The sequence below is a fragment of the Achromobacter sp. HNDS-1 genome (assembly GCF_040084795.1).
Taxonomy (GTDB): Bacteria; Pseudomonadota; Gammaproteobacteria; order Burkholderiales; family Burkholderiaceae_B; genus Achromobacter; species Achromobacter ruhlandii.
On the sequence record NZ_CP157584.1, the window covers coordinates 4961127 to 5411887 of the forward strand.

Annotated in this window: 411 protein-coding genes, 9 tRNA genes, 3 rRNA genes and 3 pseudogenes (2 of these 426 cut by a window edge); 266 read left to right on the forward strand and 160 right to left on the reverse strand. The window is 67.1% G+C overall.

What is annotated here, in order from left to right; all coding sequences use genetic code 11:
- Together ABFG95_RS22905 and ppa are read left to right on the forward strand one after the other, a co-directional pair.
- Nucleotides 1-937 carry the 3' portion of a heme biosynthesis HemY N-terminal domain-containing protein gene (locus ABFG95_RS22905; protein WP_054417619.1) on the forward strand. 683 nt of this gene lie to the left of the window's left edge, so only the last 937 of its 1620 coding nucleotides appear in the window; its start codon lies off the left edge, out of view; its stop codon occupies nucleotides 935-937.
- Nucleotides 938-965: 28 nt separating this feature from the next.
- Nucleotides 966-1496: an inorganic diphosphatase gene (gene ppa / locus ABFG95_RS22910; protein ID WP_049072482.1), complete on the forward strand. Its 531-nt coding sequence runs from the start codon at nucleotides 966-968 to the stop codon at nucleotides 1494-1496.
- Here the strand turns inward: ppa and ABFG95_RS22915 are convergent, their stop codons facing one another.
- From ABFG95_RS22915 to ABFG95_RS22930, 4 genes are all read right to left on the reverse strand, one after another.
- A complete protein-coding gene (locus ABFG95_RS22915; protein WP_100504281.1) occupies nucleotides 1497-2333 on the reverse strand; it encodes an IclR family transcriptional regulator C-terminal domain-containing protein in 837 nt (278 codons plus the stop codon).
- A 14-nt stretch (nucleotides 2334-2347) separates the two neighbouring features.
- On the reverse strand, nucleotides 2348-3112 hold the full coding sequence (locus tag ABFG95_RS22920; RefSeq protein WP_278992633.1) for an SDR family NAD(P)-dependent oxidoreductase: 765 nt from the start codon (nucleotides 3110-3112) through the stop codon (nucleotides 2348-2350).
- Complete coding sequence (locus ABFG95_RS22925) at nucleotides 3109-4320, reverse strand: ABC transporter substrate-binding protein (RefSeq protein ID WP_049072485.1); 1212 nt, start codon at nucleotides 4318-4320, stop codon at nucleotides 3109-3111. Before ABFG95_RS22925 ends, ABFG95_RS22920 begins: the two co-directional genes overlap by 4 nt.
- Nucleotides 4321-4399: 79 nt before the next feature.
- Nucleotides 4400-4798 (reverse strand): cupin domain-containing protein, encoded by a 399-nt coding sequence (locus ABFG95_RS22930; protein WP_049072486.1) that lies wholly within the window; start codon nucleotides 4796-4798, stop codon nucleotides 4400-4402.
- 217 nt (nucleotides 4799-5015) lie between these two features.
- Here ABFG95_RS22930 and ABFG95_RS22935 point away from each other — a divergent pair, with 217 nt between their 5' ends.
- From ABFG95_RS22935 to ABFG95_RS22965, 7 genes are all read left to right on the forward strand, one after another.
- Nucleotides 5016-5795, forward strand: a complete 780-nt coding sequence (locus ABFG95_RS22935; RefSeq protein ID WP_049072487.1) for an SDR family NAD(P)-dependent oxidoreductase — start codon at nucleotides 5016-5018, stop codon at nucleotides 5793-5795.
- Nucleotides 5796-5805: 10 nt separating this feature from the next.
- Nucleotides 5806-6567 carry an ABC transporter ATP-binding protein gene (locus tag ABFG95_RS22940; RefSeq protein WP_054417623.1) on the forward strand — a complete coding sequence of 254 codons (762 nt, stop codon included), beginning with the start codon at nucleotides 5806-5808 and terminating at the stop codon, nucleotides 6565-6567.
- Nucleotides 6567-7259, forward strand: a complete 693-nt coding sequence (locus tag ABFG95_RS22945) for an ABC transporter ATP-binding protein (RefSeq protein WP_049072489.1) — start codon at nucleotides 6567-6569, stop codon at nucleotides 7257-7259. Before ABFG95_RS22940 ends, ABFG95_RS22945 begins: the two co-directional genes overlap by 1 nt.
- A gap of 13 nt (nucleotides 7260-7272) precedes the next feature.
- A complete protein-coding gene (locus ABFG95_RS22950) occupies nucleotides 7273-9150 on the forward strand; it encodes an ABC transporter permease (protein WP_049072490.1) in 1878 nt (625 codons plus the stop codon).
- Entirely contained in the window at nucleotides 9150-9452 is a 303-nt protein-coding gene (locus ABFG95_RS22955; protein ID WP_049072491.1) for a Dabb family protein, read from the forward strand. The genes ABFG95_RS22950 and ABFG95_RS22955 overlap by 1 nt, the downstream gene beginning before the upstream one ends.
- A gap of 82 nt (nucleotides 9453-9534) precedes the next feature.
- Nucleotides 9535-10230: a fumarylacetoacetate hydrolase family protein gene (locus tag ABFG95_RS22960; protein ID WP_049072492.1), complete on the forward strand. Its 696-nt coding sequence runs from the start codon at nucleotides 9535-9537 to the stop codon at nucleotides 10228-10230.
- 41 nt (nucleotides 10231-10271) lie between these two features.
- Nucleotides 10272-10403, forward strand: coding sequence for an entericidin A/B family lipoprotein (locus tag ABFG95_RS22965; protein ID WP_006388428.1), 132 nt, complete (start codon nucleotides 10272-10274; stop codon nucleotides 10401-10403).
- A gap of 146 nt (nucleotides 10404-10549) precedes the next feature.
- Here ABFG95_RS22965 and ABFG95_RS22970 read toward each other — a convergent pair whose 3' ends face one another.
- The 3 genes from ABFG95_RS22970 to ABFG95_RS22980 are packed head-to-tail and all read right to left on the reverse strand — an operon-like array spanning nucleotide 10550 to nucleotide 13240.
- Nucleotides 10550-12256, reverse strand: a complete 1707-nt coding sequence (locus ABFG95_RS22970; RefSeq protein WP_054417624.1) for a PhoH family protein — start codon at nucleotides 12254-12256, stop codon at nucleotides 10550-10552.
- A gap of 58 nt (nucleotides 12257-12314) precedes the next feature.
- On the reverse strand, nucleotides 12315-12779 hold the full coding sequence (locus ABFG95_RS22975; protein ID WP_006388430.1) for a peroxiredoxin: 465 nt from the start codon (nucleotides 12777-12779) through the stop codon (nucleotides 12315-12317).
- Nucleotides 12779-13240: an Mth938-like domain-containing protein gene (locus tag ABFG95_RS22980; RefSeq protein WP_049072493.1), complete on the reverse strand. Its 462-nt coding sequence runs from the start codon at nucleotides 13238-13240 to the stop codon at nucleotides 12779-12781. Before ABFG95_RS22980 ends, ABFG95_RS22975 begins: the two co-directional genes overlap by 1 nt.
- Nucleotides 13241-13572: 332 nt before the next feature.
- Between ABFG95_RS22980 and alaC the strand changes: the two genes are divergently transcribed.
- From alaC to ABFG95_RS23000, 4 genes are all read left to right on the forward strand, one after another.
- On the forward strand, nucleotides 13573-14757 hold the full coding sequence (gene alaC, locus ABFG95_RS22985; RefSeq protein ID WP_059269648.1) for an alanine transaminase: 1185 nt from the start codon (nucleotides 13573-13575) through the stop codon (nucleotides 14755-14757).
- Between the two features lie 177 nt (nucleotides 14758-14934).
- A complete protein-coding gene (locus tag ABFG95_RS22990; RefSeq protein ID WP_049072494.1) occupies nucleotides 14935-16239 on the forward strand; it encodes a homoserine dehydrogenase in 1305 nt (434 codons plus the stop codon).
- 123 nt (nucleotides 16240-16362) lie between these two features.
- On the forward strand, nucleotides 16363-17772 hold the full coding sequence (thrC, locus tag ABFG95_RS22995; RefSeq protein WP_348994951.1) for a threonine synthase: 1410 nt from the start codon (nucleotides 16363-16365) through the stop codon (nucleotides 17770-17772).
- A gap of 153 nt (nucleotides 17773-17925) precedes the next feature.
- Nucleotides 17926-18147, forward strand: a complete 222-nt coding sequence (locus tag ABFG95_RS23000) for a YgdI/YgdR family lipoprotein (protein WP_006393778.1) — start codon at nucleotides 17926-17928, stop codon at nucleotides 18145-18147.
- Nucleotides 18148-18218: 71 nt separating this feature from the next.
- On the opposite strand, the gene ABFG95_RS23005 is transcribed toward ABFG95_RS23000, so the two are convergent.
- Nucleotides 18219-19238, reverse strand: coding sequence for a class 1 fructose-bisphosphatase (locus ABFG95_RS23005; protein WP_054417627.1), 1020 nt, complete (start codon nucleotides 19236-19238; stop codon nucleotides 18219-18221).
- Between the two features lie 10 nt (nucleotides 19239-19248).
- A complete protein-coding gene (gene pepN / locus ABFG95_RS23010; protein WP_348994952.1) occupies nucleotides 19249-21954 on the reverse strand; it encodes an aminopeptidase N in 2706 nt (901 codons plus the stop codon).
- A 150-nt stretch (nucleotides 21955-22104) separates the two neighbouring features.
- Here pepN and ABFG95_RS23015 point away from each other — a divergent pair, with 150 nt between their 5' ends.
- Nucleotides 22105-22743, forward strand: a complete 639-nt coding sequence (locus tag ABFG95_RS23015; protein ID WP_049072499.1) for a DUF4136 domain-containing protein — start codon at nucleotides 22105-22107, stop codon at nucleotides 22741-22743.
- 86 nt (nucleotides 22744-22829) lie between these two features.
- On the opposite strand, the gene ABFG95_RS23020 is transcribed toward ABFG95_RS23015, so the two are convergent.
- The gene (locus ABFG95_RS23020) at nucleotides 22830-23213 is read right to left on the reverse strand and encodes an H-NS histone family protein (protein ID WP_049072500.1); all 384 of its coding nucleotides are present in this window, start codon (nucleotides 23211-23213) and stop codon (nucleotides 22830-22832) included.
- A 770-nt stretch (nucleotides 23214-23983) separates the two neighbouring features.
- Between ABFG95_RS23020 and tldD the strand changes: the two genes are divergently transcribed.
- The 6 genes from tldD to glcF all read left to right on the forward strand — a co-directional run bounded on the left by tldD (nucleotide 23984) and on the right by glcF (nucleotide 32429).
- On the forward strand, nucleotides 23984-25444 hold the full coding sequence (gene tldD, locus ABFG95_RS23025; protein WP_049072501.1) for a metalloprotease TldD: 1461 nt from the start codon (nucleotides 23984-23986) through the stop codon (nucleotides 25442-25444).
- A 288-nt stretch (nucleotides 25445-25732) separates the two neighbouring features.
- Nucleotides 25733-26806: a 3-deoxy-7-phosphoheptulonate synthase AroG gene (aroG, locus tag ABFG95_RS23030; protein ID WP_049072502.1), complete on the forward strand. Its 1074-nt coding sequence runs from the start codon at nucleotides 25733-25735 to the stop codon at nucleotides 26804-26806.
- 97 nt (nucleotides 26807-26903) lie between these two features.
- Nucleotides 26904-28313, forward strand: a complete 1410-nt coding sequence (locus ABFG95_RS23035; protein WP_049077588.1) for an FAD-linked oxidase C-terminal domain-containing protein — start codon at nucleotides 26904-26906, stop codon at nucleotides 28311-28313.
- Between the two features lie 265 nt (nucleotides 28314-28578).
- Complete coding sequence (locus ABFG95_RS23040) at nucleotides 28579-30078, forward strand: FAD-linked oxidase C-terminal domain-containing protein (protein WP_348994953.1); 1500 nt, start codon at nucleotides 28579-28581, stop codon at nucleotides 30076-30078.
- A 12-nt stretch (nucleotides 30079-30090) separates the two neighbouring features.
- Complete coding sequence (glcE, locus tag ABFG95_RS23045; protein ID WP_348994954.1) at nucleotides 30091-31194, forward strand: glycolate oxidase subunit GlcE; 1104 nt, start codon at nucleotides 30091-30093, stop codon at nucleotides 31192-31194.
- Nucleotides 31195-31199: 5 nt separating this feature from the next.
- Nucleotides 31200-32429 carry a glycolate oxidase subunit GlcF gene (glcF, locus tag ABFG95_RS23050; RefSeq protein ID WP_068952563.1) on the forward strand — a complete coding sequence of 410 codons (1230 nt, stop codon included), beginning with the start codon at nucleotides 31200-31202 and terminating at the stop codon, nucleotides 32427-32429.
- Nucleotides 32430-32536: 107 nt separating this feature from the next.
- On the opposite strand, the gene ABFG95_RS23055 is transcribed toward glcF, so the two are convergent.
- From ABFG95_RS23055 to ABFG95_RS23075, 5 genes are all read right to left on the reverse strand, one after another.
- Entirely contained in the window at nucleotides 32537-33976 is a 1440-nt protein-coding gene (locus ABFG95_RS23055; RefSeq protein WP_054501340.1) for an NAD(P)(+) transhydrogenase (Re/Si-specific) subunit beta, read from the reverse strand.
- Entirely contained in the window at nucleotides 33973-34290 is a 318-nt protein-coding gene (locus ABFG95_RS23060; RefSeq protein WP_049072509.1) for an NAD(P) transhydrogenase subunit alpha, read from the reverse strand. Before ABFG95_RS23060 ends, ABFG95_RS23055 begins: the two co-directional genes overlap by 4 nt.
- A 4-nt stretch (nucleotides 34291-34294) precedes the next feature.
- The gene (locus tag ABFG95_RS23065) at nucleotides 34295-35413 is read right to left on the reverse strand and encodes a Re/Si-specific NAD(P)(+) transhydrogenase subunit alpha (protein ID WP_059269655.1); all 1119 of its coding nucleotides are present in this window, start codon (nucleotides 35411-35413) and stop codon (nucleotides 34295-34297) included.
- A gap of 184 nt (nucleotides 35414-35597) precedes the next feature.
- Entirely contained in the window at nucleotides 35598-36473 is an 876-nt protein-coding gene (locus ABFG95_RS23070; protein WP_047992307.1) for an N-formylglutamate amidohydrolase, read from the reverse strand.
- A 70-nt stretch (nucleotides 36474-36543) separates the two neighbouring features.
- On the reverse strand, nucleotides 36544-37533 hold the full coding sequence (locus tag ABFG95_RS23075; protein ID WP_049072511.1) for a tripartite tricarboxylate transporter substrate binding protein BugE: 990 nt from the start codon (nucleotides 37531-37533) through the stop codon (nucleotides 36544-36546).
- A 190-nt stretch (nucleotides 37534-37723) separates the two neighbouring features.
- Between ABFG95_RS23075 and gcvA the strand changes: the two genes are divergently transcribed.
- The 3 genes from gcvA (at nucleotide 37724) to ABFG95_RS23090 (ending at nucleotide 40718) form a co-directional block, all read left to right on the forward strand.
- A complete protein-coding gene (gene gcvA / locus ABFG95_RS23080; RefSeq protein WP_049072512.1) occupies nucleotides 37724-38644 on the forward strand; it encodes a transcriptional regulator GcvA in 921 nt (306 codons plus the stop codon).
- 12 nt (nucleotides 38645-38656) lie between these two features.
- Nucleotides 38657-39775, forward strand: a complete 1119-nt coding sequence (mnmA, locus tag ABFG95_RS23085) for a tRNA 2-thiouridine(34) synthase MnmA (RefSeq protein WP_059269656.1) — start codon at nucleotides 38657-38659, stop codon at nucleotides 39773-39775.
- A 124-nt stretch (nucleotides 39776-39899) separates the two neighbouring features.
- Nucleotides 39900-40718: a sulfite exporter TauE/SafE family protein gene (locus tag ABFG95_RS23090; protein WP_049072514.1), complete on the forward strand. Its 819-nt coding sequence runs from the start codon at nucleotides 39900-39902 to the stop codon at nucleotides 40716-40718.
- A 62-nt stretch (nucleotides 40719-40780) separates the two neighbouring features.
- Here ABFG95_RS23090 and ABFG95_RS23095 read toward each other — a convergent pair whose 3' ends face one another.
- Nucleotides 40781-41392, reverse strand: a complete 612-nt coding sequence (locus ABFG95_RS23095; RefSeq protein ID WP_049072515.1) for a glutathione S-transferase — start codon at nucleotides 41390-41392, stop codon at nucleotides 40781-40783.
- Nucleotides 41393-41553: 161 nt separating this feature from the next.
- Here ABFG95_RS23095 and purB point away from each other — a divergent pair, with 161 nt between their 5' ends.
- Together purB and ABFG95_RS23105 are read left to right on the forward strand one after the other, a co-directional pair.
- A complete protein-coding gene (gene purB / locus ABFG95_RS23100; protein ID WP_049072517.1) occupies nucleotides 41554-42930 on the forward strand; it encodes an adenylosuccinate lyase in 1377 nt (458 codons plus the stop codon).
- A gap of 56 nt (nucleotides 42931-42986) precedes the next feature.
- Nucleotides 42987-43445: a cytochrome c gene (locus ABFG95_RS23105; RefSeq protein WP_006393799.1), complete on the forward strand. Its 459-nt coding sequence runs from the start codon at nucleotides 42987-42989 to the stop codon at nucleotides 43443-43445.
- A gap of 128 nt (nucleotides 43446-43573) precedes the next feature.
- Here the strand turns inward: ABFG95_RS23105 and ABFG95_RS23110 are convergent, their stop codons facing one another.
- The 3 genes from ABFG95_RS23110 to ABFG95_RS23120 all read right to left on the reverse strand — a co-directional run bounded on the left by ABFG95_RS23110 (nucleotide 43574) and on the right by ABFG95_RS23120 (nucleotide 45931).
- Nucleotides 43574-44266, reverse strand: coding sequence for a cytochrome b/b6 domain-containing protein (locus tag ABFG95_RS23110; RefSeq protein WP_049072519.1), 693 nt, complete (start codon nucleotides 44264-44266; stop codon nucleotides 43574-43576).
- Between the two features lie 87 nt (nucleotides 44267-44353).
- Nucleotides 44354-44635 (reverse strand): hypothetical protein, encoded by a 282-nt coding sequence (locus tag ABFG95_RS23115; RefSeq protein WP_006393801.1) that lies wholly within the window; start codon nucleotides 44633-44635, stop codon nucleotides 44354-44356.
- A gap of 936 nt (nucleotides 44636-45571) precedes the next feature.
- A complete protein-coding gene (locus tag ABFG95_RS23120; protein ID WP_049072521.1) occupies nucleotides 45572-45931 on the reverse strand; it encodes a hypothetical protein in 360 nt (119 codons plus the stop codon).
- A 162-nt stretch (nucleotides 45932-46093) separates the two neighbouring features.
- Here ABFG95_RS23120 and ABFG95_RS23125 point away from each other — a divergent pair, with 162 nt between their 5' ends.
- The 4 genes from ABFG95_RS23125 (at nucleotide 46094) to ABFG95_RS23140 (ending at nucleotide 49110) form a co-directional block, all read left to right on the forward strand.
- Nucleotides 46094-46606, forward strand: a complete 513-nt coding sequence (locus tag ABFG95_RS23125) for a GNAT family N-acetyltransferase (RefSeq protein WP_054417638.1) — start codon at nucleotides 46094-46096, stop codon at nucleotides 46604-46606.
- A 158-nt stretch (nucleotides 46607-46764) separates the two neighbouring features.
- Entirely contained in the window at nucleotides 46765-47469 is a 705-nt protein-coding gene (locus ABFG95_RS23130; protein ID WP_348994955.1) for a DUF3053 family protein, read from the forward strand.
- 125 nt (nucleotides 47470-47594) lie between these two features.
- Nucleotides 47595-48710: an AI-2E family transporter gene (locus ABFG95_RS23135; protein WP_063580442.1), complete on the forward strand. Its 1116-nt coding sequence runs from the start codon at nucleotides 47595-47597 to the stop codon at nucleotides 48708-48710.
- Between the two features lie 178 nt (nucleotides 48711-48888).
- Entirely contained in the window at nucleotides 48889-49110 is a 222-nt protein-coding gene (locus tag ABFG95_RS23140) for a hypothetical protein (RefSeq protein WP_049072527.1), read from the forward strand.
- A 71-nt stretch (nucleotides 49111-49181) separates the two neighbouring features.
- Here the strand turns inward: ABFG95_RS23140 and ABFG95_RS23145 are convergent, their stop codons facing one another.
- Complete coding sequence (locus ABFG95_RS23145; protein ID WP_348994956.1) at nucleotides 49182-50999, reverse strand: DUF4153 domain-containing protein; 1818 nt, start codon at nucleotides 50997-50999, stop codon at nucleotides 49182-49184.
- A gap of 6 nt (nucleotides 51000-51005) precedes the next feature.
- Nucleotides 51006-51767: a S24 family peptidase gene (locus tag ABFG95_RS23150; protein WP_049072530.1), complete on the reverse strand. Its 762-nt coding sequence runs from the start codon at nucleotides 51765-51767 to the stop codon at nucleotides 51006-51008.
- Nucleotides 51768-52089: 322 nt separating this feature from the next.
- On the opposite strand from ABFG95_RS23150, the gene ABFG95_RS23155 reads away from it, so the two are divergent.
- From ABFG95_RS23155 to ABFG95_RS23230, 16 genes are all read left to right on the forward strand, one after another.
- Entirely contained in the window at nucleotides 52090-52347 is a 258-nt protein-coding gene (locus ABFG95_RS23155) for a hypothetical protein (RefSeq protein WP_049072531.1), read from the forward strand.
- Between the two features lie 1079 nt (nucleotides 52348-53426).
- Nucleotides 53427-54020, forward strand: coding sequence for a hypothetical protein (locus tag ABFG95_RS23160; protein ID WP_049072533.1), 594 nt, complete (start codon nucleotides 53427-53429; stop codon nucleotides 54018-54020).
- A 10-nt stretch (nucleotides 54021-54030) separates the two neighbouring features.
- The gene (locus tag ABFG95_RS23165) at nucleotides 54031-55506 is read left to right on the forward strand and encodes a DUF3383 domain-containing protein (protein ID WP_063580438.1); all 1476 of its coding nucleotides are present in this window, start codon (nucleotides 54031-54033) and stop codon (nucleotides 55504-55506) included.
- A 13-nt stretch (nucleotides 55507-55519) separates the two neighbouring features.
- Nucleotides 55520-55960: a phage protein gene (locus ABFG95_RS23170; RefSeq protein ID WP_006388470.1), complete on the forward strand. Its 441-nt coding sequence runs from the start codon at nucleotides 55520-55522 to the stop codon at nucleotides 55958-55960.
- 3 nt (nucleotides 55961-55963) lie between these two features.
- Entirely contained in the window at nucleotides 55964-56413 is a 450-nt protein-coding gene (locus ABFG95_RS23175; protein ID WP_049072535.1) for a phage tail assembly chaperone, read from the forward strand.
- A 26-nt stretch (nucleotides 56414-56439) separates the two neighbouring features.
- Nucleotides 56440-56598 (forward strand): hypothetical protein, encoded by a 159-nt coding sequence (locus tag ABFG95_RS23180; protein WP_006393814.1) that lies wholly within the window; start codon nucleotides 56440-56442, stop codon nucleotides 56596-56598.
- On the forward strand, nucleotides 56591-58267 hold the full coding sequence (locus ABFG95_RS23185; protein ID WP_348994957.1) for a phage tail protein: 1677 nt from the start codon (nucleotides 56591-56593) through the stop codon (nucleotides 58265-58267). The genes ABFG95_RS23180 and ABFG95_RS23185 overlap by 8 nt, the downstream gene beginning before the upstream one ends.
- Entirely contained in the window at nucleotides 58260-58859 is a 600-nt protein-coding gene (locus ABFG95_RS23190; protein WP_059269665.1) for a phage baseplate protein, read from the forward strand. The genes ABFG95_RS23185 and ABFG95_RS23190 overlap by 8 nt, the downstream gene beginning before the upstream one ends.
- A 9-nt stretch (nucleotides 58860-58868) precedes the next feature.
- Entirely contained in the window at nucleotides 58869-59168 is a 300-nt protein-coding gene (locus tag ABFG95_RS23195) for a hypothetical protein (protein ID WP_049072539.1), read from the forward strand.
- A gap of 1 nt (nucleotide 59169) precedes the next feature.
- Nucleotides 59170-60198, forward strand: coding sequence for a hypothetical protein (locus ABFG95_RS23200; RefSeq protein ID WP_348994958.1), 1029 nt, complete (start codon nucleotides 59170-59172; stop codon nucleotides 60196-60198).
- A gap of 34 nt (nucleotides 60199-60232) precedes the next feature.
- Nucleotides 60233-60976, forward strand: coding sequence for a Gp138 family membrane-puncturing spike protein (locus tag ABFG95_RS23205; RefSeq protein ID WP_336730656.1), 744 nt, complete (start codon nucleotides 60233-60235; stop codon nucleotides 60974-60976).
- 8 nt (nucleotides 60977-60984) lie between these two features.
- On the forward strand, nucleotides 60985-61338 hold the full coding sequence (locus tag ABFG95_RS23210; RefSeq protein WP_054417648.1) for a hypothetical protein: 354 nt from the start codon (nucleotides 60985-60987) through the stop codon (nucleotides 61336-61338).
- Nucleotides 61335-62516 (forward strand): hypothetical protein, encoded by a 1182-nt coding sequence (locus tag ABFG95_RS23215; RefSeq protein WP_336730658.1) that lies wholly within the window; start codon nucleotides 61335-61337, stop codon nucleotides 62514-62516. The genes ABFG95_RS23210 and ABFG95_RS23215 overlap by 4 nt, the downstream gene beginning before the upstream one ends.
- 1 nt (nucleotide 62517) lies before the next feature.
- Complete coding sequence (locus tag ABFG95_RS23220) at nucleotides 62518-63183, forward strand: DUF2612 domain-containing protein (protein WP_175145898.1); 666 nt, start codon at nucleotides 62518-62520, stop codon at nucleotides 63181-63183.
- A gap of 14 nt (nucleotides 63184-63197) precedes the next feature.
- Nucleotides 63198-64166 carry a hypothetical protein gene (locus tag ABFG95_RS23225; protein ID WP_348994959.1) on the forward strand — a complete coding sequence of 323 codons (969 nt, stop codon included), beginning with the start codon at nucleotides 63198-63200 and terminating at the stop codon, nucleotides 64164-64166.
- Nucleotides 64167-64787: 621 nt separating this feature from the next.
- The gene (locus tag ABFG95_RS23230) at nucleotides 64788-65138 is read left to right on the forward strand and encodes a phage tail protein (protein ID WP_068980172.1); all 351 of its coding nucleotides are present in this window, start codon (nucleotides 64788-64790) and stop codon (nucleotides 65136-65138) included.
- 3 nt (nucleotides 65139-65141) lie between these two features.
- Here ABFG95_RS23230 and ABFG95_RS23235 read toward each other — a convergent pair whose 3' ends face one another.
- Entirely contained in the window at nucleotides 65142-66164 is a 1023-nt protein-coding gene (locus tag ABFG95_RS23235; protein ID WP_049072549.1) for a tyrosine-type recombinase/integrase, read from the reverse strand.
- A 187-nt stretch (nucleotides 66165-66351) separates the two neighbouring features.
- Between ABFG95_RS23235 and ABFG95_RS23240 the strand changes: the two genes are divergently transcribed.
- From ABFG95_RS23240 to ABFG95_RS23250, 3 genes are all read left to right on the forward strand, one after another.
- On the forward strand, nucleotides 66352-66813 hold the full coding sequence (locus tag ABFG95_RS23240; RefSeq protein ID WP_049072550.1) for a hypothetical protein: 462 nt from the start codon (nucleotides 66352-66354) through the stop codon (nucleotides 66811-66813).
- Nucleotides 66803-67333 carry a hypothetical protein gene (locus tag ABFG95_RS23245; protein WP_278992257.1) on the forward strand — a complete coding sequence of 177 codons (531 nt, stop codon included), beginning with the start codon at nucleotides 66803-66805 and terminating at the stop codon, nucleotides 67331-67333. Before ABFG95_RS23240 ends, ABFG95_RS23245 begins: the two co-directional genes overlap by 11 nt.
- A 593-nt stretch (nucleotides 67334-67926) precedes the next feature.
- Nucleotides 67927-69501, forward strand: a complete 1575-nt coding sequence (locus ABFG95_RS23250; protein WP_059269672.1) for a sensor domain-containing diguanylate cyclase — start codon at nucleotides 67927-67929, stop codon at nucleotides 69499-69501.
- 42 nt (nucleotides 69502-69543) lie between these two features.
- Here ABFG95_RS23250 and ABFG95_RS23255 read toward each other — a convergent pair whose 3' ends face one another.
- On the reverse strand, nucleotides 69544-69786 hold the full coding sequence (locus ABFG95_RS23255; RefSeq protein WP_278992261.1) for a 6-phosphofructokinase: 243 nt from the start codon (nucleotides 69784-69786) through the stop codon (nucleotides 69544-69546).
- Between the two features lie 171 nt (nucleotides 69787-69957).
- Between ABFG95_RS23255 and yddG the strand changes: the two genes are divergently transcribed.
- Entirely contained in the window at nucleotides 69958-70866 is a 909-nt protein-coding gene (gene yddG, locus ABFG95_RS23260) for an aromatic amino acid DMT transporter YddG (RefSeq protein ID WP_049072555.1), read from the forward strand.
- Between the two features lie 57 nt (nucleotides 70867-70923).
- Here yddG and ABFG95_RS23265 read toward each other — a convergent pair whose 3' ends face one another.
- Nucleotides 70924-71115 carry a hypothetical protein gene (locus ABFG95_RS23265; RefSeq protein ID WP_049072557.1) on the reverse strand — a complete coding sequence of 64 codons (192 nt, stop codon included), beginning with the start codon at nucleotides 71113-71115 and terminating at the stop codon, nucleotides 70924-70926.
- A 257-nt stretch (nucleotides 71116-71372) separates the two neighbouring features.
- Between ABFG95_RS23265 and ABFG95_RS23270 the strand changes: the two genes are divergently transcribed.
- The 3 genes from ABFG95_RS23270 to ABFG95_RS23280 all read left to right on the forward strand — a co-directional run bounded on the left by ABFG95_RS23270 (nucleotide 71373) and on the right by ABFG95_RS23280 (nucleotide 73017).
- On the forward strand, nucleotides 71373-71609 hold the full coding sequence (locus ABFG95_RS23270) for a hypothetical protein (RefSeq protein WP_049072559.1): 237 nt from the start codon (nucleotides 71373-71375) through the stop codon (nucleotides 71607-71609).
- Nucleotides 71610-71739: 130 nt separating this feature from the next.
- Nucleotides 71740-71931, forward strand: coding sequence for a hypothetical protein (locus ABFG95_RS23275; RefSeq protein ID WP_059269674.1), 192 nt, complete (start codon nucleotides 71740-71742; stop codon nucleotides 71929-71931).
- Nucleotides 71932-72102: 171 nt separating this feature from the next.
- Nucleotides 72103-73017, forward strand: a complete 915-nt coding sequence (locus ABFG95_RS23280) for a hypothetical protein (RefSeq protein WP_348994960.1) — start codon at nucleotides 72103-72105, stop codon at nucleotides 73015-73017.
- Between the two features lie 537 nt (nucleotides 73018-73554).
- On the opposite strand, the gene ABFG95_RS23285 is transcribed toward ABFG95_RS23280, so the two are convergent.
- The 3 genes from ABFG95_RS23285 to egtD all read right to left on the reverse strand — a co-directional run bounded on the left by ABFG95_RS23285 (nucleotide 73555) and on the right by egtD (nucleotide 76069).
- A tRNA-Met gene (locus tag ABFG95_RS23285) sits at nucleotides 73555-73631 on the reverse strand.
- Nucleotides 73632-73740: 109 nt separating this feature from the next.
- Nucleotides 73741-75057 (reverse strand): ergothioneine biosynthesis protein EgtB, encoded by a 1317-nt coding sequence (gene egtB, locus ABFG95_RS23290; RefSeq protein ID WP_063583279.1) that lies wholly within the window; start codon nucleotides 75055-75057, stop codon nucleotides 73741-73743.
- Nucleotides 75058-75091: 34 nt separating this feature from the next.
- Nucleotides 75092-76069, reverse strand: a complete 978-nt coding sequence (egtD, locus tag ABFG95_RS23295) for an L-histidine N(alpha)-methyltransferase (protein ID WP_175145893.1) — start codon at nucleotides 76067-76069, stop codon at nucleotides 75092-75094.
- 348 nt (nucleotides 76070-76417) lie between these two features.
- Between egtD and ABFG95_RS23300 the strand changes: the two genes are divergently transcribed.
- Together ABFG95_RS23300 and ABFG95_RS23305 are read left to right on the forward strand one after the other, a co-directional pair.
- Nucleotides 76418-76750 carry a DUF883 family protein gene (locus ABFG95_RS23300; RefSeq protein ID WP_049072568.1) on the forward strand — a complete coding sequence of 111 codons (333 nt, stop codon included), beginning with the start codon at nucleotides 76418-76420 and terminating at the stop codon, nucleotides 76748-76750.
- 119 nt (nucleotides 76751-76869) lie between these two features.
- A complete protein-coding gene (locus tag ABFG95_RS23305; protein ID WP_049072571.1) occupies nucleotides 76870-78246 on the forward strand; it encodes a phospholipase D-like domain-containing protein in 1377 nt (458 codons plus the stop codon).
- 54 nt (nucleotides 78247-78300) lie between these two features.
- On the opposite strand, the gene ABFG95_RS23310 is transcribed toward ABFG95_RS23305, so the two are convergent.
- The 4 genes from ABFG95_RS23310 to ABFG95_RS23325 all read right to left on the reverse strand — a co-directional run bounded on the left by ABFG95_RS23310 (nucleotide 78301) and on the right by ABFG95_RS23325 (nucleotide 83441).
- Nucleotides 78301-79971, reverse strand: a complete 1671-nt coding sequence (locus ABFG95_RS23310) for an FMN-binding glutamate synthase family protein (protein WP_348994961.1) — start codon at nucleotides 79969-79971, stop codon at nucleotides 78301-78303.
- A 188-nt stretch (nucleotides 79972-80159) separates the two neighbouring features.
- Nucleotides 80160-81383 carry a YeeE/YedE family protein gene (locus ABFG95_RS23315; protein WP_348994962.1) on the reverse strand — a complete coding sequence of 408 codons (1224 nt, stop codon included), beginning with the start codon at nucleotides 81381-81383 and terminating at the stop codon, nucleotides 80160-80162.
- 173 nt (nucleotides 81384-81556) lie between these two features.
- Nucleotides 81557-82501 carry an AEC family transporter gene (locus ABFG95_RS23320; RefSeq protein WP_054417664.1) on the reverse strand — a complete coding sequence of 315 codons (945 nt, stop codon included), beginning with the start codon at nucleotides 82499-82501 and terminating at the stop codon, nucleotides 81557-81559.
- Between the two features lie 31 nt (nucleotides 82502-82532).
- Nucleotides 82533-83441: a DMT family transporter gene (locus ABFG95_RS23325; protein WP_063589452.1), complete on the reverse strand. Its 909-nt coding sequence runs from the start codon at nucleotides 83439-83441 to the stop codon at nucleotides 82533-82535.
- Between the two features lie 117 nt (nucleotides 83442-83558).
- Here ABFG95_RS23325 and ABFG95_RS23330 point away from each other — a divergent pair, with 117 nt between their 5' ends.
- Nucleotides 83559-84002, forward strand: a complete 444-nt coding sequence (locus ABFG95_RS23330; protein WP_054417666.1) for a GNAT family N-acetyltransferase — start codon at nucleotides 83559-83561, stop codon at nucleotides 84000-84002.
- A gap of 377 nt (nucleotides 84003-84379) precedes the next feature.
- On the opposite strand, the gene ABFG95_RS23335 is transcribed toward ABFG95_RS23330, so the two are convergent.
- A tRNA-Leu gene (locus tag ABFG95_RS23335) sits at nucleotides 84380-84464 on the reverse strand.
- A gap of 192 nt (nucleotides 84465-84656) precedes the next feature.
- On the opposite strand from ABFG95_RS23335, the gene ABFG95_RS23340 reads away from it, so the two are divergent.
- On the forward strand, nucleotides 84657-85268 hold the full coding sequence (locus ABFG95_RS23340; protein WP_175204627.1) for a DTW domain-containing protein: 612 nt from the start codon (nucleotides 84657-84659) through the stop codon (nucleotides 85266-85268).
- A gap of 185 nt (nucleotides 85269-85453) precedes the next feature.
- Here the strand turns inward: ABFG95_RS23340 and ABFG95_RS23345 are convergent.
- Nucleotides 85454-85538: transfer RNA gene (locus ABFG95_RS23345), tRNA-Leu, on the reverse strand.
- A gap of 181 nt (nucleotides 85539-85719) precedes the next feature.
- On the opposite strand from ABFG95_RS23345, the gene rnr reads away from it, so the two are divergent.
- From rnr to ABFG95_RS23405, 12 genes are all read left to right on the forward strand, one after another.
- Nucleotides 85720-88185 (forward strand): ribonuclease R, encoded by a 2466-nt coding sequence (gene rnr / locus ABFG95_RS23350; protein WP_049072580.1) that lies wholly within the window; start codon nucleotides 85720-85722, stop codon nucleotides 88183-88185.
- 212 nt (nucleotides 88186-88397) lie between these two features.
- Nucleotides 88398-89135 (forward strand): 23S rRNA (guanosine(2251)-2'-O)-methyltransferase RlmB, encoded by a 738-nt coding sequence (rlmB, locus tag ABFG95_RS23355; protein WP_049072581.1) that lies wholly within the window; start codon nucleotides 88398-88400, stop codon nucleotides 89133-89135.
- A 49-nt stretch (nucleotides 89136-89184) separates the two neighbouring features.
- Entirely contained in the window at nucleotides 89185-90429 is a 1245-nt protein-coding gene (locus ABFG95_RS23360) for a cystathionine gamma-synthase family protein (RefSeq protein ID WP_059269680.1), read from the forward strand.
- 52 nt (nucleotides 90430-90481) lie between these two features.
- Nucleotides 90482-91162, forward strand: a complete 681-nt coding sequence (locus ABFG95_RS23365) for a Fe2+-dependent dioxygenase (RefSeq protein ID WP_059269681.1) — start codon at nucleotides 90482-90484, stop codon at nucleotides 91160-91162.
- 360 nt (nucleotides 91163-91522) lie between these two features.
- Nucleotides 91523-91795 (forward strand): HU family DNA-binding protein, encoded by a 273-nt coding sequence (locus ABFG95_RS23370; RefSeq protein ID WP_003812968.1) that lies wholly within the window; start codon nucleotides 91523-91525, stop codon nucleotides 91793-91795.
- Between the two features lie 146 nt (nucleotides 91796-91941).
- Nucleotides 91942-92017, forward strand: a tRNA-Val gene (locus ABFG95_RS23375).
- Nucleotides 92018-92778: 761 nt separating this feature from the next.
- On the forward strand, nucleotides 92779-93576 hold the full coding sequence (locus ABFG95_RS23380; RefSeq protein WP_049072584.1) for an energy transducer TonB: 798 nt from the start codon (nucleotides 92779-92781) through the stop codon (nucleotides 93574-93576).
- Nucleotide 93577: 1 nt separating this feature from the next.
- Nucleotides 93578-94558 (forward strand): MotA/TolQ/ExbB proton channel family protein, encoded by a 981-nt coding sequence (locus ABFG95_RS23385; RefSeq protein WP_049072585.1) that lies wholly within the window; start codon nucleotides 93578-93580, stop codon nucleotides 94556-94558.
- Nucleotides 94558-95037: a biopolymer transporter ExbD gene (locus tag ABFG95_RS23390; protein ID WP_049072586.1), complete on the forward strand. Its 480-nt coding sequence runs from the start codon at nucleotides 94558-94560 to the stop codon at nucleotides 95035-95037. Before ABFG95_RS23385 ends, ABFG95_RS23390 begins: the two co-directional genes overlap by 1 nt.
- Nucleotides 95038-95102: 65 nt before the next feature.
- Entirely contained in the window at nucleotides 95103-95774 is a 672-nt protein-coding gene (locus ABFG95_RS23395; protein WP_006218435.1) for a response regulator transcription factor, read from the forward strand.
- Between the two features lie 87 nt (nucleotides 95775-95861).
- Nucleotides 95862-96977, forward strand: a complete 1116-nt coding sequence (locus tag ABFG95_RS23400; protein WP_100504315.1) for a HAMP domain-containing sensor histidine kinase — start codon at nucleotides 95862-95864, stop codon at nucleotides 96975-96977.
- Nucleotides 96974-98902 carry a potassium transporter Kup gene (locus ABFG95_RS23405; protein ID WP_049072589.1) on the forward strand — a complete coding sequence of 643 codons (1929 nt, stop codon included), beginning with the start codon at nucleotides 96974-96976 and terminating at the stop codon, nucleotides 98900-98902. Before ABFG95_RS23400 ends, ABFG95_RS23405 begins: the two co-directional genes overlap by 4 nt.
- 140 nt (nucleotides 98903-99042) lie before the next feature.
- Here ABFG95_RS23405 and argG read toward each other — a convergent pair whose 3' ends face one another.
- Together argG and ABFG95_RS23415 are read right to left on the reverse strand one after the other, a co-directional pair.
- Entirely contained in the window at nucleotides 99043-100383 is a 1341-nt protein-coding gene (gene argG, locus ABFG95_RS23410) for an argininosuccinate synthase (RefSeq protein WP_006388517.1), read from the reverse strand.
- 69 nt (nucleotides 100384-100452) lie between these two features.
- Nucleotides 100453-101412, reverse strand: a complete 960-nt coding sequence (locus tag ABFG95_RS23415) for a LysR substrate-binding domain-containing protein (protein ID WP_175146661.1) — start codon at nucleotides 101410-101412, stop codon at nucleotides 100453-100455.
- Between the two features lie 102 nt (nucleotides 101413-101514).
- On the opposite strand from ABFG95_RS23415, the gene ABFG95_RS23420 reads away from it, so the two are divergent.
- The 5 genes from ABFG95_RS23420 to ABFG95_RS23440 are packed head-to-tail and all read left to right on the forward strand — an operon-like array spanning nucleotide 101515 to nucleotide 105416.
- Nucleotides 101515-102381 carry an amidohydrolase family protein gene (locus tag ABFG95_RS23420; protein WP_348994963.1) on the forward strand — a complete coding sequence of 289 codons (867 nt, stop codon included), beginning with the start codon at nucleotides 101515-101517 and terminating at the stop codon, nucleotides 102379-102381.
- Between the two features lie 58 nt (nucleotides 102382-102439).
- Entirely contained in the window at nucleotides 102440-103396 is a 957-nt protein-coding gene (locus tag ABFG95_RS23425; RefSeq protein ID WP_049072596.1) for a tripartite tricarboxylate transporter substrate binding protein, read from the forward strand.
- A 2-nt stretch (nucleotides 103397-103398) separates the two neighbouring features.
- Nucleotides 103399-103929 carry a carboxymuconolactone decarboxylase family protein gene (locus tag ABFG95_RS23430; protein WP_059269685.1) on the forward strand — a complete coding sequence of 177 codons (531 nt, stop codon included), beginning with the start codon at nucleotides 103399-103401 and terminating at the stop codon, nucleotides 103927-103929.
- Between the two features lie 12 nt (nucleotides 103930-103941).
- Nucleotides 103942-104505: a DUF4286 family protein gene (locus ABFG95_RS23435; protein ID WP_059269686.1), complete on the forward strand. Its 564-nt coding sequence runs from the start codon at nucleotides 103942-103944 to the stop codon at nucleotides 104503-104505.
- Between the two features lie 23 nt (nucleotides 104506-104528).
- Nucleotides 104529-105416: an alpha/beta hydrolase gene (locus ABFG95_RS23440; RefSeq protein ID WP_238908217.1), complete on the forward strand. Its 888-nt coding sequence runs from the start codon at nucleotides 104529-104531 to the stop codon at nucleotides 105414-105416.
- Nucleotides 105417-105483: 67 nt separating this feature from the next.
- On the opposite strand, the gene argF is transcribed toward ABFG95_RS23440, so the two are convergent.
- Nucleotides 105484-106425, reverse strand: a complete 942-nt coding sequence (gene argF, locus ABFG95_RS23445; RefSeq protein ID WP_026382721.1) for an ornithine carbamoyltransferase — start codon at nucleotides 106423-106425, stop codon at nucleotides 105484-105486.
- Between the two features lie 56 nt (nucleotides 106426-106481).
- On the reverse strand, nucleotides 106482-107663 hold the full coding sequence (locus ABFG95_RS23450; protein ID WP_336731731.1) for an aspartate aminotransferase family protein: 1182 nt from the start codon (nucleotides 107661-107663) through the stop codon (nucleotides 106482-106484).
- Between the two features lie 147 nt (nucleotides 107664-107810).
- Between ABFG95_RS23450 and ABFG95_RS23455 the strand changes: the two genes are divergently transcribed.
- Entirely contained in the window at nucleotides 107811-108101 is a 291-nt protein-coding gene (locus ABFG95_RS23455) for a DUF3579 domain-containing protein (RefSeq protein ID WP_006388526.1), read from the forward strand.
- 142 nt (nucleotides 108102-108243) lie between these two features.
- On the opposite strand, the gene ABFG95_RS23460 is transcribed toward ABFG95_RS23455, so the two are convergent.
- Nucleotides 108244-108963: a GntR family transcriptional regulator gene (locus ABFG95_RS23460; RefSeq protein ID WP_049072601.1), complete on the reverse strand. Its 720-nt coding sequence runs from the start codon at nucleotides 108961-108963 to the stop codon at nucleotides 108244-108246.
- Nucleotides 108964-109211: 248 nt separating this feature from the next.
- Between ABFG95_RS23460 and ABFG95_RS23465 the strand changes: the two genes are divergently transcribed.
- From ABFG95_RS23465 to ABFG95_RS23500, 8 genes are all read left to right on the forward strand, one after another.
- Nucleotides 109212-109955 carry an aspartate/glutamate racemase family protein gene (locus ABFG95_RS23465; RefSeq protein WP_059269689.1) on the forward strand — a complete coding sequence of 248 codons (744 nt, stop codon included), beginning with the start codon at nucleotides 109212-109214 and terminating at the stop codon, nucleotides 109953-109955.
- 71 nt (nucleotides 109956-110026) lie between these two features.
- Entirely contained in the window at nucleotides 110027-111604 is a 1578-nt protein-coding gene (locus ABFG95_RS23470) for an ABC transporter substrate-binding protein (protein WP_175146654.1), read from the forward strand.
- Between the two features lie 87 nt (nucleotides 111605-111691).
- Nucleotides 111692-112684, forward strand: coding sequence for an ABC transporter permease (locus ABFG95_RS23475; protein WP_063582914.1), 993 nt, complete (start codon nucleotides 111692-111694; stop codon nucleotides 112682-112684).
- Nucleotides 112674-113615, forward strand: a complete 942-nt coding sequence (locus tag ABFG95_RS23480) for an ABC transporter permease (RefSeq protein ID WP_049072608.1) — start codon at nucleotides 112674-112676, stop codon at nucleotides 113613-113615. The genes ABFG95_RS23475 and ABFG95_RS23480 overlap by 11 nt, the downstream gene beginning before the upstream one ends.
- Before the next feature lie 30 nt (nucleotides 113616-113645).
- Nucleotides 113646-114839, forward strand: a complete 1194-nt coding sequence (locus ABFG95_RS23485; RefSeq protein WP_278992937.1) for an amidohydrolase family protein — start codon at nucleotides 113646-113648, stop codon at nucleotides 114837-114839.
- Nucleotides 114839-116326, forward strand: coding sequence for an amidohydrolase family protein (locus tag ABFG95_RS23490; RefSeq protein ID WP_278992936.1), 1488 nt, complete (start codon nucleotides 114839-114841; stop codon nucleotides 116324-116326). Before ABFG95_RS23485 ends, ABFG95_RS23490 begins: the two co-directional genes overlap by 1 nt.
- On the forward strand, nucleotides 116323-117330 hold the full coding sequence (locus ABFG95_RS23495; RefSeq protein ID WP_049072612.1) for an ABC transporter ATP-binding protein: 1008 nt from the start codon (nucleotides 116323-116325) through the stop codon (nucleotides 117328-117330). The genes ABFG95_RS23490 and ABFG95_RS23495 overlap by 4 nt, the downstream gene beginning before the upstream one ends.
- Nucleotides 117320-118303 (forward strand): oligopeptide/dipeptide ABC transporter ATP-binding protein, encoded by a 984-nt coding sequence (locus ABFG95_RS23500; protein WP_278992935.1) that lies wholly within the window; start codon nucleotides 117320-117322, stop codon nucleotides 118301-118303. Before ABFG95_RS23495 ends, ABFG95_RS23500 begins: the two co-directional genes overlap by 11 nt.
- A gap of 936 nt (nucleotides 118304-119239) precedes the next feature.
- Here the strand turns inward: ABFG95_RS23500 and ABFG95_RS23505 are convergent.
- The 3 genes from ABFG95_RS23505 to ABFG95_RS23515 all read right to left on the reverse strand — a co-directional run bounded on the left by ABFG95_RS23505 (nucleotide 119240) and on the right by ABFG95_RS23515 (nucleotide 122122).
- Nucleotides 119240-120517, reverse strand: a complete 1278-nt coding sequence (locus ABFG95_RS23505; protein ID WP_049072616.1) for a TRAP transporter large permease — start codon at nucleotides 120515-120517, stop codon at nucleotides 119240-119242.
- Between the two features lie 34 nt (nucleotides 120518-120551).
- Nucleotides 120552-121052, reverse strand: a complete 501-nt coding sequence (locus ABFG95_RS23510; RefSeq protein WP_047993506.1) for a TRAP transporter small permease — start codon at nucleotides 121050-121052, stop codon at nucleotides 120552-120554.
- A gap of 95 nt (nucleotides 121053-121147) precedes the next feature.
- A complete protein-coding gene (locus tag ABFG95_RS23515) occupies nucleotides 121148-122122 on the reverse strand; it encodes a TRAP transporter substrate-binding protein (RefSeq protein ID WP_049072622.1) in 975 nt (324 codons plus the stop codon).
- Nucleotides 122123-122234: 112 nt separating this feature from the next.
- Here ABFG95_RS23515 and ABFG95_RS23520 point away from each other — a divergent pair, with 112 nt between their 5' ends.
- From ABFG95_RS23520 to ABFG95_RS23560, 9 genes are all read left to right on the forward strand, one after another.
- Nucleotides 122235-124766, forward strand: coding sequence for an FtsX-like permease family protein (locus ABFG95_RS23520; protein ID WP_059269694.1), 2532 nt, complete (start codon nucleotides 122235-122237; stop codon nucleotides 124764-124766).
- Complete coding sequence (locus ABFG95_RS23525; protein ID WP_080977355.1) at nucleotides 124766-125188, forward strand: group II truncated hemoglobin; 423 nt, start codon at nucleotides 124766-124768, stop codon at nucleotides 125186-125188. Before ABFG95_RS23520 ends, ABFG95_RS23525 begins: the two co-directional genes overlap by 1 nt.
- Before the next feature lie 55 nt (nucleotides 125189-125243).
- On the forward strand, nucleotides 125244-125909 hold the full coding sequence (locus ABFG95_RS23530) for a 3-deoxy-D-manno-octulosonic acid kinase (protein ID WP_278991964.1): 666 nt from the start codon (nucleotides 125244-125246) through the stop codon (nucleotides 125907-125909).
- 150 nt (nucleotides 125910-126059) lie between these two features.
- A complete protein-coding gene (locus tag ABFG95_RS23535; RefSeq protein ID WP_059269696.1) occupies nucleotides 126060-127163 on the forward strand; it encodes a polyamine ABC transporter substrate-binding protein in 1104 nt (367 codons plus the stop codon).
- A 5-nt stretch (nucleotides 127164-127168) separates the two neighbouring features.
- Nucleotides 127169-128296 (forward strand): polyamine ABC transporter ATP-binding protein, encoded by a 1128-nt coding sequence (gene potA, locus ABFG95_RS23540; protein WP_068951450.1) that lies wholly within the window; start codon nucleotides 127169-127171, stop codon nucleotides 128294-128296.
- A complete protein-coding gene (locus ABFG95_RS23545) occupies nucleotides 128293-129213 on the forward strand; it encodes an ABC transporter permease subunit (protein WP_049072628.1) in 921 nt (306 codons plus the stop codon). Before potA ends, ABFG95_RS23545 begins: the two co-directional genes overlap by 4 nt.
- Complete coding sequence (locus ABFG95_RS23550) at nucleotides 129210-130019, forward strand: ABC transporter permease subunit (RefSeq protein ID WP_006384055.1); 810 nt, start codon at nucleotides 129210-129212, stop codon at nucleotides 130017-130019. Before ABFG95_RS23545 ends, ABFG95_RS23550 begins: the two co-directional genes overlap by 4 nt.
- Nucleotides 130016-130372: a Spx/MgsR family RNA polymerase-binding regulatory protein gene (locus tag ABFG95_RS23555; protein WP_049072630.1), complete on the forward strand. Its 357-nt coding sequence runs from the start codon at nucleotides 130016-130018 to the stop codon at nucleotides 130370-130372. Before ABFG95_RS23550 ends, ABFG95_RS23555 begins: the two co-directional genes overlap by 4 nt.
- Nucleotides 130373-130421: 49 nt before the next feature.
- Nucleotides 130422-131102, forward strand: a complete 681-nt coding sequence (locus ABFG95_RS23560) for a DNA-3-methyladenine glycosylase (RefSeq protein WP_068959369.1) — start codon at nucleotides 130422-130424, stop codon at nucleotides 131100-131102.
- Between the two features lie 14 nt (nucleotides 131103-131116).
- On the opposite strand, the gene ABFG95_RS23565 is transcribed toward ABFG95_RS23560, so the two are convergent.
- Nucleotides 131117-131851: a PhoP regulatory network YrbL family protein gene (locus tag ABFG95_RS23565; protein WP_341461516.1), complete on the reverse strand. Its 735-nt coding sequence runs from the start codon at nucleotides 131849-131851 to the stop codon at nucleotides 131117-131119.
- A 205-nt stretch (nucleotides 131852-132056) separates the two neighbouring features.
- Between ABFG95_RS23565 and rmuC the strand changes: the two genes are divergently transcribed.
- The 5 genes from rmuC (at nucleotide 132057) to phoU (ending at nucleotide 138362) form a co-directional block, all read left to right on the forward strand.
- Entirely contained in the window at nucleotides 132057-133406 is a 1350-nt protein-coding gene (gene rmuC / locus ABFG95_RS23570; protein WP_231891745.1) for a DNA recombination protein RmuC, read from the forward strand.
- A 99-nt stretch (nucleotides 133407-133505) separates the two neighbouring features.
- Nucleotides 133506-135035, forward strand: coding sequence for an amidase (locus ABFG95_RS23575; RefSeq protein ID WP_054418333.1), 1530 nt, complete (start codon nucleotides 133506-133508; stop codon nucleotides 135033-135035).
- Between the two features lie 54 nt (nucleotides 135036-135089).
- Nucleotides 135090-136754 carry an isovaleryl-CoA dehydrogenase gene (locus ABFG95_RS23580; RefSeq protein WP_059269700.1) on the forward strand — a complete coding sequence of 555 codons (1665 nt, stop codon included), beginning with the start codon at nucleotides 135090-135092 and terminating at the stop codon, nucleotides 136752-136754.
- Between the two features lie 38 nt (nucleotides 136755-136792).
- Nucleotides 136793-137473: a ribose-5-phosphate isomerase RpiA gene (gene rpiA, locus ABFG95_RS23585; protein WP_049072638.1), complete on the forward strand. Its 681-nt coding sequence runs from the start codon at nucleotides 136793-136795 to the stop codon at nucleotides 137471-137473.
- A gap of 163 nt (nucleotides 137474-137636) precedes the next feature.
- A complete protein-coding gene (gene phoU, locus ABFG95_RS23590; RefSeq protein ID WP_049072639.1) occupies nucleotides 137637-138362 on the forward strand; it encodes a phosphate signaling complex protein PhoU in 726 nt (241 codons plus the stop codon).
- Between the two features lie 87 nt (nucleotides 138363-138449).
- Here phoU and ABFG95_RS23595 read toward each other — a convergent pair whose 3' ends face one another.
- From ABFG95_RS23595 to argA, 3 genes are all read right to left on the reverse strand, one after another.
- The gene (locus ABFG95_RS23595; protein WP_278991944.1) at nucleotides 138450-140402 is read right to left on the reverse strand and encodes a phospholipase C, phosphocholine-specific; all 1953 of its coding nucleotides are present in this window, start codon (nucleotides 140400-140402) and stop codon (nucleotides 138450-138452) included.
- A gap of 135 nt (nucleotides 140403-140537) precedes the next feature.
- Entirely contained in the window at nucleotides 140538-140810 is a 273-nt protein-coding gene (locus ABFG95_RS23600; protein WP_006384045.1) for an oxidative damage protection protein, read from the reverse strand.
- Nucleotides 140811-140930: 120 nt separating this feature from the next.
- Nucleotides 140931-142289, reverse strand: a complete 1359-nt coding sequence (gene argA, locus ABFG95_RS23605) for an amino-acid N-acetyltransferase (RefSeq protein ID WP_049072641.1) — start codon at nucleotides 142287-142289, stop codon at nucleotides 140931-140933.
- Between the two features lie 136 nt (nucleotides 142290-142425).
- On the opposite strand from argA, the gene hrpA reads away from it, so the two are divergent.
- From hrpA to ABFG95_RS23620, 3 genes are all read left to right on the forward strand, one after another.
- A complete protein-coding gene (gene hrpA / locus ABFG95_RS23610; RefSeq protein ID WP_348994964.1) occupies nucleotides 142426-146364 on the forward strand; it encodes an ATP-dependent RNA helicase HrpA in 3939 nt (1312 codons plus the stop codon).
- Nucleotides 146365-146533: 169 nt separating this feature from the next.
- Nucleotides 146534-148267 (forward strand): ABC transporter permease subunit, encoded by a 1734-nt coding sequence (locus ABFG95_RS23615; protein WP_336731701.1) that lies wholly within the window; start codon nucleotides 146534-146536, stop codon nucleotides 148265-148267.
- Nucleotides 148268-148276: 9 nt separating this feature from the next.
- Nucleotides 148277-149572, forward strand: coding sequence for an AAA-associated domain-containing protein (locus ABFG95_RS23620; protein WP_049072643.1), 1296 nt, complete (start codon nucleotides 148277-148279; stop codon nucleotides 149570-149572).
- Between the two features lie 71 nt (nucleotides 149573-149643).
- Here ABFG95_RS23620 and lpxO read toward each other — a convergent pair whose 3' ends face one another.
- Nucleotides 149644-150543 carry a lipid A hydroxylase LpxO gene (gene lpxO / locus ABFG95_RS23625; protein WP_049072645.1) on the reverse strand — a complete coding sequence of 300 codons (900 nt, stop codon included), beginning with the start codon at nucleotides 150541-150543 and terminating at the stop codon, nucleotides 149644-149646.
- A 129-nt stretch (nucleotides 150544-150672) separates the two neighbouring features.
- On the opposite strand from lpxO, the gene dnaE reads away from it, so the two are divergent.
- From dnaE to ABFG95_RS23660, 7 genes are read left to right on the forward strand one after another with little or no spacing between them, the layout of a single operon-like run.
- Nucleotides 150673-154164, forward strand: coding sequence for a DNA polymerase III subunit alpha (gene dnaE, locus ABFG95_RS23630; protein ID WP_348994965.1), 3492 nt, complete (start codon nucleotides 150673-150675; stop codon nucleotides 154162-154164).
- Nucleotides 154164-155255 (forward strand): glycosyltransferase family 4 protein, encoded by a 1092-nt coding sequence (locus ABFG95_RS23635; RefSeq protein WP_054501261.1) that lies wholly within the window; start codon nucleotides 154164-154166, stop codon nucleotides 155253-155255. The genes dnaE and ABFG95_RS23635 overlap by 1 nt, the downstream gene beginning before the upstream one ends.
- Nucleotides 155252-156100, forward strand: a complete 849-nt coding sequence (locus ABFG95_RS23640) for a polysaccharide deacetylase family protein (protein ID WP_059269705.1) — start codon at nucleotides 155252-155254, stop codon at nucleotides 156098-156100. Before ABFG95_RS23635 ends, ABFG95_RS23640 begins: the two co-directional genes overlap by 4 nt.
- Nucleotides 156097-156852 (forward strand): glycosyltransferase family 2 protein, encoded by a 756-nt coding sequence (locus tag ABFG95_RS23645; protein ID WP_049072650.1) that lies wholly within the window; start codon nucleotides 156097-156099, stop codon nucleotides 156850-156852. The genes ABFG95_RS23640 and ABFG95_RS23645 overlap by 4 nt, the downstream gene beginning before the upstream one ends.
- Nucleotides 156849-157964, forward strand: coding sequence for a glycosyltransferase family 4 protein (locus ABFG95_RS23650; protein ID WP_278991952.1), 1116 nt, complete (start codon nucleotides 156849-156851; stop codon nucleotides 157962-157964). The genes ABFG95_RS23645 and ABFG95_RS23650 overlap by 4 nt, the downstream gene beginning before the upstream one ends.
- 17 nt (nucleotides 157965-157981) lie before the next feature.
- A complete protein-coding gene (locus ABFG95_RS23655) occupies nucleotides 157982-158707 on the forward strand; it encodes a polysaccharide deacetylase family protein (RefSeq protein ID WP_100504340.1) in 726 nt (241 codons plus the stop codon).
- Nucleotides 158682-159830, forward strand: a complete 1149-nt coding sequence (locus ABFG95_RS23660) for a glycosyltransferase family 4 protein (RefSeq protein WP_054418322.1) — start codon at nucleotides 158682-158684, stop codon at nucleotides 159828-159830. The genes ABFG95_RS23655 and ABFG95_RS23660 overlap by 26 nt, the downstream gene beginning before the upstream one ends.
- Nucleotides 159831-159912: 82 nt before the next feature.
- Here ABFG95_RS23660 and ABFG95_RS23665 read toward each other — a convergent pair whose 3' ends face one another.
- The 3 genes from ABFG95_RS23665 to ABFG95_RS23675 are packed head-to-tail and all read right to left on the reverse strand — an operon-like array spanning nucleotide 159913 to nucleotide 161942.
- Entirely contained in the window at nucleotides 159913-160188 is a 276-nt protein-coding gene (locus ABFG95_RS23665) for a YkgJ family cysteine cluster protein (RefSeq protein ID WP_049077601.1), read from the reverse strand.
- A gap of 2 nt (nucleotides 160189-160190) precedes the next feature.
- Nucleotides 160191-160955 (reverse strand): YdcF family protein, encoded by a 765-nt coding sequence (locus ABFG95_RS23670; RefSeq protein WP_049072656.1) that lies wholly within the window; start codon nucleotides 160953-160955, stop codon nucleotides 160191-160193.
- A 15-nt stretch (nucleotides 160956-160970) separates the two neighbouring features.
- Nucleotides 160971-161942, reverse strand: coding sequence for a glycosyltransferase family 9 protein (locus tag ABFG95_RS23675; protein ID WP_278991955.1), 972 nt, complete (start codon nucleotides 161940-161942; stop codon nucleotides 160971-160973).
- A gap of 109 nt (nucleotides 161943-162051) precedes the next feature.
- Between ABFG95_RS23675 and msbA the strand changes: the two genes are divergently transcribed.
- The 3 genes from msbA to ABFG95_RS23690 all read left to right on the forward strand — a co-directional run bounded on the left by msbA (nucleotide 162052) and on the right by ABFG95_RS23690 (nucleotide 166066).
- Entirely contained in the window at nucleotides 162052-163827 is a 1776-nt protein-coding gene (msbA, locus tag ABFG95_RS23680; protein WP_049072658.1) for a lipid A export permease/ATP-binding protein MsbA, read from the forward strand.
- A 48-nt stretch (nucleotides 163828-163875) separates the two neighbouring features.
- A complete protein-coding gene (locus ABFG95_RS23685; RefSeq protein ID WP_049072660.1) occupies nucleotides 163876-165693 on the forward strand; it encodes a monovalent cation:proton antiporter-2 (CPA2) family protein in 1818 nt (605 codons plus the stop codon).
- A 145-nt stretch (nucleotides 165694-165838) separates the two neighbouring features.
- Nucleotides 165839-166066 carry a hypothetical protein gene (locus tag ABFG95_RS23690; protein ID WP_175204098.1) on the forward strand — a complete coding sequence of 76 codons (228 nt, stop codon included), beginning with the start codon at nucleotides 165839-165841 and terminating at the stop codon, nucleotides 166064-166066.
- 47 nt (nucleotides 166067-166113) lie between these two features.
- Here ABFG95_RS23690 and ABFG95_RS23695 read toward each other — a convergent pair whose 3' ends face one another.
- Complete coding sequence (locus tag ABFG95_RS23695) at nucleotides 166114-167259, reverse strand: diguanylate cyclase (RefSeq protein ID WP_278991959.1); 1146 nt, start codon at nucleotides 167257-167259, stop codon at nucleotides 166114-166116.
- A gap of 146 nt (nucleotides 167260-167405) precedes the next feature.
- On the opposite strand from ABFG95_RS23695, the gene ABFG95_RS23700 reads away from it, so the two are divergent.
- Nucleotides 167406-168893 carry a sensor domain-containing diguanylate cyclase gene (locus ABFG95_RS23700; protein WP_278991960.1) on the forward strand — a complete coding sequence of 496 codons (1488 nt, stop codon included), beginning with the start codon at nucleotides 167406-167408 and terminating at the stop codon, nucleotides 168891-168893.
- A 66-nt stretch (nucleotides 168894-168959) separates the two neighbouring features.
- Here ABFG95_RS23700 and ABFG95_RS23705 read toward each other — a convergent pair whose 3' ends face one another.
- Both ABFG95_RS23705 and rng read right to left on the reverse strand, forming a co-directional pair.
- Nucleotides 168960-169664, reverse strand: coding sequence for a DUF3053 domain-containing protein (locus ABFG95_RS23705; protein ID WP_049072664.1), 705 nt, complete (start codon nucleotides 169662-169664; stop codon nucleotides 168960-168962).
- A gap of 289 nt (nucleotides 169665-169953) precedes the next feature.
- Complete coding sequence (gene rng, locus ABFG95_RS23710) at nucleotides 169954-171435, reverse strand: ribonuclease G (RefSeq protein ID WP_049072669.1); 1482 nt, start codon at nucleotides 171433-171435, stop codon at nucleotides 169954-169956.
- 1208 nt (nucleotides 171436-172643) lie between these two features.
- Between rng and ABFG95_RS23715 the strand changes: the two genes are divergently transcribed.
- The 5 genes from ABFG95_RS23715 (at nucleotide 172644) to rrf (ending at nucleotide 177978) form a co-directional block, all read left to right on the forward strand.
- Nucleotides 172644-174174: ribosomal RNA gene (locus ABFG95_RS23715) — 16S ribosomal RNA — on the forward strand.
- Between the two features lie 130 nt (nucleotides 174175-174304).
- Nucleotides 174305-174381: transfer RNA gene (locus ABFG95_RS23720), tRNA-Ile, on the forward strand.
- 30 nt (nucleotides 174382-174411) lie between these two features.
- Nucleotides 174412-174487 (forward strand) — tRNA-Ala (locus tag ABFG95_RS23725).
- A 296-nt stretch (nucleotides 174488-174783) separates the two neighbouring features.
- A 23S ribosomal RNA gene (locus ABFG95_RS23730) occupies nucleotides 174784-177664 on the forward strand.
- 201 nt (nucleotides 177665-177865) lie between these two features.
- Nucleotides 177866-177978, forward strand: a 5S ribosomal RNA gene (gene rrf / locus ABFG95_RS23735).
- Together the 16S, 23S and 5S rRNA genes with 2 tRNA genes alongside form the textbook arrangement of a ribosomal RNA operon.
- Nucleotides 177979-178216: 238 nt before the next feature.
- Here the strand turns inward: rrf and ABFG95_RS23740 are convergent.
- Both ABFG95_RS23740 and ABFG95_RS23745 read right to left on the reverse strand, forming a co-directional pair.
- Nucleotides 178217-179728, reverse strand: coding sequence for a sigma-54 dependent transcriptional regulator (locus tag ABFG95_RS23740; RefSeq protein ID WP_348994966.1), 1512 nt, complete (start codon nucleotides 179726-179728; stop codon nucleotides 178217-178219).
- The gene (locus ABFG95_RS23745) at nucleotides 179712-181568 is read right to left on the reverse strand and encodes an ATP-binding protein (RefSeq protein ID WP_348994967.1); all 1857 of its coding nucleotides are present in this window, start codon (nucleotides 181566-181568) and stop codon (nucleotides 179712-179714) included. Before ABFG95_RS23745 ends, ABFG95_RS23740 begins: the two co-directional genes overlap by 17 nt.
- A 392-nt stretch (nucleotides 181569-181960) precedes the next feature.
- Here ABFG95_RS23745 and ABFG95_RS23750 point away from each other — a divergent pair, with 392 nt between their 5' ends.
- The gene (locus tag ABFG95_RS23750; protein WP_049075294.1) at nucleotides 181961-183295 is read left to right on the forward strand and encodes a dicarboxylate/amino acid:cation symporter; all 1335 of its coding nucleotides are present in this window, start codon (nucleotides 181961-181963) and stop codon (nucleotides 183293-183295) included.
- 73 nt (nucleotides 183296-183368) lie between these two features.
- On the opposite strand, the gene ABFG95_RS23755 is transcribed toward ABFG95_RS23750, so the two are convergent.
- The 7 genes from ABFG95_RS23755 to ABFG95_RS23785 all read right to left on the reverse strand — a co-directional run bounded on the left by ABFG95_RS23755 (nucleotide 183369) and on the right by ABFG95_RS23785 (nucleotide 188692).
- Nucleotides 183369-183983, reverse strand: a complete 615-nt coding sequence (locus tag ABFG95_RS23755) for a nucleoside triphosphate pyrophosphatase (protein WP_063569549.1) — start codon at nucleotides 183981-183983, stop codon at nucleotides 183369-183371.
- Nucleotides 183984-184023: 40 nt separating this feature from the next.
- Nucleotides 184024-184494, reverse strand: a complete 471-nt coding sequence (rlmH, locus tag ABFG95_RS23760; RefSeq protein ID WP_049075290.1) for a 23S rRNA (pseudouridine(1915)-N(3))-methyltransferase RlmH — start codon at nucleotides 184492-184494, stop codon at nucleotides 184024-184026.
- An 8-nt stretch (nucleotides 184495-184502) separates the two neighbouring features.
- Nucleotides 184503-184907 (reverse strand): ribosome silencing factor, encoded by a 405-nt coding sequence (gene rsfS, locus ABFG95_RS23765; protein WP_054417831.1) that lies wholly within the window; start codon nucleotides 184905-184907, stop codon nucleotides 184503-184505.
- A 73-nt stretch (nucleotides 184908-184980) separates the two neighbouring features.
- A complete protein-coding gene (nadD, locus tag ABFG95_RS23770; RefSeq protein WP_049075288.1) occupies nucleotides 184981-185568 on the reverse strand; it encodes a nicotinate (nicotinamide) nucleotide adenylyltransferase in 588 nt (195 codons plus the stop codon).
- Nucleotides 185565-186476, reverse strand: a complete 912-nt coding sequence (gene hemF / locus ABFG95_RS23775) for an oxygen-dependent coproporphyrinogen oxidase (protein WP_049075287.1) — start codon at nucleotides 186474-186476, stop codon at nucleotides 185565-185567. The genes nadD and hemF overlap by 4 nt, the downstream gene beginning before the upstream one ends.
- A 12-nt stretch (nucleotides 186477-186488) precedes the next feature.
- Entirely contained in the window at nucleotides 186489-187796 is a 1308-nt protein-coding gene (gene purD / locus ABFG95_RS23780) for a phosphoribosylamine--glycine ligase (protein ID WP_049075285.1), read from the reverse strand.
- 164 nt (nucleotides 187797-187960) lie between these two features.
- A complete protein-coding gene (locus ABFG95_RS23785) occupies nucleotides 187961-188692 on the reverse strand; it encodes a YebC/PmpR family DNA-binding transcriptional regulator (RefSeq protein WP_278992554.1) in 732 nt (243 codons plus the stop codon).
- 159 nt (nucleotides 188693-188851) lie between these two features.
- Between ABFG95_RS23785 and ABFG95_RS23790 the strand changes: the two genes are divergently transcribed.
- The 3 genes from ABFG95_RS23790 (at nucleotide 188852) to ABFG95_RS23800 (ending at nucleotide 192567) form a co-directional block, all read left to right on the forward strand.
- The gene (locus ABFG95_RS23790) at nucleotides 188852-190375 is read left to right on the forward strand and encodes a helicase HerA-like C-terminal domain-containing protein (RefSeq protein WP_278992553.1); all 1524 of its coding nucleotides are present in this window, start codon (nucleotides 188852-188854) and stop codon (nucleotides 190373-190375) included.
- 146 nt (nucleotides 190376-190521) lie between these two features.
- The gene (locus tag ABFG95_RS23795) at nucleotides 190522-191589 is read left to right on the forward strand and encodes a tartrate dehydrogenase (protein ID WP_278992557.1); all 1068 of its coding nucleotides are present in this window, start codon (nucleotides 190522-190524) and stop codon (nucleotides 191587-191589) included.
- 21 nt (nucleotides 191590-191610) lie between these two features.
- The gene (locus ABFG95_RS23800; RefSeq protein ID WP_175146181.1) at nucleotides 191611-192567 is read left to right on the forward strand and encodes a hypothetical protein; all 957 of its coding nucleotides are present in this window, start codon (nucleotides 191611-191613) and stop codon (nucleotides 192565-192567) included.
- 58 nt (nucleotides 192568-192625) lie between these two features.
- Here ABFG95_RS23800 and ABFG95_RS23805 read toward each other — a convergent pair whose 3' ends face one another.
- The 5 genes from ABFG95_RS23805 to ABFG95_RS23825 form a co-directional block, all read right to left on the reverse strand.
- The gene (locus ABFG95_RS23805) at nucleotides 192626-194245 is read right to left on the reverse strand and encodes a DHA2 family efflux MFS transporter permease subunit (protein WP_278992552.1); all 1620 of its coding nucleotides are present in this window, start codon (nucleotides 194243-194245) and stop codon (nucleotides 192626-192628) included.
- 12 nt (nucleotides 194246-194257) lie between these two features.
- Nucleotides 194258-195517 (reverse strand): HlyD family efflux transporter periplasmic adaptor subunit, encoded by a 1260-nt coding sequence (locus ABFG95_RS23810; protein WP_049075277.1) that lies wholly within the window; start codon nucleotides 195515-195517, stop codon nucleotides 194258-194260.
- Between the two features lie 20 nt (nucleotides 195518-195537).
- A complete protein-coding gene (locus ABFG95_RS23815; protein ID WP_049075275.1) occupies nucleotides 195538-196965 on the reverse strand; it encodes an efflux transporter outer membrane subunit in 1428 nt (475 codons plus the stop codon).
- A gap of 105 nt (nucleotides 196966-197070) precedes the next feature.
- Nucleotides 197071-197571 (reverse strand): MarR family transcriptional regulator, encoded by a 501-nt coding sequence (locus ABFG95_RS23820; protein ID WP_049075274.1) that lies wholly within the window; start codon nucleotides 197569-197571, stop codon nucleotides 197071-197073.
- 31 nt (nucleotides 197572-197602) lie between these two features.
- Nucleotides 197603-198493: a DMT family transporter gene (locus ABFG95_RS23825; protein WP_063584021.1), complete on the reverse strand. Its 891-nt coding sequence runs from the start codon at nucleotides 198491-198493 to the stop codon at nucleotides 197603-197605.
- Nucleotides 198494-198600: 107 nt separating this feature from the next.
- Here ABFG95_RS23825 and ABFG95_RS23830 point away from each other — a divergent pair, with 107 nt between their 5' ends.
- From ABFG95_RS23830 to ABFG95_RS23875, 10 genes are all read left to right on the forward strand, one after another.
- Entirely contained in the window at nucleotides 198601-199581 is a 981-nt protein-coding gene (locus tag ABFG95_RS23830; protein WP_278992551.1) for a DMT family transporter, read from the forward strand.
- Nucleotides 199582-199631: 50 nt separating this feature from the next.
- Complete coding sequence (locus tag ABFG95_RS23835) at nucleotides 199632-200621, forward strand: quinone oxidoreductase (RefSeq protein ID WP_049075269.1); 990 nt, start codon at nucleotides 199632-199634, stop codon at nucleotides 200619-200621.
- A 160-nt stretch (nucleotides 200622-200781) separates the two neighbouring features.
- Nucleotides 200782-202290, forward strand: coding sequence for an aldehyde dehydrogenase family protein (locus ABFG95_RS23840; protein WP_278992550.1), 1509 nt, complete (start codon nucleotides 200782-200784; stop codon nucleotides 202288-202290).
- A 67-nt stretch (nucleotides 202291-202357) separates the two neighbouring features.
- A complete protein-coding gene (locus tag ABFG95_RS23845; RefSeq protein WP_278992549.1) occupies nucleotides 202358-203239 on the forward strand; it encodes a transporter in 882 nt (293 codons plus the stop codon).
- A gap of 31 nt (nucleotides 203240-203270) precedes the next feature.
- Nucleotides 203271-204461, forward strand: coding sequence for an amine dehydrogenase large subunit (locus tag ABFG95_RS23850; protein ID WP_059269720.1), 1191 nt, complete (start codon nucleotides 203271-203273; stop codon nucleotides 204459-204461).
- The gene (locus ABFG95_RS23855; RefSeq protein WP_278992547.1) at nucleotides 204458-205015 is read left to right on the forward strand and encodes a MauE/DoxX family redox-associated membrane protein; all 558 of its coding nucleotides are present in this window, start codon (nucleotides 204458-204460) and stop codon (nucleotides 205013-205015) included. The genes ABFG95_RS23850 and ABFG95_RS23855 overlap by 4 nt, the downstream gene beginning before the upstream one ends.
- Nucleotides 205016-205035: 20 nt before the next feature.
- Nucleotides 205036-205674 carry a methylamine dehydrogenase accessory protein MauD gene (gene mauD, locus ABFG95_RS23860; RefSeq protein WP_049075263.1) on the forward strand — a complete coding sequence of 213 codons (639 nt, stop codon included), beginning with the start codon at nucleotides 205036-205038 and terminating at the stop codon, nucleotides 205672-205674.
- Nucleotides 205658-206173, forward strand: a complete 516-nt coding sequence (locus ABFG95_RS23865) for a methylamine dehydrogenase light chain (protein WP_238910122.1) — start codon at nucleotides 205658-205660, stop codon at nucleotides 206171-206173. Before mauD ends, ABFG95_RS23865 begins: the two co-directional genes overlap by 17 nt.
- A gap of 167 nt (nucleotides 206174-206340) precedes the next feature.
- Entirely contained in the window at nucleotides 206341-206760 is a 420-nt protein-coding gene (locus tag ABFG95_RS23870) for a cytochrome c (RefSeq protein WP_238910121.1), read from the forward strand.
- A 141-nt stretch (nucleotides 206761-206901) separates the two neighbouring features.
- Nucleotides 206902-207876, forward strand: coding sequence for a helix-turn-helix domain-containing protein (locus ABFG95_RS23875; protein ID WP_269888978.1), 975 nt, complete (start codon nucleotides 206902-206904; stop codon nucleotides 207874-207876).
- A 36-nt stretch (nucleotides 207877-207912) separates the two neighbouring features.
- Here the strand turns inward: ABFG95_RS23875 and ABFG95_RS23880 are convergent, their stop codons facing one another.
- On the reverse strand, nucleotides 207913-208587 hold the full coding sequence (locus ABFG95_RS23880; RefSeq protein WP_049075257.1) for an epoxyqueuosine reductase QueH: 675 nt from the start codon (nucleotides 208585-208587) through the stop codon (nucleotides 207913-207915).
- Nucleotides 208588-208702: 115 nt separating this feature from the next.
- Nucleotides 208703-211471: a bifunctional [glutamate--ammonia ligase]-adenylyl-L-tyrosine phosphorylase/[glutamate--ammonia-ligase] adenylyltransferase gene (gene glnE, locus ABFG95_RS23885; RefSeq protein WP_278992546.1), complete on the reverse strand. Its 2769-nt coding sequence runs from the start codon at nucleotides 211469-211471 to the stop codon at nucleotides 208703-208705.
- Nucleotides 211472-211571: 100 nt separating this feature from the next.
- On the opposite strand from glnE, the gene ABFG95_RS23890 reads away from it, so the two are divergent.
- Both ABFG95_RS23890 and ABFG95_RS23895 read left to right on the forward strand, forming a co-directional pair.
- A complete protein-coding gene (locus tag ABFG95_RS23890; protein ID WP_254601191.1) occupies nucleotides 211572-215192 on the forward strand; it encodes a YhdP family protein in 3621 nt (1206 codons plus the stop codon).
- A 103-nt stretch (nucleotides 215193-215295) separates the two neighbouring features.
- A complete protein-coding gene (locus tag ABFG95_RS23895) occupies nucleotides 215296-215643 on the forward strand; it encodes a hypothetical protein (protein ID WP_049075247.1) in 348 nt (115 codons plus the stop codon).
- Nucleotides 215644-215840: 197 nt separating this feature from the next.
- On the opposite strand, the gene rho is transcribed toward ABFG95_RS23895, so the two are convergent.
- Together rho and trxA are read right to left on the reverse strand one after the other, a co-directional pair.
- Nucleotides 215841-217100 (reverse strand): transcription termination factor Rho, encoded by a 1260-nt coding sequence (gene rho, locus ABFG95_RS23900; protein WP_006218533.1) that lies wholly within the window; start codon nucleotides 217098-217100, stop codon nucleotides 215841-215843.
- 117 nt (nucleotides 217101-217217) lie between these two features.
- Complete coding sequence (trxA, locus tag ABFG95_RS23905; RefSeq protein ID WP_006387817.1) at nucleotides 217218-217544, reverse strand: thioredoxin TrxA; 327 nt, start codon at nucleotides 217542-217544, stop codon at nucleotides 217218-217220.
- A gap of 326 nt (nucleotides 217545-217870) precedes the next feature.
- Between trxA and parE the strand changes: the two genes are divergently transcribed.
- From parE to ABFG95_RS23930, 5 genes are all read left to right on the forward strand, one after another.
- Nucleotides 217871-219832, forward strand: coding sequence for a DNA topoisomerase IV subunit B (gene parE, locus ABFG95_RS23910; protein ID WP_068952864.1), 1962 nt, complete (start codon nucleotides 217871-217873; stop codon nucleotides 219830-219832).
- Entirely contained in the window at nucleotides 219832-220443 is a 612-nt protein-coding gene (locus tag ABFG95_RS23915) for a YcxB family protein (RefSeq protein WP_063582831.1), read from the forward strand. Before parE ends, ABFG95_RS23915 begins: the two co-directional genes overlap by 1 nt.
- Before the next feature lie 35 nt (nucleotides 220444-220478).
- On the forward strand, nucleotides 220479-222800 hold the full coding sequence (gene parC / locus ABFG95_RS23920) for a DNA topoisomerase IV subunit A (protein ID WP_278992902.1): 2322 nt from the start codon (nucleotides 220479-220481) through the stop codon (nucleotides 222798-222800).
- A 144-nt stretch (nucleotides 222801-222944) separates the two neighbouring features.
- The gene (locus ABFG95_RS23925; protein ID WP_059269727.1) at nucleotides 222945-223568 is read left to right on the forward strand and encodes a TetR/AcrR family transcriptional regulator; all 624 of its coding nucleotides are present in this window, start codon (nucleotides 222945-222947) and stop codon (nucleotides 223566-223568) included.
- On the forward strand, nucleotides 223565-224827 hold the full coding sequence (locus tag ABFG95_RS23930; RefSeq protein ID WP_278992903.1) for a DUF418 domain-containing protein: 1263 nt from the start codon (nucleotides 223565-223567) through the stop codon (nucleotides 224825-224827). Before ABFG95_RS23925 ends, ABFG95_RS23930 begins: the two co-directional genes overlap by 4 nt.
- 12 nt (nucleotides 224828-224839) lie before the next feature.
- On the opposite strand, the gene ABFG95_RS23935 is transcribed toward ABFG95_RS23930, so the two are convergent.
- On the reverse strand, nucleotides 224840-226180 hold the full coding sequence (locus ABFG95_RS23935) for an aspartate aminotransferase family protein (protein ID WP_063569561.1): 1341 nt from the start codon (nucleotides 226178-226180) through the stop codon (nucleotides 224840-224842).
- Nucleotides 226181-226250: 70 nt separating this feature from the next.
- Nucleotides 226251-227192 (reverse strand): MurR/RpiR family transcriptional regulator, encoded by a 942-nt coding sequence (locus tag ABFG95_RS23940; RefSeq protein WP_175146169.1) that lies wholly within the window; start codon nucleotides 227190-227192, stop codon nucleotides 226251-226253.
- 249 nt (nucleotides 227193-227441) lie between these two features.
- Here ABFG95_RS23940 and ABFG95_RS23945 point away from each other — a divergent pair, with 249 nt between their 5' ends.
- The 6 genes from ABFG95_RS23945 to ABFG95_RS23970 all read left to right on the forward strand — a co-directional run bounded on the left by ABFG95_RS23945 (nucleotide 227442) and on the right by ABFG95_RS23970 (nucleotide 232410).
- Nucleotides 227442-227990 carry a MarR family transcriptional regulator gene (locus ABFG95_RS23945; RefSeq protein WP_049075229.1) on the forward strand — a complete coding sequence of 183 codons (549 nt, stop codon included), beginning with the start codon at nucleotides 227442-227444 and terminating at the stop codon, nucleotides 227988-227990.
- Nucleotides 227987-228547 (forward strand): diaminobutyrate acetyltransferase, encoded by a 561-nt coding sequence (gene ectA / locus ABFG95_RS23950; protein ID WP_049075228.1) that lies wholly within the window; start codon nucleotides 227987-227989, stop codon nucleotides 228545-228547. The genes ABFG95_RS23945 and ectA overlap by 4 nt, the downstream gene beginning before the upstream one ends.
- Before the next feature lie 120 nt (nucleotides 228548-228667).
- Nucleotides 228668-229975: a diaminobutyrate--2-oxoglutarate transaminase gene (gene ectB, locus ABFG95_RS23955; RefSeq protein WP_238910117.1), complete on the forward strand. Its 1308-nt coding sequence runs from the start codon at nucleotides 228668-228670 to the stop codon at nucleotides 229973-229975.
- Entirely contained in the window at nucleotides 229972-230376 is a 405-nt protein-coding gene (locus ABFG95_RS23960; protein WP_006387829.1) for an ectoine synthase, read from the forward strand. Before ectB ends, ABFG95_RS23960 begins: the two co-directional genes overlap by 4 nt.
- A gap of 15 nt (nucleotides 230377-230391) precedes the next feature.
- Nucleotides 230392-231318, forward strand: a complete 927-nt coding sequence (gene thpD, locus ABFG95_RS23965; protein WP_063584031.1) for an ectoine hydroxylase — start codon at nucleotides 230392-230394, stop codon at nucleotides 231316-231318.
- 219 nt (nucleotides 231319-231537) lie between these two features.
- Nucleotides 231538-232410, forward strand: a complete 873-nt coding sequence (locus tag ABFG95_RS23970; protein WP_063582826.1) for an MOSC N-terminal beta barrel domain-containing protein — start codon at nucleotides 231538-231540, stop codon at nucleotides 232408-232410.
- 37 nt (nucleotides 232411-232447) lie between these two features.
- Here the strand turns inward: ABFG95_RS23970 and sugE are convergent, their stop codons facing one another.
- Complete coding sequence (gene sugE, locus ABFG95_RS23975) at nucleotides 232448-232765, reverse strand: quaternary ammonium compound efflux SMR transporter SugE (protein WP_049075218.1); 318 nt, start codon at nucleotides 232763-232765, stop codon at nucleotides 232448-232450.
- 267 nt (nucleotides 232766-233032) lie between these two features.
- On the opposite strand from sugE, the gene panD reads away from it, so the two are divergent.
- The 7 genes from panD (at nucleotide 233033) to ABFG95_RS24010 (ending at nucleotide 240887) form a co-directional block, all read left to right on the forward strand.
- Nucleotides 233033-233401, forward strand: a complete 369-nt coding sequence (gene panD, locus ABFG95_RS23980; protein ID WP_054503932.1) for an aspartate 1-decarboxylase — start codon at nucleotides 233033-233035, stop codon at nucleotides 233399-233401.
- A gap of 76 nt (nucleotides 233402-233477) precedes the next feature.
- A complete protein-coding gene (locus tag ABFG95_RS23985; RefSeq protein ID WP_049075214.1) occupies nucleotides 233478-234524 on the forward strand; it encodes a CDP-6-deoxy-delta-3,4-glucoseen reductase in 1047 nt (348 codons plus the stop codon).
- Nucleotides 234525-234719: 195 nt separating this feature from the next.
- Entirely contained in the window at nucleotides 234720-235976 is a 1257-nt protein-coding gene (locus tag ABFG95_RS23990) for a D-amino acid dehydrogenase (protein WP_049075213.1), read from the forward strand.
- A 4-nt stretch (nucleotides 235977-235980) separates the two neighbouring features.
- A complete protein-coding gene (locus ABFG95_RS23995) occupies nucleotides 235981-237321 on the forward strand; it encodes an extracellular solute-binding protein (protein ID WP_054417801.1) in 1341 nt (446 codons plus the stop codon).
- 211 nt (nucleotides 237322-237532) lie between these two features.
- A complete protein-coding gene (locus ABFG95_RS24000; RefSeq protein ID WP_049075210.1) occupies nucleotides 237533-237973 on the forward strand; it encodes a TrbG/VirB9 family P-type conjugative transfer protein in 441 nt (146 codons plus the stop codon).
- 33 nt (nucleotides 237974-238006) lie between these two features.
- The gene (alaS, locus tag ABFG95_RS24005) at nucleotides 238007-240631 is read left to right on the forward strand and encodes an alanine--tRNA ligase (protein ID WP_049075208.1); all 2625 of its coding nucleotides are present in this window, start codon (nucleotides 238007-238009) and stop codon (nucleotides 240629-240631) included.
- The gene (locus ABFG95_RS24010; protein WP_026383462.1) at nucleotides 240618-240887 is read left to right on the forward strand and encodes a sulfurtransferase TusA family protein; all 270 of its coding nucleotides are present in this window, start codon (nucleotides 240618-240620) and stop codon (nucleotides 240885-240887) included. The genes alaS and ABFG95_RS24010 overlap by 14 nt, the downstream gene beginning before the upstream one ends.
- A gap of 85 nt (nucleotides 240888-240972) precedes the next feature.
- On the opposite strand, the gene ABFG95_RS24015 is transcribed toward ABFG95_RS24010, so the two are convergent.
- Nucleotides 240973-241554, reverse strand: a complete 582-nt coding sequence (locus ABFG95_RS24015; protein WP_068980498.1) for a hypothetical protein — start codon at nucleotides 241552-241554, stop codon at nucleotides 240973-240975.
- A 493-nt stretch (nucleotides 241555-242047) separates the two neighbouring features.
- Here ABFG95_RS24015 and rpsP point away from each other — a divergent pair, with 493 nt between their 5' ends.
- The 8 genes from rpsP (at nucleotide 242048) to ABFG95_RS24055 (ending at nucleotide 248449) form a co-directional block, all read left to right on the forward strand.
- Nucleotides 242048-242308, forward strand: a complete 261-nt coding sequence (gene rpsP, locus ABFG95_RS24020; protein WP_006387841.1) for a 30S ribosomal protein S16 — start codon at nucleotides 242048-242050, stop codon at nucleotides 242306-242308.
- Between the two features lie 67 nt (nucleotides 242309-242375).
- Nucleotides 242376-242993, forward strand: coding sequence for a ribosome maturation factor RimM (rimM, locus tag ABFG95_RS24025; protein ID WP_049075203.1), 618 nt, complete (start codon nucleotides 242376-242378; stop codon nucleotides 242991-242993).
- Complete coding sequence (trmD, locus tag ABFG95_RS24030) at nucleotides 242993-243811, forward strand: tRNA (guanosine(37)-N1)-methyltransferase TrmD (protein WP_348994968.1); 819 nt, start codon at nucleotides 242993-242995, stop codon at nucleotides 243809-243811. The genes rimM and trmD overlap by 1 nt, the downstream gene beginning before the upstream one ends.
- 320 nt (nucleotides 243812-244131) lie before the next feature.
- Nucleotides 244132-244794: a helix-turn-helix domain-containing protein gene (locus ABFG95_RS24035; RefSeq protein ID WP_049075201.1), complete on the forward strand. Its 663-nt coding sequence runs from the start codon at nucleotides 244132-244134 to the stop codon at nucleotides 244792-244794.
- A 102-nt stretch (nucleotides 244795-244896) separates the two neighbouring features.
- Complete coding sequence (locus ABFG95_RS24040) at nucleotides 244897-245649, forward strand: ABC transporter substrate-binding protein (RefSeq protein WP_049075200.1); 753 nt, start codon at nucleotides 244897-244899, stop codon at nucleotides 245647-245649.
- Between the two features lie 119 nt (nucleotides 245650-245768).
- Nucleotides 245769-246422 carry an amino acid ABC transporter permease gene (locus ABFG95_RS24045; protein ID WP_006393967.1) on the forward strand — a complete coding sequence of 218 codons (654 nt, stop codon included), beginning with the start codon at nucleotides 245769-245771 and terminating at the stop codon, nucleotides 246420-246422.
- A complete protein-coding gene (locus tag ABFG95_RS24050) occupies nucleotides 246419-247150 on the forward strand; it encodes an amino acid ABC transporter ATP-binding protein (RefSeq protein WP_348994969.1) in 732 nt (243 codons plus the stop codon). The genes ABFG95_RS24045 and ABFG95_RS24050 overlap by 4 nt, the downstream gene beginning before the upstream one ends.
- A gap of 9 nt (nucleotides 247151-247159) precedes the next feature.
- Entirely contained in the window at nucleotides 247160-248449 is a 1290-nt protein-coding gene (locus tag ABFG95_RS24055) for an FAD-binding oxidoreductase (protein WP_063569572.1), read from the forward strand.
- A gap of 98 nt (nucleotides 248450-248547) precedes the next feature.
- On the opposite strand, the gene ABFG95_RS24060 is transcribed toward ABFG95_RS24055, so the two are convergent.
- Nucleotides 248548-251442 carry a valine--tRNA ligase gene (locus ABFG95_RS24060; RefSeq protein WP_054417794.1) on the reverse strand — a complete coding sequence of 965 codons (2895 nt, stop codon included), beginning with the start codon at nucleotides 251440-251442 and terminating at the stop codon, nucleotides 248548-248550.
- Nucleotides 251443-251853: 411 nt separating this feature from the next.
- Here ABFG95_RS24060 and ndk point away from each other — a divergent pair, with 411 nt between their 5' ends.
- The 21 genes from ndk to ABFG95_RS24165 all read left to right on the forward strand — a co-directional run bounded on the left by ndk (nucleotide 251854) and on the right by ABFG95_RS24165 (nucleotide 274777).
- A complete protein-coding gene (gene ndk, locus ABFG95_RS24065) occupies nucleotides 251854-252279 on the forward strand; it encodes a nucleoside-diphosphate kinase (RefSeq protein WP_006387851.1) in 426 nt (141 codons plus the stop codon).
- 41 nt (nucleotides 252280-252320) lie between these two features.
- The gene (gene rlmN / locus ABFG95_RS24070) at nucleotides 252321-253475 is read left to right on the forward strand and encodes a 23S rRNA (adenine(2503)-C(2))-methyltransferase RlmN (protein WP_049075192.1); all 1155 of its coding nucleotides are present in this window, start codon (nucleotides 252321-252323) and stop codon (nucleotides 253473-253475) included.
- Nucleotides 253472-253972: a helix-turn-helix domain-containing protein gene (locus ABFG95_RS24075; protein ID WP_024068348.1), complete on the forward strand. Its 501-nt coding sequence runs from the start codon at nucleotides 253472-253474 to the stop codon at nucleotides 253970-253972. The genes rlmN and ABFG95_RS24075 overlap by 4 nt, the downstream gene beginning before the upstream one ends.
- Before the next feature lie 15 nt (nucleotides 253973-253987).
- Complete coding sequence (ispG, locus tag ABFG95_RS24080) at nucleotides 253988-255274, forward strand: flavodoxin-dependent (E)-4-hydroxy-3-methylbut-2-enyl-diphosphate synthase (RefSeq protein WP_049075188.1); 1287 nt, start codon at nucleotides 253988-253990, stop codon at nucleotides 255272-255274.
- Nucleotides 255275-255330: 56 nt separating this feature from the next.
- Nucleotides 255331-256617, forward strand: coding sequence for a histidine--tRNA ligase (hisS, locus tag ABFG95_RS24085; protein WP_348994970.1), 1287 nt, complete (start codon nucleotides 255331-255333; stop codon nucleotides 256615-256617).
- 1 nt (nucleotide 256618) lies between these two features.
- On the forward strand, nucleotides 256619-257257 hold the full coding sequence (locus ABFG95_RS24090; protein WP_049075186.1) for a tetratricopeptide repeat protein: 639 nt from the start codon (nucleotides 256619-256621) through the stop codon (nucleotides 257255-257257).
- A gap of 5 nt (nucleotides 257258-257262) precedes the next feature.
- Nucleotides 257263-258420 carry an outer membrane protein assembly factor BamB gene (bamB, locus tag ABFG95_RS24095; RefSeq protein WP_049075185.1) on the forward strand — a complete coding sequence of 386 codons (1158 nt, stop codon included), beginning with the start codon at nucleotides 257263-257265 and terminating at the stop codon, nucleotides 258418-258420.
- Between the two features lie 25 nt (nucleotides 258421-258445).
- Nucleotides 258446-259801: a ribosome biogenesis GTPase Der gene (der, locus tag ABFG95_RS24100; RefSeq protein ID WP_054417793.1), complete on the forward strand. Its 1356-nt coding sequence runs from the start codon at nucleotides 258446-258448 to the stop codon at nucleotides 259799-259801.
- Nucleotides 259802-259804: 3 nt separating this feature from the next.
- Nucleotides 259805-260872 carry a histidinol-phosphate transaminase gene (gene hisC / locus ABFG95_RS24105; RefSeq protein WP_054417792.1) on the forward strand — a complete coding sequence of 356 codons (1068 nt, stop codon included), beginning with the start codon at nucleotides 259805-259807 and terminating at the stop codon, nucleotides 260870-260872.
- A 161-nt stretch (nucleotides 260873-261033) separates the two neighbouring features.
- Complete coding sequence (hfq, locus tag ABFG95_RS24110) at nucleotides 261034-261270, forward strand: RNA chaperone Hfq (protein WP_006218585.1); 237 nt, start codon at nucleotides 261034-261036, stop codon at nucleotides 261268-261270.
- A gap of 84 nt (nucleotides 261271-261354) precedes the next feature.
- Nucleotides 261355-262461 carry a GTPase HflX gene (hflX, locus tag ABFG95_RS24115; RefSeq protein ID WP_049075180.1) on the forward strand — a complete coding sequence of 369 codons (1107 nt, stop codon included), beginning with the start codon at nucleotides 261355-261357 and terminating at the stop codon, nucleotides 262459-262461.
- The gene (hflK, locus tag ABFG95_RS24120) at nucleotides 262427-263731 is read left to right on the forward strand and encodes an FtsH protease activity modulator HflK (RefSeq protein ID WP_049075178.1); all 1305 of its coding nucleotides are present in this window, start codon (nucleotides 262427-262429) and stop codon (nucleotides 263729-263731) included. The genes hflX and hflK overlap by 35 nt, the downstream gene beginning before the upstream one ends.
- An 18-nt stretch (nucleotides 263732-263749) precedes the next feature.
- A complete protein-coding gene (gene hflC, locus ABFG95_RS24125; protein WP_049075172.1) occupies nucleotides 263750-264652 on the forward strand; it encodes a protease modulator HflC in 903 nt (300 codons plus the stop codon).
- Nucleotides 264653-264921: 269 nt separating this feature from the next.
- A complete protein-coding gene (locus tag ABFG95_RS24130; RefSeq protein ID WP_049075169.1) occupies nucleotides 264922-266079 on the forward strand; it encodes an ATP phosphoribosyltransferase regulatory subunit in 1158 nt (385 codons plus the stop codon).
- A gap of 76 nt (nucleotides 266080-266155) precedes the next feature.
- Entirely contained in the window at nucleotides 266156-267451 is a 1296-nt protein-coding gene (locus ABFG95_RS24135; RefSeq protein ID WP_049075168.1) for an adenylosuccinate synthase, read from the forward strand.
- A gap of 82 nt (nucleotides 267452-267533) precedes the next feature.
- The gene (locus tag ABFG95_RS24140) at nucleotides 267534-268076 is read left to right on the forward strand and encodes a phosphoribosyltransferase (RefSeq protein ID WP_006387865.1); all 543 of its coding nucleotides are present in this window, start codon (nucleotides 267534-267536) and stop codon (nucleotides 268074-268076) included.
- Between the two features lie 484 nt (nucleotides 268077-268560).
- Complete coding sequence (gene rpsU / locus ABFG95_RS24145) at nucleotides 268561-268773, forward strand: 30S ribosomal protein S21 (protein ID WP_006218592.1); 213 nt, start codon at nucleotides 268561-268563, stop codon at nucleotides 268771-268773.
- 19 nt (nucleotides 268774-268792) lie between these two features.
- A complete protein-coding gene (dnaG, locus tag ABFG95_RS24150) occupies nucleotides 268793-270856 on the forward strand; it encodes a DNA primase (protein ID WP_348994971.1) in 2064 nt (687 codons plus the stop codon).
- An 864-nt stretch (nucleotides 270857-271720) separates the two neighbouring features.
- Nucleotides 271721-273988, forward strand: coding sequence for an RNA polymerase sigma factor RpoD (gene rpoD, locus ABFG95_RS24155; RefSeq protein WP_049075163.1), 2268 nt, complete (start codon nucleotides 271721-271723; stop codon nucleotides 273986-273988).
- A gap of 7 nt (nucleotides 273989-273995) precedes the next feature.
- Nucleotides 273996-274074 (forward strand) — tRNA-Ile (locus ABFG95_RS24160).
- A 319-nt stretch (nucleotides 274075-274393) separates the two neighbouring features.
- Nucleotides 274394-274777 carry a hypothetical protein gene (locus tag ABFG95_RS24165; protein ID WP_348994972.1) on the forward strand — a complete coding sequence of 128 codons (384 nt, stop codon included), beginning with the start codon at nucleotides 274394-274396 and terminating at the stop codon, nucleotides 274775-274777.
- A 225-nt stretch (nucleotides 274778-275002) separates the two neighbouring features.
- On the opposite strand, the gene ABFG95_RS24170 is transcribed toward ABFG95_RS24165, so the two are convergent.
- The gene (locus tag ABFG95_RS24170; RefSeq protein ID WP_348994973.1) at nucleotides 275003-275299 is read right to left on the reverse strand and encodes a hypothetical protein; all 297 of its coding nucleotides are present in this window, start codon (nucleotides 275297-275299) and stop codon (nucleotides 275003-275005) included.
- Nucleotides 275300-275418: 119 nt separating this feature from the next.
- Nucleotides 275419-275682: a phage tail protein gene (locus tag ABFG95_RS24175; protein ID WP_348994974.1), complete on the reverse strand. Its 264-nt coding sequence runs from the start codon at nucleotides 275680-275682 to the stop codon at nucleotides 275419-275421.
- Nucleotides 275683-275751: 69 nt separating this feature from the next.
- On the opposite strand from ABFG95_RS24175, the gene ABFG95_RS24180 reads away from it, so the two are divergent.
- Nucleotides 275752-276393, forward strand: coding sequence for a hypothetical protein (locus ABFG95_RS24180; RefSeq protein ID WP_348994975.1), 642 nt, complete (start codon nucleotides 275752-275754; stop codon nucleotides 276391-276393).
- Nucleotides 276394-276425: 32 nt separating this feature from the next.
- Here ABFG95_RS24180 and ABFG95_RS24185 read toward each other — a convergent pair whose 3' ends face one another.
- Nucleotides 276426-277091, reverse strand: coding sequence for a ParB/RepB/Spo0J family partition protein (locus ABFG95_RS24185; protein WP_254601185.1), 666 nt, complete (start codon nucleotides 277089-277091; stop codon nucleotides 276426-276428).
- A gap of 244 nt (nucleotides 277092-277335) precedes the next feature.
- Here ABFG95_RS24185 and ABFG95_RS24190 point away from each other — a divergent pair, with 244 nt between their 5' ends.
- Nucleotides 277336-277977 carry a hypothetical protein gene (locus ABFG95_RS24190; protein WP_175146157.1) on the forward strand — a complete coding sequence of 214 codons (642 nt, stop codon included), beginning with the start codon at nucleotides 277336-277338 and terminating at the stop codon, nucleotides 277975-277977.
- A gap of 245 nt (nucleotides 277978-278222) precedes the next feature.
- Here ABFG95_RS24190 and ABFG95_RS24195 read toward each other — a convergent pair whose 3' ends face one another.
- Nucleotides 278223-278456 (reverse strand): hypothetical protein, encoded by a 234-nt coding sequence (locus tag ABFG95_RS24195; protein ID WP_175146156.1) that lies wholly within the window; start codon nucleotides 278454-278456, stop codon nucleotides 278223-278225.
- Entirely contained in the window at nucleotides 278453-278581 is a 129-nt protein-coding gene (locus tag ABFG95_RS24200) for a hypothetical protein (protein WP_024069489.1), read from the reverse strand. The genes ABFG95_RS24195 and ABFG95_RS24200 overlap by 4 nt, the downstream gene beginning before the upstream one ends.
- A gap of 220 nt (nucleotides 278582-278801) precedes the next feature.
- Between ABFG95_RS24200 and ABFG95_RS24205 the strand changes: the two genes are divergently transcribed.
- A complete protein-coding gene (locus ABFG95_RS24205; RefSeq protein ID WP_348994976.1) occupies nucleotides 278802-279230 on the forward strand; it encodes a hypothetical protein in 429 nt (142 codons plus the stop codon).
- 42 nt (nucleotides 279231-279272) lie between these two features.
- Here the strand turns inward: ABFG95_RS24205 and ABFG95_RS24210 are convergent, their stop codons facing one another.
- Complete coding sequence (locus tag ABFG95_RS24210) at nucleotides 279273-279503, reverse strand: hypothetical protein (protein ID WP_175146154.1); 231 nt, start codon at nucleotides 279501-279503, stop codon at nucleotides 279273-279275.
- A 184-nt stretch (nucleotides 279504-279687) separates the two neighbouring features.
- On the opposite strand from ABFG95_RS24210, the gene ABFG95_RS24215 reads away from it, so the two are divergent.
- Nucleotides 279688-279909: a hypothetical protein gene (locus tag ABFG95_RS24215; protein ID WP_175146153.1), complete on the forward strand. Its 222-nt coding sequence runs from the start codon at nucleotides 279688-279690 to the stop codon at nucleotides 279907-279909.
- Between the two features lie 30 nt (nucleotides 279910-279939).
- Here ABFG95_RS24215 and ABFG95_RS24220 read toward each other — a convergent pair whose 3' ends face one another.
- Both ABFG95_RS24220 and ABFG95_RS24225 read right to left on the reverse strand, forming a co-directional pair.
- Complete coding sequence (locus ABFG95_RS24220) at nucleotides 279940-280146, reverse strand: hypothetical protein (protein ID WP_278992969.1); 207 nt, start codon at nucleotides 280144-280146, stop codon at nucleotides 279940-279942.
- A 2-nt stretch (nucleotides 280147-280148) separates the two neighbouring features.
- Nucleotides 280149-280334 carry a hypothetical protein gene (locus ABFG95_RS24225; protein ID WP_175146151.1) on the reverse strand — a complete coding sequence of 62 codons (186 nt, stop codon included), beginning with the start codon at nucleotides 280332-280334 and terminating at the stop codon, nucleotides 280149-280151.
- 99 nt (nucleotides 280335-280433) lie between these two features.
- On the opposite strand from ABFG95_RS24225, the pseudogene ABFG95_RS24230 reads away from it, so the two are divergent.
- From ABFG95_RS24230 to ABFG95_RS24240, 3 genes and pseudogenes are all read left to right on the forward strand, one after another.
- Nucleotides 280434-280729 (forward strand): annotated as a pseudogene (locus tag ABFG95_RS24230) (hypothetical protein); the annotation flags it as partial.
- A 9-nt stretch (nucleotides 280730-280738) separates the two neighbouring features.
- Complete coding sequence (locus ABFG95_RS24235; RefSeq protein ID WP_278992976.1) at nucleotides 280739-281140, forward strand: hypothetical protein; 402 nt, start codon at nucleotides 280739-280741, stop codon at nucleotides 281138-281140.
- Nucleotides 281141-281384: 244 nt separating this feature from the next.
- On the forward strand, nucleotides 281385-281603 hold the full coding sequence (locus ABFG95_RS24240) for a hypothetical protein (protein ID WP_278992967.1): 219 nt from the start codon (nucleotides 281385-281387) through the stop codon (nucleotides 281601-281603).
- Nucleotides 281604-281667: 64 nt separating this feature from the next.
- Here ABFG95_RS24240 and ABFG95_RS24245 read toward each other — a convergent pair whose 3' ends face one another.
- Nucleotides 281668-281961 carry a hypothetical protein gene (locus ABFG95_RS24245; protein ID WP_278992974.1) on the reverse strand — a complete coding sequence of 98 codons (294 nt, stop codon included), beginning with the start codon at nucleotides 281959-281961 and terminating at the stop codon, nucleotides 281668-281670.
- Nucleotides 281962-282428: 467 nt separating this feature from the next.
- On the opposite strand from ABFG95_RS24245, the gene ABFG95_RS24250 reads away from it, so the two are divergent.
- Together ABFG95_RS24250 and ABFG95_RS24255 are read left to right on the forward strand one after the other, a co-directional pair.
- Nucleotides 282429-282719, forward strand: a complete 291-nt coding sequence (locus tag ABFG95_RS24250) for a hypothetical protein (RefSeq protein WP_068980501.1) — start codon at nucleotides 282429-282431, stop codon at nucleotides 282717-282719.
- Nucleotides 282720-282965: 246 nt separating this feature from the next.
- Nucleotides 282966-284102 (forward strand): annotated as a pseudogene (locus ABFG95_RS24255) (MFS transporter); the annotation flags it as partial.
- Nucleotides 284103-284107: 5 nt separating this feature from the next.
- On the opposite strand, the gene ABFG95_RS24260 reads toward ABFG95_RS24255, so the two are convergent.
- Nucleotides 284108-285280, reverse strand: a complete 1173-nt coding sequence (locus ABFG95_RS24260; RefSeq protein ID WP_348994977.1) for an acyltransferase — start codon at nucleotides 285278-285280, stop codon at nucleotides 284108-284110.
- A gap of 476 nt (nucleotides 285281-285756) precedes the next feature.
- Between ABFG95_RS24260 and ABFG95_RS24265 the strand changes: the two genes are divergently transcribed.
- The 10 genes and pseudogenes from ABFG95_RS24265 to ABFG95_RS24310 all read left to right on the forward strand — a co-directional run.
- Complete coding sequence (locus ABFG95_RS24265; RefSeq protein ID WP_080977462.1) at nucleotides 285757-285987, forward strand: hypothetical protein; 231 nt, start codon at nucleotides 285757-285759, stop codon at nucleotides 285985-285987.
- Complete coding sequence (locus tag ABFG95_RS24270) at nucleotides 285984-287363, forward strand: pilus assembly protein TadG-related protein (protein ID WP_348994978.1); 1380 nt, start codon at nucleotides 285984-285986, stop codon at nucleotides 287361-287363. Before ABFG95_RS24265 ends, ABFG95_RS24270 begins: the two co-directional genes overlap by 4 nt.
- Entirely contained in the window at nucleotides 287360-287959 is a 600-nt protein-coding gene (locus ABFG95_RS24275; RefSeq protein WP_278992961.1) for a TadE/TadG family type IV pilus assembly protein, read from the forward strand. The genes ABFG95_RS24270 and ABFG95_RS24275 overlap by 4 nt, the downstream gene beginning before the upstream one ends.
- Nucleotides 287960-288054: 95 nt before the next feature.
- Complete coding sequence (locus tag ABFG95_RS24280; protein ID WP_348994979.1) at nucleotides 288055-288642, forward strand: hypothetical protein; 588 nt, start codon at nucleotides 288055-288057, stop codon at nucleotides 288640-288642.
- A 66-nt stretch (nucleotides 288643-288708) separates the two neighbouring features.
- Entirely contained in the window at nucleotides 288709-289548 is an 840-nt protein-coding gene (cpaB, locus tag ABFG95_RS24285) for a Flp pilus assembly protein CpaB (RefSeq protein ID WP_336730949.1), read from the forward strand.
- A complete protein-coding gene (locus ABFG95_RS24290) occupies nucleotides 289545-290912 on the forward strand; it encodes a pilus assembly protein N-terminal domain-containing protein (protein WP_336730951.1) in 1368 nt (455 codons plus the stop codon). The genes cpaB and ABFG95_RS24290 overlap by 4 nt, the downstream gene beginning before the upstream one ends.
- Before the next feature lie 4 nt (nucleotides 290913-290916).
- Complete coding sequence (locus tag ABFG95_RS24295) at nucleotides 290917-292575, forward strand: ATPase, T2SS/T4P/T4SS family (RefSeq protein WP_348994980.1); 1659 nt, start codon at nucleotides 290917-290919, stop codon at nucleotides 292573-292575.
- The gene (locus ABFG95_RS24300; RefSeq protein WP_348994981.1) at nucleotides 292572-293417 is read left to right on the forward strand and encodes a type II secretion system F family protein; all 846 of its coding nucleotides are present in this window, start codon (nucleotides 292572-292574) and stop codon (nucleotides 293415-293417) included. The genes ABFG95_RS24295 and ABFG95_RS24300 overlap by 4 nt, the downstream gene beginning before the upstream one ends.
- A gap of 13 nt (nucleotides 293418-293430) precedes the next feature.
- On the forward strand, nucleotides 293431-294339 hold the full coding sequence (locus ABFG95_RS24305; protein ID WP_348994982.1) for a type II secretion system F family protein: 909 nt from the start codon (nucleotides 293431-293433) through the stop codon (nucleotides 294337-294339).
- A gap of 56 nt (nucleotides 294340-294395) precedes the next feature.
- Nucleotides 294396-294569: pseudogene (locus tag ABFG95_RS24310) on the forward strand (DUF192 domain-containing protein); the annotation flags it as partial.
- Between the two features lie 6 nt (nucleotides 294570-294575).
- Here the strand turns inward: ABFG95_RS24310 and ABFG95_RS24315 are convergent.
- Both ABFG95_RS24315 and ABFG95_RS24320 read right to left on the reverse strand, forming a co-directional pair.
- Nucleotides 294576-295379 (reverse strand): BPSS1780 family membrane protein, encoded by an 804-nt coding sequence (locus tag ABFG95_RS24315; RefSeq protein WP_049075141.1) that lies wholly within the window; start codon nucleotides 295377-295379, stop codon nucleotides 294576-294578.
- A 64-nt stretch (nucleotides 295380-295443) separates the two neighbouring features.
- Nucleotides 295444-296412, reverse strand: a complete 969-nt coding sequence (locus tag ABFG95_RS24320; RefSeq protein ID WP_054417777.1) for a homoserine kinase — start codon at nucleotides 296410-296412, stop codon at nucleotides 295444-295446.
- A gap of 222 nt (nucleotides 296413-296634) precedes the next feature.
- Between ABFG95_RS24320 and dusA the strand changes: the two genes are divergently transcribed.
- Nucleotides 296635-297615 (forward strand): tRNA dihydrouridine(20/20a) synthase DusA, encoded by a 981-nt coding sequence (gene dusA, locus ABFG95_RS24325; RefSeq protein ID WP_054417776.1) that lies wholly within the window; start codon nucleotides 296635-296637, stop codon nucleotides 297613-297615.
- Nucleotides 297616-297741: 126 nt separating this feature from the next.
- Here dusA and ABFG95_RS24330 read toward each other — a convergent pair whose 3' ends face one another.
- Both ABFG95_RS24330 and ABFG95_RS24335 read right to left on the reverse strand, forming a co-directional pair.
- Nucleotides 297742-298200 (reverse strand): CBS domain-containing protein, encoded by a 459-nt coding sequence (locus ABFG95_RS24330; RefSeq protein ID WP_049075134.1) that lies wholly within the window; start codon nucleotides 298198-298200, stop codon nucleotides 297742-297744.
- 31 nt (nucleotides 298201-298231) lie between these two features.
- Nucleotides 298232-299545, reverse strand: a complete 1314-nt coding sequence (locus ABFG95_RS24335) for a YihY family inner membrane protein (RefSeq protein WP_049075132.1) — start codon at nucleotides 299543-299545, stop codon at nucleotides 298232-298234.
- Nucleotides 299546-299562: 17 nt separating this feature from the next.
- Between ABFG95_RS24335 and ABFG95_RS24340 the strand changes: the two genes are divergently transcribed.
- From ABFG95_RS24340 to ABFG95_RS24350, 3 genes are all read left to right on the forward strand, one after another.
- Nucleotides 299563-299934 carry a DUF2069 domain-containing protein gene (locus ABFG95_RS24340; RefSeq protein WP_049075127.1) on the forward strand — a complete coding sequence of 124 codons (372 nt, stop codon included), beginning with the start codon at nucleotides 299563-299565 and terminating at the stop codon, nucleotides 299932-299934.
- The gene (locus ABFG95_RS24345; RefSeq protein WP_238909656.1) at nucleotides 299931-301418 is read left to right on the forward strand and encodes a protein adenylyltransferase SelO; all 1488 of its coding nucleotides are present in this window, start codon (nucleotides 299931-299933) and stop codon (nucleotides 301416-301418) included. Before ABFG95_RS24340 ends, ABFG95_RS24345 begins: the two co-directional genes overlap by 4 nt.
- A 214-nt stretch (nucleotides 301419-301632) precedes the next feature.
- Nucleotides 301633-302352 (forward strand): response regulator transcription factor, encoded by a 720-nt coding sequence (locus tag ABFG95_RS24350; RefSeq protein WP_049075123.1) that lies wholly within the window; start codon nucleotides 301633-301635, stop codon nucleotides 302350-302352.
- Here ABFG95_RS24350 and ABFG95_RS24355 read toward each other — a convergent pair.
- Nucleotides 302334-303749, reverse strand: a complete 1416-nt coding sequence (locus tag ABFG95_RS24355) for a HAMP domain-containing sensor histidine kinase (RefSeq protein ID WP_336730962.1) — start codon at nucleotides 303747-303749, stop codon at nucleotides 302334-302336. The two genes, ABFG95_RS24350 and ABFG95_RS24355, sit on opposite strands and share 19 nt — an antisense overlap.
- 8 nt (nucleotides 303750-303757) lie before the next feature.
- On the reverse strand, nucleotides 303758-305731 hold the full coding sequence (locus tag ABFG95_RS24360) for an EAL domain-containing protein (protein WP_348994983.1): 1974 nt from the start codon (nucleotides 305729-305731) through the stop codon (nucleotides 303758-303760).
- A gap of 596 nt (nucleotides 305732-306327) precedes the next feature.
- Here ABFG95_RS24360 and ABFG95_RS24365 point away from each other — a divergent pair.
- From ABFG95_RS24365 to ABFG95_RS24375, 3 genes are read left to right on the forward strand one after another with little or no spacing between them, the layout of a single operon-like run.
- Complete coding sequence (locus ABFG95_RS24365) at nucleotides 306328-307731, forward strand: GGDEF domain-containing phosphodiesterase (RefSeq protein ID WP_231891729.1); 1404 nt, start codon at nucleotides 306328-306330, stop codon at nucleotides 307729-307731.
- Between the two features lie 34 nt (nucleotides 307732-307765).
- Nucleotides 307766-308833, forward strand: coding sequence for a chorismate synthase (gene aroC / locus ABFG95_RS24370; protein WP_049075116.1), 1068 nt, complete (start codon nucleotides 307766-307768; stop codon nucleotides 308831-308833).
- Between the two features lie 40 nt (nucleotides 308834-308873).
- Nucleotides 308874-309713 carry a M48 family metallopeptidase gene (locus tag ABFG95_RS24375; RefSeq protein ID WP_054417772.1) on the forward strand — a complete coding sequence of 280 codons (840 nt, stop codon included), beginning with the start codon at nucleotides 308874-308876 and terminating at the stop codon, nucleotides 309711-309713.
- A gap of 114 nt (nucleotides 309714-309827) precedes the next feature.
- Here the strand turns inward: ABFG95_RS24375 and ABFG95_RS24380 are convergent, their stop codons facing one another.
- From ABFG95_RS24380 to ABFG95_RS24415, 8 genes are all read right to left on the reverse strand, one after another.
- On the reverse strand, nucleotides 309828-311795 hold the full coding sequence (locus ABFG95_RS24380; RefSeq protein WP_059269755.1) for a LapD/MoxY N-terminal periplasmic domain-containing protein: 1968 nt from the start codon (nucleotides 311793-311795) through the stop codon (nucleotides 309828-309830).
- A 19-nt stretch (nucleotides 311796-311814) separates the two neighbouring features.
- The gene (locus ABFG95_RS24385) at nucleotides 311815-312498 is read right to left on the reverse strand and encodes a transglutaminase-like cysteine peptidase (protein WP_100503775.1); all 684 of its coding nucleotides are present in this window, start codon (nucleotides 312496-312498) and stop codon (nucleotides 311815-311817) included.
- A 135-nt stretch (nucleotides 312499-312633) separates the two neighbouring features.
- Nucleotides 312634-322521 carry a retention module-containing protein gene (locus ABFG95_RS24390; RefSeq protein ID WP_348994984.1) on the reverse strand — a complete coding sequence of 3296 codons (9888 nt, stop codon included), beginning with the start codon at nucleotides 322519-322521 and terminating at the stop codon, nucleotides 312634-312636.
- Between the two features lie 84 nt (nucleotides 322522-322605).
- Nucleotides 322606-323262 (reverse strand): response regulator transcription factor, encoded by a 657-nt coding sequence (locus ABFG95_RS24395; protein WP_049075102.1) that lies wholly within the window; start codon nucleotides 323260-323262, stop codon nucleotides 322606-322608.
- 19 nt (nucleotides 323263-323281) lie between these two features.
- Nucleotides 323282-324718: an HlyD family type I secretion periplasmic adaptor subunit gene (locus ABFG95_RS24400; protein ID WP_348994985.1), complete on the reverse strand. Its 1437-nt coding sequence runs from the start codon at nucleotides 324716-324718 to the stop codon at nucleotides 323282-323284.
- Between the two features lie 7 nt (nucleotides 324719-324725).
- Entirely contained in the window at nucleotides 324726-326891 is a 2166-nt protein-coding gene (locus tag ABFG95_RS24405; RefSeq protein ID WP_348994986.1) for a type I secretion system permease/ATPase, read from the reverse strand.
- Entirely contained in the window at nucleotides 326875-327087 is a 213-nt protein-coding gene (locus ABFG95_RS24410; protein ID WP_006387947.1) for a hypothetical protein, read from the reverse strand. Before ABFG95_RS24410 ends, ABFG95_RS24405 begins: the two co-directional genes overlap by 17 nt.
- A gap of 23 nt (nucleotides 327088-327110) precedes the next feature.
- Nucleotides 327111-328616, reverse strand: a complete 1506-nt coding sequence (locus ABFG95_RS24415) for a TolC family outer membrane protein (protein ID WP_169536921.1) — start codon at nucleotides 328614-328616, stop codon at nucleotides 327111-327113.
- A gap of 514 nt (nucleotides 328617-329130) precedes the next feature.
- Between ABFG95_RS24415 and leuC the strand changes: the two genes are divergently transcribed.
- From leuC to ABFG95_RS24470, 11 genes are all read left to right on the forward strand, one after another.
- A complete protein-coding gene (leuC, locus tag ABFG95_RS24420) occupies nucleotides 329131-330534 on the forward strand; it encodes a 3-isopropylmalate dehydratase large subunit (protein WP_054417923.1) in 1404 nt (467 codons plus the stop codon).
- A gap of 22 nt (nucleotides 330535-330556) precedes the next feature.
- Entirely contained in the window at nucleotides 330557-331207 is a 651-nt protein-coding gene (gene leuD, locus ABFG95_RS24425) for a 3-isopropylmalate dehydratase small subunit (RefSeq protein WP_054417925.1), read from the forward strand.
- A 37-nt stretch (nucleotides 331208-331244) separates the two neighbouring features.
- Nucleotides 331245-332321, forward strand: a complete 1077-nt coding sequence (leuB, locus tag ABFG95_RS24430; protein ID WP_054432450.1) for a 3-isopropylmalate dehydrogenase — start codon at nucleotides 331245-331247, stop codon at nucleotides 332319-332321.
- Between the two features lie 230 nt (nucleotides 332322-332551).
- Complete coding sequence (gene asd, locus ABFG95_RS24435; RefSeq protein WP_049075090.1) at nucleotides 332552-333682, forward strand: aspartate-semialdehyde dehydrogenase; 1131 nt, start codon at nucleotides 332552-332554, stop codon at nucleotides 333680-333682.
- 266 nt (nucleotides 333683-333948) lie between these two features.
- Nucleotides 333949-335925 carry a FimV/HubP family polar landmark protein gene (locus ABFG95_RS24440; protein WP_348994987.1) on the forward strand — a complete coding sequence of 659 codons (1977 nt, stop codon included), beginning with the start codon at nucleotides 333949-333951 and terminating at the stop codon, nucleotides 335923-335925.
- Nucleotides 335926-335928: 3 nt separating this feature from the next.
- Complete coding sequence (truA, locus tag ABFG95_RS24445; protein ID WP_336730982.1) at nucleotides 335929-336750, forward strand: tRNA pseudouridine(38-40) synthase TruA; 822 nt, start codon at nucleotides 335929-335931, stop codon at nucleotides 336748-336750.
- Nucleotides 336751-336786: 36 nt separating this feature from the next.
- On the forward strand, nucleotides 336787-337881 hold the full coding sequence (locus ABFG95_RS24450; RefSeq protein WP_063588663.1) for a twin-arginine translocation signal domain-containing protein: 1095 nt from the start codon (nucleotides 336787-336789) through the stop codon (nucleotides 337879-337881).
- Nucleotides 337882-337964: 83 nt separating this feature from the next.
- The gene (locus ABFG95_RS24455; protein ID WP_348994988.1) at nucleotides 337965-338618 is read left to right on the forward strand and encodes a phosphoribosylanthranilate isomerase; all 654 of its coding nucleotides are present in this window, start codon (nucleotides 337965-337967) and stop codon (nucleotides 338616-338618) included.
- Between the two features lie 201 nt (nucleotides 338619-338819).
- A tRNA-Val gene (locus ABFG95_RS24460) sits at nucleotides 338820-338896 on the forward strand.
- A gap of 744 nt (nucleotides 338897-339640) precedes the next feature.
- Complete coding sequence (locus ABFG95_RS24465) at nucleotides 339641-339850, forward strand: hypothetical protein (RefSeq protein ID WP_049075085.1); 210 nt, start codon at nucleotides 339641-339643, stop codon at nucleotides 339848-339850.
- A gap of 117 nt (nucleotides 339851-339967) precedes the next feature.
- Nucleotides 339968-340246 (forward strand): DUF2164 domain-containing protein, encoded by a 279-nt coding sequence (locus tag ABFG95_RS24470; RefSeq protein ID WP_175146914.1) that lies wholly within the window; start codon nucleotides 339968-339970, stop codon nucleotides 340244-340246.
- A gap of 17 nt (nucleotides 340247-340263) precedes the next feature.
- Here ABFG95_RS24470 and ABFG95_RS24475 read toward each other — a convergent pair whose 3' ends face one another.
- Nucleotides 340264-340578, reverse strand: a complete 315-nt coding sequence (locus ABFG95_RS24475; RefSeq protein ID WP_254601280.1) for a TM2 domain-containing protein — start codon at nucleotides 340576-340578, stop codon at nucleotides 340264-340266.
- A 187-nt stretch (nucleotides 340579-340765) separates the two neighbouring features.
- On the reverse strand, nucleotides 340766-341299 hold the full coding sequence (locus ABFG95_RS24480; RefSeq protein ID WP_049075079.1) for a phosphonate degradation HD-domain oxygenase: 534 nt from the start codon (nucleotides 341297-341299) through the stop codon (nucleotides 340766-340768).
- A gap of 165 nt (nucleotides 341300-341464) precedes the next feature.
- Here ABFG95_RS24480 and ABFG95_RS24485 point away from each other — a divergent pair, with 165 nt between their 5' ends.
- Complete coding sequence (locus ABFG95_RS24485; RefSeq protein WP_348994989.1) at nucleotides 341465-341680, forward strand: hypothetical protein; 216 nt, start codon at nucleotides 341465-341467, stop codon at nucleotides 341678-341680.
- Here ABFG95_RS24485 and ABFG95_RS24490 read toward each other — a convergent pair.
- Nucleotides 341677-341886, reverse strand: a complete 210-nt coding sequence (locus tag ABFG95_RS24490; protein WP_059269766.1) for a hypothetical protein — start codon at nucleotides 341884-341886, stop codon at nucleotides 341677-341679. The genes ABFG95_RS24485 and ABFG95_RS24490 overlap by 4 nt on opposite strands.
- A 99-nt stretch (nucleotides 341887-341985) precedes the next feature.
- Between ABFG95_RS24490 and ABFG95_RS24495 the strand changes: the two genes are divergently transcribed.
- Together ABFG95_RS24495 and ABFG95_RS24500 are read left to right on the forward strand one after the other, a co-directional pair.
- Entirely contained in the window at nucleotides 341986-342405 is a 420-nt protein-coding gene (locus ABFG95_RS24495; protein ID WP_217485131.1) for a YbaN family protein, read from the forward strand.
- 158 nt (nucleotides 342406-342563) lie between these two features.
- Nucleotides 342564-343511 carry an alpha/beta hydrolase gene (locus tag ABFG95_RS24500; protein WP_169535839.1) on the forward strand — a complete coding sequence of 316 codons (948 nt, stop codon included), beginning with the start codon at nucleotides 342564-342566 and terminating at the stop codon, nucleotides 343509-343511.
- Nucleotides 343512-343526: 15 nt separating this feature from the next.
- Here the strand turns inward: ABFG95_RS24500 and ABFG95_RS24505 are convergent, their stop codons facing one another.
- Genes ABFG95_RS24505 through ABFG95_RS24520 form a run of 4 tightly spaced genes read right to left on the reverse strand, consistent with a single transcriptional unit; the run spans nucleotide 343527 to nucleotide 348302 of the window.
- On the reverse strand, nucleotides 343527-345308 hold the full coding sequence (locus ABFG95_RS24505) for an IlvD/Edd family dehydratase (protein ID WP_100503701.1): 1782 nt from the start codon (nucleotides 345306-345308) through the stop codon (nucleotides 343527-343529).
- A 55-nt stretch (nucleotides 345309-345363) separates the two neighbouring features.
- A complete protein-coding gene (locus tag ABFG95_RS24510) occupies nucleotides 345364-346380 on the reverse strand; it encodes a TRAP transporter substrate-binding protein (protein WP_348994990.1) in 1017 nt (338 codons plus the stop codon).
- Between the two features lie 59 nt (nucleotides 346381-346439).
- Nucleotides 346440-347720, reverse strand: a complete 1281-nt coding sequence (locus ABFG95_RS24515; RefSeq protein ID WP_059269768.1) for a TRAP transporter large permease subunit — start codon at nucleotides 347718-347720, stop codon at nucleotides 346440-346442.
- A gap of 39 nt (nucleotides 347721-347759) precedes the next feature.
- Nucleotides 347760-348302, reverse strand: coding sequence for a TRAP transporter small permease (locus ABFG95_RS24520; RefSeq protein WP_049075067.1), 543 nt, complete (start codon nucleotides 348300-348302; stop codon nucleotides 347760-347762).
- A gap of 130 nt (nucleotides 348303-348432) precedes the next feature.
- Here ABFG95_RS24520 and ABFG95_RS24525 point away from each other — a divergent pair, with 130 nt between their 5' ends.
- Complete coding sequence (locus ABFG95_RS24525; RefSeq protein ID WP_049075065.1) at nucleotides 348433-349458, forward strand: LacI family DNA-binding transcriptional regulator; 1026 nt, start codon at nucleotides 348433-348435, stop codon at nucleotides 349456-349458.
- A 7-nt stretch (nucleotides 349459-349465) separates the two neighbouring features.
- Here ABFG95_RS24525 and ABFG95_RS24530 read toward each other — a convergent pair whose 3' ends face one another.
- The 11 genes from ABFG95_RS24530 to ABFG95_RS24580 all read right to left on the reverse strand — a co-directional run bounded on the left by ABFG95_RS24530 (nucleotide 349466) and on the right by ABFG95_RS24580 (nucleotide 362561).
- Nucleotides 349466-350362, reverse strand: coding sequence for a DMT family transporter (locus ABFG95_RS24530; protein WP_336730997.1), 897 nt, complete (start codon nucleotides 350360-350362; stop codon nucleotides 349466-349468).
- An 8-nt stretch (nucleotides 350363-350370) separates the two neighbouring features.
- Complete coding sequence (locus tag ABFG95_RS24535) at nucleotides 350371-351429, reverse strand: histone deacetylase family protein (protein WP_348994991.1); 1059 nt, start codon at nucleotides 351427-351429, stop codon at nucleotides 350371-350373.
- A 104-nt stretch (nucleotides 351430-351533) separates the two neighbouring features.
- Nucleotides 351534-351854, reverse strand: a complete 321-nt coding sequence (locus ABFG95_RS24540; protein WP_054417958.1) for a cupin domain-containing protein — start codon at nucleotides 351852-351854, stop codon at nucleotides 351534-351536.
- A gap of 49 nt (nucleotides 351855-351903) precedes the next feature.
- Nucleotides 351904-353538: an ABC transporter ATP-binding protein gene (locus ABFG95_RS24545; RefSeq protein ID WP_348994992.1), complete on the reverse strand. Its 1635-nt coding sequence runs from the start codon at nucleotides 353536-353538 to the stop codon at nucleotides 351904-351906.
- A 9-nt stretch (nucleotides 353539-353547) separates the two neighbouring features.
- Complete coding sequence (locus tag ABFG95_RS24550; protein ID WP_006387977.1) at nucleotides 353548-354387, reverse strand: ABC transporter permease; 840 nt, start codon at nucleotides 354385-354387, stop codon at nucleotides 353548-353550.
- Nucleotides 354384-355391: an ABC transporter permease gene (locus tag ABFG95_RS24555; protein WP_175146909.1), complete on the reverse strand. Its 1008-nt coding sequence runs from the start codon at nucleotides 355389-355391 to the stop codon at nucleotides 354384-354386. Before ABFG95_RS24555 ends, ABFG95_RS24550 begins: the two co-directional genes overlap by 4 nt.
- Nucleotides 355392-355484: 93 nt before the next feature.
- A complete protein-coding gene (locus ABFG95_RS24560) occupies nucleotides 355485-357059 on the reverse strand; it encodes an ABC transporter substrate-binding protein (protein WP_348994993.1) in 1575 nt (524 codons plus the stop codon).
- Between the two features lie 195 nt (nucleotides 357060-357254).
- Nucleotides 357255-358754 carry an aldehyde dehydrogenase gene (locus tag ABFG95_RS24565; RefSeq protein WP_054417965.1) on the reverse strand — a complete coding sequence of 500 codons (1500 nt, stop codon included), beginning with the start codon at nucleotides 358752-358754 and terminating at the stop codon, nucleotides 357255-357257.
- Nucleotides 358755-358769: 15 nt separating this feature from the next.
- The gene (locus tag ABFG95_RS24570; RefSeq protein WP_348996059.1) at nucleotides 358770-360017 is read right to left on the reverse strand and encodes a Zn-dependent hydrolase; all 1248 of its coding nucleotides are present in this window, start codon (nucleotides 360015-360017) and stop codon (nucleotides 358770-358772) included.
- Nucleotides 360018-360029: 12 nt separating this feature from the next.
- On the reverse strand, nucleotides 360030-361745 hold the full coding sequence (locus ABFG95_RS24575) for a thiamine pyrophosphate-binding protein (RefSeq protein WP_348994994.1): 1716 nt from the start codon (nucleotides 361743-361745) through the stop codon (nucleotides 360030-360032).
- A gap of 96 nt (nucleotides 361746-361841) precedes the next feature.
- Nucleotides 361842-362561, reverse strand: coding sequence for a FadR/GntR family transcriptional regulator (locus tag ABFG95_RS24580; RefSeq protein WP_049075053.1), 720 nt, complete (start codon nucleotides 362559-362561; stop codon nucleotides 361842-361844).
- Between the two features lie 313 nt (nucleotides 362562-362874).
- Here ABFG95_RS24580 and ABFG95_RS24585 point away from each other — a divergent pair, with 313 nt between their 5' ends.
- Nucleotides 362875-364344, forward strand: coding sequence for a glycosyltransferase family 39 protein (locus ABFG95_RS24585; protein WP_348994995.1), 1470 nt, complete (start codon nucleotides 362875-362877; stop codon nucleotides 364342-364344).
- A gap of 32 nt (nucleotides 364345-364376) precedes the next feature.
- On the opposite strand, the gene ABFG95_RS24590 is transcribed toward ABFG95_RS24585, so the two are convergent.
- Nucleotides 364377-364640, reverse strand: a complete 264-nt coding sequence (locus tag ABFG95_RS24590; RefSeq protein WP_054417973.1) for a hypothetical protein — start codon at nucleotides 364638-364640, stop codon at nucleotides 364377-364379.
- Nucleotides 364641-364940: 300 nt separating this feature from the next.
- On the opposite strand from ABFG95_RS24590, the gene hemN reads away from it, so the two are divergent.
- Nucleotides 364941-366365 (forward strand): oxygen-independent coproporphyrinogen III oxidase, encoded by a 1425-nt coding sequence (gene hemN, locus ABFG95_RS24595; RefSeq protein WP_238909675.1) that lies wholly within the window; start codon nucleotides 364941-364943, stop codon nucleotides 366363-366365.
- Nucleotides 366366-366408: 43 nt separating this feature from the next.
- Here the strand turns inward: hemN and ABFG95_RS24600 are convergent, their stop codons facing one another.
- Nucleotides 366409-367140, reverse strand: a complete 732-nt coding sequence (locus tag ABFG95_RS24600) for a response regulator transcription factor (RefSeq protein WP_054417975.1) — start codon at nucleotides 367138-367140, stop codon at nucleotides 366409-366411.
- Nucleotides 367141-367435: 295 nt separating this feature from the next.
- Here ABFG95_RS24600 and rfbD point away from each other — a divergent pair, with 295 nt between their 5' ends.
- The 7 genes from rfbD to ptsP all read left to right on the forward strand — a co-directional run bounded on the left by rfbD (nucleotide 367436) and on the right by ptsP (nucleotide 374965).
- The gene (rfbD, locus tag ABFG95_RS24605; protein WP_312485664.1) at nucleotides 367436-368350 is read left to right on the forward strand and encodes a dTDP-4-dehydrorhamnose reductase; all 915 of its coding nucleotides are present in this window, start codon (nucleotides 367436-367438) and stop codon (nucleotides 368348-368350) included.
- A 327-nt stretch (nucleotides 368351-368677) separates the two neighbouring features.
- Entirely contained in the window at nucleotides 368678-370630 is a 1953-nt protein-coding gene (thrS, locus tag ABFG95_RS24610) for a threonine--tRNA ligase (RefSeq protein WP_175146904.1), read from the forward strand.
- Nucleotides 370631-370650: 20 nt separating this feature from the next.
- Nucleotides 370651-371202: a translation initiation factor IF-3 gene (gene infC / locus ABFG95_RS24615; RefSeq protein WP_076410237.1), complete on the forward strand. Its 552-nt coding sequence runs from the start codon at nucleotides 370651-370653 to the stop codon at nucleotides 371200-371202.
- 164 nt (nucleotides 371203-371366) lie between these two features.
- Nucleotides 371367-372347 (forward strand): glutathione synthase, encoded by a 981-nt coding sequence (gene gshB / locus ABFG95_RS24620; RefSeq protein WP_348994996.1) that lies wholly within the window; start codon nucleotides 371367-371369, stop codon nucleotides 372345-372347.
- 17 nt (nucleotides 372348-372364) lie between these two features.
- Complete coding sequence (locus ABFG95_RS24625) at nucleotides 372365-372766, forward strand: PTS mannose transporter subunit IIA (protein ID WP_049075042.1); 402 nt, start codon at nucleotides 372365-372367, stop codon at nucleotides 372764-372766.
- A gap of 110 nt (nucleotides 372767-372876) precedes the next feature.
- On the forward strand, nucleotides 372877-373146 hold the full coding sequence (locus tag ABFG95_RS24630) for an HPr family phosphocarrier protein (RefSeq protein WP_006387993.1): 270 nt from the start codon (nucleotides 372877-372879) through the stop codon (nucleotides 373144-373146).
- A 43-nt stretch (nucleotides 373147-373189) separates the two neighbouring features.
- Nucleotides 373190-374965, forward strand: a complete 1776-nt coding sequence (ptsP, locus tag ABFG95_RS24635; protein ID WP_263899394.1) for a phosphoenolpyruvate--protein phosphotransferase — start codon at nucleotides 373190-373192, stop codon at nucleotides 374963-374965.
- A gap of 221 nt (nucleotides 374966-375186) precedes the next feature.
- Here ptsP and amt read toward each other — a convergent pair whose 3' ends face one another.
- Nucleotides 375187-376425 (reverse strand): ammonium transporter, encoded by a 1239-nt coding sequence (gene amt / locus ABFG95_RS24640; RefSeq protein WP_049075040.1) that lies wholly within the window; start codon nucleotides 376423-376425, stop codon nucleotides 375187-375189.
- 31 nt (nucleotides 376426-376456) lie between these two features.
- Nucleotides 376457-376795: a P-II family nitrogen regulator gene (locus tag ABFG95_RS24645; protein ID WP_006218735.1), complete on the reverse strand. Its 339-nt coding sequence runs from the start codon at nucleotides 376793-376795 to the stop codon at nucleotides 376457-376459.
- A 543-nt stretch (nucleotides 376796-377338) separates the two neighbouring features.
- Between ABFG95_RS24645 and ABFG95_RS24650 the strand changes: the two genes are divergently transcribed.
- From ABFG95_RS24650 to ABFG95_RS24695, 10 genes are all read left to right on the forward strand, one after another.
- The gene (locus ABFG95_RS24650) at nucleotides 377339-377773 is read left to right on the forward strand and encodes a DUF5339 family protein (RefSeq protein WP_049075039.1); all 435 of its coding nucleotides are present in this window, start codon (nucleotides 377339-377341) and stop codon (nucleotides 377771-377773) included.
- A 150-nt stretch (nucleotides 377774-377923) separates the two neighbouring features.
- Nucleotides 377924-378175 carry an accessory factor UbiK family protein gene (locus ABFG95_RS24655; protein ID WP_006394062.1) on the forward strand — a complete coding sequence of 84 codons (252 nt, stop codon included), beginning with the start codon at nucleotides 377924-377926 and terminating at the stop codon, nucleotides 378173-378175.
- 86 nt (nucleotides 378176-378261) lie between these two features.
- Entirely contained in the window at nucleotides 378262-379803 is a 1542-nt protein-coding gene (locus ABFG95_RS24660; RefSeq protein WP_059269780.1) for a YifB family Mg chelatase-like AAA ATPase, read from the forward strand.
- Between the two features lie 464 nt (nucleotides 379804-380267).
- Nucleotides 380268-380465: a 50S ribosomal protein L35 gene (gene rpmI, locus ABFG95_RS24665; RefSeq protein WP_006387997.1), complete on the forward strand. Its 198-nt coding sequence runs from the start codon at nucleotides 380268-380270 to the stop codon at nucleotides 380463-380465.
- Between the two features lie 17 nt (nucleotides 380466-380482).
- Nucleotides 380483-380842, forward strand: coding sequence for a 50S ribosomal protein L20 (rplT, locus tag ABFG95_RS24670; protein WP_006387998.1), 360 nt, complete (start codon nucleotides 380483-380485; stop codon nucleotides 380840-380842).
- A 77-nt stretch (nucleotides 380843-380919) separates the two neighbouring features.
- Complete coding sequence (gene pheS, locus ABFG95_RS24675) at nucleotides 380920-381942, forward strand: phenylalanine--tRNA ligase subunit alpha (protein ID WP_049075035.1); 1023 nt, start codon at nucleotides 380920-380922, stop codon at nucleotides 381940-381942.
- Between the two features lie 14 nt (nucleotides 381943-381956).
- A complete protein-coding gene (pheT, locus tag ABFG95_RS24680) occupies nucleotides 381957-384374 on the forward strand; it encodes a phenylalanine--tRNA ligase subunit beta (protein ID WP_068950638.1) in 2418 nt (805 codons plus the stop codon).
- 3 nt (nucleotides 384375-384377) lie between these two features.
- Entirely contained in the window at nucleotides 384378-384716 is a 339-nt protein-coding gene (locus ABFG95_RS24685) for an integration host factor subunit alpha (RefSeq protein ID WP_080977459.1), read from the forward strand.
- A gap of 57 nt (nucleotides 384717-384773) precedes the next feature.
- Entirely contained in the window at nucleotides 384774-385205 is a 432-nt protein-coding gene (locus tag ABFG95_RS24690) for a MerR family transcriptional regulator (protein ID WP_100509105.1), read from the forward strand.
- Nucleotides 385206-385495: 290 nt separating this feature from the next.
- Nucleotides 385496-385572 (forward strand) — tRNA-Pro (locus tag ABFG95_RS24695).
- 127 nt (nucleotides 385573-385699) lie between these two features.
- On the opposite strand, the gene ABFG95_RS24700 is transcribed toward ABFG95_RS24695, so the two are convergent.
- Both ABFG95_RS24700 and ABFG95_RS24705 read right to left on the reverse strand, forming a co-directional pair.
- Nucleotides 385700-386137 (reverse strand): hypothetical protein, encoded by a 438-nt coding sequence (locus ABFG95_RS24700; RefSeq protein WP_232732897.1) that lies wholly within the window; start codon nucleotides 386135-386137, stop codon nucleotides 385700-385702.
- 206 nt (nucleotides 386138-386343) lie between these two features.
- Nucleotides 386344-386502, reverse strand: coding sequence for a DUF6726 family protein (locus ABFG95_RS24705; protein ID WP_049075025.1), 159 nt, complete (start codon nucleotides 386500-386502; stop codon nucleotides 386344-386346).
- Nucleotides 386503-386937: 435 nt separating this feature from the next.
- Between ABFG95_RS24705 and ABFG95_RS24710 the strand changes: the two genes are divergently transcribed.
- The 5 genes from ABFG95_RS24710 (at nucleotide 386938) to ABFG95_RS24730 (ending at nucleotide 389940) form a co-directional block, all read left to right on the forward strand.
- On the forward strand, nucleotides 386938-387240 hold the full coding sequence (locus ABFG95_RS24710; RefSeq protein ID WP_348994997.1) for a hypothetical protein: 303 nt from the start codon (nucleotides 386938-386940) through the stop codon (nucleotides 387238-387240).
- Between the two features lie 70 nt (nucleotides 387241-387310).
- Nucleotides 387311-387616, forward strand: a complete 306-nt coding sequence (locus ABFG95_RS24715; protein ID WP_006388009.1) for an NIPSNAP family protein — start codon at nucleotides 387311-387313, stop codon at nucleotides 387614-387616.
- 135 nt (nucleotides 387617-387751) lie between these two features.
- The gene (locus ABFG95_RS24720) at nucleotides 387752-388669 is read left to right on the forward strand and encodes a PhzF family phenazine biosynthesis protein (RefSeq protein WP_063584133.1); all 918 of its coding nucleotides are present in this window, start codon (nucleotides 387752-387754) and stop codon (nucleotides 388667-388669) included.
- 279 nt (nucleotides 388670-388948) lie between these two features.
- The gene (locus ABFG95_RS24725) at nucleotides 388949-389383 is read left to right on the forward strand and encodes a GNAT family acetyltransferase (RefSeq protein WP_049075013.1); all 435 of its coding nucleotides are present in this window, start codon (nucleotides 388949-388951) and stop codon (nucleotides 389381-389383) included.
- A 53-nt stretch (nucleotides 389384-389436) separates the two neighbouring features.
- Nucleotides 389437-389940: an ankyrin repeat domain-containing protein gene (locus ABFG95_RS24730; RefSeq protein ID WP_049075011.1), complete on the forward strand. Its 504-nt coding sequence runs from the start codon at nucleotides 389437-389439 to the stop codon at nucleotides 389938-389940.
- Between the two features lie 19 nt (nucleotides 389941-389959).
- Here ABFG95_RS24730 and ABFG95_RS24735 read toward each other — a convergent pair whose 3' ends face one another.
- The 3 genes from ABFG95_RS24735 to ABFG95_RS24745 are packed head-to-tail and all read right to left on the reverse strand — an operon-like array spanning nucleotide 389960 to nucleotide 392282.
- A complete protein-coding gene (locus ABFG95_RS24735; protein WP_348994998.1) occupies nucleotides 389960-390316 on the reverse strand; it encodes a hypothetical protein in 357 nt (118 codons plus the stop codon).
- On the reverse strand, nucleotides 390317-391270 hold the full coding sequence (locus ABFG95_RS24740) for a succinylglutamate desuccinylase/aspartoacylase family protein (protein WP_049075001.1): 954 nt from the start codon (nucleotides 391268-391270) through the stop codon (nucleotides 390317-390319).
- Nucleotides 391271-391280: 10 nt separating this feature from the next.
- Nucleotides 391281-392282 carry a tripartite tricarboxylate transporter substrate-binding protein gene (locus ABFG95_RS24745; RefSeq protein ID WP_049074999.1) on the reverse strand — a complete coding sequence of 334 codons (1002 nt, stop codon included), beginning with the start codon at nucleotides 392280-392282 and terminating at the stop codon, nucleotides 391281-391283.
- Nucleotides 392283-392424: 142 nt separating this feature from the next.
- Here ABFG95_RS24745 and ABFG95_RS24750 point away from each other — a divergent pair, with 142 nt between their 5' ends.
- The 3 genes from ABFG95_RS24750 (at nucleotide 392425) to ABFG95_RS24760 (ending at nucleotide 394610) form a co-directional block, all read left to right on the forward strand.
- The gene (locus ABFG95_RS24750) at nucleotides 392425-393288 is read left to right on the forward strand and encodes a MurR/RpiR family transcriptional regulator (RefSeq protein WP_059269832.1); all 864 of its coding nucleotides are present in this window, start codon (nucleotides 392425-392427) and stop codon (nucleotides 393286-393288) included.
- 224 nt (nucleotides 393289-393512) lie between these two features.
- The gene (locus ABFG95_RS24755; protein WP_054417999.1) at nucleotides 393513-393767 is read left to right on the forward strand and encodes a hypothetical protein; all 255 of its coding nucleotides are present in this window, start codon (nucleotides 393513-393515) and stop codon (nucleotides 393765-393767) included.
- A gap of 249 nt (nucleotides 393768-394016) precedes the next feature.
- The gene (locus ABFG95_RS24760; RefSeq protein WP_049074993.1) at nucleotides 394017-394610 is read left to right on the forward strand and encodes a YSC84-related protein; all 594 of its coding nucleotides are present in this window, start codon (nucleotides 394017-394019) and stop codon (nucleotides 394608-394610) included.
- A gap of 91 nt (nucleotides 394611-394701) precedes the next feature.
- Here ABFG95_RS24760 and ABFG95_RS24765 read toward each other — a convergent pair whose 3' ends face one another.
- Nucleotides 394702-394935 carry a hypothetical protein gene (locus ABFG95_RS24765; RefSeq protein WP_049074990.1) on the reverse strand — a complete coding sequence of 78 codons (234 nt, stop codon included), beginning with the start codon at nucleotides 394933-394935 and terminating at the stop codon, nucleotides 394702-394704.
- A gap of 126 nt (nucleotides 394936-395061) precedes the next feature.
- A complete protein-coding gene (locus ABFG95_RS24770) occupies nucleotides 395062-395532 on the reverse strand; it encodes an Lrp/AsnC family transcriptional regulator (RefSeq protein ID WP_006388018.1) in 471 nt (156 codons plus the stop codon).
- Between the two features lie 160 nt (nucleotides 395533-395692).
- Between ABFG95_RS24770 and ABFG95_RS24775 the strand changes: the two genes are divergently transcribed.
- From ABFG95_RS24775 to ABFG95_RS24795, 5 genes are all read left to right on the forward strand, one after another.
- Complete coding sequence (locus tag ABFG95_RS24775) at nucleotides 395693-396604, forward strand: DMT family transporter (RefSeq protein ID WP_063584136.1); 912 nt, start codon at nucleotides 395693-395695, stop codon at nucleotides 396602-396604.
- A 55-nt stretch (nucleotides 396605-396659) separates the two neighbouring features.
- Nucleotides 396660-396884, forward strand: coding sequence for a hypothetical protein (locus ABFG95_RS24780; RefSeq protein WP_049074984.1), 225 nt, complete (start codon nucleotides 396660-396662; stop codon nucleotides 396882-396884).
- A 310-nt stretch (nucleotides 396885-397194) separates the two neighbouring features.
- Nucleotides 397195-397407 carry a hypothetical protein gene (locus ABFG95_RS24785; RefSeq protein WP_006218759.1) on the forward strand — a complete coding sequence of 71 codons (213 nt, stop codon included), beginning with the start codon at nucleotides 397195-397197 and terminating at the stop codon, nucleotides 397405-397407.
- Nucleotides 397408-397556: 149 nt separating this feature from the next.
- Entirely contained in the window at nucleotides 397557-398663 is a 1107-nt protein-coding gene (locus ABFG95_RS24790) for an AGE family epimerase/isomerase (RefSeq protein ID WP_348994999.1), read from the forward strand.
- A 102-nt stretch (nucleotides 398664-398765) separates the two neighbouring features.
- Entirely contained in the window at nucleotides 398766-398981 is a 216-nt protein-coding gene (locus ABFG95_RS24795; RefSeq protein WP_049074981.1) for a hypothetical protein, read from the forward strand.
- Between the two features lie 95 nt (nucleotides 398982-399076).
- Here ABFG95_RS24795 and ABFG95_RS24800 read toward each other — a convergent pair whose 3' ends face one another.
- Nucleotides 399077-400009, reverse strand: a complete 933-nt coding sequence (locus tag ABFG95_RS24800) for a LysR substrate-binding domain-containing protein (RefSeq protein WP_049074979.1) — start codon at nucleotides 400007-400009, stop codon at nucleotides 399077-399079.
- Nucleotides 400010-400156: 147 nt separating this feature from the next.
- Between ABFG95_RS24800 and ABFG95_RS24805 the strand changes: the two genes are divergently transcribed.
- The 8 genes from ABFG95_RS24805 to ABFG95_RS24840 all read left to right on the forward strand — a co-directional run bounded on the left by ABFG95_RS24805 (nucleotide 400157) and on the right by ABFG95_RS24840 (nucleotide 407569).
- Nucleotides 400157-401146, forward strand: coding sequence for a tripartite tricarboxylate transporter substrate binding protein BugE (locus ABFG95_RS24805; RefSeq protein WP_059269836.1), 990 nt, complete (start codon nucleotides 400157-400159; stop codon nucleotides 401144-401146).
- A 2-nt stretch (nucleotides 401147-401148) separates the two neighbouring features.
- Complete coding sequence (locus tag ABFG95_RS24810; RefSeq protein WP_063582769.1) at nucleotides 401149-402027, forward strand: N-formylglutamate amidohydrolase; 879 nt, start codon at nucleotides 401149-401151, stop codon at nucleotides 402025-402027.
- A gap of 146 nt (nucleotides 402028-402173) precedes the next feature.
- Nucleotides 402174-402485 carry a hypothetical protein gene (locus ABFG95_RS24815; RefSeq protein WP_049074966.1) on the forward strand — a complete coding sequence of 104 codons (312 nt, stop codon included), beginning with the start codon at nucleotides 402174-402176 and terminating at the stop codon, nucleotides 402483-402485.
- A 141-nt stretch (nucleotides 402486-402626) separates the two neighbouring features.
- Complete coding sequence (locus tag ABFG95_RS24820; RefSeq protein WP_049074964.1) at nucleotides 402627-403658, forward strand: ABC transporter substrate-binding protein; 1032 nt, start codon at nucleotides 402627-402629, stop codon at nucleotides 403656-403658.
- Complete coding sequence (locus ABFG95_RS24825) at nucleotides 403645-404664, forward strand: ABC transporter permease subunit (RefSeq protein ID WP_049074963.1); 1020 nt, start codon at nucleotides 403645-403647, stop codon at nucleotides 404662-404664. The genes ABFG95_RS24820 and ABFG95_RS24825 overlap by 14 nt, the downstream gene beginning before the upstream one ends.
- Complete coding sequence (locus ABFG95_RS24830) at nucleotides 404658-405455, forward strand: ABC transporter ATP-binding protein (protein ID WP_049074962.1); 798 nt, start codon at nucleotides 404658-404660, stop codon at nucleotides 405453-405455. The genes ABFG95_RS24825 and ABFG95_RS24830 overlap by 7 nt, the downstream gene beginning before the upstream one ends.
- Entirely contained in the window at nucleotides 405449-406972 is a 1524-nt protein-coding gene (locus ABFG95_RS24835; RefSeq protein ID WP_348995000.1) for a c-type cytochrome, read from the forward strand. Before ABFG95_RS24830 ends, ABFG95_RS24835 begins: the two co-directional genes overlap by 7 nt.
- A 66-nt stretch (nucleotides 406973-407038) precedes the next feature.
- Nucleotides 407039-407569 carry an OsmC family protein gene (locus tag ABFG95_RS24840; protein WP_063569748.1) on the forward strand — a complete coding sequence of 177 codons (531 nt, stop codon included), beginning with the start codon at nucleotides 407039-407041 and terminating at the stop codon, nucleotides 407567-407569.
- A gap of 37 nt (nucleotides 407570-407606) precedes the next feature.
- Here the strand turns inward: ABFG95_RS24840 and ABFG95_RS24845 are convergent, their stop codons facing one another.
- Nucleotides 407607-408449, reverse strand: a complete 843-nt coding sequence (locus tag ABFG95_RS24845; protein WP_059269839.1) for a LysR family transcriptional regulator — start codon at nucleotides 408447-408449, stop codon at nucleotides 407607-407609.
- Between the two features lie 108 nt (nucleotides 408450-408557).
- Between ABFG95_RS24845 and ABFG95_RS24850 the strand changes: the two genes are divergently transcribed.
- Nucleotides 408558-409544 (forward strand): bile acid:sodium symporter family protein, encoded by a 987-nt coding sequence (locus tag ABFG95_RS24850; RefSeq protein ID WP_348995001.1) that lies wholly within the window; start codon nucleotides 408558-408560, stop codon nucleotides 409542-409544.
- A 26-nt stretch (nucleotides 409545-409570) separates the two neighbouring features.
- Here ABFG95_RS24850 and ABFG95_RS24855 read toward each other — a convergent pair whose 3' ends face one another.
- Both ABFG95_RS24855 and ABFG95_RS24860 read right to left on the reverse strand, forming a co-directional pair.
- Nucleotides 409571-409957, reverse strand: coding sequence for a Rieske (2Fe-2S) protein (locus ABFG95_RS24855; protein ID WP_054432323.1), 387 nt, complete (start codon nucleotides 409955-409957; stop codon nucleotides 409571-409573).
- 51 nt (nucleotides 409958-410008) lie between these two features.
- Nucleotides 410009-411811 carry an ABC transporter ATP-binding protein/permease gene (locus ABFG95_RS24860; protein WP_348995002.1) on the reverse strand — a complete coding sequence of 601 codons (1803 nt, stop codon included), beginning with the start codon at nucleotides 411809-411811 and terminating at the stop codon, nucleotides 410009-410011.
- A gap of 295 nt (nucleotides 411812-412106) precedes the next feature.
- Here ABFG95_RS24860 and ABFG95_RS24865 point away from each other — a divergent pair, with 295 nt between their 5' ends.
- The gene (locus ABFG95_RS24865; RefSeq protein ID WP_049074951.1) at nucleotides 412107-412934 is read left to right on the forward strand and encodes an aldo/keto reductase; all 828 of its coding nucleotides are present in this window, start codon (nucleotides 412107-412109) and stop codon (nucleotides 412932-412934) included.
- Between the two features lie 72 nt (nucleotides 412935-413006).
- On the opposite strand, the gene ABFG95_RS24870 is transcribed toward ABFG95_RS24865, so the two are convergent.
- Entirely contained in the window at nucleotides 413007-413204 is a 198-nt protein-coding gene (locus ABFG95_RS24870; RefSeq protein ID WP_054418019.1) for a hypothetical protein, read from the reverse strand.
- Nucleotides 413201-414376, reverse strand: a complete 1176-nt coding sequence (locus ABFG95_RS24875; protein ID WP_049074948.1) for a PepSY-associated TM helix domain-containing protein — start codon at nucleotides 414374-414376, stop codon at nucleotides 413201-413203. Before ABFG95_RS24875 ends, ABFG95_RS24870 begins: the two co-directional genes overlap by 4 nt.
- A gap of 188 nt (nucleotides 414377-414564) precedes the next feature.
- On the opposite strand from ABFG95_RS24875, the gene ABFG95_RS24880 reads away from it, so the two are divergent.
- Complete coding sequence (locus ABFG95_RS24880) at nucleotides 414565-415284, forward strand: metallophosphoesterase (protein ID WP_278991036.1); 720 nt, start codon at nucleotides 414565-414567, stop codon at nucleotides 415282-415284.
- A gap of 31 nt (nucleotides 415285-415315) precedes the next feature.
- Here ABFG95_RS24880 and ABFG95_RS24885 read toward each other — a convergent pair whose 3' ends face one another.
- The 5 genes from ABFG95_RS24885 to ABFG95_RS24905 form a co-directional block, all read right to left on the reverse strand.
- Nucleotides 415316-417802, reverse strand: coding sequence for a TonB-dependent siderophore receptor (locus ABFG95_RS24885; protein ID WP_348995003.1), 2487 nt, complete (start codon nucleotides 417800-417802; stop codon nucleotides 415316-415318).
- A gap of 143 nt (nucleotides 417803-417945) precedes the next feature.
- Nucleotides 417946-418944: a FecR domain-containing protein gene (locus tag ABFG95_RS24890; protein WP_348995004.1), complete on the reverse strand. Its 999-nt coding sequence runs from the start codon at nucleotides 418942-418944 to the stop codon at nucleotides 417946-417948.
- Nucleotides 418931-419446: a sigma-70 family RNA polymerase sigma factor gene (locus ABFG95_RS24895; protein WP_049074942.1), complete on the reverse strand. Its 516-nt coding sequence runs from the start codon at nucleotides 419444-419446 to the stop codon at nucleotides 418931-418933. The genes ABFG95_RS24890 and ABFG95_RS24895 overlap by 14 nt, the downstream gene beginning before the upstream one ends.
- A gap of 118 nt (nucleotides 419447-419564) precedes the next feature.
- A complete protein-coding gene (locus tag ABFG95_RS24900; RefSeq protein WP_336731093.1) occupies nucleotides 419565-422264 on the reverse strand; it encodes a PBP1A family penicillin-binding protein in 2700 nt (899 codons plus the stop codon).
- A gap of 215 nt (nucleotides 422265-422479) precedes the next feature.
- The gene (locus ABFG95_RS24905; protein WP_348995005.1) at nucleotides 422480-423286 is read right to left on the reverse strand and encodes a helix-turn-helix transcriptional regulator; all 807 of its coding nucleotides are present in this window, start codon (nucleotides 423284-423286) and stop codon (nucleotides 422480-422482) included.
- A 162-nt stretch (nucleotides 423287-423448) separates the two neighbouring features.
- On the opposite strand from ABFG95_RS24905, the gene ABFG95_RS24910 reads away from it, so the two are divergent.
- Nucleotides 423449-424696, forward strand: coding sequence for an MFS transporter (locus tag ABFG95_RS24910; protein ID WP_049074934.1), 1248 nt, complete (start codon nucleotides 423449-423451; stop codon nucleotides 424694-424696).
- A gap of 68 nt (nucleotides 424697-424764) precedes the next feature.
- Here ABFG95_RS24910 and pgaD read toward each other — a convergent pair whose 3' ends face one another.
- From pgaD to pgaA, 4 genes are read right to left on the reverse strand one after another with little or no spacing between them, the layout of a single operon-like run.
- Nucleotides 424765-425211: a poly-beta-1,6-N-acetyl-D-glucosamine biosynthesis protein PgaD gene (gene pgaD / locus ABFG95_RS24915; RefSeq protein ID WP_049074933.1), complete on the reverse strand. Its 447-nt coding sequence runs from the start codon at nucleotides 425209-425211 to the stop codon at nucleotides 424765-424767.
- Complete coding sequence (gene pgaC / locus ABFG95_RS24920; protein WP_348995006.1) at nucleotides 425208-426545, reverse strand: poly-beta-1,6-N-acetyl-D-glucosamine synthase; 1338 nt, start codon at nucleotides 426543-426545, stop codon at nucleotides 425208-425210. The genes pgaD and pgaC overlap by 4 nt, the downstream gene beginning before the upstream one ends.
- The gene (pgaB, locus tag ABFG95_RS24925) at nucleotides 426542-428575 is read right to left on the reverse strand and encodes a poly-beta-1,6-N-acetyl-D-glucosamine N-deacetylase PgaB (RefSeq protein ID WP_348995007.1); all 2034 of its coding nucleotides are present in this window, start codon (nucleotides 428573-428575) and stop codon (nucleotides 426542-426544) included. The genes pgaC and pgaB overlap by 4 nt, the downstream gene beginning before the upstream one ends.
- A 7-nt stretch (nucleotides 428576-428582) precedes the next feature.
- Nucleotides 428583-431075, reverse strand: a complete 2493-nt coding sequence (gene pgaA / locus ABFG95_RS24930) for a poly-beta-1,6 N-acetyl-D-glucosamine export porin PgaA (protein ID WP_348995008.1) — start codon at nucleotides 431073-431075, stop codon at nucleotides 428583-428585.
- Between the two features lie 576 nt (nucleotides 431076-431651).
- On the opposite strand from pgaA, the gene ABFG95_RS24935 reads away from it, so the two are divergent.
- On the forward strand, nucleotides 431652-432866 hold the full coding sequence (locus ABFG95_RS24935) for a diguanylate cyclase (protein WP_348995009.1): 1215 nt from the start codon (nucleotides 431652-431654) through the stop codon (nucleotides 432864-432866).
- 2 nt (nucleotides 432867-432868) lie between these two features.
- Here ABFG95_RS24935 and ABFG95_RS24940 read toward each other — a convergent pair whose 3' ends face one another.
- The gene (locus ABFG95_RS24940) at nucleotides 432869-434788 is read right to left on the reverse strand and encodes a S9 family peptidase (protein ID WP_049074925.1); all 1920 of its coding nucleotides are present in this window, start codon (nucleotides 434786-434788) and stop codon (nucleotides 432869-432871) included.
- 151 nt (nucleotides 434789-434939) lie between these two features.
- Here ABFG95_RS24940 and ABFG95_RS24945 point away from each other — a divergent pair, with 151 nt between their 5' ends.
- Nucleotides 434940-435395 (forward strand): hypothetical protein, encoded by a 456-nt coding sequence (locus ABFG95_RS24945; protein WP_049074924.1) that lies wholly within the window; start codon nucleotides 434940-434942, stop codon nucleotides 435393-435395.
- A 59-nt stretch (nucleotides 435396-435454) separates the two neighbouring features.
- Here the strand turns inward: ABFG95_RS24945 and ABFG95_RS24950 are convergent, their stop codons facing one another.
- The gene (locus tag ABFG95_RS24950; RefSeq protein WP_068950671.1) at nucleotides 435455-435880 is read right to left on the reverse strand and encodes a PaaI family thioesterase; all 426 of its coding nucleotides are present in this window, start codon (nucleotides 435878-435880) and stop codon (nucleotides 435455-435457) included.
- Between the two features lie 171 nt (nucleotides 435881-436051).
- On the opposite strand from ABFG95_RS24950, the gene dinB reads away from it, so the two are divergent.
- Nucleotides 436052-437134 carry a DNA polymerase IV gene (gene dinB / locus ABFG95_RS24955; RefSeq protein WP_063582752.1) on the forward strand — a complete coding sequence of 361 codons (1083 nt, stop codon included), beginning with the start codon at nucleotides 436052-436054 and terminating at the stop codon, nucleotides 437132-437134.
- Nucleotides 437135-437220: 86 nt separating this feature from the next.
- Here dinB and ABFG95_RS24960 read toward each other — a convergent pair whose 3' ends face one another.
- From ABFG95_RS24960 to ABFG95_RS25030, 15 genes are all read right to left on the reverse strand, one after another.
- Nucleotides 437221-437682, reverse strand: coding sequence for a GatB/YqeY domain-containing protein (locus ABFG95_RS24960; RefSeq protein ID WP_049074920.1), 462 nt, complete (start codon nucleotides 437680-437682; stop codon nucleotides 437221-437223).
- A gap of 177 nt (nucleotides 437683-437859) precedes the next feature.
- Nucleotides 437860-438300 (reverse strand): hypothetical protein, encoded by a 441-nt coding sequence (locus ABFG95_RS24965; protein ID WP_049074917.1) that lies wholly within the window; start codon nucleotides 438298-438300, stop codon nucleotides 437860-437862.
- A 34-nt stretch (nucleotides 438301-438334) separates the two neighbouring features.
- Nucleotides 438335-439558 (reverse strand): beta-ketoacyl-ACP synthase, encoded by a 1224-nt coding sequence (locus ABFG95_RS24970; RefSeq protein ID WP_348995010.1) that lies wholly within the window; start codon nucleotides 439556-439558, stop codon nucleotides 438335-438337.
- The gene (gene fabG, locus ABFG95_RS24975; RefSeq protein WP_348995011.1) at nucleotides 439558-440289 is read right to left on the reverse strand and encodes a 3-oxoacyl-ACP reductase FabG; all 732 of its coding nucleotides are present in this window, start codon (nucleotides 440287-440289) and stop codon (nucleotides 439558-439560) included. Before fabG ends, ABFG95_RS24970 begins: the two co-directional genes overlap by 1 nt.
- Nucleotides 440286-440741, reverse strand: coding sequence for a hotdog family protein (locus tag ABFG95_RS24980; protein ID WP_049074906.1), 456 nt, complete (start codon nucleotides 440739-440741; stop codon nucleotides 440286-440288). The genes fabG and ABFG95_RS24980 overlap by 4 nt, the downstream gene beginning before the upstream one ends.
- Nucleotides 440738-441940 carry a beta-ketoacyl-ACP synthase gene (locus tag ABFG95_RS24985; protein WP_348995012.1) on the reverse strand — a complete coding sequence of 401 codons (1203 nt, stop codon included), beginning with the start codon at nucleotides 441938-441940 and terminating at the stop codon, nucleotides 440738-440740. The genes ABFG95_RS24980 and ABFG95_RS24985 overlap by 4 nt, the downstream gene beginning before the upstream one ends.
- On the reverse strand, nucleotides 441937-442494 hold the full coding sequence (locus ABFG95_RS24990) for a DUF3261 domain-containing protein (RefSeq protein ID WP_053086016.1): 558 nt from the start codon (nucleotides 442492-442494) through the stop codon (nucleotides 441937-441939). Before ABFG95_RS24990 ends, ABFG95_RS24985 begins: the two co-directional genes overlap by 4 nt.
- Nucleotides 442495-442501: 7 nt before the next feature.
- Nucleotides 442502-443755, reverse strand: coding sequence for an NAD(P)/FAD-dependent oxidoreductase (locus ABFG95_RS24995; protein ID WP_100505489.1), 1254 nt, complete (start codon nucleotides 443753-443755; stop codon nucleotides 442502-442504).
- Nucleotides 443756-443796: 41 nt separating this feature from the next.
- A complete protein-coding gene (locus tag ABFG95_RS25000; RefSeq protein WP_348995013.1) occupies nucleotides 443797-446124 on the reverse strand; it encodes a hypothetical protein in 2328 nt (775 codons plus the stop codon).
- Complete coding sequence (locus ABFG95_RS25005) at nucleotides 446108-446704, reverse strand: outer membrane lipoprotein carrier protein LolA (RefSeq protein ID WP_063583174.1); 597 nt, start codon at nucleotides 446702-446704, stop codon at nucleotides 446108-446110. Before ABFG95_RS25005 ends, ABFG95_RS25000 begins: the two co-directional genes overlap by 17 nt.
- Nucleotides 446701-447144 carry an acyl-CoA thioesterase gene (locus tag ABFG95_RS25010; protein WP_049074894.1) on the reverse strand — a complete coding sequence of 148 codons (444 nt, stop codon included), beginning with the start codon at nucleotides 447142-447144 and terminating at the stop codon, nucleotides 446701-446703. The genes ABFG95_RS25005 and ABFG95_RS25010 overlap by 4 nt, the downstream gene beginning before the upstream one ends.
- On the reverse strand, nucleotides 447137-448060 hold the full coding sequence (locus ABFG95_RS25015) for a glycosyl transferase (RefSeq protein WP_175204732.1): 924 nt from the start codon (nucleotides 448058-448060) through the stop codon (nucleotides 447137-447139). Before ABFG95_RS25015 ends, ABFG95_RS25010 begins: the two co-directional genes overlap by 8 nt.
- Nucleotides 448057-448809, reverse strand: coding sequence for a glycosyltransferase family 2 protein (locus ABFG95_RS25020; RefSeq protein ID WP_063583173.1), 753 nt, complete (start codon nucleotides 448807-448809; stop codon nucleotides 448057-448059). Before ABFG95_RS25020 ends, ABFG95_RS25015 begins: the two co-directional genes overlap by 4 nt.
- Nucleotides 448796-450496, reverse strand: a complete 1701-nt coding sequence (locus ABFG95_RS25025; RefSeq protein ID WP_348995014.1) for an AMP-binding protein — start codon at nucleotides 450494-450496, stop codon at nucleotides 448796-448798. The genes ABFG95_RS25020 and ABFG95_RS25025 overlap by 14 nt, the downstream gene beginning before the upstream one ends.
- A 3-nt stretch (nucleotides 450497-450499) precedes the next feature.
- Nucleotides 450500-450761 carry the end of a hypothetical protein gene (locus tag ABFG95_RS25030; RefSeq protein WP_348995015.1) on the reverse strand. It continues 287 nt past the right edge of the window, so the window shows 262 of its 549 coding nt (coding positions 288-549); the start codon falls outside the window, past its right edge; its stop codon occupies nucleotides 450500-450502.

A 450761-nucleotide genomic window follows, 5' to 3' on the forward strand; every position in this document is an offset into this window, starting at 1 on the left:
CGAAGGCGACCACCTGATCGACGTGGCCGGCGCCGCGCGCCTGCGGGCGGGCGCCGCCAACGACGCCTGGCGCGCCATCTGGAAGGATCTCAAGGCCGAGGAACGGCTGTTGCCGGAAATCGCGCTGGCCGGCGCTTCCGCCTTCGAGGCGGCGGGCGAGGCCAACGAGGCCGCCAAGGTGCTCGAGGCCGCCATTGCCGTGAAGTTCAATCCCGCCCTGGTGGCGGCCTACGCCCGTTGTGATGCCGCGCAAGTGTCGCGCCGCCTGGCCAAGGCCGAGACCTGGCTGCAGCAGCGCCCGACCGATCCCGACCTGCTGACCGCGCTGGGCATGCTGTGCCTGAATGGCCAGCTGTGGGGGCAGGCCGAACGCTATCTGCTGCGCAGCCTGTCGCGCCGTGGCGATGCCCAGACCCACGCGCTGCTGGGCAGCCTGTACGACCGCCTCGACCGTCCGGCCGATGCGGTGCGCCACTGGCGCCTGGCAACCGCCGCCAGCATGGCGCTGCCGGTGCTGGCCGCCGACGCGGCATTGCCGGCCGCGGATACCGGTTCGGATCCCTACCATCTGGACGCGGAGGGTGGCTATGCGGTGGGCCTGTCGGATGGCGACGCCGAGATCGGCGGCGACTATCCCGCGCTGCCTCCTGCGGTGGCCGCGTCGGCCTCGGACTACGTGCTGGATCCGGATGCCCGGGCCAGCAAGGAGCAGCAGGCCCGCGCGCTGGCGCCCGAGGACGCGCCGGTGGTGGGCGGCACGTCCGACATCGACGAGTATTTCGACAGCGCGCCGATTCCGGCGGCGGCGTTCGACAACCCCGTGCCGACCTACACTCCCGCCGCCCCGGCCGTGCCGCCTGCGCCGGCCACGCCCAAGCCGGCCGCCGTGCCGGTCCCGACCACCAAGCCGCCGTTCAAGGACGACGGCTCGCTTTGATCCTCTTTCAGACTGACAAGGTTCAATCATGAGTTATGACCGCGTGTCCCCCGGCAAGAAGCTGCCGGAAGACTTCAATGTGATCATCGAGATCCCCATGAACGCCGACCCGGTGAAGTACGAGGTCGACAAGGAATCGGGCGCGATCTTCGTCGACCGCTTCATGCTGACGGCCATGCACTACCCGTGCAACTACGGCTATATCCCGCAAACGCTGTCGGAAGACGGCGACCCCGCCGACGTGCTGGTGCTGACCCCGTTCCCCATCCAGATCGGCGCCGTGGTGCGCTGCCGCGCCATCGGCGTGCTGGAAATGGACGACGAGTCGGGTGGCGACGCCAAGCTGCTGGCCGTGCCGATCGAAAAGCTCTACCCCCCGTACCGCAACATCAAGTCGTACGAAGACCTGCCGGCCGAAGACACGGCCCGCATCCAGCACTTCTTCGAGCACTACAAGGACCTGGAAAAGGGCAAGTGGGTCAAGGTCAAGGGCTGGAAGGGCGTTGATGCCGCCCACGAGGAAATCCTCAAGAGCGCCGAGCGCTACAACAAGGGCTGATCAGGCCTTGCGCCGCGCCGGTGTCGCACCGGCGGGCGCCTTCAAGCGGCGCGGCCGCGACGGCATGATGCCGATCGCCGCCGCGCCGTTGTCTTGCAGGCCCTGCAGATTCTGCGTCACCTGCGCCGCCGCGGCCTGGATGCGTTCCTGCAGCAGCGCCAGCCGCTTGGCGGGCGTGCGCGCCTCGGCGGCGATGAACACCAGGCTGCCCACCACCTTCTGGTCCGGCGTGAAGATCGCCGAGCCGATCCCCATCAATCCCGGATCGACCTCGCCGTGCGAGACGCAGACGCCGGCCGCCCGCAATTGCTTGAGGTTGGCGCGGAACGCATCCCAGTCCTCGCCCAGGCCGGCCTCGCGGATCTCGGCGGCGTGCCACAGCATCAGGTTGCGCAACTGGTAAGGCGGCAGATTGGCCAGGATGGGCTTGGCGGTGGCGCCGCGGAACATGGGGAAGGGGCGGCCGCGCGCGTAGCTGGATTCGATGGAATGGTCGGTCCAGTAGCGGTCCACGCACATGACCTTGTCGCCGTAGTAGCTGCACAGCATCAGGTTGGCGTTGAGTTCGTCGCCCGTGGCGCGCATGACCTCACGGGCCGCGCGCATCAGCGGGTCGTGCTGGCGCAGGTGCCGGTCCAGCTCGATGATGCGCGAGCCGAGCACGTAGGCGCCGCCGGCGGTCGGCGCCAGCAGGCCGCTTTCGGTGAGTGACTTGAGATAGCGGTAGGCGGTGGCGCGCGAACACTCCAGATGCGCCATGACGTCCTCCTGGAACGCGGCGGTGGTGTCGTCGCGGAAGAGGTCGAGGATGGACAACATGCGATCGGGAGTGCTCATTGCTGCTGATGCGCCTAGTGAATGTGGAAGCCGCCGTTGACGTCGACCACGATGCCGGTTGAGTAGGAGGACAGGTCCGAGGCCAGGAACAGAATGGCCTGCGCCACTTCGGCCGGGGAGCCGAAGCGTTGCAGCGGAATGCCCTGTTTGAGTTCTTGTTCCCAATTTTCGCCGAATTTGCCGAGCGTCATGTCGGTCTCGATGATGCCCGGCGCCACGCAGTTGGCGCGCACGCCGCGTGGGCCCAGTTCGCGCGCCAGTGCCTTGGTGAAACTGATGACGCCGCCCTTGGACGCGGCATAGTGCGAACCGCCCAGCAGGCCGCCGCCGCGCAGGGCGGCGGTCGAGCCCAGGTTGACGATGGCCGGGCGGCGCTCGCTTTCCAGCAAGTGGGGCAGGGCGGCGCGCGTCACGTTGTAGGTGCCGGTCAGGTTGACGTCGATCATGCGGCGGAACTCGTCCTCGGGCAGGTCCCAGATGCGGGTCGCGGCGACGATGCCGGCGTTGTTCACCAGCACGTCGATGCCGCCCAGCGCCTGCGCCGCCTGCGCCACGGCCTGCTCGCAGGAGGCGCTGCTCGACACGTCGCAGTGCAGATTGGCGCGGCCGCCGACGAGGCCGGCGTCGGCGTGGTCGGGGTAATCGCGGTCCAGCACCGCGACGCTGGCGCCTTGCGCCAGGAATTGCGCGACGATGGCGGCGCCGATGCCACGGGGGTTGGCGCCCCCCGTGATCACGGCGCGCTTGCCTGCCAGCAGGCCGGGCGCGCCGCCGCTCATGGCTTCACCAGCGCGCAGCCGCCCTGGTCCAGCGGACGGAACGCCTGTTCGGCGGGAATCTTGCGCACCAGCTTGTAGTAATCCCAGTCGCGCTTGGATTCCGACGGCTTCTTCACCTGGAACAGATACAGGTCGCGCATCACGCGGCCATCCTCGCGGATGCGGCCGTTCTCGGTCATGAAGTCGTTGATGGGGGTGTCATGCATCTTCTTGAGCACCGCCTCGGACGCATCGGTGCCGGCGGCCTTGACCGCGTTCAGGTAGTGCATGGTGGCGCTGTAGTTGCTGGCCTGCACCATCGACGGCATGCGGCCGGTGCGCTTGAAGTAGCGCTCGGACCACTGGCGCGCCTTGTCGTCCTGGTCCCAGTAGAACGGCTCCACCAGGTTCAGGCCCTGCGCGTATTCCAGCCCGACGCTGCGCACGTCGACGATGCTCATGAAGAGCGCGGCCACGCGCTGCTTGCTGCCCATGATGCCGAACTCGAACGCCTGCTTGATGCTGTTGATGGTGTCGCCGCTGCCGTTGGCCAGGCCGATCACCTGCGCCTTGGAGGCCTGCGCCTGCAGCAGGAACGACGAGAAGTCGGCGCTGGCGATGGGGTGGCGAACGCTGCCGACCACCTGGCCGCCCTTGGCCTTGACCACCGCCATGGCGTCGCGTTCGAGCGAGTGGCCGAATGCATAGTCGGAGGTGATGAAGAACCAGCTCTTACCGCCGTCTTCCATGACGCCGCTGGCCACGCCGGTGGCGTAGGCGTAGGTGTCGTAGGTCCAGTGCATGCCGTTGGGCGAGCAGGCCTTGCCGGTCAGGTCGGCCGAGCCGGCGCTGGTGAAGATCACCACGCGCTTCATCTGGCGGGTCAGGTCCTGCACCGCCAGGGCGATGGCGGAGTTGGGCACGTCCAGGATCAGGTCGACCTTGTCGTTCTCGTACCAGCGGCGCGCGATCGAGACGCCGATGTCCACCTTGTTCTGGTGGTCGGCGGACACCACCTCGATGGGTTTGCCCAGCACGCTGCCGCCGAAATCCTCGACGGCCATCTTCACGGCCTCGACGCCGAACTTGCCGGACAGGTCGGCCATCATGCCGGACTGGTCGCCCAGCACGCCGATCTTGACGACGTCGTCGGACACCTGGGCCTGGGCCGACAGCGAAACGGCGCCCAGCGCGCAGGCGGCCAGGCAATGCTTGAAACGGATCTTCATGGTTTTGTCTCCTCGGGGGCTTGTCGCTTGGCGCGCCGTCCTGTGCCGGGCGGTCGCGCGGGGTCTTGCCGGGGCGAGCCTATTCCAGCGTCTGGCCGGCGTAGGCGTCGATGAACAGGTTGGGTTTCAGGAAGAAGCTCAGCACCAGCGCGCCATGCGGAGCACGGGCCACGTGGCGGTTGCCGCGCGGGCGCCAGACGTAGTCGCCGGCGCGCACTTCGCCTTCGGCGTCGACGATCGAGCCTTCCAGCACGTAGGTCTGCTCGACCTCGACATGTTCATGCAGCGGCAGCTCGGTGCCGGGCTGCCAGCGGAACAGCGCGGTCAGCAGGCCGGACTCCTTGTCCTGCATCAGCACCTTCATGTCGATGCCTTCGACCTGCGTGGGTTTCCAGGGCAATTCATCCACTTTCAGGAAGCGCGATGCCAGTGGGGGCAGCGCGTTGGCCGCAGGGCAGCCAGGGGTTTCGAGGGCCATGATGTCTCCTAGCCAAAACTCGTTATGGAAGAAAAACTAAAAATCTTGTTATTGAGTGTTTGAAAATAATCGCGTATATTGAGATTTATGTCAATCACGTTTTCCACCAAGGATGACGGAGCGACACGGGCCGGACCAGGGGGAGCATGCGTCAAGGGAGTCATCCCGGCGCGCATGCCGCTAGAGATCCGGCGCCGATAAAACAAGGAGACAAGCTGTGAATCAGGACTATCTGGGCCAGACCTTCGGGCTGGCCGGGCGCACGGCGCTGGTGACGGGGGGCGCGCGCGGGTTGGGCTTCGCCATCGCGGCCGGGCTGGGCCAGGCCGGCGCCGGCGTGGTGATCAACGACCTGTCGCAGGCGGCCTGCGATGCCGCCTGCGAACGGCTGGCCGCGGCCGGCATCGCCGCGCGCAGCGCGGTGTTCGATGTGGCCGACGGCGCCGCCGTCGAACGCGCGGTGGCGCGACTGGATGCCGATGGCGTGGCCGTCGACGTGCTGGTCAGCAATGCCGGCAACCAGAACCGCAAACCGGTGGTCGAGATGGCGCCCGCCGAATGGCAGGCGCTGCAGAACGTGCACGTGAATGGCGCCTTCCATTGCGCCCGCGCCGTGCTGCCGGGGATGGCGGCGCGCGGCTTTGGCCGCATCGTGCTGATGTCCTCCGTCGCGGGTCAGGCCACCATGCCGAACATCGCCGCCTATGCCACCGCCAAGGGCGCCATCGCGGCGTTCACCCGCGCGCTGGCGGTCGAGTATGGCGGTCAGGGCATCACCTGCAACGCATTGGCGCCGGGCTTCGTGCGCACGGACTTCACCCAGGGGCTGCAGGACAATCCGCAGTTCCAGTCGTTCCTGTCGACGGCGGTGCCGGTGGGACGGTGGGCCACGCCCGAGGACATCGCGCCGGCGGTGGTGTACCTGGCCTCGCCGGGGGCTTCGTTCGTCAACGGCCACGTGTTGGCGATCGACGGCGGCCTGCTGGCCCGCATGTAGGAGAACGGCCATGAGCACCCAAGCGGTTCTGTCCGCCCAGGGGCTGGTCAAGCGGTTCGGCGGCTTCAATGCCGTCGACGGCGTGTCCCTGGCCCTGCGGGAAGGTTCCATCCATGCCTTGATCGGCCCCAACGGCGCCGGCAAGACCACCTGCTTCAACCTGCTGACCAAGTTCCTGACGCCCGACCAGGGCGCAATCCATTATCGCGGCCGCGACATCACCGCGCTGGCGCCGGAGCAGATCGCGCGCCTGGGCATCGTGCGCTCGTTTCAGATATCGGCGGTGTTCCTGGGACTGACCGTGCTGCAGAACATGCGCGTGGCGCTGATGCGCCAGCATGGCGACGGGATGCGGTTCTGGCGCAGCCGTCGCAGTGTCGATCGCCTCAACGACCAGGGCCTGGCCCTGCTGGAGGCGGTCGGTCTGGCGGGCCTGGCCGACACCACGGCGGCCCTGTTGCCCTACGGCCGCAAGCGGGCGCTGGAAATCGCGATGACGCTGGCCCTGGAGCCCGAAGTGATGCTGCTGGACGAGCCAATGGCCGGCCTCGGCCAGGAAGACGTGGCCCGCATCGCGGCGCTGATCCGGCGCGTGTCGGCCAACCGCAGCATCCTGATGGTGGAGCACAACCTGTCGGTGGTGGCGGACCTGTCCGATTCCATTACGGTGCTGGCGCGCGGCGCGGTGCTGGCACAGGGCGACTACGCCACGGTGTCGCGCGACGAGCGCGTCATTACCGCCTACATGGGCGCCGACGAGGGAGACGACTGATGCTGTCGATCAAGGACCTCAACGCCTGGTACGGCGAATCGCATGTGCTGCATGGCGTCGATATTGAAGTGCGGCGCGGCGAACTGGTCACCATCCTGGGCCGCAACGGCGCGGGCAAGACCACCACGCTGCGCGCCGTCATGGGCATCCTGGACAAGCGCCGCGGCTCGATCCTGTTGAATGGCCAGGAAACCGTGGGCATGGCGCCGCACCGCATCCCGCGGCTGGGCGTGGTGTATTGCCCGGAGGAACGGGCGGTGTTCCGCAGCCTGGATGTGACCGAGAACCTGCTGCTGCCGCCGCGCCTGGCCGATGGCGGCATGTCGCTGGACGAGATCTACACCCTGTTTCCCAACCTGCGCGAACGCAGCGCCAGCTCCGGCGGCAACCTGTCGGGCGGCGAGCAGCAGATGCTGGCGATCGCCCGCATCCTGCGCACCGGCGCCCAGCTGATCCTGCTGGACGAGCCCACCGAGGGGCTGGCGCCGGTGATCGTGCAGCAGATCGGGCAGGCCATCCGCACGCTCAAGGAGCGCGGTTTCACCATCGTGCTGGTGGAGCAGAATTTCCGCTTCGCCACCAAGGTGGCCGACCGCCACTACGTGATGGAGCACGGCCGCGTGGTCGACCAATTGTCGGCGCAAGAGGCGCGCAATGATCCCGAGCGGATCGCGCGCCGCCTGGGCGTCTGAGGGGGAGAATCCTGTGTTCGAAATTTTTGGCGTGCCGTCCACGGCACTGTTCGGCCAGCTCCTGCTCGGCCTGATCAACGGTTCGTTCTACGCCTTGCTCTCGATCGGGCTGGCGGTGATCTTCGGCCTGTTGAACATCATCAACTTCGCCCATGGCGCGCAGTACACGGCGGGCGCGTTCCTGGCCTGGATGCTGCTCAATTACCTGGGCGTGAACTACTGGGCCGCGCTGGTGCTGGTGCCGCTCATCATGGCGGCGTTCGCCATCGTGATCGAGCGCGTGCTGATCTCGCGCACCTACCGCATGGACCATCTGTACGGCTTGCTGCTGACCTTCGGGCTGGCGCTGCTGATTGAAGGCGGGCTGCGCCAGGCCTACGGCGTGTCGGGGTTGCCGTACACCATCCCCAAGGCGCTGACGGGCGGGGTCAACCTGGGCTTCATGTTCCTGCCGTGGTACCGCGGCTGGGCGGTGGCGGTGTCGCTGGTGCTGTGCCTGGCGGTGTGGGTGCTGATCGAGAAGACCCGCGTCGGCGCCATGCTGCGCGCGGCCACCGAGAACCCGACCATCGTGCGCTCGTTCGGCATCAACGTGCCGCTGTTGATCACGCTGACCTACGCGCTCGGCGTGGCGCTGGCGTCGGTGGCCGGCGTGATCGCCGCGCCCATCTACCAGGTCAGCCCGATGATGGGCTCGAACCTGGTGGTGGTGGTGTTCGCGGTGGTGGTGATAGGCGGCATGGGTTCCATCATGGGCGCCATCGTCAGCGGCTTCGGGCTGGGCATCATCGAGGGGCTGACCAAGGTGTTCTATCCGGAAGCCGCCAACCTGGCGATCTTCCTCATCATGGTGCTGGTGCTGCTGTGCAAGCCTGCCGGCCTGTTCGGCAAGCCGCTGCAGGTGCAGAACGTGCTGGCGGCCGAAGCCACGCGCGAACCGGTGCAGCTGGGTCGTCGCGCCATGCGCTGGAGCATGGCGGCCCTGGCGCTGGTGGCGCTGGCCGCGCCCTGGTTTGTCTATCCCACGTTCCTGATGAAGGTGCTGTGTTTCGCGCTGTTCGCCGCGGCCTTCAACCTGCTGGTGGGCTATGTCGGCCTGTTGTCGTTCGGCCACGCCGCCTTCTTCGGCGCGGCGGCCTATGCCACCGGCATTGTCATGAAGCTGTTGGGCGCCACGCCCGAACTGGGCCTGCTGGCCGGGGTGCTGACCGGCGGCCTGCTCGGGCTGGCGTTCGGCGCCATCGCGATCCGGCGCCAGGGTATCTACTTCGCCATGATCACGCTGGCGCTGTCGCAGCTGGTGTACTTCATCGCGGTGCAGGCGGGTTTCACCGGCGGCGAGGACGGCCTGCAGAGCGTGCCGCGCGGCAAGCTGTTCGGTCTGTTCGACCTGGACAGCGTGATGCCGATGTACTACTTCACGCTGGCGGTGTTCGCCCTGGGTTACGCCTTCGTGCTGCGGGTGCTCAATTCGCCGTTCGGCGAGGTGATCCGTTCCGTGCGCGACAACGAGCAACGGGCCCGCTCGCTGGGCTATTCGACGTCGCGCTACAAGCTGCTGGCGTTTACGTTGTCGGCCTCGGTGGCGGGATTGGCCGGCGGGCTCAAGGTGCTGGTGTTCGGCGTGGCCTCGCTGACCGACGTGCACTGGCACGCCAACGGCGAAGTGGTGCTGATGGCGCTGCTGGGCGGCATTGGCACGGTGTTCGGTCCGCTGGCCGGCGCGTTCACTTTCGTGTCGCTGCAGAATTACCTGGCGCCGCTGGGGTCCTGGGTGCTGATCGTGCAGGGGGCTATCTTCATCCTGTGCGTCCTGTTGTTCCGCGACGGCATCATGGGGCTGGTGTCGCGCGCCTGGCTGGCCGTCGCCCGTTCGAAAAAGGAGTCGTGATGTTCCTGCATGTCGTGATGCTGCAGCTTTCCGGCGCCGCCGACGCGCGCTTCCATGAACGGGTGCAGGGATACTGTGCCCGCATCATGGCCGAATGCGACGGGGTGGCCGCCTATGCCTTCCGGCCCAACGAGGCCAGCCGCTCGGATGGCCTGTCCCATGCGGTGGTGGCCGGCTTCGCCGACGCCGCCGCCCACGACCGCTATCAGGTGTCGCCCGCGCATCAGGAAATGAAAGCCTACATGGCCGACTTCATCACGCGCCTGGTGGTGTTTGACGGGGAAATCCCTACAATTCCCTGAATATTCGCGTTCCCGGAAAGGGATACACTCGCGGATGATTTTTTGCCATCGGACCGTTCCACCCGTCATAGGTTGATAGATCATGGACTACGTATTGCCTCCCCAGCCGCTGACCGCGGTTCCCGTTGCCGGCAGCGCCGCGCTGTTCCCGGTGCGCCGCGTCTATTGCGTCGGCCGCAACTACGCCGAGCACGCCAAGGAAATGGGCTTCACCGGCCGTGAAGATCCGTTCTTCTTCTGCAAGCCCGCCGACGCGGTGCTGAGCGTGGCCGATGGCGAGACCGGCAAGATGCCGTATCCGCCCAAGACCTCCAACCTGCACTACGAAATGGAACTGGTGGTGGTGCTGGGCAAGGGCGGTCGGGACATTCCGGTGGATCAGGCCAACGATTGCGTCTGGGGCTACGCCCTGGGCCTGGACATGACCCGCCGCGACCTGCAGGGCGAAATGAAGAAGCAGGGCCGTCCCTGGGAAGTGGGCAAGGCGTTCGACCTGTCCGCGCCCCTGGGGCCGATCCACCCGCGCAGCGTGGTCGGCACGCTCGACAAGGGCGCCATCTGGCTCGACGTCAACGGCCAGCGCAAGCAGGCCAGCGATATCTCCCAGATGATCTGGAACATCCCCGAAAGCATTGCCTACCTGTCGGGCCTGTTCGAGCTGCAGCCGGGCGACATCATCTTCACCGGCACGCCCGAGGGCGTGGGCGCCGTGGTGCAGGGCGATGTCATCACCGGCGGCGTGGATGGCCTGGGCGAACTTCGCGTCCAGATCGTTTAAAGTACGCCCCGGAACCGTTTCTTCACTTCAGGAGCGCCAGCATGCGCAGCAAGATCGTGCTGACCGCCTTCGTCGTGTTCGGCTTCGTACTCGCCGGTTGCAATACCGTGGCGGGCATGGGCAAGGACATGTCGCGGGCCGGCAACGCCATCACCAACGCCGCCGACAAATAAATCGTCCGGCCGTGTGGAAAAAAAGCCCCTTGATTGCTCAAGGGGCTTTTTCTTTGGCCGGGCGCGGCGTTACGGGGATTCCCTGCCAGCCGCTCCAAGGGGAAACAGTCTCCTCGGCGGGCAGCTAGCCCACGCCGCGTGACGGCTCACAGCACGTCCCCGGCGTAGTCCGCCAGGCGCGAGCGCTCGCCGCGCTGCAAGGTTACGTGGCCCGAGTGCGGCCAGCCCTTGAAGCGGTCGACCACGAACGTCAGGCCCGAGCTGCCTTCGGTCAGGTAAGGCGTGTCGATCTGGGCGATGTTGCCCAGGCAGATCACCTTGGTGCCGGGGCCGGCGCGCGTCACCAGCGTCTTCATCTGCTTGGGCGTCAGGTTCTGGGCCTCGTCGATGATCAGGTACTTGTTCAGGAAGGTGCGCCCGCGCATGAAGTTCAGCGACTTGACCTTGATGCGCGACCGGATCAGGTCCATGGTGGCGGCGCGCCCCCAGTCGCCGTTGCCTTCGCCTTCGCCCATGTTCAGCACGTCGAGGTTGTCTTCCAGCGCCCCCATCCAGGGCAGCATCTTCTCTTCCTCGGTGCCGGGCAGGAAGCCGATGTCTTCACCGACAGGCACCGTGACGCGGGTCATGATGATCTCGGTGTAGCGCTTGGTCTCCAGTACCTGGGTGATGCCGGCCGCCAGCGCCAGCAGCGTCTTGCCCGTGCCCGCCTGGCCCAGCAGCGACACGAAGTCGCATTCCGGGTTCATCAGCAGGTTCATGGCGAAGTTCTGCTCGCGGTTGCGCGCGGTGATGCCCCAGACGTTGTTCTTGCCGTGGGTGTAGTCGCGCAGCGTCGCCAGCACCGCCATCTTGCCGCTGACCTCGCGCACCTGGGCGTACAGCGGCATCTGGCCTTCGAAGTAGACGAACTGGTTGACCACGAACTGCGAACACAGCGGGCCGTGGATGCGGTAGAAGGTGGTGCCGCCCTGTTGCCAGGATTCGACGTCCTTGCCGTGCTTGTTCCAGAAATCCTCGGGCAGCTGCATCACGCCCGAGTACATCAGGTCCGAGTCTTCCAGGACGTGGTCGTTGAAGTAGTCTTCCGCGGCCATGCCCAGCGCGCGCGCCTTCAGGCGCATGTTGATGTCCTTGGACACCAGCACGACTTCGCGCTGCGGGTATTTTTCCTGCAGCGCCCGCACCACGCCCAGGATCTGATTGTCGGCCTTGCCCATGGGCAGGTCCGAGGGCAGGGTGCTGTGGATGGCGGTGGTCTGGAACATCAGGCGCCCGGTGGCGTCCTTGTTGCCCAGCTTGGCCAGTTCCAGGCCTTCGTCCAGCTGGGTCGCGTCCTGCACCAGGGCGTCGAGCGAACGGCTGACCTGGCGGGCGTTGCGCGCCACTTCGGACATGCCCTTTTTCTGGTGGTCCAGTTCTTCGAGCGTCATCATCGGCAGGAAGATGTCGTGCTCTTCGAAGCGGAACAGCGAGCTGGGGTCGTGCAGCAGCACGTTGGTGTCCAGCACGAACAGCTTGCGCGGCTCGTTCTGGGCGCGCGGCTTGGCGCGCTTGGCCGGAGTCGCGGCGGGCTTGGCCTGGCGCGCCTGGGCGCGCGGCGCCGGGGCCGGCGCGGCGGGGGCCGGCGGCGGCACCTGGCGGGCCGGAATCTGGGCCTTGCGGGCGGGATGGGCCATGCCGTCGAGTTCGGGCTGGACCAGCAGCTCGTCCTCGTCGTCTTCGGCCAGGACGGCCTGGGTGTTCGACCGCGCAGCGGCGGTCTTGGTGCTGCGGGCCTGCGCCCGGGCGTTATCGCCCGAGGGGAAGGTCAGGATGGCTGCGGGGCGGGTGGGCAACTTCGGAAGCGGCATATGCGTCACTCTCCAGTATGGGCCGGCTATGGCACCTGACGGGTATTCCTGTGCACGGCTAACCGATGCTCTTGGCGGCCTGCAGGACTTCCTTGGCGTGGCCCGGGACCTTCACCCCGCGCCACTCCTGCACCAGCACGCCATAAGCGTCGATCAGAAAGGTGCTGCGCTCGATGCCGCGCACCTGCTTGCCGTACATGTTCTTCTGCTTGATGACGCCGTACAGATTGCACACGGTTTCGTCGGCGTCGGAGATGAGAGGGAAAGGAAGCTCGTACTTGGCCTTGAAGTTCTCGTGCGACTTCAGCGAATCGCGCGAGATTCCGACCACCACGGCGCTGGCCGACAGGAAGTCGGCGTGCAGGTCGCGGAAATCCTGGCTCTCGGTGGTGCAGCCAGGGGTGTTGTCCTTGGGATAGAAATACAGGATCACGGCGCGACCCTGGCACTGCTCCAGGCTGATCGGCCCGATGGTGCTTTCAGCGGTGAACAGCGGGGCGGGCTTGCCGATGATGGGCATCATCATGTCTGGGGTTCTCCGTTCGGGGGGATGAGGGCGACGACCACGCGCCGGCCCTCCGCCATCAGGATGTTGTAGGTGCGCGAGGCGGCGTGGGTGTCCATGATTTCCACGCCGATGCCCGCGGCCAACAGGGGACGCAGCACTTCGGGGCGCAGGAACTGCTGGCGGCCGCCCGTGCCGACCAGCAGCACTTCCGGCGCATTGGCCGGGCGGCTGGGGGTGGCTTCGGGTTCGTCCAGGAATGCCAAGGGGTCGCGGACGGGTTCGGACAATCCGGCCGCCTGACGCAAGAGGGTGGGGGTGATGTCGGCCGGCGACTGAACGGGCCAAGGGGCAACTTCGCCTTCGGGGCCAAAAGCGACCGAGGAGGAAAAACGTACCTGGTTGACCTCGATATAACCGTCACCGTAGGCGGTGACGGTGTTCAGGGCGGCCGTCGCAGGATCGGTATGCAGCTTCAATAAATACTCCGGCTTTATGGCTCCGATAATAGCGCATCAGGATGGCGGCATGTTGCAAAGGGAATACCCCCACGCCTTGCTCGCTGCGCACTCTGCCCCGCGGGGGCTGCCCGCCCTTGGGGGCGGCCCGGCGGCCGGACGGGCATTTTTGCCACCAATTTTGCGCTCAAACAGGCCCTATTTTTGTTCCATTTGCCGCCCAGGCGTCCTTGCGCTAGATTACAGGGTTTTGCTGCGCCGCAAACCTTTGCTGGCGCGGCCTTTGAGCCCGTTTCCCCTTCGCGCCCTCGCGCCCTGGATTTTTGCCCCTTCGCCCCCTAAGGATTCCCATCATGAGGAAGTTCTCTCGCATTGAGCGTTTGCCCCCGTACGTTTTCAACATTACCGGCGAGCTCAAGATGGCAGCCCGTCGGCGCGGCGAGGACATCATCGACATGTCGATGGGCAATCCGGACGGCGCCACCCCCAAGCACATCGTCGACAAGATGGTCGAGGCCACCATCCGCCCGACCACCCACGGCTACTCGGTGTCCAAGGGCATCCCGCGCCTGCGCAAGGCCATCTGTGACTGGTACCAGCGCCGCTACGCGGTCGAACTCGACCCCGATTCCGAAGCCATCGTCACCATCGGCTCCAAGGAAGGCCTGGCGCACCTGATGCTGGCCACCCTGGACCGCGGCGACACCGTGCTGGTGCCCAACCCCAGCTACCCGATCCACATCTATGGCGCGGTCATCGCCGGCGCCAACATCCGTTCCGTGCGCATGACGCCGGGCGTGGACTTCTTCGAGGAACTCGAGCGCGCCGTGCGCGAGTCGATTCCCAAGCCCAAGATGATGGTGCTGGGATTCCCCAGCAACCCGACCGCCCAGTGCGTCGACCTGTCGTTCTTCGAGCGCGTGGTGGCCCTGGCCAAGGAACACGACATCCTGGTGGTGCACGACCTGGCCTACGCCGACATCACCTTCGACGGCTATGTCGCCCCCTCGATCATGCAGGTGCCCGGCGCGCGCGATGTCGCGGTCGAGTTCTTCACCATGAGCAAGAGCTACAACATGGCGGGCTGGCGCATCGGCTACATGGTCGGCAACCGCGAGCTGGTCGGCGCGCTGGCGCGCATCAAGAGCTATCACGACTACGGCACGTTCACGCCGATCCAGGTGGCCTCGATCGCCGCCCTCGACGGCCCGCAGGACTGCGTGAACGAAATCGTGGCGCAGTACCAAAGCCGCCGCGACGTGCTCGCGCGCGGTCTGCACGAAGCAGGTTGGAATGTGGAAATTCCCAAGGCGTCCATGTACATCTGGGCGCAGATCCCCGAACCCTACCGGGCGATGGGCTCTTTGGAGTTTGCCAAGCGCGTCCTGTCGGATGCGAAGGTAGCCGTTTCCCCCGGGATCGGCTTCGGCGAGTATGGCGACGAATACGTGCGCTTCGCTCTTATCGAAAACGAGCAGCGCACCCGCCAGGCGGTGCGCGGCATCAAGGATATGTTCCGCAAGGACGGCTATAGGTAAGGTCCCCCCCGAAGCGCTGCGCGCTTCCCCCCAGGGGGGCATGCTGGCGGACCGGCGGAGCCGGATCCGCGGCATCCCGATCGGGGGGGCGCGTTTGTGGACTGCAGCCGTTATTGCGTGAGTGTTTGGAGAACTGAAATGAATTCCCCTCAACGCCCGCCCGCCGAGGGCGCCGCGATGAATCCCATGAAAGTGGGCCTGCTCGGCCTGGGCGTGGTCGGCGGCGGCACCTGGACGGTGCTGTCGCGCAATGCGGAAGAGATCGCGCGCCGCGCCGGTCGCCGCATTGAAGTGACCCGCGCCGCCGTGCGCGACGTGCCCAAGGCGCGCGCCCGCGTCGGCGACACGCTGCCCGTGGATACCGACGTGCACGCGCTGGTGCGCGATCCCGAGATCGACATCGTGGTCGAGCTGATCGGCGGCGATACGCTGGCGCGCGAGCTGGTGCTGGAAGCCATCGCCAACGGCAAGCACGTGGTCACCGCCAACAAGGCGCTGCTGGCCAAGCACGGCAATGAGATCTTCGCCGCGGCCTCCGAGCGCGGCGTGATGGTGGCCTTCGAAGCCGCCGTCGCCGGCGGCATCCCCATCATCAAGGCCATCCGCGAAGGCCTGACCGCCAACCGCATCCAGTGGGTCGCCGGCATCATCAACGGCACCACCAATTTCATCCTGTCGGAAATGCGCTCGCGCGGCCTGCCGTTCGCCGACGTGCTGGCCGAAGCCCAGCGCCTGGGCTACGCCGAAGCCGATCCCACGTTCGACGTGGAAGGCGTCGACGCCGCGCACAAGCTGACGCTGCTGGCCTCGCTGGCCTTCGGCGTGCCGGTGCAGTTCGACCGCGCCTACATCGAAGGCATCTCGCAACTGGCCGCCGAGGACATCGAGCACGCCGAGCGCCTGGGCTACCGCATCAAGCTGCTGGGCATCACCAAGCGCCGCGCCGACGGTATCGAGCTGCGCGTGCATCCCGCGCTGGTGCCGGCCGAGCGCCTGTTGGCCAACGTCGAAGGCGCCATGAACGCGGTGCTGGTCAAGGGCGACGCCGTCGGCCCGACGCTGTACTACGGCCAGGGCGCCGGCGAAGAGCCGACCGCCTCGGCGGTGGTGGCCGACCTGGTCGACGTGACCCGCCTGCATACCGCCGATCCGGGCAACCGCGTGCCGCATCTGGCGTTCCAGCCGGACGCCATGGCCGACACGCCGATCCTGCCGATCGAGCAGGTCAGCACCTCCTACTACCTGCGCCTGCGCGTGGACGACCAGCCGGGCGTGCTGGCCGACATCGCGCGCCTCCTGGCCGACCGCTCGATCTCGATCGGCTCGATGATCCAGCAGCCCTCGCACATCGGCGGCGCGGACATCATCTTCCTGACGCACGAAGCGGTGGAGGGCAACGTCAACCAGGCCATCGAGCGCATCGAGGCCTTGCCGTTCGTGCGGTCCAAGGTCACGCGCCTGCGCGTGGAGCATTTGGCATGAGGAAGGCCCACCCCCGAAGCGCCTGCGGCGCTTCCCCCTCAAGGGGGCGCCGGCGGCGGCCCGGCGGAGCCGGCTCCGCGCGGCCTGGCCTGGCGGGACGCAGTGCATTGTGGAGTCAATGACATGAACTACATTTCTACGCGGGGGGGCATGGCGCCCCTGCCGTTCTCCGACATCCTGCTCGAAGGGCTGGCGCCGGATGGCGGCCTGGCCGTGCCGGAGCAACTGCCGCAGATCTCGGCAGAGACGCTGGAATCTTGGCGCGGTCTGCCGTACGCCGACCTGGCGTTCGAAGTGCTGTCGCGCTTTGCCACCGACATCCCGGCCGAGGACCTGCGCCGCCTGACCCGCGCCGCCTACACCTCGCAGATCTTCAACAGCGAAGACATCGTCCCGCTACGTCCGCTGAACGACGGCCTGTCGCTGCTGGGGCTGTCCGAAGGCCCGACGCTGGCCTTCAAGGACATGGCCATGCAGTTCCTGGGCCAGGTGTTCGAGTACGTGCTGACCCAACGCGGCACCACGCTCAACATCGTCGGCGCCACCTCGGGCGACACCGGTTCGGCGGCCGAATACGCGCTGCGCGGCAAACGCGGCGTGGCCGTATTCATGCTGTCGCCGCACGGCCGCATGAGCGCGTTCCAGCGCGCCCAGATGTACTCGCTGCAGGACGAGAACATCCACAACATCGCCGTGCGCGGCGTGTTCGACGAAGCGCAGGACATCGTCAAGGCGCTGGCCGGCGACCTGGCCTTCAAGGCCAAGTACCGCCTGGGCGCGGTCAACTCGATCAACTGGGCGCGCATCGCCGCCCAGGTGGTGTACTACTTCCACGGCTGGCTGCGCGCCACCGACAAGCCGGGCCAGCAGGTCTCGTTCACGGTGCCCTCGGGCAACTTCGGCAACATCCTGTCGGGCCACATCGCCCGCGGCATGGGCCTGCCGGTGCGCCGCCTGGTGCTGGCCACCAACGAGAACAACGTGCTGGAAGAATTCTTCCGCACCGGCATCTATCGCCCACGCCCGGCCGAGCAGACCTACGCCACCTCCAGCCCGTCGATGGACATTTCGCGCGCCTCGAACTTCGAGCGCTTCGTGTTCGACCTGGTCGGCCGCGATGCCGACCGCGTCAAGGCGCTGTGGGCCGACATGGCGCGCGACGGTTTCTTCGACCTGTCGGCGCTCAAGCCGCAATTCGAGGCACAGTACGGCTTCGTCTCGGGCGCCAGCTCGCACGAAGACCGCCTGGCCACGATCCGTTCGCTTTACGACGAGACCGGCGTGCTGGTCGATCCGCACACCGCCGACGGCGTCAAGGTCGCGCGCGAGCACGTCGAGCCCGGCGTGCCGATGCTGGTGCTGGAAACCGCCTTGCCGGCCAAGTTCTCGGAAACCATCGAGGCCGCGCTGGGCCGTCCGGCCACGCCGCCGGGCAATCTGGCCAACCTGGAATCCTTGCCGCAGCGCGTTGAAGTCATGGACTGCGATGCCGCCGCCGTGCGCCGCTACGTCGAGGCCCACGCCAAGGTGTAAAGGCAGCTTGCGGTTGTATGGGGTTGCAACCTCTCGCGGTGTGAGCCGCGAGGGGTTTTTTACTTTCATACGCATTTTGGCCACATGCCGTCACTTTTTTTCGGCGCGCATCCGATACAGTGAATCCACCATTCACACTCGGAGAACACGCCCATGAACCTGAAGACCATGACGTTGGCCCTGGTGGTGACCGGAGTAGGGGTGCTGGCCGGATGCTCGTCGCCCTCGGTTATTCAGCAACGGGACGGGACCTCGACCGTGACGCCCGACACGCCGACCTATGACAAGAAGTCCGGCATGTACGAGTACGACAAGGACGGCAAGAAGGTCCAGATCAACAAGGACGATGTGAAGTCCATCGAAGAGGTCAAGTAAGCCCTTCGCCGGATCCCGACGAAAAAAAGCCCCGGCTCAGGCCGGGGCTTTTTGTTGGGCGAACACCGAGCTTACTTGCCCGCGTCCTCGGCGTGGTAGCGGCCCACGCGTTCGACTTCGTTCTTCGAGCCCAGGATCACGCTGACGCGCTGGTGCAGCTTGTCCGGCTGGATGTCGAGGATGCGCTGCGTGCCGTTGATTGCCGCGCCGCCGGCCTGTTCGATGAGGAAGCTCATGGGGTTGGCTTCGTACATCAGGCGCAGCTTGCCGGCCTTGCCCGGCTCGCGCGCATCCCAGGGGTACATGAAGATGCCGCCGCGGGTCAGGATGCGATGCACATCGGCCACCATCGAGGCGATCCAGCGCATGTTGTAGTCCTTGCCCAGGGGGCCGGTGGAACCGGCCAGGCAGTCGTCGATGTAGCGCTTGACCGGGGCGGCCCAGTGGCGCATGTTCGACATGTTGATGGCGAATTCCTTGGTGTCTTCGGGCACGCGGATGTTCTCGTGGGTCAGCACCCAGGAACCCATCTCGCGGTCCAGCGTGAAACCGACCACGCCGTTGCCGATGGTCAGCACCAGCATGGTCTGCGGGCCGTAGACGGCATAGCCGGCCACCACCTGCTTGTTGCCCGGCTGCAGGAAGTCGGCCTCACAGACCGGCGCGCCCGACACGTTGTGCGGGGCGTGCAGCACCGAAAAGATGGTGCCGATCGACACGTTCACGTCGATGTTCGAGGAGCCGTCCAGCGGATCGAACAGCAGCAGGTATTCGCCCTTGGGGTAACGGTTCGGAATCAGGTGGATGGTCTCCATCTCTTCCGAGGCCATGGCCGCCAGGTGGCCGCCCCATTCGTTGGCTTCGAGCAGGATCTCGTTGGACAGCACGTCCAGCTTCTTCTGCACTTCGCCCTGCACGTTCTCGCTTTCGAGACTGCCCAGGACGCCGCCGAGCGCGCCCTTGCTGACCGCGTGGCTGATCGCCTTGCAGGCGCGCGCCACCACTTCGATGAGCAGCCGCACTTCGGGGGCCAGGGCCTGCGCGGAGCGTTGCTGCTCCACCAGGTATTGGGTAAGTGTTTTACGTTTCAAGAGGTTCTCCCTATGCTGCGAATTCTAAAGCCTTGGATACGATTTCCTGCACGTTGCGCGACAGCCCTTCGTGGGCGCGCACCCGCTGCAGCGCTTCCTGCATGGGGCCGCGCAGGGCCGGCACGTAGCGCGACCAGTTGTCCAGCGCGCGCGCCAGGCGGGCGGCGATTTCCGGGTTGAGGGCGTCCAGCGCCAGCACCTGGTCGGCCCAGAAGGCGTAGCCCGAGCCATCCGGGTGGTGCATGCCGCGGGCATTGTTCAGGCAGAACTGGAAAATCAGCGCGCGCGCCCGGTTCGGGTTGCGCAGCGTGAACGCCGGGTGCGTCATCAGTTCGCGCGCGGTCTGCACCGTGGTGTAGCGCGCCGCCGCCTGCAGCGCGAACCACTTGTCCACCACCAGCGCGTTGTCATGCCATTTGTCGTAGAACGCCGCCAGCGCCCGTTGCGGGAAGTCGCCCTGGCCGTAGTTGATCAGGGCCGACAATGCCGCCATGCTGTCGGTCATGTTGCCGGCGTGTTCGTATTGCTGTTCGGCCAGGCGCTGCGCCTCGTGCTCGCCGGCCGCCATCAGGTGGCTGAGCGCCAGGTTCTTCATGGCCCGCTTGCCGGCCGGCACGGGCGCGGGGCTGTATTCGCCCGGCGTCTGGTTGTCGTCGAAGGCCTGGCGGAATTCGGCCGCCAACTGCCGGCCCAGCTCGGCGCGCAGGAAATCGCGCGCCACCGCCAGCGCCGGCGGATCGACGGCCTGCATGCGTTCGGCCAGGGTCTTTTCCGAGGGCAGCGCCAGGGCGCGGGCGCGGTAAGCGGCATCCAGCGCCGGGTCGGTCAACAGCGCGCGCCAGGCGGCGATGAAGGCCGGGTCGGCGTGCAGCGTGCGGCCGGCCTGGCGCGCCTCGGCCAGCGCCAGGATCTGGCGGGTGGCCAGTTCCTGGCCGGCTTCCCAGCGCGCGAACGGGTTGCCGTCGTGGGCCGACAGCAGCGCCAACTCCTCGTCGGTCCAGTCGTAATCGACGATCACCGGCGCGGAAAAGTCGCGCAGCAGCGACGGCACCGGCATTTCGTCGATGTCGTCGAAATGCCATTGCTGGCTCTGCGTGGTCAGTTCCAGCAGCGCGGTGTCCTTGACCGCGCCGTCATGGCGCAAGGGCAGGGCGCGGCCATTGCGGTCCAGCAGGCCGATGGCGAAGGGGATATGGTAGGGCGCCTTGACGAAGCCGGCGGGGGCCTTTTTCTCGACACCGACCGGCTGGCATTCCTGCGACAACGTCACGGTGCAGCGGCGCGCGGCGGCGTCGTGCGTCAACTTGACGGTAACGCGCGGCGTGCCCGCCTGGCGGTACCAGTTGCGGAACACCGACAGATCGCGGCCCGGGTGCTGACGGGTGTAGACCGATTCCATGGCGGCGACGAAGTCGTCGCAGGTCACGGCCTGGCCGTCGTGGCGGCGGAAATACTCGTCCATGCCGGCGCGGAAACCGGCTTCGCCCAGCAGCGTGTGCTGCATGCGGATGACCTCGGCGCCTTTCTCGTACACCGTGGCGGTATAGAAGTTGCCGATTTCCTGATAACTGTCGGGGCGGATCGGGTGGGCCATCGGACCCGCGTCCTCCGGGAATTGCGCCGCGCGCAGTGTCACCACGTCGTCGATGCGCTTGACCGCGCGGGCGCTGGCGGCGGCGGTTTCGTCCATGCCTTGCGCCATCATGTCGGCGCTGAATTCCTGGTCGCGGAAGACGGTCAGCCCTTCCTTCAGGCTCAACTGGAACCAGTCGCGGCAGGTGACGCGGTTGCCGGTCCAGTTGTGAAAGTACTCGTGGCCGATGACCGATTCGATGCCCTCGTAATTGGCGTCCGTGGCGGTATCCGCGTCGGCCAGCACGTAGGCGGCATTGAAAATGTTCAGGCCCTTGTTCTCCATCGCGCCCATGTTGAAGTCATGGACGGCCACCACCATGAAGCGGTCCAGGTCGAGTTCCAGGCCGAAACGGGTTTCGTCCCAACGCAACGCGCGCACCAGGGAATCCAGCGCCCATTCGGTCTTGGTCTCGGCGCCCGGGTCGCTGTAGACCTGCAACAACACGTCGCGGCCGCTGGCGGTCTTGACCGTGGTTTCGCGGTGGGTCAGGTTGCCGCCCACCAGCGCGAACAGATAGCAGGGCTTGGGGAACGGGTCTTCCCATTCCACCTCGTTGCGGCCGTCGGGCAACTGGCGCGAGGCAACCAGGTTGCCGTTGGACAGCAGCACCGGATAGGCCGGCGCGGCGCGCAAGGTCACGCGGTAGCGCGACATGACGTCCGGCCTGTCGGCGAACCACGTGATGCGGCGAAAGCCCTCCGCCTCGCATTGGGTGAAGAAATTGCCGCCCGAGACGTACAGGCCCATCAGCGTTGAGTTGGCCGAGGGCTTGCAACGGCTGACGATCTCCACGGTGGCTTCGGCGGGCAGGCCGTACAGCGCCAGGCTGTGTTCGGACAGGTGGTAGCGGTCGGCCGGCAGGGCCTGGCCGTCCACGCCTACCGAGACGAGTTCCAGCTCTTCGCCGTCCAGCACCAGGGCGGCGTCGGCGCTGGCATCGGCCTTGCGCCGCACCTGCATGATGCAGCGCACCTCGGTGCTGTCGGGCGCCAGGTCGAAGGCCAGGGAGACTTGCGGAATGTCGTAGGGGTAGGGCTGGTAATCCTTGCGGTATACGGTAACGGGCGTGTCTGTGCGCATGGGATTGCAGTCCTGTATGAACGAGAGTCCTATTGTAGTGGCTGGGCCGTGACACACAGGCGCATCGGCCCCGGGGGAGCGTAAACTTTCGGCGACCCGCGCGGTCAAAGCTCAGTATGATGGGCGCCGTCGCGCAATGAGGAGTTGCAAATGTTCCGTTCCGTACCGTTCAATACCGGCCGTTGGGCCGCCGTCCTGGCCGTACTGGGGGCGCTGGTGCTGAGCGGATGCGCCACTCCCACCGTGTCGGCGCGCGTCACCTCGTTCCAGCAATGGCCCACCGGCGTCGAAGGCCAGACCTATCAATTCGTGCCCGCCGAACCGTCACAGGCCAATAATCTTGAATATCAGTCCTACCAGGACATGGTTCGTGCCGGTATCGGCGCCACCGGCCTGGTGGAAGCCCCGGCCGGCGCCAAGGCCCGTTTCGACGTGTCGTTCCGTTATGGCACGGCGCAGACGCAAGTCATGGTGCGGCGGCCTTATGACCCATATTTCAACGGCGGGTATGGCTACGGCGGCTTCTATGGTCCGCGTCCGTGGGGCGGCTATTACGGCTACTGGGGCCCGGAATGGGTGGACGTGCCCGTGGTGGCCCAGCGCAATACGCTCACGCTGCAGATCCACGATAGCCAGCGCGGCGGGGCCGAGGTCTACCGGTCCAGCGCCTTCATACTCAGCGAGCAGGACAATTTTGTCCGCATGATGCCCTACCTGGTTCGTGCAATATTTGACAACTTCCCGGGAAATAATGGCGCCGAGCGTGAAATCCAATTTCCCGTTCAGTAAATTTCAGCCGCCGCGGGCGGCAAGCCAAAAATAATAAAGGCGCACCACAATGGTGCGCCTTTATTTTTCTTACTGAAAAATAGGTTTTATTCTTTGATGAGAAAACTGTCGCGCGTGGCGCCGGCGGCTTCTTCCGCGGCGAGCCAGCGCGGCGCCTTGCCACGACCGCTCCAGGTTTCCCCGGTTTGGGGGTGGCGGTACTTGGGCGCAACGGCGCGTTTGGCGGCGTTGGCGGGGCGGCCGGCGGCGCCAGCCTTGCGGCGGCCGGCGCTGGCGGCGCGGACAGGCTTGCCGGCGCCGTAGGCGGCGGCGATCTCTTCGGGGGTGATGTCGTACTCGCGCATCGACGTGATGATCGACGAGATCACCGGCTTGCGACGCTTGGTTTGGAGGACTTCAGCCTTCTTTTGGAGCTTGTTGATTTCCTTTTCGATCTTTGCTTGCAGAGCTGCGTAGGTTTCTCGGGCCATGGTTATTCCTGATTATGGAACTGCTTTAATCGCCGGCGGAGTTATGTTTATTTGTTGTGCCTCGCATAATACAGAAATTGCCGGTCGAGTGCCGCAGTTTTGGACTAATTACTTTGTATCAAAACCGCCGGAGAGTCTTTAGTCTTGCGGGTTCCCGCAAGGAACAAGTTTTGGGAATGATATTCTCAAATTTGGGACCAATTGAAACAAAACCCGCTTTGGTTCACGGGGCGGACGAATGCAACTTCATGGCGCTGGAATTGCGTGCTTTTGTTTCAGGAAGCGAGCGGATGGATGAAAGATCCGGAAATTTCAGCGATAGGTAAGAATGCGTCGCCCCGGTTTCGGAAAGCGCGTCCGCATCGTCTCGGACTGATCTTCCAGAGATAGGACGACTGGGGCGTAGCGCGTATTTCAGCGATTTGAGCGGGTATACGGATTTTCCTTCCCGATTCTCGGGAAAGTTATGTCGGTGTAAAGATTTTCGTCATTCTCCCCGGTATCTCTATTTTGTTGTTGAGTTGTATGACAAGTTTGGCACTGTCTTCCGCCATGCTGCATTGCGGTCGGCAGGGGCCGCTGGAAGCAATGCGTGGCGGCAGGATCCTATTTTCGGCTAGCGTTGGCGCCAGTTTGGAAGCGGCCGCAAATTGGTTAACTTGCTAGACAATATTCGAGCGGCGCGACGTCGGACCCGTGTCGGCGGTACGATATAGCCTTGAGCGTCCTGGCAGCCGCGTGTGCGCGCCGGCGCCCCCGAACAGAGTCCTATGAAAATCATCGATCCCGCTATTGCATCCCTGGCCACCGCCAAATCGCTGTTGCTCGACCCCTGGGGGCTGACCGAGGCCGACATGGCGCGCGCGCTGGGCGAAATCTTCACCCACAAGGTCGACTATGCCGACCTGTATTTCCAGTACACCCGCAGCGAGGGCTGGAGCCTGGAAGAGGGCATCGTCAAGACCGGCAGCTTCTCGATCAGCCAGGGCGTCGGCGTGCGCGCCGTCAGCGGCGAGAAAACCGCGTTCGCCTATTCCGATTCGCTCTCGGCCGACGCCTTGCTGTCCTCGGCCCATGCGGTGCGCGGCATCGCCCGCCGCGGCGCCGGCAAGGTCAAGGTGGCGGCGCAAGTCGAGGCCGAAATGGGCCGCAGCCTGTATGCCGACATCGATCCGGTGGCGACCCTGAGCGCGCCCGAGAAGGTCGCGCTGCTTGAACGCATCGAGCGCATGGCGCGGGCCCGCGATCCGCACGTGATCCAGGTCATGGCCGGCCTGGGGGCCGAATATGACGTTGTGCTGGTGGCTGGCAGCGATGGCCGCCTGGCAGCGGACGTGCGGCCGCTGGTGCGCCTGTCGCTGACCGTCATCGCCGAACGCAATGGCCGCCGCGAAATGGGTCATGCCGGCGGCGGCGGCCGCCTGGGGCTGGCGTATTTCACCGACGAAATGCTGCAGGGCTACGTCGAGCGCGCCGTGCATGAAGCCATGGTCAACCTGGAGGCGCGCCCGGCGCCCGCTGGCGAGATGACGGTGGTGCTGGGATCCGGCTGGCCCGGCATCCTGCTGCACGAAGCCGTCGGCCACGGCCTGGAAGGCGACTTCAACCGCAAAGGCTCCAGCGTGTTCTCGGGCCGCATCGGCGAGCGTGTCGCGTCCAAGGGCGTGACCGTGGTCGACGACGGCACCATTCCCGATCGCCGCGGCTCGCTCAACATCGACGATGAAGGCAACGCCACCCAGCGCAACGTGCTGATCGAAGACGGCATCCTGCGCGGCTACATGCAGGACACGCTGAACGCGCGCCTGATGAAGACCGCCGCCACCGGCAACGGCCGCCGCGAATCGTTCGCGCATCTGCCCATGCCGCGCATGACCAATACCTACATGCTGGCCGGCGACAAGGCGCCCGAGGAAATCATCTCGTCCGTCAAGCGCGGCCTGTACGCGGCCAATTTCGGCGGCGGGCAGGTCGACATCACCAACGGCAAGTTCGTGTTCTCGGCCTCCGAGGCCTACATGATCGAAGACGGCAAGATCACGTATCCGGTCAAGGGCGCCACCCTGATCGGCAACGGCCCCGACGCCATGACCCGCGTCAGCATGATCGGCGACGACCTGAAGCTGGATTCCGGCGTGGGCACGTGTGGCAAGGATGGCCAGAGCGTGCCGGTGGGCGTGGGCATGCCCACGGTGCGCATGGAAGGCCTGACCGTCGGCGGGACGGCCTGACCGGGCGCCAGGCCGCCAGCAGGGCCGCCACGCCGCATCATAAACCGGCGTGACGGCCCGAAAAAATTGTGCTAGAGTCTTTTCCCATGAAATTCGCTTCCCCCGCCTTTTACTTTTATTTTTTTGGTTTTCTGAAGCCGCTGGCGGAGGAAGGGAAGCGCTCAATCTGAAGTTTGGAAAGAATCCCCCCAAAAAAGCCGCCAGCGAACTGGCGGCTTTTTTTGTGCCGTCAGCTTGAGGAACAACCCCGGGACCGATCCCGGTGGCGGGAAACCCAGGAGCAGTACCGTGTCACACAATACCGACGACCTTCGCATCCGAGAAATCAAAGAGCTGAACCCGCCCGCGCACGTCATGCGCGAGTTCGCCTGCACCAAGGAAGCTTCCGACACCGTGTTCGCCGCCCGGCAGTCGATGCACCGCATCCTGCATGGCATGGACGACCGCATGATCGTCGTGATCGGCCCGTGTTCGATCCACGACACCCGCGCCGCGATCGAATACGCGAAGCGCCTGAAGCCGGTGCGTGACCGTCTCAGCGCGGACCTGGAAATCGTGATGCGCGTGTATTTCGAGAAGCCCCGCACCACGGTCGGTTGGAAGGGGCTGATCAACGACCCGGACCTGGATGGCAGCTTCGACATCAACAAGGGCGTGCGCGTGGCGCGCGAGCTGCTGCTGGATATCAACAGCCTGGGGCTGCCGGCGGGGTGCGAGTTCCTGGACATGATTACGCCGCAGTACATTGCGGACCTGGTTTCCTGGGGGGCGATCGGGGCGCGCACGACGGAGAGCCAGGTGCATCGCGAACTGGCATCCGGACTGTCGTGTCCGGTGGGTTTCAAGAACGGCACGGATGGCAATGTGAAGATCGCCGTGGACGCGATCAAGGCGGCATCGCAGCCGCACCATTTCCTGTCGGTGACCAAGGGCGGGCATTCGGCCATCGTCTCGACGGCCGGCAACGAGGACTGTCACGTCATCCTGCGCGGCGGCAAGACGCCGAACTACGACGCCGCCAGTGTCGATGCGGCCTGCCAGGACATGTCCAAGGCCGGCCTGGCGCAACGCATCATGATCGACGCCAGCCACGCCAACAGCAGCAAGAAGCCCGAGAACCAGCCTCTGGTGATCGAGGACGTGGCGCGTCAGATGGAAGCGGGCGACGCGCGTCTGGTCGGCGTGATGGTCGAAAGCCATCTGCTCGGCGGCCGCCAGGACATGGTGCCGGGCACGCCGCTGGTCTACGGCCAGAGCATCACTGACGGCTGCATCGACTGGGACGCCTCGGTAGCCGTGCTCGAGCGCCTGGCGCATGCCGTGCGGGAGCGCCGCCGGGTCGCGCTGACCTCCGGCAAATGAGCCGCAACGGCCGCGAGCCGTCCAGGCGGACGGTTTGCGGCGCAGCAAGGCGGGCGGCGTAGAATATCCGGATTCCCCATCCGAGAATCCGCTGATCATGAACGCTCCCTTGCACGCTGAATCGTTGCGCCGCGCGGTGCCGGCCGCTTGTCTCGAGGCCCTGCGCGCCCGCTTCGGCGACCGCTTCTCCGAATCCGCCGCGGTGCGCGAACACCATGGCCGCGATGAGTCGCCGTATCCGGCGATGCTGCCCGATGCCGTGGTCTTCGCCCAGAGCACCGAGGAAGTCGCCGAGGTCGCCAGGCTGTGCAACGAACACCGCGTGCCGCTGATTCCCTACGGCGCGGGGTCGTCGCTGGAGGGCCACATCCTGGCGATCCAGGGCGGCATCAGCCTGGACCTGTCGCAGATGAACAAGGTGCTGGCCGTCAACGCCGAAGACCTGACCGCCACCGTGCAGGCCGGCGTGCTGCGCAAGCAGCTCAATGAAGAGATCCGCAGCACCGGCCTGTTCTTCCCGATCGATCCGGGCGCCGACGCCAGCCTGGGCGGCATGGCCGCCACGCGCGCCTCCGGCACCAACGCCGTGCGCTACGGCACCATGCGCGAGAACGTCATGTCGCTGACCGTGGTCACCGCCGACGGCCGCATCGTGCGCACCGCCGGCCGCGCCCGCAAGTCGTCGGCCGGCTACGACCTGACCCGCATCTTCGTGGGCAGCGAAGGCACGCTGGGCATCATCACCGAAGTCACCGTGCGCCTGTATCCGCAGCCCGAGGCCGTGTCGGCCGCGGTCTGCAACTTCCCCACGCTCGATGCCGCGGTACAGAGCGTGATCGAAATCATCCAGATGGGCGTGCCGGTGGCGCGCGTCGAGTTCATGGACGCGGCCAGCGTGCGCGCTGTCAACCTGCACAGCAAGCTGACGCTGCGCGAAACGCCGCTGCTGGTGTTTGAATTCCACGGCAGTCCGGCGGGCGTGCAGGAGCAGGCCGAGACCGTGCAGGCCATCACCGCCGAGCATGGCGGCATGGACTTCGAATGGGCCGAGCGCCCCGAGGACCGCAGCCGCCTGTGGACCGCGCGCCACAACGCTTACTTCGCCGGCCTGCAATTGCGCCCCGGCTGCCGCGCCAGCACCACCGACGTGTGCGTGCCGATCTCGCGCCTGGCCGATTGCGTGCGCGACACGGTCGAGGAACTGGACCGCGCCAGCTTCCCGTACACCATCGTCGGCCACGTCGGTGATGGCAACTTCCACGTGCTGATGCTGCTGGACGCCGACAGCGAGCGCGAATGGCAGGAGTCCGAGACCATCAATCACAACCTGGTGCGCCGGGCCATCGCGGCCGATGGCACCTGCACGGGCGAGCATGGCGTCGGCCTGCACAAGATGCAGTTCATGGCCGAAGAGCACGGCGATGACGCGCTGGCGCTGATGCGCAGCCTCAAGCACGCGTTCGATCCGAACAACATTCTCAACCCGGGCAAGATCGTGTCCTGGTAAGGCGTCCGCAGGGGCGCAACGAAGAAGCCGGCGGGGCGATCCGCCGGTTTTTTTTCGGCCTCAGGAAAGCCCCGCCGGCGCGGCGGATAAAAATTCCCAAGGGATGGGAATGGCGAACGGTCCTGCCTGCGGTCCGCTTGTCCATGCCGCGCGCAGGGGTTTTACGGCTGGTTACGTCCGCGGTCACGCGCGGCCGTTGGATGTACGCAGGATGCGGGTAAATCCCGGCCTGCGTCCAGCCTGCGGTCGCGCTATTGTTGCGCTCATGAATTCACTGGTCGAAACCGGCCTGGCACAAGTGCCGGCGCCTTATTCGTTGCAGCAACTCGTCGAGGCGTTGTCGGCCGCGCTGCCGTCGCATTGCGTGCTGTTTCGTGAAGAGGACACCCGCCCCTACGAGTGCGACGGCCTGTCGCTCTACCGCGCATTGCCCGCGGTGGTGGCGTTGCCCGAGACCGAGGAACAGGTGCAGGCCGTGATGCGCATCTGCAAGCGCCTGAATGCGCCGGTGGTGGCGCGCGGCGCCGGCACCGGCCTGTCGGGCGGCGCGATGCCGCATAGCCAGGGCGTGCTGCTGGGCCTGTCCAAGTTCAATCGCATCAAGCACATCGACCTGGCCAGCGCGACCGCGGTGGTTGAACCCGGGGTGCGCAACCTGGCCATTTCGGAAGCCGCGGCGCCCTACGGGCTGTACTACGCGCCCGACCCGTCGAGCCAGATCGCCTGTTCGATCGGCGGCAACGTCGCCGAGAATTCCGGGGGGGTGCATTGCCTGAAATACGGCCTCACGGTGCACAACGTGCTGCGGGTGCGCATAGTCACCATCGACGGCGACGTGGTCGAACTGGGCTCTGAGGCGCCGGACGCCCCGGGGCTGGACCTGCTGTCGGTGTTCATCGGCTCGGAAGGCATGCTGGGCGTGGTGACCGAGGTGACGGTCAAGCTGATTCCCAAGCCGGCCTGCGCCCAGGTGGTGATGGCGAGCTTTGCCAGCGTTGAGGCCGCGGGCAACGCGGTAACGCGGGTGATCGCCGACGGCATCATTCCCGCCGGGCTGGAGATGATGGACCGGCGCGCGACGCACATGGTCGAGCCCTTCGTGCGCGCCGGCTACGACATGGACGCGCAGGCCATCCTGCTGTGCGAATCCGATGGCACGCCCGAGGAAGTGGCGCACGAGATCGCGCGCATGGAAGCCATCTTCCGCGCGGCCGGTTCCACCCGCTGCCAGGTGTCGGCCTCGGAGGCCGAGCGGCTCAAATTCTGGGCGGGACGCAAGAACGCGTTTCCCGCCGCCGGGCGCGTGTCGCCCGATTACTACTGCATGGACGGCACGATTCCGCGCCGTCATCTCGCCCGGGTGCTGGGCGCCATCGAGCAAATGGAAGACGAGTTCGGCCTGCGCTGCGCCAACGTGTTCCATGCGGGCGATGGCAACCTGCATCCGTTGATCCTGTTCGATTCGAATAAACCGGACGAAGTGGAACGCGCCGAGAAGTTCGGCGCGGCCATACTCGAACTGTGCGTGCAGGTGGGAGGAACCGTGACTGGAGAGCACGGTGTGGGAATGGAGAAAATAAATCAAATGTGCGTGCAATTCTCTCGCGAAGAACTCGACGCGTTCCTGGCGGTCAAGCGGGCATTCGATCCGCCGTGCCTGCTCAATCCCGAAAAGGTCATCCCTACGCTGGCCCGCTGCGCCGAGTACGGCAAGATGCACGTACATGCGGGCGAGCTGCGCTTCCCGGATCTCGCACGCTTCTAGGACGTCTCCCTTATGGACTTCGTCCTGTCGGAATTGTGCGACCAGGTCATGACGGCTCGCGCCGGTCACAAGCCGCTGTTCGTCATGGGCGGCGGCAGCAAGGCCTTCTATGGCAACTACCGGCCGGTGACGCCGCAGGATGGCCATTGCCTGCTGGACATGACTCCGTATCGCGGCATCGTCAGCTATCACCCGTCGGAACTGGTGGTGACGGTCAGGGCCGGCACGCCGTTGGCTGAGCTGGAGGCGGCGCTGGCCGAGCACGGCCAGATGCTGGCCTTCGAGCCGCCGCATTTTTCGCCTGCCGCCACCATTGGGGGCTGCGTGGCCGCGGGCCTGTCGGGGCCGCGCCGCATGAGCGCGGGCGCCTTGCGCGACTTCGTGCTGGGGGCGCAACTGCTGGATTCGGACGGCCGGGTGCTGTCGTTCGGCGGCGAGGTCATGAAGAACGTGGCCGGCTACGACGTATCGCGCCTGCTGGCCGGTTCCCATGGCATCTTCGGGGCAATCCTCGAGGTGTCGCTGAAGGTCGTGCCGCGGCCGATGGAGGAATTGACGCTGGTGCTGCCGGCGACCCAGGCCCAGGCATTGGCCAGCTTCGCGCTGTGGCGCGGCAAGCCCTTGCCGATCTCGGCCACCAGCTGGGTGGGCACCGTGCGGGAGGAAGGCCAGATGCACGTGCGGCTGTCGGGCGCGCCACCGGCCATCGCTGGCGCGCGGCAGGTGATCGGCGGTGATGCGCTGGCGCCCGAGGCCGCGCAGGGCTGGTGGAGCGGGCTGCGCGAACAGACCCATCCTTTCTTTGCGCCGGGCCAGCCCTTGTGGCGGCTGGCTTTGCCGCCGACGGCGGCGGCGGTCGGCAGCGGGCAGGCCCTGCTGGAGTGGGGCGGCGGTCAGCGCTGGCTGTTGGGACCGCAGGACGCCGCCGAGCTGCGCGAACTGGCGCAGCGGCTGGGCGGCCACGCGACGCTGTTCCGTACGGCGGGCACGCGGCCGCCGGCCGATGGCGTGTTCCATCCGCTGTCGCCGGGCGTGGCGCTGATCACGCGCCGCCTCAAGCAAGAACTCGATCCGGCGGGGCTGTTCAATCCCGGCCGGCTGGTCCTGGAGCTATAGGCATCATGCAAACCAATCTGGCAGCCTGGGCCCGCGATACCGATCTGGGCAAAGAGGCCGATGCGATCCTGCGGCGCTGCGTGCACTGCGGCTTCTGCACGGCCACCTGTCCCACCTACCAGGTGCTGGGCGACGAACTCGACAGCCCGCGTGGCCGCATCTACCTGATCAAGCAGGTGCTGGAAGGCGCCGAGCCGACCCAGTCGACCCAGCAGCACCTGGACCGCTGCCTGACCTGCCGCAACTGCGAGACCACCTGTCCGTCGGGCGTGGAGTACGGGCATCTGGTGGACATCGGCCGCCAGATCGTCGAGGAACGGGTGCCGCGGCCCTGGGCCGAGAAGGCCAAGCGCAAAATGCTGCGCCGGGCCATGCTGTCGCCGCTGTTCGGGCCCGCGATGCGGCTGGGGCAGGCGGTGCGCGGCGCCTTGCCGGAAGCGCTCAGGCGCAAGGTGCCGGAGCGTCGTCCCGCCGGCGCCTTGCCGCAGGTGGCGGGGCATGCGCGGCAGGTGCTGATGCTGGCCGGCTGCGTACAGCCGTCGATGATGCCGTCGATCGATGCCGCCACCATCCGCGTGCTGGATGCCATCGGCATCGGCGCGCGCATCGCGCCGGGGGCGGGCTGCTGTGGCGCCGCCAGCTTTCACCTGGACGCGCAGGCGGCCGCCCTGGACCAGATGCGCGCCAACATCGATGCCTGGTGGCCGCTGGTGAAGGACGGCGCGGTCGAGGCCATTGTCATGAATGCGTCGGGCTGCGGCGCCATGGTCAAGGAGTACGCCCATCATCTGCGCCACGACCCGGCCTACGCGCAGCGTGCCGCGGACATCGTGGCGCTGGTCAAGGACGTGGCGGAAATCGTGGCGCCGCATGCGGCGCAACTGCGCCAGCGGCTGGCGGGCAAGGGCGCGCGGGCATCGTTCCACCCGCCATGCACCCTGCAGCACTGGCAGGGACTGCGGCCGTTGTCGGAACGCTTGCTGGTCGAGTTGGGGTTCGAGTTGCAGCCGTTTGCGGAGCAGCACCTGTGCTGCGGCTCGGCGGGCGCGTATTCAGTGCTGAATCCCGACATCGCGTTGGCGCTGCGCGACCGCAAGCTGGCCGCGATCGCGCCGGCCGCGCCGGACGTGATCCTGTCGGCCAATATCGGCTGCATCGGGCACTTGCAGAGCGGCACCAGCACGCCGGTGCGGCACTGGATCGAAGTGGTGGACGAGCAGCTGGCGCGGGCCTGATCGCGCGGACGCCGCGGTGGGTGTTGCCGCGGACACTGTGTGCGGTGCCGCGGCCTGGGCTGGGAGCGGCCTCGCGGATGCGCATGCGCACCGCCAGGCCACGCCTATCACTCCACCGCCTTGACCATGTCTTCCAGCACCTTCTTGGCGTCGCCGAAGACCATCATGGTGCGGTCCATGTAGAACAGTTCGTTGTCCAGGCCGGCGTAGCCGGAGGCCATCGAGCGCTTGTTCACGATCACGGTGCGGGCCTTGTAGGCTTCCAGGATCGGCATGCCGGCAATCGGCGACTTGGGATCGTTCTTGGCCGCCGGGTTGACCACGTCGTTGGCGCCCAGCACCAGCACCACGTCGGTCTGGCCGAACTCGCTGTTGATGTCTTCCATCTCGAAGACCTGGTCGTAAGGCACTTCCGCCTCGGCCAGCAGCACGTTCATATGGCCCGGCATGCGGCCGGCGACCGGGTGGATCGCGTACTTGACCGTCACGCCGCGCTCGGTGAGTTTTTCGGCCAGTTCCTTGAGCGCGTGCTGGGCGCGCGCCACCGCCAGGCCGTAGCCCGGCACGATGGTGACGCTTTCGGCGTTGGTCATCAGGAAGGCCGCGTCGTCGGGGCTGCCCGACTTGACGCTGCGCTGCTGACCGCCGCCCGCCGCCGCGGCCTCGCCCGCCTGGCCGCCGAAGCCGCCCAGAATGACGTTGAAGAACGAGCGGTTCATCGCCTTGCACATGATGTACGAGAGGATGGCACCGGACGAGCCCACCAGCGAGCCGGCGATGATCAGCATCGGGTTGTTCAGCGAGAAGCCGATGCCCGCCGCCGCCCAGCCCGAATAGCTGTTCAGCATCGACACCACCACCGGCATGTCGGCGCCGCCGATCGGGATGATGATCAGCACGCCCAGCACGAAGGCGATCAGCGTCATGATGATGAACGGCGTCCAGGCCTGCGTCAGCATGAACCACACGCCCATCGCCAGCATCAGCAGCGCCAGCGCCAGGTTCAGCATGTGCTGGCCGGCGAACACCACCGGCGCCCCCTGGAACAGCCGGAACTTGTACTTGCCCGACAGCTTGCCGAAGGCGATCACCGAGCCCGAGAAGGTGATGGCGCCGACGAAGGTGCCGATGAACAGCTCGAAGCGGTTGCCGGTGGGGATCAGCGTGCCGGCGGCAACGATGCCGAAGGCGTGCGGCTCGGCCACCACCGCGACCGCGATGGCGACCGCCGCCAGGCCGATCATGCTGTGCATGAAGGCGACCAGCTCGGGCATCTTGGTCATTTCGACGCGCTTGGCCATCAGGGTGCCGATGGAGCCGCCGACCAGCAGGCCCAGCAGCACCCAGCCCAGCCCGATGCCGGCGGTGCCGCTGCGCGCCAGGCCGACGATGAGCGCGCCGGTGGTCAGCACCGCGATCGCCATGCCGGCCATGCCGAAGGCATTGCCCAGGCGCGACGTTGTTGGATGCGACAGGCCCTTGAGCGCCTGGATGAAGCAGACCGAGGCAATCAGGTAAAGCAGCGTGACGAGGTTCAGCGAGATCATTTCGCGTCCTCCTTGGCCGGCTTCTTCTCTTTCTTCTTGAACATCTCCAGCATGCGCCGCGTGACCAGGAAGCCGCCGAACACGTTGACCGCGGCCAGCGCCACGGCGAACACGCCCATGCCGCGCGCCAGTCCACCTTCGGTCAGCGCCGCCGCCAGCATGGCGCCGACGATGATGATGGCCGAGATCGCGTTGGTCACCGCCATCAGCGGGGTGTGCAGCGCGGGGGTGACATTCCAGACCACGTGGTAGCCGACGTAGATGGCCAGCACGAAGATGATGAGATTCATCAGGGTAGGATTGATCGCTTCCATGCTGTTAGCTCCCGCGCGTCACATTGCCGCCTTCACACACCAGGCAGGCCGCCACGATTTCATCGTCGCGCTGGATCGCCAGCGCGCCGTCCGCATTGATGATGAGTTTCAGGAAGTCGAGGATGTTGCGGGCGTAGAGCGCCGACGCGTCCGTCGCGACCAGGCCGGGCAGGTTGGTCAGCCCCACCAGGGTCACGCCGTGCTTTTCGACCACCTTGCCTTTTTCGGACAGCGGGCAGTTGCCGCCGCGCTCGACCGCCAGGTCCACCAGCACCGAGCCGGGCTTCATGGCCGCGACGGTTTCGGCCGACACCAGCGTCGGCGCGGGCCGGCCCGGTATCAGGGCGGTGGTGATGACGATGTCGGCCTGCTTGCAGCGCTCCGACACCAGCGCCGCCTGGCGCGCCATCCAGGCCGGCGGCATGGGGCGGGCGTAACCGCCCACGCCCTGCGCGATCTCGCGTTCCTCGTCGGTTTCGAACGGCACGTCGATGAACTTGGCGCCGAGCGATTCGACCTGCTCGCGCGCGGCCGGCCGCACGTCGGAGGCCTCGACCACCGCGCCCAGGCGCTTGGCCGTGGCGATGGCCTGCAGGCCGGCGACGCCGGTGCCCAGCACCACCGCGCGCGCGGCCTTGAGGGTGCCGGCGGCGGTCATCATCATGGGGATCAGGCGGCCGTAGTGGTGGGCCGCCAGCAGCACGGCCTTGTAACCGGCCAGGTTGGCCTGCGACGACAGCACGTCCAGGCTCTGCGCGCGGGTGATGCGGGGCGCGGCTTCCAGCGCGAAGCCGGTCAGGCCGGCCGCGGCCATCTGCGCGAGGCCCTCGGCGTCGAAGGGATCGAGCATGCCGATGACCACGGCGCCGGCCTTCATCTGCGGCAGTTCGACCGCGGAGGGCGCGCGAACCTTCATGACCAGCTCCGCTCCCAGGGCCTCCTGGGCACTGCCGAGCGTGGCGCCGGCGGCCTCGTAGGCTTCATCCAGATAGCGCGCCGCGGTGCCCGCGCCACGCTCCACGACAACGGTGTGTTTGCCGCCCACGTACTTCTTGACGGTCTCCGGTGTTGCTGCGACACGGGTTTCCCCGTCTCGGGTTTCCCTTGGTATCCCGATGTGCATCGACGCCTCTCCTCAGAAGGTTCGCCGTAGTTATAACGGATATACGCCCAGGGGAGGAGTTTGCGCGCCGTCCAAAAGAAAAGCCCCATGGGGTTAACCATGGGGCTTTGGGGCTCGCGCCCCGGTCATACCGGCCAGACTGACAACGGGCTGCTGGCCGGCACTGGCGCGCAGGCGTCCGGCGTCAGGCCGTCTGCGCGCGAGTCCAGTCGATCAGCGCGGCGGTGAGGTCGCGCAGGTCGGCCTTGAGGCGGCCATAATTGGCCGACGGACGCAGGCTGACCTCGTCCATGTAGAGCTTGCGGTTGATCTCGATCTGCAGGCTGTGGCGGCCTTCTTCGGGGCGGCCGAAGGCGCGCACCAGTTCGACGCCCTTGTAGGGATCGTTCACGGTCACGTTGTAGCCGCGCTCGCGCAGCCAGGCCGCGATGAATTCGCGGAAGGCCGGGTCGCTGGTGCTGCCGTCGCGGTCGCCCAGCACGAAGTCGGGGTGGACCAGGCCGGGACGGTCGGTGGCGTAGGCGCCGGCGACGCTGGGCATGGAGTGGCAGTTGATGTGCCAGACCTTGCCAAACTTCTGGTGGGCGCTGTCGAGCACCTGGCCGAGGGCGGCGTGGTACGGCTTCCAGCAGGCCTCGATGCGGTGCGTCACTTCCTCGACGCTCAGCTTGCGGTCGTACAGCGGCGTGCCGTCATCCAGCATGCGCCAGATCAGGCCCTTGCCCAGCTTGACCTTGGGCGAGGCGTTGACCGCCCCGGGCCAGGCCTGGTCCAGCAGCAGTTCGTCGATTTCGTCGGGGGCGCGATTGGCGTCGATATAGGCGCGCGGAAAGCTCGCGGCGATCATGGGCACGCCCATGTCGATGGCGTCGCCCCACAGATCGTCAACCCAGGTGTCCTCGGCCGTGCGCAAGGCGCCAAAATCGACCGCGGGCGCGAAGTCGGGCGGGTAGGTGGTGCCGCTGTGCGGGGAGTCCAGCACCAGCGGGGCCGAGGGCGCCGAGTTCGGATATTGCTGCGGGAGGTCGAGCCGATAGGACAGGGGTTGGGTAATTCGCATATGGGGGTATTGCGTTCGTGAATCGGAGATCCCCGCGCGCCGCGCGGGCGCGGCGGGGATCGAAGATCGCTCAGTCGATCTTCACATTGGCTTCTTTGGCGATGCGCTTGTTCTTGGCGATTTCCGCCGAGATCTGCTTGGCAAACGCTTCCGGGCTGTTGGCGGCCGGTTCGGCGCCCAGCGCTTCCAGGCGCGACTTGACGTCGGCTTCGGCGCTGACCTTCTGCACGGCGGCGTTCAGCTTGGCCAGGATCGGGGCCGGCAGCTTGGCCGGGGCGACCAGGCCGAACCACGAGGCGTCGTTGACGGCGGGCAGGCCGACTTCAGCGAACGTGGGCACGTTCGGCAGGCTGGCCACGCGCTTGGGCGAGGCGACGGCCATGGCGATCAGGCGGCCGGACTGCACGTGCGGCAGGGTGGACGGCAGGTTGTCGTACATGACGTCGACCTGGCCGGCCAGCGCGTCGTTCAGCGCCGGGCCCACGCCACGGTAGGGCACGTGCATCAGGTCGGTGCCCGAGGCCATCTTGAACAGTTCGCCCATCATGTGCGAGACCGAGCCGTTGCCGGCCGAGGCGTACGTCAGCTTGCCCGGCTGGCTCTTGGCCAGCTTGATGAACTCGGCCATGTCCTTGGCCTGCACCTTCGGGTTGATGGTCATGATGTTCGGGACGGCGGCCAGGTTCGAGACCGGCGTGAAGTCCTTCTCGCCATCGAACGGCAGGTTCGGGTAGATGGCCGGGTTGATGCCGTGCGTGCTGACGGTGGCGATGCCCAGGGTGTAGCCGTCCGGCGCGCTGCTGGCGACGAAGGCGCTGCCGATCGAGCCGCCGGCGCCGCCGCGGTTTTCCACCACCACGGTCTGGTTCAGTTCCTTGCCGAGCTTGTCGGCGAACAGGCGGCCGACGATGTCGGTGGTGCCTCCGGGCGGGAACGGCACGATCAGGCGGATCGGCTTGCTCGGGTAGGCGTCCTCGGCATGGGCGATGCCCGAGGTCAGCGGCGTGGCCAGGGTCGCGGCGGCGACACACAGGCCCAGGACTACATTACGGCGTTGCATGAATTCCCCTATGAATTGGAACGCGGATGCGCAAAAGGCAGACGCAAACAGGAAGATTCTTTCTTGCAAGGCCAGTTTGCACAAACGAAACTTTCTCCTTAAGCTATGACTTTTTTTCATGCCTCTCTTTCGGCGGAGTTTCTTTTTGTAACTTCGCCGTCCGGCGCTGCCGGTATCGAGGCGCTATTCCATGAGACGGTTCTGTCCTTCGCTCACCGACCTGCAGGCCTTTGAAGTGGCTGCCAGGCATAGCAGCTTCACCCGCGCCGCCCAGGAACTGTGCGTCACGCAGGGCGCCGTAAGTAAGCAAGTGAAACATCTGGAGGAGTTCGTCGGCGTCGAACTATTCCTGCGCATCAGGCAAGGACTGGTGCTGACCGAGGCCGGCCGCAGCTACCTGACCAAGGTGCAGGCAGGCCTGGGCCAGATCGAGGCGGCCACCGTCGAGCTGATCGCACACCAGGGGCAGGGCGGCACGCTCAACCTGACCTGTATGCCGACCTTCGGCGCCCGTTGGTTGATCCCGCGCCTGACGGCCTTCATGCGGTTGCGCCCGGACATCCACGTCGAATTCCTGCCGCACCGGCAAGGTTACGATTTCTCCTCGCCCGAACTGGACGCCGCGGTCCGCTTCGGCGAGGGCATCTGGCCGGGCAGCGGCGCCGACTACATCGTCGGCCGCGAGATCCTGCCGGTCTGCAGCCCGCGCCTGATTCCGGGCGGCTGTAGCACGCCGGCGGACCTGCTGGCCTACCCCCTGCTGCATCACACCTCGGCCCTGGAGGGCTGGCGCGACTGGTTCGAACAGGCCGGCTGCGACACCCGGCGTAGCCTGGAAGGGGCGCGCTTCGATCAGTACGCGCTGTTGTCGCAGGCGGCCGCCGCCGGTTTCGGCGTGGCGCTGATCCCGCGTTGCCTGATCGAAGACGAGCTGCGCGACGGCAAGCTGGCGGTGGCGATCCAGCTGCCGATCCGCGCGCGCATGGGCTACTACCTGTGCTACCCCGACCAGAAGGCCAACCTGCCGACGCTGCAAGCGTTCCGGACCTGGCTGATGGAGGTCTCGCGGGCGGCCGAGCCGCAGCCGCAGGACGCGGCCAGCCCACAGTAAAATGGCACCATCATGAGTCAAACATCCACCAAGAAAGGCCGCGTTGTCGTCGGCATGTCCGGCGGGGTCGATTCTTCGGTCACCGCCTGGCTGCTCAAGCAGCAAGGCTACGAGGTCGTCGGCCTGTTCATGAAGAACTGGGAAGACGACGACGATTCCGAATACTGCTCCACCCGCCAGGACCTGCTGGACGCGGCCAGCGTGGCCGATCGAGTGGGCGTGGAATTCGAGTACGTCAATTTCGCCGCCGAATACAAGGACCGCGTGTTCGCCGAATTCCTGCGCGAATACTCGGCCGGCCGCACGCCCAACCCGGACGTGCTGTGCAATGCCGAGATCAAGTTCAAGGCCTTCCTCGACCACGCCATGGCGCTGGGCGCCGAACACATCGCCACCGGCCATTACGCCCGCGTGCGCGAAGTGGCGGCCGAGGGCGGCGGATCGCGCTTCGAGTTGCTCAAGGCGCTGGACGGGTCCAAGGACCAGAGCTATTTCCTGCACCGCCTGAACCAGGCGCAACTGTCGCGCACCCTGTTCCCGCTGGGCGAGATCCACAAGACCGAAGTGCGCCGCATCGCGCACGAGATCGGCCTGCACAACGCGGCCAAGAAGGACTCCACCGGCATCTGCTTCATCGGCGAGCGGCCGTTCCGCGAGTTCCTCAACCGCTACCTGCCGACCGAGCCGGGCCCCATCCTGACGCCCGAGGGGCAGAAGGTCGGACGCCACGAGGGCCTGTCGTTCTACACGCTGGGCCAGCGCAAGGGCCTGGGCGTGGGCGGCGTGAAGGGCCGCCAGCGCGAGGACGGCACCGCCGAGGCCTGGTACGTGGCGCGCAAGGATCTGGAGCGCAACGTGCTCTACGTGGTGCAGGGGCATGACCATCCCTGGCTGCTGTCCGGCTCGCTGCGGGCGCAGGACGTCAGCTGGGTCGCCGGACACGCGCCCGCCGCGGGGGAATACGGCGCCAAGACGCGCTACCGCCAGGCCGACGCCGCCTGCCGCCTGGAAGACGCGACCAGCGCGGGCTTCACGCTCGACTTCAGCGAGCCGCAATGGGCGGTCACGCCCGGGCAATCGGCGGTGCTTTACGATGGCGATATCTGCCTGGGCGGCGGCATCATCGTCTAGGCGCGCCGGCCCGCGACAGGCCGTCGCAATACCGATAGCAGTTCCAGCCAGGCCCCGCGGGCGTCGCGTTCGCGGGGCCTGGCTCATGAAAAACGGCGCACGCCGACAACGAGAGGAGAGGGATGTGGATGTAACGATGGTGATTTGCCTGCTGGCGCTGGGCGCGGTGGCGGGGTTCGCGGCGGGCTTGCTGGGCATTGGCGGCGGCATGCTGCTGGTGCCGTTCCTGACGATGCTGTTCGCCTGGAAGGGCATGCCGGCCGACCTGGTGGTGCATGCCGCCATCGCCACTTCGATGACCTCGATCCTGTTCACCTCGATCTCCAGCGTGCGCGCGCACCAGCAGAAGGGCACCATCAAGTGGCCGATCGTCTGGGCCATGGCGCCGGGCATCATCCTGGGCGGCCTGCTGTCGGGCGGCGCGGTGTTCGCGGCGCTCAGCACCCTGTGGCTGTCGCTGTTCTTCGCGCTGTTCGTGGGCTATTCCGGCTGGAACATGCTGCGCAACAAGAAGCCCAAGCCCAGCCGCCAGATGCCGGGCGTGGTCGGCACCAGCGCGGCCGGCGCCGGCATCGGCTTCCTGTCGGGGCTGGTGGGGGCGGGCGGCGGCTTCCTGTCGGTGCCGTTCATGGTCTGGTGCAACGTGGCGCTGCACAACGCGGTCTCGACCTCGGCGGCGCTGGGCTTTCCCATCGCGCTGGCCAACAGCATCGGCTACGTGGTGTCGGGCTTGAACGAGGGCGCGACCCGACCCGGCATGCTGGGTTACATCTACTGGCCGGCGCTGCTGGTGTTGGTGTGCGTGAGCGTGCTGACCGCGCCGCTGGGCGCGCGCATGGCGCACCGCCTGCCGGTGCAGACCCTGAAGCGGGTGTTCGCCTGCCTGCTGTTCGCGCTGGCGGCCTACATGCTGTTCAAGGCCGGCCAGGCGTTCCGGGCCTGAGCCGGACGTGAAACCGGCCGCGCGAGGCGGCCGGAGCGGTGCGGATGGGCGTCGGGGGCGCGTCAGGCCGTCTTGGGGATGGTGTCGACGAACGACTGGCGTTGCGACAGCTTGTCGTACAGGCGCGCCAGGTTTGGATGGTTGGCGCGCCAGTCCAGTTCGGCGAAGCGCAGGTCCAGGTAGCCCAGGCCACAGCCCACGGCGATGTCGGCCAGACTGTAGTTGATGCCCATGCAGTGGGCGTTGTCGCCCAGGCTCTTGTCCATGGCGTCCAGGCTGGCGTGGATCTTGCCGTATTGGCGTTCGATCCATTCGGGGCTGCGTTGCGCCTCGGGGCGCTGCTTTTCCTTGACGATGGTGACGCACGCATCCAGCAGGCCATCGGCGATGGCTTCCCAGCATTTGACGGCCGCGCGATCGCGGCCCGGCTGCGGAATCAGGCGGGCGACGGGCGACAAGGTGTCCAGGTACTCGACGATGACGCGCGAATCGAACAGGGCGCCGCCATCTTCCATGACCAGGCAGGGCACCTTGCCCAGCGGGTTGTACGTTTGGATCTGCGTGTCGGCGGACCAGACGTTTTCGAGTTCAAGCCGATAATCCAGCTTTTTCTCGGCCATGACGATACGCACCTTGCGCACGTATGGACTGGTAAGCGAGCCGATCAGTTTCATGGATTCACAAGCGGAGTCGGAAAGCGGCCGAAGTATAGCAGGCCGTATAACGGCCAAACCGTCCGCGGGACGGAATCCCGTCCAGTTTGCCACAATGTTGCGCGGCCCTGAATGATAAAATCGCCGGGTTTTCCCATCCGCCGCTTTTTCTTTCCCAGACCATGCAAATCGCCGACCAGCTTAGCCAACTTAACGCCCTTTCGCCACTGGATGGCCGATACGCCTCCCGCGGCGACGCGCTGCGCGGGCTGCTTTCGGAGGCCGGCTTCATGGCCCACCGCGTCGAAGTCGAGGTGGCCTGGCTGGTGGCCCTGTCCGATGCCGGCCTGCCGGAACTGCCCGCTTTCTCCCAGGAAGCCCGCGCCCGCCTGCAACAACTGGTGCGCGACTTCTCCGAGGCCGACGCCGCCCGCATCAAGGACATCGAGCGCGTCACCAACCACGACGTCAAGGCGGTCGAGTACTGGCTCAAGGAAAAGGTCGCCGACCACGCCGAACTGGCGGCCGCGGCCGAATTCATCCACTTCGCCTGCACCTCCGAGGACATCAACAACACCTCGCACGCGCTGATGCTGTCGCGCGCTCGCAGCGAAGTGGTGCTGCCGCGCCTGCGTGAAATCGCCGCCAAGCTCAATGACATGGCCGTGGCCCAGGCCGACCAGCCGATGCTGTCGCGCACCCATGGCCAGCCGGCCAGCCCGACCACGCTGGGCAAGGAATTCGCCAACGTCGCGGCGCGCCTGAACCGCGCCATCGCCGCGGTCGAAGCGGTCGAGCCGCTGGCCAAGCTCAACGGCGCCACCGGCAACTACAACGCCCACCTGTCGGCCTACCCGGAAATCGACTGGCCCGCCTTCAGCCAGCGTGTGCTCGCCGGCCTGGGCCTGACCCAGAACCGCCACACCATCCAGATCGAACCGCACGACTGGATGTCGGCGCTGTTCGACGCCATCGTGCGCGCCAACATCATCGTGCTCGACCTGGACCGCGACATCTGGGGCTACGTGGCCCTGGGCTACTTCAAGCAGCGCCTGAAGGAAGGCGAGGTTGGTTCGTCGACCATGCCGCACAAGGTCAACCCGATCGACTTCGAAAACTCCGAAGGCAACCTGGGCCTGGCCAACGCCGTGCTGCGCCACCTGTCCGACAAGCTGCCGATCTCCCGTTGGCAGCGCGACCTGACCGACTCCACCGTGCTGCGCAACCTGGGCGTGGGCCTGGGCTACTGCCTGGTGGCGTGGGATGCCTGCATGCGCGGCCTGGGCAAGCTGGAAGTCAACGCCGCCGCGATCGACGCCGACATCGACGCCTGCTGGGAAGTGCTGGCCGAGCCGGTGCAAACCGTCATGCGTCGCTATGGCCTGCCGCAGCCGTACGAACAGCTCAAGGCCTTGACGCGCGGCAAGGGCATCACCGAGGAAGCCCTGCGAGAATTCATCCAGGGCCTGGCCCTGCCGGACGAACCCAAGGCGCGCCTCCTGGCGATGACCCCGCGTTCGTATATCGGCCTGGCCGCGGACCTGGCCCGGGCGGTATAGTCGCCTTGCCGCGCGCGGCGCGCGCGGCATTCTTGTTGTACTTACGGGAGATTGCAATGAAGAAGTTGTCCACGCTCGCCGCGCTGGCCTGTATGACCGTCGGGTCGCTGCTGGCGACCTCGGCCCAGGCGCAGTTCGCCAAGCCCGAAGACGCCGTCAAGTACCGCCAGTCGGCGCTGACGCTGATGGCATCGCACTTCGGCCGCATGACGCCGGTGATCAAGGGCCAGGCGCCCTACGACGCGGCCCAGATCAAGGCCAACGTCGAAGTGCTCAAGACCCTGTCGGCGCTGCCGTGGACGGCTTTCGGCGCGGGCACGGAAGGCGGCGATGCCCGTCCGGAAATCTGGAGCGACGCGGCCGGCTTCAAGCAGAAGCAGCAGGCGTTCCAGGACAACATCGTCAAGCTGTCGGCCGCCGCCGACGCCGGCGACCTCGACAAGCTGCGCGCCGCCTTCGGCGACGTGGGCGCCAGCTGCAAGGCCTGTCACGACGCCTACCGCAAGAAGAAGTAAGCCGGCCGCGCCCGCCGTGGCGCATCCGCCGCATGCGAAAAGCCCCTCGAACGAGGGGCTTTTCTTTTGGCGCGCGGTTTGGTTGTCGCGCCCTGCGGGTTGGCTCGCGCGATGCGCGAGCCGGACAGCTACGAGAACGACATGTCCGCGGCGATCTCCAGCGAGCGGATCCACAGCACCAGGCCGGTGACACAGGCGCCCAGGATCAGGGCGCGCAGCCAGATTGTGAACCCGTCCTGGGTCGGGGGTGTGCCGGCCGGGACGTCTTTCGGGTCGACATTGCCGGTGATGATGGCGCGCACCAGTCGCTTGCGGCGCACCAGCGCGTACCAGGCCACGGCCAGCAAGTGCAGGGCGACCAGGCCGATGATGACCCATTCATTGAGCTTGTGCCACGAGGTCAACAGGCTGGCGGTGGATTCGCTGACGTGGCCGAACAGCGGACCCTGGGTCATGATGTCGTCGGTGGTGAACAGGCCGCTCACGGCCTGGAATCCGACCACCAGCAGCAGTGCCAGCACCGATAGCGCGCCCAGCGGATTGTGGCCGGCGGGCGCGGCCGCGCCCTTGAGGTACCTGGCCACCGCGCGCGGGCCGCGCACGAACTGCGCGAAGCGCGCATAGCGCGGGCCGACAAACCCCCACAACAGGCGGAAGATGATCAGGCCCAGCGCAACGCAGCCGAAGCGCACGTGCCAGTCCATGTACAGGCCGCCCAGTTTGACGCTGACGAAGGCGCCGACGATACAGACGACGAGGGCCCAGTGGAAGAGGCGGGTGGGAAGGTCCCAGATGCGGATGGCGAGCCGGTTGTTTTGCATGATGGTCGGGCGATGACTGCGGTGCCTGGAACTTTATCACGCACGAATGAAGCCGCCGCGGCACGGCCGCGGCGGGTTTGCGCTGGCTCAGCGAGCGGCGCGACGCACCGGTTCGATGCGGTGCACGTGCTCGTGACGGAAGCGGATGCGCTGGCCGGGCGCCTTTTGCGCGGCCGCTCCGCACGGCACGACTTCGGTGGTGTACGTGGTCGTGCCGTCGATCGGCGCGTTGAAGATCACGGCGGCACGGATGGCCGGGCCGTGGGCCGGTTGCAGGTAAACGATGTCGCCGATGTGGATCGGCATGTTGTCCAGCTTGGTATGGGCCGGGCGTCGGATCAGGTCCGAGGTGGTGAAACGAGTATTCATGTTGTGTTCTCTTTCAAGTTCTTGTTATAGGAATGGCCGCGTCGTGCATGCCGCGAGAAAGGGGCGAGGGCGCTGTCGCGCGCCGCGTCCCGTCCGCGCGCCGGGTCATGCATGACACTAACGCGTTTTCGCCGCCGGTCCTTTGCGCATTCTCATGGTTTGCGGGCGCGCCGGACTGGCTGCGGGGTGCGATGGCGGGCCGGGCCCGGAATCGCTGCCAGGGTGGTCGGCCATCAGCGATGGGCGGCGAACCTGGCGGGCGGCGGCGTGGCAACGCCACCGCGGGTCGATTGCAGCGGATCAACGCTGCGCTGGATACGTTCCGAACAGGCCGGACTCGGCGGCGTGGTCGGGGCGAATGTGTCGGGTTCGATCAGGGACGTCGTGGGATCAACGGGCCTGGCGAGCCGGCAACGGGTATGTGTCAGCGAAGGTGCGGGGCCTGTCTACAGGTCTAGTCCGATCGGTCGCTTTCGGCGGGTCGTGCGACAGGCCTTGCATTCAGCAGGCTGTCTTTCATATAGCGGGCCGGTTTTGATGGACTGTTGTTGGCAGACCACCTTCACAGGCCTTCTTCGGCAACTTCTTTCTGGCGGCTTCTTCAGCAGTCTCATTCGACATGCTGCTTCAGACATGCCGCTTCATCGGCCGGCGCCCGCTCTGCGTTCTTAGGGTTGTGTGTCGCAGAAGAGGCAAAAAGCCTGGCCGATAAAAAGGGGGGAAAAGACTACGGGCCGAAGGGCTATGACTGGAAAATACGCTGAGCTTTTATTGGCTCAACAAACGATTATATAACTAACACCATGATTCTGCAAGGGTCTGCTTGGCCCACGTATAGCCAGGCCAGGGGTCAGTGCCGGCCCCGCGGCTGCCGGACGCGAACCTGCCGCGCGAAAGCCCGCCGGCGGGCCCTTCTGGCGGCGTCGGATGATCGGCTCAATGCGTGGCTGGGCGGGCCTGGCGCTGCGCCTCGATGATCAGCGCTTCCAGGCGTGGCGACATGCGCAGGGCGACCTGGGCGGCGGTGGAGCCGTCGGGGCGGGTGTCGGTCTCCAGTGCCAGTTCGATGCGTTCGCCGTCGAAGGCTTGCGGGGCGGCCTGGATCTCGACATAGCGTTGCAGTAGCGCGTCCACCGCCTTCTGCGCGTCGGCCAGGGCTTCCTCGCCCAGATGGCCCGGGCGCAGGTACTGGTTGGCCACGCGCGCCAGGTCGTTCATGAAAAACAGCAGGGCGGCGGCGCCGCGGCAATCGGGATGGGCAAAGCCCCAGGTGTCGGGGGAAGCGTCTTGGGTCATTCAGGCGGGAGGGTAAAGGGTGGATAAAGCCGGTGAGGGCCGCCAAGCCTACATTCTAGGGGGTGCCGGCCCGGCATGGGGCGGCATCCCTGGGAATCTGGCCTGTGGGCGGGCCGGAGCCGCCTCCCGGGAGCCGCGCACTTGGGGCATACTTGGCGCCCCATGATCAGACACGCACGCTCCGCCGACCTGGCGCTCCTGCCCGACATCGAACGCTCCGCCGCTGGACGCTTCCTGGGAACCGCGATGGCCTGGGCCGCGGCCGGCGACCCCTTGCCGCCGGTCGAACTGGCGCGGGCCGCCGCCGCGGGCCTGCTGTGGGTGGCGCCGGGCGATGACGAGCAGCCGGCGGGATTCGCGCTGGCGCGGCCGATGGATGACGACCTCTATCTGGTGGAAATGTCGGTGGCCCTGCCGATGCAGGGGCGGGGCCTGGGGCGCGACCTGCTGCGCGCGGTGATCGAGCATGCGCGCGCCGCGCGGGTCTATCGCGGCGTGACGCTGACCACGGATCGCGAGCTGTCCTGGAATGGGCCGTTCTACCAGCGCCACGGCTTTGCCGAAGTGCCCGTGGCGCTACTGTCGCCCGCCTTGCGCGCCCGCCTGCGGGCCGAAGCCGACGCCGGCTTCGATCCGGCGCGCCGCTGCGCAATGCGCCTGGCGCTGCGGGAGTGAGCGGCCGCCCCCGCGGCTCCCTGTGTCATATCGATTCGATGGCAACAAAATCCGCCCGCTGGCGGCGCCAGTCGGGCGCTTCGGGATAATCTGCCGGAAGGACGCCGGCCGTCGGTCGGGTCCCCGGAATACAACGCTTTACGCAAGGGGGGAAGGGCATGGCATTGCTGCGCATCTGCCTGGCCGGGCTGGCGGCGGCTTCAGTGCTCGCGCTGGCGGCGTGCGGCAACCGCGAACCGCAGGAGCGGGCGGCGTTCATCAGCCTGTTGCAAAGCCGGCTTGCGGCCGGAACGCTGGTGCCGATCGGCGCTCTCGATGCGGCCGAGAGGAAGGCGGTGGGCCGCTATGACGATGCCTACGACGTGATCGTCGATTTCCAGGCCGCCTTGTCCAAGGCGGCGCAGCCGCTGCGGCCGATCTTGGCGGCGGAACGCATCCAGTCCGTCGATGACATCGTGCGGCGGCGCGAGGCGCTGCAGGCCGCGCGCAAGACCCTGGCCGAAAGCGCTGGCGCGGTGCAGGATGCCAAGGCCCGCGCGGACAAGGCGCGGGGCGGACTGGATCTGGCGCCGGACCTGGCGCCCGTCTATGACGGCGTGTATGACGAGGCGGTTACGGCGCCCGCGGCCGAATTCCTGGGCGCGGCGGCCGGTATGGACACGGTAGCCCGCGATGCGTTGGGCGTTGCGGACTTCGTCGCCGCCAATGCGGCCGGGATCACGCTCGAGGACGGGCAGGCCAAAGTCGCCACGCCCTCGTTGCAGGAGGCGCTCAATCTGCGGTTGCAGGGGCTGAATGCGCAATCGCAGGCGCTGGAACAGGCGCGCGCCGTGGTGTCGCGCGCGGCGGCCGGCGAGCATTGATCGACACGCTGGCGGCGGCCTGCCGCAGGGGCGGGCGGCGGGGCGTAGGCAATCGAGGGAAGCGGGGCGGAGCGCCGCTTTGTACAATGCGGGTCTCGCGGCGCATGCCGCGCCTTGGACGGAACATGAGCCAATCTTCCAGCTTGCACTATCGGACCTTCCTGCTCCTCCTGGTGGTTGTTTCCATCGCATTCGGCTGGCTGCTGTGGCCGTTCTATGGCGCCGTGTTCTGGGGCGCCATCCTGGCCATCCTGTTCGCGCCGTTGCAGCGGCGCCTGGTGCCGCGCATCGGCGGGCGACGCAACCTGGCGGCGCTGATCACGTTGGCGCTGGTGCTGCTGCTGGTGATCCTGCCGCTGGTGGTGATCAGCGGTTCGCTGGTGAGCGAGGGCGCGAACCTCTATCAGAGCATCAAGTCCGGGCAGATCAACTTCGGCGCGTATTTCCAGCAGGCGATGGAGGCGCTGCCGCCATCGGTGCATGACCTGCTGGCGCGTTTCGACCTGGCCGACATTCCCAGCCTGCAGGAAAAACTCAGCGCCGGGGCCATGCAGGCCAGCCAGTTCCTGGCCACGCAGGCGCTGAGCATCGGGCAGGACACGTTCCAGTTCGTGATCAGCTTCGGCATCATGTTGTACCTGCTGTTCTTCCTGCTGCGCGATGGCCCCCAGCTGGGCCAGCGCATCAAGCGCGCCATGCCGCTGAGCGACGCGCACAAGCACCATCTGTTCCGCAAGTTCACGACGGTGGTGCGCGCCACGGTCAAGGGCAACATCGCCGTGGCGGCATCGCAGGGCGCCCTGGGGGGCATCATCTTCTCCATCCTGGGTATCCAGGGGGCGCTGCTGTGGGGCGTCATCATGGGCTTCCTGTCGCTGTTGCCGGCGGTGGGCGCGGGGCTGATCTGGGCGCCCGTGGCGATCTATTTCCTGCTGACCGGCGCCACGATCAAGGGGGTGGTGCTGATCGCCTTTGGCGTGCTGGTGATCGGTATGGTCGACAACGTCCTGCGTCCGATCCTGGTGGGGAAAGACACCAAGATGCCCGACTACGTGGTGCTGATCTCGACCCTGGGCGGCATGGCCTTGTTCGGCCTGAACGGCTTTGTGATCGGCCCGTTGATCGCGGCGCTGTTCATGGCCAGCTGGGATCTGTTCTCGCCCCCCGAGGAAGCCGCCGCCGCGCCGGCCGCCACGCCGGCGCCGCCGCCAGCCGAGACCTCGTCCTCCCAGGCCGACTGACGGGCGCGACGGGGCGGGCCGGCGGGCGGCGCCTGTCCGCGGTCAAGACGGCGTCAGGGCGGAGCGTGTAAGGTGTGGTGTGGGTGTGCCGGCTCGCTGAAGCCGGCGCCCGGTGTCCGCGGCGCCGCCTGCCTGGCCGGTGGCGCCGCCAACTTTCCTCAAGAGGAGCGCGTCGGCTATGGACTGGAAACTGCACAAGTCGGGTTGGATCGAAGAGCGCAACTTCGACATCGAATTCGCCGAAACCCCGGAGGGCTATCACGCCCGTGTGCGCGTCTTCGGCTTTCCCGTGCTGGAAGACACCCGCAATGTGTTTCCGAACGAGGCGCTGGCGGAAAAGGGCGCGTTGACGCTGCTCAAGAGCCAGTTCGCCGGCACCCCGGACCTGGAAGAAAAGTAACCGTCATGGTGGGGGCGGCGTGGCCCGCGTGTCACGCCCGCGCCACGCCCGCAGCGCCCATGCGACGCCGCTCAGCGCAGTGGCAGGCGCTGCCCACCCACGATCAGGTCCCGGTCCTGGCGCGGTTCGGTATGCACCTGGCCCTGCGCCAGCGCGCCGGCGATATCGACGTCCGGTGCGCCTTCCTTGCTGCGATGGGTCTTGGAGGACAGCACGCGCCAGGTGTTTTCGTCCAGCCGTTGGTAGCTCAGGAATGTCTGGTAGCCTCCCGCGCCGGCGTCCGCGCGTGGCGGTACGTACAGGACCAGGTCATCCACGCCGGGTCCGGTGATATCCGCATGGATCAGCCAGCAACGCGCGCCTTGCAAGGCGGGGTCTGCGGGGGAGGCGGCCGCGGCCTGTTCGGCGTTCACGCATCGGTCCAGGTCGAACGGGCTTTGCTCCGCGGCATAGCGCCACCATGCGTCCGGCACCGGGCTGCCGGCCGGGTAGACCTGCAGGCTGTCCGGCTTGATCAGCGAGGCGGCCAGGCTGGACTTGCGCGGCCCCCAGTCGTAATACTTGCCCTTCAACGCATCCGCGGCGGCGACCGCGATCCGGGGCGATTGCGCCTGGGCGGCGCCGGCGGCCAGCCTGTGCATCGCCTGCCGGCCGTATTCACCGCGGTCGTTCGCGGCCGAGAGATAGCTGAAGTCCTCGGGAGGAACGTGACCGTCAATCAGGCGTTGCACCTGGCTGTTGATCTCGATGCGCTCGGGGCTCAGGAGCGGCGTGCTCACCAGGGCCAGCACGACCAGCGCGCAGAACGCCGCGACGATGTTGGTGCCGCCCAGGATCGTGTGAAAGCGCCGCGCCGCCAACGCCGCCCAGGCATAGCCCAGCGCGTAGAGCGTCAGCAGGATGGCGGCGTACAGGCCCCAGACGCGCGGAACGGTCCAGCCGTACTGCTCGATGCGCACCACCAGTCCGTACAACGCCACCAGCGCCAGCGGCAGCAGGCCGACCGCCGCCACGCGCAGCACCGCGCGCAGGCGCGGGCCGAAGGGCGGGGCCTGCGGGCTGTCCTGCCAGGCGGAGTTGATGAGCTTGATCCATAGCGCGCTGAAGGCGATCAGCGCCCCGGCGGACAGCGCGCCGGCCTGCAGGTCCAGCGTCAGCCGGGCCGCCAGCGCCAGTACGAAAGCGATGCCGACCAGCGCGACCAGCGGCAGTAGCCAGGCGGTGAGCGTCAGCCACGAGCGTTGCAGCGTGTCCGCCAGCTGCGGGCGGCGATGCACGCCCACCAGGCACACCGCCAGCACCAGCGGCATGACACCCAGCACGAAGCGGGTGGATTTGACGACCTGGCCGACCGCGGCGATGCCGATCATGCCGAACATGGCGCTGGCGGCCCAGAACAGCAGCCAGACCGCCAGCGCGAGGCCGCCGGCCAGCGCCAGCTTGACGGTGTTGCGCCAGGCGGCGCGGAACACGGCGGGATAGTCCCAGCCAGGCCGGGACGGGTCGAGCGCCTGGATCAGCGGCAGCAGCATGAAGCCGCTGGCGGCGGTGATCAGCGTCGCCAGGGACCGGGGGCCGCTGTCGGTATAGGGCAGGGGCTGCGAGCCCAGCAGCGCGACCAGCCCATACGCGTGCAGCGCGGGCAGCACCAGGCCGTAGGCCACCAGCGCCAGCAGCCAGCGCCGGCCCGCGGGCATGCCGGCCAGCATCGCGCCCGCCAGCGGCACCAGCCAGATCCACTGGATCGCGAACAGGGTGGCGAACAGGTTATGCCATGGCCACACACGGTTCAGCAGCGCGGCATGCAGCGCCAAGGCCAGCAGCGCGCCGAGCGCGCCATAGACCAGGATGGTTTTTTCGGGAGCCGACAGGCGGGAAGGGGTTGCCATGGGGGGTTAGAAGTCCTCGCTGCGCCAGACCTTCAGCACGCGGCCGAAGACCTCGAAATCCATGCCTTCGGTGATGTCCCAGGCATCGTACTTGGTGTTTTCGGACTTGGCGCGCACCACCAGCCCGTTGGCGGTGGGGATGCGCTGCAGTCGCTTGATGAAGCCCTCGCTGCCGACGCGGAAGAAATAGATGGCGTCGTACTCGACGGCCTGCACGCCACGGTCGACGATCAGCGGATCGCCGGGGTTGAACATGGGACGCATGGAGTCGCCGAAACCCGTGACGATGCACAGGTTCTTCGAGGCGGAATAGCCGCGGACGTTCTTTTGCAGCCATTCGGGGCTGACGTTCCAGCTCTGGATGACGCCGGGCTGGTCGCGCAGTTCCAGGCCATTGCCCATTGCGCCGCCGGTATCGAACTGGGCGATGAGGACGTTGCCGTGATCGGGCCTGCCCAGCCGCGGCGCGTGGAAGGAGACAAGCCGGGCCGCGGGCTCGTCCGCGATGACGTCGGGGGCAAGCTCGCGCCACAGGTCGGGGTGGGCGGTGTCCATCCAGTGCGCCGGCTGGCCCAGCCCCGTGGCGAGCTTGGCGGCCAGCGCGTCGCCGACCCGGCGCGGGTTCTTGTCCCGCTTGCCCTGGAACCCCTGAAGGATCTGGTCCAGGTACTTGCGACTGACGCCGGCGCGTTCGGCCAGGCGCTCGACGCCGCCCGCCTCGTGCACGGCGTACTTGAGATTGTTCAGTCGTATCGAGCGGATATCCATGGTAGCGATAGTAGCAATCCGCTACCCGAAAGTACAGTAGCGATTCGCTGTTGATTTTTGGGTAGCGACTCGCTACCATGGCTTTCATCCTGGAGATAGTCGGGCCGGCCGCAAGTCATCGCGCAGATGGCCTGCGGTTCATACGGATGCGGCGGGGCTCGCCGTCGCGTCCGTGGTGATCGGGGGGAACCGGCAGATGTGACCCATCATCGCTACCCAGGTAGCGATTACCCGCCGCCGACCTTCTCGGGAATATGACGAACGGCAAACTTGCATCAAGGAAAAAAAGCATGGACAAGCGTCTTGGCGGGGAGGCATCCCAATGAAATATGCAACCGAAGTGCTGGATCTCATGGCGGCGGCGCCGGGGCGTCCGTGGCGCATGGCGGACCTGGTGCGCGGCGCGTCCGGCGCGCGCGAGCTGACGCGGCGTGAACGCAACGCGATGCGACAGGCGATCCTGCGGGTGCTCGAAGCCTTGCACGAGGGCGGCCAGGTGGCCCGCATCGAGCACGCCCGCAACTCGCTGACCTACGTCTGGGGCGAAGTGCGACGCGAGGGGGATTGCCTGCGCGCCTGATGGGGCGGCAGAATGCATCCATGTCGTCGCGTCACCCGCCGACGATCCGTCCAAGCGCCGACGCGCTGGCACGCAGCAGAAACAGGCCCGCTCAAACCGCGGGCCTTTTTTATGAGAGGGTAAGTTCGTGCGAAGGCGCCATTCATGATGCGGCGTGAGGCGGGGCCGTGCCAGGCACGCACCAGGCATGCACCAGGCACATACCCCGGGCAGACACCCCGGGCAGACACCCGGCGCGCACCAGCTACATACCAGGTACCAGGCACACGGCAGACACACGCCAGACACACGCCAGACACATCTGGCACCCGTCTGGCACCCGTCTGGCACCCGTCTGGCACCCGTCTGGCACAAGCCAGGCTCACGCGAAACGCCCGCCGGATAACGCTGCAACGCGGTGCGACATGCGGGGATTGCTTCGGCGGCAGGTGTTGCGCCACAATTCGGTCATGGCGTCGCGGTTCACGCCGACGGACTCTCCAGGCAGCAGCAAGCCCGCAACAAGCAACAGGCAGGCAAGCGACAAGCAAGCAGCAATAAGCAAGCAACATACAAACAAGCCAGCAGCAAGCAACAAATAAGCTAGCAGCCAGCAGCAAGCAACAAACAAGCAAGCAACAAACCAACCAGGCCCGCCGACAGCGGGCCTTATTTATGAGAGGGTACGTGTGCCCGGCCACCGGGCCGGAAGACGGTTGAATCGCCGGATGCGCGTCCCCCACGTTCTTTGCAGTTCCCCGATACAGGCTCGCCGCAGGCGGGCCTTTTTCATTTGCGCGCCCCGCGTTCTCTTCGAGAGCGCGGGGCGTTTTGTTAGGCGCCGCCCGCAAGGCGGGGCCCAGCGGCCTGCCGCCTCGCCGTTCCTTCCATGACCGGGCCTTTCTCCCGCCCGCGGTGACCTGGAATGGCTCGAGGCGGCAGCCCGGTGGGCGACAGCCGGAATCCGCCGCAACCCGGCCGCACGCATCACGCAACGCGGCACCGCGCCGATGGCGCAGCAAAGTCGGCGTTCCGCCTCCAGGCCTCTGGATTCCCCCAAACCCGCCCTCGGGCATCTCAACACGACAAAGGAGCGACGCATGGCGAACAGTTCGGCCACCGGCGGCTACCTGGCGCCGATCGCCATTTCTCCGCCCCTGGAGGATGCCGAGCTCGAGGCGCTGTTCCAAGGGTTCATCGCCGGCGTGGCCGGCCTGCCCCTTGACCTGGTTCGTACGCGCTGGCCTGCCGCCGGCGTGGAACCGCCCGCGCAGACCGAGACCTGGTGCCTGATGGACATCCGGTCGCAAACCGCGGACGCCGGCCCGGTTGTCACCCACGACCCGGCCGGGGAAGGATCTGATTCATACGTTCGGCACGAACACATCGAGGTGCTTTGCTCGATGTTCGGGCCGCGCGCGCTGCGCCACGCGGCGCTGCTGCGCGACGGCGCCGCCGTGCCGCAGAACCGCGAGCCCTTGCTGGCGCAAGGCATGGCGGTGAGCGGCGCGGGGCCGATCGTGGCCATGCACGAACTGGTGAATCAGCAGTGGATACGGCAGTTCGACATGACCCTGCGTTTTGCGCGCCGGGTCGCGCGCAGCTATCCGGTCCTGAATCTCCTGTCGGCGCAGGTCACGACGCATGCCGCGTCGCTGTCCCCGACGGACAACATCAACCACCTTGCAGATTAAGGGATTTACCATGGCTAATGGATTGCCGGTATCACGCCTGATCAACGTCACGATCAACATGTCGCCGCTCGCGGCGCAAGGCGCGAGCCTGAACACCGCGCTGCTGCTGGGCTCGTCCGCGGTCATCGACACCGGCGAGCGCATGCGCTCCTATGGCGGCATCGACGCCGTCGCCGCCGACTTCGGCACCGGCGCGCCCGAGTACCGCGCGGCCCTGCTGTATTTCCAGCAGACGCCCCAACCCTCGCAGTTGTACATCGGCCGCTGGGCCAAGGGCGCGACCTCGGCCACGCTGCGCGGCGCCGTGCTGTCGGCCGCCGAGAAGCAGATGTCGGCCTGGACCGCGGTGACCGCGGGCGCCTTCACGCTGACCGTCGACGGCACCGCCAAGACGGTTAACGGCCTGGACTTCTCCGGCGCCACCAACCTGAACGGCGTCGCCGCGATCATCTCGACGGCCCTGGCGTCGGCCTCGGTGCTGTGGAACGGCGCGCAGTTCGTCGTGACCTCGAACACCTCCGGCGCGACCTCGACGCTGGGCTACGCCACGGCCGCGGGCACCGGCACCGACATCTCGTCGATGCTGGGCCTGACCGCGGGCAAGGCCTCGACGCCCGTCGCCGGCATCGTCGCCGAAACGCCGGTGGACGCCGTGTCGCTGTTCCTGGACCGCTTCGCCAACAAGTTCCTGGGCCTGGCCTTCGCCGACGCCGACATCACCGACGCCCAGCACCTGGCCGTGGCCGGCCTGATCGAGGCCGACCAGCGCCATCTGTACGGCGTGTCGACCCAGGCGCCGCAGGTGCTCGATCCGACCCACCACGACGACATCGCCAGCCAGCTGAAGGCGCTGAAGTACAAGTACTCGATCGTGCAGTTCTCCAGCGCCAGTCCGTACGCGGTGGCCTCGCTGCTGGGCCGCCTGCTGACGGTGAACTTCAACGCCAACAACACCACCATCACGCTGATGTACAAGCAGGAACCCGGCATCGTCGCCGAGACCCTGACCAGCAGCCAGGCCGATACGCTGGCCGCCAAGAACTGCAACGTGTTCGTCAACTACGACAACGACACGGCCATCATCCAGTACGGCGTGACGCCCAGCGGCATCTTCATCGACTCGGTCTACAACGCGATCTGGTTCCGCAATCGCGTCCAGACCGACGTCTACAACCTGCTGTACACCAGCCCGACCAAGGTGCCGCAGACCGACGCCGGCAACCAGCTGATCGCCTCGGTGATCGAGGCCGCGTGCGAGGCCGCCGTCAACAACGGCTACCTGGCCCCGGGCGTGTGGAACTCGGCCGGCTTCGGTGCCCTCAAGCAGGGCGACACGCTGGCCAAGGGCTACTACGTCTACGCGCCGGCGATCGCCACCCAGTCGCAGGCCGACCGCGAAGCGCGCAAGGCCGTCCCGTTCCAGGTCGCCGCCAAGGAAGCCGGCGCCATCCATACCGTCGACGTTCTGGTCACGGTCAACCGCTAAACAGGAGTAGCAGATGTCTACCTATTCGTTCGCTGATATCAGCGCCAGTCTCGTGGGCCCGGGCGGGGCGATCTCGCTGGGTTCCGGCTCGGGCGTGGCCGATGAAGGCATCGCCATCGCCGCCAAGGGCGAAAAGAGCGCCATGACGGTGGGCGCCGATGGCGAAGTCATGCACACGCTGCGCGCCGACAAGAGCGGCACCGTGACGCTGAGCTACCTGAAGACCTCGCCGGTCAATGCCCAGCTGCAGGCGCTGTACGACGCCCAGTCGCTGGACAGCCGCCTGTGGGGCAAGAACCTGATCACCATCACCAACCCGGCCACGGGCGACGTGACGGCGTGCCGTTCGTGCGCCTTCAGCAAGAAGCCCGACCTGACCTACAAGAAGGACGGCGACGTGGTGAAGTGGACCTTCGACGCCGCGAAGATCGACACGATCCTGGGAACCTACTAAGCCATGTCGCAGGAACTTGATCTGAACGGCCACCGGTACTCCATCGGGAAACTGAGCGCCAAGCAACAGTTCCACGTGTCGCGCCGCATCGCTCCGATCGTTCCTACGCTGATCCCCGTGTTCGTCCGCCTCGCGGCGGGCGGCCGCGGGATCACCGAGGACCCGGGCGGCTTGGCCGATGTCCTGCAACCGCTGGCCGACGGCCTGGCGGCGATGAAGGACGAGGACGCCGACTATGTACTGGACACCTGCATGCAGGCGGTCCAGCGCCGGCAGGAGCATGGCTGGACCGCCATCTGGTCGGCCAGCCAGCGCGTGCCGATGTTCCAGGACATCGACCTGGCGGTGATGCTGCCGCTGGCGGTGCGCGTCATCGTGGCAAGCCTCGGGCCTTTTATTCAAGGGCTGCTTACCAGCCAGACCGGCAGCCCCGAGGCGACACAGGCTGGCTGAAGAGCCTGCCCGGTGGCGAGGACTGGTTGCTGGCGCCGGTCCTCGAGGGGCTCTGCAAGTACGAGTCCCTCAAGGACGGCACCCTGGACCTGGCCGACATCGCGCTGCTGAACGACGCGTTGTCGGTGCGGGCAGACAACAAGGCGGAAGCGTACCGCCGCCACATGGCAGAAAAAAATGGCTAATACAACCGTGCCCATCGACCCGTCGGGGTTGATCGGCATATTCAAGATCGACAAGGACGACCTGAAGGACCTCAAGCAGGCGATCGGCGACTCGCGCAAGCAGAGCCTGGCCGACGCGCTGGCGGTGTTCGCGGGGCGGGCCAAGAGCGTTGTCGACTTCGCCGAAAACAAGATCGCCCAGTTCGAGCAAGGCTATTTCGCCGCCAAGCTGGGCGGCACATCGGGCCGGGACATGCGGGCGCTGGAGGCGGTGGCGCAGGACTTCGGTGTCTCCGTCGAAGCAATGCGCAACAGTACCCAGGCGCTGCATCGCAACGTGCGCGACGATCCCAGGATCGCCGCGCTGCTGGAACAGCTGCACATCTCGTCGAGCGATGGCGCGGGCGCCCAGCGCAACAGCGCCGACCTGATGCTGGAGCTGAGCGACGCGCTCAAGCGCATGGATCCAGCGCAGGCCCGGATGACGGGCCTGAGCCTGGGGTTGGACCCGGGCGTCATGGAGGCCCTGCGCGATCCCGGGTTCGGGCAGCGCCTGTCGGTGCGGCGCGATACCCAGGAAAACAGCATCGTCGAGGCGGCCGGTGAACGCGCGCACCAGCTGATGGGCACCATCCGTGAATTGAGCGGTTCCGTCAACGCGATGTTCGCGCAGGCGCTCCTGACGATGGGCCCGAAGCTGCAGGAGACGCTCGACGGCATTTCGGCGTGGTTCAAGGAGAACGGCCAGACGGCCGGCAAGCGGCTGGGCGAGGTCGGCAATTTCGTGCTGTCGATCATGTCTTCGCTGGGGCCGGTGATCAGCCTGATCACCTGGCTCGACGGGCTGACCGGGGGCCTGAGTTCGCAGCTCCTGGTGCTGGTCGGCGGCTTCCTGATGCTGGGCGGCGGTGGCGTGGTGGGGGCCTTGATGGGCCTGGTCTCGCGACTGGGCGGCATGCGCTCGATCATTGGCGGGCTGGGCACGCAGCTGGCCTCGCTGCCTGGCCGGATCAGCGGTCTCGTGAGCCGGGCCTGGACGGCGACCAGCAACTTCGTGGGCGGCGTGTTCGGCAGAATGACCTCGATGGGACGGACGGCCGTCACCCAGATGGGCAACATGGCCAGCGCGGTCTGGTCCTGGATGGGCAACATGGCCGCCCGCGGGGGGGCGTTGGTGGTCGACAGCGTCAAGGCGGCGGGCGCCATCGCGTTGCAATGGGGGCAGTCACTGTGGGCCTCCGCCGGCTCGTGGATCGGCCGCATCGTCGATGGCGCCAAGAGCCTGGCCCGCGGCGCGGCGATATCGCCGGTGGCGGTGGGAGTGGGACTGGCCCTGTATCCCCGCACGCTTGGGGATGGCACGCTGAAGTCGCTGCAAGGCGACGGGCGTTTCGGCCTCGGGCAAGCGGAGCCGGATTTCAACGGGGCCGGCGGCAGCTGGCAACCGCCTCCCATGGACGGCGCCCGGATCGAACCGTGGCGCGATTACCACTCCGGCTTCGCGCTTGGCGAAGCGGGGGGCGCCGCGCTGGCGCCGGCGGCCGCCGCCGCGCCGGTGTCGGTCAATGCCACCACCACCATCTACGTCAACGGGTCGGCCGATCCCGGCGCGACCGGAGCGGCCGTGGCCAATCAACAGAGCCGGGTCAACGCCGACCTGACGCGCAACCTGCAGGGGTCCTATGACTGACACGAATTTCACGGGCGCCGACATGGTGGGCCTGCTGTCGAAGAAGATCGGCGACATCGTGGTGCAGGCGACCATCACCGAGTCGCACGACGATACGCTGAAGATCACCAGCCATCCGGTGGAGTCGGGCCCCTATGGCCGCTCGGCGATCAGCGACCATGCCTTCAAGCTGCCGCTGTCGCTGACCATGAAGTGCGCCTGGAGCAACGCCTCGTACGAGGCGTTGCGCGGCGCCCGGGCCAGGGACGTGGCCAATGGCAAGGCGGCCGCCGACGACTACGCCACCGCGATCTATTCGCAGCTGCTCAATCTGCAGGAGTCGCGCGAGCCGGTGGATGTGATCACCAGCCGGCGCCGCTACGGCAGCATGCTGATCGAGAAGATCGCGGTCGAGAACAGCCGGGAGACCTCCGGCGCCGTGTTCGCGACCGTGACGCTGCGCGAAGTGATCGTGGCGCAGACCCGCAGCACGTCGCTGCCGCCCTACGCACACCAGAAAGAGAAGGAAAAGACCGCGGACAAGCAGAACCTGGGCGTGAAAGCGTCCCGGCCCGCGGCCGCGCCCAACGGCGGCTCGCTGCATTGGAACTAGGAGATCCGCATGAACTACTTCGAGATACCTCTGTCGCCGATTCCGCAGGTGTTCGCCATCTCGCTGGGCGGTGACGATTACCGGCTGACGCTGCAGTATCGCGACGGCTGGATACTGGACGTGGCCGATGACCTCGGCCAGCCGCTGGTGTCCGGCATTCCGCTGGTGACGGGCCTGAACCTGCTGGGGCAATACCGGCACCTGGGCTTCGCCGGCGGCCTGCGCGTGACCGGGGCGGAGTCGCCCGACGACGCGCCGACGTCCGCCGACCTGGGCCGTGGCGCCAAGCTCTATTGGGTGGCGGACTGACATGGCCGAGACGACCACAATGGAGCCGATCGCCGTATACGGCGATCCGGTCGATGGCGATGAGGGCGTGCGCCAGTGGGGCCGGAAGGTCTCGCTGATCGTCGGCGACGAGGAGGCGCTGGATCTCTCGGCGCTGAGCTTCAGCTTCGGCATCAAACGCAACGACGCCAAGTCGCCCAACACCGCCACCATCAAGGTGATGAACGCCAGCCGCGAAACGGCCAGCCTGGTGCAGCGCGAATTCACCCGCGTGGTGCTGCAGGCAGGCTATGAAGGCAACTATGGCGTGATCTTCCATGGCAACGTGGTGCGCGCCAAATGGGGCGGCTCGGGTGACACCGAGACCGTGCTGGAAATCACCGCGGCCGACGGCGACAAGGCCTACAACTTCGCGGTGGTCAATGCCACCGTGCCCAAGGGCAGCGACCGCGCCGACAAGGTGCGGCTGCTGTGCTCGGCCATGAATCCCTACGGCGTGCGCCAGGGTTACGTGCCCGACCTGGGCGGCAAGAAGTCGATCCGCGGGGCGGTCATGTCCGGCATGGTGCGCGACTACCTGCAGGATGTCTGCGGCAGCGCGAACACGCTGTGGAGCATCCAGGATGGCAAGGTGGTGGTGGTCCCCGAAACCGCCTATGTGCCGGGCTCGGTGCCCGTGCTGTCCCACGACAGCGGCCTGGTCGGCATGCCGGAGCAGACCGAGAAGGGCATCAAGCTGCGGATGCTGCTCAACCCCAGCATCCGCGTGGGCGGGCTGGTCAACCTGGACAACAGCCGGATCGCCGAGTATGGCTTCCAGGCCCGTTCCGAGCGCAAGGACGCGAACGAGATCGATCGCGCCGAGCAGCGCCGCATCAGCGGCGATGGCTACTACTACGTGATGGAAGTCGAGCACCGCGGCAATACGCGCGACGACGAGTGGTACACGGAGGTCCTTTGCCTGGCCGCCGACGCCACCCTGTTTCCCGGCGACCTGGGACGGGCCGGCGCCGAGGGCGACGCGGCCAAGCCAGCCGCCGTCGTCAAGTAGCGCGCGGTCCGGCCCTATCCCTGCAGGAAGATTCATGAACCGACTTGAGACTTTGAACGATCCGCAAGCCGCGATCGGCGCGGCGCTGCATGGCGCGCTGGCGCAGACCTGGACCGCCATGCCGGCGATCATCGGCGCCTTCGATCCGGTGGCGATGACGTGCACGGCGCAACCGGCCATCCGCGCGCGGGTCAAGACGCCCGAGGGCCGGCAGCACAGCCTGGCGTTGCCGTTGCTGGTGGATTGCCCGGTGTATTTCCCCTCGGGCGGCAATTGCACGCTGACCTTTCCGGTCAAGCCGGGCGATGAGTGCCTGGTGGTGTTTGCCTCGCGCTGCATCGACGCCTGGTGGCAATCCGGCCAGGTACAGGACCAGGCCGAAATGCGGATGCATGACCTGTCCGACGGCTTCGTCTACGTGGGCGTGCGCTCGCAACCCCGCGTGCTGCCGGCGGTCAGCACCCGCGCGACCCAGCTGCGCAGTGACGATGGCTCGACTTTCCTGGAGCTGGACCCGGCCGCCGGCAAGGTGAAGATCGTGGCGCCCGGCGGTTTCGATGTGGTTGCGCCGGTATCCGAGTTTTCCGGGCAGGTGCTGGTCAACGGACTGTTGAGCTACCTGGCGGGACTGGTCGGCAGCGGCGGCCAGGGCAATACCGCCCAGATCACCGGCGTGCTGAACGTGATCGGCCAGATCCTCGCCAACGGCAAACGGGTCGACGACACCCATACCCATACCGCGCAGGGCGCCAATGCGGTGACCACGCCACCCAACTGAGGATTCCTATGCGTTACCGAAAACTGGACGCCGATGGCGACTATTCGTTCGGCTCGGCGCGGGCCGATTTCCACCGCGATACGGCGCAGGCCGTGGCCCAGGCCGTCAAGACCCGGCTGATGCTGGCGCGCGGCGAGTGGTTCCTGGACGTGACCGAAGGCACGCCCTGGAACGGCGAAGTGCTGGGCAAGCAGCCGCGCGCCAGCTACGACTGGGCCATCCGCCAGCGCATCCTGGGCACGGCAGGTGTCACCGACCTGGCCGAGTATTCGAGCCGGCTCGACCCGCAAACCCGCGGCTTGAGCGTGACGGCATCCATTTCAACCCTTTATGGCACGGCCACTGTGCAGGCGGCATTATGACGATTCTATCCACGGCCCCGGTCATCGACGCCACGGGCATCCGTGCGCCGAGTTATGGCGAGGTGCTGCAGTATTTCAAGGAGCAGTACCGCGGCATCTACGGCGCCGACACCTATCTGGAGGCGGACAGCCAGGACGGCCAGTTGCTGGCCGTGTTCGCCCTGGCCATCCATGAGGCCAATACCGCGGCGATCAACGTCTACAACGCGTTTTCGCCCGCCACCGCCGCCAACGCGGCGTTGTCGAGCAACGTCAAGATCAACGGCCTGGCGCGGGGCGTGGCCACGCGCTCGTCGGTGGACCTGCGCATTGTCGGGCAAGGCGGCGTCACCATCGTCGATGGCGTCGCCACCGATGCCGACCGCGGCCGCTGGCTGCTGCCGGCCAGCGTGACCATCCCGCCGGGCGGCGAGATCACTGTCACGGCGCAATCCCAGGCGCTGGGCGCCGTGACCGCGGCGGCGGGCAGCATCAACCAGATCGGCACGCCGACGCTGGGCTGGCAGTCGGTCTCGAATCCGGCGGCCGCGACGCCTGGCGCGCCGGTCGAAAGCGACGCGGCCTTGCGGGTGCGCCAGGCGGTGTCGGTGGCCTTGCCGTCGCGCAGCGTGCTGGAAGGCACGATCGGCGCGGTGGCGTCGGTGCCGGGCGTGCTGCGCCACGCGGCATACGAGAACGACACGGCGGCGGCCGACGCGCACGGCCTGCCGCCGCACAGCATCGCCCTGGTGGTTGACGGTGGCGATGCCGCGCTGATCGCGCAGGCGATCGCCGCCAAGAAGACGCCGGGCACGGGCACCCATGGGACCACCACGGTAGTCGTGACGGACATCTACGGCATCGCCCATCGCATCCGCTTCTTCCGCCCGACCATCGTGCCGCTTGCGGTCGATGTGCAGATGCGCGCGCTGGCGGGCTACAACACGGCGACGGGGCAGGCGGTGCAGCGGGCAGTGGCGGACTACATCAACGGCGTCGCGATCGGCGGCGGCGCCAGCGCCTCGGTGGAGTGGGCCGATGCCATCTCGGCGGCCAATGGCGTGCCGGGCAACGGCACGTTCAAGATCACCGGCCTGACGTTGCGGGGCCCGGCCGGCAACGGCGTGCCCGATGTGCCGCTGGCCTTCAACGAGGCCGCCGCCGCGACCCCGGTCGACGTGAAACTCACGGTGACCTGACATGGCCAATACAGACGACTACATCGCGCGGCTGTCGGCCTACCACCGTGGCAAGCCCAAGTTCACCGCCACCGTGACGGCCCTGTGCGACGCGGCGGCCAGCCTGCGCGAGTTGTACGGCGGCATGCCGGCGGCCTTCGACCTGGACCTGGCCGTCGGCGCGCAATTGGACGCAGTGGGGCGCTGGGTGGGATTGGAGCGCAAAGTCAGCACGCCTATCGCCAACGTGTATTTCTCGCACGACCTGGACGGCCTGGGCTTTGACCAGGGCGTATGGCAGGGACCCTTCGATCCGGACAGCGGCCTGACCGAGCTGGATGACGATACCTACCGCCTGCTGCTGCGCGCCAAGATCGGCGCCAACCACTGGGACGGCACGCTCGAGACCTCGGCCGCCATCCTGGACCGCATCTTCGGTGGCGGCACCCATGTATTCATCCAGGACAACGGCGACATGTCGGTCGACATCGGCGTCGCCGGCGCGCCGCCGTCCGCGCTGTTCCTGGCGCTCCTGACGGGCGGGTACATCCCGCTCAAGCCGGAGGGCGTGCGCATCAGTTACTACGTCATCCCCTCGCAAGAGGGGCCCTTGTTCGGTTTTGACGTTCAAAACCACTACATCTCGGGGTTCGACAGCGGACTCTGGGGTTCGCTTTTTGCCGGTTGAATAAGGACAATTCCGTGGCTATCAATCAAATTCTTCCTTTCGGCACCGTTCCCGGCGCCAATGTGCTCGCTCCCGCCGACTACCAGGCGCTGGCCGCCCGGCTGGGCGGTTTCTCGGCCGGCACGGCCAAATCCAAGGAGCTCAACACGGTCTGGCGCCAGGCTTCGTTCGTGGCCGCCATGATCGGCCAGTACATCGCCGACAAGGCTGGTCAGGATGTGCTGGACGACGGCGACCTGGCTGCGCTGCAGGCCAGGTTCGTGGCGGCGCTGGCGGCGTCGCCGGCGCTGACCGGAACGCCGACCGCGCCGACGCCGGCCGCCACTGACAAGAGCACCCGGATCGCAACGACCGCATTCGTGGCGGGCAACTTTCCGCGAATCTATTCGATCGGCGCGCTGCCGACGCAGGACGTCGGTCCCATCATTGTGGCGGAGTGTGCCGAAGTGTGGAACTGGGTGTCCGGGCAGTACTACACCGGCTACCGCTCGCCGCTGTGCGGCCGGCCGCTGGATGGCCATACCAACCTGCCGCTGGCCAGCGAGGTCGACGCCATCGGCGGTTTGCTGTCGAAGACGGATTACGCCGCGCTGTGGGGGTATGCGCAGGAGCAAGGACTGGTGAAGACCGAGGCCGTGTGGTCCGCGAATCGTGGCAGTCATTGGTTCTCGGACTATTCGGCGACGCAGTTCCGGGTGCCGGATTTGCGGGATATGTTCCGTCGATTTACCGGAACTGACGCTGACACTGCAAATGCGAGAGTCTTGGGAACACGGCAAGCAGACACGTTTCGGCGACACTCCCATCGGTTCCAGACTTCTAACGTCACGGGCTCCAGCAGCGGCGAAGGATTGGCGGTACATCGCAATGTCATGAGCGCTACCAACATCGTCTGGAACAATGCGGGGTCCTCGATTGATGATGCCGGTGGCAACGAAACCCGCCCCATAAACACGGCCTACCATCCGCGCCTGCACGCCTAGCCGACCGCGCCACTGCACATACGAGAATCCGAAGAAGTCGGCCGACCCACGCAACACAAAAGATCGTCGGACGCATACAGGGACGATACGCAGTGGATGCTCTCGGCCCTCTTGTTGGAGCGTCTAGCGCTTTTGCAATACGTCTGAAAACCGAAAGTACAAACTCGGTCCAGGTTGGCTCTGCGGGGAACATCAAGAACGGAGATGCCACCTCGTTCGACACCAGCCGTATTGTTCGTACGTGGACCCAACCCGTAGTGTGAACTACCGCCTATCGCGCCCGGATTCATGTACGAAATCAAGCGGAGATCCGAAGGTGAAAGCGAAGTCGATGTAGCTGGTTTACGGCCATTTACCCCCTAATATGCTGACCGCGTCATGCATGGATACGAGGGCGATATGCAGTATTGACGGGTCGTGTCTCCTTACCGCCAAACGGTAGTACCAATGAGGATGTCGTGACTTCACCAGCATCACGTGCGAAGTAGAGTTGAGTCCCGATCGTCGCGGACGAAGACGCCTGTCTAGCGCCATGCGAATGTAATCTCAGTTCATCGCTTTGCCGTGTTCCCAAGACTCTCGCATTTGCAGTGCAAATTTCATTTCCAAGGAGCAATCAACATGCAAAAAGAAGTTTTCCAGGCCGACAACGACGGCCTGTACCTGTACCAATCCGTCGCAAACGAACTGGCGTTGACGCCCGGCACGTTCAACATCCCCTACGGCGCCTACGAGGACGCGCCGCCGGCGCCGCCGGCCGGGAAATGGCCGCGGCGCGTGGGCGATGCCTGGGCCATGGTCGACGACTATCGCACCACGCCGCTGTGGGTGGTGGAGACGGGGATGCCGTATTCGATCGGCGCGGAGCATGACGGCGCCGGCGGCAAGGTCAGCTATCCGGGCTGGGGGCAATTGCCGGCCTGGCTGACCTCGGTGGAACCGTCACGACGGGACGAAGGCGCCACCGTATAGCCGTCAGGCGGCCAGGGGCAGGGCCTCCATTTCGACCTCGCGCTCGCGCCGCATTTCCTCGAGCTGGCGCCGGCCCAGCTGGCTGCGCGCCAGCTTCTGCGCCAATTCGCGCCCATGCGGGTGGTAGTACCGCAGCAGCATGCGGGTGTCGACGTTGCCGTTGACCTTGGCCAGTTCGTGGATCTGGAACACGGTGGCCAGTTGCGAGGTGCCTTCGTGCCGCAGGTCGTGAAAGCGCAGGTCGCGAAAGTAGGCGGCGTTGGGGCGCCGGCCGTAGTGCCGGCACATGCCCTCATAACGCAAGCGGGCGCGGCGACGCGCGCGGATGAAGGCACGCGTTACCGAGCCCGGCTGCATCGTGAAGATGCGGCCGCGCATCGGCTTGCCCGTGACCCAGCGACGCAACGCCTCGCGCGCCCGGGGTGTCAGCGGTACGTCGCGGGCCCGGCCGTTTTTCGTATGCGGCAGATGAACCACCCCATGCATGAGGTCCAGGTGCTCGCGCTGGATGCCGACGACCTCGGAGCGGCGCATGCCGGTTTCCTTGGCCACCGTCAGGATCGTGGGCAGTTCGGTCGAACGGGTGGCGCGGATGATCCATTCCAGCTCTTTGCGCGGACAGTCGTCCTCCGACAGTCCGCGCAGGGTGATGCGGTCGAACAGGCGGCGGTCGCGCGCGTCATCCACCGCGGGGCGTCGCACCAGTTGGACAGGATTGGCCAACTGGTCGAAGCCCCAGTCTTTTCGAATCACGGTGTAGACATGCGACAGGAACGCCATGCGCCGCACCACCGTGGCCGGCGCCCGATCCTTGAGCCATTCATCGCGCAGTTCCGTCAGATCGGAGCTGCGGATGCGGTCCACTGGTCGGATGGCCAGGCGCGTGGCGCGCCAGATCCGCGCGATCGACTGTTCCGAGGTATGTCCCTTCTTGGTGGCGGAAACCTCGACGAGATAACGCGTGAGCGCCTCGGCGAGCGTGGGGGCGGGCTTGCGGCGAGGTTGGCGGCGGGTCCAGGGTTTCATGACGGGTCGGGCAGAGAGAGGGAAGGGCAATAGACAGGAAAGATACCAGTACCGATGCGGGCAACGCCCGCGTCGAACGGACGACAGTGTCGCCCGGATTTCAAATTTTTCATCCGGCGCGCCCCCGCGGCGCCCGTGATGTTCACGGGAGGCAGCGATGCGCACCGTCGACAGGAGCGGTGTAACCATGGAACCGGCATCTACGGGATTGGGCGGGTTCGCCGCCCTGAAAATTGCGCTGGCTTTCGGCATGCCGGCGGCGATGGCGGCCTTGATCGGCATGTTGCTGATGCCGCCGCGCAGCCCGCGCGAGTTCGTCGCGCGCACCGCCTGTACGGTGGTCAGCTCTTTTCTGTTCGGGCCATTGCTGGCGATCGGCATGATCGCGTGGATGCCCGACATCATGTCGTCCGCCTACTGGATGGCGCAGCGCACCGGGCTGGGCGAGGACGGGCTGTTGGCCATGTTCTACGTGCTCGGCCCCTGCATGCTGCTGGCCGGGCTGCCGGCCTGGTGGGTGCTGGGCGCCTACCTGCGCCTGACCGCCAAGCTGCAGAACCAGGACCTGGTGGATTGGGCGGTGGAGATCCGGCGCAAGACGCTGGGGATGGATACGCAAACGGACAAGGAGGGCAGGCATGACGCTTGACCAGATCATGGATGAGGCGCTGCGGCCGGCGCTGGCGCTGTTGCCGGCGCGCATGGATACGCGCGAGGCGCAATGCATGCTGTTGGCGATCGGCTTGCAGGAGAGCCGCTTCGTGCACCGGCGCCAGATCGGCGGACCGGCTCGCGGTTTCTGGCAATTCGAGAAGGGCACGCGCGCCAGCCGCGGCGGGGTGTGGGGGGTATTCCTGCACGCCGCGAGCAAGGCGCCCCTGGTCGTGCTGTGCCAGGCGCGCGGCGTGGCCTGCGATCCGGACGCGATCCACGCCGCGCTCGAGCATGACGATGTGCTGGCGGCGGGCGTTGCGCGCCTGTTGCTCTGGACCGACCCGCAGGCATTGCCGCCGGTTGGCGATGCGGTCGCGGCCTGGGCGCTGTATCTGCGCACCTGGCGTCCGGGCAAGCCCAAGCCGGACAGCTGGCCCGCCCTGTATTCGCAGGCGGTGGCGGCCGTGCGGGCCCGGGCGGACAGGAGGGCGACCCATGTTGCGGCAGTGGATTAAGCGGGGCCTCGGCGTAATGGCGGCAGTGCTGGCGGGCCTGGCCGCCATTGCCGGGGTTTATTGGCGGGGGCGGGCCATGGGCCGGGCGCGGGAACGCTCGGACAATGCGGCCCGCCTCCAGGAGCGGGCCGACCAGGCTCGCAGGGAGGCCAGGGATGTGCAGGAAAAGGTGGCTCGCAGCGATGACGACGCCGTGGCTGATCGCCTCAAGTCTGGGTGGGTGCGCGCCGCTCCCCCCTCGGACCGGGATTGAGTATTGCGATCATGCGCGGCCGGTGTATTTCAATTCCTCGGCCGAAGTCGATGCCACGCCAGCGGCCATTCGCCGCCAGATACTCGAACATAACGAGATGGTTGCCCGGCTCTGTTTTTGAGGTAAATTGGGGACGCGACTTTTCCGTTGCGGGCACATCCGATTGCCGGCGCCGGTTCAAGGGCGGATGGACACGTCGCGGTCTGGTTCTGCAATAATTTCTGGTTTGCCGTGCTGCCGGGTTCCGGTCCGGCCGATAGTTCCAGGAGACGCGCCATGGGTCAGAAAGTGCAGTGTCGGCAAGCGCTTTGCGCCGCGCAAAAGCGCCAGGAAAAATAATATGGCTGATGGCGAAAGCCTGGTCGCCACGCAGGTTCGCCCGCGCTACCGGTATTCGATGCGAGCCGGTTTGCTGGTGCTGGTGTTCGCCTGTATCGCGCCGGCCCTGATGGTGGCCTCGGTCGCGGTCTACGAAAGCTACCAGATCCAGCGCGAGCGGATTTTCCGCGACACGATTTTCCTGGCGCGCAATCTGACCGCCATCCTCGACCGTGAAATGACCGGGGTCGAGGCCGGTGTGCAGATATTGGCTTCGTCGCCCGACCTGCTCGCAGGGGATCTGGCGGGATTCCACCAGCGCGCGCGCGATGCCATCAAGTTCCAGATCGTCGACAGTTATGTGCTGACCGACAAGGATGGCCACCAAGTGGTCAACACGTTGGTGCCTTATGGCACGGCGCTGCCATCCTCGGGCGTGTCGCAGGAGCTGACGCGGGTGTTCCGGGCGCGCGAACCGGTGCTGAGCAGCCTGTTCACAGGGGCGGTCAGCCGGGTCCCCGTCATTGCGCTAGGGGTGCCGGTGGTGCGGGGCGACGAAGTCATCTACAGCCTCAATGTCGGGCTGTCGCCCGAGCGCATCGGCAATGTGCTCGGCCGGCGCGGCCTGCCGGAGGGCTGGGTGGCGGCGGTGCTGGACAGGAGCGGCACCATCATTGCGCGCACCCGCGACGCCGAGAGGTATGTCGGCCAGAAGGCCGTGCCGACGCTGGCGCGGGCGGTGCAGATGGAAAGCGAGGGTTCGCTCGAATCCACCACCAAAGAGGGCACGCCGGTCTACACCGCCTTCAGCCGTTCCACGCTGACCGGCTGGACCATCGCGGCCGGGGCGCCGATGACGCTGGTGACGACCGACCTGTACCGTTCCATCGCCTGGCTGGCGCTGGGCACGCTGACGGCTTTCAGCCTGGGCCTGTGGCTGGCGTTGCGCCTGGCGAATCGCCTGACGTCGGCGGTGCAGGGCCTGGTGGGGCCGGCGCTGGCGCTGGGCGAAGGCCGTACCGTGGAGTTGCCGGCCACGAGCGTCAAGGAGGCCGAAGAGGTTGGCACGGCCTTGTTGCAGGCCTCCCGCATGCTGGCGCACGCGCAGCACCTGGCCCACTACGATCCTCTGACGGGGCTGTGCAACCGGGTGCTTTTCGGCGAACTGGTGCTGCGCGAACTGGCCGTGGCCCAGCGCAGCGGCCAGTCCTTCGCCATCCTGGCAATCGATCTGGACGGCTTCAAGGCCGTCAACGATCTGCATGGGCATGCGGCCGGCGATACCGTGCTGAAAGAGGCCGCTGACCGCATGGCGCGTGCCATCCGGGTGTCGGATGTGGCGGCGCGGTTGGGGGGCGACGAGTTCGCGGTGCTGCTGCTGGAGAGCGACCAGGACGGGGCCCAGGCGGTGGCCGAGGCGCTGGTCGAAAGCCTGTCGCTGCCCTATCCCAAGATCAGGGTGGCGGTGTCGGCCAGTGTGGGGATCGCGGTGTATCCGCAGTCGGGCGTCACCATGCTGCAGTTGCTGGAGCGGGCCGATGTCGCGCTGTATCGGGCCAAGGGCCTGGGCAAGCGGCGGGTGGCATCCGATCGCTGACGCGGTTGATCCCGGCATGCCGCCGGGGCGCCGCGATGCGGTTCAGGCATCGTGGCGCGGCGCCGGCGCGGCCGCGAGCGCGGTCAGCACTTCACCCGATTTCAAGCGGTAGCGCCGTTCGCCCAGGGCGATGACGCGTTCGCCTTCCGTCGTCCTGAGGATGTAGCGAGTGACCGCGGGCGAGCCGGCTTGTGGGTCGGCCTGCGAGAACACTTCGATGCGATAGAGTCGGCCCGCTGCCGTGGCGGCGAGTACGTCGGCCAGTCTGCGTACAGAGATTGTCATGCGGCTTGGTCTCCCTCTTGTTCCTAGTCGGACGGTTGCGCCTCGCGCCGGCTTCCATTCCCTGGATGCCGGCCATGCCGCGGCCCTGTTCCCGTTTTCGCTACACTGCGTCGTTCTCGCGCGTGGCCCGGCGCGGCGTATCGGGTGGAAATCGGGTAATCGGAAAAAGTGATGCAACATGCTCCCGGCCGGAATACGGCGACATTCCTGGGACTGATGGCTGTCGTGCTGTGGGGCACCGTCGTCGGCCTGATCCGCAGCGTCAGCGAAAGCTTCGGGCCGATCGGGGGCGCGGCCCTGATCTATACGGTCGGTTCGATCTTCCTGGTGCTGCTGTTGGGATTTCCCCGGCTGCGTACGTTCCCGCGGTCTTATCTGGTGTGCGGCAGCGTCCTTTTCGTGGCCTATGAAATCTGCCTGTCGCTGTCGCTGGGTTTTGCCGCCAACCGCGGCCAGGCGATCGAGCTGGGCATCGTCAATTACCTGTGGCCGTGCTTCACGGTCATCCTGGCGATACTGATCAACGGCCAGCGCGCGGGCGCCTGGGTGGTGCCGGGCATCGCGCTGTCGCTGTGCGGCATCGTCTGGGTGGTCGGCGGCGACGGCGGCGTCTCGTGGCAGCGCGTGGTCGCCAATGTATCGAGCAATCCCCTCAGTTATGGCCTGGCGTTCAGCGGTGCCATCATATGGGCCGTTTATTGCAATGTCACCAAACGCTTTGCCGACGGCAAGAACGGCGTGGCATTGTTTTTCATGTTGACCGCGGCGGCGCTGTGGATCAAATACGCCCTGAGCGCGGAACCGGCGCTGGCATTCAAGGGGGCCGCCGTGCTGGAGTTGTGCGTGACGGGCGGCGCCATGGCGGCGGGCTATGCGCTGTGGAACGTGGGCATACTGAACGGCAATCTGACCTTGCTGGCCACGGCGTCGTATTTCACGCCGGTGCTGTCGACTTTTTTCGCGGCGGTCTGGCTGTCGACGCGCCTGACCGCGACGTTCTGGCAAGGCGTGGCCATGGTCACCGCCGGCTCGTTGATCTGCTGGGCGGCGACACGCGGCCGGCCGGCCCGGGGTGGGTAACCCCCGGGCGTCGAAAAGCGGGATCGATCCCGGTTCAGCCGCGCAGCGGCTGCGCGCTCATTCCAAAACCATGGTCTGGGCCACGGCGTAGCCCAGCGGAATGAGCAACAGGGAAGCGAACAGGGAACTGACAATCGCCGCCGATATCTTCAGCCAGGGCTCGGGCCCCGCGCTTTGAATCGTTTGAATCACCAACGCGACGATACCCACAACCATCAAACAGCTGATTACCACTGCTACGTAAGTCATGTTGTCTCCGTCCTCGCCTGATTAAGGGATTGCGGCGCCGTTGCTACGGTCTAGGTGTTTGGTCTGATTGTGCGCCTGTATTGGGGGGCATGGCGCTAGGGTTTTCCTGGCCCCCGCCAACCGGTGTGGCGTTTTCGCCGCGCACGCTGCAGCATGAAATCGGTGTGCGGCGCAACATTCCCGCCGTGTCGCGGAGCACGCGCTTTGCGCTACGATGGCGGCGTCGAATCACTCGAATCTCCTCTTGAGGCCGCGAAATGCCGCAACGACTCCGCCCCGGCACGCGCGCCACATTGCAGATCAGGCAATTGCTGCCGGGCGAGTTCGCCTGGATCATCACCTTGCTGGATCCGGATACGGGCAATGTGCGCAGCACCAATTATTCCGAGCGCCGCTACTCCAGCCACGACGAGGCCTCCGCTGCCGGCAAGGCCGCGGTAATGGAATTCCTGGGAAACCAGAACGACGGGGACGCCAAGACGTCCAGGCCCTGAGACCGCTTCCCAATGCCCCCAAAGCCCTCGAACGAGGGCTTTTTTTTTGTTCCGCGAGCCGGTGCGGACATGGGCACGGCAATTGCTGATAGCGGACCGGCGCGTTTTGGCGCCGCCGAGGAGATCCGCCATGTCTGTAATCCAACACCGTCCGCCAGGCGCGCCTGACGACGTGCCGGCCGACGATCCGCCGCTGCCCGGCAATCCGCCGCCGGACGATCCGCGTCCGGACCCCCGTCATTCGCCCGGCGACCCGGGCGGACCCGATGTCACCCCGCCTGCGCCCAATCCGCGTGCGCCGGGCACCATCGACCTGGCCTGATCCGCCGGGAATCATTTCGCTCGAGCAAAGGAGGCTTGTATGCGTTCCATTCTGCTGTGGCTGTTGGGCGTGCCCATTCCCATCATCATCCTGCTGGCGCTGTTCTGGCATTGAAGGACGGCTTGAATCCGCGCCGGCAACCGCCGCGCGCGAACTGAACAAGGAACCACCATGGAAAATGCAATATCGGGCGGCCGCGCCCTGGACGGCGCGCCAGCGGTGCGCGAATCGGCGGTCTCGGCCGTTTCCTGGGCGGCGGTGTTCGCCGGCGCGGTGATCGCCGCCGCCTTGTCGCTGGCATTGTTTGCCGGCGGTTCCGGGCTGGGCCTGCTGTCGGTTTCCCCTTGGAGCGGGGAAGGCCTGTCGGCTCCGGCCGCCGGCATCGGCATCGTTGCCTGGATGCTGTTCACACAGATCGTGGCCTATGGCATCGGTGGCTATGTCGCCGGTCGCCTGCGCACCAAGTGGGTGGACGCGCATCTTGACGAGGTCTATTTCCGCGATACCGCGCACGGGTTCCTGGTGTGGGCATTGAGCGCCGTGGTCAGCGCGGCATTGCTTGGGTCCGCGCTCGCGACGCTGGCCGCCGGCGCGGCCAAGGCTGGCGCTTCGGTGGCGGCGGGAGCGGGCGCGGCCGTGACCGCCACCGCGGCCGCTGGCGCGGGGGCGGGCGGCGGCATGGATCAGGCCGGCGACTATTTCACCGATGTGCTGCTGCGCTCGGAGCGGCCGGACGCCGCGGGCGACCGCGTTGCGGCCCGGGCCGAAGTCGGTCGGATCGTGGCGATGAGCCTGGCGCGCGGCGAGATGGCGCCGGCGGATCGGGATTATGTGGCCAAGGTGGTCGCGGCCCAGGCGGGCATTGATCCGGCCGCGGCGCAACAGCGGGTCGACCAGACCCTGCAGAGCGCCCGACAGGCGGTTGATGACGCCAAGCGCAAGGCGCGCGAGGCCGCCGATCAGGCGCGCAAGGCGGCGGCGACGGTGGCGCTGTGGGGCTTCGCATCCATGTTGATCGGCGCGTTCGTGGCCAGCCTGTGCGCCACCTGGGGCGGCCGGCGCCGTGATCTGCCGTTCAAGGTGTAGCGCAGGCGTGTCGCGCCGGGGTTTGCCGCAAGGGCGGGCGTTGCTGGAACAACCCGTCGCGCCAAGGCCCCGCGGCCGGCAGCTCCGGCGCGATGCGATGATGGATACTGCATTCGGGGGAGGGCAGACGACACCCCCGGGCGTTCGCGCCGCGGGTATGAGGGCGGGCGGCGCGGGGGGATCGATGCGCGATCATGGCGTATTCCAAGCCGTGGGCGAGGGCGGTGCGTGACAGTAGGGGGCGGTGTTTTAAGCCGGCGCCTTTAAACCGATACGGTGCCCACGTCGATGCAGCCCCAAGCCGCCGTTGCCGCCCCAGTCCATGGAAAATCGCCATCGGTAGGTATTTTTTTCCGCGTATTTTTTCCGCGTATTTTTTCACCTTTGGGGCCGCCTCGCACAATCCGCGAGGGGCGCTGCACGCCGCCCCGCCTTTTGCACCCACCCGGCGCCAGGGGCGACCCACCAGAAATAACGCGGGTCGCGCGGCCTAAATGAAAAAGGCCTTCACGCAAAGTGAAGGCCTTTTGAATTCCTTGGTGGCGCATCCCTGATTCGAACAGGGGACCTGCGGATTATGATTCCGTCGCTCTAACCGGCTGAGCTAATGCGCCATCCTTATCGCCGCTCAATTCAAAGAGAGTCAAGCAACGAAGAACAAAATTCTAGCATGGAATTTTCGGCCGATGCAACTGCCCCAGGCAGCTTTTTTTGCTGGCCGCCTCAATCGTCCCGCGCCAGGCGGATGCCGGAGAACTGCCAGCGGGCCTCGGGCGGAAAGAAGTTGCGGTAGCTGGGGCGGATGTGGCCGCGCGGCGTGGCGCAGGAGCCGCCGCGCAGCACGTACTGGTTGCACATGAATTTGCCGTTGTATTCACCCACGGCGCCGGCATCGGGGGTAAAGCCGGGATAGGCGTCATAGGCGCTGGCGGTCCATTCCCAGGCATCGCCGTACAACTGCGCGGGCCCGCTGGCGCCGAGCCGGGCTGGCGCGGGCCGGGGATCGAGATGGCCGTTTTCCAGCAGGTTGGCGCGGCTCGAGCGGGCGCCGTCGGGCAATTGCCGGGCGGCGTGCTCCCATTCCGCCTCGCGGGGCAGGCGCACCCGGGCCCAGCGCGCATAGGCGTCGGCCTCGTAATAGCTGATATGGGTGACGGGCGCCTGCAACTCCAGCTCCTGCATGCCGCGCAGCGTGAAGACGCGCCAGTCGTCGCGCTGGCCCTCCCAGTAAAGCGGCGCGCGCCAGCCTTCGGCACAGACCCGTTCCCAGCCCAGCGACAGCCACAGTTCCGGCCGCTTGTAGCCGCCGTCGCGGATGAACGCCAGGTACTCGTGCTGCGTCACCAGGCGATCAGCCAGGTGAAACGGCCGCAGCAACACCTCGTGCGCCGGCCCTTCGTTGTCGAAGGCGAAATCGCGGCCATCATGGCCGATGCGGACCACGCCGCCGGCGTAGCGCGTCCAGCCGGCCGGCGTGCCCGGCGGCAGGGCCGGCGAGCCCGAAGCCACATAGGCAGGCCGCAATGGATTGGCGTATAGCAGGTGCTTGAGATCCGTCAGGATCAGTTCCTGGTGCTGTTGCTCGTGGTTCAAGCCGAGTTCCAGCAGCGCGTCAAAGGCGGGGTCGTTGCCGCCCAGCCGCGAGATCAGCGTGTGCATCGCCTGGTCCACGTGCTGGCGGTAGCGCATCACGTCCGCCAGCGGCGGCCGGGTCAGCAGGCCGCGTTGCGGCCGCGGATGCTTGGCGCCGACGGCGTTGTAGTACGAATTGAACAGCATCCGATACTGCGGATGGAACACCGGCACGGGCGGCGGGAAATGGGTCAGCAGGAAGGTCTCGAAGAACCAGGTGGTGTGTGCCAGGTGCCATTTGACCGGGCTGCAGTCCGGCATGGACTGCGCCTGGCAGTCCTCCGGACTCAAAGGCGCCGCCAGCGCCATGGTGGTGGCGCGTACGGCGTCGTAGCGGTCGTGCTGGCCGGCCTGTCCGGCCGCGTAGGGGCCGTTGGCGGGATGGGTCAGCAGGCAGGCAGGTTCCATGGCGATCCTCCGGGGGCGGGTTGAGGTGGCCGCGTCAGGCGCGGGCGCTGAATACCGAAAACCAGCCGCGCGTGTCCGACCAGTGCTCGATGCCGTCGAAGCCCGCCCGCCGCAGCAGATCAGTGAAGGCCGGCGGCGTGAACTTGTACGAGTTTTCCGTGTGGATCCGTTCGCCGGCGGCGAAGTGGCGCGCATCGCCAGGCCAGGTGACGGTGACCGGATGGCGCGCCTGCAGGTGCATTTCGATGCGTGACCGTTCGCTGTTGAACAGCGCCACATGGGACCAGTCGCCCACGTCGAAGTCGCTGCCCAGCACGCCGTTGACGTGGCGCAACAGGTTGAGGTTGAAGGCGGCCGTCAGATGCAGGGCATCGTCGTAGGCCGGTTCCAGGACCTGCCGGGGCTTGACCCGGTCGACGCCCACCAGCAGCCCGCCGCCCGCGCATTGGCGCCGGATGCGTCGCAGCATCGCCAGGGCGGCGTCCGGATCCAGGTTGCCGATGCTGGAGCCGGGGTAGAAGAACAGGCGCTGCTCGGGCGCGATGTCGGCGGGCAGCGCCAGCGCCTGGGAAAAGTCCAGGCCGATCGGGGTGATGCGCAGGTCGGGATACGACAGGCGCAGCCGGCGCACCGCCGATTCCAGATAGTCGGCGGAGATGTCGATGGGCACGTAGTGGCGCGGCCGCAGGCTGGCGAACAGCCGTTCGGCCTTGGCACAGTCGCCTGCGCCCAGGTCGATCATGGTCTGTACCGGCCCGATGTGGCGGGCAATGTCCTGGCCGTGGCGTTCGAAGATCTCGGCCTCGCAGCGCGTCGGGTAGTACTCGGGTAATTGGGTGATGGCGGTAAAGAGCGACGAGCCGAGCGCGTCGTACAGGAACTTCGGATCGATATGGGCGGGGTCGTCCAGCAACCCGTCGCGCAATTCGTGCTGCTCGGCGCTGTGGGGCTGGGGGGAGGGCGCGAGGAAGTGCGGGTCGGCGCCAGCGAGCAGTGCGGAGGGGGAGACCATGCGTTCAGTTCCTTTTTGAGGCTGATGAAGCGCATTGCAAAGGCTTATTGTGGCCGCCAGAGGGGTTCTGGTGTCAAGTCTAAGCGCCTGAAATGCAATGGACTTTTACTAAATCAACGTGACCGGAGGAGGGGCGGGTCCACGGGCGTGGGCCGCCGGGCCGGGATGCTCAGCAAGTTCCGCGCCGCTGAAATATCGGTTAACGGCTGGTTGCGAAAGCTCGGGGCGCGCCGCGCCGGGAATGGCCACAATGGGACACGGTCTGGTGCCATGCGCCCGGCCCCCGCCGGGCACGGCGTCGCGTCGTGCCCGACAGGCCCCATACACCACAAGCAATAAGGAGCGACCATGAATCGAAAGCACCAACGCGCTGAAATGGCCCTGCATCGCGAACGCGTGAGCGATAGCTTCCAAGAGCTGCTGGCCGGAACGGAAGACCTGCTGCGTTCGACGGCTTCATATACGGGCTCCGAGATCGAGGCGGCGCGCGCGCGCCTGAAGCAGCAACTGGCCGATGCGCGCGAATCCGCGGGGGACTGGGAAGGCGCGGCGCGGGAACGGGCTCGCCGCGCCAAGGCCTACGCCGATGAATATGTCCATGAACACGCGTGGAAGTCGGTTGGCGTGGCCACGTTGGTGGGGGTATTGCTGGGCTGCTGCCTGCTGGCCAATCGGCGCTGAGCCGGTCTGCCATGAGGCCGCCATCGGCCCCGTCCCGCGACGACCGCGCGGCGGCGTGGACCGCGTCCGCGGCGTGGCGGCGCGGGTGGCGGGCGGTAGCGCTGGCCTGCTGCGCCGCCATGCTGGCCGCTTGCGCCAGCGTGCCCGATGCGCAGGAACGGGCCGCCCGCAAAGCGCAGGCCGGCCTGTCGGCCGACGCGGCCCGGGACAGCTACCGCCGCGGCCACGACATCGCGGCGGATCCCCGCAACAACCGGGAGGATTTCCTTGCCCGCCACCTGGCGGTGGAAGAAGCCGTCAGCGGCGCGCCGCTCATGGCGGGCAATCGCGTGCGCCTGCTGGCCGACGGCCCGGGCACCTACCAGGCCATGCTGCGTTCCATCGCGCAGGCGCGGCGCTACGTCCACATGGAAACCTACATCTTCGACGATGACGAAGCGGGGCGGCGCTTTGCCGAAGCCCTGATCGCCGCGCGCAACCGCGGCGCCGACGTTGCGTTGATGGTGGACGCGGTGGGCACCATCAAGACGCCCGATGCGCTGTTCCAGCGACTGCGCGACGCGGGTGTGCAGGTCGCGGTCTTCAATCCTGTCAGCCCGGTCAACGGCAGCCGCGCCGGCTGGTCGCCCAACCAGCGCAACCACCGCAAGATCCTGGTGGTGGATGGCAAGGTCGGCTACCTGGGAGGCATCAACGTCAGCGCCGTGTACGCCTCATCGCCGGCCGGCGGCAGCGGCGGCTCGGGCGGCGGCGTCGGCAGCGGGGCGGATGGCGCGGATGGCGCGCGCGCCGATGCCGATGGCGCGCCCTGGCGCGACACGCACCTGCGTATCGAAGGGCCGGCGGTGGCGCAGCTGGAGGCGGTGATCCAGGACGGCTGGCAATCCCAGGCCAAGGAGCCGCTGCGGGGCGGTGGCCAGGTCATCGCGCCGGCCGCCGCCGGGCCGACCCGCGTGCGGATCCTGGCCAACCAGCCCGATCGCAGCGACGGCTATACCGTCTACCTGACGCTGATGTCCGCCTTTGAAAGCGCACAGCGCTCGATCCACATCACCATGGCGTACTTCGTGCCGGATCCGGCCTTTGTCGATGTCCTGGCGGGCGCCGCGCAGCGCGGCGTGGACGTGGTGCTGGTGCTGCCCGGCTTCAGCGATTCCTCCCTGGTGTTCAACGCCGGGCGCTCCCATTACACGCGATTGCTGCAGGCCGGCGTGAAGCTGTACGAGCGGCGCGACGCGCTGCTGCATGCCAAGACGGCGGTGGTCGACGGGGTCTGGTCCACCGTGGGTTCTAGCAACATGGATTGGCGCAGCTTCGCGCTGAACTACGAGGTCAACGCGGTGGTGCTGGGGCCGGAGTTCGCGGCCGAGATGGAGGCATTGTTTCAGCGCGACGTGGCCGAGTCGGTGCGCATCACGCCCGAGGCCTGGCGGGCCCGGGGCGTGGATGACCGATTCATGGAGTTCTTCTCGCGCATGTTCGAGCGCTGGCTCTAGGCCGGGTTGCCGCCCGCGGACGAGCGCCAGGACGGCCTGCGCCGCCGCCGGCCGTCAGGCCGGCGTGCCCTGGGGCGGATGCGTCATGACGTATTCCTGCGCCAGGGCGGTGCTGATGTCGTGCGTGGGCTGGAACGAATCGGCGCGCGCCATCGACCAGCCGGCGCGAAACACCTGGTGGCGGAATTCGCCGCGCAGCAGCTCGCCGGGGGCCAGCTCGGGAAACAGCGCCGACAGCAGCCGGATCTCGCTCGATGAAATGCGGCGCGCGATGTGATGCGGGCGCAACTGGCTCGGATGGGTCAGGCCCGCGGCCGCCAGCAGTTCGGCCAGCGCGTGCAGCGTGTTCTTGTGGAAATTGGCCACGCGCTCGGCCTTGTCCGGCACCACCAGGGCGCGCTGGCGCAACGGATCCTGGGTGGTGACGCCGGTGGGGCACTTGCCCGTGTGGCAGGCCTGGGCCTGGATGCAGCCGATGGCGAACATGAAGCCGCGCGCGGCGTTGCACCAGTCCGCGCCCATGGCCATGACGCGGGCCATGTCGAACGCGGTGATGATCTTGCCCGAGGCCCCCAGTTTGATGCGGTCGCGCAGGTTCACGCCGATCAACGTGTTGTGCACCAGGCGCAGCGCCTCGCGCAGCGGCGTGCCGACGTGGTCGACGAACTCGACCGGCGCGGCGCCGGTGCCGCCCTCGGCGCCGTCGACCACGATGAAATCGGGCGTGATGCCGGTTTCCAGCATGGCCTTGACGATGGCGAACCATTCCCACGGATGGCCGACGCAGAACTTGAAACCGACCGGCTTGCCGCCGGACAGCTCGCGCAGGCGTGCCACGAACTTCATCAGGCCAATGGGCGAGTCGAAGGCCGAGTGGCTGGCGGGCGAGTTGCAGTCCTGCCATGGCGCCACGCCGCGCGCCTCGGCGATCTCGGGCGTGACCTTGCCGGCTGGCAGGATGCCGCCGTGGCCCGGCTTGGCGCCCTGCGACAGCTTGATCTCGATCATCTTCACCTGTGGCGTACAGGCGTTCTTGACGAAGGCTTCCTCGGAGAAGGCGCCGTGCTCGTCGCGGCAGCCGAAGTAGCCCGAGCCGATGTTCCACACCAGGCTGCCGCCCGGCTGGCGATGGTAGCGGCTGATGCCGCCCTCGCCGGTGTCATGCGCGAAGTTGCCTTGGCGCGCGCCTTCGTTCAGCGCCAGCACGGCGTTGGCCGACAGCGCGCCGAAGCTCATGGCCGAGACGTTGAAGGCCGACATCGAATACGGCTGGCTGCAGTCGGGCCCGCCGACCGCCACGCGGAAGTCGGTGTCGCCGATGTGGGTGGGCGACATGGAATGGTTGATCCATTCGTAGCGGTCGCCGTACACGTCTTCCTGGGTGCCGAAGGGGCGCTTGTCGATCTCGCGCTTGGCGCGCTGGTACACGATCGAGCGCTGCGCGCGCGAGAACGGCGAGGCCTGCGTGTCGTCTTCCAGGAAGTACTGGCGGATCTCGGGACGGATGAATTCGAACAGGAAGCGCAGGTTGCCCAGCACCGGATAGTTGCGGCGGATGGCGTGGCGCGTCTGGATCAGGTCGTACAGGCCCAGCAGGCCCAGCAGCACCAGCGGCACGGCGGCCCACAGCCACCAGTACGAGTCCGTGAACACCAGGATGGTGGTCGCGGCGGCGGCCACCAGGGTCAAGATAAAAGCCGTGAAGCGGCCGGCGATCCATTGCATGGTCCATCTCCGTATTGCGGAATGCAGCAACCATACACCAGGGCGGCTGTAAAACCGGTAAACGGGCGGGGCGGCGGGTCGCGCTTTCCGGACCCGTGCGTTACCCCGAAACGGCGCCAGTGCTGGCGCTGCGGGGCGCGGACGTAAAAAAGCCCCCTTTTCGGGGGCCGGTGCTGGAACAGTGTTTCTCAGCAGCTGGATGCCGACGGCGTCTTTTCCACCGCCAGGCCGAACAACGGACGCAGGCGCACGCCCAGGGCGCTGCCGGCGAAGGCCGCCGGCAGCCACAGCCAGGCATGCAGGCTGCCCGACAGGATGCCGCTGAAGTAGGCGCCGATGTTGCAGCCGAAGGCCAGGCGCGCGCCGTAGCCCAGCAGCAGGCCGCCCATGACCGCGCCGGCCAGCGAGCGGGCCGGCACCTTCCAGACTGGCGCGAACTTGCCGGCGGCGCTGGCCGCGGCCAGCGCGCCCAGCATCAGGCCGATGTCCATCACCGTGGTCACGTCCTGGCGCAGCGGCGCGCCCAGCGCGGCCTGCTTGCTCCAGTAAGCCCAGGTGGCCACGTCGCCGCCCATCGCGTCCAGCGCCTTGGCGCCCCACAGCGCGAACGCCGAGGTGATGCCCCAGGGCCGGCCGGCCAGCGCCAGCGTGGCGAAGTTCAGCGCCACCAGCGCCACGCCGCCCCAGATCAGCGGCCACGGGCCCTGCAGCAGCGAGGCCGGGCGCGCGGTGCGCGAGGCGAACGAGATCACGTGGCCGTGGCGGCGTTTTTCCAGCACGGTGGCGATCCAGGCGATCAGCGCGAACACCGCCAGGTTGGCGATGATGGCGGGCGCCAGGCCCCAGGTCTTGATGAGCGAGGTCGGCGCCAGCGCGGGCAGGGTCGACCACCAGCCGAAGTGGGCGGTGGCGATGACCGAGCCGATGATGAAGAACAGCAGCGTGACCAGCATGCGGGTATTGCCGCCGCCCACCGCGAACAGCGTGCCCGAGGCGCAGCCGCCGCCCAGCTGCATGCCGATGCCGAACAGGAACGCGCCCAGCAGCACCGACACACCCGGGGGCGAGACCAGGCCGTTGACCGGCTGGCCGAACAGCGAGCCTTGCGCCAGGAACGGGAAGAACAGCAGCACGCCGATGGCCAGCATGAACATCTGCGCGCGCAGGCCGGCGCCGCGACGGTCCGACACGAACACGCGCCATGCCTGGGTGAAGCCGAACGAGGCGTGGTACAGCGCCACGCCCAGCAACGCGCCGACGATCCACAGCGCGCCCTGGCGCCAGCTGACGGTCTGGTTCAGGTACAGGGCGCCGGCCAGTACCAGCAGCAGCGCGATCCAGAGCGGCTTGCGGTTGATCTGGATGGGCGGCAGCGTCGAGGGCAGGGGCAGGGTGGAGGCGTTGGTGCTCATGATCGGGGTCCGAGGCAATCGGTAGGGCCGGAATGCGGCGAAGGAAAAGCAAACGGGCGCGTCGCCGCACCCGTCATCGTGGCGTCCAGTCTAAAGGGTGCGGAACATTTCTCAAAACACAAATTCACGCTTTTTTAATAACCATAAGTTATATAAAAGGCATTATCCAGCCGTTATGTGATCGGGTTGGCGCTGATCCAGGCCACCAGCAGGCTCACCGTCAGGACCGACAGCACCGTCGACACCAGAATGGCGCGGGACGTCACGCGCGCGTCGCGTCCGTACATCTGCGCCAGCATGAAGGGACCCGTGCCGATCGGCAGCGCGCTCATCAGCACCGCCGTCCAGGCCCACAGCGGCGGCATGGAGAACACCTGGAACGCCAGCAGCGCGGTCACGGCCGGTTGCAGCAGCAGCTTGCCGGCCACCAGCCGCAGCACGCCCGGTCCCGGGCTGGCGGTCTCGGTCTGCGCCAGGAACAGGCCGATGGTGACCAGCGCGCAGGGGCTGGCGGATGCGCCCAGCAGCGACACGTAGCGATCCAGCCCCTCGGGCAACGCCAGCCCGGTGCCGGCCCACGCCAGGCCCAGCACCGGCGCGGCCAGCAGCGGATTGCGCATCAGCGCGCGGCCGACCTTGACCAGCGTGGCGCCCAGGCCGGGCGCCTGCTGGCGGTCGAACTCGATCAGGGCGATGGCAAAGCCGAACAGCACGCTGGCCGTCATCAATGTGGTGAAGGCCGCCGGCGCCAGGCTTTCGGCGCCAAACAGCGCCAGGCACAGCGGGATGCCCATATAGCCGGCATTGGCGTAGGCCGCCGCCAGTCCTTCGATGCTGCGGTCGGTCAGCCCGCGCGGGCCGCGCTTGCGCGGCAGGAACGACAGCGCGAAGGTGACGGCGATGCCGCCGGCGAACGCGCCGACGAAGCCCCAGTGCGCCATGTGCGCCAGGTCCACCTGCGTCATGGCGCGGAACAGCAGCGCCGGCAGCGACAGGTAGACCACGTAGCGGTTCAGCGCGTCGGTGGCGGCCGGCCCCAGGATGCGCCAGCGCGCCGCCAGCCATCCGGTCAGGATCAGCGCGAAGACCGGCAGGGCGGCGGTGATGACGGCATTCATGGCGGCGGCAGAAATGGGCGCGAAAGGGCGCTCATTCTACTTGCCGCGCCGGCGCGGGCGTGCGCGCCGAACGGGTCACCAGCAGGATGCCGAGCGCGGCCAGCGCCATGCCGGGCCAGGCCAGCGGCGGGATCGGCTCGTCCAGCACCAGCAGCGCGATGACGGCGGTCGATGGCGGCACCAGGAAGAACAGCGCCGACACGCGCGAGGCTTCGCCATGGCGCAGCATGGCCAGCAGCAACGTGATGGCGACCAGCGAATTGCCAATCACCAAGTACGCCAGCGATCCGAACAGCGGGCCGGTCCAGTCGATGCGCATCGGCTCCAGCCAGAAGGCCAGCGGCGCCGTGACCGCCAGGCCCACGGCGTATTGCACGGTGTTGGACGTGACGGGGTGGGTCTGCACGCCGAAGCGCTTTTCATACAGCGTGCCGCTGGTGATGCAGAGCAGCGCGGCCACCGCGAACACCAGGCCGAGCGTCGAAGCCAGGTCGACCGAGGCCTTGGCGACGATGACCAGCGCGGCGCCCGACACGCCCAGTCCCAGCCCGGCCCAGCGCCGCGCGTCGACGCGTTCGTGCGCGATCACCGGCGCCAGCAGCCCGATCAGGATGGGCTGTAGCGACGTGATCAACGCCAGCCCGCCGGCGGACATGCCTTGCTTGAGCGACAGATAGGTGAAGCAGAAGTAGCCCGCCTGCAGCAGCAGGCCGACCATGGCCAGGTGGCCCCACGCCCGTGCGCCTTGCGGCAGCGGCGGCCGCAGCGCCAGCAGAAATGGCATCAGCAGCGCCACCACGCAGGCATAGCGCAATGCCAGAAAGGTCATGGGATCGGCATAGGCCAGCCCCACTTTCAGCACGACGAAGCCGCTGGACCACAGCAGCAGGAAAAGCGCGGGCGCGAATTTCAACCAGGCGGGCGTTGCGGCTTGCGGCATGATGGCGATCAGCTGCGGGAATGGGCCAGCCGCGATGGTACGCCTGTTTCGCCGACACGCCATCCCTGCGAAAATGTCGACAGAAGATTCATATTCAGCAGTGGCGCGAGGGAAAAAATGGCCAACCAACAAAAGCCGACGGTACGTATCACCCTGGGAACCTGGGATCGCCTGCGCGAGGACGCCTCGTCGGTCCGCTATGACGTTTTCGTGGTCGAGCAGAAGGTGCCGCCCGAAGTCGAGATGGACGACGACGACGCGGTCTCGGTGCATGCGGTGGCCTACGCCGCCGACGGCACGCCGCTGGGCACCGGCCGCCTGCTGCCCGACGGTCACATCGGCCGCATGGCCGTGCACAAGCGGGCGCGCGGCCTGGGCGTGGGCGGCCAGTTGCTCGACGCCCTGATCGGGCAGGGCCATGGCGATGGCCACCGCATGCTGGTGCTGCACGCACAGACCCACGCCAAGGGCTTCTACGAGGCTCACGGGTTCCAGGTGGAAGGCGAGGAGTTCATGGAAGCCGGCATCGCGCACGTCGTCATGACGCGGGTGCTGGCCTAGGCGCGGCAAGCGATCGGACAGCCCTGGCGGCAGCGGTGTCGCGGCCAGCTTGTCGCAGCGGGCTTGTGGCAGCGGGCTTGTGGCAGCGGGCTGGCGAGGTGCGGCTGGCGTGGTGCACGCTGGGGTGGTGCACGTTGGCGCGGTGCAGATGGCTAGTCGCAACTGGCTAGTCGCAACTGGCGTGGCGCAGCTGGCGTGGCGGGCTCGTTGTTATGGCGGGCTTGTCGTCGTCAGGCAAATCGCCTGGCGCGGCGGCGGATGTCGATGCCGCCGCCGTCCGGTCTCATGATCGGAACCGGAAAAGAAAAAACCCCGGACGCTTTCGCGAACGGGGTTTTTCTTGGCGCATCACGACAGGTACCTCGTGATGTAATAATTGGTGCCCAGGAGAGGACTCGAACCTCCACACCTTGCGGCACATGGACCTGAACCATGCGCGTCTACCAATTCCGCCACCTGGGCGCTGATGTCTTACCTTTCGCGTCGCTTTCCAGTTTGCATTTGATCTTTCGACTTCTTGCTACCGGCTGCGTTTCGTTTCGTGTTCAACAGCAGAGGAACGAGATTATGCATACTTTTTTGGAAGTGTGCAAGTCATGCTGCATTTTTTTCACTTTTTTTTCGATGCGGCCGGCTTCGCTATAGTGTCGCCCCATGTCACGCCCTCTTTGCCTGCGCTGTAAGCGCCCCGAATCCCATTGCCTGTGCGCCCTGATCCCGGCGCTGAGTCCGCGAACCCGCGTGGTGGTGTTGCAGCATCCGAGCGAGGCGCGCCATGCGCTGAACACAGCGCGGCTGGCGGTGCTGGGGCTGGATGGGGCGCGGCGCCTGGTGGGGGAATACTTTCAGCATGAGCAGTGGGCCGAACCCGGCTATGCACCCCGCGTGTTGTTTCCCGGCGAGGGCGCGGAGGTATTGGTGCCCGGGTGCGCCGCCGCGACGGGCGCGCCGGTGCAATTGATCGTGCCCGACGGCACCTGGACCCATGCGCGCAAGCTGCTGCACATCAATCCGCAACTGGCCGCGTTGCCGCGCGTGATGCTGCCGCCCGGCCTGGCGACGCGCTACCGGGTGCGGCACGCGGACATCCCGGGCGCGCTGTCCACCATCGAGGCGGTGACGCATGCGCTCAATGCGCTGGAGGCGCCCCGCAATTTCGATGAACTGCTGCGACCGTTCGAGGCCTTGATCGATGGCCAGATCGCGGGGATGGGCGCGGACCTGTATGCGCGCCACCATTTGAACCGCAAGGTGCCGTGGCGCTGAAAGAAGGTCTTGGCGTGGGTGGCGGGGAAGGGGCGGGACTGCCGCGCAAAGCGCAAGTCGCAAAGCGCAAAGCAAAAACCCCGAAAATCTCGCGATTTTCGGGGTTTTCAACTTTTTGCCAACGCTGCCTGTTTATATTGCGACGTGATGTCATCGCAAGCCAAACAGCCTTGGCTGAAATTCCGTGGTGCCCAGGAGAGGACTCGAACCTCCACACCTTGCGGCACATGGACCTGAACCATGCGCGTCTACCAATTCCGCCACCTGGGCACTGAGACATTGCAGCCAGAACTTTGTGATACGCTGCCACTTCGATTGCATGAGGTTTTTATTCCCATGTATTCAAAGCGCAATTGCAAAATCACTCTACAATCCGTCTGACCATTTCTGCTTCAGTGTTCAGCCTTGGGCGAACCACAGAAGCTGCGCATTATATACGGAAAAATTAGCTTTGGCAAAACGATCGAATAACGAATCGAACAACAACAGATCCACTCCGTTGCCGGAAGCGCCGCCAGACTTCGATCCTGATGTCCCGTCCCGTGAAGCCATCCTGAAAGCGCTGCGATCCGCGGGGGCGCCGTTGTCTCCGGTGGAGCTGGCCGAGCGCATGGGCGTGGAGCGTCCGGCGACGATGGTGGGATTCGAGCGCCGCCTGGGTGCGATGGAACGCGACGGCCAACTGATGCCGAACCGCAAGGGCGTGCTGCTGCTGGCCACCAAGCTGGATTTCGTTGCCGGCAAGGTGCTGGGCCATCGCGATGGCTTCGGCTTCCTGTTGCGCGATGACGGCGGGCCGGACCTGTTCCTGTCGCCGCGCGAAATGCTCAAGGTGCTGCACGGCGACCGTGTGCTGGTCAAGCCGTCGGGCGAATACCGCGGCAAGCCGGAAGGCACGATTGTCGAGGTCATCGAGCGGCGCACCAACAAGCTGGTGGGCCGCTTCCTGCACGAGCACGGCCTTTCCATCGTGGTGCCGGAAGATCAGCGCATCAAGCACGACATCCTGATTCCTCCCAGCGACACCAACGGCGCCCAGCATGGGCAGGTGGTGTCGGTCGAGATCATGGAGCAGCCGACCCGCCACACGCAACCGCTGGGGCGCGTGGCCGAGGTGCTGGGCGAGATCGACGATCCCGGTATGGAAATCGAGATCGCGGTGCGCAAGTTCGATGTGCCCGTGGAATTTTCCGAGGCCGCGCGCAAGCAGGCCGCCCGCCTGCCGGACGTGGTCCGCAAGGGCGACCTGAAAGACCGCGTCGACCTGCGCGATGTGCCGCTGATCACCATCGACGGCGAAGACGCGCGCGATTTCGACGATGCCGTCTATTGTGAAGCGGTGGAACTGGGCACCGGCCAGCGCAAGCGGCCGGGCTGGCGCCTGTTGGTGGCCATTGCCGACGTCAGCCACTACGTGCGTCCCGGCGACGCGCTGGACGATGACGCGCTCGAGCGCGGCACCAGCGTGTATTTCCCGCGCCGCGTCATCCCGATGCTGCCCGAGTCGCTGTCCAACGGCCTGTGCTCGCTGAATCCCGATGTCGATCGCCTGGTGCTGGTCTGCGACATGGTGATCCCGGCGTCGGGCGCCAAGGCCGGCACGGTCACGGCATACCAGTTCTACAACGCGGTGATGCACTCGCATGCCCGCACCACCTATACCAATATCTGGGCGGCGCTGCAGCAGCCCGGCGGCCCGGCGGCCCACGCCATGCGCGCCGTCATGCCGCAGGTGCAGAGCCTGTATGAACTGTTCCACCTGCTGTCGCAGAGCCGCAAGAAGCGCGGCGCGATCGATTTCGATACGGTCGAGACCAAGATCGTCTGCAACGAACTGGGGCGCATCGAACAGATCGTGCCTTCGGTGCGCAACGATGCCCACAAGCTGATCGAAGAGTGCATGCTGGCCGCCAACACCTGCGCGGCCGACTTCATGACGCGCAGCAAGCATCCGGGCCTGTACCGCATCCACGAGGGCCCGACGCCCGAGCGCCTGCAGTCGCTGCGTGAATTCCTGCGCACCATGGGGCTGTCGCTGGGCGGGGGCGATACGCCCACGGCCAAGGACTACGGCGACTTCCTCGACTCCGTGCGCGGCCGTCCCGACTACCAGCTGCTGCAGACCATGTGCCTGCGCTCGATGCAGCAGGCCATCTACAGCCCCGACAATCTGGGCCACTTCGGCCTGTCGTATCCCGGCTACAGCCACTTCACCTCGCCGATTCGGCGTTATCCCGACCTGCTCACGCACCGCGTCATCAAGGCCCTGCTGGCCGGCCAGCGCTACGTGCCGAGCCTGGACGACCAGCCGGTCGTCATCGGCCGCACCCAGCGCGAGCACGAGCACGCCATCTGGGAAAAGCTGGGCCTGGTGCTGTCGGCCAGCGAACGCCGCGCCGACGAGGCCTCGCGCGACGTCGAGGCCTGGCTCAAGTGCTGGTTCGTCAAGGAGCGCGTGGGCGAGGACTTCAGCGGCACCGTTACCGGCGTGGCCAGCTTCGGCATCTTCGTCACGCTGGATACACTGCACGTCGAGGGGCTGGTGCACGTGTCCGAGCTGGGCGGCGAATACTTCCAGTTCAACGACGCGCTGCACGAGCTGCGCGGCGAACGCACCGGCATGCGCTACCGCCTGACCGACAAGGTCCAGGTGCAGGTGTCGCGGGTCGATCTGGAAGCCCGTCGCATCGAGTTCCGCCTGGTGCAAGGCACCAGCTTCGACGCCTTGCGCAAGGCGGCCGCGCGTGGTCCCGATGAAGGTCCGCGCCGCGTGAAGAAGGCGGCGGCGCCCAAGCCGGCCGCGCTCAAGGGCCAGACCGCCAAGGAGCGGCGCGCCGAGGCCAAGAAGGCCGGCAAGCCGTCCAATACCCCGCAACGCGCCGCGCCGGCCAAGAAAGCCACGCGCAAGCGCCACTGATGCGGCGCGGCGTTCCGCCCGGGAGGGCGGGCGCCGCGGCACCCCGCCGCCGGGCCCGCGATTCGCCGGCACGCTGTTTTGGGGGCGCAACTTCGGTCGGGCAAAGGCGGGTGACGGCGCCATAAGGGGTAACATTGCGCCTATGGCCGGCCTGTCCGGCGGCCCGTTCCGCTCTGGGACGGGCATTCGTTTCTCTAAAGGTATTTGCATTTATGGCGTCGACCCAAGTCCTTGCCGGGTTTCACGCGGTTGTCGCGCGGCTGCGCCACGCGCCCGAGTCGATCAAGGAAATCTACGTAGAAGCGTCGCGCCGCGACAAGCGCATGCAGACGTTCATCGAGCAGGCCGAGAAGGCCGGCTGCCGCCTGCACCCGGTCGCCATGGAGCGCCTGGATGGCCTGGCGCGCGGCACCCGCCACCAGGGCGTGGTGGCGCTGGCTGACGAGCGCCAGCTGGCGGTGGACGTGGATGAGGTGCTCGACGTGATCGAGGGGCCGCCGCTGCTGCTGATCCTGGATGGCGTGACCGATCCGCACAATCTGGGAGCCTGCCTGCGGACGGCGGACGCCGCCGGCGTGCACGCCGTGATCGCGCCGCGCGACCGCGCGGTGGGGTTGAACAGCACCGTGCAGCGCGTGGCCTGCGGCGCGGCCGATACCGTGCCGTACCTGATGGTCACCAACCTTGCGCGCACCATGCGCGGCCTGAAGGATCGCGGCGTGTGGCTGGTCGGCACCGACGACCAGGCCACGACAAGCATGCACCAGGTCGATGCGCGCCAGCCGATGGCCTGGGTCATGGGCGCCGAGGGCGAGGGCATGCGCCGCCTGACGCGCGAGACCTGCGACCAACTGGTCAACATTCCCATGCTGGGCTCGGTCGAAAGCCTGAACGTCAGCGTGGCCAGCGCGGTGTGCCTGTACGAGACCGTGCGTCAGCGGCAGGCCTGAGCCGGCCGCGCCCTTTTTTCGTAGTTCCCTTCTTTCCGCGTAGCCCATCATGCACCAGAACGGCTTTACCACCACGATCCTCCATTCCGACCGCCAGCAATCCGTCGAGCACGGAGCGGTGCACAAGCCGATGCACCCTTCGTCGGAGTTTGCCTACGCCGATGCGCGCGAGCTGGCCGCGGTGTTCCAGGGCAAGCCCGGCTTCACCTATGCCCGCCAGGGCACGCCGACCACCACGGCGCTGGAAGCCAAGATCAACCACATGGAAGCCGGCAAGGGCACGGTGAGTTTCGCCACCGGCATGGCCGCGCTGGCCGCCATTTTCACCACGCTGCTGCGCCGGGGCGACCATCTGGTGTCGAGCCAGTACGTGTTCGGCAACACCAACAGCCTGCTGGGCACGCTGCTGGAACTGGGCGTGGAAATCACGTTCGTGGATGCCACCGATTCGGCGCAGGTGCGCGCGGCGATCCAGCCCAACACCCGCATGGTGTTCACCGAGACCATCGCCAATCCCGGCACCCAGGTTGCCGACCTGGCGGTGATCGGCGAGATCTGCCGCGAAAAGGGGCTGGTCTATGTGGTGGACAACACGCTGACCTCGCCGTGGATGTTCCGGCCGTCGACGGTCGGCGCGTCGCTGGTGATGAACTCGCTGTCGAAGTACATCGGCGGCCATGGCAATGCGCTGGGCGGCGCGGTCACCGACACCGGCCTGTACGACTGGGCCGATTATTCGAACATCTACGACGCCTATCGCAAGGGCCCGTCCACCGGCTGGGGCCTGACCCAGATCAAGAAGAAAGGCCTGCGCGACATGGGGGGCACGCTGGCGGCCGAGCCCGCGCACCGCATTGCGGTGGGCGCCGAGACGCTGGCCCTGCGCATGGCCAAGCATTGTTCCAACGCGTTGGCGCTGGCGCGCTTCCTGGAAGAGCATCGCGGCGTGGCCAAGGTGCATTATCCGGGCCTGGCCAGCCACCCGCAGCATGCGCGCGCCGCGGCACTGTTCGGTTCGCGCTTCGGCGGCCTGCTGGGCGTGGAGCTGGCCGACGGCGTCGACTGCTTCGATTTCCTGAACCGCCTGCGCATCGTGTTGATGGCCACGCACCTGGGCGACACGCGCAGCCTGGCGCTGCCCGCCGCGCACACCATCTACTACGAGATGGGCGCCGAGCGTCGTAAGCAGATGGGCATCGCCGACAGTCTGATCCGGGTGTCGGTGGGCATCGAAGACGAGACTGATCTGCTATTTGACTTCGATCAGGCGCTCAACGGCTGCCTGCAGGGATAATCTGGCGGGGCTCGGCGCGGTGACGCGCCGGCCGTTACCTGCGCAGGAACCCATGCTTATACAGATCGCCGAAGTATTCACCCCCGACGAGGCGGCCGCCATCCGCCAGCGTCTCGATGCCGCCGATTGGGTGGATGGCAAGGTTACCGCGGGCTTCCAGTCCGCCTCGGTCAAGCACAACCGCCAGTTGTCCGAGCAGCATCCGCTGGCGCAGGAACTCGGCAACCTGATCCTGCAGCGCCTGTCCGGCAACAACCTGTTCATGTCGGCGGCGCTGCCGCGCAAGATCTTTCCGCCGCTGTTCAACCGCTACGAGGGGGGCGAGGCCTTCGGTTATCACGTCGACAACGCCGTGCGCGGCATCGTCGGCACCGCCGAGCGCGTGCGCACGGACCTGTCGGCCACGCTGTTCTTCTCCGAGCCTGATTCCTACGACGGCGGCGAGCTGGTCATCGACGACACCTACGGGCCGCGCACCGTGAAGCTGCCGGCCGGGCACATGGTGCTGTATCCCGGCACCAGCCTGCACAAGGTCAATCCGGTCACGCGCGGCGCCCGTGTCAGCGCGTTCTTCTGGATGCAGAGCCTGGTGCGCGAAGACAGCCAGCGTGCGCTGTTGCTCGACATGGATGTGGCCATCCAGCGTTTGAACCAGGATGCCGCGGGCCACCCTTCGATCGTCCAGCTCACCGGCATCTATCACAATTTGCTGCGGCGCTGGGCCGACGTGTGAAGGCCGCGCCGAGGGGCCGTGCGCCGGTGTCGCGCAAACCCCGAAATGCGCGTTTATGTTTATTGCGGAAAGGCCTAAAAGCTAGTATTGGTGCGGCTTGACGTGAGGTTTTCGCTTGACAGCCGCTCTACGCCAAGGCCTAATACATGTCTGCGTCGCTGACGGTTCAGGGGTCTTGAAACCCTTGAAACCTAGGCGGCGCAGCAGTTTAAAAGTTGTGCTTTGCAGCGCAAGAAAAAGTTTATCCACTAGTCTGTTCGTCGTTTGTCGGGTCTACGCGCCTAGTCGTGATGTCCAGCATGACAGCCATGATGAACTGCACTCCCGGCAGACTCCATACCTTGTGAGGGGTACACCTGCATGAACAAAACCGAACTCATCGATCACATTGCCAGCAAGGCCGATATCTCCAAGGCTGCCGCCGGTCGTTCGCTTGACGCCCTGATTGGCGCCGTCAAGACCACCCTGAAGAAGGGCGGTACGGTCACCCTGGTGGGCTTCGGCACGTTTGCCGTGTCGGCCCGCGCCGCTCGCACCGGCCGCAATCCGCGCACGGGCGAAACCATCAAGATCAAGAAGGCCAAGGTGCCGAAGTTCCGTCCGGGCAAGGCCCTGAAGGACGCCGTCAACTAATTGACGGATCGGCGGATCGAGCGGGCACGGCACCCGTTGATTTGCCGACAGGTACGCGGTCCGGTATACTCCGGCCCGCGTATTGCTTTTGAGTACCCCGGCTAGCGTTTTCCGCAGTTCGTTTGCGGCGAAACCATCATCAGGACGGGTGCTTAGCTCAGTTGGTAGAGCGGCGCCCTTACAAGGCGTAGGTCACAGGTTCGACCCCTGTAGCACCCACCATCAGCAAGCCGAAACAGAAACCCGCACACGGTAACGTGGCGGGTTTTTTGTTTGCGCGCTTGGGATGCGCGTTTCGGGTTCGTGTTTCGGTTCAGGGCTGCGATCGCATGCTTCGGGTACGGGCATGGAGCACGCGCACGGGCTGCATGCATGGGGCGCGTGCGCGACCCAGAGCGCATTCATGGGTAAAGCGCTTCAGGCGTGCGCTCGGGGTGTGTGCGCGGCATTTCGGCGCTTGCCTGCGTCCCTCGCAGGGATTGCCTGCCCGCCAGCGCCCGTTGCGGGGGCGGGTTGTGCGGGCGGGATGCGCGGGCGGGATGCGCGGGCGGGATGCGCGGGCGGGATGCACGAGCGGGATGCACGAGCGGGATGCACGAGCGGGATGCGCAGGCGGGATGCGCGGGCGGGATGCGCAGGCGGAATGCACGGGCGGAATGCACGGGCGGAATGCACGGGCGGAATGCACGGGCGGAATCCGCGGGCGGAATCCGCGGGCGACGCCGCGCGTGCCGCCTGCACGTCGCGCCTGCACGTCGCGCCTGCACGGCCCCGCTGGCGCAATCGACGTTTGCACTGCCGCCGTTTGCGCCAGCGCAGGGTTGGCGCCGCATCGGGGTGTTACGCTATTGCAGACGAAATATGACGTGCGAATCATTCGCATTTAAGCTATGATCTTTGGCTTGTACCGGTCAGCCGGCGTGCGCTCGTTGCGCGCGTTTTTTCCTGGCTGGCCAGATAAGTTAATGCACCCTGGCTGATTCATGCCTAGCTTTCAACGTGGTCTGAACTCTTCACCGCCGTCTTCCCTTGGTATACGCATAGGCGCAGGCCTGGCGGTCGTTGCGCTACATGCCGCAGTGGTTTATGCCATTTACCTGGCGCCCGAGAACCGCCCTGAACTGGAGGAACCCGAGGCCATCATGGTGAGCGTGGTGGATGCGCCCACGCCGCAGATCGCCAAAGCCGAGCCCACGCCGGAAGTGCCGCAGCCGGTGACGGAACCGCCGCCCGAGCCGCAACCCGAGATCGAGCCCGAAACCGAACCGGATCCCAAGGTGGAGCCGGAACCCGAGCCCGAACCCGAGCCGGTGGTCGAGAAGCCGCCGATGCCGGCCCCCAAGCCGAAGCCCAAACCCAAACCCAAGCCCCAGCCCAAGCAGGAAGTCAAACCCGAGCCCAAGCCCGAGACGCCGCCGGTGGAAACGCCGCCGGCCGGCGCCACGGAAGGCGCGCAGACCACCCAGGCCCCGCGCCAGGGTCCGCCGCCCGACCAGATCCTGCAGGAAACCCAGATCGAATACCTGGGCGCGCGACCCATGCCCAACTACCCGATGGCATCGCGCCGCATGCGGGAAGAGGGGCGGGTGGTGGTGCTGGTGGAAATCAATACCCAGGGGCTGGTCGAGCGGGCCACCATCGACGCGTCCTCGGGCTTTCCCAGGCTGGACGAGTCGGCACTGGCCGCCGCGCGCAAGGCCCGCATGAAACCTTATAGCCGCAATGGCGTGGCATATCCCGCCAAAGCAAAGATTCCGTTCGATTTCGTAATGAGGAACTGAGATGTCCAACGCAATGCACAGCGCCACCCTGGTGGCGCAGGCGGCCACCAGCCCGGCAGCGGCTCCGGCGGCCGCGGCACCCGCCGCTGCCGCGGCGCCCGCCGCCCAGCAAGCCGCGACCGCGGCCGGCGGCATCGTCCAGCAGGCCACCGGCGCCATCCAGCAATCCGCGGACGCGCTGCACAGCGCCGCCGCGGCGCTGCCGGCGGTCGCCCCGGCGCCGGCGCCCGTCCCCGACATGGGCTTCCTGCACTTCGTCGCCCAGAGCGACTTCGTCGGCAAGAGCCTGTTCATCATCCTGATCCTGATGTCGCTGGTGACCTGGTACCTGATCCTGGTCAAGGTCGGCAGCAACATCAGCATGCGCCGCCGCTCGGCCGACTTCCTGAACAAGTTCTGGAACGCCAGTTCGCTGGAACAGGTCGAGCACGAGATCACCACGCACGGCGCGCGTGACCCGTTCTCGCACCTGGCCAGCCACGCCATGCACGCCCAGGCGCACCACAACAAGTTCGGCGCCACCAAGCTCGAAGAGGCGGGTTCGAGCAGCGATTTCGTCACCCGCACCATGCGCAAGGTGATCGACGAGGAAACCGCCAAGCTCGAAAACGGCCTGACGGTGCTGGCCTCGGTGGGCTCGACGGCGCCGTTCGTCGGCCTGTTCGGCACGGTGTGGGGCGTGTACCATGCCCTGGTCGGCATCGGCCTGTCCGATGGCGTCACCATCAACCGCATCGCCGGTCCGGTGGGCGAGGCCCTGATCATGACCGGCCTGGGCCTGGCGGTCGCCATCCCGGCGGTGCTGGCCTACAACACCTTCGTGCGCAACAACCGCGTCTACCTGTCGCGCCTGGACGCCTTCGCGCACGACCTTTTCGCCTTCCTGACCACCGGCCAGCAAGTGGCCCTGTCGGACAGCAAGGTGCGTGCCCTGCGCCGCCAGCACGGTAACGGCGCCGCGGTCCAACGCGGGAGCGAATAATGGCTTTTGGCAGCTTCGAGGGCAAAGGATCCGGGACCCACACGGTTTCCGAGATCAATATGGTGCCGCTGATCGACGTCATGCTGGTGCTGCTGGTGATCTTCATCATCACGGCGCCGCTGCTGGCGCACTCGATCAAGATCAACATGCCCCAGGTGGCTGCCGAGCAGATCGAGGAAGAACCCAAGACCGTGGACCTGGCCATCGATGCCGGGGGCGCGCTGTTCTGGGACGAAAAGCCGGTCAATATCGACGACCTGCCCAATCGCTTCAAGTCGATCGCCGGCACCAAGCCGCAACCCGAGATCCGCATCCGCGCCGACCAGAACACCCGCTACGAGACGCTGGCCAAGGTCATGGCCTCGGCCCGTCGTTCGGGCATGACGCGCATCGGTTTCGTCACCACGCCGCCCTCGGGCGGCGCGGCTGCCGAGGCGCCGGCGGCGGGTGGGGCCACCCCCGCGCCGTCCGGCCGTTGAACGATTCCCGCCAACGGGGCGCATTTCGCGCCCCGTTTTTTCCGGGATCGCGCTAGAATCGCGGCATGCGAGTTCTGGTAATCGAAGACGACACCACCCTGGGCCATGCGCTCCAGGAATTCCTGGCCGACCAAGGTTATGCGGTCGACTGGCTGACCGAGGGCGACCGGGTTCTGGGCGCGCTGGCCGGCCAGCCGTATGACCTGATGCTGCTCGACCTCAATCTGCCCGGCATGAGCGGCCTGGACGTGTTGCGCCAGCTGCGCCAGGATGGCAACCAGGTTCCGGTGCTGATCCTGACCGCCCGTGACGGCATCGAAGACCGCGTTGCCGGCCTGGATGCCGGCGCCGATGACTACGTCACCAAACCTTTCGAACTGCCCGAGCTGGCCGCCCGCGTGCGCGCCTTCGGCCGCCGGCGGGCTGGGCAGGCGCAGCCGCTGATCGAGGTGGGTCCGCTGGTGTTCGACACCGTCGGCCGCGAGGTGCGGGCCAACGGCCAGCGCCTGTCGCTGTCGGTGCGCGAACTGTCCGTGCTGGAAATGCTGATGGCGCGCGTCGGCCGCGTGGTCACCAAGCGCCAGATCGTCAATTCGCTGTCCGCCTGGGACGCGGATTTCAGTGAAAACGCAGTGGAAGTCTATGTCTACCGCCTGCGCAAGCGCCTGGAAGGCACGGGCGCCAGCATCCAGACGGTGCGCGGCTTCGGCTACATGCTGGATGTGGAAACGGCCTGACGGCCCGGTTGGCCGCCCGAAGCCGGTCGGCCCCGCCAGCCCGCGGCGGCCTGACTCCCCATCCGCCCACAGCGAGGGCACCGCGTCATGACGTCAGAACGCATTCCTTCCGCTCCGCCCGCCCCACGCCCCTTGCTCCCGTCCCGCTCGCTTGCGCGGCATCTGGTCATCCGGCTGATGCCGCCGATCCTGTTGCTGGTGCTGCTGGACCTGGCCGCCACCTGGGTCATCACCCACAAGATCGACATGTCGCTGTGGATGCTGGAGGATTTCTTCTGGCTGATGGTGGTGGGGCAGGTGATGCTGATCGGCCTGTTCACCTGGGTGGTGGTGCAGGGCGTGCGTTCCGGCCTGCGCTCGGTCAATCATCTGTCCGAGGAAATCCGCCAGCGTTCCATCGACGACATGCAGCCGCTCGAAGTGGCGGGCGTGCCGGTCGAGATCGAACCACTGGTCACTCACACCAACGATCTGCTGCTGCGGCTGGATGCCTCGCTGGCGGCGCAGCGCCGCTTCATCGGCCACGCCGCGCACCAGCTGCGCACGCCGCTTTCCGGCCTGCGGCTGGAATCCGAACTGATGCTGGCGCGGCCCTTGCCCGACGATGTGCGCGCGCGCGCCGAACGCATCAAGGCGGTCAGCGACCGCATGATCCGGCTGGGCCAGCAGTTGCTGGTGCTGGCGCGCGCCGATCCCAATGCGCGGCCGCAGGATAGTTTCGTGCGTATCGACCTGTGCGAATGGGTGCGGGCGCATGGCGCCGAATGGTTTCCGCGAGTGCGCGAGGCGCGTTATGAACTGGACCTGGTGGCGCCTGACGCGCCGATCTGGATCGACGCCGATCCCCTGTTGCTGGCAGAACTGCTGGGCAATTTGATCGACAATGCACTGCGCTATGGCAACGCCACCGGCAAGATCACCCTGATCGTCGGCGCCAATCCGCCGTCGCTGACGGTGGAGGACGACGGCCCCGGCATTCCCCCCGAGGAACGCGATCGCGTGTTCGAGGCGTTCTATCGTTCGCCGTCGGTCACGGCCGGCGGTTCGGGGCTGGGCCTGGCCATCGTGCGCGAGATCGCGCATGCCCACGGCGCCTGGTGGAAGCTCACCAGCCGGCCCGATTTTTCCGGAACGCGGCTGTCGGTCGTGTTTCCCGGCCCTCGCAAGGGGGCTCAACTCACTCGGCAAGAACCCACATCATGAGCCAGGGCTCGGTCAGCGTTCCTTCTTCCTCTACCGGCGGGGCGCCCGCCGGCCACGCCCCGTCCTCGCGCGCCGCCCTCGTCCTGGGGGCGCTGGGCGTGGTGTACGGCGATATCGGCACCAGTCCGCTGTACACCCTGCGGGCTTGCCTGACGGGGCTGAGCGTGCATACCGACCTGGAGCCGGCCCACTTGCTGGGCGTGCTGTCCATCCTGTTCTGGATGCTGATGGTGGTGGTGTCATTCAAGTACGTGACGCTGATCCTGCGCGCGGATAACCGGGGCGAAGGCGGCACGCTGGCGCTGCTGGAGCTGGCGGTGCGCAGCCGCGAGGGCAAGCTGCGCTGGATCCTGATCGTGCTGGGCATCTTCGGCGCGGCGCTGTTCTATGGCGACAGCATGATCACGCCGGCGATTTCGGTGCTGTCGGCACTGGAAGGGATCGGCATCGTTTCGCATACGCTGGACGCGTGGGTGGTGCCGCTGGCGCTGGTGGTGCTGGTGGCGCTGTTCGCGATCCAGTCGCATGGCACGGGCGCCATGGGCAAGCTGTTCGGGCCGGTGATGCTGCTGTGGTTCGGCACGCTGGCGGCGCTGGGCGGCTGGCAGGTGTGGCAGACGCCCGAGGTGCTGGCGGCGCTCAATCCGATGTGGGGCCTGCGTTTCATCGTTGAGTTCCCGTGGATCAGTTTCGTGCTGCTGGGCGCGGTGGTGCTGGCGCTGACCGGCGCCGAGGCGCTGTATGCCGACATGGGCCACTTCGGCCGCCCGGCCATCCGCAGCGCGTGGTTCAGCATGGTGCTGCCGGCGCTGACGCTGTGCTATTTCGGGCAGGGCGCGCTGCTGTTGCGCGATCCCAGCGCGATCCGCAATCCTTTCTTCATGATGGCGCCGGAATGGGGCCTGGCGCCGCTGGTGGCGCTGGCGACGGTGGCCACCATCGTGGCGTCGCAGGCGGTGATCTCGGGCGCGTATTCGGTGACGCGCCAGGCGGTGCAACTGGGCTTCTGGCCGCGCATGCAGATCCTGCATACCTCGGCGGTGGAGAAGGGCCAGATCTATCTGCCGCAGGTCAATGCGCTGCTGTTGTGCGCGGTGCTGGTGCTGGTGCTGGTGTTCCGCAATTCGGACAACTTGGCGGCGGCCTACGGTTTCGCGGTGACGGGGACGATGCTGACGACCTCGGTGCTGGCGTTCGCGGTGCTGCCGCGCGGCACCACGGGCGCCAAGCGCATGCTGTGGTTCGTGGTGCTGGGCCTGTTGCTGCTGTTCGATGTGCTGCTGTTCTCGGCCAACGTGTTCAAGATCCACGAAGGCGGCTGGTTGCCGCTGGTGGTGGCGATCGTGGTGTTCACGCTGATGATGACGTGGCGCCGGGGCCGCCGGCTGCTGTCGGACATGCAGCAGCGCGATCGCCAGCCGCTCAAGGAGTTCATGGAACAGCTGGAGGCCTATCCGCCGTCGCGGGTGCCAGGCACGGCGATTTTCATGACGATGAATTCGGGCAACGTGCCGCCGGCGTTGCTGCACAACCTCAAGCACAACAAGGTGCTGCATGACCATGTGCTGTTCCTGACGATCCGGGTGGCGGATGTGCCGTACGTGTCGGAGGACGAGCGCTTTTCGGTGCAGAAGATGAGCGCGTCGAGCTGGGCGGCGACGATCAACTACGGCTTCAAGGAAGATCCGGATGTGCCGGAGGCGTTGCGGCTGGTGGCCGAGGCGTATCCGGAGCTGGATCTGGAGCCGATGCGCACGTCCTATTTCCTTTCGCGGCAGACGGTGGTGGCGGCCAGGAAGCCGGCGCTGTGGCGCTGGCGGCGGGCGGTGTTTTCGTTCATGGCGCGCAATTCGACGCGGAGCACGAAGTTCTTCAAGATTCCGGCGAATCGGGTCGTGGAGATGGGGATGCAGGTGGAGTTGTAGGCGTTGTTGGGCTGGGGCGGGTGGTTTTCTTGGCGTGCTTGCCTACAGTTTGTTGGCGGGGGCGAGTATCTTGTGGCTGTTGCGTAATAAAAAAGCCCCTCGGTGTTGCCGAGGGGCTTTTTGTTGGGCGGGAAGAAGTACTACTTCTTCTTGGCCTCGTCCTTCAGTTGCGGCAGCGAGGTGCCGGAGGCGGAGAGCAGGCCGGTCTTCGTGTAGGTGAACAGCTTGGCGCGGGTGTCGACGATGTCGAGGTTGCGCATGGTCAGCTGGCCGATGCGGTCGGCGGGGGTGAAGGGGGCGTTCTCGACCTTTTCCATCGACAGGCGCTCGGGAGCGTAGGTCAGGTTGGGCGATTCGGTGTTGAGCAGCGAGTAGTCGTTGCCGCGGCGCAGTTCGATGGTGACTTCGCCGGTGATGGCGCGGGCGACCCAGCGCTGGGCGGTTTCGCGCAGCATGATGGCTTGCGGGTCGAACCAGCGGCCCTGGTACAGCAGGCGGCCGAGCTTGCGGCCGCTTTCGCGGTACTGCTCGATGGTGTCTTCGTTGTGGATGCCGGTGACCAGGCGCTCGTAGGCGATGAACAGCAGGGCCAGGCCCGGGGCTTCGTAGATGCCGCGGCTCTTGGCTTCGATGATGCGGTTTTCGATCTGGTCGCTCATGCCCAGGCCGTGGCGGCCGCCGATGCGGTTGGCTTCGAGCATCAGCTCGACCGGGTCGCTGTATTCCACGCCGTTCAGGGCGACCGGCTGGCCTTCCTCGAAGCGGACGGTGACTTCCTCGGCCTTGACGGCGACGTCGTCGCGCCAGAACGCCACGCCCATGATGGGCTTGACGATGCGGATGCCGGAGTTCAGGTGTTCCAGGTCCTTGGCTTCGTGGGTGGCGCCGAGCAGGTTGGAGTCGGTGGAGTAGGCCTTTTCCGCCGACATCTTGTAGTCGAAGCCAGCCTGGCGCATGTACTCGGACATTTCCGAGCGGCCGCCGAGCTGGTCGATGAATTGCTGGTCGAGCCAGGGCTTGTAGATCTTCAGGTCCGGGTTGGTCAGCAGACCGTAGCGGTAGAAGCGCTCGATGTCGTTGCCCTTGAAGGTGCTGCCGTCACCCCAGATGTTGACGTTGTCTTCCTTCATGGCGGCCACCAGCATGGTGCCGGTGACGGCGCGCCCGATGGGCGTGGTGTTGAAGTAGGTGATGCCGGCGGTCGAGATGTGGAAGGCGCCGGCCTGCAGGGCGGCGATGCCTTCGGCCACCAGTTGCGCGCGGCAGTCGATCAGGCGGGCGTTCTCGGCGCCGTAGGCCATGGCCTTGCGCGGGATCTCGTCGTAGTCGGATTCGTCGGGCTGGCCCAGGTTCGCGGTGTAGGCGTAGGGGATGGCGCCGTTGTTGCGCATCCAGAGCAGCGCGGCGCTGGTGTCGAGGCCGCCGGAAAAGGCGATGCCGACCTTCTGGCCGGTGGGAAGGTTCGGGAGGATAGTGGTCATTGTTTGAGGTGAGACGCCAACGGGACTTTGACAGCAACGAGCCGCCAAACAAGAAATCTGGCGGCCATTTTAACGCGTTTGGGCGGTCCGGGCAGGGCGGCGGCCGGCGCTCCGGGCGGAGGGGGCGGCGGGCTCGAACAGGGCGGCCAGGTTCAACTGGCGGATCAGATCGCCGGTGGCCGTGGCCAGCCGGGTGGCGGGGCGGTGGCGGGCGCTGGCCAGCACCAGATTGTTGGTGATGCCGGGCGCGACGATTTCGCTGAGCGACAGCGCGTGTTCGGCCGCCGGCCCGCGCGCGGCCGAACGCGGCAGGATGGCGTAGGCGTCGCCCTGCGCCGCCAGTTCGACGATGGTCTGCACCGCATCGACCTCGGCCGCCACCTGCAGGCGCACGCCCTGGGCGCGGCAGATGCTCTCGACCAGGGTGCGGATGGCGTTGGGCAGGCTGGGCAGCACCAGCGGATAGGCGCCCAGCCCGGCCACCGCGACGCGCGCGGGCAGCGGCGGCTGATGGTTGGCTGCGGCCACCAGCACCAGGTTTTCCCGGAACAGCGATTCATAGCCCAGTTGCGGTGACGGCGCCGGGTCGTACAGCAGCGCCAGATCGACGCGGCCGGCCAGCAGCCATTCGCGCATCTGCGCGCTCAGGCCTTCGGCCACGGCGATCGAGGCGTCGGGAAAGCGGCGGCGGAAAGCCTGCACCAGGGGCGGCGTGAGGACCCGCGCGATGCGTGGCGGCAAGCCCACCACCACTTTGCCCGTCGGCGTTTCGCGCAGGGTCTGCAGGTCCTGCTTGGCGCGGTCGGCCAGGGCCAGCAGGGCGCGGGCATGTTCCAGAAAGCGCAGGCCGGCCTCGGTCGGTTCCGCGCCGCGGCCGTTGCGGTAGAGCAGGTGCTGGCCCAGCTCCAGTTCCAGCAGGCGCACCTGGCGGCTCAGCGTCGGTTGGGCTACGTCGAGCATTTCGGCGGCGCGCGAGAAGCTGCGGCGCTCGGCGACGCGCACGAAGTATTCGATCTGCTTGAGGTCCATGGCGATTTGATATTTATATTTTCTATATCTGAAATCAAAGATATAGCATTGTTCGGCAGGCCGCAATCCGCGAGGATGGCGTTTTCCCCGCTGGATCCCGCCGTGCCTGACTGCCGTCCTCCGCTTGCCACGCCTTCCCGTCCCCGCCACGCGCTGCCGGCCGGGGCCTGCGACACGCATTGCCACGTGTTCGGTCCGGCTGACCGGTTTCCCTATGCCGAAGGACGTTCCTACACGCCGCCCGACGCGCCCTACGCCAGGATGGCGGCGCTGCATGCGCACCTGGGCGTGCAGCGCGCGGTGGTGGTGCAGGCCAACTGCCACGGCGGCGACCACGCCGCCTTGCTCGACGCGCTGGCGCAAAGCCAGGGCCGCTATCGCGGCGTGGCGCTGCTGGGGGCGGACGCCACGCCGGCCAGCGTGCGCCGGTTGCATGATGGCGGCGTGCGCGGCGCGCGCTTCAATTTTGTGCCGCACCTGGGCGGCGCGCCCGATCCGGCCGTGTTCGACCACGTCATCGGGCTGATCGCGCCGTTGGGCTGGCACGTCTGCCTGCACCTGGACGGCGCCATGCTGCCCGACCTGCTGCCGCGCCTGCGGGCGCTGCCGGTGCCGTTCGTGATCGATCACATGGGCCGCGTCAAGGCCGCCGACGGCTTGGACGCGCCGGCGTTCCGCGCGCTGCTGGACCTGGCGCGCGAGCCGCTCGCCTGGGTCAAGGTGTCGGGCATCGACCGCATCGCCTCGGGCAAGCGCCCCTTTGCCGAAGGCATTCCGTTCGTGCGCGCCCTGGTGGACGCGCTGCCCGAGCGTACGCTGTGGGGCACCGACTGGCCGCATCCGAACGTGGCGGGCGACATGCCCGACGACGGCGAACTGGCCGACGCTTTTTTCCTGGCCTGCCCGGACGCGGCAACGCGCCAGCAGGTTCTGGTGGACAACCCGGCGCGTCTCTACGGCTTCCCGTAGCCGCGCCATCGCCCGATTTCGGGCAACAAGAAAACACGATATCCCGAGGAGACAATCCATGTTCAAGAAATTCCTGTTCGCCGGCCTGCTCGGCCTGGCCAGCCTGGCGCCCGCGGCGCATGCCGATGGCCCGGTGCGCCTGATCATTGCCTTCCCGCCGGGCGGCCCGGTGGACCTGGTCGGCCGGGTGCTGGCCGAACAGCTGGGCAAGGAGCTCAAGCAATCGGTCATCGTCGAGAACAAGGCCGGCGCCAACGGCAACATCGCCGCGGCCTACGTCGCCAAGGCGCCGGCCGATGGCTCGGTGCTGTTCCTGACCAGCGTCGGCGCGGTGTCCATCAGCCCGGCCCTGTACAAGGATCTGCCGTACGACCCGGTGCGCGATTTCGCGCCGGTGTCGCGCGTGGTCAACAACGCCACCGTGTTCGTGGTGAACCCGGCCAACCCGGCCACCGACGCGGCCGATTTCGTCAAGCGCTCGCAGGCGGCGGCGCAGTCCGTGGCGATCGGCTCGTCGGGCATCGGCAGCATCCCGCACCTGACGCTGGAAATGTTCGCCGACGCCAGCAAGGCCAAGGTGCTGCACGTGCCCTACAAGGGCGCCGCGCCGGTGATCAACGACGTGCTGGGCAACCAGGTGAACGGCTTCTTCGGCGACGTGCCTGGCCTGATCGGCCACATCCAGAGCGGCAAGCTCAAGGCGCTGGGCATCGCCGCGCCGACCCGTCATCCGCTGCTGCCGGACGTCAAGACGCTGGCCGAGCAGGGCATTGCCGGCGTCGAGTCGAACAACTGGTATGGCATCGTCGCGCCCGCCGCCACGCCGCCGGCCACGGTCGAGAAACTGAACCAGGCCCTGCGCGCCGCGCTGGGCAACGAGGCGGTGCGCGCCAAGCTGGAGAAGTTCGGCGCCCAGGCCGCGCCCAGCTCGCCGCAGGAACTGGCGGCGCTGATCGCCGCCGACCGCGAGAAGTGGGGTTCGCTGATTCAACGCAAGAACATCCGTCCGGAGTGAGCATGAGCGATTGCCGAGTCTCGCCGGTCGTGCCGGGCACGCGCCCGGCCCTGGCCGAAATCGAAGCGCGCATCGCGGCCGCGCGCGGCCGCATCTCGCCGCTGTACCAGGTGCTGCTGAACAGCCCCGCCGTGGTGCAGGGCTGGGAGGCGATGCTGACCGCGATCCGCCTGAACACGTCGCTGTCGCCGCGGGTGCGCGAACTGATCATCCTGCGCGTGGCGACGCTGAACAACGCGCCCTACGAGTTCGACGCGCACGTGCCGCACGCGCTGGCGGCGGGCATGCCGCAGGCGGTGGTCGACCAGTTGCGCGGCGGCCCGCAAGCGGACGCGGTGCAGGGGCTGGAGGCGGGCGAGGCCGACGTGCTGGCCCTGACCGACGCCATGACCCGCGACATCGAGGTGCCGGACGCGCTGTTCGCGCCGCTGCGTTCGCGCTACAACGATCAGGAACTGGTCGAACTGGCCGCGACGGTAGCCGCCTACAACATGGTGTCGCGCTTCCTGGTGGCGCTGCGCGTCGGGCACTGATAGGAGCTTTGCATGGACAAGACGGTATTGCTGGTGTCGCTGGGCGAGCGTTTCGACGCGGCGCGCGCGGCCGACATGGCGCAACGCCTGACCGAGGGCCTGGACGGCGTGCGGCTGCGCGCTTTCGCCGCGGTCGAAGAGGATGACACCTACGTGTACGTCGACGGCGACGCCGCCGCGCAGCCGGAAGTGCAGGCGCGACTGGCCGAGCTGTTCCCGGGGGCGCAGGCGCGCGTGCTGCACCGGACCCTGGACCTGGCCGGCGCTTCGGCCGGCTTGGATGCGCCCTGGCACTACATCGTCGAGACCGACGTGCTGCCCGAGGCCGAGGCGGACCTGAATGCCTGGTACGACCAGGAGCACCTGCCGGGGCTGGCCTCGGTGCCCGGCACCGTGCGCGCGCAGCGCTATGAATGCCGCGACCAGGGGCCGCGCTACCTGGCCTGCTATGACCTGGAGACGCGCGAGACCTTCGGCAGCCCGCCGTGGCTGGCGGTGCGCGCCACCGACTGGAGCAGCCGGGTGCGGCCGTCGTTCCGCAACACGCGCCGCACCATGTTCCAGAAGATTCTTTGACACAGAAGAACGAGGAGACAACGATGAGCAAGCGATGGGCGAGGGTTGTACTGTGGGGCGCGTTGAGCGCGGCCGGGCTGTCGCTGGCCGCGCAGGCCGCGCCGACGCCTGCCGCGGCAACGGCGGCCGACAAGGTCGAGCGGATCACGGTGCTGCCGGGCAACGGCGCGCGCATCGAGGTGCTGGTGCAGGGCCAGGGCCCGGCCCTGGTGCTGCTGCCGTCGCGCGGGCGCGGCCAGGAGGATTTCGACGACCTGGCGGCGCGGCTGGCGCAGGCCGGTTACCGCGTGCTGCGGCCCGAGCCGCGCGGCATCGGCGGCAGCAGCGGACCGATGAAGGACATCACGCTGCATGACTTCGGCAACGACATGGCGGCGGTGATCCGCGATGTCGCCAAGCAGCCGGTGGTGATGATCGGGCACGCATTCGGCAACTGGGTGGCGCGCACCACGGGCGTGGACCACCCCGATCTGGTGCGCGGCGTGGTGATCGTGGCGGCCGCGGCCAAGAAGTATCCCGCCGGCCTGAGCGAGCACGTCGACCGCAGCGCCGACCTGTCGCTGCCCGACGCCGAGCGCCTCAAGTCCATCCAGTACGCGTTCTTCGCGCCGGGCCATGACGCCAGCGTCTGGCTCAACGGCTGGTACCCCGAGGTCAGCGAGAGCCAACGCCTGGCCGGCAAGGCCACGCGCCAGTCGGACTGGTGGTCGGGCGGCAGCAAGCCGCTGCTCGACCTGCAGGCGGGCGCCGACCTGTTCAAGCCGGAATCGACCCGCAACGAGATCCGCGACGAATTCGGCGAGCGCGTGTCGGTGGTGGTGATCCCGGGCGCCGGCCACGCGCTGGTGCCGGAAGCGCCGCAGGCGGTGGTCGACGCCATCGTGCGCTGGGAAAAGTCGCTCAAGCCCTGAATGCCGCGCCGGGCGCGGATACAAAAAAAGCAGCCCCATGGGGCTGCTTTTTTCATGGGCGGGCTGCTTACTTGAGCTGGCCCAGCAGCAGGAACTCCATCAGCGCCTTCTGCACGTGCAGGCGGTTCTCGGCTTCATCCCAGACCACGCTCTGCGGGCCGTCGATGACTTCGCCGGTGACTTCCTCGCCGCGATGGGCGGGCAGGCAGTGCATGAACACGGCCTGGGGATCGGCGGCGGCCATCATCTCGGCGTCCACGCACCAGTCGGCGAAGGCGGCGCGGCGCTCTTCGTTCTCGGCCTCGTAGCCCATGCTGGTCCACACGTCGGTGGTGACCAGGTGCGCGCCCTGGCAGGCTTGCATCGGGTCCTTGAACTGGCGCAGCACCTTGTCGGACGGCGAACCGATGCGGGCGGCTTCGAGCTCGTAGCCGGCCGGGGTCGACACGTGCAGCGTGAAGCCCAGCATCTCGGCGGCCTGCAGCCAGGTGTAGGCCATGTTGTTGGCGTCGCCGACCCAGGCGACCGTCTTGCCGGCGATGGGGCCGCGATGCTCGATATAGGTGAAGATGTCCGCCAGGATCTGGCAGGGGTGGAATTCGTTGGTCAGGCCGTTGATCACGGGCACGCGCGAGTGCGAGGCGAAGCGCTCGATGCGGGTCTGCTCGAACGTGCGGATCATGACGATGTCGACCATGCGCGAGATGACGCGCGCGGTGTCCTCGATGGGCTCGGAGCGGCCCAGCTGGGAATCGTTGGAGGTCAGGTTGATGACCGAGCCGCCCATCTGGTACATGCCGGCCTCGAACGAGACGCGGGTACGGGTGCTGGCTTTTTCAAACACCATCGCCAGCGTGCGGTCGTGCAGCGGCATGTGGGGTTCGTAACGCTTGAATTTTTCCTTGATCAGCCGCGCGCGGTCCAGCACGTAGGCGATCTCGGCGGACGAGAAGTCCTTGAACTGCAGAAAGTGCCGCAAGGGGCCGTTTTGAGTCGTGGGAGGAGTCATGGTGATGTCGCAGGTCATTGGGCCCGGACGGGCTCGTGGCCCGGGCGGGAGGTTGATTATGGATGTTCGGCCAGGAACTGTCGAATCAGCGGCGCCAGGATGTCTACGATCCGGTCGGCTTCGGCGCGCGACAGGACCAGCGGCGGCAGCAGGCGGATGACGCGGTCGCGGGTGACGTTGATCAACAGGCCCGCTTCCAGGGCGCGCAGCGCCAGCACGCCACAGGGACGGGCCAGCTCGATGCCCAGCATCAGGCCGCGCCCGCGCACTTCCGCCACGCCGGGCAGGCCGGCCAGTTCCTGCGCCAGCCGCGCCTTCAGGTGGCCGCCGACGCTGTGCGCGTTGTCCAGCAGGTGTTCCGATTCCAGCGCGTCCAGCACCGCCAGGCCGGCCGCGCAGACCAGCGGGCCGCCGCCGAAGGTGGTGCCGTGGCTGCCGGGGGTGAACACGCCCGCCGCGGGGCCGGCGGCCAGCATCGCGCCGATCGGCACGCCGCCGGCCAGGCCTTTGGCCAGGGTCATGACGTCCGGCACGATGTCGGCCCACTGGTGGGCGAACCATTTGCCGGTGCGGCCGATGCCCGATTGGACCTCGTCGATCATCAGCAGCCAGCCGCGCTCGGTGCACAGTTGTCGTACCTCTTGCAGGAAGGCGGCATCGGAGGGACGGATGCCGCCTTCGCCCTGCAGGGCTTCGAGCAGCACGGCGGCCACGCGCGGCTCGGCGTCGCCGGCGGCGCGGATCGCGGCGGCGTCGTTGTATGGCACCTGGATGAAGCCGGAGGGCAGGGGCTCGAAGCCCTTGCGCGCCTTGTCGCTACCGGTGGCCGCCAGCGTGGCCAGGGTGCGCCCGTGCCAGGACGAATCCATGGTGATGATGTGGGCGTGGCTGTTGCCGCGCTGGTAGGCGTAGTAGCGCGCCAGCTTGATGGCGGCCTCGTTGGCCTCGGAGCCGCTGTTGTTGAAGACCACGTCGCGCATGCCGGACAGCGCCGCCAGGCGCGCGGCCAGCTCGGTCTGCTGCGGGACTTCGTAGATATTGGAGGTGTGGATGATGCGCGCGGCCTGCTCGCTGATGGCCGCGACCAGCCGGGGATGGGCGTGGCCCAGACAGGAGACGCCGATGCCCGCCAGCGCGTCCAGGTACTTGCGGCCCTGCGCGTCCCATAGCCAGACCCCCTGGCCGTGCGTGAACGAGACCGGCAGCCGGGCGTAGATATTGGCCAGAGGCGAGGTCATGACGGGTCCTCCTGGGCATTTTTCCCTGGGCGGAGCGCCTTTCGGGACAGGGCAAAGGATCAATCATATACAATTCGCGGCGCGGGGCGCATGTTTGATCACGCCGAAGATCCGGCCCAGTGAAGGGCGTCCCGTAGTGAAGAATCCATGGCAACTCGCGTCAGACAATTCGTAATTCATGGCGTTACCGAAAGCGGTAGCCGCTTTCGCCCCAGCGATTGGGCGGAACGGCTTGCCGGCGTAATGGCACAGTTCCGGCCCGCCGGCTGTGCGGGTAACCACCTCACCTATTCGCCCTACGTGCTTCCCGTCGTGATCGACGGCGTGCGCGGCATCGTGGTCGATCAGCGCTTGCGCGATCTCGAACCGCTGGCGTACAAGTTCGTGGTGGATTTCGCCCGCGACAACCACCTCAAGACGGAAGAACGCGAAATCTAGGCTTGCCGAAACCACAAAGCGCCCGAACCGGGCGCTTTTCCATTTCAGGCTTGCCACGCCAGGCCACGCCCCATTCGCCGGGGGCGGGCCGTCTCCTACCCGCGCGCCGCGCCCGCCCGCGGGCCGCCGCGCCGCGGTCCCCCTAGGTGCCGTAGCGGTCGAGAATCTTGCGGATGTCGCGCACGCCCGCGCCGTCCGGACTGAGCAGCGCGCGCGCCGTGACCGACTCCAGGTGATGTCCCAGCAGGTGCAGCACGTGCTTTTCGTCGCGCGCGCGCAGGCCGGCGACGATTTCGCGGTGCTCGCTGACCGCGCATTCGCTCGAATGCGGCCGGCCGTAAAGCGCCAGGATCAACGAGCAGCGCGACACGATCTCATTGACGTAGCGGGCGTAGACCGCATTGCCCGACAGTTCCGCCATCAGGATGTGGAATTCGCCGGACAGGCGGATCGACTCGTTGACGCTGTTGCGCGCGCGCGCGGCTTCTTCCTGCGCCACGTGCTGTTCCAGCCGCGCCAAGCCGGCCTCGGTGACGTGCTGCACCAGCCGGCGCGCCACGTCGCGTTCGAGGCAGCGGCGCGCCTCGAAGATGTCGTGGGCTTCTTCCAGGCTGGGGCGCGCCACCGCCGCGCCGCGATTGGGGCGCAGGTCGACCAGGCCCTCGCTGAACAGGCGCGTCAGCACGCCGCGCACGATGGTGCGGCTGACGCCGAAACGCTCGCCGATGACGTCCTCGGGCAATTTGTCGCCCGGCAGCAAGGCCTGCTCGATGATCGCCTGCCGCAAGTTTTTGTATACGATTTCCGTGCGGTTTACGTCTTTCCGGGCGGGCTCCGCCGCGTCGGGAATGGGGGCCGTCATCTGGTGTGGATCTCCGATGCGTGCGCGTTCCGGTGCGAGGAATCTGCCGGCGGAATCGCGCCGGTGCGCACTTTTCTAGGTGCGAAACAGCATACACCATCGGCCGCTAAGGGTTAGCGATAGCTTGAAGCGTCGGACCAATGGCGTACATTGTCGCCATAAATCGTATACAAAGATTTATACAAAATTCAGGAAGCTGTGGGTTTTGTATGAATGGTTTTGTATACAAACCATCAGGGGTTTGATTCATGTCCGCAGCACCCGCCGTCCTTCCCGACCGCCTGGCCGTCACGCCCAGCCGCCTGCTGGTGATCAATGGCAACACCACCGCCGACCTGACCGCCAGCCTCGCCGAGCAGGCGCGCGCTTTTTTTGGCGACGCGGCCCGGGTGCATGCCGTGACGGTGCCGTTCGGGCCCGCCTATATCGCCAGCCGGGCGCAGGCCGCGGTGTCGGCCCACGCCGTCTGCGAAACCGCCGAGCGCGAGGCCGCCCAGGCCGAGGCCGCCGGCGAGCCATTCGACGCCTGCCTGCTGGCCTGTTTCGGCGAACCCGGCATCGGCGCGGTGCGCGAGCGCCTGCGCATGCCGGTGGCCGGCATGGCCGAGGCCGCCATCCTCACCGCCCTGCAGCGCGGCGACCGCTACGCCATCGTGACGGTGGGGCGGCTGTGGCCGGGCATGCTGCGCGAGCAGATCCGCCAGCTCGGGCTGGAGTCGCGCTGCGCCGGCCTGCTGGCGCTGCCGGGCAATGCGCTCGACTACGTCACGCGCTCGCCCGCGACCATCGCCGCCGTGGGCCAGGCCCTGGACGACGCGGTCGCCCAGGGCGCCGACGTGGTCATCGTGGCCGGCGCCGCGCTGGCGGGTTTCCTGCCCAGCCTGCCGCGCCTGCCCGCCGTGCCCGTGATCGATTCCTATCGCGCCGCCCTGTCGCAGGTGCTGGCGCTGGCCACGCTCGAGCGCGCCCAGCGCCAGACCGCCGGCCACTGATTACCGCCGCCGGCCGTCCGCGCCGGCCTCCAGACGTATTCCATACCCACCTCCAAGGGAGCATTGCCATCATGAAGACGCTGCTGAAGTGGACCGCCGGGGCCGTGATCGCGCTATCGGCCATCACCGGGGCATCCGCCGCCAACACCCTGAAGTGGGGCGCCGCCCGCGACCTCGACTCGCTCGATCCGTATTCCTACGGCAGCACCTTCAACCTGGCGTTCCTGAACCACGTGTACGAAGCGCTGATCCGCTACGACGACAAGTTCAACATCACGCCGGCGCTGGCCGAGTCGTGGGAGTCGCCGTCGCCGACGGTGCTGCGCTTCCATCTGCGCCGCGGCGTCAAGTTCCACAACGGCGCGCCGTTCTCGGCCGACGACGTGGTGGCGTCCATGACCCGGGTGTCCGACGACGCCTCGCCGCTCAAGGGCAACCTGCCGGCCTTCAAGGCGGCGCGCAAGGTGGATGACTACACGGTCGACATCGAGATGACGCATCCGTATCCGCTGATGCTCAACGACCTGACCAACATCTTCATCTTCAACCGCCAGTGGCTGGTGGACAACAACAGCCTGAAGCCCACCGACGCGGCCAAGAAGATCGAGGGCTACGCCACCCACAACGCCAACGGCACCGGCCCCTTCAAGGTGGAGTCGTACCGGCCCGACACCCGCACCGTGCTGGTGGTGAATCCGGACTGGTGGGACAAGCCGCGCCACAACCTGGACCGCATCGAGTTCACGCCGATCGCCTCGGCGCCGACGCGGGTGGCGGCGCTGCTGTCGGGTGACATCAACTTCACCGAGAACGCGCCGCTGCAGGACCTGGACCGCCTGCGCGCCGCGCCCAACGTCAAGGTGCTGGCCGCGACCGAGCTGCGCACGCTGTATTTCGGCTTCAACCTGGGCGACAAGCTGGTCGGCTCCAACATCACCGACAAGAACCCGCTCAAGGACCTGCGCGTGCGCCAGGCGCTGTACATGGCACTGTCGCCCGAGCTGCTGCAAAAGCGCGTGATGCGCGGGCTGTCGCGCACCACCGGCGCGCTGGTGGCGCCGTCGATCCCGGGCTATGACGCCAGGCAGGAGGAACGCCTGCCGTTCGATGCCGCCCGCGCCAAGAAGCTGCTGGCCGAGGCCGGCTACCCCGACGGCTTCACGTTGTCGCTGCTGTGCTCGAACGACATGTTCGTCAACGAAGAGGAGCTGTGCCAGGCCGCCGCCTCGATGTGGGCGCGCATCGGCGTGAAGGCTTCGCTGGCCAGCGGTCCGCGTTCGCTGCAGAACCCCAAGCGCTCGCGTGGTGAGTTCGACATCACCATCCACGGTTGGGCTAACGAGCCGCAGATCGATGCGCTGTCGATCCTGCTGCAGGTGATGCACAGCCGCACCGGCCCGGCCGGGGTCTTCAACTGGGGGCAGTGGGGCGATCCGGCGCTGGACGCGCGCATCGACGCCGCCGCCGCCGAGATGGACCGCCCCAAGCGCGTGCAGATGATGAGCGACATTCTGCAGACCCTGCACGACGACGTGCGCTTCCTGCCGCTGCACCAGCAGCCCATGGCCTGGGCGGTGGGCGCCAACGTCGGCGACGTGCTGCAGATGCCCGACAACAAGGCGCGGCTGTGGACGGTGCGCATGAAGTGATGGGCAAGGCGCCGCGTCCTGCATCGGCCGCGGCGCTCCTGGCTTGGAATGTCGAGATGCCCCCCAAGGGGCTGACAGGAGGCGCACATGCTGGCGTTCATAGTTAGGCGGGTCTGCAATGCGGTCGGCGTGATGCTGGCGGTGGCGTTGCTGGCCTTCGTGATTTTCCGTTTCGTCGGCGACCCGGTCGACATGATGCTCAACGAGCAGGCCTCGCAGACGCAGCGCGACGAGCTGCGCGAGCGGCTGGGCCTGAACGCCTCGGTCGGCATGCAGTTCGTGCACTTCGTCGCCAACGCGGCGCGCGGCGAGTTCGGCATTTCCTACCGCAACCAGCAGGACGTGTTCGCGCTGGTGGCCGAGCGCTTCCCGGCGACGTTCGAGCTGGTGATGATGGCGACGCTGCTGTCATTGGTGATCGGGGTGCCGCTGGGCGTGCTGACCGCCATCTACCGCAAGTCGCGCCTGGCGCAGGCGCTGCAATTCGTCTCGATCCTGGGGATTTCGTTGCCCAGCTTCGTGGTCGGCATCATGCTGATCCTGGTGTTTTCGGTGCAGCTGGGCTGGCTGCCGGGCTTCGGGCGCGGCGACACGGTGCGCATCGGCGGCTGGAGCACCGGCCTGCTGACGCCGTCGGGCCGGGCCGCGCTGGTGCTGCCGTCGATCACGCTGGCGCTGTTCCAGATCACGCTGATCATGCGGCTGGTGCGGGCCGAGATGCTGGAGACGCTGCGCACCGAGTTCATCAAGTTCGCCCGCGCCCGCGGCCTGCCGGACCGGGTGGTGCATTTCCGGCTGGCGCTGCGCAATTGCCTGATGCCGGTCATCACCGTGACCGGCATGCAGATCGGCAACCTGATCGCCTTCGCGCTCATCACGGAAACCGTGTTCCAGTGGCCCGGCATGGGCCTGCTGTTCATCCAATCGGTCATGTTCGTGGACATTCCCGTCATGGCCGCCTATCTGGTGATCGTGTCCTTCATCTTCGTGGCGCTGAACACGCTGGTGGACATGATGTACGGCGTGGTCGACCCGCGCCTGCGCAGCCAGCACGTCAAGGGAGGCGCCAATGCTCACTAAACCGATGTCGAACGCGGGCCGCGGCCGGCTGGCGCGCTTCTTCCAGGGCGACCTGTGGTGGAGCCTGCGGCAGGATCCGGTGGCGATGGGGGCGGGCGTGGTGCTGATCGCCGTGGTGCTGCTGGCGCTGTTCGCGCCCTGGATCGCGCCGCAGAACCCCTACGACCTGGCGCAGCTGGACCTGCTCAACGCCGAGCTGCCGCCGCGCTGGATCGCGGGCGGCGAGGCCCAGTTCCTGCTGGGCACCGACACCCAGGGGCGCGATGTCTGGTCGGCGATCCTGTATGGCTCGCGCATGTCGCTGGTGATCGGGCTGGCCACGGTGGTGCTGTCGCTGGCGATCGGCCTGCTGGTGGGGCTGGCGGCCGGCTATTTCGGCGGCTGGATCGACAATGCGCTGATGCGCCTGGGCGACACGCTGCTGAGCATTCCCACCATCCTGGTGGCGATCCTGGTGACGGCGGTGTTCCGGCAACTGCTGCCGCCGGGCCTGCGCGAGACGCTGTCGGCGGTGATCCTGATCCTGGCGATCTCGATGACCAACTGGGTGCAGTACGCCCGTACCGTGCGCGCCTCGGCGCTGGTCGAGCGCGGCAAGGAATACGTGCAGGCGGCGCGGCTGATCCGGGTCAGCCCGCTGCGCATCATGCTGACCCACATCCTGCCGAACACGCTGACGCCGGTGATGGTGACCGCGACCCTGAATCTGGGCCTGGCGATCCTGATCGAGGCCACCCTGAGCTTCCTGGGCGTGGGCATGCCGCCGACCGAGCCGTCGCTGGGCACCCTGATCCGGCTGGGCAACCAGTTCCTGTTCTCGGGGCAGTGGTGGGTGGTGGTGTTTCCCGCGCTGTACCTGAGCCTGGTGGTGCTGGTGGTGAACCTGCTGGGCGACTGGCTGCGCGATGCCCTCAATCCCCGCCTGCGCTGAGCGCGGCAAGAACACGGAGACAAGAGAACCATGGACAACGCAACCCTGTATACCCACGTGCGGCCGGCGGGTGGCGAAGCCACCTCGGTGCTGGTGCGCGACGGCCGCTTCGCGGCCATGGACGGCGCGGTGCCGGATAGCGTGCCGCGCGTCGATGGCGGCGGCGCGCTGCTGCTGCCCGGCCTGATCGACGCCCACGCGCACCTGGACAAGACCCTGTACGGCATGCCCTGGTACCGCAACGAGGTGGGCCCGCGCCTGATCGACAAGATCGTGAACGAGCGCGCCGAGAAGCGCCGCCTGGGGATCGATCCCTATCGCCAGTCGGCGCGGCAACTGGTGATGTCGGTGGCCGACGGCACCAGTCACATCCGCAGCCACGTCGACGTGGACACCGACATTGGCGTGGCGGCGATCGAGGGCGTGATGCGCGCCCGCGACCAGTACCGCGACCAGATCGACGTGCAGATCGTGGCCTTTCCGCAGAGCGGGCTGCTGATCCGCCCGGGCACGCTGGAACTGATGGAGCAGGCCCTGCGGATGGGGGCGGACGTGGTCGGCGGGCTCGACCCGGCCGGCATGGACCGCGACCCCAAGGGCCATCTGGACGCGATCTTCGCGCTGGCCGACAAGCACGGCAAGCCGATCGACATCCACCTGCACGAAGCCGGCGAACTCGGCGCGTTCTCGATGCAGATGACCATCGACCGGGTGCTGGCGCTGGGCATGCAGGGCAAGGTGACGCTGTCGCATTCGTTCTGCCTGGGCATGCCCGACGCGCAGGCGGTACAGGGGCTGGTGGACGGGCTGGTGGAGGCGGGCGTGCATATCATGACGACCGGCTCGGCCTCGCGTCCGGTGCCCAACGTGGCGCGGCTGCACGCGGCCGGGGTCACCGTCTGTACCGGCAACGACGGCATGCGCGACACCTGGGGCCCCTACGGCAAGCCCGACATGCTGGAACGTGCCATGCTGGTGGGCCTGCGCAACAACTTCCGCCGCGACGACGAACTGGCGCTGGCGCTGCATGTGGCGACCTATGGCAATGCGCGCGTCATGGACCTGGCGGACTACGGCCTGGCGCCGGGCTGCCACGCCGACTTCGTGCTGGTGGACGCCGAGACGGTGGCCGAGGCGATCGTCTCGCGCCCGGTGCGCAAGCTGGTGGTCAAGCGCGGCCAGGTGGTGGCGCGCGATGGCCGCGCGCTGGCGGAGGCGCCGTGATGGCCGCCCGCGACGACGCCACGCTGCTGACCGCGCGCTGGGTGGTTGGCCACGAAAACGGCCGCCACTGCCTCTACGAGAACGGCGAGGTGGTGTTCCAGGGCGACCGCATCGTCTATGTCGGCTCGCGCTATCCCGGCGCGGTGGCGCGGCGCCACGACTACGGCCGCGCGCTGATCGGCCCGGGCTTCGTCGACCTGGACGCGCTGTCTGACCTGGACACGACCATCCTGGGTTTCGACAACTCGCCAGCCTGGCGCAAGGGCCGCATCTGGCCCGACACGTACATGCGGCGCGGTCCGTACGAGATGTATACGCCGGACGAGCTGGCGTTCCAGAAGCGCTACGCCTTCGCCCAGTTGATCCGCAACGGCATCACCACCGCGCTGCCGATCGCCTCGCTGTTCTACCGCGTGTGGGGCGAGACCCGCGATGAATTCCTGTCGGCGGCGCGCACCGCCGGCGAACTGGGGCTGCGCGTCTACCTGGGGCCGGCCTATCGCAGTGGCCACACCTATGTGGACGGGAAAGGGCGCATCCGCTGCCACTACGACGCGGCGCGCGGCATGGCCGGGCTGGAACAGGCGGTGGCGTTCGCCGACGAGGTCGAGGGCCTGTACGACGGCCGGGTGCGCGCCATGCTGTCGCCGGACCGCATCGAGACCTGCACGCCCGAGCTGCTGCGCGCCTCGGCTGCCGCGGCGCGTGAACGCGCCATCCCGATCCGCCTGCATTGCTGCCAGTCGCGCCTGGAATACGACCTGGTGCTGGCGCAGCACGGCATGAGCCCGCCGGAATGGCTGCGCAGCCTGGGCTTCCTGTCCGAGCGCGCGCTGCTGCCGCACGGCACCTACGTGTCCGGCTCGCGCCAGATCGAGCGGCCGGGGCAGGACCTGGAGATCATCCGCGACGGCGGCGCCACGGTGGTGCACTGTCCGCTGGTGTCGGCGCGCCACGGCGCCACGCTGGAATCGTTCGCCCGCTATCGCAAGCTGGGCGTGAAGATCGGCATGGGCACCGACACCTGGCCGCCGGACATGGTGCTGAACATGCAGGTCGGCATGATGCTGTGCCGGGTGATGGACCAATCCACCGAGGCGGTGCGCTCGGAAGACTATTACGACGCCGCCACGCTGGGCGGGGCCGACGCGCTGGGCCGCGCCGACCTGGGGCGGCTGGCGCCGGGCGCCAAGGCTGACATCGTGGTGTTCGATTTTTCCCACGACCGCAACGGCCAGCTGATCGATCCGATTCAGACGCTGATGGTCGGCGGCAGCGGCCGCGACGTGTCGCAGGTGGTGATCGACGGCCGCTTCGTCATGGTCAATGGCCGCATTCCCGGCTTCGATGCCCGGCTGGCGCAGGACCAGGCGCAAGCGCAGTTCGACCGGCTGGTGGCACGCTACCCCGACCGCACCTGGGGCCATCCGCCGGTCGACGAGATCTTTTCCTCCAGCTACCCGAGATTTCCCAGGAGCCCGTCATGACGACCGTTCCGAATCCCGCCGCGCCCACCCTGTCGGTGCGCGGCCTGTCGGTGGAGTTTCCTTCCCGCCACGGCCTCCTGGTGGCCACGCGCGATATCAGTTTCGACATCCAGCCGGGCGAGATCCTGGGCATGGTGGGCGAGTCCGGCGCCGGCAAGTCGCTGACCGGCATGGCCGTGATCGGCCTGCTGGAACCGCCGGGCCGCCTGGGCGGCGGCGAGATCCACCTGGCCGGCCGCCGCATCGATAACCTGCCGGCCCGCGCGCGTCAGCAGCTGCGCGGCAAGGAGATTGGCGCGATCTTCCAGGATCCGCTGACGAGTCTGCACCCGCTGTTCACCGTGGGGGACCAACTGGTCGAGACCATCCGCCACCACGACAGAGTGTCGGCCGCCGCGGCCCGCCAGCGCGCGCTCGAACTGCTGCTGGCGGTCGGCATTCCGGCGGCGGACCGTCGCATCGACCACTATCCGCACCAGTTCTCCGGCGGCATGCGCCAGCGGGTGGTGATCGCGCTGGCGCTGGCGGCGCGGCCGCGGCTGATCATCGCCGACGAGCCGACCACCGCGCTGGACGTGTCGGTGCAGGCGCAGATCACCGCGCTGCTGCGCCGGCTGTGCCGCGAGCAGGGCACCTCGGTGCTGCTGGTGACGCACGACATGGGCGTGATCGCCGAGACGGCCGACCGGGTGGCGGTGATGTACGCCGGCCGCATCGTCGAGATCGGCCCGGTGCTGGAGGTGCTGCGGCGTCCCGGCCATCCGTATACGCAGGGCCTGATGAACGCGATTCCCGGCCTGCGCCAGCGCGCCGCGCGCCTGAATCAGATCGATGGCGCCATGCCGCGCCTGCACGCAATGCCGGACGGCTGCGCGTTCCATCCCCGCTGCGCCATGGCCGGTCCGCGCTGCGGCATGGACCGCCCGGCGCTGGCGTCCACTCCGTCGGGCGCGACCCTCAGCGCCTGCTGGCTGCACCAAGGAGGCGTTGCCCATGCCGCATGACGATGACATCCTGTTGCGGGCCGATGACCTGGCCTGCTGGTTCGACGTTTCGCCGCCCTGGCTCGAACGCACCTTGTCGCGCCAGCCGCCGCAGACGCTCAAGGCGGTCGACGGCGTGTCGCTGGCGGTGCCGCGCGGCACCACGCTGAGCATTGTCGGCGAGTCCGGCTGCGGCAAGTCGACGCTGGCCAAGCTGTTGGTGGGCCTGGTGGCGCCGACCCGCGGCACGCTGCGTTATGGCCGCAGCCGCACGGGCGGCGCGCTGCATCCGCAGATGATCTTCCAGGACCCGTACGCCAGCCTGAATCCGCGCTGGCGGGTGGGCGCGATCGTGGCCGAGCCTATCGTCACGCTGGGCCTGCGCGCCACGCCGGCGGATACGCGGCGCCGGGTGGAGGAGCTGCTGACCCTGGTGGGCCTGTCGCCGAACGACGCGTCGCGCTATCCGCACGAGTTCTCGGGCGGCCAGCGCCAGCGCATTTCGATCGCGCGGGCGCTGGCGACGCAGGCCGAATTCCTGGTGTGCGACGAGCCGACCTCGGCGCTGGATGTGTCGGTGCAGGCGCAGATCCTGAACCTGATGGGCGATCTGCAGAAGGAGTTCGGCCTGACGTATGTGTTCATCAGCCACAATCTGTCGGTGGTGCGCCACGTGTCGGACCGGGTGGCGGTGATGTACCTGGGCCGGATCGTGGAGCAGGCGCCGGCGGACGAGTTGTTCGATGCGCCGGAACATCCGTACACAAGAATGCTGCTGGATACGATTCCAGATCTGGACTCCCCCAGGCGCGACCGCGAGCCGATGGGCGGCGAGGTGCCGAATCCGATTCAGCCGCCGAGCGGGTGCACGTTTCATCCGAGGTGCCCGAATGCGAGGGCGGTGTGTCGGGAGAGGGCGCCTGAGGTGGCGGTTGTTGGCGGGCGTGAGGTGCGGTGTCATGCCGTGGAGTGGGCGGTTCTGCAGGCGGCTTGATGGCTTTCCTGGTGGGGTTTTGGTGCGGGAGCGGTCTTCGTAGGTCGCCCCTCGGTCGGGCGGACCCGATGGCGGGCGCCCACGATTGCGGTCCGGAGCGTTCGCTCCGGACTGCCCCTGCCTCCTCCTCGTCCTCGCCTTCGGCGACTCCTTCGGATTCCGTCGGGCGCATCGAGGTTGCCCGCCATCGGGTCCGCCCGACCGAGGGGCTACGAGCGTCTTGGCTTGTTGCGTTGCTAGACTTGTGTGCAGGGCATGAAACCTGCAGGGCTGCCCATCGCGGCCGCGCGGGCGGCCACGCTGGGCGTCTGTGCATCTGAAAGTGGGGCGGGTGCGCTGTGCGCGGGTGGCGAGCGGTTTTCTGGTGGTTCCGCACGTCAGGGGGAGGGGCGGTGGTGGTCGGCGCGATGTCGGCTGTGTTGCGCGTGGCGAGTTTCGCGCGCCGACCACAAACAGTCTTGGTGCCAACGATCTCTCAATAGCACTCGATTTCGCCGTTCCCACACGCGATAGCGGCATCACGCATCGCAAGACGTCGCGTAGGCTTCATCAGGCCGCCCGCGCGGCCGCTTTGAGGCGGCTCCCTCCGCACCATTCCCCGCAAGCGCGCAGCGGCATCACCAATCGCAAGACCCCGCGTAAGCCCCAAAAGGCCGCCCGCGCGGCCGGCCTGGGGCGGGCCCCGCAAATCTCTCTCCCCACACCTCGATGTAGCAGCGCCCCATACCTCGAAGCCGGTAGCCTGTTGGGGGGGGGTGGGCGGGGTGGGGCGCCGTCGATGCGCCCGACGGAATCCGAAGGCAGTCGCCGCAGGCGACTACGAGGATGAGGATGGGGCAGTCCGGAGCGAACGCTCCGGACCGCAATCGTTGGCGCCCCACCCGGCCACCCCGCCGCAACAGGCGGCCTACGAAGCCACCACCGCAATCAATAAACCTACTTCGAATAAACCAAATCCCGTAGTCCCAATGACAACCCCGGCCAATAAGTAATCACCATCAGACAAACAATCACCACCCCCACAAACGGAATCAAGGGCTTGATCAACCGCTCCAGCGGCAGCTTCGCCACCGCGCAGGCCGCGAACAGATTCACCCCGAACGGCGGCGTGATCATGCCCAGGGCCAGGTTGACCACCATGATGATGCCGAAGTGCACCGGGTCCAGCCCGAACTTCAGCGCCACCGGCAGCAGCAGCGGGGCCAGCACCACGATCGAGGCCGAGGTCTCGATGAACATGCCGATCACGAACAGCGCCAGGTTCACGCCCATCAGGAATGAGAACTGGGTGTCGAACAGCTGCGCCAGCCACACGCCCAGCGCATCGGGGATGCCGGCGCGGTTCAGCAGGAAGCTGAAGACGCCGGCGTTGGCGATCACGAACATGATCACGGCGGTCGACACCACCGACTTGTGCAGCGTGTCCGACAGTTGCTTGAAGCTCAGGCGGCGGTAGATGAACTTGCCCACCACCACCGCGTACATCACCGCCACCACCGAGGCCTCGGTCGGGGTGAAGACGCCGCCGTAGATGCCGCCCAGGATGATCACCGGCATCATCAGCGCCAGCCAGGCGCGCTTGAAGGCTGGCCACAGCGGCAGGCGGCCTTCGCCGTCGCGCTTGCCCAGGTTGTTGCGCTTGGCGTAGAACCAGACGTAGAACATCAGCGCCAGGCCGATCAGGATGCCGGGCATGACGCCGGCGATGAACAGCTCGCCGGTGGAGGTGTCGGTGGACACCGCGAACAGGATCATCGGGATCGACGGCGGGATGATCACGCCCAGCTCGGCCGCGCTGGCCTGCAATGACGCGGCGAAGGGGGCGGGATAGCCGTGGCGGATCATGGCCGGGATCAGGATGGCGCCCACCGCGAAGGTGGTGGCGACGCTGGAGCCGGCCACGGCGGCGAAGATCATGCAGGTCAGCACGCAGGTGCAGGCCAGGCCGCCCTGGATGCCGCCGACCACGCTCTTGGCGAACTCCACCATGCGTTCGGAGATGCCGCCGGCTTCCATCAGGTTGCCGGCCAGGATGAAGAACGGGATCGCGACCAGCGGGTACTTGTCCAGCGCGGCATAAAGCTGCTGGGCCACCACCAGCCAGGGCAGGTTGGCGGCGCCGACCCCCGCCAGGCTGGCCAGCCCGATCGATACGGCGACCGGCACGGACAGCCCGAAGAAAATCAGCATCGAGACAATCATTAATTGGGACATGGCGATATCGGCTGCTTGGATTCGGGACCGGGGCTCAACCCTGCGCGTCGTTGCGCACGGGCGTGTTGTCTTCCTCGCCGGCGCACCAGCGCGCCAGCACGGCGATGGCGGCGAGCGTCGCGCCCACCGGGATCGCCAGGTAGATCCAGGAGATCGAGATGTCCAGGCTGGGCACGTTCTGGAAACGCACGCGGTAGGTCATCTGGCCGCCGATCCAGGCGATGAAGCCGAGAAAGCCGGCGCAGATCAGGCCGATGACGGCCTCCAGCACGCGGCGGCGCATGCCGCCCAGCAGGTTGCGCAGCAGTTCGACGCTGATCATGGCGCCGTGGCGGAAGGCCAGGGCCACGCCCAGCAGCACCGTCCAGATCAGCAGGGCGCGGGTCAGCACCTCGCTCCAGTCGGCGGGCGAATGCAGCACGAAGCGGGCGATGACCTGGTAGAAGGCGGCGGCCGCGGCGGCCACCAGCAGGAGTTGGGCGATGACCGACACCAGTTTGAACAGGACGCGGTCGAAGGCGCAGAGCAGACGCATGAGGATTTCCAGAGGCGGATGACAGGGCGCGCGGCGGCAGGGGGCGGGCGGAAACCGTTTCCGTCCGCCGCCCGCGGCCGCGCCGGCCCCTGCGCTTACTTGGTGTCGCGGATCGACTCGATCAGCTTCTTGTCGAACTTCTTGTAGTACTCGGGGTAAGCCGGCTCGACGGCGGCGGCGAAGGCGGCGCGGTCGACTTCCGTGACCTGCATGCCTTCCTTCTTGAGCTGCTCGACGCCGGTCTTCTCGATGTTGTCGACGTAGGCGCGCATGGCCTGGGCCGATTCCTTGCCGGCCTTGTCGAACTTGGCCTTGTCGTCGGCCGACAGGCCGTCATAGACGTTGGCCGACATCAGCACCAGCGCCGGGCCGTAGACGTGGCCGGTCAGCGACAGGTATTTCTGCATCTGCGACAGCTTGGCCGAGGTGATCACCGACAGCGGGTTTTCCTGGCCGTCGATGGTGCCCTGCTGCAGGGCGGTGGCCACTTCCGGCCAGGCCATCGGGGTCGGCAGGATGCCGATCTGGCGGAAGGCGGTGATGTGGATCGGATTTTCCGTGGTGCGGATCTTCAGGCCCTTGGCGTCGGCCGGCGTCTTGACCGGGCGCACGTTGTTGGTCAGGTGGCGAAAGCCCTGTTCGCCCCAGGCCAGCGCGATGATGCCGCGGCTGGGGAACTTTGCCAGCATATCCTGTCCGATCTTGCTGTCGAGCACGTTGCGCGCATGTGGCAGGTCGCGCAGCAGGAAGGGGATGTCGAAGACGCCGGTCTCGGGCACGAAGTTCAGGGTGGCGCCGGTCGAGACGATCGCCAGGTCGATGGTGCCGATCTGCAGGCCTTCGATCACCTCGCGTTCGCCGCCCAGCGCGCTGTTGGCGAATTGCTGTACCTTGTACTTGCCGTTGCTGGACGCCTCGATCGACTTGGCCAGGGCGTCGGCCCCGGCGCCATAGTGCGACGACGTGGACAGGGCATAGGCCATCTTCAGGGGAGTCTGGGCCGAGGCGGCCAGGGGCGCGGCGACCGCGCAGGCGGCCAGGATCGTGGCCGCGAGCCAGGATTTACGCATTGTCTTCTCCAGGGATTCGGTATTTTTTTCAGTGGGTGTGCGGCGCCGCAAGGCGCTTCGCGCATGATAGCGGGATTCGGCCCCCATTCCGGCCGTTGGTTAACATTGGCAGATGATGGATTTCCCTGATGTCTCACGGGCCAGGCGCCCCGGCTTTTGGACCACCCTGGCGCTGGGCGCCCGCATGATGATGCGCGACGCCCGCGCCGGCGAACTGCGGCTGCTGGTGCTGGCCCTGGTGGTGGCGGTGGCCGCCGTCACCAGCGTCGGCTTCCTGGCCGACCGGGTCAGCCGGGCGCTGGAGCGCGACGCCGGGCAGATGCTGGGCGCCGACCTGGTGCTGGACGCGGACGAACCGGTGCCGGCGGCCTTCCTCGATCAGGCCCGCGAGCGGGGCCTGTCCGTCTCCAATACCTGGCAGTTCCCGTCCATGGTCAGCGCCGGCGACGGCGCCCAGTTGGCGGCCCTGAAGGCGGTCGAACCGGGCTATCCGCTGCGCGGCGCCCTGCGGGTGACCGACGCGCCGTTCAATCCCGACGGTCCCACCCGCGACATTCCGCCCGAGGGCGCGGTCTGGGTGGACGGCCAACTGCTGTCGCTGCTGGGCCTGAAGGTCGGCGACACCCTCAACGTGGGGGACGCCCACCTGCGCATCGACCGGGTCATCACCTATGAGCCGGACCGCGGCATGCAGTTCGTCAATGTCGCGCCGCGGGTGATGCTGCGCGCCAGCGACCTGCCGGCCACCGGGCTGATCGCGCCCGGCAGCCGCATCGGCTACGCCCTGCTGGTGGCGGGCCAGCCGGACGCGGTGGCCGGCTACTCGGCCTGGCTGGGCCAGAACCTCAAGCGCGGCCAGAAGGTCGCCACGCTGGAATCGGGCCGGCCCGAGGTGCGCCGCACCCTGGACCGGGCGCAGCGCTTCCTGTCGCTGGTGGCGCTGCTGGCGGTGCTGATCTCGGCCGTGGCGGTGGCGCTGGCGGCGGGCCGCTACATGACCCGGCATCGCGACGGCATCGCCGTGATGCGCTGCCTGGGGGCGGTGCAGTCGCAGGTCTCGCGCATGCTGACCCTGGAATTCGCGCTGGTCGGCCTGTTCGCTTCGGCGGCGGGCTGCCTGCTGGGCTATGCGGTGCACCAGGTGCTGGTGATGCTGCTGGGCACGCTGATCGACACGACGCTGCCCGCGCCCTCGGCCATTCCGGCCCTGCAGGGCCTGCTGACCGGCCTCCTGCTGTTGCTGGGCTTTGCCCTGCCGGCCCTGGCGCAGTTGCGCCACGTGCCGCCGGCGCGGGTGCTGCGGCGCGACGCCGACGTCATCAGCGCCCGCAGCGCGCTCGGCTACGGCGTTGGCGCGGTCGGCTTCGCGCTGCTGATCTGGTGGTTCGCCGGCGACGCCAAGCTGGGCGGCGTGGTGGCGGGCGGGTTCCTGGGGGCGTTCGCGCTGTTCGCGCTGGTGGCCTGGCTCTGCATCCTGGGCCTGGCGCGCCTGCGCGGCCTGGCCGCCGGCCTGCCGGCGCTGCGGTTCGCGCTGGCCGGCGTGGTGCGCCGGCGCGCCGCCACCATCACCCAGGTGTGCGCGCTGGCGGTGGGCCTGATGGCCCTGCTGCTGCTGGCCATGACCCGCACCGACCTGATCCAGGGCTGGCAGCGCACGCTGCCGCCGGACGCGCCCAACCGCTTCCTCATCAATGTGCAGCCCGACCAGCGCCAGGCCGTGACCGACGCGCTGACCCGCGAGGGGCTGGGCCAGATCGTGCTGTCGCCGATGGTGCGGGGCCGCCTGATCGCCGTCAACGGCAAGCCGGTGGGACCGGACGACTACGAGGAACCGCGCGCCAAGCGCCTGGTGGACCGCGAATTCAACCTGTCCTACGGCGAGCAGATGCCGTCGTCCAACCGCATCGAGCAGGGCCGCTGGCTCAAGCCGGGCTCGGCCGAGGTGTCGCTGGAGTCGGGCCTGGCCAAGACCCTGGGCATCAAGCTGGGCGACAAGATGACCTTCGACGTGGCCGGCCAGCAGTTCGAGGTGGCCGTCTCCAGCACCCGGCGGGTGGATTGGGATACGATGCGCGTCAATTTTTTCGCCATCCTCACGCCCGAGACCCTGGCCGACATGCCGCAAAGCTGGATCACGTCCTTCTACCTGCCGCCGGAAAAGGCCCAGGTGCTGCCCGCGCTGGTGCGGCAGTTCCCGAACCTGACGGTGTTCGACGTGGGCGCCATCCTGCAACAGCTGCAGTCGGTGCTCAATGAGGTCGGCCGCGCGGTGCAGCTGCTGTTCCTGTTTACGCTGGCGGCCGGCGTGCTGGTGCTGTCGGCCGCGCTGACCGCCACCCGCGACGAACGCATGCGCGAAGCCGCGGTGCTGCGCGCGCTGGGCGCCACCCGGCGCCAGTTGGCGCGTTCGCAGCGCATCGAGCTGTGGGCCGTGGGCGGCCTGGCCGGCCTGCTGGCGGCCGCCGGCGCCAGCGCGATCGCTTGGGTTTTATCAACCCAGGTGTTCGATTTCACGATTACCCTCAGCCTCTGGCCCTGGCTGGTGGGGGTCGGCGCGGGTATGCTCGGCGCCTGGGCCGGTGGCGCGCTGGCGCTGCGCGGCGTGCTGCGCACCCCGCCGCTGGTCACCCTGAGAGAAACCTGATGACGACTTCCGTCCAAACCCCTGCCGAACCCGTGGAAACCTCCCGCAGCATTTTCGATCTCCTGGGCGGCGAGCCCGGCGTGCGCGCCCTGGTCGACCGTTTCTATGACCTGATGGACATGGAGCCGGACCTGAAGGAACTGCGCGCCGCGCATGGCCCCAGCCTGGACCAGGCCCGCGACAAGCTGTTCTGGTTCCTGTGCGGCTATTTCGGCGGCCCGGACCACTATATAGAGCGCTTCGGCCATCCGCGCCTGCGGGCGCGGCACCTGCCGTTCTCGATCGGCGAGATCGAGCGCGACCAATGGGTGGCCTGCATGGGCCGCGCCATGGAGGACGAGGGCATCGACCCCGCCCTGGTCGAGCGCCTGCTGCAATCGTTCTTCGGCGTGGCCGACTGGATGCGCAACCGTGAAGGTTGAGCGGGATCCCTCCGGCGCCCGGCGCCACCGCTGGCCGGCACCGCTGGCCGGCGCCATGCTGGCCGATCCGCGCCTGGGCGAATCCGGCCCCGAACTGTTCAACCCGGCCCACTATGGCGAGCGCGCCCGGCCGGTGGACGCCGGCGGCCGCCAGGCGGCGTGGTTCGTGCAGGGGCCGGGCTGGCAGGGCGTGCTGCGGCGCTACCGGCGCGGCGGGTTGATCGCCAAGCTCACCCGCGACACCTATCTGTGGGCGGGCGAGGCCCGCACCCGCAGCTTCCGTGAGTTCCGCCTGCTGGCCGCCATGCGCGGCCAGGGGCTGCCGGTGCCGGCTCCCCTGGCCGCGGCCTACTGGCGCCAGGGCCCGACCTACCGCGCCGCCATCGTGGTCGAGCGCATCCCGGGCGTGCGGCCGCTGGCCCAGGCGCTGGCCGAACCCCTGTGGCAGCCGGTGGCCGAGGCCATCGTGCGCATGCACCGGGCCGGCGTCTGGCACGCCGACCTGAACGCCTTCAACATCCTGATCGGCTCGGACGGCCGGGTCTGGCTGATCGATTTCGACCGCGGCACGCAGGGCGGCCTGTCCGACCGCCAGCGCCAGGGCAACCTGGAACGCCTGCGCCGCTCCCTGGTCAAAGTGGCGGGGGAGGACGGCGAGCGTTTCTGGCTCAAACTGCGCGATAGCTACTGGACCGCCTGGGGGGTCGGCGTACAGCCCTGAGGTGGGCCGCGCCACGGGCCTGATCCGGGCCCAATTGCGCCAAATTACGCTAAATCTCCCGGTAAAGTTGGGCAGGCCAGCGCTAAAAGGCTTTATGATTCCGCCTTTTGGTACTCCTGTAACTTACGGCATATCGCTGGGGGGCTGGTAATGAAACTACGGGCGGGAATGCGCTGGGCGCTGGGGACGATGCTGGTCGCGGCAGCCACGTCGGCGGCGATGGCGCAGAACAAGGTCGTCAACGTCTACAACTGGGCCGAGTACACGGCCCCGGACACGATCTCGGGTTTCGAGAAGGAAACCGGCATCAAGGTCCGTTACGACGTCTACGACAGCAACGACACGCTGCAGGCCAAGCTGCTGGCCGGCAAATCGGGTTACGACGTCGTTGTCCCGTCCACGCATTACGCCTCGCGCCAGATCGAGGCCGGCCTGTTCCAGAAGCTGGACAAGTCCAAGATCCCCAACTGGAAGTACCTGGATCCCGACGTCATGGCGCTGGTCGCCTCGGTCGATCCCGGCAACGAATACGCCATTCCGTGGGGCTACGGCACCAACGGCCTGGGCTACAACGTCACCAAGGTCAAGCAGATCATGGGCGACAACGTCGACCTGGCCAACTGGGACATGATCTTCAAGCCCGAGAACGCCGCCAAGCTCAAGGAATGCGGCATCTCGATGCTGGACGAGGCCGCGCAGGTGTTCCCGGCGGTGCTCAAGTACCTGGGCAAGGACCCCAACAGCGCCAACCCGGACGACTACAAGGCCGCGCTGGACGTGCTCAAGCAGATCCGCCCGTACATCCGCCAGTTCAGCTCCTCGGGCTACATCGACGAACTGGCCGTGGGCGACCTGTGCATGGTCTACGGCTTCTCGGGCGACGTCATGATCGCCCGCAAACGCGCCCAGGATGCCAAGAAACCGTATGAAGTGAACTACTTCATTCCCAAGGGCGGCGCCCCGGCCTGGTTCGACCTGATGGTCATTCCGAAGGACGCGCCGCATCCCGAAGAGGCCCTGGCGTTCATCAACTACATCGAGACGCCGCAGGTGCACGCCGCCATCACCAACACCATGTTCTACCCCAACGCCAACAAAGAGGCGCGCAAGTACGTGGTCAAGGACGTGGCCGACAACCCCATGATCTACCCGTCGCCCGAGGTCTCCAAGTCGCTGTATGTCATCAAGGCCCAGCCCTTGAACATCCAGCGCCTGCAGACGCGCATGTGGGCCGAGCTGAAGTCGGGGCGCTGAGCATCATGAGCGATAGCCGTTACTCGGCGCAGCATGCGGCCGATCCGGACGAGTTCGTCCGCGTCGCCGACGTGGTCAAGATCTTCGGCGACGTGGTCGCCGTCCGTTCCGTCAATCTCTCGGTCAAGCGCAACGAGATCTTCGCGCTGCTGGGCAGTTCCGGCAGCGGCAAGTCGACGCTGCTGCGCATGCTGGCCGGTTTCGAGGAAGCCACCTCGGGCCAGATCCTGCTCGATGGCGAGGACATCACCAACGTGCCGCCGTACCGGCGGCCGGTCAACATGATGTTCCAGTCGTACGCGCTGTTCCCGCACATGACGGTCGAGGCCAACGTGGCCTTCGGCCTGAAGCAGGAAGGCGTGGACCGCGCCGAGATCCACGACCGCGTGTTCGAGGCGCTCGACCTGGTGCAGATGGCCGGCTATTCGCGCCGCAAGCCCAATCAGCTGTCCGGCGGCCAGCAGCAGCGCGTGGCGCTGGCGCGCAGCCTGGTCAAGCGGCCCAAGCTGCTGCTGCTGGACGAGCCGATGTCGGCGCTGGACAAGCAGATCCGCCAGAAGACCCAGATCGAGCTGGTCAAGATCCTGGAGCAGGTCGGCGTGACCTGCATCATGGTCACGCACGACCAGGAAGAGGCCATGACCATGGCGCACCGCCTGGCGGTCATGACCGAGGGCCAGATCGTCCAGTGCGGCACGCCGCAGGATGTCTACGCCTTCCCCAACTCGCGCTTCGTCGCCAGCTTCATCGGCTCGACCAACATGTTCACCGGCACCATCGTGGTCGATGAACCCGACCACGTCGCCATCGAAAGCCCCGAACTGAGCCGTCCGCTGTACGTCAGCCACGGCGTCAGCGAGCCGCTGGGCATGGACGTGCACGTCTCCATCCGCCCCGAGCGCATGGTGGTGTCGCGCGAACAGCCGACGGGCGACTACAACTGGGCCCACGGCATGGTCAGCCACATGGCCTGGATGGGCAGCTACGCGCTCTACCAGATCCGCCTGGACTCCGGCGCCATGGTCGAGGCCAGCGTGCCCAGCCTGCAACTGGCCCAACTGGACGCCCCGGGCATTGACGAAGACATCTTCGTCAGCTGGGACGCCGACAGCGCGACGGTGCTGGCGTCATGAGCCGCTTCTCGCCCCGCGACTGGCTGCCCTCGGGCCGGGCGCTGGCGGTGGTGCCGCCGTTCGCCTGGCTGGTGCTGTTCCTGCTGGTGCCGTTCCTGCTGGTGTTCAAGATCAGCTTCGCCGAGCTCAAGTTCGGCATTCCGCCGTACACCTCGCTGGCCGAATTCAAGGACGAGGCGGTGCAGTTCAGCCTGCACCTGCGCGGCTACATCCTGCTGTTCACCGACAGCCTGTACTTCGCCACCTACCTCAGCTCGGTCAAGATCGCCGCCATCACCACGCTGGCCTGTGTGCTGATCGGCTATCCCATGGCGTACTACATCGCGCGCTCGTCGCCGCGCGTGCGCAACCTGCTGCTGCTGGGCGTGATCCTGCCGTTCTGGACCTCGCTGCTGTTGCGCGTGTACGCCTGGGTCGGCATCCTGCGCAACGACGGCCTCTTGAACAACTTCCTGCAATGGCTCGGCATCATCTCCAGCCCGTTGGAGATCTACCGCACCGACCTGGCCGTGTACATCGGCATGGTCTATGCCTACCTGCCGTTCTTCATCCTGCCGCTGTACGCCACGCTGGTGAAGATGGACCTGCGCCTGCTGGAAGCCGCCTACGACCTGGGCGCCAAGCCATGGCAGGCGTTCTGGCAGATCACCGTGCCGCTGTCGCGCCAGGGCGTGATCGCCGGCGCCATGCTGGTGTTCATCCCGGCGGTCGGCGAATACGTCATCCCCGAAATGCTGGGCGGCGCCAACACGCTGATGATGGGCCGCGTCATGTGGAACGAGTTCTTCAACAATACCGATTGGCCGATGGCCTCGGCGGTGACCTGCGTGATGGTGCTGCTGTTGCTGGTGCCGCTGGCGCTGTTCCAGTACAACCAGGTCAAGCAGCAGGAACTGGCCAGCGGAGGCCGCAAATGAACGGTCCCAACAAGACCTTGCGCGCCGTGGTGCTGGGACTGGGGTACTTCTTCCTGTACGTGCCCATCATCAGCCTGATGGTGTTCTCGTTCAATGAGTCGCCCGCCGTCACTTCCTGGACCGGTTTCTCGTTCCGCTGGTACCACTCGCTGTTCAACGACGATGCGCTGCTGCGCGCGGCCTGGCTGTCGTTCCGCATTGCCGCCATGACGGCCACCGCGGCCGTCATCATCGGGACCTGGGCCGGCTACGTGCTGGGGCGCATGGGCCGTTTCCGCGGCTTCGCGCTGTACGTCGGCATGCTGAGCGCGCCGCTGGTGATCCCCGAAGTGGTGCTGGGCATCTCGCTCCTGCTGATGTTCGTGGAACTGCGCGGCCACCTCGGCTGGCCGGCCGAGAACGGCATCTTCACCATCTGGGTCGGCCACGTGACGCTGTGCATGGCCTTCGTGGCGGTGGTGATCCAGACCCGCATCCGCGACCTCGACCGTTCGCTCGAAGAGGCCGCGCTGGACCTGGGCGCCACGCCCATCACCGTGTTCTTCAAGATCACGCTGCCGCTGATCGCGCCGGCGCTGGCCTCGGCCTGGCTGCTATCCTTCACGCTGTCGCTGGACGACGTGGTGCTGGCGTCGTTCCTGTCCGGCCCCAGCTCCAGCACGCTGCCGATGGAAGTCTTCTCGCGCGTGCGGCTGGGCCTGAAACCCGAGATCAATGCGTTGGCGACGCTGTTCATCCTGGCGGTGGGCACCTGCGTCATCCTGGCCAACCGCATGCAATGGCGCAAGGAGTCCGAACCCAAATGAAGCAAACCACCCTGTATGGCCTGACCAAGTGCAGCACGTGCGTCAAGGCGCGCGAGTGGCTCACCGCGCACGGCGTCGACCACCAGTTCATCGACTATCGCGATCATCCGGTGCCGGCGGCCACCCTGAAGGAATGGGCCGGCCAGCTCGGCGGCTGGGAAAAGCTGGTCAACCGCGCCTCGATGACCTGGCGCAACCTGCCGGACGAGCGCAAGACGGCCAGCACCGACGCCCAGTGGACCAAGCTGATCGCCGAGTTCCCGGCGCTGGTGCGCCGCCCGGTGGCGGTGACGCCCGATGGCGAGGTCGGCGTCGGTTTCAGCGAAAAGCGTTACGGCGAACGCTTCGCCTGATCCCGTGGCGGCCAGGGCCGACAAGGCATCGCGCGGCGCCGGCAAGGCGTTGCCCGATGCCTTTTTCAATCGCGATGCGCGCCAGCTGGCGCGCGAACTGCTGGGCAAGGTGGTGCGCCATCGGGTCGACGGCCTGTGGCTGTCGGCGCGCATCATCGAGACCGAGGCCTACTACCTGGAAGAAAAGGGCAGCCACGCCTCGCTCGGTTACACCCACAAGCGCCGCGCCCTGTTCATGGACGGCGGCGTGGTCTACATGTATTACGCCCGCGGCGGCGACTCGCTCAACTTCAGCGCCGGCGGTCCCGGCAATGCCGTGCTGATCAAGTCCGCCTATCCCTGGGTCGACGCCCTGTCCGGTCCCGACGCGCTGGCCCGCATGCAGGCCCTGAACCCCGACGCCCAGGGGCGGCCGCGGCCGCCGGGCCGGCTGTGCGCCGGCCAGACGTTGCTGTGCCGCGCGCTGGGTCTGAAAGTGCCGGACTGGGACGCGCGACGCTTCGATCCCGAGGCGCTGTACGTCGAGGACGTGGGCGAGTCGCCCCAGGTGCTCATCAGCACTACCCGGCTGGGCATTCCCGCCGGACGCGACGAACACCTGGAATACCGTTACGTCGATCCGGCCTACGCGGCGTGGTGCACCCGCAATCCCCTGCGCCGCGGGCAAGTGGCGGGGCGCGATTATCACTGGGTGGACCGCCAGGGAGCGCCGCTCAAGCGGACGCCCTGAGGAAGCGATTCAGGTCAGGTCTTGGGGCCGTCGGCCCGATTCGCCGCCCTGAGCGCCGCTTCGCGGGCGCGCCGGGCCATGGCGGCCCGCATGTCGGCGTACTTGCGCTGGATGCGCTTGCGGTTCAGGCGCTTGCTCCAGGCGTATACCGGCACCAGCGGCAGCACGCCGAAGCCGTCGATCAGGAACAGTCCCGACTTGCCGTCGGCATTCTGGCCACAGGCGATGTTGCTGGGCGACAGGTCGTGCAGCACCACGTGGGCGTCGGCCAGGTCCTCGACGAATTCGTCCAGTTGTGCCGACAAGGTGTCGTTCATCTTGCCCTGGCGCGCCAGGTCCGCCACCGTGGGCGCGATGTTGCCGGCCTCGTCCGTGATCTTCTCGACCAGCAGGCCCAGGCCCAGCGAGGTCTGCGCCACGCCCAGGATGCGCGCCATCGGCACCTGCCACACGCCCGACGGGCGCGTGGTGGTGGTGACGTATTCGGTGATTTCGTTCAGATAGACGCGGTATGCGCTTTCGCGCTGGTACTGCTTGTACCAGCGCTTGAACGGACGGGCTTCCAGGTAGACGGCGCGCGCCTGCATGTCCATGACCTTGACCAGCAGGGAGGGGGCATGGGGGTGCTGGAAGATGTGGCGGTCGCCCCCCATCGCGACCGGCGTCTCGTCATCGAGATCCAAGGGGCCGAAGACCGAGTCGAAGGCTACGGGGGGCGGACAGAACGTTGGGAGATCAGCTGTATTCAACTGTTTTTAAGGTTATAGGTAAGTTGTTAACAGTTTAATGCCGTTGCTTGCTTTTCGCCTTTAAAGCGGCCGGGAAGTCGTTTCCGATGACTACCGGGGCCGGATCACAGTCCTATAATTTCAGGCGCCCGGCGTGGGCGCGCGGCGTTTTGAAGGGGCCACTTTGTCGAATGATGTCTTGCTTTGGGTTGCCGCCGGCGGCGCGGTGCTGGCCTGCCTGATCGCCTTGCTGGCCTGGCTGTCGCGGCCGGCGCGCGACGACCGGCTCGATGCGTTGCTGGAAGGCCTGGAGCGCACCGAACGGGCCCTGCGCGCCGACATGGCGGAAAGCCAGCGCGGCCTGCGCGCCGAGTTCGCCGAATCCACTCGCGGTCTGCGGCAGGAACTGGCCCAGTCGCACGGCGACCTGCGCGCCGCCCTGACGCGCGATGCGCAGGCGGCGCGGGCCGAGTCGGCCGAGTCGCTGGCGCGTTTCGCGGCCGGTTTCGGCGAACAGCTGCAGGGCCTGATCCAGATCAACGAGCGGCGCCTGATGGAGGTTCGAACCACGGTTGATCAGCGCCTGCAAGCGTTGCAGAATGACAACAGCGCCAAGCTCGACGACATGCGCCGCACCGTCGACGAAAAGCTCCACGCCACGCTCGAGCAGCGCCTGGGCGAATCCTTCAAGCAGGTATCGGACCGCCTCGAAGCCGTTCACAAGGGCCTGGGCGAGATGCAGGCGCTGGCCGCCGGCGTGGGCGACCTCAAGCGTGTGCTGACCAACGTCAAGTCGCGCGGCACCTGGGGCGAGGTGCAGCTGGCAAGGCTGATCGAAGACAACATGACCCCCGAGCAGTACGCCGCCAACATCAAGCCGGTGCCGGGCAGCGACGCGGTGGTCGAGTTCGCCATCCGCCTGCCGGGGCGGGGCGATGGCGGCGCGCCGGTCTGGCTGCCGATCGACGCCAAGTTTCCCAAGGAGGAATACGAGCGCCTGATGGATGCGCAGGAAGCCGCCGACGCCGAGGGCGTGAAGGCGGCCGGCGCCGCGCTGGGCAAGGCGGTCGAACTGCAGGCGCGGCTGATCGCCAACAAGTACGTGGCGCCACCGCACACCACCGATTTCGCCATCATGTTCCTGCCGACCGAAAGCCTGTATGCCGAAGTGCTGCGGCGTCCGGGGTTGCTGGACCGCCTGCACGACCTGCGCATCAACGTGGCCGGTCCCAGCAACCTGGCGGCGCTGCTCAACAGCCTGCAGATGGGCTTTCGCACGCTGGCCATCGAGCAGCGCTCATCCGAGGTCTGGCAGGTGCTGCGCGCGGTCAAGACCGAGTTCGGCAAGTTCGGCGACGCGCTGGCCGGCGTCAAGAAAACGCTGGACACCGCCAGCAGCAAGATCGGCCAGACCGAGGTGCGCACGCGCGCCATGCTGCGCAACCTGAAAAGCGTCGAGGCCTTGCCCGAGGCCGAGGCGCTGCGCCTGCTGGGCGCCGAGGGCGTGGCGGTCGACGATGGCGCGGACGATCCGGCCGCCAGTGAGACGCCCGCCGCGTCCGGTTCCGGCCCCTGATCCGCGCGCGGGCCGCCGGGTTCGGCTTGTGACCCGGCCACTCTGTCGATATCCTCGTACTTGCGGCATTCCGCCGTCGATATCTGGAGCATCGTAAGCATGGGCACGGCTGACCGAGTTGATTCCTCTTCCTTCGACGCGATGGCGCTGGGCGCCGATATCGCCCAGGGAGCCACGACGGCGCTTGCCGCGATGCAGCAGGCGGTGGAACGGGTGGCGGCGCGCAACCCGTCGATCAACGCGGCCTGCGGCGTGCGTGCCGAACTCGGCCTGGACCTGGCGCGCGCGCTCGACGATGAGCTGGCGACCCTGTCTTCCGCACAGCGCCTGGCGCTGCTGCGCGAACGTCCGTTTCTGGGCGTGCCGACGCTGCTGAAGGACCTGGGCACCGCCGCGCTGGGGCTGCCCAGCGCCATGGGCTCGGTGCTGTACGGCCAGGTGGAATGGAGCGTCGATGCCGAGATCGTCAAGCGCTACCGCCGCGCCGGCCTGATCCCGTTCGGCCGCAGCACCAGCGCCGAACTGGGCCTGAGCCCCACCAGCGAATCGCCCGTCTACGGCGCGCCCACCCAGAACCCCTGGAAGGCCGGGCACAGCGCTGGCGGCTCCAGCGGCGGCGCGGGCGCGGCGCTGGCCAGCGGCATGGTGCGCATCGCCCACGGCAGCGACGGCGGCGGTTCGATCCGCATCCCGGCCTCGTGCTGCGGCGTGCTGGGCCTGAAGCCCTCGCGCGGCATGATGCCGCTGGGCCCGCTCAAGGGCGAGGGCTGGGGCGGCCTGGCCACCGAACACATGATGACGCTGTCGGTGCGCGACTGCGCGGCGGCGCTGGATATCAGTGCCGGCGCCGACGTTGGCGCGCCCTATGCGGCGCCGGCCAGGCCGGGCGAATCCTATCGCGACATCGTGGCGCGGGTGTCGGCCGATCCGCGCTCATCGCCGCGCCGCCGCATTGCCTATATCAACACCACCTACGAAGGCGAGGCGATCCATCCCGAGGTCGCGGCGGCGGTCGACGAGGCCGCGCGCCTGTTCGCCGGCCTGGGCCACGAACTGGTGGTGGCCGCGCCGCCGGTGGGTTCCGAGGAGGTGCTGTCGCCGATGCTGCCGCTGATCGCCAGCGCCGCCGCCAATGCCATCGACAGCTTCGTCGGCGCGCGCAATCGTCGCCTTGCCGCGGACGAATTGCAGCCGACCACGCTGGGCGCGCGCGAGTACGCCCGCGCGATTTCCGGCGCGCAGTACGTGGCTTGCGTCGATACCTGCCACGAGATCACGCGCCGCATCGGCCGCTTCCTGCATCGCGAGGGCACGCAGGGCCACGACCTGTTCCTGTCGCCGGTGCTGGCGCAACCGCCGGCGCCCATCGGCCGCTATGCGATGGACAACGCCGATTATCTGGCCTATCGCCTGGGCAAGAAGGGCGTGATCGGCTATTCGCCGTTCGCGCCCCTGGCCAACCTGACGGGCATGCCCGCCATTTCCATTCCGTTCGGCCTGTCGGCCGACGGCCTGCCGATCGGCATCCAGGTCATGGGCCCGCTGGGCAGCGAGGCCTGGCTGCTGGAACTGGCCGCCCAGGTCGAGGCCCTGCGGCCCTGGCAGCGGGTGGCGCCCATCGCCAGATAGGCCCGCGGGCGGGGCGCGCCGAGGTGCACGGCGCATCAACGAAGAGGAGCCAGCATGCCGTCGTTCGTGACCCACACCGTACTCAACCAGGTCCCGCCCCTGGAGGACTATTCGCTGTTCGAGACCGACCCGGCGTTGCGCGAGGCGGCGGTCCGCGAGGGCGCCGGCGCCTGGCTCGGCGACCTCGGCGCCCATGGGGCCTGGCTCGGCCGCGCCCAGACCCTGGCCGCCGGCGTCGATGCCAACCGCTATCCGCCGCGCCTGCAGGCCTATGACCGGACCGGCCATCGCATCGACCACGTCGATTTCCATCCCGCCTGGCAATTGTTGATGAGCGGCATCGTGGCGCGCGGCCTGCACAGCCGCGCCTGGGCCCAGCCGGTGCCGGGCGCGCAGGTGGCGCGTGCGGCGGCCTACCTGATGCAGGGCCAGGTCGAAGCCGGCACGCTGTGTCCCACCACCATGACCTTTGCCGCCGTGCCTTTGCTGCAACGCGAGCCGGCGGGCGTGATCGACTACACCGGCGACTGGCTGCCCGCGCTCTATTCGCGCGAATTCGACGGCGCCGACGCGCCGCTGGCCGGCAAGCGCGGCGCGCTGATCGGCATGGGCCTGACCGAGAAGCAGGGCGGCTCCGACCTGCGCGCGGTCACGACACGCGCCGCGCCGCTGGGCGCGATCGGGCGCGGTTGCGCCTATTCGCTGGTGGGCCACAAATGGTTCTTCTCGGTGCCGCAGGCCGACGCCCATCTGGTGCTGGCGCAGACCGACGAGGGGCTTAGCTGCTTTCTGGTGCCGCGCTGGATTCCGGATGGCCCGCGCAACGCGGTCCGCATCCGGCGCCTGAAGGACAAGCTGGGCAATCACAGCAATGCCAGCGCCGAGGTCGAGTTCGAGGACGCGTGGGGCGTCATGGTCGGCGAACCCGGGCGCGGCCTGGCGGTGCTGCTGGAGATGGCCGCCACCACCCGCCTCGATTGCGTGCTGGGCAGCGCCGCGTTGCTGCGCCAGGCCCTGGTGCAGTCGCTGCACCATGCCTGCCACCGCCAGGCTTTCGGCAAGCCGTTGCTGGCGCAGCCGCTGATGCGCAATGTGCTGGGCGACCTCGCGCTGGAGTCGGAAGCCGCCCAGGCGCTGGCGCTGCGCCTGGCGCGTGCGGTGGACGAGCGCGGCGACGCCGGCGCGCGCGCCCTGGCGCGGGTCGGCACGCCGGCCGCCAAGCTGTGGGTCTGCAAGCGCGCGATCGCGGCGGTGGCCGAATGCATGGAGGCCTGGGGCGGCAACGGCTATGTTGAAGAAGGCCCGATGCCGCGCCTGTACCGCGAAACGCCGGTCAATTCGATCTGGGAGGGCTCGGGCAACGTCATGGCGCTGGACGTGCTGCGCGCGCTGCAACGCGAGCCCGAGGCGCTGCCGGCGCTGGAAGGCGAATTCGCGCCCGCCAGCGGCCGCTACCCGGAATTCGATGCGGCGCTGGCGCGCTGGCGCGCGCTGCTGGCCGATGCGGGCCAGGCCGAGTTCCAGGCCCGTCGCATTGCCTGCGGCCTGGCGCGCCTGTGGCAGGCGGCGCTGCTGATCCGGCACGCGCCCGAGCCGGTGGCGCAAGGCTTTGTCCACAGCCGGCTGGGCGCGGCGGGCGGCGTGTTCGGCGAGCTGGCGGCCGGCGCCGACGTGGCGGCGGTGCTGGCGCGGGCCTGGCCCGCCGCGGCCGCATGCTAAATTTCCCGGCTTCACCCACCTTTTTTGCGCACTCCGCCATGCTCTCGCAACAAGAACTCAAGCAACAAGCCGCCGACGCGGCCCTGGAACTGGTTGAACAGGTCGCCGGACCCGATGTCATCATCGGCGTCGGCACCGGTTCCACGGCCGATCTCTTCATCGACGGCCTGGCGCGTTTCAAGGGGCGGATCGCTGGCACCGTGGCCAGTTCCGAGCGCAGCGCCGCGCGCCTGGCCGGCCATGGCCTGAAGGTGCTGGACCTGAACGACGTGACGTCGATGCCGATCTACGTCGACGGCGCCGACGAGATCGACGCCAACCTGCACATGATCAAGGGCGGCGGCGGCGCGCTGACGCGCGAGAAGATCGTGGCTTCGGTGGCCGACCGCTTCATCTGCATTGCCGACGAATCCAAGCTGGTCGATGTCATGGGCAAGTTCCCGCTGCCGATCGAGGTCATCCCGATGGCGCGTGAAGCGGTGGCCCGCGCCATGACGGCCATGGGCGGCCAGCCGCGCTTGCGCGAAGGCTTCGTGACCGACAACGGCAACATCATCCTGGACGTCTCCGGCCTGTCGATCACCGACGCCACCGGCCTGGAAGCCCGCATCAACAACCTGCCGGGCGTGGTCACCTGCGGCCTGTTCGCCATCGCCGGCGCCGACGTGGCGCTGCTGGCCACCCAGGGCGGCATCCGCCGCCTCGATCGCCGCGCCTGAGTGCGTCCAGGGGCCGGATCGCGCGCGCTTGCGGGCGCTCCGGCCGCGATTCATAATCCTGTCACACTTGGGTCATAACCTTGCCGGTTGTGCAGGCCCATACTTGATTGAAACGCTTTCATATCGGGGCAATGCAATGAGACCAACCACGCAGGGAGCCCGGATGACGGAGCATACAAACAAGCAGTTCGACGCTGATCTGGAAAGCGTCCGTTCGCAATTCTTGCAAATGGGCGGCGTGGTCGAGGCCATGATCCAGGAGGCCATCGACGCGCTGGCCAGCGGCGACCTGACGCTGGTTGAAAAGGTGCGCGAACGCGAAAAGGAAGTCAATCGCCACGAAGTGGAGATCGACGAAAGCATCAGCCGCATCCTCGCCCGCCACCAGCCCACCGCCATCGACCTGCGCATGCTGATGGCCGTGTCGAAGATGCTGACCGACATGGAACGCTCCGGCGACGAGGCCGAGAAAGTGGCCACGGTGGCGCGTCGCATCCACGAATCGGAAGTCCGTCACATCCCGGTGATCGAGCTGCGCCACATGGCCTCGAACGTGCGCACCATGCTGCACCAGGCGCTGGACGCCTTCGCCCGTCTCGATCCCATCCTGGCTGCCGCCGTCGTGCGCAGCGACAAGGAAGTGGACAAGGAATGGAAGGGGGCGCTGCGCCATCTGATCACCTACATGATCGAAGATCCGCGCACGATCTCGCGCGCCATCGACATGATCTTCATCGCCCGCGCGCTCGAACGCATCGGCGACCATGCCAAGAACATGTCCGAACGCGTGATCTACATGGTCAAGGGCGCCGACGTGCGCCACACCGGCGTCAAGAACACCGAGCGCCTGGCGCGCGGCGAAGAAGACACCCCCGAACAGGACGACTGATCGCCGCGGCCGCCCGGTTGCCCGCCGTCAGGCAACAAAAAAACCCCAAGACGCCTCGGCGCTTGGGGTTTTTCGTTGCGCGTGCGCCTACAGCGGCAGTTCGGCGCCCTGGCACAGCCGTGGATCCGGCACGCCGGACTTGCCCGCGTTGATGCGGCCAGCCAGGCGACGGCCGAAGGCCGGCAGGCCTTGGGCACCGACCTCCAGGTCGTACCAGCCCTCGCAGCCGGCGTACTTCAGTTCCAGCGCGCCACCGGCCTGCACGTGGGCCATGGCGCGCCAGCCATCGCCCATGCGCGATTCGACCTGCACGGGCAGGGGCGTGTCGCCGTGGTTGACGAGCCGCAGGCGTACGCCCGAGCTTACCGGCACCAGTTGCGCCTCCAGCAGGCCGGCATCCCGCGCGTCGCCGCGAAAACGCCGATGAAAGCCGTCCGGGCCGAGCAGCCACAGGTCGTAGGCGCCCTCGGCATCCAGGCGCCAGCCGTCGTCCAGCCGCGCGCCGGCGCCGATGGTGTAGCGGCGCGGGGCGCGCTCGAGCGCGAGGCGGTCGTACACATGCAGCACCGCGCCCACGGTGCCGGGGTTGCGGAAGGTCAGGCGGTAGTGTTCACCGTCGGCGGTCATGCGGCCCACGGCCTCCAGCGCATAGGGCAGGGCGCAGGCGTGGCGCACGCTGTCGGCGTGCAGCGCGGCGCGGTCGCCGGCGAAATCGAAGGCAGAGGTCAGGTCGCCGGCCACGGCGCGGCGCCAGGCGCTGATGTTGGGTTCGGCCACGCCGAAGCGGGCTTCGAGAAAGCGGATCACCGAGGTGTGGTCGAACACCTGCGAATTGACCCATCCCCCACGGCTCCAGGGGGATACCACCAGCATCGGCACGCGCGGACCCATGCCGAAGGCGCGACCATGCAGCGCCGGGGGATCGTCCGGCGTGGCCGCGCTGGGGCCGTGGCGCGTGTCGTGGTATTCACCGTCCAGTTCCACGGTGGACAGGCCGCCCGAGCGGCCATCGGCGTCGCGCGCCGGGGGGGCGGGCGGCGGCATGTGGTCGAAAAAGCAGTCGTTCTCGTCGTAGGTGACCAGGAACACGCAGCCGCTCCAGACGGCCGGGTTGCGCGTCAGGATATCGAGCACGCGTTCGGTGTAGGCGCCGCCCTGGCGCGGCGACGAGACCTCGGGATGTTCGGAGTCGGCGGCGGGGGCGATGATCCAGGAGACCTGCGGCAGCGCGCCCTGTTCCACGTCGCGCGCCAGGTCGTCCAGGGTGTGGGTGGACAGGCCCCGGTCGCGCAGCGGCGCGTCGGCGCCGCCGGCATCGTGCTGGCGGCGGTACTGGCGGAAGCCGGCGAGCGGATTGTCGTGGAAGTTGTCCGCCATGTCCTGGTAGATGCGCCAGTCGATGCCGGCGGCCTGCAGGCGTTCCGGGTAGGTGGTCCAGCCGTAGCCCTGGTCGGCCGGCCCAAGGCGGTCGAAAGTGTTGACCAATGCCGGGCCGCCCGCGCGGCCCAGCGGGTCGTTGGTGCCGGTCCACAGGAACAGCCGGTTCGGATTGGTGCCTGCCTGGATCGAGCAGTGGTAGGCGTCGCACAGCGTGAAGGCGTTGGCCAGCGCCGTCTGGAATGGCACCTCGGCCGGGCGGTAGGCGCCCATGCCGAGGCGGCGCTTGGCGACCAGCCATTGGTCCATGCGGCCATCGTTCCAGGCGCGCTGGGCGTCGTCCCAGGTATGCGGGGTGATGTAGCCCACGGGCGTGTCGCTGGCGTACTCGCCCTGCAGCGCATAGGGCCGCGCGCGCTCGGCGCCGTCGGCTTGTGTCAGGACGTCGCCGGCCTTGGTGGGCGCCGGATGCGGGTCGGCAAAGCCGCGCACCCCCGCCAGGCCGCCGAAATAGTGGTCGAAGGACCGGTTTTCCTGCATCAGGATGACGACATGGCGCACGTCGTTGAGCGTGCCGTGCTTGCGATCGGGGGCAACCGCCAGCGCGCGCCGGATGGTCCGGGGCAGGTCGGAGGAAGAGGCGGAACTCGGATCTTCTTTCATGACAGCGTTAATACGGCCAGCAATGACGGAATCTTAAGCCAGGCCCGGGCGGCGCCACGGCGGCCGGCCAGAAGCAAGAAGCCCCTCGCGGACGAGGGGCTTCGCAGGCGTGCCGCGCATGGCGGCGCGGCGGCATCAGGCCGAGGGCGGAACGTAGCCCTGGGCTTCGACGCTGCCGTCCTCGAACAGGAAGCGTTCCATCTGCTGTTGCAGGTACTTGCGGGCGCGGGCGTCGGCCAGGTTCAGGCGGTTTTCGTTGACCAGGCGGGTCTGCACCTGCTTCCACTCTTCCCAAGCTTCCTTGGAAATGCTCTGCCAGATGCGGGTGCCGAGTTCGCCGGGGTAGGGCGGAAAATCGAGCCCTTCGGCTTCACGCTTCAATTTCACACAGTTGACGGTACGGGCCATGGTTCGCTGCCGGAAAGAATGGGTAATGCGCCATTTTAGCGGGCTTGGCGCCACAAGGCCGCCAAGCCCCTGCGGGCACTGCGGGTAGGGCCCCCAAAAAACCGCGGGGGCGGGCCCGCATCACAGCTTCTTGATGAACACCAGGCTGTTGCGCGAGCGGTTGTAGTTGTTCTGCTTTTCGCGCGGCAGGTCGGTGATGCCGCCCTGCACGAAGCCGCGCTTCATGAACCAGTGCGAAGTGCGGGTGGTCAGCACGAACAGCCGCTTGGCGCCGCTGGCGCGGGCGCGCGATTCCATGTGGCGCAGCAGGATCTCGCCCTCGCCGGACCCCTGCCATTCGGGGTGCACGATCAGGCAGGCCATCTCGGCCATGTGATCCTCGGGGAAGTTGTGCAGCGTCGCGCAACCGTAGATCACGCCGTCGTGCTCGAGCACGGTGAAGTTCTCGACGTCGCGCTCGATCACGCTGCGTGGGCGCGGCACCAGCGTGCCGTCGGCTTCCAGCGGCTCGATCAGGCTGAGGATGGCGCCGACGTCATCCAGCGTAGCCGGGCGCAGGTCGTCCAGCGTGTCTTCGACCACCATGGTGCCGACGCCATCGTGGGTGAAGATTTCCAGCAGCACGCTGCCGTCCAGCGAGAACGGCACCAGGTGGGCGCGGGCCACGCCGCGCTTGACCGCCAGCGACGCGTATTGCAGGTAGGCGCCGGTTTCCTCGTCCAGCGAGCCGGCCGCCAGCAGCGCGTCGGCGTCGACCCGGGCCAGCTCGGTGTCGACCGAGCCGTCTTCGTTCAGCACGCCCTGTTCGCTGGACAGGAAGATCAGCTTTTCGGCGCGCAGCGCCACCGCCACGCTGGTGGCCAGGTCTTCCATGGCCAGGTTGAAGGCGTCGCCGGTGGGTGAGAAACCCAGCGGCGACAGCAGCACCACCGACGAACCCTTCTCGATGGCGAACTTGAGCGCGTCGACGTCGATCTTGCGCACCTGGCCGGTGTGCTTGTAGTCCACCCCGTCGAGCACGCCGGTGGGGCGGGCGGTGACGAAATTGCCCGAAATGACACGGATGTGCGCGTGCGACATCGGCGTGTTGGGCAGGCCCTGGCTGAAGGCGGCCTCGATGTCCAGGCGGATCTCGCCGGCGGCTTCCTTGGCGCATTCCAGCGCGGCGGCGTCGGTGGGCGCCAGGCCGCGGTCGAATTGCTGGGTGAAGCCCTTCAGGCGCAGCTGTTCATTGACCTGGGGGCGCGAGCCGTGCACCAGCACCAGGCGGATGCCCAGCGACGACAGCAGCGACAGGTCCTGCACCAGCGCGTTCAGCGCCCCGGCCTGCACCAACTCACCGCCAAACGCCACCACGAAGGTCTTGCCTCGGAACGCATGCACGTAGGGCGCGACGTCTCGGAACCATCGGACGAACTGGGCAGGGGCGAATTCGGGGGCTTCAAGGGCGGAGACGGTGTCTGGTTCCAGGTCGGGCATGATGGGCGGGGCAATTCCTGAGAGTGGCAACAACGCGGCCCCGGGGCCGCGTCAACGCGCCGTCACGGGACGGCGTGGCGAAATTATATGGCCGCGCGGCGTTTATATAATAGGCAGCTAACCGGACAAATCGTACATGCCAGAATCTTCCCGCCCGCGGCCGCCCGTACAGGCCGACGGGCCGACCCGGGCCCCGGGCAAGCCGCGCGCCGACGCCGCGGCCCCGGCGGCGCGCCAGGCGCCCCGCCCCGAGCGGCCCATTCCCGCCGTGACCTACCCCGAGGACCTGCCCGTCAGCGCGCGGCGCCAGGAAATCGCGCGCGCCATCGCCGGCCACCAGGTGGTCATCGTCAGCGGCGAGACCGGCTCGGGCAAGACCACCCAGCTGCCCAAGATCTGCCTGGAACTGGGCCGCGGCCGCCAGAAGATGATCGGCCACACCCAGCCGCGGCGGCTGGCCGCCACCTCGGTGGCCAAGCGCATCGCCGAGGAGCTGAACACGCCGATGGGCGAGGTGGTGGGCTACCAGGTGCGCTTCAACGATCGCACCGGCCCCAATGCGTCGATCAAGCTGATGACCGACGGCATCCTGCTGGCGGAGTCGCAGCGTGACCCGCTGCTGCGCCGCTACGACACCATCATCATCGACGAGGCGCACGAACGCAGCCTGAACATCGACTTCCTGCTGGGCTATCTGAAGCAGCTGCTGCCGCGCCGCCCCGACCTGAAAGTCATCATCACCTCGGCCACCATCGACGCCGAGCGCTTCGCCCGCCATTTCGCCGCGTCCGAGGACAAGCCGGCGCCGGTGATCGAGGTCTCGGGCCGGCTGTACCCGGTCGAGGTGCGCTACCGGCCGGTGCGCGAGGAAGCCGAAGAAGACGCCGCGCCGGCCAAGCCGGGCCGCGACCGCGAGCGCATGTCGGGCGACGAGGAACGCGACCTGATCGACGCCATCGTCGACGCGGTCGACGAGTGCGCCCGCCACGGCCCCGGCGACGTGCTGGTGTTCCTACCCGGCGAGCGCGAGATCCGCGAATCGGCCGAGGCGCTGCGCAAGCGCCACCCGGCCGGCACCGAGGTGCTGCCGCTGTACGCGCGCCTGTCGCAGGCCGAGCAGGAACAGATCTTCCATCCGCGCGGCAACGCGCGCCGCATCGTGCTGGCCACCAACGTGGCGGAAACCTCGCTGACGGTGCCCGGCATCCGCTTCGTGGTCGATAGCGGCCTGGCGCGCGTCAAGCGCTATTCCTGGCGCAACAAGGTCGAGCAACTGCGCATCGAGCCGGTCAGCCGCGCCTCGGCCAACCAGCGCGCCGGCCGTTGCGGCCGCGTCGGCCCGGGCCTTTGCATCCGCCTCTACGACGAAGCCGACTTCAACGCCCGCGCCGCCTTCACCGACCCCGAGGTGCTGCGTTCCTCGCTGGCGTCCGTGATCCTGCGGATGAAGTCGCTCAAGCTGGACGACATCGAGCAGTTCCCGTTCGTCGAGGCCCCGCCCGGGCGCGCGGTGGCCGACGGCTACCACCTGCTGCAGGAGCTGGGCGCGATCGAGCTGGCCGCGGCCGACGACGGCGACGACGCCAGCCGCACCGGCGCCTCGTTCGTCCTGACCCGCACCGGCCACGAACTGGCCAAGCTGCCGGTGGACCCGCGCATCGGCCGCATGATCCTGGCCGCGCGCGAGCACCAGTGCCTGGCGGAAATGCTGATCATCGCCTCGGCGCTGTCGGTGCAGGACGCGCGCGACCGCCCCATGCAGGAGCGCGAGGCGGCCGAGGCCGCGCACGCCAAGTTCGCCGACGACAAGTCCGAATTCATTTCCTTCCTCAAGCTGTGGCGCTGGTACGGCGAGCAGGTGCAGCACAAGGCCTCGCAGCGCAAGCTGGTGGGCCTGCTGCGGCAGAACTTCCTGTCGCCCATCCGGCTGCGCGAATGGCACGACGTCCACACCCAGCTGGCCGCCCTGGTGGGCGAGCAGGGCTGGCGCGTCAATCAGGTCGAGGCCACCTACGAGCAGTTGCACATGGCGCTGCTGTCGGGCCTGTTGGGCAACATCGGCTTCAAGAGCGACGAGGGCGGCCATTACCAGGGCGCCCGCGAGATCCGCTTCCACATCCATCCGGGCTCGCGCCTGGTGAAGAAGGCCGGGCGCTGGATCGTCGCCGCCGAACTGGTCGAGACCACCCGCCTGTACGCGCGCTGCGTGGCGCGCATCGACCCGGTCTGGCTGGAAAAGGTCGGCGCCCACCTGATCCGCAAGAACTGGTCCGACCCGCGCTGGGAAAAGAAGGCCGGCCAGGTGGTGGCCAACGAACGCGCCACGCTCTACGGCCTGACCATCTACAGCGGCCGCCGCATCCAGTACGGCCGGGTCCATCCGCGCGAGGCGCGCGAACTGTTCATCCGCCAGGCGCTGGTGCCGGGCGAGATCGACACGCGCCTGGCCTTCGTGGCCCACAACCGCAAGCTGATCGCCGGCATCGAAAAGCTGGAACACCAGACCCGCCGCCCAGACATCCTGGTCGACGACGAGCTGATCTACGCCTTCTATGACCGCCAGCTGCCGGCCGACATCTCGCAGACCGCGACGCTTGAAAAGTGGGTCAACGGCCTCGACAAGGCCGAAGCGGCCAGGCTGCTGCTGACGCGCGACGAACTGATGCGGCACGAGGCCGCCGGCGTCACCACCGACGTCTTCCCCAAGAAGGTGGAGTGGCAGGGCGTGTCGATGGCGCTCGATTACCACTTCGAGCCCGGCTCGCCGCGCGACGGCGTGACGTTGGCGGTGCCGCTGTTCGCCCTGAACCAGATCGATCCGGCGCGCTGCGAATGGCTGGTGCCCGGCATGCTCAAGGAGAAAGTGCACCTGCTGCTCAAGTCGCTGCCGCAGAAGCTGCGCCGCCACTGCGTGCCGCTGCCCGACTATGCCGCCGGCTTCTACGACCGCTGGTTCGAGCGCCTGGGCGACCCGCAGACCGGCCTGGTGGACGCGCTGATCGCCGACATGTGGGATCAGGTGCAGGTGCGCCCGGCCGCTGCCGACTTCAAGCTCGAGACGCTGCCGGCGCACCTGTTCATGAACTTCCGCGTGGTCGACGAGCACGGCCGCATGCTGGCCGCCGGCCGCAACCTGGCGCAGCTGCGCGCCGAGTTCGGCAAGCAGGCCCAGGCCACCTTCCAGCAGCTGGCCGCCAGCGACACCCAGGTGGCGCAGGCGCTGGCGCACGAGAACCTGACGTCCTGGACCTTTGGCCCGCTGCCGGAAATCATGGAGATCAAGCGCCGCGGCCAATCGGTCATCGGTTACCCGGCGCTGGTCGATCGCGGCGCGCATTGCGACCTGGACGTGTTCGACGACCCGGACGAGGCGCGCAAGGCGCACCGCGCCGGCCTGCTCAAGCTGTTCCGGCTGGGCCTGCGCGAGCAGGTCAAGTTCCTGGAAAAGAACCTGGCCGACCTGACCAAAATCAGCATGCTCTACATGACACTGGGCACGCAGGAGGAACTGCGCGACCAGATCATCGACTGCGCGCTCGGCCAGGCCTGCCTGGCCGAGCCCTGGCCGGTCAATGAACAGCAGTTCGAGGCGCGCCGGGCCGAGGGCAAGGGCCGGCTGGGCCTGCTGGCCCAGGAAGTGGCGCGCCTGGCGGGCGCGGTGCTGACGGAATACGCGGCCCTGCAGCGCAAGCTGCCACAGGCCAAGCCGCACGCCGCCGCCTACGCCGACCTGCAGCAGCAGCTGGGGGCGCTGATGCCCAAGTGGTTCATCCGCGACACCCCCTACGCCCAGCTGTCGCATTTCCCCCGCTACCTGAAGGCGGCGGTGGCGCGCATCGACAAGCTGCGCGCCGACCCCGGCCGCGACGCCAAGCTGGTGGCCGAGATGGCGCCGCTCCTGACCCAGTACCAGCGGGCCCGCTCGGCCCTGAAAGGGGCGCCCGACCCCCGCCTGGACGAGTTCCGCTGGCTGCTGGAGGAACTGCGGGTGGCCTTGTTTGCGCAGGAATTGCGCACGCCGATGCCGGTGTCGGTCAAGCGCCTGATGAAAAGCTGGGAGTCCCTGCAACGCTGATTTGCGGGGCCGGGCGACGCGGGCGGTGGCCTTTTCACCGGTGTAATACGGGGCGGTTTGAGCCGTCCCGTATTACACCCAGATTTCAGTCGTTTTCTGTTCAGTGACGCGTCATCTGGTTATGCTTCAATGCGCGGGCCTTCACCCCGCTCCCTGGAGCATTGCCGACATGTTCGAGCTCTTCAGCACCCGGACGCGCCCGTCCTCGTCGTCCCGCTCTTCGCCCAATCGCTGGGACTGGGCGCTTCTTCCCTTGGTGCTGGTGGTGCTGGCCGCGATGGCCTACGGCGCCTCGCAAATGAGCCGTCCCTTCGCCGTCGGCGAAGAGCTGCCGATCTCGCTGGATCCGATCTACCTGCCGTATTACCTGCTGCGTACCATCCTGCGGATGTTCACGGCGCTGGCCTTTTCGCTGCTGTTCAGCTTTATCTTCGCGGCCATCGCGGCCAAGTTCCGCGCCGCCGAAAAAGCCATGATCCCGATGCTGGACATCCTCCAGTCGGTGCCCATCCTGGGGTTCCAGGCCATCGCCATCGCGCCCTTCATCGCGCTGTTTCCCGGCAACCTGCTGGGGGTCGAGTGCGCGGCGATCTTCGCCATCTTCACCTCGCAGGCCTGGAACATGGCGTTCAGCCTGTACCAGTCGATGCGGACCGTGCCGGCCGAACTGAACGAGGCCGCGCGCGTGTTCCGGCTGTCCGGCTGGCAGCGCTTCTGGCGCCTGGAACTGCCGTATGCCACCCCGGGCCTGCTGTGGAACATGATGATGTCCATGTCCGGCGGCTGGTTCTTCCTGGTGGCGGCCGAGGCCATCTCGGTGGCCGGGCAGGACATCAAGCTGCCTGGCATCGGCTCCTACATCGCCGTGGCGATCGACGCCGAGAACGGCCGCGCCATCGCCTGGGCCATCGGCGCCATGATGGCCGGCATCCTGCTCTACGACCAGTTGTTCTTCCGGCCGCTGCTGGCCTGGGCCGACAAGTTCCGCTTCGAGGAATCGCAGGCCGACGTGGCGCAGCAGTCCTGGCTGCTGGACTGGACCCGCCGCAGCCGCTGGATGCAGGCGCTGTCCAATATGTTCTGGGCGCAGATGCGGCGCGCGCTGGGCTGGTTCAGCGTGTCGTACGACGGCACCTCGATCCGCGCCCGCGCCAAGGCGCCAGACCCGCGCTGGACGCGCGTCTGGGATGCGCTGCTGGCCGCCGGCGCGCTGCTGGCCACCTACAAACTGGTCGTCTTCGTGCACGCGGAGGTGGGCTGGAGCGAGGTGCTGCACGTGATCGGCCTGGGCGGCATCACGCTGGTGCGGGTGATGGTGCTGATCGGGCTGGCGTCGTTGATCTGGGTGCCGATCGCGGTCTGGATCGGCCTGCGGCCCAAGTATTCACAGCGGGTGCAGGCGGTGGCGCAGTTCCTGGCGGCGTTCCCGGTCAACCTGCTGTTCCCGGCGGTGGTGTTCGTGATGGTGGCGTTGAAGCTCAACCCCAACATCTGGCTCAGCCCGCTGATCATCTTCGGCACCCAGTGGTACATCCTGTTCAACGTGGTGGCCGGCGCCTCGACCATTCCGAACGAACTGCGCCTGGCCGCCAGCAACCTCGGCCTGAAGGGCTGGCTGCTATGGCGCCGGGTGTACCTGCCGGCGGTGTTCCCCAGCTTCATCACCGGCGCCATCACGGCCAGCGGCGGCTCCTGGAACGCCAGCATCGTGGCCGAGTACGTGTCCTGGGGCAATACCTCCCTGGTGGCCGATGGCCTGGGCAGCTACATCAAGCAGATGACCGAGCAGGGCGATTTCCACCGCATCGCGCTCGGCATCGGCGTCATGAGCATTTTCGTCATGCTGCTGAACCGGTTTTTCTGGCGCAAACTGTATTTGCTGGCCGAAGACCGCGGCCGGTAGGGAGTCCTCATGAATTCCAATTTCCTGATCGAACTGCACGACGTCGGCAAGTCGTTCCGCGCCGCGGACGGCACCGCCCGGCACGTGCTGGAACACGTGGACTTCACGTTGCGCGAAGGCGAGATCGTGGCCCTGCTGGGCAAGTCCGGCTCGGGCAAGTCGACGCTGCTGCGCATCATGGCGGGGCTGGTCAACGCCGACCAGGGCACCGTCACCTACCGCGGCCAGCCGGTGTACGGCCCGGCGGCGGGCATCGCCATGGTGTTCCAGTCGTTCGCGCTGTTTCCCTGGCTGACCGCGCAGCAGAACGTCGAGCTGGGCCTGGAGGCCCAGGGCGTGGCGCCGGCCGAGCGCGCCAGGCGCGCCGATGCGGTGCTCGACCTGATGGGCCTGGGCGGTTTCGGCGGCGCCTTGCCGCGCGAGCTGTCCGGCGGCATGCGCCAGCGCGTCGGCATCGCCCGCGCGCTGGTCATGAACCCGGACGTGCTGTTGATGGACGAAGCCTTCTCGGCCCTGGACGTGCTGACCGGCGAAACGCTGCGCGACGACATGCTGGAACTGTGGGACGAGAGCCGCATCTCGACCAAGGGCATCCTGATCGTTTCGCACAACATCGAGGAAGCGGTCATGATGGCCGACCGCATCATCGTGTTCTCCAGCGACCCCGGCCGCATCCGCAGCCAGGTGCAGATCGGCCTGCCGCGGCCGCGCAACGCCGATTCGCCGCAGGTGCGCGCGCTGATCGACGAGGTCTATGCGCTGATGACGCAGCGCCCGGCGCACGACGTGCCGACGCCGCGCCAGCAGGGCCTGGGCTACCGCTTTCCGCAGACCGAGGTCGAGCGCATGGAGGGCGTGCTGGACGTGCTGGCGGAGGCGCCGTTCAATGGCCGCGCCGACCTGCCCAAGCTGGCCGAGGAAGCCGAGATCTCGGACGACGACCTGCTGCCGGCCTGCGAAGCGCTGGGCCTGTTCGGCCTGGCCCAGATCGACAAGGGCGACATCTTCCTGACGCCGCTTGGCCAGCGCTACGTGCAGGCCGACCAGGGCCAGAAGCAGGCCATCTTCGGCCGCCAGCTGCTGGCGCACGTGCCGCTGGCCGCGCACATTCGCCACAGCCTGGAGCAGGAGCCTGCCGGCGAGTTGCCGGAAAAGAACTTCCTGGATTCGCTGGAGGAATTCCTCAAGCCCGACGAAGCCGAGCGCGTGCTGAAGATCGCGGTGGAATGGGGGCGCTATGGCGAAATCTACGGCTACGACTACCACACCGGCCTGTTGACCTTGCCGGAGCGCGCCGCGGGGTAGGGTGGGGAGCGGCGGGCCGGACGGCCCGCCGTGCTGGCGTGATGACCGCGCGATCCGCGCGGTCGATCCGATCACAGGGCGATGAAGCCCGCGATCACCAGGATGATCAGGCCGTACTTGGTGGCCTTGTAGACGTTGCGGTTCCAGGCCTTGAAGGCCTTGCGCTTCTGGTCGATGACCCAGTGCGCATGGGTCAGCTTGTTGATGGCGCCGGTCTGGTCGCCGCCGTCGTTGGGCGAGCTGGCCGCCGACATCACCACGCGGCCGAACCAGCGGTTGAAGGCTTCGGCCCAGCCCCACTTGAGCGGCCGCTCGACGTCGCAGAACAGGATGATGCGGTTCTGGTCGGTGTGGTTGTAGGCCTCATGCACGTAGGTCTCGTCGAACACCACGCTTTCGCCGTCGCGCCAGCTGTAGGTTTCGCCGTCGACGATGATGTGGCAGCGGTCGTCGTTGGGCGTGGCCAGGCCCAGGTGGTAGCGCAGCGACCCGGCGAACGGGTCGCGGTGCGGATTGAGCTGGCCGCCTGGCGGCAGTTCGGCGAACATGGCCGCCTTGACCTTGGGCAGCGTCTTCAGGATGGCCACCGTCTTGGGGCACAGTTCCTCGGCCGAGGGGTGGCGGGCGTCATACCACTTAAGGTAGAAGCGTTTCCAGCCGTACTTGAAGAACGAATTGAAGCCGATGTCGTTGTGGCTGTCGGCCGCCTTGATGCGGCGCATCTCGGCCATCTGCAGGGCTTCGTCGCGGATCGTCTCCCAGTTGTCGTCCAGCACCTTGAGCTCGGCGATTTCGCTGGTGGTCAGGTAGGGCGTCGACGGCACGCGCGAGCTCAGCACCATGAAGGCGTTGATCGGCGCCAGCAGCACCGAGTGATCCAGCAATTGCCGGCCCAGCGGCAGCTTGACGCGGCCACGGAAGTGCGCGAACAGGATGGCGGCGAGCCAGATCCCGGGTATCAGCCATTTCATACGTAAATCTCGTCCTGCGGCGGGTGAGTCAGGTCTAATCGTCTATTGTTACACAGGGGCGCCGGACGCACGTCGGCGCGATCGCTCCGGCGGCGCTTTTCGACCGCCCGACTGGGTACAATTCCTACCATGTCCGAAGCCGTAACAACCCCGTCCCCATTTGTCCACCTGCGTGTCCACTCCGAGTTCTCGGTGGTGGACGGCATCGTGCGCATCCCCGACCTCATCAAGCGCGTGGCCAAGCTGGGCCAGCCCGCGGTCGCCCTGACCGATCTGTCGAACCTGTTCGGCCTGATCAAGTTCTACAAGGGCGCGCGCGGCGCGGGCATCAAGCCCATCGCCGGCTGCGACGTCTGGCTGAGCAACGACGAAGATCCCGCCAAGCCGTTCCGCGTGCTGCTGCTGGTGCGCAACCACCAGGGCTACCTGAACCTGTGCGAACTGCTGTCGCGCGCGTTCCTGACCAACCAGGGCAAGGGCCGCGCCGAAATCCGCCGCGAATGGCTGCAGGGCCAGGACGGCCTGATCGTGCTGTCGGGCGGCCGCGGCGGCGACGTCGGCCAGGCGCTGGACGCCGGCAACGCGGTGTCGGCGCTGGCACTGGCGCGCCAGTGGGCGCATATGTTCCCGGGCAGCTACTACATCGAGCTGCAGCGCGCCGGCATGGACGGCGACGAAGCCTACACCCAGGCCGCCATGCGCCTGGCGGGCGAGGCCGGCCTGCCGGTGGTGGCCACCCACCCGGTGCAGTTCCTGGACGAATACGAATTCCAGGCGCACGAGGCCCGTGTCTGCATCGCCGAAGGCGAGATCCTGGCCAATCCGCGCCGCGTGCGCCGCTTCACCAAAGAGCAATACCTGCTCAGTTCCGAAGAAATGGCGCGCCGCTTCGCCGACGTGCCCTCGGCGCTGGCCAACACGGTCGAGATCGCCAAGCGCTGCAACCTCAGCCTGGTGCTGGGCAAGCCGCGCCTGCCGAATTTCCCCACGCCCGACGGCGTGTCGCTGGACGACTACCTGGTGCAGTTGTCCGAAGAGGGCCTGGAAAAGCGCATGGCCTTCCTGTTCCCGGACGAGGCCGAACGCGAATCCAAGCGCGAGCAGTACTACGAGCGTCTGCGCTGGGAATGCAAGACCATCATCCAGATGGGCTTCCCGGGCTACTTCCTGATCGTGCAGGACTTCATCAACTGGGGCAAGAACAACGGCGTGCCGGTCGGCCCGGGCCGGGGTTCGGGCGCCGGTTCGCTGGTGGCGTACGCGCTGGGCATCACCGACCTTGACCCGATCCGCTACGACTTGCTGTTCGAGCGCTTCCTGAACCCCGAGCGGGTCTCGATGCCCGACTTCGATATCGACTTCTGCCAGGACAACCGCGAACGCGTCATCGACTACGTCAAGGAAAAGTACGGCCGCGCCGCCGTGAGCCAGATCGCCACCTTCGGCACGCTGGGCGCCAAGGCCGTGGTGCGCGACGCCGGCCGGGTGCTGGACATGCCCTACATGTTCTGCGACGGCCTGTCCAAGCTGATCCCGTTCAATCCGATGGATCCGTGGACGCTCGAACGCACCCTGAAGGACGAGCCGGCCTTCAAGGACCGCTATGAGCAGGAAGAGGAAGTGCGCGCGCTGGTCGACCTGGCCAAGCCGCTCGAAGGCCTGACCCGCAACATCGGCATGCACGCCGGCGGCGTGCTGATCGCGCCCGGCAAGCTCACCGACTTCTGCCCGCTGTATTGCCAGCCGGGGCAGGAAAACAGCGCCGTCTCGCAGTTCGACAAGGACGACGTCGAAGCCGCCGGCCTGGTCAAGTTCGACTTCCTGGGGCTGCGCAACCTGACCATCCTGGACTGGGCCGTGCGCTACGTGCGCCAGTTCAACGAGGACAAGCGCGACTTCGATGTCATGGCGCTCAGCCTCGACGATCCGGCCGCCTACAAGATCCTGTGCGACGCCAACACCACCGCCGTATTCCAGCTGGAATCGCGCGGCATGAAGGAACTGCTCAAGAAGCTGCGGCCCAACACCTTCGAAGACATCATCGCCATGCTGGCCCTGTACCGTCCGGGGCCGCTGGAATCGGGCATGGTGGACGACTTCGTCAACCGCAAGCACGGCCGTGCCGCGGTGGACTACTTCCACAACGATCTGGAGAGCACGCTCAAGAGCACCTACGGGGTCATCGTCTACCAGGAACAGGTGATGCTGATCTCGCAGATCATCGGCGGCTACTCGCTGGGCGGCGCCGACCTGCTGCGCCGCGCCATGGGCAAGAAAAAGCCCGAGGAAATGGCCAAGCACCGCGAGCTGTTCGAGAAGGGCGCCAAGGAAAAGGGCCACGATCCGGATCTCGCGGTCAAGCTGTTCGACCTGATGGAGAAGTTCGCGGGCTACGGCTTCAACAAGTCGCACTCGGCCGCGTACGCGCTGATCTCGTACCAGACCGCCTGGCTCAAGGCCTACCATCCGACCGAGTTCCTGGCCGCCACCATGTCCTCCGACATGGACGACACCGACAAGGTCCAGATCTTCTGCCGTGACGCCCAGGACAACGGCGTCGAGGTGCTGCCGCCCGACGTCAACTTCTCGGGCTACCGCTTCGAGCCGGTGGCCGACCGGTACACCGAAAAGGGCAAGCCGCCGCGCACCATGCGTTACGGCCTGGGGGCGGTCAAGGGCACCGGCCAGGGCGCGGTCGAGGACATCCTGCGCGCCCGCAAGGAAGGCGGCCCGTTCCAGAACCTGTTCGACTTCTGCCGCCGCGTCAGCAAGCACGCGGTCAACCGCCGCACCATCGAGGCCCTGATCAAGGCCGGCGCGTTCGACACCATCGAACCCAACCGCGCCGCCATGCTGGCTTCGGTGCCGACCGCCATGGAAGCGGCCGAGCAGGCCGCCCGCAGCGCCAACCAGTCCTCGCTGTTCGGCGACGACAGCAGCGACGTGGTGGCCGGCGAGCTGGCCAAGGTGGCGCCGTGGGACCTGCACAAGAAGCTCACCGAGGAAAAATCGGCGCTGGGCTATTACTACAGCGGCCACCTGTTCGACGCCTGGCGCGACGAAGTGCGCCAGATCGTGCCGATGCAGCTGGCGCGGGTCGAGCCGCAGCGCGACCTGCAATGGATGTGCGGGGTGCTGGCCAGCGTGCGCGTCATGATGACGCGCCGGGGCAAGATGGTGTTCGCGGTGCTGGACGACGGCACCGCGCAGGTCGAGATCTCGGTTTTCAACGAACTCTACGAAAAGCACCGCAACCGCCTGCGCGAAGACCAGCTGGTCATCGTCCAGGGCAAGGTCAGCAACGATGACTATTCGGGCGGCATGCGCATCGTCGCCGAGCAACTGTACGACCTGCAACTGGCGCGCGAGGCGCGCGCCAAGTCGCTGCGCGTCAAGCTCAATGGCGGCGCCGACGCCGCGCGCCTGCGACAGATGCTCAACCCGTTCCGCGCCGAGCCCGAGAACGGCATCCCCGGCGTGCCGGTGGACATCGTCTACACCAAGAACAATTTCCTCTGCACGGTGCGGCTGGGCGAGGAATGGCGCGTGCGCATGGCCGACACGCTGCTCGAGAACCTGAACGCCTGGACCAAGCCGAATGGCGTGGAGGTCACGTACTGATGCGCATCGTCCACTCGGAAGCCGCCACCAGTTTCGGCGGCCAGGAAGGCCGCATCTTCAAGGAGATGAACGCCATGCGCGCGCGTGGCCATCACCTGGAAGCCATCTGCCAGCCGACCGCGCTGCTGGCCGAGCGCCTGTCGGACGCCGGCTTCACCGTCCACACGCTGGAGATGGACGGGCCGGTCAACTACCTGAAGGGCGTCGCCGCCATCCGCCGCATCCTGCGCGAAGGGCGCTTCGACGTGCTCAACACCCATAGCCGGCGCGACACCGTGATCGCCGCGGCGGCCGGCCGCCTGGCGGGCACGCCGCTGATCGTGCGCACCCGCCACCTGTCCAACAAGGTCGGCTCGCTCTGGTCGTACACGCGCCTGCCGCATCGCGTCACCACCGTCAGCGACCACGTGCGCGAGCACCTGATCGAACGCGGCGTGCCGGCCGATCGCGTCGCCACGGTCTATTCGCCGATCGTGCTGCCGCCGCCGGTCGAGCATTCGACCCTGCGCGAGGAACTCGGGCTGGCGCCGGACGATCTGGTGGTCGGCTGTGTCGCCGTGATGCGCGCCACCAAGGGCCACAAGGACCTTATCGACGCCATCGCGCCGCTGATGGCCACCCGGCCCAAGCTGCACCTGGTGTTCGTGGGCGGCGGCTCGCCGGTGTTCGAGCAGACCCAGGCCTACGTGGCCGAACGCGGCCTGGCCGATCGCATCCACCTGATGGGCACGCGCCGCGACGTGCCCAATCTGCTGGCCGGCTGCGACCTGTTCGCGCTGGCGACCCAGCAGGAGGCCTCCGGCACCGTCTACGTCGAAGCCCAGGCCAGCGGCCTGCCGGTCATCGGCACCGACGTCGGCGGCGTGTCCGAGATGTTCCGCGACGGCGAAACCGGCATCCTGGTGCCGCCCAAGGACCCGGCCGCGCTCACCGCCGCGCTCGAAAGGCTGATCGACGACGCCGCCTTGCGCCAGCGCATGGGCGAGGCTGGCCGCAAGATGGTCTGGGAAGAGGGCGTGTTCTCGCCCGCCCGCCTGGCCGAAACCACCGAGGCCGTCTACACCCGCTGGCTGGCGGAGCGGCGCCGATGAATGCGCCCAACGTCCCGGTGCTGATGTACCACCACGTCACGCCGGCCGGCGGCATGATCAACGCCATGCCCGACGTGTTCGAGGCCCAGATCGCGCGCCTGGCGCGCGCCGGCTACCAGTCGCTGTCGGCCGACCAGTTCGCCGCCTACCTGGCCGGCGCGCCGGCGCCCGAGCGCTCGGTGCTGATCACCTTCGACGACGGCTATCTCAACAACTGGGTCCACGCCCATCCGGTGCTGGCGCGCCATGGCATGCGCGCCGTGCTGTTCACCATCACCGGCTGGATCGGCGACGGCCCGGTGCGTCCGCATGCCGGCCAGGGCCTGCCGCTGCCGGCCACGCCCGACCACGACGCCAGCAAGAAGCTGATCGCCGACGGCCGCGCCGACGATGTCATGCTGCGCTGGAGCGAAATCGAAGCAATGCGGGCCGCCGGCACCTTCGAATTCCATTCGCATACCCACACCCACACGCGCTGGGACAAGGTCTGCGGCGCTGATGTCGAGGCCAAGAAGGCCCACATTGCGCAGGAACTGTCCGATTCACGAGAGACACTGACGCGGCGCCTGGGCGCGGTCAGCGATCATCTGTGCTGGCCGCAGGGCTATTTCGACGCCGACTACGTGGCGGCCGCCCGGCAGGCGGGCTTTCGCCACTTGTACACTACCGACCCTTTCGGCCAGAACACCCCTGGCGCCGACCCCGGCCACATCTACCGCTTCGCGGTGCGCAATCAGGGCGGCTCCTGGTTGAACCGGCGCATCTGGCTGTCGCGCGATCCCTTCTGGGGACCGCGCTATCACGCCTGGAAGGCCTGGAAAAAGCGTCTTAGGAATCGCGGATGAAGTTATCAGTCATAGTCATCACCAAGAACGAAGCGGCCAATATCGCCGAGTGCCTCAAGTCGGTCGCCTTCGCCGATGAGTTCATCGTGGTGGATTCGGGCAGCACCGACGGCACGGTGGAGCTGGCGCGGGCCTTGGGCGCGCGGGTCGAGGTGACGTCCGACTGGCCCGGTTTCGGCCCGCAGAAGAACCGCGCGCTCGATCTGGCCAGCGGCGACTGGGTGCTGTCGATCGACGCCGACGAACGCGTCACGCCCGAGCTGGCCCGCGAGATCCAGGACACCCTGGCCGCGCCGCGCGCCGACACCTACGAGATCGCCCGCCTGTCGAATTTCTGCGGGCGCGATATCCGCCACAGCGGCTGGTGGCCCGACTACGTGCTGCGCCTGTTCAAGCGCGGCGCGGCGCGCTTCAACGACGCCGCCGTGCATGAACGCGTGGTGCCGGCCAACGGCCAGCCGCCGCTGCAGCTCAAGGGCCATTTCCATCATTACCCGTACGACAACCTGGACGCGCTGGTCACCAAGATCAACCGCTATTCGTCGGACGCCGCCGCCATGATGTACGCCAAGGGCAAGCGCACCTCGGTGTTCGGCGCGCTGGGCCACAGCTTCTGGACCTTCGTGCGCATCTACCTGATCCGGCGCGGCTTTCTCGACGGCCGCCATGGGCTGGTGCTGGCCGTGACCGCGGCGGCGGGCAGTTTCTTCCGTTATTCGAAGCTGATGTTCCTGGCCGAGAAGAACAAGTGAAGATCCTCTACACCAATTTCCACGCCGGCAACGGCGGTGGACACGTCACCTACATCATCAACCTGTGTCGCGCCCTGGCGGCCGATCACCAGATCACGGTGGCCGCGCCGGCCAGCAGCCGGCTGTACCGCTACGCCAAGGCGATTCCCGGCGTCACGGTGGTGGACATGCGCTACACCACGCGGCCGTCATCCTGGTTCGGCGACCGGGCGCGGCTGCGCCGCCTGATCAAGCAGGGCCGCTTCGACATCATCCACGCCAACGGCTCGGCCGACCACAAGCAGGTCATGCTGGCCACGCTGGCGATGGCGCGCCGCCCGCGCATCGTGTTCACCAAGCACAACGACCACCCGGTCTCCAGCTTCGGCCACAAGCTGCGCGTGGCGCTGGCCACCGACCACAGCATCGCGGTCAGCGACTACATCCATCGGCTGCTGGCCGATTCGCCCTACCGCAAGCGGCCGATCACCACGATCCGCCATGGCATCGACACGCGCTTTTTCGCGCCGCCGCCGCCCGACAGCCTGGACAAGCTGCGCGAGATTTTCTTCGGCCCGGACTGGCGCGGCAAGCTGCTTCTGGGCAGCGCCGGCGGCACCGACTACGACAAGGGCTGGCTCGACCTGGTGGCCGCCGTGGCGGCGCTGCCGCCGGGCGACAGGGAGCGCGTGCTGCTGCTGGTGGCCGGCGACCCGCCGTCCGAGGCCAAGCTCGAGCGCGTGCGCGAACTCGGCATGCTCGACCAGGTGCGCTTTCCCGGCCTGCTCGACGACGTGCGCGCGGCGCTGGCCTCGTGCCACGCCGGCTTCGTGCTGTCGTACCGCGAGGCCCTGTCGTTCGCCTGCCGCGAGATCATGGGTCTGGGCCTGCCGGCGCTGGTGACCGACGCCGGCGGCCTGCCCGAGAACGTCACCGACGGCGTCGACGGCTGGATCGTGCCGGTGCGCGACGTGGCCGCCATGACCGCGCGCCTGCGCCGCATGCTGGACGACCCGGCGCAGGTCCGCGCCATGGGCGTCCATGCGCGCCAGACCGCCGAGCGCGACTTCAACCTGGCGCGTTTCGCGCAAGCCACGGTCGACGTCTACCAGCGGACATTGGGTGGACACTGAGCCTCTATAATCGCGCCATGTCTATCCCAATTCTCATGTACCACCAGATCGGCGAGCCCAACCCCAAGGGCACGCCGTTTCGCGGCCTGACGGTGCACCCGGATGATTTCGCGCGTCAGATGCGCTGGATGCGCTTCCTGGGCTACCGCGGCCTGTCGATGCGCGACATCATGCCGTACGTGCGCGGCGAGCGCCACGGCAAGGTGTTCGGCCTGACGTTCGACGACGGCTACCGCAACGTGGTCCAGAACGCGATGCCGGTACTGGACAAGCTGGGATTCACCGCCACCAACTACCTGGTGGCCAACCAATTCGACGGCGGCAACGTCTGGGACGCCAAGATCGGCATCCCGTTCTCGCCGCTCATGACGGTCGACGAGATGCGCCAGTGGGCCGCGTCCGGCCACGAGGTCGGCTCGCACACGCTGGACCACGTCCATCTGCCCGAGATGACGCCCGAAGAGGCCCGCCGCCAGATGGTCGAATCCAAGGACGTGCTGGAACAGGCCCTGGGCGCGCCCGTCACCGCCTTCTGTTATCCCTATGGCGATCACGGCCCGGAACACCTGGTCATGGCGCGCGAGGCGGGCTACGACAACGCCACCCTGACCAAGCGCGGCCTGGCCAGCGCCAGCGACGACCCCTTCGGTTTGCCGCGCGTGACGGTGTCGCGCTCGACCGGCATTTTCCGTTTCCTGCAGAAGTGCCTGACCCGCTATGAAGACAAGCGCGGGCGCGGCTGAGCGGCGGCTGCGCATCGCACTGCTGGTCGACCGCTTCGGCAACCGCTTCGGCGGCGCCGAGGCCTACGGGGTCGAGCTGATGCGCGTGCTGGGCCAGCGCCACGACGTTTCCGTGGTGGCGCGCGACTTCGACAGCGACCTGCCTTTTCCCTTCCTGCCGGTGCGCTTTCCTGGCTGGTTGCCCAGCTGGATGCGGGTGTTGTATTTCGCCTGGAAGGCCGACCGCCTGACCCGCGGCCGCTATGACATCGTGCACTCGCACATGAACGGCTGGGCCGGTGAAATCCAGGTCATGCACGTCACGCCGGTGCGCTACAACCGCCTGACGCGCGTCAAGCCGCTCAAGCGCGCGCTCGCTTGGCTCAGCCCGCGCCTGGCCACCTACCTGTTGCTGGAGAAATCGCGCGTGCGCCGCGCGCCCGCGCGGCGCGTGGTGGCGGTGTCCGGCCTGATCATGGACCAGCTGCACCGCAGCTACGGCCCGCGGCTGCCGGTCGAGATCATCGCGCCCGGGGTCAAGCTGCCGGCGCCCGAGTCCGCCGCCGCGCGCGCCGCCACCCGGGCGCAGGTCGGCTGGGATGCCGACACCATCGGCTGCCTGCTGGTGGCGCGCAATCCGCTGCGCAAGGGCCTGCCGGCGCTGCTCGATGCGCTGGCGCTGCTGCCGCCCAGGTACCGCCTGCTGGTGGTGGGCGCCGACCAGGCCACCCGCGACCGGGTGCGCGCGGCAGGCGCCGTTGCCAGCCGCGTGTCGCTGGTCGACCCGACGCCCGAGGTCGCGCGCTATTTCGCGGCGGCCGACATCTACGCCCATCCGACGCTCAACGACAGCTACGCCATGGCGCCGCTGGAAGCCATGTCGCACGGCCTGCCGGTGGTAGTCAGTTCGCCCGCCTATTGCGGCTTCGCCCAGTACCTGTCGGCGGGCAAGGACGCCCTGATCCTGCAGGACCCGCGCGATGGCGCCCAACTGGCGCAGGCTCTGCAGCGGCTGGGCGACGAGCCCGAACTGCGCGCGGCCCTGTCCGAGCGCGGTCTGGCCATCGCCCGCGACCAGAGCTGGGAGGCCGTGGCGGCGCGCTACGAGGCGCTGTACCAGGACGTGCTGGCCGAGCGCGGCTGACCCCCGCCGCGCCGCGGCCCAAAAACAACAACGGGACCGCCAGGGTCCCGTTTTCATGCAATGCGATCGATACGTCCGCGATTCAATGCGTCGCCGGCGCGGTGGCCCGCTCCAGCTCGCCCAGCCAGCGGATCGCGTATTCGCGATCGCCACCGCACATGTCGGCCTGCGCCTGCAGCCCGCCACAGAAATCCGGCCGCGACGGCTGGCCGAAGATCGCGCAGCGCATGTCCGGCAGCAGTTGGATACAGGGGACGCCGGCCGGCTTGCCATCGGGCATGCCGGGGATCGGCCGGGTGATCGACGGCGCGATGCAGCAGGCGCCGCAGCCCGGCCGGCAGGCCAGCGTTGCCGTCATGCTCAGACCCACCCGCGCAGCCAGTAGACGAACAGCCCGGCGTATTCCTTGATGATGGAACGGCTGGCGTCGAAGGTGCGCTGGTCGGGCAGCCACGGATTCAGGGAACCGTCGGCCGGCGCCACGATCTGCGGCGGAGCAGGGGCGGCGATGGCCACCACGCCCTGCTTGGAAAACGCCGCCATGGCGCGCGGCATGTGCAGGGCCGACGTCACCAGCAGCACCTTGCCGATGCCGCGGGTCTTGAGCTGGTCTTCGGTCAGGGCCGCGTTCTCGTAGGTGGTGCGGCTGGCGTTCTCAAGGATCAGCGCCGATTCCGGCACGCCTTGCTGGCGGATGGCGTGGGCCATGCCGCGGGCCTCGCTGACGTCGCCTTCCAGCGCGCCGCCGGACAGCACCACCTTCGGCGCGCGGCCCGCCAGGTACAGCTGGGCCGCGGTGTCGACGCGCACCACGGCGGTGTCCTTGTCATAGGGCAGGAACCAGTTGGCGCGGCCATTGGCGGTGTTGCCGCCCAGCACCACGATGGCGTCGGCGGTGGGGGATTCGGCGGGCGGCAGGTGCGGGTAGCGGCTTTCCAGCGCGCCTCCGAGCCACAGCGAGGTCGCCGGCAGCGACCATGCCAGCGCCCAGAGCAGGCCGGCGACGATCAGGGCGCCGCCGGTCTTGCGCAGCCGGAACAGGCCCAGGACCAGACCGACCACCACCAGGGTCAGGCACAGGTTGTAGGGAATGATCAGATTCGTGAGATAGCTGGACATGGTCATTTCAAGACAAACTGTTTACTGCGCATCGTCCAGCATCGCGTTGGCCCGCTGTTCCACCACTTCGCTGGATGGCCACGCCGTTTCCGAACCGACGCATACCGCGCGGGGCGACCACGGGCCGGTGCGGCCGGGCCGCGTGACGCCGAACAGCGTCAGCTCCCGCGCGCCCGCCGCCGCCGCGACGTGCGACACGCCGGAGTCGTTGCAAATCACCAACGCGGCCCGCGCCGTCAGGGCGGCAAACGCACCCAGGGGCAACGGGGGCAGCAACTGTGCCGTGGGGGCGTTGCGCCGGGCTTCGTCGGTTTCCGCTGGAGGGGGGCACATTACCACGGTATGGCCCCGTGCCTGCAGCGCGCGGGTAAGTGTATCGAATCCGGGCCAGACCTTGACCTTGCCTTTGTGCAGGCCGGTCGCCGTGGGGGCGATCAGCACGAAGCGCTGTCCGGCCAGGCCGGCCGCTTCCAGCGCCAGCGCGGCGGCGTTCTCGTGGGCCGGCGTCAAGGGCAGATCGAGCGTGGGGGCCGGCTCGGCGGGGCCGGTCGGCAGTCCCCAGCGGCCCAGCGCTTGGCGCGTCAGGTGGTGCCAGGACTGCACCGCATGCAGCGCCGCCTCCGGCTTGGCGACCGGCCAGCGTAGCAGGAAGCTGCGCCCGTCGTCGCGGTAGCCGGCCGACGGCACGCCCGCCAGGCGGAACACCAGCGCGCTGGACAACGAATCCGGCAGCAGCAGCCCCCGGGCATGGCGGCCCGCGGCGCCCAGGGAGCGGCGGTGGGCGCCGACCGTCGCGCGATCCGGCCCCACTTTTCCCAGCATCGGCAGGAACTCCCGTTTGTCGACGCCATCCAACAGGTCCCGGGCCCAGGGGCGGGCGCAGATCACCAGGGGCAGGCCGGCCGCCTGCAAGGTGCGCAGGCTGGGCAGGCTCATGCAGACATCTCCCACCCAATTGGGCAGGCGAACGTAGAGGCAACTGATTTCGGACATGGACAGGCGCACCGCGCGATAGGATCTGAAAGGGGGGACGCCCGGCCCCGCGCGGCAACGCGTAGCCAGTACAATCCGGGGCACAATTGTATAAAAGCGAGTGATTCCATTGAATTCTGCCGCACGCAACACGCCCGCGGGCTCCCAGCCCGTCAGAGCCGAACTCTGGAGCCGTATCTACAGCCGGGTTGGCTCCTACTGGAAGGGGCTGGTGCTGGCGACCCTGCTGATGGCCGGCGCCGCCGCCACGCAGCCCACGCTGGCCGTCATTATGAAGCCCCTGCTGGACGACGGCTTCTCGGGCGCCAAACCCTACTACGTCTGGGCATTGCCGCTGGCGGTGGTGGGCCTGATCTTCCTGCGCGGGGTCTGTAACTTCTTCAGCGATTACCTGCTGGCCTGGGTGGCCAACAACGTCCTGCTGGGCATGCGGCGCGACATGTTCGAACGCCTGCTGGGCCTGCCGGACGCCGATTTCAAGCGCGGCGACACCGGCCGCCTGCTGAACCGCTTCACCATCGACGCGGGCAACGTCACCGGCTACGCCACCGACGTCATCACCGTGCTGGTGCGAGAAACCCTGGTGGTCATCGCCCTGATCTGCGTGCTGCTGTACACCTCGTGGGTGCTGACCCTGATCATCCTGGTCATGCTGCCCGTTTCGGTGCTGATCGCGCGCACCTTCATCAAGCGCCTGCGCCGCATCAACCGCGACACCGTCAACATGAACGCCGAACTGACCCGGGTGGTCAGCGAGGGCATCGACGGCCAGCGCGTCATCAAGCTGTTCGACGGCTACGAGGTCGAACGCGGCCGCTTCGATTTCGTCAGCGGCCGCCTGCGCCGCTTCGCCATGCGCACCGCCACCGCCGACGCCGCCCTGACGCCCCTGACGCAGGTATGCATCTCGATCTCGGTGGGCGCGGTCATCGCCGTCGCCCTGGGGCAGGCCAACAACGGCTCGCTCACGGTCGGCAGCTTCGCCTCCTTCATGGCCGCGCTGGCGCAGATCTTCGACCCCATCAAACGCCTGACCAACCTGGCCGCCCGCATGCAGAAGATGCTGGTGTCGGCCGAAAGCGTGTTCACCCTGATCGACCAGGTGCCCGAAAGCGACACCGGCACGCGCGAGCTGCCCGAGCCCGTGCGCGGCAAGGTCGAATTCCGCAACGTCACCCATCGCTTTTCCGACGCCGACCGCGACACCGTCAACGACGTGTCGTTCGTGGTCGAACCCGGCCAGACCGTGGCGCTGGTGGGACGCTCCGGCAGCGGCAAGACCACGCTGGTCAACATGCTGCCGCGCTTCGTGCTGGCCGACAGCGGCGCCATCTACGTCGACGACGTGCCGATCAACGACCTGAAGCTGCGCAGCCTGCGTTCGCACCTGTCGCTGGTCAGCCAGGACGTGGTGCTGTTCGACGACACCATCGCCGCCAACGTCGGCTACGGCGCCCTGGGCGAGGCCAGCGAACAGCAAGTGCGTGACGCGCTCGCCGCCGCCAACCTGCTGGACTTCGTCGAAGGCCTGCCGCAGGGCATCAACACCCCCGTTGGCGAAAACGCCGCGCGCCTGTCCGGCGGCCAGCGCCAGCGCCTGGCGATCGCCCGCGCCCTGATCAAGAACGCGCCCATCCTCATCCTCGACGAAGCCACCTCGGCGCTCGATAACGAGTCCGAACGCCAGGTGCAGGCTTCGCTCGAACGCCTGATGAAGGGCCGCACCACGCTGGTCATCGCGCACCGCCTGTCGACCGTGCAGAACGCCGACCGCATCATCGTGCTGGACGCCGGCAAGATCGTCGAACAGGGCCCGCATGCCGAGCTGCTGGCCGCCGACGGCCTGTACGCCTCGCTCTACAACATGCAGTTCCGCGAAGACTGATCGCGCGCGGCGCCGCGCGCGCCGCGCCAGGCCACCCAGGAGCCGCCCATGTCCCTGCCCGCAGAAGGCAACCAGCTCGTCAACGTCGTCGTTCTGCTGGGGGCGGCGGTCATCGCGGTGCCCCTGTTCAAGCGCCTGGGACTCGGTTCCGTCCTCGGCTACCTGGCTGCCGGCCTGGCCATCGGTCCGTTCGGCATCGGCTGGTTCTCCGATCCCCGCTCCATCCTGCACGTGGCCGAACTGGGCGTGGTGATGTTCCTCTTCATCATCGGCCTGGAGATGCAGCCGTCGCGGCTGTGGAAGCTGCGCGGCGAAATCTTCGGCCTGGGCGTGGCCCAGGTGGTGGCCTGCGGCGCATTGCTGACCGCGGTCGGCCTGGCCGCCGGCCTGTCGGGCCCGGCGGCCTTCATGGCGGCAATGGGCTTCGTGCTGTCGTCCACCGCCATCGTCATGCAGATCCTGGCCGAGCGCGACGAGACCGCCAGCGCCCAGGGCCAGCGCATCGTTTCCATCCTGTTGCTCGAAGACCTGGCCATCGTGCCGCTGCTGGCCCTGGTGGCGCTGCTGGCGCCGGCCGGCACCGGCGAGCATGGCGATCCGTGGCTGCAGGCGGGCATTGCCATCGGCTGCGTGCTGGCGCTGCTGGCGGCCGGCCGCTGGCTGCTCAATCCCTTGTTCCGCCTGCTGGCCGCGGCGCACGCGCGCGAAGTCATGACGGCCGCCGCGCTGCTGGTGGTGCTGGGCGCGGCGCTGCTGATGGAGCTGGGCGGCCTGTCCATGGCCATGGGCGCGTTCCTGGCGGGCGTGCTGTTGTCCGAGTCCACCTTTCGCCACCAGCTGGAAGCCGAGATCGAGCCGTTCCGCGGCATTCTGCTGGGCCTGTTCTTCCTCGGCGTCGGTATGTCACTGGACCTGGCCGCCGTGGCGCGCGAATGGCAACTGATCCTGGCGGGCGTGGTCGTGTTCATGCTGGTCAAGTCCATCGGCGTCTACCTGGTCGCGCGCCTGCTGCGCGCCAGCCATGCCGAAGCGTTGACCCGCGCCGCGCTGCTGGCGCAGGGCGGCGAATTCGCCTTCGTGCTGTATGGCGCCGCCGCTGCCGCCGGCATTTTCGACGCGCACCTGGCCGCGGTGCTGATCGCGGTTGTCATCATTTCCATGGCGTTCACGCCGCTGTGCGTGCTGGCGCTGCGCTGGCTGCTGCCCAAACCCGTGCCGTCGATGGAGGGGGTGGACGTGGCGCAGGACCTGGAAGGCTGCGCCCTGATCGTCGGCTTTGGCCGTTTCGGCCAGATCGTGACCCAGGCAATGCTGGCGCGCGACATGAAGGTATCGATCCTGGATACCGACACCGACGCCATCCGCGCGGCGGCCAAATGGGGCGTCAAGGTGTATTACGGGGACGGTACGCGTATCGACATGCTGCGCACCGCCGGCGCCGAAACCGCCAAGGCCATCCTCATCTGTATCGACAATCCGCAGTCGGTCGACCACATGGTCAAGCTGATCAAGGCCGAATTTCCGCTGGTGCAATTGGTGGTGCGCGCCTACGACCGTATCCATTCGCTGGCCCTGGCCAAGGAAGGGGTCGATTATCAGGTGCGTGAAACCTTTGAATCGGCCCTGGTCTTCGGCGAAGCCGCGCTGCGCGCCGTCGGCGTGCCGCCGGACGAGGCCGCCGAAGTCGTGGCCGATGTGCGCAGGCGCGACAGCGACCGCTTCGACCTGGAGGTGGCCGGCGGGCTGTTCGCCGGACGGTCGCTGCTGTACGGCAACATGACCGGCCCGGCCGATGGGAGGAATGACCAACCGGACCGCGAAACGGTGGCGCCGGCGGGTCACGCCGACCCTGGCGCGCCGGCATGACCGGCGTGTGACAGTCCGATCGATTTACGTATTACAGCCTCTTTGCATTACTTTACGCATCATTTCACGCGCAAGCCCCGGCGGCTGAGGTAGATTTATCTCCAACCGCGCTTCACTTCCGAAGCGTCTCTGCCAGGAGGCTGCCATGCTGCAATCGGATCGGATTTCCACGACCCCGCACGCTGTCGGGTTTGAGCTGGCAAGGCGCCAGGCGTTGACCCTGCGTTGCGGCTTTTCCGCCAGCACCATGCGCCAGCTGGTCCAGGCGGCGGGCAGCGCCGGTCAGGCCTGGGCCATCAATGCCCACCGCGAAACCGACAAGGTCCGCAGCGCCAAGGCCTTTCCCTTCCGCATCGCCGCCACGGCGACCTGACGCCGGTCCGGGCGCGTGGTCGTGGGGGGCGCGCGCCCGGCTACCGGTCAGAGTTGGGCCATCGCCGCCCGGCTCTTGCCGGCCGACTTGGCCAGGTACAGCGCCCGGTCGGCCGCGTGCAGCACCGCCGCGGTGTCGGCGCCGTGCCGCGGAATCAGCGCGATACCGATGCTGCCACCGATGTAGATCGGCATTTCCTGTTGAAGATCATAGGGTTGCCGGACCCTGTCGATGATGCGCTCGGCAAACCGACGGATGTCCTCCGCGCTGTCCAGCCGCATCAGCAACACGAATTCATCGCCGCCGATGCGCCCCGCCTCGGCATCGGATGGCTTGAGCGCTAGCAGCCGCTCCGAAACCTGCCTGAGCAGCGCGTCGCCGGTGCCGTGGCCATACGTGTCGTTGACCGACTTGAAGCCGTCCAGGTCCAGGTACAGCACCGCGAACTCGGCCTTGCCCTGGCCCGCGCGGCCCACGGCCAGATCCAGCGCCCGCAGCAGTCCATATCGGTTCAGCAAACCGGTCAGTGAATCCTGCCGCGCCTGGCGCTCGTTTTCGCGCTCGGCCAGCATGGTCGACACCAGCATGGCGTTCAGGCGATACGAAGCCATCGACATCGTCGCCATATAGAGCGGCACCTGCACCAGCACCAGCCAGAAAATGGGTTCCCTGGTAAACAGGGCGGCCAGCGCGCACGGCCCCACGCTTAGCGCAACCATCGTGGCAGACAAGCGTGGCGCGCCGAAATTGCGCACGCAGATCCCGCCGACCATCGATGCGGCGGACAGGCAGGCCAGCGTCGCCGCGATCCAGTCGCCGCTGATGAGGCTGATGAAGGTGCCGTAGCCGACGCTGCCGGCCCAGAGTAGCGCCAGCACGACGTACAGATCGGTCGGTGTCGGTCGGCCGGCCAGCGCCGAGCGGCGGGCGGACACCAGTACCGCGATGCGCGAGGCGCAGATCATCAATTCCAACGCCAGCCATATCAGGAACGGCGGGTCGGGACGGCGCAGCGTGATCAACGCGGCCACCAGCAGCGTATTGATGATGCCGCCAAAGAAAATCGGCAGCGAACCGAACAGCCCGCGGACCAGCGCGACCCGGATATCGGGCGGCACATTGCGGCCCGGATCGATCAGCCACCGCGTGAACCGCAGGGTGGGCACGCTGTAAATCCTGTCCGTGCTATTCATAGATTTTTTAAATGGGATAGGAAAACGTCACGCCGACGCGCCATGGTAGCGCCGCGTACGCGTGCTTGCCTGCGCGGGTAGGCTTGCGGCATTATGACCCGTAAAAAATGCACGACACCCCACCGCGATAGCGAAGGAGCGCCGTCTTGAAGTCCCACGGGTTATTACACCGCAGTCTGTATGCCCTGGCGGGGCTGATCGCCATCGGTATCTGCGCCGCCGCCGTCGCGTTGCTGTGGATGGACAGGCGCATCACCTGGAACCTGGCATACGTGGCCGCCAGCAATCTGGCGGAAGTTCTCTCGGCCGATATCGGCCGTACCATCCGCGTCTACGACCTGTCGCTGCAGGGCGTCATCGAGCGACTGCACGAGCCCGACATCGAAAGCCTGCCCCGCGCCACCCTGCAGCGCTTCCTGTTCGACCGCGCCGCCAGCGCCGAGTATCTGGGCACCATCCTCATCCTGGACAGGGATGGCAATATCCGCTATGACTCGCAGAGCCTGCTGCCGTCGAACGTGAATTTCGCCGATCGTGATTTCTTCCAGATCCATCGCGACAATGCCGATGTCGGCATGTACATCAGCCGCCCCTATCTCAGCCGCCTGCGCGGCGGCGACGAAAGCATCGGCATCAGCCGCCGGATCTCCAATCCGGATGGCAGCTTCGCGGGCGTGGTCTCCGGCTCGTTGCGCCTGGCGTATTTTCGCGAGCGCTTCGCCAGCCTGTCGATCGGCCCCCGCGACGCCATCACCATCTACCGTAACGATGGCGTCGTGATCGCGCGGACGCCTTATTCATCGCGGGATCTCGGCTCGGACATTGGCCAGGCGCTCGATTTCCAGCAGTTCGTGGCACGGCGGGAGGGCGTGTTCGTCGGCGTGCTGGCGCCCGACGGTGTCAACCGCCTCTACACGTTTGACAGCGTGCCTGGCGCGCCCTTGATCATCGATGTGGCGATGGCGGTCGACGAGGTGCTCGAGCCCTGGGTGCGTCGCGCAATGCTGATCATCCCCGTCACGCTCGCGCTATTCGCCTCGGTGATGGCGCAGATCGTCCTATACCGGCGCGAGACCCGCTTGCGGCGGGAGGTCGAGAGCCAACTCGAGAAAGAGGCCCAGACCGACGGCCTGACCGGTATCGCCAATCGCCGCACGTTCGACGAAGCCCTGGCGCGCGAATGGGCCAGCGCCGCGCGCGAAGGCCAGCCGCTGTCGTTGCTGTTTCTCGACGCCGACCGCTTCAAGCTCTACAACGATCGCTATGGGCACCAGGAAGGCGACCAGTTGCTCAAGATGCTGGCGCTGACGGTGCGCGGCAAGGCGCGACGCCCGCGTGACCTGCCGGCGCGTTATGGCGGCGAGGAGTTTGTCGCGCTGCTGCCCGATACCCCGAAGGAGCGAGCGCTGGAAGTCGCCGAACGCATCCGCGAGGCCGTGGTTGGCCTGCGCGCGCAGCATGAGGACAACGAGGGCGGCATCGTGACGGTCAGCATTGGCGTGGCCACGGTGATACCCGGACCGGACGACGATGTCGCCACCCTGGTCGAGGCGGCTGATGCCGCGGTCTATCGGGCCAAGGAGATGGGGCGGAACCGGGTGGTGATGGCGGACGACCCCGCCGCTGCCGGCTGACCCCCGTGCTGGCAAAAAAAAGGACGGCCGCGTCGGGCCGTCCTGTCGTCGATCAACGACGGGGGATCAGCGTCCGCCCAGCATCACCGCCTGCAGGCGGGTCTGCGCCTGCTGCACCTTCTGCGCCTGCGCGCTCAGCTCCTGCAGCAGCTTGTTCAGCTCGGCCAGCACGGTCGGATCCTGCACGCGCGGGGCCGGGCCCGACAGGTCGATCTGGGTCTTGTGGGCTTCCACGTACTCCGCGACCTTCAGGCTGCTGTCCAGCGTGCCGCTGATTTGCGGCAGCACTTCGCGGAACGTGTTGGCCGGCACGGTCACGGTCTTGTCATAGGCCTTGTCGTACACCGCCTTCAGGTCGTCGGGCTGCTTGAGCTGCGCATGCGCGGCGTCGGCCTTGCCCTGTTCCTTGGTCAGGGCCTCGCCCATGTCCTTGAGCGCGGTCTGCACCGTCTTGATGTCGTCGCGGCGAGCAATCACATCGTTCAGCGAACGCACGGCGCCTTTCTGCATCAGGCTGCCCATCGGCTTGACCGAAGCATCCATGCCGGCATTGAAATCGGTGATAACCGCATACTGGGCAGCGTAGTCGCCGAACGACTTCTTTTCTTCGTCCGTCAGCTGCGGCACGCGCACGCCGGGCTTGTCGACGATGCGGGTCTGCAGGAACTGCATGAACGCGGCGCGTTGCTCGGGTTCTTTGTTGCCGCAGGCGGCCAGCACCAGCGGCAGGGCCAGGGCCAGCAGCAGGAATGGACGGAACAGGGTTTTCATTACGTGATTCTCCGGAAAACATGGGAAATGGCGCAGCCCTCTGACTTCTGGGGCCAGCCAGCCGGTGGCGAGCTTATCGGGTCATCGTCGCCGTCGCCATCGGTTTCAAACTTCATTTCAATCGAAGTGTCGCGATACAAAATTCACACACATTGACGTGAAAGTTTGCGCCGCAACTGATAACGGCGATGATCCAAAGGGGGGCGCCAACGGCAGGAAAGCCGCGATGGCGGCTTTCCTGTATCACGCATCATGCGGAACCTGCCGCGTAGCGGCAAGGCAGCGAGCATCAAACTAGGATGATGTCGTATTTTTCCTGCGAGTATGTGTTCTCCACTTCCAGCGACACGCGCTTGCCCACGAAGTCGCCCAGCATCGCCAGGTGCTGGCTTTCCTCCTCCAGGAACAGATCCACGACGTCCTGCGACGCCAGGATGCGGAATTCCTTGGGATTGAACTGGCGCGCTTCGCGCAGGATCTCGCGCAGGATCTCGTAGCAGACCGTGCGCGGCGTGCGCACGTTGCCGCGCGACTCGCACATGGGGCAGGGCTCGCACAACTGATGCGCCAGCGAATCGCGGGTGCGCTTGCGCGTCATCTCCACCAGGCCAAGCTGGGTGAAGCCGTTGACCGTCATGCGGGTACGGTCGCGCGCCAGCGCCTTTTTCAGTTCGGCCAGCACGGTCTCGCGATGCTCCTGTTCCTCCATGTCGATGAAGTCGAGGATCACGATGCCGCCCAGGTTGCGCAGCCGCAGCTGGCGGGCGATGGCCTGCGCCGCTTCCAGATTGGTCTTGAAGATGGTGTCGTCGAAGTTGCGGCCGCCAACGAAGCCCCCTGTGTTGACGTCGACCGTGGTCAGCGCCTCGGTCTGGTCGATGATCAGGTAGCCGCCCGACTTCAGATCGACCCGGCGCGACAATGCCCGCGCGATCTCTTCATCGACATTGGCCGTATCGAACAGGGGGCGCTCGCCGCTGTAGTGCTGGATGCGATCAACCACGGATGGCGTATAGATGCGCGCCCATTCCAGCATTGCCGCGGTCGTGGTGCGGGAATCCACCAGGATCGCGCCGGTGCTCGGGCCGACCATGTCGCGCAGCACCCGCTGCGCCAGCGTCAGATCCTGGTGCAGCAGTGCCGGCGCAGGCTGGGTGCGGGCGGCCGCCTGTACGCTGGTCCACAGCTTGCGCAGGTATTCCAGGTCGGCCGCAAGCTCCTCGTCATTGGCGCCCTCGGCCTGCGTGCGCACGATGAAGCCGCCTTTCTCTTCGGCCGGCATCAGCGCCTGCAGGCGCTCCCGCAGTTGGATGCGCTCGGACTCCGAATCGATCTTCTGCGAAATACCGATGTGCGGATCATGTGGCAGGTACACCAGCATGCGGCCAGCCATGCTTATCTGCGTCGACAGCCGCGCGCCCTTGGTGCCCAGGGGATCCTTGACCACCTGGACCATGATGGTCTGCCCCTCGAACAGCAGCTTCTCGATGGGCGTGGGCGTCAGGCCCTGGCTGCGCTCGCTCCGGTTCTCGCGCAGGTCCGCGATATGGATGAAGGCGGCCCGCTCCAGGCCGATGTCGATAAAGGCGCTCTGCATGCCCGGCAGCACCCGGACCACCCGTCCCAGATAGATATTGCCGACATGTCCGCGCTGGATGCTGCGCTCCACGTGCAGCTCCTGCACCGATCCCTGCTCGACCAGCGCGACGCGGGTCTCGAAGGGCGTGACGTTGATCAGGATATCTTCGCTTAACGCGATGGTGGGGGGCATGGGGGCATCATCTCCAGGGTAAGGGCAGTGCAAGGCGAATAGTAAACGTAGCGGAGCGCCGGGCAAGCATTGCGATAGCCCACGGGCAAGACGACCTATCTATATATATAGACAGGCGGACACCGCATGGATTCCGGTGACCGCGCGGTGGAGCAGGCGGGCATAGCGCTATCTATATAGAGAGACGCACCATTGGGCAAGTGCCGCGGCGGGGAAGAGGGCGGCCCGTGGAAATCAGATATCGGGGCGGCCCGCAAAATTCATCAGACTTTTTGCGTCCGGCGTGTGACAGCCCAAATTTCTGTGCTATAGTCTCGCTCCTTCGCAGTTCACGCAGTTTTGTGAGCCGCGAAGCCAGGCAAGTGCAACGGATTTGGCGCTACGGCGACGAATCTGCCGCAAGGCAGCAAGGCGGTGAGTCAGTGATGATTCTCTCGAACCGGCGGTCAGCGAATTTTGCGTAAGTCGGTGCAAATCAGGCAGAAGCCAGTTGCACGATCTGCAAAAATTGTGCTATAGTCTTGGGCTTGGCTGGTGACGGCGAATCAGGGTTTACCCGATAGGGTGGTCTGAATGGCGTTGCAAGCCGACTGGGCGGTAACCAACCTCTGGAGCGATCTGGGGCTGCTGCGAAGTGAAGCGATTCACGAAGCGGCGGGGTTGCAAGATAGGATGCAAATTAGGCAAAAGCCGGTTGCATAATCTGCAAAAGTTGTGTTATAGTTTCAGGCTTGGCAGTTACCGAAAACTTAGGGTTAACCCTGCTATTTCGATAGCTGCTAAAGAGAAAGCCGGGCGCGAGCCTGGTGAGGCCTGAAGAGGTCGTAGGCAAGGCAGCGAAGTGAAGCAAGCAACGCTGACTTGACAAACGATAAAAACTTCTTCATAATCTCGTTTCTCTGCTGCTGACACAGCGATCGACGCGAAAGCGAAATCGCCGAAAAAAGCAGAAGATGTAGTAAGTAGTTTGGTAGTACAGAATTTAGCAGTACCGCTCTTTAACAATTAAACAACCGATAAGTGTGGGCGCTTGATGCGAGTGCACAGTGACTGGTTTTTAAAACCTGTCACAAGCACAATGAAATCAAGTGCTCACTAGAAGTGAAGTACCTTAGATGTCAAGTCTAAGCACATACCTCACTTCCTTTGAGTAGCGACGTATGACTCGGTTCTTCGGAACTAAGAAATACGAAACAAATACAGAGATTAAACTGAAGAGTTTGATCCTGGCTCAGATTGAACGCTAGCGGGATGCCTTACACATGCAAGTCGAACGGCAGCACGGACTTCGGTCTGGTGGCGAGTGGCGAACGGGTGAGTAATGTATCGGAACGTGCCCAGTAGCGGGGGATAACTACGCGAAAGCGTAGCTAATACCGCATACGCCCTACGGGGGAAAGCAGGGGATCGCAAGACCTTGCACTATTGGAGCGGCCGATATCGGATTAGCTAGTTGGTGGGGTAACGGCTCACCAAGGCGACGATCCGTAGCTGGTTTGAGAGGACGACCAGCCACACTGGGACTGAGACACGGCCCAGACTCCTACGGGAGGCAGCAGTGGGGAATTTTGGACAATGGGGGAAACCCTGATCCAGCCATCCCGCGTGTGCGATGAAGGCCTTCGGGTTGTAAAGCACTTTTGGCAGGAAAGAAACGTCGTGGGTTAATACCCCGCGAAACTGACGGTACCTGCAGAATAAGCACCGGCTAACTACGTGCCAGCAGCCGCGGTAATACGTAGGGTGCAAGCGTTAATCGGAATTACTGGGCGTAAAGCGTGCGCAGGCGGTTCGGAAAGAAAGATGTGAAATCCCAGAGCTTAACTTTGGAACTGCATTTTTAACTACCGGGCTAGAGTGTGTCAGAGGGAGGTGGAATTCCGCGTGTAGCAGTGAAATGCGTAGATATGCGGAGGAACACCGATGGCGAAGGCAGCCTCCTGGGATAACACTGACGCTCATGCACGAAAGCGTGGGGAGCAAACAGGATTAGATACCCTGGTAGTCCACGCCCTAAACGATGTCAACTAGCTGTTGGGGCCTTCGGGCCTTGGTAGCGCAGCTAACGCGTGAAGTTGACCGCCTGGGGAGTACGGTCGCAAGATTAAAACTCAAAGGAATTGACGGGGACCCGCACAAGCGGTGGATGATGTGGATTAATTCGATGCAACGCGAAAAACCTTACCTACCCTTGACATGTCTGGAATGCCGAAGAGATTTGGCAGTGCTCGCAAGAGAACCGGAACACAGGTGCTGCATGGCTGTCGTCAGCTCGTGTCGTGAGATGTTGGGTTAAGTCCCGCAACGAGCGCAACCCTTGTCATTAGTTGCTACGAAAGGGCACTCTAATGAGACTGCCGGTGACAAACCGGAGGAAGGTGGGGATGACGTCAAGTCCTCATGGCCCTTATGGGTAGGGCTTCACACGTCATACAATGGTCGGGACAGAGGGTCGCCAACCCGCGAGGGGGAGCCAATCCCAGAAACCCGATCGTAGTCCGGATCGCAGTCTGCAACTCGACTGCGTGAAGTCGGAATCGCTAGTAATCGCGGATCAGCATGTCGCGGTGAATACGTTCCCGGGTCTTGTACACACCGCCCGTCACACCATGGGAGTGGGTTTTACCAGAAGTAGTTAGCCTAACCGCAAGGGGGGCGATTACCACGGTAGGATTCATGACTGGGGTGAAGTCGTAACAAGGTAGCCGTATCGGAAGGTGCGGCTGGATCACCTCCTTTCAGAGCTTAGTGCTCGTGTTAAGCGTCCACTCTTATCGGTTGTTTGATATAGCTGGGATCGGTTGTGGGCTTGGGTAGAGGGACTCCTCCCTGTGTCCATGACTTCTGACTACTGATCCGAGAAGGTTTTGGGTCTGTAGCTCAGTCGGTTAGAGCACCGTCTTGATAAGGCGGGGGTCGTTGGTTCGAATCCAACCAGACCCACCAAGTATTCGCAGGTAGAGATGCTGTGGATATGGGGGTGTAGCTCAGCTGGGAGAGCGCCTGCTTTGCAAGCAGGATGTCATCGGTTCGATCCCGTTCACCTCCACCAAGACCTGTGCCTGGTGGGATGTAGAGGCTAACTCATAGCGTCGTGCGGATAATGTCTGCCCGGTCTTATGAGTTAGGTTTTACCTGACAGCTATATTCGTTCTTTAACAATCTGGAAGAAGCACAACGAAATGTGCTCATCGAGTAATCAGCTTGCTGATGAAGATGGGTACGGGTTGTGATTGCATTAATTTTGTTCCAAGTTCTCAAGACTGGGGTGAATAACCTCAGACTGCTTTGAAACTTATGAACGGCACAAACGCTAATACTCAGGTCCTATAGCCTACAGCGTTATAGGATCAAGCGACTAAGTGCATATGGTGGATGCCTTGGCGATCACAGGCGATGAAGGACGTAGTAGCCTGCGAAAAGCTGCGGGGAGCTGGCAAACAAGCTTTGATCCGCAGATGTCCGAATGGGGAAACCCACTCCGTAAGGAGTATCCCTGACTGAATACATAGGTCAGTGGAAGCGAACCGGGTGAACTGAAACATCTCAGTAGCTCGAGGAAAAGAAATCAACCGAGATTCCGAAAGTAGTGGCGAGCGAAATCGGAAGAGCCTTCACGTTTTAGCATGCAAGATAGTCGAACGGAATGGAAAGTCCGGCCGTAGCAGGTGATAGCCCTGTAGACGAAATTTTGTGTGTGGAACTAAGCGTGAGAAAAGTAGGGCGGGACACGTGAAATCCTGTTTGAAGATGGGGGGACCATCCTCCAAGGCTAAATACTCGTGATCGACCGATAGTGAACCAGTACCGTGAGGGAAAGGCGAAAAGAACCCCGGAAGGGGAGTGAAATAGATCCTGAAACCGTATGCATACAAACAGTAGGAGCCTCCTTGTGGGGTGACTGCGTACCTTTTGTATAATGGGTCAGCGACTTACATTCAGTGGCAAGGTTAACCGAATAGGGAAGCCGTAGCGAAAGCGAGTCCGAATAGGGCGATTCAGTCGCTGGGTGTAGACCCGAAACCAGATGATCTATCCATGGCCAGGTTGAAGGCACGGTAACACGTGCTGGAGGACCGAACCCACTAATGTTGAAAAATTAGGGGATGAGCTGTGGATAGGGGTGAAAGGCTAAACAAATCTGGAAATAGCTGGTTCTCTCCGAAAACTATTTAGGTAGTGCCTCAAGTATTACTGCGGGGGGTAGAGCACTGTTATAGCTAGGGGGTCATGGCGACTTACCAAACTATGGCAAACTCCGAATACCCGCAAGTACAGCTTGGGAGACAGAGCACCGGGTGCTAACGTCCGGACTCAAGAGGGAAACAACCCAGACCGCCAGCTAAGGTCCCAAATTATCGCTAAGTGGGAAACGAAGTGGGAAGGCATAGACAGTCAGGAGGTTGGCTTAGAAGCAGCCATCCTTTAAAGAAAGCGTAATAGCTCACTGATCGAGTCGTCCTGCGCGGAAGATGTAACGGGGCTAAGCGATAAACCGAAGCTGCGGGTGTGCACTTTGTGCACGCGGTAGGAGAGCGTTCTGTAAGCCTGCGAAGGTGGCTTGTAAAGGCTGCTGGAGGTATCAGAAGTGCGAATGCTGACATGAGTAGCGATAAAGGGGGTGAAAAGCCCCCTCGCCGTAAGTCCAAGGTTTCCTGCGCAACGTTCATCGGCGCAGGGTGAGTCGGCCCCTAAGGCGAGGCAGAGATGCGTAGCTGATGGGAAGCTGGTTAATATTCCAGCACCGTCGTACAGTGCGATGGGGGGACGGATCGCGGAAGATCATCAGGGTGTTGGATGTCCCTGTTGACGTATCGAAGATGGCGCTTAGGCAAATCCGGGCGCGTAAATCAAGGGTACGGCACGAGCGAGCATTGCTTGCGAAGTGATTGGAAGTGGTTCCAAGAAAAGCCTCTAAGCTTCAGCTGTACGAGACCGTACCGCAAACCGACACAGGTGGACGGGATGAATATTCCAAGGCGCTTGAGAGAACTCAGGAGAAGGAACTCGGCAAATTGATACCGTAACTTCGGGAGAAGGTATACCCCGGTAGTGTGAAGCGCCTGCGCGCTTAGCATGATGGGGTCGCAGAGAATCGGTGGCTGCGACTGTTTATTAAAAACACAGCACTCTGCAAAGACGAAAGTCGACGTATAGGGTGTGACGCCTGCCCGGTGCCGGAAGGTTAAGTGATGGGGTGCAAGCTCTTGATCGAAGCCCCGGTAAACGGCGGCCGTAACTATAACGGTCCTAAGGTAGCGAAATTCCTTGTCGGGTAAGTTCCGACCTGCACGAATGGCGTAACGATGGCCACACTGTCTCCTCCTGAGACTCAGCGAAGTTGAAGTGTTTGTGATGATGCAATCTACCCGCGGCTAGACGGAAAGACCCCATGAACCTTTACTGTAGCTTTGCATTGGACTGTGAACCGGCCTGTGTAGGATAGGTGGGAGGCTTTGAAGCGTGGTCGCTAGATCACGTGGAGCCATCCTTGAAATACCACCCTGGTTTGTTTGCGGTTCTAACCTTGGTCCGTTATCCGGATCGGGGACAGTGCATGGTGGGCAGTTTGACTGGGGCGGTCTCCTCCCAAAGTGTAACGGAGGAGTTCGAAGGTACGCTAGGTACGGTCGGAAATCGTGCTGATAGTGCAATGGCATAAGCGTGCTTGACTGTGAGACTGACAAGTCGAACAGGTGCGAAAGCAGGACATAGTGATCCGGTGGTTCTGAATGGAAGGGCCATCGCTCAACGGATAAAAGGTACTCTGGGGATAACAGGCTGATACCGCCCAAGAGTTCATATCGACGGCGGTGTTTGGCACCTCGATGTCGGCTCATCTCATCCTGGGGCTGTAGCCGGTCCCAAGGGTATGGCTGTTCGCCATTTAAAGAGGTACGTGAGCTGGGTTTAAAACGTCGTGAGACAGTTTGGTCCCTATCTGCCGTGGGCGTTGGATACTTGACGGAGCCTGCTCCTAGTACGAGAGGACCGGAGTGGACGTACCTCTGGTGTACCGGTTGTCATGCCAATGGCATTGCCGGGTAGCTAAGTACGGAAGAGATAACCGCTGAAGGCATCTAAGCGGGAAACTCGTCTGAAGATTAGGTATCCCGGGGACTTGATCCCCCTAAAGAGTCGTTCGAGACCAGGACGTTGATAGGTCGGGTGTGGAAGCGCAGTAATGCGTTAAGCTAACCGATACTAATTGCTCGTGAGGCTTGATCCTATAACACTGATGGTTATGACCTGGTGATATAGCGTTCCAAGTGTCGTTCAATACAAAATCTGGCTGCCCCGTCAGCAGCCAGCCAACACCAATTACACCCACTGTGCGGGATCATCGAGCCAGTCTCTGATCCCCCACACGTTGCGCTTCTTCCAAGATTGGAGCGGTTGTCCCCCAAAGACAATCTCTCAACCAGTTACGCCTGACGACCATAGCAAGGTGGTACCACTCCTTCCCATCCCGAACAGGACAGTGAAACGCCTTTGCGCCGATGATAGTGGACGGACGTCTGTGAAAGTAGGTCATCGTCAGGCTTTTATTGCTCAAAACCCCATAGGCTCGCGCCTGTGGGGTTTTGTTTTTGGTGCGCCTCAAAACCGCGCGAGCTTCGCCTCCGGGGCTGAATCGGGATCGGCGCGCTGTCCCTGGCGGTAGGCGCGTCTTGGGCCCTCATCGCCCGCGCACGGCGCCGCGAACCCCAAAAAGAAACCCCCGTGCGGCTGGCGCCGCACGGGGGTTTTTGTTTGACGGCGTCGATCCCGCGCGGATCGGTCACCCCGGCGTGCCCGTGTATTCCTGGCGGTCGATGCCGTGGCGCTGCAGTTTGTCGTAGAAGGTCTTGCGGGGGATGCCCAGCGCTTCGATCGTGGCGCGTACGTCCCCTTGGTGGGCGGCGAGCGCTTCGCGGATCAGTTGCGCTTCAAAGCGTTCCATCTTCTCGGGCAGTGTGCCTGGCGCGATTTCCTGCGTGGGCGGCACAGTGGCAGAGGTATTGAGCACGCCCAGCACGAAGCGTTCGGCGAAATGAGCCAGCTCACGGACGTTGCCGGGCCAATCGTGTGTCAACAGATGGCGCTTGAGGTCGGCAGGCATGTCGGGGATGTCGCGCTGGAAGCGGCGCGAGGCGTGGCCCAGGTAGTGCGCCAGCAGCAGCGGGATGTCTTCGCGGCGTTCGCGTAGCGGCGGAATGCGGATAGTGACGACGTTGAGACGGTAGAACAGGTCTTCGCGGAACTTGGCACGAATGGCGGGGCTGCCCAGATCTTCCTTGGTGGCGGCGACGACCCGCAAGTCCAGGCTGCGGACCTCGTTGCTGCCCAGCGGCGTGATCTGGCGGGATTCCAGCACCCGCAGCAGCTTGACCTGCACGGCCAGAGGCATGCTTTCGATCTCGTCCAGGAACAAGGTGCCGCCGCTGGCATGCTCGATGCGGCCGATACGGCGCTTCTGCGCGCCGGTGAAGGCGCCTGCCTCGTGGCCGAACAATTCGCTTTCGATCACGCTCTCGGGCAATGCGCCGCAGTTGATCGCGACCAGGGCGCGGTGGCGCCGCCGGCTCAGGCGATGCAGGGCAGTGGCGACCACCTCTTTGCCCGTGCCTGTTTCGCCTTCCACCAGGACATCGACATCGGCGTCGGCGATATGGCGCAGCGTCTGCTTGATGCGTTGCATCGCCGGGGTGGTGCCGATGAAGGGCACTTCGTCGGCATCGACCGCGAAGGCGGCGTCGCGCAGGCGCCGATTCTCGAGCACCAGATGGCGCTTTTCGGCGGCATGGGTGACCGCAGTGACCAGGCGATCGGGCGGATAGGGCTTGGCCAGGAAATCGTAGGCGCCGTCGCGCATGCATTGCACCGCCGTGGCGATGTCGCCGTGGCCGGTGATGAGGATCACGGGGATTTCCGGATCGATCGCACGCAGGCGCTGGAACAGTTGCAGGCCGTCGATGTCGGGCATGCGGATGTCCGTGACCACCACCCCGTCGAAATCGCGGTTCAGGGTGGCCAGGGCGCTACGCGCGCTGGCATGGGCGTCGACGGTGAGGCCATGCAGCTTGAGCGTCTGGACGTTGGCGCGGCGCAGGTCTTCGTCATCGTCGATGAAGGCGACTCGCACCGTCGGCGGTGTGCCGGATTTGTCGCCGAGCAGGGGTAGGTCCGCTGGCGTCGCGATCGCCGTGGAGCCGGCGGTCGACGCGAAGGACGTGGATGGCGCGGCCGGACTGGACGGCGCGGCGGATCCGGGCTTGGACGGTGAAGGGGGGGAATCAGGTACGCGGGTCATGGATCGTGGGCGGCGACTTGCGCAGCGTCAGCGTGAACATCGCGCCGCGGCCGGGGCCGTGGGGCGCGGGGAAAATGGCGTCGCCGGGGTGGGCGGCGCGCAGGTCGCCGCCGAATTCGGCGATGATGTCGCGAGAGATCACCAGGCCGAGGCCGAGGCCTTCCGCCTTGGTGGTATGAAAGGGCGTGAATAGGCGCGCGCTGGCCTGGGGCGACAGGCCGGGACCATTGTCGTTGACGAACAATTGCACCGAGGCGCCCAAGTCCTGCACGGCGATGATGATGCGGCCGTCGGCCTGGCCCTCGAGCGCGTCCAGTCCGTTCTGCAGCAGGTTCACCAGCACCTGCTCGAGCCGGATGCGATTGGCCTGTACCAGGTAGTCCTGTTCGACGGGAGGACGTTGCAGCGCCACGCCCTGGCGCCTGGCGCGTGGCCCCACCAACAGCAGCGCGCCATCCAGCGCTTCCTTCAGGCTGGTGGGGCCGACCGTGGCGCCCGCCTTGCGCGAAAAGGCGCGCAACTCGCCGGTGATGTGGCCGATGCGCTCGGTCAAGGCGGCAATGGTGCCAAGATTCTCCGCGGCCGAGCCGCTGTCCTGGCGGCGCAGGAATTCGGCGGCGTTGTCGGCATAGGTGCGTATCGCGGCCACGGGCTGGTTGATTTCGTGCGCGACGCCGGCGGCAACTTGCCCCAGCAGGGCGAGTTTGCTGGCTTGCACCAATTCATCCTGCATGGTGTGCAAGCGTGCCTCGGTGCGCTGGCGTTCGTCCATCTGTGCGAGCAGCTGCTGGTTTACCTCGCGCAGCTGCGCGGTGCGTTCCTCGACCTGGTCAGCCAGTTGCTGGCGTACGGCCAATTGCTGCGCGGTCCGTTCGCGGCTGCGATGGCGGCGATAGAGCAGGATGCCGATGATGGCTGCAAGCACGCCTTGCGCCAGCAGTGCGCCCAGCTGGGCGTTGGCGGTGGCGCGGTTCAGAGCGGATTGCACGGGTGACAGCAGATGCAGCGTCCAGCCGGGGGATTCGACGATGGGCAGCGTGGTGTGCAGCAGCGGGGAGCCGGCGGGAATCTGCGGCAGGGCCTCCCCGGCTCGCACGATTTGGCCGCCCGTGACGGTTTTCAGGGGCGGTTGCAGCGGCAGGGGCTGGAACATGGCGTCGCCGAATTGCAGGCTGGTGCGCAGGGTCTGCGCCAGGTCGGGCGTCAGCGGCGCCAGCACGCGGAAGCGCCAGTCGGGCAAGCTGCCCAGCAGCACCACGCCATGTTCGTCGGTGACGAAGATGGGCGCGTTCGACTGGCGCCAGTCGGCCTCGAGGTCGCGGAAGTCCACCTTCAGCACCACCACGCCCAGCATGGCGCCGTTGGTGTCGTCGACCCGTCGGGACAGGTACAGGCCGGCTTCGTGGCTGATGGTGCCCAGCGCGAAATGCTCGGCCGAACCGTGCGTCACGGCGCCGCGGAAGTAGGGTCGGAATTGGTAGTCGACGCCGACGAACGTCGCGGGCTCGCGCCAATTGCTGGCGGCGATGGCGTAGCCGCTTTGGTCCAGCACATAGATGGCCGAGGCGCCGACGCCGTGACTCAAGGCATCGAGCTTTTCGTCCAGCGATTCGATCAGGGCCGGGGTGGGGTTCTGCAGGGTGGCGCGCAAGTCTACGTCGCGGGTCAGGACGAAGGGCAGCGCGCGGAATTTGTCCAGGTTGTTGCGCAGCAGGGCGGCGTTGATCTGGCCGGCGCTGCGGGCCTGGAGATAGGCCTCTTTGAGCGCGCCTTCACGCGCCCATTCGCTGGCGGCGTGCAGCACGCCGAAGACGATCGCCACCGCCGCCAGGACCAGCAATGCCCAGGGCCAGGCCGGGCGGCGCCGGAGCGCGGCGGCGCCAGGGTAAGGCTCCTCCGTGGAGGCCGCCTTTGGAGAAGGAGGACAGGTAGGCATGGGTTGTGCGGTTTTTCGCACATTTTATCCGTTTTCTGTGTGATATTTCGCCAATGTTTTCGGCGCGATGCCATCGCTGCGGATGGAAATCACCATTGAATCAAGGGCTTGAACCCCAACGCCAGGGCAGGCATGGGTTGGCACGACATTTGCATCTACCGGGATAAGCCTGGCGGCATCGCGCACCGGGTGAAATCGGCCCGCGGAGATACGCAAGGCCCTAAAAGAGATAACGCCCCGACAACCACTGTGCATCGTCGCAGGGAACATGGGGCCCCTGGTGGGGACAAATCCCAATGATCGAAGTAGATCAAAGCGCGCCTGCGCGCAAGCTCAAGTTCTATCAAATTCTGTATGTGCAGGTGCTGTTCGCCATCGTGGTCGGCATCCTGTTGGGCTATTTCAAGCCCGACCTCGGCCAGGCGATGCAGCCGCTCGGCGATGGCTTCATCAAGCTGGTGAAGATGATCATCGCCCCGGTGATCTTCCTGACGGTAGCAACCGGCATCGCGGCCATGAGCGACCTGAAGAAGGTCGGGCGCGTGGCGGGCAAGGCCATGTTGTACTTCCTGGTGTTCTCGACGCTGGCCCTGATCGTGGGCATGGTGGTGAGCCATATCGTGCAGCCGGGCGCCGGCATGCACATCAATCCGGCCACGCTGGACCAGAAGGCGGTGTCGGGCTATGTCGCCAAGGCGCATGACTCGACCATCACGGGCTTCCTGCTGAACGTCATCCCCACCACCATCTTCAGTCCGTTCGTCGGCGGCGACATCCTGCAGGTGCTGTTCGTGGCGGTGCTGTTCGGCATCGCGCTGGCGCAGGTCGGCGAGCGCGGCAAGCCGGTGCTGGACTTCCTGACGGCGCTGGCCCAGCCGATTTTCAAGCTGGTCGCCATTCTGATGAAGGCCGCGCCCATCGGCGCCTTCGGCGCGATGGCCTTCACCATCGGCAAGTACGGCATCAAGTCGATCATCAACCTGGCGATGCTGGTGGGCACCTTCTACGCCACCTCGGTGCTGTTCGTGGTCGTGGTGCTGGGCCTGGTGGCGCGCTACAACGGCTTCTCGATCCTGAAGCTGGTGCGCTACATCCGCGAAGAGCTGCTGCTGGTGCTGGGCACGAGCTCGTCGGAGGCCGCGCTGCCGACGTTGATGCAGAAGATGGAACGCGCCGGCTGCTCGAAGTCGGTGGTCGGCCTGGTGGTGCCCACCGGTTATTCGTTCAACCTGGACGGCACCAACATCTACATGACGATGGCGGCGCTGTTCATCGCGCAGGCCTGCGACATTCCGCTGTCGCTGGGCGACCAGATCCTGTTGCTGCTGGTGGCGATGCTGAGCTCCAAGGGCGCCGCGGGCGTGACGGGCGCCGGATTCATCACCTTGGCCGCGACGTTGTCGGTGGTGCCGACGGTGCCGGTGGCCGGCATGGCGCTGATCCTGGGCGTGGACCGTTTCATGTCCGAATGCCGCGCGCTGACCAACCTGGTTGGCAACGCCACCGCCGCGGTCGTGGTGGCGCGTTGGGAAGGCGAGCTGGACAAGGACCAGCTGCATGCCGCGCTGGAAGGCGAGGCGCCGGCCGCGCAGCCGCAGGCAATGGCGCGGGTCTCGACGTCGCAAAGCTGATCGCCGGCTGACCACGTCAAAAAGCCCCCGGGACCGCAAGGCCCGGGGGCTTTTTTCATGGGATTGCGCGGAATCAGGGAATCGCGATGCCCGCGGCCCGCAACAGGTTGGCGGTCTCGAATAGCGGCAGGCCCATGACGCCGGTGTAGCTGCCGTCGATGCGCGCGATGAAAGTGCCCGCCAGGCCCTGGATGCCATAGGCGCCGGCTTTGCCGTAAGGCTCGCCGCTGTCGCAGTAGCGCGCGATTTCGTCGGGTTGCAAGGGGCGCATCTGCACCTGGGTGATCGAAACCGCTTCCAGCAGGCGATCGCCCGTCCATAGCGCGACGGCGGTGTGGACCTGGTGCGTCTGGCCCGACAACGCCTGCAGGATGCGGATGGCGTCGTCGCGGTCGGCGGGCTTGCCCAGCACCTGGCCGTCGAGGATGACGGTGGTGTCGGCGGCCAGCAGCGGCAAGACCGGCAGGGCTTGCGCGCGCAGCCAATCGCGGCCGCGTTCGGCCTTGTCGCGCGCGGTGCGCTGGACATAGTCGGCGGCGCTTTCGCCGGGGTGCTGGGGTTCGTCTTCACCGGGCGGCGCCGGCACGCGCAGCACGTCGTGCGCGAGGCCGATCTGCGTCAGCAGTTCGCGCCGGCGCGGGCTGGCGGAGGCGAGGTACAGGCGTGCGGGAGAGGGAGCGTCAGTCATGGGAAGCGGCGCGCGCCAGGCCGGCGTCCGGCGTCCTGCCTCAGGCGCGATGGTAGGGATGGTTGGTCATGATGGCCCAGGCGCGGTAGAGCTGTTCGGCCAGCACCACGCGCACCATGGGGTGCGGCAGCGTCAGTGACGACAGGCGCAACTGGCCGCTGCACGAGGCCTTGAGCTCGGCATCCAGGCCGTCGGGGCCGCCGACCAGGAAGGCGACGTCCTGGCCACCGGCGCGCCATTGCTCCAGCTTTTGCGACAACGCCATGGTGGTGAGGTCGCGGCCGCGTTCGTCCAGCGCCAGGCGTAGCGCACCGGCCGGCAGCGCGGCCTCGATGCGCTTGGCCTCGGCGGCCATCATCTGGGCCGGGGTCTTGCCAGTGGTGCGAGGCTCGGGCTTGATCTCGCGCAGTTCCAGCGCGCAGTCGGGGGGCAGGCGCTTGGCGTAGTCATCCCAGGCGGTCTGCACCCAGTCCGGCATGCGCGTGCCCACGGCGGCGACGATCAGCTTCACGCCGCGCCTCAGTCGTCGGTGCTGTCGTAGGCGCTATCGCTGGCGATCGGCGCGACCCGGGTGGATTCGGGCAGCAGTTTGACGCGCACCGGCTTGCCGCCCCAGATCTCTTCCAGGTTGTAGTACTGGCGGATGGCGGGCTGCATGATGTGGACCACGACATCGCCAAGGTCGACCACGACCCATTCGCCGGTGTCTTCGCCTTCGATCGTGATGCCGGACAGGCCGAGCGCGCGGCCGCGGTCCGACACGCTGGAGGCCAGCGCGCGGGTCTGCCGGTTGGAAGTGGCGCTTGCAATCACGACGCGATCGAACAGGCTGGTCAGATGCGTGGTGTTGAAGACCTTGATGTCTTGCGCCTTGACGTCTTCGAGGGCGTCGATGACGGCGCGTTGGAGTTTCTGTATATCCATAGCTGCAAATATAACCCGCTGACGGACGGCGAGTGCCGGTTTCCGTGGCGCTGCGCGCCAGGGCGGGATGGGTTTATCGGTAAAGATGGTGCGCCGCAATATAGGCAGCGACGGGCGCGGCCAGCAGGCCGTCGGTCGATTCGCCCCGGGCCAGGCGCTCGCGGATCTGCGAGGCCGAGACCGGCATCGGGGCGAAAGGCAATTCTTCGAGCTGGCGTCCCTGGCCGCGCAGCCAGTCGGCCAGTTCCGCGGGCGGCGCCAGCGGCGTGCCTGGGCGTGTGGCCACCGCCAGGTCGACCAGGCTGGCGATTTCGCGCCATGACTGCCAGGTGCAGAAATTGGCCAACTGGTCGGCGCCCAGCAGCCAGACATAGCGGGCATCCGCGGGCAGGGCGCGCAGGGTGTCGATAGTGTAGGTGGCGCCGCCGCGTTCGAGTTCGATCGGGTTGACCGCCAAGCCATCGTGGCCGGCGATGGCCAGCTCCAGCATGGCGCGGCGCTGGTCCGCGGTGGCGTGCAAGGCGGCGCGCTGCCAGGGGTTGGCCGCCGGGATCAGTTGCACTTGCGCCAGGCCGAGCGCGCGCAGCGCGTTTTCGGCCAGCGCGACATGCGCGACGTGGACGGGGTCGAAACTGCCGCCCAGAAGACCGATGCGCTTCACACCCAGTCCCGCGGCGTCAGGTAGGCAGCCAGCTCGGCCTCGGGCGTGCCCGCCTCCGGTTGCCAGTCGTAGCGCCATTGCGCCAGCGGCGGCATGGACAGCAGGATCGACTCGGTGCGGCCGCCGGACTGCAGGCCGAACAGCGTGCCGCGGTCGAACACCAGGTTGAATTCGACGTAGCGGCCGCGGCGGTAGGCCTGGAAGTCGCGTTCGCGTTCGCCGTAGGGCGTGTGGCGGCGACGTTCGACGATCGGCAGGTAGCTGTCGAGGAAGGCGTCGCCGACCGAGCGCGTCAGGGCGAACGAGGCGTCGAAGCCGGGAGCGTTCAGGTCATCGAAGAAAATGCCGCCGATGCCCCGGGTTTCGTTGCGGTGCTTGAGGAAGAAATACTCATCGCACCAGCGCTTGTAGCGCGGGTAGTAGTCGGCGCCATGCCCGGCCAGGGCGTCGCGGCACACCGTGTGGAAGTGACGCGCGTCTTCCTCGAAAGGGTAGTAAGGCGTCAGGTCGATGCCGCCGCCGAACCAGAACACGTCGGCCTCGTCATGGCCGGGACGGGCCGCGGCGACGAACATGCGCACGTTCATGTGCGTGGTGGGCACGTACGGGTTGCGCGGGTGCAGCACCATCGACACCCCCATGGCTTCCCAGGAGCGGCCGGCCAGCTCGGGCCGGTGCGCACTGGCCGACGGCGGCAGCTTCGAACCCTGGACGTGGCTGAACAGCACGCCGGCGCGCTCGAACAACTGGCCGCCTTCGAGCAGGCGCGACAGGCCGCCGCCGCCTTCGGGCCGGACCCATTCGTCGCTGCGGAAGGGACCGCCTTCGGCGGCCTCCAGCGCGGCGACGATGCGGGACTGCAGGCCGGTGAGGTAGCCGCGGACGTCGGCGACGGGCAAGGCGTTCATCGGCGCTTCCGGTTACGCGTTGGACTTGGGCTTCTGCTGCGACGGCTTGAGCGCGCGCCAGCCGATGTCGCTGCGGTACTGGCGGCCGTCGAAGTGGATGCCGTCGATGGCTTCGTACACGCGGTCGCGCGCCATCTTGACCGAGTCGCCCAGCGCCGTGACGCACAGCACGCGGCCGCCGGTGGTCTGGGTTTCGTCGCCTTCCAGGCGGGTGGCCGCGTGGAACACCATGCAGTCGTCGGCGTCGGCGGGCAGGCCGCGGATGACGTCGCCGGTGCGCGGGGTGTTGGGATAGTTGTGCGAGGCCAGCACCACGCCCAGGGCGGTGCGGCGGTCCCAGGTGATGTCGGCCTGGTCCAGCGTGCCCTCGACGGCGTGCTCGAGCGCGTCCAGCAGGTCGCTCTTGACGCGCATCATGATCGGCTGGGTTTCCGGGTCGCCCATGCGGCAGTTGAATTCCAGCGTCTTGATGTCGCGGTCGGGATCATCGCCGGGGGCGATCATCAGGCCGGCGTACAGGAAGCCGGTGTAGGGGATGCCGTCGCGCGTCATGCCCTGCACGGTCGGCAGGATGATTTCGCGCATGATGCGGTGGTGCAGCTCGGGCGTGACGATCGGGGCGGGCGAGTAGGCGCCCATGCCGCCGGTGTTCGGGCCCTGGTCGCCGTCCTGCAGGCGCTTGTGGTCCTGGCTGGTGGCCAGCGCCAGCACGTTGCGGCCGTCGCACATGACGATGAAGCTGGCTTCCTCGCCGACCAGGCATTCCTCGATGACGACGCGCGCGCCGGCTTCGCCCATGGAGCCGTCGCCCAGCATGGCGTCAACGGCGGCGTGGGCCTCTTCGAGCGTGGCGGCGACCACCACGCCCTTGCCGGCGGCCAGGCCGTCGGCCTTGATCACGATGGGGGCGCCTTCCTGGTCGATGTAGGCATGCGCCTGGGCCGGGTCGGTGAAGGTGGCATAGCGCGCGGTCGGGATATTGTGCCGGACCATGAAGGCCTTGGCGTAGTCCTTGGAGCTTTCCAGTTGCGCGGCGGCCTTGGTCGGGCCAAAGATCTTCAGGCCGCGGGCGCGGAAGACGTCGACCACGCCGGCGGCCAGCGGCGCCTCGGGGCCGACGACCGTCAGGGCGATGCCTTCGCGCTGGACGAAATCGGCCAATTCCTCGGCATTGGTGAGCGGGATGTTTTCCATCTGCTCGGCCCGTTGCGTGCCGCCGTTGCCCGGCGCCACATACACCTTGTGTACGCGCGGGGAGCGGGCCAGTCGCCAGGCGAGGGCATGTTCGCGGCCGCCCGAGCCAATTACCAGGAGTTTCATTGTTGCGTGATTCTTAAGGTTGCCAGTCGAGTGTCGTCAGACACCTGCCCGAGAGATAGGCCACGGATCCGGGCGGGCCCGGATCCGGTGACAGCGTGGCGCGAGGAGGCGAGGCCTGCCGCGCGCCGGGTAATGGAAAAACCGCGCGGAAAACCGCGTGGAAATTACTGCGCTTCGTCGAAAATGACGGTGGTATAGACTTCCTGCACGTCGTCCAGGCCTTCCAGGGCGTCGAGCAGCTTCTGCATCTTGATGGCGTCTTCGCCGGCCAGTTCGGTTTCGTTCAGGGCCTTCATGACAATGCCGTCGACCTCGGCCTTCAGGCCGGCCTCGTCGAACGCCTTGCGCACGGCGGCGTAGTCGGCCGGGGCGCAGATGACTTCGATCACGCCTTCCTCGTCGGTGGCGACGTCTTCGGCGCCGGCCTCGAGGGCGGCTTCCATGACTTTGTCTTCCGGCGTGCCGGGAGCGAACACGAATTGGCCGCAGTGCTTGAACATGAAGGCGACCGAGCCTTCCTGGCCCAGGTTGCCGCCGTTCTTGGCGAAGGCGTGGCGCACTTCGGCCACGGTGCGGGTGCGGTTGTCGGTCATGCAGTCGACGATGACCGCCGCGCCGCCGATGCCGTAGCCTTCGTAGCGCACTTCTTCGTACGCTTCGCCGTCCGCGCCGCCCGCGCCGCGCTGGATGGCGCGCTGGATGTTGTCCTTGGGCATGTTGGCGTCGGTGGCCTTGTCCCAGGCCATGCGCAAGCGCGGGTTGCTGTCCGGGTCGGGGCCGCCGGCGCGCGCCGCCACGGTGATTTCACGAATGATCTTGGTCCAGAGCTTTCCGCGTTTGGCGTCTTGGCGGCCTTTGCGGTGCTGAATATTGGCCCATTTGCTGTGTCCGGCCATGGCTTCCCAGGATAAATTGTCTGCAAAAACGGCATTTTACCGTGCCGGCGGCCGACGCGCCCGGGAGTGCGCCGCCTGTGTCCATATTGCCACGCGCACAACCGCCATCGCAGGCTCTACACTTGGGCATCTGAGTCATTCCGGTCCGGAGAGCTGTCCATGCCCAATCCCATCGTCATCGCCAAGAACGCGCAGACCGAATTGGCCCTCTTGCCCGCCCTGGCCAACCGCCACGGCTGCATCACTGGCGCCACCGGTACCGGCAAGACCGTCACCCTGCAGGTGCTGGCCGAATCCTTCTCCCGCATCGGCACGCCGGTCTTCATGGCCGACGTCAAGGGCGACCTGACCGGCATTTCGCAGGCCGGGACGGCCAGTCCCAAGCTGCAGGAGCGGCTCAAGAACCTGGGCCTGGATGAGCCGGCCTGGGGCGCCAGCCCGGTCGCGCTGTGGGACGTGTTCGGCGAGCAGGGCACGCCGGTGCGAGCCACCATCACTGACATGGGGCCGCTGCTGCTGGCGCGCATCCTGGAGTTGAACGATACCCAGGAAGGGGTGCTGACCCTGGTTTTCAAGGTGGCCGACGACGAGGGCCAGTTGCTGCTGGATCTGAAAGACCTGCGCGCGATGCTGCAGAACGTCGCCGACCGCGCCGCCGAGCTCAAGACCCGCTATGGCAACGTGTCCGCCGCCAGCGTCGGCGCGATCCAGCGCGGCCTGCTGGCGCTGGAGTCGCAGGGCGCCGAGAAATTCTTCGGTGAGCCGATGCTGGACGTGGCCGACCTGATGCGCACCGACGCCCAGGGCCGTGGCATCGTCAACGTGCTGGCCGCCGACAAGCTGATGCAGGCCCCCCGGCTGTACGCGATCTTCCTGCTGTGGCTGCTGGCCGACCTGTACGAGAAGCTGCCCGAGGTGGGGGATCCGGACCAGCCCAAGCTGGTGTTCTTCTTCGACGAGGCGCATCTGCTGTTCAACGACGCGCCGCCGGCGCTGCTGAACAAGATCGAGCAGGTGGTGCGCCTGGTGCGTTCCAAGGGCGTGGGCGTGTATTTCGTCACGCAGAATCCGCTGGATATTCCGGACACGGTGCTGGGGCAACTGGGCAACCGGGTGCAGCACGCGCTGCGGGCCTTCACGCCGCGCGACCAGAAGGCCGTCAAGACCGCGGCCCAGACCATGCGGCCCAATCCGGGGCTGGACATCGAAGCCGCCATCACCGAACTGGGCGTGGGCGAGGCGCTGGTGTCGCTGCTGGACGCCAAGGGGCGACCGATGCCGACCGAACGCGCCTGGATCGTGCCGCCAGCGAGCCGTATCGGCCCGGCCACCGACGCGGAGCGCCAGGCCTTGCGCCAGGGCAGCCCCATGTCGGCCAAATATGACAAGGCCATCGACCGCGAATCTGCGTACGAGGTGTTGGCCGGACGCGCCGCGGCGCCGGCCGATCAGGCCCCCGGAAGGGCCGCGCCGACGCCGACGGCGGGGGGCGCGCCGGCCGGGGCGCAGGGCGGGGGGCTCATGGACAGCCTGAATGACGTGCTGTTCGGCTCGACCGGGCCGCGCGGCGGCAAGCGCGACGGCGTGGTGCAGACCTTCGCCAAAAGCACGGCCCGGTCGATCGCGACGCAACTGGCGCGCGGTATTCTCGGATCGCTGCTGGGATCCAAGACGCGTCGCTGAATTCTGTGTTCCATTAACGGAACAAATTTGTGCTCGGTTTGTTGTAACGCAGGGTAGTACGTTGTTTGTAACTTGGGGTATTGCGTTGCCGTCATTTATGCCTATGATTCTGGGCGATGCAATCCAGGATACAAAGGAAGCGGACGGTGGTAAAAAAGCACAAAATTGCGGTGATCCCAGGGGACGGAATTGGCAAGGAAGTCGTTCCAGAGGGCCTGAAAGTACTCGACGCCGTGGCGTCACGCTTCGGCATTGAGTTCCAGTGGGACCACTTCGACTGGAGCTGCGATTACTACGCCCAGCACGGCAAGATGATGCCGGACGATTGGCAACGGCAGATCGGCCAGCATGAAGCGATTTTCTTCGGCGCCATCGGTTGGCCAGCCACGGTGCCCGACCACGAGGCGCTATGGGGCTCCCTGTTCAAGTTTCGCCGTGAATTCGATCAATACATCAATCTGCGTCCGGTGCGTCTGATGCCGGGGGTGCCGTCGCCGCTGGCCGGCCGCCAGCCCGGCGAGATCGATTTCTTCATCGTGCGCGAAAACACCGAGGGAGAATATTCCAACAGTGGCGGCGTCCTGTTTGGCGGCACCGAGCGCGAAGTCGTCATTCAGGAAAGCGTATTTACCCGCATCGGTGCCGAGCGCGTGTTGAAATTCGCCTTCGAATTGGCCCGCAAGCGCGGCAAGCACCTGACGGCTGCGACCAAGTCCAACGGTATTTCGATTTCGATGCCCTGGTGGGATCAGCGCGTGGTGGATATGGCCGGGAACTATCCGGATGTTCGTTGGGACAAATATCACATCGATATCCTCTGCGCGCACTTCGTGCAACACCCTGACTGGTTCGACGTGGTTGTAGCTTCCAATCTTTTCGGCGATATTCTCTCCGACCTTGGCCCCGCCTGCACCGGAACCATTGGTATCGCGCCGTCTGCCAATCTGAATCCCGAGCGAAGATTCCCCTCGCTGTTCGAGCCCGTGCACGGTTCTGCACCCGATATTTACGGCCAGGGCATCGCCAACCCGATCGGCCAGATCTGGAGCGGCGCGCTGATGCTGGACTTTCTCGGGTATCCGGATGCCTCGGGGACCGTGGTCCGCGCCATTGAGTCGGTGCTGGCTGACGGCCCACGTACGCGCGACATGAAGGGCTCCGCATCAACAGCCGAGGTGGGCGACGCTATCGCGTCGCTTATCGAGTCGGTGTAGCGCTGTATGAGGACCGATACTATGGTCGAACCCATTGCCGCCCCCACTGTTCGGGTGGGCGGCAGTCGTGCGGACCGCTTCGTTCGGAAGCTTTTCCGGATGATGCGGTCGCGCACGCAGCGCCACAATCAGCATCTGTGGCCCTTCGTGCGTATCTGGCGCAATCCGGCCGGAGTGATCTGTGGTTTCCGGGCGCTAGGTCGTTCTATTCCGATTACGCCGTTGGAGCAGGGATACGACCCCAGCGACGACGAGATGCATCTGATTCTGAGCGGCCCCTCGATTGCCGAGATTCCTTATGACCGCCTGAATATCCGGGCCGCCATGGGAGTGAATGGATCGATCACACTGAAGCGCAAGTTCGATCTGCAGTTCAAGTATTACTGCATTATCGATCAGAACTTCGTGCGGGACCGCATTGATCTGGTGCGCGAGATCGTCGCTTGTGACCTAACGCTGTATGTGCTGCCGGATGTGCTGCGCTACATCATGCAGGGGATTGCGCAGGAATACATTCGTTGCCGCATTTGTATCATCGAATTCATTTCAGAGCGCGCCTACCAGCGCAGCGCAGCGCCCGCAGTGCTCAAGCGCATCGTGGCGGCGTCGCCAGACCTGCGGTTATTGGATGCCAAGCAGGGCCTGGGATACAGCTTCGACGCGTCACTTGGGGTGTTCGACGCCGATACGGTGGCCTATGTGGCGCTGCAGGTGATGATTTCCGGTGGGGCGCGCAAGGTTTACGTGCACGGGCTGGACCTGACGCTGCAGCATGGCATGCGGTTCTATGACGAGGGTGACACGCCTCAGACCAGCCGGCTGGCGCGCAATTTCGCCCACCTTATCGAACCCTCGTTTCGTTTCGCCGCGCAGCAGTGGCGTGCGCGCGGTGTGTCGGTGATCAATCTGTCGTCGGTAAGCGCGCTGCCGCCGGAGGTGATCGAGCGGCAGGACTGGCGCGCGTTGCTGAAAAATTGAATTAGGGCTCGGCAGATTCTGCCGGGCCCTATTCTTTGGCCCCTCTGTCGTGAGAGGTTTAGTGGGCGCCCGCGGCTGCTTCCGCGGCGCCGCCACCGCCGCCCGCCTTGGCCGAGCGCGGCCGCGCGAACCAGACCAGCCCGGTCAGCAGCAGGAAGATGACCGCCGAGGCGTAGAACACATCCACCGCCGACATGGTGAATGCCTGGGCGTTGATCAGCCTGTCGACCGTGCTCAGCGCCTGCTGGTGCGACATGCCGACGCCGTTTTGCAGTGCGCTCAAGGTCTGGTCGAAGGCCTGCTGGCCCGGCTTGGCGACCTCGGTCAGCTGGGCATGGTGCAGGGTGGCGCGGTTTTCCCACAGCGTGGTCGCGATCGAGGTGCCGAAGGCGCCGGCGGTCAACCGCAGGAAGTTCGACAGGCCCGAAGCGGCCGGTATGCGCCAGGGCTCGATGCTGGACAGGGTGATCGAGGTCAGCGGCACGAAGAACGCCGCCATGGCCGCGCCCTGGATGATCGTCGGGATCATCAACGTGCGCACGTCGGTCTGGGTGTTGAAGCCCGAACGCATGAAGCACACCAGCGCGAAGATCAGGAACGCCACCGTCACGATCTGGCGCGGATCACGGGTGGCCAGCATCTTGCCCACCATCGGCGTGAGCAGGATGGCCAGCAGGCCCACCGGCGCGGTCACCAGGCCGGCATAGGTGGCCGTGTAGCCCATGTAGCTTTGCAGCCACAAGGGCAGCAGCACCACATTGCCGAAGAACACGCCGTAGGCCACCGCCAGCGTCAGTGCGCCGACCGTGAAGTTGCGGATCTTGAACAGGCGCAGGTCGACCACCGGATGCGCGTCGGTCAGTTCCCAGATCAGGAAGAAGACGAAGGCGACGAAGGCGATGGCCGCCAGGGCGATGATGGTGGGGCTGGCGAACCAGTCCAGTTCCTTGCCCTTGTCGAGCATGATCTGCAGCGAGCCGACCCACACCACCAGCAGCACCAGGCCGAGTTTGTCGATCGGCAGCTTGCGGGTCAGCGATTCGCGGTTGCCGTAGATGCGCCAGCTGATCCACGCCGCCAGCAGGCCCACCGGCACGTTGATGTAGAAGATCCAGGGCCAGGTGTAGTTGTCGGAGATCCAGCCGCCCAGCAGGGGGCCGGCCACCGGCGCCACCAGTGTCGTCATGGACCAGACCGCCAGCGCCATGCCCGCCTTGGACTTGGGGAAGCTGGCCAGCATCAGGGTCTGCGACAGCGGGATCATGGGCCCGGCCACCGCGCCTTGCAGCACGCGGAATGCGATCAGGGCTTCCAGCGACGGCGAGAAACCGCACAGCCACGAGGCCAGCACGAACAGCAGGGTGGAGATCAGGAAAAGCCGCACCTGGCCGAACCGCTGCGTCAGCCAGCCGGTCAACGGCACGGTGATGGCATTGGCCACGGCGAACGAGGTGATGACCCAGGTGCCCTGGCTGGAGCTGACACCCAGGTCGCCGGAAATCGTGGGAATGGACACGTTCGCGATCGAGGTGTCCAGCACATTCATGAACACCGCCGTGGACAGCGCGATCGACCCGATGATGCGGGTAGCGCCCTCCAGCGGCGGATAGGTTCCCGGCGGAAGTACGGTGGATTCGGCGGGGGCGCCGCCGGCCGCGGGCTGCGCGGTGGTGCTCATGGGAACGCTCCCTTACTTGGCGCCGCGCGCCAAGCCCTCTTTGGTCGCGGGCGTTGCGGCCGCCTGCGGGGTGAATTCGTCGGAGGCGAGGTTGGCCTGGATGATCTTCTCGATCGTGGCGTCGATCTCGTCATGGGCAGGTTCGAAGGCGCGCGTCGACCAGGCCGGTTCCTTGCGGGCGGCCGCGGTCAGCGCTTCGCCGTCCTGCTTGCCGACGTCGACTTCCACGTCCATCGACAGGCCCACGCGCAGCGGGTGCGTCTTCAGGTCCTCGGGATCGAGCTTGATGCGCACGGGCACGCGCTGCACCACCTTGATCCAGTTGCCGGTGGCGTTCTGGGCCGGCAGCAGGGCGAAGGCGGCGCCGGTGCCGGCATCCAGGCCCTCGACGGTGCCGTGGTAGGTGATCGAGCTGCCGTACAGGTCGGCGGTCATCTTGACCGGTTGGCCGACGCGCATCTTGCGCAGCTGGCCTTCCTTGAAGTTGGCTTCGACCCAGACCTGGTCCAGCGGCACCACGGTCATGAGCGCGGCGCCGGGCGCCACCCGCTGGCCAACCTGGACGCTGCGGCGGGCGATGACGCCGCCGACGGGCGCCGGCAGCACCGTGCGCGATTGCGCCAGCCAGGCGTTGCGCAGACCGGCCACGGCCTGGCGCACGTCGGGGTGGTCGGCCACCGTGGTGCCTTGGGTCAGGGCCTGGTTGGTCGCCAGCTTGGCGCGCGAGGCGGCCAGCGCCGCGCGCGCCTGCGCCAGGCCGGACTGCGCGGTCTTGAGCGCCGCTTCGGCGTGCAGGATTTCCTCGCCGCTGACGCCGCCCGACTTGGCCAGTTGCTGGCGCCGGCTGACGTCGCTCTGGGCGCGCGTCAGTTCGGCCTGGGCGCGTTGGATGTCGGCCTGGCGCAGGTCGACGTCCGCGGCCAGCGCGTCGTTCTGGACATAGTAGGTGCGGACCTGGCGCACGGTCTGCGCCAGCTTGGCCTCGGCCTGCTGCAGGGCGACCTGCGTGTCGGCGGGATCGATGCGCACCAGCGGCTGGCCGGCGGTGACGGTCTCGGTGTCGTCGGCCTCGATGGCCACCACGGTGCCGGGCACCTGCGGGGTGATCTGCACCAGGTTGCCGTGCACGTAGGCGTCATCGGTGCTTTCGAAGTGGGCGCCGAACAGGACCCACCAGATGCCGTAGGCGATCGCGATGAGGATGAAAACGCCGGTGGCGATCAGCAGCAGGCGTTTGCGGGCGGGATTGGTCGTGGGAGTGGCTGCGTTCATGACGTCTGAATCCGGAGCGTTCAATGAGTGGGGTTCGTGGCGGGCGCGGGCTGCTGCGCGGGGGCGGGGACGTAGCCGCCGCCCAGTGCGTTGGCCAGGTTGGCGTCCAGCTGGTAGGCGCGGATGCGCAGGTCGGTGTCGAGCCGGGCCTGGGTCAGCACGCCGGTCTGCGCGACCAGCACGGTCAGGTAGTTGCCCATGCCGGCCTTGTAGCGGTTGACGGCCAGCTCGTAGGCGGCCTCGATGGCTTCGCGCGCCTGGCGCTGCTGCGCCCGTTCCTGCTCCAGCAGGCGCAGCCCGTCGAGCGCGTCGGCGACCTGATGCACGGCGTCCAGCACGGTCTGGTTGTAGTCGGACACGGCCAGGTCGGCGTCGGCGCGGCGGCTGGCCAGGTTGGCGTTCAGCTCGCCGCCGTGGAAGATCGGCAGGGTGACGGCGGGGCCGATGCCGGCGGTGCGGGCGGCGGCGCTGAGCAGGTTGCCCGTGCCGATCGCCTGGAAGCCGGCGAAGGCGACGAGGTTGATGTTGGGATAGAACTCGGCGCGGGCGCTGTCGATCTGGTGGCGGGCGGCCTCGGCGCGCCAGCGCGCCGCGACCACGTCGGGGCGGTGGCCCAGTAATTCCAGCGGCACGCTGGCCGGCACGCCGCCGCCGGGGGCGGTCAGTGTGGTCGCCACCAGCGACTGGCCGCGCTGCGGACCGGCGCCGGCCAGCGCCGCGACCTGGTTGCGAAGCTGCGCCAACGTGGTTTCGGTCTGGGTCAGTTCGACCTGGCCGGCGGCCAGTGAGGATTCGGCCTGCTTCACCTCGACCTGGGTGTCCAGGCCGGCCGAATAGCGGCCGCGGGTCAGAGACAGGACTTCCTCGCGCTGGGCCAGCACCCGCTTGAGGACCTCGCGCTGGGCGAACGCGTCCTGCAGGTTGAGGTAGGCGCGCACGGTGGCGCTGGCCAATACGTTGCGCGCGGCCTGGGCGTCGGCTTCGGCGGCGGCCTGTTGCGACACCGCTGCCTTCAGGTGCGAACGGTTCTTGCCCCAGAAGTCGAGTTCATAGCTGAAGTCCAGCGCCAGGCGGTTGTCGCTGACCACCGACCCGCCCAACGGGGCCGGGTAGATGTAGTCGCTGGACAGGTGTTCGCGGTTCAGCGTGTAGTTGGCGTCCACGCGCGGCATCAGCGGCGCGCGGGCCGTGCTGACGGCGGCATTGGCCTTGGCCAGGCGCGCCTGCGCGGCGGTCATGGACGGGCTGTTGGCCAGCGCTTCGTCCATCAGCGTGTCGAGCTGGCTGTCGCCGTAGCGTTGCCACCATTTCGTCTCGGGCCAGGTCACGGCCTGGCTCGTCAATCCCAGCTTGGCTTCATTCAGGGCGGCCACCGGCTCGGGGCCGGGTTCCATCAGGGCGCAACCGCTCAAGGCCAGCACTAATGCGGTAGAAAGAAGGCGTTTCATCCTGACAATCTGCTGAAAGTAATTGATTAATCTGTATTTGCCTAGGCAAATATTACGTCAAATAAAGCCCCTTTTGCAGGGGCGGGTCGGCTTGGGTGGACGTCGTCAGCGCTCGGGCGCGGAGGCGGAACCGTTGGCGATCATGCGGCGCAGAAAGTGCATCAACTGCGTCACTTCGTCGGTGGAGAAACCACGCAGGTGGTGGTTCAGCACGTGGGCGATATTGGGCGGAATTTCGCGCGCCTTGGCCTCGCCGAGCTCCGTCAGCTCGATCTTCACGACGCGCCGGTCCTGCTGGCTGCGCGCCCGCCGCAGCAGGCCCTTGGCCTCGAGCCGGTCGAGCGTGCGGGTCATGGCGCCGGTGTCGACGCCATTAAGCCGGGCCAGTTCGGCGGGCGTGTCGGCCCGGCCCAGGGAGACCATGGCGATGGGACGCCATTGCATGGCGGTGAGATCGAGCGGCGCCATTTCCTGGTCCAGCATCCGGTTCAGGGAATTGGCGACGAGCTTGATCAGGTAGCCGGCGTTCTCTTCCATCATGCAGCGGGTGTCCCCGCGATAATGAATCGGATTTTCGGAAGAATCAGGGCGTGACGAGGCATTCATGGCCCAGATTTTACTGCCTAGTCAGTAATTGTCAAGGCTGCTTTTGAGGGATGCTTTCCGAAGCCGATGACGGCGCCTTGCGCAACCCGGACCAGACGATCGCGGCCACGATCAGCGCCGCGCCCGCCATCATCCGCACCGTGGGCTGCTGGCTGAACAGGAGCCAGGCGAAGGCGATGGCGTAGACCGGTTCCAGCGCGATCACCAGGCCGGCGCTGCGGGCGTTCAGGCGGGTCAGGCTGGACACGAACAGGAAGTGCGACAGGCCGGTGCAGAACACGCCCAGCAGCGCCAGCCAGAACCAGTCCGTGGCGGGCAGGGCGGGCAGTTGGCCGACGGCGAACGGCAACATCACCAGCGCCACCACCAGGTTCTGCCAGCAGGCCACCTGCATCGGGTCCATGCCCGAGGCCGAGCGGCGGTTGCTCAGGGCCAGCAGGGCGAAGGTCAGGCCCGACAACAGGCCCCAGGCCAGGCCGATGGTGCCCTGGTCGGCCAGGTCGAACGACGGCGTGACCAGCACCAGTCCGGCCGTGACCAGGCCCAGCAGCAGCCATTCGGCCAGCCGTACCCGTTCGCGGAAGATCAGGCCTTCGAACAACGTGATGAACGCCGGGAAGCTGGCGAAGCCCAGGGTGGCGATGGCGATGCCTCCCACCTTGACCGAGATGAAGAAGGTGACCCAGTGGGCCGCCAGCAGCGCGCCCGCGATCACCAGCACGAACAGCTGGGCCGGCGTCAGGGCGCCGAGCAGGGGGCGGCGCCGCATGCGGGCGAACAGGCCCAGCGAGATGACGGCGAAGACCGCCCGGCCCAGCGTGATGACCGCCGCGCTGGCCTGGATCAGTTCACCGAAGACGCCGGTCAGGCCGAACAGGACGGCGGCGATATGGATATAGGCGAGGGCGCGGTGTCGGGTCATTCGCTGTGGGACGGCAAGGGCGGCGGCATGGCCGGGGGCGGGACAAGTGGCTAAAAAAGCGCGGCGCGCACGTGCAAATCGCGTTGCGCTGAATCTAAAATCATCGCATGAATCGTATTGCCAAGCTTTTGCCGGTCTCCCGTCCCTCCAGCCGCGCGGCCGGGTTCATCATGGCCGCGCTTGGCGCCATCCTGTTTTCGGCCAAGGCCATCGTCGTCAAGTTCACCTACCGCTACGGCATCGACGCGGTCACCCTCATCGCTTTCCGCATGTTGTTCGCCATGCCGTTTTTCGCGGCCGTGGCCTGGCACCAGTCGCGCCTGGCGGCGCGCGGCGAGATCGTCGTCATGACCTGGAAGGAACGGGTCCAGGTCTGCCTGCTGGGGCTGCTGGGCTACTACCTGTCCAGCTTCCTGGATTTCCTCGGGCTGCGCTATATCACCGCCAGCCTGGAACGACTGATCCTGTTCCTGTCGCCGTCGCTGGTGGTGCTGATTTCCGCGTTCTGGTTCAAGCGTCCGGTCGAGCGCCGCCAATGGCTCGCAATGACGTTGTCGTATGCCGGCGTCGTGCTGGTTTTTGCCCATGATTTGAGCTTCGGCGGCTCCGCCGAGGTGCTGTTAGGGTCTTTGTTCGTTTTCGGTTCGGCGCTCAGCTATTCTGTGTACCTGATTTGCTCCGGGGAACTGATCAAGCGCATCGGGCCGACCCGGCTGGTGGCGTACGCCATGCTGGTGTCGTGCGTGGCCTGCATCGTGCAGTTCTTCGTGATCCATCCCGCCTCCGTGCTGGTGCAGTCGCCAGGCGTGTACGGCTATTCGATCATCCACGCCACGCTGAACACCGTGGTGCCCGTCTTCATGCTGATGTGGGCGGTGGCGCTGATCGGCGCGCCGACCGCGTCGCTGCTGGGCATGTTGGGGCCGGTGTCGGTGTTGTTCCTGGCGTCGTGGTTCCTGCACGAGCCCGTCACGGTGTGGCAGATGGCCGGGACCGCGCTGGTCCTGGCCGGGGTGTTCGTATTGATGGGGGGCGGCGCCGCCAAGGCGCCGCCCGCCGCGCCGGGCGGCAGCGCGCCCGCGCGGTGACATCCGGTTTTCTCGCTTGAATCGCAACATTTCAATGAAAGGAGGCCAGCATGGCCAGCAATCTCGTCAAGGCAATCCGTATCGAGCAGCATGGCGGTCCCGAAGTCCTGAAACTGGTCGAGGTCGAAGTGCCGCCGCCGGCCGCCAATGAGGTCACCATCGACCAGCACGCGGCCGGGCTGAACTTCATCGATATCTATTTCCGCACGGGCTTGTATCCCCATCCGCTGCCCCACGGCCTGGGCTTCGAGGGCGCGGGCGTGGTCAGCGCCGTGGGCGCCGACGTCAAGCACCTGAAGAAGGGCGACCGCGTGGCCTACGGCCAAAGCCCGATCGGCGCCTACGCCAAGGCCCGCAACGTGCCGGCCAACCAGGTCGTCAAGCTGCCCAAGGGCATCGGCTTCGACGAGGCGGCCGCCGTGATGCTCAAGGGCCTGACGGTGCAATACCTGTTCCGCCAGACCTACCGCCTGCAGGGCACCGAGACCATCCTGTTCCACGCGGCCGCGGGCGGCGTGGGCCTGATCGCCTGCCAATGGGCGCGCGCGCTGGGCGTGAAGCTGATCGGCACCGTCTCCAGCCCTGAAAAGGCCGAACTGGCCCGCGCCAACGGCGCCTGGGAAACCATCGACTATTCGCGCGAGAACGTCGCCGAGCGCGTGCTGGCGCTGACCGGCGGCAAGAAGGTGCCCGTGGTGTACGACGGCGTCGGCAAGGACACCTGGGAAACCTCGCTGGACTGCATCGAGCCGCGCGGCCTGATGGTCAGCTTCGGCAATGCCTCCGGTCCGGTGGCGGGCGTCAATCTGGGCATCCTGAACCAGAAGGGCAGCCTGTACGTGACGCGGCCGTCGCTGGGTGTGCATGTCAACACGCTGGAAAAACTGCAGGCCGCCTCGGACGAGCTGTTCGATCTGGTCCTGAAGAAAAAGATCAAGGTCCGCATCGACCAGCGCTACAACCTGGAGCAGGCCGGCGAAGCCCAGACCGCGCTGGCCTCGCGCAAGACCACCGGCGCCACCGTGCTGATGCTGGATTGATCCGGCGCGTCGTGGACGCCACCGGCAAGGCGGGACGCGGCGAGCGTCCCGCTTTTTTTTGGCCCGTGCGCACCGGGACAAATCGCCATGCACGCGCGGACAAGCCAGCGCGCCGGGCCGTTGCTATGCTGGCCCGACCCTATCCGTTGGAGCCTTCCGCATGTCGTCCGTCCGCCCCACCGCCAGCGCTTCCGCCTCCGACCGCCCGGAATTGGCCGCCATCCGGCAGCACATGATCGTCGACGGCGAGCCGCTGCGCCAGGGGCAGGGTGATCCTATTGACGTGCACGACCCGGCCACCGGCGAGGTCATCGCCACGCAGCTGGATGCGGGGCCCGCGCAGATCGACCTGGCAGTGCAGGCCGCGCGCCGCGCGTTCGCCAGCGGGCCATGGCGGGCCTTGCTGCCGGCCGGGCGCGAACGCCTGCTGCTGAACCTGGCCGACCTGGTGGAACGCCACGGCGAGGAACTGGCGCGGCTCGAGACCCTGAACAACGGCAAGCTGCTGGGCGTGTCCCAGGGACTGGAGGTCGGCTCGGGCGCGCAATGGCTGCGCTACATGGCGGGCTGGGCGACCAAGCTGAGCGGCGACACGCTGTCGCTGTCGATTCCGTTCCCGCCCGGTGTCCAGTACAGCGCCTACACCCTGCCGCAGCCGGTGGGGGTGGTGGCGGCGATCATTCCGTGGAATTTCCCGCTGCTGATGGCGATCTGGAAGATCGCCCCGGCGCTGGCCGCCGGGTGCACGGTGGTGCTCAAGCCCGCCGAGGAAACGCCGCTGACCGCCCTGCGCCTGGCCGAACTGGTGCTGGAGGCAGGATTTCCCCCTGGCGTGGTCAACGTGGTGACAGGGCGTGGCGAGACCGCCGGCGCGGCACTGGTGGCCCATCCGGGCGTGGACAAGATCGCCTTCACCGGCTCGACCGAGGTCGGCAAGCTCATCGGCCGCGCCGCCATGGACGACATGAAGCGCGTGTCGCTGGAGCTGGGCGGCAAGTCGCCCGTGATTGTGCTGGATGACTGCGACCCCGATGTGGCCGCGCACGGGGCGGCCGCCGCCATCTTCTTCAACCAGGGGCAGGTCTGCACCGCCGGTTCACGGCTGTATGTGCAAAAGGGCCTGTACGCCAAGGTGGTGGAGCGGCTGGCCGACCTGGCCGCCGGCATGAAGCTGGGTTCCGGTTTTGCCGCGGATACGCAGGTGGGGCCGCTGGTGTCGGCGCGTCACCGGCAGCGCGTGATGGACTACATCGGCATCGGCCGCGCCGAGGGCGGCAAGGTGCTGGCGGGCGGCGCCGCGGGCGAGGGCGCCGGCTATTTCGTGCGGCCGACGGTGTTCGCCGACGTGGCGCCCGACGCCCGCATTGCCCGCGAGGAGATCTTCGGGCCGGTGGTGGTGGCCCAGTCCTTCGACACCCTGGACGACGCCGTGCGGCTGGCCAACGACAGCGCCTTCGGCCTGGGGGCCAGCCTCTGGAGCAACGACCTGACGCGGGTCCAGCGCCTGATCCCGCGCATCGACGCGGGCACGCTCTGGATCAACACCCACAACATGCTGGACCCGAACATGCCGTTCGGGGGTTTCAAGCAGTCCGGCATCGGCCGTGAGCACGGCCGCGCCGTACTGGACATGTACCTGGAGAAGAAGTCCGTTTGTATCGCTTACTAGACTGACGGCCGCGCCAGACAAGCCGGGAAATACCGGCGCGCGCGGCCGCGCAACCAAGGGGAAGTGCATGGCAGGCAAGACCAATTGCCGGGCTGGGGCGCGCACAGCATTGCTGCTGGCGGGCCTGGCCCTGGCGCAGGCGGCATGGGCCGGGGACCCCAGCGCGCGCGACTGGATACCCGCGCCGGTGGGCACGAACATCATCGCCGGCTACCTGGCCGGGCTGCGCTCGTCGGGGCTGTATTCGGCCGGCAAGCGCATCGACGGCGCCTCGGTGGACGTGGACGCGCTGATCTACCGCCAGATGCATTACCGGGAGCTGTTCGGCAAGACCGTGCAGCTGGAGTTCATCGTGCCGATGTCGCGCACCACGATGGAACTGCCGGGCGCCCCGCGCGACCGCCAGACCGGCATCGGCGACGTGACGCTGGGGTCGGCCATCTGGCTCTACAACAACGAGCAGACCAAGACGTGGTTCGCCTGGGAGCCGTTCGTGGTGGTGCCGGTGGGCCGCTACGACGGTTCGCGCCCCGACACATCGCCGGGCAAGAACCGCTGGTCCACCATCCAGGACTTCTCGTTCGTCAAGGGCGTGGGCGAGTCCACCTTTCTCGAGGCCATCGGCGAAGTGGAGATCTACGGCCGCAACAGCGACTGGATGAGCCAGACGCTCAAGAAGGACCCGTCCTTTCGCTTCTTCGCGCTGGCCTCCACCAATATCACGGACAACACCTACACCGGCATCCGCTACCGCTACGAGACCGGCGGCCGCGAGCGCGCGGCGGGCGAGACGGTGACCAGCCGCGCCCGCAACCACCAGCTGGCGCTGGAACTGACGCACCAGATCAACGACGCCAACCAGATCCAGATGCAGTACATCCACGACCTGAAGGTCGAGAACGGTCCGCGCATGCGGGGCGTGCAGATGCGCTACGTCTATGCCTTCTAGGAGCAACGCACATGACAGCAGGAGAGATCGAATGATTGCGCTTTGTGCCAACGGGAGGGCCGCCCGGGCCGGCAAATGGGCGCTGTGCGCGGCCCTGGCCGCGGCCGCCGGGCTTGCCCGCGCCGACCTGCCGGTCGAGGAGCTCAAGGGCGGCACCCGCCTGCCCCCCGCCACCCCGCACCGGCTGTACGTGATGGACGCGGTGTTCAACCACCTGGTCGACAGCCGCGTCAACATCTACGACGGCGACACCCTGAAATTCCTGGGGCTGGTGCCCTCGTCGTTCAACGGCCACATGACGGTGTCGGCGGACGGCAAGGACATCTACATCATGACCACCTATTACGAGCGCCTGAACCGCGGCAAGCGCACCGACGTGGTCGAGGCCTGGGACGCCGAGACGTTGACGCCGAAATACGAGGTGCCGATTCCCGAGAAGCGTGCCCAGGCGCTGAATTACCGCAACTACCTGCAGCAGAGCTCGGATGGCGGCCTGCTGTTCGTGCAGAACGCCACGCCGGCCTCGTCGGTGACGGTGGTCGATCTGAAGACGCGCAAGTTCGCCGACGAAGTGACCGCATCTGCGGGCTGCTGGAGCATCATCGTGCCGCCGTCGCGGCCGCGCAGCTTCGCCAGCATTTGCGGCGACGGCTCGTTCGTCACGGTCGACCTAGACGCCGCCGGCAAGCCCTCGGGCCAGCAGCGCAGCAAGCCCATGTTCGAGGTCGAGAAGGACCCGATCTTCACCCATACCGACCGGTTGGGCGACACCTTCTACTTCGTTTCGTACAACGGCAACGTCTACAGCGCCGATTTCAGCGGTGCCGAGGCGCGCTTCGGCGAGCGCTGGTCGCTGCTGGACGCCTCCGGCAAGGATCGCGGCTGGCGGCCCGGCGGCTACAACCTGCTGGCGGTGAATCGCGCCAGCAAGCGGCTGTACGTAGGCATGCATCCGAACGGCGCCGAGGGGTCGCACAAGACGCCGGCCGCCGAAATCTGGGTCTATGACCTGGCCACGCACAAGCGGCTGGCGCGCATTCCCGGCAAGAACGCGCTGTCGATGTCGGTATCGCAGGACGACAAGCCGCGCCTGTTCACCATCGACGGCGGCAACGTCAACATCTACGACGCGGCGCCCGCCGCGCCGGTGTTCAAGGGCGCGATCCAGGGCGCGGGTGAAACCGCCTTGCAGGTGGAACCACAGCCGGGAGGCGCGCCATGACCGATCCCGTCCTGCTCTATGCCGCCAGCGCGGCGCTGGCCTGCGTGCTGCTGCTCGGCGCGCTGGAGAAACTCAAGGACATGGCGGCGTTCAGCGCCGCCGTGCACGCCTACGACATTCTGCCGGCCGGGTTGGCCAGTCTTTTCTCCTGGGGCTATGTGTTGGCCGAGGCGCTGGCGGGCGCCTTGTTGCTGGCGCCGGGCCTGCGTGCGACGGGGGCCGGCCTGGCTTTGCTGGTGTTGGCGCTGGCCACGGCCGGCGTGGCCCTGAACCTGGCGCGCGGCCGCCGCGACATCGATTGCGGCTGCGGCGGTCCCGCCTTCCGGGGCGCCGCGGCGCGCGGCGCCGGGCTGTCCTGGTGGATGGTGCTGCGCAATGCCCTGCTGGCGTCGTGGACGCTGCCGGTGTTCGCCGCCGCGCAGGGCGCGTCACGCAGCCTCCAATGGACCGACGCCGCCTCGGTCTTCGGCCTGGCGATGAGCGCCGTGGCCCTGTATTTCACCGCCAACCACCTGCTGGCTTCGCACCTGAAGCTGCGTCACCTGCACATCTAGGAACAACGGAGCGACACGATATGGAAGCCTTGATCATTTCCAATTTTCTGCTGTGGGCGGTGGTGTTGTGCCTGCTGCTGGTCATCCTGGCGCTGTCGCGTCAGATCGGCGTGCTGTACGAGCGCGTCGCGCCGATGGGGGCGCTGACCATGGACAAGGGGCCGGCGGTGGGCGAAGCCGCACCGCGCTTCGAACTGGCCGACCTGCTGGGCCGGCGCCTGACGATCGGCGAGCGCGGCCAGCACAGCCAACTGCTGTTCTTCCTGTCGCCGACCTGCCCGGTGTGCAAGAAGCTCTTGCCGATCCTCAAGTCGGTGGCCGGCACGGAAAGCGCGTGGTTGCGCATCGTCCTGGCCAGCGACGGCGAGATGCCGGAGCATCTGGCGTTCTACCGCCAGGCCGGGCTGGAGCGCTTTCCCTACCTGCTGTCGACCGAGCTGGGCATGAAGTTCCAGATTAGCAAGCTGCCGTACGCGGTGTTGATCGACGAGTCCGGCGTGATCCGCGCCAAGGGCCTGATCAATTCGCGCGAACAGTTGGAAAGCCTGTTCACGGCCAAGGAGCTGGGCGTGGCCTCGGTGCAGGAATTCCTGGCCGGCGGCGCGCTGGAAGAGACCCGCATTTCACGCAAGGAGAACGGCAATGCGCTGGTTGGATAAGCTTGGAGAGCGCGCCACGCGCTCCGTCGCTCACACCACGTCGCGTCGCAGCGTGCTCAACCGCATTGGCCGTGTGCTGGTCGGCACCGCCTTCCTGGTGCCGGTGCTGCCGGTGGCGCGCTCGGCGCCCGCCGCGGCCAAGAAGCCGCAGACCGACGAGACCGCCTGCGACTACTGGCGTTATTGCGCGGTGGATGGCTTCCTGTGCTCGTGCTGCGGCGGCAGCATGACCTCGTGCCCGCCCGGCACCGCGCCGTCGGCGGTGTCGTGGGTGGGGACCTGCCACAACCCGCTGGACGGCAAGGACTACCTCATCAGCTACAACGACTGCTGCGGCAAGACGGCCTGCGGCAAGTGCATGTGCGCCTCGGCCGAACGCGAGCGGCCGGGCTACCAGATGTTCCTGCACAACGACGTCAACTGGTGCATGTCCAACGAGTCGTCGATCTTCCACTGCACCACCTCCGTGATCGTGGGGTTGGCCAAGAAGAAGCCATGATGGACACGCCGGAACGGGGCGGCGGGCGAGGGCGGTGGCGCGGGGCCGCTGCCGGGCTGGCCTGCGCGGCAATCGGGGCGGCGGTCGTGGGGGCGGCAGCGCTCGCCGACGAAGCGGTGCCTGCGGCCGCGCAGGCCGCCGCGGGGCCGCAGGCAGCGGCGAATGGCGTGCCCGGCGCCGACACGCTGTGGCAGGCCGCGCGCGCGGACTACGTATTGCAATGCGCCGGCTGCCACCGGGTCGACGGCCGCGGCAGCACGCCGCACGGCATTCCCGATTTCCGCAATTCGGTGGGCGCCTTCACGCACCTGCCGGCCGGACGCGAATACCTGGTCCGGGTCCCGGGCGCGGCCTACTCGCAGTTGAGCAATGCCGAGTTGGCCAATGTGTTGAACTGGCTGTTGCGCACGTTCAGCCCGGCGCAGTTGCCGACGGGCTTCCAGCCGTATACCGAAAGCGAGGTGGCCGCCGCCCGGCCGCACCGCTACGACGATGTGGTGCCGGTGCGCCACGGCCTGGCGCGCGAGCTGGCGGCGCTGGGATTTGCCTTGTCCGACTATTCGTATGGCAGCGCCCGCGCCCCCTGAGGCCGGGCGTCGCCTGGGGCCATGAACGGGCGATGGGGGACCTCGCATCGCCGCGTAGGGGTTGTCACCGATACTCCGCGCCCGGGGCTCGGTGATAGAAAGAAGATCGCCACCTGTTCCATGCCGCGCGCCGGAGTCGCCATGTCACCCCCCCTCGTACGCAGCGCGCCCCAGCAGTTCCTGGATTGCGCCAGCTGGCAGGAAAACATCAGCAACACGTTCGTGCCGCTGGAAGTGTCGGCGGCCGATCCCAGTCACTTTCGCAGCAGCGTGGCGGTCGATGCGCTGGGGTGGATGCAGATCTGCGAAATGCGCACCGGCGCGCAGCGCGTGCGGCGCACCAAGACGCTGGCCGAACGCGCCGAGGCGTCCGGCTACAAGGTGACCTTGCAGCTGGACGGCCGCAGCGAAATCCGCCAGGCCGCGCGCACCGCCCTGCTGATGCCGGGTGAGTGGGGCATCTACGACACCACCCGTCCTTATGAGGTCGATGTCGACGACAACGCGCATTTCCTGGTGATGCAGGTGCCGGGCAAGCAGTCCGAGGCCTGGTTGCCCGCCATGCGCAACGCGGTGGCGCGCAGCTTCAGCGCCCGCCACGGCTGCGGCCGCATGGCCATGGACCTGTTGCGGGTGGCCTTGAGCGAACACGCGCATCTGTCAGACAGCGCGGCGCGCGACGCCGCCAATGCGGTGATGCAGATGATGGGGCTGGACATCAGCGAGCGGGCCGGCGGGGGCGGACCGCAGGATCCTGCCGAACTGCGGCAGGCGCAGTTGCGCCGCGTCCAGCAGTACCTGATCGAGAACCTGCATGATCCCGAGCTGTCGCCGGCGACGGCGGCCGTGGCGTTGCGCGTGTCGCGGCGCTATCTGTACAACCTGTTCGCGCAGGCGGCCACCACGCCGGCCGATTTCATCCTGGGCGCGCGCCTGGAACGCTGCCGCGACATGCTGGCCGATACCGCGCAGACCGCGCGGCAGATCGGCGAGATCGCCTTCCGTCATGGATTCTCGGACGCGGCGCGCTTCAGCCACGCGTTCCGCAACCGCTATGGGGTGTCGCCATCGGAATACCGGCGCCAGGGACGCCAGCCGGACGATGAATCGGCCTGATGGCCGGGCCACGCGCGGTACGGGCCCGCGCGGGCCTTAAAGCTCTTCCGCGTTGATCAGGTCTTCCTTGCCGTAGAACTTCACGCCGATGTGGATGCGCTCGCGGCCCTGCGCGCGGCGGTGGCGGTTGGTGTCGCGCAGCGAGTAGACGCAGCCGCAGTATTCCTGCTGGTAGAAGTTCTCGCGCTTGCTGATCTCGATCATGCGCGACGAACCGCCGCCCTTGCGCCAGTTGTAGGTCCAGTAGATCAGATCGTCGTAGCGCGCGGCGGCGCGCTCGCCGCAGCCGTTGATCTGGTTCATGTCTTTCCAGCGCGAGATGCCGAGCGAACTGGTGATGGTGTCGAAGCCATGTTCGTGGGCGTACAGCGCGGTGCGTTCGAAGCGCATGTCGAAGCACGCGGTGCAACGCTCGCCGCGTTCGGGGGCGTTTTCCATGCCCTTGACGCGCTCGAACCAGTTGTCCATGTCGTAGTCGGCGTCGATGAATTCGATGCCGTGCTGCTCGGCGAAGCGGATGTTCTCCTGCTTGCGGATTTCGTACTCTTTGACCGGATGGATGTTCGGGTTGTAGAAGTAGATCGCGTAGTCGATCCCGGAAGCCGTCATGGCTTCCATGACCTCGCCGGAACAGGGCGCGCAGCACGAGTGCATCAGCACCTTGCGGCGGCCGGCGGGCAGGTCGAGTTTGGGGCGCACGAATTCGGACATGGTGAAAAACCGGCGGTAAGGCGCGGCGGTAAGGCGGAAAACTCCTTATTTTACGCTGAGTTGCCGCCCTGGCCAGTACGCCCGCCGGGAGGCGCCGGCAAGCGTCCCCCGTTGTTCAGCCCAACACCGCGTTCCACAGTTCCCGCACGGCGGCGCGCTCGGCCTGCAACTGGTCCGGCGCCACGCGCGCCTTTTCCACGCCCTGCATGCGCATCTGGTGCTGCACGCGCCGCAGCGTGCGGTAGGCGTCGCCGGCGCGGGTGGCCAATGACGGGTCGATCAGCCCGGCCTCGCCGGCCAGCCGCAGCAGAGTGATATTGCCCAGGTTGCGCACCAGCTGAGGGTGGGTGCCGGCATGGCTCAGCACCAGGTACTGCGTCACGAATTCGACGTCGACCATACCGCCGGCGTCGTGCTTCAGATCGAACTTGTCGGTGCTGTTCGGGTGTCCGGCGTTGATCTTCTCGCGCATCGCCAGCACTTCCTCGCGCAGCTTGGCGGTATCGCGCGGCATCACCAGGATGGCTTCGCGGATCCGCTCGAAACGCTGGCCGACCTCGCTGTCGCCCGAGGCGTAGCGGGCGCGGGTCAGGGCCTGGTGCTCCCAGGCCCAGGCGTGTTTCTGCTGGTATTGCTCGAAGGCCTCGACCGACACCGCCAGCAGACCGGCGTCGCCATCGGGACGCAGGCGCAGGTCGACTTCGTACAGGCGTCCCGACGAGGTCATGGTGGACAGCCACGAGGTCATGCGGCGGCCCAGCTTGGCGTAGACCTCCGACGCGTCCTCGCGCGCATCGTCATACAGGAACACCAGGTCCAGGTCCGAGGCGTAGCCCAGTTCCTTGCCGCCCAGCTTGCCATAGGCGATGACGGCGAAGCGCGGCGTGGCGCCGGCGACCTTGTTCACCAGCGGCCAGGTGCGGCGGATGGTTTCCGTCAGCAGCAGGTCGGCCAGCGCCGACAGTTGGTCGGCGAGCTTTTCAACGGTCAGCTCGCCTTCCAGGTCCTGCGCCAGCAACTGGAAGCTGGCCTGGCGCTGCACGTCGCGCATCAGGTTCATCTGGCGCTCGATGTCGGGATCGCCATCGGGCAGGCGGCAGGCGTCGAGGTCGGCGGACAGCTGGCGCGCGATCTGGGCGAAATCCAGCGGCTCGAACAGGGTGCGCCAGTCGATCAGGCTGTCCAGCAGCAGCGGGTGCTGCGTCAGGTACTGGGCCGCCCAGGGACTGGCGGCGACCATGCGCGCGACCCGCGCCAGGGTGTCCGGGTATTCGGCCAGCAGGGCCAGGTAGGCGCTGCGCTGGGCGATCTTCTCGATCAGGTCGAACAGGCGCACCGCCGCGTCCAGCGGCGCACTGGTCTGGCGGGCCGCGCGCAGCGCGGCGGGCAGCAGCGTTTCCATGCGGCGCCGACTGCTTTCCGGCAGGCTGCGCACGCGATGGCTGCCCAGCAGCGTTTCGGTGCGGCGCAGCAGGTCATCGGCCTGTTCGCCGAAGGCCTGGCGGATCTGCTCGGCCAATTCGCATTGTTCGTCGACTTCGGCGTCGGCGGACGCGTCGCCGCCGGCATCGGCCGTGTCTTCCTTGTCCATGCCCACCATGCGGAACACGTTGCGGAAGGTGCGGGAGACGAACTGGCGATGGGCGGCCAGCGTGCTTTCGAAGTCCTGCGCGCTCATGCCCAGGGCCGCGGCCAGCCCCGCCCGCAGCGCGGGGTCGCCCGGCAGCAGGTGGGTCTGTTCGTCTTCGCGGTACTGCAGCGCGTGCTCGGTGCGGCGCAGGAAGCGGTAGGCCGCCTCCAGTTGCCTGGCATCGTCTTCGGACACCAGGCCGGCGACCTGTTCGGCGTGCAGCGCTTCCAGCAGGCCGCGCTTCTGCAGCGCCGGCATGCGGCCGCCGCGGATCAGTTGCGCCAACTGCACCACGAATTCGATTTCGCGGATGCCGCCATCGCCCAGCTTGATGTTGTTGGCGCTGTCGATGCCGTTGCGGGCGGTGGCGCGGCGTTGCCAATCCTGGCGGATGCGCTCGCGCAGGGCGCGCAGCGCGGCCAGCGCGTCGAAGTCGAAATACTTGCGGTAGACGAAGGGCACGCGCAGGCTTTCCAGCTGGCGCGCCTGGGCGTCGCTGTCGCTGCCCTCGAATGCCCGCGCCGGCATCAGGCGCGCCTTGAGCCAGGCGTAGCGTTCCCATTCGCGGCCCTGGCCGATCAGGTAGTGCTCCAGCGCGTCCAGGCTCCAGGCCAGCGGGCCGGCGTCGCCATCGGGGCGCAGGCGCAAGTCTGTGCGGAAGACCTGGCCGTTGGCGTCGACCTCGGACAGCACCGGCATCATGCGGCGGGTCAGGCGGCCGTAGAACTCGTGGTGGCTGATGCGGCGCGGGCCGTCGGTGTCGCCTTCCTCGCCATACAGCATGATCAGGTCGATGTCGGACGAGACATTCAGCTCGCCCCCGCCCAGCTTGCCCATGCCGACGATCAGCATTTCCTGCGGCAGGCCGGTGGCCGGGTCGCGCGGCACGCCATGCACCGCGGCCAACTCCGCGGCCACGCTGCGATAGGCCGCGGCGACCGCGGCGTCCGCCAGCGCCGTCATCGCGCCCACCACTTCTTCGAGCGGCGCCAGGCCGGCCAGGTCGCGCACGATCAGGGTGCTGAAGACGCGCTCGCGCAATTTGCGCAGCACCTGGCGGCACAGCTCCACCGGCAGGATGTCCGGCGCGCCGGCGCCGGCCAGCTCCGCCTGCCATTGCGCCAGCCGCTCACGTGTGACCGGTTGTTGCACGGCATCTGCCAGCCAGGCGGCCAGATCCGGGTGGGCATCGAGTCGGCGGCGCAGGTGGCCGGACCAGGCAAGGGCGGGGGCGAACAGGGGGGGCGTGGACATGGTGATCGGACGGAGACGAATGGGCGCGTTTCAGGTATAAGTGGGGACGATACCGCAAGACTATTCTCCTGCCCACCGATCCGTGTCTGTTTCAAAGAAAGTGCTCTGCTGCCTGTTCTGGGCGGTACTGACCGTGTACGGCGTCGTGGCCATCGGGCTCCTGGGCGTCCGCTATTGGGTCTTGCCGCGCGTGGATCAGTGGCGTCCCCAGATCGAAGCCTACGCCAGCCAGGCGCTGGGCGCGCGCGTCACGATCGGCGCGATCCAGGCCAATTGGCAAGGCCTCAATCCCAGGCTGGAACTGGCCTCGGTCCAAGTCTACGACGACCAGCCGCAACCGGTGCTGACGCTGCCCTCGGTCTCGGCGGTGCTGGCCTGGCGCAGCCTGCTGACGCTGTCGCCCAAGCTGGTGCGGCTGCGGGTGGAACAGCCGGAGCTGACCTTGCGGCGCGATGCCGACAATCGCCTCTGGGTGGCGGGGCAGGGCATCGACCTGAACGCCGGCGATCACCAATCCGACCTGAACCATCCCGCGCTGCGCTGGTTGACCGCGCAGCGCGAAGTGCTCATCCACGGCGCCCGCATCCGCTGGCAGGACGAACTGCGCCAGGCGCCCGAACTGGTGTTGAGCAATGTCGATTTCCTGGTGCGCAACGGCAGCCTGTCGCATCGCTTCGCTCTGCGCGCCGATGGCGATCCCGCCCTGGCCCGCAAGCTGGATCTGCGCGGCGAGTTCAATCGCAGCCTGTTCTCGGGCAATGCCGCCAGCCCCGCCAACTGGAGCGGCCAGATCTACGCCGCGCTGGACGACGCCGAGCCGCTGGCCTGGGCGCCCTGGATGCCGCCGCCGGCCATCAAGGGGCGCGTCACCGCCCGCGCCTGGCTGCAACTGGATCACGGCAAGTTCACCACCCTGACGGCCGACGTGGCCGCGCGCGGGGTCGATTGGGCCGCGGCCGCCGACGGGCCGGCGGTGCGCGGCGGCTATGCGCAAGCGCGCATCGAAGGCACGCCGGGCGATTTCATCGACAGCGAGCGCGTGCCGCTGGCGCGCAGCGCGGGGGCGGCGAACCTGGCGGTCAATGGCCGCATCGAGCAATTGCGCGTGACCTTGCCGGGCATCTTCGAGCAGCCCGAACTGGCCGCCAACGAGGTCGTGCTGGATGCCGGCATCAAGGGCGTCGACGCCCGCGACTGGTTTCTCGACGTGAGCCAGCTGCGCGTCACCAATGACGACCTGGACGTGCGCCTGCAGGGCCAGTGGCGCAAGGAAGGCAAGAGCGCGGCCGGCAGCGTCGACATGCGCGGCACTCTGGTGCGCGGCGCCATGAACGCGATTCACCGCTATCTGCCGCTGGAGGTCAACGCCGACGCGCGTGAATGGCTGGCGACCGGCCTGCCGGCCGGCCAGATGGAATCGGCGGCCATCACCCTCAAGGGCGACCTGGACGAATTCCCGTTCGGCGCGGCGGGATCCACGGGCGAATTCGTCATCGCGGGCGCCTATACCGGCGCCCGGGTCGACTATGCGCCGGCACGCCGGGACCGCAAGGCCTGGCCGATGGTGCAGAACCTGTCGGGCAATTTCCGGGTCGACAAGGTCGGGCTGGTGCTCGACAGTCCGGGCGGCGGCGTGTTCCAGACCGGCCCCGACCAGACGGTGACCCTGGGCGCGGTGACCGCCAGCATCCCCGACATGGAGCACCAGGCCGAGTTGACGGTCGTCGGCGAGACCAGCGGCACGGTGCCGGCCTATCTGGCGCTGGCCGGCAGTTCGCCGCTCGGGCAACTGCTGGACGGCGCCCTGGACGAGGCGCGCGGCACCGGCAACTGGCGCATGCCGCTCAAGCTGAAGGTGCCGTTGATGAACACCGACGACACCCAGGTGGAGGGCAAGATCCAGTTCGCCGACAATACCTTCACTTTCATGCCGGAAATGCCCTTGCTCAGCCAGATGCACGGCGACCTGGATTTCTCGGAAAAGGGCGTACATACCAAGGAAATCCGCGCGCAGTTCCTGGGCGGGCCGGTCAAGATCAGCGGCAGCCTGACCCAGCCGAACGACGCCCTGCGCTTCGAGGGCGTGCTGGCGGGGGCGGGGCTCACGCAGATCAGCAACGTGCCGGCGATGGCGCGTTTCTCGGGCAGGACCGCCTACAAGGGCAAGGTCGGCTACCAGCGCGGTGGTTCGGTGGAACTGTCGCTGGACTCGGATCTGGCCGGCCTGGCGATCGACATGCCGGCACCGGTGGGCAAGCCGGCGGCATCCAGCCGTCCGCTCAAGCTGCAATGGGGCGCCGCGCAGGATCGTGGCAACAAGGGGCGGCGCTGGCTGACCGCCAGCCTGGGCGACAACATCAATGCATTGTTCGAGCGTGACCCGGCCGATGCCGCGCCGTCCTATTTTGCGCGCGGGGCGCTGGGCATCGAGCGGCCCGCCAGTCTGCCCGATCGCGGCCTGAGCCTGAACGCCAGCCTGCCGCAGCTGGACATGGATGCCTGGGAAGCCGTGTCCGACGGCTTCAGCGCGCCAGCGGTCAAAGGACGCCCGGCGCCCCGGCCCCTGCTGCCGCCGGCCGAGCGCGTCAGCCTGGCGACCGGGATGCTGCGCACCAGTGGCTATACGCTGAACGACCTGACCTTGTACGCCACCCGCCCGGCGCCAGCGCAGTGGCGCGTCGATATCGAGTCGCGCCAGGCCGCGGGCTCGCTGTCATGGCGCGAGGCCTCCGGCGCGATCGCCGGCCAGATCACGGCCCGCCTCAAGCACCTGGCGCTGGGGGGCGCCGATGACAGCAACGAGGCCGACAAGGCGCTGTCGTCCGGCAACGATCTGTCGGACATCCCCGCGATCGACCTGCAGGCCAAGGAATTCCGTCTCTATGGCAAGAACCTGGGCGAGCTGCAGGTGCTGGGTACCAACCTGGAGCGCGGCCGGCAGTGGCGCCTGGACAAACTATCGATCACCAATGACGCGGCCGCGCTGAACGCGACCGGCGCGTGGCGCCTGGAGGGGCCCGACCGGGGCCTGACGGTGGACGCCACCGCCAAGTTCGAGAACGTGGGCAGTTTCATGGATCGAATCGGCCTAGAGCACGTGGTGTCGGGAGGCTCCGGCGGCATCAAGGCCAAGGTGACCTGGCGCAACCTGCCCTGGACCCACAACATCGCCGACGTCATCGGCGATGCCGAGATCACCCTGGACAAGGGGCGCTTCATGCATGTGAATTCGCGTACGGCGCGCCTGCTGGAGCTGCTCTCACTGCAATCGTTGCAGCGCCTGGCGCGGCTCGACGTCAATCCGACCAACCTGTTGCGCGACGGCTTCCCGTTCGACACCGTGCGCGGGCAGGTCAAGCTGGCCGATGGCTCGCTCAGGACCGAGGGCTACAAGATCAACGGCCCGGTCGCCGCCATCGTGCTGGCCGGCGACGTCAACATCGTGCTGGAGCGCTGGAACCTGAAGGCAGTGGTGATTCCCAACCTGGACGCCAGCGGCGCGGCGATGGTCACGGCGCTGGCGGTCAACCCTCTGATCGGCCTGGGCGCGTTTGTCACGCAATGGCTGCTCAAGCAGCCCCTGGCGCGCGCCATGACCATGGAATACGCGGTCACGGGTAGTTGGGACGATCCGCAGATCGACCCGATCGACGCCTCGGGCAAGCCTGCGCCCAAGCAGACGCCCAAGCCCCGCAGCCTGGAAGAGTTCATCGAGCACTGATCCGGTCGCGCCTCTTCCTGACATTGGGATACAGACCGTACAGACAGCAACGCATGCGGGCCATTAAGCTCCCGTCAGTCCTGATACTGCTTGGAGTCGACGCATGGCCAAGTCCCGCATCCGCCTGGCAACGGTGGTCGCATTGATGAGTGTTTCCGCCTGGGTCCAGGCCCAGGACCTGGTCCTGCCCACCATTCCCGAGGCGACGGATGCGATCGTCGACATGCTCGCGGGCACCGGCCTGTCGCGCCCGTCCGAGGTCAAACTGGGCACCTGTGTGGCCGCAGAGCAGGCCAGCCACCCGGGGCAGGTCGCCTGCACGGTGGCGGTGACGATGGGCGCCGCGGTCAACGAAAACCAGATGGACTTCTACAGGCAGGGCAAGACGTGGAAGGCCCAGCCCAGCATGTCCCAGGACAAGCTGCCGTTCCCCGATCCCAAGTTGCACTGAACGACGGCCGGGCGGCGGATCGGTTGCGGGCTGGCCGTGAGCGCCGCCGCGGATAGTGTGCGGGCCGACGGGCCCCTCTGGGTGGATTCAATGCGGGCCGGCTCGAAACGCCGCCCCTGAAAGCATTTGGCGAGGACCGCCGTGGGGCAATCCTCGCCAAATCGATGCGTGCGCCCGGCGCGCCGGGCGGCGACGGCTTACTTCTTCTTCATCATGTCGAAGAATTCGGCGTTGGTCTTGGTGGCGCGCATCTTGTCCAGGATGAATTCCATGGACTGGACTTCGTCCATGTCGTGGATGAACTTGCGCAGCACCCAGACCTTCTGCAGCAGGTCCGGCGCGATCAGCAGTTCCTCGCGGCGGGTGCCCGACTTGTTCAGGTTGATGGACGGGTAGACGCGCTTTTCCGCCAGGCGGCGTTCCAGGTGCACTTCGGAGTTGCCGGTGCCCTTGAATTCTTCGTAGATGACTTCGTCCATGCGGCTGCCGGTCTCGATCAGCGCGGTGCCCAGGATGGTCAGCGAACCGCCTTCCTCGAGGTTGCGCGCGGCGCCGAAGAAGCGCTTGGGACGTTGCAGGGCGTTGGCGTCGACACCGCCGGTCAGCACCTTGCCGGAGGCCGGCACCACGGTGTTGTAGGCGCGGGCCAGACGGGTGATCGAGTCCAGCAGGATCACCACGTCCTTCTTCATTTCGACCAGTCGCTTGGCCTTTTCGATGACCATTTCGGCGACCTGCACGTGGCGGGTGGCGGGCTCATCGAAGGTCGAGGCGACCACTTCGCCGCGCACGGTGCGCTGCATTTCGGTCACTTCCTCGGGGCGCTCGTCCACCAGCAGGACGATCATGACCGCGTCGGGGTAGTTGGTGGTGATGGCGTGCGCGATGTGCTGCATCATCACCGTCTTGCCGGACTTGGGGCTGGCGACGATCAGGCCGCGCTGGCCCATGCCGATGGGGGCGAAGACGTCCAGGATGCGGCCCGTCAGGTTCTCTTCGCTCTTGATGTCGCGTTCCAGGCGCATGGTCCGGTTCGGATGCAACGGCGTCAGGTTCTCGAACATGATGCGATGCTTGATCGCCTCGGGCGCCACGCCGTTGACCTTGTCCACCTTGACCAGCGCGAAATAACGCTCGCCATCCTTGGGCGTGCGCACTTCGCCTTCGATCGAGTCGCCGGTGTGCAGGTTGAAGCGGCGGATCTGGGACGGCGAGATGTAGATGTCGTCCGTGCTGGCCAGATACGAGGTCTCGGGCGAGCGCAGGAAACCGAAGCCATCGGGCAGGACTTCCAGCACGCCGTCGCCAAAGATCTGCTCGCCCTGCTTGGCGCGCCGTTTCATGATGGCGAACATCAGCTCCTGCTTGCGCAGGCGGTTGGCGTTCTCGATTTCCAGGCCAGCGGCCATTTCCAGCAGCTGCGAGACATGCAGCGCCTTCAGTTCGTTGAGGTGCATCGCGGTGAGTGTTGGGGGAAAAGTAAAGGAGGGTTCTGGCGGCGCGCCACGGACGGGCTCGCGCGGTATTGAATGCGCGCCGCCCCCAGGGCGGCGCCTTCGTTCACAGCACGCAGTTTACAACGCGCCGTCCAGGAATGCGGTGAGTTGCGACTTCGACAGCGCGCCAACCTTGGTGGCGGCAGCCTGGCCGTCTTTAAAGAGCATGAGGGTGGGGATGCCACGGATGCCGTACTTGGCGGCGGTGCCCTGGTTTTCGTCCACGTTGAGCTTGGCGATCGTCAGGCGACCGGCGTATTCGGTGGCGACTTCTTCCAGGATCGGGGCGATCATCTTGCAGGGGCCGCACCAGGCAGCCCAGTAGTCCACCAGCACCGGCTGGCCGGACTTCAACACATCGGCATCGAAGCTCGCGTCACTGACGTTCTTGATTTGGTCGCTCATGATGGTGATTCTCGGGTTCGGCAGCAAAAGGCGAAAAGAGGGACGCCTTGCCGTTGTTCTTGTATGTGGAATGGATTAAAGCATACCACTGTCAAAAACAACAGGCATACCACTGTTTATAACAACAGTATTCGCCGCTTTTGTGTAGGATATCGCGGCGCAGTTATCGCGACCCGGGGCATTGAACCCGGATCCGCTGGCTGTGTCTCTATCGTCATCCTACCGAATTCGGAGCTGGTCAGGTCGTGCGCATCCCACCCGGAGCCGCGCAGAATCTGGGCTTATCCGTAAAATGTCGGTTTTTTTCCACAGATGTTGGGGATAACTTGGCCACTCCACGTTACAACGAGGCGTCCATCCGCGTCCTGAAAGGGCTGGAGCCCGTGCGGCAGCGCCCGGGCATGTACACCCGCACCGAAAACCCCCTGCACATCGTGCAGGAAGTCATCGACAACGCCGCGGACGAGGCCTTGGCCGGCCACGGCAAGCAGATCCTGGTCACGCTGCACATCGACGGCAGCGTCTCCGTCGAGGACGACGGCCGCGGCATTCCCGTGGGCCTGCACCCCGAGGAAAACGCCCCCGTGGTCGAGCTGGTCTTCACCCGGCTGCACGCGGGCGGCAAGTTCGACAAGGCCGGCGGCGGCGCGTACGCCTTTTCCGGCGGCCTGCACGGCGTCGGTGTATCCGTCACCAACGCCCTGGCCACCCGCCTCGAAGTGGTGGTCTGGCGCGACGGCACCGTCAACCGCCTGGTGTTCAAGGGCGGCGACGTCGCCGAACCGCTGGCGCCCTACGACCAAGGCGGCCGCAAGAAATCCGGCACCCGCGTGCGGGTCTGGCCGGACGCCAAATATTTCGACAGCCCCAATATCCCGCTGGGCGAGCTGACCCACCTGCTGCGCAGCAAGGCCGTGCTGCTGCCGGGCGTGAAGGTCTCGCTGGTCAACGAAAAGACCGGCGACACCAAGACCTGGCAGTATCAGGACGGCCTGCGCGGCTACCTGTCCGAGGCGCTGGCGGGCGCCGAACTGATGGTGCCGTTCTTCGAAGGCCAGCAATATGCCGGCGCCGACCACGAAACCTTCGCCGAAGGCGAGGGCGCCCAATGGGTGGTGGCCTGGACCGAAGATGGCAACGCGGTGCGCGAGTCGTACGTCAACCTGATCCCGACGCCGGCCGGCGGCACCCACGAGTCGGGCCTGCGCGAAGGCCTGTTCGGCGCCGTCAAGGGCTTTGCCGAGCTGCACAGCCTGCTGCCCAAGGGCGTGAAGCTGCTGCCCGAGGACGTGTTCGCCCGCGCCAGTTTCGTGCTGTCCGCCAAGGTGTTGGACCCGCAATTCCAGGGCCAGATCAAGGAACGCCTGAACAGCCGCGACGCCGTGCGCCTGGTGGGCGGGTTCGCCAAGAGCGCGCTCGACCTGTGGCTGCACAGCAATGTCGAATACGGCAAGAAGCTGGCCGAACTGGCCATCCGCCAGGCGCAGGCGCGCCAGCGTTCGGCGCAGAAGGTCGAAAAGCGCAAGAGTTCCGGCGTGGCAGTGCTGCCCGGCAAGCTGACCGACTGCGAATCCAGCGACGCCACCCGCACCGAGGTCTTCCTGGTCGAGGGCGACTCGGCCGGCGGCTCGGCCAAGATGGGCCGCGACAAGGAATTCCAGGCCATCCTGCCGCTGCGCGGCAAGGTGCTCAATTCCTGGGAGGTCGACCGCGACCGCCTGTTCGCCAACAACGAGATCCACGACATCTCCGTCGCCATCGGCGTCGATCCGCACGGCCCGGGCGATTCGCCCGACCTGTCGGGATTGCGCTACGGCCGCATCTGCATCCTGTCGGACGCCGACGTCGACGGCTCGCACATCCAGGTGCTGCTGCTGACGCTGTTCTACAAGCACTTTCCCAAGCTGGTCGAGGCCGGCCACGTCTACGTCGCCAAGCCGCCGCTGTTCCGCCTGGACGTGCCGGCGCAGGGCAAGCGCCCGGCGCGCAAGATCTACTGCCTGGACGAAGGCGAGCTGGAAGCCGCGCAGGACAAGCTGCGCAAGGAAGGCTCGCGCGAAAGCAGCTGGTCGGTCAGCCGCTTCAAGGGCCTGGGCGAAATGAACCCCGAGCAGCTGTGGGAAACCACCATGAATCCGGACACGCGCCGGCTGCTGCCGGTGGGCTATGGCGACCAGACCCCTGAAGACACCACCCGCATGTTCGACATGCTGATGGGCAAGGGCGAGTCCTCGCAACGCCGCGCCTGGATCGAAGAAAAGGGCAACCTGGCGGAGCTGGATATCTGATGACGCCGTCCGCGTCCCCGCCGCCGTCCGCCGCCATGGCGGTGGACCTGACCGCCGACGACTACGCCGAATTCGCGGCCTACGTGTACAAGCGGCCGGAACTGCGCCGCCGCCGCTACCTGTCGCACCTGCGTTTCGCGGTGTTGATGGTGGTGGTCCTGCTGGGCTATCTGGTCTGGCAGACCTGGGACGGGCACGGCCCCAACTGGGGCGCGCTGTTGCCGGTGTACTTCGAGGGGCTGGCGGTGGGCCTGGGCATCCTGGCGCTGCTGGCGCTGGCCTACGAGTTCGTGCTGCCTGGACTGGTGCGCATGAACACGCGCCGCATGCTGGCCAAGCGGCCCGACGGCTTGTTCCTGGGGCGCCACCAGCTGGTGTTCGGCGCCGACGGCATCGAGGACAGCATTGCCGACGCCTCGGGGCGCATCGACTGGGGCGACGTGCGGCGGGTCGAGGAAACGCCGCAGCATCTGTATGTCATCCTGGGGACGCTGCAAGGCGTGATCATTCCCAAGCGCGGGCAGGACGCCGCCACCCTGGACGCGGTGCGCGCCCAGTTGCGCGAGCACGTGGCCGATGCCCAGCTGCTGGGCGCCGCGCGTCCCCAATGACGCCGTTTCAATGAATTTGTCTACCTGAAACCATCATGACCGACAGCAATCAACAAGGTTTGTTCGACGCCGCGCCCGACGAGGGCGGCGATGCCGCCATCACCCTGGCGCGCTACGCCGAACAGGCCTATCTGGACTACGCAGTGTCCGTGGTGCGGGGCCGCGCCCTGCCGGACGTGGGTGACGGGCAGAAGCCCGTGCAGCGCCGCATCCTGTTCGCGATGCAGGCCATGGGACTGGGCGCGGGCGCCAAGCCCGTCAAGTCGGCCCGCGTCGTCGGCGACGTGCTGGGCAAGTACCACCCGCACGGCGACCAGGCCGCCTATGACGCCATGGTGCGCATGGCGCAGGACTTCTCCCTGCGCTATCCGCTGATCGACGGCCAGGGCAACTTCGGTTCGCGCGACGGCGACAACGCCGCCGCCATGCGCTACACCGAAGCGCGCCTGACGCCGATCGCCAAGCTGCTGCTGGACGAACTGGACGAAGGCACGGTCGATTTCGTGCCCAACTACGACGGCAGCCAGCAGGAGCCGCAGATGCTGCCGGCGCGCCTGCCGGTGATGCTGCTGAACGGCGCCTCAGGCATTGCGGTCGGCATGGCCACCGAGATCCCGCCGCACAACCTGCGCGAAGTGGCGCAGGCCTGCGTGGCGCTGATCAAGCAGCCGCAACTGCCGGACGCCGAGCTGTTCGGCATGATCCCCGGCCCGGACTTCGCCGGCGGCGGCCAGATCATCACGCCGGCCGCCGACATCGCGCAGATCTACGCCGGCGGGCGCGGCTCGCTCAAGGTGCGGGCGCGCTGGCAGTTCGAGGAAATGGCGCGCGGCCAGTGGCAATTGGTGGTCACCGAGCTGCCGCCGGGCACCTCCTGCCAGAAGGTGCTCGAAGAGATCGAGGAAATCACCAACCCCAAGGTCAAGAGCGGCAAGAAGAGCCTGACGCCGGAGCAGACGCAGGCCAAGGCCGTCATGCTGAACCTGCTGGACGCAGTGCGCGACGAATCCGGCAAGGACGCCGCCGTGCGCCTCGTGTTTGAACCCAAGACCTCGCGCGTCGACCGCGACGAGTTCGTCAACACGCTGCTGGCGCAGACCAGCATGGAAAGCAGCGCCTCGGTCAACCTGGTCTGCATCGGCACCGACGGCCGCCCGCGCCAGAAGGGCCTGCGCGACATCCTCACCGAATGGCTGGCGTTCCGCACCAACACCGTGATGCGCCGCACCCGCTTCCGCCTGGACAAGGTCATCGACCGTATCCACGTGCTGGAAGGCCGCATGGTGGTCTACCTGAATGTGGACGAGGTGATCCAGACCATCCGCGAATCGGACGAGCCGCGCGCGGCGCTGATGGAGCGCTTCAAGCTGTCCGAGCGCCAGGCCGAGGACATCCTCGAAATGCGCCTGCGTCAGCTGGCGCGCCTGGAAGGCTTCAAGATCGAGCAGGAGCTCGCGGACAAGTGCAAGGAACAGGTTGCGTTGCAGGAACTGCTGGACAATCCCAACGCGCTCAAGCGCCTGCTGGTCAAGGAAATCGAGGCCGACGCCAAGCAGTATGGCGACGATCGCCGCACCCTGATCGAGACCGCCGAACGCGCCGTGCTCGAGACCAAGGTGCTGGACGAGCCCGTTACGGTGATCGTGTCGCAGAAGGGCTGGCTGCGCGCCCGCCAGGGCCACGGCCACGACGCCTCGCAATTCGCCTTCAAGCAGGGCGACGATCTCTACGGCGCCTTCGAATGCCGCACCACCGACACGCTGATCGCCATGGGCGACAACGGCCGCGTCTATTCGGTGCCGGTGTCCGGCCTGCCGTCGGCGCGCGGCGACGGCCAGCCGGTCACCACCATGATCGACCTGGAAAGCGGTACCCGCATCGTCCACACCATCGCGGCGGCGGCCGACAGCCGCTGGTTGCTGGCCACGCGCGGCGGCTACGGCTTTGCCGCCAGGCTGTCGGATATGACCAGCCGCCAGCGCGCCGGCAAGCAGTTCATCACGCTGGAGGCGGGCGACGAACTGTTGCGTCCGGTGCCGCTGTTCGAGGGCGCCACGCAACTGGCGCTGCTGTCGCAGAAGGGCAAGTTCCTGGTGTTCGGGCTGGACGAGGTCAAATCGTTGTCCGGCGGCGGACGCGGCACCATCCTGATGGGGCTGGACGGCGCCGACAAGCTGGATCAGACCGTGCCGATCGGCGCGCTCGGCCTGCGCGCGGCGGGCATCTACCGCAACAAGCACACCGAAGACATCCTGGCGGGCGCGGCGCTGGCGGTGTACGTCGGCAAGCGCGCGCGCAAAGGGCGGGCGCTGGACGTGCGGCCCAAGCAGCCGCTGCTGTCGCCGGTATTGGGCTGATCGCGGTCCGGTTGGCGATGTCCCTCAACGGCGGACCCCGCAAGGTCCGCCGTTTTGGTTTCCGGAACCGCGACTTGACGTTGTCCGGGAGCCCGATATTTAATAGATAGATCAATCAGTCTATTAATTGATCTCTGACGCAGTATGCGCAAAATCGACCCCGCCCGGCAGCAGGAGCGGCGCCGCCAGATCCTGGCCGCCGCCGCCGAGTGTTTCGCCGAAAACGGCTTCCATGCCACCTCGACCGCGCAGATCTGCGCGCGCGCGGGGATGAGTCCCGGCAACCTGTTCCATTACTACGCCAGCAAGGCCGAGATCATCGAGGCGCTGATCGCGTCCGACACCGACGCGTTGCGCGCACGCCGCCAGGCCGGCGCCGTCGCGGGCGATGCGCGCGCCGCGTTGATCGGCTGGATCGACGAGAACCTCGCGCAGTACCGCGATCCGGGTTTCGCGCGGTTGGGTATGGAGATCCTGGCCGAGGCAGTGCGCAACCCCCGTGTGCACACGTTGGTCATGGCCAACGAAGACGAGCGCAAGGCATCGCTGGCGGCGCTGCTGGCGGCGGTATGGCAGGACGCGCCGCCGGACGCCATGCCGCGCCCCGTGTCCGAAATGACCGACCTGCTGTTGCTGCTGCTGGACGGCATCTACAGCCGATCGGTGGTGGACCCGCGGTTCGACGCGGCGGCCGGCGGGCGGCTGCTCGAGGCGGCATTGCAGGGTTGCCTGCCGCCGGCGCCCGACACGGCGGGCGGGCGGTCATGAACGTCCCCCTGAACGCTCCTGTCAGCGCCGTTGCGGGCGCCGCCACGGTGGCCCCGCCGCGCCTTGCCCACGTCGACGCGCTGCGCGGCTTCGCGCTGTTCGGCATCCTGGTCGTCAACATTGGCGTGTTCGCCTCGCCGTTCTACGCCAACGGCATTACCGACCCCGCCTTCTCGCGGCCGTGGGACCTAGCGATGCGATGGCTGGTGGCGTGGTTGTTCGAGACCAAGTTCTACCTGCTGTTTTCGTTTCTGTTCGGCTATAGCTTCACCTTGCAGATGAGCGCGGCCGAGCGCGGCGGCGCCGCCTTCGGGCCGCGCTTCCTGCGGCGCCTGCTCGGTCTGGCGTTGCTGGGGCTGGCGCACGCGGTGCTGTTCTACCAGGGCGACATCCTGCTGACCTACGCGGCGTTGGGCGTGGTGCTGATGGCGTGCCGCCGCATGGCTCCGGGGCGCGCCTTGCGCCGCGCGCTGTGGCTGATCGGGTTGGTGTCGCTGGCCTGGACGCTGCTGGGCGCGCTGAGCCTGCTCGATCCCGCCGGCACCGTCGAATTGAGCCGCGCCGCCAATGGGGTTGCGGTGGCCGATTCGCAGGCCGCCATCGAGGCCTATCGCGGCACCATCGGCAGCACTGTGGCCCGCCATTGGCATGAGCTGACCACCAGCATCTGGGGCGTCATCCTGCTGGTGCAGGGGCCTTTTGTCTTCGCCATGTTCCTGGTCGGCTACGCGCTGGGCCGGCGCCAGGCGCTGGCCGATCCGTGGCGCCAGCCGCGCGCGTTGTGGCTGTTGTGCGCGCTGGGGGCGTTGCCCGGGCTGGCCGGGTCCGCCGCCTATGCGACCACCGCCTTGCCGTCGATGTCCCCGTTGTGGGAAACCCCGGGCCTGGCCATGGACCTGTTCACGGCGCCGCTGTTGAGCATGTCGTACGCCGCGGCGCTGCTGCTGGCGATGCGCACGCGACCGGGCGCCGCGCTGGCGCGTACGCTGGCGCCGGCCGGCCGCATGGCGCTGAGCAACTACCTGATGCAATCGGTGGTGTGCGCGTTCCTCTTCACTGGCTGGGGCCTGCGCCTGACGGGCAGCGTGTCGCCGGGCGCGGGCCTGGCGATCGCCGTGGGGATCTTTCTGGCGCAGCTGCCGCTGTCGGCGTGGTGGCTGCGCCGCCACGCCTACGGCCCGGTCGAATGGCTGCTGCGCGCGCTGACCGTCGGCGCCTGGCCCGCGTGGCGCCGCCAGCCGACGCCGCCGGCCGGCTAGGCCGCCTGCGGTTCAGCGGCCGCTGTCGGCAATGGCGGCGTCGATAGCGCCGGCCAGGCGTTCGGTCAGTTGGTCCAGCTCGTCGTCCGTGATGATGAAGGGCGGGGCCAGCAGCACGTGGTCGCCCTGGCGGCCATCGATGGTGCCGCCCATCGGATAGACCATCAGGCCGCGCGCCATGGCTTCGCGCTTGATGCGCGCATGCAGCGACAGGGCCGGGTCGAAGGTCGCTTTGCTGGCGCGGTCCCGCACCAGTTCCACGCCCATGAACAGCCCGCGGCCGCGGATATCGCCGACGTGCGGATGGTCGCCCAGCGCCTGCCGCAGGCGCTGGCGCAGTCCCTCGCCCTGGGCGCGCACGCGCGCCAGCAGGTTGTCGCGCTTGATCACCTGCTGCACCGCCAGCGAGGCCGCGCACGCGGTGGCGTGGCCCAGGTAGGTGTGGCCGTGCTGGAAGAAGCCGCTGCCCTGCTGCATCGCCTGCACGATGCGTTCCTGCGCCATGACCGCGCCGATCGGCTGGTAGCCGCCGCCCAGGCCTTTGGCGATGGTGATCAGGTCGGGCGTGATGCCTTCCTGCTCGACGGCGTACAAGGTGCCGGTGCGGCCCATGCCGCACATGACCTCGTCGGCGATCAGCAGCACGCCGTGGCGATCGCAGACCTCGCGGATGCGGCGGAAGTAGCCCGGCACGGCGGTCACCGCGCCCGAGGTCGCGCCCACCACTGGCTCGGCAACAAAGGCCATCACGCTGTCGGGGCCGAGACGCTGGAAGGTCTGCTCCAGCTCCTGCGCCAGCCGTTCGGCGTATTGATCATCGGTTTCGCCAGCCGCTTGGTCGCGGTAGGCATAGCATGGCGACACGTGCGCCACGTCGATCAGCAGCGGCGCGAACTGCGCCCGGCGCCAGGCGTTGCCGCCCACCGCCAGCGCGCCCAGCGTGTTGCCGTGATAGCTCTGGCGCCGCGCCACGATGTGGCGGCGCTGCGGCTGGCCAATCTCGACGTAGTACTGGCGCGCCATCTTCAACGCGGCCTCGATCGCCTCCGAGCCGCCCGAGACGAAGTACGCATGCGAGGTGCCGGCCGGCGCGTCGGCCACCAGGGTGGCGGCCAACTGCTCGGCGACCTCGGTGGTGAAGAAGCTGGTGTGGGCATAGGCCAGCGCATCGATCTGCGCGTGCATCGCGGCCTGCACGTCGGGGTGGTTGTGCCCCAGGCACGAGACCGCGGCGCCTCCCGAACCGTCCAGATAGGCGCGGCCCTCCTGGTCATAGAGCCAGGCGCCCTGGCCGCGGACCGCGACCGGGGGCGTGCTGCGCAGGGAACGATGAAGGACTCGGGTGTGGGTCATGATGAGGAACTCCGGAGCGGGAAGGGCGGGTGACGGATGGCGAAAAGGTGGGAAGCGGCGCGCGGCGGGGTCATTCCGGAGCCGGCGCCGCGCCGCGCCCGCGCGGCGGGTCGCGCCAATAGGCGCCGTCGGCTCGCAGCCGCGCCTCGATCTCGTCCAGGCGTTGCAGCACCGCCTCGCCGCCGCGGGCCGCGAGCCGCGCGATCAGGTGTTCGGCCAGGCCCAGCAGACCCGCGGTGCTGTGGAAGAAGGACGCGGGATCCCGCGCCTCGCCGTCATCCGGCCCGGTGTCGGCGGGACGGGTGAAGCGCAACACATGGCGGGCGGCCCGCGCCACCGGGCTGGTGTCGCTGTCGGTCAGCGCCAGCACGGCGACGCCGCGGGCGGCGATCTCGCGGGTCAGGCGCACCGTCGCGGTCGGATAGGGGGCCTGCGATATCACCACGAGGGCGTCGCCGGCCTGCAGGCTGTCGGCATCCTCGGCCGCCGCGCCGCCCAGTCCATCGATCAGGATGCCGTTGCGGCGCAGCAGGTGGTAGGCATAGCGCATCTGGAAGGCGACGCCGAAGGCCGAGCGCGTCCCCAGGAAGCCGACCTGGCGCGCCCGTAGCAGGGTATCGACGGCGGCGTCGAACGCCACCGCGTCGTTGGTTTGCCAGACCGAGGCCAGAGCCGCCGTCTGCCATTGCGTCAGCGCATCCTGCCCCGCGCCGCCGGCCGGGTGGGCGTGCGCGGCCTGCAGACGCGCCGCGCGCTCGCGCAAGCCGTTGTCGGCGGCGCCGGCCAAAGCGCGTTGGAAGGGCGCGCGGAAGGCCTCGTAGCTGTCATGCCCGGCAGCGCGCGCCAGGCGCAGCATGGTGGCGGGGGAGACGCCCACTGCCTGCGCCTGCCGGCGCATCGACCACAGTCCCACTTCGGCCGGATTGGCCAGCACCCAATGCGCCGCGCGCTGTAATTCGGCGGGCAGGGTGGCGCTGAGGCGGCGCAGGTGGTCTTGCAGGGGCGCGATCATGGCGGAATAAGCGAAAGCAATAAAACAAATGCTACCGCTGTCTGGATAAAAATAAAACAGATGTTTTATTTGCGAAATATAGAACGATTCCGGCAAATCGTAACGACCGCCGTTCCCGGGGACGCCCCCGGCGACTTGACGACGGAATGCGCGGAAATGATTACAAAATGAGGGTCGATCCGGTTTGACACAGGGATAGGTCACCCATATCATTCGTATAGAAATCAATTTAGCTGAACTAATTCAGTCATGAATAAACAGACCGTAACCGACCCCGCGCAGCAATATGACCTGCGCATCCTGCGGGCACTGCGCCGGATCACACGATCCATCGCGTTGCATTCGCGCCAGCTGTCCGCGGTGAGCCATATCACCGCGCCGCAGCTGATGTGCCTGCGCACGGTCATTGCCAATGGGCCGATGACGGCCACGGCGATCAGCCGCGAGATCCACGTCAGCCCCAGCACGGTCGTCGGCATTCTCGACCGCCTGGAAGACAAGGGCCTGATCCGCCGCGAACGCGGCCGTGAAGACCGCCGCATTGTTTTCGTGACTGCCACCGACGCCGGCCGCGAGGTCGCGCAGCAGGCGCCGTCGCCGCTGCAAAAGCACCTGGCCGACGCGCTCAACGCGTTGCCGGAGCTGGAGCAGGCCACCATCACCCTGTCGCTCGAGCGCATCGTCGCGCTCATGGAAGAAGAGAGCGGGGTGGCGACGGAACCCCAGGGCGACGCGTCGTCGCCCATCCTCGAGGTGCCCACCGGTGGCGCGCCTCCCGAATCAGGATTGGTTGTATGAGAGCAAACGAACTGCACGACCCTACGAACTCAAGTGCCGTGGCGCCGGCGGCGGGCAGCAAAACGCATCTGTTGCGTGAGCCCCGCCGCAAGGACGGCGCCGCGATCCACCAGCTCATTTCCGAGTGCCCGCCACTCGACCTCAATTCCCTATACGCGTATCTGCTCCTGTGCGAGCACAACCGCGGCACCTGCGTCCTGGCCGAAAGCGCCGGAGGACGCATCGATGGATTTATCTCCGCTTACGTGCTTGCCGACCGGCCCGACGTGTTGTTCGTCTGGCAGGTCGCCGTGCACACCCGCGCACGCGGCCAACGGTTAGGCCGCGCCATGCTTCGGGCGCTCTTGCAACGCGAGGGGCTCGCGCATGTTCGTCATCTTGAAACCACGGTGGCGCCTGACAACCAGGCCTCGCGCCGCACCTTCGCCGGCCTGGCCGGCGAACTGGGCGCCCACGTCTCCGAGCAGCCGTTCTTCGACCGGCAACTGTTCGGCGGCGCGGACCATGACGACGAGATGTTGTTGAGGATAGGCCCGTTCACCTTGCCCGCTCCCTAGGCGGCAACGCGGTCCTGTCGAAAACCGGGATGGCTTTGACGCATCCGGATGCGCCTGGCGCGCATGCGGAAGGGATCTGGCCGTCTGTCAACTTATGAGATGAAAGGGAGGAATAATCACATGGACTTGAAAATCTTCGACCGGATGGAGTCGGAAGTACGGGGCTATATCCGGTCTTTTCCCGTGATCTTCAGCCAGGCCAGGGGATCGACGCTGGTGGATGAGGACGGTGGCGAGTACATCGACTTCTTCAGCGGCGCCGGCACGTTGAACTACGGCCACAACAATCCCATCTTCAAGGAAAAGCTGCTCGAGTACGTGCAGGCGGACGGCGTGGTGCATGGCCTGGACATGGCCACCAGCGCCAAGAAAAGCTTCCTCGAGGCGGTCGACCGCGTGCTGCTCAAGCCGCGCAACTGGCAATACACCCTGCAGTTCACCGGCCCCACCGGCACCAATGCGGTCGAGGCGGCGCTCAAGATCGCGCGCCAGGTGAAGGGGCGTCCCAATGTGATTTCCTTCACGCACGGCTTTCACGGCGTCAGCGGCGGCTCGCTGGCGGTGACCGCGAACATGAAGTTCCGCGATGCCTCCGGCTACCCGCTGGGCAACACCACGTTCATGCCCTATGACGGCTACTTCGGCCCGGACGTGGACACCATGGCCTACCTGGAGCGCATGCTGGAAGATCCCAGCAGCGGCATGGACAAGCCCGCCGCCGTCATCGTCGAGACGGTGCAGGGCGAGGGCGGCGTCAACGTCGCCACGCTGCGCTGGCTCAAGGAACTGGACAAGCTCTGCAAGCGCCACGACATGCTGCTGATCGTGGACGACATCCAGGTCGGCTGCGGCCGCACCGGCACCTTCTTCAGCTTCGAGGCCGCCGGCATCCGCCCCGACATCATCACGTTGTCCAAGTCGCTGTCGGGCTTTGGCCTGCCGATGTCGCTGGTGCTGATGAAGCCCGAGCTGGACGTCTGGAAGCCCGGCGCCCATAGCGGCACTTTCCGCGGCAACAACCTGGCCTTCGTCACCGCCACCCAGGCGCTGGAAACCTACTGGACCAACACCGCGTTCACCGCCGAGATCCAGCGCAAGGAGCGCATGGTGCGCGACTGGCTGGAAAACCTGGTGCACAGCTATCCCAACGCCGGCCTGTCGGTGCGTGGCCGCGGCCTGATCCAGGGCCTGGTCAGCAATGCCACCCCGGCGCTGTCCAACCGCATCGCCGCCAACGCCTTCAAGCGCGGCGTGGTCATCGAGACCTCGGGCGCGCATGACGAAGTGCTCAAGCTGCTGCCGGCGCTGACCATCGAGGAAGACCTGCTGTCCAAGGGCCTGGAAGTGATCGAGGCCAGCGTGGCCGACGCGCTGGCCGAAGAGGGGCAGTCCGCCCGCATCCTGAAATTTGGAGGAAAACGTCAATGATCGTACGCAATGTCAAAGATGTGATCGGCACCGCCGACGAAGTCCGCACCGATACCTGGGTCAGCCGCCGCGTGCTGCTCAAGAAGGACGGCATGGGCTTCTCCTTCCACGAAACCACCATCTTCCCGGGCGGGCGCACCCACATTCACTACAAGAATCACCTTGAAGCGGTGTGGTGCATCGAGGGCGACGGCTCCATCGAGACGATTGCCGACGGCAAGAAGTATGAACTCGGCCCGGGCGTGGTCTACGCGCTGAACGAGCACGACGAGCACTGGCTGTGCGGCGGCAAGGAGCCGCTGCGCGTCATCTGCGTCTTCAACCCGCCGCTGACCGGCCAGGAAGTGCACGATAAAGAGGGCGTCTACGCCCTGCCTGAAGCCGAAGCCCAAGCGGCCTGATACAAGGAGGTTCGCATGATCTCACCTGCGCAGGATCCGTACGCCTCCCGTACGGATCGCAGTTCCGCCATCATTTCCCGCCAGGATCCGGTGGTCTATGGAGAAGGCAAGTACGCCAACGCCCTGAGCGGCGAACAGATCGGCAGCTACGAGCGCGATGGCTTCCTGCTGCTGGAGGACGTGTTCTCCGAAGCCGAAGTGCGGGCGCTGTCGGCCGAGGTCGAGCGCATGACGCGCGACCCGTCGATCATCCGCCGCGAAGAGTCGATCACCGAGCCCGGCAGCAACGCCGTGCGCTCGATTTTCATGGTGCACGTGCTCAACCCCGTGCTGGCGCGCCTGGTGCGCGATCCGCGGCTGGTCAACGTGGCGCGCCAGATCCTGGGTTCCGAGGTCTACATCCACCAGTCCCGCGCCAACATGAAGCCCGGCTTCAAGGGCAAGGAGTTCTACTGGCACTCGGATTTCGAGACCTGGCACGTGGAAGACGGCATGCCGTCGATGCGCGCGCTCAGTTGCTCGGTGCTGCTGACCGAGAACAATGACTGCAACGGCCCGCTGATGCTGGTGCCGGGCTCGCATCGGCAGTTCATCTCGTGCGTCGGCGAAACCCCCAACGACCACTACAAGCAGTCGCTCAAGAAGCAGGAGTACGGCGTGCCGGATCCGGTCAGCCTGCAGTTGCTGGTCGAGCAGGGCGGCATCCGCACCATGACGGCCAAGGCCGGCTCGGTGGTGTTCTTCGACTGCAACACCATGCACGGCTCCAACAGCAACATCTCGCCGTGGCCGCGCGCCAACGTGTTCATGGTCTACAACAGCATGGAAAACACGCTGGAGCCGCCCAAGTACGGACTGACCCCGCGTCCCGAGCACATCGCCACCCGCAAGGCGTTCAAGGCCGTCACGCCGCTCGATACCTTGAAGCTGGTCGGCAGCTAGCGCGGCATGTTGTCCGCGGCGGATGCTTGCCGGCGCTGGTCGGGGCGTGGCCTGGCCGGCCGCGCGCGGGGGCGACCCATGCCGTTTCCGCTGCGCGCTTTCCCGTGAGGGAAAGAACGCCCGCGTCGCTTGCATGCGCCGCAGCCCAGGCCGTTCGGCCTGGGCTTTTTTTCGTCGTTCCGCTATGCTCTGCCGTCTTTCCCTGCCGGAAGTCGCATCATGTCCGCCCGCATCCTCAGCCTGCATATCTACCCGGTCAAATCCTGTGCCGGTATCGACCTGTCCGAGTCGCCCGTGGACCGCGCCGGGTTGGCCCACGACCGTCGCTGGATGCTGGTCGGGGCGGACGGCCATTTCATGACGCAGCGCCAGTGGGCGGCCATGGCCTTGATCCGCACGGCGCTCACGGCCGACACGCTGCGGCTTTCGGCGCCCGGCATGCCCGACCTGGACGTGCCGCTGGACGGCTCGGCGCTGCAGCCCGGGGTCGAAAGCGTGGGCGTCTGGAAGGACACGCTCGACGCGCGCCGCGAAAGCGAGGCCGCGGCGCAGTGGTGTTCGGATTTCCTCAAGACGCCTTGCCGCCTGTACAAGGTCGACACCGGAGCGACGCGGCCCGCCAAACCGGAATGGGTGGATAAGTGGGCCGAAAGCCATCCAGACCTGGCGCAGACGTTCGGGGGGGATCACTTCTTCGGCTTCGCCGATGGCTTCCCGTTGCTGGTGGCGAACCAGGCGTCGCTCGATGACCTGAACGCACGCCTGCAGGCCAAGGGCGTGGCCCCGGTGCCGATGGATCGGTTCCGTCCCAACATCGTGGTGCAGGGCGAGTGGGAGGCCTTCGAGGAAGACCATACCGCCATGATCACCACGGGCGCGGTCAGCATGGCATTGGTCAAGCCGTGCACGCGCTGCTCTATTCCCGACATCGACCAGCGCACCGCCGTGCAGCACGACGAGCCGGGCCGCACACTGGCGGGTTATCGCAACCTGGAGATCGGGGTGGTGTTTGGCCAGAATGCGATTGTCGATGCGCCGGCCGGCGCGCGCCTGAAAGTGGGCGACGCGGTCGAGATCGAATTGGATTTCTAGCGCGTCACGTCCCGGCGCGAGGCCGGGTCTTGCGCGATCAGGCCGACGTCAGCTTCAGGCCGATCAGGCCCAGCACAATCAGCGCGACGCTGGCGATGCGCAACCAGCTGATGGATTCACCGAACAGGATGATGCCGGCCACGAAGGCGCCGATGGTGCCGATGCCGACCCACACCGCGTAGGCGGTGCCCAGCGGCAGCGTCTTCATCGCCACGGCCAGCAGCCAGAAACTGATGAGCATGCCGCCAACGGTGACGAGCGACGGCGTCAGGCGGGTGAAGCCATGGGTGTATTTGAGGCCGACGGCCCAGACGATTTCGAACAGGCCAGCGAGGATGAGGATGATCCAGGTCATGACGACTCCTACTTGAGAGGGGTCGTCCCCGGATTGATGCGTTGCCGGCAATGGCCAATGCCGTCGTTGCCGATGGCAAATGCCGCCATGTGCGGGCGGGCGCAGCAACGGGCCGTCCCGTCGCGGCAAAAATTATAGAATACCGGCTTCCGACGGCAAAACCGGGTGCCGTTCGGTGCATGCCCGCGGATTCGCAACCGTCGCGGGTGTTTTCGCATTCATCGCATCACTTCGCGTTCCGGCACGCGAAACCAGGATATTTCCATCATGCAACGCATCATGTTGCGGGCAAAGCTGCACCGCGTCACGGTCACCGAAGCCGACCTTCACTATGAAGGCTCTTGCGGCATCGACGAAGACCTGCTGGACGCCGCCGGCATGCGCGAGTTCGAGCGCATCGAGCTCTACAACATCAACAATGGCGAGCGCTTTGACACCTACATCATCAAGGCGGCCCGCGGCAGCGGCATCATTTCGCTCAACGGCGCGGCCGCGCGTCGCGCCCAGGTCGGCGACCTGATGATCATCTGCACCTACGGTCCCATGTCCGAAGAAGAATCCGCCACCCACAAGCCGCAGGTCGTGCTGGTGGACGACGCCAACCGCGTCAAGGAAATCCGCAAGTTCCCGGCCTGAGGCCGGGCCGGGCGGCGCCTCGTGGGGTGTGTACCATGGGCGCCGTCAACCCTGATCCCCCCTGATACGTTTCATCATGAGCTTCCAGGTCATCATCCAACCCAGCAAGCATCAATTCCCGGTCGAGCCCGGCCAGACCGTGCTCGACGGCGCCCTGGCCGCGGGCATCGTGCTGCCCTACAGCTGCCGCAATGGCGCCTGCTCCACCTGCAAGGGCAAAGTGGTGTCCGGGGAATTCGACGCCGGCCAGTACCCCGCGCAGATCCTGTCGCCCGAGGAACTGGCCGATGGCTACACCCTGTTCTGTCAGGCCCGGCCCGCCTCCGACCTGGTGGTCGAGTCGACCGAAGTGCGCCTGGCCAGCGACATCCAGATCCGCAAGCTGCCTTCGCGCGTGCAGACCATGGAGCGCGCGGCGCCGGACGTGACCGTGCTCAAGCTGCAATTGCCGGCCTCGGAGCAGTTCCGTTACTACGCCGGCCAGTACATCGAGGTCATCCTCAAGGACGGCCGTCGCCGCAGCTATTCCATGGCCGGCGCGCCGCACACCGGCAGCCCGCTGGAACTGCACATCCGCCACCTGCCGGGCGGGGTCTTCACCGACCACGTGTTCGGCGCCGGCGACACGCAGATGAAAGAGCGCGAGATCCTGCGCCTGGAAGGCCCCTTCGGTTCGTTCTTCCTGCGCGAAGACAGCGACAAGCCGATCATCCTGCTGGCCAGCGGCACCGGTTTCGCGCCGGTCAAGGCCATCGTCGAACACATGATCCACAAGAACATCCGCCGTCCGGTGTCGCTGTACTGGGGCGGCCGCCGCCCGCGCGACCTCTACATGGACGAACTGGCGCAGTCGTGGGCCCGCGACCTGCCGGATTTCCGCTACGTGCCGGTGGTGTCCAATGCGCTCGAGGAAGACGGCTGGAGCGGCCGCGACGGCTTCGTGCACGAGGCCGTGCTGCAGGACATCCCCGACATGTCCGGTCACCAGGTCTACGCCTGCGGCGCGCCGCCGATGGTCGACGCCGCGCGGCGCGAATTCAGCGCCCAGTGCGGCCTGCCGCCCGAGGAGTTTTACGCGGACGCCTTTACTTCCGAGGCCGACCTGGCCAAAGCCGCGACCTGATTGAAATCCGCTCGCCGCCCATAGCGAAGGGGAGGGATCCGGCACGGGCGGGTTCCTCCCCTTTTTTTGATGAGGGCGGGCGTAGGCGAGGGCGGGGCGCCGGGGTAAACTGCGGTGTCATCTTGGCAGCGGCTTGCCGCGGGGGGCGGACATCGTGTCCGCGGGCCCGGCGGATACGCAGGGAGCAATGCGGGCATGAAAGTAGCGGTATTGGGTAGCGGCATCATCGGAATCTCCAGCGCCTGGTGGTTGAGCCAGGCCGGCCACGACGTCGTGGTCATCGACCGCTGCACCGGACCCGCCCAGGAGACCAGCCTCGCCAACGGCGCGCAGATTTCGGTTTCCTATGCGGAGCCCTGGGCCAATCCGCAGGCGCCCCTGAAGCTGCTCAAGTGGATGTTCCAGGACAACGCGCCGCTGCTGTTCCGTCCGCAGCTGGACTGGCGCCAGTGGATGTGGGGCCTGGCCTTCCTGCGCGAGTGCCTGCCCGGCCGCCTGGCGCCGAACATCCGCGCCATGGTCCGCATGGCCGAATACAGCCGCGCCACGCTGCGCGGCATGCGCGCCGAACTCGGCATCGAGTACGATCACCTCGAGCGCGGCATCCTGAATTTCTACCGCGACCAGCACGAATTCGAGAACTCGCAGCGCGCCGCCGGCCTGATGCGCGATTTCGGCGTCGAACGCCGCGTCGTCTCGACCGACGAGGTCATCGCCATCGAACCGGCCCTGGCGCCGCATCGCAACACCATCGTCGGGGGCGACTACACCCCCGAGGACGAAAGCGGCGACGTGCATCTGTTCACCGTCGCGCTGGCCGAGCGCTGCGCGCGCGCCGGGGTCGAATTCCGCTACAGCACCCGCGTCACCCGGCTCATCACCCAGGCCGGCGCCGTCAGCGGCGTCGAACTGATCGAGCCCGACGGCCGCTACGGCGCCCTGGCGGCCGACGCCTACGTGGTGGCCATGGGCAGCTTCAGCCCGTCGCTGCTGCGCCCGCTCGGCATCCCGTGCAATGTCTACCCGGCCAAGGGCTACTCGGCCACCTTCCCGGTCCTGAAACCCGACGGCGCGCCCACGGTCAGCCTGACCGACAGCAGCCACAAGGTGGTGTTCTCCCGCCTGGGCGACCGCCTGCGCATGGCCGGCACGGCCGAGCTGTCCGGCTATTCGCGCGGCCTGAACACCGGCCGCTGCGAAGCCATGACGCGGCTGGCCCGCGAACTCTTTCCCGACGCGCTCGATTTCGAGCGTGTCAGCTATTGGTCGGGCCTGCGCCCGTCCACTCCCTCGAACGTGCCCATCATCGGCCGCAGTCACATCCCGAATTTGTATATCAATACCGGACACGGTACTCTCGGCTGGACGATGGGCGTTGGCTCGGGCCGGGCACTGGCCGACCTGCTGAGCGGACGTCGTCCAGAACCGGAATTCCCTTTTCTTGGTCTATGAACCTATGAAGAAATTGCAATTGGCGGGCATTGCCCGCGCGATGTTCGCCAGCCGGCGCACATGGGTCTTTGGCGCCGCCATGGCGGTCGCGGGCGCGGTCCATGCCGCTCCCGTGGAAATCCAGGTCTGGCACACGCTGCCGGACGCCAACAAGGCCGAGTTCGAAAAGCTCGCCAAGCAGTACAACAAGGAGCAGGACCAGGTCAAAGTGACCCTGCGCGCCTTCCCGACGCAGGCGCAACTGCAACAGGAGGCCGCCGCCGCGGTCAAGGCCAAGAAGGCCCCCAACCTGGTGCAACTGAACGACAATCACTCGCCGGAAGTCGTGGCCGAACACAAGGCCATCCTGCCGATGTACGAATTGCTGGCCAAGTATCCGATCAAGGACCTGAACTGGTTCGTGCCGGCCACCAGCAGCTTCATCCGCGACGGCAAGGGCCGCCTGCTGGCCTTCCCGTGGATGGCCGAAGTGCCGGTGATGTTCTACAACACCGCCGCCTACAAGAAGGCCGGCCTCGACCCCAACAAGCCCGCCCGCACCTGGACCGGCCTGCAGGCCGAGTTGCTGAAGCTGCGTGACGTGGCTGACCTCGACTGTCCCTACGCCTCCAGCGACCAGGTTTCGATTCACCTGGAAAACCTGGCGCCGGTGAACAACCAGCAATACACCAGCAACAACAACGGCCTGGATGCGGTCACCAAGAAGAGCGCGGCGCCGGCGATGCAGTTCGACACGCTCTACATGCGTCACATCTCGCTGATGGTCAGCTGGAAGCGTTCGCTGCTGTTCATGGCGCACACCGCCGACAACAGCGCCGACAAGCTGTTCGCCAAGGGCGAATGCGCGGTGCTGACCGGCAACTCGGGTTCGTTCGGCCAGTTCCTGAACACCAAGTCGCTGTCGTTCGGCGTGGCGCCGCTGCCTTACTACGACCAGGTCACCCAGAACGGCGGCCAGCCGTTCGTGAGCGGCTCGGCCCTGTGGGCGCTCGAAGGCCGTCCCAAGGATGAGGAAAAGGCCACGGCGCAGTTCCTCGCCTGGCTGTCCAAGCCCGTCATCGCGGCGGAATGGCACCAGCGCACTGGCTACCTGCCGCTGACCGAAGCCGCGTTCCGCGCCTCGGATGTGTCGTTCTACAAGAGCATCCCCGGCGCGCAAGCCGTGGTGGCCTCGATGAGCGCTCGCCCGGTCGCCAACAGCCGCGGTTTCCGCATGGCCAACTACGACCGCATCGAGCCGGTGTTCAACCAGCAGCTCAACGACGCGCTGGAAGGCAAGACGCCGCCGGTGTCGGCGCTGAACAACGCCGCCAACCAGGCGCGTTCCATCGCCACGCAGCGTTAAGACAGTCCGCCGGCGGCGCCCGCGCGCCGTTTGGCAGCCGTCCGCAAGCCCGGTTTCCGAACCGGGCTTTTTTTCGGGCCACGCCCATGCCATCGGACGGGATATATCGGTCCATGCGTACATGCCGGTCTGTCGTTGCCGCCGGCTTGGGCTCACCATGCCTGGCGTGATGCGATCCGCTCCCGGGTCGCCGTTTCAGGCAGGGTGGAGCATGTTCAGAATCCTTTTTTTCGCCGGCGCGCTGTCGAGCCTGGCCGCTTGCGCGTGGTCGCCCGCCGGCACTCCGATGGCGCGGCCGGGCTGGCGGGCATCGGCCATCGCCGCGCCCGGGTTCCACTTCGATTGGCTGCTGTCCGGCGATCCCGCCGTGGCGCCGATGCAGGTGTTCGACGACGGCCGCGAGACCTGGCTGCAGTTCGCGCCTGGCCAGGCGCTGCCCGCCATCCTGGGCGTGGCGGCCGACGGCGAGCGCGTCCTGCCCCTTGCGCACCGCGATCCGTACGTGGTGGTGGCGGGTCGCTGGCAGGCCCTGGTATTCCGTGGCGGCAGGCTGGCTGCCCAGGCGCGCCGGGCCTCGCCAGGGGACGGTTCGGACGAGGCGGGACGCGCTGGGGTGGCCCCCAGGGTGCAAGCGGGCGACAACCCTCTATAATCAACGATTCGCCTAAATCCTGCTTCATCCACGATGAAATCCTCCGAGATTCGCCAGCAGTTCCTGCAATTCTTCAAGTCCAAGGGACACACCATCGTTCCTTCGTCGTCGCTCGTGCCGGGCAACGATCCGACCCTGCTTTTCACCAATTCGGGCATGGTCCAGTTCAAGGACGTCTTCACGGGCAAGGAATCGCGGTCGTACACGCGTGCCACGTCGTCGCAGCGCAGCGTGCGCGCCGGCGGCAAGCACAACGACCTGGAGAACGTGGGCTACACCGCCCGCCACCACACGTTCTTCGAAATGCTGGGCAATTTCAGCTTCGGCGACTACTTCAAGCGCGACGCCATCCAGTACGCCTGGGAACTGCTGACGCAGGTCTACAAGCTGCCGGCCGAGAAGCTCTGGGTCACCGTCTACCAGGAAGACGACGAGGCCTATGACATCTGGGCCAAGGAAGTCGGCGTGCCGGCCGAGCGCATTATCCGCATCGGCGACAACAAGGGCGCGCGCTACGCGTCGGACAACTTCTGGCAGATGGCCGACACCGGTCCCTGCGGCCCGTGCTCGGAAATCTTCTACGACCACGGCCCCGAGATCTGGGGCGGCCCCCCGGGATCGCCCGAGGAAGACGGCGACCGCTACATCGAGATCTGGAACCTGGTGTTCATGCAGTTCGAGCGCGACGCCGCCGGCAACATGCCGCGCCTGCCGCGTCCCTGTGTCGATACCGGCATGGGCCTGGAGCGCATCGCGGCCGTGCTGCAGCACGTCCACTCCAACTACGAAATCGACCTGTTCCAGAACCTGATCGCCGCCGCCGCGCGCGAAACCGGCGTCAAGGACCTGGCGAACAATTCGCTCAAGGTCATCGCCGACCACATCCGCGCCTGCTCGTTCCTGATCGTCGACGGCGTCATCCCCAGCAACGAAGGCCGTGGCTACGTGCTGCGCCGCATCGTCCGCCGCGCGCTGCGCCACGGCTACAAGCTGGGCCAGACCAAGCCGTTCTTCCACCGCCTGGTGCCCGACCTGGTCGCCGAGATGGGCGAAGCCTATCCCGAGCTGGCCGCCACCGCCGAGCGCGTGGCCCAGGTGCTCAAGCAGGAAGAAGAGCGCTTCGGCGAAACGCTGGAACACGGCATGCGCATCCTCGACGGCGCGCTGGCCAACGTGCCCAAGGGCGGCCAGCTGGATGGCACCACGCTGTTCACGCTGTACGACACCTACGGCTTCCCGGTGGACCTGACCGCCGACATCTGCCGCGAACGCGAAGTCGACGTCGACATGGCCGGCTTCGAAGTCGCCATGGAACGCCAGCGCGACCAGGCGCGCGCCGCCGGCAAGTTCAAGATGGCCGAAGGCCTGAGCTACGAAGGCGCGGAAACGCGTTTCGAAGGCTACGAAAAGCTCGAACTCGACAACGTCAAGGTCACGGCCCTGTACGTCGACGGCACCCAGGTGCAGCAGGTGCAGGCCGGCCAGAGCGCCGTGGTGGTGCTGGATGCCACCCCGTTCTACGCCGAGTCCGGCGGCCAGGTCGGTGACACCGGCCTGCTCGAAGCGGTCGGCGTGCGTTTCGCCGTGGGCGACACGCTCAAGATCCAGTCCGGCGTGTTCGGCCATCACGGCACGCTGGAAGAGGGCAAGCTGGCGGTGGGCGACACCGTGCTGGCGCGCGTGGACGCGGTGCGCCGCGCCCGCACCGTGCGCAACCACTCGGCCACCCATTTGATGCACAAGGCCCTGCGCCAGGTGCTGGGCGCGCATGTGCAGCAGCGCGGCTCGCTGGTCGACCCCGACAAGACCCGTTTCGACTTCGCGCAGGACGCGCCCCTGACGGCCGAGCAGATCGCCCGCGTCGAGGCCATCGTCAACGCCGAGATCCTCGCCAACCAGCCCACCGTGGCCCAGGTCATGGCCTACGACGACGCCGTCAAGGGCGGCGCCATGGCGCTGTTCGGCGAAAAGTACGGCGACACCGTGCGCGTGCTCGACATCGGTTTCTCGCGCGAACTGTGCGGCGGCACCCACGTCAGCCGCACCGGCGACATCGGCCTGTTCAAGATCGTGTCCGAAGGCGGCGTGGCCGCCGGCGTGCGCCGTATCGAGGCCATCACGGGCGACAACGCCCTGGCCTGGGTGCAGAACCAGAGCGCCTTGCTGGCCCAGGTGGCCGGCATGCTGCGCAGCACGCCCGCCGACCTGCCGGCCCGCATCGCGCAGGTGCAGGACCAGGTCAAGCAGCTCGAGAAAGACCTGGAACAATCGCGCAGCAAGCTCGCCGCCAGCGCCGGCAATGACCTGGCCAGCTCCGCGGCCGTCGAGGTCAAGGGCATCAAGCTGCTGGCCGCCAGCATCGGCGACGTCGATCCCAAGGCCCTGCGCGGCATGGTCGACAACCTGAAGGACCGCCTCAAGCCCGCGGTGGTGCTGCTGGCCACCGGCTCGGCCGACGGCAAGATCAGCGTCGTCGGCGGCGTCACGGCCGACCTGACCAACCGCATCAAGGCCGGCGACCTGGTGGGCTTCGTCGCCAGCCAGGTGGGCGGCAAGGGCGGCGGCCGTCCGGACATGGCCATGGGTGGCGGCACCGATCTGGCGGCGCTGCCCGCCGCGATCGCCAGCGTGCAGAAGTGGGTCGATGAGCGCCTCTGACATGGACAACGCGTCCGGCGCGCCAGCGCCGTCGTTCGACCAGGAAGTGGATGCCAGCGGCCTGACCTGCCCCTTGCCCATCCTGCGCGCCAAGAAAGCCCTGGCGCAGATGGAAAGCGGGCAGGTGCTGCGCGTCGTCACCACCGACCGCAACGCCATTCGTGACTTCCAGGCCTTCTCGCGCCAGACCGGCAACGTGCTGGTCGCGCAACACGAGGCCGATGGCCGCGGCGTGCATTTCCTGCGTCGCCGCTGATCCGGCGTTCCATGACAAAGGCCAGCCTTTACGGGCTGGCCTTTTTGTTTGGCGTGCCGTGGCGCGCGTCTGCGCGTCGCGCCGTCTATTTATGGATGGCCGCCGCCACGGCTTGCGTGATGGTGAAGTCCACCAGGTCGCCTTCCTTCAGTGTCGCCAGGCGCGCCTGCATTGCCGGGTCCTGCACCTGGATCGTGCGCAGCGCGCCTTGCGGGCCCTTCAGAGTGACAAGATTGGCGCTCTTGTTGATGTGCCAGATCTCGGCGGTGATGGTGGTCTGCCGGCCGACCGCGCCGCCTGGCTTGGCTCCCTTGGCGCTGCGCGTGCCGGCGGTCTGGGTGACCACTTCGGGAGCGCCGGAGCCGGCCGGGCGCACGTCGACGGCCACCGACTCGTAATAGTCCAGCGTCAACGAATCGCCTGGTTTGATCTGCTTGAAATTGCGCACTTCCGGGCCCGCCTGGATATCCACCACATTGCCATTGGCGCCCTGCAGCGTGATTGTGCGGGTGGCGGGATCCACCGCCGTGACCTTGCCGGTGGCGGTGGTCAGTGCCGCGCCGACCACTCGGGCCTGGGCCGCCATCGGCAGCGCCAGCATGCCCGCCAGCAAACCTGTTGCCGCCAGGCGCGCGACAGGGGTGAAGACAGTTTTACGGTTCTTCATGGTGCAGCACCCTCCGGTAGAGGAAGTTGTGGGAAAACGGTGGGGAGAAACAGGGCGCGATCAGCCCCTGCGAAAACGGGGACGTTCGCGCGGGCATGCGGTGCGTAAGAGCAGGGAAGGGCGACGCCGTTGCGGCGCGGCCGGGGGGAGCGGGCTTGAGGATGTGGCGTAGGGTGACATTCCGATCTCTCCAATCGGGGAAATGCTTCACACGCACTTGCCAAGGGCGCCGGTCGGGCGGCGCGTCCCGGATGGCAACGCCGCCGGGCGATTTTCATGCGCCCCGGCGCGGCACAGCGGCGCGTGACGGGCTACACTCTGTCTGCGGCGGGCTCCGGCCCGGATTTTGTAGAATACCCGTACGCGGTGCATATGTGGTGTTTTCGCGTATAAATCGCGCCGCGACTTCCGATGTTCAGCACCTGCATTTGCCAGCTGGCTTGTTTAAGTGCTAGAATTTCCCGTTTTTCACAACTAATTCAAGGGATTACCTATGGTGGTGATTCGCCTGGCCCGCGGTGGGTCCAAGAAGCGTCCGTTCTACAACCTGGTGGCCACCGATTCGCGTAACCGTCGCGACGGCCGTTTCATCGAGCGCGTGGGTTTCTACAACCCCGTCGGCAACGAAGGCGCGGAAAACCTGCGCATCGCGCTGGATCGCGTGCAACACTGGACCAGCAACGGCGCCCAGCTGTCGCCGGCCGTCGAGCGTCTGGTCAAGGACTACTCGGCCAAGGTTTCCGCCGCGGCTTAATGCCCGCGTCGCACGCCTGAACCCTGCTAGTTTCTAGCTACGCTGTACGAAACCGATAGCCCGATACATGTCTGATGCCGCACATTCCAACGCGGCGCCTGCGGACTTGATCGAGTTGGGCCGCATCAGTGCGGCCTACGGTGTGAAAGGCTGGGTCAAGGTGCAGCCGCATTCGGCCAATGCCGAAGTGCTGCTCTCAGCTTCTCAATGGTGGTTGACTCGCCCTGTGCCTGAATTGGCGCGGGGCGCTGTCGCGTCTGCGCCTGTCGCATACAAGGTCGTGCAAGTCCGTTCGCAGGGCGCCACCGTGGTGGCCCAGCTGGCCGGCATCGCCGACCGTGACCAGGCCGAAGCGCTGCGCGGTTATTCCGTGCAGGCGCCGCGGGGTTCCTTCCCCGCGCCCGAAGAAGACGAATACTACTGGGTCGATCTCATTGGCTGTTCGCTGTATACCACGGCGGACGGCGATGCCGCGCTCATCGGCGTGGTGGACGAGGTCCTGGATAACGGCGCTCACGCCGTCTTGAAGGTCTTGCGCCAGAAGGTCGGAGCCGACGGCCCCGAAACCTTGCTGAACGCCAAGGGAAAGCCCGCCGAAATGCTCGTTCCGTTCGTGCGCGCGCACATCCAAGCCGTCGATCTGGCCGCGCGCCGCATCGACAGCGACTGGCCCGCGGATCTCTGATGCGCATCGATGTCGTGACACTCTTTCCCGAGATGTTCGGGGTGGTGCGCGACCTGGGCGTCACCGGCCGGGCTCATGCCCAGGGCCGGTGGGCCCTGCATGCCTGGAATCCGCGAGATTTCACCAGTGATCCCCACCGTACCGTGGACGACCGCCCCTATGGCGGCGGCCCCGGCATGGTGATGATGGCGGCGCCGCTGGAGGCCGCCGTCAATGCCGCTCAGGCGGCGCGCGCGGCCCAAGGCCTGGGGCCGGCCCCGGTGGCGCTGCTCGCGCCCGTGGGCAAGCGCTACGACCAGGCCGGCGCCGAGGCGCTGGCGGCCAGCGACGGCCTGATCCTCATCTGCGGTCGCTACGAAGGGGTCGACCAGCGCTTCATCGAGCGCTGCGTCACGCATGAAATCTCGCTGGGCGACTTCGTCTTGTCCGGCGGCGAGATCGCGGCGCTGGCCGTGATCGACGCCGCGGTGCGCCTGTTGCCGGGCGTGCTGAACGACGGCGACTCCGCGCTGCAGGACTCCTTCAATGACACGCTGTCCGGCCTGCTGGACAGCCCGCATTACACGCGCCCCGAAGTCTACGAGGGCGCGCCCGTGCCGGCGCCGCTGCTCAGCGGCCACCATGCCAACATCTCGCGCTGGCGCCGGGAACGTTCGCTGGCGCTGACCGTCGCGCGGCGCCCCGAGCTGATCGAGTCGGCCCGCGCCCAGGGCTGGCTGTCGCTGACCGACGAGCGCTTCCTGGCCGAACTGGCCGGCGAGCCGTTGCCGCCGCTGCCCGCCAAGCGCCGCCGCGGATCCAAGTCCAAGGCTTCCTGAGTCGGCAGGCGCATTCCCTGGCCTTGCGCCATTACGCGCTCCTGTCGGTTTCGCGACGCGCGCATCCCTCCCGATTCTGGGCCGAGGCGCATCTTTCGGTGGTGCGCCAGGATGCGGGCATCCTGGTTTCATGCGGACGCTCCGGCCTTCATTCGTCCTCGTTCCTGCAGCCTGGCCGGCTGGCCGCCGTTCATCGCGCGGGATTCGTCCGCAAGCTTTTTCCCCTTTTCCAAGACCCGATCAGCCTAGGGATGCTCCTAGGTTGTAGTGACTCGGCTCGCTCCTTAGTATTGAAAATTACATAAAAATGAAATTTTCATATGAGCCGATCCTCTCCCGTGCCGCGTGATGCCGCCGCGCTGTCCAGGCCAGCGCTGGCGGCGGGTCGCCCTGAGTCCGCCGTCGACATGTGGCTGGGCCAGCAGTTGCGCCAATTGCGCAAGCAGCACGGCCGCTCGCTGGCGGACGTGGCGCAGGCCTGCGGCATGTCGCTGGGCCTGCTCAGCCAGATCGAGCGCGGCCTGAGCTCGGCGTCGGTCAAGACGCTGCACCAGCTGGCGCGCGAGTTCGGCGTGTCGGTCAACGCCTTGCTGCGCAACGCCGAGCACACCGAAGGCGAGGACGGTGGCCGCGTCGCCCGCGCCGGCACGCACCGCTATATCGACCTGCGCGAGAAGGGCATCGTCAAGGAGATGTACACGCCGCCGGCCTGCCGCAGCATGGACCTGTGCCGCGCCACCATCGAGCCCGGCGGCTCGACCGGCAACGAACTGTTCGTGACCGGGCAGGGCGAGCAGATCGGCGTGGTGCTCAAGGGCACGCTCGAACTCTGGGTGGGTGACCGCGTCGTGCTGCTCAAGGAGGGCGACAGTTTCTGCTATGCCAGCAGCACGCCGCGGCGCTGGCGCAATCCCGGCTCGCAGGTGACCGAAGTCATCTGGGCCATCTCGAATATCAATCAAGCCGCGGGGGATGTGACGTAACCGCCGCCTTGAGCGCGCGGGCAGTGAATCGGCGCGATGACACTGGGGATCATCCGCCGTCCGGGCACGCTCCGGAACGCTTTGCCTAGATGAGGAAATGTCATGAAATTCAAGACTCTGGTTGTCTCTGTATTCGCAGCATTGTCCACGGCCACGGCCGCGCAGGCCCAGACGGTGTTGAAGGTGGGGTCCACGCCCACCGGCAGTCCGTTCACTTTTCTTGACACCAAGACCAACTCCATCGAGGGGGTGATGGTCGATATTGTGAAAGCGGTCGGCAAGGAGGCTGGCTTCGAGGTGCAGATCGAGCCCATGGCGTTTTCGGCGCTGATCGGTTCGCTGACTTCCAAGCGCATCGACATCGTCTCGGCGGCCATGTTCATCACGCCGCAGCGCCAGCAGGTGGTGAGTTTCTCGGAGCCGGTCTATCGCTATGGCGAAGGCCTGATGGTGCTCAAGAGCGACAACAAGGAATACAAGTCCTTCGCCGACATGCAAGGCATGACGGTCGGCGTGCAGGTCGGCACCGCCTTCGTCGAGCCGATCCAGAAGAGCGGCGTGTTCAAGGAGGTGAAGCTCTACGACAACCCGCCGGACATGATGCGCGACGCCAATGCCGGCCGCATCCAGGGCGGCTTCATGGACTATCCCATTGCCGCCTACATCCTGACCCAGGGCAACTATCCCAACCTGAAGATGGCGCAGTCCTACCAGCCCACCGTCATGGGCAGCCTGGGCCTGGCCACGCGCAAGGACGACACCGCCTTGCTCGAACGCATCAACAAGGCGCTGGCCAAGCTGAAGGCCGATGGCGCCATCGACCAGATCCTGAAGAAGTGGGGGCTGGGCGGCTGACGCCCGTTTGATGGCGGGCGCGGCGCCACGGCAGGTGTCCGCCCGGACTGCGCGCCCTGGCGCGCGGACCGGCCGCGACCGGGCTTCCCGGATGCGGCCCAGTTGGGGTGAATCGAGTCATGACGGAATTCTTCAAAGACGCGGCGGAATATCTGCCGATCCTGTTGCAGGGCGCCAAGCTCACCATCCTGGTGACGCTCGGGTCGCTGGTCCTGTCCACGCTGCTGGGACTGGTGTGGGCGCTGATGCGGGTCTCCGGCAACAAGTACCTGTCCAAGTTCAGCGCGGGCGTGATCAACCTGCTGCGCGGCATCCCGATCATCGTGCTGCTGTTCTACATCTACTTCGTGATGCCGGACATGGGCATCGCGCTGACGGCGGTGCAGGCGGCCATCATCGGGCTGGGCATTGCCTACTCGGCCTACCAGGCCGAGAACTTCCGCGCGGGGATTGAAGCCATCGACCGCGGCCAGATCGAAGCGGCCATGGCGATGGGCATGAGCTGGAGCATGACCATGCGCCGCGTGGTGCTGCCGCAGGCCGTCAAGATCGTGCTGCCGCCTTACGGCAACATCATGATCATGATGCTCAAGGACTCGTCGCAGGCGTCCACCATCACGGTGGCCGAGCTCGCCCTGCAGGGCAAGCTGATCGCCGTGTCGACGTTCAAGAACGCCACCGTGTTCTCGCTGGTGGCGCTGATGTACCTGGTGATGTGCGTGCCGCTGATCCTGCTGGTGCGGCATCTGGAAAAGAGGAGTGCCGCCAAATGATCGAACTCAAGGGCGTGCGCAAGAGCTTTGGGTCGCTGGAAGTGCTTAAGGGCATCGATGCCGAGGTCAGCAAGGGGGAAGTCGTGTGCGTGATCGGGCCGTCCGGCTCGGGCAAGTCCACCATCCTGCGCTGCATCAACGGGCTGGAGCGCTACAACGCCGGCCGCATCACCGTGGATGGCGAGCTGGTGGACTGCGATGCGGCGTCCATCGTTTCCATCCGCACACAGGTGGCGATGGTGTTCCAGCGCTTCAACCTTTTTCCCCATCGCACCGCGCTGGAGAACGTGGTGGAAGGACCGATCTACGTGAAGGGCGAGCCGCGCGCGCAGGCGCTGGAGCGCGGCCGCGAACTGCTCGCCAGCGTCGGCCTGGCCGACAAGGCCGACGCCCATCCGCCACAGCTGTCCGGCGGCCAGCAGCAGCGCGTGGCGATCGCGCGGGCCCTGGCCATGCAGCCCAAGGCGATCCTGTTCGACGAACCGACCTCGGCGCTCGACCCCGAACTGGTGGGCGACGTGCTGGGCGTGATGCGCAAGCTGGCCGAGGCCGGCATGACCATGGTCGTCGTGACGCACGAGATGAGCTTCGCGCGCGAGGTTGCCGACCGCGTCATGTTCTTTGACGGCGGCGTGATGGTGGAGCAGGGCGCCGCCCGTGAAGTGCTGAATCAGCCGCGGCACCCGCGCACGCAGGATTTCCTGCGCCGCGTGCTGCATCCCATGTGAGGAACCATCATGTCGCAGACGCCGTTTCCGCTTTCCCCGTCGCTCTGGGCCGCCACCGCGGCGCCGCCGCCGGACACGCAGCCGCTGACGCAGTCCGCGCAGGCCGACGTGCTGGTAGTGGGCGGCGGCTATGCCGGCCTGAGCACCGCGCTGCACCTGGCCGAGCAGGGCGTGCGGGTGGTGGTGCTGGAGGCGCGCGAGATCGGTTTCGGCGGTTCAGGGCGCAACGGGGGGCAGGTCATTCCGGGCCTCAAGTACGATCCCGATGCGCTGGTCTCGATGTTCGGCGGCGAGCGCGGTGAACGCCTGGTGCGCTTCGCCGGCGCCACCGCCGATTCGGTGTTCAACCTGATCGAGCGGCACGCGATGGACGTGCCGCACGTGCGCAGCGGCTGGATCCAGGGCGCCCACACCCCCGCGGCGCTGGAACTGGCGCACGCCAGAGCCGCGCAATGGGCGCGCCACGGCGCCGACGCGCAACCGCTGGACAAGGCGCAGGTGGCGCGCCTGATCGGCACCGACCGCTATCTGGGCGGCTGGATCGACCGGCGCGCGGGCGCGGTGCAGCCGCTGAGCTATGCGCGCGGCCTGGCGCGGGCCGCCCTGAATGCGGGGGCGGTGATCCATACCGACACGCCCGTCACCGGGCTCAAGCGCGACGGCGGCAAGTGGACCGCCACGACCGCCGGCGGCGCCAGCGTGACTGCCGACCGCGTGGTGATGTGCACCAACGCCTACGGCGCCGATCTGCTGCCGGGCCTGAAGACCTCGATCATCGACGCCAATACCTTCCAGGTCGCCACCGCGCCGCTGCCGGAGCGCCTGCGCGCAGGCATCTTTCCGGAAGGGCAGGTCACCTCCGATACCCGCAATTTGCTGCTCTATTTCCGGCTGGACCACCAGGGCCGCCTGCTGATGGGCGGGCGCGGGCCGTTCCGAGAGCCCAAGGGGCCGCAGGACTGGGCCCACCTGGAACGGGTGATGGTGAAGATGTTCCCGCAGGTGGCCGGCACGCCGTTCGAGTACCGCTGGTGCGGCCGCGTGGCCATCACCCGCGACTACCTGCCGCACCTGCACGAGCCGCAGCCCGGCCTGCTGGTGGACATCGGCTGCCAGGGGCGCGGCGTGGGCCTGCAGACCAGCATGGGTCGCGCCATGGCGCAGTACCTCGTCAGCGGCGACGCACAGGCGCTGCCGGTGCCGCTGTCGCCGGTGAAGTCGTTCCCGCTTTATGGGCTGCGGCGCCTGTACGTCAATGCGGTGGTCACGTGGTACCGCATGACGGACGGCGGCGTGTAGGCCGGCGCCCAATCCGCGGACGCGGCAGGCATCGGCAAGATACCCGCGAAAAAAAGCCCCGGACGGGTCCGGGGCTTTGCGCGCGGCGGGTCAGGCGATCAGTTGCCCAGCTTGCCGCGCTGTTCGCGCACCGTCCGCAGCGTCTCGCCGAATTGCGCCACGCGGGCCTTTTCCTGCTCGACCACGGCGGCCGGAGCGCGTTCGACGAAACTGGCGTTGGACAGCTTGCCGTTGGCCTTGGCGATCTCGCCTTCCAGGCGGGCGATTTCCTTGTCCAGGCGCACGCGCTCGGCAGCCACGTCGATCTCGACGCGCAGCATCAGCCGGCTGGTGCCCACCACCTGCACCGGCGCGCCAGCGTCGGGCAGGGCGTCCAGCACGTCGACCTGGCTGAGCTTGGCCAGCGCGGCCAGGTAGGGCGCGTTGCGCGTCAGCGTGGGCGCGTCGCCCTGGGCGCACAGCGGCACTTTCTGCGCCGGCGACAGATTCATCTCGCCGCGCAGGGCGCGCACGGCCTCGACCTGGGCCTTCAGTTCGGCCACGTCGGCTTCGGCGGCGGTGTCCACGGCGGCCGGGTTGGCCTGCGGGTAGGGCTGCACGCTGACGCTGTCGGCCACGCCTTGCTGGCGCTTGCCGGCCACCACCGAGACCTTCTGCCACAGTTCTTCCGTGATGAACGGAATGATCGGGTGGGCCAGGCGCAGCACGCCTTCGAGCACGCGGATCAGCGTGCGGCGCGTGCCCAGCTGCTGGGCCGGCGTGCCGGTCTGGATCTGCACCTTGGCCAGTTCCAGGTACCAGTCGCAGTATTCGTCCCAGACGTAGCGGTACAGCGCATTGGCGATGTTGTCGAAGCGGTAGTCGGCAAAGCCGCGCGCCACGTCGGCTTCCAGCGCCTGCAGCTGGCTGACGATCCAGCGGTCGACGAACGAGGTTTCGCCCGCGTCCGGACCGGTCAGGTCGTGGCCTTCGGTGTTCATCAGCACGAAACGGGTGGCGTTCCAGAGCTTGTTGCAGAAGTTGCGATAGCCCTCGCAGCGCTTCAGGTCGAAGTTGATGTTGCGGCCCAGGGTCGCGTAGGCGGCCATGGTGAAGCGCAGCGCGTCGGTGCCGAAGGCGGGGATGCCATCCGGGTACTGGCGGCGCGTGGCCTTCTCGATGGCGCCGGCCTGCTTGGGGTTCATCAGGCCGTAGGTGCGCTTGGCCACCAGGCCGTCCAGGTCGATACCGTCGATCAGGTCGACCGGGTCGAGCGTGTTGCCCTTGGACTTGCTCATCTTCTGGCCGTCGGCGTCGCGGATCAGGCCGTGCACGTAGACGTGCTTGAACGGGATCTGGCCGGTCAGGTGCGTGGTCAGCATGACCATGCGCGCGACCCAGAAGAAGATGATGTCGAAACCGGTGACCAGCACGCTGGACGGCAGGTAGCGTTCCAGGTCGGCCGTCTTGTCGGGCCAGCCGAGCGTGGTGAAGGGCACGAGGCCCGACGAGAACCACGTGTCGAGCACGTCCGGATCGCGCTTGAGTTCGCCGGTGACGCCGGCGGCGCGGGCCTGCTGGATGGCTTCGGCCTCATCGTGCGCGACGAACACCTGGCCGTCATCCGAGTACCAGGCGGGAATCTGGTGGCCCCACCACAGCTGGCGCGAAATGCACCAGTCCTGGATGTTGTTGAGCCACTGGTTGTAGATGGTGGTCCAGTTGTCCGGGTAGAACTGGATGCGGCCGTCGGCCACCACTTCCAGCGCCACTTCGGTGATGCTCTTGCCCGGGTTGAGCGTGCCCTCGGGGGCCGGCTTGCTCATGGCGACGAACCACTGGTCGGTCAGCATGGGCTCGAGCACGACGCCGGTGCGGTCGCCCTTGGGCTGCATCATCTTGTGCGGTTCGACCTTGACCAGGTAGCCTTCGGCTTCCAGTTGGGCCACCACGGCCTTGCGGGCCTCGTAGCGCTCCATGCCCTGGAACTGCTTGGGGCCGTTCTCGTTGATGTGCGCGTCGAGCGTGAAGATCACGATCAGCGGCAGGTCGTGGCGCATCGCGCAGGCGTAGTCGTTGAAGTCGTGCGCGCCGGTGATCTTGACGCAACCGGTGCCGAATTCGGGGTCGACGAAGTCATCCGCGATGATGGGGATGTTGCGGTCGCACAGCGGCAGTTCGACTTCCTTGCCGACCAGGTGCTTGTAGCGCGGGTCTTCGGGGTGCACGCACAGCGCGCCGTCGGCCAGCATGGTCTCGGGGCGGGTGGTGGCGATGGTCATGCCGCGCAGAGTGACCGTCTGGCCGTCCTTGTCGACGATGGTCTGCGGACCGTCGACGAAGGGGTAGAGGATGTGCCACATGTGGCCGTCGGTCTCTTCCGACTGGACTTCCAGGTCGGACACGGCTGTCAGTAGCTTGGGATCCCAGTTGACCAGGCGCTTGCCGCGGTAGATCAGGCCCTGTTTATGCAGGCGCACGAAGGTCTCCACCACGCCGCGCGACATGCGGTCGTCCATGGTGAAGTATTCGCGCGGCCAGTCGGCCGAGGCGCCCAGGCGGCGCACCTGGCCGGTGATGGCGTTGCCCGACTTTTCCTTCCATTCCCACACTTTCTCGACGAATTTCTCGCGGCCGAGGTCGTGGCGCGAAACCTTCTGCGCGTCGAGCTGTCTTTCAACCACGATCTGCGTGGCGATGCCGGCGTGGTCCGTCCCCGGAATGAAGACAGTGTCGTCGCCCAGCATGCGGTGGTAGCGGATCAGGCCATCCATGATGGTCTGGTTGAACGCATGACCCATGTGCAGCGTGCCCGTCACGTTGGGCGGCGGGAACTGGATGACGTAAGGCTGGCCTTCGGTCCCCGTTTTTACGTGCGACCCCGCGGCGAAGTAGCCGCGCTTTTCCCACTCGGCGTACCAGCGGGATTCGAGTTCGGCGGGTTCGAAACTCTTGGAGAGTTCCGGGGAGTCGGTCGCGGCGGACGCGGCGTTCGGGGGAGCGGCTTGAGTCATTACAGGGTTCCGGCAGACAGGGCGCCCGGTCGATGGAAACGGGCAAGCAAACCGCTCATTTTAAGATGTAATGCGGTCGTATCGGCGTGTTAGAATACCGGGTTACTGTAAACCTTTTAGAAGTCCCTGAATTCATTGGGATTTCGCCAAAAGTTCATTGAAAAAACGCTGAGGATTTCAGCACAATGAACCGAGCGAACATTCAATGCGGGATCACTCCGAAGGGTTGTCAGTGTCGAATCCCCGCCTTGGCACAGGCGGCCGGGACGGCCCGGAACACGCTGTCGTGACGCAGCGGGTCCGAGTCGCTTGCGCGCCCATGGCGCGCTGCCGCTTGAAGGGTGACACCAACAAGCGCAGGCCACGCCAGGCAATCATAGAAACCAGTCAGTATCCGTTTTTGGAGTTCTCATGTCCGTCCAACGCACTCTCTCGATCATCAAGCCCGACGCCGTCGCCAAGAACGTCATCGGCCAGATCGTCGCCCGCTTCGAGCAAGCCGGCCTGAAGGTCATCGCCGCCCGCCTGGCCCAGCTGTCGCGCGCCGACGCCGAGCGTTTCTACGCCGTCCACAAAGAGCGCCCCTTCTTCAAGGACCTGGTTGACTTCATGGTCTCGGGCCCCGTGTTCGTGCAAGTGCTGGAAGGCGAAGACGCCATCCAGAAGAACCGCGACCTGATGGGCGCCACCGATCCCAAGAAGGCCGCCCCGGGCACCATCCGCGCCGACTTCGCCGACAGCATCGACGCCAACGCCGTGCACGGCTCGGACGCGCCGGAAACGGCCGCTGTCGAAGTGGCTTTCTTCTTCCCCGAAATCAACATCCACAGCCGTTGATTTCCCGGAAATTCCTTTAGCGTCATAGCAATACCCTGGTCATGGAATCCGTCGAACGAATCAACCTGTTGGGGCTGGATGGCTCCGCCCTGTCCGAACTCGTCGGGCAGTGGGGCGGCAAGCCGTTTCGCGCCCGTCAGTTGCAGCGCTGGATGCACCAGCGCGGCGCCGATTCGTTCGACGCCATGACCGACCTGGCCCGCGATTTCCGCGGCCAGCTGGCGTCCCGTTGCGTCATCGAGGCGCTGGCGGTCAACACCGAGCAGCGCTCGTCGGACGGCACCCGCAAGTGGCTGTTCGACGTGGGGCAGGGCAACGCCATCGAAACCGTGTTCATCCCCGAGGACGACCGCGGCACGCTGTGCATCTCCAGCCAGGCGGGCTGCGTGGTGAACTGCCGTTTCTGCTCGACCGGCCACCAGGGGTTCAACCGCAACCTCAAGACCAGCGAGATCATCGGCCAGCTGTGGTGGGCCAAGCGCGTGCTGGAAGCCGACGTCGGCACCGCGCGCCTGGAAGGCGCCCGCGCCACCGAAGACACCCGCGTCATCAGCAACGTGGTCATGATGGGCATGGGCGAGCCTCTGCTCAACTACGACCAGGTGCTGCCGGCCCTGCGCCTGATGCTCGACGACAACGCCTATGGCCTGTCGCGTCGCCGCGTCACCGTGTCCACGTCGGGCGTGGTGCCCATGATGGACCGCCTGTCTCAGGACTGTCCGGTGGCGCTGGCCGTGTCGCTGCATGCGCCCAACGATGCGCTGCGCGACGAGCTGGTGCCGCTGAACAAGAAATACCCGTTGAAGGAGTTGCTGGCCGCGTGCGAACGCTACCTGGCTTTCGCGCCGCGCGACTTCATCACGTTTGAATACTGCATGCTGGATGGCATCAACGATACCGACCAGCATGCCAAGGAATTGATACACATTGCACGCCAGATCCGCTGCAAGCTCAATCTGATCCCGTTCAATCCCTTCCCCGCGTCCGGCCTGAAGCGTTCGCCTTCGGCCCGCGTCAAGGTGTTCGCCCAGCGCCTGATGGACGCCGGCATCATCACGACGGTGCGCAAGACCCGGGGGGACGATATCGATGCCGCTTGTGGTCAACTGGCCGGAGAAGTGCGCGACCGTACCCGGATCACCGAACGGAACGCCGCGCAGCGCCAGACCATACCAATTAGACAGGTGCATGCATGACGCAGGATATCGCTTCTGCAGTTTCAGAGACGCCCGCGAGCGCGGGCGGTTCGGGCAATGTGGGCTCGGCGTTGCGCACGCTGCGCCAATCCAAGGGCTGGTCGCTCGACGAAGTGTCCAGCCGCATCAAGTTTTCGGCCAAGCAGATCGAGGCCCTCGAGAACGAACAGTGGGGCGATCTGCCCACCGGCGTCTCGCTGCGCGGCCTGATCCGCAACTACGCCCGCATGCTGGGCGCCGATTCGCAGGCGATCGTTGATTCGCTCGACCCCAAGGCCCGCGTCACCGGCCCGGTCAAGCTGAGTCCGGGAGCGCTGCATTCGGCCCATTCCATTCCCCAGTCCGGCGCCGACGATGATCGCGCGTCCTCGACCTCCTGGGGCTGGCTGATCGCCATCGTGCTGGTGCTTGCCGCCGGTGTCGCCTATGCCTTCTGGCAGGGCTGGCTGCCGCAGCAGTGGCTGGCGTTCGACTGGCTTCCCAAGCTGTCCAAGTAAATACCGGTTTCGCCGATGCAAGATTCCTCTCTGCCTTGCCAGGATGCGCCGCCGCCCGCCGTGGGCGCGGCTCCCCGCCGCGCCACGCGTTCGGTGGCGGTGAAGTGGGGCGACCGCACGGTCATGATCGGCGGCGACGCGCCGGTGGTGGTCCAGTCCATGACCAACACCGACACCGCCGATGCCATCGCCACGGCGATCCAGGTCAAGGAATTGGCGCTGGCCGGCTCCGAGATGGTGCGCATCACCGTCAACACGCCCGAAGCCGCCAAGGAAGTCATGGCGATCCGCGAGCAGCTCGACCGCATGGGCGTGGACGTGCCGCTGGTGGGCGACTTTCACTACAACGGCCACAAGCTGCTGACGCAATTCCCGGACTGCGCCCAGGCGCTGTCCAAGTACCGCATCAATCCCGGCAACATGGGCGGCGGCAAGCGCCGTGACGACAATTTCGCCCAGATGATCGAAGTGGCGTGCCGCTACGACAAGCCGGTGCGCATCGGCGTGAACTGGGGCAGCCTGGATCACGAGCTGATGGCGCGCAAGATGGACGAAAACAGCCGCCGCGCCCAGCCCTGGGAAGCGCAGGCGGTGATGCGCGACGCGCTGGTGGTGTCCGCCATCAGCAACGCCCAGCGCGCCGAGGAACTCGGCCTGCGCCGCGATGCCATCATCCTGTCGTGCAAGGTCAGCCACGTGCAGGACCTGATCGCGGTCTACCGCGACCTGTCGGCGCGTTGCGACTATCCGCTGCACCTGGGCCTGACCGAAGCCGGCATGGGCAGCAAGGGCATCGTCGCCTCGACCGCCGCGCTGGCCGTGCTGCTGCAGCAGGGCATTGGCGACACCATCCGCATCTCGCTGACGCCGGAACCGGGCGGCGACCGCGGTCGCGAGGCCGTGGTGGCGCAGGAGATCCTGCAGACCATGGGCCTGCGCGCGTTCACGCCCATGGTGGTGGCCTGCCCCGGTTGCGGCCGCACCAGCAGCACGTTCTTCCAGGAACTGGCCGATAGCATCCAGTCCTACCTGCGCCGGCAGATGCCGGTGTGGCGCGCCCAGTACCCCGGCGTCGAAAGCATGAACGTCGCGGTCATGGGCTGTGTGGTCAACGGGCCTGGCGAAAGCCGCCACGCGGACATCGGCATCAGCCTGCCGGGCACCGGCGAGGTGCCGGCCGCGCCGGTGTTCGTCGACGGCGAGCGCACGGTCACCCTGAAGGGCGACCACATCGCCGAAGAATTCCAGGCCATCGTTGAAGACTACGTTGCGCGTCGCTACGGCGCGCTCGCCTCTCATTAAAAGAAAGGGTGTGGCCGCGAGGCGCGCTTGCCGGCGCGCGGGGCGGCATGATCAAGATGACTCAAGCTTTCCAGAAAGTCGCCGCCATCCGCGGCATGAATGACCTGTTGCCAGGGGCCAGCGCCCGCTGGGAGCAATTCGAGGAAATCGTGCGCGGCTGGCTGCGCGGCTACGGCTATCGCAACGTGCGTACGCCCGTGCTTGAGCATACGCGCCTGTTCACGCGCGGCATCGGCGAAGTGACCGACATCGTCGAAAAAGAGATGTACACGTTCACCGACGCGCTCAACGGCGAATCGCTGACCATGCGGCCCGAGATGACCGCCGGCATCGTGCGCGCCTCGATCGAGCACAACCTGCTGTACGACCGCCCGCAGCGCGTCTACTCGATCGGCCCGGTGTTCCGCCACGAGCGTCCGCAGCGCGGCCGCTACCGCCAGTTCCACCAGATCGACGTCGAGGCGCTGGGTTTCGCCGGTCCCGATGTGGACGCCGAACTGATCGTCATGCTGGCCCGCCTGTGGAAGCTGCTGGGCCTGACCGACGTGCGCCTCGAACTGAATTCGCTGGGCCAGCCGGCCGAGCGCGCCGCGCACCGCGCCGCCCTGATCGCGCACCTTGAAAAGCACGTCGACATCCTCGACGAAGATGGCAAGCGCCGCCTGTATACCAATCCGCTGCGCGTGCTGGACACCAAGAACCCCGCCATGCAGGAAATGGCCGACAGCGCCCCGCGCCTGTTCGACTTCCTGGGCGAAGAATCGCGCGCGCACTTCGAGGGCGTGTGCCAGCGCCTGACCGACGCCGGCATCGAATACCGCCTCAACCCGCGCCTGGTGCGCGGGCTGGACTACTACAACCTGACCGTCTTCGAATGGGTGACCGACCGCCTCGGCTCCCAGGGCACGGTGTGCGGCGGTGGCCGCTACGACGGCCTGATCGAACTGCTGGGCGGCAAGCCCGCGCCGGCCGTCGGTTTCGCCATCGGCATGGAACGCCTGCTGGACCTGTGGGAGCAGAGCGTGCAGGTCGAGGCGCCGGCCGAATGCGAGGTCTATGTCGTGCACCAGGGCGAAGCGGCGCAGCGCTTGGCCGCCCGGGTCGGCGAAGACCTGCGCGACGCCGGCCTGTCGGTGCTGGTGCATGCCGGCGCCGCCAGCTTCAAGTCCCAATTCAAGCGCGCGGACGCCAGCGGCGCCCGGGTTGCGGTTATCCTTGGCGCCGATGAAGTGGCTTCGCAGACCGCCAGCATCAAATTCCTGCGCGCCGACGCCCAAGGCGACGCCGCGCAGCAGCAAGTCCCGTTGGCGGGCTTGGCCGACGTATTGAATCTCAAGGGTTAGCATGGCATACGATCTGGAAGAACAGGAAAAACTCGACGCGATCAAGGCGTGGTGGGCCCGCTACGGCACGCTGGTGGCGGCGCTGGTGGCGGCCGTGGCGCTGGCCTGGGGCGGCTGGTGGGGCGCCAAGGCCTACCAATCGCACAAGGCGAACCAGGCCATGGGTTATTTCGAAGCGCTCGAAGACGCGGCCCGCCTGGGCGGCGCCGATTCCTCCGTGCGCATCAAGGCCGCGGCGGCGACGCTGCGCGACCAGTACGGTTCGACCGGCTACGCCGCCCGTGGCGCGCTGGTGGCGGCCCAGGCGCTGCAGGCCCAGAATGATGTCGATGGCGCCCGCCAGCAGCTCGAATGGCTGGCCGGCCAGTCCAAGAATCCCTCGATGCAGGCCGTGGCCCGGCTGCGCCTGGCGGGCCTGCTGCTCGACCAGAAGCAGTACGACGCCGCCCTGGGGCAGCTGAACAATGCGCCGGCCGCCTTCGCCGCCTTGTTCGCCGACCGCCGTGGCGATATCCTCGCGGCGCAAGGCAAGCGCGATGAGGCGCGTGCCGCATGGCAAAGCGCCATCGATGGTCTGGGCACGGCGAATCCGCTGACCCAGGTCGTGCAACTGAAACTGGATGCCCTGAGCGGAGCGTGACTGGAATGCGTAAATTTGCCTTTGGCCGTACGTGGCGTGGCGCGGTTTGCCTGACGGGCCTGCTGGCCCTGGGGGGCTGCGGCCTGTTTTCCCATGACGATGGCCGTTACGACCCCGCTCCCCTGACCGAATACAAGGCCGGCATGTCGGTGCGCCAGGTCTGGTCGACGTCGATCGGCAGCGGTTCCGGCCTGGGCTTCGCGCCCACCGTGCTGAACAATGCGGTCTACGCCGCCACGCCCGACGGTTCGGTCGGCAAGTTCGACCTGCAAAGCGGCCGTCCCATCTGGAAGTCGCAGGCGGGCGTGAAGCTGACGGCGGGCGCCGGCAGCGACGGCACCACCACCGCGGTGGCCTCGCCCGACGGCGACGTGGTCGCGTTCGACGATAGCGGCAAGGTCAAGTGGAAAGTGCGCGCCACCAGCGACGTCAATATCCCGCCGGTGGTGGGCTACGGCATCGTCGTGGTCCGCAGCGGCGACTACCGCATCCAGGCCTTCGACGCCAACAACGGCGAGCGCCTCTGGAGCGTGCAGCGTCCCGGCCCGGCGCTGGCCCTGCGCAGCGCCGCGCAAATGGTGCTGGCCGAAGGCCTTGTCATCACCGGCCTGCCGGGCGGCAAGCTGATGGCCATCGCCTCCGACAGCGGCAACGTGCAATGGGAAGGCACTGTCGCCACCCCGCGCGGCGCCAGCGACCTGGAACGCCTGACCGACGTGGTCGGCGCCCCGCAGATCGCGGGCAACCTGCTTTGCGCGGTGGCCTACCAAGGGCGTATCGTATGCTTTGACGTCACGGCCGGCGGCCGTCCGATCTGGGCCAAGGACTTCTCCAGCGTCAGCGGCATGACCCTGGACCAGCGCTTCGCCTACTCGGCCGACCAGAACAGCGTGGTCAACGCCTTCGCGCTGGACAACGGCGGCAACGTCTGGAAGCAGGCCGCGCTGAAGAACCGCCAGCTGACCTCGCCGGCCCTGCTGGGCGGCGCGCTCGCCGTCGGCGACCTGGACGGTTACGTGCATTTCCTGTCGCGCAGCGATGGCAGCCTGATGGCGCGCCTGTCCGTCGGGGGTGGCGCTGTCGTGTCGCCGCCGCAGACGACTTCCCAAGGTGTGCTGGTTCAGACGGGCAATGGCAATCTCGTCCTGATCGGCACCAACTAAACCCTCAAGAACAAAGCCTTACACCGTGTCTTTCAAGCCTGTCGTTGCCCTGGTCGGCCGCCCCAATGTGGGGAAATCGACCCTTTTCAATCGCCTGACGCGATCGCGCGCCGCGCTGGTGGCCGATTTTTCCGGCCTGACCCGCGATCGCCACTACGGCGAGGGCAGGGTGGGCGATATCCCCTTCATCGTCATCGACACGGGCGGTTTCGAGCCGGTCGCCAAGGATGGCATCCTGCTGGAAATGGCCCGCCAGACCCGGCAGGCCATCGCCGAGGCGGACGTGGTGGTGTTCCTGGTGGACGCCCGCGCCGGCCTGAACGCGCATGACCACGAGATCGCCACGCTGCTGCGCAAGTCGGGACAGCAGCGCGTGCTGCTCGCGGTGAACAAGGCCGAAGGCATGGGGGCGGGAGCCGCCATCGCCGAATTCCACGAGCTGGGTCTGGGGCAACCCTATCCCATCTCGGCGGCGCACGGCGACGGCATCGTCGACCTGATCGAACTCGCGCTGCAGGACCTGGCCGAGCCGCCCGCCGAGGAAGAGGAACCGGCCGAAGAGGGCGAGCACGACCACCGCATCAAGCTGGCCATCGTCGGCCGCCCCAACGTCGGCAAGTCGACGCTGATCAACACGCTGATGGGCGAAGAGCGCGTGATCGCGTTCGACATGCCCGGCACCACCCGCGACGCCATCGAGATCGACTTCGAACGCGATGGCCGCCGCTACACGCTGATCGACACCGCCGGCCTGCGCAAGCGCGGCAAGGTGTTCGAGGCGGTCGAGAAGTTCTCGGTCATCAAGACGCTGCAGGCCATCGAGGCCAGCAACGTCGTGCTGCTGATGCTGGACGCGCAGACCGAAATCTCCGAGCAGGACGCCCACATCGCCGGCTTCGTGCTGGAAACCGGCCGCGCCGTGGTTGTTGCCGTCAACAAGTGGGATGGCCTGGACGGCGAGGAAAAGGAACGCATCGAACGCGAATTCATGCGCAAGCTGCGCTTCCTGTCGTTCGCCCGCGTGCACACCATCTCGGCCTTGCGCGGCCAGGGCATCAAGCCGCTGCTCAAGTCGGTCAACGCCGCCCACGCCGCCGCCTTCGCCAAGCTGTCCACGCCCAAGCTGACGCGCGAGCTGCAGGCTGCCGTCGAGCAGCAGCCGCCGCCCCGCAAGGGCATCTTCCGTCCCAAGATGCGCTATGCGCACCAGGGCGGGCAGAATCCCCCCTTGGTGGTGATCCACGGCAACGCGCTGGACGCGGTGCCCGATTCGTACCGCCGCTACCTGGAAACCCGTTTCCGCAACGCTTTCGATCTGGCCGGCACGCCGTTGCGGATCGAATTCAAGTCTTCGCACAACCCCTACGCGCAGGAAAGCTGATCCATGAGCCGTTTCTGGAGTCCCGTGGTCGGGACGCTCAGTCCGTATGTGCCGGGCGAGCAGCCCAAGCTTCAGAACCTGGTCAAGCTGAACACCAACGAGCACCCCTACGGGCCGTCGCCCAAGGTGCTCGAGGCGATCCGCGCGGCGTGCGACGACACGCTCAAGCTCTATCCGGATCCGTCGTCCGACAGGTTGCGCCAGGCGGTGGCGACGGCCGTCGGCGTGGCGCCGGCCCGCGTGTTCGTGGGCAATGGCTCGGACGAAGTGCTGGCGCATGCCTTCCTGGCCCTGCTCAAGCATGAGCGTCCGCTGCGCTTTCCGGACATCACCTACAGTTTCTATCCGGTCTATTGCGGCCTGTACGGCATCGATTACGAGACCCTGCCACTGACGGAAGATTTCCGCATCGACGTCGAAGACTACCTGCCGGGCCGTCATGGCCAGGCCGGCGCCATCATCTTCCCCAATCCGAACGCGCCCACGGGCCGCGCCTTGAGCGTGGCCGAAATCGAGCGCATCGTGGCCGGCAATCCGGACACCGTGGTGGTGGTTGACGAGGCCTATGTCGACTTCGGCGCCGAATCCGTGATTGCGCTGACCGAGCGCCACGACAACCTGCTGGTCATCCAGACGCTGTCCAAGTCGCGTTCCCTGGCAGGCCTGCGGGTCGGTTTCGCGGTTGGCAGTCCGGAACTGATCGATGGCCTGGAGCGCGTCAAGAACAGCTTCAATTCCTACCCCGTGGATCGCCTGGCCTCGGCCGGCGCGGTCGCCGCGCTCGAGGACGTCGAGTATTTCGAACAGACCCGCCAGGCAGTGATCCAGACTCGCGGTCGGATGACCGCCGGCCTGCAGGCCCTGGGCTTCGAGGTGCTGCCGTCCAGCGCCAACTTCGTGTTCGCCCGGCACCCGTCGCGCGATGCCGGCGAACTGGCGGCCGGCCTGCGCGAACGCAGCATCATCGTGCGCCATTTCCGCCTGCCGCGCATCGACCAGTTTCTGCGTATTACAGTGGGCACGGACGCGCAGTGCGACCTGCTTCTGAAAGCGCTTGGCGAGGTCGTCTGAACCCCAGCTGAAGGGCCTTTCCGGCGGAAAACTCTGGTGTCATCTTTTGCATCCGACACAAGTAGCACGGGCCGGGAAAACCCTGTAGAGTACATGTTTCGGCGTGCCCCACCTGTAAAAAGCGCGTCACCACTCAATAACAAACAAATGGAGCCTGGCCAATGAGCAATAAAGGGCAAACTCTGCAAGATCCGTTCCTGAACACGCTGCGCAAGGATCATGTGCCGGTGTCGATCTACCTGGTGAACGGTATCAAGCTTCAAGGGCAAATCGAATCTTTCGACCAATACGTGGTGCTGCTGCGTAACACGGTCACGCAAATGGTCTACAAGCACGCCATTTCCACCGTCGTTCCCGCGCGCGCCGTGAATTTCCAGGTGGAAGTCCCTGCTGAGTAATCTCGCTCCCGCAGTACCTTTTATTGCCCGCCGAACGGTCTACGTCGGCGGGCATTTTCGCTTTGGCTCCAAAATGGTGCATGTATGCGCGCACTGATCATCAGCGTGGATCTGGGTGATCCCGACTTCGCCGCCCACGCGGAGGAATTCGCCATGCTGGCCAAGGGTGCCGGCGCGGAAATCGTCGGCACGCTCACGGCCCGCCGCGACCGGCCCGACGCCAAGTTCTTCATCGGTTCCGGCAAGGCCGACGAAGGCGTGGGCATGGCGCAGGCGCTGCTGGCCGACATCGTGCTGTTCGACCAGCCGCTGTCGCCGGCCCAGCAGCGCAACCTGGAACGGGTCTTCAACCTGCGCGTGGTGGATCGCGTGGCGTTGATCCTGGACATCTTCGCGCTGCGCGCCAAGAGCCATGAAGGCAAGCTGCAGGTCGAACTGGCCCAGTTGCAGCATCTGGCCACGCGCCTGACCCGCATGTGGAGCCACCTGGAGCGTCAGCGCGGCGGCATCGGCATGCGCGGCCCCGGCGAATCGCAGCTCGAAATGGACCGTCGCATGATCGGCGCCAAGGTCAAGACGCTGCGCGAGCGCCTTGACCGTGTCGAGCGCCAGCGCGTCACGCAACGGCGCGCGCGGGCTCGCGGCGGCGCCTTGTCGGTGTCGCTGGTGGGGTATACCAACGCCGGCAAGTCGACGCTGTTCAACGCCTTGACCCGCGCCGATACCTACGCGGCGGACCAGTTGTTCGCCACGCTTGACACCACCACCCGCCGTATCTGGATCGAAGGCGCGGGCAATGTCGTGGTGTCGGATACCGTTGGCTTCATCCGCGACCTGCCTCACGACCTGATCGCGGCGTTCCGCGCCACGCTCGAAGAGACCGTGCATGCCGACCTGCTGCTGCATGTGGTCGACGCCGCCAGTCCGCAGCGCGACGAGCAGATCTTCGAGGTCAACAAGGTGTTGGCGGAAATCGGGGCCGCCGCGATTCCCACCATTCTGGTATACAACAAGATCGACCGCGCTGGCCTGGAACCCCGGGCGGAGCGCGACGCCCATGGTACGATTGCGCGAGTATTTGTAAGCGCCACCGAGCGCGCCGGTTTGGACGCGTTGCGCGGGGCAATTGCGGAGACCGGACAGATTGTGGGAAACAATGCCGCGAATTATCAAACTCTTCAATCTGAATGACCCCGGCTGGGGTCGTGGAAACAATAATGGCTCCGAGCCGCCGCCCAAGCGGCCCCAAGGCAACGGAGACGGTCCGCCCGACCTCGACGAGGTCTGGCGCGATTTCAATAATCGCATCGGATCGTTGTTCGGCCGCAAGGGCGGGGGGGGCAACAACCGCCCCGGCGGCAATCGCGGCGGCATGACGCCGCCGTCGCCGCGCGGCGCCCGCATCGGACTGGGGGTGATCGCCCTGGTCGCGGTCGGCATCTGGGCGGCCAGCGGCTTCTATATCGTCCAGGAAGGCCAGGTCGCGGTTGTTACGCAGTTCGGCAAATACAAGAGCACATCGCAAGCCGGCTTCCAGTGGCGCCTGCCGTACCCCATCCAGAGCCATGAAATGGTCAACGTGTCGCAACTGCGCACGTTCGAAGTCGGTTTCCGTGGCGGCGCCCGCAACAAGGTGCTGCCCGAGGCGCTGATGCTCACGACGGACGAGAACATCGTCGACATGCAGTTCGTCGTGCAGTACCGCCTGCGTGCCGATGGCGCGCCGGACTACCTCTTCATGACCCGCGACCCTGACGATTCCGTGCGCCAGGCATCCGAAACCGCCATGCGGGAAGTGGTGGGCAAGCAGTCCATGGACTTCGTGCTGTACGAGGGCCGTACCGCCGTCGCCAGCCAGGTCCAGACGCTGATGCAGCAGATCCTCGACCGCTACCAGACCGGTGTGCAGGTCAGTACCGTCGCCATCCAGAACGTGCAGCCGCCCGAGCAGGTGCAGGCCGCGTTCGACGATGCCGTCAAGGCGGGCCAGGATCGCGAACGCCAGATCAACGAGGGCCAGGCCTATGCCAACCAGGTCGTGCCGCTCGCCAGCGGTCAGGCCTCGCGCATGACCGAGCAGGCCGAAGGGTACCGCGCCAAGGTGGTGGGCGACGCGCAGGGTAATACGGCGCGCTTCACCAGCATCCTGGGCGAATACGAGAAGTCCCCGCAGGTGATGCGCCAGCGCATGTATCTCGAAAGCATGCAGGAGATCTTCACCCGGGCCAGCAAGGTCATGGTCGACACCAAGAGCAACAACAACATGTTGTACCTGCCCTTGGACAAGATCATGCATCTGGCCGCGCAAGACGCCAGCAAGTCCACGGCCGGCAGCGCCGGTTCGTCGACCCTGATCAATCCGCCCGCCCAGACGCCGCTCCGCGGCAACGTGGCGCCGGCCCCGCAACCCTCCGGCAGCAGCAATAGCAACGCGCTGCCCCGCGACCGCCAGTCGCGCTAACCCGGAGGATTCTTGATCATGCAACGTCTTATGCCCATCCTGGTCGGCCTGCTCATCGTGCTGGCTGCCCTTTCTTCCTGCGTGTTCGTGGTGCGCGAGCGCGACTACGCCCTGGTGTTCTCACTGGGTGAAGTGCGCAAGGTCATCAACGAGCCCGGCCTGTACTTCAAGGCGCCGCCGCCGTTCCAGAACGTGGTGACGCTGGACAAGCGCATCCTGACCATCGAAACCAACGAAGCCGAGCGCATCCAGACTTCCGAAAAGAAGAACCTGCTGATCGATTCGTACGTCAAGTGGCGCATTGCCGATCCGCGCCAGTACTACGTGTCGACCGGCGGCAATGAGCGCGTGGCGCAGGAGCGCCTGCAAGCCTTGATCCGCGATGCGCTCAACGCCTCGGTCAACGTGCGCACGGTTCGCGACGTGGTCTCGACCGAACGCGACAAGATCATGGCCGAAATCCTGACCAACGTCGCCAAGCGCGCCGAGCCGTTGGGCGTGCAGATCGTCGACGTGCGTCTGCGCCGCATCGAGTTCGCGCCCGAGATCTCGGAGTCGGTGTATCGCCGCATGGAAGCCGAACGTACCCGCGTCGCCAACGAGCTACGCTCGATCGGTGCCGCCGAGGGCGAGAAGATCCGCGCCGAAGCCGATCGCCAACGCGAAGTGATCGTGGCCCAGGCCTATGCCAAGGCCCAGACGATCATGGGCGAGGGCGATGCCGCGGCCGCCGCGATCTATTCGCAGGCCTACGGCAAGAACCCGCAGTTCTACACGTACTACAAGAGCCTGGAGGCCTACCGCGCTTCGTTCTCGAAGCCGGGCGACGTGCTGGTGGTCGACCCCAGTTCCAGCTTCTTCCAGTTCATGAAGGACCCCACCGGTCAGGCCCTGGCCCCGGTGACCGTGCCCGCCAAATAAGGCGGCGCCGCAGGCGGTATCCCCAAGCCCCTTGGCCTGCGCCAAGGGGCTTTTTCCTGGCGGCCAGGCCGGGTCGCCCGCGGTCGTTCGGCAATCGGGGACGGTGTTGCGCCGCTGGCTTTCCCGGCTGGCGCTGTCGGCTGAACCATGTACAATACCCCGTAAGCTAGAAAACATTCCGCAGCGGCTGAGCGGGCTTACGCCCCCTCAGCCGCTTTTTCGTTTGGGCGACGCCCACGCATCTCTAGGCGTTATTCAGGTAAACATTCATGGGTAACTGGTTGCTGCCCGAGAGCCTTGCCGACGTACTCCCGGCAGAGGCCCGGCGCATCGAGGAAGTGCGCCGCGAACTTCTCGATCTGTACCGCACTTACGGTTTCGAGCTGGTCGCGCCGCCGTTGGTCGAATACATCGATTCATTGCTGTCCGGCACCGGCAGCGATCTGGATCTGCGTACCTGCAAGCTGGTGGATCAATTGTCGGGCCGCACGCTGGGCGTGCGTGCCGACATGACGCCCCAGGTCACGCGCATCGACGCGCACTTGTTGAACCGCGCTGGCGTAACCCGCCTGTGTTACTGCGGCAACGTGCTGCATGCGCGCCCGGCGGACCTGCTGTCCAGCCGCGAGCTGCTGCAGATCGGCGCCGAAATCTACGGTCATGCCGGTTTCGAGGCCGACCTCGAGATCATCCAGCTGGTGCTGGAAACCGTGGCCATTGCCGGCGTGCGCAATCCGCGCCTGGTGTTGTGCCATCCGGGCGTGCTGCGCGGCATCGTCGAAGCCGATCCGGCCGCTGCCGCGGTCTCGCAGGACGTCATCCGCCTGATGCGCGAGAAAGACGTGCCTGGCCTGACCGAACTGGCCGCGCGCACCCCCGGCATGCGCGCTGAAACGCTCAAGGCGTTGCAGCTGCTGCCCAAGCTTTACGGCGGTCCCGAGGTGCTGAAGCGGGCCCGCCACGACCTGCCGCTGCTGCCTGGCGTCGTCGCCGCGCTGGATGCGCTGCAGGTGCTGGTGGATGGCCAGCCGAACGTTGACTTCGGTGTCGACCTGGCGGACGTGGACGGCTACGGCTACCACTCCGGCATCAAGTTCGCGCTGTACGCCGAAGGCTGGCGTGACGCGCTGGTGCGCGGCGGCCGCTATGACGACGTCAGCCTGGCGTTCGGGCGCGCCCGTCCGGCCACCGGCTTCAGTCTGGATTTACGCAAGCTGGCGGCGGGTTTGCCGCCGGCGGAACGGGCGCGTGCGGTTCGCGCGCCCTGGGGGCAAGCCCCCGCCCTGGTCGAGGCGGTCCGCCGCCTGCGCCGGTCAGGGGAAATCGTCGTTCAGGTATTGCCCGGTCACGAGCAGGATCAGGACGAATTCGTTTGCGATCGCGAGCTGGCGCTGCAGGATGGCGCCTGGACGGTCAGAACGCTGTGACTAACTCCCTCTCGGCAACGAGAGGGCCGCGGGGAGATTTCCGGATTTCCCGAGAAACTCGATATTGATTCGTAACATGAGCAAGAACGTAGTCGTAATCGGCACCCAGTGGGGTGACGAGGGCAAGGGTAAGATCGTCGATTGGCTGGCGGAATCCGTCCAGGGCGTGGTCCGCTTCCAGGGCGGCCACAACGCCGGCCACACGCTGTGGATCAATGGCAAGAAGACCATTCTTCGCCTGATCCCGTCGGGCATCATGCATCCCGGCGTCACCTGCTTCATCGGCAACGGCGTGGTGCTGTCGCCGGAGGCCCTGCTCAAGGAAATCGAAGAGCTCGAGGCCGCCGGCCTGGACGTGCGCTCGCGTCTGCGCATTTCCGAGATCTGCCCGCTGATCCTGCCGTACCACGTGGCCGTCGACAAGGCCCGCGAAGCGCGCAAGGGCGATGGCAAGATCGGCACGACCGGCCGCGGCATCGGCCCGGCCTACGAAGACAAGGTCGCGCGCCGCGCGCTGCGTGTGCAGGATCTGTTCAACCCCGCGTTGTTCGACGAAAAGCTCGCCGAAGTGCTGGACTACCACAACTTCGTGCTGACCCAGTACCTGGGCGCCGAAGCCGTTTCGGCCAACGAAGTGCGTGATCAGGCCATGGCGCTGGCGCCGGCGATCGCCCCGATGGTCGCGGACGTCTCCAGCACGCTGTTCACCATGCAGCAGGAAGGCAAGCGCCTGCTGTTCGAAGGCGCGCAGGGCGCGCTGCTGGACGTCGATCACGGCACCTATCCGTTCGTCACCAGCAGCAACTGCGTCGCCGGCGCCGCTTCGGCGGGCGCGGGCGTCGGTCCGCAGTCGCTGGACTACGTTCTGGGCATCACCAAGGCCTACACCACGCGCGTCGGCTCGGGCCCGTTCCCCACGGAACTGGTCGACGAGATCGGCACCCGCCTGGCCACCATCGGCAAGGAATTCGGCTCGGTCACCGGCCGTCCGCGCCGCTGCGGCTGGTTCGACGGCGCCGCGCTCAAGCGCTCGGTCCGCCTGAACGGCATCACCGGCCTGTGCATCACCAAGCTGGACGTGCTCGACGGCCTGGAAACCATCCAGTTGGGCGTGGGCTACCGCGTCAACGGTGAATTCCGCGACGTGCTGCCCTACGGCGCCCATGCCGTGGCGCAAGCCCAGCCGGTGCTGGAAGAGCTGCCGGGCTGGAGCGAATCCACCGTCGGCATCACCGAGTACGACAAGCTGCCCGAGGCCGCCCGTCGCTACCTGGAGCGCGTGGCCGAAGTCTGCGGTGTGCCGATCGACCTGGTGTCCACCGGTCCCGACCGCAACGAAACCATTGTGCTGCGTCATCCCCTGAAGGGCTGACATCGGGTTATCATTCGCAAGGCCGCCGCCGGCTCATACCGGCGGCGGCCTTTTCGTATTTTCACGCAGGAGATCCTTGCCTATGAGCGCGCCAACCAGTGACGATAGCCATCTGTGGGTGACGTGGGACGACTACAACCGCTTGATCGAGCGCCTGGCCTTGCAGGTGCATCAGTCCGGTTGGGAGTTCGACAAGATTTTGTGCCTGGCGCGTGGCGGCATGCGCGTTGGCGACGTTATGTCCCGTATTTTTGATGTGCCGTTGGGCATTCTGGCGACCAGCAGCTACCGCGAAGCCGCGGGCACCAAGCAGGGCGATATGGATATCGCGCAGTTCATCACTATCACGCGCGGCACGCTGTCCGGGCGGGTGTTGCTGGTGGACGACATGGTGGATACCGGCAAGACGTTCATGAAGGTGTACGACCACCTCAAGAGCCAGTTCGCCGACATCACCGAATTGCGCAGCGCCGTGCTGTGGTGGAAGGGGCATTCCCAGGCGCAGCCCGATTATTACGTCGACAAGTTGCCGACCAACCCCTGGATCCATCAGCCGTTCGAGGATTACGACAGCCTGCGTCCGCACCAGCTGGAAGCCTGGATTCGCAAGGGTTCGAAGGGCTGAAATCATAGGGGGGCGGATGGTCTGGCGATCCCCGCCGCCAATGCGCGGCACGATCGTGCGAGGTCAGGGTGCCAGACTGTTCCCCCGGTAGTCAAAATAGCCATGACCATGCTAGAATCGCTGGTTATCGCTAAACCGAACTTGGCTTGTTACTCTTTAGGTAGTCTTTGGGTAACGCAACCGGCCCTGGAGACTTTTGCCAGTCAGCAGCCAGCCGGCCCTAGAGCCAGCCGATTTTAGGACTTTAGCGCTGCAAGGCTCTTGGCGCTGGCGCCTGGAAGCGAAGGGGCCGGCGGGCAGGGAATCCTGTGCGCGGGGCTCTTGAACTCTTGGTCCGGACAGCATGCGCGATTACTATTGTTGCGTGCGTAGTCTGCGGCCTGAGCTTACAGGCGGTTCGCCGTCCGGAACCACGTGGCGTTGCTGGTAAGCAAGCCAGGTTTGTCATCAACTTTTGTTACCCTACAAGCAGGCCAATCACTTTATGCCTATCGTTCGACTGAAGGAAAACGAACCGTTTGAAGCCGCTCTGCGTCGCTTCAAGCGCACCATCGAAAAGACCGGTTTGCTCACCGAACTGCGCTCGCGCGAGTTCTATGAGAAGCCCACGGCCGAGCGCAAGCGCAAGCACGCCGCCGCTGTGAAGCGCCACTACAAGCGCATCCGTAGCCAGCAACTGCCCCCGCGCCTGTATTGATTTCTGATTCCCGAATCTATTGATTCCAGAATCATTCATCCAGGAACTACTCGCCCGGGTCGACGTTGTCGATGTTGTCGGGCGATACGTGCAGTTGCGAAAGGGTGGGGCCAACTTGCTTGGCCTGTGCCCCTTTCATAACGAAAAAAGTCCGTCGTTCACTGTCAGCCCCACCAAGCAGTTCTATCACTGCTTCGGTTGCGGCGCCCACGGCAGTGCCATCACCTTCCTGATGGAACATACGGGCGCCAGTTTCCCCGAGGCCGTGCGCACGCTCGCGGCTTCGGCGGGAATGACGGTCCCCGAAGAAAATCGCAGTCCCCGCCAGCAGCAGGAAACCGCACGCCGCAAGGCCGAGGAGTCCCGCCATACGCAGGTGCTGGACGCCGCTCAAGCCCATTACCTGAAGCAGTTGCGCGCATCGCCCGCCGCGATCCGCTATCTGAAGCAACGTGGCCTGACCGGCGAGATCGCGGCGCATTTCGGCCTGGGCTGGTCCGGCACGGACCGGCATGGGCTGTCGCAGGTTTTTCCGAATTACGAAGATCCGACTCTGGTGGAGTCGGGCCTGGTCATCGAGTCCGAGGACGGCCGGCGCTACGACCGCTTCCGCGAACGGATCATGTTCCCGATCCGCAATGCGCGCGGCAGCCTGATCGGCTTTGGCGGCCGCATCATCGGCAAGGGCGAGCCCAAGTACCTGAATTCGCCCGAGACCCCGCTGTTTTCCAAGGGTCAGGAGCTGTACGGGCTGTGGGAAGCGCGTCAGGCGATCCGCCAGGAAGGTCAGGTCATCGTGGTCGAAGGCTACATGGATGTGGTCGGCCTGGCGCAGCAGGGTATCGCCAATGCCGTTGCCACGCTAGGCACCGCGACCACCCCGGATCACGTCAAGAAGCTGCTGCGCACCAGCGACAAGGTGATCTTCAGCTTCGACGGTGATGGCGCCGGCCGCCGGGCCGCGTGGCGCGCGCTGCAGGCGTGCCTGCCGGTGCTGCGCGACGACATCGCCATCCGCTTCCTGTTCCTGCCAACCGAGCATGACCCGGATTCGTATGTGCGCGAACTGGGCGCCGAAGCGTTCCGCGCTTGCCTGGGCGAGGCGGTGGCGTTGTCGCGCTTCCTGCTGGACGAGCTGGCATCGCGCCATAACATGGACGAAGCCGAAGGGCGCGCCAGCTGCCTGCATGAGGCCAAGCCCCTGCTGGCGTCGATTCCGGAATGCGCGCTGCGCGTGCAGATCGAACGCGAGATGGCCAAGCTGGTGCAGCTGACGCCGGAGGAAATGGCGCAGGTGCTGGCGCAGCAACCCGCCAAGCCGTTCGGCGCGCCGGCCAGGCCGGCCGCGGGCGAGGCGGGCATCGCCGGCGCACCGGCGCCGCAAGAGGGTAGCGTGCCACACGAAGGCGGCTACGACTTCGCAGGCCACGATTTCCACGACATTCCCGCCGACGATGGCGAGTACGTGGACTATGGCCAATTCTCGTCGCCAGGCGGCGAATCGGGCGGCTGGAGTGGCGGCGGTGGCAAGCAGGACTGGAAAGGCAAGGGCGATTGGAAGGGCAAGAGCGACTGGAAGGGCAAAAGCGACTGGAAAGGCGGCAAGGGCAACTGGAAGGGCAGGCGCGATGACGTCGGCGGCTTCGAAGGGCGCCGCACCATGCCTTCGCTGGCCAAGCGCCTGTTGAGTCTGTTGCTGGCCCACCCGGAACTGGTCGACTCGATGGGCGACCAGCAGCTTGAAGTCATCGACCACGGCCCCCATCTAGGACTGGTAAGGGATCTGATCATGCTGGCCCAATCCAGCGGTGCGCGCCATGTGGGCGCCCTGCTGGAAGCGGCGGAGCCGGACTCGGATCTTGCGACAGTGCTCAAGGGGCTGCGGGTCGACATTTTGTCCCAGGAAGATCTGCCGGATCCGCAAACCGAATGGGACGATGCGCTGCGGCGCATCGAATTCGATTCGGCGAAGGCGGAAATGGCCAAGCTGGCTGCGGCCGGCCTGGCAACCGAGGAGGCGCGCAAGCGCTACCTGGAGCTGTCGAGCCGGATGCTGGTGCTCAAAGGTGCCGGCATACGCTAAATGCGGTAAAATCAAGGGTTTTCCCGCCGCGGCATTGCCGCAAACCGTTGTGTGGCGGTAGTTGTTGGCTGTATGGCGATGACCTGGCGGCGCCAGGATCCCGCGATGTTGAATGCAGGCTGAAAGCCGGTTGAATGAATCGGCCTTGAATCTGTGCCGGCGGGATGCAGGGCGCGCAGGCGCGGTATTTGTAGGCGCGCAGGCGCGCAGGCGCGGTATTGCGATGAATCCTTCGTTATCGCGCCAGTGTTGGGGCACGGTTGCGCGAAAACGATTGCGCAAGCGGCAGGAAAAAGAACGGCGGACGGAATCTATTTCCGCTGCTGGAATCTAATAGTTTTAGGGTTTGATGGGCAGGTCGGCTGAAGCGATGCCGGGCTGGCGGGCAAGGCGGATACCGGTTGAACGGGTCGGTCTGGGGTGGATAAGCCCCGAGCGCCAGCGCGAAAAAAAGCGGACGTGCGCATCAAATTTGTTACATAGTTAATTACTATAGCTGAGTGGTGAATCACGCAGTTCGGCGGCGGTTATCTTCGCGTCGCGTCTGAGGTTTGGGTGCTGTGTCTATTTAGCTGCCAAGGGCAAGGCCCGCCAGGCAAGCAACGCCTATTTATAGGCAGACAGCCCCCCTCGATGCCGGGAGTCCGCGGCTGGATGAAACCATGCACGCCAGGCGTTCAGCCGGTCACGGACCGCAATGACGCCAGGCGGGCTCGCAAGAGCTTGTGCCGCGAACAACGCAGCCGCAGGGCTTCCGCCGATTCACCAGTTTTACCCGCACGGATACCGCGATGGGCCTTTGCCCGGCAGCGGTTTCATGCGGTGCACATGCCCGAACGGGTTGCGACGACCACGGAAGCGACTATGACCAAATCCACCGGCAAATCCTCCTCTGCAATTGATGCGACCGACACCCAGGCCACCAAGGCCAAGCGTGTCGTCAGCATGGCGGCGGAAAAAGCGCCCGCCAAGACGGCGGTGAAGGTCGCCAAGCCTGCCGCTAAGACGGCCGCCAAGAAGGCGGCTGCCAAGACGGCGGCGGCAGACAAGCCCGAGAAGGTGACCAAGGCGCGTGCCAAGAAGGCCGAGGACAAGCTGGCCGATCTGGTCGGCAGCGCGCGTCCGGCCCCCAGCGGCCGCCGCCCGGGTCGCCCGGCCAAGAACGCCAACAACGATTCCGACGGTTTCGACGACACCATGGACGGCGAAGGCGAGGTCCTGCCGGACCTGAAGCCGCCCAAGCGCGGTGGCAAGCGCGGCAAGGCGGATCCCAAGGATCTGATCGCCCGCGGCCCCGTCTCGGCCGAAGAATACGAAGCCCGCCGCAACCGCCTCAAGCAGCTGATCAAGCTGGGCAAGGATCGCGGCTACCTGACCTACGGCGAAATCAACGACCATCTGCCTGATGACCTGGTCGACGCCGAAGCCATCGACGGCATCATCAGCACGTTCAGCGACATGGGCATCGCGGTCTATGACCAGGCGCCCGATGCCGAAACGCTGCTGATGAGCGAAAACGCGCCGGTCGCGTCCAACGACGATGACGTCGAAGACGAAGCCGAAGCCGCGCTGACCACCGTGGACTCCGACTTCGGCCGCACCACCGACCCCGTGCGTATGTACATGCGCGAAATGGGCTCGGTGGAACTGCTGACGCGCGAGGGCGAAATCGAGATCGCCAAGCGCATCGAAGACGGCCTGAAGCACATGGTCATGGCCATCTCGGCCTGCCCGACCACCATCAACGAAATCCTCGCTCACGTCATGCGCGTGCGTGAAGGCCAGGCGCAGATCGACGAAGTGGTCGACGGCCTGGTCGATCCGGAAGACGGCGAAGAGTATGCCGGCGCCGGCGTCACCGCCGATGAAGACGAGAGCGATGACGGCCCCGCTGGCGGCATGTCCAGCAAGCAGCTGGAAGACCTGCGCGTGAAGGCGTTGGCCAAATTCGACGAGGTCGGCAAGCAGTTCGACAAGATGCGCCTGTCGTACGAAAAGGACGGCTACAAGTCGGACGTCTACGTGCGCGCGCAGGAGTCGATCCAGAACGAACTGATGGGCATCCGCTTCACCGCCAAGATGGTCGAGAAGCTGGCCGACACGCTGCGCAACCAGGTGGAAGAAGTGCGCCAGCTCGAGCGCGCCGTCCTGCACACGTGTGTGGACCGTGCCGGCATGCCGCGCACGCATTTCATCAAGGTGTTCCCGGGCAACGAAACCAATCTGCAGTGGGTCGTCGACGAAGTGGCCGCCGGCCATCCGTACGCCGAAACGCTGGAGCGCCAGATCCCCGCCGTGCAGGAACTGCAGCAGAAGCTGATCGACCTGCAGACCCGCGTGGTGCTGCCGCTCAAGGACCTCAAGGACGTCAACAAGCGCATGGCCACTGGCGAAGCCAAGGCCCGCAAGGCCAAGCGCGAAATGACCGAGGCCAACCTGCGCCTGGTGATCTCGATCGCCAAGAAGTACACGAACCGTGGCCTGCAGTTCCTGGACCTGATCCAGGAAGGCAACATCGGCCTGATGAAGGCGGTGGACAAGTTCGAGTACCGTCGCGGCTACAAGTTCTCGACCTACGCGACGTGGTGGATCCGTCAGGCCATCACCCGCTCCATCGCCGACCAGGCGCGCACCATCCGTATTCCGGTCCACATGATCGAAACGATCAACAAGATGAACCGGATCAGCCGCCAGATCCTGCAGGAAACCGGCGCCGAGCCGGATCCCGCGACCCTGGCGCAGAAGATGGACATGCCCGAGGACAAGATCCGCAAGATCCTGAAGATCGCCAAGGAGCCGATCTCCATGGAAACGCCGATCGGCGACGACGACGACTCGCACCTGGGCGATTTCATCGAAGACACCTCGACCCTGGCGCCTTCGGACGCCGCGCTGCATGGTTCCATGCGCGACGTGGTCAAGGAAGTGCTAGACTCCCTGACCCCGCGGGAAGCCAAGGTGCTGCGCATGCGTTTCGGTATCGAAATGAGCACCGACCAGACCCTGGAAGAAGTGGGCAAGCAGTTCGACGTCACGCGTGAGCGCATCCGCCAAATAGAGGCTAAAGCGCTGCGCAAGCTGCGCCACCCGAGCCGGGCCGACAAGCTGAAGAGCTTCCTGGAAGGGCAATAAGTTTCCTGGGCCTCTAGCTCATGCCTGGTTAGAGCAGCGGACTCATAATCCGTTGGTGCCGAGTTCGACTCTCGGGGGGCCTACCAAAAAATACCCGGTAAATCAGGTATTTACAGCCGCCAGCAATGGCGGCTGTTTCGTTTCTGCCGCCCGCTGTGACCAAAACGTGACCGTCTCAGCGTGTGCGGCCAGGTGCGTCGGGGCAAGGTGGGCGTACTGTAGCGCGGCGCGTCGTTTGAGACGGATCGGTGCGTCATTTGATACCGCTGAGACCCGCCAAAACGCCCCAGGACGCGCGATCAGGGGGCAAGGCAGGCATCCCCCCACCACCTTGGCCCTCAACCCGGCCTGCGGCTGGGGCGGTAAATCGGGGATACTGCCCGGTTATAACGCCCCTGCCGACCCATGAAACCCTGGTCCCGCCGTCAGCCTCGCCGAAAGCCCGCCCCGACCCTTGCCGACGCGCTCACGTGCTATCTGGCCGAGGTTTCCGCCACCAAGAAGGGCCACGTCTCCGAACAATCCATCGCGCGTAAATCCATCGCGCGTATCTGGCGCGCCACGCGCCTGGCCATCCGCCCGGTCGACCGCATCCGTAGCTCCGACCTGACGGAGTTGCGCGACGAATGGCTCAAGGACCGAGCGCCGGCCACCGTGGTGCGGCGCATGGCCTTCCTGTCACATGTCTACAAGGTGATTCGCAAGGACTGGGGTTTCGACCAGCCTCCTGCTTCTTCTGCGCAACAGCGGATACAGCCTGAGCGGCGTCACGGCTGCCCCGGTCGCTGACGACGATCTCAAGGGCAGCCTTCATGTTGGTATTGGACACGGTGGACCTCTTGCTACATGGTCTGCGACGACGACCTGGCGGCGTGCGTCGGTCTGCCCCGCTTCTTGGGTTTGATACGCCGCTGGCTGACGATGCGGCGAGTGGTCGAATTGCCGGAATCCCTGGCTGTCCCGTTCAGTTCAGCCTGGGATTCCAGGTAGCCTTGCACCTGTTCAAAGGTCAGGCTACGGACGCGGTCCTCTGAGATGCCGTGTTTTCCGAGGACGAGGATGAGTTTTCGGAAGGTTCGCAGGCGACGTTCGGCAACAGCAGCTTTTTTTTGCCTCGCTCATCTCCGCATAGATCACGTCCAGGTCCGTGGGGACCATCGTGGCCAGCAGCTCAAAGGTGATGTCATCCTCGGGGATGTCACCCAGGCGCTGCATGCACGCGGCGAACATGGCCAAGTCGATGCGCGCGACCGATGCGTCCGGGTGGGTCTCCAGCGCGTCGATGTTGTCGCCCATGGTCGGCAGGCGCATAGCGAAGTTGTAGTGCCGGCGGCCTTGTTACGGCACGCCGTAGACCAGCGTGCCGGTAGCCAGGACTTCCTTGTCCGGTTGCGTGACAGCGCGCGTCTGCGCTTGATGGTTGGCATTGGTCATTCATCCACCTTCTTGACGGCGAACATGGTGAGGGTACGGCGCGCTTCGTTGTCGACCGTGTATTGCTTGCCAACTTCGGACGTGCAGCAGTCCAGGTAGGTTTCGCGCTTGCCGCCGGGCGAGGACGGAAACACCGTGATGGTCGCGCCGAAGATTTCGGCCCACTTGATGTCATCGTCAAAGGGAATCGGCCCGGTCACGCGCAGGGAATACTCCTTGATTCCCTTGGCCACACCGCCGATGTTGCGGCTACGGTTCATATAAATGGCTCCTGCTCAATGAGATACGATCGCGATTGCGCCAGAGAGGGCGCCCGCGAGGGGGGCGATATGAAAGATGTGAAGTTCGAAGACTGGCGATTAACGGTCTTCTGGGTAGCCGTGGCAGCAGCAACTGCAATTGCTGGGTTTGTATTTGGCTGGAGTTGGCGCGATAGAACCGGGGCGCTGGCAAACGTCAGCTTGCTTGCGGCTATGACCGCGATTGGTACTGTCGGAGCCACGGTCGCCGCCGTCGCCATTGCTAGTTGGCAGTATCGGACGCAGCGTATGGAGCGATACGCGGAGGCTGTACTTGTGATTGGCGAGGCCTATCCAAGATTGGCAGGCTTCCATGCCGTGCTCATCGAATGTTCCAACACCTTCGATGGTGTGGAAAAAGTTGATCTGAGTGTCAAAGACATCAGGGCAGTCATATCCGATATTCAGGACGCTTACCGAATGGCAGACTTGCCCGCGCCTAAGCAACTCCTTCCACTAAGGGAATCGCTTGCCCACGAAATGGCACTTGTTATTTCGCAATTGCACCCAACGGTGAGCTTTGCGGTGGATGAAGCGCTAGAGACTCGGGCGGGGCGACTTGAGGTTGTCCAATTCATGCAACAGGGAATTAAAGTTGCAATGCCGCTGATTGAGTCTTTATCGGAGAGGGGCTATCAGTTGCTAAAGCGAGAGGTCAGCTCCACTGCCTAATCCCTACGGGATATGGGTGCCAGCAACAGGGATTATGCTATGGCACCGTCTTCTGCCCCTAGCACCCAGCGCAAAGCCGCAGCGTAGTCTCCCTGCGCCAGCTCCAGCGCCGCCAGGATTTGTTTGCGGGATTTCACGCGGGGGCGCTCGCCCATGACTGCGGCCTGCTGGCGGTTGCGCTGGTGGGGCGTCGCGTCCTTGCCAGCTGCGACCAGTTCGGCCACCTTGGCGCGCTGATCTTCTGGATTGAGCTTCGCCAGGGCTTTGGCATGGGTAAGGGTGATTTGCCCGGCCTCGATGGCATCCTGCACGACCTTGGGGCTATCCAGCAGGACCAGCGTGTCGCGTACCGTGGCGACGCTGCAGTTGTAGATGACGGCAATCTGGTCTTCACCTTTGCCCAGTGCCAGGTGCCGACGCATTTTCTCGGCGCGGCCGAGCGGACTGTCGGCCGTGCGGGCTTCGTTCTCGCTGGCGATGGCGTCCAGAGCTGATTGCCACTTCCCTGGGTACACGACTGCCGGAATTTGTCGCTCGGGCTCGCCGCGGTGGTGCCGCCATTCGTTGGCAAGTCGGGCCGCCTTGACGCGTTGGCGCCCGAACACCACCTCGGTTTCGCCGGTCTCGGGATTCTTGGAGACTGCGATGGGTTCCTGCACGCCTTGGTAGTCGATATTGCGGGCCAGCGCTTCGTCCACCGGCAGATGGACACGTGCGTCGTGGAGCGGGCCATTTTCGTCGGTGACGAGGGTCAGCTTGGCGGGGTCGAAGTTGAGGAGGTTGCTTTGGCCTTCTGCGCCATAAACGTCTTTCGATTTTTTGCCATGGTCTGTTCAGATTGAAGTGAGTGGACAAAGGGGAGCGGGCCGCCCGGGGCGGGACGGCTGACACCCTTGGAGGGTTGGGATACGATGCGCGGCAGAATTCCAACGGGAGCTGCAATTGAAGAACTTCAAGTGGTATGAGTGGGCAATACTTGCCTTACTGATGGGAATGCTCCTTATCGGTGGCGCGCTTTCCCCATGGGGTCAAGCTCTGTTTCATAGTGAGGGAGCGCCAGCATGGATTCAGGCCATCTTCTCAGTCGTGGCAATTGTGTCGGGAGCGGGCTTTGTCCTGTGGCAGCACACTTTGCAAATGAGGCGCGACTCACAGATTAGGATTGAGGAGCGAATTGACGCTTTCGAGCCGATTTGCAGCCTCATCGGCCAAGCGCATTGGTTGATGGCTTACATACAAGATGTCCTTGATGGCTATGTGCCTGCTGAAGAGGTCTTGCGAACGGACGTGATCATTGATGACGTGGGCGCACTGCTGGGTGCTATGGACCGTGTCAACGTTCATCAGCTACCCACTGGATATCTCTGTGCATACTTCATCGACGTATGCCGTGTATTGCGGAAGATGGAGGTTCAACTGCGTCACGCTGCTAATAGGTGGCGCAACGATCTGCAGGGTACTAAGTGGCGCCATGAGCTACTCGCGGCAAAGTTGGCGAAGGAATCTGTCGCCCAAACGCTGCAAATCTTTCGGCACGCTCTCACGTCAATCGAGCGCGGCGAAAGGCCGAAGTTACCTATCTGAGTAGTTCAAGGTTCATTGGGCATGGTCCCCTGGCGGCGCCATATATTGCTAATGGTCTGCGGAGACACGCCGTAGCATTGGCCAGGTCGTAAGTGGCCGGTCGCCCGCGTGTGGTCTGGAAAATCCCGATTTTCTCGGCCTGTACCGCCGGTTCGGCCTTTGGGTCTTCCCACTGCACCCGACGCCGAGGCAATGGCACGGGCGGAATCCACCCAGCGCGGTCACGCGGGATGAGTCAATTCCGTTCATAAGACGCTGCGCAGGATCCAGCCCAACGGCTGCGGGCCGAAGAGGAAAAACGCGGCCAAGACCGCGGCGGCGGGCCATGCCCACCACGGGATATCCGCATCCTGGCTCCAGTTGCCTTTGCCGGCGTGGTCCCGCGGTGCGATGAGGTCGCCCAGCTTGCGGGGCGCCTTGGCGGCGATGCGCAGGGGGCGGATGCGCGCCGGGGGCGCGCTTGCGCTGATGGTGTTCATTGGGTGGCGCTCCAGGGATCGGCCGCGACGTAGCGGCGTGAGAGGTAGTCGCCGAGGGGCGCCAGCACCAGCCGCGCGAACGCGAACAGGCCCAGGCCCCAGGCGAGGGTTTCGATGTAGGTCATGGGGATTTGCGCGAATGCGCGGTGGTGAGGCCTCGGAGAGCAGGCCGGAGGCCCGATCAGTTCACTTCCAGGGGAAGGTCACTTTTTGCGCCGGGGGCGAAGCGGCGCCGGCCTGCTCTCCGAAGCCGCCCCAGCGTGCGGGGACTGGCAAAGCTATACTTGCCCGCACTCTTCCATAGTGGAAATCGCTGGGCAAAACCGGCTTCGATTTTGTTCTCATATGAAGACACCCGAAAACTGGTTGCTCAATTTCTCCGTAAATCGTGCGATGGGCGAAGGAGTCGCTGCCCAGCTCATGGGACCATGTGCCGCACATCCGTCCGTCTGCCGGGTTTCAGCGCAGCTTCTAATCGGTGATTGGATGCAGCCCGATCCATGGGGCACGCCGGGACAGGCATTCCCAACTATCGACCTTGAGCTTGCTTCCGGGCTTGAGCTTTACGAACTATTGGCAAAGGCATCCGTGCAAGTAGTGTCGCCTGTCGTCGCGGGCGTCGACGGCGAGACCTATTCTCTGGAATTCACTAGCGGTTTCAACGTTGTCAGCTTTCGCTGGTTCTGCGAGCTTCCTATCGAATGGCAATCGCTTCAGGCCGTCGCCAGGCGGATGGAAGAGCTTGGCAAGCAATGCCTGGCGTCGGTCTCGTAATGCTGGTAGTCGGCGCTGCGCGCTGGGCATGAGCCGGGGCTGTCAGGTGCCGAAGTGCAGATCGGCGACAACGTCGCTGAGGTCCATGCGAAGCAGTTCGCGGGCCCGTTCTTCCGGCACGCCTGCATTGCCCATAATTTCCAGCAAGTCGCTATCGCTGCAATCGTCGCGGCAGTCACCGATCAGAACGTCGAAATGCACACCGTGGCGCATCATGATGCGGCCGGTGGCGGCGAGTAGCGCGCCCGCTTCGTGAATGGTCACTTCTTCCATGGTTGTGTTCTTCCAATATCGAGGGAATTACAGCTTCCCGTTGCGGTCCAGCACGCTGAGAATGGGCGCGAGGATGTCGAGCAGGGCCTCGATGAACTTGATCATGAGAACTCCGGATTTATTTAGTACAACTTTGATTCATAAGTTACATTTACATCTCCCCTCTTAATTCTGGAGTTATGAGATGGCCCATGAAGTCAGCATGAACATCAATGACAAGCTTGTCTTGCACAAAGATGTGGAAATTGAGGTTCGCAAAGATAAAAAGAAGTTGGGAACCGTGTTGGTCAGTAAGGGCAATGTGGAATGGCTTCCTGCGGGCAACTCCGTCAACAAGCGCCGCATGTCGTGGGAAAAGTTCGCGGAGCTGATGGAGTCTGAAGGGCGCCAAGTTAAGGTGAAGTAACACCAGCCCAGATCTCTGGGCCGCCGAGCCTCAGCGGCCCGGTGCTGGTCTGCGATCAAGTGCGCGAATCCGGCCTACCAACTTGGATTGCGCTTCCGTTAAAGCTTGCTCTGCGTTCGCATCGCCTCCCACTTCGGCGTAGAACTCGCCGAACAACTGTTCCAGATCCATCGCTTCAACCAGCGCGGCGGCGTTGAGAATCGCTTGTCGCATGGCTTCACGCTTCTTTACGGGCATGGTCATTCCTTCGGGGTGTTGTCGGCGAGGCGCGCATTCAAGCGGCGCTTGAGGATGGGCCGGACTGCGTTGTCGACTGCGACGCGCATTTCGTCATCGAGGGGGATATCGCCGTGGCTGGTGTTGATGGCGACGGCGGCGGCGAGTTGTACGGAGATTGCCCGGGACAGGGCTTCGGTGTTCTCCATGGTGGTCTCCTTGCCCCGGCACTCGGGGCCGGTGGGGAAGGTCAGGCGGGGGTCTTGAACGTCCAGCCTACGTGTTGGTCGGCATAGGCGCGGGCAGTCACGCACGCCAGCCGCGGCGGCGTGTGGGGCGTGTTCCTGCACCCGGCCAGCAAGGACCGCCTGGCGGCCATCTGCAAGGCCCGCAGTGTGTCCTGCGACCCGGATGTGATCTACGCGGCGCTGGAGTATGACGACGTGCTGGCGGCCGGTGTGGCGCGCTGCTGCTCTGGACGGACCCGAAGGCGCTGCCGCCGGTCGGTGATGCAGACGCCGGCTGGGCGCTGTACCTGCGCACCTGGCGGCCGGGCAAGCCCAAGCCCGATAGCTGGCCGGTTCTCTACCGCCAGGCCGTCGCAGGTGCGGCCATGAACCCTTTCTGGAAGATGGCCGCGCCCTGGATCGGCGGCGCGGCGGTGCTGATGGCGATCGGCGCTGGCGTTTTGCTGTACGGATCCAGTCGCTATGACGCCGGCGTGGACAAGACCAACGCCGATCACGCGCTGGCCGAGCTCAACGAGTTCAAGACTCAGACCGGCCGGCTGGCCGGCATCGCCACCACGTTCGAGGCGAGCGTCGCTGAGCTGCGCCGCGCCGAGCCCAGGGTTATCGAGAGGTACACCCGTGTCGAAGTCCAAAGCCCTTTGCCTGCTGGCTGTCGTATTGACGCTGGCCGGCTGCAGCACATCAACGAAGCCGGCCGCGTGGCCAATTCTGCCGGCCAACCTGGCCCAGCCGTGCCCGCCGGTGCCAGAGGTGACCAGCGTTAGCTGGGACGACTTTGCCCGCAGCTACATGGCGCTGGCGGTGCAGTATGGGCAGTGCGCGGCGCGGCACCTTGCCACAGTCGAGGGATGGCCCAAGCCCTAAAACGAGTAGGTTGCGCGCGCATTGAAAGCCTTTTGCTACATCCTGTGCAGCGATCCAACGTCCTGCGACACGGCAGAATCGACCCGAGGCGCGGCCGTCGATACCATGAAGTTTCCATAACTATGTAGATTGAGGATACTTTCCATGGCACTGCAATTGACCGAAATCTCGTTTGACCCCGGGGCCCCGGAAGGCTACCGCGTGACGGGCACGATGGTGAACTATCTGAACGGTACCGGCGCGAAGTTCACTGTCCCGGCGGGGTATCCCTCGGAAGTGGCGGCTGATGCGCTGACGCTCGGTCAGATCAAGGCCGACATTCTGGCCAGGTTTCAGCAAGACTTTCCATCGCTGAACACTTAAGCCGACTGGCTGCGGTGGGGCGCATACCGCGTATCGCCCCACCGCATTAGTGCGACGGCGCCGTCTACCTCGGCGCCATGCCCTTGCGCAGCTTGCGCGGCTCTTCCAGCAGCTCGGCCGTGTCTCGGTCGCGCTCGATCACACAGGGCTCGGCGGCCAGGCCTTCCATCAGGTCGTCGTAGATCTGGCCCATCAGGCTGGGCGGCCGCTTCAGGTCGCCTGATACCTGATGCAGGCGCAGCAGCACCGAGCGCAGGCGCTTGACCTCCCAGAGCAGGGCGATCACATCGGGGTTCCAGGGCTGGCGCTCGCGGATGGCGCGCAGCTGTTCGGCGGAGAGAGGGTTGCGGAAAGGTATGGCTAAAATACTGTATTAAAATACAGTTTAATCAAGCCTGGATTTCGCGCAATTCGGCCCGGATTTCGCCATTCGGGGACGCTACAAAGATATCGCTCCATTCGGGGCCTTGGTGACGGCGCTAATGCTGTAGGGGCAGTTGGCCAGCCTTCCAGCCATCCTCCCACGCCCGCACGTTGGCCAACCAACGCCCCAGCGGTTCGTGGGTATAGGTGGGCAGTTTGTCCCTTCGAAGATACGGGCAACCTAGCTTCCAGATACCTTGTGCTGCCGCTAGCCTGCCTTCTTGCCGGATATCGTCATACATTGGATCCTCCCAAAAGCTGAGCCTCTCGTTATTCTGGTGAATTCGCGCTTGTGTTCCTGCCCGCAGGTAGAATGGTCCGCGGCAGGAGATTGACCGCCTCTACGCGGTCATCGCCTGCGGTGATGCGACTTCTTATCCCTCACGGATTCTCTTTCCATCCATGCCCACCGCCGTACCCGCGCGCGCCGACAACCGATCGACCCTGCTCATCCTCGGGATTCTGCTTGCCGTGGCGTTGCTGTTGCTGTGGAACGACTGGCTGACGGTGGGGCTGGGGCCGGTTTTTCCTGCTTATTGGGCCTTGGTGCTGGTGTGGTTCGTCAGCGTCGTGCTTGCCGTTCGCCGCCACCGGCGCTGGTGGGTGTTGCTGACGGCGGCGGTCGTGTTGTATCCGGCTGCCAGGGTGGCGCTTTTCCTGATCGAGTGTTCGCAGAAGGCCTGTCTGTTCTGAGCAGGGCCTCTTCCTGATTGCGGCGGATCGCCTGTTTGGCTGCGGGTCCTGATGTTCGGCTACAGGTTCTGATATGAAGTGCCTGTCGATCTGAGCAACCCTGCAGTCCGCGCCTTAGCCCTTTCCCCTTTTTGCCATTTTGGGCCGCGTGGCCGCGCTCTGAACGCCCGCGCGCGGCGTCCGGCCGTCGTTCATCTTCATCGTTTAAGGCGCCTGTTCGGGGCACATACAGATGCGGTATCTGCGTTGGGATCGATCTTCTGCGGGTTGGCGCAGAGTCTGACGCAGTTGACGATTGCACGCGTGGTGCAGGGCGTGGGGGGCTCGATGCTGCTGCCGATCGGACGCCTCGCGGTGCTGCGGCGGGTGCCGGGCGACCAGTACATTTCCGCGCTGGCGTTTGTCTCCATCGCGGGCCAGGTCGGGCCGATCTTCGGGCCGACGCTGGGCGGCCTGCTGGTACAGGCGGCCAGCTGGCATTGGATCTTCATGATCAACGTGCCGATCGGCCTGGCGGGCCTGTTTGCCGTGCGTCGCTATCTGCCCGAGGATGCGCTGGCCGATGTCGCGCCGTTCGATGTGCTCGGCTGCGGGCTGCTGTCGCTGTGCATGGTGGCGTTCTCGCTGGCGCTGGATCTGCCCGCTGGCGAGGGGCGCATGGCCTGGTCGGCCGCCTTGTTCGCGCTGAGCGGGTTGACGGTGCTGCTGTATGTTGTGCATGCGCGGCGGCGCGAGAACCCCTTGTTCCAGCTGCGGTTGTTCCGTGAACCGAATTTCAGCGTTGGCCTGGTCGGGAACCTGGTGTGCCGCGTCGGCAGCAGCGCGGTGCCGTTCCTGCTGCCGCTGTTGCTGCAACTGCAGCTGGGCTACACGCCGCTGCAATCGGGGCTGATGATGCTCCCCGCCGCGATCGCGGGCACGATCTCCAAGCCCTGGATCGCGCCGCTGGTGCGGCGGTTTGGCTACGACACGTTCCTGTTGGCCAATACGGTTCTGGTGGGTGCCGCCATCATGTCGTTCGCGGTGATCGGGCACGGTTGGCCGCTGTCTTGGCAGATCGCGCAATTGGCGGTGTTCGGCGCGGCCAACTCGATGCAGTTCGCGGCCATGAACAGCGTCACCCTCAAAGGCTTGAGCACGCGCGACGCCGGCAGCGGCAACAGCCTGTTCTCCATGGTGCAGATGCTGGCCATTGGCCTGGGCGTGACCATCGGCGGCGGGCTGGTCGGCGTGTTCGGGGGGGCCGACAACGCGCTGCCGGGCCGCGCTTTCACGCTGACCTTCCTGTGCGTCGGCGCCATTACCTTGCTGTCGGCGCTGGTGTTCCGGCGCCTGGATGCCGATCGCCTCAATGGCGCGAGCGGGCGCGCGGCGGCTGGCTGACCCGATCACCGGCGGGCTCGGCCCGGCCCCGCCAGCCAGCGCCGCATGGGCGTTGAATAATAGCGGGCCACCAGTCCGCCCAGCATGACGGACAGCAGGATCGTCAACACGCTGGCGGCGGTCAATGCCCCCGCGCGCCACCAGGTCGATATCGCGCCGCCGGAATTACGGCAGGAGGCCGTGGCCAACAGCAGCACGGGGAACATGTGCGTCAGGTAGATTTCGTAGCTGTTGCGTCCGGCCCATCGCAATGCGGCCAGGAGCGGGGTCTGGCGTAGAGGACGCGAGCGCCGGGTCCAGCCGATCAGCAGGCAGGCCACGCCGATCTCCAGCAGCGTGACGTTCAGGCCCAACGCCGTCAGCCCCAGCATGGCAGTGGCCTTGCGCAGGAAGAACACCAGCACGAAGAGCAGTGTTCCCGCCAGCAGCAGTGGACGGCTCGGGGAGCGCGAGGGCGCGGCATACAGTGCCGCCAGGCAGCCGATGGCGATGCCGTCCATGCCGGACAGGTAGGCGTGGTCGGCCCAGATCTCGTTGTCGCTGAAGGCGACGCGTGCGAACGGTCCGAGCACCACGAACAGCAACAAGGCCAGGACCAGGACGCGTCGGCCCGCCATCAAGGACAGCAGGCAGAGCAGCGGGAACGCCAGGTAGAACGCTTCTTCGATGGACAGGGACCACAGTACGTTCCATGCCGCTGGCAGGTAGCCGACCTGCGCCTCCAGCCAGTTCAGGTGCAGCGCCAGTGCGCCGGCCACGGCGCGTCCGAGGCTGGCGTTGTCGATGACGAAGCCGGGCACCCCGGCCCAATGCAGGCAGGCCAGCAGAGACACCACTAGCAACAGGCTGGGATAGATGCGGGCGAAGCGGCGCCGCAGGAAGGCGCGCCAGGGCACGGCCTCGAGAGCGCCCCAACGCACGATGGACGCGCGCGTGACCAGAAACCCGGAAATCACGAAGAAAATGATGACGCCGTAGTAGCCGCTGCGAAACACGATATTGAAGAGGGCGGCGGGCAGCACCTTGCCCAGGAGGCTCTGTTCCTGGGGAATGTGGATCTGCACATGCAGCAGCACGACGCACAAGATTGCCAGTCCTCGCAGGGCGTCGATGGCGGGAGTATGGGCAGGGCCCTGCTCGGGGCGGGCGGCCCACGGCGGTTGGGCTTGGACAAGCATGGGTCGGTCAGTCCTGGCACGGAAAGACGCAATACTAGCCAGCGTGCTGTGAGGGGATTGGGCGACTCTGTATGGATTTTGTTAATGCCGCCACCGCGCCGCGCCGGTGCCTGGCGGGTCGCAAAATGGAAGAGCGCCCCAGCTCTAGATGAGTCTGAGGCGCTCCTGCCCGGCTTCGCACGCGATGGGTGTCAGACAGCCCGGCAATTCCAATCTACTGCCGGTCCAGAGGGCGGGCAATAGGGAAAACCCGATAGATATTAGGGGGTTACAACATTTTCCCGTGCCGCGTGCCGGGCTTGCGGATCGTGTCGTGCCCATGCCGGGAGGCCGCCGTCAAGGTGATGTGACGCATTTATCCAGCTCGGTATCCGCGAATTGGCGCGCGGTGTGGGAGCGCGGACACTGGATCCTCGTTTCATCGTGTGGGGAGAGCGGCAGTGTCGGGATATCTGAGGCGTCAGGCCGGACAGGGCATGACGGAATATGTTGTGATCGTGGCCCTGGTGGCGGTGGCGGCGATCGCCGTTTACCAATACCTTGGCCAGGTCGTGCGTTCGCAGACCGCCGCCATGGCTCGGGAATTGGCGGGCGAAGACGGCAGCGCGCAATCGCGTGCCGCCCAAGCGGCGGTGCGCAAGGCCGCGGGACAGACGGGCGCGCGTTCGCTCAAGTCCTTCACTGGCAACGCGGTGGTCGAGCCATGACGCGGCACGTCCCCGGTCTCACGTGGCAAGCCGGACAGCGCGGGCAGGTGTTGGCGCCGGGCCTGCTGTTGCTGGGCGTGCTTGCGGCCGTGCTGGCCATGCTGCATGGCCTGGGGCGGATGGTCGAGGCGCGGGCGCGACTGACCCACGCGGCGGATGCGGCGGCCTACAGCGGCGCGCTGGAACAGGCGCGCCGGCTCAATTTCCTGGCCTATGCCAATCGCGCGCAGGTCGCCCACCAGATCGCGATGGCACACATGGTGACGCTGGGCGCGTCGATGGCCTTCACGGACACGCTCGCCGGCCAGCGGCGGCGCAACAATCCTCCTGGGAACCTGCTCGCCACCCTGTTTGGCCGCGACGTGGGGCAGGCCTATCGCGCGGCGCGTGCCGATCCCCAGACGCAAGTTGGCCTGGCACAGGCGTATGCCGAACACGACCGGGTGGTGCACGAAGTGCTCGCGGCGGCGTCTGCCGCCGCCGTGGCCGGGCTGCCGGCCGCGCGCGAGCGGCTGATGCGGGCGGTGCTGCAAGACAACTATGGGGATGGCACGTCGGCCGCGCAACCGATGCCGCGGGTACTGCGCGACGCGTGGCCGGGCTACGTGCGGCGGCGCGCCGCGACACCCGGCATCGGCCTTTGGTCGGCGGTCGAACAGGCGGTGGACCGCTACGGCTTTCTCGGCCGGCGCGACGGGACGCGGCGCAATGCGCTGCCGGCCAACGCGCGGTGCCCGAAATCGCCGCATGTCTTGCGGCGCCGGGGCTCGACCTGGCTGGGCACCGACGGACGTTGGGGGGCGCTGGACACGCAGTCGTTCCATTCCTCGCGCTGGAATCGTTGGACGGGTTGCTACTACCGCGAATACAGCATGGGCTGGGGCGCCGTGCTCGGACCCGATGGCAAGCCACCGGCCGAGGTGGAATATGCAGTGGGTCCGCCTGTCGATTTCACCGCGCTGGATTTCTGGCGCTGGGTGAAGGAGTCGACCACGTGGGACCTGGGTACCGGCATACAGACGCCACTAGCCAATTCCTACGCCCTGGCACACGCGCGGCGTTGGCCCGGAAGGGGAGTGCCGGACGATTACGAGGTGACGAACGGTGCCGTGTCGCTGCGCTTTACGCTGGCCGTGAGCCTGCAATCGCGCACGGCGCCGCTTGCACGACCGCGCAATGTAGGGATGGCGCCTGGCGCCAGCGCCGCCGGGGGCACGGCGATCACCGTCACCAGTGCCGCCGAGACCTATTTCGCAAGACCGTTGCCGCGGCCCGATGGCCAAGACGAATTGGCCACGCTGTTTCGTCCTTACTGGCAGGCACGGTTGTCGGCGCGGACGCAGGCATCCGCGCCGTCGGATGGGGAAGCACCATGAGGCGTCGCATCCTTGGACAGCATGGGCAGGCCATGGTCGAGGCGCTACTCCTGCTGCCGATCCTGATCCTGATGCTCCTGGCGATCGCCTGGGTGGGCAAGACGCAGTACACCGCGCTGACACTGCTCCAAGACAGCCGCGCAGCTGCGATGTTGATCGCCATGGGCGCGGGCGCGGAAGCGCATGACGTCCCGCGCGGGGTGCGTCTCCAGCTCATGGCCGGTGCCGGCGATGAAGAAGGGCAAGGCGAATGGTCGGCCGCGGATGCGCGCCGGGTGTCGGCCATGTCCTCCGCGGACGTATCCGGCGGGGCGGGCTGGGGCGATGTGCGCCTGGTGCGTCGCATCGCTGTCGCGGCGGGCGCGGGCAATGCGCGGGACGACGACGAGGTACAGCGGCGTATAGGCGCCGCCATGACGATGTGGAACCGGGCAGCCGCGAACTCGGTATCCCTGGCGCGTGTTGTCGCGCCGGTGATCGAAGCGGTGGACGCACCATGGCACCGGTCTTCGTTGTCCCTCGATTGGCTGTCGTCCTGGGCGGACGTGGTGCCTGCCGACAAGCGCATGAACGACGACAAGCGGGGACATCCATGAACGCGCGGTCGGTGATGAGATGGCGCCGTCATCATCGTGCCAGGTATGGCTGGGGCCGTGCCCTGGCTGGGAGGCTGGCCGTTTGCGGATTGGCGATGACAGCCGTCGTGTGGCCGGATCCGGCGAGCGCGACCACGCCAGCCACTTCCCAGTCGACGGCGATGACCCCGGCGGCAATGCGTTTCCCGGCCGGGTCGCGGGTTGAGCCCTTGGCGGATCGATTGTGGCTGTATGGCTTGCCGCTGCAGGCGGTGGTGTTCGATGCGCCCGTCGACGTCCCGGAATTGATCCGCACCCTGTCGCGCCAGCAACCCGCATTGCGCGATCTCATGGTGCTGCCCGGCGTGGCGATCCTGTCCGGGCGCCTGGGTGATGCGCTCTGGATGGCCGTGTTGGCAAGTCCCGTGGCGGGGCGCAGCGTGGGCAGCGTGTCATCGTTGCTGGTGTCGACGACGCGCCAGGATGCGCCACTGCCGGCCTGGTTGCCGCCCGCGGCGCGCTTGGAGCTTGATGTCGTCGTGGCAGACGGCGGGGTGCGCATGTCTGAGCGCATCTGGCAACATCCACTCCCCCCGGCGCGCCTGGCGTCGGTCATACGCAAAGGAATTGCGGCGCCACGGTTGGGAGGACGATGGCAAGCGTGCCGATGCTGGCGACTGGCAGTCGTGGCGCCGCCACGGTGAGCGGTTGGACTGGCTGCTGTTGCCGTTGGATGCTGGCAGCGGTTTGTGGATCCGGCGGAGGGTCCCATGACGCGCGTCGTTTTCCCGGGCCTGCGCAAGCTGGCGGTCCCGTTGTTGGCGCTGGCAGCCGGGCTGGTGTCGGCCTGGGCCGTCCGAGAGCACGTGCGGCAGCGGATAGCGCGCCTGGAGGCCGCGGCCAGCACGCCGCTGGTCAGCCGCCTGGTGGCGGCGCGCGACTTGCCGGCGGGCACCGTGCTGGAGGCGTCGCAGTTGGCGGTACGCGAAGTTCCGGCGATATGGGCGCCCGCGGCCAGCATCGATCCGCAGGCGGTTGACGGGGTACTGGGCACCCGACTGGCGGCCGACCTGGCGGGCGGCGAACTGTTGCTCAGTGCGTGCCTGGGTGCGGCCGATCCCACGTCATCACGTTCGCTGGCCGCGCGGATCGCGCCAGGACAGCGTGCGTTCGTGGTGGCGGCTGCCGATCTGGGGGGCCTGGCGGGCATGTTGAAGGCGGGCGATGCCATTGATATCTACGTCTCCCGGACAATCCGGGGACGAGAGGCGACCGTGCCGGTGTTGCAAGGCATGCGGGTACTGACCGCTACCGATACCGGCGACGGCGGTGGCCACGGCCAGATCACGCTGGCGGCTCGTCCCGACGAGGCCATGCGGTACCTCTCGGCCAGACAGTCGGGAACGCTGACCGCGGTGCTGCGCAACCGGAACGACCCGGGGGACATCGACGCCGGCCCCGCGCACGATCCGCTGCCTCCGGTTGGCCCGGCGCAGACACCGCAGAGCTCTCCGGGGGTGGTCATCCTGTACGGCGACCGGCCGGACGAACGCGCCCAAACCCTTTCGCCGACCTCGGCGCTGGCGGATTTCGAATCGGAGCACCCATGAGGATCGGACGGATTGAGTCTATCGAGGTCCTGGCCGCGCTGTGCCTGGCACTGGCGTGCCCGCCGGCGTGGTCGGGGGTCGAGACGCTCGAGATGCAGGTCGGCGAGAGCCGCGTACTGGCGCAGCCTGGCGTCACACGCGTGGCTATCGGCAACAGCCAGGTGCTGAGCGCGGTGGCAACCGACGATCGCGAGGTCGTGGTGTCGGCGCGCGCCGAAGGCGTGTCCTCGATGCATGTGTGGGCGGAGGCGGGCCTTGCGAGCTATGACGTGCGCGTGGTGGCGGCCGGCACGCCGCGTCTGCTGGCCGAAGTCGACTCCCTGTTGGCGCGTATTCCCGGCACGCGCAGCACCCTGGTGGGCGGCCAGGTCGTCATAGAGGGGGAGGGTCTGTCCGACGATGACCGCGCCCGGGTGGCGGCGCTGGCACAGCGGTATCCCGAGGTCGTGGACTTCACCGGACAGGTGGGCTGGGACAGCATGGTGTTACTGGACGTGCAGGTGGTTGAAATCCCCAGTTCGCGATTGCGCGAGTTCGGCGTCCGTTGGGATGGCGTGACGCAAGGGGGGCTGAACGCGGCGCTGGCCTGGGACGCCGGCTCGCGGGGCAGGATGAGCCGGCCCGGCGAGCAACCAGTAGACACCCCCTTGCCGGTCTCGTCCGCGGCAGGCTATTTCGGCGTCAATGCGCTGCTGTCGGCCCGCATCGCGGCGCTGGCCCAGCGTGGCGAAGCCGTGATGCTGGCCCAGCCGCAATTGCTGGCGCGCAGCGGCGCCAGCGCGACCTTTCTTGCGGGGGGCGAAGTGCCTTACGTCTCGACCGATTCGCGTGGCAATCCCACGACGTTGTTCAAGCCCTATGGGGTGTCGTTGCGGATCACGCCGCGTATCGATCGCAACGGCGTCATCCGTTCGCAGATCGAGGTCGAGGCCAGCTCCGTCGACATGGCCTTGACCGCGGCCGGCGGGCCGGCGCTGCGTACCCGTCGGGCGTCGACGGAATTCAACGTGCGGTCCGGTGACACGCTGGTCATCGGCGGCTTCCTGTCGCGAGAGCGTTCCGACGAGGTCACCGGCCTGCCCGGGCTGAAGGACATCCCGATCCTCGGCGCGCTGTTTTCGTCACACCGCTACCAGTTGCGCGAGACCGAATTGGCGATCTTCGTGACGCCAAGGATCGTGTCGCGCAATGAGCCGGCCATGGCCGACCAGCTGCGGCGCGGGCGTGAGCTGGTCGATGCGGCTTTTCCGCAGGCGCCGCGGTTGGGCGGGGCCGTGCCTGCGTCGGGTTGGAGCGTCTACGCGGGAGCGGGATCGCAATGGCTCCGCGATACCGGGGCCCCCATTTCTGCTGACAAGGAGTAGTGCCATGCTTGATATCGAGATGACTTTTGAAGATGCCGTCACACGCAGGATCAGGGCAACCGCGCCGACGCTGATCGGTCGGGGTGTCCATTGCGACCTGCGCATCGCCAATTGGCGGGTGGGGCGCCAGCATGCGTGGCTGCGGCGCGAGGCCTCGGGAATCGTGCTCGAGGATCTTGGCGCCTTGGGCGGGACGTTCGTCAATGGCTTGCGCGTCACACGTCATGCGCCCGTGCGGCCCGATGACGAGATTCTCATCGGACCTTGCCGCCTGCGGGTCGCGCCGGCGCGTCCGGAGGGGCACATCGGCATAGTGGCTCGGCTGTCGATGCCCGCGTCCGCCGACCAGCGCACGGATTCCGCGGCGGACGCACCGGTGTCGTCGTTGGCCAACCTGGACCTGCGCCGCCGCCTGCACACCGCGCTGTTGGCCGCGCTGGACCTGCGCCGACGCGATGTGGCCGGCATGAGTGATGCCGTGCTGCGCGCCGAGGCGGCCCGGTTGCTGACACGCATCCTGGCCGACGACGAGGCGCTGCCGTCAGGGGCGGATCGGGCGTCGCTGTGTCGCGAGGTGCTGGATGAGGCGGTGGGGCTGGGACCGCTGGAACCGCTGCTGGCGGCGCCCGATATCACCGAGATCATGGTCAACCGGCACGATGAGATCTATGTCGAGCGCGATGGCCGGCTCTGGCGCCACGCCGCCGCGTTCACCGGCGAGCAGTCCGTGCGCCGGGTCATCGAGCGCATCGTGATGCCGTTGGGACGCCGCATCGACGAAAGTTCGCCAATGGTCGACGCGCGGTTGCCGGATGGCTCGCGGGTACACGCCGTCATCCCGCCGGTCGCGCTCAAGGGGGCCAGCCTGACGATCCGCAAGTTTCCCGCGCATCGGCCGGACATGTCCGACCTGCTGGCGGCGGGTTCGCTCAGCGCCGCCATGGCGCAATTCCTTGCCCATTGCGTGCGGCTGCGCAAGAACCTGGTGGTTTCGGGAGGGACCGGAGCGGGCAAGACCACGTTGCTGAATGTCCTCTCCAATGAAATCCCGGAGGGGGAACGCGTCGTCACGGTCGAGGATGCGGCGGAATTGCGACTCAACCATGCGCACTTGGTGGCGCTGGAAGCGCGGCCGGCCAACCAGGAAGGACGCGGACGCATCGACATTCGCGAATTGGTGCGCAATGCGCTGCGCATGCGACCGGATCGGATCGTGGTGGGCGAGTGCCGCGGGGCGGAGGCCTTCGACATGCTGACCGCGATGAATACCGGGCACGAGGGTTCCCTGACCACGCTGCACGCCAATTCCGCGCGGGATGCCCTGTCGCGGTTGGAGTCGATGGTGCTGATGGCGGGGCTGGACTTGCCACTGGCCGCGATCCGCGAGCAGATCGCGGCCAGCGTCGACATCATCGTGCAGCAAGCCCGGCTGTCCGACGGGCGGCGCGTTGTCGTGTCCATCGTGGAAGTCACCGGCATGGAAAGCGGTCGGATCCAGTTGCAGGAGTTGTTCCGGCATGAGCGCTCGGGAGGTTTCGTCGGCTGCGGCATCGTGCCTGGTTTCGCGCAGGAATGGCTGGAGGCTGGAGCGGACCTGGACATGGCGTGGTTTGGCATCGATGGGGCGACTGCCGGGGCCGGTGGCGAGGCGACGCTGCCATGACCTGGCTGGCCATGCTGGCGGCGCTGGCCTGCGCCACGCTCCTGGCTTGGCAGGCGCAGCGCTGGCTGGCGCCGATGTTGCGGCGTCATCGCGAACGCTATACGCGGGAGGCAGGCAGCCGGCTCGACGCATTGTTCGTGTTCATCGAGCCAGCCCGGCTGTGGGTGGGAACCGTGGCGCTGGCGGGATTGGCGGCGGCGCTGGTTTTCGCGGCGACTGCCAGCGGCATTGGCGCCGCGTTGGCCAGCGCGGCGGCGTGGCGCCTGCCGCGATTCCTGGTCCACGCCATGCATCGCCGACGCGTGCGGCGCTTCGAGCAACAGTTGCCGTTGGCTTTGCTGATGCTGGCGTCGGCGCTGCGCGCGGGGGTTTCCCTGATGCCCGCCTTGCGCCAGGTCGCGGCCCTGGGCGGCGGGCCCGTGGCCCAGGAATTCGGCCTGATGCTGCGCGAGCAACGTCTGGGCGTGCCCTGGGACGAGGCGCTGGAGCGCCTGAATGTCCGGATGGCGGGAGAGTCGACGACCCTGATGGTGGTGGCAATGCGGATATCGGCGCGGACGGGGGGTAATCTGGCCGAGGCGCTCGACAGCATTGCGCAGACCCTGCGCGCGAGGCTGCAGCTGCAGGACCGGGTCCGGGCATTGACGGCACAGGGACGCTTGCAGGCCTGGATCGTGGGGGCGTTGCCATTGCTGTTGCTGGTCGTGCTGGACTGGCTCGAGCCCGACAGCATGGCGCCGCTCTGGCATACGCCACGGGGGTGGCTGGTGCTGGCGTTGGTGGCGACGCTGGAAACCCTGGGCATCCTGTTGATCCGGCGCATCGTCCGGATCGACGCCTGAGCAGGAGGTCGGCATGTGGCTTGTGCTGGCGATGGCGGGCGCGGGGTCGGGGGTGGGATGGCTGGCGTGGCGGCTGTTGCGGCACGCATCGCGGGAGGCCCCGGGCATGGATGTCCTGCCGTGGTGGTGGCGCGTGGGGGCGCCGTGGGCGGAGCGGATCGCACCGCGCCTGGCGCCGCTTTGCCCTCGTCACGGATATGCATGGCTGTGTGGGATGGCCGCGCGCGCAGGCTTGCCCGCGGCGGTTCGCGCCGAGCACCTCGTGGCCGCGAGCCTGCTGGCGGCGATTGGCGGCGCGGCGGTGGCGGGCGCGGGGCTGTGGGTAGTACCAGGTGTCGGCCCGAACGGAGCCCTTGCTGGCCTGGCGCGCACAAGTGACTGGTCGGACGCGCTGTCGTGGTCGCTGGCCGGTGCCGGCTTGGCCGGTCCGTTGCCGGCGTTGTGGCTGCGGGCGCGGGTGGTCGAACGGCGCCGGCGTATCGAGCGGGAACTGCCGTTCGTGCTCGACATGATGATCCTGTGCGTCGAGGCCGGCCTGAGCGTGCAGGCGGCGTTGCAGCAGGCGACGTCGAGCGGGCCGGGCGGGCCGCTGCGAGAGGGCGTCGCGGGCGCGCTGGCGCAGATGCGGGCGGGCGTGACCCGGTCCACGGCATTGCGCGCGATGGCGGATCATTGCGGCAGTCCGCTGGTGCACGATTGGATTGCCGCCCTGGTCCAGGCGGACGCCCTGGGCATCGGCCTGGCGCCCGTGTTGCGGGCGCAGGTCGCCCAGTGTCGTCATGCCCGCCAGCAGCGGGCCGAGCAATTGGCGCTGCAGGCGCCGGTCAGGATGCTGCTGCCCCTGGTCGGCTGCATCTTTCCCTGCACGTTCATCGTGCTGGCGTTCCCCATCGCCGTCCAGCTGCTGCGGGGGGGAGGGTGAGCGCCCGCCCGGCCCTGCCGCGCGGGCGGCTCAGGCTATTGCGGGTCAAGGGCTGGATGGGGCGGCTGCGGGGGTTGCTGGGCCGGCCGCCGCCAGGGCCACGATCGGGGATCTTGCTGGCGCCATGCCGGGCGGTGCATACCTTCGGCATGCGATACGCCATCGACGTGGCGTTCGTGTCGCGAGATGGCTGCGTGCTGAAGGTGTGCAGGGCGTTGCCGCCCCGCCGGATCGCGTCATGCCTCGGCGCTGTGGCCGTTGTCGAAGTTCGGGCTGGCGCTGTTGATGCCGAACACGGAGGTGTACGACGGATAGAAGCTGCAATAGAACACGCCCGCCGCCGCGATCGTGAACGGGATCTGCAACGTGCTGGCCAATTGCGGCGACAGCCCCAGCGCGACCAGCAACCCCGAGCACAGGTCCAGGAACAGCGCGATCAGGACCCAGGTGGCGGCGTACACCAGGAAGGCCCACTTGTTGCGCCAGCAGGCGATGCCAGAGAAGAACAGGGCCTGGGTCAGGCGCAGTCCATGCCAAGCCACCAGCACCGGCGCATACCAGAACAGGGCTGCGATCACGATGTAGATGATCGTGAAGATGATGAGCGGCGCGCGTAGCGCCATCAGGATGGGCTCCATGCTGTTCTCGATGGATGCGATGCGCATGCCTTCGGAGAACGCGGCCGAGAAGGGCAGGAACGTTGCCAGGCCGGCCGCCAGGCTGACCGCCGCGTACAGCAGGCCCATCAGGAACAGCTTGCGGAATACGCCGGGCTGCTTCAGGGGCTTGGCCCACATCGAGGGCAGCATCACGCGATCCGCTTCGACGTGTTTGCAGGCGGCCAGGCTCATCAAGGTGACCGACGGCATCAGCGCGATGAACAGGATCGGACCCACGATCTGCGCGGCGAAGGCGAAAATGACCAGAAGGCTGTTGATCAGCGCCCAGGTGTACATGGCCAGGGGTTGCTTGCGGAACAGACGGAAGCCGTCTCGGACCCATTGCCAGCCGGAAGACGCGGGGAGGAATGCTGCTTGCATGGCTCTCTTGGGGGTGATCTCTCAAAAAGGGACGTGCTACCCCCAATTATGGGGGGCGTAACGATTACGGCAATACCGGCAGGCCCGGGCGGTGGCGTGCCTGCAACACTCGCTCGAAATGTCGGGGATCGTGCGGCTTGAGCGTCTGGGCCGGACGCGGCAGGAAAAAGTCGTACAGGCGCGACAGCCAGAAGCGCAGGGCGGCGGCGCGCAGCATCAACGGCCAGGCCTGGCGTTCAGCGTCGGTGAATGGCCGCACCTGGGCGTAAGCAGCCAGCCAGGACTCGACCAGTTCGGGGATGAATTCGCCGGTATCGCGCTCGATGCACCAGTCATTGACGCTGACGGCCACGTCGAACAGCCAGGTATCGCAGCCGGCGAAATAGAAGTCGATGATGCCGCCCATGAGCGGATCCTCGAAGGTGCCGGCAAACAGCACGTTGTCGCGGAACAGGTCGCAATGGGCCGGGCCAGCGGGCAGCGCCTGCCAGGCCGGGCTGGCGGCCGCTGCCTGCTGGGCGGCCAGCTCCGATTGCAGCAACTGCGCCTGGCCCGGTTCCAGGAAGGGCAGGACCTTGGGCGCGGTTTCGACCCACCAGGACAGGCCGCGCAGGTTGGGCTGCTGGATCGGAAAGTCCCGTGCCGCCATGTGGGCGCGGGCCAGCGTGGCGCCGGCCAGGGCGCAATGGGCGGCTCCCGGTGCCGGTTCGTAGCCGCCGGGCAGGCGCGAGACGATGGCGCAAGGCTTGCCGTGCAGGGTGGTCAGGCGGGTGCCGTCGCGCAGCGTCTGCGGTTGCGGCACGGGGATGCCGCGGCTGGCCAGGTGGTACATCAGCTCGATGTAGAACGGCAGCTGGGCATGCGTGAGCACCTCGAACAGCGTCAGCACGTACTCGCCGCGGCTGGTGTAGAGGAAATAGTTGGTGTTTTCGATGCCCGCCGTGATCCCCCGCAGCGAGACGAACTCGCCCAGGTCGAAATGCGCCAGCAGGGCGCGCGCGTCGTCGTCGGATACGGGGGTGAAAACGGCCATTGATGTCAGGGAAATAGGGGTTAACGGACGCGGGGTGAGGCACGCCTGGATAGGCGTGCGCGCGGCGGCGGCGCAATTTTAGACCACATGGCCGGCAGGGTCAGGACGATTACCAGCCGGACCCGCCGGGCAGAATCCCGCCAAGCACCGTAAAATACCGCATCCCCTTGTTTTGCTGAGTGATTCTTGGACTCCCCCGACTGGCGGCTGTGTGTCGCCCCGATGATCGACGTGACCGACCGGCATTGCCGCTATTTCCACCGGCTGCTGGCGCCGCGCGCGCGTCTTTACACCGAAATGATCACCACCGGCGCGCTGCTGTATGGCAACGTGGCGCGCCATCTCGACTTCGACGAAGCCGAGCATCCGGTTGCGCTGCAACTGGGCGGCAGCGAGCCGGACGCGCTGGCGCAGTCGGCCAGGCTGGGGCGGCAGTGGGGCTATGACGAAATCAACCTGAACTGCGGTTGCCCGTCGGAACGGGTGCAGAAGGGCGCGTTCGGCGCCTGCCTGATGGCCGAGCCCGACCTGGTTGCCGATTGCATCAAGGCGATGCAGGACGCGGTCGATATCCCCGTGACGGTCAAGCATCGCCTGGGACTGGACTATGACGAGTCCTACGCCTTCGTGCGCGATTTCGTCGGCAAGATCCACGACACCGGCTGCCGGGTGTTCATCGCCCATGCGCGCAACGCGGTGCTCAAGGGCCTGTCGCCCAAGGACAATCGCGAGATTCCGCCGCTGCGCTACGACGTGGTGAGCCAGCTCAAGCGGGATTTCCCCGACTGCGTGTTCGTGCTGAACGGGGGGCTGGCCGATGCGGCGCAGTCGGTGCGCGCGGCTGCCGACTTCGACGGCGTCATGCTGGGCCGCGCGGCCTGGCACACGCCGCGAGTGCTGTCGGAGGTGTCACTGCAATTGTGGCCTTCGGTGCGCTTGCCCAGCGATGCCCAGGTGGTCGACGCGATGATGGAATACGCCACGCGCCAGGTGGCGCAGGGCGTGCCGCTACGAGTGATGACGCGGCCGATGCTGGGCCTGGTGAACGGCCAGTCGGGCGCGCGGCGCTGGCGCCGCATGTTGTCGGATCCGGCGCTGCTGGCCGCGAACGATCCCGCCCTGATCTACGATGCCTGGCGCAGCCAGCGCCATGCGCCGCCGGAACGCGATGCCGCGTTGACGGCCACGCCGGCGAGCGCCTGAATCCAGGCGCAACGGCAACGCCTGAATGCAACAACGCCCGGGTGGCCGCAAGGCCACCCGGGCGTTTTCGATGCATGACGGTTGCCGGCCGGCGGACCGCGCCGCCGCCGAGCAATCGCCCAAGGCTCAGGACTGGGGCGACTCCGCGCTTTCCGCGGGCCAGTCGCGGATGTAGGCCTTGAGCATGTTGTTTTCGAATTGCTGGGCCGCCACGATGGCCTGGGCCATGTCGTAGAACGAAATCACGCCCATCAGCGTGGGGCCGTCCATGACGGGAATGTAGCGCGCGTGCTTTTCGAGCATCAGGCGCTGCACTTCGTCGGCGCTGGTGTTGGGCGATACGCTGACCGGCGCGTCGTCCATGATGGAACGGATGGTGGTTTCGCCCGCGCCGCCATGCGCGTGCATGTGGCGGATGATCTCGCGGAACGTCAGCATGCCGACCAGCGTGCCGAATTCCATGATGACGAGCGAGCCGATATCCTGCTCGCTCATGGTTTGCACGGCCTGGGACACGGGCATGTCCGGCGATGCCGTGTAAAGCGTGTCTCCCTTGACGCGCAGAATCTCGCTGACCTTCAACATCGGTTTCTCCTGGGCGGTGGCGCCCTGATTGCTATTTCTTGCTCGCTTCCAGTTGCAGGACCGGGGCGACGCCATTTCCGGTATTTTGCGCTTCTCCGCAGAGTTCTTCCAGCACCGGCGCGTTTTCCTGGGAAATCACGGCCCCGGCAACCCGCAGGATTTCGCTGTCTTTGCGTACCCGCGGTTGGGTACGGTCCAGCAGGAAGCGGTCCACCAGGGGCGCCAACGAGGTTTCGCGGGCATCGCAGGTCAGGACCCACAAGTCGTCGGGCGTACGGGTCACCAGATTCATGTCGCAGAGGGTTTCCAGGACATCGTTCAGTTCATCCTGGTGCAATTTCAGCTTCGAGGCGAGCCGATTGGCCGGCAGGCCCGGCGGCATGCGGGACTGAGCCCGCCGCAGCGCGCGCAGCACGTCCAGCGCGTCGACGAAGGGGGCGCCGGCGTAGCGATTGAACTCCCAGCGTCCCAGGCGGATCAGCGGGGCGCTGGCGGCCAGGGTGGCGCCCAGCAGGACCGCCAGCCAGGACAGGTAGATCCACAAGAGGAAGATCGGCAGTGTGGCGAACGCGCCGTAGATGACCGTATAGGTGGGGAACCGCGTCAGGTAATAGGCGAAGGCCGACTTCATGACTTCCAGCGCGATCGCCGTGACGCAACCGCCAATGAGGGCATCGCGCCACAGCACCTGGCGGTTCGGCACCACCACGAACAGGGCGGCGAAGCCCAGGGCGGTCAGCACCAGCGGAATGAACGAGATGGCCATGCTGACGATTTCCGGCACGTCGCGCACCAGTCCCAGCGATTCGCGCGCCACGAACGAGGTGGCCCAGAGGCTGGCGCCGGCCACCACCGGGCCCAGGGTGATGACGGCCCAGTAGACCAGCGCCCGCTGCGGCAGCGGGCGCTGCCGGGTGACATGCCAGATGTCGTTGAAAGCCGTGTCGATCGTCATGATCAGCAGCAGCGAGGTCACCAGCAGGAACGCGCCGCCAATCGCGGTCAGGCGCGAGGCCTGGCGGGCGAACTGGTTCAGGTATTCCATGATGTTGTCCGAGACGGACGGCGGCATCAGGCTGTTGGCGAGGAAGTCCTCGAGCGCTACCCGGAATTCCTGGAACACCGGGAAGGCCGTGAACAGCGACAGCACCACGGCCAGCATCGGCACGATCGCCAGCACCGTGGTGAAGGTGAGGCTGGAGGCGACCTGCAGCAGCTTTTCCTCGTCGGCGCGCTGCGCGGTGAAGACAAAGGCGCGCCCGACCCGCGCCGCCCACGATGCGCGCGGGGGCGGGGGCTCGGGGGCCGCCGGCGAGGCGGCGGCAGGCTCGGCGGGGCGGTTCATCAGGCGATAATAGCAGCATGAACCCTGAACTCAACCCCCGCTTGCGCCTGGCGGCCTCGGTGTCGCTGTTCGCCCTGATCGTGCTGTGCGTCACTTGGGAAACCGTGGTGGCGCCGCTGCGTCCGGGCGGTTCCTGGATGCTGCTCAAGGCCTTGCCGCTGGTGCTGCCGCTGCGCGGCATTGTGCGCGGCAACCTCTATACGTATCAGTGGGCATCGATGCTGTCGCTGCTCTACCTGATGGAGGGCGTGGTGCGGGCCATGTCGGATCCGGCGCCGCTGTCGGTGCTGATGGCGTGGGGCGAGATCCTGCTGTCGACGCTGTTCTTCGTCAGCGCCATTTTCTACGTGCGGCCGGCCAAGCGGGCCGCCAGGAGCCAACGCGCATGAGCGCCCATTCCCTGTCCGAACTGCATGCCGTCAACTCGTTCGCGGCGCTGCCGGCCGCGTTCCATACGCGGCTTGCGCCGCAACCGCTGAACAACCCGCGGCTGCTGCATGCCAATGCCGAGGCGGCCGCGCTGATCGGGTTGGATCCGGCCGTGCTGCGGACGCCGGAATTCCTGCGGGTGTTTTCCGGGGCGGAGCCGCTGCCGGGCGGCGACAGCCTGGCTGCCGTGTATAGCGGCCACCAGTTCGGAGTCTGGGCAGGACAGTTGGGTGACGGCCGTGCCCATCTGCTGGGCGAGGTCGAGGGGCCGTCCGGCGCCTGGGAGCTGCAGCTCAAGGGCTCCGGCCTGACGCCGTATTCGCGCATGGGCGATGGCCGCGCGGTGCTGCGCTCGTCAGTGCGCGAATACCTGGCCAGCGAGGCCATGCACGGCCTGGGCATCCCCACCACGCGCGCCCTGGCGCTGGTGGCGTCGGAGGATCCGGTGTGGCGCGAAACCGTGGAAACCGCCGCCATCGTGACCCGCATGTCGCCCAGTTTCGTGCGCTTCGGGTCGTTCGAGCATTGGTCCTCGCGACGCCAGCCGGACCTGCTCAAGACGCTGGCCGACTATGTCATCGACCGCTACTACCCCGAATGCCGGGCCGCGCCCGCCGGCGAGGCGCACAGCGACGCCGCGCCCTACGTGCGCCTGCTGCGCGAGGTCACCCGGCGCACCGCCTTGCTGATGGCGGACTGGCAGGCGGTGGGCTTCTGCCACGGCGTCATGAACACGGACAACATGTCCATCCTCGGCCTGACCCTGGACTACGGCCCCTATGGCTTCATGGACGGTTTCCGGCTCGGCCATGTCTGCAACCATTCGGATTCCGAAGGCCGGTATTCCTGGGATCGCCAGCCGTCGGTGGCGCTATGGAATCTGTATCGGCTGGGGGGCAGCCTGCACACCCTGGTCCAGGACGTGGATGCCTTGCGCGCGGTGCTCGATGAGTTCGAAGGCGTCTTCACCCGCGCCTTCCATGACCGCATGGGGGCCAAGCTGGGCCTGGCCGCATGGCGGCCGGCGGACGAGCCGCTACTGGACGATCTGCTCAAGCTGATGGATGCCAATCAGGCGGATTTCACCCTGACCTGGCGGCGGCTGGCGGACGCGGCGCTGGGCCGGCGCGCGCCGTTCCAGGACCTGTTCATCGATCGCGGCGCCGCTTCGGACTGGCTCGACCGTCTGCTGGCGCGCCAGGCCGAGGACGGGCGCCCGGCGACCGAGGTGGCTACGTCCATGAACCGCGTCAACCCCCTATATGTATTGCGCAACCACTTGGCCGAAGAGGCGATCCGTGCCGCCAAGGCCGGCGACGCCAGCGAAATCGACACCTTGATGATGTTGTTGCGCGATCCCTTCACAGCGCGAGACGGCTACGAAAAGTATGCCGGCCTGCCGCCGGACTGGGCCAATGGCATCGAAGTCAGCTGTTCGTCTTGATGTTCGTTTTGCGCGTTTTTTGGCGACAAAACGGCATTTTGAGCGGGGAAGGCAAGGAAAATTGGCGCAATGAGACGAAAAATCGCGGTTTTTTTCTCTGCAATCATTCGTTTCCATTGTAAAAGTCGTAAGATTGTCGCCTGCGGGACACTCAGGTGGCATGCCTGTCACTGGGGCATTTGTCGACAATTTTCAATATAAAAGCACTCTGAATATGCCTGGCGCAGATGGTTTGCTGTGTATCGGCCTGCTTGAGGATGACGCGGACTTCCGGGAGGAGTTGGCGTTGGGCCTGGGCGGGTACGGTTTCCGTGTGGCGTTCGCCTGTGACAATGCCGCGGCGTTCTACCGCCGCTTGCAGGAACAACCTTGCGATATCGTCATTCTCGATGCCCATCTTCCGGGAGAAGACGGTTTTTCGGTGGCGACGCGCCTGCGCGCGCTCAGTCCGGTCGGCATTGTCATGCTGACCGGGCGCAGCGCGCTCGAAGACCGGGTGCGCGGCCTGGAAGGCGGCGCCGATGTCTACATGACCAAGCCGGTCGACCTGCTTGAACTCAGTTCGGTAATTCGCAGCCTGGCGCGGCGCATGCGCCTGGCCAAGTCGCCGCGACCGGCCGACGCCGAGACGCGCGCGGCCGCCGACACGTCGTGGTCGCTGCAGGATGGTGGCTGGATCCTGGTGGCCCCCGATGGCGCCTCGCTGCACCTGAGCGCCCAGGAACGCACGTTCCTGGTGGCCCTGATGGACGCGGCCGGTTCCGCGGTCAGCCGCCAGGCGCTGGCCGAGCTGTTCCTGCCCGACAGCCCGGGCGGTTTCGAGTTGCGCCGCATCGACGTGCTGGTCAGCCGCCTGCGCGCCAAGGCGCAGAGCGCGGGCCTGAAACTGCCCGTGCTGTCCGTGCGCGGCCAGGGCTACGTGTTCGCCGCCTGATCCTTCGCCGCCTGAGCGGGCGTATCCGGCTCGGGGGGCCGGGCGGGCAGGGTGATGACGAAGCGCGTGCCCACGCCCACTTCGCTCTGCATCGTGAGCGAGCCGCCCTGGCTCTGGCAGATGCGGCGGGCCAGGTACAGCCCGATTCCCATGCCTTGCGTTTCGCGGTGCGCCGCGCGCCGGAAGCGCGGTTCGAAGATGCGGGCCTGCTCTTCCGGGCCGATGCCCGGGCCACGATCCGTGACCGCCACCCACGCCATCGGCGCGCCGTTTGCTTCGGCGTGGCCGGTCTCGATGCGGATCGGTTCGCTGGCCGGTGAATACTTGACCGCGTTGTGGATCAGGTTGCGCACCACCACACCCGTGAGCGCGCGGTCGCAATAGACCGGCAGCGAGCCGCTGCCCGCTTGCAGCCGCAGCGCGTGGGCGGTGTCGGGCTGCATGGCGGCGACGGCGTCGCGGGCCAGCTCGGTCATGTCGGTCAGTTCGGCCCGCGGCGTCCAGGCTTGCTCGCCCAGTCGGTCCTGGTTCAGCAGTTGTTCCATCAGTTCGGTCATCCGGCTGACCGAACGGTGAATGCGCGCCAGGCGGCTGTCCACGGTTTCGCCGCTGCCCGACAAAATCATGTCGAGCGACTGGGCCGCCGCGCTGATCGTGGCCAGCGGCGCGCGCAGTTCGTGCGAGATCAGGGCATTCATCTGGCGCTGGGTATCGAGGGCGCCAGCCATTTCCACCAGTCGCAATTCCCCTTCGACCCATTGCTCGGCATCGTTGGCATTCCGCTGCGTGGCTGCCTGCCGCGAGCGCGGTTCCAACCCGGCCAGCAGGAGAGCGGCCAGTACCAGCAGCAGCCGCGCCAGCGGCGCCGCCAGCGCGCCATCGCCCGGCGCGGACCAGGCGTCATGGCCCAGGATCCAGACCGATGCCAGGTGCGCCGCGCCCAGGGCCAAGGCGGCGGCTCGGCGCGGCATGGGGCCGGCGGCGGCGGCCAGGAACCATACCGCCAGTACCGCGCTGGCGGCGGCGCCGGCGCCGGCGACCAGCGTTGGCATCAGGCGGCCGCTGGCGTCGTAGACGAAGATCAGCGCCAGCGCCGCCAGGCCGGTCAGCGCGATGCCGGCCCAGCGACACGCCATCGCCAGGCGCGCGGCGGCCGGGCGGCCGGCGATCAGGGGAATGGACAGGGCCAGCAGGGCGGCGTAGGAGCCCGCCTGCAACGCGCCGGCGGGAAACAGCGCGGACTGGGCGCGCAGCACGCCCTCCACCAGGACGAAGGCCAGGCCGGCGCCGTAGATCGGCGCGCGGGTATAGAGCCAGCTGATCGCGCAGGCTACCGCGCAAGCCAGGGCGGTGCCGGCGGCCAGGCCGATCTGCAGATCGGGGAGGTGAAGAAGCAATCCTTCCGTCAACGAGAAATCCACTGTTGGTCAGGCGCAAGGTCGTGTGCGCGGGCGAAGTTTACGCCAGCGCCGCGAAGCGCGTGGACACCGATTTTCTCCAGGATGGAACGCGCGGCATCGTCGGGCACGTCTTCGGCGTACACCGCCATGCCGAGCGAAGCGGCGGTGGCCACGACGGTCGCGGCCAGGTGCTGGCTGCCAGGGCTGTGCGCGATGCCGGTGATGAAGCTGCCGCACAGTTTCACGTATGACAGGGGGTAGGCGTGCAGGTGTTCCATCGCGCCGAACTGTTGCGACAGGCGCGACAGGCCGACGCGGCCGCCGGCGGCGGTGACGGTCTGGCACAACTGGTCCATGTCGGCGCCGTGTTCCATCAGGGCGGCCGCGTCCACCTCGATGATCAGGCGGCTGGCCAGGGCCGGCCGATCGGCCAGCATGCGTTCCAGCCGCGACAGGAAAGCGCCCTGGGCCAGCGAGGCTTGCGAGATATGGACCGCCAGCGCGTCGGGGTGGGTGTACAGCCAGTCCAGCCCGAGGCGGACCGCCTGGATGTCGCATTCGGCCGAGAGCCCCAGGCGCACCGCCGGCGGCATGAAGATGGCGGCCGGCACGGGATCGGCGCCGCTGGTGTCGTGCAGGGTCAGGCTGGCTTCGTAGTGCAGCAGGGCGCCCGCGACATCGGCCAAGGGCTGGGTCGAGAGCGAGAACCGATGCTGCTCCAGCGCGGTGGCCAGGGCATCGTGCCAGCTGTATTCACCGATGCGCGTGCTGTCGGCCGCCTGGCTGGCCGGCGCGATCTGGTCGTCGTCGGCGCTTTCCGCGCACATCAGGGCGTGGTCCAGCCGCGCCAGTGTGTCGCTCATGTTGTCGCCCGGCGTGAACGCGGTCATCGCCAGCGCCCAGCGGCACCAGCCCTGCTTGTCCATCGGCACCCGCAAGGAGCGCAGTTCGCGTCGCACGCGTTCGGCCAGCATGCCGGCCTGGGGGGCCGAGGTGCGCGGCATCAGCAGTGCGAAGTCCGAGCCGCCGATGCGCGCCAGCGTCATGTGCGGGTCGCCGCTACCGTCGACCAGCTTGCGCAGGCGGTCGGACGATGAGCGCAGCCACTGGTCGGTAAAGGCGCGCGACAGGTGGCGGTTGATCTGGGCCAGGTCGCGCTGGCGGAACATCAGGAGATGGCCGCCGGCCTCGGGCTCCTGGCTGGCCAGCGCCTGGCGGAAGTGGTCGATGAAGAACTTGCGGTTCGGCAGGCGGGTGACGGCGTCGCGCTGGATCTCGCTTTGCAGCGATTCGATGCGGGCGTTCTGCTCCTGCACGGTCGCGGCGACCTGGCGCTGGGCGTCGACCAAGGCCTGGTCCACGTCCGCCAGTTCACCGGCGCGGCCGGACGCGCCCGCGGCGCCCGGCGCCAGCGCGCGTACCCGTTCGCAGAAATCCCGGGAGGCCCGCGTTTCGATCCAGCGCAACAGATTGGTGGCGAACAAGAGCCAGAAAACACCGGCGGCCAGCGTCAGGCCGATGACCCGGACCCCGCCTTGCCAGAGCGTCTCGCGCGCCAGCCGGGCATCGGCCTGGACCGTGACGGTACCCAGGCGCCGGCCATCCGTGCCGACATACGGCCGGGTCGCCGCAGGCGCTTCGAGCCCCAGCCAGGCGGGGCGCCAGTCGCGCGCGGCCTCGGTTTGTCCGGCCGCCGGATCGCGGCGCTCGATTTGTGTGTCCCCGTTTTCTCCGGCAATGCGCACCAGGGTGTACATGCCGGCGCCGAACAGGTCATCGGCCAGCTTGCGCGGGTCGCGCGCGCCGTCGGGGTTGTGCGACAAGGCCCAGGCCAGCGCGCTGGCGCCGGCCTGACCCTGCTGGGCCAGTTGCGAATTCAGATAGCGGTGGGCGGCCAGCATCCCCAGGGCCTGCGCGCCGAGCAGGATGAAGGCAATCAGGAGAGCGGTACAGAGGATCAGCCGGCGTAGTGTGAACATGGGTCAGGGATTCCCTTCGTGGCCCGTATTGTTGCCGGTGCCGCGCCAGGCCGGCATGCCAGTGAAAGGGGGAACATCAGGCAGCGCAAGCGCCCGTAAGCGAAAAAGGCTGGATAAGAAACGTGACACACGTTACTAATACCTCAGTGTCGTCGCCTGCGCTGTAATTCGGCATGTCACAGAACATACAGAATATTACGAAATGACCTGCGATATCAGACAGCCTGTGCAATTATTTCGATCGTGATAATTGCCCGGATGATAACTATTGAGACAGGCCGTATTAATTTTCCGGTTCAGGCTGTCGTAGTAAGAACACGGCATGGCGCAAAGGACCGGCCAGCGACTGCTATCCAAGGACCGTCATGACCCCTCGCGAGCAACCAGATCAGGGCAGGAATCGAAGGAAAGGGAGCGCGTTGCTCCTGAAGTGTGGCGTTTTTTTGCGAAAATAATGCATAATTTAAAAAATGTTACAGCCCTTGGGTTTCTTTCCGGACCGCAACGCCAAGGGTTTCTAGATAGGGGGCTCCGTGCGTGAGAGTTACCTGCTCGCACTGTGCCTGACGCTCGCGGGCGCACTTGCAGCGATATGTTTGTTTTTCGTCCGCCGGGAACGCGTCCTGCGCGGCCGGCTGACGCGTGACGAATTGACCGGCGTCCTGAGCCAGCGGGAGCTGCAGCGTCGCGCCCGCGCATGGCTGAACCAGGCCGAACGGCAGTCGGGCCGGGGGGTGTTCGGACCCCGCGGACCGGCCCCGGAAGACCGGGAATCCCTCGGCATCGCGCGCACTCGCCCTGGCACCCGCGGCATCGGCGCGTTCTTCCTGGTCAGTTTCGACCAGTACGCCGAGATCAGCGCGATGCTGCGCGCCGGCGAGGACCAGACCCTGCTGGTGATGGTGGCCGACCGGCTCAGCCTCGTGACCCGTGCGCTGGGCGGCATGGTGGCCCGCACCGGCACCGATGCCTTCACCGTATGCATTCCCGACGTGGACGAGCAGGGCGCCGCGCAGGTGTCCGCCAAGCTGCTTGAAGACTTGTCCGTGCCCTATGAACTGGGTGGCCGACCCCTGATCGCGGTGTTTCGCGTGGGGGCGGCGTTGTATCCAGACCACGGTCGCAGCGTGGAAGAACTGCAGCGCTGCGTGCAGGTCGCCATGGTGCCCCTCAAGGAGCGCGGCGGACCGGGCTGGAACATGTTCGATTTCCGCATGCTGGCGCGCCAGCGCGACCAGCAGGGGTTGGAAAACGACCTGCGGCTGGCGCTGACCACCGCGTCGATGGACCAGTTCGAGCTGTACTACCAGCCGGTGTGCGACAGCGGCACCGGTGTGGTGCAGGGCTGCGAGGCCCTGCTGCGCTGGCACCACCCCGAACTGGGCAGTGTGTCTCCGGCCGTGACCATCGAGCTGGCCGAGCGCAGCGGCCTGATCGTGCCGCTGGGCGCCTGGATCCTGGAGCGCGCCTGCTCGCAGGCCGCGCTGTGGCCGCCAGCCTGGCGCGTGCACGTGAATCTGTCGGTCAAGCAGATGAACGAGGACGGCCTGGTGCAGCTGGTTTCCGACGTGCTGGCCACGACCAAGCTGGCGCCGCGCAAGCTGGTGCTGGAGATCACCGAGTCGCTTTTCATCCTGCACTACGAGCGCCACGTGAAGATCTTGAACACGCTGCGGGCCAAGGGCATCGGCGTGGCGCTGGATGACTTCGGTTGCGGCTACTCCAGCCTGAACCACCTGCGACACCTGCCCATCGATTGGGTCAAGATCGACCGCAGCTTCATTTCCGCGCTTGAATCCGACGCCGGCAGCCGCGAGGTGGTGTCGGCGCTTTTCGGACTGTGTCAGGCGATGCACCTGCCGGTGGTGGCCGAGGGCGTCGAAACCGAAGGTCAACGCGAGATCCTCAAGTCGCTGGGCTGCCGCGTGATGCAGGGCTTCCTGCTGGGACGCCCGGCGCCGGCCGCGGAAATTCAGGCTTTGGCGTCGGCGGTGTCATAATCTGGGTTGCTTGCAAACCCACTGTTGACTTCCTATGCCCGGCAATACCCTCGGTACTCTGTTCACCGTCACGAATTTTGGCGAATCCCACGGGCCGGCCATCGGTTGCGTCATCGATGGCTGCCCGCCGGGCATGCCCCTGGAAGCGGCCGACATCCAGCGCGAACTGGACCGCCGCCGCCCTGGCACGTCGCGCCACGTCACCCAGCGCCAGGAAGCGGACCAGGTCGAAATCCTGTCGGGCGTCTACGAGGGCCTGACCACGGGCACGCCCATCGGCCTGCTGATCCGCAACACCGATGCGCGCAGCAAGGACTACTCCAACATCACCGACACCTTCCGGCCGGGCCATGCCGACTACGCCTACTGGCGCAAGTTCGGCCTGCGCGATCCGCGCGGCGGCGGCCGTTCGTCGGCGCGCCTGACGGCGCCCACGGTGGCCGCCGGCGCCGTGGCCAAGAAGTGGCTGGCCGAGCAGTACGGCGTGAAGGTGCGCGGCTACATGAGCCAGCTGGGCCCCATCGCGATTCCGTTCGTGTCTTGGGATGAAGTGCCGAACAATCCGTTCTACGCGCCCAACGCCGAGGTCGTGCCCGAACTGGAAGCCTATATGGACCAGCTGCGGCGCGATGGCGATTCGGTCGGCGCGCGCATCGAGGTGGTGGCCGAGAACCTGCCGGCCGGGTGGGGCGAGCCCATTTATGATCGCCTGGATGCCGACATCGCCCACGTGATGATGGGCCTGAACGCGGTCAAGGGCGTCTCGATCGGCGCCGGCTTCGATTGCATCGCGCAGCGCGGCTCCGAGCATGGCGACGAGATCACGCCCGATGGCTTCCTGACCAACCACGCCGGCGGCGTGCTGGGCGGCATTTCGACCGGCCAGCCGGTCACGGTTTCGCTGGCCATCAAGCCCACCTCCAGCATCCGGGTCGAGCGCCGCTCGGTCAACCGCGCCAACGAACCCGTCATGGTGCAGACGCTGGGCCGTCACGATCCCTGTGTCGGCATCCGCGCCACGCCCATCGCCGAGGCCATGCTGGCCCTGGTGCTGATCGACCACGCGCTGCGCCATCGCGGCCAGTGCGGCGAGCCGGGCTGAGGCCGGATTCCATCGTTCCTGACCGTTGTAGGAGGCTGGCATGAGCCTGAACCGTTATCCGTTGCGCCGCATGGCGGCCGCGCTGTCCCTGGTGGCCCTGGCGGGGTGCACCGGGATGAACACCACCCAGTCCGGCGCCATCGGCGTCAATCGCACCCAGTACATGTCCAGCATGGTGCCGTCGCAGGCCCTGGAGCAGGAGGCGAACCAGCAATACGCCGATATCATCAAGCAGGCGCAGGCCAAGAACCTGCTGGATCGCGACGCGCAGCAGGTGGCGCGGGTGCGCGCCATTTCGCAGCGCCTGATCGCGCAGACCGGCGTGTTCCGCCCCGACGCGTCCGCGTGGAAGTGGGAAGTGCACGTGCTGACCAGCGACGAGGTCAACGCCTGGTGCATGCCGGGGGGCAAGATCGCCGTCTATACCGGCCTGATCAACAAGATCAAGCCCACTGACGACGAGCTGGCGGCGGTGCTGGGCCATGAGATCTCCCATGCCTTGCGCGAACATGCGCGCGAGCGCGTGTCGCAGCAGATGGCCACCAACCTCGGCTTGCAGGTGTTGTCCATCGCCACGGGGTCGAGCGCCGCGTCGGACCTGGGCGGCAAGCTCAGCGACGTGATGTTCACGCTGCCCAACAGCCGCACGCATGAAACCGAGGCCGACCGCATGGGCGTCGAGCTGGCCGCGCGCGCGGGTTTCGATCCGCGCGCCGCGGTCACGCTATGGCAGAAGATGGGCGCCGCCGACAATGGCAGCGCCCCGCCCGAGATCCTGTCGACCCATCCGTCGGCGGCCTCGCGCATCACCGACCTGCAGGGCGCGGCCCAGCAGGTGCTGCCGCTGTACCAGCAATCCAAGGCCGGCGCGGCGCGCTAGCGCGCCGCCAGGCGGGGCGGGCGCAACGTCTGGACCGCCGGCCCCCTTCAGGCGCGGGATCCCCCGCAGCGGGACTGCCGCAAGCCCCTCCTGCCGATTCGAAGACTGCCGGCCTCAGGCCGGCAGTTTCACGCCCGGGCCGCGCATCACGCTGATGCCCAGGTCGGCCAGGATGCGGCGCGTTTCGCTGTCCGGCACGTCTTCCGCGTAGACCGCGATATCGAGCTTGCGCGCGGTTTCCAGCACAGATGCGGTCAATTGCTGGCTGCCGGGGCTTTGCGACATGCCGCCGATGAAGCCGCCGCCCAGTTTCACGTAGGACAGCGGCAGCGTGTGCAGTTGCGCCACCGCGCCGAACTGCTGCGCCAGGCGGCGCACGCCGATATGGGCGCCGAATTCCGACGCCACCCGGGCCAGCGTGGCGATCTGCTCGTGACACTCGACCAGCCCGTGGGCATCGATTTCCAGGAACAGGCGCCGCGCCAGTGCCTTGCGTTCGGTCAGCAGCAGCGCCAGCTGCCGGAAATATTTCTGGCCGCGCAGCGAGGGCAGGGCGACGCGCAGGGTCAGCTCGCCGTCGTGGGCGGCCAGCCAGTCCAACCCCAGGCTCACGGCCTGCAGGTCGCAGTCGGCCACCAGGTCGAGCCGCACCGCGGGCGGAATGAACAGAGTGGCGGGAATCGGCGCCTGGTCGGCGGCGGTGCGCAGCATCAGCATCGCCTCGGTACGGATGGGAACGCCGGCGGCGTCGCGCAGCGGCTCGGTGGCCAGCTCGAAGCGGTGGTCTTCCAGCGCCGACAGGATCGCGTCCTTCCAGGCGCGCTCGCCGGATTCGGAGGGCGATTGCGCGTCGGCGGCGCCCGCGATCACGACCTGGTCGTTGCCGGCGCTCTCGGCCCGCATCAGGCCGAAGTCCAGTCGTGACAGCACGGGGCCGGCCTGGTTGCCGCGGCTATAGTCGGCCATGGCCTGGGCCCAGCGGCACAGGTGGCCCTCGCCGACCGGAATGCGCGAGGCGTGCAGGTCGGCGCGCAGTTGTTCGGCGATCATCATCGCCTGCGGCGCCGCGCAGCCCGGCAGCAGCAGGGCGAAATCGGAACCGTTCAGGCGCGCCAGCAGCGGATCGGCCACGTGCAGCGACTTGAGCGAGGCCTGGATGCGTTCGCAGGCGGCGCGCAGCCACTGGTCGATGAACTCGCGCGGCATGTGGCGGTTCAGGTCGGCCAGGTCGCGCTGGCGGAACACCAGCACATGGCCGCCGTCCGTGCCGGCGCGGGCCGGTGCGTGACCGGCGGCCGGGCCGGTTTCGAGCGCGCGGCGGAATTCGTTGACGAAGTACTTGCGGTTGGGCAGGCGGGTGACCGGGTCCTGGTTCAGCTCCAGCTCCAGGGATTCGATCTTGGCGTTCTGTTCCTCGGCGCTGGCGTAGACGCGTTCGCGGGTCTGGTTGAGCGCCTGCACCACGTCGGACAGTTCCGGCACGCGCGCTTCCATCTGCCGCGGCGGCGTGTCCTGGCCGATGCTGCGGACGTGGTCGCTGACCTCGCGCAGCAGCCGGTTCTTGATCCAGCCGACCAGCGCGAAGGCGAACAGCGCCCATATCAGGCCCGCGCCCAGCACCAGCGCGATCATGCGCAGGCTGCTGCGCCACAGGGCTTCCCAGGCGTAGGCGTCGTTGGCCACCAGCGTCACCTCGCCGATCTGGCGCCAGCCGTCGCTGACGGCGTGCGAGGCCGAGCGCGCGTCCAGCGGCGCCAGGGCGCGGAACCAGGCGGGCACCGAGGCGGCGGTGGCGGTCGATTGGCGTTCGATCAGCACCTTGCCTTCCGGATCGGCCAGGCGCACCAGCGAGAAGTGGCCGCCGTCGTACAGCGCCGACACCAGCAGCTCCTGCACCACCGGGTCGTTGTTGGCCGGCTGCGACAACGACAGCGCCAGCGACACGGCGGCGTCGGTGGCCTGCACCTGCAATTGGCCCGACAGGTATTCGCGGGCGGCGTTGACGCTGAGCGCCAGGGTGCCCAGCAGGATGACGCCGATCGCGAGGGTGACGCTGAGCAGGAGCTGTCGAAGTATGGACATAGTCTTGTGGTTCCGGACGTCAGGGGCGTATGCCTTCCCGTTCCATGCGTTGGAGTAGATCGCGCCAGCGGCTGAGGCGGTCAACCGGTGCGGCGGGTTTGCCGTCGACGTAGACGCCGTCGGCATTGAAGCTGAAGACCGGCGTCAGGTCGCGCCGTTGCGACGCCGGCAGGATGGTCGAGACCAGGCTGTCCAGCACCAGCGGTACTGCATTGGGTGTTTCGTAGTAGCCCAGCACCATGTGGGCGATCTGGCTGCTGCTGGCCGGGCCGCCCACCCGCGCGCGGACATAGATGAAGCGCAGCTTGCTGGCCGGCACGCCCATCGACAGCAGGGTGAAATACTTGCCGATGACGTAGTCTTCGCAATCGCCCGCGCCCTTGCCCAGCGATTCGAGCGGCGTGGCCCAGTAGTCGTCCTTGCCCCAGATCGTGATGTCGTCGCCCGACAGCAGCGCGCGGTTCCAGAAATCGTTCGCCACCACCAGCCGGTCCTTTTCCAGCGCGGGGGGCGTGGCGCGCAGCAATTGCAGCCAATTCGACACCGCCTTGGCGCCCTTGGCGCCATAGCGGCTGGCCGACAGGCTTTGCAACTTGTCGGCGTTGACCTCCAGGGCGGAACTGCCGCCCCAGCCGCAAGCCAGGCAGAGCAAAACCAGTCGGCACAGATTCAGCGTGGCGCGGAAACGGCGGGTTGATCGCATGAAACGGATTTTCACATTTTTCCGGGTGATCCAGTCGACATCCGGAAAAAATCCCGCGCACGTCGTCCGCGTGCCGCGCTGGTCCTGCCTTGTTCGACCGGACAGGGCCGTTGCGCGGCCCTGTCCGGGGACTGCTTAGCTGTGGTCGACGTTCAGTTTGCCCTTCTGCAACAGGTCATTGATGATGGCCTGGTTGTTCAGCTGGCCGCCCTGCGTCAGGTCGACGTTCTCCAGCACGATCTTCTGGTCCGCGCCCTGGGCACCGAGCTTGCCCTGGGTGTTGACGTCGATGACCGTGTTGTTGCCTTCCTTGTGGAAGTTCAGGTACTGGGTCAGCGTGCCGTCCTTCTCGCCAACCAGCAGGTCCTTCAGGTCCAGGATGTCGCCGCCATCGGCCGGCTTGTCCAGCGAGAAGTCCTTGATCGTGTCGACAGCCGGCTTGGCGGTGGTGCCCTGGTCGCCCAGTTCCCACTTGAAGGTATCGCTGCCGGCGCCGCCGATCAGCGTGTCGTCGCCCTTGCCGCCGATCAGCAGGTCGTTGCCGTTGCCGCCTTCCAGCACGTCGTTGCCCGACCCCCCGTGCAGTACGTCATTGCCGTCGCCGCCGTACAGCTTGTCGTCGCCGGCGCCACCGTAAATGATGTCGTTGCCATCATCGCCATACAGGGTGTCGTTGCCGCCCTGGCCGTAGATGATGTCGTCGCCGGTGCCGCCGTGGATCGTGTCATCGCCGCCGCGCGGGTCGTCGGCGAGGTTGAAGTCGGCGTGGTGGTCCTTGATGTACTGGTACAGGTCGCCGCTGGTCGGCGCGTGTCCGTCGCGCATTTCCAGGAACACCTGCAGCGCCTTCAGGCCCGAGCCCTGCGCCAGATCGGCGGGGCGGCCGCCCACCGAGGCCCAGTTCAGCACGTTGCCATCGGTGTTGAGCGTGTCGCCGAAGATGATGTCATTACCGGCACCACCGTTGATGATGTCGTTGCCGACAGCAGCCGGATCGGTGCTGGACGAGCCGCCCTGCAGCGCGGCGGCCAGGTCCTTGGCGGTGTTGACGATCTGCGGCTGGCCGACAGCGCCGGTGATGTTGGTGCCCTCGATCTTGACCGTACCGGTGCCAGTCGTGCTCGAGTTGTCAAAGAACTTCAGGTAGGCCTCGTTGACCCCCGTGCCGATGCCGATGGCGTGCACGGTGCTCTTGCCGCTCAGGCCCTTGAACTTGTCGACGGCGTCCTTCATGTCGTAGTAGTTCGTGGTGCTGCCGCCCGACCACCAGTCGCCGTTGCTGCCACGGTTGCTGAAGGTCGGATCGCCGTCCGTCAGGAAGTACGTGACGTTCTCGAAGGCCTGGCCGTTGGACGAGGTAGGCTGCTTGTTGAACCACTTCACGGCTTCGTCGAACGCGCCTTCGTAGTTGGTGCCGCCGCTGGCGCTGAGCTTCTCGATGGCCTTGATGAGGTCGCCGACGTTGCTCGCGTTCAAGCCGTTGATCGTGTACTTGGTGCTGGCCGTCGATTCGAAGCCGATCAGCGCCACGTTGACGATACCGTCATGGCCCTTGAGGGTGTTAGCCAGGTTCTTGAGCGCGTCGATGGTCAGCTGCATGCGCGTCAGGCCCTTGGTGCCGGAGGCTTCCGACATACTGCCCGACGTGTCCACCACGATCGCGATGTTGTAGTTCTTGCCCGGCTCGACCGTGGTGACCGTGCCACCCTTGTCGCCAAGGATGACGTCGTCGCCGCTGCCGCCGTTGATGGGCGGTTTGGTGCCCGTGCCGCTGCCGTCGTTGTCGCCCGAGATGAAGTTGTTGGTCTTGATGGCGAAGTTGTAGTCGCCCGAGGTGTCCTTGCCACCGTTGGCGGTGCCACCGTTGTCCCGCACCTGGAAGCCAAACGAGGTGTCCTGGCCGGCCGCCGACGGCGTGTAGACCAGCTTGCCCGCGGCGATGTCCGCGGCCGAGACCACGGTGTTGATCGAGACCGCCTGGCCATTCAGCGTCAGCGTGCCGTCGGTCGGCAGGCGCGTGATGATGACGCTGTCGAGCTGGTTGCCTTCGGCGCCGTCATTGAAGTTGAACTCGGCGGCGGTGAAGGTGTGGTTGCCGCCCGCGTCCACGGTGGTGGCGTTGTCGGCGGCCACCGGCGCGTCGTTGGTGCCGATCACGTCGACCGTTATCACTTGCTTGGCGGAGCCGTCGGCCGAGACGACCTCGAAGCTCTCTTTCAGCACGGCGCCGGCGGGCAGGTCCTGGACGGCCTTCAGGCTGTTGTTCAGCGTGTAAGTCCAGTTGCCGTTGGCGTCGATCGAGAACGTGCCGTACTTGCCCGCCACGTTGGCTTGGGCGACCAGCGTGCTCTGGCCGGCGTCGGCATCCGAGACCGTCAGCTTGCCGGAGGTCACCAGCGTCTTGTCCTCGATCACGGCGCCGGTGGACTGGCCGGTGATCTTGGCGATGTCATTGGTGCCGGTGACGGTGACCGTGATTTCCTTGAACGCGGTGCCGCCATGGCCGTCATCCACCGTGACCTTGATGGTGTCGGTAACGGTTTCGCCTTCCTTCAGCGCCTGCACCTTGGTGCTGGCGTTGTCCAGCGTGTAGGTCCACTTGCCGTTCTGATCGACGGTGAAAGTGCCGTACTGGCCCTTGCCCTCGTTGCTGACGGACCAGGTGTGGGTGTCGTTGGTGTCGACATCGGTCTTGGTCAACTGGCCGGTCGTGACCAGCGTACCGTCTTCCTTGACCGCGCCAGTGGCCGTGCCGCCGATGGTCGGGGCGTCGTTGGTGCCGGTGATGTCGATGGTGATGACCTGGGTGGCCTTGCCGCCGTTGCCGTCGTCCACCGTTACCGTGATGGAGTCGGTGGCCTTCTGGCCTTCGGCCAGGGCCTGGACCTTGGCGCTGTTGTTGTCCAGCACGTAGGTCCACTTGCCGCTCTGGTCGAGCGTGAAGGTGCCGTACTGGCCCTTGCCGTCATTATTCAGCGACCAGGTGTGCTTGTCGTTGACGTCGACGTCGGCCTTGGCCAGCTGGCCCGTCACCGTCTGGGTGCCGTCTTCCTTGACGGCGCCGGTGGCCGCGCCGCTGATGGTCGGGGCGTCGTTGGTGCCGTTGATGGTGATGGTGACCTTGCCGGTGGTGCCGTCGGCGGTGGTGACGGTGAACGTCTCGGTCAGGTGTTCCTTGGCGCCCAGCTGCTGGACGGCCTTGGCGTCGTTGTCGAGCTTGAAGGTCCAGTTGCCGTTGGCGTCGATCGAGAACGTGCCGTACTTGCCGGCGAAGTCGGTCTGCGGCTGGAAGGTGGCCTGGCCGGCGTCCTTGTCGGCGACATCGAGCTTGCCGTTGGCTGTGTAGATCTTGTCTTCCTGGACCGTGCCGGCGTCATCGCCCGGCTTGCTGGGGGTGATGACGGCGGCATCGTTGGTGCCGGTGATGTCGACGGTGATGGTCTTGGTCGCGGTTCCGCCGTTGCCGTCGTCGACGGTTACGGTGATGGTGTCGGTGACCTTCTGGCCTTCGGTCAGGGCCTGGACCTTGGCGCTGTCGTTGTCCAGCACGTAGGTCCACTTGCCGCTCTGGTCGACGGTGAAGGTGCCGTACTGGCCCTTGCCGTCGTTGTTGACGGACCAGGTGTGCTTGTCGTTGACGTCGACGTCGGTCTGGGTCAGCTGGCCGGACGCGGTGGTCGTGCCATCTTCCTTGACGGCGCCGGTGGCCGCGCCGCTGATGGTCGGGGCGTCGTTGGTGCCGTTGATGGTGATGGTGACCTTGCCGGTGGTGCCGTCGGCGGTGGTGACGGTGAACGTCTCGGTCAGGTGCTCCTTGGCGCCCAGCTGCTGGACGGCCTTGGCGTCGTTGTCGAGCTTGAAGGTCCAGTTGCCGTTGGCGTCGATCGAGAATGTGCCGTACTTGCCGGCGAAGTCGGTCTGCGGCTGGAAGGTGGCCTGGCCGGCGTCCTTGTCGGTGACATCGAGCTTGCCGTTGGCCGTGTAGATCTTGTCTTCCTGGACCGTGCCGGCGTCATCGCCCGGCTTGCTGGGGGTGATGACGGCGGCATCGTTGGTGCCGGTGATGTCGACGGTGATGGTCTTGGTCGCGGTTCCGCCGTTGCCGTCGTCGACGGTCACGGTGATGGTGTCGGTGACCTTCTGGCCTTCGGTCAGGGCCTGGACCTTGGCGCTGTCGTTGTCCAGCACGTAGGTCCACTTGCCGTTCTGGTCGACGGTGAAGGTGCCGTACTGGCCCTTGCCGTCGTTGTTGACGGACCAGGTGTGCTTGTCGTTGACGTCGACGTCGGTCTGGGTCAGTTGGCCGGACGCGGTGGTCGTGCCATCTTCCTTGACGGCGCCGGTGGCCGCGCCGCTGATGGTCGGGGCGTCGTTGGTGCCGTTGATGGTGATGGTGACCTTGCCGGTGGTGCCGTCGGCGGTGGTGACGGTGAACGTCTCGGTCAGGTGCTCCTTGGCGCCCAGCTGCTGGACGGCCTTGGCGTCGTTGTCGAGCTTGAAGGTCCAGTTGCCGTTGGCGTCGATCGAGAACGTGCCGTACTTGCCCACGAAGTCGGTCTGCGGACGGAATACGGCTTCGCCGGCGTCGGGGTCGGTGACGTCGAGCTTGCCGCTGGCCGTGTAGACCTTGTCTTCCTGGACCGTGCCCGCGTCATCACCCGGCTTGCTCGGGGTGATGATGGCGCCGTCGCTGGTGCCATCGACGGTGATGGTGATCACCTGCGTGGCCGTGCCGCCATGGCCGTCATCGACGGTCACGGTGATGGTGTCGGTCAGGTGCTCGCCGTCCTTGAGCGCCTTGACGTCCGGGTTGGCGTTGTCGAGCTTATAGGTCCACTTGCCATTCTGGTCGAGCGAGAAGGTGCCGTACTGACCCTTGCCGTCGTTGTTCAGCGACCACGTGTGCGTGTCGTTGGTGTCGACGTCATGCTGGGTCAGCTGGCCAGTGACTTCCTGGTTGCTGCCTTCCTTGATCTGGCCGGTGGCCGTGCCGGTGATGGTGGGGGCATCGTTGGTGCCGGTGACCGTCACGGTGACGACCTGGGTCGCCTTGCCGCCGTTGCCGTCGTCGACGGTTACGGTGATGGTGTCGGTGACCTTCTGGCCTTCGGCCAGGGCCTGGACCTTGGCGCTGTCGTTGTCCAGCGTGTAGGTCCACTTGCCACTGGCGTCGATGGTGAACGAGCCGTACTGGCCCTTGCCATCGTTGTTCAGCGACCAGGTGTGCTTGTCGTTGACGTCGACGTCGTGCTGGGTCAGTTGGCCGGAGACTTCCTTGGCGCCGTCTTCCTCGACGTTGCCGGCGGCCGCGCCGGTGATGGTCGGCGCGTCGTTGGTGCCGTTGATGGTGATCACGACCTGCCCGGTGGTGCCATCGGCGGTGGTGACGGTGAAGGTCTCGGTCAGGCTTTCCTTGGCGCCCAGCTGCTGGACGGCCTTGGCGTCGTTGTCGAGCTTGAAGGTCCAGTTGCCGTTGGCATCGATCGAGAACGTGCCGTACTTGCCGGCGGCGTCGGTCTGCGGCGTGAACTTGGCTTCGCCGGCATCCTTGTCGGCGACATCGAGCTTGCCGTTGGCCGTGTAGACCTTGTCTTCCTGGACCGTGCCCGCGTCGTCGCCCGGCTTGCTCGGGGTGATGACGGCGGCGTCGTTGGTGCCGGTGATGGTGACCGTGATGGTCTTGGTCGCGGTTCCGCCGTGGCCGTCGTCGACGGTCACGGTGATGGTGTCGGTGACCTTTTCGCCGTCCTTCAGGGCCTGGACCTTGTCGCTGGCGTTGTCCAGTTCGAACTTCCAGTTGCCGCTCTGGTCGACGGTGAAGGTGCCGTACTGGCCCTTGCCATCGTTGCTGACGGTCCAGGTGTGCTTGTCGCTGGTGTCGACGTCGCTGACGTCGAGCTTGCCGGTGGCGGTGGTGGCGCCATCCTCGGTCACGGCGCCGTCGGTCTTGCCGCTGAGCTTCGGATCGTCGTTGGTGCCGTCGATGGTGACGGTGATGGTGCTGGAGGTGCCGTCGGCGGTGGTGACGGTGAAGGTCTCGACCAGCTTTTCGCCCACGGCCAGGGCCTGGACCTTGGGGTCGTTGTTGTCGAGCTCGTACTTCCAGTTGCCGTTGGCGTCGATGGAGAACTTGCCGTGCTCGCCCTTGGCGTCGGTCTGCGGGTTGAAGGTGGCTTCGCCCGCGTCCTTGTCGGTCACGTCCAGCTTGCCGCCGGTGGTCAGGTTGCCGTCTTCCTGGACCGTGCCGGCGTCGTCGCCCGGCTTGCTCGGGGTGATGACGGCGGCGTCGTTGGTGCCGGTGATGGTGACCGTGATGGTTTCGGTGGCGGTGCCGCCGTGGCCGTCGTCAACCGTGACGGTGATGGTGTCGGTGACCGTCTCGCCGTCCTTGAGGGCCTGGACCTTGTCGCTGCCATTGTCCAGCTCGAACTTCCAGTTGCCGCTCTGGTCGACGGTGAAGGTGCCGTACTGGCCCTTGCCATCGTTGCTGACGGTCCAGGTGTGCGTGTCGCTGGCGTCGACGTCGCTGACGTCGAGCTTGCCGGTGGCGGTGGTGGTGCCATCCTCGGTCACGGCGCCATCGGTCTTGCCGCTGAGCTTCGGATCGTCGTTGGTGCCGTCGATGGTGACGGTGATGGTGCTGGAGGTGCCGTCGGCGGTGGTGACGGTGAAGGTCTCGACCAGCTTCTCGCCCACGGCCAGGGCCTGGACCTTGGGATCGTTGTTGTCGAGCTCGTACTTCCAGTTGCCGTTGGCGTCGATGGAGAACTTGCCGTGCTCGCCCTTGGCGTCGGTCTGCGGGTTGAAGGTGGCTTCGCCCGCGTCCTTGTCGGTCACGTCCAGCTTGCCGCCGGTGGTCAGGTTGCCGTCTTCCTGGACCGTGCCCGCGTCGTCGCCCGGCTTGCTCGGGGTGATGACGGCGGCGTCGTTGGTGCCGGTGATGATGACCGTGATGGTCTTGGTCGCGGTTCCGCCGTTGCCGTCGTCGACGGTCACGGTGATGGTGTCGGTGACCTTCTCGCCGTCCTTCAGGGCCTGGACCTTGTCGCTGGCGTTGTCCAGTTCGAACTTCCAGTTGCCGCTCTGGTCGACGGTGAAGGTGCCGTACTGGCCCTTGCCATCGTTGCTGACGGTCCAGGTGTGCTTGTCGCTGGCGTCGACGTCGGTCACGTCGAGCTTGCCGGTGGCGGTGGCGGTGCCATCCTCGGTCACGGCGCCATCGGTCTTGCCGCTGAGCTTCGGATCGTCGTTGGTGCCGTCGATGGTGACGGTGATGGTGCTGGAGGTGCCGTCGGCGGTGGTGACGGTGAAGGTCTCGACCAGCTTCTCGCCCACGGCCAGGGCCTGGACCTTGGGATCGTTGTTGTCGAGCTCGTACTTCCAGTTGCCGTTGGCGTCGATGGAGAACTTGCCGTGCTCGCCCTTGGCGTCGGTCTGCGGGTTGAAGGTGGCTTCGCCCGCGTCCTTGTCGGTCACGTCCAGCTTGCCGCCGGTGGTCAGGTTGCCGTCTTCCTGGACCGTGCCTGCGTCGTCGCCCGGCTTGCTCGGGGTGATGACGGCGGCGTCGTTGGTGCCGGTGATGGTGACCGTGATGGTTTTGGTCGCCGTTCCGCCGTGGCCGTCGTCAACCGTGACGGTGATGGTGTCGGTGACCTTTTCGCCGTCCTTCAGGGCCTGGACCTTGTCGCTGGCGTTGTCCAGTTCGAACTTCCAGTTGCCGCTCTGGTCGACGGTGAAGGTGCCGTACTGGCCCTTGCCATCGTTGCTGACGGTCCAGGTGTGCTTGTCGCTGGTGTCGACGTCGCTGACGTCGAGCTTGCCGGTGGCGGTGGTGGCGCCATCCTCGGTCACGGCGCCGTCGGTCTTGCCGCTGAGCTTCGGATCGTCGTTGGTGCCGTCGATGGTGACGGTGATGGTGCTGGAGGTGCCGTCGGCGGTGGTGACGGTGAAGGTCTCGACCAGCTTTTCGCCCACGGCCAGGGCCTGGACCTTGGGATCGTTGTTGTCGAGCTCGTACTTCCAGTTGCCGTTGGCGTCGATGGAGAACTTGCCGTGCTCGCCCTTGGCGTCGGTCTGCGGGTTGAAGGTGGCTTCGCCCGCGTCCTTGTCGGTCACGTCCAGCTTGCCGCCGGTGGTCAGGTTGCCGTCTTCCTCGACGTTGCCCGCGTCGTCGCCCGGCTTGCTCGGGGTGATGACGGCGGCGTCGTTGGTGCCGGTGATGGTGACCGTGATGGTTTCGGTGGCGGTGCCGCCGTGGCCGTCGTCAACCGTGACGGTGATGGTGTCGGTGACCGTCTCGCCGTCCTTGAGGGCCTGGACCTTGTCGCTGCCATTGTCCAGCGTGTAGGTCCACTTGCCGGTGCCATCCACCGTGAACGAGCCGTACTGGCCCTTGCCGCCGTCGTTGACGGTCCAGGTGTGCGTGTCGTTGGTGTCGACGTCGTGCTGGGTCAACTGGCCGGACACGGTGTCGCTGGTGTCGTCCTCGCGGATTTCGCCGATGGTGGTGCCGCTGATGGTCGGCGCGTCGTTGGTGCCGGTGACGGTGACCGTGATGACCTGGGTGGCCTTGCCGCCGTGGCCGTCGTCGACGGTAACCGTGATGGTGTCGGTCACCTGCTGGCCTTCGGCCAGGGCCTGCACCTTGTCGCTGCCGTTGTCCAGCACGTAGGTCCACTTGCCGTTCTGGTCGACCGTGAGGGTGCCGTACTGACCCTTGCCGCCGTCGTTGGCGGACCAGGTGTGCGTGTCGCTGGTGTCGACGTCGGCCTTGGTCAGTTGGCCCGTCACTTCCTGCGTGCCGTCTTCCTTGACGGCGCCGGCGGCTTCGCCGCTGATGGTCGGGGCGTCGTTGGTGCCGTTGATGGTGATGGTGACCGTGCCAGTGGTGCCATCGGCGGTGGTGACGGTGAAGGTCTCGGTCAGCTTCTCGCCCACGGCCAGCGACTGTACGCGCGCGTCGGTCTGGTTCAGGTTGTAGACCCAGTTGCCGTTGGCGTCGATCGAGAAGGTGCCGTACACGCCCGGGCGGTCCGCCACGGCCACGAAGAAGGATTGACCGTCGTCGGCGTCGACCACGTTGAGCTTGCCGTTGGCGGTGGACTTTTCGTCCTCGACCACGGTGCCGGCATCGTCGCCCGGCTGGGCGGCGGTGATCTGGGCCGGGTCATTGACGCCGACCACGGTCACTTCCACGGTGGCGGTGGAGGTGGCGCCGCTCGGGTCGGTGACGACGTAGGTGATCGTGGTGGTAGCCGTCTGGCCTTCGGGCAGATGCTGGAAGCTGTTGCCGGGAACGAAGGTGTAGCTGCCGTCCGGCAGCACGGTGAAGGTGCCGCCGTTGGAACCGGTGACGCTGACGCCGCCCGGGCTCATCGGGCGGCCGCTGATCGAGACCAGGGTCAGCGGATCGCCGTCGGGATCGCTGTCGTTGACCAGCAGGTTGCCGCGCACGACGCTCTTTTCGTCGGTGCGGGCGGTGTCATTGACGGCCAGGGGCGCGTTATTGTTGTCGCCCGCGGCGCCACCGTCGCCGCCCGCGCCGCTGGAAGCGCGGTCGATCGCGTCGGCGCCCCGGCCCGGGTTGGGATAGGCCAGGTCCAGCGGGCTGGTGGTTTCCAGGATGCGGGCCAGGCGCACGAAGCTGCCGCCGCCGTCGTCACCGCCGCCGCCCGTCAGCGTCGCGGCGGTCGGATCCAGCACTTCGAACGGATCCTGGCCGGCCTGCAGGGCCGCCAGCAGGCGGTCGGAATCGGTGCCCTTGGGCGGCGCCACCGCGGCTTCGGTAGGATCGGCCAGCGGGCCGGCCATGTCGCCGGTGACGGCCACCTCGCGGCCTTCGCCGATCACGATCGGCATGCCATTCTCCACCTGCAGCGCCACGCTGGCGCCCGATGCCGTGACGACGTCGCTGCCGGCGGGCACGTTGCTGCCCTGATGCAGTTCGGTCAGCGAGCCATCGCTGTTGCGTATCCAGGCGCGACCGGTGATTTCAGTGACGACGGCGGGGGAGGAGTTGGCCATGTTGGTTCCGTTTCAGGGAGTTATCCAAGATGGCCAGATACTAGAGGGAGCCGCGGCGCGGCGGTATTGTCCTCAAGGACAGGTTCAGGAAAGGATTTTGCCGCGGGCGTCGGCCGGCGCCGAAATGCCGTGCACCCGCAGCGCCAGCTGCAGCCGGTCGGTCACTTCGAGTTTGTCGAAGACGGCCGACAGATGCGCCTTGACGGTGCGCTCGGTGATGCCGAGCGCGTCGGCGATCTGGGCATTGGATTGGCCGCTGGCGGCATAGCGCGCCACGGTGATCTCGCGTTCGGTCAGCAGGCCGTTGTCCCAGGAGCGGGAATCCTGGGCCCGCTCCGTCACCAGCCGGAGCAGGCGCGTGACCAGCGAGCGCCCCATCCAGATGCCGCCGGAGGCTACCACTTCCAGGGCCTGCGCCAGGGCGGTGGCCGGGGCGTAACTGTGGCAATAACCCAACGCGCCGGCGCCCAGGGCCTGAGTGCCTTGTTCGTCGTTGGGGCTGGGGCTGGCCACCACCACCTGCAGTCCGGAGAACTGGGCATGCCAGGCGGGATCCTGCCAGGACGGCAGACGCGGCAGGTCGGTATCCAGCACCGCCAGGGCGCGGCCCTGCTCGCGCCAGCGCTGCAGGTCGGCCAGACCGCGCCCGCGGGCGGCGAGCCAGCGCGCCGGATCCAGCGCGCGCCAGTGCTGCCACAACAGGTCGTCGTGCGTAATCAACAGGACGGGAACGGATTTCATAACGCCTTCTCGCTCTCCTCTAACGCTCGGTAAAGGCGTTGGCCTTCGCGCGCAGCACCGGCTTGAGCAGGTACTGCAACACGGTGCGCTTGCCGGTCAGGATGTGGACTTCGGCCACCATCCCGGGAATGATGGGCAGGTTCTTGTCGCCCACCGTGCTGCGGTCCGTGCGGACCCGCACCACGTAATAGGAATTGCCTTTCTCGTCGGTCACCGTGTCGGCGCCGATCTGTTCGACCTTGCCTTCCAGCCCGCCGTAGATGGCGAAGTCGTAGGCGGTGAACTTGACCTCGGCCTTCTGGTCGGCGTGCAGGAAACCGATGTCGCGCGGCAGGATGCGCACTTCCAGCAGCAGGGTGTCGTCCTTGGGCACGATCTCGATGATGTCCTTGCCCGGCTGCACCACGCCGCCCACGGTATTGTTGAACAGCGTCTTGACCGTGCCGCGCACCGGGGCGCGCACTTCCGCCAGCTTGACCCGGTCGGCCAGGGCCAGCTTGCCCTCGCGCAGCGTGGCCAGCTTGGTGTTGGTTTCGGACAGTTCGTTGCGGGCCTGGTTGCGGATGTTCAGCTCGGATTCCTCGAGCTTGCTCTGGGCTTCCTTGATCGATGCCTGGATCCGGTCGATCTGGGCCTCGGCGCCTTTCTGTTCGCCGCAGTAGCGGGCCACGTCGCGCTGCAGGCGCAACAGGTCCACCTCGGACACCGCGCCGCTCTTGAGCAGCGGCCGGGTCACCTGCAGTTCGCGCGAGGTCAGGCCGCAGCTGGCCGAGGCCTGGTCGCGCTTGGCGATGGTCTCGCGCAGTTCTTCCTGGCGTTGCTTGAGCTGTTCGCGGGCTACGTTGACGGTGGCGTTCAGTTCCGTGGTGCGCGCCTGCCAGGCGTTGCGTTCCATCTCGACCAATCCCGGCGCCTGGGTCAGCACTTCCTCGGGCGCCACGAACGGTTCGCCGGTGGCCAGCGCCTTCAGGCGCGCGGACTTGGCCAGCAGCGACAGGTATTCGGCATTGTTTTCGCCCAGCGACGAGGCGAAGCGGGTGGAATCGATCTTCAGCAGGACCTGGCCGGCCTCGACCTCCTGGCCGGGCTTGACCAGGATTTCCTCGACGATGCCGCCGTCCAGGCTCTGGATGATCTGCACCTGGCGCGACGGCACGACCTTGCCCTCGCCGCGCACGACTTCGTCGATATAGCCGAAGGCGGCCCACAGCAGCAGCAGGAAGACGGCCAGCAGGCTGGTCCACAGCAGCACGCGGGCGCCACGCGCCTGCGACTCGTGGATCACCCATTCGGCGTTGCCGACATAGTCGGTGCGCGCCTGCGGCTTGCCTTTTTCGGCGCCGTCGAGCAGGCGGTCGAAGATGTGGATGAAGACGCCGCGCACCCGCAGCCACAGACGGGTGAGCAGGCCGGGCCGCGATACGGCGGATTTCTGGATGGCGGTGGTATTGTCCATGCGGCTCTCAGCTTCCGCGTCCGACGCGCCCCTGGCGCAGGGCTTCGACGACCTGTTCCTTGGGGCCATCGGCCACGATATGGCCGTTATCGATGACGATCAGGCGATCGACCAGTTCCAGCAGGGCGGTGCGGTGCGTCACCAGCAGGATGGTCTTGTTGGCGCTGGCTTCGCCCAGGCGGCGGCGCAGCTGGGCCTCGCTCTGGTGATCCATGTTGCTGCTGGGCTCGTCCAGCAGCAGGATGGGCGGATCGTTGATCAGCGCGCGCGCCACGGCCACCGACTGGCGCTGGCCGCCCGACAGCGACTCGCCGCGCTCGCCGATGAGCATGTCGAAGCCGTTCGGGTGCAGATTGGCGAACTCGGTCACGCCGGCCATGTTGGCGGCCGCCAGGATGCTGGCGTCGTCGGCGTAGGGCGCGCCCATGGCCAGGTTGTGCTTGAGGCTGCCGTAGAACAGCAGCGGATCCTGCGGCACGTGGCCGATGGCGCGGCGCACGTCGGCCGGGTCGATCTGGCGCACGTCCACGCCATCCAGCAGCACCGCGCCCTCGGTCGGCTGGAACAGCGCCAGGGCCAGCTTTTCCAGCGTGGTCTTGCCCGAGCCGATGCGGCCGATGATGCCGACCTTTTCGCCCGGCTTGAGCTTGAAGGACACCTTTTTGAGGACCGGCTGGGTGCTGCCCGGGTAAGTGAAGCTGACGTCGCGGAACTCCAGGCCGCCATGGAACACCGGGCGGTGCAGGAACTCGGCCTCGGCCGGGCGCTCGATCGGCAGCTTCATGTAGTTGTCGATCGAACCCAGCGAGGTGCGGGCGTTCTGGTATTGCATCAGCAGGCCGGCCACCTGGCCCAGCGGCGCCAGGCAGCGGCCGGCGATCATCGAGGCGGCGATGATGCCGCCCATCGACAGGGCCGAGTCCTGCGCCAGGTACACGCCGATGATCACCACCGAGATCGACACCAGCTGCTGCACCGCCTGCACGAAGCCGACGGTGGACGACGAGATCAGCTTGAGCTTGCCGCCGGTCTGCGCGATGAACTCGGTGGAACGCTCCCAGTTACGCTGGATCGCGCCCTGGGCGTTGAGGGTCTTGACCGCCTCCAGCCCGGTCAGGGCCTCGACCAGGGTGGCATTGCGCTGCGACGAAGCCTGGAACGACGCCATCGTCAGCGCTTCCATGCGCGCCTGCGCGGCCAGCGACACCACCAGGATCAGCACGATCGCGACCATCGGGGGCAGCACCATCCAGGGCGAGATCCAGGCCAGCGCGGCCAGGAACAGCAGAATGAAGGGCAAGTCCACCAGGGTGGTGATGGTGGCCGAGGCGATGAAGTCGCGGATCGATTCGAACGAGCGCAGGTTGGCGGCGAACGAGCCGACCGACACCGGACGGCCCTCCATCCGCAGGTCCAGCACCCGCTCCATGATCTGCGCGGACAGCCGCACGTCGACGCGCTTGCTGGCGCTGTCGACCACGTGCGAGCGCGCCGTGCTCAGGATCATGTTGAAGATCACCACCAGAGTGATGCCCAGCGCCAGCACCCAGAGCGTCTCGACGGCGTTGTTGGGCACCACGCGGTCGTACACGTTCATGGTGAACAACGGCATCGCCATGGCGAAGATGTTGATCAGCAGGGCGGCGATGAGGGCATCGCGGTACAGGCGCCGGTTTTCCATGATGGCGGCCCAGAACCAGTGGCGCTCGCGCACCTTGGCCACTTCCGGGGCGCGCGCGTCGAAGCGGAACTGTGGCCGCACGAAACAGACCAGGCCGGTGTATTGCGCGTCCAGTTCGGCCGCGCTCATCTCGACCGCGCTGCCGCCCAGCTCGGGATGGCTGATCACGTACTTGTCGCCATCCTTCCTGAGCAACAGGCAGGCCCGCTCGCCATTGAGCAGCAGGATCGCCGGCAACAGGTCGGACGGCAGTCCGTCCAGCGGGCGCTTGACCACCCGCGCCGACAGCTGCGCGCGCGCCGCCGCCCGGGGCAGCAGCGCTGGCGTCAGCCGGTGCGCTTCCAGCGGCAGGCCGGCCGACAGCGCCTGGGCGGTCGCCGTCACGCCATGCAATCGGGTGATCTCGACCAGGCAGTCCAGCAACGGGTCATCGTGCGCGGCGCGCGCGTCGGCGCGCCATTCCCGCGCGGGCGCGTCAGATAACTTGTCCATCATCGTCATCCAGCAGGTCCAGATGCTCCGAGAGTCGCGCGCGCTGTTGCTTGCGCTGGGTGAGTTTTTGCTGGGCCTGTATTGGCAGGTCCGTCATGCGCAAGGTGCCATTGGCGATCAAGGCGTCGATCAAGTCTTCCAACACGCGGACGAAGTCCGCATCCAACCGTGAAAAGTCGTTGTCCTCAGTAGCCATATGGCCTCCTTGCGCGCGCCTCGTCAGGGACGGGCCTGGGCGGCGGGCGCGTTCAGCGGCACCAGCGTGGGCGGCAGGGTGCCTTCGTTGTATTGCACACGCACTGGCGTCAGCCGGGCCGAGTCGGGCACCGTGGAATTGCACAGGCGGATGACGTCGTCGGACACCACCAGCTTGCCGTTTTCCTCGGGCATCTCGTTGCGCGCGGGCTGCAGCGTCAGCGCCGGCAGCAGCTTATGCGAAAGCGCCAGCCAGCGATACTGCGCCAGCCTCAGGTCATAGACGGCGTTGGTCAGGGCGCGGCGCGATTCGAACAGTTCGTTTTCGGTGTTGAGCAGGTCGAGCAGGGTGCGCTGGCCGATCTGGAACTGCTGGCGGTAGGCGTCGCGCACCTTGGCCGTGGCCATTTCGTGGTCGCGCAGGAAGGGCAGCTTTTCCTGCAGGCTGGTGATGTTGTTCCAGGCCACGGCCAGATCCTGCTGCACATTGCGGCAGGTGTAGTCGCGCACGTCGCGCGCGGCATACGACTGGGCCGCCGTCTGGCGCACCCGCGCCGAATCGGCGCCGCCGCGGTACAGGTTGTAGTTCATGACCACCTGGACGCTGGAGCTGCGGATGTTGCGGTTTTCAGGCGTGGGGTCGTTCTGGTCGCGGCCGGTGGCGGCGACGAACTCGAACTTGGGTGAAAACGCGCCCTTGGACGAGGCCACGCCCGCTTCCGCCGCCTGCAGGGCCGCCTGCTTGGACAGGAAGCTGGGATTGCGGCGCAGCGACTCGTTGAAGTTGCCGGGCTTGGTCGGCAACTTGTCGGAGATGTCCGGCACCGGCTGCATCGACTCGGGCGGCAGGGCGCCAGTGACGCGCTGGAAGCGCTGCTGCACGTCCAGCAGGTTGGTGGTTTCGGTCATCAGGTTGGTTTGCGCCAGCGCCAGGCGGCCGCCGGCCTGTTCCAGGTCGACGCGTCGGCCGACCCCGGATTCCGTGCGCTGGCCGATCTGCTTGAGGGTTTCCTCGTGCAGGGAGTAATTCTGGCGGGCCAGCAGTTCCATGTCGCGATAGCGCTGCAGGTCGATGTAGGCCTGCACGGCGGCCAGGGCGGTGCTGTCGCTGGTGGCCAGCACGTCATAGAAGCGCGCCAGCTTGTCGAACCCGGCCTGCTTGACGTCGTTGCTGGTGCGGAAACCGTCGAAAATCAGCTGGCGCAGCTCGAAGTTGTAGCCCGGACGGTTCCAGTTCTGCGAGCCGACGCCGGGCACGTTGTTGCGGTATTCGCGGCCGGCGTAGCCCAGCGCATTGACCTGCGGGAAGAAGGCGCCGCGGGCCACGGCCTGGCCTTCCAGCGAAGCCTGGAAGTCGTGGTACTTGGCCTGGATCTCGGGATTGCTGAGCAGGGTCTGCTCGACAATCTGGTTCAGGGTGGTCGCGCCAGGGGCGGGCGGCGCATCGGTCGCGGCCGGCTGCGCATACAAGACAGGAACGAATGCCAACGCCAGGGCGGAAACCGTGGTCTTGAGCAGGAACGAAGACATAGGGATTATTCGCGAGTCAAGTGTGGGATTAGTGCCGGCATATTGTGTGCAAATGTCAGACTTGGCGAGTCAAGGTTTGTTAAGACTTGACAGAATTTGCCGGCCCGTCGGGATTTATTTCGCAAAAATCGATGAGAAATCATGCGATTTACGCGGAATTCAATATGGACGGATTAATCAAAAACCATTAATACGTTTTATGTCGTATTGTTGCGGTTTCTGCTTTGCCACATTGAAAAGTGATTATATCCGGTTGCGTCTTTTGTATCTAAATAGTTTTTTCGACCGTTGCTTTTTGATTATCTGGATATTGACCCCGCAACGATCATTCTCGGCGTGACCGGCGACCTGGATAAGCCTCACCATGGTAGTGTTGGTACTAGTATATTTGGTGTGGTTGTACTAGGTTCAGAGGCTGGGCATAATGCCCTCCATGCCGCAGCGGCCGGCGTGGGAAGCAACAGCACATCCCGCGCGAGGCACCAGCCGGATTGTCTATTTGCAGAGCGCATCCATGGCCCAAACCCTTTACGACAAACTCTGGGACGCCCATATCGTCCACCAGGAATCAGACGGCACCTGTCTGCTCTATATTGACCGCCACCTGCTGCACGAAGTGACCAGCCCGCAGGCGTTCGAGGGCCTGGCCATGGCCGGGCGCAAGCCGTGGCGCAACGGCGCCAACCTGGCGGTGGCCGACCACAACGTGCCCACGATGAATCGCGCCCAGGGCATCGACGATCCGATCTCGCGCCTGCAGGTCGACACGCTCGACGCCAACTGCGACAAGTACGGCATCACCGAATTCCGCATGAACGACCTGCGCCAGGGCATCGTCCACGTCATCGGGCCGGAGCAGGGCGCCACCCTGCCGGGCATGACCGTGGTCTGTGGCGACTCGCACACCAGCACGCACGGGGCGCTGGGCGCGCTGGCGTTCGGCATCGGCACGTCGGAAGTCGAACACGTGCTGGCCACGCAGACGCTGCTCATGAAGAAAGCCAAGAGCATGCTGATCAAGGTCGAAGGCGAACTGCCGTTCGGCTGTACGGCCAAGGACGTCGTCCTGCACATCATCGGCATCATCGGCACCGCCGGCGGCACCGGCCACGCCATCGAGTTCGCCGGCAGCACCATCCGCGCGCTGTCGGTGGAAGGCCGCATGACGGTCTGCAACATGGCCATCGAAGCCGGCGCCCGCTCCGGCATGGTCGCCGTCGACGACAAGACCATCGAATACTTCCGCGGCCGTCCGTTCGCGCCGTCCGGCGTGCTGTGGGATCACGCCGTGGCCTACTGGCGCACGCTGCACACCGACGCAGGCGCCAAGTTCGACACCGTGGTCGACGTCAACGCCCGCGACATCAAGCCGCAGGTCACCTGGGGCACCTCGCCCGAAATGGTGCTGCCGGTCGATTCGCGCGTGCCGGATCCCGACCGCGAAAAAGACGACGTGCGCCGCAGCGGCATGGAGCGCGCGCTGGAATACATGGGCCTCAAGCCCAACACGCCGTTGACCGACATCCGCGTGGACCGCGTCTTCATCGGTTCCTGCACCAACTCGCGCATCGAGGACCTGCGCGCCGCCGCCGTCGTGGCGCGCGGCAAGCGCGTCGCATCCAACGTGCGCCAGGCCATGGTGGTGCCGGGTTCCGGGCTGGTCAAGCAGCAGGCCGAGCGCGAAGGCCTGGACAAGATCTTCATCGAGGCGGGCTTCGAATGGCGCGAGCCGGGCTGCTCGATGTGCCTGGCCATGAACGCCGACCGGCTCGAGCCGGGCGAGCGCTGCGCCTCGACCTCGAACCGCAACTTCGAAGGCCGCCAGGGCCAGGGTGGCCGCACCCACCTGGTCAGCCCGGCGATGGCCGCCGCCGCCGCCGTGGCCGGTCATTTCGTCGACGTCCGCACGTTCCGTTAAGCGCCCACCGAGTACCGACATCATGCAAGCATTCACCACTCACGAAGGCCTGGTGGCTCCGCTCGACCGCGAAAACGTCGACACGGACCTCATCATCCCCAAGCAGTTCCTCAAGTCCATCAAGCGCACCGGCTTCGGCCCCAATCTGTTCGACGAACTGCGCTACCTGGATCACGGCGAGCCGGGCATGGACAACAGCAAGCGTCCGCTCAACCCCGATTTCGTGCTGAACCAGCAGCGTTACCAGGGCGCCTCGGTGCTGCTGGCGCGCAAGAACTTCGGCTGCGGTTCGAGCCGCGAGCACGCGCCCTGGGCGCTGACGCAGTTCGGTTTTCGCGCCATCATCGCGCCGTCGTACGCCGACATCTTCTTCAACAACAGCTTCAAGAATGGTCTGCTGCCGATCGTGCTGTCCGAGCTCGAAGTGGCGCGCCTGTTCGACGAAGTGAAGGCCTTCCCGGGCTACAAGCTCAACATCGACCTGGATCGCCAGGTGGTGGTGGCCGCCGACGGCCGCGCCATGAAGTTCGACATCGAGCCGTTCCGCAAGTACTGCCTGCTGAACGGTTTTGACGACATCGGCCTGACCCTGCGCCATTCGGACAAGATCCGCGCCTTCGAAGCCGAGCGCCTGGCCCGCCATCCCTGGCTGGAAAGCCGTCCGATCGCCTGACCCGACTCATCCCATCGACCACAGGACCGTTTTTTCCATGACTCATAACATCGCAGTCTTGCCGGGTGACGGCATCGGCCCCGAAATCATCGAACAGGCCGTGCGCGTCCTGAAGGCGCTGGACGTGCCGTTCGACATCAAGCAGGCCGCCGTTGGCGGCGCCGCGTTCGACGCGTTCGAGCATCCGCTGCCGCCGGCCACGCTGAAGCTGGCCAAGGAATCGCACGCCGTGCTGTTCGGCGCCGTCGGCGACTGGAAGTACGACAGCCTGCCGCGCGAATTCCGCCCCGAGCAGGCCATCCTGGGCCTGCGCAAGGCGCTCGGCCTGTTCGCCAACCTGCGTCCGGCGATTCTCTATCCCGAGCTGGCAAGCGCTTCGTCGCTCAAGCCCGAGATCGTGTCCGGCCTGGACATCCTGATCATCCGCGAACTGACCGGCGACATCTATTTCGGCACGCCGCGCGGCGTGCGCTCGTCGCCGGACGGCGCCTTCAGCGGCGAACGCGAGGGCTACGACACGATGCGCTACGCTGAATCGGAAGTGCGCCGCATCGCCCGCATCGGCTTCGAATCCGCCAGGAAGCGCAACAAGAAGCTGTGCAGCGTCGACAAGGCCAACGTGCTCGAGACCTCGCAGTTCTGGCGCGACATCGTCATCGAAGTGGCGCGCGAGTATCCGGACGTCGAGCTGTCGCACATGTACGTCGACAACGCCGCCATGCAGCTGGTGCGCAACCCGCGCCAGTTCGACGTGATCGTCACCGGCAACCTGTTCGGCGACATCCTGTCGGACGAGGCCGCCATGCTGACCGGCTCCATCGGCATGCTGCCGTCGGCTTCGCTGAACGCCGGCGGCCAGGGCCTGTACGAGCCCAGCCACGGTTCGGCGCCCGACATTGCCGGCCAGGGCATCGCCAATCCGCTGGCGACCATCCTGTCGGCCGCGATGCTGCTGCGCTACTCGCTGAACCTGGCGCCCCAGGCCGACCGCATCGAAGCCGCCGTGCGCCGCGTGCTGGCCGATGGCCTGCGCACCGCCGACATCTTCGAACCCGGCACCACCAAGGTCAGCACCTCGGGCATGGGCGACGCCGTCCTCAAAGCCCTGGCCTGATGCCTGCAAGGGACGCGCCCTTGCGGCGCGGTCCCGATTCCAGGGGCCGCCCGCGGGGCGGCCCTTTTTCATGCCGATGTTGCCGCGGCGCCGCGAAAGCGGGGTGGCTTTGATTGCGGCCCCGTTTTTTCAAGCTGCGCCGCAACATCCCTGCGTGCATTCTGATAAATTGTTGGGTTCTTGCACGTTTTTTCACCACACCTTGTCCCCACCTTTAAAGAGCGATTGAAATGAATCAAGCAGTAGGCCTTGTCGGCTGGCGCGGTATGGTCGGCTCGGTGCTCATGCAACGCATGCGCGACGAGAACGACTTCGCACTGATCGAACCGGTGTTTTTCTCCACCAGCAACGCTGGCGGCGCCGCCCCCACTTGGGCGACTGGCGCGGGTCCGCTGCAAGACGCCTACAACATTGACGCTCTGAAAAAACTGCCGATCATCGTGACGGCGCAAGGCGGCGACTACACCTCCGAGGTCTACCCGAAGCTGCGCGGCGCGGGCTGGAACGGCATCTGGATCGACGCCGCCAGCACGCTGCGCATGGCCGATGACGCCATCATCGTGCTGGACCCGGTCAACCGTCCCGTGATCGACGCGGCGCTCAAGCGCGGCGTGCGCAACTTCATCGGCGGCAATTGCACGGTCAGCTGCATGTTGATGGGCCTGGCCGGCCTGTTCAACAACGACCTGGTCGAGTGGATGACCACCATGACCTACCAGGCCGCATCCGGCGGCGGCGCGCAGCACATGCGCGAGCTGCTGACCCAGTTCGGCGAGCTGAACCACGCCGTCAAGCCGCTGCTGGACGATCCGGCCTCGGCCATCCTGGAAATCGACCGCGGCATTCTGGCCAAGCAGAAGGACGCGGCGCTGCCCCACGAGCACTTCGGCGTGCCGCTGGGCGGCAGCCTGATCCCCTGGATCGACAAGGACCTGGGCAACGGCATGTCCAAGGAAGAGTGGAAGGGCGAGGTCGAGACCAACAAGATCCTCGGCCGTGGCGCCGCCTTCGGCACCGCCGCCACCCCGATCGACGGCCTGTGCGTGCGCATCGGCGCGATGCGCTGCCACAGCCAGGCGCTGACCATCAAGCTCAAGCGCGACCTGCCGCTGGACGAGATCGAAGCGCTGATCGCGCAGGGCACGCAATGGGCCAAGGTGATCCCCAACACCAAGGAAGAGACCATCCGTGAACTGACCCCGGTCGCGGTCACGGGCACGCTGGACATTCCGGTGGGCCGCCTGCGCAAGATGTCGATGGGTCCGCAATACCTCAGCGCCTTCACCGTCGGTGACCAACTGCTGTGGGGCGCGGCCGAACCGCTGCGCCGCATGCTGCGCATCGCGCTGGCCGAAGCCTGAGGCCCGGCGGGCGGCGCAGGCCGCGCGCTCGCGACAAGGTCGTAACCGCAAAGGCACCTTCGGGTGCCTTTGTCATTTGCGCGGGGCGCCGTGGTCATCGGACATGGCTGGCAATGTGCCCGCCAGCCAACGCCGATGCGCCTTTCAGGTTTGTGAAACGCGCTCGATCCATTACACTTTTCGGGTCAATTGAGGCTTGTTCTCACGCGATCCCCACGAACAGCCTCCGCCCGATCATTCGACCGACAAGAACGGAATTCCAGCTTATGACCCAGCGTTCGCGCCAAGTGAAGCATGCCCGCCGTTTGAAGGCCCTCCAGTGGGCGATCGCGCTGGCGCTAGGCGCGAGCGCTTGCAGCCCGGCCTTGGCGATGCGGGTTGGGCATTCGCGGGTGGTGTCGGCGCCGGGTGCGCCCCTGCAGGCGCTGGTTGGCCTGCAGGAATTGACGCCGGACGAAGTGTCCTCGCTGCGGGTGTCCGTGGCGGACGAGGCGGCGTGGCAGCGCGCGGGCCTGAAACCGCCCGCGCCGCTGGCCAGCCTGGTGGTGCGGGTCGAAGACGGCATGGACCCGACCCGCAAGAACCTGCGGGTGCGGTCGACCCAGGCGCCGGCCGGCGGCGCGGTCGATCTGCTGCTGGATATCAGTTCCAGTTCCGGCCAGCGACAGGTCCAGGTCAGCATCCTGGTGCCGCTGCGCGGCGCTGGCGCCGATGTCACGCCGGCTGCCGTGGGCGCCCCGGGCCGGGCCGGCGGCACGTCCGGCTCGGTCAACGTCAAGTCGGGCGATACGCTGTTCGCCATCGCCCAGCGTAATGCCGTGCCCAACGCCTCGGTCTACCAGATGCTGGTGGCGCTGTGGCGCGCCAATCCCGACGCCTTCATCCAGAACAACATGAACCTGGTGCGGGCGGGGCAGAAGCTGGCGATCCCCGACGCGGCCACGGTGCGCGCGGTCGATCCGGCCGAGGCGCGCCGCATTTTCAATGAACACGCCGAGGCATTCGCCCGTTACCGCGCCCGCCTGGGCGCGGCGACCGGCGCCAATCCCGCGGTGGTCAAGGGCCAGGACGCGGCCTCGGGCACGGTGGCGCGGCCTGGCGACACCGGCGCGGCCACGGCCTCGCAGCCGCAGGATCGCGTGCGCCTGTCATCCGGACAGGCGCAGGGCGGCGCCGCGGCACAGGCCGAGGCCCAGGCCGATCAGCGCGTCTCCAATGAACGCGCCATGGCCGACGTGCAGGGACGTGTCAACCAGTTGGAAAGCAATGTCAATGAGTTGAACAAGGCCGTGGCCGAGCAAGGTGCGGGTGCGGGCGCTGGCACGCCGGGCGTCGCAGGTGCCGCTGGCGCCGCGGGCGCATCGGGAGCCGCTGGCGCGACGGGGGCTTCGGGGGCAACCGGCTCGACGGGCGCAACGGGCGCCGCAGGCGCGGCCGGCTCCTCGGGCGCCGCCGGTCCCACGGGCGCAGTGGGTGCCGCGGGCGCTGCCGGTTCCACGGGTGCTGCGGATGTCGCGGGTACTGCCGGTTCGACAGGCGCGGCCGGATCGCCGGGCGCGGCGGGTGCCGCAGGCGCGGCTGGCTCGACGGGCGCGGCGGGTGCCGCAGGCGCGGCCGGCTCGACGGGCGCGGCGGGTGCCGCAGGCGCGGCCGGCTCGACGGGCGCGGCGGGTGCCGCAGGCGCGGCCGGCTCGACGGGCGCGGCGGGTGCCGCAGGCGCGGCTGGCTCGACGGGCGCAGCGGGTACCGCAGGCGCGGCCGGCTCGACGGGCGCAGCGGGTGCCGCGGGCGCGGCCGGCTCCACAGGCGCAGCGGGCGCTCCCGGCGTGGCCGGTACGCCAGGCGGTGCAGGAACCCCCGGGGCAGCCGGCGCGCCGGGCGCCACCGGCGCGACTGGCCCCGCCGGCGCATCGACCGCCGCCACGCAACAAGACAAGGCCGCCGCGGATGCGGCGGCGAGCAACAACAAGGATAAGGATTTGACTTCTTCGATGCCGGCCTGGTTGGCCGACAACCTGCTCGTTATCGTCACCGCCGTGCTGGCGCTGATCGCTTTCGCCATCGCCTGGGTGTTGCGGCGCGCGGGCGCCCGCCGCGGCGACGACGACGAGGAAACCTATGCCTACAACGAACCGGCGCTGGATACAGCGGCGCTGAACCGCAAGCTCGACTCCATCAGCCTCGACCTGGACGAACCGCCCACGGACGAACCGCGCCCGGCGGGCAGTTCTTCCCGGATCTGAACGATGTCCAGAGTTGCATTGGGGCTGGCATACGACGGCTCCGCCTGGCAGGGCTGGCAGACCCAGCCGCACCGGCAGACGGTGCAGGACACCCTGGAAGCCGCGCTGGCGCGGTTCTGTGGCGTGGCCGATCCGGTTGCCACGGTCTGCGCCGGCCGCACCGACACCGGCGTGCATGGCGCGATGCAGGTGATCCACCTGGACACGGTATTGGATCGGCGCATGGAATCGTGGGTGCGGGGCGTGAACGCATTCCTGCCTCCCAGCATTTCCGTGCACTGGGCCCAGGCGGTGCCGGACGATTTCCATGCCCGGTTTTCCGCCCGGGCCCGCACCTACGTTTACCTGCTGTGGCGCGGCCGCGTGCGTCCCGCGCTGTGGGCCGGCCGCGCCGGCTGGTGCCACCACCCCCTGGATGTCGCGGCCATGCGCGCGGCGGCGGGCGCCTTGCTGGGCGAACACGATTTCTCCAGCTTCCGCTCCTCGCAGTGCCAGGCCAGGCACCCGGTGCGCATCATGCACCGGCTCGACATCGAAGAGCGGGGGCCGTTCCTGGTGTTCACGCTGCGCGCCAATGCCTTCCTGCATCACATGGTGCGCAATATCATGGGGGCGCTGCTGCAGATCGGGCAGGGCCGCGAACCGGTGGACTGGATGGCGCAACTGCTGTCCTGGCGCGACCGCAAGCGCGGCGCGCCGACGTTTTCTCCCGACGGCCTGTATCTGTCGGCCATCGACTATCCGGATGAGTTCGGCCTGGACCAGCTGGACGGCGGCGCGCTGCTGTTGTCGCCATTCACCCAGCCGCCGGGCAACCCGTCCTAGCCGGACGCCTGCCGGCGCCCAATGGAGGCCTGTCTCATGCAACGCCGCGCGTTTTTGAAACGAACCGCCCTGGGCGCCGCCGCCGGCGCCGCGATCGCCGCGCCCGCCTATGCGCAGGAAGCGCCGACTGTGTCCTGGCGGCTGGCTTCCAGTTTTCCCAATGAGTCGCCGACCCTGTTCGCCGGCGCCGAGGACGTGGCACGTTATGTCAGCGATGTCACCGACGGCAAGTTCCGCATCGAGATCTTCTCGGCCGGCGACCTGGTGGATGCCGGCGAGGTGCTGGACGCCGTGCAGCATCGCATCGTCGATTGTGGCCACACGGCTTCGACCCGCTTTTTCGATACCGACCCCGCGCTGTGCTTTGACGCGGGCGTGCCGTTCGGGCTGAACACGCGGCAGATGAACGCCTGGATGCTGCAGGGCGAAGGCCTGGCGCTGACGCGCGTGCTGTTCGGCAAGTACAACATCCTGAACTTCCCCTGTGGCCTCACGGGCGCGCAGATGGGCGGCTGGTTCCGCGGCGAGGTCAAGACCGTGGACGACCTGCGCGGCCTGAAGATCAAGGCCGGCGGCTTCGCGCGCCAGGTGCTGGCCCGCATGGGCGCCGCGCCCGTCGACCTGCCCATCGCCGACACCTATGCGGCGCTGGAGCAGGGCGGCGTCGACGCCGTGGCCTGGATCGGCCCGCATGATGACGAAAACCTGGCCTTGTACAAAGTCGCGCGTAACTACTACTTTCCGGGCTGGTGGGCGGGCACGCTGCAGTTGTCACTCTACGTGAACCAGCAGGCGCACGACGAACTGCCCAAGTCCTATCAGGCGGCGCTGGAATTGGCGAGCCGGATGGCCACCGCCAACATGATCGCCAAGTATGACGCCGGCAATCCCGACGCCCTGCGCCGGCTGGTGCAGCGCGGCGCGCAGCTCAAGGCGTTTCCGCGGCCGATGCTGCAGGCCGCTCACGAGGCGGCGCTCAAGCTGTACCAGGAACTCGCCGCCAAGGATCCGATGTTCAAGAAGTTGTACGAGAGCATGAAGGCCTTCCGTGACAAGGAAATCCCCTGGTTCCGCGTGGCCGAAGGCAGTTTCGATTCCTTCATGGCGACAGTCGGTCAACCCGGCGCCTGAGTCCGCGCCCCGCCGGCGCGCCGGCAAGGCTCCCCTTATACTGGTCACATTCGTCGCGCCGCGCGACGCAAGCAATCAACGCCATGCGCACACGCATCAAGATCTGCGGCCTGACCCGCGAAGAAGACATCGACGCCGCCGTTGCGGCCGGCGTCGATGCGATCGGTTTCGTCTTCTACCCCAAGAGCAAGCGCTACGTCACGCCGACCCGCGCCGCGCAATTGCGCCGCGTGGTGCCGGCATTCGTCGACGTGGTGGCATTGTTCGTGAATCCGTCGCCGGACGAGGTGCGGGCCGTGCTGGACGAGGTCGGCCCCGAACTGCTGCAGTTCCATGGCGATGAAACCCCGCAGGACTGCGCGCGCCACGGCCATCGCTACCTGCGCGCCTTCCGCGCTGGCGCGCCCGGCCTGGAAACGGCGGAAGGCCTGGCCACGTATTGCCGCGCCTTTGGCGAGGCCGCCGGCTGGCTGTTCGACAGCTACAGCGCCGGTTTCGGCGGCAGCGGCCATGGCTTCGATCACGCCTTGCTGGCGGACGTGAAGGCCGATCCGGTGTCGCGGCCGTTGATTCTCTCCGGGGGGCTGAACCCCGACAACGTCGCCGCCGCCGTGCAATCCGTGCGTCCCTGGGCGGTCGATGTGAGCAGTGGCGTCGAGGTCGAGCAAGGAATAAAAAGTTCTGATAGAATCTCGTTCTTCGTTGCTGCGGTGGATGCCGCAGACGCGAAGAAATAGAAGGAAAAAGTAGTGCGGTGCCGGCGGGAGCGGTTGAAAAAACCAAACCAGCCGTTGTGTTGAGGAATGTTCGAGTCGAACGGTGTGGCAGGTATATGCCAAGCAATTCACACTACATCCGAAGCGCAATGAAAACAGCAAAAAATCTGAAAAGACGATTTGCATAGTTTAAAAAAGCACTATATAATTCTTCTTCTTTGCAGGCGGTTAGCTCAGCTGGTTAGAGCGCCACGTTGACATCGTGGAGGTCGTTGGTTCGATTCCAATACCGCCTACCAAATTCCTGCAAAGTGAGTGTTTGATAGAGCTAGTCAAGCACCACCCCGAAAGCCGCGACAGTCTTTGACTTCGCGGCTTTTTGCTTTGTGTGCTGCCAAGTAGCGCCAGCGGTTTAAGGGTAGGCATGAGGTAGGGCCAAAAATAATAAGGGTAGGCCCGTTGGCCTTCATTTTTCCGCCTTGACTGCGCAGCGATCGAGATAATCCGACCACCACTGCATCAACTGCCGGCGCTCGTCCAGATACTCGGCGTGGTTGTACGCGCGACGCACCGTGTTGCCCCTGCTGATAGGGCCTCGTTGATCTACGGGGAAGCCTGGGGATACTGATGACCACCTATCATTTTCTCGCCCAGCCGGTTGGCGTTCTATCCGGACAGCTTGCGTGACGTGTACGAGGCCAGCCCCCAGGGTTGGCCGGACGATGGTGTCGAGGTCAGTCCCGAGCTTTACGAACGACTGTATTCCGGACACCTGCAGGGACGCGTGTTCTGCGCTGGGCCCGACGGCGAGCCGATGACGAAGGAGCCTGATCCGCCGTCGAGTAATCGCCAGGTCCGCCGGATATAACGCCGCGCCGCCCGCGCGGTAAACCGACTCAAATCCTTTCGACAGAAATTTCCGCGCCTGCCGGTATCCGTCATATTGGACGTGATGGACGTCATCGTTCCGTGAGAATTCATGAAACTTCGGCTCTTTTCATTTTGTAGGATTTTCCTGAAAGAAAAATGAAAGGTGAGAAGCGATGAACGATTGCGATGAGTGCAGAGACATCGTGCAGGGCCAAGCCGGCGCGCAAGGGCATGCCCGTCTTATCAGCCTGGGAGACGTTCGCAGCCTGGCGGTCGTGAAAGGGCGGGCCCGGCAGGAAGCGTTCGTGTGCTCGACCTGCGCGGCCGAGTGGGACTACATCCATGCCACGCGCGGCGAGCGCGCGGGGTGGTTCCGGCAATAGCGGCGTGTCACCCGTCGTCACAAGGGTGGGGGTGTGGCACTATGACTATCGACGCCTGCGCGGCGGGGCCTGCCCTGTTCCTGGCCGCGCGGCCCCACTGAAACGTGAGGACGCCACATGGCCATCGAACTGGAGCGAGACGTACGCGATACCGCCATCGCTTCCCTGCGCCGGTATTTCGATCAGCACATGGAAGAACCGATCGGCAACATCACGGCGGGGGCGTTGCTGGGATTCATTCTTGAGGAAATCGGGCCGACCATCTACAACCGCGCGGTTGCCGATGTACAGGAGCGGCTGCAGCTGCGTGTTTCCGAGTTGGATCTGGAGGTCCACGAGGAAGAGTTCGCCTACTGGCGCAAGTACGACAAGGACGAGCGTGGCCGTCGGAAGTGACTCGGGCCGCGCACGTTTCAGGGCAGGGGCGAGTTCCCGGACGACAGCGTTGCCGCCAGCAGCATGTTGGCATTGCGGATCCAACCGGGAATCAGGAAAGCGTCGATGATTGCCCAGATGCCCACCGACGACAGCAGCGCAAAGCCCAAGCCGACGGCGCTGAAGGCGAAGCCGAGAGCCGTGAGGATGAGCATGGCGATGGCCGAGCCGGTCTTGCCGGTGTAGAAACGGTGTCCGCCCAGGCTGCCGAGGAAGAACCACAGGAGGTAGGCCACGCCGACGCTTTTGCGATGGGCGTCGTACATCATGGCTTGCATGGCGGGACTGTTCACGATATCTCCGAAAGGAACCCGATGCCTGGCCGGCGGGCGCCGGCTCCAAGGCGGCCAACGTGCTTTCCGCCGCGTCAGATGATTGGTTCTTTCCGGGCACCCGGCTAGATGGCCGCGCCAAATCTCGGACTGCTGAACAGTGCTGAAAAACGGGCGCGCCATTCCGCGCGCGGCGCACCGTCCGGATTCACGCCGCCCGCAGACAGCGGCGGGCCATATCCATGTAGTGCGCCAGCGGCGGGGTGGGCAGGCCGACCACTTTGGCCAGGTCGTCATAGCGGCGCAGCCGCACCGCCGCCAGCGCGTGCGATTGCGCGGCAAAGGTATCGGCCTGCGTCGGGGTGAACACGCCGCCCTGCAGGGCCAGGCTCTGCACCGAGGCGGGCGACAGGGTGTCCAGATAGGCGGGCTCGATCGCGCCCAGGTAGCGCTTGGCGGCGACGTGCAGGCGCACCGGGGCCGTGACTTCGTCATCGAACAGCGCGGCGAGCGCTGCGGCGGCCACTTCCTGGTGGCGCATGTCGTTGGTGATGCTTTCGGCGAGCATCAGGTGGCCGATGTCGTGCAGCAACGCGGCGACGATCAGGGCTTCGGACTCGCCGGCCTGTTCGGCCAGTTGCGCGCATTGCAACGCGTGTTCGGTCTGGCTGATGGCCTCGCCGCCATAGTAGGCGGCGCCATGATGGGCGAAGAGGTCTTGGATGCGGGGCAGGGTGAGCATGAGGGGATGCCTTCGGGACGGGGATCGGCAGAGACGATATGCCTTCATGGTGACATCTAGATGACTAGAACATGAGGGGCGGCCGTTCCGCGCCCCGCCGCGCGCGGCGGGGCCGGAGGGAGCGCGCTTTCGGAGACAGTCTTCGATACTCGACAGGCAGTCTTCATGCCCGCCGTTCATCTCAAGCCTGCCCTGGTGAGTGCTTGCCTGATGCTGGCGGCATGCCCGGCCGCCGCGCCGGTGACGCCGCCGTGGACGGATGAGATACCCATGTGCGGCGGACAGGACCGTTCCACGCCGACCGTGAAGGCCGCGGACGAGCGGCTGGCCGCGGACGCGGCGATTGCTTTCGGGGGGCGTGCCGATGCGGCGCGGGCCTAGCTGCAGGTCAGGATATTGAGCCAGGCGATGGCGCTGGCCAGCAGGCCGGCGGCCTGCACGCGTTCGGGGGTCTGGCGGCCGGCCTGTAATTGGGCCAGCGCTTTTTTCATGTGCAGCAACGGCGTGGTTTCGGTTTCGGCGACGGGCGTGACCGCGAGCGAAGCACGGGGGCGGCGGGTCTTGGCGTTGAGCGGTTCGGTGGTCAAGGGAGCCTCCTGGGCGGGCGCCGGCGCGGCGGGAGGAGGTCTGACCGCAGGCGTGTGCGAATGTTCCGGACAGGCAACTGCGTTATCCTGCACTCCATCATGATGAGAGCACTGTGGCTGATCCTGGGTTGCGCGATGCTGGCGCTGGGCGTGATCGGCGCCTTCCTGCCGGTGATGCCGACGACGATTTTCCTGATCCTGGCGGTGGGCTGCTTTTCGCGTTCGTCCCCGCGCCTGGAGCGCTGGCTGCTGGACAGCCCCACCTATGGCCCCTCGCTGCGCGCCTGGCGCGAACAGGGGGCGGTGTCGCGCAAGGGCAAGCTGTATGCGTCGCTGGGTATGGCGGTGGGCTACGGCCTGTTCTGGTGGGGCGCGCATCCCTCGCTGCTGCTTGCATCAGGCGTCGGCCTGTTCTTCCTTGCAAGCGCCGCCTATGTGCTGAGCCGTCCCAATCCGCGAGCGCTTGATTCGCAAGGGAAAACGCCCGACGAAACCGGCGGCCCGGCGGCAGGCGCGTAAAGCACGGTCGAAAGCCTGCGCGCGCCGTAACGCGCCGAAACCGGCGCCTTTCATCGGCTGGGTCTGCCTGCCGGATTTCTCTGCTTAAATGGCCCGCAGCGTGGCTGGGCTGGCGGGCGTGTGGTTCCGCCGGCATGGCGCGCCCGCGAGGAAGATCCATGCATATCAAGCGACGAGAACTGCTGTTGGCCGGCCTGTCGGGCGCGGCGCTGGGGCTCTTGACGGAACCGGCGGTGGCGGTTGCCGCGCCGGCGGGTCAGCAGGCCATCGATCTCTGGCCGGGCAGCCGCGCGCCGGGCGGGCCCGGACCGGGCGAAGCCGAGCAGGTCAGCGCCAAGGGGTCGGTCACGCGGGTGTCGCGGCCACGGCTGGTGGTGTACCGGCCCGAGCGTCCCAATGGCAGCGCGATGCTGGTGATCGCCGGGGGCGGTTATGCCCACATCGAGCGCGGCGCCGAGAGCACGCCCGCCTGCCTGTGGCTGCAATCCCTGGGCGTCACGGCGTTCGAACTGGTGTATCGCCTGCCGGGCGAGCACTGGCCCGCCGTGGCGCCGTTGCAGGACGGCCAGCGCGCCATGCGCGTGATCCGCGCCTCGGCACAGTCGTTCGGCCTGGATACCGGCCGCATCGGCGTACTGGGGTTTTCCGCGGGCGGACACCTGGCGGGCATGACCGCGGCCACGCCCGGCCTGGCGCGCTACCAGCCGGTGGACGAGGCCGACAGGCTGTCGTCACGGCCGGATTTCGCCGGGCTGATCTATCCGGTGTTAACCTTCATGCCGCCGTTCGACCATACCCACGCTCGCCGTTCGATCGTCGGCCAGCATCCGACGGCCGAGCAAAGCGCGGCGTTTTCCGTGGACCTTCTGGCCACGGCGCAGATGCCGCCCACTTTCCTGGCGCAGGCGCAGGACGACCCGATCGCGCCGGTCGACAACAGCCTGCTGATGTTCGCGGCCTTGCGGCGCCTGGGCGTGCCGGCCGAGATGCACATCTTCGCGGCTGGCAAACATGGCTGGGGCATGGGCAAGCCGGATTCGCTAGTGCATGCGTGGCCCGGCCTGTTCACGCAGTGGGCCGCCTTCAACCAGTTTTTCAAGGCCTGAACCCGACCCTCCGTGTCAGTGCGAGTGGCGCGGATCGCCGCGGGTCTCGACCACCTTCAGGTACAGCGTCGCCGGTTCGAGGCAGCCGCCGGTGGACAGTTGGCCCACCAGTTGGCGATACAGTTCCTGCCAGGGGGTCTGCGCCGGCGGCGGCTGGTACGGCGGCTCCTGCCGGCGCCGCGCCAGTTCGGCTTCGTCCACCAGCGCGATGACGCTGCGCTGGTTCAGGTCGACGCGGATGCGGTCGCCGGTGCGCAGCAGCGCCAGCCCGCCGCCGACGGCGGCTTCGGGCGACATGTTCAGGATCGACGGGCTGGCGGAGGTGCCGCTCTGGCGGCCGTCGCCCAGGCAGGGCAGCGAGTCGATGCCGCGCTTGATCAGGTGCGAGGGCGGCGCCATGTTGACGACCTCCGCGCTGCCCGGATAGCCGACGGTGCCGGCGCCGCGGATGACCAGGATGCAGTGTTCGTCGATGTTCAGCGCGGGGTCCTCGATGCGCGCGTGGTAATCCTCCGGGCCCTCGAACACGATGGCGCGCGCCTCGAAGGCGTTCTCGTCGCCGGGCGCGGACAGATAGGCGCGGCGGAACGCCTCGCCCACCACCGACATCTTGATGACCGCGCTGTCGAAGAAATTGCCCGATAGCACGATGAAGCCGGCGCGATGCTTGAGCGGCGCGTCGCAGGCGCGGATGACGTCCGCATCGTGCGTCTTGGCGCCGGTGGCGATCTGGCCGATGGTCTTGCCGGACACGGTGGCGCATTCGGCGTGCAGGCGGCCGGCAACCAACAATTCATGCATCACCGCGGGGACGCCGCCGGCGCGGTGGAAGCCTTCGCCCAGGTGCTCGCCCGCAGGCACGCAGTTCACCAGGAGCGGTACGTCCTCTCCCAACCGCTGCCAGTCGTCCAGGCTCAGGTCGATGCCGGCATGGCGCGCCATGGCGATCAGGTGCGGCGGACAGTTGCTGGACGCGCCCAGCGCCGAGGCCACGACGATGGCGTTCTCGAAGGCCTCGCGCGTCAGGATATGGGACGGGCGCAGGTCCTCGCGCACCATGTCGCAGATGCGCAGGCCGGTGGCGTAGGCCATCTGACCGCGTTCGCGGTAGGGCGCCGGGATGCTGGCGCAGGTAGGCAGCGACATGCCCAGCGCCTCGGCCAGCGAGTTCATGGACAGCGCGGTGCCCATGGTGTTGCAGTGGCCCACCGACGGCGAGGAGGCCGTGGCCAGCGTCATGAAGCCCTCGTAGTCCAGCTTGCCCGCCGCCATGAGGTTGCGGGCGTGCCAGATGACCGTGCCGGAGCCGACCCGCTGGCCGTCGTGCCAGCCGTCCAGCATGGGGCCGCCCGACAGCACGATGGCGGGGATGTCGACGGTGGCCGCCGCCATCAGGCAGGCGGGCGTGGTCTTGTCGCAGCCGGTGGTCAGCACCACGCCGTCCAGCGGGTAGCCGTGCAGGATCTCGACCAGGCCCAGGTAGGCCAGGTTGCGGTCCAGCGCCGCGGTCGGGCGGCGGCCCTGTTCGGCCAGCGGATGCACCGGGAACTCCATCGGGATGCCGCCGGCGTCGCGGATGCCGGCCTTGACGCGCTCGGCCAGCGCCAGGTGGTGGCGGTTGCAGGGCGCCAGGTCGCTGCCGGTCTGGGCGATGCCGATGATGGGGCGGCCCGATTGCAGTTCCTGGCGCGTCAGGCCGTAGTTCAGGTAGCGCTCGACGTAGATCGCCGTCATGTCGGCGTGGGCGGGATCGTCGAACCATTTCTGGCTGCGCAGCTTGCGGGGGGTGTCGGTCATGGGGTGCCTCGTGTGCTTCTGTGATGCGTGGCGCGCCAGCGGGCGCGCCGGGGACCTAATTGCGCGCCTTGCTGATTTCGGCGTTCAGTTGCCGGATCAGGTCGGGACCCAGTTCCTGGGTGTACTTGTCGACCACCGGCTGTACCTTTTCGCGCATCCGCGCCACCTCCTCGGGCGACACGGTATTGATCTTCATGCCGGCCTGCTCCAGCGTGCCCATCGCCTTGAGCGAATCGGCGCGGCTGTCCTTGCGCTCGAAATCGCGCGATGCCTCGGCGGCCTGGCGCACCAGCTTTTGTTCGTCGGGCGACAGCTTGTCCCACCATTTTTTCGAGGCCATCACCACCCAGGGCGTATAGACGTGGCGGGTGATGGTCAGGTAGGGCTGCACCTCGTAGAACTTGCTGCTCTGAATGGTGGTGATGGGATTTTCCTGGCCATCGACCGTGCGCGTTTCCAATGCCGTGAACAATTCCGAGAACGGCATCGGCACGGCATTCGCGCCCAGCGTGTTGAAGACGCCCAGCGCGATCTGGTTCTGCATCACGCGCAGTTTGATGCCCTGCATGTCCTCGGCGCGCACGATGGGGTGCTTGGAATTGGTCATGTTGCGAAAGCCGTTTTCCCAATACACCAGCCCCACCAGGCCCTTGGCCTCCAGCTTCTTGAGCAGGTCCTGCCCCAGCTGCCCATCCAGCACCGCGTCGGCTTCCTTTTCGCTGTTGAACAGGAACGGCAGGTCGAACACGCCGAATTCCTTGACCATGCCAGCCAGCGGCGCGGTGGAGCCGACCATCATCTCCTGCGCGCCGCCGACCAGCGCGCCCTGCATCTGTTCGTCCGAGCCGAGGTTGGCCGAGCCGAAGGTCTTCATCTTGAGCTTGCCGCCGCTGATTTTCTCGAGCTCCTGCGCCAGGTGGCGCGCGGCGCGGCCCTGCACGCTGTCTTCATTCAGGCCGTAGCCGAAGCGGATCAGGCGCGGCTTGACGTCGGCGGCCGCGGCGGCCCCGGCGAAGGCGCAGGACAGCGCCGTGGCCAGCATGACGAGGCGGGTCTTGAAACGGATGTTCATGGTTGTTCCTCCTTGGCTTCTTCTAGGTGGCGCCGGATCGGCGCGCTTGTTCACGGGCCTCAGTGCATCCAGCTCGCGGGGACGGTGATCAGTTCGGGGAAGATCACCAGCAGTACCAGCAGCAGCGTGTAGGCCACGACATAGCGCCACACGCCCCTGCAGATGGTTTCCATGTTGATGCGGGCGACGCCGCAGACCACGTTGAGCACGGTGCCGACCGGCGGCGTGAGCAGGCCGACGCAGCCCACCATGACGAACATGACGCCGAAATACACCGGGTCGATGCCGGCCTGGGTGACGACCGGCATGAGCACCGGCGCCAGGATCAGGATGGTGGGCGTCAGGTCCATGACCGTGCCGACCAGTGTCAGCAGCACCAGCAGCGCGAACATCAGCAGCTTGGGATGATCCAGCACCGGTTCCAGCAGCGCGATCAGGTCCTGCGGCATGTCGGCCAGGGTGATCATGTAGGACGAGACCATGGCGGCGGCCACCAGGAACATGACCACGGCGGTGGTGCGGGCGGCGTTGATGAACAGCGGCAGCAGGTGGCGCAGGCCAATCTCGCGATAGACGAACAGGCTGATCAGCAGCGCGTAGACGGCAGCCACCACCGCCGCTTCGGTGGGGGTGAAGATGCCGCCGCGCAGGCCGCCGATGATGATGACGGGCAGCAGCAGCGCCCAGGCCGATTCGCGCAGCGCCCGCAGCCGGGCGCCCCAGGGCTGGCGCGGCGCGGGCTTGATGGCGCCGTGCTTGCGCGCCACCCAGGTCCACACCGCCACCAATGTCATGCCCATCATCAGCCCGGGGGCGATGCCGGCGAAGAACAGCTTGGTGATGGAGACGTTGGTGGCGACGCCGAAGATGATGAACGAGATCGACGGCGGAATGATCGGCGCGATGATGCCGCCCGCGGCGATCAGGCCGGATGCCTGGCCGGCGTCGTAGCCTTTCTCGCGCAGCATCGGGATCAGCAGCGATCCGAGCGCGGCCGCGTCGGCCACGGCCGAGCCGGAAAGCGCCGCCAGCAGCACGCTGGCGAAGATGGCGACGTAGCCCAGCCCGCCCTGGATATGGCCGACGAACATGCTGGCCAGGTTGACAATGCGGCGCGAGATGCCGCCGGCGTTCATCAGTTCGCCGGCCAGCATGAACAGCGGCACCGCCATCAGCGTGAAGCTGTTGGCGCCGGACAGCATGTTCTGCGCCAGGATCTGGGTGTCGAAGAAATCAAGTTGGAACATCATGGCGATCGCGCTCAATAGCAGCGCGAACGCGATCGGCATGCCCAGGGCGATGAAGCCCAGCAGCACCAGCAGGAAGAGGGTCAGGATCATGGGGGGCGGGTCCGAACGTGGGAGGCGAGGAGGCCGGGGTCAGACCAGCGGGTCTTCGGGACTGGATTCCGCGGGCAGCGGGCCGCCGGCCAGCACGCGAATCAAGTCGAACAGGGTCAGCAGGCCCATCGCGACGGCGGCGTAGAGCGCGGCGGCGTTGAATACCGCCAGCGGCATCGCGGTCACCGGCAGGCGGGTGTCCAGGCCGATCAGCGTCTGTGCCCAGCTGCCATCGGCCAGCAGCCACAGCATCCACAGCACCAGCAATTGGCAGACGATGTGCGAGACGCGGCGGGCGGCGGGACCGAAGCGTTCCACCAGCATCGTGACGCCGATGTGCTGGTGGTCGCGCAACGCCAGCACCGAACCCAGGAAGATCATCCAGACGAAGGCCAGGCGGGAGATCTCGTCGGACACGTTGATGCCGGAATTGAACAGGTAGCGCATGGCGACATTGCCGAACAGCAACACCACCATCACCACCAGGCAGGCGGCCATCAGCCAGGTCTGCAACCGGGCGCACCAGTCGGCGGCGCGCGCCAGCGGGGTGGCGCCAGGCCGCCCCTTGGGGGAACCATGCATGCTTGTCTCCTCTCCGTTTTCCGGAATTCTTATGGATATCGCGAGGCTGATGTTAGCGCTAACATTTTTGGTTTGGCAAGCCCCGATCTTTAGGTCAGACTACGTGCTCGCCAACCGCTCAGAACGGCCGATGTCCATCCGAAAGCCCCGCAGCACCCGCGCCGGGCGCGTGACCATGCAAGAGGTCGCGCGCCGCGCCGGGGTCAGCGCGATCACCGTGTCGCGCGCCCTGCGCACCCCCGACAAGGTGGCCGAGGCCGTGCGCCTGCGCATCGCCGAGGTCTGCCAGGAACTCGGTTACGTGCCCAACCACGCGGCCAGCGCGCTGGCGTCGGCGCGCTCGCAGACTATCGTGGTGCTGATTCCATCGCTGAGCAACGTGGTGTTCGTCGACATCATCAACGGCATCAAGGAAGTGCTGGACGAGCAGGGCTACCACCTGCTGATCGGCGTCACCGGGTATTCGCCCGATGCCGAGGAGGCGTTGCTGCGCAAGTACCTGCAGCACCTGCCCGATGGCCTCATCCTGACCGGCATCGACCACAACCCGGGGGTCTGGGAGCTGCTGCGGGCGCAGGGGATGCCCACGGTCCACACCATCGAGACGCTCGAGGGCAGCGACGGCATGAGCGTCGGGTTTTCTCAGTTCGAGTCTGGCTATGCCGCCGGCCGCCACCTGGTCGAACGCGGCCGCAAGCGCATCGGCATCGTCGGCGCCCAGCTCGATCCACGCTCGTTGCGGCGTTGCGAAGGTTGCCGCCAGGCGCTGCGCGACGCCGGCCTGTACGATCCGGCGCTGGAGATCATGACGCCCGAGAAGTCGTCGATCGCGCTGGGGGCGGCGCTGCTGGAAACCCTGCTGGCAGGGCATCCCGATTGCGACGCGCTGTTTTTCTGCAATGACGACCTGGCGCAGGGCGCGGTGTTCCAGTGCGGGCGGCTGGGCGTGCGCGTGCCGGGCCAGATGGCGCTGGTGGGCTTCCATGACTTTGCGGGCACGGCCTGGACCACGCCGCCGCTGTCGACCATCGCCACGCCGCGCTACGAGATCGGCCGCGAGGCGGCGCTCTTGCTGATGCGCCACCTGGCCGGCCAGCCCATCGCGCAGCGCCACATCGACCTGGGTTTCACGCTGGTGCGGCGCGAAACCACCTGATCCCGCGTCAGCCGGCACGGCGCAACGCCAGGAACACGCCGGACGCCATGATCATGGCGATGCCGGTCAGCGCCAGCCCGTCAGGCGGACGCTGGAACCAGAACGTGCTAAAGGCCACCGCCAGCAGCAGCTGGAAGTAGTTCAGCGGCGCCAGCGTGGCCGCCGCGACGCGTTGGAAGGCGGCAATGAGCAGGATCTGCGCCAGTCCGCTGCAGGCGCCCAGGCCCACGATCAAGGCCATGTCCGTCAGGTCGGGCCAGGGATCCGGCAGGAAGAAGGGCGCGGGCAGGGCAGTGACGATCAGGCAGATGAAGGCGGTGTAAGCGTATTGCACCGGGCCGGCCACCTTGCCCGACAGCTTGCGGGTCAGCACCTGGAAGATGGCGTAGCTGATCGCCGACACCGCCATCAGCAGCGTGCCCAACGCCGGCAGGTCGGCGCCCGGCCGCACGATCAGCAGCATGCCGGCGAAGCCGGCCGCCACCGCCATCCATTGCACCGGCCGCACCCGTTCGCCCAGCAGCCAGGGCGACAGCGCGACCATGATGAGGGGCGAGGTGAAGTAGATCGCCGTGGCCTCGGACAGCGGCATCCAGATCAGTGCCGTCATGAAGCAGGTGCCGACGGTGGCCAGCATCAGGCCGCGCAGGATCAGCAGGGGCTTTTGCGGCGCGGCGCGCAGGTCGGGCCAGCCATGGCGCCACAGCAGCCCCAGCGCCAGCGTCGCCACGGCGAGATAGCGCATGATGTTCAGGAACGGCGCCGGGTAGCGCATCAGCATCTGCTTGGAGCCGGCGTCGAAAGTGGCGAAGGCCACCAACGCCGCGAAGAACAGCAGGATACCGGCCCGCCGTGAACCGGCGGCCGGGATGGCGCCGGGCGCCGTGGCGGAGGTGATGGCCATGGCGGGGTTCAGGCGCGGGCCAGGCCTTGCAGGAACTCGTCCAGCGCCGGGCCGATGGCCTGCACCATGTAGCCGCCTTCCTGCACCACCACCGTGGGCAGGCCCAGGCTGGCCACGCGCGCGCCGATGTCGCGGTAGGCGTCGATGTCCAGTTTCAGGACGCTGATGGGATCGTCCTTGTAAGTGTCGAACCCCAGCGCCAGTACCAGGGCCTGCGGCCCGTAGCCGGCCAGCGCCGCCAGCGCCGTGTCCAGCGCCCGCAGGAACGGGTCGTTGCCGGCGCCGTGCGGCAGCGGCAGGTTGAGATTGCAGCCCTCGCTGGCGCCGTGGCCGCGCTCGTGCGCGTAGCCGGTGTAGAACGGGTAGTAGCCGGCAGGGTCGGCGTGCAGCGATACCGTCATCACGTCGGCGCGCTGGTAGAAGATGTTCTGGGTGCCGTCGCCATGGTGCGCATCCACGTCCAGCACCGCCACCTTGGACCAGGTCTGCAACAGCCGCGCGGCGGCGGCCGCGCTGCTGTTCAGGTAGCAGAAGCCGCCAGCGCGGTCGCGGTGGGCGTGGTGGCCCGACGGGCGGCACAGCGCATAGGCCGATCCGCCGAAGACTGCCACGTGCTCGGCCGCGGCCACCGCGCTGTGGGCCGAGCGCAGCGCCGAACGCCAGGTATGCGCGCCGATGGGGCAGGACAGGTCGCTCAGGTAATAGCCGGTCTGCGCCACGATCGACGGCGACGGGCAGGGACCGCGCCCGGCCGTTTCGACGCGGCCGCTGTAGTAGGGCGACAGGTTCGGCAGCACTTCCGGGCCGGGGTCGACGCCCGGGGCCTTGAGCGCCTGCCAGCGGGCGAACGCGGTTTCCAGGTAGTCCAGGTAGTCCGTGCTGTGGACGGCTTCCAGCGGCTGGCGGCCGTAGTCGGGTGGCGCCTCGATCGCGATGCCGCGGGCGGCCAGCGCGCCTTGCAGGCTGTGGGCGCGAGAGGGCAGGTCGGTGGGGGCGCTGATGCGTCCCAGCCGCATAAACTGCTGGGGGGTGTGTAGCAGTTGTTCTTCCGAGAAAAACGCCTTCATGGTGGTCCTTTGCGTGTCGGCGGGAACGGGCCCGCCGACCGGCGGGTGGATGCGTGGCTCAGGGCGCGACGGTCGATGCGTGGCCGTCCGCCCAGGGCTGCCGGTCAGTGCGAACAGCCGGCGTCCGGGGCCTGTCCCGGCTGCTTGATCTCGATCTCGACGAAGACGAACTCGGTGTCGCCCGGGTTGATGACATTGTGCTCCACGCCCACCGGCCGGTAGTAGGACACGCCAGTGGTGAGCTGGCTGGTGACCTGGCCGTTGGGCGTGTCCAGCAGCAGCGGGCCGGTGGTCTGCGGCACCACCACGTAGTTCATGCCGTGGCGGTGCCAGCCGGTTTCTCCGCCGGGCGGAAAACGCCATTCGGTGACGGTGACCTGCTCGTTGTCGATCTGGACGGTGGGCACGGCGGGCGGGCGTTGCATGCGAGTCTCCTGGTTGGGGTGCCGCGGGCGTCGCGGCGGGTCATGCGCTTCACGCCGCGGCCTGCGCCTGGGTCGGATCCCAGTGCTGGCCGGGCACGGCGGCGATGAGTTGTTGCGTATAGGCGTGCTGCGGGTTGTCGAAAATCTGGCTGGGCGATCCGTATTCCACCACCTTGCCCCGGTGCATGACCAGCACCGAATTGCAGATCTGCGCGGCCACGCGCAGGTCGTGGGTGATGAACACCAGCGCGATCTTCAGGCGCTGCTGCAGGTCGTGTAGCAGTTGCAGCACCTGCGCCTGCACCGACACGTCCAGCGCCGATACCGATTCGTCGGCCACCAGCACCTTGGGCTCCAGCGCCAGGGCGCGGGCGATGCCGATGCGCTGGCGCTGGCCGCCGGAGAACTGGTTGGGGTAGCGGTCGAACGCCGACGGATCCAGACCCACCAGCGACAGCAGCTCGCGCACGCGGGCCTCGGCCTGGGCGCGCGGCACGCCGTTGGCGACCGGGCCGTCGCTGATGATGCGGCCCACGGTATGGCGCGGGTTGAGCGAGGCGAACGGATCCTGGAAGATCATCTGGATGTCCTTGCGCAGCGGCCGGAAGCGCGACTCCGGCATGGCGGCGATGTCCTGACCATTGAAGATCAACTGGCCGCCGTTGATGCCGACCAGCTTGAGCAGGCACTTGCCGATGGTCGACTTGCCCGAGCCGGACTCGCCGACGATGCCCAGCGTCTCGCCGCGCCGCACGTTGAAGCTGACGCCGTCGACCGCATGCACCTCGCGCTTGCCGCCCAGCCAGCCATGGCCGACGACGTAGGTCTTTCTCAAATCCTTCACTTCCAGCACCGGTTGTTCCGGCGTGGCGGTGGCGCGTTCCTCGCCGCGGCGGTGCGGCACCGCCGCGATCAGGCGCTGGGTGTAGGGATGGCGTGGGCGGTTCAGCACCTCCTCGGCCGGGCCCTGTTCGACCAGCACGCCTTTTTCCATCACCGCCACCCGGTGCGCGATCTCGGCGACCACGCCGAAATCATGAGTGACGAACATCACGCCCATGCCCTTTTCCTTCTGGATGCGGGCAATCAGCGCCAGGATCTGGGCCTGGGTGGTGACGTCCAGCGCCGTGGTCGGCTCGTCGGCGATCAGCAGTGCCGGTTCCAGCGCCAGCGCCATGGCGATCATGACGCGCTGGCGCTGGCCGCCCGACAGGCGGAACGGATATACGTGGTAGAGCGTGGCCGGATCGGGCAGGCCGACGAAGGCCAGCAGTTCCAGCGTGCGCCGCATGCGTTCCGGGCCGGGATAGACGTTGTGGACCCGCATGACCTCATTGATCTGTTCGCCCACCGTCATCAGCGGGTTCAGCGCCGACAGCGGTTCCTGGAAGATCATGGCCATGTCCTTGCCGCGCATGCCCTGCAGCGTGGCCTCGTCCTGGCGCAGCAGGTCGGTGCCACGGAACAGAATGCGGCCCTGTTGCGGCGTCAGGTAGTCGGGCAGCAGGCCCATGATGGCGTTGGCGCTCATGGACTTGCCCGAGCCGGATTCGCCGACGATGCAAAGGATCTCGCCGGCGTGGATGTCGTATGACACGTCCTGCACCGCGAACGGACGGTCGCCGCCGCGGGGCAGGGCGATGCTGAGGTGCTGGATGGACAGCAGGGGCGGGGAAGCGTTCATGCCGGTCTCCTATTCGCCGCGCTTGCGCAGTTGCGGGTTGAGGGCGTCGTTCAGGCCTTCGCCGATCAGGTTGATGGCCAGCACGGTCAGCAGGATGGCCACGCCCGGCCACACGCTCATCCACCAGGCTTCGCGGATCATGGTGCGGGCCGCGCCGATCATGAAGCCCCAGCTCATCTCGTTGCGGTCGCCCAGTCCCAGGAAGGACAGCGACGATTCGGTCAGGATGGCGGTGGCCACCATGAACGAGGCCGAGACGATGATGGGCGACATGGCGTTCGGCAGGATCTGCGTGCCGACGATGCGCGCCGGGGTCTGGCCGATGACAATGGCGGCCTGCACGAATTCGCGCTGCTTGAGCGTCATGAACTCGGACCGTACCAGCCGCGCCGCCGGCGGCCAGGACACCACCGCGATCGCGCCCATGATGGAATACATCGAGGGCCCGAGAATCGCCACCAGCACCACCGCCATCGCCAGTTGCGGGATGGTCTGGAAGAACTCGGTAAAGCGCATCAGCGCGTCATCGACGCGGCCGCCGCAGTAGCCGGCGATGGCGCCCACGACGATGCCGAACACCAAGGCCACGGCGGTCGACAACAGGCCCACCATCAGCGAGACCCGCGCGCCCCACACCAGGCCGGCGGTGATGTCGCGGCCCAGCATGTCGGTGCCGAACGGGTAGGCGGCGTCGGTGAAGGGCGGAATCAGCGGATCGGCCACCATCATCCAGGGCGAATCCTCGTACAGCAGCGGCGCGGCCAGGGCCACGATGACCACGGCCAGCACGATGGCCAGTCCGGCCACCGCGCCGTAGTTGCGCATATAGCGTCGGGCGAATTGCTTCATGCCGCGGCTCCTTGTTGCGCGCCCGCGCTGATGCGCGGATCGATCAGGCGGTACAGCACGTCGGTCAACAGGTTGAACACCACCACCATGATCGAGGTCACCAGGAAAATGCCCAGCAGCAGCTGGTAGTCGCGTTGCAGCAGCGCGTCGAACATCAGCCGGCCGATGCCGGGCCAGGCGAACACGGTCTCGGTCAGCACCGCGCCGCCGGCCATCTGGCCGAGCTGGATGCCGGCGAAGGTGATCACCGGCAAGAGCGCGTTGCGCAGCACGTGGGCGCGGATCACGCGGCCGGGGCTGACGCCCTTGGCGCGCGCCGTCTTGACGAAGTCCATGCCGATCACCTCCAGCATCGAGGCGCGCGTCAGGCGCACGTACACCGCCATGAAGAAGCAGCCCAGCGTCACCGTCGGCAGGATCAGGTGCTGCGCGATGTCGGCGGCGCGGGCCCAGCCGGTCAGGCCGGCGCCCACGGTTTCCATGCCGAAGGCCGGCAGCCAGCCCAGCACCACCGAGAACAGCAGGATGCCCATCAGCGACAGCCAGAACAGCGGCGTGGCATACAGCAGCAGGGCGCCGGTCATGACCGAGCTGTCGATCCAGCGGCGCTTGTTGCGGTAGCGCGCCTTGGCCGCGATCACGCCTAGCAGCACGCCCAGCACGATCGAGAAGACGAAGGCGCACGACATCAGCAGAAAGGTGGCGGGCAGGCGTTCGACGATCAGGTCCAGTACCGGCACGTGGTTGCGGTAGGAAAAGCCCAGGTCGAGCTGGACCACGCCCTTCAGATACAGGAACAACTGCGTCAGCACCGGCTTGTCCAGCCCGAATGCGACGCGCAGTTGCTCGACGTAGGCGGCATCGCCCGCGCCGGCCTGGCCGGCCAGCACGGCGGCAGGGTCGCCGGGCGCCAGGCGGATCAGGAAGAAATTGATGATGACCACGCCCAGCACGACCACCAGGGCCTTGCCGATGCGCGAAACCAGGAAAGACAGGAATTTCATGCTCTGGGTCCTCCGTGGACGGGCGCGGACGTCCGTCGCGCGGCCGGGCGCCGCAAGCGAGCCGGGGTTGGCTGCGCTTGCGGCTTGCGGCGCTTACTTCTCGATGTAGACGTCGTCGAACGACTCGTTCAGGCCGATAGCCGTCTTGACCAGGTTCTTGACGTTGGCGCGATACAGCGTGGGGAACTCCATGTCCACCAGGAAGCCGTTGGCGACGTCATTGACCAGTGTGGTCTGCAGCTGCGTGTAGAGCGCCTGGCGCTTGGCCGGGTCGACCTCGGACGCGGCGGCTTCCCACTGCTTGTCGGTCTCGGGGTTGCTGTAGCCCTGCACGTTGGCGAACGGCGATCCCTTGACGATGTTCGACGAGATGTACAGGCGCTGCACGCCCAGCGCCGGGTCGCCGTACTGGTAGGTGAAGTTGGTGGTCAGGTCGAAGTCCCAGTTGCCGGTGCGGCTGGCCCAGCCGCCGGCGTCGGTCGATTCCAGGTTGACCTTGAAGCCCAACTGCTCCAGGGCCTGCTTGGTGTATTCGCCCAGGCGGTCCCAGGTCGAACCGTACGGGAAGCTCAGCTGGCGGATGGTGTAGTCGCCGGGCTTGATGCCCGATTCCTTGATCAGCGCGCGCGCCTTCTTCATGTCGAAGGGCATCGGCGGCATGTTCTTGTCATAGAACATCTCGGTGGTCACGAACGGGCTGGTCGAGACCTTGCCCAGGCCGAAGAAGATGTTGTTGACCACCATGTTGCGGTTGATCGCGGCCATCACCGCCTGGCGCACCTTCAGGTTGTCGAAGGGCGGCTTGCGCATGTTGAAGATCAGGTAGGCCTGGGGCGAGAACATCTCCCAGCCGGCGGTGGTGTATTCGACCTTGGGCAGGGCGCGCAGGCGCTTGATGTCGACGTTGTCGACATCGCCGCCGCGCAGTACGTCGACGCTGCCGCGCTCGAACGCCACCGCGCGCGAGGCCGCGTCGGGGATCACGTTGAACACCAGCTCATCCAGGTAGGGCTTGCCGGGTTTCCAGTAATCGGGGTTGCGCGCCAGCTTGATGTATTCGCCGCGCTTCCATTCCTTGAACATGAACGGGCCCGTGCCGATCGGTTTCTGGTTGGCCGGGTTGGTCATGTAGTCGGTGCCGGCATAGATGTGCTTGGGCATCATCGGCGCGAAGCCGGGTTCGAACATCAGCATGAAGGCCGGGAACGGCGACTTCAGCTTGATGACCACCGTCTTCGGGTCGGTGGCCTGCACCGAATCGACGAACTTGTTCAGGATCACGCGGGCCCGCGCATGGGTCTTGGGCAGCATGTCCGACAGCGTGAAGACCACGTCGTCGGCGGTGAACGGCTTGCCGTCGTGCCACTTGACGTTGTCCTGCAGGTGGAAGGTGTAGGTCAGGCCGTCGCTTGAGGACTCCCACGACTTGGCCAGGCCCGGTTGCGGCTTGAGGTCGGTGGTGTAGGTCAGCAGGCTTTCATAGATCTTGCCGGCGACGAACTGGGTGGGACCCTGCTGGTTGATGGCCGTGACGATCACGGGCGGCTCGGGCTGGACGATCATGTTGAGCGTGCCGCCCTTGGTCTGGGCCAGCGCCTGCGTGGCGGGCAAGGCGGCCGCCAGGATCAGGGCGCCGATGCTGAGGGAGAACCAAGTCTTCGATTTCACTGCGAGCCTCCGGGCTGGAAGAGGGTTATCAGGTGGCCGCGCGTCACGCGGCATGTGCCGGCTATGACAAGCAAACCTCGTGCCACCTGTTTCTCGGGGAACTGCGGGGTGGAGCTGCTACAACAATGCTGCGTATGGGTGCAGAGACGGCGCCGCGCACCAATGCGGCGATAGACGAGGTGCACGGCGGCCGCGCTATTGGGTGATGTCGATCCAGGTGGTTTTCAGGTCGCTGTACTTGTCCAGCGCGTGCAGCGATTTGTCGCGGCCGAAGCCCGATTGCTTGACGCCGCCGAACGGGACCGTGATGTCGCCATCGGCATAGCAATTGACCCACACCAGGCCAGCGCGCAGGCGGCGCGACAGGCGATGCGCGCGGCCCAGGTTGGCGGTCCACAGGCCGGCGCCCAGGCCGTACGAGGAATCGTTGGCCAATGCGATGGCTTCGTCTTCCGTGTGGAAGCGCTGCGCCGCCAGCACCGGGCCGAAGATCTCCTCGCGGATCAACGCGCTGGAGGCGTCGGCGCAATCGAAGATGGTGGGCTCGATGTAGAAGCCGCCGCTGTCCGTGTGCAACTGGCGTCCGCCGATGCGCAGCGTCGCGCCCTCGGCCTGGCCGGCCGCGATGCGCGCCATGACCGAGCGCGTCTGGCGTTCGTCAACCATGGCGCCCAGCGCCGTGGCCGGATCCAGCGGATTGCCCGGCCGCATCTCGGCGGCATGCCTGGCCACCTTCTCCATGAAGGTGTCGTAGATGGCGTCGTGCACGTACAGGCGCGAGCCGGCGATACACACTTCGCCCTGGTTCGAGAAGATCGCCAGCGCGGCGATCAGCGCGGCGCGGTCCAGGTCGGGGCAGTCCTCGAAGACGATATGGGGCGACTTGCCGCCGCATTCGAGCCACACGCGCTTCAGATTCGATTCGCCCGAATAGCTCATGAAGCGCTTGCCGGTGGCGGTGGAACCGGTGAATGCCACGCAGTCCACGTCCGGATGCAGGCCCAGCGCGCTGCCGGCGACCGGACCGGTGCCGGGCACCACGTTGAACACGCCGGCGGGAATGCCGGCCTGCTCGGCCAGCGCCGCCAGCCGCAATGCGCTCAACGACGACTGCTCGGCCGGCTTGAGGATCACGCTGTTGCCGGCGGCCAGTGCCGGCGCGACCTTCCAGGCCGCCATCAGCAGCGGATAGTTCCACGGCACCACGGCGGCCACCACGCCGAGCGGTTCGCGCGTGACCGTGGCCAGGGCATTGCCGCCCGTCGGCGCGATCTCGTCGTAGCGCTTGTCGATGGCCTCGCCATACCAGGCGTAGCAATGCGCGGTCTCGGGCAGGTCGAAGGCCAGCGCGTCACGGATCGGCTTGCCCATGTCCAGGGTCTCGATCAGTGCCAGCTCCTCGCTGTGCTCGGTGATGAGCTGCGCCAGCCGCACCAGGCGCGTCTTGCGCTCGCGCGGCGCCAGGCCGGACCAGACGCCGGCTTCGAAGGCGCGGCGGGCGGCCGCCACGGCGCGGTCGACGTCGGCCTGGCCGCAGGCGGCCACGTCGGCCAGCTTGCGGCCGTCGATCGGGCTGGTGGCCGCGAAGGTGGCGCCGTCGGCGGCGTCGGCGTAGGCGCCATCGATGTAGGCCTGGCCGCGCAGCGTCAGCGCGTCGGCGCGGGCTTGCCAGTAGTCGAGGGTATGCAGGGTCATGACGAGGTCCTCGGTTCAGCGCGCGGCGTTGGCGCGGGCCACCATGGCGTCCAGCAGCACGTTGCAGCCGGCTTCCAGGTGCGCGGGCTGCGCGTCTTCGATTTCGTTGTGGCTGATGCCGTCCTTGCACGGCACGAAGATCATGGCGGTGGGCGCCACCGCCGCCATGTAGACGGCGTCGTGGCCCGCGCCGGTGACGATGTCCATGGCCGGCAGGCCGCGACGCGCGGCGCCCTGGCGCACCTTCTCCACCAGATCGGGATCGAACGGGGTGGGGCGGAAGTACTGCACGTCCTTCACGTCCACCTGCACGCCGTGTTTCTCGGCGATCTCGCGGCAGGCGTCGCGCCACAGCTGGTCCATGCGCGTGAGCGTGGCCTCGTCCTCATGGCGCAGGTCGGTGGTGAAGCGCACCTGGCCCGGGATCACGTTGCGCGAGCCGGGGTGGGCATGGATCTCGCCCACCGTGCCGCGCCCGTGCGGCTGGTGCGCGTTGGCGATGTTGACCACGGCCTGCAGCAGATAGCTGGCGGCGAACAGCGCGTCGCGGCGGATGCCCATGGGCGTGGGGCCCGCGTGCATTTCCATGCCGGTCACGGTGACGTCGTACCAGCGCAGGCCGAGCGAGCCGGTCACCGCGCCGATCACTTTCTCTTCGTGTTCGAGGATCGGGCCTTGTTCAATGTGGGCCTCGAAATAGGCATCCACCGGACGGCCGCCGACCGGCTCCGTGCCGGCGTAGCCGATGGCCCGCAGTTCGTCACGCACCGCCAGGCCCTTGGCGTCGCGCGCGCTCAGCGCCGTCTCCAGCGAGAACTTGCCGGCGAACACGCCCGAGCCCATCATCACCGGCACGAAGCGCGAACCTTCCTCGTTGGTCCAGATGGCCAGCTCCAGCGGCGCCTCTGTCTGCACGCCGGCATCGTTCAGCGTGCGCATCACTTCCAGCCCGGCCAGCACGCCGAAGCAGCCGTCGAACTTGCCGCCGGTGGGCTGCGTGTCGATGTGGCTGCCGGTCATCACCGGGGGCAGCGCGTTGTTGCGGCCGGCGCGGCGCGCGAAGATATTGCCCACCTGGTCCACGCGGATCGTCAGGCCGGCATCGCGCATCCAGCCGGTGACCAGATCGCGGCCCTGGCCGTCGAGCGCGGTCAGGGCGAGGCGGCAGTTGCCGCCCTTGGGCGTGGCGCCGATCTCGGCCAGATCCATCAGGGATTGCCAGAGCCGGTTGCCGTTGACGGACAGGGATGAAGTCATGGTGATCCTCGTTCGGTGTTAGTGGGTGGAGGCGGCGGCCTGGCGCGCCAGCGCGGCCTCGCGGATGGCGGTGAGCGTCTGGCCGGGGGCGATGCCGTCGGCGTCGTAGCGGATTTCCAGCAGCGCGGGCCGGCGTTCGCGCTCGGCGTAGGCCAGCGCGCGGTCGAATGCCGCGGCGAAGTCCTCGGTGCGTTCGACCGCCTCGCCGTAGCCGCCATAGCCGCGCACGATCTGGGTGAAATCGGGATTGTCGAAATCCAGCGCGATCGGACGGCCCGGGAATTCGCGCTCCTGATGCGCGCGGATCGTGCCCCACATGCCGTTGTTGAACACCAGCACCACGATGCCCAGCCGGTACTGCTGGGCCACGCCCAGTTCCTGCAGGTTCATCTGGAAGCACCCGTCGCCGGCGTAGCAGACCACGGTCTTGTCCGGGTGCTCCAGCTTGGCGGACACGGCCGCCGGCAGCCCGTAGCCCATTGACCCCACGGTCGGCGCCAGGCTGGTGCCCGGGCCGGTGAACTGGCGATAGCGGTGCGGATACAGCGCGTAGTTACCCGCGCCCACCGTGATGCAGGCGTCCGGCGCCAGGCGTTGGTTGACCAGCGCGGCCACGGCGTCCAGGCCCAGCGGGCCGGGTGACGGCAACGGTTCGAGCGAATCCAGGTATTCGGCGTGGGCCGCGCGCACCGCGGCGCCGCGCGGCGTGGCGTGGGCCGGTTGCAGCGTGGCCAGCGCCTGCGCGAAGCCGGCGACGCTGGCGACGATCGCCTGCGTCGGCGCGTAGACGCGGCCCAGCTCCTGCGGGTCCGGATAGACATGGATCAGCGCCTGGCGCGGCAAGGGGCTCTCGACGAGTTGATAGCCCTCGGTGGTGGCTTCGCCCAGGCGCGTGCCGACCGCGAGGATCAGGTCGGCCGTCCTGATGCGGGCGCGCAACGCCTCGGTCATGCCCCAGCCCATCTGGCCGGCGGCATTGGGATGGCGCTGGTCGAAGCACTCGAGCCGGCGCCAGGCGGTCGCCACCGGCAATTCGAAGCGTTCGGCGAAGGCGGCGATCTGCTGGATCGCGTCCGGATTCCAACCGCTGCCGCCCAGTACCATGACCGGCCGTTCGGCCTGGTCGAGCAACTGGCGCATGCGTTCCAGGTCGGGCTGGCCGGGGCTGGCGACGACGCGCGGGTAGCGCGGCATGTCGGCCACCGTCGCCGTGCCCCACAGCGTGTCTTCCGGCAGGGCCAGCACCACCGGGCCGGGGCGGCCGCTGGTGGCGGTGGCGTAGGCGCGCGCCACGAATTCCGGAATGCGGTCGGTGCGATCGATCTGCGCCACCCATTTGGCCATCTGGCCGAACATGCGCCGGTAGTCGATTTCCTGGAAGGCCTCGCGTTCGTAGAAGTCGTTGCCGACCTGGCCGACGAACAGGATCATCGGCGTCGAATCCTGGAACGCGGTGTGCACGCCGATGCTGGCATTGGTGGCGCCCGGGCCGCGGGTGACGAAGCACACGCCGGGCTCGCCGGTCAGCTTGCCATGGGCCTCGGCCATGTAGGCGGCGCCGCTTTCCTGGCGGCACACCACCGGCTCGATGGCGCCGCGGTGCTCATTGAGCGCGTCGATGCAGGGCAGGTAACTCTCGCCGGGGATCATGAAGATCCGGCGCGTGCCGTGGATGCGCAGTTGCTGCATCAGGATCTGGCCGCCATTGCGCGGCAGGGGGGGGACAACCGTCATGCAAACACTCCCGGAATGGGCGCCCCGCGCCGGGCGCGGGCTTGGGGTTCGTGGCAAGAGGCAGGCGTTGCCGCCGGCGCGGTGGCGAAGCGGGGCCTAGATATCGGGCCGGATGCTTCCATCGTCATCGCCGAAATCTTCCCGCAGGCGGGCGAGAATGCCGATCAGGTGCGCGTGCATGGCATGGCGCGCGCGGATCGGATCCCGCGCCAGGATGGCGGTCAGGATGCGCTGGTGCTCGGCGTGGGCGACCGCCCACACCTTGGTGTTGACGAAGTAGTCCTGCATGCGGCTGAACACCGGGCTCGCCAGGCTCAGGTTCCATAGATGGGCCACGGAAGCCGCCAGCGCCGCGTTGCCGCAAGCGGCTGCGATGGCGCTGTGAAATTCACGGTCGTGCCAGCCCGGCGATTCGGTCAGCGACATGGCGTCGTGGGCCGCGCGGATCGCGGCGATCTGCGCCGGCGTGCCTTGCTGCGCGGCCAGCGCGGCGCACTCGGGTTCGATCAGCATGCGCGCTTCGAGCAGGTCGAAGGGGCCGATGTCGTCCTGGGCGGCCGCCGGGGCGGGGGCCGCCTCGCGGGTTGCGGTCACGAATACGCCGGTGCCCACGCGCACTTCCACATAGCCTTCGATTTCCAGGGCGATCAGGGCTTCCCGGATCGAGGCCCGGCTGACCTGCAGTTGCTCGGCCAGCTCCCGTTCGGACGGCAGCCGCCCGCCGCGCGGGAAATCGCCCGCGCGGATGCGTCCGGCAATCTGGTCGGCAATCATGCGATAGAGGCGGGTGACGGCAACGGCTTGGAAGGTGTTCATCGTGGCACTGCGAAATTTTGGTCTGGTGGTCAGGCCACCAATATAGGTAGGTTGCCCTTGAAATAAAAGTAAAAAACGCACGATAGAGGGAAAACGATCAGAGGGATTTCCCGTCTTCCTATCTGGTGGTCAGGCCAGTTGGCGTATGCCCTCTCGCGCCCGCGCTTTACAGTTTTCGAACAAATGGCGAACAAATCCCGCGCCGTTGTGACGTCACCCGACCCCGATAATCGCTGCGCCTCGCGTCGAGGCCGACAGGGCGGGGCATTGCGTACGCCGACATTGGGAGAGTGGCGTGCAAGGGAGTGGCAACATGGCGTGGGCGCCGAAGCCCTGGCGAGTCGGCATCGGCATGGCGCTGTTTGCCCTGGCGTGGCTGTGGTTGTCGGATCGGGCCGTGCTGGCGCCGCCCACCGACAACATCGAACAGCTGATCTGGGTGCGCAGCCTGGAATGGGGCTACTACAAACATCCGCCGCTGCCGACCTGGCTGCTCTGGCCCGTCGTGCAGGTGCTGGGCTGGAGCGCCTGGGTTACCTACCTCCTCGGGGCGCTCTGCACCCTGGGGGCGTTTGCGCTGATGTGGAACATGCTGCGCGGCATGCGTGGCGAGGCCTATGCCGCGACCGCCGCGCTGGCCGGCCTGTGCATCACGTTCTACAACGGCCGCCTGTATTTCTATAACCACGAGATCGTCCTGATCCCGCTGGTGGCAGGGTGCGCGGCGGCCTGCTGGAAAGCCTATGCCAGCCGCAAGATCGGCTGGTGGATCGTGCTGGGCGTTTGCCTGGGGCTGGGGGCGCTGGCCAAGTACCAGATCGCCGTCGCGGGCCTGGCGGTGCTGGTGTTCTGGTGCGGCCGCAAGGCCTGGCGCGATCCCATGCACCTGTTCGGTTTGCAGGTGGCGGGGCTGACCGCGCTGGCGGTGTTCGCGCCGCACATGGTCTGGCTGGTCAACCACGATTTCGAGCCGCTGCGCTATGCGATGTCGTCGTCGCTGGCCGCTGGCCTGCCGTGGGGCGCGCGGGGCTACGAAGTGGCGCGCTGGTGGGGCGATCAACTGCTGAACCGCGCTTTGCCCGCCTGGGCCTTCCTGGCGTCGCTCTGGCTGTTCACCCGCCGCCAGCGGCGGGCGCCTGCCGTCTCCGCGGCCGCCGCGCCGGTCCGGGACGATGCGGCGCGCGCGCTGCTGTTGTCCTTCGGACTGGTGCCGCTGCTGTTCGTCAGCGCCATGGCGCTGATCTCGGGCTCGCACATCCAGTTGCATTGGGGCACGCCATTCCTGCTGTTCATCGTGCCGGCGGCGATGGAGCTGGCGCGCGGGCCCTGGCGCGCGCCGTTTGCGCCGCGCCGCGCCCTGGCGGTGTTTCTCGTCATCCAGTCGCTGCTGATGTTGCGGGTGGAACTCACCGCGCCGAATGGCGCCGGCCTGTGGCGGCGCGCGACCGATTGGCGCTATTTCGACGCGAAAGGGCTGGCCTCGGTGCTGCATGGGCCCGCCGTCGCGGCGCTGGGCGGGCCGGTCCGGGTCGTGTCAGGCCCGTGGGAAGAGTCAGGCGCGCTGGCGTTATGGCTGCCGGAAAGACCCGTGGTGCTGATCGACGGCCAGGCTCGCTTCAGCCCCTGGGTCGGCGCCGGCCTGGTGGCCGAGCGCGGTGCCCTGGAATTGCGCAGGGCCAAAACCCCGCCGCACGGCTTTCAGGCCGTCGGGCCGGATTTCCCTTTGCTGTATTGGCGCGTGTCGCGCCCTGCCGCGGCGCGCGCCGGTGTCGCCGCGGAGTGATGCCGCGCGTTGGGCGTGGGCCTGGCCAGCCCTCAGGCCCCGCTATCCGGTTCCGGCGTCTGGGTAAAGGCGCGCACCAGGCGAGCGATGCCGTCCAGTTCGTCGTGCGCGCCGCTCACCCATTCGGGTTTATCGAAGGGGCTGTCCGCGGGGGCATCGTCCAGATTGGCCTTCAGGTCGCCCAGCAATTCCAGCGCCATGTCGGTGGCCTGCGGGCTGCCGCGGGTGGAAAGGGCGATGGCGATCGCCAGCGCCTGGCGCAGCGCGAGCAGGCGGCCGTCGAGTTCGGTGTCCACGGGGAATGTCCTTGTAATGGAGGAATCCCGCCATTTTACGGGCGCCGGCGTCCCCCGCTCCTGGCTGGAGCGCGACGTCGCGCGGCAGGACCGCCCGCCGCGGGGGGCGCCCATCCCCGTATCGCCCGCCGCCGCATTCGCCCTGGCCGGCTTTGCTGCGCGGTGGCGGGAGGAGCCAGGCTAGAAGCAAGCGCCTCGTGCGCGCGCGAGGTTCTCGCGGGTTGCGCCTTCGTTGCTGCGGGATGCCGCGTTTGCGCAAGATCAAGGCGGGTAGGGCGGCGCGGGCGAATAATTCGAGGTATGCAAGCCGCCCTACGCCCAGCCCCCGCCGAACCCCCGGCCGCCGCCGAACCTTTCTTTCCGCCGCAGCTGCTGGCTCGCCTGGACAAGAACGGACCCCGCTACACCTCCTATCCCACGGCCGACCGCTATAGCGGCGATTTCGACGCCGAGCAATATCGGCAGGCCCTGCGCCAGCGGCGCGCTTCCTGTACCACGGAGCCTCTGTCGCTCTACGTACATATCCCGTTCTGCGATTCGGTCTGCTATTACTGCGCCTGTAATAAGGTCGTGACCCGCCATCACGACCGCGCCGCCCGCTACCTCGATGCGCTGGCGCGCGAAATCGCGCTGCACGTGGCCGAACTGGGGCAGGGCGTGCCGGTATCGCAACTGCATTTCGGTGGCGGCACCCCGACCTTCCTGTCCGACGAGGAGCTCGACCGCCTCATGGCGGATCTGCGCGACGCCTTCCGTTTCGAACCCGACGCCGAGATTTCCATCGAAGTGGATCCGCGTACCGCCACGCCGCAGCGCCTCGAAAAGCTGCGCAAGCTGGGCTTCAATCGTCTCAGTTTCGGTGTGCAGGATTTCGACGCGCGGGTACAGGTGGCGGTCCATCGCGTACAGTCCTTCGAAGAGGTCCGCGACCTGATGCAAAGCGCCCGGGCGCTCGGCTACGCCTCGGTCAACGTCGACCTGATCTACGGCTTGCCTCTGCAGACCACGGAATCGTTCGCGCGCACCATCGCCCAGGTCAGCGCACTGCGGCCCGACCGCATCGCGCTCTATGCCTACGCCCACCTGCCGGAACGCTTCAAGCCGCAACGTCGCATCGATGTGGCGGACCTGCCGGACCGCGCCACCCGGGTCGGCCTGCTCAGCGCCGCCATCGAAGGCTTTCTGAAGCAGGGCTACACCTACATTGGCATGGATCATTTCGCGCTGAACACCGACGCCCTGGCCATCGCCAAGCAGCGCGGGGAACTGCATCGCAATTTCCAGGGCTACAGCACCCAGCCCGACCGCGACCTGGTCGCGCTGGGGGTGTCGGCCATCGGTCGCATCGGCGATACCTACAGCCAGAACGCCAAGGACCTGGACGCCTACTACGCCGCCATCGAGTCCGGCCGTTTCGCGGTCGAGCGCGGACTGGCGCTCAGCGCCGACGATCTGGCGCGGCGTGACGTCATCATGGACATCATGTGCCAGGGCAAGGTGGACTTCGCCCGCGTCGAGGCGCGCCATGGCTTGCGGTTTGGTGATTATTTCGGGCCGGAGTTGTCGCAGGCGGCCAACCTGGCCGAGCTGGGTCTGGTCAACCTGCGCGCGGGCGAGCTGCGGGTCACCGGCTTGGGTTGGTATTTCGTCAGGGCCGTTGCCATGACGTTCGATGGCTATTTGCGCACGGTCAGCACCGGCGCCAGCTACTCGCGCATCATCTGACGGGCGCCGGCCGCCCCGCGGGCAGCCGGTGCGCGCGTGTGGGCTACTCGGCGAATTTCTCGCGCAGGAACAGGGCAAGCGCCAGGTCGTCGGACAACTGCAGCTTGCGCATGGCGCGACGCTTGTGGGTGCTGACGGTCTTTTTGCTGCGTTTCAGGCGCGTGGCGATCTGGGTGACCGACAGTCCCTGGCTGATGTGGCGCAGGACCTCGACTTCGGAGGTGGTCAGCAACGCATGGGGCGGGCGCGGCGACAGCGGGCGGATCTTGCCGTCCTGCACCGACAGGAAGGGATCCTTCTTGCTGAGGACGCCGTGGATCATCTCGGGCAGCAGCAGCATGCCCCATTGCTTGGCCAGGTAGCCGTTGGCGCCGGCGCGGTAGGCCGCGTACTGGGTTTCCTGGCGGTTGCCGGCCGAAAAGGTGATGATGGCCAGGTTCGGGTGGTAGCGCCGCAAGCGGCGCAGGTAGTTGACGCCGTCCCAGGGTTCCTGGGGCAGATAGAAGTCGATCAGGGCGACGTCGCAGGGCATGCTGGCGAGCTTGTCGAGCAACCGGCTGGCCGAGGTCTCCTGGTGGATGACGCGGAAGCCGGGGCGGGCGTCGAGGTAGGCGCCCAGGCCGAGCGCCACGACGGGGTGGTCGTCGAGGATCGCCACCCGGATGACGGGAGGCGGCCGCGACAGCAGCAGGTGCTTGCGGGAATTGGGGCGGTCACCTGCATCGTGGGAGCGCGGTTCGGTAGAAGCGGCATCCGGCGCTGAGGCAGTATTCATCAGGACTCCACAGAATGGACGGGAAAACGTCGGTAAAGAGGGTGTGCGCCCGAAGGCAGCTGGGACTGCACACTCGCGTAACCAGTCCGAAATTCGAGTGTGAAGCTTATGGTCTTACGGCTCAGCCCTGGCGAAAACTAAACACGAATAAGACAAAACTACATTTGTGATACCGTGATGCGACGTTAGTCCCGGCCACGTCGCACGTTGCATGGCAGGGATAAAATCAATTGCATGTCCCGGGACGGCATGTCGCCGGCCCGAGGCACGAGACAGGCAAGGCGGCGGACAGCACATGTCCAAGAAGATTCTGGTGATAGGCAGGGATGGCCAATTGGGCTTCGAGTTGCGGCGCAGCCTTGCGCCGCTGGGCGCCGTGGTCGCGGTCGGACGCGGCGAGTGCGACCTGACTTATCCGCTGCAGATCGCGCGGCTGGTGCGGCGCGAAAAGCCGGACATCATCGTGAACGCGGCAGCCTATACCGCCGTCGAGCGCGCCGAAGAGGACACGGTGCGCGCCATGCGCGTCAATGCGGAAGCCGCGGGCGAACTGGCGGCGCTGGCGGCCGACCGCGGCGCGCTCATCGTCCACTACTCGTCTGACTACGTGTTCGACGGCGCCAAGGCCGGCGCCTACGACGAGCAGGATGCGCCGGCGCCGCTGAACGCCTATGGCCGCAGCAAGCTGGCCGGCGAGCAGGCGGTGCGCGCCCTGAACCCGGCGCATCTGGTGTTCCGTACCTCGTGGGTCTACGGGGTGTTCGGCAACAGCTTCCTGAAGACCATGCTGATGGCGTTGCGCCAGCCGGAGGCGTTGCGGGTGGTGAGTGACCAGCGCGGCGCGCCGACCGGCGCCGCCTATATTGCCGATGCCACCGCGCTGGTGCTGGCGCGCTACCTGGCGCTGCCGGCCGACTCGCACTTCCCCTTCGGCCTGTACCACCTGGCGGCCACCGGCAATGCCAGTTGGCACGAGTACGCTTGTTTCATCGCGCAGCAGGCGCGCCGCGCCGGCCTGGCGGTGACGCTGACGCCGGGTGACATCCGGGCGGTGCCGTCCGACCAATATCCCACCACGGCGCGCCGCCCCGCCAATTCGCGGCTCGATTGCCGGCTGCTGGCGCGCACCTTCGGCATCCGCGCGCCGCATTGGGAGGAGGGCGTGACCCACGCCCTGGCCGCGATCGCCGACAGCCGCAACCTGGCATGAACGCCGGGGCCAAGCGCCGTTCCTGTCGCGTAAATGTCACGAAATGGGCGCAAAGGGTGCTACAATCGGCAACGATAAGCACTGCCAGCCATGGGTTGGCGGCGCGGCACTTACCCCCCTGAAGGCCCAGGCACCATGTCTTTCCCGCTGGCACGAACTACGACCCGGAACTTTCGCCCTATGTCGCGTTAGTTTTTCGTGCGTCGGGTTTCACCGTGTCAGGTCAGCGGTAAGACTCAGCAAGACAACCAAATGAACGCGGCTACCAGCCGCGTTTGTCGTTTCTGAATTTCGTATTTTTCCCAAGAACCCCAGGAAGCACTCCCGATGGTACAGATCACATTGCCCGATGGTTCGCAGCGCCAATACCCGGGGCCGGTCACGGTCGCCGAAGTGGCGCAATCGATCGGCGCGGGATTGGCCAAAGCCGCCTTGGGCGGCCGCGTGACCTTTGACGGCGCCGACTCCACGCTGGTCGACACCAGCTACCGCATCGAGGGCGACGCCCGCCTGGCCATCGTGACCGCCAAGGACGCCGACGGCCTGGACATGATCCGCCATTCCACGGCCCACTTGCTGGCCTACGCCGTCAAGGAGCTGTTCCCGGACGCGCAGGTCACCATCGGCCCCGTGATCGACAACGGCTTCTACTACGACTTCTCGTACAAGCGCCCCTTCACGCCCGAAGACCTGACGGCCATCGAGAAGAAGATGGCCGAACTGGCCAAGAAAGACGAAGTGGTGACGCGCGAAGTCTGGTCGCGCGACGACGCCGTCGAGTTCTTCAAGGGCATTGGCGAGAAGTACAAGGCCGAGATCATCGCCTCGATCCCTTCGAACGAGCCGCTCAGTCTGTACCGCGAAGGCGATTTCATCGACCTGTGCCGCGGCCCGCACGTGCCGTCCACGGGCAAGCTGAAGGTCTTCAAGCTGATGAAAGTGGCCGGCGCCTATTGGCGCGGCGACAGCAAGAACGAGATGCTCCAGCGCATCTACGGCACGGCCTGGGCCACCAAGGAAGAACAGGAAGCCTACCTGCACATGCTGGAAGAGGCCGAGCGCCGCGACCACCGCAAGATCGGCCGCGAACTCGACCTGTTCCACTTCCAGGACGAAGCGCCGGGTCTGATTTTCTGGCATCCCAAGGGCTGGGCCCTGTGGCAGCAGGTGGAGCAGTACATGCGCTCCGTCTATCGCGACAACGGCTACCAGGAAGTGAAGGCGCCGCAGATCCTCGACATCTCGCTCTGGAAGAAGACGGGCCACTGGGACAACTACCGTGAAAACATGTTCACGACGGAGTCCGAGAACCGCGTCTATGGCCTCAAGCCCATGAACTGCCCGGGCCACGTGCAGATCTTCAACGCCGGCCTGCACTCGTACCGCGAACTGCCGTTGCGCTACGGTGAATTCGGCCAGTGCCACCGCAACGAACCGTCCGGCTCGCTGCACGGCATGATGCGCGTGCGCGGTTTCACGCAGGACGACGGCCACATCTTCTGTACCGAAGAACAGTTGCAGGACGAATGCGCCGACTTCACGGCCCTGCTGCAGAAGGTCTACCGCGACTTCGGCTTCACCGAAGTGCTCTACAAGGTCGCCACGCGTCCGGAAAAGCGCATCGGCTCGGACGAGGTCTGGGACACGGCCGAACAGGCCCTGATGGAAAGCCTGCGCCGCACCGGCTGCGAATTCGAGATCTCCCCGGGAGAGGGCGCGTTCTATGGCCCGAAGGTCGAATACACGCTGAAGGACGCCATCGGCCGCCACTGGCAGTGCGGCACGATCCAGGTCGACTTCTCCATGCCCGTGCGCCTGGGCGCCGAGTACGTGGACCAGAACGACCAGCGCCGTCCGCCCGTGATGCTGCACCGCGCCATCCTGGGTTCGCTCGAGCGTTTCATCGGCATGCTGATCGAAAACCACGCCGGCGCGATGCCGCCCTGGCTGGCGCCGGTGCAGGCCGTGGTGTGCTGCATTTCCGAACCTTCGGCCGATTATGCGGCTGAAATCACGCAAAGCCTGAAAAAACAAGGCTTTAGAGTAGAGTCCGATTTGCGCGGTGAAAAAATCACTCGTAAAATTCGGGAGCACAGCCTGCAGAAGGTGCCGTACATCCTCGTCGTCGGCGACAAGGAGAAGCAAAACGGTACCGTCGCCGTACGCGGATTGGGCGGTCTGGACCTCGGCGCCATCGCGTTCGACGACTTCGTCGCCCGCCTGTCCGAAGACGTATCCACCCGCCGCGACGTCAATCAACCCGATGGCAGCGCTGCTTAACATTTCTAGGAGCTTTCAACATCGCCACTGAAAAAGCCAATCGCATCAACGGTGAAATCCGCGTCCCCGAGGTGCGCCTGATAGGTCTGGACGGAGAACAGCTGGGCATCGTCAAGATTGCCGACGCGTTCCGTCTTTCCGAGCAAAACGACGTGGATCTGGTGGAAATCGCGCCGAACGCCGAGCCGCCGGTCTGCCGTTTGATGGACTACGGTAAGTTCAAGTACCAAGAGCAGAAGCGTCAGGCCGAAGCTCGTTCGAAGCAAAAGGTCATCCAGGTCAAGGAAGTCAAATTCCGTCCGGCCACCGACGAGGGCGACTACCAGGTCAAGCTGCGCAACCTGCGCCGCTTCCTCGAGGAAGGCGACAAGGCCAAGGTGACGCTGCGGTTCCGTGGCCGTGAAATGGCTCACCAGGAACTGGGCATGCGGGTACTTGAGCGTGTGCGCGACGATCTGCTGGAATTGGCCCAGGTCGAAGCCATGCCGAAGCTCGAAGGCCGTCAGATGGTCATGGTGCTTGCGCCCAAGAAGAAGGCTGCCCCCGCGGGCAAGCCGGAATCGGCGGCATAAGGCTCCTGCCGGCCTTCCCGTCCGGGAAGGCCTGGCCGCTCCTGCCCCGCGACCCGCCGTCCAGCCCATGTTCGGCGGGTTCGCTTATTGGGCGGCTCTGCGCTACGATGTCATAGATAGCCGCCTTCCCGAAAGGGAAGGCGGTGTACGTTCGGGGTGTCGCGATGCATGTTTTGTTCGTTTTGGATCCCTTGCCGCTCTTGAAGGCGTACAAGGACAGTTCTGTCGCCATGATGCGTGCCCTGGTGGCGCGCGGCCATACGCTCAGCGTGGCCATGCAGGGCGACCTGTACATCGAGACCGGCACGGTCAAGGCCGTCACCACGCCGATCGAGCTGGTGGCAGACGCCGACCTGCACGGCCATGACTGGTGGCGCGAATCGGCACAGCAGGACCTGCCGCTGGCCGATTTCGGCGCGGTGGTGATGCGCAAAGACCCGCCTTTCGACATGGAATACGTGTATTCCACCCACCTGCTCGAATACGCCCAGGCGCAGGGCGCCAAGGTGTTCAACAGTGGCGCGGCGATCCGCAACCATCCCGAAAAGCTGGCCATCACCGAGATCAGCGAGTTCACCGCGCCGACGCTGGTGACGCGCAACATGGCGCGCCTGAAAGTCTTCCACGACACGCACCACGACGTCATCGCCAAGCCGCTGGACGGCATGGGCGGCACCGGCGTGTTCCGCCTGCAGCCCAAGGACCCGAACCTCAACGCCATCCTGGAAACGCTCACCGACAACGGCGCGCGCACCATCATGGCGCAGCGTTACATTCCCGAGATCGTCAAGGGCGACAAGCGCATCCTGCTGATCGGCGGCGAGCCGGTGCCGTATTCGCTGGCGCGCATTCCGCTGGCCGGCGAAACCCGCGGCAACCTGGCCGCCGGCGGCCGGGGCGTGGCGCAGCCGCTGTCGCCGCGCGACCGCGAGATCGCCGAGGCCGTCGCGCCCAAGCTGGCCGCGCGCGGCCTGCTGCTGGTCGGCCTGGACGTCATCGGCGACTACGTCACCGAGGTCAATGTCACCAGCCCCACCTGTTTCGTGGAAATCGCCGAGCAGACCGGTTTCGACGTCGCCGGCATGTTCGTCCAGGCGCTCGAAAAAGCGGTGGCGGCCGGCGCCTCGGCACCGGCTGCGGCCTGATTTTCCTGGATCCAGTCATGACCACGGGTATTGTCATCGTCGTGCACGCGCCCCTGGGCGCGGCCATGCGCGAATGCGCCAGCCACGTCATGGGCAACCTCGACGGCATGCTGGCGATTCACGACATCCAGCCCGAGGATCGGCCCGACGACCTGGCGCCCGCGGTGCTCAAGGACATCCTCGAGCAGGACCATGGCGGCGGGGTACTGGTGCTGACCGACCTGATCGGCGCCACCCCTGCCAATATCTCGAAGCGGGCCGTGGCTGACGCCCAGGCGCAGGGCATCCAGTGTTGTGTGCTGGCCGGCCTGAATACCCCCATGTTGCTGCGCGCGCTGACCTACCGCGGTCTCTCGCTGGCCGAGACGCGCGAGAAAGCGCTGGCGGGCGGGGTGCAAGGGGTATTGCGGGTAGACTGACGGGCAGGAACTTGTCCTATTATTTCGGCTAATATTTCAAGCCGACGAGCGCTTGGACAATTTGCTGCAATCACCAACTGCGGTGTGATGCCGCGGTCACCATAATTCCTATGCCTAATACAGACATTGTCATCAGCAATAAACTGGGTTTGCATGCGCGGGCGGCCGCCAAGTTGACGCAACTGGCCAGCAAGTTCTCCAGCGAGATCTTCATTTCGCGGGGCGCGCAACGCGTGAATGCCAAAAGCATCATGGGCGTCATGATGCTGGCCGCCGGGCTGGGCGTAACGGTCAAGCTGGAGGCGTCAGGCAGCGATGCCGAGCAGGCGCTCTCTGAAATTGAAACTCTGTTCGACAGCAAATTCGGTGAACAGGAATAGCAGCGCTTCCGAATCCGCCGGCCCGGACGTCGTCCGGGCCGGCATGTCCGCGGCTGATGCCGCGGCTCAGACGCATGACGGGGCTGGCTCTGCCAGCCCCGTTATTTGTTTGTACGGTAAGGGCGTGGCCCGCGGCTACGCCATCGGCCGCGCGGTGGTCATGGGCGCGGCGGCGCTGGAAGTCGCGCACTACCGTATCGCGCCCGAGGACGTGCCGGCCGAGAGCAGCCGCCTGACCGAGGCGCTGGCCTCGGCGCAGCAGGAACTGCGGCTGCTGGCCGACACCCTGCCGGCCGACGCGCCGCGCGAGCTGGGCGCCATGTTGAACGTGCACAGCCTGCTGCTTGGCGACCCGCTGCTGGCCGAGCAGACGCTGGCGCTGATCGCCGAGCGCCACTACAACGCCGAATGGGCGCTGACCACGCAGGGCCAGATTCTGGGCCAGCAGTTCGACGCCATGGAAGACGAGTACCTGCGCGAGCGCGGCGCCGATGTGCGCCAGGTGATCGAGCGGGTGCTGCACGTGCTGTCGGGCACCTCGGCCATCCTGCCGGACATGTCGCACATGGGCGGCGACGAGGCGCTGGTGGTGGTGGCGCACGACATCTCGCCGGCCGACATGCTGCGCCTGCGCGGCGGGCGCTTCGCCGCTTTCGTCACCGACCTGGGCGGGCCGACCTCGCACACCGCCATCGTGGCGCGCAGCATGGGCGTGCCGGCCGTGGTGGCCATGGGCAACGTGCGTGAGCTGGTGCGCGATGGCGACATGCTGATCATCGACGGCGCCGCCGGCGCCGTGGTGGTCAATCCGTCGGAACGCATCCTGCAGGAATACCGCCGCCGCCAGGCCGCCTACGCCGACGAGCGCGCCGAACTCAGCTTGCTGCGCGATGAGCCGTCGGTCACTCTCGATGGCATCGACATCGTGTTGCACGCCAACATCGAGCTGCCTGAAGAAGCCGCGCTGGCCTTGGCCGCCGGAGCGCACGGCATCGGCCTGTTCCGCAGCGAATTCCTGTTCATGGGACGTCCGGATCTGCCGGGCGAGGAAGAGCAGTACGAGGCCTATTCGTCCGTCGTGAAAGTGATGGCGGGCCGTCCCGTTACCATCCGCACGCTCGACATCGGCTCGGACAAGACGCTGGACGGCGAAGCCACGGTGGCCACCAATCCGGCGCTGGGGCAGCGCGCCATCCGTTACTGCCTGGCGCGTCCGGAGATGTTCGCGACGCAGCTGCGCGCCATCCTGAGGGCCTCGGCCCACGGGCCGGTGCGGTTGTTGATCCCGATGATCGCCCACATGCACGAGGTGGTGGCGACGCGGGCCGCCATCGAGTCGGCCCGGCGCGAGCTGGATGCGCGCGGCCAGGCCTACGCGGCGCACATGGAAGTGGGCGCCATGGTCGAGGTGCCGGCCATCGCCATCGCCATCGAACCCTTCGCGCAGGCGCTGGATTTCCTGTCGATCGGCACCAACGACCTGATCCAGTACACGCTGGCCATCGACCGCGGCGATCACGACGTGGCGTCGCTCTACGATCCGCTGCATCCGGCGGTGCTGCGGCTGGTGGCCCACACCATCAATGCCGGCGAGCGAGCCGGCAAGCCGGTTGCGGTATGCGGCGAAATGGCTGGCGATTCGCGCATGACGCGGTTGCTGCTGGGGCTCGGCCTGACCGAGTTTTCCATGCATCCACAGCAACTGCTGGACGTGAAACGGGAAGTGCGCCGGGCGCACACCAATGCGCTGCGCGTGAAGGTGGCCAGCGCCTTGAACCGGGCCTTGCCGGTGGATCTGGATACGCTCGATCTGGCCTGAGGGCCGCTGACGCCGGGGCATTGCCCCAACGAACGGAAAGCCCGGCGCATGCGCCGGGTTTTTTTTGCGCCGGCGGGCGCGGGGGGAGGAGCGCCTTGGGGGGGGGGGCAGGCCGCTTGCGTCTGGCCCGGCTCTCGAACCGGCATTGCCCGGACGAAAAAAAGCCCCCTGCAAAGAGGGGGCTTCCCATGGCCCCGCCCGGCAGTGGGCGGGGGTGACGATCAGCTGTGGTAGGCCGATTCGCCGTGGCTGGTGACGTCCAGCCCTTCGCGTTCCTGGTCTTCCGGCACGCGCAGGCCGCACAGGGCGTTGGCGATCTTGTAGGCGATCCAGGCGACCACGCCGGACCAGACGATGGTCAGCAGCACGCCTTCAAGCTGCACCCACAGTTGGCCCAGGATCATGCCGGGTTCCGCCAGGCCGGGGCCGCCCAGGACCTGGGCATTGAAGACGCCGGTCAGCAGGGCGCCGACAATGCCGCCCACGCCGTGCACGCCGAACACGTCCAGCGCGTCATCGGCGCGCAGCAGGCGCTTCAGGCCATTGACGCCCCACACGCAGACCACGCCGGCGACCACGCCGATGATCAGCGCGCCTACCGGGCCGACCAGGCCGGCCGCCGGGGTGATGCCCACCAAGCCGGCGACCGCGCCGGAGGCGGCGCCCAGCATCGAAGGCTTGCCCTTGATGGCCCATTCCGTGAACAGCCAGGCCAGCACGGCGCCAGCGGTGGCGATCATGGTGTTGAAGAAGGCCAGGGTGGCGTTTTCGTTGGCGGCCAGGGCGGAGCCGGCATTGAAGCCGAACCAGCCCACCCACAGCAGGGCGGCGCCGACGAAGGTCATCGGCAGGTTGTGCGGCTGCATGGCTTCGCGGCCGTAGCCGACACGCTTGCCGACCACGTAGGCGCCCACCAGACCGGCCACGCCAGCATTGATGTGCACCACGGTGCCGCCGGCGAAGTCCAGCGCGCCCTTGGCGTTGAGCAGGCCCGGGGCCGTTTCGGACGCGAACCAGACCATGTGCGCGATGGGAATATAGGCGAAGGTGAACCAGATCACCGTGAACACCAGCACCGCCGAGAAGCGGGCGCGCTCGGCGAAGCTGCCGACGATCAGCGCGCAGGTGATGCCGGCGAAGGTGGCCTGGAACGAGGCGAACAGCAGTTCGGTCAGCGAGTTCGACATGGCGTACTTGCCATCCGCCGGATTGAACATGCCCGAGAAGAAGGCGCGCGAGAGGCCGCCGAAGAACGCGTTGCCTTCGGTGAAGGCGAGGGAATAACCGTAGATGAACCAGAGGACCAGGCCCAGCACGAACGTGCACATCACTTGCAGCAGCACCGACAGCACGTTCTTGCTGCGTACCAGGCCGCCGTAGAACATCGCCAGACCGGGTACGGCCATCATCAATACGAGAAGGGTAGAGACGAGCAACCAGGAGATATCTGCTTTATCCATTTTCAGGCTCCAATGAGTCTTTCTTATTTGTCTACAGCGCAGCTTCGCCGGCTTCGCCCGTGCGGATACGGATCACTTGTTCAAGGGGGGCGGCGAAGATCTTGCCGTCGCCGATCTTGCCGGTGCGGGCGGCTTGTTCAATGGCTTCGATGACCTGGTCGACCAGGTGGTCGGGCACGGCGGCTTCGACGCGCAGCTTCGGCAGGAAGTCGACCGCGTATTCCGCGCCGCGATACAGCTCGGTGTGGCCCTTCTGGCGCCCGAACCCTTTCACTTCGGTAACGGTGAGGCCCTGGACGCCGATTCCGGATAGAGCCACCCGCACTTCGTCGAGCTTGAAGGGCTTGATGATGGCGATGATGAGTTTCATGGCATTTCCTCTCATGGTTGCACGTTGGCATCGTCCATCAAGCAAATTCCATGCCACCATGGGCGGCACCCGCAGGGCGGGAGGGCTGGCGCTTTTATTGTGCCTGTGCGCACCAATATAGTGCGTCGTGCACCATACGTCAGCCTCAATTCGGTGCATCGCGTGGTCCGTGAGGGATGCAACGGAATATGTTCCCACGCCGCCATTTGTTGCGAGTTGATGCCAGCCCTGTTGCGATTTGTCGTGTTGCTCCGTTGGCGCTCGGTCATCCGGTGGACAGGGCTCGCGGGCCGGGGAACCTTGCTGGCCGGGCTTCACGCGGCAGGAACGATATCTGTCAGGCGGTTGAAAGCAGGCCGCAACGATCCATAAAACGGGGGCGGGGCGTGATACGAGGGTTTACACGCATAAGCTTGTTGCCAAAGGTTGGGTGAAGAAGAATCAAGTCCAGCTCATGGCGGTATCTGGGCCTGATCGGGCCGCGGCAACAGGGTTCCGGCGTTGCGGCTCTCTGAATACCAAAAAGCAAGAAAGGAAAGAGGAATGATGACGACCCAACGCAAAACCTTTGCCGTGTTGGCCTTGACCGCCGCGCTGGCTGCCCTGGCCGGCTGCAACAAGAGCGACGAAAAAGTCGCGCCGCCCGCGGCTTCGACCACGCCAGCACCTTCGACCACGACGCCTGGCACGCCGCCCGCGGCGACCACGCCGCCGGCCACCACCGCGCCGTCCAGCTCGGGCGCGCCTGCTGGCGCCACCGCCGGCCTGCCTGCCGAATGCGATGCCTATCTGACCAAGGTCAGCGCATGCATGGACAAGCTCGGCGCCTCCAATCCCGCCGCGGCCAGCTTCAAGCAGCAGCTCGATGCGGCCAAGACCCAGTGGGCCACGATCAGCGACAAGACGCAGCTGGCGGCCCAGTGCAAGCAGTCGGCGGACCTGTTTGCGCAGTCCGCTTCGCAGATGGGCTGCAAGTAAAGATGTTGGTAGGGGGTCGCCCCCAAGGCGGCCCGGTTTTCTCCTGTGCTTTGATGGGCGGTCACCGCATGCGGCCCGCCCTCTTTTTTTGCCTGCGGGGCGCGCCGGGAAAGCACTACACTTGAGGCATCAAGAACACGTGAGGCCGCTATGAACAATCGCACCCAGTGGATGGAAGACATCCAGAAGAACATTTCCGACCTGATCGCCCGCAGCCCGGCCGCGGATGTCGAGCGCAACGTGCGCGCCATGATGACGCAGGCGTTTTCGAAGCTCGATCTGGTCACCCGCGAAGAGTTTGACGTGCAGGCCGACCTGCTGGCGCGCACCCGTGCCCGCGTCGACCAATTGGCCGCCACCGTCGAGCAACTGGAGTCGCGCCTGTCCGCCCTGGACAAGTAATCCGCGGGGGACACTTTTGCCACGGCCGCTTCCGCGGCCGTTTTCGTTTTCGGCATACTGGTCTTCGATCGCCACCGGAGACCGCCTTGACGCTTGCCGTAATCGCCAGCCGCACCCTCAGCGGCCTGCACGCCCACGCGGTGCGGGTCGAGACTCACCTGGGGCCGGGCCTGCCCAGCTTCAATGTGGTCGGGCTGCCCGACACCGAGGTCCGGGAAAGCCGCGAGCGCGTGCGCGCCGCCATCATCAACAGCGGCTTCAACTTTCCCGCTGGCCGCATCACGGTCAATCTGTCGCCGGCCGACATCCCCAAGGAATCCGGCCGCTTCGACCTGCCCATCGCCGTGGGCCTGCTGTTGGCCGCCGGGCAGTTGGCGCCGCAGGGTGAAGGCAGCTCGACTGACGGGGACCTGTCCCGGGCCGCGCCGGATCCGCTGCTGGCCGGCCTGGTGCTGGCGGGCGAACTGTCGCTGACGGGCGCGCTGGTACCCGTTGCCGCCGCCCTGGTGATTGCGCTGAGCGTGGCGCGGGAGTCGCCAGGGGCCACCCTGATCCTGCCGGCTGGCAGCGCCGAGCAGGCGGCCCGGGTCGAGGGTCTGCGGGTCTTGTCGGCCCGCAGCCTGGCGGACGTGGCGGCCCATGTGGCGGGCCTGTGCGGGTTGCCGGACGCCATTGCAGCCGCCTGGCCCGAGGCGCCGCCGGCGCCCTGCCTGTCGGATGTGCGGGGCCAGCCTGGGGCGCGGCGCGCCCTGGAGGTGGCGGCGGCGGGCGGCCACAGCCTGCTGATGGTCGGCCCCCCTGGGGCCGGCAAGAGCATGCTGGCCGCGCGCCTGCCTGGGCTGTTGCCGCCGCTGGCGCGGCCGCAGGCGCTCGAGGTCGCGGCCATCGCCGCGGTGGCGGGTGTGCCGGACACACGCATGGGCACGCCGCCGTTTCGCGCCCCGCATCACTCGGCGTCGGCCATCGCCATGGTGGGCGGCGGCGGCCGCCCGCGCCCGGGAGAGATCAGCCTGGCGCATCATGGCGTGCTGTTCCTGGACGAACTGCCCGAGTTCAGCCGGCGCACGCTCGAGGCGCTGCGCGAGCCGCTGGAGACGGGCAGGGTGGTCATCGCGCGCGCCCTGCATACCGCGCAGTTCCCCGCCCGCTTCCAATTGGTGGCGGCGATGAACCCCTGCCCCTGCGGTTGGCGCGGCCATCCTCGCCGCGCCTGCCAGTGCACGCCCGACCAGGTGGCGCGCTATGCAGGCAAGGTTTCGGGGCCGCTGCTCGACCGGATCGACCTGTATGTGACCCTGCCGCCGCCCGATCTGGACAGCCTGCAGGGCCCCCCCGGCGAGGCCTCGGCGCCGGTGCGGGCGCGAGTGGCGCGTTGCCGCGAACGCCAGCTGACACGGCAGGGCAAGCCCAATGCCGGCCTGACCGGCGCCGAACTGGAGCGTCATTGCCCCATGGACCCGTCCGCCCAGGCGCTGTTGCTACAGGCGATGCGGCGATTGGCGGGGTCCGGGCGGGCGCTGCATCGCGCCCTGCGGGTGGCACGGACCATCGCCGACCTGGACGAGGCCGATGCGCTGGAGGCCAGCCATGTGGCCCAGGCGGTGCAGTATCGACGGCCGGGGGTATGATCGCGAATCCTCCCCGGCGCGGGCGGGGCGCGTCCGCCTTGGTGCGTGGATCCGTTTCCCCTGGTTCCGTCCCTGGTTGCGCTGCCATGTCTTTGTCCGGCCCGGTGTCCCGGCTCGACAAAACCAGGGAAATCACCATATAATCAAAGGCTTTCCCGGATCCAGGCTACCTTTTTTGCCGCCGGTGCGGGAAAGACCGGGCCAAATGCCCTGGCGGCAGCCGGATGGCTGCAAGCCGGGATTCATGGCCCGGGGCGTATTCGAGTAATACGTCAGAAGTACCCCAGCAGTACCCCAGAAGTACCCCCAGCAGTACCCCCAGAAGTGGCAAGAGGTTCTCAAGTTTTGCCGCAATGGTGTAGGTCGAACGTTCCTGCCTTCGTGGTTCGGGGCGACGCCAACCGCCTTGCGACAAGCACCTCGCGTCATGTAAATCAACAATGCGTTCAGTTTAGGGAATCATCATGCCCAAGATGAAAACCAAGAAAAGCGCCGCAAAGCGCTTTCAGGTTCGCGGCAGCGGATCCATCAAGCGTGGTCAGGCGTTCAAGCGTCACATCCTGACCAAGAAGACCACCAAGAACAAGCGCCAGCTGCGCGGTTCGGCGGCGGTTCATGAAACCAACGTGGCCTCCGTCAAGGCCATGATGCCTTTCGCTTGATCTAAGGGAGATCTACTATGCCTCGCGTCAAACGCGGCGTTACCGCCCGCGCACGTCACAAGAAAGTCATTTCCGCCGCCAAGGGTTACCGTGGCCGCCGCGGTAATGTGTTCCGTATCGCCAAGCAAGCGGTCATGCGCGCTGGCCAATACGCCTACCGCGACCGCCGCAACAAGAAGCGCACGTTCCGCGCGCTGTGGATCACGCGTATCAACGCCGCCGTCCGCGAACATGGCGTCAGCTACAGCGTGTTCATCGCCGGCCTGAAGAAGGCTGCTATCGAACTCGACCGCAAGGTCCTGGCCGATCTGGCCGTGCGCGACAAGGCCGGCTTTGCCGCCATCGTGCAGCAAGCCAAGGCTGCCTTGGCTGCCTGATCGCGCGCTTTAACTCATCGCGCATCGCTGCAAACGGGGCTGTAATGGCCCCGTTTGCGTTTTGAAGGCTGGATTTCATGACTCAATCGGTTGACGACCTGGTTTCCCAGGCACAGGAACTGTTCGCCGCGGCCAGCAACGCCGCCGCGCTCGAAAACGCAAAGGCCCGCTTCCTGGGCAAGGACGGCGCGCTGACGGTCCTGCTCAAGGGGCTGGGCAAGCTCGATCCCGAGCAGAAGCGCGACATGGGCGCCCGCATCAATCAGGCCAAGCAGAAGGTCGAAGAGCTCCTGAACCTGCGCCGCGCGGCCCTGGTGCAAGCAGAACTGGATGCCCGCCTGGCGTCCGAAACCATTGATGTGTCGTTGCCGGGCCGTGGCCGTGTGCCGGGCGGCATCCACCCGGTCATCCGGACCTGGGAGCGTGTCGAAGAGATCTTCCGCTCCATCGGCTTTGACGTGGCCGACGGCCCCGAAGTCGAGAACGACTGGACCAATTTCACCGCGCTCAACAACCCGCTGGACCATCCGGCGCGTTCCATGCAGGACACGTTCTACGTCGACATGAAAGACGCCGACGGCCTGCCGCTGCTGCTGCGCACGCACACCAGCCCCATGCAGGTGCGTTACGCCCGCATGCACAAGCCGCCCATCAAGGTCATCGCGCCTGGGCGCACCTACCGCGTCGACAGCGACGCCACGCACTCGCCCATGTTCCACCAGGTGGAAGGGCTCTGGATCGCCGAGGACATCTCGTTCGCCGACCTGAAGGGCGTGTACACCGATTTCCTGCGTTGCTTCTTCGAAAGCGACGATCTCGTCGTGCGCTTCCGCCCGTCGTTCTTCCCGTTCACCGAACCGTCGGCCGAAATCGACATGATGTTCACGTCGGGCCCGAACCGCGGCCGCTGGCTGGAGATCTCCGGCTCGGGCCAGGTGCACCCGCAGGTGGTGCGCAACTTCGGCCTGGACCCCGAACGCTACATCGGCTTTGCCTTCGGTTCCGGCCTGGAGCGCCTGACGATGCTGCGCTACGGCGTCAACGACCTGCGCCAGTTCTACGAAGGCGATTTGCGCTTCCTGCGCCAGTTCAACGAATAACAGACGGCTAGATCATGCAATTTCCCGAATCCTGGCTGCGTACGCTGGTCAATCCTCCGATCGCAACCGACGAACTCGCGCACCGGCTCACCATGGCCGGCCTGGAAGTCGAAGACACCGTGCCGGCCGCGCCCGCGTTCACGGGCGTGGTGGTCGCGCACATCGTCGAGATCGCCCCGCACCCCGACGCCGACAAGCTGCGCGTCTGCCAAGTCGATGACGGCTCCGGCGCGCTGCTGCAGATCGTCTGCGGCGCGCCCAACGCGGCCGCCGGCCTGACGGTGCCGCTGGCCCGCGTTGGCGCGGAACTGCCCGGTGGCATGAAGATCGGCGTGGCCAAGATGCGCGGCGTGCAATCGTCGGGCATGCTGTGCTCGGCGCGCGAACTGGGCCTGTCGCAAGACCACGCCGGCCTGCTGGAGCTGCCGGCCGATATGGTGCCGGGCCAGTCGATCCGCGAAGCGCTGGATCTGGACGACACGCTCTTCACGCTGAAGATGACGCCCAACCGCGCCGACTGCCTGTCGATCCTGGGCGTGGCGCGCGAAGTCGCCGCGCTGACCGGCGCGCCGCTGTCGGTGCCGACCGCCAAGGCGGTGCCCGTGACCCTGGACGAGCGCCTGCCCGTCAAGGTCGAGGCGCCCGACCTGTGCGGCCGCTTCGGCGGCCGCGTGATCCGCGGCGTGAACGCCCGCGCGCAGACCCCCGCGTGGATGAAGACGCGCCTGGAGCGTGCCGGCCAGCGTTCGGTATCGGCGCTGGTGGACATCTCCAACTACGTCATGCTGGAACTGGGCCGTCCCTCGCACGTGTTCGACCTGGACAAGATCCATGGCGACCTGTCGGTGCGCTGGGCGCGCGAAGGCGAGACGCTCGAGCTGCTGAACGGCCAGACCGTCACGCTGGATTCGAAAGTCGGCGTGGTGGTGGCCGGCGATCAGGTCGAAAGCCTGGCGGGCATCATGGGCGGCGAGGCCACCTCGGTCACGCTCGACACGCAGAACATCTACCTGGAAGCCGCATTCTGGTGGCCGCAATCGCTGGCCGGCCGCGCGCGCCGCTTCAAGTTCAGTTCCGAGGCCAGCCATCGCGGCGAGCGCGGCGTGGACTTCGCCACGATCCCGCAGCACATCGAATTCATCACGCGCCTGATCGTCGACATCTGCGGCGGCCAGGCCGGTCCGCTGGACGACCAGATCGTCAACCTGCCCAAGCGCGAGCCGGTGCGCATGCGCCTGGCGCGCTGCCACCGCGTGCTGGGCGTGCCCGTCACGCAGGCCGAAGTCGCCAAGATCTTCGGCAGCCTGGGGCTGGAATTCACGCTCGATGGCGATGACTTCATCGTCACGCCGCCGTCGTATCGCTTCGACCTCGAGATCGAGGAAGACCTGATCGAAGAAGTGGCCCGCATCTACGGTTTCGAGAACATCCCCACGGTGCCGCCGCTGGCGCGCGCCAAGATGTTCTCGCAACCCGAAGTGCGCCGTGGTCCGCACGCGCTGCGCCGCCTGGCCGCCGCGCAGGACTACCAGGAAGTCGTCAACTACAGCTTCGTCGAAGCCGAGTGGGAGCGCGACTACGCCGGCAACGATACGCCGGTCAAGCTGGTCAACCCGATCGCCAGCCACCTGTCGGTGATGCGGTCTAGCCTGATTGCTGGCCTGGTGGCCAACATCCGCCACAACGCCAACCGCAAGCAGACGCGCGTGCGCCTGTTCGAGCTTGGCCGCGTCTTCGCTCGCGATGACGCCGCCCAGGACGGTCCGCTGGAAGTTGCCGGCGTGCGCCAGCCGCTCAAGCTGGCGGGCGCCGCCTGGGGCCCGTCGGTGGAAGAGCAGTGGGGCGTACCCACCCGACAGGTCGATTTCTTCGACGTGAAGATGGACGTCCAGGCGTTGTTCGGCGCTCGTGGCGCGCGCCTGCGCTTCGAAGCGGCGGCCCATCCCGCGCTGCATCCGGGCCGCAGCGCCCGCGTCACGCTGGACGGCAAGCTGGTCGGCTGGATGGGTGAACTGCATCCGCGCTGGGCGCAACAGGCCGATCTGGCACACGCGCCGGTGGTGTTCGAGCTGGACGTGGACGCCCTGTCCGAAGGCGAACTGCCGCAGGTGCGCGAACTGTCGCGCCAACCGGTGGTGGTGCGCGACCTGGCCCTGTGGGTCGACGCGCCCGTGACGGTGCAGTCCATGCTGGACACGGTGGCGGCGACGGTCAAGGCCGATCCGCAACTGGCCGTGGTGCAGGACGTGCGCCTGTTCGACGTCTGGCGCGAAAAGGCCCAGGGCGACCAGCCCGTGGCCGAGAAAAGCCTTGCGTTCCGTTTCTGGCTACAGGACACTGAGGTCACACTGGACGAAGCCCGGGTGGCCGATTGCCTGGCACGCATCAAGGACGCTTTGGTCCGTGCCCACGGCGCGCGCCAGCGCGCTTGAACCATGGGGAACAGTATGCTTGCCGAGCCGCGCACCCTGACCAAGGCCGAGCTGGCCGAGCTGCTCTTTGAGCGGGTCGGCCTGAACAAACGCGAAGCCAAGGACATCGTCGACACGTTCTTCGAGGAAATCCGCGACGCCCTGGCGCGCGGCGATTCCGTCAAGCTTTCGGGCTTCGGAAATTTCCAGGTGCGCGACAAGCCGCCCCGCCCGGGGCGCAACCCCAAGACCGGCGAGACCATCCCCATCGCCGCACGCCGCGTGGTCACGTTCCACGCGAGTCAGAAACTCAAGAGCGTGGTGGAGCAGGCCATTCCCGCAGCGCCCGACGCCGAGGAGTGATACGCTTTGTTGGTAATTGTTATCGGCACTCGACGCATCGCGGCATAGAATTCTCTTATGACACGTACCGAATCCACCGTTACCTTACCGCCCATTCCCGCCAAGCGTTACTTCACCATCGGTGAAGTCAGCGACCTGTGTGGCGTCAAGCCCCATGTCTTGCGGTACTGGGAACAGGAATTCACGCAGCTCAAGCCGGTGAAGCGGCGCGGCAACCGTCGCTACTACCAGCATCACGAAGTGCTGCTGATCCGTCGCATCCGTTCCTTGTTGTACGAACAAGGCTTCACCATCAGCGGCGCGCGCAACCGCCTGGGCGATGCCCGCGACACGCCGCACGACCAGGACGCCGCGGTGCGCCTGAGCGGCGCCGAGATGCAGGCCCTGCGCAACGAGTTGGGCAGTGTGTCGACGATGCTGGGCGAGGCGCTGGGTTCGGCCGCGCCGGCTTCAAGCGGCAGCGCGGTGAGCGTCAGCGCCACGGCTTGAACCGCGGCGGGGCATTGCAAATCCGTCTTTCCGAATTGATGCTTCGTGGCATGCGCGCTGTCGTTGATCGCGGCGCGCGTGAATCGCGGTGCCTCTAGTTCAGTCTGTCGCATCGCGCGGTCATGCGCGTGGTTCAGTCTGGCATTCAGTACCCTTGCGTGTCATGCGCGAGCCTTGCCTGCGAGGGTTGCGGGCATCGCGTGGGGCAGGCAAATTTTTTTGAGTATTCGGCACTTTTTTTGCACCAATGCGTGCAAACAATTTTTAGGTCTGCTATACTCTTTTTCTTTCGGGGCGTAGCGCAGCCTGGTAGCGCACTTGCATGGGGTGCAAGGGGTCGCGAGTTCGAATCCCGCCGTCCCGACCAGCAATACCCTAGGGGGTTAGTGATGAAAATCACTAACCCCCTTTCTCATTGGCCTGCGTGAATGCTGATGAGGGAATGCCCGGTCCGGCTGGCTGCGCCGGACTTCAATCCAATCGCCACGGCCAAATCAGAATCTGAACCCGCTGATGTATTCACCGCACGAGTTGTAGCTGATCTTGCCGTTGGTCTTCATGTCGTAGCGCAGCACCGTGCCGGCCTTGTCGGTGTAGAAGATCACGGCGCAGTCGGTGTACTCGGGCACGTAGGCGCTGTAGGACCCATACGTCGTGCCCATCGGGCCGTTGGTGGAATAGCCTCGGCCTTCGTAATGGCCGGGGTGGTAGCCATAGACGTAGGTGTAGCTCGTGGTTTCTTCGTCCACCTTGTTCACGAAAGGCTTGGCGCCGGTCTCGGGAGGCCAGGCCGGCAGCAGTTCCTTGATGTTCTTGCCCACCTGGGCGTCGAGCTTGTTGCGCGTGGGTGAATAGACTGACAGTCCCATGCATGCGGACAGCGTCAGGGGCAACATGACGGCGGGGACAACGCGGCAGATGCGTTTCAGCATTGGGAGGCCTTGGAGGGTGCGCACAGGTGCGCGAGTATATCCAGCGGCCGCGCGCTTTGAGAAGGCAACTACACGTGCTGAGCGCATCGGAAACGATTGGTTCCAACCGTCAGAGGAACGTCAGGCGATCGCGGATATTGTCATTGGTTTTTTCCCGCGAGCAGGCTGGCGGGCGCATGCTGCCGGGCCGCCATCGCCCGGCGTCATCAGTCGATGATTTCCGCGCACGCATCCGTCGGGGCGGCGGCGACGCCGCCAACCACGGGCACGATCTTGATGACGGCGGACGTGACGCGGCAGGGCGCGGCGGCCAGGCCGCAGCCCGTACAGGACAAGCAGAGCAGGGAGATCAACAGCCGCTTCATGGGGTACACCGGCAGGGGTTCGTCGCCATGGCGGGGCCGGGGCGCAACACCGCGATTCTGCCTCGCGCCCGGACCGCCGATAGTGGGGAATTGATGGGCGAATGTAATGAGGTTTGCTCGCGGTCGATCAGGATGTAACGCGGATCGGGAAGCGCTGGCCCGCGTGCGGATCGTGTGCGGTGACGTTCGCGGCGCGCCGGGGCCTGGGAACGGCAAAGCCCGCCCTACCGGTGTCGCGGGTCATGTCGGCGGTGTGAAGACCTGACTGTAGAAGCGCATGGCGCGTTCGAGGTTGGCGGCGGTGATTTCCACGGATTGGATCAGGTTCTTGGGCGCATCGGCAAAAGGCGTCGAGGCGCCGCGTTGACGCGCGGCGATGGCTGTGGGATGGTCGCAAAGGAGCCGCCGCCCATGCCGCCGTGATGCGAGACCGCCATGCCCCACTTTCCAAAACCGAATGCCGCCGTGCGTCGCTACCGCTTTGCCTGCCAGGACATCGAGGCGCGATACGGCCACGGCAATTTCGATGATGCCGGCGACCACGTGGCCGAGGCCTTGCGTGAGGTGTCGGCGGCAGGGAACCAGTACCCGCTGGCTTTCGAGTTCGACACCGCGCATGCCAATCCGTGGTACCACGCGTTCGTCGTGATGGTCACCGGCCTGCCGGATGACGTTGCGCGGCGCTTTGCCGCGCGCATGCAGGCGCTTGGCCTGCCGCCGCCGCGCTCGACCGATTGACCGGGATTCGCCCCGCGAGCTAGGATGCCGCGGCGCGTTCGCGCCTCAGTCATCCGCTATTGGAGCCTTCATGGTTACCTGCTATCTGCGTTACGTCATCGACCCCAGCCGCCTCAAGGAATTCGAAGCCTACGGCAAGATGTGGATTCCGCTGGTCGAGAAGTTCGGCGGCACGCACCATGGGTACTTTCTGCCGTCCGAAGGCGCCAACAACATCGCGCTGGCCTTGTTCACGTTCCCCAGCCTGGCCGAGTACGAGCGCTATCGCCAGCAGTCGATGCAGGACGCGCAATGCCAGGCGGCGTTCAAGTACGCCGAGGACACGCGCTGCATCCTGAGCTACGAGCGCAGCTTCTTCCGCCCCGTGTTCGACTGAGCATCGCGCGGCGCGTGGCGGGCCTGATCCGACCGCACGCCTGTTATGCCCGGATTTCGGCGGCTCTGTGTCTGTCGCGCGACGCGGGCGGCGCGGATAATTCTCCGCGTCCGCCATCCCTTTGAAGGAACCCGCATGCGCTACCGCTACGTCACCGCCGATGTCTTTACCGAGCACGCCTATCAGGGCAACCCACTGGCGGTGGTGCTGGAGGCCGAGGGTCTCGACACCGCACAGATGCAGCGCATCGCGCGCGAGTTCAATTATTCAGAGACCAGTTTCGTGCTGCCGGCGCGCGATGCCGCGCACACGGCCTGGGTGCGCATTTTCACGCCCGACCGCGAGGTGCCGTTCGCCGGCCACCCGAACGTGGGCACGGCGGTGGTGCTGGCGCGCGAGATGATCGCGGCCGGCCAGCCGGCGCCGACCCGCTTCGTGTTCGAGGAGGAGGCGGGCCTGGTGCGCATCGACCTGCGGTATGGCGATGACGGCCGCCTGCTGGGCGCCGAGCTGGCCGCGCCGCAACCGTTGACGCGCGCCAGCCAGGTGACGGCCGAGGCCGCGGCGCGCGCCCTGAGCCTGGCGCCCGGCGATATCCTGCTGTCCGAACACGCGCCGCAAGTGGCGTCGGTGGGCCTGATCTTCCTGGTGGTGCAACTGGCCAGCCGCGATGCGCTGCGCCGCGCCCGACCGGATCCGGCGGGCTATGCCGCATTGCTGCCGCTGGACGGCGCCCGGTCCATCTATGCGTACACCACCGATTGCGGCGCCGAGACGCCGCTGGGGGCGATCGACATCCAGGCGCGCATGTTCACCGGCCGTATGACCGAGGATCCCGCCACCGGCAGCGCCACCGGCGCCGCCACGGCATTGCGGGCGGCCCTGCGCGGCAAGGGCGAGTTGCGCCTGCGGGTGGCGCAGGGCGTCGACATGGGCCGCGCCAGCCTGTTGCTGGCGCACGCCGAGGTCCGCGATGACGGCGTGTGGGCCGGCGTGGCGGGCCAGGCGGTGGTGGTGATGGAAGGCACGCTGCCGGCGCCCGCCGCGGCCTGAGCGGCCGCTTGGCGCGGCGGGCCGGGGTCGTGTATGCTGCCCGCCATGAACCGCATTCTTATCGCCCCGCCGGCCGCGCCGGCCCGGGCAGACAACCGACGAATCACTCGACGCCTGCGTTGAGTGGCAAGCCGTGTTCGAACGCCGGATCCCCGGTGTTCCCTCCAGAAGGCCACGATACCCCTCGTGGCCTTTTTGTTTGCGCGGCATGCGCGCTTTGCTTTCCAGCCATCGAGGCGTAGCGCCCGGCCTTCGTTTTTCCCTCAAGAGGAACGAAGCATGAAGCATCCCGAACTGGCCATCCGGTCTTTTCATCCGGCGGACGAAGCCGCCATCATCCAGTTGTGGACCGATTGCGGGCTGACGCGCCCCTGGAACGATCCGCGCAAGGACGTGGCGCGCAAGCTGACCGTGCAAGCCGACCTGTTCCTGGTGGGCGAGGCGGACGGCGTCATCGTCGGCACGCTGATGGGTGGCTACGATGGCCACCGCGGCTGGGTCAATTACCTGGCGGTGTCGCCGGCGCATCAGCGCCGCGGCTATGCCTCGGCGTTGATGCGGGCGCTGGAGCGCAAGTTCCTGGAGATGGGCTGCCCCAAGATCAACCTGCTGATCCGCGCCAGTAACCTGGCGGTCAAGGACTTCTATGCCAGCCTGGGGTTCCAGCAGGACGAGGTGATCAGCCTGGGCAAGCGCCTGATTCCCGATCTGTGAGCCGGGCGGTGTCTAATGGGCGCCTTCGATTCCTTTCCGATGACGGGTTTTTCATGACGACACCAGACGAACAACTGCTGCAGGCGGCGACGGCCGGCGACGCGCCGGGCGTGGCGCAGGCGCTGGCGCTTGGCGCGGGGGTGGACACGCGCAATGCGTTCGGCGCCACGCCGCTGTTCTGCGCGGCAACCGCAGGCGCGGCCGAGGCGGCGCGCCTGCTGCTGGCGCAGGGCGCGGACACGGCCTGCCGGGCGGGGCATGGATTGACCGCGTTGCATCAGGCCGCGGGCTGGGAGCACCTGGAACTGGTGGCCTTGCTGCTGGAGGCGGGGGCACAGGTGGATGCCGCGTCCGACGACGGCGGCACGCCTTTGATGGCGGCCGCGGCGCGCGGCAATGCCGCCATCGCCGCGTTGCTGCTGGCGCATGGCGCCGAGGCAGACCGCCGCGACGACGAAGGCTGGAACGCCTGGGCCTGGGCCATCGAGAAGGGCGCGCAGGATGTGGCGGATCTGCTGGAGAAGGCGGGCGCCGAGCCAGCGTTCCCCGAGGCGTAGAGCCCTTCGCTCCGCGCGCTCAATCGACGCCGGGCGGCAGGCGCCACGCCGGCGGAAGGGCGGCGAACTGCCCCCAGGAGGTCCAGGGTTGTCCGGAGGCGTCCCGCCGTCGGGTCCACAGTCCCCACTCGGGCGGATCGGGAAAGCCATGCCAGAGCAGTTGGGTCAGCACCCAATGCTCGTCCTGCACGGTGGCATGGCAGACGGCTTCGGCCGAGCGCAGTTGATCCGCGGTCAGGCCGAACAGTCCCTCGGCCGGCAGGTCGCCGAACGGGATGCTTTGCCAGCCGACGGCCACTCTCCCGCGGACATGGAAACCCTGCCGCTGGATGTCAGCGGCGGCGTCGTCCAGGTCCCAGGGATGGGGCTCCCACATCTACATCGGCTCGGTCAGGTACACCGCTTCACGGCCGACGATGGGCATGCGGGTCGGCATGAAGATGGTGCAGTTGTCGCACGGCGAGCGGATTTCCTCGCCGGCGTTGATGGCGATGAGTTCGCCCTTGTTGAACACCTCGAAGCCTAGCAGCGGCCGCGTGAAGGTGAAGTCCTCGGACTTGACCATGTGCACCTCGAGCAGCCGGAACGGCTGCGCGGGCGCCGCGGGCGCGCTGTTGGCCGGAGCGTCGATCAGGCCCAGGTGCGCCAGGAACCGCAACGTGACGTCGGTGGCGAGCAGGGCGGCCGATTGCGCGAAGTGCTGGCCGCATTCGACCACCAGCGCGCCGCCGCTGTCCGAGGCGGGATCGCCATGACGGCCGTAGTTCAGCACGCCGGTGCCGGGGAAGCGGCCGGCCGGCATCACCAGTTGCACCGCCGGGGCGCCGACGGCGGCGGCCAGCGCGGTGTTGCGGTCCATCTCGGGGTAGACCCAGAACGGCTGCACTGGCGCCCGCGTCGAGTGGATATCGAGCACGTAGTCGGCGGCGTCCAGCACCGGGCGCAGTTCGCGCGCGCGCCGCAGTTCCGGGCTTTGCTCGTCGCCGTCCAGCCACTGCGGCGACCAGATGCGGTTCAGGTTGTGGACCAGCTGGCGGTTCTCGTACGGGTTGTCGATGTCGAACGCTTCGTAGGCCTCGATGTTGGCGAAGCTGACGGTGAGCGTGCCGATCTTCGGGCGCACGCCCGTATCGAGCAGATGGGTCGCCGCCACCATGCCGCAGATCTCGTTGCCGTGGGTCAGGGCGTTGACCAGCACGTGCGGGCCGGGCTTGCCCGATTCGAAGCGGTGCACATAGTCGATGCCGGTGTTGCCCTGGCGGTAGGCGGAAAGGTCGCGCGGCAGGACTTCGAGCGGCGCGGTGTCGGGGGCGAAAGCGGGGTTGGACATGGGTGGGAACCTATTCCGGACGGATGCCGGCGCGGTCGATCAGGTCTTTGTACAAGGCCAGGCGCTGCGACATCATGTCGGTGAATTGTTGAGGGGTCTGCAACTCGGGCGGCAGGGCGCCGCTTTTTTCCAGAGACTGCACGGTGCTTTCCTGGCGGGCGGCGGTCTGCACCGCCTCCAGCAGTTTTTGCACGATGGCGGGCGGGGTACCGGCCGGCGCGGCCAGTCCGATCCACGACATCGAGTTGAGCACGGGATAGCCGAGTTCGGCAAAGGTGGGCACGTCGGGCAGCGACGGCAGGCGCTCGGGCGCGGCCACCGCCAGCGCGCGCATCTTGCCGGTCTGGATGTGGGGCAGGAAGGGCGCCAGGTTGTCCAGCGCGAACTGGGCCTCGTTGGCCAGCAGCGCATTCAGCAGCGGCGCGCCGCCTCGATAGGGCACGTGCACCGCGCCGACCTGCAGGGTGTGCTTGAGCAGCTCGGCATTGAGCTGGCCCATGCTGCCGACGCCAGCGGTGGCGAAGTGGACTTCGTCGGGGTGCGCCTTCAGGTAGGCGATGAATCCGGCGAAGTCCTTGACGGGCAAGGCGGCGCTGGTCACCAGCACGTTGGGCGAACGCGCCAGCTGGGAGATCGAGGTGAAGTCCTTGATCGGGTCGTAGCCCAGGTTGGGATGCATCAGCGGGTTGGCCAGGTGCGAGCTTTGCGACGAGGCCACCAGCGTGTAGCCATCGGGCTTGGCGCGCGCCACGCGCTGGCTGCCGATCGCGCCGCCGGCGCCGTCGCGGTTCTCGACCACCAGGGTGACGCCCAGGATCTTGCCCAGCACTTCGGCGTAGAGGCGGCCGGCCAGGTCGACCGATCCGCCGGCGGGGAAGGGCACCACCAGGGTGATGGGACGGGACGGATAGGCGGCATCCGCGCGGGTGGGCAGGGGGAGCAAGGCGGCGGCCAGGCCCGCAATCAGCAGTTGGCGGCGGGCGGGCGACAGGGCCTCGGACGGGTGCTTCATGAAGCTCTCTTGTGGGGACGAACGGTTCGGTCTATTCTGCAAGGAACGTTGCAGAATCAAATATAGTCTGCAATGAATATTGTTGAATTTGGGGTTATCACCTAGCCGGGGCGCGCCCGGCACCTTGGAGTCCGCCCGCACCGTGAATCTGCACCAGCGCATCGCCGCCTACGACAAGAAACTCACCAAGACCGAACGGCGCCTGGTCGACGACATGCAGGCGCGTTATCCCCAGGGCCTGCTCGAATCCGCCACGGCGCTGGCGCGCAACGTGGGCACCAGCGCCTCCACCGTGGTGCGTCTCCTGGCCAAGCTGGGCTATGACAGCTATGCGCAGGCGCAGATGCAGGCGCGCGCCGAGCTGACGGCGCGGCTGGCATCGCCGGGCGAGCGCGCCGACGCGGTCGGACTCGACAATCCGTCGGCGCAGGCCTGCCTGCGCAATGCCTTGCTGCACGACCAGCACAACCTGGAAACGACCTTTGCCGCGATTGACGCGGCGGCGTTCGAGGCCGCGGTGCGCCTGCTGACGCAGCGCCGCGCGCGCGTGCATGTGCTGGGATTGCGGCAGGCGGCGCCGCTGGCCAGCCACATGGCGCTGTATCTGAATCTGTGCCTGCCCGGCGTGCGTGCCATGACCGCCGCGGGCCCGCTGTTCCTGGAAGACCAGTTGTTGTGGCTGGACGAGCAGGACGTGCTGCTGGCCTTCACGTTCCGGCGTTACTCGGTGGCGGCGGCGAATGCGGTCAAGGTCTTTCGCGAGCGCGGCGGCAAGGTGGTGCTGGTGACCGACTCGGCGGCCGCGCCGGCCGCGGCGCAGGCACACCACGTGCTGCTGGCGCGCACCTCCAGCGCCTCGCCGTTCGATTCGTATGTGGCGGCTTTGTCGGTCTGCAATGCGCTGCTGGCGGCGGTGGCATTGCGCCGCAAGAAGGAACTGGCCGCAACGCTCCAGCGCGGCGAGGCCTTGTGGGACGCGCAATGGATCCATCCGCCGGCGCGTTGAGATCCGACGCCCTGTGTCGTCGCGCCGGCATGGCCGGCGAGTGTTCGCGCGCGCGTGCGTGCCGGCAGCGGAAAAGGCCCGATTTCGAGGCCTTTTCGGGCTTGTCCAGATGCGTTGGCACCCCCCCTTCTAGTACGTCATAACCCCCTGAAAACTTCGCTTTTCAAGCCCGTTTTTTATTGGCATATTTCGGTCGGGAAAAACGGATTTCAGGAGTGGAGGACATGGAAGGGTGGCCACAGCGTCACATCGACGGCTTCGAAGTGCAGTGCGAAGTCGTCAGTCTCGACGCCGGTGTGCTGGCGATAGAAATCAGCGTGTCACGGCCTGGCGATGCGGCTTTCCGGCAGCGCTGGTCTTTGCCGCGCTTCGTGACCTTCGCCGATGTCGGCGTGGCGCGGCGGCATGCCGAACTGGTGTTGTCCGGCATCATGTCGGTCGATCCGGCGACGGGCGAGCCGCGTTATGGAATCCTGTGAAAAATGCGGCGGTCGCGGTCAGGTGTCGATCCGCTTGCGGACGAGTATCGAGACGCGGATTGCCCTACCAAATGTTGCTTCGGGCGACTGGGCGAAAGGCCGCGCTGTCTTGAGCTGTCCGTGACCGCCGGGCAGGTCGGCGGGTCATGCGCGCGCTAGGTTTTGTTTCGTTTATCACATCATGTGCCTTGCGCCGGCGCTTGGGGCCGGTAGAGTAACCAACGGAAGACAACAAAAAAGGAGAGTTCCATGTTTGACACTTTTCCTGTCCTGCGCCGCGTCGGTATGGCCGCCGCGACCATTAGCGTGGCCGGCCTGCTGTTCGCCGGTTGCACCACCACCACTCCGCAATCGAACGCCTCCGCCCAGGAGCAGCGGCAGTCGATCAACAGCGCGGCCAATGCGTCGTTGGGCAAGCTTTATGAAGCCGCGCCGCAGTCCAAGGACCTGGTCGCGCGCGCCAAGGGCGTGCTGATCTTCCCGGATGTGCTGAGCGGCAGCTTCTTCATCGGCGCGCAGCATGGCAAGGGTGTGCTGCGGGTGGGCGGCGCCAACGCCGGCTACTACAGCACCACGGCCGGTTCGATCGGCTTCCAGGCCGGCGCCCAGTCCAAGGCTATGTTCGTGCTGTTCATGACGGATGAGGCCCTGAACAAGTTCCGCAACAGCAATGGCTGGACGGTGGGCGCGGATGCCACCGTGGCGGTGGTCAATATCGGCGCCAACGGCCGTATCGACACCAACACGGCGCAGCAGCCGGTGGTGGGCTTCGTGCTCAACAACGGCGGCCTGATGGCGGGCGTGTCCCTGGAAGGCACCAAGATCGCGAAGATCGATATGTAAGGGCCATCGCGGCGGCCGGTCCGGCCGCCACGATGCGCACAGACAAACGCCGCGGCGCAAGCCGCGGCGTTTTGCGTTGGAGGCGGGCGCGTCAGCGCAGGATGTCGTCGCCGTGGGCGCGCACCGCGCTTTCACGTTCGATTTCGGCGGCTTCGATTTTCGGATCCAGGCCGCGCCAGCGCAGGATGCGGCCGCGGTCCTCGGCGGGCTCCCAGCCCAGGATGCCGTAGCGGGTGATTTCGGTCTCTCCGGTGTCGAATGCCACTTCGAAGTAGCCCTGACGATCGGGTAGCGTGCTGCCGGGGTACCAGTCGGTTTCAGGCATGGTGGACTCCTTGCTAAGCGATGAAGGGGCGCCGGCCTCCGAGGCCGGACGCTTTTTATTGTGGGCTTGGCGGCGGGATCCCGCAAGCGCAGCGACAGCGCGGGTGGCCATGGCACGCGACGGCGGCTAGCCCAGCGGCACGGCGGTGGTGTAGAGCACCTGTTTGAGCGCGAAGCTCGAGCGGATGCTGGCCACGCCGGGAATGCGCGTGATGTGTTCGACGATCAGGCGTTCGAGCGCGTCGACGTCGGGCACCAGCGCGCGGATCAGGTAGTCGGCATCCCCGGACATCAGATAGCACTCCATGATTTCCGGCAGCACGGCGATTTCGCGTTCGAACACATCGAGCGCCGCCTTGCGCTGCTTGTCCAGCGAAATCTGGATGAACACGTTGACCTTCAGGCCGAGCTTGCGCGCGTTGAGCAGCGTGACGCGACGGTCGATCAGGCCTTCGGTTTCCAGGCGGCGTACGCGCGCCAGGCAGGGCGAGGCCGATAGATTGACGCGCGCCGCGAGTTCGACGTTGGTCAGGCGCGCGTCGCGCTGGAGTTCGTTGAGGATACGGATGTCGGTGGCATCCAGGTTGATGTCCGGCATAACAGACCTGTGGTTCGTGGATGGGCAGTGCATTTGTGCCGAGTATGCCCGTTTCAACGGTGAATTGAGGTGAAATGTGCTGGGGTTTACCCTATAGACTATTCCTTTCTTTGGCGAATCGGCCAAGGCACGGAATATTCAAGCGGTAGATGTGGCAGTAATGATCAGGCAGAGCACCTTGCGCAACTTCTTGCCCCTGGCGGGGGCGGTCATGATCTGGGGCGGCAACTGGCCCGTCATGAAACTGGGGCTGGCGCACATGAGCCCGCTCTGGCTGGCGGCCAGCCGCTTCGGGTCGGCCGCGCTGATCAGTGTGTTGGTGCTGGCGTTGCTGGGCCGCCTGCGGCTGCCCACGCGCCAGGAATGGCCGTTGGTGCTGGGCGTGGCCCTGCTGCAGATGGGCGCGTTCACCGCGCTGGCGCTGTGGGCCTTGCAGTACGTTGCGCCGGGACGGGCGTCGGTGATCGCCTACGCCACCTCGATCTGGGTGATTCCACTGTCGTCGCTGGTGCTCAAGGAACGGTTGTCGGCGGCGCAGTGGCTCGCCACCGGGCTCAGCTATGCGGGCATTGGCGTGATCGTGGCGCCGGCGTTCAGCCCTTGGCAGGCGCAGGCGGCCGTTGGCCTGCTGATGCTGTTGGGCGCCTCGTTCGCCTGGGCTTGCAACATCATCCAGCTGCGCGGCAGCCGCCATGTGCGGCTGGGCGCCGACATGATTCCCTGGCAGACCGCGATCGCCACCGTGCCGCTGGCGGCCTTGGCCTGGCTGCGCGACGGCGCGCCGGCATTCCTGGCCGTGCCCGATGCCTGGCCGGTGATCCTGTATACCGGCCCGCTGGCCACCGCGCTGACGTTCATCGTGGTGCTTGGCATGACGCAGAAACTGCCGCCGGTGGCGACGTCGATCGCCATGCTGTGCGTGCCGGTGATCGGCCTGGTGGTGTCGTCAGTGGTGTTCCATGAACGCATCTCGCCGGACCTCGCGCTGGGCCTGGGGCTGATCGCCCTGAGCGTGGCGGCGTCGGCGGCGGCGGCGCGCCTGAAGCGTCCCCTGGCGCTGCGGCCGTCATAGGGGCGGCGCGCTATCGTGGCGTGCTATCGTTGAGGCATTCAATTGAGAGTCACGCATGGCATTGCATCGTTTCGAAAAGGGTGAACTGGGTCACTGGCTGCGCGTCGTTGCCGATAATTCGGAACCGGGCGCCGTCCAGACCGGCGTGCCCGCGCATGTGGCCGAGGCGCTGCAAACCTTGCGATGCATCGACCCCGGCCCCGACGGCGGCTGGCGTATCACCGAGAAAGGCAAGCTGGCGCTGCGCATGGAAGAACCCGGCGCCATCCATTTGCGCTAGGCCGTTTTTCTCTTTCTCCCCGCATTCCAAGTCAGGTTTGTGACGAACTGCTCGCATTACTGCGAAATTGCGCTCGTTTCTTGCGAATGTTCTCGCCGTGTGTCATCAAGCGGCGCCACGCGCGGGCGGGCTACGGGAATCTCCTGAGACGGTTTGTTCGATTTGGCAGCGTCCGGACGTATCGCGCGCCGCGCGCCGCCGGTAAGATGAACTTGCGTGACGGAATCAGGTCTATTCATTGCGCGGGAATTCTGCACCCGCTACGTCACGCGTGGTTCACGCGTTTAGGTAACCGACTGGGAGGTAGCACATGCAGCATCGTGACCAGGAAGTACTGATCGACGTTTCCACAGCGGCCATGGATACCGGCGGATATGGCGTATTGCTGACGGTAACGGCTGAGGGCGGCACCGAGGTGGATGCCGCGTTTTCCCACTTGGGCAACTGCGCCTCCTTGGACGAGGCACGCGATCGCGCGGAAATCTTCGCGCAGAACTGGGTCGAGGAAAACATCTTCCGCTAGGCGCAGGCGCGCCTGCAGGAAGTTGAACGGCTGTACCGGTCTGTGTGCGCATGACTTTCAGAATGGCGTTCCAGAGATGGCGGCGAAAATTTCGGTTATCGTCGCTGCTCCATAACAAGCGGTCCTCATCGGACCTGCGTCGTTCCAAGATGACTGCCGCACAGACCAACTCCGCGCTGGCCGAGCAAATCAACGCTTTGCGCGAGCATTTCGACTCCGTCATCCTGCCCATGTGGATGGGGCGGGGCTTCAATGACGCGCTGGGTCTGCCATTCGAATCCCTGGATGCCGCCACCGGCGAGCCGCTGCCGGTAGTGCGTTATCGCGCCATGGCGTGCGCGCGCCAGTTGTATGTCTATGCCGAAGCGCCGGGCGCGGCCGCCGGCGCGCATGCCGACCGCCTGTTCTCCTCGCTGCGCCGCGTATTCCGCGACGAGACGCATGGCGGCTGGCGCTACAGTGTCGACCCGCAAGGGCAGCCGCTGGACACCTCCCAGGACCTGTATACCCACGCATTCATCGTGTTCGCCTGCGCCGCCTATTTCCGGCGTTCGCGCAACGCCGACGCGCGCAAGCTGTTGCTGGCCACCGCCGAGACCATCGAGTCGCGCTTTCGCGGCGCCGACGGGCTGTACCACGCGGCGTTGAGCCCGGACTGGCGCCAGCCGCTGCGCGGGCCGGCGCAGAATCCCATGATGCACTTGACCGAGGCCTACCTGGCCGCGGCGCAGGTTGCCGAACCGGCCCGGTTCGCCACGCGCCTGCGGGGCCTGGCGCAAGCCATGACCCAATCGTTCCTGAGCGCGCCGACGCAGTGCATCGCGGAATTGCCGCAAGGCACGCCCGGCAATCGCATCGAGCCGGGCCACCAGTTCGAATGGCTGTCGCTGGTGCGCGAGTCGGCCGAGGTGTTCGACGGCCTGGACCTGGCCGAATCGCTGCCGCGCGGCGTTCACTGGGCCCGGGGGCATGGGGTCGACGCGGGCGGTGTCGTGGCGGCGTTGGACGAGCGCGGCGCGGTGCTGGACGATATCCGCCGGATCTGGGCTCAGACCGAGTACCTGCGGGTATTGGCGGTGCTGGGCGAGCGAGCGGCCCTGGCAGAGGCATTGGCCGGGTTCCGCGCCCGTTTCCTGCATGCCGCAGGCTGGCACGAGTGCCTGGACGGCAGCGGCGCCGTGGTGCGCGCGGACATGCCGTCGACCTCGCCCTACCACTTGGCGACGTGCCTGGCGGCGCTCCCCGCCGTTGTTTAATTGCGCCGTTAACAATTTTTGTTTAGCCGGGGATAGCTTTTAATAGAAAAACATTGGTGAAATCCCTTACAATTTAGTAACTATGTTTGTGGGGAAGCATCAATGAGCGTTATGTGCTTGGCTTGCCAACGCATCAACCCCGGGCTTGCGGGTGTGACACCGCACGCCCACCTGGGGCATCAGGGATTCACCAACCCGACTCAGAAAGGCCGCGAGGAAAGCCGCGAGGACCACTTCCGCTGCCTGAACTGCGGCGCCAAGTGGCTGCGCGAGACTGACAAGTGGGGCGTGGATCTGGGGTTCAAGCTGGCGCCTTGAGGCGTCGGAACGACGCGGCCGAACGGCCACAAGCGCCTGTCATGATCGGGCCCCTTTTTGGGGCCCGTTTTGTTTTGTAACGTACGGATGCAAGTTCAGGCCGCGGGCAGGGCGCCAGCCTCGGGATCCTGTCTGGCGGTGTCGAGAAGCCACTGGCGGAAACAGGCCAGGGCGTAGTGGTCGCGCCGTTGCGGTGGGGCGCACAGGTGATACCCGCGGGCGATGGCGATGCGCAGATCGGGGAAGGGGGCGGCCACGCGGCCGGCCTGCAGGTCGTCCTGCACCAGGCAGCGCTGCAGCACGGCGACGCCCATGTCGGCCATGACGGCGCGCACCAGGATGCTGACCTGGTCGAAGCCGCTGGCAAGCTTGAGCGGGGCGCGGCGCACGCCAGCGGCCTCGAACCAGCGGTCCCAATTGTCCTGGCCGTTGGCGTGGTACAGCAACGGCTCGCCGAGCAGGCCCGCGGGGCTGTCCCACAGGCCCGCGGCACGACGGGCGGCCAACCGGGCGGGGCTGCAGATGGCGATCATTTCGCGGCCGATCACGTAGTCGGCCTGCCAGCCGGGCCATTGGCCGGCCACGCCCGAGAGAATGCTGGCGTCGGGCGTGGCGCCCGAGAAATCCTCGTTGCGGCGATAGGCCGCGAAATCCAGCTGGATATCAGGATGGCGCCGATGGAAGTCGGGCAGGCGCGGCACCAGCCAGGCGCTGGCCAGGGTCGGCACGCTGGATAGCGTCAGCCGCAGGCGGCGGTCGTCGGCGCGCAGTTCGGCACTGAGCGCCTCGATGGCCTGCAGCGGCGCCAGGCCGCCTTCGTAGAGCTTGCGGCCGGTTTCGGTCAGGGTCAGCCCATGGGCGTTGCGGCGCATCAGGGGCTGGCCGAAATGGGCTTCGAGGCGGGCGATGGCACGGCTGACGGCGCCCTGGGTTACGCACAGGATCTCGGCCGCCTGCGTGAAGCTGCCTAGCCGCGCCGCCGTCATGAAGGCGTGCAGCTCGGACATGGACGGCGAATGCAGGCGCATGGCGCGGCGGGTTCCAGCAGGCCGCGAGCGCGGCCTAGCATGAGCGTTGGTAATGAAGGCGTGCAATATAGTCGTTTGAAAGCGGAACGTAAAGTTCGGACACTGGCGGCCTCGCAGCAAGCCCTGCACCTTTTCCGGAGTCGCTCCATGTCCCGCCGCTTTTTCGGCTGTTCCGCGCGCATCGCGCTTGCCGGCGTCTGCGCCGCGCTTTCCTTGGCTGGTCCGGCGCACGCCGCCGACTATCCTTCCCGCCCCATCAAGCTGGTGGTGCCGTTCGCCGCGGGCGGTTCGACCGACATCGTGGCGCGCCTGGTGGCCGAGTACGCCGGCCGCGACCTGAAGCAGACCATCGTGGTCGAGAACAAGGCCGGCGCGGGCGGTTCGCTCGGCATGGAGCAGGTGGCGCGTTCGACCGCCGACGGCTACACCATCGGCATGGCGACGATGAGCACGCACGGGTCGAATCCGGCGGTCTATCGCAAGATGAACTACGACCCGCTCAAGGACTTCGAGCCGGTGGCCAACGTGCTGGCGGTGCCCAGCATCTTCGCGATCAATCCGCAGGTCCCGGCCAAGAACATGGCCGAGTTCGTCGCGCTGGCCAAGGGCCAGGCGGACAAGTACAGCTTCGCCTCGCCGGGCGTGGGCTCGCTGGGGCACGTGAACATCGAGAACTTCATGATGCTGGCCGGCATCAAGCTGCTGCACGTGCCGTACCGCGGCGCGGGCCCGGCGCTCAATGACGTGATGGGCGGGCAGGTGGACGCCATCACCGACAACCTGTCCTCGACCTTGCCGCAGGTGCTGGGCGGCAAGCTGCGGCCGCTGGCGGTGTTGGGCGCCGAGCGTTCGCCGCTGCTGCCGGATGTGCCGACCTACATCGAGCTGGGCTATCCCGACATGGGCACGGGCGGCTGGTTCGGCCTGGTGGCGCCGGCCGGCACGCCGCCGGCGGTGGTCGAGCGCCTGAACCAGGCCGTGCGCGCGGCGATGCAGGATCCGGAGTTCCGCAAGAAGGCCGAGGACGTCGGTGGTACGCTGATGCCGACCACGCCGCAGGAATTCAAGGTCCAGATCGAACAGGCCCTGGCGCGCTACGCCAAAGTCGCCAAGGCCGCCAACATCCAGGCTGACTGACGATGACGAACGCCGACTTCCAAGCCGTTTCCGTGCATGCTCCGACCGCGCCGGCGCTGCCGCTGGTGTGTGATTCGCCGCACAGCGGCGAGCGATATCCCGCCGATTTCGGCGCCGCGGCCAGCCTGGCGCAGCTGCGCCAGGGCGAGGACACGCACGTGGACGCCTTGTGGTCGGCGGCGCCGGCATTGGGCGCCACGCTGGTGGCGGCGCACTTTCCGCGCGTCTACATCGATCCCAACCGCACGCTGCGCGATCTGGATCCGGAGCTGCTGGCCGAGCCCTGGCCGGAGCCGCTCGACCCCGGCGAAAAGACGCGGCTGGGCAAGGGCCTGATCTGGCGCCGCATGGACAAGGCCACGCCGATCTACGACCGCAAGCTGTCGCTGGCCGAAGTGCGCCACCGCATCCAGGCGTACTACGAGCCGTATCATGCGGCGCTGGCACAGGCCATCGAAACCGCGCAACGCGATTTCGGCGCGGTCTGGCATCTGAACCTGCACTCGATGCCCAACGATGCCTATGCGCGGCTGGGCCGCGAGAGCGCGCATCCACTGGCCGATTTCGTGCTGGGCGACCGTGACGGCACCACCTGCGAGCCCGAGTTCATCGCCCTGATCGAGACCGCGCTGCGCGACCGCGGCTATACCGTGGCGCGCAACGACCCCTACAAGGGCGTGCAGTTGATCGCGCAGATCGGCCAGCCGGCGTTGAACCGGCACAGTCTGCAGGTCGAGATCCGGCGTCCGCTGTACATGGACGAGGCGACGCGCGAGCGCAATGCGGGCTTTGAATCGCTGCGCGCCGATCTGTCGCAAGTGCTGGCGCAGGTGGCGCAATACGTGCGCGCCCGCCTTCCGGCGATATCGTCGACAAAATAAACGCGCGTGCATCGTTGCGATCCCACGGCCCCGATTGATGCGAATCAATCGGGGCCGTTTCACGCGTGCTTAAGTTTCCCGATGACGGGCCGTTGTCGCTAACAACATGCTGCGCCGTTCACTGGCGCGGCCTATAAGGAACCGGTATGGCCGAGAAGATCATCAATGGTTTTTCCGTCGTGGCGTACGCGACGCAACCCGAGGGACGTATTCCGGCGCGCGCTTTTCTGGAAACGCGGCGTCTGCCGGTGAAGGCGGACACGGCCGCCAAGGACGCGGGCGCGCGGGAGGCCTGTGACGAAGCCGAGGCCGAGGACGAGCCCGAAAGCCTGGCCTTCGAGATTTTCATCACGCGCCGCTTTCGCGGCGCGGTCGAAGCGATGTCGGCGGCGCGCAACGCGCTGGATCGCGTCAAGTCCGTGGACGAGCACGGCGTGCCCGACCACTTGCCGGACTAGCGGCGCTTGAGCGCGGCGGTCGCCGGAGGCGCCGCCGCCCATATTGTTATCCCCACTTTGTATTTGTCGAACGCCTGAGCACGGGCCGATGATGCCGCATGGCAAGCATCGCCATTCACAGTCTGCTCAAAAGGAAGGTTGATGAATACGAACGTCCAAACGCGCGCCCATGCGGCGCGCGGCATTTCGCGACGCGCATTGCTGCGCGCGGCAACCGCGGCGGGCCTTGCGGCACCGCTGGGCATGCTGGGATCGCGGGTGCTGGCGGCCAATGGCGCGCCACGCACCTACAAGATCGCATGGAGCCAGACCGCGGTGTGCCAGTCGCCGGTTTCGGTGGCGCTGGAACGCGGCTTTTTCGACAAGTACAACCTGAAGGTCGAGCGTATCAATTTCAGCGGCTCGACCGATCAATTGCTCGAAGCCATCGCCACCGGCCACGCCGACGGCGGCATCGGCATGGCGCTGCGCTGGCTCAAGCCGCTGGAGCAGGGCTTTGACGTGAAGCTGGCGGTGGGTACGCATGGCGGCTGCATGCGCCTGCTGACCGCGGCCGATTCGCCGATCAAGCGCGTGCAGGACCTGAAGGGTCGCCGCGTGGCGGTCTCGGACCAGGCCAGCCCGGTGAAGAACTTCTTCGCCATCCGGGTGGCGCAACTGGGTATCGATCCGGAGTCGGTGGACTGGCGCCAGTATCCGCAGGACCTGTTCGGCGAAGTGCTGCGCAAGGGAGAGGTCGATGCCATCGCCGGCGACGACCCGCTGATCTACACGCTGCGCGAGGACAACAAGCTGCGCGAGGTCGCCACCAACATCGAGGGCGACTATGAGAACCGTACCTGCTGCGTGCTGGGGCTGCGCGGCGATCTGGTGCGCAACGATCCCGAGTCGGCCGCCGCCATCACCCGCGCGGTGATCGACGCGCAGCGCTGGACCGCATCCAATCCCGATGAGACCGCGCGCATCTTCGCGCCCTATGTGCCGGGCAAGGTGCCGGCCGAGCGCGTGGCGGCGATCCTGCGCAGCCACAGCCATGGCCACGCGTCGACCGGCGGCGCGCTGCGCGAGGAGATCGTCGGTTACGCCAAGGACCTGAAGACCATCAAGGTGCTGAGCGCCAACCTGGACATCAACAAGTACGCGCAAGCGGTGGTGCCCAATGTCCTCGGCTGACACGCTGGCGGTTGGGGCGTTACGCGGCGCGCCGGCCGCCGCGCAACCCTGGCGCCTGTGGAAGACCGGCGTGGCCGCCGCCGCCCTGTGGGCGGTGGTGGGCGCGGTGACGCTGCGCTGGCCCAATGTGGAGGTGGGCTTTACTTCCTGGGGCTACACGCGCGAGTTTGGCGTGGCGACGCTGGTGCTGGCGGCCGTGCTGCTGCTGGCGGCGGTGGCCGGCGGGGCGCGCCGCCGCCCGGTGCGCGCGTTGCACCGGGCCGGGCCTTGGCTGCTGGCGCTGGCCGTGGCGGTGGGCCTGTGGGAAATCGCGACGGCCAAGCTGGCGTTGCTGCCCAGCCCGTTCTTCGCGCCGCCGCAGTCGCTGATCGAGGTCTACGCTAGCGACTACAAGCGGTTGGCCGACAGCCTGGCCAATTCGCTCTGGTTGTTGGCCAATGGCTTCGGCCTGGGGGCGGCGGCGGGTTTCCTGACGGGCGTGGCGATCGGTTGGTCGCGTGGCCTCGGGTATTGGGTGCACCCGGTGCTGCGCTTCCTGGGGCCCGTGCCTTCGACGGCGCTGCTGCCCATGGCGTTTTTCTTTTTCCCGTCGAGCTGGTCGGCGGCCGTGTTCCTGATCGCGCTGGCGACCTGGTTCCCGGTGACGGTGCTGACCTGGTCGGGGGTGGCGGGCGTCAACCGCGCCTACTACGACGTGGCCCGGACGATGGGCGCGAGCGAGTGGTTCCTGGTGCTGCGGGTGGCGATACCGGCGGCGTTGCCGCAGGTGTTCGTGGGCCTGTTCATGGGCCTGGGCGCTTCGTTTTCGGTATTGGTCGCGGCAGAGATGATGGGCGTGAAGTCCGGCCTGGGCTGGTATCTGTCGTGGGCCCAGGGGTGGGCCTCGTACGCCAACATGTACGGCGCGCTGATCGTGATGGCGCTGGTGTTCTCGGGTCTGATCACGCTGCTGTTCGCGGGGCGCGACCGCCTGCTGGCCTGGCAGAAGGGAGTGGTGAAATGGTAGCGGCGGCACGGGAAGGCACGGCGGCATCCGCGGCGCGCGGCGCGGCGCTGGCGGTGCGTGGCGTAAACCATCGCTTCGAGCTGGACGGCGCGGCGTTGCCGGTGCTGGATGACATTGACCTGGAGGTGCGGCCGGGCGAGTTCGTTGCGCTGCTGGGTCCGAGCGGCTGTGGCAAGTCGACCCTGCTGCGGCTGGTGGCGGGGCTGGAGCCGCCGGCGCAGGGGGATCTGCTGGCCGATGACGAGCCAATAGACGGGCCATCGCCATCGCGCATCGTGGTGTTCCAGGATCCGACGCTGTATCCATGGCGCACGGTCTGGCACAACGTGGCGCTCGGGCTGCAGGCGCGGGGTCTGTTGAAGACACAGCGCGCCCGCGTCGACGACGCGCTGCAGCGCGTGGGCCTGGCGGCCTTCGGCCAGGCTTATCCGCATCAACTGTCGGGCGGCATGGCGCAGCGCGCGGCATTGGCGCGCGCGCTGGTGAACGATCCGCGCATCCTGATCCTGGACGAGCCGCTGGGCAAGCTCGATTCGCTGACGCGGATCGCGATGCAGTCCGAGCTGGTGGAACTGTGGCAGCGCAGCGGTTTCACCGCCTTGCTGGTGACGCACGATGTGGAGGAGGCCTTGTTCATGGCGTCGCGCATCATCGTGCTGAGCGAGCGGCCGGCAAGGATCAAGGACGAGATCGTCAATGACCTGCCGTATCCGCGCCATCGCGGCGATCCGCGCCTGGCCGAGTTGCGGCGCCAGGCGCTGGCCTTGCTGGGACTGGATGCGACGTGGTGAGCAATGCGGCGTTGGCGCTGGCGGCCTTGGCGGCGCCGGCGGGCATGCTGGCGTGCCTGGCGGCCGCGCGCCGGCGCGGGCGGGAGATCACGGCCGGCCTGCCGCTGCCCTGGCTGGCGGCGCTGACCTTGGCGTCGGTGGGCGGCGTGCTGGCGTTGGCCTGGCAGCGGGCGCAGGGCGTGCCGGGCCTGCTCGGATCGCGGCTGGGGCATCTGGCCCTGGCCGTCGCGGCGCTGTTGTTGCTGACGGCGCTGGCGGCCGCCTGGTTGCACAGCCGCATGCCGGCGCCGGCGGCGCGCACGGCATCGCGCCGGGCTGGCGCCATGGTGCTGGGGGCGTTGGCATCGTTGGCGGCGTTGCTGGCCTTGGCGATTGCCTGGCAGCCGGAGGAGGCGCTGGCGATTGCGCACTGGCCGTTCGCCTGGCGCTATGACCCGGATCTGCCTGTCGGCACGCATACCTGGCGCCGCCTGGGATTGGCGGCGGGACTTACGGCGGTGGGCCTGGGGCTGCTGGTGGGCGCGCTGTTCGCGCGGCGCGGCAGGCTGGTGTGGCTGACGGCGGCCGCTGGCCTGCTGGCCAGCGCCAGTTGGCCAGCGCCGCGGATGCTGCTGACGGAGGCAACGGCCACCTCTTACCAGCGTTCGCCCCTGTTGTTCTCGGATCGCAATCTTTTACAGGGCGCGCAACTTTACCAGCGCCACTGCGCAGGCTGCCATGGCGAGCGGGCGGATGGCCGCGGGCCGCTCGCGGCCGGGTTGCCGGCCTGGCCCAGCGTGTTGGGGCCGGCCTTGTTCGACAACCGCCTGGAAGGGGAATTGCATTGGCGCCTGGCGCGGGAGGGCGCCCGCCATGGCAGTGGCGCATATGGCGGCGACGCCCGTAACGGGGAGGGGATCTCCAACAGCGCGCCAGCGGGCGGCAGGCAGTCCGGCGGCCGCGCGGCAGGCGCGCCGCCCGTTTCCGGTTCGTCCGAAACATTGACGGCCGACGATAGCTGGCGGGTGCTGGACTACCTGCGCGTGCACGCCTATGGGGTCGGCGGTGGCGCGGGCATGCCGGCGATTCCCGCGCCGGTGGTGGTGCTGACCTGCCGCGATGGACGCGCGGCCACGCTGTCCGGCCTGCGCGGCCTGCCCGTGCGGGTGGTGGCGGCCGCGCCCGGCGCGCCCCGGGAGCCGCAGGATCCGCGCCTCTTGACCGTGGCGCTGACGCGCGGCGGTCCGCCTCCGGAGGATGCCGATTGCGTGGCGCCGGACGATACCGCCTGGCGTGCCTACGCGCTGGCCGCGGGCCTGCCGCCGCAGGCGCTGGCGGGCGCGCAGTTCATGGTGGATCGCCGTGGCTGGCTGCGGGCCCGGCGCCTGCCGGGCGCGGCGCCCGCCTGGACCAGCGCGGACAACGTCTGCGGTCCCGGCGGTCGCATGGAGAACACGTCGGCCCAGGGACTGGGGGCGCTGTTGCTGGCGATGGATCGTTCCCCCATTGACATCCCGGATACGCGGCGCGGGCCATGAAGCGTTGGCGCGCGGCGTGGCGGCCGGGGTTTTTTTTCCACTTTTTCACGCAAGCGAGGCAGGCAAATGAGTACCTTGAACGAATACCTGGGCCAGAAGCGCGAGGCGGTGCTGGCGCGCAATGCGCGCGATCCGCGTACCGTGACACCGGTGAAGCTGCGCGCGCATGTCAGCGCGGAGGGCCGCAGCGGGGTGCGTCGCATCCGCATCCGCGACCACCAGGTGGTGAGCGACAGCCCGGCGGATTTCGCCGGCTACGACCTGGGACCGAGTTCGCCGGAACTGCTGCTGGGGTCGCTGGGCAGCTGCCTGACGCACATCTTCCTGATCAAGGCGGCAGAGCTGGAACTGCCGCTGGACTCGCTGGAGGTGGAGATCGAAGGCGACCTGGATCCGCGCGGCGGCAAACCGGGTTACGAGAAGGTGCCGTTCTTTCCGCACAATATCCGCTACACCGCGCACATCGTGTCGCCGGCCGACGAGGGGGCGGTACGTGCCGTGCATGAGGCGGTGGAGCAGTGGTGCCCGATCCTGAACCTGCTCAAGCAGCCGCAGCCGCTGGAAGGCAGCGTGCGGCACACGCGGCCGGCAGCGTGAACCATCGACGCGCTCGCCGGCCCGGTCGGGCGGAGGCTCAGGTCAGCGAACTGCGCATCAGGATCTCGGTCAGCGCCCGGGTCGGCTTGTTGGGGGCGGGCGCCGAGATGACGATGAACTCCACCTGCGGCAGCGCCGGCAGGGCCAGGGCGCCGGCCGGCGCCGCCAGGCCGGCGGTGGACAGGTGCGAGGGCTGCACGGTGATGCCCAGGCCGGCGCGGGCGGCCGCCTGGCAGCCGGCATAGCTGGTGCTGGTACAGACGATCTGCCAGCCGCGGCCGGCGCGGGCCAGCGCATCCAGCGCCAGGCTGCGGGTGACGCTGGGCTCGCGCAGCAGGATCAGCGGCAGCGGCGCCTCGGGCGCCAGGCGCAGGCCTTCGCGGGCGCGCCACAGCAACGCTTCCTTGTGCAGGGTCTGGCCGCGGCGGTCGCCGCGACGGCGCTTGCCGATCATCACGTCCAGGCCGTTGTCGTCCAGCAGTCGGTACAGATCGCTGGTGACGCCGATGGTGATGTCCAGCTCCACTTCGGGATGCGCCTGTCGGAACGCGGCCAGCACGTCGGGCAGTGGCCCCATCGCCAGGTCGTCGGAGGTGCCGAGCCGCACGCGGCCGCGCAACCGCGGGGCGTCGAACAGGCGCTCGGCGCGCTCGTGCGCGTCGAGGATGATCTCGGCATGCACCAAGAGGCTGCGGCCGTCGCTGGTCAGGGCCAGCGAATGGGTGTCGCGCAGGAACAGGCGGCGGTCCAGCGCCAGCTCCAGCTGGCGGATGTGTTCGCTGACCGTGGGCTGGGTCAGGCCGAGGCGGCGCGCCGCCTCGCTGAAGCTGGGCGCGCCCGCGGCGGTGGCGAAGGTCTTGAGCCAGAGCGGATTGAGCATGGCGGCCTGCCTATAGGAAATTCCGATAGCAGTTACAGTAACCAGTGGCCTTCACGATAGCAAGCAGCGCGCCTATAGTTTCCGCAACCTTCCCGGAAACCTCCCGCCATGCGCCGCTTCCTGCCCGACCCGTTCACCCTCATCCTGATTGCCACCGTGGCGTTCGCCAGCTTTTTCCCCGCGGTGGGCAAGGGCGCGTCCTTCATGATGGTGGCCAGCAACGTGGCGATTTCGCTGCTGTTCTTCCTGCACGGCGCGCGCCTGTCGACGGACGCGATCGTGGCCGGGGTCAAGGACGTGCGGCTGCATGCGCTGATCCTGGGCTGCACCTTCATCCTGTTCCCGGCGCTGGGGCTGGCGCTGCGGGCCGTGTTTCCCGGGCTGCTGACGCCGTCGCTGTGGCTGGGCGTGATCTTCGTGTGCACGCTGTCCTCCACGGTGCAGTCGTCGATCGCCTTCACCTCGATGGCGCGCGGCAACGTGCCGGGCGCCATTTGCGCGGCGACCGCGTCCAACCTGCTGGGCACGGTGCTGACGCCGCTGCTGGTGGCGGTGCTGCTGCATCGCCAAGGCGGCGGTCACGGCCTGGCCGATGCCGGCCGCATCCTGCTGCAGCTGCTGCTGCCGTTCGCGGTGGGCAGCCTGCTGCGGCCGTGGATCGGCGCCTGGGCGCAGCGCAACAGCCGCGTCCTGTCGAAAGTGGACCGCAGTTCGATCCTGCTGGCAGTCTATACCGCGTTCAACGAAGCGGTGGCGCAGGGCATTTGGCACGCGTTCCCGGCGATCGACCTGGCGACCATGGTGCTGGTCAATGCGTTGCTGCTGGGGGCGGTGCTGCTGATCACGACGTGGGGCAGCCGCAGGCTCGGGCTGTCCAAGGAGAACGAGATCACGCTGGTGTTCTGCGGCTCGAAGAAGTCGCTGGCGTCCGGCATTCCGCTGGCGACGGTGCTGTTCGGCACCTCGCAGATGGGCATTGTGGTGCTGCCGCTGATGATCTTCCACCAGATGCAGCTGATGGTTTGCGCGGTGCTGGCGCGCCGCTACGCCGATCGCGCCGAACCGGCGCAGGCGGCCGAACCGGCCCGCGCCTGAGGCCGCGCCGGCCCGCGCCTGACGGGTCAGCCGCCGCTGGCGAGCGGCTGGATCTTGCCGCTGGGCTGCCAGTAGACGGCGCCGTCGCGCTCCTGCACCGTCAGCACCGTGAGGCGGCCGTTCTTACAGGGGCCGCCCACGCACAGGCCGGTGTCGGGCTGATAGGTGGCGCCGTGGCGGGCGCACATGATCAGGTCGCCGGCGCGCGTGAAGAAGCTGCCTTCCCAATCGAGTTCGACGCCCACGTGGGCGCAGCGATTCAGATAGCCATGGACCCGGTCCTGGTAACGCACGAAGAACGCCGTGGTCTGCCCCGCGCTGTCGGAGACCGGCAGTTTGACGCCCAGTCCGCCATTGACCAGGTCGGTGGCGGCGCAGACGCGGACTTCGGGAGCGATGCGTGAATCCTGCATGGAAGGCCTTGGAATCAAAGGGTGCGATCTTGGGTCAGGGGGCGGGGCTTGTCAATCGGCCGGCGCGGCGGTGTTTTCCTGCTGCCGCGTCCACATCGCGGCATACAGGCCGCCCGCGGCCAGCAAGTACGTGTGGCGGCCGCGTTCGGCGATGCGGCCATCCTCCAGCACGATGATCTCGTCGGCATCGGCCACGGTGGACAGGCGGTGGGCGATGATGAGCGTGCTGCGGCCGCGGCTGACTTCGCGCAGGTTGGCCTGGATGTCGCGCTCGGTGCGGGTGTCGAGCGCGCTGGTGGCTTCGTCGAACAGGAAGATGGCCGGGTCCTTGAGCAGGGTGCGGGCGATGGCGACGCGCTGCTTTTCGCCGCCGGACAGCTTGAGGCCACGTTCGCCCACCATGGTCTGGTAGCCGTCGGGCATGGCCATGATCAGGTCGTGGATGTGCGCCAGCCGGGCGGCGTGCTCGATTTCGGCGTCGGTGGCGCCGGGACGGCCGTAGCCGATGTTGTAGCGGATGGTGTCGTTGAACAGCACGGTGTCCTGGGGCACCACGCCGATGGCGGCGCGCAGGCTGGCCTGGGTGACGTCGCGGATGTCCTGGCCGTCGACCAGGATGGCGCCGGCGTCGGCGTCGTAGAAGCGGAACAGCAGCCGCGCGATGGTGGACTTGCCCGCGCCCGAGGTGCCGACCACGGCCACGGTCTTGCCGGCCGGCAGCGTGAAGCTCACGCCCTTGAGGATGGGCCGGCGTTCGTCGTAGCCAAAGCGCACGTCGCGGAATTCGACCGCGCCGCCTTCCACGCGCAGCGGCTGCGCGCCGGGGCGGTCCGCCACTTCGCGGTCCTGTCCCAGCAGTTCGAACATGCGTTCCATGTCGATCATGGCCTGCTTGATTTCGCGGTAGATGAAGCCGAAGAAGCTGAGCGGCGAGTACAACTGCAGCAGGTAGGTGTTGACCAGCACGAAGTCGCCCAGGGTGTAGCGGCCCGCGGCGATGCCGCGCGCGGCCATCCACATCACCAGCGTGAGGCCGGCGGAGATGATGATGGCCTGGCCGACGTTCAGGATCGACAGGCTGACCTGGCTGCGCACCGCGGCGCGCTCGTAGCGGGTGAGCGAGGCGTCGTAGCGGCGCGCTTCGTGTTCCTCGTTGCCGAAGTACTTGACCGTCTCGTAGTTCAGAAGGCTCTCGATGGCCTTGGTGTTGGCCTCGGAGTCGGTTTCGTTCATGAGCCGGCGGAACTTGGCGCGCCATTCGGTGACGGCCAGCGTGTAGGCCATGTACAGGATCACCGTGGCGCCGGTGGCCAGCGCCAGCCAGGCGTCGAACATGCGCCACAGCACGATGCAGACCAGGCCGATCTCGAAGAAGGTCGGCAGGATGTTGAACAGCAGGAACGACAGCAGCGTCTGGATGCCCTTGGTGCCGCGCTCGATGGCGCGGGTCAGGCCGCCGGTCTGGCGTGTCAGGTGGAAACGCAGCGCCAGGCCGTGCAGGTGACGGAAGATGCGCAGGCCGACCGAACGGATGGCGTGCTGGCCGACGCGGGCGAAGAGGGCGTCGCGCAGTTCCGAGAACAGCAGGGACAGGACCCGCGCGCCGCCATAGGCCAGGATCAGGCCCAGCGGCACCGTCACCGCGCCCGGCGCGCCTTCGCCCAGGGCGTCGATGGCGTGCTTGTACAGCACCGGCACGTACACGGTGGCCGCCTTGGCGGCGAACAGGCAAAGCAGGGCGGCCACCACGCGCGCCTTGAGGCCTGCCTGGCCGGGCGGCCAGAGGTACGGAAACAGGGTGCGCAGGGTGGCGAAGCCACCGCGTCCGGGCGTGCGGGGATCAGGTGCGGTCATGGGAGGCTAGAGCGGCTCAGGCAGGGGCGGGCCAGGGTTCCATTGGGGGGTGACGAGCCCCGAAAAGGCCCATTATCCGGCACCAGCGCTATGATCTGGTTGAAAACCCCTGGGATGGACGTATCACTCCCGGGGGTTTTCCATCCGGTTTTCGCATTGTTTTTTTCCATACGGGCGCAGCAGGGCGGGCCCGTCATCAACAGTAGGCCAGGGGTACGCCCGGCAACATCCCTGGCTGCGCGACCTGGCGCGATTTCGCCGCGCGAGCGTCGCGTCGCAAGCTTCGGAGGGTCTTATGGCGAAGGTACCCACAGTGAAACTGAACGACGGCGGCAAGATTCCGCAATTGGGCCTGGGCGTGTGGCAGGTGCCCGATGACCAGGCCGCGGCCAGCGTCAAGGAAGCGCTGGCGGCCGGCTACCGTTCGGTGGACACCGCCGCGATCTACGGTAACGAATCCGGCGTGGGCGCCGGGCTGCGCGCGGCGGGCGTGGCGCGCAAGGATCTGTTCATCACCACCAAGCTGTGGAACGACAGGCACGGGTTCGATGCCGCCCACCAGGCGATGGATGAAAGCCTGGAAAAGCTCGGCCTGGCCTACGTGGACCTGTATCTGATCCACTGGCCGGTGGCGGGCAGCGACAAGTTCGTGGACGCCTGGCGCGCCATGATCGAGATGAAGGAAGATGGCCGCGCCCGTTCGATCGGCGTGTCCAATTTCACCCAGGCCAACCTGGAACGGCTGATCGATGCCACCGGCGTCACGCCGGCGGTCAACCAGATCGAACTGCATCCGGGCTTCGCGCAGCGCGAGTTGCGCGCCTTTCACGACAGGCATGGCATCGCCACCGAGTCCTGGAGTCCGCTGGCGCAAGGCAAGATCACCCAGGACAAGACCATCCTGGAGCTGGCGCGCAAGCATGGCAAGTCGCCGGCGCAAGTGACGCTGCGCTGGCATCTGCAGCACGGCCTGATCGTGATCCCCAAGTCGGTGACGCCGGCGCGCATCCGCGAGAACATCGACGTGTTCGATTTCGAGCTGTCGGGCGCGGAGATGGCGGCGATCGACGCCATCAAGGAAGGGCCCCGCCTGGGACCCGATCCGGAGAAGTTCGGCAAGTAGGACGGACGCGGGCGGCGGGCGCCGCCGGCGTGCCTGGGGCTTGCGCGAGGCGGATTCCCGTATCGACCGGCCCTACGCCTCGGGTTGCCTGGGCGGGAAGAACCAGTAGCGCACGATGACCACCAGCAGAATGGTCAGCGCCGTCCACGAGGCCCAGTGCCAGGCGCCGGTGCCCAGCAGCGCCGCCAGCAGGCCGAAGATGCTGAGCACACCCAGCAGGATCGGCACGCCCCAGACGAACAGGAAGCCGCGCGGGGATTTCTTGCTCATGCGGGACTCCGTTGCGGGGTGGCGGCGGCCTGGTGCTTGCGCACCAGTTCGGCGATGCGGGCTTCGGTGGCGCGGCGCCGCGCCAGCCACAGGTAGAGGCCGCTGACCAGCACCACGATGGTGATCAGATCGAGCACGGCCCAGATGATCTTCAGGGGCAGGCCGCCGTAGTCGCCGAAGTGCAGCGGACGCGACAATTCCAGCGCGGTCAGGTACCAGGGCATTTTCGCGATGGTGGTCAGCTCGCCGCTGCGGCCGTCGATCAGCACGGGCGTGTTCATCTTGGAGGTCAGGGGCGTGGCGCCGCGCATCCAGGTGATGTAGTGGTGCGGACTGCCGAAGGCGTTGCCGGGGAAGGCGATGAACGACACTTCGTTGCCGGGCAGGGCCTTGCGCGCGGTGTCCGCCGCGCTCTGGGCCGACGACAGTTCGGCCGGCACGCCCTGGCCCTTGTAGGGTTCGAGGATGCGCACCAGTTCGGTGGATTGCCACAGGCGGAACAGCGGCGTGGACAGTTCGTTGATGACGCCGGTCAGGCCCACCACGAAGGCCCACACCAGCGTCACGATGCCGAGCAGGTTGTGCAGGTCGAGCCATTTGAGGCGGGTGGAGCGGCCGGCGCGCACGGTGCCGAATTCCAGCTTCTTCATGAAGGGGCCGTACAGCACCACGCCGGAAACGATGGCGATGCAGAACAGCAGACCCATGAAACCCAGGAACAGCTCGCCCGGCAGGCTGGCGAACAGGTCGACGTGCAGGGACAGCATGATGCCCATGAAGGTGAAGCGGTCCTGGGTGTAGAGCGGGCCGTCGAGCAGCACGTCGCCGGTGCGGCCGTCCATGCGCACCGCGTGGCCGGAGACCTGGCCGTCGCCAGGCTTCTTGGCCATGCCGACGTAGACCTGGGGCTCGTCGGGATCGAAGAACAGGTAGTCGACCACTTCGCCCGGATACATGGACTTGGCGCGCTCGACCAGGGTGTCCAGATTGGCCGGCGGGGTCGAGGCGGGCACGTCCGACAAGGGCTTGGCATCGTCGAGCCAGTGCTCGATTTCGTGGTGGAACACCAGCGGCAGGCCGGTCAGGCAGATGATGAGCAGGAAGATCGTACAGACCAGACTGGTCCACTTGTGGACCAGGTACCAGGTTTTGATGGTGGAGGCGGCGGTCATGGCGACGGCGGGGCGGCTGGCGCGGCCCCCTTCAGGATGGATTTTGGGAAAGACGGAACATTATCACGAATAATAGCTATTCTCGTAACGCAATTTTGCGAATGCGCGTGTGAAAGCCAGGTGTAATCGGGGACGCATAAAAGCGGGTTAAAAAGAAACATGGGCCCGATTGGGCGGGCTGGATCATCATGCAGCAACGTTTTCTGAAAGTGCCGCGCAACGAGCTGGGCCGTGATTTCGCGGTGGGCGACGTGCACGGTTGTTTTACCCGCCTGCAGGACAGCCTGGGGCGGATGGGGTTCGACGCCAGCCGCGACCGGCTGTTTTCCGTGGGCGACCTGGTCGACCGGGGACCGGAGAGCGAGGCCGCGCTGGAGTGGCTGGCGCAGCCCTGGTTCTACGCGGTGCAGGGCAACCACGAGGACTATGCCGTGCGCCATGTGCGCACCGGGCAGGTGGACGTGGTGAACTGGCGCGGCTACGGCGGCGGCTGGTTCCTGGATCTGCCGGCCGACCGCCAGCAGGTCTATGCCGAAGCCTTCGACCAGTTGCCGATCGCGATCGAGGTGGAAACCGCGGCGGGCGCGGTCGGGTTGCTGCACGCCGACTGTCCGGTGCTGTTCTGGCCGCGCCTGGAATCGGCGCTGCAGGATCGCTACAAGCGCACCAGCGCTACCTGCCAGTGGTCACGCGAGCGGCTGCGGCAACTGGACCGCACCGGCGTGCTCGGGGTGCGCGCGGTGGTGGCGGGCCACACGCCGGTGGCCGCGCCGCTGGCGCTGGGCAACGTCTATCACATCGATACCGAGGGCTGGAAGGACGGCTACTTCACCTTCCTCGACCTGGCAACGCTGCAGGCCTGGCCGCGCGCGGTGGTGACCGAGCCGGATACGGAAGCGGTCCGCTGACGCGGGCCGCGCGCGCTCGATCCGGCCGCGCCTACCAGCGGTAGGTCGCGGTCGCCAGCACCGTGCGCTGATCGCCATAGCGGCAGGCGCCCGCGCTGCAATTGCTGAGATAGGTCTTGTTGCCCAGGTTGCGCACGTTCAGCGCCAGGTTCCAGCCCTGTACCTGGTAGCCGATCATCGCGTCGAACAGCGTGTAGCCCGGCAGCTTCTCCGCGGCCGACTCCTGGTAGCCCCAGTTCGGTCCGGTGTAGCGCGCGCCCAGGCCGATCTTGATGCCGGATGCGAAGCGGTAGTCGGTCCACAGCGCGATCTGGTTGCGCGACACCGCCTGCATCTGCTTGCCGACTTCGCTGGGCGTGCTGCTGGCCGTGACCTCGGCCTTGGGCGTGTACGTGTAGGCGGCTACCACGTTCATCTGCGGCAGCGGCCGGAACGCGGCCTCCAGCTCCAGGCCGCGCACCTGCACCTCGCCGGTCTGCTTGGGCAGGAACTCGGGCGTATAGGTGATGTAGTTGTGGCGCCGCAGGTCGAACACCGCCGCGCTGTAGCGGCTGCGCCCGCCGGGCGGCTCGTAGCGGATGCCGAGTTCGTACTGGCGCCCGGTTTCCGGCCGCATCGGGCTGTTGGTCACCGGGTCGATGGTGGCGGTGGGCGAGAACGATTCGGCGTAGCTGAAGTACGGCGCGATGCCGCTCGGATGCAGGTAGACCAGGCCGGCGCGCTTGCTGAAATGGTGCTCGGAGATCTTGGTGCGGGAGCCGTCGATGTTGCTGTCCACGTCCGCGCTGGCCTTGTCGTAGCGGCCGCCGAGCGTGGCCACCCAGTTGCCCCATTTGATCTGGTCCTGCAGGTAGAAGCCGGTCTGGGCCAGCCGGGTGGTGGCGTCGAACCAGGGCGCGGCGGTCTCGACCGGGCTGCCGTAGGACGGCGAATAGCCGTCGATGGGCGCGACCACGCCGTCGTTGTAGGTGCGCTGGTAATTGCGCGAACGCTGGTAGTCCAGTCCGAACAGGAAGGTGTGGGTCCAGTCGCCCAGGGCGACCTTGGCCTGCGCCTGGTTGTCGATGGTGAAGAGCCGCGCGTTTTCCTGGCTGCCGAACGGGAACCGTTCCAGGAGGCGGAAGTTGGCGGGGTCGTCCGGGTTGGCGGGGTTGACCGTGGCGAAGCCGCCGCGCACGTAGACCTGGCGGTAATCGACGCTGGTGTAGCCGTAGCGCGTGTTCTGGCGCACGGTCCAGGTGTCGTTCAGGCGGTGTTCCAGCAGATAGCCGACCATCCACTGTTCCTGGTTGAAGCGGTCGAAGCCCGGTTCGCCCACATAGGTATTGCGCGAGAATTTCCCGTTCGGATTGGGCAGCTGCGTGCCGATCTCGGGAAAGCTGCCGTAGGAACTGCCGTCGCGCACCCGCAGATAGTGCGACAGCAGGGTCAGGGTGGTGTCGCTCGACGGCTTGAGGGTCAGCGCCGGCGCGATGAAGAACCGGTCGTTGGGCAGGCCGCTGGCGGGCAGCTCGGCGTCGCGCGCCAGGCCCGTGATGCGGTAGAGCACCTTGCCGTTGTCATCCAGCGGGCCCGAGAAGTCGCCGGCCACCTGGCGCCGCGAATGGTCGCCGACCTGCGCTTCCAGTTCGTGCAGGGGGTCGTCGGTGGGACGCTTGCTGACGACGTTGATCATGCCGCCCGCGCCGTTCTGGCCGTACAACACCGAGGTCGGGCCGCGCAGCACCTCGATGCGCTCGGCGCCGTAGACCTCGGTCTGCCAGACCGCCCAGCTGTTGTTGTTGCGCAGCTGCAGGCCGTCCAGGTAGTAGCCCGGCGTCTGCGCGTCGAAGCCGCGGATGATGGTCCAGTCAAAGCGCGTGTCGGCGCCCCAGGGCAGGGTGTTGATGCCCGGGGTGTAGGCCAGGCTTTCCTTCAGGCGCGAGGCGCCGGTTTCGCGGATGAAGTCGGCGGTGACGACGGAGATCGACTGCGGCGTTTCGAGAATGCTGCTGTCGGTCTTGGTGCCGGTGGCGCTGCGGCTGGCCACATAGCCGTCCACCGGGCTCCAGGCCGTTTCGGGGCGGCCGGTGACGGTGACGGCCGGCAGCGTGGCGGGGCTGTCGGCGGTGGGCGCCGGACGCAGCGTATAGGCGCCGTTGGCGCCGCGCGCGACGCGCAGGCCCTGGCCCTGCAGCAGGGTGGCGAAGCCGTCCTGCACGGAATAGGCGCCATTCAGGCCGGGGCTGGTCTTGCCGCGGGTCAGGGCGCCGTCGGCCGACAGCTCGATCCCCGCCTCGCTGGCGTAGCGGGTCAGGGTCTGGTCCAGCGGACCGGATGGGATCTGGTAGGTGCGCACCGGTGTCTGCGCCCCGGCGGGCGCCGGCGCTACCTGGGCTGGCGCCGGCGAGGTGGCCAGGAGGGCGCCGCCCAGCGCCAGGCAGAGCGCGGCGCGGCGCGGGAGCAGGCGGGGGGCGGTGGGCCGCGCGGAGAGGGGCGCGGTGATGCGGAACGGAGAGGAAAGGTGGCGGCTCGCCATCGGGTCGATCCCAGAAAGTACGGAAGAAAGTGTTGCGACTGCTATGTCTTCCGGACGAGCGGGCGATTTCCTCAATGCCGCGCCAACAAAAACTGCAACAGGGGCCAGGGTTTGCGCGGGGCGCTTCTGGCGGTCGATGCGCCCTAGCGTGCCTCCCGGGGGCCGACGGTGACCCAATAGCGGCTGAGCGTGTGGATGTCGACTGGCACGCCCAGCGTCAGGTTGTGCAGGGCGCGGTCGGTGTCGCGCAGGGGGAAGACCCCGGTGACGCGGAGCTCGGCGACGGCCGGGTCGCAGCGCAGGAAGCCGCTGCGGTAGCGGGCCAGCCGCGCGGTGAAGTCCGCCAGCCGCATGTCCTCGGCCAGCAGCACGCCGCGCGTCCAGGCGGCGTCGGCCTCGCGCGCCGCGGCGGGCGGCTCGGCGCGCTGCGGGTCGAAGCGCGTGCGCTCGCCCTCATGCACCCGCAGGACCGCCTGGGTGGCCGCGCCGGGATAGACGTCGACCGCGCCCTGGTAGACCGCCAGGTGCGCCTGTGGACCGGCATCGCGCAGGGTGAAGCGGGTGCCCAGCGCCTGCACCACGCCTTGCCGGCTCTGAACGCGCAACGGCCTGCCCTGGGCATCGACAGCGGTCGACACCAGGATTTCCCCGGCCAGCAGCAGGATGCGGCGCTCGTGGCGGTCGAAGCGCACGTCGATGGCCGAGCCGCTGTCGAGCACGACGCGGGAGCCATCGGCCAGGGTGATGTCGCGGATCTCGCCGACGGCGCTGCGGTGGTCGGCGGTCAGCATGCCCCAGCGCCCGCTTTCGCGCCAGAGCAGGGTAACCCCGGCGGTGGCGGCCGCCGCGATGCCCAGTGTCCGCAGCGCTTTGCGGCGCGCGGCATAGGCCTGCGGACGGGCGTCGAGCAGCACCGTGCGGGAGACCGGCTCGGAGACCCCGGCCAGCTTGGCGTCCATGACCTGCAGGCGGCGCCAGGCGCGCAGGTGGTCGGGATGGGCGGCCAGCCAGGCGTCACAGGCCGCGCGGTCGGCCGCGCTGGCCTCGCCCGACCACAGCCGCGCCATCCAGGCCGAGGCGCGGCGCACGACCGCGGGATCGATCGCCGGCCCCTGGCCGGCGGCCGCGTCAGTGCGCGCCATCGTAGAGGGCCTGGTAGCACGCCAGCAGCGCCGCCGCGACGTACTTCTCGACCGAGGAAACGGACACGTGCAGCCGTTCGGCGATCTCGCGGTAGCTCAGGCCGTCGAGCTTGCACAGCAGCAGCGCCATGCGGGCCTTGGGCGGCAGCTTGTGCAGGATGGTGTCGACTTCGATCAGGGCCTCGACCGCCAGGGCGCGGACTTCCTCGGACGGCGCCAGCGCCACCGGCAGCGCGGCGATGGCCTCGAGGTAGGCGGCTTCGATGCCGCGGCGCCGATACAGGTCGATCAGCAGGCCGTTGGCGATCTGGGTCAGGTGGCGGCGGGACTGGTCCGGCTGCGGCGTGGCGCCGGAGGCCAGGATGCGGACGTAGGTGTCGTGCGCCAGATCGGCGGCGTCGAAGGCGTTGCCCAGCCGCTTGCGCAACCAGCCGCGCAGCCAGCCGTGGTGGTCACCGTAAAGCACTTCGATGGGCTGGGGGGAGGTCCCGGTCGCGGACATGATGGACTGGCGTGGCGTTGGCGCGGCGCATCCCATGATCCGGAATGCGAATTATTCCGGATCATAGTTGATCCGCGCGCGCGCCGGCAAGCCGGTCTTTCCCGGGCGGATCGGGGGGCTAGAGCGGCCGCGCGGCCAGCGGCCCGGTGCCGTTGACGGCGCTGGCGCTGGCGCGGGCCGGGATGTCGGCGTCGACGCGCGGCACCGGGATCGGCGGGATCGGGGTGTTGCCGCCGTCGCCGCCCGGGTTGCCCCCGGAACCGCCACCCAAGGCGCCGCCCAGCGTGCCGCTGCCCGCGGCCGGGATCGGAATCGGCTGCGCCACCGGCGCCTGCTGGCCCGGCGCCGGCTGCTGCTGCACGGGCGTCTGCTGCGGCGCGCCGGCCTGGGGCGTGGTGGCCGGCGGCAGCGTCGCGCCCGGCGCGGGCAGGGGCCGCACCGAGTTGTCGACGCCGTCGGTGGAGCGGTTGTTGTTGAGGAAGTCGGTCAACGGGTCGCCGCTGGACAGGTCGAGCGAGGCCACCGCCTGGCCCGGCGGGAATTCGTTGAAATAGTATTCGCCGTTGTCCACCAGCAGGCCGTCGGGACGCGGCGCCGGCTTGGCCTCGGGCACGCCCTTGAGCGCCGGCTGCATGTAGTCGAGCCAGGTGGTCAGGGCCAGGCCGCTGCCGAATTCGTTGGTGCCCAGCGACTTGGGCTGGTCAAACCCCATCCAGACCGTGGTGGCCAGGGTGGGGGTGAAGCCGGAGAACCAGACGTCGACCGCTTCGTTGGTGGTGCCGGTCTTGCCGCCGATGTCGTTGCGCTTGAGCACCTGGTGCGCGCGCGCCGCGGTGCCGCTGGTGGTGACGCCGCGCAGGATGTCATCCATGACCCAGGCGGTGCGCGGGTCGATGGCGCGCGCGGCGGCGTCGCCCGCCACCACCGGCTGCGCCTGCATCAGCACGTTGCCCGAGCGGTCGGTGACCTTGGCGATCAGGTAGGGCGTGACGCGGTAGCCGCCGTTGGCGAACACGCTGTAGCCGTTGACCACCTGCAGCGGCGTGGCGCCGCCGGCGCCCAGGCCCAGCGGCAGCACCGCCGGCCAGCGCGCCTTGTCGAAGCCGAAGCGGGTCAGGTAGTCCTGCGCGTACTGCGGGCCAATGGCCTGCAGGATGCGGATGGTGACCATGTTCTTGGACTTGTACAGGCCCTGGCGCAGCGTCAGCATCGGCTCGTAGCGGTTGCCGTCGTTCTTGGGCTGCCAGTCCTTGGAGCCGGTTTGCGCGGCGGTCAGCATGAAGGGCTGGTCGGAGATCTGCGTGGCGGGCGTCAGGCCGCGCTCCAGGGCGGCGGCGTAGACGAACGGTTTGATGTTCGAGCCCGGCTGGCGCCAGGCCTGCGTGACGCGGTTGAAGGTGCCGCGGTTGTAGTCGAAGCCGCCGATCATGGCGCGGATGGCGCCGTCCTGCGGCACCATCGACACCAGCGCCGCCTGCAGCGCCGGCATGTTGATGATTTCCCAGCCGTCGCCGTTCTTGTGGATGTAGACCACCGAGCCGCGCTGGATGCGCTGGCTGTCGCTGGCCTTGGGGTTGAGGGCGCGCGCCACCACGGCCAGCGCCTTCTTGTCGGAGATGGTGATGATGTCGCGCGCGCTGCGCGCCACGGTCACTTCCTGCGGGCTGGCGGCCAGCACCACGGCGGTGAGCAGGTCTTCGCTGTCGGGCGTCTTGTCCTGCACGCCGTCGAGGATGTCGTCGAATGCCGCGGCATCCTTTTCGACGCCGTCGGGCAGCTCGATCTGGTCTTCCGGCCCGGGGTAGGGCGCGCGGCGGGTGTAGTCCAGCACGCCGTCGCGCACGGCGCGGTAGGCGGCTTCCTGGTCCTTGGAATCGATCGTGGTGTAGACGTCGATGCCCTTGGAGTAGGTCTGCTCCTGGAACACGCCGTACATCAGCTGGCGCGCCAGTTCGGCCGGGTATTCGCCGTGGATGGCGAAGCCGCGCAGGCTGGCGCCGTCGGCGCCGCGGATCACCACGTGCTGCTTGAGGGCCTCTTCGGTCTGTTCCGGCGTCAGGTAGCCCAGCGTCTTCATGCGGCCCAGCACGTAGTGCTGGCGGATCTCGGCACGCGGGAAGTTGGTGATGGGGTTGAAGCGCGAAGGCGCCTTGGGAATGCCGGCCAGCATCGCGGCCTCGGCCGGCGTGACCTCGGACAGCGGCTTGCCGAGGTAGGTGCGCGAGGCGGCGGCGAAGCCGTAGGCGCGGTGGCCCAGGTAGATCTGGTTCATGTAGAGCTCGAGGATCTGGTCCTTGGTGAGCTCGGATTCAATCTTGTAGGTCAGCAGCAGTTCGTAGAACTTGCGCGAATAGGTCTTTTCGGACGACAGGTAGAAGTTGCGCGCCACCTGCATGGTGATCGTGCTGCCGCCCTGGGTCTTGGATTGCTTGACGAGGTTCACGAGCACGGCGCGCACCATGCCCATCCAGTCGACGCCGCCGTGCTGGTAGAAGCGGTCGTCCTCGGCCGCCAGCACCGCCTGGCGCATCACCGGCGGGATTTCGTCGAAGCGCAGCACGTTGCGGTGCTCTTCGCCGTATTCGCCGATCAGGACCTTGTCGGCGGTATAGATGCGCAGCGGCACCCGCGGCCGGTAGTCGGTCATGGCGTGCAGGTCCGGCAGGCTGGGCCAGGCGATCGCCAGCGCCAGGCCGACCAGCAGCGCCCCGCAGACGCCTAGGCCGGCGACGGCGACGCCGGCCTTGATCAGGAGTCGTTTCCAGGGAAAGCCCGATTTGCCGCCCGGGTTGGCGGAGGATTGCTGGGGGGTGCTCATTGCAGGCGATTCTAGGGCAGAACGCTATAGACCGGCGACCGCGCCGGAAGGTTTCAGTAACCAAACTTGCCCGCAGGGACGGTTCGGACCACGGACAAAGGATATAGGGACGGGTTTGAGCATACGCGCCGCGCGGGTTTCGCGTGGCGCCACACTGCAAGCGCGCGCTGAAATGTATTGCGCGCCGTGACAAACGGCAAGGCCGGTTGCAGATGTCATGCGGCCTGCGCCCGCAGATAGCGTTGCGGCGGCGCGCCCAGGGCGCGATGGAACATGGCGCTGAAGGCGCTGGCGCTGCGATAGCCCAGGTCGGCGGCGATGCGCGCCACCGGCTCGCCCAGCGACAGGCGGCAGACGGCGTCGGCCAGCCGCACCTGCTGCACCCATTGCCGATAATTCAGTCCCAGTTCAGCCTGGAACAGCCGGATCAGCGTGCGCGCGCTGGCGCCGACCTCGCTGCCCCAGTCCTCGATGCCGCGTTGCAGGCCGGGCCGGTCCAGGATCGCCTCGCAGACAATCTGCAGGCGGCGGTCGCGCGGCCAGGGAATCTGGATGGGCACCACGCGCGCGGCGGTCAGTTCGGACAGGATCAGCGCGGCGATCTGTTCGGCGCGGCCGCCCAGCGGATAGTCGATGGGCTCGGCGGTCAGGGCCAGGATCAGCTCGCGCAACAGGCCGCTGACCTCGATTACCTGGCACTGCGGCCAATACGCCCGCGCCGCGTCGGCCTGGATGTAGAGCGAGCGCATCGAGACCGCGCCGACCATGTCGACGCCGTGCGGCACGCCGGCCGGCACCCACAGCGCGCGCAACGGCGGCAGCGCCCAGAAGCCGCTGGGCGTGGTGACGCGCATCACGCCCTCGATGGCGTAGATGATCTGGGCGCGCGGATGAGAATGGGCGCCGGTGCGGGCGCCGGCGGGGAATTCCTTGGCCATCGCCGTCACCCCGCGAGGGCGGTGCTGGTAGTCCTGGGCGTCGATGCTGCGGGCCGGATCGAGGCGCGCGGGGCGGGTGGGCATGTTGTCACTTCCGACAAAGGGAGGAGGCCGGATTCATGGAGGAATACCGCTATTTTGTCACTTTGCCGACGAAAATTGTCAGCCGGGTGCGAGGCGTCCTTCCTACACTGGCAGGGTCCGGCGCCGCGCCGGGCTTTTCGTCATCCGACATCGCCTTTCGCCATGAACCCACCCCAGACCTCCGCCGCCGCGTTGCCCCCCGACGCCACGCCGCCCGCGCCGCGGCCCGCCGTTGCCGATCCCTCCACCGCGTTCGCGGTATTGGGCGCGATCAGCGTGGCGCACCTGATGAACGACATGATCCAGTCGATCCTGTTGGCCATCTATCCGATGCTGAAGGATTCGTTCAGCCTGTCGTTCGCGCAGATCGGCCTGATCACGCTGGTGTATCAGCTGGCCGCGTCGCTGCTGCAGCCGTTCATCGGCTTCTACACCGACCGCAATCCCAAGCCGTATTCGCTGCCGGTGGGCATGGGCTTCACGCTGGCGGGGCTGCTGTTGCTGTCGGTGGCGCCGTCGTTCGGCTGGCTGCTGGTGGCGGCGGTGCTGGTGGGCACGGGCTCGTCGGTGTTCCACCCCGAGTCGTCGCGGGTGGCGCGCATGGCCTCGGGCGGGCGCCACGGGCTGGCGCAGTCGCTGTTCCAGGTGGGCGGCAACGTCGGCTCGGCGCTGGGGCCGCTGCTGGCGGCGCTGTTCATCATTCCGCACGGCCAGCGCAGCGTGGCCTGGTTCTCGCTGGCGGCGCTGTTCGGCATCGTGGTGCTGACCGGCATCGGCCGCTGGTACAGCGCCAACCGCGTGCGCCTGAAGCCGCGCGCCCGGCGCGAGGGCAGCGGCCACGGCCTGACGCGCAACCAGGTGCTGGGCGCGCTGGGCGTGCTGGGCCTGCTGGTGTTCTCGAAGTACTTCTACCTGGCCAGCCTGAACAGCTATTTCACCTTCTACCTGATCGACAAGTTCGCGCTGTCGGTGCGCGAGGCGCAGCTTTACCTGTTCCTGTTCCTGGCCGCGGTGGCGGTGGGCACGGTGGTGGGCGGGCCGGTGGGCGACCGCATCGGCCGCAAGATCGTGATCTGGGTGTCGATCCTGGGCGTGGCGCCGTTCACGCTGCTGCTGCCGCACGCCAACCTGTTCTGGACCGGCGTGCTGGTGGTGATCATCGGCGTGGTGCTGGCGTCGGCGTTTTCGGCCATCGTGGTGTATGCGCAGGAACTGGTGCCGGGCAAGGTCGGCATGATCGCCGGCCTGTTCTTCGGCTTTGCCTTCGGCATGGGCGGGCTGGGCGCGGCGGCGCTGGGCAAGCTGGCCGATGCCACCAGCATCGGCTATGTGTACCAGGTGTGCGCCTATCTGCCGCTGCTGGGCGTCGTGGCGGTGCTGCTGCCGGACGTGGAGCGCAAGCGCGCCTGAAGGCGGGGTGCCTGGCGCCGCGTGACGGCCCGTGACGGCCGCCTGCGGGGTCTGGTCGCGACGCGCCCTCAGGCCGCTGGCACGGCGGCCAGGCGCGGACGGGCGGCCTCGATGGCCTGGATCTCGCCGTCGCCGCCGTGATGGATGATGGCGACGCGCGCGGCGCGCAATTGGGCAAGTTGGCGCGGCGTGACCGCGAAGCTCAGCGCCAGCCGGTGATCGTCCAGCGGCGCGATGGGCTGGCGCCGGTCCTTGCCGCCGAAGCGCAGGTGGTTGTAGGCCGCCCACAACACCAGCACCGCCGCATTCAGCAGCGCCAGCACGGCGTAGCTGCCGAGCGTCTGCAGCGTGGGCAGGAAGGTCGGCCAGAGCGGCGCCTGCGGCCCGCTGGCCGCGCCGCGCAGGATGGCGACGATGCCGGCGCCGAACAGGTAGACGAAGGCGAACCAGCCGACCGCGGTCAGCAGCAGGTCGAACAGATAGCCCGCGCGCGAGCGTTTGGTCGTGATGATCATGATGCGTCCGGTGATTTGATGCCGCGGTCGGGGCTGGTCCAGCGCGCGCGCTCGGCCTGCTTGCGCAGCATGACTTTGGGGAAACTGACCAGGGTGGTGAGCAGGCTCACCATCCAGTAGGCCAGCGGATACCAGATGACCCAGTAGAGCGCGCGCCACAGGCCCGGCTCGTAGCGGCGGTCGATCAGGATGCTGATGGCGAACTGCAGCAGGCACACCACCGCCAGCATCATGCCGGTGAAGGCGGGCGGCATCAGGCTGGCGATGTGCATGTTGTTGGGCAGCGTCACGACCTGGCTGATGAGCCACAGCAGCACCGAGACGCCGAAGGCGAAGGCCCAGGCGGTTGACAGGCAGAACTCCAGCATCAGCGGCCACAGGCGGCGGTGGCGCCAGTTCCAGATCGAGCGCAGGTTCTTCAGGAATACTTCGGCGCCGCCCTGGGCCCAGCGCAGGCGCTGCTTCCAGATGCCGCGCAGCGTCTCGGGCATCAGGATCCAGCACAGGCCGCGCGGTTCGTAGAAGATCGACCAGTGGTCGCGCTGCAGCTTCCAGCTGATGTCGATGTCTTCGGTGATCATGTCCAGGCTCCAGTAACCGACCCGGTCGAGCGCGGCGCGCCGGAAAGCGGCCACCACGCCAGAGACGGTGAAGACCTGGCCGTAGATGCGCTGGGTGCGCTTGATCAGGCCGATGATGGAGGAGAACTCGCCCACCTGGACACGGCCGATCAGGGTCGAGCGGGTGCGGATGCGCGGGTTGCCGGTGACCGCGCCCACGCGCGGGTTGTCGATCAGCGGCGCCACCAGGTAGGCGGCGGCGTCCGGATCGAGCACCGCGTCGCCGTCGATGCAGACCAGGTATTCGCTGCGCGCGGCCAGCGCGCCCATGCGCAGCGCCATGGCCTTGCCCTGGTTCTGCGCCAGGTGCACCACGCGCAGGCGCGGATGCTGTTCGGCCAGACGGTCCAGCATCGGCCCGGTGGCGTCGCTGGAGCCGTCGTTGATGGCGATGACCTCGATGTTCGGATAGCGCTGGTTGAGCGCCGCCAGCAGGGTCTCTTCGCCGTTGTTGGCCTCGTTGTAGCAGGGCACCAGGATCGACACCAGCGGATCGCCGGCCAGCGCCGGCGGCGCCGATCCGGGCCCCCACTGCCAGCGCCGTTCCCAATGCCACCAGAAGTACAGGCCGCCGGCCATCCACATGCCGGACATGAACAGCGGGTAGAAGAAGACGAAGCCCAGCAGCGCCTGGCCGGTCAGCATCATGGTGAAGCCGAACGGCGCGCCCAGCACCGCCAGCAGGATAATCAGGGCAATCAGACGGTCGATCATCGGAGGGGATACCAGGCTTCGGAGATGGCGGGCCGGATGCCTTGCAACCGGGGCTGGTCTTGCGAGAAATCGTCGGGGTAGTAGCCGAAGCTGCGCGCGCCGCGCAGTTGCAGGCGTTGCATCCAGCCGGCCAATACCGCGGTGTCGACGGGCGTGGCCTCGGGACGGCCGGGGCCGCTGCGCCAGTCGCGCGCCTGCAGCTCGAACACGGTCCGGTCGAGCGCGCCGGGGCGCCGCGCCACGGCGTCGACCAGCCTGTCGAGCCAGGCGTTTTCCTGGCCTTTGGGCACGTTCTCCATCAGCGGCATGGCCATGGGCGCGGTCCAGTCGTAGGCGCCCAGGAAGTCGTCCAGGTTCTGCGCGAACCAGGTCTCCGATTGCGGCTCCAGGATCGGCATGGCGAAGATGTTGCGGGCGGTCTTGATCTGCGGGCCGCGCACGGCGCGCACGCGGTCGGTCAGCTCGGCGGTGAAGTCCACGAGGGCGCGGCTCTTGAAGCGCGTCCAGCGTTGCAGCGTCTCCGGGTCGGCGCGCAGCTGGCCGATGTCGCCGGGCAGGCCGGCGGCGCGGTAGGCCGCCAGCGCGCCGGGGCTGGCGTCCTCGAAGTCGGACAGCACGGCGTCGTCGTGGAACAGGATGCCGTCGAAGATGGCGTGGCGCGCCAGGTCCTCGTACAGGTCGCCGATGCGGGCGCGCGCGGTGGCGTCGAACGGCGACAGGCGGCGGTACTGGTCCGGATCGGGCCGCGCCTCGGCCTGGCCGGGCTGCCAGCGCGTGACGCGCGGGATCGAGGCGTCCAGGTCGTAGGCCAGCACCGGCATCCAGGCGTACACCATGACGTTGGCGCGGTTGTGCAGCTGCCAGGCGGCGCGGTTGAACAGGTCGGCGCGCACCGGCAGCCAGCGGTTGGGGAAGTACACCGAGCGCACCAGGCCGTCGCCGGTGGGGTCGGAATACGCCTGCAGGAACACGGTGTTGATCTGCATGTCCAGGATGCGCTGCACCAGCTCGCCCAGGTTGCGGTCGGTCTGCGCCGGATCCGGGTCGTAGACGTAGTCCAGGTCCACGTGGGCCACGCGCATGAAGGGCGTGGCCTCCATGCCCACCACGCTGTTGGCGAACGGCCTGAGCGCCGGGTCGCTGGCCAGCAGCAGGCGCGGCGTGGACATCAGGCGGCCGAGGCGGCCGGGGCCGTCTTCCAGCGTCAGCGCCAGCTGGTAGCCGTTTTCCGCGGCGATGCGCAGCGTGCTGCCGCCCTCGGCGCCGTAGGGCCAGACCCAGACGCGCGGCTTTTTGCCGGTGACCTGTTCGATCTTGCGGCTGATGGCGCGCACGTCGCCGCCCATGCGGGCCTCGAATTGCGCCTCGGTCTCATAGCGGCCGGTCTTGGCGTCGTAGGCGCGGATCGCGGCGGCCGGCTCGGTGTTGCCCTGCGGGTTGGCCAGCGCGCCGTAGTGCGAGGCGTCGGTGTGGGCGGCGATCTCGACCAGCCCGGATTGCGAGATGGCGCGCACTTCGTCCCAGTTCAGGAAGCGCTGGCGCGGCTCGGGGCTGCCGCCGAAGTCGACGCGCTTGTCGGCCGGGGTGTCCATCCAGGTGCCCACCGGCGCCAGCAGCGCCGGCCAGCGGTAGGCCTTCAGGATCGGCAGCACGCGGGTGTAGAAGCTGCGGTAGCCGTCATCGAACGACAGCAGCACGGCGCGCTCGGGCAGCGGCTTGCCGCCCTGGCGCGCGGCCAGGATCTGGTCGACCGAAACGGCCTGGTAGCCGTTCTCGCGCAGCCAGGCCAGTTGGTCGACGAGGCGATCGGTGCGCACGCTGAGAAAGCCCTGGTCAGGGTCGTCGTCTTCGACGTCGTGGTACGCCAGGGCCAGGAAATTCCCGGGCGCCCAGGGTTTTTCGGCGGCCGCCACGGGCCGTTCGGATGGCGGCGTGTAGACCGGGATGTCCTTGGCGCAGGCGGTCAGCGCCAGGATGGCCAGCAGCAGCAGGGCCGCCAGCAGGAGTCGGGTGGGTAGCTTGAGCAACATGGCGGTCTCAGAAGCGGTAGGCAAGGTCGAACACGATGCGCAGTTCGCGCTCGCGCTGGCCGTCGTACGGGCGGCTGATGCCGGTGACCATCGCGCCCATGTCCAGCACGTCGTTGGCGCGGTAGCGCTGGCCATAGCCCAGGGCGATGACGCCGCCGGTGCCGTAGCCCTGCTGGGTGTAGCTGCCGGCGCCGACGGTGCCGATCTGTTCCCAGGCGGTTTCGTAGCGGCGGTACAGCGTGTGGGTCAGGCGCGCGCCGGGCAGCGCCATCAGGTCCGAGCGCGGGTTGTAGTAGGGCGCGCCGTCGCGGCTGTTGCGCTGGGTCGACAGGTCCAGCGTCAGGTCGGCCTTCAGGTGCGGCGCGGTGTAGACGCGCTCGCGCCCGTCCAGCCCCAGTTCCCAGCGCTGGTTGCCGTCGGAAAAGCGCGACGGCGACAGCGACAGGGTCCATTCGCGCCGCTCGTTGGCGCGCCAGCGCACGAAGCCGGTCAGGCGGTTGGCGGTGATGTCGTTGGTCAAGGCCCGCAGCGGGGTCTCGCGCGACAGCAGCTCGCCCGAGCCGCCCACCTGCCAGTGATCGTCGATGTCATAGGCGGCCGACAGGCGCAGGCCCGGTTTGATGCCGTGGCCGTAGCTGTGGGTCGAGACTTCGCCTTCGACCGTCAGGTCGCGGCCGCGCCATTCGACGCCGGTGCGCAGCCAGCGGTAGTTGCCGCGTCCTTCCTCGAAGTCGCCGGTGGCGTAGCCGCCGCCGCCAAAGGCGCGCCAGTTGTAGTCGATGGGCGGGGAATACAGCACCGCGTCGATGCCGAAGTCGCCATTGCCGTTGACCGGGCTGTCCGAGGCCAGGCCGCGGTAGCCGCTGATGCGCAGCTCGGCCTTGTTGTGGACTTCCCATTCGCGCGCCAGGCGGCGGCTGGTCAGGTTCTCGGGGGCGCGTTCCAGGGTGTCGGCGGACAGGGCCTCGGCCTGGCGCCATTCCTGCAGGTCCAGGGCGGTGAAGCCCTGGCCGTTTTCCACCGACAGCGCGCGCGGCGCCAGCGTTTCGGCCAGCTTCAGCTCGCGTTCGGAAGCGCGCGGCTGGTCGCGCCGCCGGTATACGGACGCCAGGTCGGCGCGCAGGGTGGAGTTGTTGGGCGCGTTGGCGACCATGCCGGCCAGCCGCTGCTCGGCGGCCACGGTGTCGTCGGCCTGCAGGCGCGCCGCGGCCACGGTCTGCTCGCTTTCCAGCTTGAGGTCGTTGGGGTTGCGGGTGGCCTGGCCCTTGTAATACAGCCAGGGCGCGTAGCCCGAGCCGATGGCGTCGGTGACGGCGCCGGTCTGGTCGAATTGCTCGGCCTCGGCCAGCGCGTAGTACAGGCCAGTTTCGGTGCTGAGGCGGTCCTGCGCGTCATCATTGCGGAAGGCGTCATCCGCCCCGACCTGGCGATAGAGGTCGCGCGCCTTTTCGGGCTGGCGCAGGTAGAGGTAGGCCGAGGCCACGTCGTTGAGTGCGTAGCGCGGCACGGCCACGCCTTCGGCCCGCAGCGCTTCGTACTCCCGTACCACGTCGGTCATGCGCGCCCGCGCGTGCAGCGCGTGCAGGCGGTCGATGCGGGCGCGCCGCGCGTCGTCGCGGGCCGCATCCCCCAGGGCCTGCCAGGCGGGGATCAGTTCGTCGTAGCGCGCCAGCGCGCGGTCGGCGATGACAAAGCGCTCGGCCTCGCCGCGCGTGGGCATGGACGCCAGGCGCACCTGCTGGGCCAGGGCGTCGCCTTCCAGGCGCCGCAGTTGCCTGGCGTCGAACAGGTCCGGGTGCTGCCGCGCCAGTTCCAGCGCGGGCTGCGCCAGGCGGGCGCGGCCTAGCGCGTCAATGTATTCGCGCAGCACGTAGGGCGTGCCCGGCGCGATGGCGAGCGCCTTGTCGGCCTGGTGCAGCGCCTCGTAGGGCTGGCCCAGGCGCGCGTGGACATAGCCGAGGGCCAGGCGCGCGTCGACGTTGCGCGGCGCGCGCGCCACCCAGTCCTGGCCGGCGCGCCGGGCGGCTTCGGTCTGGCCGGCGTCGGCAAGCGTCATGATTTCGCCGGCCGCGAACGCGGATTGGCCCGGATGGCGGCGCAGGCCGGCGCGATACGCCGCCAGCGCTTCGGGCCAGCGGCGCAGGTCGCGGTAGGCGCGCGCCACGGCCAGCTGGATGTCGGCGGGCGGGGCGCTGGCCGCCGGCAGGGTTTCGTACGCGGCCGCGGCTTCGGCGGGCCGGCCGGCCCAGCCGGCGATGACGATGTGGTCGTACACCGCCTGGCGGCCGGCCGCCGGCCCTTGCTGGCGCAGCATGGCCAGGGCCGGTTCGTAGTCGCCGGCGCGGGCGCGGGCGATCAGCGCGTCGTAGTCGGCGCCCGGGGCGGCCAGCGCCAGCGCCGGGGCAAGCAGGGCGCAGGCCGTCAGTGCCTGCAGTCTGGCGCCAGCTGCCCGCCGTCGCGGGGCTCCCGAGAAGGCGTGCGTCAGAGGGCGCTGCGCCATGCCCCTGGAGGGCGTTTTTCTTTTCAGCATCTGTAAGAACTTCCGCAGTTGCAACGAGGGCGCTCATGGCTCCGCCGGCCGGACGCGCGGGCGTCGCGTTGCCGAAGGCGCTGCGCGGGCGTGTGAACGCGCCGGCGGCGAAGGGGAGAGCGTTGGGTAGTGACTGCGCGGCGCCCGCTGCGGGGACCTTCGCACTCGCACGAGGGAGTGCATGGCTAGTACGCGCCACGCCCGTGGGGCGTGGTTGCGGCGCTTCTGGCGGCGCCGGCAACAGGCCGAACTTTATGGGTTTTTGGCGCATCCAACTGTCAATTAGTGCAAAGGAAGGGTTATGCGCCCGGGGCTTGGCGTATTCTTTGTTGCATATCGCACAACCGTCGTGGCGATATGGCCGGTATTGGGGATGCCCCGGTTCGGAACGTTTTGCGCGCGACGGAAATGGCCGGCGAGTCCGCCATGCAGGTAACAAAAAACGTCAAAAGTGCAGGTCTGTAACGTGTCCCCGACTCTGCATCCGGTGCAACAGATGTTCCACGCGACGGCGACGGCCCCACGAGGGCGCGAGCCGGCAACAACATGACGACTTCATTATTCTTTCTGGTGTGGGGCCTGGCGACGGCCCTGGCGCTGCCCTTGCTGCTGCCGTTTCACACGCGCGGCGGCGTGCCGGGCATCCAGGCGTTCACCGCGGCCAACGCGCTGGCGGTGTTGTCGCTGCTGGCCTATGCCTCGTCCGAGATCATGCCGCCGGGCGCCTATGTGATGGTGTCCAACGCTGCCTGGCTGGCCGCCGTGAGCGCGGTGTACGTGGGCGTGCGGCAGTTCTTCGGCCTGCGGCCGCACGCCGTGCGCGCGGCCGCGTTGACCGTGATCGGCATTGCGGCCATGGCGCTGATGCTGTACGGCGTTGACAACCTGGTCGGCCGCATGACGCTGTTCTCCGCCTACACGGCCGTGCTGATGGCGGCCACCGCCGCCGTGGCGTATCGCGAGCGCAAGCGCATTCAGACGCCGGGGGTAATGCTCTATGTGCTGCTGTCGCTGTTCAGCCTGATCGCGCTGCACCTGTTACGGGTCGGGGTCTACGGCGGCGGCTGGGTGCAGACTTCGTCGTTGCTGGACCCGGCGCCATGGGGCCTGTTCTTCATCGTCTGTGGCTCGGTGACGGTGCCGGCCCTGTTCCTGGCGCTGCTGCTGTTGATCCAGACATCCCTGTCCGAACAGATGCAGGCCGCGCTGACCTTCGACAGCCTGACAGGCGCCCATTCGCGCCGCAGCATCCTGGACGAGCTGGAGCACGAACTGCGACGCTGCGCGCGTAGCCAGGGCCGGCTGGCGGTGCTGGTGCTGGACATCGACCATTTCAAGTCGATCAACGACCGACACGGCCACGCCACCGGCGACATGGCGCTGCGCCACTTCGCGCAGGTGGTGCCCAAGGCCGTGCGCGCCAGCGACCGCTTTGGCCGCCTGGGCGGGGAGGAGTTCGTGCTGCTGATGTACGACTGTGACGCCGCCCGCGCGCTGGTGCAGGCGCAACGGGTATGCGATGCCCTGCGCGATTCGCCGATGTATCTGCAGGGACAGGAATTGCGCATGACCGCCAGCGGCGGCGTGGCCACTTTCCAGCCGGGCGATACCGCCGATGGCATCCTGGCCCGCGCCGACCTGGCCTTGTACAAGGCCAAGGAGCTGGGACGAGACCGCGTTGAAATGGCCTGGAGCGGACGCGCGCCGGGCCGCCCGCAGGCGGCCCGGGAGGAGGCGGCCGACCTGGCGGCCGGGGCCTGAGCCTACGGCTTGAGGTGTTCGACGAAGAACTTCTCCATGGCCGCGTAGAACTCGAATTTGTTTTCGTCGTTGTGGAAGCCGTGGCCTTCGTTGTCCTTGACCATGTATTCCACTTCGACGCCGCGCGCCTTGAGCGCCTTGACCATCTGGTCGCTCTCGTCCTTGTTCACGCGCGGGTCCTTGGCGCCCTGGGCGATGAACAGCGGCGTCTTGATGCGGTCGGCGTGCAGCGCCGGCGAGGTGGCGGCCAGGCGGTCCTTGTCGCGCACCGGGTCGCCGACCATGTCCTGCATCTTGTCCAGCATCGGCTTCCAGTAGGGCGGAATCGACTTCATGAACGTGAACAGGTTGGACACGCCGACGTAGTCGACGGCGGCGGCGTACAGGTCGGGCGTGAAGGTCACGCCGGCCAGCGTGGCATAGCCGCCGTAGCTGGCGCCGTAGATGCCGATGCGCTTGGGATCGGCGATGCCCTGCTTGACCAGCCATTGGACGCCATCGGTGATGTCGTCCTGCATCTTCAGGCCCCATTCGCCGAAGCTGGCTTCCCAGAAGGCGCGGCCGTAGCCGGTGGAGCCGCGGAAGTTCATCTGCAGCACGCAGAAGCCGCGGTTGGCCAGGAACTGCACTTCGGGGTTGTAGCCCCAGCCGTCGCGCGCCCACGGGCCGCCGTGCGGGTTGACGATGCACGCCAGGTTCTTGGGGTCGCGCCCGGCCGGCAGCGTCAGGTAGCCATGGATGGTGAGACCGTCGCGGCTCTGGTAGCTGATGGGCTGCACCCGCGACATGTCGGCCTCGGGGATGGCCGGGTTGATGTCGGCCAGCTTGCTGAGGGTGTCGGCGCGGGCGTCGTAGATGTAGCGCGAACCGGGCGTGCGGTCGTTGTAGGCGGCGACGATGAACTTGTCCTCATCGCGGTTGCCGCCCTGGATCGCGAACTGGTAGCCCTCGAGCTGGGCTGACAGCTTCTTGAACAGGGTTTCGGTCTCGGCGTCGAAGAACTTGTATTGCGGCTTGTCGGTCTGGTACGAGGCGACCGTCAGCACGCGGCGCTTGCGCGAGAAACCGGCCGCGTCCAGGTCGACCGTGTCCGGGGTGAAGATCTCGTCTTCCTTGTCGGGGCTGGCCGGGTCGATCACCACCAGCGCGAGCTTGTCGCGGCCGCGATTGGACAGGGCGTAGAACTTCTTGTCGTCGAAGGTGAAGAAGGCCGGGCTGACGCTGGTGCGATAGTCGGTGGTGAACAGCGGGCGAAACTCCGAGGCTTCGTTGTCGCGGTAGAGCAGGGTGGTGTTCAGGCCGTCGCTGGTGACGGCGGCGCGCACCTTGCCGGCGTGGTCGGTCTGCCAGCCGACGATGTTGCCGGGGTTCTGCGCCACCAGCACGCCGGCGCCGGTGTGCACGTTGACGCGGTAGACGTCGAACACCTGCGGATCGCGCTGGTTGTGGCTGATGAGGATGTGGTCGGGGTCGTCTTCGAGGTCGTCCTCGATGCTGGCGCGCACGCCGTCGTAGGGGGTCAGGTCGGTGACCTTGCCGGTCTTGGCGTCCACCGCCAGGACGTGGAAGTTCTCGTCGCCGCCGAAGTCCTTCTGGTACAGCACCACGTCGGGGCCCTTCCAGAAGAAATTGCTGATGTCGCGGGCCGATTCGCTGGTCAGCTTGCGCGGTTCGCCCACCGGCTTGCTGCCGTCCAGGGCCTGGACGTAGATGTTCATGCGCGGCGGCTTGCCGTCGACGCTGGTGGGCTGCATGAAACCCAGGGTTTTGCCGTCGTCGGCCAGGCGGAAGAAGCCGCGTTCCGGATTGCGGAAAAAGTCTTTCAGGGGGTAGGCCCGGGGCGGCTGCGCGGCGGCGCTGGCGCCCAGGGAGGCGCCGACGATACCGGCGGCCAGAATTGTGTGTTTCATGAATGAGAGCAAGGCATACCTCCGACGATTCCACCCGGCCGCGGGCGCCGCCGGACTCCTGATCGATAATGCCATAGCCTCGGGCGGGGTGTCGAACCGTCCCGGCCACTTATGCCGGTGGCCGGTTTGCGGGATAATCGCGGCTATCAATCTGGAGAAACACATGGTTCGGAATCTGGTCGCGGCATCGGCGCTGGCCTTGGGCCTGGCGGGCTGCTCGCTGGGCATTTCGCAGGACAGCGCGTCGCCGCACAGCGAATTCAAGGCGCCCGTGGCTTTCAAGGATGCCTATGCCACCACGCTGCGCCAGGCCAACGCCTGCCTGCGCAGCACCGACAACGCCTACCGCGTGGTGTCGAACCTGGACGAAAGCGCCCAGACCGCCGTGGTGCGGGTGCTGGCGCCGTACAGCGACAACGAAATGACCCGCGTCGACCTGAAGGCGGCCGGCCCCAAGACCACCGACACCCGCATCGTGATGTGGGGCAAGGGCACCTGGGACGCGGCGGCGCTGCGCGCCATGCAGGATGCGATCGTCTACGGCATGAGTTCATGCGCCAGCTACATGCCGCTGGATCCCCGGCCGCCGGTCAAGCCGTCGCGGGATCTGCAGAAGTAACGCGGCAATCCGGCCGCGGGGGATTGTGCCGGCGGAACGCCGGCCCGTCGCGGCGCCTTTCAGTCGCCGCCTGGGCGGCGGCGGATGATTTTGAAAGTGGCGGTTGCACGGGCCACCAGTTCGCCGTCGGCGCGGCGGATGTCGCCTTCACAGAAGGCGATTGACGTGCCGCGGCGCAGGCAGCGCGCCTCGATCACCAGGTTGCCGGTGGCGGGCGACAGAAAGGTGGTGTTCATGTCGATGGTGGCCATGCCTTCGGTGGCCTCGGCCGACCCGCGCGCCGCGGCGCTCAGGGTGAAGTCCAGCACGCTCATCAGGGTGCCGCCGTGCACGTCGCCGCGGCTGTTGGTCAGGTCCTGGCGCCAGGGCAGCGAGGTGCGGGCATAGGCTGGCCCGATCTGTTCGGGCACCAGGCCCAGGAAACTCATGAAGGGAATCGCCAGGCCGAAATACTCGCCCGGAGCGGGGGTTGCGGTTGCAGTCATGGAAGAGGGTAAGCGGGGAACGGGAAAGACGGAATTTGCCGGTCATAATATCCACTTTTACGCCGCGCGCCCGTCCTGCTCCGCGAGACGAGGCGTTTTTTCCGGTGACCGTACTTTTCGCGTCCGCTTGCGCGCCTTGCCGCGTCAGGCGGGCCCCGTTTTGCCACCGCCATGAGCGACGCCAGCCGCAAGATCGTACATATCGACATGGATGCCTTCTATGCATCCGTGGAACAGCGCGACAACCCCGAACTGCGCGGCCAGCCGGTGGTGGTGGCGTGGACCGGGCCGCGCTCGGTGGTGTGCGCGGCGTCGTACGAGGCGCGCCGCTTCGGCGTGCATTCGGCCATGTCGGCGGTGCGCGCGCAGCGGCTCTGTCCGCAGGCGGTCTACGTGCCGCCCGACTTCAACCGCTACCGCGAGGTCTCGCGCCAGATCCGCCAGATCTTCGCCCGCCACACCGACCTGATCGAGCCGCTGTCGCTGGATGAGGCCTACCTGGACGTCACCGTCAACAAACTGGGATTGCCGTCGGCCACCGAAGTGGCGCAGGTGATTCGCCAGCAGATCCGCGCCGAGACCGGCCTGACCGCGTCCGCCGGGGTGGCGCCCAACAAGTTCCTGGCCAAGATCGCGTCCGACTGGAACAAGCCGGACGGCCAGTTCGTGATCCGTCCGTCCAAGGTGTTGGAGTTCCTGCAGCCGCTGCCGGTGCGCAAGGTGCCGGGCGTGGGCAAGGTCACGCAGGCGCGCCTGGAACAGCTGGGCATCCAGACCGTGGGCGACCTGGCCACCCATGGCGTGCAGGAACTGGAGCACTACTTCGGCCGCTACGGCCGCCGCCTGTATGAGCTGGCGCGCGGCATCGACGAGCGCGAGGTGCAGACCGACCAGCCCTTGCAGCAGGTGTCGGCGGAAACCACTTTTTCGGAGGACGTGCGGCTGGAGGCCATCGGCGAGGCCATCGATCGCATGGCCGGCAAGGTCTGGGACCAGGCGCTGAAAAAGGGCGCGCTGGGGCGCACGGTGGTGCTCAAGCTCAAGACCGACCGCTTCCGCATCCTGACGCGCAGCCAGACCAGCCCGCATCCGCCGGCCTCGGCGGCCGAGCTGGCGACGGTGGCCCGGCTGCTGTGCGAGCGGGTCGACCTGCCGGCGCAGACGCTGTACCGGCTGGCGGGCGTGGGCATGAGCAACTTTGCCGATCCGCAGGAGCAATCGCGCCAGCCGGATCTGTTTGGCGGGGCGTTCTGAATCCCGGAGCCTAGCGTCCCGGCGGCTATCGTCCGGCGCGAGGGGCGAGTCGCTGTCCGGCGCGTTGCGCGCCGGACGATGCGGCTTCAGGCGAGCCGGGCCTTGACCTGCTGCGACAGCGCGGTCATGTCGGCGCGGCCGGCCAGCGACTGCTTGAGCAGGGCCATGACCTTGCCCATGGCGGGGGCGCCGGTGACGCCCTGGGCGGCGACTTCTGCCAGCGCGGCGTCGATGGCGGCGGCCACTTCCTCGGGCGTGGCTGCTTGCGGCAGGAATTCCTGCAGCACGACCAGTTCGGCCTTTTCCTGCTCGGCGGTCTCGGTGCGCCCGGCCTGTTCGAACGCGGCGATGGATTCGCGGCGTTGCTTGACCTGCTTTTCGATGATGGCGGTGATTTCGGCGTCGGTCAGGTCGCGGCGTTCGTCCACTTCCTTCTGCTTCACCGCGGCCAGCAGGAAGCGCAGGGTGGCGAGACGCTCGGTGGCCTTGGCGCGCATGGCGTCCTTGACGGCGTCGGAGAGGCGGGTCTTGAGCGTAGCGGTGCTCATGGTTGAACCTTTGTGGTGTTGCATCGAAGGGGCAGTGTAACCGTGGGACGGCCAACCGGGGACGGCCAACCGGGGACGGCCAACCAGGGACGGCCAACCAGGGACGGCCAACCATAGGCTGCCCCCTGGAGACTGCCAGCGGCTGCCGGCCCGTCGTGGACCAACCCGGTGGCCGCCTTACTTGACCTGGGCCAGGTCGCCGCGCAGGGCGACGCCGGCCACCATGGCGCCGGCATGGCATTCGTAGTCGGTCTTGCTGCTGTATTCGTTCTTGCGGTAGTAGCTGACGATGTTGGTGACGGCGTTGGCGCCGGCCTTCTTGGCGGCCTCGTGCAGGGCGATCACGGCCGATTGCGCCACCCACAGGCAGGCCTCGGCGTCTTTCTTGGCGAAGGCGTTGGTCTTGCGGTTGGTGACCACGCCGGCCTCCAGCACCTTGCCCTTGGGGCCGGTGCCCGCCAGGTAGAACTTGACGCTGCCGTCGATCTTGCCGGCGGCCTGGGCGGCCTCGATGGCCGGCTGCAGCGGCAGGAAGACGGTGCGGTCCGCGGCCAGCGCCGGGGCCGAGCAGGCGATCGACAAGGCCAGGGCGCCAAACAGCTTATGGGAGACGTTCATGGGATGCGTTCCAGGTGAGGGGTTGATAATGACTTCACGGCCAGCGGCGGAACACCAGCGAGGTGTTGATGCCGCCGAAGGCGAAGTTGTTGTTCATGACGTATTCGTGGCTCATGCGGCGGCCTTCGCGCAGGTAGTCCAGGTCGCCGCAGCGCGGATCGACGTTCCGCAGGTTGAGCGTGGGGGCATACCAGTCGCCGCGCAGCATCTCGATGCTGAACCAGGACTCCAGCACGCCGCAGGCGCCCAGGGTGTGGCCCAGGTAGCTCTTTTGCGAGCTGATCGGCATGCGGTCGCCGAACAGGCTGTGGGTGGCCTGGGTCTCGGCGATGTCGCCTTGTTCCGTGGCGGTGCCGTGGCCGTTGACGTAGCCGATGGCCTCGGGCGGCAGGCCGGCGTCGGCCAGCGCCATTTCCATGGCGATGCGCATGGTGGCGGCCTCGGGGCGGGTGATGTGGGTGCCGTCCGAATTGCTGCCGAAGCCGACGATCTCCGCATGGATGCGGGCGCCGCGCGCCTGCGCGTGTTCCAGCGATTCCAGCACCAGCATGCCGCCGCCTTCGCCGATGACCAGGCCGTCGCGGTCGCGGTCGTAGGGGCGCGGCGTCAGTTCCGGCGTGTCGTTCTTCTGGCTGGTGGCATACAGGGCGTCGAACACCAGCGCTTCGCTCGGGCACAGTTCCTCGGCGCCGCCGGCCAGCATCAGGGCCTGGCGGCCGTAGCGGATGGCCTCGTAGGCGTAGCCGATGCCCTGACTGCCCGAAGTGCAGGCGCTGGAGGTGGGGATGATGCGGCCCTTCAGTTCGAAGAAGATGCCGACGTTGGCCGCGGTGGTGTGCGGCATCATGCGCACGTATGAATTGGCGTTGAGGTCGTCGGTGACGCCGTTGAGCAGCATGTTGCCGAAGGCGCGGATCTCGGCGGTGCTGCCCACCGACGAACCGCAGGCCACGCCCATGCGGCCATCGCGGATGCTCGGGTCGCCCAGCAGGCCGGCGTCGTCCAGCGCCAGTTCGGCGGCGCGCACGCTCAGTTGCGAGACGCGGCCCATGCTGCGCAACTGCTTGCGGGTCCAGTGCGCGGGCGCGCGGAAATCCTCGATCGGGCCGGCCAGGCGCGTGTTCAGCTCCTGGTAGCGCGCCCAGTCGGGCATGACGCGGATGGCGCTGCGGCCGTCGGCGAAGGCCTGGCCGATGGTGGCCCAGTCGGAACCGAGCGCGCTGATGCCGGCCATGCCGGTAATGACGACGCGTTGCATCAGCACAGCCCTCCGTTGACCGCGATGACCTGGCGCGTGATGTAGGCGGCGCCGGGCGACATCAGGAAGGCGACCGTGGCCGCCACTTCCTCGGGCCGGCCCATGCGCTGGGCCGGGATGGCCTTGAGGATTTCCTCGACCGGCACGTGCTCGTCGATCATGTCGGTGTCGATCAGGCCGGGCGCCACGCAGTTGACGGTGATCTGGCGCTTGGCCAGTTCCACCGCCAGGGCCTTGGCGGCGCCGATCAGGCCGGCCTTGGAGGCGCTGTAGTTGACCTGGCCGCGATTGCCGACCAGCCCCGAGACCGAGGCCATGCAGACCACCCGGCCGGGCGCGCGGCGCCGGATCATGGGCATCGCCAGCGGGCTGAGCACGTTGTAGAAGCCGTCCAGGTTGGTGCGCAGCACCTGGTCCCAGTCGTCGCCGGTCAGGGCGGGAAAGGCGCCGTCGCGGGTCAGGCCGGCGTTGAGCACGACGCCGTAATAGGCGCCGTGCGCGTCGACGTCGGCCTGCAGCACGGCGGCGCATTGCGCGCGGTCGGCCACGTCGAATTGCAGCACGCGCGCCTGGCGGCCGCGGGCGGCGACTTCGGCCTGCACGGTTTCTGCCTGGGCGCGCTGCTGGCGGCAGTGCAGCACCAGGTCATGGCCGGCGTCGGCCAGGGCCAGCGCGATGGCGCGGCCGATGCCGCGGCTGGAGCCGGTGACGAGAATGGGAGCGGCGCTCATTGGGGCGAATCTTCCTGGATGAAAACGTTGGGGTCCTTGGGTTGATAGACGTTGAGCCGGGCGCTCGCCAGTTGGCGTTCGCCGTCGCGCAGTTCGCATTCGAATACGCTCATGCCGCTGTCGTCGATGAACCCGCGTTGCACGTGGACGGAGAGGACGGCGCCGGCCGGCAGCGCGTCGACCTGGCAGTCGTAGCGGCGCGTGCCCAGCAGGAAGCCGAGCTTGACCTCGGCGCCGGCCAGGCGCGCCTGGCAGCCGGCCCAGGCGCCGACGGCCTGGGCCATCAGTTCCAGGCCGAGCCAGGGCGGCAGCGCGCCGTCGGGCAGGGAGTAGGGGCCGGGGCGCACCACGGCGCGCGCCGTCAGGCTGTCGGCGTCGTGCGCCAGCACCTCGTCGATCAGAATCATGTCGCCGGCGTGCGGCAGCAGGCTGGCGATGGGCCATGGGCTCATGCGGCACCCCCCAGGATCAGGCTGGCGTTGTTGCCGCCGAAGGCAAAGGAATTGCTCATGGCGATGCGGCGGCGGCCCGCGGCGTAGCGGTGCGCCGGGGTACTGAAGTCCAGCGCCGGCAAGGCCGGATCGGGCTGGCCGTCCCAGACGTGCGGCAACAGCCGGCCGTCGGCGTTGGCGGGCGCCAGGGTGATCCAGGCGAGCGCCGCTTCCAGCGCGCCGGCCGCGCCCAGCGCGTGGCCGGTCAGCGGCTTGGTCGACGCGCACGGCACGCCCTGCGGGAACAGGGTGTGCACGGCCAGGCTTTCCATGGCGTCGTTGTGCGTAGTGCCGGTGCCGTGCAGGTTGATCCAGCCGATGTCGGCGGGTTCGAGCCGGGCGCCGTCCAAGGCGGCGCGCATGGCCTGCAGGGCGCCGGCGCCGCTCGGCTCGGGGGCCGACATGTGCCAGGCGTCGGAACTGGCGCCGCCGCCCAGCAGGGCCACGCCGGCCGCGTCGGCGGGTTCGCGCTGCATCAGGAACAGCACGCCGGCCTCGCCGATGTTGATGCCGCGGCGGTTGGCCGAGAACGGCAGGCACAGGGCCTCGTCCACCGCTTCCAGGGTGGCGAAGCCGTTGATGGTCAGTCGGCACAGCGTATCGGCGCCGCCGCAGACCACCGCGTCGCACAGTCCCAGCGCCAACAGGCGGCGCGCGGACAGCAGCGCGCGGGCGCTGGAGGTGCAGGCGGTGGACAGGGTGTAGGCCGGGCCGGCGGCGCCCAGCCACTCGGCCAGGAACCCGGCCGGCGACGACAGCGCCTGGCGGCGGTAGTCGTAGTCGGCGGGCCAGGCGCCGCTGGCGGCCAGGGCGCGGAACGCCGGCGCGTTGTCGTTCACGCCCGAGGTGCTGGTGCCTAGCACCACCGCCACGCGGTGGGCGCCGTGGCGGGCGATGGCGCCGCGCAGCTGGGGCTCGATCTGGGCGGCGGCGGCCAGCAGCAGCTGGTTGTTGCGGCTGTGATGATGCGCGGGGAAGGTCTCGGGGATGGCCGGCAGCGGCGCGGCGACGGCGCCGAGCGTGAGCGCGCGGTCCGCCACCCAGCCGGCCAGCGGGCGCATGCCCGCGGTGTCGCCAGCAAAGGCGGCATGGGCCACGGCATCGATGCCGGCGCCGAGCGCGCAGACCACGCCCGGGGGGCTCAGCCAGGTGGCGGTCATGGTTGCTCCTTCAATGGCGCGACGCGCCACACCGTGCCGGCGGCGTCGCGGATTTCAAGCGCGCCGTCCGGCGCGTCCGCCGGCCAGCGCACGGTCCAGCGCGGCAGGCCCCGTTGCAGCAACTCGCGCTGCGCCGAGCCGTCGGCGGCGCGGGTAGCGCGCCAGGCGCCGGCGCCATAGGCCGCGTCCAGCTCGGCCTGCGGGGTCCAGGCGAACAGCAGCGCGGCGAACAGGTCCCGCGCCTGGCCGTTGGGCCGCAGGAAGCCGTCGTTGCGCCAACGGCCATCTTCCAGCATCTGACGGGCCTGCGGCACGCCCATCGGGTCGAACAGCGACCAGCGCATGGCGGACGCTTCGCGCTGCACCACTAGCAGCGTGTCCTGCGTCGGCAGGCCAGGGCTGGACTGGATCACGTGCAGCTGGCGCGGCAGCGCGAAGCCGGCCGGCCGCGCCGGCACCGGCGGGGCGCTGGCGCATCCGGCCAGCACGGCCAGCGCCAGCGCGGCGCAGGCGGCGCGCAGGGCGGGCGGGAGCGAGGGCAGGACGGGCATCATGAGCGGCTCATCGGGCCGGTTGCGCCTGGGCGGCTGGCGCGCGGCACAGTTCGCCCAGCATGCGCAGGCGGCGCTGCGGGCTGGCCACGAAGGGGTTGTCGGTGTCCCAGGCGTAGCCGGCCAGGATCGAACTGATCATGCGGCGGATCTCCGGCTGGGCGTTCTGGTAGAAAACCACATCCTGGAATTCGCCGCTATACCAGCCCTGCACATAGGCGCGGAAGGTTTCCACGCCGACCATCAGCGGGTCGGCGAAATCGCGTTGCCAGTCGACCGCTTCGCCGCCCAGCTGCCGGTGCAGGGCATCGGCGGCCAGCTTGGACGAGCGCAGCGCGATGGTGACGCCGGACGAGAACACCGGGTCCAGGAATTCGGCGGCGTTGCCGAGCAGCGCGTAGCCCGGCCCGTGCAGCCGCGTGACGCTGGCGGAGTAGCCGCCGATGGTGTTGGCCGGCGTGTCCCAGACGGCGTTGCGCAGCACCCGCTTGAGGTTGGGAGCGGCGTCGGCCATGGCGCGCAGGGTGGTCATCAGGTCTTCGTCGGCGCCGCCGAACAGGTCCTGGCCGCCGACCACGCCGAACGAGCTGCGGCCATTGGAGAACGGAATCAGCCAGTACCAGATGCCGCTCTGCTCGGGGTGCACGCTGATCAGGATCTTGTCGCGGTCGAAGCCGGCATCGTCGATGCGGTCCTCGATGTGGGTGAAGATGGCCTTGCGCGGCGGCATCGACGACGGCCGTTCCAGGTCGAGCAGGCGCGCCAGCACGCGGCCATAGCCGCTGGCGTCCAGCACGAACCTGCCGCGCACCTGGTAGGGCTGGCCCTGCGGGCCGCGCACCGTGAGCAAGGGGCCGTCCGCGCCGGTGAAATCGGCGGCGATGACTTCCTGCTGGTAGCGCACCTCCACCCCCTGACGCGCGGCGTCGTCGGCCAGCACCTTGTCGAAGCGGGCGCGCTGCACCTGGAAGGTGCTGCCGGGGCCGGGGCTGAACTTGTCGCGGAAGTCGAAGTAGGTGTATTGGTCGCCGCGCGCGAAGGCGGCGCCGTTCTTGGTCTGGAAGCCGGCGGCCCGCACCGCCGGCATCATGCCGGCCTCTTCGATGAATTCCAGGCAATGGGCCAGCAGGCTTTCGCCGATCGAGAAGCGCGGGAACTGCTGCCGTTCCAGCACCAGCACATCGTGCCCCTGGCGCTTGAGCAGCGCGGCGGCGACGGCTCCGGCCGGGCCCGCTCCGATGACGACGACTTCCCGATGTTCCATGCTGGATGCTTCCTCGTATTGATCAATGGCAAGACAAAAAATCAGGCCTGGCGGGGCGGCCGGATCCACGGCGCCCACAACAGGGAAAAGCCCACGCCCAGCGCCACCGCCAGGCCAAAGTTGGCGATGGCCGGCGTCTGGCTGACGGCCAGCAGGCCGAAAGACAGCAGGGTGGTGAGCGCGCCCAGCACGATGCCCACCAGGCTGGCGGCCGCGCCGGCGACCCGCTCATACATGAAGATGGCGTAGTCCACGCCGATGGCCGAGACCAGCAACAGGCCGAACAGGCTGAACAGGGTCAGCGGCTGGCCCAGGTAGCCCAGCGCCGCCAGGCTGCACGCGGTGGCCGCCAGCGGCACCGCCAGGATGCGCCAGGCGGCGGCGCGTCCCAGCGTCAGGCACAGCAGCGCCGCCGCCACCAGATACGACAGCAGCTTGAGTTCGGCGGCCTCGACGCGGGTGGCGCTGAACATGCGGTTCAGTTCGCCGCTGCGGTCGACCAGCGTGACGCCGGGCGCGGCCTGGGCGATGGCGGCCAGGGCGGCGGGGTCGCGCAGGCCCAGCAGCGTGATCATGCCGGCGGCCTCGCCGTCGCGCTGGCCCAGCCACAGCGGGCGCCAGCGCTCGCCGGCCTGTCCCTGCATGGCGGCGTCGAGGGTGACGGGCGGCAGGGCCGCCAGCGCGCGCAGTTCCTGGCGCAGCGCGTCGAACGGCAGGCCGATGTCGGTCATGGCGCGCCAGGCCTCGGGGCGATCGGCCAGCGTGCCGAGCGCCGCCGCCAGGGCGCGCTGGTCGGCCTGCGGCGTCACGCGCTGGCTCAGGGCGTTATAGGCCTGCAGTTTGCCCGTGGCGACCTGGGCGTCCAATGCCTGGCTGACCTGTGCCTGGCGGCGCAGCAGTTCGTCCGGGTCCGGTGCGCGCACCAGGAAGAACTGGCTGGTCGGCATGAAACCGGTGATCTCGCCGATCTGGCGCGCCTGTTGCAATAGCGGCGCCGGCAGGCTCAGCCATTGGCGCAGATCGTCCTGGATGCCGAGGCGGCCGATGCCGCCGGCGGTGATGGCCGCCAGCAGCACGGCGCCGACCGCCAGCAGGGCGCGGCGGCCGGCCAGACGCTCGCGGGCGCGCAGCGCGGCCTCGGCGAATCGCAGCAGCGGCGGCCACGGGCGTGGACGGAAATATTCCATCCAGGCTGGCAACTGGCAGACGGTGCAGGCATAGGCGCCGAGCAGGCCGGCGGCGGAGAACACCGCCGTCTGTGTCAGGGCGGGGAAGGGCGTGAACGCCAGCGCCACGTAGCCGACCAGGCTGGCCGCCAGGCTGATGGTCAGGCCCGGCAGCACGCGGCGCAGGGCGGGCCAGGCGCGCCAGTCCGGCATGCCGTAACTCTTGCCCAGCCAGTGCATCGGAAAGTCGACCGCGACGCCGATCAGGCTGGCGCCGATCACCAGCGTCAGCACGTGGATGGAGCCGAACACCGCGACGCAGGCGACCGTGCCGGCCAGAAGGCCCACGGCCACTGGCGCCAGCGCCAGCAGCGCGCGCCAGCGGCGCAGCGCCAGGAGCAGCACCAGCACGATGCCAGCCATGGCGATTCCGCCGATCCAGCCGCTCTCGGCGACCGCCTGGGCGCGGCCTGCCGCCGCGTAGAGGGCGCCGCCGGCCACCAGCAGGTCCGCGCCGCTGGCGGCCAGGGCCCGGCGATCGGCGTCGATCTGCTCGGCCACGCGCGCCGGCGCGTCGCTGTCGAAGGCGTCATCGCGGGTGGTGGCGCGCACCAGCACCCAGGAGCGGCCCGCGCCCTCGGCCACCAACGTGCCGGTGCCCATGTCGTACTGCACCGCGCCGCCGGGCCGCAGCGCCTGTTCAGCCAGCCGCGCCAGGCCAAGCAAGTCCTGGTCGACCGGCACCACGCTGGAAGAGGAGAAAGGGTCGACCAGTTCGCGGGCGCGGCGTTGCGCGTAGGCGGCGGGGTCATCGAGCAACTGCTGGCGCTGCGCCGCCGGCAGCAAGGCGAGGCGGTTGGCCAGCAGCCGGGCGCGCAGGTCGGCCAGGTCGACGTCGACGTCGACCTGCGCCGTGGCGAACAGGCCGCTTTGCTGCCAGCGCTGGGCCAGCAGGCGCGCGGCGGCCGCGCTATCGCCGCCGGCGGGCGCGGCGACCAGCGCCACCAGCTGGCGGCTCAGCGGCTCCTGGATGCGCGCTTCGGCCAGTTGGCGGGTGGCGTCGGTCCGGGCCTGCGGCACCAGCTCCATCAGGTTGGCCGATACCGGCCAGCCGTCGCGGCACTGCCAGGCGCCCAGGCCCAGCAACAGCAGCAGCCCCAGCTTGAACAGCCGTGGCAGCCAGCGTTCAGTCGGCGAAGGCACGCTGCTCCTCGGGCGTCAGGGCGTCGGCCGAGGCGGCATCGACCATCTGCAGCACGCTGCGGTCGCCCTGGACTTCGCGCAGTTCGATACGGTCCACCAGCCTGCCGCCGTTGATCTGGATGTTCTCGAAGATCTGGCGCAGCAGCACCGAGCGCGGCAGTAGCGTCAGCTGCCAGGCGTCCGGGCCGCCCGACAGGCTCAGGTCGAAGTTCTCGCGCAGGCCGCTGGTGTCGCCGGCCAGCACCGACAGGAACAGGCGGTTCTCGCGGCCGGCGCCGCTGTGCTGCGGCAGCGCCTGCCAGGCGCCATCGGGGCCGCGGCGGGCGATGCCGTCGGCGCTGATGCGCAGGTCCTGGGCGATGGGGCTGCGCAGCAGCCACAGCAGGCCGCGGCCGGCGGCCAGGGTGAAGTCGCCGCGGCTGGTCAGCGGCTGCGGCAGCGAGCGCAGGAATTTCTGCTGCACGAAATGGCCGCGCACGATCGGCGTGGCGCGCAGTTGCTGTTGCAGGTCATCGAGGTTGAAGGCCCGCGCGCTCCAGGGCAGGACGGCCAGGGCCAGGCAGATCAGCAGGCGTTTCACGCGGCGTCCTCCGGGGCATCGAGCTTGCGCCGGACCGCGTCCAGCAGGACGGCCGGCGAAGCCAGCTGCATCTCGCGGGTGCGCATGCAGACCGCCACTTGCACGGAACTGGCCCGCGTCAGGCGCTGGCCGCTGGCGGCCTCGCGGATCAGGTAATTGATCTTGAGGCGGTTTTCCCATTCGACCAGCTCGGCGCGCACCACCAGGCGCTGGCCGAACTGCGCCGCCTGCGCGTAGCGCAGTTGCAGGTCGATCACCGGCCAGACATAGCCGCTGGCGCGCATTGCGTCATAGCCATAGCCCAGGCTGTCGAGCAGCGCGCAGCGGGCTTCTTCGAGGTATTTGACGTAGTGGCCGTGCCAGACGACGTTGATCGAATCGACGTCGTAGAAGGGCACGCGGATCTCGACTTGCGCGCCAAGCGCGCCGCGTTTACGCATCGTCTTTCCAGAAAGGGTAGAAGTTGAACCATTGCAGCGGCGCCTGGCGGCAGTGCGCGCCCAGGCGGTCGGCGTAGCGCTGTGTCCATTGCGCGATCTGCGCCTGGCGCGTGGCGCGGCTCCATTCGATGCCGTCGCTCAGGCGTTCCATCGACACGCGGTAGCGCTTGCCGTGGCGGGTGCAGAACAGCAGATTGACCGGGCAGCGCAGCAGGCCGGCCAGCAGCCATGGGCCTTGCGGCAGCGGCGCGAGGTCGCCCAGCAGCGCCACCTCGGTGCTGCGGTCGCCCTTGAGCGGCACGCGGTCGCCGGCGATGGCCAGCCATTCGCCGCGCTCCAGGCGCTGGGCCAGGTCGAGCATGACGCCGGCATCCAGTTCGCTGACCTGGATCATGCGCAGGCCGCCGCCGGCCTCGTCGAGCAGGCGGCCGAACTGTGCCGCGTGCTTGGTGTGCACCAGCACATTCAGCTTGAGCAGGCCGGATTGCTCCGCCAGCGCCCGGCAGACCTCGATATTGCCGAGGTGCGAGCCCACCAGGATCTGGCCGCGGCCGCTGCCCATCTGCGCGTGCAGGCCGTCGGGATCGTGGATGTCCAGGTCCGCCAGCGTGATCTTGCCCTGCCAGACGTCGAGCTTGTCCAGCAACGCCTGCGCGAATGCCAGGTATTGGCGGTAGACCGGGAACGAGCGCGGCAGCGGCGTGGCCGGGCCGCCGGCGCGCGCCAGGCGGCGCTGGTAGGCGCCGATGGCCCGGCGGGCGCGCGGGCCGAACGCATAGAAGTACAGGACCACCAGCCACACCACCGGCGCCACCGCGCGGCGGCCGACCCGGCGCGCGGCCCAGGCGGTCAGTCGCATCAGCACGGGGCTGCCGCGTTCGGGTTGGTCGGCCCAGTGGGAGTCGGCCGCGCTCATGGGCGCCCGCCAGCGGTGAGGCGGCGCAGTAACAGCGCCGGCGAGCGCGCCAGCATGCCGAAGAACAGGCGCGCGTGCATGCGGCTGATCAGCAGGTTGTCGCGCAGGGCCTTGAAGTGCGAGACGCCGCCTTCCGGGTAGACCACGCGCGTGGGCAGCCAGGCCATGGGCACGCCGCGCCAGTGCAGGCGCACCAGGATGGCGATGTCGAAGTCCATGCGGCGGCCGACCTGCGTGGTGTCGATCACCCGCAGCACGGGGGCGAGCGGATAGACGCGAAAGCCGCACATGGCGTCCGGAATGTCGAGCGACAGGGTGTTGATCCAGACCCACACGCGCGTCAGCCAGCGGCCGTAGAGGCGGCTGCGCGGCACGTCGTCGCCGTACAGCGGCGCGCCGCAGATGACCGCGTCGGGCCGCGCCCGCGAGGCCTGCGCGAAGCTGGCGGCGTCATCCAGGGCATGCTGGCCGTCGGCGTCCACCTGCAGCGCGTGGCTGTAGCCCAGGTCGCGCGCGGCGCGCAGCCCGTCCTGCACCGCCGCGCCCTTGCCGCCGTTGGCGGCGCGACGCACCAGGTGCGTATGCGGCAGCGCCGCCAGCCTGTCCAGGACGGCGGCGCAATCGGCGGCCGAGCCGTCGTCGACCAGCACGCAGGGCAGGCCCAGGGCCGCCAGCCGCGCATGCACCGCGGCCACGGTGGCGCCGTGGTTGTAGACGGGGATGACCGCGCACAGCCTATGCGGCGTCATGGCGGTCTCCGTGCAGCACGCGTCCGGATGAGCAGGGCGCCTCACCGAGGGTGTAGGTGAAATACAGCTTGCGCTTGCCGGCATCCCAGCGCAGCGCCAGTTCGGCCACGTCGCCGGGACGCAGCAGGCGCTGGAACTTCAGCGCCTCCATGCCGGCAAAGCGCAGGTCGGGCAGCAGGTCGCGTTGCGCCAGCGCAAGCGCCCAGCCGATCTGCGCCACGCCGGGCACCACCGGGGCGGTGGGGAAATGGCCGCCGAAATAGGCCAGGTCGCACGGGATTTCCATGCGGTAGCGGCGCTCGTCGGCGCTGGCGGCCGGCAGCGGTTCGGCCATGGGCTGCAGCGGGCGCGGGCCGGCGGCCGCCTCGAAATCGGCCTGGGTCATCTTGCCCTGGCTATTCCAGGGCAACTGCCGAGCCAGCCGCCAGCCGCGCGGAATCGCCAGCGATTCGAAGCCGGCCGCCAGGTGCCGGCGCAGCGCATCCACCACGGCGCGCCGGCCCTGGTTGCGCAGCGCGTGCAGGCCGGCGGGGTTCAGCGCCACCAGCGCAGTCAGGCGGGTGGCGCCGGCGGCGCGGCCGACGCGGGCCTCGGCCACATGGGCATGGCGCGCCAGCGCCTGTTCCAGCATGGGCAGCGCGATGCGCTTTTCCTCGATCTTGACGATGCGGTCCTGCCGGCCCAGCAACTGGAAGCGGCCGCCGGACAGCTCGGCGCCGTCGGCGGTCTGCGCGTCAGCGGCCTCGACCCAGGGCGAATCCACCCGCAGCGCGCCGTGCGCGTCCAGGCCGACCGTCACGCCGGGCAGGGGTTGCCACGGGTCGGCCCCGCCGCGCCAGGCCACGGCGCCGGTCTCGGAACTGCCGTAGATCTCGGTGGGGCGCAGGCCGAGCTGGCGCGCGATGGCGTCGGACACGTCGGGCGGCAGCGCGCCGCCCGATGAATAGATGCGGCCGAGCCTGCCGCGCAGTTGCGCCCAGTCCAGCCGGTCGCCCAGGCGGCGCAGCAGCGCCGGGCTGGCGATCCAGGTGAAGGCCGGATGGCGCAGGCTGGCCTGCTGCAAGTCTTCGGGGTAGAGCCGCTGGCGCCGGTCGAGCGCACGGCCGGCGCACAGCGGCCACAGCACGCGGAAGGGCAGGCCGTACATGTGTTGGGCCGAGACGCTGCCCAGCACCGGGCCGGTGGCGTCGGGCCATTGCGCCTGCAGGGCCTGGACCTCGCGCGCCAACTGGCCCCAGCGCTTGGCGATGCGCTTGGGCGTGCCGCTGGAGCCGGATGTGCACAGCACCAGCGCCTGGTCCGGATCGAGCGCCGCGGGCGCCAGCGGCGGCGCGTCGCGCAGCGCTTCCAGGCGCCAGCGCGGGCGGGCGGTGGGCGGCAGGTCGGTGTCGGAGAGCCAGGCGTCGACGTCGGGGTCGAGCAGGGCGCAGGTGTCGGGGCGCGCGTCGCCTGGTAGGATCGCGGTCACGCCGGCGCGCCAGCAGGCAAACAGGGCGATGGCGAGCGCGGCGGCGTCGTCGAACCAGAGCGCGGCGCGGCGAGTGGCGCGCGCCTGGAGCGCGCCGGCGGCGGCCAGGCAGTGCGCGGCGAAATCGGCGTGCGCCAGTGCGGGCTCGACGGCGACGGGCGCGTCGTTGGCGCCCGCGGCGCGCGGCAGCAGCAGATGCGTCAGGTCTGTCCAGGTCACCGCTCAGGCCGCCTTTGCCGCGGCCGGCCGCAGCAGCCATTCGCCGCCCGTCAACAGGCCCATCAGCGCGTAGCTGATGGCGCCGTTGTAGGCGGTCCACCAGCTCCAGGGGCCCCACGCGGCCAGCGCCGCCGCGACGGCGCCGTTGACGGCGAAGAAGCCGCACCAGACGCGCGTGACGTTGCGCGTGTAGCGCACGCCGGCGGCCGGCAGGTCGGGGTGGCGCAGGCGCGCCAGCCGTTCGACCACGGGGCGGCCGCGCCGC

Excerpts from the sequence above, each read along its gene's own strand:
- ppa (WP_049072482.1), top strand. The coding sequence starts at position 966 with ATGAGTTATGACCGCGTGTCCCCCGGCAAGAAGCTGCCGGAAGACTTC.
- ABFG95_RS22915 (WP_100504281.1), bottom strand. The coding sequence starts at position 2,333 with ATGAGCACTCCCGATCGCATGTTGTCCATCCTCGACCTCTTCCGCGAC.
- ABFG95_RS22920 (WP_278992633.1), bottom strand. The coding sequence starts at position 3,112 with ATGAGCGGCGGCGCGCCCGGCCTGCTGGCAGGCAAGCGCGCCGTGATC.
- ABFG95_RS22925 (WP_049072485.1), bottom strand. The coding sequence starts at position 4,320 with ATGAAGATCCGTTTCAAGCATTGCCTGGCCGCCTGCGCGCTGGGCGCC.
- ABFG95_RS22930 (WP_049072486.1), bottom strand. The coding sequence starts at position 4,798 with ATGGCCCTCGAAACCCCTGGCTGCCCTGCGGCCAACGCGCTGCCCCCA.
- ABFG95_RS22940 (WP_054417623.1), top strand. The coding sequence starts at position 5,806 with ATGAGCACCCAAGCGGTTCTGTCCGCCCAGGGGCTGGTCAAGCGGTTC.
- ABFG95_RS22945 (WP_049072489.1), top strand. The coding sequence starts at position 6,567 with ATGCTGTCGATCAAGGACCTCAACGCCTGGTACGGCGAATCGCATGTG.
- ABFG95_RS22955 (WP_049072491.1), top strand. The coding sequence starts at position 9,150 with ATGTTCCTGCATGTCGTGATGCTGCAGCTTTCCGGCGCCGCCGACGCG.
- ABFG95_RS22960 (WP_049072492.1), top strand. The coding sequence starts at position 9,535 with ATGGACTACGTATTGCCTCCCCAGCCGCTGACCGCGGTTCCCGTTGCC.
- ABFG95_RS22965 (WP_006388428.1), top strand. The coding sequence starts at position 10,272 with ATGCGCAGCAAGATCGTGCTGACCGCCTTCGTCGTGTTCGGCTTCGTA.
- ABFG95_RS22970 (WP_054417624.1), bottom strand. The coding sequence starts at position 12,256 with ATGCCGCTTCCGAAGTTGCCCACCCGCCCCGCAGCCATCCTGACCTTC.
- ABFG95_RS22975 (WP_006388430.1), bottom strand. The coding sequence starts at position 12,779 with ATGATGCCCATCATCGGCAAGCCCGCCCCGCTGTTCACCGCTGAAAGC.
- alaC (WP_059269648.1), top strand. The coding sequence starts at position 13,573 with ATGAGGAAGTTCTCTCGCATTGAGCGTTTGCCCCCGTACGTTTTCAAC.
- ABFG95_RS22990 (WP_049072494.1), top strand. The coding sequence starts at position 14,935 with ATGAATCCCATGAAAGTGGGCCTGCTCGGCCTGGGCGTGGTCGGCGGC.
- thrC (WP_348994951.1), top strand. The coding sequence starts at position 16,363 with ATGAACTACATTTCTACGCGGGGGGGCATGGCGCCCCTGCCGTTCTCC.
- ABFG95_RS23000 (WP_006393778.1), top strand. The coding sequence starts at position 17,926 with ATGAACCTGAAGACCATGACGTTGGCCCTGGTGGTGACCGGAGTAGGG.
- pepN (WP_348994952.1), bottom strand. The coding sequence starts at position 21,954 with ATGCGCACAGACACGCCCGTTACCGTATACCGCAAGGATTACCAGCCC.
- ABFG95_RS23015 (WP_049072499.1), top strand. The coding sequence starts at position 22,105 with ATGTTCCGTTCCGTACCGTTCAATACCGGCCGTTGGGCCGCCGTCCTG.
- ABFG95_RS23020 (WP_049072500.1), bottom strand. The coding sequence starts at position 23,213 with ATGGCCCGAGAAACCTACGCAGCTCTGCAAGCAAAGATCGAAAAGGAA.
- tldD (WP_049072501.1), top strand. The coding sequence starts at position 23,984 with ATGAAAATCATCGATCCCGCTATTGCATCCCTGGCCACCGCCAAATCG.
- ABFG95_RS23035 (WP_049077588.1), top strand. The coding sequence starts at position 26,904 with ATGAACGCTCCCTTGCACGCTGAATCGTTGCGCCGCGCGGTGCCGGCC.
- ABFG95_RS23040 (WP_348994953.1), top strand. The coding sequence starts at position 28,579 with ATGAATTCACTGGTCGAAACCGGCCTGGCACAAGTGCCGGCGCCTTAT.
- glcE (WP_348994954.1), top strand. The coding sequence starts at position 30,091 with ATGGACTTCGTCCTGTCGGAATTGTGCGACCAGGTCATGACGGCTCGC.
- glcF (WP_068952563.1), top strand. The coding sequence starts at position 31,200 with ATGCAAACCAATCTGGCAGCCTGGGCCCGCGATACCGATCTGGGCAAA.
- ABFG95_RS23055 (WP_054501340.1), bottom strand. The coding sequence starts at position 33,976 with ATGATCTCGCTGAACCTCGTCACGCTGCTTTACCTGATTGCCTCGGTC.
- ABFG95_RS23060 (WP_049072509.1), bottom strand. The coding sequence starts at position 34,290 with ATGGAAGCGATCAATCCTACCCTGATGAATCTCATCATCTTCGTGCTG.
- ABFG95_RS23065 (WP_059269655.1), bottom strand. The coding sequence starts at position 35,413 with ATGCACATCGGGATACCAAGGGAAACCCGAGACGGGGAAACCCGTGTC.
- ABFG95_RS23070 (WP_047992307.1), bottom strand. The coding sequence starts at position 36,473 with ATGCGAATTACCCAACCCCTGTCCTATCGGCTCGACCTCCCGCAGCAA.
- ABFG95_RS23075 (WP_049072511.1), bottom strand. The coding sequence starts at position 37,533 with ATGCAACGCCGTAATGTAGTCCTGGGCCTGTGTGTCGCCGCCGCGACC.
- gcvA (WP_049072512.1), top strand. The coding sequence starts at position 37,724 with ATGAGACGGTTCTGTCCTTCGCTCACCGACCTGCAGGCCTTTGAAGTG.
- mnmA (WP_059269656.1), top strand. The coding sequence starts at position 38,657 with ATGAGTCAAACATCCACCAAGAAAGGCCGCGTTGTCGTCGGCATGTCC.
- ABFG95_RS23095 (WP_049072515.1), bottom strand. The coding sequence starts at position 41,392 with ATGAAACTGATCGGCTCGCTTACCAGTCCATACGTGCGCAAGGTGCGT.
- purB (WP_049072517.1), top strand. The coding sequence starts at position 41,554 with ATGCAAATCGCCGACCAGCTTAGCCAACTTAACGCCCTTTCGCCACTG.
- ABFG95_RS23105 (WP_006393799.1), top strand. The coding sequence starts at position 42,987 with ATGAAGAAGTTGTCCACGCTCGCCGCGCTGGCCTGTATGACCGTCGGG.
- ABFG95_RS23110 (WP_049072519.1), bottom strand. The coding sequence starts at position 44,266 with ATGCAAAACAACCGGCTCGCCATCCGCATCTGGGACCTTCCCACCCGC.
- ABFG95_RS23115 (WP_006393801.1), bottom strand. The coding sequence starts at position 44,635 with ATGAATACTCGTTTCACCACCTCGGACCTGATCCGACGCCCGGCCCAT.
- ABFG95_RS23120 (WP_049072521.1), bottom strand. The coding sequence starts at position 45,931 with ATGACCCAAGACGCTTCCCCCGACACCTGGGGCTTTGCCCATCCCGAT.
- ABFG95_RS23125 (WP_054417638.1), top strand. The coding sequence starts at position 46,094 with ATGATCAGACACGCACGCTCCGCCGACCTGGCGCTCCTGCCCGACATC.
- ABFG95_RS23130 (WP_348994955.1), top strand. The coding sequence starts at position 46,765 with ATGGCATTGCTGCGCATCTGCCTGGCCGGGCTGGCGGCGGCTTCAGTG.
- ABFG95_RS23135 (WP_063580442.1), top strand. The coding sequence starts at position 47,595 with ATGAGCCAATCTTCCAGCTTGCACTATCGGACCTTCCTGCTCCTCCTG.
- ABFG95_RS23140 (WP_049072527.1), top strand. The coding sequence starts at position 48,889 with ATGGACTGGAAACTGCACAAGTCGGGTTGGATCGAAGAGCGCAACTTC.
- ABFG95_RS23145 (WP_348994956.1), bottom strand. The coding sequence starts at position 50,999 with ATGGCAACCCCTTCCCGCCTGTCGGCTCCCGAAAAAACCATCCTGGTC.
- ABFG95_RS23150 (WP_049072530.1), bottom strand. The coding sequence starts at position 51,767 with ATGGATATCCGCTCGATACGACTGAACAATCTCAAGTACGCCGTGCAC.
- ABFG95_RS23155 (WP_049072531.1), top strand. The coding sequence starts at position 52,090 with ATGAAATATGCAACCGAAGTGCTGGATCTCATGGCGGCGGCGCCGGGG.
- ABFG95_RS23160 (WP_049072533.1), top strand. The coding sequence starts at position 53,427 with ATGGCGAACAGTTCGGCCACCGGCGGCTACCTGGCGCCGATCGCCATT.
- ABFG95_RS23165 (WP_063580438.1), top strand. The coding sequence starts at position 54,031 with ATGGCTAATGGATTGCCGGTATCACGCCTGATCAACGTCACGATCAAC.
- ABFG95_RS23170 (WP_006388470.1), top strand. The coding sequence starts at position 55,520 with ATGTCTACCTATTCGTTCGCTGATATCAGCGCCAGTCTCGTGGGCCCG.
- ABFG95_RS23175 (WP_049072535.1), top strand. The coding sequence starts at position 55,964 with ATGTCGCAGGAACTTGATCTGAACGGCCACCGGTACTCCATCGGGAAA.
- ABFG95_RS23185 (WP_348994957.1), top strand. The coding sequence starts at position 56,591 with ATGGCTAATACAACCGTGCCCATCGACCCGTCGGGGTTGATCGGCATA.
- ABFG95_RS23190 (WP_059269665.1), top strand. The coding sequence starts at position 58,260 with ATGACTGACACGAATTTCACGGGCGCCGACATGGTGGGCCTGCTGTCG.
- ABFG95_RS23195 (WP_049072539.1), top strand. The coding sequence starts at position 58,869 with ATGAACTACTTCGAGATACCTCTGTCGCCGATTCCGCAGGTGTTCGCC.
- ABFG95_RS23200 (WP_348994958.1), top strand. The coding sequence starts at position 59,170 with ATGGCCGAGACGACCACAATGGAGCCGATCGCCGTATACGGCGATCCG.
- ABFG95_RS23205 (WP_336730656.1), top strand. The coding sequence starts at position 60,233 with ATGAACCGACTTGAGACTTTGAACGATCCGCAAGCCGCGATCGGCGCG.
- ABFG95_RS23210 (WP_054417648.1), top strand. The coding sequence starts at position 60,985 with ATGCGTTACCGAAAACTGGACGCCGATGGCGACTATTCGTTCGGCTCG.
- ABFG95_RS23215 (WP_336730658.1), top strand. The coding sequence starts at position 61,335 with ATGACGATTCTATCCACGGCCCCGGTCATCGACGCCACGGGCATCCGT.
- ABFG95_RS23220 (WP_175145898.1), top strand. The coding sequence starts at position 62,518 with ATGGCCAATACAGACGACTACATCGCGCGGCTGTCGGCCTACCACCGT.
- ABFG95_RS23230 (WP_068980172.1), top strand. The coding sequence starts at position 64,788 with ATGCAAAAAGAAGTTTTCCAGGCCGACAACGACGGCCTGTACCTGTAC.
- ABFG95_RS23235 (WP_049072549.1), bottom strand. The coding sequence starts at position 66,164 with ATGAAACCCTGGACCCGCCGCCAACCTCGCCGCAAGCCCGCCCCCACG.
- ABFG95_RS23240 (WP_049072550.1), top strand. The coding sequence starts at position 66,352 with ATGGAACCGGCATCTACGGGATTGGGCGGGTTCGCCGCCCTGAAAATT.
- ABFG95_RS23245 (WP_278992257.1), top strand. The coding sequence starts at position 66,803 with ATGACGCTTGACCAGATCATGGATGAGGCGCTGCGGCCGGCGCTGGCG.
- ABFG95_RS23250 (WP_059269672.1), top strand. The coding sequence starts at position 67,927 with ATGGCTGATGGCGAAAGCCTGGTCGCCACGCAGGTTCGCCCGCGCTAC.
- ABFG95_RS23255 (WP_278992261.1), bottom strand. The coding sequence starts at position 69,786 with ATGACAATCTCTGTACGCAGACTGGCCGACGTACTCGCCGCCACGGCA.
- yddG (WP_049072555.1), top strand. The coding sequence starts at position 69,958 with ATGCAACATGCTCCCGGCCGGAATACGGCGACATTCCTGGGACTGATG.
- ABFG95_RS23265 (WP_049072557.1), bottom strand. The coding sequence starts at position 71,115 with ATGACTTACGTAGCAGTGGTAATCAGCTGTTTGATGGTTGTGGGTATC.
- ABFG95_RS23270 (WP_049072559.1), top strand. The coding sequence starts at position 71,373 with ATGCCGCAACGACTCCGCCCCGGCACGCGCGCCACATTGCAGATCAGG.
- ABFG95_RS23275 (WP_059269674.1), top strand. The coding sequence starts at position 71,740 with ATGTCTGTAATCCAACACCGTCCGCCAGGCGCGCCTGACGACGTGCCG.
- ABFG95_RS23280 (WP_348994960.1), top strand. The coding sequence starts at position 72,103 with ATGGAAAATGCAATATCGGGCGGCCGCGCCCTGGACGGCGCGCCAGCG.
- egtB (WP_063583279.1), bottom strand. The coding sequence starts at position 75,057 with ATGGAACCTGCCTGCCTGCTGACCCATCCCGCCAACGGCCCCTACGCG.
- egtD (WP_175145893.1), bottom strand. The coding sequence starts at position 76,069 with ATGGTCTCCCCCTCCGCACTGCTCGCTGGCGCCGACCCGCACTTCCTC.
- ABFG95_RS23300 (WP_049072568.1), top strand. The coding sequence starts at position 76,418 with ATGAATCGAAAGCACCAACGCGCTGAAATGGCCCTGCATCGCGAACGC.
- ABFG95_RS23305 (WP_049072571.1), top strand. The coding sequence starts at position 76,870 with ATGCTGGCCGCTTGCGCCAGCGTGCCCGATGCGCAGGAACGGGCCGCC.
- ABFG95_RS23310 (WP_348994961.1), bottom strand. The coding sequence starts at position 79,971 with ATGCAATGGATCGCCGGCCGCTTCACGGCTTTTATCTTGACCCTGGTG.
- ABFG95_RS23315 (WP_348994962.1), bottom strand. The coding sequence starts at position 81,383 with ATGAGCACCAACGCCTCCACCCTGCCCCTGCCCTCGACGCTGCCGCCC.
- ABFG95_RS23320 (WP_054417664.1), bottom strand. The coding sequence starts at position 82,501 with ATGAATGCCGTCATCACCGCCGCCCTGCCGGTCTTCGCGCTGATCCTG.
- ABFG95_RS23325 (WP_063589452.1), bottom strand. The coding sequence starts at position 83,441 with ATGCCGCAAGCCGCAACGCCCGCCTGGTTGAAATTCGCGCCCGCGCTT.
- ABFG95_RS23330 (WP_054417666.1), top strand. The coding sequence starts at position 83,559 with ATGGCCAACCAACAAAAGCCGACGGTACGTATCACCCTGGGAACCTGG.
- ABFG95_RS23340 (WP_175204627.1), top strand. The coding sequence starts at position 84,657 with ATGTCACGCCCTCTTTGCCTGCGCTGTAAGCGCCCCGAATCCCATTGC.
- rlmB (WP_049072581.1), top strand. The coding sequence starts at position 88,398 with ATGGCGTCGACCCAAGTCCTTGCCGGGTTTCACGCGGTTGTCGCGCGG.
- ABFG95_RS23360 (WP_059269680.1), top strand. The coding sequence starts at position 89,185 with ATGCACCAGAACGGCTTTACCACCACGATCCTCCATTCCGACCGCCAG.
- ABFG95_RS23365 (WP_059269681.1), top strand. The coding sequence starts at position 90,482 with ATGCTTATACAGATCGCCGAAGTATTCACCCCCGACGAGGCGGCCGCC.
- ABFG95_RS23370 (WP_003812968.1), top strand. The coding sequence starts at position 91,523 with ATGAACAAAACCGAACTCATCGATCACATTGCCAGCAAGGCCGATATC.
- ABFG95_RS23380 (WP_049072584.1), top strand. The coding sequence starts at position 92,779 with ATGCCTAGCTTTCAACGTGGTCTGAACTCTTCACCGCCGTCTTCCCTT.
- ABFG95_RS23385 (WP_049072585.1), top strand. The coding sequence starts at position 93,578 with ATGTCCAACGCAATGCACAGCGCCACCCTGGTGGCGCAGGCGGCCACC.
- ABFG95_RS23390 (WP_049072586.1), top strand. The coding sequence starts at position 94,558 with ATGGCTTTTGGCAGCTTCGAGGGCAAAGGATCCGGGACCCACACGGTT.
- ABFG95_RS23395 (WP_006218435.1), top strand. The coding sequence starts at position 95,103 with ATGCGAGTTCTGGTAATCGAAGACGACACCACCCTGGGCCATGCGCTC.
- ABFG95_RS23400 (WP_100504315.1), top strand. The coding sequence starts at position 95,862 with ATGACGTCAGAACGCATTCCTTCCGCTCCGCCCGCCCCACGCCCCTTG.
- ABFG95_RS23405 (WP_049072589.1), top strand. The coding sequence starts at position 96,974 with ATGAGCCAGGGCTCGGTCAGCGTTCCTTCTTCCTCTACCGGCGGGGCG.
- argG (WP_006388517.1), bottom strand. The coding sequence starts at position 100,383 with ATGACCACTATCCTCCCGAACCTTCCCACCGGCCAGAAGGTCGGCATC.
- ABFG95_RS23415 (WP_175146661.1), bottom strand. The coding sequence starts at position 101,412 with ATGGACCTCAAGCAGATCGAATACTTCGTGCGCGTCGCCGAGCGCCGC.
- ABFG95_RS23425 (WP_049072596.1), top strand. The coding sequence starts at position 102,440 with ATGTTCAAGAAATTCCTGTTCGCCGGCCTGCTCGGCCTGGCCAGCCTG.
- ABFG95_RS23430 (WP_059269685.1), top strand. The coding sequence starts at position 103,399 with ATGAGCGATTGCCGAGTCTCGCCGGTCGTGCCGGGCACGCGCCCGGCC.
- ABFG95_RS23435 (WP_059269686.1), top strand. The coding sequence starts at position 103,942 with ATGGACAAGACGGTATTGCTGGTGTCGCTGGGCGAGCGTTTCGACGCG.
- ABFG95_RS23440 (WP_238908217.1), top strand. The coding sequence starts at position 104,529 with ATGAGCAAGCGATGGGCGAGGGTTGTACTGTGGGGCGCGTTGAGCGCG.
- argF (WP_026382721.1), bottom strand. The coding sequence starts at position 106,425 with ATGACTCCTCCCACGACTCAAAACGGCCCCTTGCGGCACTTTCTGCAG.
- ABFG95_RS23450 (WP_336731731.1), bottom strand. The coding sequence starts at position 107,663 with ATGACCTCGCCTCTGGCCAATATCTACGCCCGGCTGCCGGTCTCGTTC.
- ABFG95_RS23455 (WP_006388526.1), top strand. The coding sequence starts at position 107,811 with ATGGCAACTCGCGTCAGACAATTCGTAATTCATGGCGTTACCGAAAGC.
- ABFG95_RS23460 (WP_049072601.1), bottom strand. The coding sequence starts at position 108,963 with ATGACGGCCCCCATTCCCGACGCGGCGGAGCCCGCCCGGAAAGACGTA.
- ABFG95_RS23465 (WP_059269689.1), top strand. The coding sequence starts at position 109,212 with ATGTCCGCAGCACCCGCCGTCCTTCCCGACCGCCTGGCCGTCACGCCC.
- ABFG95_RS23470 (WP_175146654.1), top strand. The coding sequence starts at position 110,027 with ATGAAGACGCTGCTGAAGTGGACCGCCGGGGCCGTGATCGCGCTATCG.
- ABFG95_RS23475 (WP_063582914.1), top strand. The coding sequence starts at position 111,692 with ATGCTGGCGTTCATAGTTAGGCGGGTCTGCAATGCGGTCGGCGTGATG.
- ABFG95_RS23480 (WP_049072608.1), top strand. The coding sequence starts at position 112,674 with ATGCTCACTAAACCGATGTCGAACGCGGGCCGCGGCCGGCTGGCGCGC.
- ABFG95_RS23485 (WP_278992937.1), top strand. The coding sequence starts at position 113,646 with ATGGACAACGCAACCCTGTATACCCACGTGCGGCCGGCGGGTGGCGAA.
- ABFG95_RS23490 (WP_278992936.1), top strand. The coding sequence starts at position 114,839 with ATGGCCGCCCGCGACGACGCCACGCTGCTGACCGCGCGCTGGGTGGTT.
- ABFG95_RS23495 (WP_049072612.1), top strand. The coding sequence starts at position 116,323 with ATGACGACCGTTCCGAATCCCGCCGCGCCCACCCTGTCGGTGCGCGGC.
- ABFG95_RS23500 (WP_278992935.1), top strand. The coding sequence starts at position 117,320 with ATGCCGCATGACGATGACATCCTGTTGCGGGCCGATGACCTGGCCTGC.
- ABFG95_RS23505 (WP_049072616.1), bottom strand. The coding sequence starts at position 120,517 with ATGTCCCAATTAATGATTGTCTCGATGCTGATTTTCTTCGGGCTGTCC.
- ABFG95_RS23510 (WP_047993506.1), bottom strand. The coding sequence starts at position 121,052 with ATGCGTCTGCTCTGCGCCTTCGACCGCGTCCTGTTCAAACTGGTGTCG.
- ABFG95_RS23515 (WP_049072622.1), bottom strand. The coding sequence starts at position 122,122 with ATGCGTAAATCCTGGCTCGCGGCCACGATCCTGGCCGCCTGCGCGGTC.
- ABFG95_RS23520 (WP_059269694.1), top strand. The coding sequence starts at position 122,235 with ATGATGGATTTCCCTGATGTCTCACGGGCCAGGCGCCCCGGCTTTTGG.
- ABFG95_RS23525 (WP_080977355.1), top strand. The coding sequence starts at position 124,766 with ATGACGACTTCCGTCCAAACCCCTGCCGAACCCGTGGAAACCTCCCGC.
- ABFG95_RS23530 (WP_278991964.1), top strand. The coding sequence starts at position 125,244 with ATGCTGGCCGATCCGCGCCTGGGCGAATCCGGCCCCGAACTGTTCAAC.
- ABFG95_RS23535 (WP_059269696.1), top strand. The coding sequence starts at position 126,060 with ATGAAACTACGGGCGGGAATGCGCTGGGCGCTGGGGACGATGCTGGTC.
- potA (WP_068951450.1), top strand. The coding sequence starts at position 127,169 with ATGAGCGATAGCCGTTACTCGGCGCAGCATGCGGCCGATCCGGACGAG.
- ABFG95_RS23545 (WP_049072628.1), top strand. The coding sequence starts at position 128,293 with ATGAGCCGCTTCTCGCCCCGCGACTGGCTGCCCTCGGGCCGGGCGCTG.
- ABFG95_RS23550 (WP_006384055.1), top strand. The coding sequence starts at position 129,210 with ATGAACGGTCCCAACAAGACCTTGCGCGCCGTGGTGCTGGGACTGGGG.
- ABFG95_RS23555 (WP_049072630.1), top strand. The coding sequence starts at position 130,016 with ATGAAGCAAACCACCCTGTATGGCCTGACCAAGTGCAGCACGTGCGTC.
- ABFG95_RS23575 (WP_054418333.1), top strand. The coding sequence starts at position 133,506 with ATGGGCACGGCTGACCGAGTTGATTCCTCTTCCTTCGACGCGATGGCG.
- ABFG95_RS23580 (WP_059269700.1), top strand. The coding sequence starts at position 135,090 with ATGCCGTCGTTCGTGACCCACACCGTACTCAACCAGGTCCCGCCCCTG.
- rpiA (WP_049072638.1), top strand. The coding sequence starts at position 136,793 with ATGCTCTCGCAACAAGAACTCAAGCAACAAGCCGCCGACGCGGCCCTG.
- phoU (WP_049072639.1), top strand. The coding sequence starts at position 137,637 with ATGACGGAGCATACAAACAAGCAGTTCGACGCTGATCTGGAAAGCGTC.
- ABFG95_RS23595 (WP_278991944.1), bottom strand. The coding sequence starts at position 140,402 with ATGAAAGAAGATCCGAGTTCCGCCTCTTCCTCCGACCTGCCCCGGACC.
- ABFG95_RS23600 (WP_006384045.1), bottom strand. The coding sequence starts at position 140,810 with ATGGCCCGTACCGTCAACTGTGTGAAATTGAAGCGTGAAGCCGAAGGG.
- argA (WP_049072641.1), bottom strand. The coding sequence starts at position 142,289 with ATGCCCGACCTGGAACCAGACACCGTCTCCGCCCTTGAAGCCCCCGAA.
- hrpA (WP_348994964.1), top strand. The coding sequence starts at position 142,426 with ATGCCAGAATCTTCCCGCCCGCGGCCGCCCGTACAGGCCGACGGGCCG.
- ABFG95_RS23615 (WP_336731701.1), top strand. The coding sequence starts at position 146,534 with ATGTTCGAGCTCTTCAGCACCCGGACGCGCCCGTCCTCGTCGTCCCGC.
- ABFG95_RS23620 (WP_049072643.1), top strand. The coding sequence starts at position 148,277 with ATGAATTCCAATTTCCTGATCGAACTGCACGACGTCGGCAAGTCGTTC.
- lpxO (WP_049072645.1), bottom strand. The coding sequence starts at position 150,543 with ATGAAATGGCTGATACCCGGGATCTGGCTCGCCGCCATCCTGTTCGCG.
- dnaE (WP_348994965.1), top strand. The coding sequence starts at position 150,673 with ATGTCCGAAGCCGTAACAACCCCGTCCCCATTTGTCCACCTGCGTGTC.
- ABFG95_RS23635 (WP_054501261.1), top strand. The coding sequence starts at position 154,164 with ATGCGCATCGTCCACTCGGAAGCCGCCACCAGTTTCGGCGGCCAGGAA.
- ABFG95_RS23640 (WP_059269705.1), top strand. The coding sequence starts at position 155,252 with ATGAATGCGCCCAACGTCCCGGTGCTGATGTACCACCACGTCACGCCG.
- ABFG95_RS23645 (WP_049072650.1), top strand. The coding sequence starts at position 156,097 with ATGAAGTTATCAGTCATAGTCATCACCAAGAACGAAGCGGCCAATATC.
- ABFG95_RS23655 (WP_100504340.1), top strand. The coding sequence starts at position 157,982 with ATGTCTATCCCAATTCTCATGTACCACCAGATCGGCGAGCCCAACCCC.
- ABFG95_RS23660 (WP_054418322.1), top strand. The coding sequence starts at position 158,682 with ATGAAGACAAGCGCGGGCGCGGCTGAGCGGCGGCTGCGCATCGCACTG.
- ABFG95_RS23665 (WP_049077601.1), bottom strand. The coding sequence starts at position 160,188 with ATGACGGCAACGCTGGCCTGCCGGCCGGGCTGCGGCGCCTGCTGCATC.
- ABFG95_RS23670 (WP_049072656.1), bottom strand. The coding sequence starts at position 160,955 with ATGACCATGTCCAGCTATCTCACGAATCTGATCATTCCCTACAACCTG.
- ABFG95_RS23675 (WP_278991955.1), bottom strand. The coding sequence starts at position 161,942 with ATGTCCGAAATCAGTTGCCTCTACGTTCGCCTGCCCAATTGGGTGGGA.
- ABFG95_RS23685 (WP_049072660.1), top strand. The coding sequence starts at position 163,876 with ATGTCCCTGCCCGCAGAAGGCAACCAGCTCGTCAACGTCGTCGTTCTG.
- ABFG95_RS23690 (WP_175204098.1), top strand. The coding sequence starts at position 165,839 with ATGCTGCAATCGGATCGGATTTCCACGACCCCGCACGCTGTCGGGTTT.
- ABFG95_RS23695 (WP_278991959.1), bottom strand. The coding sequence starts at position 167,259 with ATGAATAGCACGGACAGGATTTACAGCGTGCCCACCCTGCGGTTCACG.
- ABFG95_RS23705 (WP_049072664.1), bottom strand. The coding sequence starts at position 169,664 with ATGAAAACCCTGTTCCGTCCATTCCTGCTGCTGGCCCTGGCCCTGCCG.
- rng (WP_049072669.1), bottom strand. The coding sequence starts at position 171,435 with ATGCCCCCCACCATCGCGTTAAGCGAAGATATCCTGATCAACGTCACG.
- ABFG95_RS23740 (WP_348994966.1), bottom strand. The coding sequence starts at position 179,728 with ATGACCCGCGTACCTGATTCCCCCCCTTCACCGTCCAAGCCCGGATCC.
- ABFG95_RS23750 (WP_049075294.1), top strand. The coding sequence starts at position 181,961 with ATGATCGAAGTAGATCAAAGCGCGCCTGCGCGCAAGCTCAAGTTCTAT.
- ABFG95_RS23755 (WP_063569549.1), bottom strand. The coding sequence starts at position 183,983 with ATGACTGACGCTCCCTCTCCCGCACGCCTGTACCTCGCCTCCGCCAGC.
- rsfS (WP_054417831.1), bottom strand. The coding sequence starts at position 184,907 with ATGGATATACAGAAACTCCAACGCGCCGTCATCGACGCCCTCGAAGAC.
- hemF (WP_049075287.1), bottom strand. The coding sequence starts at position 186,476 with ATGAACGCCTTGCCCGTCGCCGACGTCCGCGGCTACCTCACCGGCCTG.
- purD (WP_049075285.1), bottom strand. The coding sequence starts at position 187,796 with ATGAAACTCCTGGTAATTGGCTCGGGCGGCCGCGAACATGCCCTCGCC.
- ABFG95_RS23785 (WP_278992554.1), bottom strand. The coding sequence starts at position 188,692 with ATGGCCGGACACAGCAAATGGGCCAATATTCAGCACCGCAAAGGCCGC.
- ABFG95_RS23790 (WP_278992553.1), top strand. The coding sequence starts at position 188,852 with ATGCCCAATCCCATCGTCATCGCCAAGAACGCGCAGACCGAATTGGCC.
- ABFG95_RS23800 (WP_175146181.1), top strand. The coding sequence starts at position 191,611 with ATGGTCGAACCCATTGCCGCCCCCACTGTTCGGGTGGGCGGCAGTCGT.
- ABFG95_RS23805 (WP_278992552.1), bottom strand. The coding sequence starts at position 194,245 with ATGAGCACCACCGCGCAGCCCGCGGCCGGCGGCGCCCCCGCCGAATCC.
- ABFG95_RS23810 (WP_049075277.1), bottom strand. The coding sequence starts at position 195,517 with ATGAACGCAGCCACTCCCACGACCAATCCCGCCCGCAAACGCCTGCTG.
- ABFG95_RS23815 (WP_049075275.1), bottom strand. The coding sequence starts at position 196,965 with ATGAAACGCCTTCTTTCTACCGCATTAGTGCTGGCCTTGAGCGGTTGC.
- ABFG95_RS23820 (WP_049075274.1), bottom strand. The coding sequence starts at position 197,571 with ATGAATGCCTCGTCACGCCCTGATTCTTCCGAAAATCCGATTCATTAT.
- ABFG95_RS23825 (WP_063584021.1), bottom strand. The coding sequence starts at position 198,493 with ATGACCCGACACCGCGCCCTCGCCTATATCCATATCGCCGCCGTCCTG.
- ABFG95_RS23830 (WP_278992551.1), top strand. The coding sequence starts at position 198,601 with ATGAATCGTATTGCCAAGCTTTTGCCGGTCTCCCGTCCCTCCAGCCGC.
- ABFG95_RS23835 (WP_049075269.1), top strand. The coding sequence starts at position 199,632 with ATGGCCAGCAATCTCGTCAAGGCAATCCGTATCGAGCAGCATGGCGGT.
- ABFG95_RS23840 (WP_278992550.1), top strand. The coding sequence starts at position 200,782 with ATGTCGTCCGTCCGCCCCACCGCCAGCGCTTCCGCCTCCGACCGCCCG.
- ABFG95_RS23845 (WP_278992549.1), top strand. The coding sequence starts at position 202,358 with ATGGCAGGCAAGACCAATTGCCGGGCTGGGGCGCGCACAGCATTGCTG.
- ABFG95_RS23850 (WP_059269720.1), top strand. The coding sequence starts at position 203,271 with ATGATTGCGCTTTGTGCCAACGGGAGGGCCGCCCGGGCCGGCAAATGG.
- ABFG95_RS23855 (WP_278992547.1), top strand. The coding sequence starts at position 204,458 with ATGACCGATCCCGTCCTGCTCTATGCCGCCAGCGCGGCGCTGGCCTGC.
- mauD (WP_049075263.1), top strand. The coding sequence starts at position 205,036 with ATGGAAGCCTTGATCATTTCCAATTTTCTGCTGTGGGCGGTGGTGTTG.
- ABFG95_RS23865 (WP_238910122.1), top strand. The coding sequence starts at position 205,658 with ATGCGCTGGTTGGATAAGCTTGGAGAGCGCGCCACGCGCTCCGTCGCT.
- ABFG95_RS23875 (WP_269888978.1), top strand. The coding sequence starts at position 206,902 with ATGTCACCCCCCCTCGTACGCAGCGCGCCCCAGCAGTTCCTGGATTGC.
- ABFG95_RS23880 (WP_049075257.1), bottom strand. The coding sequence starts at position 208,587 with ATGTCCGAATTCGTGCGCCCCAAACTCGACCTGCCCGCCGGCCGCCGC.
- glnE (WP_278992546.1), bottom strand. The coding sequence starts at position 211,471 with ATGTCCACGCCCCCCCTGTTCGCCCCCGCCCTTGCCTGGTCCGGCCAC.
- ABFG95_RS23895 (WP_049075247.1), top strand. The coding sequence starts at position 215,296 with ATGGCCAAGTCCCGCATCCGCCTGGCAACGGTGGTCGCATTGATGAGT.
- rho (WP_006218533.1), bottom strand. The coding sequence starts at position 217,100 with ATGCACCTCAACGAACTGAAGGCGCTGCATGTCTCGCAGCTGCTGGAA.
- trxA (WP_006387817.1), bottom strand. The coding sequence starts at position 217,544 with ATGAGCGACCAAATCAAGAACGTCAGTGACGCGAGCTTCGATGCCGAT.
- ABFG95_RS23915 (WP_063582831.1), top strand. The coding sequence starts at position 219,832 with ATGACGCCGTCCGCGTCCCCGCCGCCGTCCGCCGCCATGGCGGTGGAC.
- parC (WP_278992902.1), top strand. The coding sequence starts at position 220,479 with ATGACCGACAGCAATCAACAAGGTTTGTTCGACGCCGCGCCCGACGAG.
- ABFG95_RS23925 (WP_059269727.1), top strand. The coding sequence starts at position 222,945 with ATGCGCAAAATCGACCCCGCCCGGCAGCAGGAGCGGCGCCGCCAGATC.
- ABFG95_RS23930 (WP_278992903.1), top strand. The coding sequence starts at position 223,565 with ATGAACGTCCCCCTGAACGCTCCTGTCAGCGCCGTTGCGGGCGCCGCC.
- ABFG95_RS23935 (WP_063569561.1), bottom strand. The coding sequence starts at position 226,180 with ATGACCCACACCCGAGTCCTTCATCGTTCCCTGCGCAGCACGCCCCCG.
- ABFG95_RS23940 (WP_175146169.1), bottom strand. The coding sequence starts at position 227,192 with ATGATCGCGCCCCTGCAAGACCACCTGCGCCGCCTCAGCGCCACCCTG.
- ABFG95_RS23945 (WP_049075229.1), top strand. The coding sequence starts at position 227,442 with ATGAATAAACAGACCGTAACCGACCCCGCGCAGCAATATGACCTGCGC.
- ectA (WP_049075228.1), top strand. The coding sequence starts at position 227,987 with ATGAGAGCAAACGAACTGCACGACCCTACGAACTCAAGTGCCGTGGCG.
- ectB (WP_238910117.1), top strand. The coding sequence starts at position 228,668 with ATGGACTTGAAAATCTTCGACCGGATGGAGTCGGAAGTACGGGGCTAT.
- ABFG95_RS23960 (WP_006387829.1), top strand. The coding sequence starts at position 229,972 with ATGATCGTACGCAATGTCAAAGATGTGATCGGCACCGCCGACGAAGTC.
- thpD (WP_063584031.1), top strand. The coding sequence starts at position 230,392 with ATGATCTCACCTGCGCAGGATCCGTACGCCTCCCGTACGGATCGCAGT.
- ABFG95_RS23970 (WP_063582826.1), top strand. The coding sequence starts at position 231,538 with ATGTCCGCCCGCATCCTCAGCCTGCATATCTACCCGGTCAAATCCTGT.
- sugE (WP_049075218.1), bottom strand. The coding sequence starts at position 232,765 with ATGACCTGGATCATCCTCATCCTCGCTGGCCTGTTCGAAATCGTCTGG.
- panD (WP_054503932.1), top strand. The coding sequence starts at position 233,033 with ATGCAACGCATCATGTTGCGGGCAAAGCTGCACCGCGTCACGGTCACC.
- ABFG95_RS23985 (WP_049075214.1), top strand. The coding sequence starts at position 233,478 with ATGAGCTTCCAGGTCATCATCCAACCCAGCAAGCATCAATTCCCGGTC.
- ABFG95_RS23990 (WP_049075213.1), top strand. The coding sequence starts at position 234,720 with ATGAAAGTAGCGGTATTGGGTAGCGGCATCATCGGAATCTCCAGCGCC.
- ABFG95_RS23995 (WP_054417801.1), top strand. The coding sequence starts at position 235,981 with ATGAAGAAATTGCAATTGGCGGGCATTGCCCGCGCGATGTTCGCCAGC.
- ABFG95_RS24000 (WP_049075210.1), top strand. The coding sequence starts at position 237,533 with ATGTTCAGAATCCTTTTTTTCGCCGGCGCGCTGTCGAGCCTGGCCGCT.
- alaS (WP_049075208.1), top strand. The coding sequence starts at position 238,007 with ATGAAATCCTCCGAGATTCGCCAGCAGTTCCTGCAATTCTTCAAGTCC.
- ABFG95_RS24010 (WP_026383462.1), top strand. The coding sequence starts at position 240,618 with ATGAGCGCCTCTGACATGGACAACGCGTCCGGCGCGCCAGCGCCGTCG.
- ABFG95_RS24015 (WP_068980498.1), bottom strand. The coding sequence starts at position 241,554 with ATGAAGAACCGTAAAACTGTCTTCACCCCTGTCGCGCGCCTGGCGGCA.
- rpsP (WP_006387841.1), top strand. The coding sequence starts at position 242,048 with ATGGTGGTGATTCGCCTGGCCCGCGGTGGGTCCAAGAAGCGTCCGTTC.
- rimM (WP_049075203.1), top strand. The coding sequence starts at position 242,376 with ATGTCTGATGCCGCACATTCCAACGCGGCGCCTGCGGACTTGATCGAG.
- trmD (WP_348994968.1), top strand. The coding sequence starts at position 242,993 with ATGCGCATCGATGTCGTGACACTCTTTCCCGAGATGTTCGGGGTGGTG.
- ABFG95_RS24035 (WP_049075201.1), top strand. The coding sequence starts at position 244,132 with ATGAGCCGATCCTCTCCCGTGCCGCGTGATGCCGCCGCGCTGTCCAGG.
- ABFG95_RS24040 (WP_049075200.1), top strand. The coding sequence starts at position 244,897 with ATGAAATTCAAGACTCTGGTTGTCTCTGTATTCGCAGCATTGTCCACG.
- ABFG95_RS24045 (WP_006393967.1), top strand. The coding sequence starts at position 245,769 with ATGACGGAATTCTTCAAAGACGCGGCGGAATATCTGCCGATCCTGTTG.
- ABFG95_RS24050 (WP_348994969.1), top strand. The coding sequence starts at position 246,419 with ATGATCGAACTCAAGGGCGTGCGCAAGAGCTTTGGGTCGCTGGAAGTG.
- ABFG95_RS24055 (WP_063569572.1), top strand. The coding sequence starts at position 247,160 with ATGTCGCAGACGCCGTTTCCGCTTTCCCCGTCGCTCTGGGCCGCCACC.
- ABFG95_RS24060 (WP_054417794.1), bottom strand. The coding sequence starts at position 251,442 with ATGACTCAAGCCGCTCCCCCGAACGCCGCGTCCGCCGCGACCGACTCC.
- ndk (WP_006387851.1), top strand. The coding sequence starts at position 251,854 with ATGTCCGTCCAACGCACTCTCTCGATCATCAAGCCCGACGCCGTCGCC.
- rlmN (WP_049075192.1), top strand. The coding sequence starts at position 252,321 with ATGGAATCCGTCGAACGAATCAACCTGTTGGGGCTGGATGGCTCCGCC.
- ABFG95_RS24075 (WP_024068348.1), top strand. The coding sequence starts at position 253,472 with ATGACGCAGGATATCGCTTCTGCAGTTTCAGAGACGCCCGCGAGCGCG.
- ispG (WP_049075188.1), top strand. The coding sequence starts at position 253,988 with ATGCAAGATTCCTCTCTGCCTTGCCAGGATGCGCCGCCGCCCGCCGTG.
- hisS (WP_348994970.1), top strand. The coding sequence starts at position 255,331 with ATGACTCAAGCTTTCCAGAAAGTCGCCGCCATCCGCGGCATGAATGAC.
- ABFG95_RS24090 (WP_049075186.1), top strand. The coding sequence starts at position 256,619 with ATGGCATACGATCTGGAAGAACAGGAAAAACTCGACGCGATCAAGGCG.
- bamB (WP_049075185.1), top strand. The coding sequence starts at position 257,263 with ATGCGTAAATTTGCCTTTGGCCGTACGTGGCGTGGCGCGGTTTGCCTG.
- hisC (WP_054417792.1), top strand. The coding sequence starts at position 259,805 with ATGAGCCGTTTCTGGAGTCCCGTGGTCGGGACGCTCAGTCCGTATGTG.
- hfq (WP_006218585.1), top strand. The coding sequence starts at position 261,034 with ATGAGCAATAAAGGGCAAACTCTGCAAGATCCGTTCCTGAACACGCTG.
- hflX (WP_049075180.1), top strand. The coding sequence starts at position 261,355 with ATGCGCGCACTGATCATCAGCGTGGATCTGGGTGATCCCGACTTCGCC.
- hflK (WP_049075178.1), top strand. The coding sequence starts at position 262,427 with ATGCCGCGAATTATCAAACTCTTCAATCTGAATGACCCCGGCTGGGGT.
- hflC (WP_049075172.1), top strand. The coding sequence starts at position 263,750 with ATGCAACGTCTTATGCCCATCCTGGTCGGCCTGCTCATCGTGCTGGCT.
- ABFG95_RS24130 (WP_049075169.1), top strand. The coding sequence starts at position 264,922 with ATGGGTAACTGGTTGCTGCCCGAGAGCCTTGCCGACGTACTCCCGGCA.
- ABFG95_RS24135 (WP_049075168.1), top strand. The coding sequence starts at position 266,156 with ATGAGCAAGAACGTAGTCGTAATCGGCACCCAGTGGGGTGACGAGGGC.
- ABFG95_RS24140 (WP_006387865.1), top strand. The coding sequence starts at position 267,534 with ATGAGCGCGCCAACCAGTGACGATAGCCATCTGTGGGTGACGTGGGAC.
- rpsU (WP_006218592.1), top strand. The coding sequence starts at position 268,561 with ATGCCTATCGTTCGACTGAAGGAAAACGAACCGTTTGAAGCCGCTCTG.
- rpoD (WP_049075163.1), top strand. The coding sequence starts at position 271,721 with ATGACCAAATCCACCGGCAAATCCTCCTCTGCAATTGATGCGACCGAC.
- ABFG95_RS24165 (WP_348994972.1), top strand. The coding sequence starts at position 274,394 with ATGAAACCCTGGTCCCGCCGTCAGCCTCGCCGAAAGCCCGCCCCGACC.
- ABFG95_RS24170 (WP_348994973.1), bottom strand. The coding sequence starts at position 275,299 with ATGCGCCTGCCGACCATGGGCGACAACATCGACGCGCTGGAGACCCAC.
- ABFG95_RS24175 (WP_348994974.1), bottom strand. The coding sequence starts at position 275,682 with ATGAACCGTAGCCGCAACATCGGCGGTGTGGCCAAGGGAATCAAGGAG.
- ABFG95_RS24180 (WP_348994975.1), top strand. The coding sequence starts at position 275,752 with ATGAAAGATGTGAAGTTCGAAGACTGGCGATTAACGGTCTTCTGGGTA.
- ABFG95_RS24195 (WP_175146156.1), bottom strand. The coding sequence starts at position 278,456 with ATGAACACCATCAGCGCAAGCGCGCCCCCGGCGCGCATCCGCCCCCTG.
- ABFG95_RS24200 (WP_024069489.1), bottom strand. The coding sequence starts at position 278,581 with ATGACCTACATCGAAACCCTCGCCTGGGGCCTGGGCCTGTTCGCGTTC.
- ABFG95_RS24205 (WP_348994976.1), top strand. The coding sequence starts at position 278,802 with ATGAAGACACCCGAAAACTGGTTGCTCAATTTCTCCGTAAATCGTGCG.
- ABFG95_RS24210 (WP_175146154.1), bottom strand. The coding sequence starts at position 279,503 with ATGGAAGAAGTGACCATTCACGAAGCGGGCGCGCTACTCGCCGCCACC.
- ABFG95_RS24215 (WP_175146153.1), top strand. The coding sequence starts at position 279,688 with ATGGCCCATGAAGTCAGCATGAACATCAATGACAAGCTTGTCTTGCAC.
- ABFG95_RS24220 (WP_278992969.1), bottom strand. The coding sequence starts at position 280,146 with ATGCCCGTAAAGAAGCGTGAAGCCATGCGACAAGCGATTCTCAACGCC.
- ABFG95_RS24225 (WP_175146151.1), bottom strand. The coding sequence starts at position 280,334 with ATGGAGAACACCGAAGCCCTGTCCCGGGCAATCTCCGTACAACTCGCC.
- ABFG95_RS24235 (WP_278992976.1), top strand. The coding sequence starts at position 280,739 with ATGAACCCTTTCTGGAAGATGGCCGCGCCCTGGATCGGCGGCGCGGCG.
- ABFG95_RS24240 (WP_278992967.1), top strand. The coding sequence starts at position 281,385 with ATGGCACTGCAATTGACCGAAATCTCGTTTGACCCCGGGGCCCCGGAA.
- ABFG95_RS24250 (WP_068980501.1), top strand. The coding sequence starts at position 282,429 with ATGCCCACCGCCGTACCCGCGCGCGCCGACAACCGATCGACCCTGCTC.
- ABFG95_RS24260 (WP_348994977.1), bottom strand. The coding sequence starts at position 285,280 with ATGCTTGTCCAAGCCCAACCGCCGTGGGCCGCCCGCCCCGAGCAGGGC.
- ABFG95_RS24265 (WP_080977462.1), top strand. The coding sequence starts at position 285,757 with ATGACGGAATATGTTGTGATCGTGGCCCTGGTGGCGGTGGCGGCGATC.
- ABFG95_RS24270 (WP_348994978.1), top strand. The coding sequence starts at position 285,984 with ATGACGCGGCACGTCCCCGGTCTCACGTGGCAAGCCGGACAGCGCGGG.
- ABFG95_RS24275 (WP_278992961.1), top strand. The coding sequence starts at position 287,360 with ATGAGGCGTCGCATCCTTGGACAGCATGGGCAGGCCATGGTCGAGGCG.
- ABFG95_RS24280 (WP_348994979.1), top strand. The coding sequence starts at position 288,055 with ATGACAGCCGTCGTGTGGCCGGATCCGGCGAGCGCGACCACGCCAGCC.
- cpaB (WP_336730949.1), top strand. The coding sequence starts at position 288,709 with ATGACGCGCGTCGTTTTCCCGGGCCTGCGCAAGCTGGCGGTCCCGTTG.
- ABFG95_RS24290 (WP_336730951.1), top strand. The coding sequence starts at position 289,545 with ATGAGGATCGGACGGATTGAGTCTATCGAGGTCCTGGCCGCGCTGTGC.
- ABFG95_RS24295 (WP_348994980.1), top strand. The coding sequence starts at position 290,917 with ATGCTTGATATCGAGATGACTTTTGAAGATGCCGTCACACGCAGGATC.
- ABFG95_RS24300 (WP_348994981.1), top strand. The coding sequence starts at position 292,572 with ATGACCTGGCTGGCCATGCTGGCGGCGCTGGCCTGCGCCACGCTCCTG.
- ABFG95_RS24305 (WP_348994982.1), top strand. The coding sequence starts at position 293,431 with ATGTGGCTTGTGCTGGCGATGGCGGGCGCGGGGTCGGGGGTGGGATGG.
- ABFG95_RS24315 (WP_049075141.1), bottom strand. The coding sequence starts at position 295,379 with ATGCAAGCAGCATTCCTCCCCGCGTCTTCCGGCTGGCAATGGGTCCGA.
- ABFG95_RS24320 (WP_054417777.1), bottom strand. The coding sequence starts at position 296,412 with ATGGCCGTTTTCACCCCCGTATCCGACGACGACGCGCGCGCCCTGCTG.
- dusA (WP_054417776.1), top strand. The coding sequence starts at position 296,635 with ATGATCGACGTGACCGACCGGCATTGCCGCTATTTCCACCGGCTGCTG.
- ABFG95_RS24330 (WP_049075134.1), bottom strand. The coding sequence starts at position 298,200 with ATGTTGAAGGTCAGCGAGATTCTGCGCGTCAAGGGAGACACGCTTTAC.
- ABFG95_RS24335 (WP_049075132.1), bottom strand. The coding sequence starts at position 299,545 with ATGAACCGCCCCGCCGAGCCTGCCGCCGCCTCGCCGGCGGCCCCCGAG.
- ABFG95_RS24340 (WP_049075127.1), top strand. The coding sequence starts at position 299,563 with ATGAACCCTGAACTCAACCCCCGCTTGCGCCTGGCGGCCTCGGTGTCG.
- ABFG95_RS24345 (WP_238909656.1), top strand. The coding sequence starts at position 299,931 with ATGAGCGCCCATTCCCTGTCCGAACTGCATGCCGTCAACTCGTTCGCG.
- ABFG95_RS24350 (WP_049075123.1), top strand. The coding sequence starts at position 301,633 with ATGCCTGGCGCAGATGGTTTGCTGTGTATCGGCCTGCTTGAGGATGAC.
- ABFG95_RS24360 (WP_348994983.1), bottom strand. The coding sequence starts at position 305,731 with ATGTTCACACTACGCCGGCTGATCCTCTGTACCGCTCTCCTGATTGCC.
- aroC (WP_049075116.1), top strand. The coding sequence starts at position 307,766 with ATGCCCGGCAATACCCTCGGTACTCTGTTCACCGTCACGAATTTTGGC.
- ABFG95_RS24375 (WP_054417772.1), top strand. The coding sequence starts at position 308,874 with ATGAGCCTGAACCGTTATCCGTTGCGCCGCATGGCGGCCGCGCTGTCC.
- ABFG95_RS24380 (WP_059269755.1), bottom strand. The coding sequence starts at position 311,795 with ATGTCCATACTTCGACAGCTCCTGCTCAGCGTCACCCTCGCGATCGGC.
- ABFG95_RS24385 (WP_100503775.1), bottom strand. The coding sequence starts at position 312,498 with ATGCGATCAACCCGCCGTTTCCGCGCCACGCTGAATCTGTGCCGACTG.
- ABFG95_RS24390 (WP_348994984.1), bottom strand. The coding sequence starts at position 322,521 with ATGGCCAACTCCTCCCCCGCCGTCGTCACTGAAATCACCGGTCGCGCC.
- ABFG95_RS24395 (WP_049075102.1), bottom strand. The coding sequence starts at position 323,262 with ATGAAATCCGTTCCCGTCCTGTTGATTACGCACGACGACCTGTTGTGG.
- ABFG95_RS24400 (WP_348994985.1), bottom strand. The coding sequence starts at position 324,718 with ATGGACAATACCACCGCCATCCAGAAATCCGCCGTATCGCGGCCCGGC.
- ABFG95_RS24405 (WP_348994986.1), bottom strand. The coding sequence starts at position 326,891 with ATGGACAAGTTATCTGACGCGCCCGCGCGGGAATGGCGCGCCGACGCG.
- ABFG95_RS24410 (WP_006387947.1), bottom strand. The coding sequence starts at position 327,087 with ATGGCTACTGAGGACAACGACTTTTCACGGTTGGATGCGGACTTCGTC.
- ABFG95_RS24415 (WP_169536921.1), bottom strand. The coding sequence starts at position 328,616 with ATGTCTTCGTTCCTGCTCAAGACCACGGTTTCCGCCCTGGCGTTGGCA.
- leuC (WP_054417923.1), top strand. The coding sequence starts at position 329,131 with ATGGCCCAAACCCTTTACGACAAACTCTGGGACGCCCATATCGTCCAC.
- leuD (WP_054417925.1), top strand. The coding sequence starts at position 330,557 with ATGCAAGCATTCACCACTCACGAAGGCCTGGTGGCTCCGCTCGACCGC.
- leuB (WP_054432450.1), top strand. The coding sequence starts at position 331,245 with ATGACTCATAACATCGCAGTCTTGCCGGGTGACGGCATCGGCCCCGAA.
- asd (WP_049075090.1), top strand. The coding sequence starts at position 332,552 with ATGAATCAAGCAGTAGGCCTTGTCGGCTGGCGCGGTATGGTCGGCTCG.
- ABFG95_RS24440 (WP_348994987.1), top strand. The coding sequence starts at position 333,949 with ATGACCCAGCGTTCGCGCCAAGTGAAGCATGCCCGCCGTTTGAAGGCC.
- truA (WP_336730982.1), top strand. The coding sequence starts at position 335,929 with ATGTCCAGAGTTGCATTGGGGCTGGCATACGACGGCTCCGCCTGGCAG.
- ABFG95_RS24450 (WP_063588663.1), top strand. The coding sequence starts at position 336,787 with ATGCAACGCCGCGCGTTTTTGAAACGAACCGCCCTGGGCGCCGCCGCC.
- ABFG95_RS24455 (WP_348994988.1), top strand. The coding sequence starts at position 337,965 with ATGCGCACACGCATCAAGATCTGCGGCCTGACCCGCGAAGAAGACATC.
- ABFG95_RS24465 (WP_049075085.1), top strand. The coding sequence starts at position 339,641 with ATGAACGATTGCGATGAGTGCAGAGACATCGTGCAGGGCCAAGCCGGC.
- ABFG95_RS24470 (WP_175146914.1), top strand. The coding sequence starts at position 339,968 with ATGGCCATCGAACTGGAGCGAGACGTACGCGATACCGCCATCGCTTCC.
- ABFG95_RS24480 (WP_049075079.1), bottom strand. The coding sequence starts at position 341,299 with ATGCTCACCCTGCCCCGCATCCAAGACCTCTTCGCCCATCATGGCGCC.
- ABFG95_RS24485 (WP_348994989.1), top strand. The coding sequence starts at position 341,465 with ATGCCCGCCGTTCATCTCAAGCCTGCCCTGGTGAGTGCTTGCCTGATG.
- ABFG95_RS24495 (WP_217485131.1), top strand. The coding sequence starts at position 341,986 with ATGATGAGAGCACTGTGGCTGATCCTGGGTTGCGCGATGCTGGCGCTG.
- ABFG95_RS24500 (WP_169535839.1), top strand. The coding sequence starts at position 342,564 with ATGCATATCAAGCGACGAGAACTGCTGTTGGCCGGCCTGTCGGGCGCG.
- ABFG95_RS24505 (WP_100503701.1), bottom strand. The coding sequence starts at position 345,308 with ATGACCGACACCCCCCGCAAGCTGCGCAGCCAGAAATGGTTCGACGAT.
- ABFG95_RS24510 (WP_348994990.1), bottom strand. The coding sequence starts at position 346,380 with ATGAACATCCGTTTCAAGACCCGCCTCGTCATGCTGGCCACGGCGCTG.
- ABFG95_RS24515 (WP_059269768.1), bottom strand. The coding sequence starts at position 347,720 with ATGATCCTGACCCTCTTCCTGCTGGTGCTGCTGGGCTTCATCGCCCTG.
- ABFG95_RS24520 (WP_049075067.1), bottom strand. The coding sequence starts at position 348,302 with ATGCATGGTTCCCCCAAGGGGCGGCCTGGCGCCACCCCGCTGGCGCGC.
- ABFG95_RS24525 (WP_049075065.1), top strand. The coding sequence starts at position 348,433 with ATGTCCATCCGAAAGCCCCGCAGCACCCGCGCCGGGCGCGTGACCATG.
- ABFG95_RS24530 (WP_336730997.1), bottom strand. The coding sequence starts at position 350,362 with ATGGCCATCACCTCCGCCACGGCGCCCGGCGCCATCCCGGCCGCCGGT.
- ABFG95_RS24535 (WP_348994991.1), bottom strand. The coding sequence starts at position 351,429 with ATGAAGGCGTTTTTCTCGGAAGAACAACTGCTACACACCCCCCAGCAG.
- ABFG95_RS24540 (WP_054417958.1), bottom strand. The coding sequence starts at position 351,854 with ATGCAACGCCCGCCCGCCGTGCCCACCGTCCAGATCGACAACGAGCAG.
- ABFG95_RS24545 (WP_348994992.1), bottom strand. The coding sequence starts at position 353,538 with ATGAACGCTTCCCCGCCCCTGCTGTCCATCCAGCACCTCAGCATCGCC.
- ABFG95_RS24550 (WP_006387977.1), bottom strand. The coding sequence starts at position 354,387 with ATGAAGCAATTCGCCCGACGCTATATGCGCAACTACGGCGCGGTGGCC.
- ABFG95_RS24555 (WP_175146909.1), bottom strand. The coding sequence starts at position 355,391 with ATGAAATTCCTGTCTTTCCTGGTTTCGCGCATCGGCAAGGCCCTGGTG.
- ABFG95_RS24565 (WP_054417965.1), bottom strand. The coding sequence starts at position 358,754 with ATGACCCTGCATACCCTCGACTACTGGCAAGCCCGCGCCGACGCGCTG.
- ABFG95_RS24575 (WP_348994994.1), bottom strand. The coding sequence starts at position 361,745 with ATGACGGTTGTCCCCCCCCTGCCGCGCAATGGCGGCCAGATCCTGATG.
- ABFG95_RS24580 (WP_049075053.1), bottom strand. The coding sequence starts at position 362,561 with ATGAACACCTTCCAAGCCGTTGCCGTCACCCGCCTCTATCGCATGATT.
- ABFG95_RS24585 (WP_348994995.1), top strand. The coding sequence starts at position 362,875 with ATGGCGTGGGCGCCGAAGCCCTGGCGAGTCGGCATCGGCATGGCGCTG.
- hemN (WP_238909675.1), top strand. The coding sequence starts at position 364,941 with ATGCAAGCCGCCCTACGCCCAGCCCCCGCCGAACCCCCGGCCGCCGCC.
- ABFG95_RS24600 (WP_054417975.1), bottom strand. The coding sequence starts at position 367,140 with ATGAATACTGCCTCAGCGCCGGATGCCGCTTCTACCGAACCGCGCTCC.
- rfbD (WP_312485664.1), top strand. The coding sequence starts at position 367,436 with ATGTCCAAGAAGATTCTGGTGATAGGCAGGGATGGCCAATTGGGCTTC.
- thrS (WP_175146904.1), top strand. The coding sequence starts at position 368,678 with ATGGTACAGATCACATTGCCCGATGGTTCGCAGCGCCAATACCCGGGG.
- gshB (WP_348994996.1), top strand. The coding sequence starts at position 371,367 with ATGCATGTTTTGTTCGTTTTGGATCCCTTGCCGCTCTTGAAGGCGTAC.
- ABFG95_RS24625 (WP_049075042.1), top strand. The coding sequence starts at position 372,365 with ATGACCACGGGTATTGTCATCGTCGTGCACGCGCCCCTGGGCGCGGCC.
- ABFG95_RS24630 (WP_006387993.1), top strand. The coding sequence starts at position 372,877 with ATGCCTAATACAGACATTGTCATCAGCAATAAACTGGGTTTGCATGCG.
- ptsP (WP_263899394.1), top strand. The coding sequence starts at position 373,190 with ATGTCCGCGGCTGATGCCGCGGCTCAGACGCATGACGGGGCTGGCTCT.
- amt (WP_049075040.1), bottom strand. The coding sequence starts at position 376,425 with ATGGATAAAGCAGATATCTCCTGGTTGCTCGTCTCTACCCTTCTCGTA.
- ABFG95_RS24645 (WP_006218735.1), bottom strand. The coding sequence starts at position 376,795 with ATGAAACTCATCATCGCCATCATCAAGCCCTTCAAGCTCGACGAAGTG.
- ABFG95_RS24650 (WP_049075039.1), top strand. The coding sequence starts at position 377,339 with ATGATGACGACCCAACGCAAAACCTTTGCCGTGTTGGCCTTGACCGCC.
- ABFG95_RS24655 (WP_006394062.1), top strand. The coding sequence starts at position 377,924 with ATGAACAATCGCACCCAGTGGATGGAAGACATCCAGAAGAACATTTCC.
- rpmI (WP_006387997.1), top strand. The coding sequence starts at position 380,268 with ATGCCCAAGATGAAAACCAAGAAAAGCGCCGCAAAGCGCTTTCAGGTT.
- rplT (WP_006387998.1), top strand. The coding sequence starts at position 380,483 with ATGCCTCGCGTCAAACGCGGCGTTACCGCCCGCGCACGTCACAAGAAA.
- pheS (WP_049075035.1), top strand. The coding sequence starts at position 380,920 with ATGACTCAATCGGTTGACGACCTGGTTTCCCAGGCACAGGAACTGTTC.
- pheT (WP_068950638.1), top strand. The coding sequence starts at position 381,957 with ATGCAATTTCCCGAATCCTGGCTGCGTACGCTGGTCAATCCTCCGATC.
- ABFG95_RS24685 (WP_080977459.1), top strand. The coding sequence starts at position 384,378 with ATGGGGAACAGTATGCTTGCCGAGCCGCGCACCCTGACCAAGGCCGAG.
- ABFG95_RS24690 (WP_100509105.1), top strand. The coding sequence starts at position 384,774 with ATGACACGTACCGAATCCACCGTTACCTTACCGCCCATTCCCGCCAAG.
- ABFG95_RS24700 (WP_232732897.1), bottom strand. The coding sequence starts at position 386,137 with ATGCTGAAACGCATCTGCCGCGTTGTCCCCGCCGTCATGTTGCCCCTG.
- ABFG95_RS24705 (WP_049075025.1), bottom strand. The coding sequence starts at position 386,502 with ATGAAGCGGCTGTTGATCTCCCTGCTCTGCTTGTCCTGTACGGGCTGC.
- ABFG95_RS24710 (WP_348994997.1), top strand. The coding sequence starts at position 386,938 with ATGCCCCACTTTCCAAAACCGAATGCCGCCGTGCGTCGCTACCGCTTT.
- ABFG95_RS24715 (WP_006388009.1), top strand. The coding sequence starts at position 387,311 with ATGGTTACCTGCTATCTGCGTTACGTCATCGACCCCAGCCGCCTCAAG.
- ABFG95_RS24720 (WP_063584133.1), top strand. The coding sequence starts at position 387,752 with ATGCGCTACCGCTACGTCACCGCCGATGTCTTTACCGAGCACGCCTAT.
- ABFG95_RS24725 (WP_049075013.1), top strand. The coding sequence starts at position 388,949 with ATGAAGCATCCCGAACTGGCCATCCGGTCTTTTCATCCGGCGGACGAA.
- ABFG95_RS24730 (WP_049075011.1), top strand. The coding sequence starts at position 389,437 with ATGACGACACCAGACGAACAACTGCTGCAGGCGGCGACGGCCGGCGAC.
- ABFG95_RS24735 (WP_348994998.1), bottom strand. The coding sequence starts at position 390,316 with ATGTGGGAGCCCCATCCCTGGGACCTGGACGACGCCGCCGCTGACATC.
- ABFG95_RS24740 (WP_049075001.1), bottom strand. The coding sequence starts at position 391,270 with ATGTCCAACCCCGCTTTCGCCCCCGACACCGCGCCGCTCGAAGTCCTG.
- ABFG95_RS24745 (WP_049074999.1), bottom strand. The coding sequence starts at position 392,282 with ATGAAGCACCCGTCCGAGGCCCTGTCGCCCGCCCGCCGCCAACTGCTG.
- ABFG95_RS24755 (WP_054417999.1), top strand. The coding sequence starts at position 393,513 with ATGGAAGGGTGGCCACAGCGTCACATCGACGGCTTCGAAGTGCAGTGC.
- ABFG95_RS24760 (WP_049074993.1), top strand. The coding sequence starts at position 394,017 with ATGTTTGACACTTTTCCTGTCCTGCGCCGCGTCGGTATGGCCGCCGCG.
- ABFG95_RS24765 (WP_049074990.1), bottom strand. The coding sequence starts at position 394,935 with ATGCCTGAAACCGACTGGTACCCCGGCAGCACGCTACCCGATCGTCAG.
- ABFG95_RS24770 (WP_006388018.1), bottom strand. The coding sequence starts at position 395,532 with ATGCCGGACATCAACCTGGATGCCACCGACATCCGTATCCTCAACGAA.
- ABFG95_RS24775 (WP_063584136.1), top strand. The coding sequence starts at position 395,693 with ATGATCAGGCAGAGCACCTTGCGCAACTTCTTGCCCCTGGCGGGGGCG.
- ABFG95_RS24780 (WP_049074984.1), top strand. The coding sequence starts at position 396,660 with ATGGCATTGCATCGTTTCGAAAAGGGTGAACTGGGTCACTGGCTGCGC.
- ABFG95_RS24785 (WP_006218759.1), top strand. The coding sequence starts at position 397,195 with ATGCAGCATCGTGACCAGGAAGTACTGATCGACGTTTCCACAGCGGCC.
- ABFG95_RS24790 (WP_348994999.1), top strand. The coding sequence starts at position 397,557 with ATGACTGCCGCACAGACCAACTCCGCGCTGGCCGAGCAAATCAACGCT.
- ABFG95_RS24795 (WP_049074981.1), top strand. The coding sequence starts at position 398,766 with ATGAGCGTTATGTGCTTGGCTTGCCAACGCATCAACCCCGGGCTTGCG.
- ABFG95_RS24800 (WP_049074979.1), bottom strand. The coding sequence starts at position 400,009 with ATGCGCCTGCATTCGCCGTCCATGTCCGAGCTGCACGCCTTCATGACG.
- ABFG95_RS24805 (WP_059269836.1), top strand. The coding sequence starts at position 400,157 with ATGTCCCGCCGCTTTTTCGGCTGTTCCGCGCGCATCGCGCTTGCCGGC.
- ABFG95_RS24810 (WP_063582769.1), top strand. The coding sequence starts at position 401,149 with ATGACGAACGCCGACTTCCAAGCCGTTTCCGTGCATGCTCCGACCGCG.
- ABFG95_RS24815 (WP_049074966.1), top strand. The coding sequence starts at position 402,174 with ATGGCCGAGAAGATCATCAATGGTTTTTCCGTCGTGGCGTACGCGACG.
- ABFG95_RS24820 (WP_049074964.1), top strand. The coding sequence starts at position 402,627 with ATGAATACGAACGTCCAAACGCGCGCCCATGCGGCGCGCGGCATTTCG.
- ABFG95_RS24825 (WP_049074963.1), top strand. The coding sequence starts at position 403,645 with ATGTCCTCGGCTGACACGCTGGCGGTTGGGGCGTTACGCGGCGCGCCG.
- ABFG95_RS24830 (WP_049074962.1), top strand. The coding sequence starts at position 404,658 with ATGGTAGCGGCGGCACGGGAAGGCACGGCGGCATCCGCGGCGCGCGGC.
- ABFG95_RS24840 (WP_063569748.1), top strand. The coding sequence starts at position 407,039 with ATGAGTACCTTGAACGAATACCTGGGCCAGAAGCGCGAGGCGGTGCTG.
- ABFG95_RS24845 (WP_059269839.1), bottom strand. The coding sequence starts at position 408,449 with ATGCTCAATCCGCTCTGGCTCAAGACCTTCGCCACCGCCGCGGGCGCG.
- ABFG95_RS24850 (WP_348995001.1), top strand. The coding sequence starts at position 408,558 with ATGCGCCGCTTCCTGCCCGACCCGTTCACCCTCATCCTGATTGCCACC.
- ABFG95_RS24855 (WP_054432323.1), bottom strand. The coding sequence starts at position 409,957 with ATGCAGGATTCACGCATCGCTCCCGAAGTCCGCGTCTGCGCCGCCACC.
- ABFG95_RS24860 (WP_348995002.1), bottom strand. The coding sequence starts at position 411,811 with ATGACCGCACCTGATCCCCGCACGCCCGGACGCGGTGGCTTCGCCACC.
- ABFG95_RS24865 (WP_049074951.1), top strand. The coding sequence starts at position 412,107 with ATGGCGAAGGTACCCACAGTGAAACTGAACGACGGCGGCAAGATTCCG.
- ABFG95_RS24870 (WP_054418019.1), bottom strand. The coding sequence starts at position 413,204 with ATGAGCAAGAAATCCCCGCGCGGCTTCCTGTTCGTCTGGGGCGTGCCG.
- ABFG95_RS24875 (WP_049074948.1), bottom strand. The coding sequence starts at position 414,376 with ATGACCGCCGCCTCCACCATCAAAACCTGGTACCTGGTCCACAAGTGG.
- ABFG95_RS24880 (WP_278991036.1), top strand. The coding sequence starts at position 414,565 with ATGCAGCAACGTTTTCTGAAAGTGCCGCGCAACGAGCTGGGCCGTGAT.
- ABFG95_RS24885 (WP_348995003.1), bottom strand. The coding sequence starts at position 417,802 with ATGGCGAGCCGCCACCTTTCCTCTCCGTTCCGCATCACCGCGCCCCTC.
- ABFG95_RS24890 (WP_348995004.1), bottom strand. The coding sequence starts at position 418,944 with ATGGCGCGCACTGACGCGGCCGCCGGCCAGGGGCCGGCGATCGATCCC.
- ABFG95_RS24895 (WP_049074942.1), bottom strand. The coding sequence starts at position 419,446 with ATGTCCGCGACCGGGACCTCCCCCCAGCCCATCGAAGTGCTTTACGGT.
- ABFG95_RS24900 (WP_336731093.1), bottom strand. The coding sequence starts at position 422,264 with ATGAGCACCCCCCAGCAATCCTCCGCCAACCCGGGCGGCAAATCGGGC.
- ABFG95_RS24905 (WP_348995005.1), bottom strand. The coding sequence starts at position 423,286 with ATGCCCACCCGCCCCGCGCGCCTCGATCCGGCCCGCAGCATCGACGCC.
- ABFG95_RS24910 (WP_049074934.1), top strand. The coding sequence starts at position 423,449 with ATGAACCCACCCCAGACCTCCGCCGCCGCGTTGCCCCCCGACGCCACG.
- pgaD (WP_049074933.1), bottom strand. The coding sequence starts at position 425,211 with ATGATCATCACGACCAAACGCTCGCGCGCGGGCTATCTGTTCGACCTG.
- pgaC (WP_348995006.1), bottom strand. The coding sequence starts at position 426,545 with ATGATCGACCGTCTGATTGCCCTGATTATCCTGCTGGCGGTGCTGGGC.
- pgaB (WP_348995007.1), bottom strand. The coding sequence starts at position 428,575 with ATGTTGCTCAAGCTACCCACCCGACTCCTGCTGGCGGCCCTGCTGCTG.
- pgaA (WP_348995008.1), bottom strand. The coding sequence starts at position 431,075 with ATGGCGCAGCGCCCTCTGACGCACGCCTTCTCGGGAGCCCCGCGACGG.
- ABFG95_RS24935 (WP_348995009.1), top strand. The coding sequence starts at position 431,652 with ATGACGACTTCATTATTCTTTCTGGTGTGGGGCCTGGCGACGGCCCTG.
- ABFG95_RS24945 (WP_049074924.1), top strand. The coding sequence starts at position 434,940 with ATGGTTCGGAATCTGGTCGCGGCATCGGCGCTGGCCTTGGGCCTGGCG.
- ABFG95_RS24950 (WP_068950671.1), bottom strand. The coding sequence starts at position 435,880 with ATGACTGCAACCGCAACCCCCGCTCCGGGCGAGTATTTCGGCCTGGCG.
- dinB (WP_063582752.1), top strand. The coding sequence starts at position 436,052 with ATGAGCGACGCCAGCCGCAAGATCGTACATATCGACATGGATGCCTTC.
- ABFG95_RS24960 (WP_049074920.1), bottom strand. The coding sequence starts at position 437,682 with ATGAGCACCGCTACGCTCAAGACCCGCCTCTCCGACGCCGTCAAGGAC.
- ABFG95_RS24965 (WP_049074917.1), bottom strand. The coding sequence starts at position 438,300 with ATGAACGTCTCCCATAAGCTGTTTGGCGCCCTGGCCTTGTCGATCGCC.
- ABFG95_RS24970 (WP_348995010.1), bottom strand. The coding sequence starts at position 439,558 with ATGCAACGCGTCGTCATTACCGGCATGGCCGGCATCAGCGCGCTCGGT.
- fabG (WP_348995011.1), bottom strand. The coding sequence starts at position 440,289 with ATGAGCGCCGCTCCCATTCTCGTCACCGGCTCCAGCCGCGGCATCGGC.
- ABFG95_RS24980 (WP_049074906.1), bottom strand. The coding sequence starts at position 440,741 with ATGAGCCCATGGCCCATCGCCAGCCTGCTGCCGCACGCCGGCGACATG.
- ABFG95_RS24985 (WP_348995012.1), bottom strand. The coding sequence starts at position 441,940 with ATGACCGCCACCTGGCTGAGCCCCCCGGGCGTGGTCTGCGCGCTCGGC.
- ABFG95_RS24990 (WP_053086016.1), bottom strand. The coding sequence starts at position 442,494 with ATGATGCCCGTCCTGCCCTCGCTCCCGCCCGCCCTGCGCGCCGCCTGC.
- ABFG95_RS24995 (WP_100505489.1), bottom strand. The coding sequence starts at position 443,755 with ATGGAACATCGGGAAGTCGTCGTCATCGGAGCGGGCCCGGCCGGAGCC.
- ABFG95_RS25010 (WP_049074894.1), bottom strand. The coding sequence starts at position 447,144 with ATGCGTAAACGCGGCGCGCTTGGCGCGCAAGTCGAGATCCGCGTGCCC.
- ABFG95_RS25015 (WP_175204732.1), bottom strand. The coding sequence starts at position 448,060 with ATGAGCGCGGCCGACTCCCACTGGGCCGACCAACCCGAACGCGGCAGC.
- ABFG95_RS25020 (WP_063583173.1), bottom strand. The coding sequence starts at position 448,809 with ATGACGCCGCATAGGCTGTGCGCGGTCATCCCCGTCTACAACCACGGC.